The organism is Sorangiineae bacterium MSr12523, assembly GCA_037157775.1.
Lineage (GTDB): Bacteria > Myxococcota_A > Polyangia > Polyangiales > Polyangiaceae > Pendulispora > Pendulispora brunnea.
Map to the genome: position 1 here is coordinate 173,015 of CP089982.1, position 461,373 is coordinate 634,387.

Annotated in this window: 402 protein-coding genes, 2 tRNA genes and 3 pseudogenes (1 of these 407 running past the window's edge); 222 read left to right on the forward strand and 185 right to left on the reverse strand. The window is 63.3% G+C overall.

Annotated features, from left to right (window positions below):
* Positions 1 to 204: 204 nt before the first annotated feature.
* Entirely contained in the window at positions 205 to 630 is a 426-nt protein-coding gene (locus LZC95_00705; GenBank protein WXA95360.1) for a hypothetical protein, read from the forward strand.
* Here LZC95_00705 and LZC95_00710 read toward each other — a convergent pair.
* A complete protein-coding gene (locus LZC95_00710) occupies positions 614 to 1,264 on the reverse strand; it encodes a glutathione S-transferase family protein (protein WXA95361.1) in 651 nt (216 codons plus the stop codon). The genes LZC95_00705 and LZC95_00710 overlap by 17 nt on opposite strands.
* A gap of 177 nt (positions 1,265 to 1,441) precedes the next feature.
* Between LZC95_00710 and LZC95_00715 the strand changes: the two genes are divergently transcribed.
* Positions 1,442 to 2,458: a hypothetical protein gene (locus tag LZC95_00715; protein ID WXA95362.1), complete on the forward strand. Its 1,017-nt coding sequence runs from the start codon at positions 1,442 to 1,444 to the stop codon at positions 2,456 to 2,458.
* Between the two features lie 952 nt (positions 2,459 to 3,410).
* Positions 3,411 to 4,829, forward strand: coding sequence for a M28 family metallopeptidase (locus LZC95_00720; GenBank protein ID WXA95363.1), 1,419 nt, complete (start codon positions 3,411 to 3,413; stop codon positions 4,827 to 4,829).
* Between the two features lie 3 nt (positions 4,830 to 4,832).
* Here LZC95_00720 and LZC95_00725 read toward each other — a convergent pair whose 3' ends face one another.
* Both LZC95_00725 and LZC95_00730 read right to left on the reverse strand, forming a co-directional pair.
* Entirely contained in the window at positions 4,833 to 5,366 is a 534-nt protein-coding gene (locus LZC95_00725; GenBank protein WXA95364.1) for a hypothetical protein, read from the reverse strand.
* Between the two features lie 148 nt (positions 5,367 to 5,514).
* On the reverse strand, positions 5,515 to 6,828 hold the full coding sequence (locus tag LZC95_00730) for a glycoside hydrolase family 88 protein (protein ID WXA95365.1): 1,314 nt from the start codon (positions 6,826 to 6,828) through the stop codon (positions 5,515 to 5,517).
* Between the two features lie 257 nt (positions 6,829 to 7,085).
* Between LZC95_00730 and LZC95_00735 the strand changes: the two genes are divergently transcribed.
* Positions 7,086 to 9,155: a PQQ-dependent sugar dehydrogenase gene (locus LZC95_00735; protein WXA95366.1), complete on the forward strand. Its 2,070-nt coding sequence runs from the start codon at positions 7,086 to 7,088 to the stop codon at positions 9,153 to 9,155.
* A 164-nt stretch (positions 9,156 to 9,319) separates the two neighbouring features.
* Here LZC95_00735 and LZC95_00740 read toward each other — a convergent pair whose 3' ends face one another.
* Complete coding sequence (locus tag LZC95_00740; GenBank protein WXA95367.1) at positions 9,320 to 10,252, reverse strand: glutathione S-transferase family protein; 933 nt, start codon at positions 10,250 to 10,252, stop codon at positions 9,320 to 9,322.
* A gap of 23 nt (positions 10,253 to 10,275) precedes the next feature.
* On the opposite strand from LZC95_00740, the gene LZC95_00745 reads away from it, so the two are divergent.
* The 3 genes from LZC95_00745 (at position 10,276) to LZC95_00755 (ending at position 15,409) form a co-directional block, all read left to right on the forward strand.
* Positions 10,276 to 11,577, forward strand: coding sequence for an MFS transporter (locus LZC95_00745; protein WXA95368.1), 1,302 nt, complete (start codon positions 10,276 to 10,278; stop codon positions 11,575 to 11,577).
* 19 nt (positions 11,578 to 11,596) lie between these two features.
* A complete protein-coding gene (locus LZC95_00750) occupies positions 11,597 to 12,367 on the forward strand; it encodes a glutathione S-transferase N-terminal domain-containing protein (GenBank protein ID WXA95369.1) in 771 nt (256 codons plus the stop codon).
* Positions 12,368 to 12,433: 66 nt separating this feature from the next.
* The gene (locus tag LZC95_00755; protein ID WXA95370.1) at positions 12,434 to 15,409 is read left to right on the forward strand and encodes a choice-of-anchor D domain-containing protein; all 2,976 of its coding nucleotides are present in this window, start codon (positions 12,434 to 12,436) and stop codon (positions 15,407 to 15,409) included.
* Here LZC95_00755 and LZC95_00760 read toward each other — a convergent pair.
* Entirely contained in the window at positions 15,360 to 18,614 is a 3,255-nt protein-coding gene (locus LZC95_00760; GenBank protein ID WXA95371.1) for a DEAD/DEAH box helicase, read from the reverse strand. The genes LZC95_00755 and LZC95_00760 overlap by 50 nt on opposite strands.
* Before the next feature lie 170 nt (positions 18,615 to 18,784).
* Between LZC95_00760 and LZC95_00765 the strand changes: the two genes are divergently transcribed.
* From LZC95_00765 to LZC95_00775, 3 genes are all read left to right on the forward strand, one after another.
* Positions 18,785 to 19,123, forward strand: a complete 339-nt coding sequence (locus LZC95_00765) for a ribosome-binding factor A (GenBank protein WXA95372.1) — start codon at positions 18,785 to 18,787, stop codon at positions 19,121 to 19,123.
* A complete protein-coding gene (locus LZC95_00770) occupies positions 19,120 to 20,262 on the forward strand; it encodes an RtcB family protein (protein WXA95373.1) in 1,143 nt (380 codons plus the stop codon). Before LZC95_00765 ends, LZC95_00770 begins: the two co-directional genes overlap by 4 nt.
* A gap of 103 nt (positions 20,263 to 20,365) precedes the next feature.
* Positions 20,366 to 20,770 carry a hypothetical protein gene (locus LZC95_00775; protein WXA95374.1) on the forward strand — a complete coding sequence of 135 codons (405 nt, stop codon included), beginning with the start codon at positions 20,366 to 20,368 and terminating at the stop codon, positions 20,768 to 20,770.
* Positions 20,771 to 20,924: 154 nt separating this feature from the next.
* Here the strand turns inward: LZC95_00775 and LZC95_00780 are convergent, their stop codons facing one another.
* Positions 20,925 to 22,625, reverse strand: coding sequence for a S41 family peptidase (locus LZC95_00780; protein WXA95375.1), 1,701 nt, complete (start codon positions 22,623 to 22,625; stop codon positions 20,925 to 20,927).
* 166 nt (positions 22,626 to 22,791) lie between these two features.
* Complete coding sequence (locus LZC95_00785) at positions 22,792 to 23,544, reverse strand: class I SAM-dependent methyltransferase (GenBank protein WXA95376.1); 753 nt, start codon at positions 23,542 to 23,544, stop codon at positions 22,792 to 22,794.
* A gap of 39 nt (positions 23,545 to 23,583) precedes the next feature.
* Here LZC95_00785 and LZC95_00790 point away from each other — a divergent pair, with 39 nt between their 5' ends.
* Complete coding sequence (locus LZC95_00790; protein WXA95377.1) at positions 23,584 to 24,408, forward strand: aldo/keto reductase; 825 nt, start codon at positions 23,584 to 23,586, stop codon at positions 24,406 to 24,408.
* 4 nt (positions 24,409 to 24,412) lie between these two features.
* Here the strand turns inward: LZC95_00790 and LZC95_00795 are convergent, their stop codons facing one another.
* Complete coding sequence (locus LZC95_00795) at positions 24,413 to 25,645, reverse strand: hypothetical protein (protein WXA95378.1); 1,233 nt, start codon at positions 25,643 to 25,645, stop codon at positions 24,413 to 24,415.
* A 268-nt stretch (positions 25,646 to 25,913) separates the two neighbouring features.
* Between LZC95_00795 and LZC95_00800 the strand changes: the two genes are divergently transcribed.
* The 4 genes from LZC95_00800 to LZC95_00815 all read left to right on the forward strand — a co-directional run bounded on the left by LZC95_00800 (position 25,914) and on the right by LZC95_00815 (position 29,291).
* Positions 25,914 to 26,810, forward strand: coding sequence for a hypothetical protein (locus LZC95_00800; GenBank protein WXA95379.1), 897 nt, complete (start codon positions 25,914 to 25,916; stop codon positions 26,808 to 26,810).
* A 121-nt stretch (positions 26,811 to 26,931) separates the two neighbouring features.
* Positions 26,932 to 27,471 (forward strand): sigma-70 family RNA polymerase sigma factor, encoded by a 540-nt coding sequence (locus LZC95_00805; protein ID WXA95380.1) that lies wholly within the window; start codon positions 26,932 to 26,934, stop codon positions 27,469 to 27,471.
* Entirely contained in the window at positions 27,468 to 28,295 is an 828-nt protein-coding gene (locus LZC95_00810; GenBank protein ID WXA95381.1) for a hypothetical protein, read from the forward strand. Before LZC95_00805 ends, LZC95_00810 begins: the two co-directional genes overlap by 4 nt.
* 168 nt (positions 28,296 to 28,463) lie before the next feature.
* Positions 28,464 to 29,291 carry a M57 family metalloprotease gene (locus LZC95_00815; protein WXA95382.1) on the forward strand — a complete coding sequence of 276 codons (828 nt, stop codon included), beginning with the start codon at positions 28,464 to 28,466 and terminating at the stop codon, positions 29,289 to 29,291.
* A gap of 108 nt (positions 29,292 to 29,399) precedes the next feature.
* On the opposite strand, the gene LZC95_00820 is transcribed toward LZC95_00815, so the two are convergent.
* Positions 29,400 to 30,170, reverse strand: coding sequence for a DUF4142 domain-containing protein (locus LZC95_00820; GenBank protein ID WXA95383.1), 771 nt, complete (start codon positions 30,168 to 30,170; stop codon positions 29,400 to 29,402).
* A gap of 102 nt (positions 30,171 to 30,272) precedes the next feature.
* Here LZC95_00820 and LZC95_00825 point away from each other — a divergent pair, with 102 nt between their 5' ends.
* Genes LZC95_00825 through LZC95_00875 form a run of 11 tightly spaced genes read left to right on the forward strand, consistent with a single transcriptional unit; the run spans position 30,273 to position 39,802 of the window.
* Complete coding sequence (locus LZC95_00825; GenBank protein ID WXA95384.1) at positions 30,273 to 30,635, forward strand: hypothetical protein; 363 nt, start codon at positions 30,273 to 30,275, stop codon at positions 30,633 to 30,635.
* A gap of 51 nt (positions 30,636 to 30,686) precedes the next feature.
* Positions 30,687 to 31,700: a beta-propeller fold lactonase family protein gene (locus tag LZC95_00830; protein WXA95385.1), complete on the forward strand. Its 1,014-nt coding sequence runs from the start codon at positions 30,687 to 30,689 to the stop codon at positions 31,698 to 31,700.
* A complete protein-coding gene (locus tag LZC95_00835) occupies positions 31,697 to 33,535 on the forward strand; it encodes a methanol/ethanol family PQQ-dependent dehydrogenase (GenBank protein ID WXA95386.1) in 1,839 nt (612 codons plus the stop codon). Before LZC95_00830 ends, LZC95_00835 begins: the two co-directional genes overlap by 4 nt.
* 6 nt (positions 33,536 to 33,541) lie before the next feature.
* On the forward strand, positions 33,542 to 34,372 hold the full coding sequence (locus LZC95_00840; GenBank protein ID WXA95387.1) for a quinoprotein dehydrogenase-associated putative ABC transporter substrate-binding protein: 831 nt from the start codon (positions 33,542 to 33,544) through the stop codon (positions 34,370 to 34,372).
* The gene (locus LZC95_00845) at positions 34,369 to 34,863 is read left to right on the forward strand and encodes a c-type cytochrome (GenBank protein WXA95388.1); all 495 of its coding nucleotides are present in this window, start codon (positions 34,369 to 34,371) and stop codon (positions 34,861 to 34,863) included. The genes LZC95_00840 and LZC95_00845 overlap by 4 nt, the downstream gene beginning before the upstream one ends.
* Positions 34,863 to 35,804, forward strand: coding sequence for a cytochrome c oxidase subunit II (gene coxB, locus LZC95_00850; GenBank protein ID WXB00292.1), 942 nt, complete (start codon positions 34,863 to 34,865; stop codon positions 35,802 to 35,804). The genes LZC95_00845 and coxB overlap by 1 nt, the downstream gene beginning before the upstream one ends.
* Positions 35,801 to 37,660, forward strand: coding sequence for a cbb3-type cytochrome c oxidase subunit I (locus LZC95_00855; protein WXA95389.1), 1,860 nt, complete (start codon positions 35,801 to 35,803; stop codon positions 37,658 to 37,660). Before coxB ends, LZC95_00855 begins: the two co-directional genes overlap by 4 nt.
* A complete protein-coding gene (locus tag LZC95_00860; GenBank protein ID WXA95390.1) occupies positions 37,657 to 38,253 on the forward strand; it encodes a cytochrome c oxidase subunit 3 in 597 nt (198 codons plus the stop codon). Before LZC95_00855 ends, LZC95_00860 begins: the two co-directional genes overlap by 4 nt.
* Positions 38,250 to 38,567, forward strand: a complete 318-nt coding sequence (locus LZC95_00865) for a hypothetical protein (protein WXA95391.1) — start codon at positions 38,250 to 38,252, stop codon at positions 38,565 to 38,567. Before LZC95_00860 ends, LZC95_00865 begins: the two co-directional genes overlap by 4 nt.
* 3 nt (positions 38,568 to 38,570) lie before the next feature.
* Entirely contained in the window at positions 38,571 to 39,419 is an 849-nt protein-coding gene (locus LZC95_00870) for a cytochrome c oxidase assembly protein (protein ID WXA95392.1), read from the forward strand.
* On the forward strand, positions 39,416 to 39,802 hold the full coding sequence (locus LZC95_00875) for a c-type cytochrome (GenBank protein ID WXA95393.1): 387 nt from the start codon (positions 39,416 to 39,418) through the stop codon (positions 39,800 to 39,802). Before LZC95_00870 ends, LZC95_00875 begins: the two co-directional genes overlap by 4 nt.
* A gap of 5 nt (positions 39,803 to 39,807) precedes the next feature.
* On the opposite strand, the gene LZC95_00880 is transcribed toward LZC95_00875, so the two are convergent.
* Positions 39,808 to 40,494 carry a hemerythrin domain-containing protein gene (locus LZC95_00880; protein WXA95394.1) on the reverse strand — a complete coding sequence of 229 codons (687 nt, stop codon included), beginning with the start codon at positions 40,492 to 40,494 and terminating at the stop codon, positions 39,808 to 39,810.
* A 99-nt stretch (positions 40,495 to 40,593) separates the two neighbouring features.
* Here LZC95_00880 and LZC95_00885 point away from each other — a divergent pair, with 99 nt between their 5' ends.
* Entirely contained in the window at positions 40,594 to 40,965 is a 372-nt protein-coding gene (locus LZC95_00885) for a four-helix bundle copper-binding protein (protein ID WXA95395.1), read from the forward strand.
* A 70-nt stretch (positions 40,966 to 41,035) separates the two neighbouring features.
* Entirely contained in the window at positions 41,036 to 41,803 is a 768-nt protein-coding gene (locus LZC95_00890) for a glutathione S-transferase N-terminal domain-containing protein (protein ID WXA95396.1), read from the forward strand.
* 12 nt (positions 41,804 to 41,815) lie between these two features.
* Here the strand turns inward: LZC95_00890 and LZC95_00895 are convergent, their stop codons facing one another.
* Genes LZC95_00895 through LZC95_00905 form a run of 3 tightly spaced genes read right to left on the reverse strand, consistent with a single transcriptional unit; the run spans position 41,816 to position 44,765 of the window.
* Entirely contained in the window at positions 41,816 to 42,613 is a 798-nt protein-coding gene (locus LZC95_00895) for an ATP-binding cassette domain-containing protein (protein WXA95397.1), read from the reverse strand.
* Positions 42,610 to 43,761 carry an FAD-binding oxidoreductase gene (locus tag LZC95_00900; protein ID WXA95398.1) on the reverse strand — a complete coding sequence of 384 codons (1,152 nt, stop codon included), beginning with the start codon at positions 43,759 to 43,761 and terminating at the stop codon, positions 42,610 to 42,612. Before LZC95_00900 ends, LZC95_00895 begins: the two co-directional genes overlap by 4 nt.
* Positions 43,758 to 44,765, reverse strand: coding sequence for an ornithine cyclodeaminase family protein (locus tag LZC95_00905; protein ID WXA95399.1), 1,008 nt, complete (start codon positions 44,763 to 44,765; stop codon positions 43,758 to 43,760). The genes LZC95_00900 and LZC95_00905 overlap by 4 nt, the downstream gene beginning before the upstream one ends.
* 101 nt (positions 44,766 to 44,866) lie before the next feature.
* Here LZC95_00905 and LZC95_00910 point away from each other — a divergent pair, with 101 nt between their 5' ends.
* The 6 genes from LZC95_00910 (at position 44,867) to LZC95_00935 (ending at position 49,856) form a co-directional block, all read left to right on the forward strand.
* Positions 44,867 to 45,298, forward strand: coding sequence for a MarR family winged helix-turn-helix transcriptional regulator (locus LZC95_00910; GenBank protein ID WXA95400.1), 432 nt, complete (start codon positions 44,867 to 44,869; stop codon positions 45,296 to 45,298).
* A 245-nt stretch (positions 45,299 to 45,543) separates the two neighbouring features.
* Positions 45,544 to 47,226: a chloride channel protein gene (locus LZC95_00915; GenBank protein WXA95401.1), complete on the forward strand. Its 1,683-nt coding sequence runs from the start codon at positions 45,544 to 45,546 to the stop codon at positions 47,224 to 47,226.
* Between the two features lie 53 nt (positions 47,227 to 47,279).
* Entirely contained in the window at positions 47,280 to 47,666 is a 387-nt protein-coding gene (locus tag LZC95_00920; GenBank protein WXA95402.1) for an MmcQ/YjbR family DNA-binding protein, read from the forward strand.
* Between the two features lie 22 nt (positions 47,667 to 47,688).
* Complete coding sequence (locus LZC95_00925) at positions 47,689 to 49,002, forward strand: SGNH/GDSL hydrolase family protein (GenBank protein ID WXA95403.1); 1,314 nt, start codon at positions 47,689 to 47,691, stop codon at positions 49,000 to 49,002.
* Between the two features lie 242 nt (positions 49,003 to 49,244).
* Positions 49,245 to 49,382 carry a hypothetical protein gene (locus tag LZC95_00930; GenBank protein WXA95404.1) on the forward strand — a complete coding sequence of 46 codons (138 nt, stop codon included), beginning with the start codon at positions 49,245 to 49,247 and terminating at the stop codon, positions 49,380 to 49,382.
* A 66-nt stretch (positions 49,383 to 49,448) separates the two neighbouring features.
* Positions 49,449 to 49,856, forward strand: a complete 408-nt coding sequence (locus LZC95_00935) for a hypothetical protein (protein WXA95405.1) — start codon at positions 49,449 to 49,451, stop codon at positions 49,854 to 49,856.
* A gap of 428 nt (positions 49,857 to 50,284) precedes the next feature.
* Here the strand turns inward: LZC95_00935 and LZC95_00940 are convergent.
* The 4 genes from LZC95_00940 to LZC95_00955 all read right to left on the reverse strand — a co-directional run bounded on the left by LZC95_00940 (position 50,285) and on the right by LZC95_00955 (position 55,271).
* A protein-coding gene (locus tag LZC95_00940; GenBank protein ID WXA95406.1) for an IS3 family transposase occupies positions 50,285 to 51,462 on the reverse strand; the annotation gives its coding sequence in 2 pieces (ribosomal slippage) (positions 50,285 to 51,195 and positions 51,195 to 51,462; 1,179 coding nt in all).
* On the reverse strand, positions 51,393 to 52,895 hold the full coding sequence (locus LZC95_00945; GenBank protein WXA95407.1) for a hypothetical protein: 1,503 nt from the start codon (positions 52,893 to 52,895) through the stop codon (positions 51,393 to 51,395). Before LZC95_00945 ends, LZC95_00940 begins: the two co-directional genes overlap by 70 nt.
* 91 nt (positions 52,896 to 52,986) lie before the next feature.
* Positions 52,987 to 54,030 carry an RNA 3'-terminal phosphate cyclase gene (gene rtcA, locus LZC95_00950; protein ID WXA95408.1) on the reverse strand — a complete coding sequence of 348 codons (1,044 nt, stop codon included), beginning with the start codon at positions 54,028 to 54,030 and terminating at the stop codon, positions 52,987 to 52,989.
* A 5-nt stretch (positions 54,031 to 54,035) separates the two neighbouring features.
* Entirely contained in the window at positions 54,036 to 55,271 is a 1,236-nt protein-coding gene (locus LZC95_00955; protein WXA95409.1) for an RtcB family protein, read from the reverse strand.
* 103 nt (positions 55,272 to 55,374) lie between these two features.
* Here LZC95_00955 and rtcR point away from each other — a divergent pair, with 103 nt between their 5' ends.
* On the forward strand, positions 55,375 to 57,003 hold the full coding sequence (rtcR, locus tag LZC95_00960) for an RNA repair transcriptional activator RtcR (protein WXA95410.1): 1,629 nt from the start codon (positions 55,375 to 55,377) through the stop codon (positions 57,001 to 57,003).
* On the opposite strand, the gene tuf is transcribed toward rtcR, so the two are convergent.
* Positions 56,990 to 58,162: an elongation factor Tu gene (gene tuf / locus LZC95_00965; protein ID WXA95411.1), complete on the reverse strand. Its 1,173-nt coding sequence runs from the start codon at positions 58,160 to 58,162 to the stop codon at positions 56,990 to 56,992. The genes rtcR and tuf overlap by 14 nt on opposite strands.
* A gap of 335 nt (positions 58,163 to 58,497) precedes the next feature.
* Between tuf and LZC95_00970 the strand changes: the two genes are divergently transcribed.
* Entirely contained in the window at positions 58,498 to 59,184 is a 687-nt protein-coding gene (locus LZC95_00970; GenBank protein ID WXA95412.1) for a hypothetical protein, read from the forward strand.
* 82 nt (positions 59,185 to 59,266) lie between these two features.
* Here the strand turns inward: LZC95_00970 and LZC95_00975 are convergent, their stop codons facing one another.
* Positions 59,267 to 60,346 carry an SMI1/KNR4 family protein gene (locus LZC95_00975; protein WXA95413.1) on the reverse strand — a complete coding sequence of 360 codons (1,080 nt, stop codon included), beginning with the start codon at positions 60,344 to 60,346 and terminating at the stop codon, positions 59,267 to 59,269.
* Between the two features lie 122 nt (positions 60,347 to 60,468).
* Entirely contained in the window at positions 60,469 to 61,374 is a 906-nt protein-coding gene (locus LZC95_00980; protein ID WXA95414.1) for a LysR substrate-binding domain-containing protein, read from the reverse strand.
* Between the two features lie 88 nt (positions 61,375 to 61,462).
* On the opposite strand from LZC95_00980, the gene ltaE reads away from it, so the two are divergent.
* The 3 genes from ltaE to LZC95_00995 all read left to right on the forward strand — a co-directional run bounded on the left by ltaE (position 61,463) and on the right by LZC95_00995 (position 64,640).
* A complete protein-coding gene (gene ltaE, locus LZC95_00985) occupies positions 61,463 to 62,503 on the forward strand; it encodes a low-specificity L-threonine aldolase (protein WXA95415.1) in 1,041 nt (346 codons plus the stop codon).
* Positions 62,504 to 62,564: 61 nt separating this feature from the next.
* Positions 62,565 to 63,035 carry a hypothetical protein gene (locus tag LZC95_00990; GenBank protein WXA95416.1) on the forward strand — a complete coding sequence of 157 codons (471 nt, stop codon included), beginning with the start codon at positions 62,565 to 62,567 and terminating at the stop codon, positions 63,033 to 63,035.
* 486 nt (positions 63,036 to 63,521) lie between these two features.
* Positions 63,522 to 64,640 carry an RNA ligase RtcB family protein gene (locus tag LZC95_00995; GenBank protein ID WXA95417.1) on the forward strand — a complete coding sequence of 373 codons (1,119 nt, stop codon included), beginning with the start codon at positions 63,522 to 63,524 and terminating at the stop codon, positions 64,638 to 64,640.
* Here the strand turns inward: LZC95_00995 and LZC95_01000 are convergent.
* Entirely contained in the window at positions 64,606 to 65,232 is a 627-nt protein-coding gene (locus LZC95_01000; protein WXA95418.1) for a DUF2007 domain-containing protein, read from the reverse strand. The two genes, LZC95_00995 and LZC95_01000, sit on opposite strands and share 35 nt — an antisense overlap.
* Positions 65,233 to 65,462: 230 nt before the next feature.
* Between LZC95_01000 and LZC95_01005 the strand changes: the two genes are divergently transcribed.
* Both LZC95_01005 and LZC95_01010 read left to right on the forward strand, forming a co-directional pair.
* Positions 65,463 to 67,784 carry a hypothetical protein gene (locus LZC95_01005; GenBank protein WXA95419.1) on the forward strand — a complete coding sequence of 774 codons (2,322 nt, stop codon included), beginning with the start codon at positions 65,463 to 65,465 and terminating at the stop codon, positions 67,782 to 67,784.
* 91 nt (positions 67,785 to 67,875) lie between these two features.
* Positions 67,876 to 68,700: a polysaccharide lyase gene (locus tag LZC95_01010; protein WXA95420.1), complete on the forward strand. Its 825-nt coding sequence runs from the start codon at positions 67,876 to 67,878 to the stop codon at positions 68,698 to 68,700.
* 178 nt (positions 68,701 to 68,878) lie between these two features.
* On the opposite strand, the gene LZC95_01015 is transcribed toward LZC95_01010, so the two are convergent.
* The 3 genes from LZC95_01015 to LZC95_01025 form a co-directional block, all read right to left on the reverse strand.
* Positions 68,879 to 69,655, reverse strand: a complete 777-nt coding sequence (locus tag LZC95_01015; protein ID WXA95421.1) for a class I SAM-dependent methyltransferase — start codon at positions 69,653 to 69,655, stop codon at positions 68,879 to 68,881.
* 50 nt (positions 69,656 to 69,705) lie between these two features.
* The gene (locus LZC95_01020) at positions 69,706 to 70,194 is read right to left on the reverse strand and encodes a hypothetical protein (protein WXA95422.1); all 489 of its coding nucleotides are present in this window, start codon (positions 70,192 to 70,194) and stop codon (positions 69,706 to 69,708) included.
* A 145-nt stretch (positions 70,195 to 70,339) separates the two neighbouring features.
* Entirely contained in the window at positions 70,340 to 70,846 is a 507-nt protein-coding gene (locus tag LZC95_01025; protein WXA95423.1) for a DUF6328 family protein, read from the reverse strand.
* Positions 70,847 to 70,880: 34 nt separating this feature from the next.
* Here LZC95_01025 and LZC95_01030 point away from each other — a divergent pair, with 34 nt between their 5' ends.
* Positions 70,881 to 71,669: a hypothetical protein gene (locus LZC95_01030; protein WXA95424.1), complete on the forward strand. Its 789-nt coding sequence runs from the start codon at positions 70,881 to 70,883 to the stop codon at positions 71,667 to 71,669.
* A 180-nt stretch (positions 71,670 to 71,849) separates the two neighbouring features.
* Here LZC95_01030 and LZC95_01035 read toward each other — a convergent pair whose 3' ends face one another.
* Complete coding sequence (locus tag LZC95_01035) at positions 71,850 to 73,487, reverse strand: beta-N-acetylhexosaminidase (GenBank protein WXA95425.1); 1,638 nt, start codon at positions 73,485 to 73,487, stop codon at positions 71,850 to 71,852.
* Positions 73,488 to 73,709: 222 nt separating this feature from the next.
* On the opposite strand from LZC95_01035, the gene LZC95_01040 reads away from it, so the two are divergent.
* From LZC95_01040 to LZC95_01055, 4 genes are all read left to right on the forward strand, one after another.
* Positions 73,710 to 75,653 carry an N-acetylmuramoyl-L-alanine amidase gene (locus LZC95_01040; GenBank protein WXA95426.1) on the forward strand — a complete coding sequence of 648 codons (1,944 nt, stop codon included), beginning with the start codon at positions 73,710 to 73,712 and terminating at the stop codon, positions 75,651 to 75,653.
* 163 nt (positions 75,654 to 75,816) lie between these two features.
* Positions 75,817 to 77,607, forward strand: a complete 1,791-nt coding sequence (locus LZC95_01045) for a gamma-glutamyltransferase family protein (protein WXA95427.1) — start codon at positions 75,817 to 75,819, stop codon at positions 77,605 to 77,607.
* Positions 77,608 to 77,725: 118 nt separating this feature from the next.
* A complete protein-coding gene (locus LZC95_01050; protein ID WXA95428.1) occupies positions 77,726 to 78,931 on the forward strand; it encodes a lactonase family protein in 1,206 nt (401 codons plus the stop codon).
* Between the two features lie 228 nt (positions 78,932 to 79,159).
* Positions 79,160 to 80,503 carry an IS4 family transposase gene (locus LZC95_01055; GenBank protein ID WXA95429.1) on the forward strand — a complete coding sequence of 448 codons (1,344 nt, stop codon included), beginning with the start codon at positions 79,160 to 79,162 and terminating at the stop codon, positions 80,501 to 80,503.
* Positions 80,504 to 80,545: 42 nt separating this feature from the next.
* On the opposite strand, the gene LZC95_01060 is transcribed toward LZC95_01055, so the two are convergent.
* The 10 genes from LZC95_01060 to LZC95_01105 form a co-directional block, all read right to left on the reverse strand.
* A complete protein-coding gene (locus LZC95_01060) occupies positions 80,546 to 81,511 on the reverse strand; it encodes an ester cyclase (GenBank protein ID WXA95430.1) in 966 nt (321 codons plus the stop codon).
* Positions 81,512 to 81,672: 161 nt separating this feature from the next.
* Entirely contained in the window at positions 81,673 to 82,587 is a 915-nt protein-coding gene (locus LZC95_01065) for a TIGR01777 family oxidoreductase (protein ID WXA95431.1), read from the reverse strand.
* Between the two features lie 2 nt (positions 82,588 to 82,589).
* Complete coding sequence (locus tag LZC95_01070) at positions 82,590 to 83,510, reverse strand: hypothetical protein (GenBank protein WXA95432.1); 921 nt, start codon at positions 83,508 to 83,510, stop codon at positions 82,590 to 82,592.
* Positions 83,511 to 83,639: 129 nt separating this feature from the next.
* Positions 83,640 to 84,140, reverse strand: a complete 501-nt coding sequence (locus LZC95_01075) for a hypothetical protein (protein WXA95433.1) — start codon at positions 84,138 to 84,140, stop codon at positions 83,640 to 83,642.
* A 272-nt stretch (positions 84,141 to 84,412) separates the two neighbouring features.
* Positions 84,413 to 85,291 (reverse strand): STM4011 family radical SAM protein, encoded by an 879-nt coding sequence (locus LZC95_01080; protein WXA95434.1) that lies wholly within the window; start codon positions 85,289 to 85,291, stop codon positions 84,413 to 84,415.
* Positions 85,292 to 85,301: 10 nt separating this feature from the next.
* Positions 85,302 to 86,615 (reverse strand): STM4012 family radical SAM protein, encoded by a 1,314-nt coding sequence (locus LZC95_01085; protein ID WXB00293.1) that lies wholly within the window; start codon positions 86,613 to 86,615, stop codon positions 85,302 to 85,304.
* Between the two features lie 5 nt (positions 86,616 to 86,620).
* Positions 86,621 to 87,418: an STM4013/SEN3800 family hydrolase gene (locus tag LZC95_01090; protein WXA95435.1), complete on the reverse strand. Its 798-nt coding sequence runs from the start codon at positions 87,416 to 87,418 to the stop codon at positions 86,621 to 86,623.
* Positions 87,406 to 88,506, reverse strand: coding sequence for an STM4014 family protein (locus tag LZC95_01095; GenBank protein WXA95436.1), 1,101 nt, complete (start codon positions 88,504 to 88,506; stop codon positions 87,406 to 87,408). Before LZC95_01095 ends, LZC95_01090 begins: the two co-directional genes overlap by 13 nt.
* Positions 88,475 to 89,401, reverse strand: a complete 927-nt coding sequence (locus tag LZC95_01100; protein WXA95437.1) for an STM4015 family protein — start codon at positions 89,399 to 89,401, stop codon at positions 88,475 to 88,477. Before LZC95_01100 ends, LZC95_01095 begins: the two co-directional genes overlap by 32 nt.
* A 159-nt stretch (positions 89,402 to 89,560) precedes the next feature.
* The gene (locus LZC95_01105; GenBank protein WXA95438.1) at positions 89,561 to 90,961 is read right to left on the reverse strand and encodes a hypothetical protein; all 1,401 of its coding nucleotides are present in this window, start codon (positions 90,959 to 90,961) and stop codon (positions 89,561 to 89,563) included.
* 914 nt (positions 90,962 to 91,875) lie between these two features.
* Here LZC95_01105 and LZC95_01110 point away from each other — a divergent pair.
* The 3 genes from LZC95_01110 to lnt are packed head-to-tail and all read left to right on the forward strand — an operon-like array spanning position 91,876 to position 95,247.
* Entirely contained in the window at positions 91,876 to 92,964 is a 1,089-nt protein-coding gene (locus tag LZC95_01110) for an SGNH/GDSL hydrolase family protein (GenBank protein WXA95439.1), read from the forward strand.
* Positions 92,965 to 93,010: 46 nt separating this feature from the next.
* The gene (locus LZC95_01115; protein ID WXA95440.1) at positions 93,011 to 93,565 is read left to right on the forward strand and encodes a hypothetical protein; all 555 of its coding nucleotides are present in this window, start codon (positions 93,011 to 93,013) and stop codon (positions 93,563 to 93,565) included.
* A complete protein-coding gene (gene lnt, locus LZC95_01120) occupies positions 93,562 to 95,247 on the forward strand; it encodes an apolipoprotein N-acyltransferase (GenBank protein ID WXA95441.1) in 1,686 nt (561 codons plus the stop codon). The genes LZC95_01115 and lnt overlap by 4 nt, the downstream gene beginning before the upstream one ends.
* Here lnt and LZC95_01125 read toward each other — a convergent pair.
* Positions 95,199 to 96,047, reverse strand: coding sequence for a hypothetical protein (locus tag LZC95_01125; protein WXA95442.1), 849 nt, complete (start codon positions 96,045 to 96,047; stop codon positions 95,199 to 95,201). The genes lnt and LZC95_01125 overlap by 49 nt on opposite strands.
* Before the next feature lie 315 nt (positions 96,048 to 96,362).
* On the opposite strand from LZC95_01125, the gene LZC95_01130 reads away from it, so the two are divergent.
* Complete coding sequence (locus LZC95_01130) at positions 96,363 to 99,059, forward strand: AbfB domain-containing protein (protein WXB00294.1); 2,697 nt, start codon at positions 96,363 to 96,365, stop codon at positions 99,057 to 99,059.
* 105 nt (positions 99,060 to 99,164) lie between these two features.
* Here the strand turns inward: LZC95_01130 and LZC95_01135 are convergent, their stop codons facing one another.
* The gene (locus LZC95_01135; protein ID WXA95443.1) at positions 99,165 to 100,568 is read right to left on the reverse strand and encodes a PLP-dependent aminotransferase family protein; all 1,404 of its coding nucleotides are present in this window, start codon (positions 100,566 to 100,568) and stop codon (positions 99,165 to 99,167) included.
* A gap of 95 nt (positions 100,569 to 100,663) precedes the next feature.
* On the opposite strand from LZC95_01135, the gene LZC95_01140 reads away from it, so the two are divergent.
* From LZC95_01140 to LZC95_01150, 3 genes are read left to right on the forward strand one after another with little or no spacing between them, the layout of a single operon-like run.
* Complete coding sequence (locus LZC95_01140; protein ID WXA95444.1) at positions 100,664 to 101,128, forward strand: 2,4'-dihydroxyacetophenone dioxygenase family protein; 465 nt, start codon at positions 100,664 to 100,666, stop codon at positions 101,126 to 101,128.
* A gap of 13 nt (positions 101,129 to 101,141) precedes the next feature.
* Positions 101,142 to 101,504, forward strand: coding sequence for a DoxX family membrane protein (locus tag LZC95_01145; GenBank protein WXA95445.1), 363 nt, complete (start codon positions 101,142 to 101,144; stop codon positions 101,502 to 101,504).
* Between the two features lie 14 nt (positions 101,505 to 101,518).
* Positions 101,519 to 102,103: a GNAT family N-acetyltransferase gene (locus tag LZC95_01150; protein WXA95446.1), complete on the forward strand. Its 585-nt coding sequence runs from the start codon at positions 101,519 to 101,521 to the stop codon at positions 102,101 to 102,103.
* On the opposite strand, the gene LZC95_01155 is transcribed toward LZC95_01150, so the two are convergent.
* Positions 102,058 to 102,855 (reverse strand): alpha/beta hydrolase, encoded by a 798-nt coding sequence (locus tag LZC95_01155; GenBank protein WXA95447.1) that lies wholly within the window; start codon positions 102,853 to 102,855, stop codon positions 102,058 to 102,060. The genes LZC95_01150 and LZC95_01155 overlap by 46 nt on opposite strands.
* 76 nt (positions 102,856 to 102,931) lie before the next feature.
* On the opposite strand from LZC95_01155, the gene LZC95_01160 reads away from it, so the two are divergent.
* Positions 102,932 to 103,825 (forward strand): LysR family transcriptional regulator, encoded by an 894-nt coding sequence (locus LZC95_01160; protein WXA95448.1) that lies wholly within the window; start codon positions 102,932 to 102,934, stop codon positions 103,823 to 103,825.
* A gap of 189 nt (positions 103,826 to 104,014) precedes the next feature.
* A complete protein-coding gene (locus LZC95_01165) occupies positions 104,015 to 104,431 on the forward strand; it encodes a response regulator (GenBank protein WXA95449.1) in 417 nt (138 codons plus the stop codon).
* Positions 104,432 to 104,446: 15 nt separating this feature from the next.
* Here LZC95_01165 and LZC95_01170 read toward each other — a convergent pair whose 3' ends face one another.
* Together LZC95_01170 and LZC95_01175 are read right to left on the reverse strand one after the other, a co-directional pair.
* Positions 104,447 to 105,157, reverse strand: coding sequence for an HAD family hydrolase (locus tag LZC95_01170; protein ID WXA95450.1), 711 nt, complete (start codon positions 105,155 to 105,157; stop codon positions 104,447 to 104,449).
* 27 nt (positions 105,158 to 105,184) lie between these two features.
* Positions 105,185 to 106,117: a sigma-70 family RNA polymerase sigma factor gene (locus tag LZC95_01175; protein WXA95451.1), complete on the reverse strand. Its 933-nt coding sequence runs from the start codon at positions 106,115 to 106,117 to the stop codon at positions 105,185 to 105,187.
* 304 nt (positions 106,118 to 106,421) lie between these two features.
* On the opposite strand from LZC95_01175, the gene LZC95_01180 reads away from it, so the two are divergent.
* The 3 genes from LZC95_01180 (at position 106,422) to LZC95_01190 (ending at position 111,916) form a co-directional block, all read left to right on the forward strand.
* Positions 106,422 to 106,712 (forward strand): hypothetical protein, encoded by a 291-nt coding sequence (locus tag LZC95_01180; GenBank protein WXA95452.1) that lies wholly within the window; start codon positions 106,422 to 106,424, stop codon positions 106,710 to 106,712.
* Between the two features lie 67 nt (positions 106,713 to 106,779).
* On the forward strand, positions 106,780 to 109,722 hold the full coding sequence (locus LZC95_01185) for a PAS domain-containing protein (protein ID WXA95453.1): 2,943 nt from the start codon (positions 106,780 to 106,782) through the stop codon (positions 109,720 to 109,722).
* A gap of 28 nt (positions 109,723 to 109,750) precedes the next feature.
* On the forward strand, positions 109,751 to 111,916 hold the full coding sequence (locus LZC95_01190; protein WXA95454.1) for an ATP-binding protein: 2,166 nt from the start codon (positions 109,751 to 109,753) through the stop codon (positions 111,914 to 111,916).
* On the opposite strand, the gene LZC95_01195 is transcribed toward LZC95_01190, so the two are convergent.
* A complete protein-coding gene (locus tag LZC95_01195) occupies positions 111,886 to 112,845 on the reverse strand; it encodes a chemotaxis protein CheB (GenBank protein ID WXA95455.1) in 960 nt (319 codons plus the stop codon). The two genes, LZC95_01190 and LZC95_01195, sit on opposite strands and share 31 nt — an antisense overlap.
* Before the next feature lie 129 nt (positions 112,846 to 112,974).
* On the opposite strand from LZC95_01195, the gene LZC95_01200 reads away from it, so the two are divergent.
* Positions 112,975 to 114,018 (forward strand): arginase family protein, encoded by a 1,044-nt coding sequence (locus LZC95_01200; protein ID WXA95456.1) that lies wholly within the window; start codon positions 112,975 to 112,977, stop codon positions 114,016 to 114,018.
* Positions 114,019 to 114,033: 15 nt separating this feature from the next.
* Here LZC95_01200 and LZC95_01205 read toward each other — a convergent pair whose 3' ends face one another.
* Both LZC95_01205 and LZC95_01210 read right to left on the reverse strand, forming a co-directional pair.
* Positions 114,034 to 115,776 carry a DUF885 domain-containing protein gene (locus LZC95_01205; protein ID WXA95457.1) on the reverse strand — a complete coding sequence of 581 codons (1,743 nt, stop codon included), beginning with the start codon at positions 115,774 to 115,776 and terminating at the stop codon, positions 114,034 to 114,036.
* Between the two features lie 44 nt (positions 115,777 to 115,820).
* The gene (locus tag LZC95_01210) at positions 115,821 to 116,294 is read right to left on the reverse strand and encodes a hypothetical protein (protein WXA95458.1); all 474 of its coding nucleotides are present in this window, start codon (positions 116,292 to 116,294) and stop codon (positions 115,821 to 115,823) included.
* Positions 116,295 to 116,547: 253 nt separating this feature from the next.
* Here LZC95_01210 and LZC95_01215 point away from each other — a divergent pair, with 253 nt between their 5' ends.
* Positions 116,548 to 117,042, forward strand: coding sequence for a hypothetical protein (locus LZC95_01215; GenBank protein ID WXA95459.1), 495 nt, complete (start codon positions 116,548 to 116,550; stop codon positions 117,040 to 117,042).
* A 302-nt stretch (positions 117,043 to 117,344) separates the two neighbouring features.
* Here the strand turns inward: LZC95_01215 and LZC95_01220 are convergent, their stop codons facing one another.
* Genes LZC95_01220 through LZC95_01235 form a run of 4 tightly spaced genes read right to left on the reverse strand, consistent with a single transcriptional unit; the run spans position 117,345 to position 121,867 of the window.
* A complete protein-coding gene (locus tag LZC95_01220) occupies positions 117,345 to 118,145 on the reverse strand; it encodes a hypothetical protein (protein WXA95460.1) in 801 nt (266 codons plus the stop codon).
* Positions 118,142 to 118,432, reverse strand: coding sequence for a DUF2277 domain-containing protein (locus LZC95_01225; GenBank protein WXA95461.1), 291 nt, complete (start codon positions 118,430 to 118,432; stop codon positions 118,142 to 118,144). The genes LZC95_01220 and LZC95_01225 overlap by 4 nt, the downstream gene beginning before the upstream one ends.
* Positions 118,433 to 118,448: 16 nt before the next feature.
* Positions 118,449 to 120,542 (reverse strand): glycosyltransferase family 39 protein, encoded by a 2,094-nt coding sequence (locus tag LZC95_01230; GenBank protein WXA95462.1) that lies wholly within the window; start codon positions 120,540 to 120,542, stop codon positions 118,449 to 118,451.
* Complete coding sequence (locus tag LZC95_01235; protein ID WXA95463.1) at positions 120,539 to 121,867, reverse strand: hypothetical protein; 1,329 nt, start codon at positions 121,865 to 121,867, stop codon at positions 120,539 to 120,541. The genes LZC95_01230 and LZC95_01235 overlap by 4 nt, the downstream gene beginning before the upstream one ends.
* 104 nt (positions 121,868 to 121,971) lie before the next feature.
* On the opposite strand from LZC95_01235, the gene LZC95_01240 reads away from it, so the two are divergent.
* Both LZC95_01240 and LZC95_01245 read left to right on the forward strand, forming a co-directional pair.
* Positions 121,972 to 122,505 (forward strand): RNA polymerase sigma factor, encoded by a 534-nt coding sequence (locus LZC95_01240; GenBank protein ID WXA95464.1) that lies wholly within the window; start codon positions 121,972 to 121,974, stop codon positions 122,503 to 122,505.
* On the forward strand, positions 122,502 to 122,840 hold the full coding sequence (locus tag LZC95_01245; GenBank protein WXA95465.1) for a hypothetical protein: 339 nt from the start codon (positions 122,502 to 122,504) through the stop codon (positions 122,838 to 122,840). The genes LZC95_01240 and LZC95_01245 overlap by 4 nt, the downstream gene beginning before the upstream one ends.
* On the opposite strand, the gene LZC95_01250 is transcribed toward LZC95_01245, so the two are convergent.
* The gene (locus LZC95_01250; GenBank protein ID WXA95466.1) at positions 122,826 to 123,629 is read right to left on the reverse strand and encodes an AraC family transcriptional regulator; all 804 of its coding nucleotides are present in this window, start codon (positions 123,627 to 123,629) and stop codon (positions 122,826 to 122,828) included. The genes LZC95_01245 and LZC95_01250 overlap by 15 nt on opposite strands.
* A 61-nt stretch (positions 123,630 to 123,690) precedes the next feature.
* Positions 123,691 to 124,407, reverse strand: a complete 717-nt coding sequence (locus LZC95_01255) for a hypothetical protein (protein WXA95467.1) — start codon at positions 124,405 to 124,407, stop codon at positions 123,691 to 123,693.
* Positions 124,408 to 124,494: 87 nt separating this feature from the next.
* On the opposite strand from LZC95_01255, the gene LZC95_01260 reads away from it, so the two are divergent.
* The 3 genes from LZC95_01260 to LZC95_01270 all read left to right on the forward strand — a co-directional run bounded on the left by LZC95_01260 (position 124,495) and on the right by LZC95_01270 (position 127,561).
* Complete coding sequence (locus tag LZC95_01260; GenBank protein ID WXA95468.1) at positions 124,495 to 125,424, forward strand: hypothetical protein; 930 nt, start codon at positions 124,495 to 124,497, stop codon at positions 125,422 to 125,424.
* Between the two features lie 107 nt (positions 125,425 to 125,531).
* A complete protein-coding gene (locus LZC95_01265) occupies positions 125,532 to 125,867 on the forward strand; it encodes a hypothetical protein (protein ID WXA95469.1) in 336 nt (111 codons plus the stop codon).
* A gap of 35 nt (positions 125,868 to 125,902) precedes the next feature.
* Positions 125,903 to 127,561, forward strand: a complete 1,659-nt coding sequence (locus tag LZC95_01270) for a DUF885 domain-containing protein (GenBank protein ID WXA95470.1) — start codon at positions 125,903 to 125,905, stop codon at positions 127,559 to 127,561.
* Here the strand turns inward: LZC95_01270 and LZC95_01275 are convergent.
* Positions 127,531 to 127,905: a hypothetical protein gene (locus tag LZC95_01275; GenBank protein ID WXA95471.1), complete on the reverse strand. Its 375-nt coding sequence runs from the start codon at positions 127,903 to 127,905 to the stop codon at positions 127,531 to 127,533. The genes LZC95_01270 and LZC95_01275 overlap by 31 nt on opposite strands.
* A gap of 101 nt (positions 127,906 to 128,006) precedes the next feature.
* On the opposite strand from LZC95_01275, the gene LZC95_01280 reads away from it, so the two are divergent.
* Positions 128,007 to 128,684 carry an antibiotic biosynthesis monooxygenase gene (locus tag LZC95_01280; GenBank protein ID WXA95472.1) on the forward strand — a complete coding sequence of 226 codons (678 nt, stop codon included), beginning with the start codon at positions 128,007 to 128,009 and terminating at the stop codon, positions 128,682 to 128,684.
* A 9-nt stretch (positions 128,685 to 128,693) separates the two neighbouring features.
* Here the strand turns inward: LZC95_01280 and LZC95_01285 are convergent, their stop codons facing one another.
* The 4 genes from LZC95_01285 to LZC95_01300 all read right to left on the reverse strand — a co-directional run bounded on the left by LZC95_01285 (position 128,694) and on the right by LZC95_01300 (position 134,405).
* Entirely contained in the window at positions 128,694 to 130,988 is a 2,295-nt protein-coding gene (locus LZC95_01285; protein ID WXA95473.1) for a discoidin domain-containing protein, read from the reverse strand.
* Positions 130,989 to 131,302: 314 nt separating this feature from the next.
* Complete coding sequence (locus LZC95_01290; protein WXA95474.1) at positions 131,303 to 132,490, reverse strand: SLATT domain-containing protein; 1,188 nt, start codon at positions 132,488 to 132,490, stop codon at positions 131,303 to 131,305.
* A 260-nt stretch (positions 132,491 to 132,750) separates the two neighbouring features.
* Positions 132,751 to 133,626, reverse strand: a complete 876-nt coding sequence (gene tesB, locus LZC95_01295) for an acyl-CoA thioesterase II (GenBank protein WXA95475.1) — start codon at positions 133,624 to 133,626, stop codon at positions 132,751 to 132,753.
* A 2-nt stretch (positions 133,627 to 133,628) separates the two neighbouring features.
* A complete protein-coding gene (locus LZC95_01300; GenBank protein ID WXA95476.1) occupies positions 133,629 to 134,405 on the reverse strand; it encodes an AraC family transcriptional regulator in 777 nt (258 codons plus the stop codon).
* An 84-nt stretch (positions 134,406 to 134,489) separates the two neighbouring features.
* On the opposite strand from LZC95_01300, the gene LZC95_01305 reads away from it, so the two are divergent.
* The gene (locus LZC95_01305) at positions 134,490 to 135,347 is read left to right on the forward strand and encodes an SDR family oxidoreductase (GenBank protein ID WXA95477.1); all 858 of its coding nucleotides are present in this window, start codon (positions 134,490 to 134,492) and stop codon (positions 135,345 to 135,347) included.
* Here LZC95_01305 and LZC95_01310 read toward each other — a convergent pair.
* A complete protein-coding gene (locus tag LZC95_01310; protein ID WXA95478.1) occupies positions 135,344 to 136,075 on the reverse strand; it encodes a class I SAM-dependent methyltransferase in 732 nt (243 codons plus the stop codon). The two genes, LZC95_01305 and LZC95_01310, sit on opposite strands and share 4 nt — an antisense overlap.
* Before the next feature lie 202 nt (positions 136,076 to 136,277).
* Here LZC95_01310 and LZC95_01315 point away from each other — a divergent pair, with 202 nt between their 5' ends.
* The 3 genes from LZC95_01315 (at position 136,278) to LZC95_01325 (ending at position 140,168) form a co-directional block, all read left to right on the forward strand.
* Positions 136,278 to 137,549, forward strand: coding sequence for a ThuA domain-containing protein (locus LZC95_01315; GenBank protein WXA95479.1), 1,272 nt, complete (start codon positions 136,278 to 136,280; stop codon positions 137,547 to 137,549).
* Positions 137,550 to 137,856: 307 nt separating this feature from the next.
* Positions 137,857 to 138,867, forward strand: a complete 1,011-nt coding sequence (locus tag LZC95_01320) for a hypothetical protein (GenBank protein WXA95480.1) — start codon at positions 137,857 to 137,859, stop codon at positions 138,865 to 138,867.
* Positions 138,868 to 138,899: 32 nt separating this feature from the next.
* The gene (locus LZC95_01325; GenBank protein ID WXA95481.1) at positions 138,900 to 140,168 is read left to right on the forward strand and encodes an iron-containing redox enzyme family protein; all 1,269 of its coding nucleotides are present in this window, start codon (positions 138,900 to 138,902) and stop codon (positions 140,166 to 140,168) included.
* A gap of 175 nt (positions 140,169 to 140,343) precedes the next feature.
* Here the strand turns inward: LZC95_01325 and LZC95_01330 are convergent, their stop codons facing one another.
* The 6 genes from LZC95_01330 to LZC95_01355 are packed head-to-tail and all read right to left on the reverse strand — an operon-like array spanning position 140,344 to position 145,046.
* Positions 140,344 to 140,886, reverse strand: coding sequence for a heme NO-binding domain-containing protein (locus tag LZC95_01330; protein ID WXA95482.1), 543 nt, complete (start codon positions 140,884 to 140,886; stop codon positions 140,344 to 140,346).
* Between the two features lie 19 nt (positions 140,887 to 140,905).
* Entirely contained in the window at positions 140,906 to 141,406 is a 501-nt protein-coding gene (locus LZC95_01335; protein WXA95483.1) for a hypothetical protein, read from the reverse strand.
* Complete coding sequence (locus LZC95_01340) at positions 141,403 to 142,563, reverse strand: hypothetical protein (protein ID WXA95484.1); 1,161 nt, start codon at positions 142,561 to 142,563, stop codon at positions 141,403 to 141,405. The genes LZC95_01335 and LZC95_01340 overlap by 4 nt, the downstream gene beginning before the upstream one ends.
* A complete protein-coding gene (locus LZC95_01345; protein ID WXA95485.1) occupies positions 142,560 to 143,210 on the reverse strand; it encodes an OmpA family protein in 651 nt (216 codons plus the stop codon). Before LZC95_01345 ends, LZC95_01340 begins: the two co-directional genes overlap by 4 nt.
* Positions 143,210 to 143,581, reverse strand: coding sequence for a roadblock/LC7 domain-containing protein (locus LZC95_01350; protein WXA95486.1), 372 nt, complete (start codon positions 143,579 to 143,581; stop codon positions 143,210 to 143,212). The genes LZC95_01345 and LZC95_01350 overlap by 1 nt, the downstream gene beginning before the upstream one ends.
* Before the next feature lie 25 nt (positions 143,582 to 143,606).
* Positions 143,607 to 145,046 (reverse strand): protein kinase, encoded by a 1,440-nt coding sequence (locus tag LZC95_01355; GenBank protein ID WXA95487.1) that lies wholly within the window; start codon positions 145,044 to 145,046, stop codon positions 143,607 to 143,609.
* Positions 145,047 to 145,773: 727 nt separating this feature from the next.
* Between LZC95_01355 and LZC95_01360 the strand changes: the two genes are divergently transcribed.
* On the forward strand, positions 145,774 to 146,925 hold the full coding sequence (locus LZC95_01360; GenBank protein ID WXA95488.1) for a beta-lactamase family protein: 1,152 nt from the start codon (positions 145,774 to 145,776) through the stop codon (positions 146,923 to 146,925).
* Positions 146,926 to 147,047: 122 nt separating this feature from the next.
* On the opposite strand, the gene LZC95_01365 is transcribed toward LZC95_01360, so the two are convergent.
* Genes LZC95_01365 through LZC95_01385 form a run of 5 tightly spaced genes read right to left on the reverse strand, consistent with a single transcriptional unit; the run spans position 147,048 to position 152,637 of the window.
* Positions 147,048 to 147,716: a hypothetical protein gene (locus tag LZC95_01365; GenBank protein WXA95489.1), complete on the reverse strand. Its 669-nt coding sequence runs from the start codon at positions 147,714 to 147,716 to the stop codon at positions 147,048 to 147,050.
* The gene (locus LZC95_01370; protein WXA95490.1) at positions 147,713 to 150,343 is read right to left on the reverse strand and encodes an ATP-binding protein; all 2,631 of its coding nucleotides are present in this window, start codon (positions 150,341 to 150,343) and stop codon (positions 147,713 to 147,715) included. The genes LZC95_01365 and LZC95_01370 overlap by 4 nt, the downstream gene beginning before the upstream one ends.
* An 18-nt stretch (positions 150,344 to 150,361) precedes the next feature.
* On the reverse strand, positions 150,362 to 151,249 hold the full coding sequence (locus tag LZC95_01375) for a hypothetical protein (GenBank protein ID WXA95491.1): 888 nt from the start codon (positions 151,247 to 151,249) through the stop codon (positions 150,362 to 150,364).
* Positions 151,224 to 152,114 (reverse strand): hypothetical protein, encoded by an 891-nt coding sequence (locus LZC95_01380; protein ID WXA95492.1) that lies wholly within the window; start codon positions 152,112 to 152,114, stop codon positions 151,224 to 151,226. The genes LZC95_01375 and LZC95_01380 overlap by 26 nt, the downstream gene beginning before the upstream one ends.
* A gap of 52 nt (positions 152,115 to 152,166) precedes the next feature.
* A complete protein-coding gene (locus LZC95_01385) occupies positions 152,167 to 152,637 on the reverse strand; it encodes an acyl-CoA thioesterase (protein WXA95493.1) in 471 nt (156 codons plus the stop codon).
* 145 nt (positions 152,638 to 152,782) lie between these two features.
* Between LZC95_01385 and LZC95_01390 the strand changes: the two genes are divergently transcribed.
* Entirely contained in the window at positions 152,783 to 154,168 is a 1,386-nt protein-coding gene (locus LZC95_01390; protein ID WXA95494.1) for a sigma-54 dependent transcriptional regulator, read from the forward strand.
* A gap of 255 nt (positions 154,169 to 154,423) precedes the next feature.
* Here LZC95_01390 and LZC95_01395 read toward each other — a convergent pair whose 3' ends face one another.
* A complete protein-coding gene (locus tag LZC95_01395; protein ID WXA95495.1) occupies positions 154,424 to 157,036 on the reverse strand; it encodes an ATP-binding protein in 2,613 nt (870 codons plus the stop codon).
* 433 nt (positions 157,037 to 157,469) lie between these two features.
* Between LZC95_01395 and LZC95_01400 the strand changes: the two genes are divergently transcribed.
* From LZC95_01400 to LZC95_01415, 4 genes are all read left to right on the forward strand, one after another.
* Positions 157,470 to 158,849 (forward strand): sigma-54 dependent transcriptional regulator, encoded by a 1,380-nt coding sequence (locus tag LZC95_01400; GenBank protein ID WXA95496.1) that lies wholly within the window; start codon positions 157,470 to 157,472, stop codon positions 158,847 to 158,849.
* A 159-nt stretch (positions 158,850 to 159,008) separates the two neighbouring features.
* The gene (locus LZC95_01405; protein WXA95497.1) at positions 159,009 to 160,025 is read left to right on the forward strand and encodes an acyltransferase domain-containing protein; all 1,017 of its coding nucleotides are present in this window, start codon (positions 159,009 to 159,011) and stop codon (positions 160,023 to 160,025) included.
* 229 nt (positions 160,026 to 160,254) lie between these two features.
* Complete coding sequence (locus LZC95_01410) at positions 160,255 to 160,986, forward strand: trypsin-like serine protease (GenBank protein ID WXA95498.1); 732 nt, start codon at positions 160,255 to 160,257, stop codon at positions 160,984 to 160,986.
* Positions 160,987 to 161,074: 88 nt separating this feature from the next.
* A complete protein-coding gene (locus LZC95_01415; protein ID WXA95499.1) occupies positions 161,075 to 162,655 on the forward strand; it encodes a hypothetical protein in 1,581 nt (526 codons plus the stop codon).
* Between the two features lie 16 nt (positions 162,656 to 162,671).
* Here LZC95_01415 and LZC95_01420 read toward each other — a convergent pair whose 3' ends face one another.
* Together LZC95_01420 and LZC95_01425 are read right to left on the reverse strand one after the other, a co-directional pair.
* Positions 162,672 to 163,760 (reverse strand): flippase-like domain-containing protein, encoded by a 1,089-nt coding sequence (locus tag LZC95_01420; protein WXA95500.1) that lies wholly within the window; start codon positions 163,758 to 163,760, stop codon positions 162,672 to 162,674.
* A 42-nt stretch (positions 163,761 to 163,802) separates the two neighbouring features.
* A complete protein-coding gene (locus tag LZC95_01425) occupies positions 163,803 to 164,162 on the reverse strand; it encodes a helix-turn-helix transcriptional regulator (protein WXA95501.1) in 360 nt (119 codons plus the stop codon).
* A 38-nt stretch (positions 164,163 to 164,200) separates the two neighbouring features.
* Between LZC95_01425 and LZC95_01430 the strand changes: the two genes are divergently transcribed.
* The 5 genes from LZC95_01430 (at position 164,201) to LZC95_01450 (ending at position 170,886) form a co-directional block, all read left to right on the forward strand.
* Positions 164,201 to 164,632, forward strand: a complete 432-nt coding sequence (locus LZC95_01430) for an EamA family transporter (protein WXA95502.1) — start codon at positions 164,201 to 164,203, stop codon at positions 164,630 to 164,632.
* Between the two features lie 60 nt (positions 164,633 to 164,692).
* Complete coding sequence (locus LZC95_01435; GenBank protein WXA95503.1) at positions 164,693 to 165,241, forward strand: carboxymuconolactone decarboxylase family protein; 549 nt, start codon at positions 164,693 to 164,695, stop codon at positions 165,239 to 165,241.
* Between the two features lie 630 nt (positions 165,242 to 165,871).
* The gene (locus LZC95_01440) at positions 165,872 to 166,732 is read left to right on the forward strand and encodes a DNA/RNA non-specific endonuclease (GenBank protein WXA95504.1); all 861 of its coding nucleotides are present in this window, start codon (positions 165,872 to 165,874) and stop codon (positions 166,730 to 166,732) included.
* A gap of 441 nt (positions 166,733 to 167,173) precedes the next feature.
* The gene (locus LZC95_01445; protein ID WXA95505.1) at positions 167,174 to 167,566 is read left to right on the forward strand and encodes a hypothetical protein; all 393 of its coding nucleotides are present in this window, start codon (positions 167,174 to 167,176) and stop codon (positions 167,564 to 167,566) included.
* 122 nt (positions 167,567 to 167,688) lie between these two features.
* Positions 167,689 to 170,886, forward strand: coding sequence for a glycoside hydrolase family 78 protein (locus LZC95_01450; protein ID WXA95506.1), 3,198 nt, complete (start codon positions 167,689 to 167,691; stop codon positions 170,884 to 170,886).
* On the opposite strand, the gene LZC95_01455 is transcribed toward LZC95_01450, so the two are convergent.
* Positions 170,839 to 171,771, reverse strand: a complete 933-nt coding sequence (locus LZC95_01455) for a LysR family transcriptional regulator (GenBank protein ID WXA95507.1) — start codon at positions 171,769 to 171,771, stop codon at positions 170,839 to 170,841. The two genes, LZC95_01450 and LZC95_01455, sit on opposite strands and share 48 nt — an antisense overlap.
* An 84-nt stretch (positions 171,772 to 171,855) precedes the next feature.
* Between LZC95_01455 and LZC95_01460 the strand changes: the two genes are divergently transcribed.
* The 4 genes from LZC95_01460 to LZC95_01475 all read left to right on the forward strand — a co-directional run bounded on the left by LZC95_01460 (position 171,856) and on the right by LZC95_01475 (position 174,605).
* Positions 171,856 to 172,596 (forward strand): SDR family oxidoreductase, encoded by a 741-nt coding sequence (locus LZC95_01460; protein WXA95508.1) that lies wholly within the window; start codon positions 171,856 to 171,858, stop codon positions 172,594 to 172,596.
* A 29-nt stretch (positions 172,597 to 172,625) separates the two neighbouring features.
* Positions 172,626 to 173,522: an SDR family oxidoreductase gene (locus LZC95_01465; GenBank protein ID WXA95509.1), complete on the forward strand. Its 897-nt coding sequence runs from the start codon at positions 172,626 to 172,628 to the stop codon at positions 173,520 to 173,522.
* A gap of 120 nt (positions 173,523 to 173,642) precedes the next feature.
* A complete protein-coding gene (locus LZC95_01470; GenBank protein ID WXA95510.1) occupies positions 173,643 to 174,200 on the forward strand; it encodes an SRPBCC family protein in 558 nt (185 codons plus the stop codon).
* Between the two features lie 18 nt (positions 174,201 to 174,218).
* On the forward strand, positions 174,219 to 174,605 hold the full coding sequence (locus tag LZC95_01475) for a YciI family protein (protein ID WXA95511.1): 387 nt from the start codon (positions 174,219 to 174,221) through the stop codon (positions 174,603 to 174,605).
* 16 nt (positions 174,606 to 174,621) lie between these two features.
* Here LZC95_01475 and LZC95_01480 read toward each other — a convergent pair whose 3' ends face one another.
* Positions 174,622 to 175,647: a LacI family transcriptional regulator gene (locus LZC95_01480; GenBank protein ID WXA95512.1), complete on the reverse strand. Its 1,026-nt coding sequence runs from the start codon at positions 175,645 to 175,647 to the stop codon at positions 174,622 to 174,624.
* 54 nt (positions 175,648 to 175,701) lie between these two features.
* Positions 175,702 to 176,655 carry a LysR substrate-binding domain-containing protein gene (locus LZC95_01485; GenBank protein WXA95513.1) on the reverse strand — a complete coding sequence of 318 codons (954 nt, stop codon included), beginning with the start codon at positions 176,653 to 176,655 and terminating at the stop codon, positions 175,702 to 175,704.
* A 71-nt stretch (positions 176,656 to 176,726) separates the two neighbouring features.
* Between LZC95_01485 and LZC95_01490 the strand changes: the two genes are divergently transcribed.
* Positions 176,727 to 177,251 (forward strand): hypothetical protein, encoded by a 525-nt coding sequence (locus LZC95_01490; protein ID WXA95514.1) that lies wholly within the window; start codon positions 176,727 to 176,729, stop codon positions 177,249 to 177,251.
* Positions 177,252 to 177,913: 662 nt separating this feature from the next.
* Here the strand turns inward: LZC95_01490 and LZC95_01495 are convergent.
* A complete protein-coding gene (locus LZC95_01495) occupies positions 177,914 to 179,062 on the reverse strand; it encodes an IS110 family transposase (protein ID WXA95515.1) in 1,149 nt (382 codons plus the stop codon).
* A gap of 467 nt (positions 179,063 to 179,529) precedes the next feature.
* A complete protein-coding gene (locus tag LZC95_01500) occupies positions 179,530 to 180,936 on the reverse strand; it encodes an FAD-dependent monooxygenase (GenBank protein ID WXA95516.1) in 1,407 nt (468 codons plus the stop codon).
* 2 nt (positions 180,937 to 180,938) lie between these two features.
* Between LZC95_01500 and LZC95_01505 the strand changes: the two genes are divergently transcribed.
* From LZC95_01505 to LZC95_01525, 5 genes are all read left to right on the forward strand, one after another.
* Positions 180,939 to 181,310: a hypothetical protein gene (locus LZC95_01505; protein ID WXA95517.1), complete on the forward strand. Its 372-nt coding sequence runs from the start codon at positions 180,939 to 180,941 to the stop codon at positions 181,308 to 181,310.
* Positions 181,311 to 181,375: 65 nt separating this feature from the next.
* Positions 181,376 to 182,026, forward strand: a complete 651-nt coding sequence (locus LZC95_01510) for a TetR/AcrR family transcriptional regulator C-terminal domain-containing protein (GenBank protein WXA95518.1) — start codon at positions 181,376 to 181,378, stop codon at positions 182,024 to 182,026.
* A gap of 73 nt (positions 182,027 to 182,099) precedes the next feature.
* On the forward strand, positions 182,100 to 183,260 hold the full coding sequence (gene rhaI, locus LZC95_01515; protein ID WXA95519.1) for an L-rhamnose isomerase: 1,161 nt from the start codon (positions 182,100 to 182,102) through the stop codon (positions 183,258 to 183,260).
* Positions 183,248 to 185,290 (forward strand): bifunctional aldolase/short-chain dehydrogenase, encoded by a 2,043-nt coding sequence (locus LZC95_01520; GenBank protein ID WXA95520.1) that lies wholly within the window; start codon positions 183,248 to 183,250, stop codon positions 185,288 to 185,290. Before rhaI ends, LZC95_01520 begins: the two co-directional genes overlap by 13 nt.
* Positions 185,287 to 186,678 (forward strand): rhamnulokinase, encoded by a 1,392-nt coding sequence (locus tag LZC95_01525; protein ID WXA95521.1) that lies wholly within the window; start codon positions 185,287 to 185,289, stop codon positions 186,676 to 186,678. The genes LZC95_01520 and LZC95_01525 overlap by 4 nt, the downstream gene beginning before the upstream one ends.
* Here LZC95_01525 and LZC95_01530 read toward each other — a convergent pair.
* The 3 genes from LZC95_01530 to LZC95_01540 form a co-directional block, all read right to left on the reverse strand.
* A complete protein-coding gene (locus LZC95_01530) occupies positions 186,655 to 187,605 on the reverse strand; it encodes an AraC family transcriptional regulator (protein ID WXA95522.1) in 951 nt (316 codons plus the stop codon). The two genes, LZC95_01525 and LZC95_01530, sit on opposite strands and share 24 nt — an antisense overlap.
* A 290-nt stretch (positions 187,606 to 187,895) precedes the next feature.
* Positions 187,896 to 189,056, reverse strand: coding sequence for an ATP-binding protein (locus LZC95_01535; protein ID WXA95523.1), 1,161 nt, complete (start codon positions 189,054 to 189,056; stop codon positions 187,896 to 187,898).
* Positions 189,047 to 189,715 carry a response regulator transcription factor gene (locus tag LZC95_01540; protein WXA95524.1) on the reverse strand — a complete coding sequence of 223 codons (669 nt, stop codon included), beginning with the start codon at positions 189,713 to 189,715 and terminating at the stop codon, positions 189,047 to 189,049. The genes LZC95_01535 and LZC95_01540 overlap by 10 nt, the downstream gene beginning before the upstream one ends.
* Positions 189,716 to 189,748: 33 nt before the next feature.
* Between LZC95_01540 and LZC95_01545 the strand changes: the two genes are divergently transcribed.
* From LZC95_01545 to LZC95_01560, 4 genes are all read left to right on the forward strand, one after another.
* A complete protein-coding gene (locus tag LZC95_01545; protein ID WXA95525.1) occupies positions 189,749 to 191,437 on the forward strand; it encodes an amidohydrolase in 1,689 nt (562 codons plus the stop codon).
* Between the two features lie 14 nt (positions 191,438 to 191,451).
* On the forward strand, positions 191,452 to 192,420 hold the full coding sequence (locus LZC95_01550) for a hypothetical protein (protein WXA95526.1): 969 nt from the start codon (positions 191,452 to 191,454) through the stop codon (positions 192,418 to 192,420).
* 3 nt (positions 192,421 to 192,423) lie between these two features.
* A complete protein-coding gene (locus tag LZC95_01555) occupies positions 192,424 to 195,462 on the forward strand; it encodes an AAA family ATPase (protein WXA95527.1) in 3,039 nt (1,012 codons plus the stop codon).
* Between the two features lie 402 nt (positions 195,463 to 195,864).
* Positions 195,865 to 196,686, forward strand: coding sequence for a class I SAM-dependent methyltransferase (locus LZC95_01560; protein ID WXA95528.1), 822 nt, complete (start codon positions 195,865 to 195,867; stop codon positions 196,684 to 196,686).
* Here LZC95_01560 and LZC95_01565 read toward each other — a convergent pair.
* Positions 196,683 to 197,066 carry a hypothetical protein gene (locus LZC95_01565; protein WXA95529.1) on the reverse strand — a complete coding sequence of 128 codons (384 nt, stop codon included), beginning with the start codon at positions 197,064 to 197,066 and terminating at the stop codon, positions 196,683 to 196,685. The genes LZC95_01560 and LZC95_01565 overlap by 4 nt on opposite strands.
* Before the next feature lie 90 nt (positions 197,067 to 197,156).
* On the opposite strand from LZC95_01565, the gene LZC95_01570 reads away from it, so the two are divergent.
* The 8 genes from LZC95_01570 to LZC95_01605 all read left to right on the forward strand — a co-directional run bounded on the left by LZC95_01570 (position 197,157) and on the right by LZC95_01605 (position 204,069).
* Positions 197,157 to 197,654, forward strand: a complete 498-nt coding sequence (locus tag LZC95_01570) for a hypothetical protein (protein WXA95530.1) — start codon at positions 197,157 to 197,159, stop codon at positions 197,652 to 197,654.
* A 299-nt stretch (positions 197,655 to 197,953) separates the two neighbouring features.
* The gene (gene sbnA, locus LZC95_01575) at positions 197,954 to 198,925 is read left to right on the forward strand and encodes a 2,3-diaminopropionate biosynthesis protein SbnA (protein ID WXA95531.1); all 972 of its coding nucleotides are present in this window, start codon (positions 197,954 to 197,956) and stop codon (positions 198,923 to 198,925) included.
* 14 nt (positions 198,926 to 198,939) lie between these two features.
* Positions 198,940 to 199,956: a 2,3-diaminopropionate biosynthesis protein SbnB gene (sbnB, locus tag LZC95_01580; GenBank protein WXA95532.1), complete on the forward strand. Its 1,017-nt coding sequence runs from the start codon at positions 198,940 to 198,942 to the stop codon at positions 199,954 to 199,956.
* Between the two features lie 8 nt (positions 199,957 to 199,964).
* A complete protein-coding gene (lysA, locus tag LZC95_01585; protein WXA95533.1) occupies positions 199,965 to 201,365 on the forward strand; it encodes a diaminopimelate decarboxylase in 1,401 nt (466 codons plus the stop codon).
* Complete coding sequence (gene thrC / locus LZC95_01590) at positions 201,362 to 202,633, forward strand: threonine synthase (GenBank protein WXA95534.1); 1,272 nt, start codon at positions 201,362 to 201,364, stop codon at positions 202,631 to 202,633. The genes lysA and thrC overlap by 4 nt, the downstream gene beginning before the upstream one ends.
* On the forward strand, positions 202,630 to 202,941 hold the full coding sequence (locus LZC95_01595) for an SMR family transporter (GenBank protein WXA95535.1): 312 nt from the start codon (positions 202,630 to 202,632) through the stop codon (positions 202,939 to 202,941). The genes thrC and LZC95_01595 overlap by 4 nt, the downstream gene beginning before the upstream one ends.
* Before the next feature lie 13 nt (positions 202,942 to 202,954).
* The gene (locus tag LZC95_01600) at positions 202,955 to 203,665 is read left to right on the forward strand and encodes a helix-turn-helix transcriptional regulator (GenBank protein WXA95536.1); all 711 of its coding nucleotides are present in this window, start codon (positions 202,955 to 202,957) and stop codon (positions 203,663 to 203,665) included.
* Positions 203,666 to 203,712: 47 nt separating this feature from the next.
* Complete coding sequence (locus tag LZC95_01605) at positions 203,713 to 204,069, forward strand: nuclear transport factor 2 family protein (GenBank protein WXA95537.1); 357 nt, start codon at positions 203,713 to 203,715, stop codon at positions 204,067 to 204,069.
* A gap of 509 nt (positions 204,070 to 204,578) precedes the next feature.
* On the opposite strand, the gene LZC95_01610 is transcribed toward LZC95_01605, so the two are convergent.
* Complete coding sequence (locus LZC95_01610; protein ID WXA95538.1) at positions 204,579 to 208,631, reverse strand: protein kinase; 4,053 nt, start codon at positions 208,629 to 208,631, stop codon at positions 204,579 to 204,581.
* A 30-nt stretch (positions 208,632 to 208,661) separates the two neighbouring features.
* On the opposite strand from LZC95_01610, the gene LZC95_01615 reads away from it, so the two are divergent.
* The 6 genes from LZC95_01615 (at position 208,662) to LZC95_01640 (ending at position 216,944) form a co-directional block, all read left to right on the forward strand.
* Complete coding sequence (locus tag LZC95_01615) at positions 208,662 to 210,167, forward strand: sigma 54-interacting transcriptional regulator (GenBank protein WXA95539.1); 1,506 nt, start codon at positions 208,662 to 208,664, stop codon at positions 210,165 to 210,167.
* Positions 210,168 to 210,283: 116 nt separating this feature from the next.
* Positions 210,284 to 212,386, forward strand: a complete 2,103-nt coding sequence (locus LZC95_01620) for a S9 family peptidase (protein ID WXA95540.1) — start codon at positions 210,284 to 210,286, stop codon at positions 212,384 to 212,386.
* 134 nt (positions 212,387 to 212,520) lie between these two features.
* Positions 212,521 to 213,783, forward strand: coding sequence for a hypothetical protein (locus tag LZC95_01625; protein WXA95541.1), 1,263 nt, complete (start codon positions 212,521 to 212,523; stop codon positions 213,781 to 213,783).
* Between the two features lie 18 nt (positions 213,784 to 213,801).
* Positions 213,802 to 214,503 carry a peroxiredoxin family protein gene (locus LZC95_01630; GenBank protein ID WXA95542.1) on the forward strand — a complete coding sequence of 234 codons (702 nt, stop codon included), beginning with the start codon at positions 213,802 to 213,804 and terminating at the stop codon, positions 214,501 to 214,503.
* Between the two features lie 21 nt (positions 214,504 to 214,524).
* The gene (locus LZC95_01635; protein ID WXA95543.1) at positions 214,525 to 215,994 is read left to right on the forward strand and encodes a multicopper oxidase domain-containing protein; all 1,470 of its coding nucleotides are present in this window, start codon (positions 214,525 to 214,527) and stop codon (positions 215,992 to 215,994) included.
* A complete protein-coding gene (locus LZC95_01640) occupies positions 215,991 to 216,944 on the forward strand; it encodes an MBL fold metallo-hydrolase (GenBank protein ID WXA95544.1) in 954 nt (317 codons plus the stop codon). The genes LZC95_01635 and LZC95_01640 overlap by 4 nt, the downstream gene beginning before the upstream one ends.
* A 141-nt stretch (positions 216,945 to 217,085) precedes the next feature.
* Here LZC95_01640 and LZC95_01645 read toward each other — a convergent pair whose 3' ends face one another.
* Entirely contained in the window at positions 217,086 to 219,104 is a 2,019-nt protein-coding gene (locus LZC95_01645; protein ID WXA95545.1) for a beta galactosidase jelly roll domain-containing protein, read from the reverse strand.
* Positions 219,105 to 219,308: 204 nt separating this feature from the next.
* Between LZC95_01645 and LZC95_01650 the strand changes: the two genes are divergently transcribed.
* The 3 genes from LZC95_01650 to LZC95_01660 all read left to right on the forward strand — a co-directional run bounded on the left by LZC95_01650 (position 219,309) and on the right by LZC95_01660 (position 222,873).
* Positions 219,309 to 219,947: a hypothetical protein gene (locus LZC95_01650; protein WXA95546.1), complete on the forward strand. Its 639-nt coding sequence runs from the start codon at positions 219,309 to 219,311 to the stop codon at positions 219,945 to 219,947.
* The gene (locus LZC95_01655) at positions 219,944 to 221,233 is read left to right on the forward strand and encodes an MHS family MFS transporter (protein ID WXA95547.1); all 1,290 of its coding nucleotides are present in this window, start codon (positions 219,944 to 219,946) and stop codon (positions 221,231 to 221,233) included. Before LZC95_01650 ends, LZC95_01655 begins: the two co-directional genes overlap by 4 nt.
* A 176-nt stretch (positions 221,234 to 221,409) precedes the next feature.
* Entirely contained in the window at positions 221,410 to 222,873 is a 1,464-nt protein-coding gene (locus LZC95_01660) for a hypothetical protein (protein WXA95548.1), read from the forward strand.
* 63 nt (positions 222,874 to 222,936) lie between these two features.
* On the opposite strand, the gene argS is transcribed toward LZC95_01660, so the two are convergent.
* From argS to LZC95_01680, 4 genes are all read right to left on the reverse strand, one after another.
* Entirely contained in the window at positions 222,937 to 224,673 is a 1,737-nt protein-coding gene (argS, locus tag LZC95_01665; GenBank protein ID WXA95549.1) for an arginine--tRNA ligase, read from the reverse strand.
* A 172-nt stretch (positions 224,674 to 224,845) separates the two neighbouring features.
* Positions 224,846 to 225,991, reverse strand: coding sequence for a beta-1,3-glucanase family protein (locus LZC95_01670; protein ID WXA95550.1), 1,146 nt, complete (start codon positions 225,989 to 225,991; stop codon positions 224,846 to 224,848).
* A 66-nt stretch (positions 225,992 to 226,057) separates the two neighbouring features.
* The gene (locus LZC95_01675) at positions 226,058 to 227,233 is read right to left on the reverse strand and encodes an alpha/beta fold hydrolase (GenBank protein ID WXA95551.1); all 1,176 of its coding nucleotides are present in this window, start codon (positions 227,231 to 227,233) and stop codon (positions 226,058 to 226,060) included.
* 36 nt (positions 227,234 to 227,269) lie between these two features.
* Positions 227,270 to 228,316, reverse strand: coding sequence for a hypothetical protein (locus LZC95_01680; protein ID WXA95552.1), 1,047 nt, complete (start codon positions 228,314 to 228,316; stop codon positions 227,270 to 227,272).
* Between the two features lie 166 nt (positions 228,317 to 228,482).
* Here LZC95_01680 and LZC95_01685 point away from each other — a divergent pair, with 166 nt between their 5' ends.
* From LZC95_01685 to LZC95_01695, 3 genes are read left to right on the forward strand one after another with little or no spacing between them, the layout of a single operon-like run.
* Complete coding sequence (locus LZC95_01685; GenBank protein ID WXA95553.1) at positions 228,483 to 228,974, forward strand: hypothetical protein; 492 nt, start codon at positions 228,483 to 228,485, stop codon at positions 228,972 to 228,974.
* A complete protein-coding gene (locus LZC95_01690; GenBank protein WXA95554.1) occupies positions 228,971 to 229,861 on the forward strand; it encodes a hypothetical protein in 891 nt (296 codons plus the stop codon). Before LZC95_01685 ends, LZC95_01690 begins: the two co-directional genes overlap by 4 nt.
* The gene (locus tag LZC95_01695) at positions 229,858 to 230,352 is read left to right on the forward strand and encodes a hypothetical protein (GenBank protein WXA95555.1); all 495 of its coding nucleotides are present in this window, start codon (positions 229,858 to 229,860) and stop codon (positions 230,350 to 230,352) included. The genes LZC95_01690 and LZC95_01695 overlap by 4 nt, the downstream gene beginning before the upstream one ends.
* A gap of 21 nt (positions 230,353 to 230,373) precedes the next feature.
* Here LZC95_01695 and LZC95_01700 read toward each other — a convergent pair whose 3' ends face one another.
* The gene (locus tag LZC95_01700; protein WXA95556.1) at positions 230,374 to 230,619 is read right to left on the reverse strand and encodes a hypothetical protein; all 246 of its coding nucleotides are present in this window, start codon (positions 230,617 to 230,619) and stop codon (positions 230,374 to 230,376) included.
* Between the two features lie 27 nt (positions 230,620 to 230,646).
* Positions 230,647 to 231,096 carry a hypothetical protein gene (locus LZC95_01705; protein WXA95557.1) on the reverse strand — a complete coding sequence of 150 codons (450 nt, stop codon included), beginning with the start codon at positions 231,094 to 231,096 and terminating at the stop codon, positions 230,647 to 230,649.
* Between the two features lie 130 nt (positions 231,097 to 231,226).
* Between LZC95_01705 and LZC95_01710 the strand changes: the two genes are divergently transcribed.
* Positions 231,227 to 231,661 carry an SRPBCC family protein gene (locus LZC95_01710; GenBank protein ID WXA95558.1) on the forward strand — a complete coding sequence of 145 codons (435 nt, stop codon included), beginning with the start codon at positions 231,227 to 231,229 and terminating at the stop codon, positions 231,659 to 231,661.
* Between the two features lie 155 nt (positions 231,662 to 231,816).
* The gene (locus LZC95_01715; GenBank protein ID WXA95559.1) at positions 231,817 to 232,857 is read left to right on the forward strand and encodes a ferritin-like domain-containing protein; all 1,041 of its coding nucleotides are present in this window, start codon (positions 231,817 to 231,819) and stop codon (positions 232,855 to 232,857) included.
* Positions 232,858 to 232,864: 7 nt separating this feature from the next.
* On the opposite strand, the gene LZC95_01720 is transcribed toward LZC95_01715, so the two are convergent.
* Entirely contained in the window at positions 232,865 to 233,437 is a 573-nt protein-coding gene (locus LZC95_01720) for a cysteine dioxygenase family protein (GenBank protein WXA95560.1), read from the reverse strand.
* A 1,236-nt stretch (positions 233,438 to 234,673) separates the two neighbouring features.
* Between LZC95_01720 and LZC95_01725 the strand changes: the two genes are divergently transcribed.
* From LZC95_01725 to LZC95_01735, 3 genes are all read left to right on the forward strand, one after another.
* Positions 234,674 to 235,369 carry a hypothetical protein gene (locus LZC95_01725; GenBank protein ID WXA95561.1) on the forward strand — a complete coding sequence of 232 codons (696 nt, stop codon included), beginning with the start codon at positions 234,674 to 234,676 and terminating at the stop codon, positions 235,367 to 235,369.
* A gap of 190 nt (positions 235,370 to 235,559) precedes the next feature.
* On the forward strand, positions 235,560 to 237,665 hold the full coding sequence (locus LZC95_01730; protein ID WXA95562.1) for a M13 family metallopeptidase: 2,106 nt from the start codon (positions 235,560 to 235,562) through the stop codon (positions 237,663 to 237,665).
* A 167-nt stretch (positions 237,666 to 237,832) separates the two neighbouring features.
* Positions 237,833 to 239,974 carry a S8 family serine peptidase gene (locus LZC95_01735; protein WXA95563.1) on the forward strand — a complete coding sequence of 714 codons (2,142 nt, stop codon included), beginning with the start codon at positions 237,833 to 237,835 and terminating at the stop codon, positions 239,972 to 239,974.
* Between the two features lie 16 nt (positions 239,975 to 239,990).
* On the opposite strand, the gene LZC95_01740 is transcribed toward LZC95_01735, so the two are convergent.
* The 8 genes from LZC95_01740 to LZC95_01775 all read right to left on the reverse strand — a co-directional run bounded on the left by LZC95_01740 (position 239,991) and on the right by LZC95_01775 (position 253,898).
* Positions 239,991 to 241,157 carry a hypothetical protein gene (locus LZC95_01740; protein WXA95564.1) on the reverse strand — a complete coding sequence of 389 codons (1,167 nt, stop codon included), beginning with the start codon at positions 241,155 to 241,157 and terminating at the stop codon, positions 239,991 to 239,993.
* Between the two features lie 140 nt (positions 241,158 to 241,297).
* Positions 241,298 to 242,503, reverse strand: a complete 1,206-nt coding sequence (locus LZC95_01745; protein WXA95565.1) for an SGNH/GDSL hydrolase family protein — start codon at positions 242,501 to 242,503, stop codon at positions 241,298 to 241,300.
* A gap of 234 nt (positions 242,504 to 242,737) precedes the next feature.
* Positions 242,738 to 246,214, reverse strand: a complete 3,477-nt coding sequence (locus tag LZC95_01750) for an SIR2 family protein (GenBank protein ID WXA95566.1) — start codon at positions 246,212 to 246,214, stop codon at positions 242,738 to 242,740.
* Between the two features lie 119 nt (positions 246,215 to 246,333).
* Complete coding sequence (locus LZC95_01755) at positions 246,334 to 248,442, reverse strand: DUF853 family protein (GenBank protein ID WXA95567.1); 2,109 nt, start codon at positions 248,440 to 248,442, stop codon at positions 246,334 to 246,336.
* Positions 248,439 to 250,622, reverse strand: a complete 2,184-nt coding sequence (locus tag LZC95_01760; GenBank protein ID WXA95568.1) for a hypothetical protein — start codon at positions 250,620 to 250,622, stop codon at positions 248,439 to 248,441. The genes LZC95_01755 and LZC95_01760 overlap by 4 nt, the downstream gene beginning before the upstream one ends.
* A complete protein-coding gene (locus LZC95_01765) occupies positions 250,619 to 251,044 on the reverse strand; it encodes a hypothetical protein (GenBank protein ID WXA95569.1) in 426 nt (141 codons plus the stop codon). The genes LZC95_01760 and LZC95_01765 overlap by 4 nt, the downstream gene beginning before the upstream one ends.
* 328 nt (positions 251,045 to 251,372) lie before the next feature.
* Entirely contained in the window at positions 251,373 to 253,085 is a 1,713-nt protein-coding gene (locus tag LZC95_01770) for a DUF885 domain-containing protein (GenBank protein WXA95570.1), read from the reverse strand.
* Positions 253,086 to 253,133: 48 nt separating this feature from the next.
* Complete coding sequence (locus tag LZC95_01775; GenBank protein WXA95571.1) at positions 253,134 to 253,898, reverse strand: SDR family oxidoreductase; 765 nt, start codon at positions 253,896 to 253,898, stop codon at positions 253,134 to 253,136.
* 226 nt (positions 253,899 to 254,124) lie between these two features.
* Here LZC95_01775 and LZC95_01780 point away from each other — a divergent pair, with 226 nt between their 5' ends.
* The 3 genes from LZC95_01780 to LZC95_01790 all read left to right on the forward strand — a co-directional run bounded on the left by LZC95_01780 (position 254,125) and on the right by LZC95_01790 (position 257,543).
* The gene (locus LZC95_01780) at positions 254,125 to 254,985 is read left to right on the forward strand and encodes a HEAT repeat domain-containing protein (protein WXA95572.1); all 861 of its coding nucleotides are present in this window, start codon (positions 254,125 to 254,127) and stop codon (positions 254,983 to 254,985) included.
* 136 nt (positions 254,986 to 255,121) lie between these two features.
* Complete coding sequence (locus tag LZC95_01785) at positions 255,122 to 256,468, forward strand: alpha/beta hydrolase (protein WXA95573.1); 1,347 nt, start codon at positions 255,122 to 255,124, stop codon at positions 256,466 to 256,468.
* A gap of 232 nt (positions 256,469 to 256,700) precedes the next feature.
* Positions 256,701 to 257,543 carry a lysozyme gene (locus LZC95_01790; protein ID WXA95574.1) on the forward strand — a complete coding sequence of 281 codons (843 nt, stop codon included), beginning with the start codon at positions 256,701 to 256,703 and terminating at the stop codon, positions 257,541 to 257,543.
* 22 nt (positions 257,544 to 257,565) lie between these two features.
* On the opposite strand, the gene LZC95_01795 is transcribed toward LZC95_01790, so the two are convergent.
* Together LZC95_01795 and LZC95_01800 are read right to left on the reverse strand one after the other, a co-directional pair.
* Positions 257,566 to 258,714: an aminotransferase class V-fold PLP-dependent enzyme gene (locus LZC95_01795; GenBank protein WXA95575.1), complete on the reverse strand. Its 1,149-nt coding sequence runs from the start codon at positions 258,712 to 258,714 to the stop codon at positions 257,566 to 257,568.
* Positions 258,711 to 260,489, reverse strand: a complete 1,779-nt coding sequence (locus LZC95_01800; protein WXA95576.1) for an iron-containing redox enzyme family protein — start codon at positions 260,487 to 260,489, stop codon at positions 258,711 to 258,713. The genes LZC95_01795 and LZC95_01800 overlap by 4 nt, the downstream gene beginning before the upstream one ends.
* A 143-nt stretch (positions 260,490 to 260,632) precedes the next feature.
* On the opposite strand from LZC95_01800, the gene LZC95_01805 reads away from it, so the two are divergent.
* The 3 genes from LZC95_01805 (at position 260,633) to LZC95_01815 (ending at position 264,834) form a co-directional block, all read left to right on the forward strand.
* Positions 260,633 to 262,495 (forward strand): cytochrome c3 family protein, encoded by a 1,863-nt coding sequence (locus tag LZC95_01805; protein ID WXA95577.1) that lies wholly within the window; start codon positions 260,633 to 260,635, stop codon positions 262,493 to 262,495.
* A 65-nt stretch (positions 262,496 to 262,560) separates the two neighbouring features.
* On the forward strand, positions 262,561 to 263,622 hold the full coding sequence (locus LZC95_01810; GenBank protein WXA95578.1) for a VWA domain-containing protein: 1,062 nt from the start codon (positions 262,561 to 262,563) through the stop codon (positions 263,620 to 263,622).
* 51 nt (positions 263,623 to 263,673) lie between these two features.
* The gene (locus tag LZC95_01815) at positions 263,674 to 264,834 is read left to right on the forward strand and encodes a collagen-like protein (protein ID WXB00366.1); all 1,161 of its coding nucleotides are present in this window, start codon (positions 263,674 to 263,676) and stop codon (positions 264,832 to 264,834) included.
* Here LZC95_01815 and LZC95_01820 read toward each other — a convergent pair.
* On the reverse strand, positions 264,831 to 265,613 hold the full coding sequence (locus LZC95_01820) for a helix-turn-helix transcriptional regulator (GenBank protein WXA95579.1): 783 nt from the start codon (positions 265,611 to 265,613) through the stop codon (positions 264,831 to 264,833). The genes LZC95_01815 and LZC95_01820 overlap by 4 nt on opposite strands.
* 75 nt (positions 265,614 to 265,688) lie before the next feature.
* Here LZC95_01820 and LZC95_01825 point away from each other — a divergent pair, with 75 nt between their 5' ends.
* The 4 genes from LZC95_01825 to LZC95_01840 are packed head-to-tail and all read left to right on the forward strand — an operon-like array spanning position 265,689 to position 271,019.
* The gene (locus LZC95_01825) at positions 265,689 to 267,152 is read left to right on the forward strand and encodes an FAD-binding protein (GenBank protein ID WXA95580.1); all 1,464 of its coding nucleotides are present in this window, start codon (positions 265,689 to 265,691) and stop codon (positions 267,150 to 267,152) included.
* Positions 267,152 to 268,333, forward strand: a complete 1,182-nt coding sequence (locus LZC95_01830) for an FAD-binding oxidoreductase (GenBank protein WXA95581.1) — start codon at positions 267,152 to 267,154, stop codon at positions 268,331 to 268,333. Before LZC95_01825 ends, LZC95_01830 begins: the two co-directional genes overlap by 1 nt.
* A gap of 1 nt (position 268,334) precedes the next feature.
* Positions 268,335 to 269,609 (forward strand): 4Fe-4S dicluster domain-containing protein, encoded by a 1,275-nt coding sequence (locus LZC95_01835; protein WXA95582.1) that lies wholly within the window; start codon positions 268,335 to 268,337, stop codon positions 269,607 to 269,609.
* Between the two features lie 33 nt (positions 269,610 to 269,642).
* Complete coding sequence (locus LZC95_01840; protein WXA95583.1) at positions 269,643 to 271,019, forward strand: amino acid permease; 1,377 nt, start codon at positions 269,643 to 269,645, stop codon at positions 271,017 to 271,019.
* On the opposite strand, the gene LZC95_01845 is transcribed toward LZC95_01840, so the two are convergent.
* Together LZC95_01845 and LZC95_01850 are read right to left on the reverse strand one after the other, a co-directional pair.
* Positions 270,953 to 271,384, reverse strand: coding sequence for a nuclear transport factor 2 family protein (locus tag LZC95_01845; GenBank protein ID WXA95584.1), 432 nt, complete (start codon positions 271,382 to 271,384; stop codon positions 270,953 to 270,955). The genes LZC95_01840 and LZC95_01845 overlap by 67 nt on opposite strands.
* A gap of 63 nt (positions 271,385 to 271,447) precedes the next feature.
* Entirely contained in the window at positions 271,448 to 272,284 is an 837-nt protein-coding gene (locus tag LZC95_01850; protein ID WXA95585.1) for a hypothetical protein, read from the reverse strand.
* Between the two features lie 119 nt (positions 272,285 to 272,403).
* Between LZC95_01850 and LZC95_01855 the strand changes: the two genes are divergently transcribed.
* Positions 272,404 to 273,756 (forward strand): peptidase M1, encoded by a 1,353-nt coding sequence (locus LZC95_01855; GenBank protein WXA95586.1) that lies wholly within the window; start codon positions 272,404 to 272,406, stop codon positions 273,754 to 273,756.
* A 2-nt stretch (positions 273,757 to 273,758) separates the two neighbouring features.
* On the opposite strand, the gene LZC95_01860 is transcribed toward LZC95_01855, so the two are convergent.
* Positions 273,759 to 274,640, reverse strand: a complete 882-nt coding sequence (locus LZC95_01860) for an alpha/beta hydrolase (protein WXA95587.1) — start codon at positions 274,638 to 274,640, stop codon at positions 273,759 to 273,761.
* 74 nt (positions 274,641 to 274,714) lie between these two features.
* On the opposite strand from LZC95_01860, the gene LZC95_01865 reads away from it, so the two are divergent.
* Positions 274,715 to 275,134, forward strand: a complete 420-nt coding sequence (locus LZC95_01865; GenBank protein WXA95588.1) for an EamA family transporter — start codon at positions 274,715 to 274,717, stop codon at positions 275,132 to 275,134.
* Here the strand turns inward: LZC95_01865 and LZC95_01870 are convergent.
* Complete coding sequence (locus LZC95_01870) at positions 275,118 to 275,999, reverse strand: nuclear transport factor 2 family protein (GenBank protein WXA95589.1); 882 nt, start codon at positions 275,997 to 275,999, stop codon at positions 275,118 to 275,120. The two genes, LZC95_01865 and LZC95_01870, sit on opposite strands and share 17 nt — an antisense overlap.
* Positions 276,000 to 276,053: 54 nt before the next feature.
* Complete coding sequence (gene gspD / locus LZC95_01875) at positions 276,054 to 278,354, reverse strand: type II secretion system secretin GspD (protein ID WXA95590.1); 2,301 nt, start codon at positions 278,352 to 278,354, stop codon at positions 276,054 to 276,056.
* Positions 278,355 to 278,712: 358 nt separating this feature from the next.
* On the opposite strand from gspD, the gene LZC95_01880 reads away from it, so the two are divergent.
* The 3 genes from LZC95_01880 to LZC95_01890 all read left to right on the forward strand — a co-directional run bounded on the left by LZC95_01880 (position 278,713) and on the right by LZC95_01890 (position 281,057).
* On the forward strand, positions 278,713 to 279,051 hold the full coding sequence (locus LZC95_01880) for a hypothetical protein (protein WXA95591.1): 339 nt from the start codon (positions 278,713 to 278,715) through the stop codon (positions 279,049 to 279,051).
* Positions 279,052 to 279,109: 58 nt separating this feature from the next.
* A complete protein-coding gene (locus tag LZC95_01885) occupies positions 279,110 to 279,298 on the forward strand; it encodes a hypothetical protein (protein ID WXA95592.1) in 189 nt (62 codons plus the stop codon).
* Between the two features lie 1,207 nt (positions 279,299 to 280,505).
* The gene (locus tag LZC95_01890; protein WXA95593.1) at positions 280,506 to 281,057 is read left to right on the forward strand and encodes a hypothetical protein; all 552 of its coding nucleotides are present in this window, start codon (positions 280,506 to 280,508) and stop codon (positions 281,055 to 281,057) included.
* A 7-nt stretch (positions 281,058 to 281,064) separates the two neighbouring features.
* Here the strand turns inward: LZC95_01890 and hrpA are convergent, their stop codons facing one another.
* Positions 281,065 to 284,778 carry an ATP-dependent RNA helicase HrpA gene (gene hrpA, locus LZC95_01895; GenBank protein ID WXA95594.1) on the reverse strand — a complete coding sequence of 1,238 codons (3,714 nt, stop codon included), beginning with the start codon at positions 284,776 to 284,778 and terminating at the stop codon, positions 281,065 to 281,067.
* Positions 284,779 to 284,930: 152 nt separating this feature from the next.
* On the opposite strand from hrpA, the gene LZC95_01900 reads away from it, so the two are divergent.
* Entirely contained in the window at positions 284,931 to 285,935 is a 1,005-nt protein-coding gene (locus LZC95_01900; protein ID WXA95595.1) for a chitinase, read from the forward strand.
* Positions 285,936 to 285,994: 59 nt separating this feature from the next.
* Entirely contained in the window at positions 285,995 to 286,432 is a 438-nt protein-coding gene (locus tag LZC95_01905; GenBank protein WXA95596.1) for a deaminase, read from the forward strand.
* Between the two features lie 15 nt (positions 286,433 to 286,447).
* Here LZC95_01905 and LZC95_01910 read toward each other — a convergent pair whose 3' ends face one another.
* Both LZC95_01910 and LZC95_01915 read right to left on the reverse strand, forming a co-directional pair.
* Positions 286,448 to 287,863: a cytochrome P450 gene (locus tag LZC95_01910; GenBank protein WXA95597.1), complete on the reverse strand. Its 1,416-nt coding sequence runs from the start codon at positions 287,861 to 287,863 to the stop codon at positions 286,448 to 286,450.
* Positions 287,864 to 287,873: 10 nt separating this feature from the next.
* Complete coding sequence (locus LZC95_01915; GenBank protein ID WXA95598.1) at positions 287,874 to 289,127, reverse strand: DUF2236 domain-containing protein; 1,254 nt, start codon at positions 289,125 to 289,127, stop codon at positions 287,874 to 287,876.
* 78 nt (positions 289,128 to 289,205) lie between these two features.
* Here LZC95_01915 and LZC95_01920 point away from each other — a divergent pair, with 78 nt between their 5' ends.
* The gene (locus LZC95_01920) at positions 289,206 to 289,853 is read left to right on the forward strand and encodes a TetR/AcrR family transcriptional regulator (GenBank protein WXA95599.1); all 648 of its coding nucleotides are present in this window, start codon (positions 289,206 to 289,208) and stop codon (positions 289,851 to 289,853) included.
* Here LZC95_01920 and LZC95_01925 read toward each other — a convergent pair.
* From LZC95_01925 to LZC95_01940, 4 genes are all read right to left on the reverse strand, one after another.
* On the reverse strand, positions 289,781 to 290,776 hold the full coding sequence (locus LZC95_01925) for an AraC family transcriptional regulator (protein WXA95600.1): 996 nt from the start codon (positions 290,774 to 290,776) through the stop codon (positions 289,781 to 289,783). The genes LZC95_01920 and LZC95_01925 overlap by 73 nt on opposite strands.
* Positions 290,777 to 290,798: 22 nt before the next feature.
* Positions 290,799 to 291,683: an SDR family NAD(P)-dependent oxidoreductase gene (locus tag LZC95_01930; protein ID WXA95601.1), complete on the reverse strand. Its 885-nt coding sequence runs from the start codon at positions 291,681 to 291,683 to the stop codon at positions 290,799 to 290,801.
* Positions 291,684 to 291,779: 96 nt separating this feature from the next.
* Positions 291,780 to 292,430, reverse strand: a complete 651-nt coding sequence (locus tag LZC95_01935) for a glutathione S-transferase family protein (GenBank protein WXA95602.1) — start codon at positions 292,428 to 292,430, stop codon at positions 291,780 to 291,782.
* Between the two features lie 12 nt (positions 292,431 to 292,442).
* Positions 292,443 to 293,438 (reverse strand): sigma-70 family RNA polymerase sigma factor, encoded by a 996-nt coding sequence (locus LZC95_01940; GenBank protein ID WXA95603.1) that lies wholly within the window; start codon positions 293,436 to 293,438, stop codon positions 292,443 to 292,445.
* Positions 293,439 to 293,624: 186 nt separating this feature from the next.
* On the opposite strand from LZC95_01940, the gene LZC95_01945 reads away from it, so the two are divergent.
* Complete coding sequence (locus tag LZC95_01945) at positions 293,625 to 294,482, forward strand: MBL fold metallo-hydrolase (GenBank protein WXA95604.1); 858 nt, start codon at positions 293,625 to 293,627, stop codon at positions 294,480 to 294,482.
* Here the strand turns inward: LZC95_01945 and LZC95_01950 are convergent.
* The 4 genes from LZC95_01950 to LZC95_01965 form a co-directional block, all read right to left on the reverse strand.
* Positions 294,475 to 296,769 (reverse strand): glycosyl hydrolase family 18 protein, encoded by a 2,295-nt coding sequence (locus LZC95_01950; GenBank protein WXA95605.1) that lies wholly within the window; start codon positions 296,767 to 296,769, stop codon positions 294,475 to 294,477. The genes LZC95_01945 and LZC95_01950 overlap by 8 nt on opposite strands.
* Before the next feature lie 121 nt (positions 296,770 to 296,890).
* A complete protein-coding gene (locus LZC95_01955) occupies positions 296,891 to 297,811 on the reverse strand; it encodes a MerR family transcriptional regulator (protein WXA95606.1) in 921 nt (306 codons plus the stop codon).
* Positions 297,812 to 297,858: 47 nt separating this feature from the next.
* On the reverse strand, positions 297,859 to 298,947 hold the full coding sequence (locus LZC95_01960; GenBank protein ID WXA95607.1) for an outer membrane protein assembly factor: 1,089 nt from the start codon (positions 298,945 to 298,947) through the stop codon (positions 297,859 to 297,861).
* Between the two features lie 147 nt (positions 298,948 to 299,094).
* A complete protein-coding gene (locus LZC95_01965) occupies positions 299,095 to 300,294 on the reverse strand; it encodes a glycoside hydrolase family 16 protein (protein ID WXA95608.1) in 1,200 nt (399 codons plus the stop codon).
* A gap of 319 nt (positions 300,295 to 300,613) precedes the next feature.
* Here LZC95_01965 and LZC95_01970 point away from each other — a divergent pair, with 319 nt between their 5' ends.
* From LZC95_01970 to LZC95_01980, 3 genes are all read left to right on the forward strand, one after another.
* On the forward strand, positions 300,614 to 301,465 hold the full coding sequence (locus tag LZC95_01970; protein ID WXA95609.1) for a branched-chain amino acid aminotransferase: 852 nt from the start codon (positions 300,614 to 300,616) through the stop codon (positions 301,463 to 301,465).
* Between the two features lie 154 nt (positions 301,466 to 301,619).
* Positions 301,620 to 303,128, forward strand: a complete 1,509-nt coding sequence (locus LZC95_01975; protein ID WXA95610.1) for an alpha/beta hydrolase — start codon at positions 301,620 to 301,622, stop codon at positions 303,126 to 303,128.
* Between the two features lie 61 nt (positions 303,129 to 303,189).
* The gene (locus tag LZC95_01980) at positions 303,190 to 303,465 is read left to right on the forward strand and encodes a hypothetical protein (protein ID WXA95611.1); all 276 of its coding nucleotides are present in this window, start codon (positions 303,190 to 303,192) and stop codon (positions 303,463 to 303,465) included.
* A gap of 8 nt (positions 303,466 to 303,473) precedes the next feature.
* Here the strand turns inward: LZC95_01980 and LZC95_01985 are convergent, their stop codons facing one another.
* The gene (locus LZC95_01985; GenBank protein ID WXA95612.1) at positions 303,474 to 305,588 is read right to left on the reverse strand and encodes a TonB-dependent receptor; all 2,115 of its coding nucleotides are present in this window, start codon (positions 305,586 to 305,588) and stop codon (positions 303,474 to 303,476) included.
* A 50-nt stretch (positions 305,589 to 305,638) separates the two neighbouring features.
* Here LZC95_01985 and LZC95_01990 point away from each other — a divergent pair, with 50 nt between their 5' ends.
* The 3 genes from LZC95_01990 to LZC95_02000 all read left to right on the forward strand — a co-directional run bounded on the left by LZC95_01990 (position 305,639) and on the right by LZC95_02000 (position 310,240).
* On the forward strand, positions 305,639 to 306,847 hold the full coding sequence (locus LZC95_01990) for an MxcI (GenBank protein WXA95613.1): 1,209 nt from the start codon (positions 305,639 to 305,641) through the stop codon (positions 306,845 to 306,847).
* Positions 306,848 to 308,111: 1,264 nt separating this feature from the next.
* Complete coding sequence (locus LZC95_01995; protein WXA95614.1) at positions 308,112 to 309,479, forward strand: epoxide hydrolase 1; 1,368 nt, start codon at positions 308,112 to 308,114, stop codon at positions 309,477 to 309,479.
* On the forward strand, positions 309,479 to 310,240 hold the full coding sequence (locus LZC95_02000) for a methyltransferase domain-containing protein (protein ID WXA95615.1): 762 nt from the start codon (positions 309,479 to 309,481) through the stop codon (positions 310,238 to 310,240). Before LZC95_01995 ends, LZC95_02000 begins: the two co-directional genes overlap by 1 nt.
* A 14-nt stretch (positions 310,241 to 310,254) precedes the next feature.
* Here LZC95_02000 and LZC95_02005 read toward each other — a convergent pair whose 3' ends face one another.
* Positions 310,255 to 310,614, reverse strand: coding sequence for a DUF1428 domain-containing protein (locus LZC95_02005; GenBank protein WXA95616.1), 360 nt, complete (start codon positions 310,612 to 310,614; stop codon positions 310,255 to 310,257).
* A 25-nt stretch (positions 310,615 to 310,639) separates the two neighbouring features.
* Entirely contained in the window at positions 310,640 to 311,239 is a 600-nt protein-coding gene (locus LZC95_02010) for a hypothetical protein (protein ID WXA95617.1), read from the reverse strand.
* Positions 311,240 to 311,430: 191 nt separating this feature from the next.
* On the opposite strand from LZC95_02010, the gene LZC95_02015 reads away from it, so the two are divergent.
* Positions 311,431 to 311,808 carry a VOC family protein gene (locus LZC95_02015; protein WXA95618.1) on the forward strand — a complete coding sequence of 126 codons (378 nt, stop codon included), beginning with the start codon at positions 311,431 to 311,433 and terminating at the stop codon, positions 311,806 to 311,808.
* On the opposite strand, the gene LZC95_02020 is transcribed toward LZC95_02015, so the two are convergent.
* Positions 311,797 to 311,873: transfer RNA gene (locus LZC95_02020), tRNA-Pro, on the reverse strand. The genes LZC95_02015 and LZC95_02020 overlap by 12 nt on opposite strands.
* 544 nt (positions 311,874 to 312,417) lie before the next feature.
* Between LZC95_02020 and LZC95_02025 the strand changes: the two genes are divergently transcribed.
* The 3 genes from LZC95_02025 (at position 312,418) to LZC95_02035 (ending at position 315,151) form a co-directional block, all read left to right on the forward strand.
* Positions 312,418 to 312,819: a GNAT family N-acetyltransferase gene (locus LZC95_02025; GenBank protein ID WXA95619.1), complete on the forward strand. Its 402-nt coding sequence runs from the start codon at positions 312,418 to 312,420 to the stop codon at positions 312,817 to 312,819.
* A 48-nt stretch (positions 312,820 to 312,867) separates the two neighbouring features.
* Positions 312,868 to 314,754, forward strand: a complete 1,887-nt coding sequence (locus LZC95_02030) for a glycoside hydrolase family 5 protein (GenBank protein ID WXA95620.1) — start codon at positions 312,868 to 312,870, stop codon at positions 314,752 to 314,754.
* 64 nt (positions 314,755 to 314,818) lie between these two features.
* Positions 314,819 to 315,151, forward strand: coding sequence for a hypothetical protein (locus tag LZC95_02035; protein WXA95621.1), 333 nt, complete (start codon positions 314,819 to 314,821; stop codon positions 315,149 to 315,151).
* On the opposite strand, the gene LZC95_02040 is transcribed toward LZC95_02035, so the two are convergent.
* The gene (locus LZC95_02040; protein WXA95622.1) at positions 315,148 to 315,891 is read right to left on the reverse strand and encodes a hypothetical protein; all 744 of its coding nucleotides are present in this window, start codon (positions 315,889 to 315,891) and stop codon (positions 315,148 to 315,150) included. The genes LZC95_02035 and LZC95_02040 overlap by 4 nt on opposite strands.
* Here LZC95_02040 and LZC95_02045 point away from each other — a divergent pair.
* Together LZC95_02045 and LZC95_02050 are read left to right on the forward strand one after the other, a co-directional pair.
* Positions 315,890 to 316,441, forward strand: coding sequence for a hypothetical protein (locus LZC95_02045; GenBank protein WXA95623.1), 552 nt, complete (start codon positions 315,890 to 315,892; stop codon positions 316,439 to 316,441). The two genes, LZC95_02040 and LZC95_02045, sit on opposite strands and share 2 nt — an antisense overlap.
* Before the next feature lie 16 nt (positions 316,442 to 316,457).
* Complete coding sequence (locus tag LZC95_02050) at positions 316,458 to 316,958, forward strand: peptidylprolyl isomerase (protein WXA95624.1); 501 nt, start codon at positions 316,458 to 316,460, stop codon at positions 316,956 to 316,958.
* 15 nt (positions 316,959 to 316,973) lie between these two features.
* On the opposite strand, the gene LZC95_02055 is transcribed toward LZC95_02050, so the two are convergent.
* Both LZC95_02055 and LZC95_02060 read right to left on the reverse strand, forming a co-directional pair.
* Positions 316,974 to 317,420, reverse strand: a complete 447-nt coding sequence (locus LZC95_02055; GenBank protein WXA95625.1) for a hypothetical protein — start codon at positions 317,418 to 317,420, stop codon at positions 316,974 to 316,976.
* Positions 317,421 to 317,532: 112 nt separating this feature from the next.
* Positions 317,533 to 318,219 (reverse strand): annotated as a pseudogene (locus tag LZC95_02060) (zinc-dependent metalloprotease).
* A 718-nt stretch (positions 318,220 to 318,937) separates the two neighbouring features.
* Between LZC95_02060 and LZC95_02065 the strand changes: the two are divergent.
* Positions 318,938 to 319,849 (forward strand): SDR family oxidoreductase, encoded by a 912-nt coding sequence (locus tag LZC95_02065; protein ID WXA95626.1) that lies wholly within the window; start codon positions 318,938 to 318,940, stop codon positions 319,847 to 319,849.
* A 6-nt stretch (positions 319,850 to 319,855) separates the two neighbouring features.
* Here the strand turns inward: LZC95_02065 and LZC95_02070 are convergent, their stop codons facing one another.
* Positions 319,856 to 320,485 (reverse strand): redoxin family protein, encoded by a 630-nt coding sequence (locus LZC95_02070; GenBank protein ID WXA95627.1) that lies wholly within the window; start codon positions 320,483 to 320,485, stop codon positions 319,856 to 319,858.
* 64 nt (positions 320,486 to 320,549) lie between these two features.
* On the opposite strand from LZC95_02070, the gene LZC95_02075 reads away from it, so the two are divergent.
* A complete protein-coding gene (locus LZC95_02075; protein ID WXA95628.1) occupies positions 320,550 to 321,731 on the forward strand; it encodes a glycosyltransferase in 1,182 nt (393 codons plus the stop codon).
* Here LZC95_02075 and LZC95_02080 read toward each other — a convergent pair.
* On the reverse strand, positions 321,706 to 323,520 hold the full coding sequence (locus tag LZC95_02080; protein WXA95629.1) for a hypothetical protein: 1,815 nt from the start codon (positions 323,518 to 323,520) through the stop codon (positions 321,706 to 321,708). The two genes, LZC95_02075 and LZC95_02080, sit on opposite strands and share 26 nt — an antisense overlap.
* Positions 323,521 to 323,748: 228 nt before the next feature.
* On the opposite strand from LZC95_02080, the gene LZC95_02085 reads away from it, so the two are divergent.
* Both LZC95_02085 and LZC95_02090 read left to right on the forward strand, forming a co-directional pair.
* Positions 323,749 to 324,789: an ABC transporter substrate-binding protein gene (locus LZC95_02085; protein WXA95630.1), complete on the forward strand. Its 1,041-nt coding sequence runs from the start codon at positions 323,749 to 323,751 to the stop codon at positions 324,787 to 324,789.
* Positions 324,790 to 324,861: 72 nt separating this feature from the next.
* Positions 324,862 to 328,491, forward strand: coding sequence for a discoidin domain-containing protein (locus tag LZC95_02090; protein WXA95631.1), 3,630 nt, complete (start codon positions 324,862 to 324,864; stop codon positions 328,489 to 328,491).
* On the opposite strand, the gene LZC95_02095 is transcribed toward LZC95_02090, so the two are convergent.
* The 4 genes from LZC95_02095 to LZC95_02110 form a co-directional block, all read right to left on the reverse strand.
* On the reverse strand, positions 328,464 to 329,354 hold the full coding sequence (locus LZC95_02095) for an alpha/beta fold hydrolase (GenBank protein ID WXA95632.1): 891 nt from the start codon (positions 329,352 to 329,354) through the stop codon (positions 328,464 to 328,466). The genes LZC95_02090 and LZC95_02095 overlap by 28 nt on opposite strands.
* Before the next feature lie 26 nt (positions 329,355 to 329,380).
* On the reverse strand, positions 329,381 to 330,367 hold the full coding sequence (locus tag LZC95_02100; GenBank protein ID WXA95633.1) for a hypothetical protein: 987 nt from the start codon (positions 330,365 to 330,367) through the stop codon (positions 329,381 to 329,383).
* Between the two features lie 105 nt (positions 330,368 to 330,472).
* Entirely contained in the window at positions 330,473 to 331,360 is an 888-nt protein-coding gene (locus tag LZC95_02105) for a LysR family transcriptional regulator (protein WXA95634.1), read from the reverse strand.
* Positions 331,361 to 331,370: 10 nt separating this feature from the next.
* On the reverse strand, positions 331,371 to 332,762 hold the full coding sequence (locus LZC95_02110) for an aminotransferase class I/II-fold pyridoxal phosphate-dependent enzyme (protein ID WXA95635.1): 1,392 nt from the start codon (positions 332,760 to 332,762) through the stop codon (positions 331,371 to 331,373).
* Between the two features lie 158 nt (positions 332,763 to 332,920).
* Here LZC95_02110 and LZC95_02115 point away from each other — a divergent pair, with 158 nt between their 5' ends.
* The 3 genes from LZC95_02115 to LZC95_02125 all read left to right on the forward strand — a co-directional run bounded on the left by LZC95_02115 (position 332,921) and on the right by LZC95_02125 (position 335,742).
* On the forward strand, positions 332,921 to 333,751 hold the full coding sequence (locus LZC95_02115; GenBank protein ID WXA95636.1) for a methyltransferase domain-containing protein: 831 nt from the start codon (positions 332,921 to 332,923) through the stop codon (positions 333,749 to 333,751).
* A gap of 198 nt (positions 333,752 to 333,949) precedes the next feature.
* Positions 333,950 to 334,549 carry a lantibiotic dehydratase family protein gene (locus LZC95_02120; GenBank protein ID WXA95637.1) on the forward strand — a complete coding sequence of 200 codons (600 nt, stop codon included), beginning with the start codon at positions 333,950 to 333,952 and terminating at the stop codon, positions 334,547 to 334,549.
* Positions 334,546 to 335,742, forward strand: coding sequence for a lanthionine synthetase C family protein (locus LZC95_02125; protein WXA95638.1), 1,197 nt, complete (start codon positions 334,546 to 334,548; stop codon positions 335,740 to 335,742). Before LZC95_02120 ends, LZC95_02125 begins: the two co-directional genes overlap by 4 nt.
* Before the next feature lie 88 nt (positions 335,743 to 335,830).
* On the opposite strand, the gene LZC95_02130 is transcribed toward LZC95_02125, so the two are convergent.
* The gene (locus LZC95_02130; protein ID WXA95639.1) at positions 335,831 to 336,160 is read right to left on the reverse strand and encodes a cupin domain-containing protein; all 330 of its coding nucleotides are present in this window, start codon (positions 336,158 to 336,160) and stop codon (positions 335,831 to 335,833) included.
* A 69-nt stretch (positions 336,161 to 336,229) separates the two neighbouring features.
* Here LZC95_02130 and LZC95_02135 point away from each other — a divergent pair, with 69 nt between their 5' ends.
* A complete protein-coding gene (locus tag LZC95_02135; protein ID WXA95640.1) occupies positions 336,230 to 337,126 on the forward strand; it encodes a LysR family transcriptional regulator in 897 nt (298 codons plus the stop codon).
* 57 nt (positions 337,127 to 337,183) lie between these two features.
* The gene (locus tag LZC95_02140) at positions 337,184 to 337,444 is read left to right on the forward strand and encodes a YXWGXW repeat-containing protein (protein WXA95641.1); all 261 of its coding nucleotides are present in this window, start codon (positions 337,184 to 337,186) and stop codon (positions 337,442 to 337,444) included.
* Here the strand turns inward: LZC95_02140 and LZC95_02145 are convergent.
* Both LZC95_02145 and LZC95_02150 read right to left on the reverse strand, forming a co-directional pair.
* Positions 337,441 to 338,493 (reverse strand): hypothetical protein, encoded by a 1,053-nt coding sequence (locus tag LZC95_02145; GenBank protein WXA95642.1) that lies wholly within the window; start codon positions 338,491 to 338,493, stop codon positions 337,441 to 337,443. The two genes, LZC95_02140 and LZC95_02145, sit on opposite strands and share 4 nt — an antisense overlap.
* A gap of 434 nt (positions 338,494 to 338,927) precedes the next feature.
* A complete protein-coding gene (locus tag LZC95_02150) occupies positions 338,928 to 340,373 on the reverse strand; it encodes a PLP-dependent aminotransferase family protein (GenBank protein ID WXA95643.1) in 1,446 nt (481 codons plus the stop codon).
* A 62-nt stretch (positions 340,374 to 340,435) separates the two neighbouring features.
* Here LZC95_02150 and LZC95_02155 point away from each other — a divergent pair, with 62 nt between their 5' ends.
* Positions 340,436 to 340,897, forward strand: a complete 462-nt coding sequence (locus tag LZC95_02155) for a DoxX family membrane protein (GenBank protein WXA95644.1) — start codon at positions 340,436 to 340,438, stop codon at positions 340,895 to 340,897.
* A 19-nt stretch (positions 340,898 to 340,916) separates the two neighbouring features.
* Complete coding sequence (locus LZC95_02160) at positions 340,917 to 341,291, forward strand: VOC family protein (protein WXA95645.1); 375 nt, start codon at positions 340,917 to 340,919, stop codon at positions 341,289 to 341,291.
* A gap of 3 nt (positions 341,292 to 341,294) precedes the next feature.
* On the opposite strand, the gene LZC95_02165 is transcribed toward LZC95_02160, so the two are convergent.
* Positions 341,295 to 342,134, reverse strand: a complete 840-nt coding sequence (locus tag LZC95_02165; GenBank protein WXA95646.1) for an OmpA family protein — start codon at positions 342,132 to 342,134, stop codon at positions 341,295 to 341,297.
* Positions 342,131 to 342,658, reverse strand: coding sequence for a DUF4398 domain-containing protein (locus LZC95_02170; protein WXA95647.1), 528 nt, complete (start codon positions 342,656 to 342,658; stop codon positions 342,131 to 342,133). Before LZC95_02170 ends, LZC95_02165 begins: the two co-directional genes overlap by 4 nt.
* A 312-nt stretch (positions 342,659 to 342,970) precedes the next feature.
* On the opposite strand from LZC95_02170, the gene LZC95_02175 reads away from it, so the two are divergent.
* On the forward strand, positions 342,971 to 343,726 hold the full coding sequence (locus LZC95_02175) for a hypothetical protein (protein WXA95648.1): 756 nt from the start codon (positions 342,971 to 342,973) through the stop codon (positions 343,724 to 343,726).
* Between the two features lie 10 nt (positions 343,727 to 343,736).
* On the opposite strand, the gene LZC95_02180 is transcribed toward LZC95_02175, so the two are convergent.
* From LZC95_02180 to LZC95_02190, 3 genes are all read right to left on the reverse strand, one after another.
* On the reverse strand, positions 343,737 to 344,819 hold the full coding sequence (locus LZC95_02180) for an asparaginase (GenBank protein WXA95649.1): 1,083 nt from the start codon (positions 344,817 to 344,819) through the stop codon (positions 343,737 to 343,739).
* 59 nt (positions 344,820 to 344,878) lie between these two features.
* Positions 344,879 to 345,742, reverse strand: a complete 864-nt coding sequence (locus LZC95_02185; GenBank protein ID WXA95650.1) for an NAD(P)-dependent oxidoreductase — start codon at positions 345,740 to 345,742, stop codon at positions 344,879 to 344,881.
* Positions 345,743 to 345,956: 214 nt separating this feature from the next.
* A complete protein-coding gene (locus tag LZC95_02190) occupies positions 345,957 to 346,373 on the reverse strand; it encodes an EamA family transporter (protein WXA95651.1) in 417 nt (138 codons plus the stop codon).
* 82 nt (positions 346,374 to 346,455) lie between these two features.
* Between LZC95_02190 and LZC95_02195 the strand changes: the two genes are divergently transcribed.
* The 6 genes from LZC95_02195 (at position 346,456) to LZC95_02220 (ending at position 355,746) form a co-directional block, all read left to right on the forward strand.
* Entirely contained in the window at positions 346,456 to 347,355 is a 900-nt protein-coding gene (locus LZC95_02195) for a LysR family transcriptional regulator (protein ID WXA95652.1), read from the forward strand.
* Complete coding sequence (locus LZC95_02200; GenBank protein ID WXA95653.1) at positions 347,352 to 347,753, forward strand: GFA family protein; 402 nt, start codon at positions 347,352 to 347,354, stop codon at positions 347,751 to 347,753. The genes LZC95_02195 and LZC95_02200 overlap by 4 nt, the downstream gene beginning before the upstream one ends.
* Before the next feature lie 76 nt (positions 347,754 to 347,829).
* Entirely contained in the window at positions 347,830 to 348,297 is a 468-nt protein-coding gene (locus LZC95_02205; protein ID WXA95654.1) for an ester cyclase, read from the forward strand.
* Between the two features lie 154 nt (positions 348,298 to 348,451).
* Positions 348,452 to 350,659 (forward strand): carbohydrate-binding protein, encoded by a 2,208-nt coding sequence (locus LZC95_02210; GenBank protein ID WXA95655.1) that lies wholly within the window; start codon positions 348,452 to 348,454, stop codon positions 350,657 to 350,659.
* 165 nt (positions 350,660 to 350,824) lie between these two features.
* Positions 350,825 to 352,810 carry an oligopeptide transporter, OPT family gene (locus tag LZC95_02215; protein WXA95656.1) on the forward strand — a complete coding sequence of 662 codons (1,986 nt, stop codon included), beginning with the start codon at positions 350,825 to 350,827 and terminating at the stop codon, positions 352,808 to 352,810.
* Positions 352,811 to 352,911: 101 nt separating this feature from the next.
* Complete coding sequence (locus LZC95_02220; protein WXA95657.1) at positions 352,912 to 355,746, forward strand: serine/threonine-protein kinase; 2,835 nt, start codon at positions 352,912 to 352,914, stop codon at positions 355,744 to 355,746.
* On the opposite strand, the gene LZC95_02225 is transcribed toward LZC95_02220, so the two are convergent.
* Together LZC95_02225 and LZC95_02230 are read right to left on the reverse strand one after the other, a co-directional pair.
* A complete protein-coding gene (locus tag LZC95_02225) occupies positions 355,681 to 356,403 on the reverse strand; it encodes a phosphoribosyltransferase (GenBank protein WXA95658.1) in 723 nt (240 codons plus the stop codon). The genes LZC95_02220 and LZC95_02225 overlap by 66 nt on opposite strands.
* A 211-nt stretch (positions 356,404 to 356,614) precedes the next feature.
* Complete coding sequence (locus tag LZC95_02230) at positions 356,615 to 357,928, reverse strand: RICIN domain-containing protein (protein WXA95659.1); 1,314 nt, start codon at positions 357,926 to 357,928, stop codon at positions 356,615 to 356,617.
* Positions 357,929 to 358,159: 231 nt separating this feature from the next.
* Between LZC95_02230 and LZC95_02235 the strand changes: the two genes are divergently transcribed.
* From LZC95_02235 to LZC95_02250, 4 genes are all read left to right on the forward strand, one after another.
* Positions 358,160 to 358,618: a BlaI/MecI/CopY family transcriptional regulator gene (locus LZC95_02235; GenBank protein ID WXA95660.1), complete on the forward strand. Its 459-nt coding sequence runs from the start codon at positions 358,160 to 358,162 to the stop codon at positions 358,616 to 358,618.
* Entirely contained in the window at positions 358,611 to 359,765 is a 1,155-nt protein-coding gene (locus tag LZC95_02240) for a M56 family metallopeptidase (protein ID WXA95661.1), read from the forward strand. The genes LZC95_02235 and LZC95_02240 overlap by 8 nt, the downstream gene beginning before the upstream one ends.
* A gap of 5 nt (positions 359,766 to 359,770) precedes the next feature.
* The gene (locus LZC95_02245; GenBank protein WXA95662.1) at positions 359,771 to 360,343 is read left to right on the forward strand and encodes a hypothetical protein; all 573 of its coding nucleotides are present in this window, start codon (positions 359,771 to 359,773) and stop codon (positions 360,341 to 360,343) included.
* A gap of 113 nt (positions 360,344 to 360,456) precedes the next feature.
* Positions 360,457 to 361,620, forward strand: a complete 1,164-nt coding sequence (locus tag LZC95_02250; GenBank protein WXA95663.1) for a hypothetical protein — start codon at positions 360,457 to 360,459, stop codon at positions 361,618 to 361,620.
* A 275-nt stretch (positions 361,621 to 361,895) separates the two neighbouring features.
* Here LZC95_02250 and LZC95_02255 read toward each other — a convergent pair whose 3' ends face one another.
* Both LZC95_02255 and LZC95_02260 read right to left on the reverse strand, forming a co-directional pair.
* A complete protein-coding gene (locus LZC95_02255) occupies positions 361,896 to 362,615 on the reverse strand; it encodes a hypothetical protein (GenBank protein ID WXA95664.1) in 720 nt (239 codons plus the stop codon).
* A gap of 127 nt (positions 362,616 to 362,742) precedes the next feature.
* Positions 362,743 to 363,486 (reverse strand): hypothetical protein, encoded by a 744-nt coding sequence (locus tag LZC95_02260; GenBank protein ID WXA95665.1) that lies wholly within the window; start codon positions 363,484 to 363,486, stop codon positions 362,743 to 362,745.
* Positions 363,487 to 363,975: 489 nt separating this feature from the next.
* Here LZC95_02260 and LZC95_02265 point away from each other — a divergent pair, with 489 nt between their 5' ends.
* The gene (locus LZC95_02265) at positions 363,976 to 364,545 is read left to right on the forward strand and encodes a hypothetical protein (protein WXA95666.1); all 570 of its coding nucleotides are present in this window, start codon (positions 363,976 to 363,978) and stop codon (positions 364,543 to 364,545) included.
* A gap of 21 nt (positions 364,546 to 364,566) precedes the next feature.
* Here LZC95_02265 and LZC95_02270 read toward each other — a convergent pair whose 3' ends face one another.
* The 3 genes from LZC95_02270 to LZC95_02280 all read right to left on the reverse strand — a co-directional run bounded on the left by LZC95_02270 (position 364,567) and on the right by LZC95_02280 (position 367,089).
* Positions 364,567 to 365,046, reverse strand: a complete 480-nt coding sequence (locus tag LZC95_02270) for an SRPBCC family protein (protein ID WXA95667.1) — start codon at positions 365,044 to 365,046, stop codon at positions 364,567 to 364,569.
* A gap of 5 nt (positions 365,047 to 365,051) precedes the next feature.
* On the reverse strand, positions 365,052 to 365,405 hold the full coding sequence (locus LZC95_02275) for a metalloregulator ArsR/SmtB family transcription factor (protein ID WXA95668.1): 354 nt from the start codon (positions 365,403 to 365,405) through the stop codon (positions 365,052 to 365,054).
* A gap of 220 nt (positions 365,406 to 365,625) precedes the next feature.
* Positions 365,626 to 367,089: an NAD-dependent succinate-semialdehyde dehydrogenase gene (locus LZC95_02280; GenBank protein ID WXA95669.1), complete on the reverse strand. Its 1,464-nt coding sequence runs from the start codon at positions 367,087 to 367,089 to the stop codon at positions 365,626 to 365,628.
* 78 nt (positions 367,090 to 367,167) lie between these two features.
* Here LZC95_02280 and LZC95_02285 point away from each other — a divergent pair, with 78 nt between their 5' ends.
* Positions 367,168 to 368,424 carry an aminotransferase class III-fold pyridoxal phosphate-dependent enzyme gene (locus LZC95_02285; protein WXA95670.1) on the forward strand — a complete coding sequence of 419 codons (1,257 nt, stop codon included), beginning with the start codon at positions 367,168 to 367,170 and terminating at the stop codon, positions 368,422 to 368,424.
* 3 nt (positions 368,425 to 368,427) lie between these two features.
* Here the strand turns inward: LZC95_02285 and LZC95_02290 are convergent, their stop codons facing one another.
* Genes LZC95_02290 through LZC95_02310 form a run of 5 tightly spaced genes read right to left on the reverse strand, consistent with a single transcriptional unit; the run spans position 368,428 to position 372,410 of the window.
* Positions 368,428 to 369,105 carry a GntR family transcriptional regulator gene (locus tag LZC95_02290; GenBank protein WXA95671.1) on the reverse strand — a complete coding sequence of 226 codons (678 nt, stop codon included), beginning with the start codon at positions 369,103 to 369,105 and terminating at the stop codon, positions 368,428 to 368,430.
* Positions 369,102 to 369,818 carry a hypothetical protein gene (locus tag LZC95_02295; protein WXA95672.1) on the reverse strand — a complete coding sequence of 239 codons (717 nt, stop codon included), beginning with the start codon at positions 369,816 to 369,818 and terminating at the stop codon, positions 369,102 to 369,104. Before LZC95_02295 ends, LZC95_02290 begins: the two co-directional genes overlap by 4 nt.
* A gap of 4 nt (positions 369,819 to 369,822) precedes the next feature.
* On the reverse strand, positions 369,823 to 371,154 hold the full coding sequence (locus LZC95_02300) for an MFS transporter (protein ID WXA95673.1): 1,332 nt from the start codon (positions 371,152 to 371,154) through the stop codon (positions 369,823 to 369,825).
* Between the two features lie 15 nt (positions 371,155 to 371,169).
* On the reverse strand, positions 371,170 to 371,916 hold the full coding sequence (locus tag LZC95_02305; GenBank protein WXA95674.1) for a hypothetical protein: 747 nt from the start codon (positions 371,914 to 371,916) through the stop codon (positions 371,170 to 371,172).
* Positions 371,916 to 372,410 (reverse strand): DUF3830 family protein, encoded by a 495-nt coding sequence (locus LZC95_02310; protein WXA95675.1) that lies wholly within the window; start codon positions 372,408 to 372,410, stop codon positions 371,916 to 371,918. Before LZC95_02310 ends, LZC95_02305 begins: the two co-directional genes overlap by 1 nt.
* Before the next feature lie 57 nt (positions 372,411 to 372,467).
* Between LZC95_02310 and LZC95_02315 the strand changes: the two genes are divergently transcribed.
* Together LZC95_02315 and LZC95_02320 are read left to right on the forward strand one after the other, a co-directional pair.
* Positions 372,468 to 373,853 carry an amidase gene (locus LZC95_02315; GenBank protein WXA95676.1) on the forward strand — a complete coding sequence of 462 codons (1,386 nt, stop codon included), beginning with the start codon at positions 372,468 to 372,470 and terminating at the stop codon, positions 373,851 to 373,853.
* Positions 373,850 to 374,368, forward strand: a complete 519-nt coding sequence (locus LZC95_02320) for a hypothetical protein (GenBank protein ID WXA95677.1) — start codon at positions 373,850 to 373,852, stop codon at positions 374,366 to 374,368. The genes LZC95_02315 and LZC95_02320 overlap by 4 nt, the downstream gene beginning before the upstream one ends.
* A 4-nt stretch (positions 374,369 to 374,372) precedes the next feature.
* On the opposite strand, the gene LZC95_02325 is transcribed toward LZC95_02320, so the two are convergent.
* From LZC95_02325 to LZC95_02335, 3 genes are all read right to left on the reverse strand, one after another.
* Complete coding sequence (locus LZC95_02325) at positions 374,373 to 374,906, reverse strand: OmpA family protein (protein WXA95678.1); 534 nt, start codon at positions 374,904 to 374,906, stop codon at positions 374,373 to 374,375.
* Positions 374,907 to 375,227: 321 nt separating this feature from the next.
* Complete coding sequence (locus LZC95_02330; GenBank protein ID WXA95679.1) at positions 375,228 to 376,289, reverse strand: hypothetical protein; 1,062 nt, start codon at positions 376,287 to 376,289, stop codon at positions 375,228 to 375,230.
* Between the two features lie 205 nt (positions 376,290 to 376,494).
* Positions 376,495 to 377,121, reverse strand: a complete 627-nt coding sequence (locus LZC95_02335) for a TetR/AcrR family transcriptional regulator (protein WXA95680.1) — start codon at positions 377,119 to 377,121, stop codon at positions 376,495 to 376,497.
* A gap of 171 nt (positions 377,122 to 377,292) precedes the next feature.
* On the opposite strand from LZC95_02335, the gene LZC95_02340 reads away from it, so the two are divergent.
* Entirely contained in the window at positions 377,293 to 378,318 is a 1,026-nt protein-coding gene (locus LZC95_02340) for an SAM-dependent methyltransferase (GenBank protein WXA95681.1), read from the forward strand.
* Positions 378,319 to 378,357: 39 nt separating this feature from the next.
* Here LZC95_02340 and LZC95_02345 read toward each other — a convergent pair whose 3' ends face one another.
* Both LZC95_02345 and LZC95_02350 read right to left on the reverse strand, forming a co-directional pair.
* On the reverse strand, positions 378,358 to 378,744 hold the full coding sequence (locus tag LZC95_02345) for a hypothetical protein (protein WXA95682.1): 387 nt from the start codon (positions 378,742 to 378,744) through the stop codon (positions 378,358 to 378,360).
* A gap of 58 nt (positions 378,745 to 378,802) precedes the next feature.
* Entirely contained in the window at positions 378,803 to 379,447 is a 645-nt protein-coding gene (locus LZC95_02350) for a cysteine hydrolase (GenBank protein WXA95683.1), read from the reverse strand.
* A 103-nt stretch (positions 379,448 to 379,550) separates the two neighbouring features.
* Here LZC95_02350 and LZC95_02355 point away from each other — a divergent pair, with 103 nt between their 5' ends.
* From LZC95_02355 to LZC95_02370, 4 genes are read left to right on the forward strand one after another with little or no spacing between them, the layout of a single operon-like run.
* Positions 379,551 to 380,447 carry a LysR family transcriptional regulator gene (locus LZC95_02355; GenBank protein ID WXA95684.1) on the forward strand — a complete coding sequence of 299 codons (897 nt, stop codon included), beginning with the start codon at positions 379,551 to 379,553 and terminating at the stop codon, positions 380,445 to 380,447.
* A gap of 60 nt (positions 380,448 to 380,507) precedes the next feature.
* Positions 380,508 to 381,185, forward strand: coding sequence for a DUF4331 domain-containing protein (locus LZC95_02360; GenBank protein ID WXA95685.1), 678 nt, complete (start codon positions 380,508 to 380,510; stop codon positions 381,183 to 381,185).
* Positions 381,182 to 382,771 carry a hypothetical protein gene (locus tag LZC95_02365; GenBank protein ID WXA95686.1) on the forward strand — a complete coding sequence of 530 codons (1,590 nt, stop codon included), beginning with the start codon at positions 381,182 to 381,184 and terminating at the stop codon, positions 382,769 to 382,771. The genes LZC95_02360 and LZC95_02365 overlap by 4 nt, the downstream gene beginning before the upstream one ends.
* Positions 382,744 to 383,649 (forward strand): alpha/beta hydrolase, encoded by a 906-nt coding sequence (locus tag LZC95_02370; protein ID WXA95687.1) that lies wholly within the window; start codon positions 382,744 to 382,746, stop codon positions 383,647 to 383,649. Before LZC95_02365 ends, LZC95_02370 begins: the two co-directional genes overlap by 28 nt.
* Positions 383,650 to 383,981: 332 nt before the next feature.
* Here the strand turns inward: LZC95_02370 and LZC95_02375 are convergent, their stop codons facing one another.
* A complete protein-coding gene (locus LZC95_02375; GenBank protein ID WXA95688.1) occupies positions 383,982 to 384,284 on the reverse strand; it encodes an ACT domain-containing protein in 303 nt (100 codons plus the stop codon).
* 192 nt (positions 384,285 to 384,476) lie between these two features.
* Here LZC95_02375 and LZC95_02380 point away from each other — a divergent pair, with 192 nt between their 5' ends.
* On the forward strand, positions 384,477 to 385,058 hold the full coding sequence (locus LZC95_02380) for a hypothetical protein (protein ID WXA95689.1): 582 nt from the start codon (positions 384,477 to 384,479) through the stop codon (positions 385,056 to 385,058).
* On the opposite strand, the gene LZC95_02385 is transcribed toward LZC95_02380, so the two are convergent.
* Positions 385,039 to 386,055 carry a DJ-1/PfpI family protein gene (locus tag LZC95_02385; protein WXA95690.1) on the reverse strand — a complete coding sequence of 339 codons (1,017 nt, stop codon included), beginning with the start codon at positions 386,053 to 386,055 and terminating at the stop codon, positions 385,039 to 385,041. The two genes, LZC95_02380 and LZC95_02385, sit on opposite strands and share 20 nt — an antisense overlap.
* Positions 386,056 to 386,340: 285 nt before the next feature.
* On the opposite strand from LZC95_02385, the gene LZC95_02390 reads away from it, so the two are divergent.
* Positions 386,341 to 388,611, forward strand: coding sequence for a zinc-dependent metalloprotease (locus LZC95_02390; GenBank protein WXA95691.1), 2,271 nt, complete (start codon positions 386,341 to 386,343; stop codon positions 388,609 to 388,611).
* A 97-nt stretch (positions 388,612 to 388,708) separates the two neighbouring features.
* Here LZC95_02390 and LZC95_02395 read toward each other — a convergent pair whose 3' ends face one another.
* The 5 genes and pseudogenes from LZC95_02395 to LZC95_02415 form a co-directional block, all read right to left on the reverse strand.
* Positions 388,709 to 388,963: a DUF1272 domain-containing protein gene (locus LZC95_02395; protein WXA95692.1), complete on the reverse strand. Its 255-nt coding sequence runs from the start codon at positions 388,961 to 388,963 to the stop codon at positions 388,709 to 388,711.
* Between the two features lie 176 nt (positions 388,964 to 389,139).
* Entirely contained in the window at positions 389,140 to 389,790 is a 651-nt protein-coding gene (locus LZC95_02400; protein WXA95693.1) for a hypothetical protein, read from the reverse strand.
* 149 nt (positions 389,791 to 389,939) lie between these two features.
* Positions 389,940 to 391,151: a glycoside hydrolase family 18 protein gene (locus LZC95_02405; GenBank protein ID WXA95694.1), complete on the reverse strand. Its 1,212-nt coding sequence runs from the start codon at positions 391,149 to 391,151 to the stop codon at positions 389,940 to 389,942.
* 100 nt (positions 391,152 to 391,251) lie between these two features.
* Complete coding sequence (locus LZC95_02410; protein WXA95695.1) at positions 391,252 to 392,280, reverse strand: hypothetical protein; 1,029 nt, start codon at positions 392,278 to 392,280, stop codon at positions 391,252 to 391,254.
* Positions 392,281 to 392,960: 680 nt separating this feature from the next.
* Positions 392,961 to 393,506, reverse strand: a pseudogene (locus LZC95_02415) (serine/threonine protein kinase).
* Positions 393,507 to 393,816: 310 nt separating this feature from the next.
* Between LZC95_02415 and LZC95_02420 the strand changes: the two are divergent.
* The 5 genes from LZC95_02420 (at position 393,817) to LZC95_02440 (ending at position 400,875) form a co-directional block, all read left to right on the forward strand.
* Positions 393,817 to 394,827: a hypothetical protein gene (locus LZC95_02420; protein WXA95696.1), complete on the forward strand. Its 1,011-nt coding sequence runs from the start codon at positions 393,817 to 393,819 to the stop codon at positions 394,825 to 394,827.
* 472 nt (positions 394,828 to 395,299) lie between these two features.
* On the forward strand, positions 395,300 to 396,373 hold the full coding sequence (locus tag LZC95_02425) for a 2Fe-2S iron-sulfur cluster-binding protein (GenBank protein WXA95697.1): 1,074 nt from the start codon (positions 395,300 to 395,302) through the stop codon (positions 396,371 to 396,373).
* Complete coding sequence (locus tag LZC95_02430; GenBank protein WXA95698.1) at positions 396,370 to 397,359, forward strand: xanthine dehydrogenase family protein subunit M; 990 nt, start codon at positions 396,370 to 396,372, stop codon at positions 397,357 to 397,359. Before LZC95_02425 ends, LZC95_02430 begins: the two co-directional genes overlap by 4 nt.
* Positions 397,356 to 399,563 (forward strand): xanthine dehydrogenase family protein molybdopterin-binding subunit, encoded by a 2,208-nt coding sequence (locus LZC95_02435; protein ID WXA95699.1) that lies wholly within the window; start codon positions 397,356 to 397,358, stop codon positions 399,561 to 399,563. Before LZC95_02430 ends, LZC95_02435 begins: the two co-directional genes overlap by 4 nt.
* Before the next feature lie 19 nt (positions 399,564 to 399,582).
* Complete coding sequence (locus tag LZC95_02440) at positions 399,583 to 400,875, forward strand: ArgE/DapE family deacylase (GenBank protein ID WXA95700.1); 1,293 nt, start codon at positions 399,583 to 399,585, stop codon at positions 400,873 to 400,875.
* Between the two features lie 7 nt (positions 400,876 to 400,882).
* Here the strand turns inward: LZC95_02440 and LZC95_02445 are convergent, their stop codons facing one another.
* From LZC95_02445 to LZC95_02455, 3 genes are all read right to left on the reverse strand, one after another.
* Positions 400,883 to 401,860 carry a hypothetical protein gene (locus LZC95_02445; protein ID WXA95701.1) on the reverse strand — a complete coding sequence of 326 codons (978 nt, stop codon included), beginning with the start codon at positions 401,858 to 401,860 and terminating at the stop codon, positions 400,883 to 400,885.
* A gap of 104 nt (positions 401,861 to 401,964) precedes the next feature.
* A complete protein-coding gene (locus LZC95_02450; GenBank protein WXA95702.1) occupies positions 401,965 to 402,696 on the reverse strand; it encodes a response regulator in 732 nt (243 codons plus the stop codon).
* Positions 402,693 to 403,742, reverse strand: a complete 1,050-nt coding sequence (locus LZC95_02455) for a histidine kinase (protein WXA95703.1) — start codon at positions 403,740 to 403,742, stop codon at positions 402,693 to 402,695. Before LZC95_02455 ends, LZC95_02450 begins: the two co-directional genes overlap by 4 nt.
* A 203-nt stretch (positions 403,743 to 403,945) precedes the next feature.
* Between LZC95_02455 and LZC95_02460 the strand changes: the two genes are divergently transcribed.
* From LZC95_02460 to LZC95_02470, 3 genes are all read left to right on the forward strand, one after another.
* Positions 403,946 to 404,806: a hypothetical protein gene (locus LZC95_02460; protein WXA95704.1), complete on the forward strand. Its 861-nt coding sequence runs from the start codon at positions 403,946 to 403,948 to the stop codon at positions 404,804 to 404,806.
* Between the two features lie 101 nt (positions 404,807 to 404,907).
* Entirely contained in the window at positions 404,908 to 406,503 is a 1,596-nt protein-coding gene (locus LZC95_02465; GenBank protein ID WXA95705.1) for an adenosine deaminase, read from the forward strand.
* Between the two features lie 81 nt (positions 406,504 to 406,584).
* Complete coding sequence (locus LZC95_02470; GenBank protein WXA95706.1) at positions 406,585 to 407,556, forward strand: SDR family NAD(P)-dependent oxidoreductase; 972 nt, start codon at positions 406,585 to 406,587, stop codon at positions 407,554 to 407,556.
* A 1,265-nt stretch (positions 407,557 to 408,821) separates the two neighbouring features.
* On the opposite strand, the gene LZC95_02475 is transcribed toward LZC95_02470, so the two are convergent.
* Entirely contained in the window at positions 408,822 to 409,235 is a 414-nt protein-coding gene (locus LZC95_02475; GenBank protein WXA95707.1) for a hypothetical protein, read from the reverse strand.
* A gap of 689 nt (positions 409,236 to 409,924) precedes the next feature.
* Here LZC95_02475 and LZC95_02480 point away from each other — a divergent pair.
* The 5 genes and pseudogenes from LZC95_02480 (at position 409,925) to LZC95_02500 (ending at position 414,267) form a co-directional block, all read left to right on the forward strand.
* Positions 409,925 to 410,386, forward strand: a complete 462-nt coding sequence (locus tag LZC95_02480; GenBank protein ID WXA95708.1) for an SRPBCC domain-containing protein — start codon at positions 409,925 to 409,927, stop codon at positions 410,384 to 410,386.
* 394 nt (positions 410,387 to 410,780) lie between these two features.
* A complete protein-coding gene (locus LZC95_02485) occupies positions 410,781 to 411,413 on the forward strand; it encodes a LysE family transporter (protein WXA95709.1) in 633 nt (210 codons plus the stop codon).
* Between the two features lie 20 nt (positions 411,414 to 411,433).
* Entirely contained in the window at positions 411,434 to 411,985 is a 552-nt protein-coding gene (locus LZC95_02490) for an NADAR family protein (protein ID WXA95710.1), read from the forward strand.
* Positions 411,986 to 412,388: 403 nt separating this feature from the next.
* A pseudogene (locus tag LZC95_02495) lies at positions 412,389 to 412,514 on the forward strand (DUF3160 domain-containing protein).
* 247 nt (positions 412,515 to 412,761) lie between these two features.
* Entirely contained in the window at positions 412,762 to 414,267 is a 1,506-nt protein-coding gene (locus LZC95_02500) for a hypothetical protein (GenBank protein WXA95711.1), read from the forward strand.
* Positions 414,268 to 414,428: 161 nt separating this feature from the next.
* Here the strand turns inward: LZC95_02500 and LZC95_02505 are convergent, their stop codons facing one another.
* Positions 414,429 to 414,953, reverse strand: a complete 525-nt coding sequence (locus tag LZC95_02505) for a DUF1269 domain-containing protein (protein WXA95712.1) — start codon at positions 414,951 to 414,953, stop codon at positions 414,429 to 414,431.
* Positions 414,954 to 415,090: 137 nt separating this feature from the next.
* On the opposite strand from LZC95_02505, the gene LZC95_02510 reads away from it, so the two are divergent.
* Positions 415,091 to 415,993: an NAD(P)/FAD-dependent oxidoreductase gene (locus LZC95_02510; protein WXA95713.1), complete on the forward strand. Its 903-nt coding sequence runs from the start codon at positions 415,091 to 415,093 to the stop codon at positions 415,991 to 415,993.
* 4 nt (positions 415,994 to 415,997) lie between these two features.
* Here LZC95_02510 and LZC95_02515 read toward each other — a convergent pair whose 3' ends face one another.
* The 3 genes from LZC95_02515 to LZC95_02525 form a co-directional block, all read right to left on the reverse strand.
* Positions 415,998 to 417,377 (reverse strand): heme-binding domain-containing protein, encoded by a 1,380-nt coding sequence (locus tag LZC95_02515; GenBank protein WXA95714.1) that lies wholly within the window; start codon positions 417,375 to 417,377, stop codon positions 415,998 to 416,000.
* A gap of 349 nt (positions 417,378 to 417,726) precedes the next feature.
* Complete coding sequence (locus LZC95_02520) at positions 417,727 to 418,506, reverse strand: hypothetical protein (protein WXA95715.1); 780 nt, start codon at positions 418,504 to 418,506, stop codon at positions 417,727 to 417,729.
* Positions 418,507 to 418,608: 102 nt separating this feature from the next.
* Entirely contained in the window at positions 418,609 to 421,380 is a 2,772-nt protein-coding gene (locus tag LZC95_02525) for a helix-turn-helix transcriptional regulator (GenBank protein WXA95716.1), read from the reverse strand.
* A gap of 283 nt (positions 421,381 to 421,663) precedes the next feature.
* Between LZC95_02525 and LZC95_02530 the strand changes: the two genes are divergently transcribed.
* Entirely contained in the window at positions 421,664 to 421,816 is a 153-nt protein-coding gene (locus LZC95_02530; protein ID WXA95717.1) for a hypothetical protein, read from the forward strand.
* Between the two features lie 701 nt (positions 421,817 to 422,517).
* On the forward strand, positions 422,518 to 423,483 hold the full coding sequence (locus tag LZC95_02535) for a hypothetical protein (protein ID WXA95718.1): 966 nt from the start codon (positions 422,518 to 422,520) through the stop codon (positions 423,481 to 423,483).
* Between the two features lie 355 nt (positions 423,484 to 423,838).
* Here the strand turns inward: LZC95_02535 and LZC95_02540 are convergent, their stop codons facing one another.
* Positions 423,839 to 424,063 carry a hypothetical protein gene (locus tag LZC95_02540; GenBank protein ID WXA95719.1) on the reverse strand — a complete coding sequence of 75 codons (225 nt, stop codon included), beginning with the start codon at positions 424,061 to 424,063 and terminating at the stop codon, positions 423,839 to 423,841.
* 23 nt (positions 424,064 to 424,086) lie between these two features.
* On the reverse strand, positions 424,087 to 425,103 hold the full coding sequence (locus LZC95_02545; GenBank protein WXA95720.1) for a hypothetical protein: 1,017 nt from the start codon (positions 425,101 to 425,103) through the stop codon (positions 424,087 to 424,089).
* A gap of 237 nt (positions 425,104 to 425,340) precedes the next feature.
* On the opposite strand from LZC95_02545, the gene LZC95_02550 reads away from it, so the two are divergent.
* Positions 425,341 to 425,417 (forward strand) — tRNA-Arg (locus LZC95_02550).
* Positions 425,418 to 426,267: 850 nt separating this feature from the next.
* On the opposite strand, the gene LZC95_02555 is transcribed toward LZC95_02550, so the two are convergent.
* Positions 426,268 to 426,984, reverse strand: coding sequence for a nuclear transport factor 2 family protein (locus tag LZC95_02555; protein WXA95721.1), 717 nt, complete (start codon positions 426,982 to 426,984; stop codon positions 426,268 to 426,270).
* Between the two features lie 1,747 nt (positions 426,985 to 428,731).
* Between LZC95_02555 and LZC95_02560 the strand changes: the two genes are divergently transcribed.
* Positions 428,732 to 428,935 (forward strand): ATP-binding cassette domain-containing protein, encoded by a 204-nt coding sequence (locus tag LZC95_02560; GenBank protein ID WXA95722.1) that lies wholly within the window; start codon positions 428,732 to 428,734, stop codon positions 428,933 to 428,935.
* A gap of 173 nt (positions 428,936 to 429,108) precedes the next feature.
* On the opposite strand, the gene LZC95_02565 is transcribed toward LZC95_02560, so the two are convergent.
* Both LZC95_02565 and LZC95_02570 read right to left on the reverse strand, forming a co-directional pair.
* Positions 429,109 to 429,510 (reverse strand): PIN domain-containing protein, encoded by a 402-nt coding sequence (locus LZC95_02565; GenBank protein WXA95723.1) that lies wholly within the window; start codon positions 429,508 to 429,510, stop codon positions 429,109 to 429,111.
* Positions 429,443 to 429,685, reverse strand: coding sequence for a hypothetical protein (locus tag LZC95_02570; GenBank protein WXB00367.1), 243 nt, complete (start codon positions 429,683 to 429,685; stop codon positions 429,443 to 429,445). Before LZC95_02570 ends, LZC95_02565 begins: the two co-directional genes overlap by 68 nt.
* Before the next feature lie 297 nt (positions 429,686 to 429,982).
* Between LZC95_02570 and LZC95_02575 the strand changes: the two genes are divergently transcribed.
* Together LZC95_02575 and LZC95_02580 are read left to right on the forward strand one after the other, a co-directional pair.
* Positions 429,983 to 432,181: a carboxy terminal-processing peptidase gene (locus LZC95_02575; protein WXA95724.1), complete on the forward strand. Its 2,199-nt coding sequence runs from the start codon at positions 429,983 to 429,985 to the stop codon at positions 432,179 to 432,181.
* A 357-nt stretch (positions 432,182 to 432,538) separates the two neighbouring features.
* On the forward strand, positions 432,539 to 433,183 hold the full coding sequence (locus LZC95_02580) for a redoxin domain-containing protein (protein WXA95725.1): 645 nt from the start codon (positions 432,539 to 432,541) through the stop codon (positions 433,181 to 433,183).
* A gap of 302 nt (positions 433,184 to 433,485) precedes the next feature.
* On the opposite strand, the gene LZC95_02585 is transcribed toward LZC95_02580, so the two are convergent.
* The 3 genes from LZC95_02585 to LZC95_02595 all read right to left on the reverse strand — a co-directional run bounded on the left by LZC95_02585 (position 433,486) and on the right by LZC95_02595 (position 435,519).
* On the reverse strand, positions 433,486 to 433,731 hold the full coding sequence (locus LZC95_02585; protein WXA95726.1) for a DUF2795 domain-containing protein: 246 nt from the start codon (positions 433,729 to 433,731) through the stop codon (positions 433,486 to 433,488).
* Positions 433,732 to 434,213: 482 nt separating this feature from the next.
* Positions 434,214 to 434,603, reverse strand: a complete 390-nt coding sequence (locus LZC95_02590; protein ID WXA95727.1) for a RidA family protein — start codon at positions 434,601 to 434,603, stop codon at positions 434,214 to 434,216.
* Between the two features lie 112 nt (positions 434,604 to 434,715).
* Positions 434,716 to 435,519 carry an MBL fold metallo-hydrolase gene (locus LZC95_02595; GenBank protein ID WXA95728.1) on the reverse strand — a complete coding sequence of 268 codons (804 nt, stop codon included), beginning with the start codon at positions 435,517 to 435,519 and terminating at the stop codon, positions 434,716 to 434,718.
* Positions 435,520 to 435,765: 246 nt separating this feature from the next.
* On the opposite strand from LZC95_02595, the gene LZC95_02600 reads away from it, so the two are divergent.
* Positions 435,766 to 436,395 (forward strand): XRE family transcriptional regulator, encoded by a 630-nt coding sequence (locus LZC95_02600; protein WXA95729.1) that lies wholly within the window; start codon positions 435,766 to 435,768, stop codon positions 436,393 to 436,395.
* 185 nt (positions 436,396 to 436,580) lie between these two features.
* Positions 436,581 to 437,480 (forward strand): LysR substrate-binding domain-containing protein, encoded by a 900-nt coding sequence (locus tag LZC95_02605; GenBank protein WXA95730.1) that lies wholly within the window; start codon positions 436,581 to 436,583, stop codon positions 437,478 to 437,480.
* Positions 437,481 to 437,523: 43 nt separating this feature from the next.
* Here LZC95_02605 and LZC95_02610 read toward each other — a convergent pair whose 3' ends face one another.
* Positions 437,524 to 439,077, reverse strand: a complete 1,554-nt coding sequence (locus LZC95_02610; protein WXA95731.1) for an MFS transporter — start codon at positions 439,075 to 439,077, stop codon at positions 437,524 to 437,526.
* 184 nt (positions 439,078 to 439,261) lie between these two features.
* Between LZC95_02610 and LZC95_02615 the strand changes: the two genes are divergently transcribed.
* The 6 genes from LZC95_02615 to LZC95_02640 all read left to right on the forward strand — a co-directional run bounded on the left by LZC95_02615 (position 439,262) and on the right by LZC95_02640 (position 444,332).
* The gene (locus LZC95_02615; GenBank protein WXA95732.1) at positions 439,262 to 440,068 is read left to right on the forward strand and encodes a hypothetical protein; all 807 of its coding nucleotides are present in this window, start codon (positions 439,262 to 439,264) and stop codon (positions 440,066 to 440,068) included.
* Between the two features lie 196 nt (positions 440,069 to 440,264).
* On the forward strand, positions 440,265 to 441,092 hold the full coding sequence (locus LZC95_02620; protein WXA95733.1) for a hypothetical protein: 828 nt from the start codon (positions 440,265 to 440,267) through the stop codon (positions 441,090 to 441,092).
* Between the two features lie 10 nt (positions 441,093 to 441,102).
* Positions 441,103 to 441,780, forward strand: coding sequence for a hypothetical protein (locus tag LZC95_02625; GenBank protein ID WXA95734.1), 678 nt, complete (start codon positions 441,103 to 441,105; stop codon positions 441,778 to 441,780).
* Positions 441,781 to 441,895: 115 nt separating this feature from the next.
* Positions 441,896 to 443,164, forward strand: coding sequence for a hypothetical protein (locus LZC95_02630; protein ID WXA95735.1), 1,269 nt, complete (start codon positions 441,896 to 441,898; stop codon positions 443,162 to 443,164).
* Positions 443,161 to 443,949, forward strand: a complete 789-nt coding sequence (locus LZC95_02635; protein ID WXA95736.1) for a lasso peptide biosynthesis protein — start codon at positions 443,161 to 443,163, stop codon at positions 443,947 to 443,949. The genes LZC95_02630 and LZC95_02635 overlap by 4 nt, the downstream gene beginning before the upstream one ends.
* Positions 443,950 to 443,972: 23 nt before the next feature.
* On the forward strand, positions 443,973 to 444,332 hold the full coding sequence (locus LZC95_02640) for a hypothetical protein (protein ID WXA95737.1): 360 nt from the start codon (positions 443,973 to 443,975) through the stop codon (positions 444,330 to 444,332).
* Positions 444,333 to 444,339: 7 nt separating this feature from the next.
* On the opposite strand, the gene LZC95_02645 is transcribed toward LZC95_02640, so the two are convergent.
* From LZC95_02645 to LZC95_02655, 3 genes are all read right to left on the reverse strand, one after another.
* A complete protein-coding gene (locus LZC95_02645; protein ID WXA95738.1) occupies positions 444,340 to 445,518 on the reverse strand; it encodes a hypothetical protein in 1,179 nt (392 codons plus the stop codon).
* Between the two features lie 349 nt (positions 445,519 to 445,867).
* Complete coding sequence (locus tag LZC95_02650; GenBank protein ID WXA95739.1) at positions 445,868 to 446,242, reverse strand: VOC family protein; 375 nt, start codon at positions 446,240 to 446,242, stop codon at positions 445,868 to 445,870.
* 92 nt (positions 446,243 to 446,334) lie between these two features.
* Entirely contained in the window at positions 446,335 to 448,770 is a 2,436-nt protein-coding gene (locus LZC95_02655) for a U32 family peptidase (GenBank protein ID WXA95740.1), read from the reverse strand.
* A 172-nt stretch (positions 448,771 to 448,942) separates the two neighbouring features.
* On the opposite strand from LZC95_02655, the gene LZC95_02660 reads away from it, so the two are divergent.
* Both LZC95_02660 and LZC95_02665 read left to right on the forward strand, forming a co-directional pair.
* Positions 448,943 to 449,161, forward strand: a complete 219-nt coding sequence (locus LZC95_02660; protein ID WXA95741.1) for a hypothetical protein — start codon at positions 448,943 to 448,945, stop codon at positions 449,159 to 449,161.
* A 29-nt stretch (positions 449,162 to 449,190) separates the two neighbouring features.
* Positions 449,191 to 449,610, forward strand: coding sequence for a GNAT family N-acetyltransferase (locus LZC95_02665; GenBank protein ID WXA95742.1), 420 nt, complete (start codon positions 449,191 to 449,193; stop codon positions 449,608 to 449,610).
* 72 nt (positions 449,611 to 449,682) lie between these two features.
* Here the strand turns inward: LZC95_02665 and LZC95_02670 are convergent, their stop codons facing one another.
* Both LZC95_02670 and LZC95_02675 read right to left on the reverse strand, forming a co-directional pair.
* Positions 449,683 to 451,281, reverse strand: coding sequence for a chitobiase/beta-hexosaminidase C-terminal domain-containing protein (locus LZC95_02670; GenBank protein WXA95743.1), 1,599 nt, complete (start codon positions 451,279 to 451,281; stop codon positions 449,683 to 449,685).
* Positions 451,282 to 451,363: 82 nt separating this feature from the next.
* A complete protein-coding gene (locus LZC95_02675; protein ID WXA95744.1) occupies positions 451,364 to 451,789 on the reverse strand; it encodes a GNAT family N-acetyltransferase in 426 nt (141 codons plus the stop codon).
* A gap of 140 nt (positions 451,790 to 451,929) precedes the next feature.
* Between LZC95_02675 and LZC95_02680 the strand changes: the two genes are divergently transcribed.
* The 5 genes from LZC95_02680 to LZC95_02700 all read left to right on the forward strand — a co-directional run bounded on the left by LZC95_02680 (position 451,930) and on the right by LZC95_02700 (position 455,360).
* On the forward strand, positions 451,930 to 452,178 hold the full coding sequence (locus LZC95_02680; protein ID WXA95745.1) for a hypothetical protein: 249 nt from the start codon (positions 451,930 to 451,932) through the stop codon (positions 452,176 to 452,178).
* Between the two features lie 116 nt (positions 452,179 to 452,294).
* Positions 452,295 to 452,648, forward strand: coding sequence for a hypothetical protein (locus tag LZC95_02685; protein ID WXA95746.1), 354 nt, complete (start codon positions 452,295 to 452,297; stop codon positions 452,646 to 452,648).
* A gap of 23 nt (positions 452,649 to 452,671) precedes the next feature.
* Complete coding sequence (locus LZC95_02690) at positions 452,672 to 453,253, forward strand: sigma-70 family RNA polymerase sigma factor (GenBank protein ID WXA95747.1); 582 nt, start codon at positions 452,672 to 452,674, stop codon at positions 453,251 to 453,253.
* Positions 453,250 to 453,933, forward strand: a complete 684-nt coding sequence (locus LZC95_02695) for a hypothetical protein (GenBank protein ID WXA95748.1) — start codon at positions 453,250 to 453,252, stop codon at positions 453,931 to 453,933. The genes LZC95_02690 and LZC95_02695 overlap by 4 nt, the downstream gene beginning before the upstream one ends.
* 35 nt (positions 453,934 to 453,968) lie before the next feature.
* Entirely contained in the window at positions 453,969 to 455,360 is a 1,392-nt protein-coding gene (locus tag LZC95_02700; GenBank protein WXA95749.1) for a beta-lactamase family protein, read from the forward strand.
* Positions 455,361 to 455,409: 49 nt separating this feature from the next.
* On the opposite strand, the gene LZC95_02705 is transcribed toward LZC95_02700, so the two are convergent.
* Together LZC95_02705 and LZC95_02710 are read right to left on the reverse strand one after the other, a co-directional pair.
* Positions 455,410 to 456,741, reverse strand: a complete 1,332-nt coding sequence (locus tag LZC95_02705) for a phage tail tip lysozyme (GenBank protein WXA95750.1) — start codon at positions 456,739 to 456,741, stop codon at positions 455,410 to 455,412.
* Between the two features lie 58 nt (positions 456,742 to 456,799).
* Positions 456,800 to 458,182, reverse strand: a complete 1,383-nt coding sequence (locus tag LZC95_02710) for a VCBS repeat-containing protein (protein WXA95751.1) — start codon at positions 458,180 to 458,182, stop codon at positions 456,800 to 456,802.
* Positions 458,183 to 458,422: 240 nt separating this feature from the next.
* Here LZC95_02710 and LZC95_02715 point away from each other — a divergent pair, with 240 nt between their 5' ends.
* Together LZC95_02715 and LZC95_02720 are read left to right on the forward strand one after the other, a co-directional pair.
* Positions 458,423 to 458,620: a hypothetical protein gene (locus LZC95_02715; GenBank protein WXA95752.1), complete on the forward strand. Its 198-nt coding sequence runs from the start codon at positions 458,423 to 458,425 to the stop codon at positions 458,618 to 458,620.
* Between the two features lie 188 nt (positions 458,621 to 458,808).
* Positions 458,809 to 459,432 (forward strand): hypothetical protein, encoded by a 624-nt coding sequence (locus LZC95_02720; protein ID WXA95753.1) that lies wholly within the window; start codon positions 458,809 to 458,811, stop codon positions 459,430 to 459,432.
* Between the two features lie 63 nt (positions 459,433 to 459,495).
* On the opposite strand, the gene LZC95_02725 is transcribed toward LZC95_02720, so the two are convergent.
* Positions 459,496 to 459,708, reverse strand: coding sequence for a hypothetical protein (locus LZC95_02725; protein WXA95754.1), 213 nt, complete (start codon positions 459,706 to 459,708; stop codon positions 459,496 to 459,498).
* A gap of 72 nt (positions 459,709 to 459,780) precedes the next feature.
* Positions 459,781 to 460,566 (reverse strand): GNAT family N-acetyltransferase, encoded by a 786-nt coding sequence (locus tag LZC95_02730; GenBank protein WXA95755.1) that lies wholly within the window; start codon positions 460,564 to 460,566, stop codon positions 459,781 to 459,783.
* Between the two features lie 476 nt (positions 460,567 to 461,042).
* On the opposite strand from LZC95_02730, the gene LZC95_02735 reads away from it, so the two are divergent.
* Positions 461,043 to 461,373, forward strand: the 5' portion of a protein-coding gene (locus LZC95_02735; protein WXA95756.1) for a GH92 family glycosyl hydrolase. It continues 2,228 nt past the right edge of the window; the window shows 331 of its 2,559 coding nt (coding positions 1-331); its start codon is at positions 461,043 to 461,045; its stop codon lies off the right edge, out of view.

Consider the following 461,373-nt stretch of genomic DNA (forward strand, 5'->3'; position numbering starts at 1 on the left):
AGGATTCCGAGGCCATCGCCTTGGGTCGCGCCAGCATTCTCTTCGATCCATGGAAGTACGCGTGTAGCATCGCGCCCGATGGTCAATCCCTACACGCCGCCCGGAACCGCGGGCGTCCATGTGTCGACTCCTAATTATCACCCGTATCCCGTAGCGCCAGCACGCAGCACGGGTCTCACCGTGCTTGCCTATTTCTCCGTCATCTTGGGGGCCATGGGCCTTGGTTTCTCGTTGCTGCTCGTCCCTCTCAGCATCGTCTGGCCCGATCTGGCCTCAAGTTTCATTTACGACCCGACGGCGACGAACGCTTATCGAGCATGGGCATATGTCTCGTTCGGCATCGACACCGTCCTCACCATTGTTTTGCTGATCACCGGCATCGGCATTTTCAAGATGCGCGGCTGGGCACGCACCAACGCTCTCATTTTCGGTGCCGTCAGCGTGGTCATCACCATCACGGAGCAAGCTTTGAAGTACGCCATGAATCCCGGCGTATTCGGTGGATTGATCGGCATCATCGGTGGCACCCTCCTCGGCCTTGCCTTGCCGGTGGTCATGCTGGTCGTCATGTCCCGCGCCGGCACCAAAGCGCGCTTCGAGGCTGCGAACGCCGTTACTCCTCGAGGATGACCGGCGGCAACGCCTCCGCTTCCCGCATCCATTCGAGCACGGTGGGTCGATGCATGAGTCGCTCGGCCCATGCCGAGACGTGCGGCTTCGCGCCCAGGTCGATGCCGTGCGCCTGCAGGCGTCGCACCGTGGGGACGAATGCGAGATCGGCCAGGGACAGGTCGCCCACCAAGTAAGGTCCGCCGTGGCGTGTGAGCTCATCGCTCCAGACGGCGACGATGCGGTTGCCCTCCCGCCGCACCGCCTCGGTCATCGGCGGGCGCGTCGGGTAAAAGGTGCTCTCGAACGAGAGCGGTGCGCATAGATTGGAAAGGCCCGCGTGCATCCAGGCCATGAGCGCGCGGGCCCGTGCACGCAGGTGCGCATCTTGCGGGAGCAGCGGGCGCTCACCGATTTCGCTCGCGTACTCCATGATGGCGAGCGAATCGAAGATGACGGTATCGCCCTCGACGAGCACCGGCACCGCCCCCGGCGGGGAAAACTTGGCCACACGGGCCAGTTCCTCCGCGCGTTGCGGACGTCGAATATCGATGAGGCGCTCTTCGAAAGGGATGCGCTGTTCACGAAGCGCAAGCCAAGCGCGCAGGGACCAACTCGAGGCGTTCTTCGTTCCAACGTAAAGCACACGTTCCATTGCCGCCGACCATAGCCTGCCGACCGTGTGCCGCGAAAGGAGAGGGGAAATAGCGCGTTGCGCCATGCATCGAATTGTTCGCGAGTTGTCACGCAACGATGACGTTGGTCCTTGTAGCTTGCGCGCCTTCCTCGGTAAAACCGGGGGCTGAACGCCGGGGAACAAGGAGGAATGTCCATGAGAATGCGCGTACGTCGCAGCATCTGCATTTCCGTCATGCTCGGAGCCCTATCGGCTTGCGCCGCGAATACCGACGAAACCACCGGATCGACGAGTGCAGAACTTTCAGCTCAGAACGCGGCCGATCGCGCGGCGCTGGCCCTCCATTGGGCGCCGGTGCATTACCAGGACGTGGACCAAACCGGCAGCCATGCACTCGGCGGCGCGGCCGATTACATTGCGCGCTACGACTACGATGGCGATTTGAATGGACGCAACAATTGGGACAATGCGGCCAATGCGAGCTACCCGCTCTCCGCGCACGCCTATTATTCCGTCGCCGAGACGAGCACGCATTGGTTCATCGTTTACGTCTTCTTCCACCCGCGGGATTGGTCGGATTTCTACTTCGACAGCGAGCACGAGAACGATACGGAGGGTGTGCTCTTCACAGTTGCGCGTGACGGCTCGCAATACGGTGTGCTGAAATCCGCGGTCACCGTGGCCCACTCGGACTTCTTCTCCTTCGTGCCGTCGGGCGTCGACTGGAAGACAGGCGCGGAGAGCGTCGATGGCACCTTGTCGTTCGAAACCTTCGAGGGCAGCCCGCACCCGGTCACGGCCCAAGAGGCGAAGGGCCACGGCTTGAAGGCCCGGCCTTATTACGACATCAACGGTGACGGGGTGGTGTATTACCCGTCGCTGACCAACGCGGGGGTTCCCACCGGTCCGAACGACCGGCACGTTTCGTACAAATTGGTCGACATCTTCGCCAGTGGCGGTCTCTGGGACAATCGGAACAATGCCTCCCTCTTCGGCAGCTATGGCTCGTTCGCCGGCGACAACAGCGGAGGCTGCGGCAGCGGCACCATCGGATGCGACACGAATGCCGCAAACACGCCATGGAACTGGGACGATCACGACGACGGCCCGGCGGGTGGCGCCCTCGCCAACGATCCGGCGGGGCTAGTGAAGAACTACTTCACCATCCCGGAAGCGGTCAGCACGACATACACGTACAATCCGTATCGTTGATCCGCGGCGAGCGATGGTAGCATTCGTGCATGGCTGGCTCGTGGGGATCGTGCGGTCTCTGTCACACGAACAAAAATGTCGCTTACAGCTCGGTCGTGGACGATGACGTCTGTTCGGCATGTTACCGGCGAGAGCTTCAGCCACGGGAGCCATGCTCGCGGTGTGGAACGGTCGCGCCCATCCGCTCGCGCCCCGACGGGGTAAACGGATATTGCAACAAGTGCTACCTGCGGGAACTTCACGTGGGGCGCTGTTACATCTGCCGCGTTCGCAAACCCATTGCGATTCGCGATCGCGGCAATCCCGTTTGCCCCGGGTGCTATCGGCGCGAGTTTGCGAGCCACGAGAAGTGCCGTGTGTGCGGGAATGTCGCTCTCGTCGCCGCGCGCTCGCCGCGTGGCGAGGCCATTTGTCCCTATTGCTATGGTGACCGATACCGGCCGCGCGTCCGCTGCTCGCGTTGCGGCGATGTAGAAATCGTTCAAGCGCGTGATCGCAACGGCAAGCCGCTTTGTGCGGCGTGTTATCGCACGACGGTGCAGGTGGCCGCGTGTACCTATTGCCGTCGCACATCGCGCGTGATGACGCGCACCACCAGTGGAAAACCCGTGTGTGCAACCTGTTACGGGCGTCATCACGCACCGCGTGAGAAGTGTGCACTTTGCGGCGAGCTCGAGAAGGTGAAAATGCGTCTCGAGAGCGGGCGCGCGGCGTGCAATCGCTGCTACCAGCGCGAATTGAAAGAGCGCCCCCAATGTGCACTTTGTGGCCAATTTCGCGTGGCCGGAAAGCACATTCGCGGTAAGCCCATTTGCGGAGCGTGCATTCGCCGCAAAGGTGTAGGCCAGAGTTTGCAACTCTTTGGCATTACAAGGACTCGCACCCTCCTACGGCGCGCACGCCGCTGATCGGTGCTAGGCTCCCGGCGGTTCTCTTCCAAAGGAGGAACGCCATGGTCCAGTATCGTGGGCACTTGCTGGTGGGAAGCGTTGCGCTCATCGCGCTCGTTCCCTTCGTCTTGGATTGCGGCGAGCAGTCGCTGCAAATCGCGGAAACGGCGGCGGCCGAATCGGCGCTCGCAATCGAGCGCGTGCCGCAGGACGTGCGGCAAATGCTGCGCGAGATGGATGACGCAAACGTCGAACGGACGATCCGTCGATTGGTTGCCTTCGGTTCGCGCAACACGCTTTCGGCACAGGACGATCCAACGCGCGGCATTGGCGCGGCGCGCGATTGGCTGAAAGCGCAGTTCGAGGCGATTGCCGCCACGTCGGGCGGGCGCATGACCGTCGAGCTCCAGAGTTACGTGCAGCCGCCGGCATCGCGCATTCCGGTGCCGACGAGGATCACCAATGTGGTGGCCACTTTGCGTGGCACGCAGGCCGAATCCGTCGATCGAACCTACGTCGTGAGCGGCCACTACGACTCGATGTGCACCGATCCGGTGAATGCGGTCTGCGATTCTCCGGGCGCGAACGACGATGCTTCCGGCGTGGCCGCCGTGCTGGAAATGGCGCGCGTCATGGCCACGCGCAGCTTCGACGCGACCATCGTGTTCATGGCGGTGGCGGGCGAAGAGCAGGGGCTCTACGGCTCGAGGTACTTCGCGACGCAGGCGAAGTCCGCCGGCCGCAACATTGCCGCCATGTTCACCAACGACATCGTCGGCAGCTCGCGCGCCGACACCGGCGAGCGTGACCCTCGTACGGTGCGCGTGTTTGCCGAGGGCGTGCCCACCGCCGAAACGCCGGAGGAGGCGAGCATTCGCCGCAACGTCGGCGGCGAGAACGATTCGCCATCGCGCCAACTCGCGCGCTTCATCAAGGACGTGGGCGAGAACAGCGCCACCGGCATGCGCGTCAACATCATGTACCGGCGCGATCGCTACCGGCGCGGTGGCGACCACATTCCCTTTTTGGAGCAGGGTTATCCCGCGGTGCGGTTCACCGAGCCGCACGAGAACTATGCGCACCAGCACCAGGATGTGCGCATCGAGGGCGAGATCCAGTACGGCGACCTGCCGGAGTTCGTCGATTTTGCGTACACCACGCGGGTCGCCAAGGTCAATGCGGCGGCGCTCGCGGCATTGGCGCGCGGGCCGGCCGCACCGAAGGGGCTCAAGATCGTGACCGCGCGCCTCACCAACGACACCGAGCTCGCATGGGACGCGAACCCCGAGCCCGACGTCGCGGGTTACGAAATCGTCTACCGCGAGACCACCGAGCCTCTCTGGACGGACACCATCCGCGCCGGCAACGTGACCACCTACGTGGTGCCCAATCTGTCGAAGGACAACTATTTCTTCGGGGTGCGCGCCATCGACCGCGAGGGGAATCGAAGCCCGGTCAGCTTCCCGCGACCCTCGCAGTAAAAGCTACTTCGTCTTCATCTCCGCCAGGGCGTTCTCGAGCGGCGCGGTGTCGAGCGTCGAGCCGACCTGCTGCTCGAGATCTCCATGGGCGATGCCCTGCCCGATGGCGCCGTAAAAAACGCCCTCGCGGATGCCGATGACAATTTCGTCCTCCTCGAGCAATTCCGTCGAGGCGGCATCGGCCACCTGCTCGAGGAGCATCTTTCGATCGGACGAGGAAGCCTTTTTCAAAGGCTCCATCTTGGCCAAGATGACGATGCGGCGGTGCTGGTCGACGACACCGGCCTGCACCACGATCTTCAACTGCTCGGGCGGAATCTTCCGCTCGCCCGTGAGCACGCGTTGCACGCGCTGTCCGACGCCACGCGACACGTCGTCGGCCGCCACGACGCCGCTCGCCAGATCGAGCTTGCGGTTCACCTCTTGAAACGCCGCCCGCTTCGGATCGACCGGCGCCTCGTTTTTCTTGCACCCGGCCGCCAACATCAGGGCCAGGGCCATCATGGCCATCCGCGGTCTCGCTCGCTTCGTCATCACGCCGAGGAAGTCTACCGCAGAAGAAAACCGCCAAGGCGCCAAGAACGCCAGGGTTAGGGGATTCGTGAAGCAACGCCGTCGTCGACGCACCAGCACATCAATCAAATCTTGGCGTCCTCGGCGTCTTGGCGGTTCCTTTCTTCTGCGCCTATCCACCCGTCCGCGCGAGCTGCTCGTTCATGATCAGCACCGCGCCGAGCCCGTGCAGGTCGTTCATCTTGCGCGGGCGCGCCAGGTAGAAGGCGAGATCGCCCACGTTGGTCCCGATGCAAATTTCGCTCACGTTGGTGAGACCATCGCTTCCGTTGGAGACGCGCGCGAGCACGCCTTGGTAGCCCTTGGTCGACACCGTTCTGTAACTCGGATCGATGTAGCCACGCTCCACGGCGCGCGAGATCGTGTACGTGTACATCGCGGAGCACGACGTCTCGGTCCAATTGTCCGAGAGATTCCCTTTGTCGACGACCTGGAACCAACGGCCCGTGGCCGGGTCTTGGTACGTCTTGAAGCCGGCCACCAGCTTCTCCAGCACCGAAAGAAGCTTCGCCCGATTGGGATGGGTCAGCGGAAGGATCTCCAGCACGTCAATCGTGGCCATGCCATACCAGCCGATGGCCCGGCACCAATGTTCCGCCGAGCGCCCCGTCTCCGGATCGGCCCAGCTTTGCGTGCGCGACTCGTCGTAGGCGTGTTTCAATAGCCCATTTTGCACTTGGAGATGATTGGCATAGACGAGAAGCTGCTTCGTCACCTCGTCGTTGGCATACGCGGCCTCGCCGATGCTCTTCCCATATCGTGCCAAGAATGGATTGACCATGAAAACGCCGTCCGACCAAAGCTGGTGTTGGCGCGATGTCGCGTGCCAGAATCCACCGTCTTGCGTGCGCGGATAGGTTTTGAGCCGGTTGCGAATTTGCGTCGCTGCTGTCTTGTACTTGATTTGTTTCGTTTCCGCATAGAGGGCCAGCAGAACGTTGCCCGACTCCATGCTGTCCAGATTGTTGAAGCTATGGTCGATATGTCCATTGCTATCGACGAATCGGTCGGCCCAGCTCCTGATGTAGCTCAAATACCGAGGTTCGTGCGTTCGCTGGTAAACGAGATACTGCCCCCATAAATAGAGACCTTGCGTGTACCCCCAGCCGCCCAATTGGCTCGGTGTGAAGCGCTTCATCGTGGATTCCACGATTGCGACCGACCAGTCGACGTCTGTCCCATTTCCGATGCGCAATGTGACATCGGCATTCAAATCGAGTTCCAATGCAGCCGATTCCGTGGCCGAGACGCCGTCGGTTGTCTGAATTGCATCGGTCGAAACGTCCGTATGTCCCATATTGGAATTGTCCGTTGCGCCGTCCGTGCTATCGTCCGTCCCCCAAGCGCAGGCGGGCATCGCCATGCAAGCCATGGCGAATGCAAAAGATACACGACGGCCAATGGGGCGCAGTTGTCCGCGGCTCATGAGGTCCTCCCTTCGATGTTTCAGGTGGCGATGTTTTAGGGGCTGACGTTGCAGGTGCTTTGAGCGTCCGCCTTGCGAGCACCATACGTCCGATGTATATCGTTTGCCAGTATTCGTTAGGAAGGTTTCTAAATAAAGGAACTGCCCGGCGTTTCGACACAGGGCGTCAACTGGGGCGGTTCAGAGAGGCAGATGAGCTGAGTCTTCCGAGCCGCAAATAGATCCCATCTTTTCGCTTTCTAGCTGAGGAGGAACCGATGACGCATCGAACGTTGACCGCCGCAGGAGCGGGGTTGTTGGTCGTGTCTACCACCTGGGTCGGATGCACGGCCGCCAATCATTCCGATGATGATCCCAACTTGGCTCGTGGCGAAGTTGCGATTCTGGCCACCGACTACGAAGCCGAAGACGGGGTGTGTCAGGGTACGATTGACTCGAATCACGCCGGCTATTCGGGCAGGGGGTTCTGCAACACGGACAATGCCGTGGGCGCCGCCGTCGAATGGACGGTCAACGCAGGCGCTGCCGGCAATGTCTCCATTTCGATCCGCTACGGCAATGGCACCACCGTGGATCGCCCCGCCGATATCTCCGTCAATGGAACGGTCGTCGCCGCCGCCAAGTCGTTTCCGGGGACCGGCGCATGGACCACCTGGAACACCGTGACGCTCAACGTGCCCCTCGTTGCGGGCAGCAACAAGATCCGCCTGGCTGCCACCACCGCAAATGGCGCGGCGAACATCGACAAGTTGAGCGTGGATGCGCCGTCGGACACGCAGGCGCCGAGCGTTCCGGGGAACCTTCACACCACGGACGTGCAGTCCAAGAGCATCACGTTGGCATGGGATCCCTCGACGGACAACGTGGGCGTGACGGCGTACGACATCGGCAACGATGGGCAAAAGATCGGCGAAGTAACCGGTAACCCGCCGGCGGCCACCAAGACGCTCACCGGCTTGCGTCCCAAGACGACCTACCGCCTCAATGTTTTCGGGCGCGACGCCGCGGGCAACGTTTCGCAGGCGAGCAACCAAGTCAACGTGACCACGCCGCCGACGAGCGACACGACGCCGCCGAGTGCCCCGGGCAACCTCGCGTCGAGCGACGTGACGAACAACAGCGTCAAGCTGACCTGGACGGCGTCGACCGACAACGTCGGCGTAACGGCGTATGACATTTATGCGAACAATGCTCCGCTGATTCAGGATCTTGCTCCCACGACGTCGTATACGGTGACCAACCTTGCGGCGAATACCGAGTACACCTTTTCCGTTCGCGCAAAGGACGACGGGAACAACGTTTCCAATGCGAGCAACTCGATCACCGTGCGCACGTCGAACGTGCCGCCGGGCGGCGGTGTGCCGACCACGGTCACCACGGTATCCAGCGGTTGGAGCATTCCCTGGGGCGTCGATTGGTTGCCGGATGGCTCTGCACTCATCAACGAGCGCGAGACGTTCAATATGTACAAGCTCACGCAAAGCGGCAGCAAGACGCTCGTGGGCAAGGTACCCAATGTGGTGACCACCAACGGTGAGGGTGGCCTATTGGGGTTGGCCGTCGACCCGAATTGGAACTCGAACCATTACGTGTACGTCATGCACACGGCGTCGGAAGGCAATCGCATTGCCCGATTGACGTACGACGGTAATTCGCTTTCGGGTTACACGACCCTGGTGCAGGGCATTGCCAAGAACAATTTCCACAACGGCGGTCGCATCAAGTTCGGACCCGACGGCTATCTCTATGCGACGTGCGGCGATGCGCGCGATGGTTCGCGTGCGCAGGACAAGAATTCGCTCAACGGCAAGATCCTCCGCATCAAGACGGACGGCTCGCCCGCGCCGGGCAATCCGTTCGGCACGCGCGTGTACAGCTATGGTCACCGCAATCCGCAAGGGCTCGCGTGGGACTCGGCGGGTCGCCTCTGGGAGTCGGAGCTCGGTGACAGTTCGACCGACGAGCTGAATCTCATCACAGCGGGCGCCAACTACGGGTGGCCCCAATGCGAAGGCAATTGCAACGTCTCCGGGATGACCAATCCGAAGAAGACGTGGTCGACCAGCCAGGCCTCCCCCAGCGGCATCGCCATCGTCAACGACGTCGTCTACATGGCCTCGCTCCGCGGCCAACGCCTCTGGCGCATCCCCCTCAGCGGCACCAGCGCAGGAACGCCAACCGCCTATTACGTCAACACCTACGGCCGTCTGCGCACCGTCGAAAAGATCCCGGGCCAGCAAGCCTTCTGGCTGACCACCACCAACGCTGACTTCAACGGCAGCGGCGGCGCCGGCTCCGACAAGGTGTACAAGATCCTCGTGGAGTAACCGGTCTCTCGGTTAGCTGAGAAAGAATTCACAGGGAGGCGGGGAGGCGGGGAGGACTTACGGCATGGGCGGCGCGGAGCGCTTTTTTGGGGGGTTCAGTTGGCTCACTGAGCCTATTGAATCCCCAAAAAACTCCCCGCCTCCCCGCCTCCCTGTGAATCTTCTTAGTCTACCGGCAGCACTTTGTAGTCATTGCGTGGGAAGTGGACCACGATGTCGCCTGCGCGTTGGTCGCGGCGCGTGATGGCGATCTCGGTGAGGGAGGCGTGGACCAGGGTGCCTTCGACGCGGTCGACGCCGTAGTCGGTGGGGCCGATGGTGATTTTTTGGCCCAGCGCCATTTGGGGCAGTGCGAGGTAGTCGCCCTCGAAGGGCTGCTGCTCACGCGTGGAGCGAGCTATCTCCAGGGCGGCCGATGACGGCAGCTCGGTTCGAGAGCCGTGTCCGAAGGCGCGGATGCGATCCGCCCAGGCGAGGAGGTGCGGATAGGGATTCAGTCGATGCGCGACGCCGGGGTTCGCACGGACGAACCATACGCCGTGGTACATCGCAAAGTCGGCAATGCTCGGCGATGCACCCAGCAAGAAGGGATGTTCGGCGAGTTGCGAGTCCAGCGCCCCCATGAGCGGCTCGAAGCGGCCCACCGCGAAATCGGGGTGGGGTCGCGGCACCGTTCCGCCTGAGAAGAAGGCCGCGCGGTCCTTTCCAAATTGCGCGAAGTGGTCCGCGCCCATCGACTCGACGAAGAATTTGACGCCCTCCGGCGAGATGCCGATGGCAATGCCCGCGAAGAACACGGCGGGCTCCATGTGGAGAAACGCGGTACAGCTGGCCTTCGACGTGGTGGGGAAGAGCGGCGGTGTAGGTTGGAGCCGGTCGAGCACCTGGGCGATGAGCCGCGTGTCGCAATAGACGTCCCGCCCCAATTGGAGCACGGGCGTTTTTCGGTACCCTCCGGTGAGTGCCACCACATCGGGTTTGGGCAGCATGGAGGGGATATCCACCGACTTCCACACCAGCTTTTTGAAGCCCAAGAGACAACGGGTTTTTTCTGCATAAGGTGAGCTAGCGTAGTGGTGCAGGATGATGTCGCTCATGGGTCGGTCCTCGTGAGGTTTTCATGAATGCTTCGGCCACCAAGGGAGCGCGCTACACGCTCTTCTTGCTGTTCCTCATCAACTTTCTGAACTTCTTCGACCGGGTCATTCCCGCGGTCGTGCTCGAGCCGCTCCGCAGAGAGTTCAGCTTGGACGATACGCAGCTCGGCATTTTGTCCACGGCGTTCACCCTAATCTATGCCGTGGCTGGCATTCCACTGGGCCGTCTGGCCGATCGGGTCAAGCGCACCCGCATCCTCGCCGGCGGCGTGTTTCTTTGGAGCTTGATGACCGCCGCCTCGGGCATCGCCGCCAACTACGTCTCGCTGTTTCTGATTCGCCTGGGCGTGGGCGTGGGCGAAGCGAGCTGTGCCCCGGCGGCCAATGCCATGATTGGCGATTTGTACCCGTCCGAAAAACGGGCGCGCGCCTTGGGCTTCTTCATGCTCGGACTGCCCATTGGCAACATTGCCGCCTTTTCGCTGGTCGGGGCACTGGCGCATGCGTACGGATGGCGTGTCCCGTTTTTCCTCGCCGCCGCACCGGGGTTGCTTCTCGTCCCGCTCATCGTGTCCTTGAAGGAGCCCGTGCGCGGTGCCCAAGACGTTCGCGCCGTCGATTCGACGGCGCAGGTCGAAAGGCCATTTCTACGCATCCTGACGATTCCCACCGTGTGGTGGATCATCCTGTCCGGCGCCGCTGCGAATTTTGCAGCCTATGCGATGAATGCCTTTTTGCCCGCGCTGCTGATGCGCTTCCACGGTTTGAACATCCGCCAGGCGGGTGGCGCCACGGCATTGATCGTGGGCCTGACGGGATTGATCGGCCTCACGGCGGGCGGTGCCCTGGCCGATCGGCTGCATCAGCTTTTCCCGCGCGGCCGCCTCACCTTGGGCGCGGTGTCGCTCGTGATCGCGAGTCCGCTGCTCTGGTTCGGGCTGGGGCAGCCCATCGGTGGCGTCGCGCTTCTATGCGTCTTTTCATCGGTCGGATGGCTTCTCTTTTACCTCTATTACGTGACCGTTTATTCGGCGCTCCAGGACGTCGTCGAGTCGCGGCTGCGCGCCACGGCCATGGCCGTGTATTTCTTCTTTCAATACGTGCTCGGTGCTGCCTTTGGCACGACCGTGGCGGGGGCCCTGTCGGATGCGTATGCCAAGCGCGCGATGCTCGCCGCCGGCGCCCATGACATGTCCAATGTGTTTCGCGCCCAAGGACTTCAGGCCTCCATGCAGCTGACCGTGCCCGTGGCCGTCCTGGTCACGGCCATCGCCCTCTGGTTTGCATCCCGCAGCTTCGTTGCGGACGCCAAGCGCGCCTCATAATCGACTATACTCGCGCGCCATGACAAGCCCGTTGCAACATCGCATTGACGTCGCGACGTCTCTCTTGGCGTCGTCGGTCACGCTCGGTCGCGGCGTTTTGGTCGTCACCCCGGCGCGGCAGCCCGAGAAGCTCTTTCGGCTCTACGAGTTCGAAGCGTGTCCCTACTGTCGCAACGTGCGCGAGGTGCTCACCGCGTTGCATCTCGATACGGAGATCTACCCGTGCCCCAAAGGCGGCACCCGCTTTCGGCCCGAGGTGGAGCGGCTCGGCGGCAAGACGCAGTTTCCCTACTTCATCGATCCCAATCGCGACACGCGGATGTACGAATCGGCGGACATCATCGCCTATCTCTTTCGCACGTACGCCGATCGGGATGTGCCATTCAACTACCGTCGCATTGGAAGCTCCTCGCCCATGAGTTCCCTCGCCAGTGGCATCCGCGGCATGCGCGGCATGCGCGCGAATGCCTCCAAAGCCCCGCGCGAGCTGCTTCACCTCTGGAGCTTCGAGGGCAGTCCATTTTCGCGCATCGTGCGCGAGCGGATGTGCGAACTCGAAATCCCGTACGTGCTGCACAACCTCGGAAAAGAGCGCTTTGGCGAGCTAGGAATGAACGGCATGCGGCTCGAGCGCGGAGCGTACGTGCCCACGCCGGGCGGCAAGCGCGAAGCCTTCATGAAGGCGCACGGACGCGTGCAGGTGCCGTATTTGGAAGATCCCAACACCGGCACGAAGATGTTCGAGTCGGCGAAGATCGTCGAGTACCTCGACCAGACCTACGCTGAGTAAGCGCGAGCTCGCGACACGCGAGCTGGACGTGGGCCATCGGAACGCTTTGTGAAAGTCCTTTGGCTTGTGCTCTTCGCTTGGTGGACTGCACTCACACTGGTCATATGTGGGTGCAGCACGAGCCCGAGCACGGACAACCAAGTAGAGGAGCGGACGGGCGAGGTCGCACAGCCTTTTTCCACCACGTACCAAGTGAGATGGAGCGGCAACCTCACGGTCCCGGTAGGCCAGAATTGTCCGACGACGTGCGGCACCCCCGCGGGAACCAGCACCTGCATTTGTGGCGGCCAGTCGAACGCCTGCATCGGTGGCCCGGGGTGGGGTGACAAGAACTTCACCGACACGTCGCCGGCCAATGCCGTGGTGACGATGGTCCATTTGGATATTCAGCAAATGGGCTGCAGCGCGGGCACGGTCTCGGCGTTTCTCAACGGTACGCGGCTCGGGGCATACCAGCCGACGGCCACCTGTGCTTGCAATGCATGCGATCCGCCGCAGACGGTGACGTCGGCGCGCTTTCCGCGAGGCATTCCCGGTTACAATTACGGGGGCGTCAATACGCTGCGCCTCGAGGCATCGTCCGGATCGCCGTGCCTTGCCCGCGTCGACATTCGCGTCGACGGAACGACGGCACGCCTCGTTGCCACACCGGCGACGTACACGTTTGCCGCCCAGCGGGTCGACACCCCGAGTGCACCGCAGAACTTCACCATTCAGAATCAGGGAAGCGAGGAGCTCACCGTCACCGGGTTCGACACCTCGGGGCCATTCGACGTCAGCGGCGGGCCGCGCACCCCATTCCCGCTCGCCCCGGGCCAGACGGCCACCGTGGGCGTGACGTTTACGCCGACCGGATCCGGCCCCGCGACCGGCTCCCTCAGCGTGGCGAGCAGCGATCCGCGAAGCCCGGCGGTGGTGCAGCTTGCAGGGAGCGGGGTGGCGCCGTCGATCAGCGTGTCGCCCAATCCGCGCGACTTCGGCTCCGTGGACATCGGCGGCAATGCCACGGGCACGTTGACGATCAGCAACACCGGCAACGACGTGCTCAACATTTCGGGCATCGCCATGCGCGGTGCGAGCGACTTCACCCTGGTCTCGCCGCCGACGTCGCCGAGGATCCCGGCGGGGCAAACCTTGCCGCTCACCGTGCGTTTCTCGCCCACGGCGCACGGGTCGCGTTCGGCGCAGATCGTCATCACCAGCGATGCCGCCAACAACGATTCGTACGTGGCGTCGCTGACGGGGCGCGGGCAAGGCCCGTCGATGGAGATCGTCACCGAGTCGCCCGTCGACTTTGGCGACACCAACGTCGGCACGAATGCAGCGCCGCAGCGGATCACGGTGCGCAATGCGGGGGAGACGAACCTTCGCATTGCCTCGATGACCTTTTCCAATGCCGATTTCAGCACGACCCAGACCTTCCCCGTCGAAATCGTGCCCAACGGGCGGGCCGACATCCCGCTCGGGTTTCGGCCATCGGCCATCGGAGCGCGCAATGGAAATGCCGTGCTCACGTCGAACGATCCGCTGGAGCCGACGGCGCGCGTGGAGCTGACCGGCACCGGGACCTCGCCGACGTTGAAGGTCACCCCGGCGTCGCTTCCGTTCGGCGACGTGCGCACGGGAAGCACGCCTTCGCAAAAGACGGTCACTCTGGAAAATACCGGCACGGGGCCGTTGATCGTTTCGCGTGCGGCCATCAGTGGACCCGACGCGGCACGCTTTGCTTTATCGGCGGTGAATCTGCCTCTGACCATCGGGGCGGGCGATAGCGTGGACCTCACCGTGAGCTATGCGCCGACGGCGGTGGGCGCGAATGCGGCAAATCTGACCATCGATTCGAACGATCCGAGCAGCGCCAGCATCGTGGTGCCGCTGACCGGCAACGGCGTATCGGCGATGATTTCGCTGCAGCCTGCGAGCCTGGACTTCGGTGCTCAACTCGTGGGGCGCGCTTCGGCCGCGCGCACGGCGGATATTACCAATACCGGCTCGGCGTCATTGAACATTTCGGCGGTGACCGTTGGAGGTCCCCAGGCCGCGGCATTCGCGCTGGTCAGCGCGCCGGAGCTGCCTGCCGTGGTGGAGCCCGGTGCGAAGTTGACCTTGTCGCTCAAGTTCACGCCGGCGGATATGGGCGATTCCGTCGGTGAAGTCGACATTGCGAGCGACGACCCGAATACGCCGAAGGCCATCATTGCCTTGAAGGGAACGGCGGTCTCGCAGCTGCTCTCGGTATCGCCCACGTCGTTGGATTTCGGTGTGACGAAGGTCGGCGTGAAGCCTGCCGCAAAGGCCGTGACCATCACGAACACCGGCGGCGATCCCATTGCACTGGGCAGCGCGGTCGTGGAGGGGGCGCAGGCGGCGGCTTTCCAGGTCACACAGCCAACGGGCTCGGTGCAGCCGGGACAATCCGCGACCGTCAATGTGACGTATTTGGCCAATGCCGCGGCGGAGGCGAATGCCACGTTGAAAATCGGCTCCGCGGATTCCTCGGTTCCCAAGGCGCAAGTCACCTTGAAGGCGCGCGCCGTTTCGAAGTTGTTGATCGCGGACACGGCCGCACTCGACTTCGGGCAGGTCACCGTCGGCCAGAAGAGCGATCCCAAAGTGGTGACGGTGACCAGCCAAGCGGGCGTGCCGTTGGACATCGCGAGCATCGCTTCCGACAGCGATCAATTCGTGGTGAATGGCGGAGGCGCGCAATTGCCGCCGGGTGGAACGGGCACGTTCGAAGTGGTCTTCCAGCCCACGGTTGCCGGGGACGCCGTCGGCACGGTGAAGGTCCTCCTCAAGGATGCGACCACGGAGGAAATTGCCATTGGGCTGACCGGCCATGCCCAGTTCGAGGGCGGAGGGACGGAGCCTCCTCCGTCGAACAACGTGACCAATGCGGACATCTATGGCGGCGGCTGCGGATGCCGCTCGTCGGGGACACCCGGTACACCGGGCAAGGCGTTTGGCGGTCTGGCGTTGCTCGCGGGGCTGCTCATTCGTCGTCGACATCGCCGAGCAACGCGCGCAAATCCTCCTCGGTAAGGCCCTGGAGCGCGCCCTCGCCATCGGAGATCACCGTCTTGGCGAGGTCGCGCTTTTTGGCTTTGAGCGCGAGGATCTTCTCCTCGATGGTGCCGCGCGCGACGAGTCGGACCACCGTCACGGGCTTGTCCTGGCCAATGCGGTAAGCGCGGTCGGTGGCTTGATCTTCGACGGCCGGATTCCACCACGGATCGCAATGGATGACGGTGTCGGCCGCCGTGAGGTTGAGGCCCGACCCACCGGCCTTGAGCGAAATGAGAAAGAGCGGCGCGCGCCCGGTTTGAAATCGGGTGACGACGTCGTCGCGCTTGGTGGTCGACCCATCGAGGTATTCGTACTCGATGTTTTCGCGATCGAGATCCTGCCGCCACAATGTGAAAAGCTGCACGAATTGGGAGAACACGAGCGCGCGGCGGTTCTCCGCAACGAGTTCGCGCACGAGCTCCAAAAAGGTCTCGCGCTTGGCGCTGGGGCTTTCGCCCAGCTTTGGATCGATGAGGCGCGGATCGCAGGCCATCTGCCGAAGCCGCGTCAGCGCCGCGAAGACGGTCATGGGCACGGGCCGCGCGTCCTGTTCGATTTTCTGCCGCAACCCCGCGCGCAGGGTATGGGCCAGGGCATCGTACATGCGCTTGTCCTGGCTGGTCAGCGACACGAAGCGATCGATTTCCGTCTTCGGCGGCAGCTCGCGCAAGACGTCGTTCTTCGTGCGGCGCAGGAGGAACGGGCGCACGATGGCCCGCAGCTCCGCGGCCATGGGGCTCTCGCGCTCGGCGGCGACGGCACTTCCCCGATTGAGCACGATGGGTTGCTCGAAGCGCTTTTCGAAGTCGCGCGCCGTGCCCAAAATGCCGGGGTTGACCAGCGACGCAATGGACCAAAGCTCGCGAAGTCTGTTTTCCATGGGCGTGCCGGTGAGCGCGAGCCGCATGCGCGCTTGAAGCGCGGCGGCGGCTTTGCGGGTGGCGCTGTCCGCGTTCTTGACGTTTTGCGCCTCGTCCAGGATGACGCAGCGAAATGTCGTCGTCCAAAGCGTTTCGAGATCGCGCCGGAGCAAGCCATAGGTGGTAATGATGATATCGCTGTCAGCTATAGTCTCCGGTGATAGCACCCGTTCCTCGCGGGAGAGCCCGTGCAGCAGCCTCACGCGCAAATCGGGGGTGAAGCGCTCGCTCTCGCGGAGCCAGTTGGTGGCCACCGACGTGGGGCACACCACCAGCGATGGGGCAGGGCCCTCGACCTCTTTGCGGCGCAGAAGAAAGGCCAACGTCGTAATGGTCTTTCCAAGGCCCATGTCGTCGGCGAGCAATCCGCCCGCACCGAGGGCTTGCAGGAATTGAAGCCACGAGAGGCCGAGGCGCTGGTACGGCCGCAACGTGGCGCGGAGTCCCTGCGGCATCTCGGGCTCTTCGGCCACGCTGAGTGCGCGCAGTTTTCGGCGCAACGATTTGACGGCGTCGTCGAGCTCTCCATCGTTGTCCTCGAGCCATCGATCGAGGCGCCCGAGTTGGTGCGGCGGCAGCGCGGCTTCGGCATCGTTGCCCATGATTTGCGCGGCCTCGTTGGAGATCGCTTCGATGCTCGCGGAGATGCGCGCCAAGGTGCCATCGTTCAAGCTCACCCAGCGCTCTTTTCGCTGGAGCGCACCGCGGATGGTGTCGAGCTCCACCGGCAGGTCCTCGGTACGGAATTCGAGCCGCGTCTTGAGCCACTCGCCCTCGAGTGCAACATGCACGCGTCCCGCGATGGGGGCGCCGAGGCGGACCCCGGCCAGGTGCTTCGAGAGCTCCACCTCGACGGGCGGATTGTCCGCACCGCGCAGTGCCAAAAGGCCGTGCTGCCAGAAATAGATGGCACGTTCGCCGCGTGCCACGAGGGGGGCCTGATTTGAAAAGTCTTCCTCCTCCTCGAGGTTGCGCGGCTCGAGGCCCGAGCCAAGCACCAGCTCGCGCGCCCGTATTTCGCTTTCGCGATCGCGCCCGTCCTCCGGCGGGGGATTCTCCGTCTCGGTGAACAACGGGATTTCGCGCGCCTTGTAGGCGGCGACGAGCACGCCCTCGAGCGCGAGTGGCTCTCCGACGAGGCGCAGGATCAAGCGCGGTGTCTCGACTGGCGGAAGGCCGAAGACCTGGGTGACGGGCATCTCGATGCCGCGCCCGCGGGTCATGCGCAAGAGGCGCGAGCCGGCGTCTTTCAATTTGCCCGGGGGAACGCTGAGGCGAGGGACGCGTGCGAATTCCTCGGCGAGATCGACGTCGACGTCTTTGGCGACGCGGAAGATGGCGCCATTTTTCGCCCAGACGTAGGGGAACGGCCCGGCGAAAAATGCTGCCTGCGAGGCCGCGAAACGCGGGCCTCCGTTCTCGGCGGCCCAGAAGACCTCGAGGGCTCCGTCCGCCGGATTCACCTCGACGCGCGGGCGCACGAACGCGTTGCGAAAGTCCAAGAGGCCCTTGAAGCCCGCGGCGAAAATGCCGCCGTGCGCGCGCATGGCCTCGATGGTGAGCGACGCATCGACACCGCGCGCTTGGACGGCCTTGCGGCCGATGCCTTGGTCGCGCACGTATTGGAGCACGCGCCGGTCGCCGCTGCGAAACTGCGACGGCGTGGCGAGTTCGCGCGGGGAGAGCAATTTTCGCTCGCCGACCGATCTCACGAAGATGGAGAGCGTGGGCCCGCGGCTCGCGTCGACCCGATCGCCATAACCGCGTCCTTCGCGCCGTTTGCCTTCTTCGGAGGGACCCGCGGCGATTTCCACGGCGAGTTCGCCCGCCGCTGGCGCGAGCCAGGCGCGCAGCGACTGCTCGAAGGCGCGCTCCTCCTCGAGCGCCCGCCGCCGCTCCACGGCCTGCGCCGCCGCGTCGCTCGTATCGTGGCCGGCGAGAAGCGCTTCGCGCAGGGCACCGGAGACGGCGAGATCGACCGCGACCACGGTGGCGTGCACGCAGGGACCGAAAGCTGATTGGCATCGAGAGCACACGGTGACGAGGATCTCGTCCTCCATGCGCAGCTCGGTGCGCTGGCCTTCGTGGAGCACCGCAACGATGGCGTCGCCCGAGATGGCGGGCGGGGTCGCATAGCCCGCCGTGCTCGTGAGCGCGAGGTCGAGCGTCCGCCGGCCGACGAGCCGAGCCAGCATGTAGAGCTCGAGGCTTTCGAGCCACTGGTGCGGGCTGGACTTGACGATGTCGCCGTTTGCGTTCATGTTCACCGGGCAGATTTGCAGAAGAATTGCAGAAGGGAGGTGTGACGTGAACGATATTGCGACAATCGGTTTCCGAAGCCCCTCCGCTGAGTGCGCCTGACCGGTCTCCGGAAAAGGTAAAGCGCTCCGCGGAGCGTAAGATTTACCTTGTTTCGTGGAGCCGTAGGGTCATGCGACGAGAAGACGAGCATTCTGGCTTTCGACATATCCGTTTACAAGATTTGATTCTCGAGGAGCTCCGCGGGCTCCTCCGCGACGACGTTTCCGATCCGACGCTCGAAGGCGTGCGGATCACCGCCCTCGTTCTGTCGGTGGATTACCGGCATGCGCGGGTGCATTTTGCATTGAAGTCCCAGGACATGCGTTCCGCCGTGGAACGCGCCCTCGCGCGGGCGACGCCGTTTTTGCGCGCGCGCCTCGCCGATGCCATCGACATCAAACGCGTTCCCGATCTGCGGTTCGTTTTCGACGCCGCTGCCGCTTTTCCCGAGGGCGAGGGGCAGGAATGACGGCACAGAGCCGCGTCATCTTCGAACCGGAGCGCGGTCAACGCGTTCCGGTTCGCATCTGGGCGAGCCACGCCAGTGAGGCGACCGTGCGCCAGCTTCAGCACATCGCTTCGCAGCCGTACGTCGTGGAGCACGTGGCCGCCATGGCCGATGCCCACGTGGCGGAAGGCGTGGCGGTCGGCACCGTCTTCGCCACGGAGCACACCGTGGTGCCGAAGGCGCTCGGCGGCGATCTCGGTTGCGGCATGTCCGCCACCCGGCTCGCCATCGATGCGCGTTCGCTCGACCGGCGCGCATTGGAGAGCCTCGTCGCCGAGCTCCAACGTGCCATCCCAACCGGCACCGCGACCCACCGAGGCCGCGGCATCGCCGTCACCGACGCGCTCCTCGCCGAGCCGCTGTCGACGCACACCCTCGAGCACGCACGCGAAGCCCTCGCCCCGCGCCATCTTGGCACTTTGGGCGGTGGCAACCACTTCCTCGAGTTGGATCGCGATCCCGAGGGCTATCTCTGGATCCTCGTGCACACCGGCTCACGGGGGCTCGGCGGAGCGTTGGCCGATCACTACGCACGGGCCGCGCCCGAGCCTCTGCACGGCATCGACACCAGGACGGAGCTCGGCGCCGCCTACCTGCGCGATCTCGCCTGGGCGCTCTCCTTTGCGAAGGCCAACCGTGAGGCCATCCTCGCGAGGGCACTGGAAGTCCTGGGAGAGGGCGGCGACTGCGTGGTGGACATCCATCACAACTTCGTTGCCCAGGAAACATGGTTCGGGCGCGAGCTCCTCGTGCATCGCAAGGGCGCCGTTTCGGTTCCTTCCGGCACGATGGCCCTCGTTCCCGGCTCGATGGGGACGGCGAGCTACATCGTCGAGGGTCTGGGGCACGAAGCCTCCTTCGGATCGTGCTCGCACGGTGCGGGTCGCATCCTGACGCGAAAGGAGGCGCGCGCGAAGATTCGCACCGCCGCGCTCGCGCACGCGATGCGGCACGTGGTCTTCCCGAAGAACCTCGAACACAGCCTCGTCGAAGAGGCGCCCTCCGCCTACCGCGACATCGGTGACGTGCTCGATGATCAAACGGATCTCATCGCGCGCGTTTTGCGCCTCGAACCGATTGCCGTCCTAAAAGGCGGTTAGAAACTGAAGGAAGATTCCACGCTCCGCAACGTACCTGGCTTCGATGCAGGCTGATTGCTTCGAGGATCTCGGTATGAGCGTGTGTGTGGAGTTGTTCAACCTTGTGAGCTCGCCCGTTGATTTTCCTCACGTCTTTCTCACGAGGGACTTGGGCGACGCCCGCTCGGTGCGCAAAGCCGTGGAAGAAGCCTTGTCGGACGTCCAGTGGTTCGGTGGTCGTGGCTACATCGCCGAACCATCTGGAACGACCGCGGAGGTTACACTCTGGCGCGATGGAACGGGGGCCGTGGAAGACGGTGTCGTCGACCGACTTACCGTCTCCATCCACGACGATGGCGATCCCATGACCATCGTGGGCCCGTTGTGCAGAATGCACGGATGGAGCGCCTGCGACAGCGCGCTCCACCTCATCGACGCCCAAAGCGTGCGCACCATCTGGAGTTCGACCACGCGCTCCGATGCCGCGCTCACCCCCATCCTGCCCGCGGCAATCAAGATCCTTTCCTAGAAAAGAAGAACCCTCCACGACGCCAGGGTGAACCGGCAACAAACCAAATCAGGGTTCATCGTTGGTTCACCTGGCGATCCTGGCGCCTCTTTTTTGGCGATCCTGGCGGTTTTCTTCTTCGTAACGCTACTCGAGCGCTGGCCAATCCAGCTGCTCACAGCCGCGCGGCGAGCGCGTCGTTGAAGGCGCGCACGTATCCGATATAGCCCGCGCGGAAATCCGCGAGTGTATGCGAATACCCCACGTCGGGCGCTACGCCATTGTCCTCGATGATGTTTTCCTCGGGGTACTGCCCCGTCGGATCGTACACAGTCCCGATTCCACGCGAGAGATTCAGAACGGCCTGGGTATTCGTGAGAGTTGCCACCGCTTCCACGTTGCCTCCGCCGCCCATGGTGGTTTGCCCAAAAAGAGTCGCGATATGGTTCGCTTTGAGGAGAAGTGGAACGATATCGGCACAAGAGACGGAGAGCTCGTCCGAGAGAAGGAGAATGGGCTTGCTCCAGTGGGCCGCGTCCGGCTCGATCGTGGGCTCGAGGGAAATCGGAATCGGGATAGAAAGCGGCTGGTTGCTGCTGTAGGCGGCGTCGATGTCATGGGCGCGTCCCTCGTAGATGGCCGCCGCAGGATCGGCGGGGTTGGCGTCTCGTGTTTCCTTCGCGGCCTTGGCGAAGGTTTGAATCCATAACCGGTCGGCGTGCATTCTCTGCACGTCCCCGTTGATCCGGTGTGGCGCCAGCAGAGATACCACGCCCTCGGCGAAGCCGAGCGACCCTCCGGGGTTGTGCGTCTGGTCGAACACCAGCGCATCCACCTGCGGCTGTTGCTCCGAGAAGAGCGCACGAAGGTAATTGAGCGCCGCCTCGCCCTGCACGTAACTCGGTATTCGAACCAGGAGAACCTTCTTCCCGCCGAGCGAATACGTGGTTGCGAAGAAGTGAATCGCGGCTCCCTGCTGCGGGGTGAGCCCGAACCGCTGGAGCGCCGCGCGGCTGGGGGCCACCTCGCCGGCGACGCCCAGCGATGCCCGCACCGCATCGGTCATGAAAAAGGGCAGTCGCTCGCCGAACTTCGACAGCTCCGCACGGACCACTTCCGCGGTGACGTGCGACACGGCCATCGCTGCGCGAAGCCCGCCCCCGCCCGCGACCGGCGCCGGGGGAGCCGCCGGCAGCAATCGGGCTGCTTCTTGCCAGGTGACCACCTCCGTGCGTTCCGCACCGTGCGCATTCCGCAGGCGCACCTGTGCACGCGCATTGGCCTGCAAACCCTCGGACGCGTACACGGGACGCCGGGTCAGATGCGCGGCGGCGAAATGCCGCGCGGCCAGCTCATTCGCAATACCGATCAGCGGTAGGAACGAATTGGTCAAATCGGTGGCCGAGCGACCATCGATGCTCAATAACTCGTCGCCGACCTGGGCGGTCGAACCCTGTGCCGCTTCATAAACCACGAAAGTGTCGCCCACCGGCATCACCCGAAACGGGAGCCCGAAGGCGTGTGCGTCGTCGGAAACCAAATCAGCGCTCAGCGAAACGTGAGCATCTTTGAAGCGCGCAATGAACTCCTCGAAGATGCGGCGATATTGCGTTTCGCCATTGGCGGCTTGGACGCGTGCGCGATATTCGGCTGCGAGCGCATCGAGCTGGAAGCCATAACGCGCCTCTTTTCGTGTGAGCGCGCCATACAAACCGCGAAATGACGCCGTGATCTGATCGAAATCCGCGAGCGCCTCCGCGCGCGTGATCGATCGAACCGGCTCGCTTCGAGAGCCGATGTCCTCCACCGGCGCCGCGCTGCATGCCGCAAGCAATAGGCACAAGCCGGCCGTGGACGTCGTTGCAAAAGAACGCATCGCCAATCGCTCCTTGTCGGGATAGTCGAGATTGAGCGGGATCAGTTACGTCCGCGCACAGCGAGCCCGCGCGCTCTCGCCGAGGGGGGTGTTCGTGTGGTGCGACGCAGCCGTCACCTTTATGAAAAAAAGATGATTACGTTGCGCTGCCGTCCAACGGGATTGCTCACGCCAGCTTCGCGCGGCCCCACGCCGCAATCGTGACCTGCGGGATGTCGATGAAACAGGGGTCGGCGACCAACTCGAAGAACCCCTCCAAGTCGGCCTCGGACAGAAGCCCTTCGGCGACCAGCGCGGGCCCGGCGTTCGCGATCAGGGGTGACCAGCGATCGCGACTTCCGCCGCCCATACATCCGAGATTGCCCGCGTGCATCACCTCGCCGAGCCCTGCACGTGCCAGTGCGGCGGGGAGTCCTCGGGCCCATTTCAAATCGGTGCCTCGGGTGGCGTGGTAGCGCTCGTACGCGTCCATCACGCGACGCACCCGCGGAAAAGGTGATGTCTCGCTGGGCAGCTGGTACGGCTCCTCGATGAACAAGTAGCCTCCCGGTTTCAGCCAGCGCGCGGCCCGCAGAAGGACATCTTCGCGCTGCGCCAGGTGGCAAAAGAGATATCGCGCGTGCACCAAATCGTACATCCCCGGTGCGTAATCGGTTCGCGTGACATCGGCCTGCTCGATGACCAAGTTCGCCGCGCCGTTCGCGTCGAGGTGCCGAACATCGATGTCCACCGCCACCACGCGTCCCCGCGGACAGCGCTCGGCCATCCAGTGGGCGATGGATCCTGCGCCTGCGCCCAGCTCGAGGCAATCCCACGACGCCGTGATGGGCAATGCATCGAGGATCCCGACGGTGTACGCGTCGACGTGCCGCTGGATGGCCCGAAGTCGCTCCAGCTCTGGGGTACGTGTCGGCAGCATGCTCTTGCTACTCCTAGCCGGGGGCTTACAAATATCGCGATGGAAAACGTAACGACCGCGAAGGTGAAGCTTCCCTCGGGACCGTCGATGCCGCGGGTCGGTCTCGGCGTTTGGCAGATGCCGCGCGGGGTCACGCGCGACGCGGTGCTGTCCGCACTGCGCGCCGGCTACCGCCACATCGACACCGCCCGCATCTACGGCAACGAGGCCGAGGTTGGCGCGGCCGTGCGCGAAAGCGGCATTCCGCGCGACGAAATCTTCGTCACCACGAAGCTATGGAACGACGACCAGGGGTACGATTCGGCGTTGCGCGCCTTCGACGCCAGCATGAAGCGCCTTGGCCTCGACCACGTCGACCTTTACCTCATTCATTGGCCGGTCCAACACAAACGCCGCGACTCGTGGCGCGCCCTCGAAAAGCTTCGCGCGGGCGGGCGCGTTCGATCCATCGGCGTGAGCAACTTCATGGTCTCGCACCTCGAAGAGCTCCTCGCCGATGCCAACGAGCGACCCGACGTGAACCAAATCGAGATTCACCCCTTCATGCAGCAGCGCGAGCCGCGTGCTTTCTGCAAGAAGCATGGCATCGTCGTACAGGCCTATAGCCCGCTGGTGCGCGGCCATCGCCTGGACCATCCCGAGATTCGCAAGGTTGCTCGGCGCATGGACCGGACCCCTGCGCAGGTGCTGCTTCGTTGGGGCCTCCAACACGATCTGGTCGTTCTGCCCAAGTCGGCCGATCCCGGCCGTCAGAAGGAGAACGCGGCGATCTTCGACTTCGCCCTCGATGCGGACGCCATGTCGAGCCTCGACGCCCTCGAAGAGGGGCAGGCCACGGGCTGGGATCCGCGCACGCAGCGTTAGCGGCTTACGGGAGCTCTGCTGCGCGACCGGCGAAGGGCCCGAGTTGGCCGTAGTCGTTGCTGCCCCAGCAGAGCAGCCTGTTGTCGAAGTAGAGCGCGCAGGTATGGCTGGTGCCCGCGGTGATCTCGGTGACGTTTTCCGCGATGACTTTGACCGGGGTCGCCGAAATCGCAGGGCCGCCGTAATCGCCCCAGCAAAACACCGCGCCTTTCCGCGTGAGTGCGCAGGTATGGGCGCGGCCGGCGGTCAGGGCGACCACCCCCGAAAGACCGGGCACGGTGTCGGGCGTGAGTCGATCTTCGATCTCGCCACTGCCGAGTTGCCACTTGTCGTTGCGTCCCCAGCACTTCACGTCGCCGGAAACGACGGCGCACGCATGGTCGGTTCCGGCCGCCACGGCGGTCACGTTCGCCTCCAGCCCTTTGACGGTCGTGGCCTCCTGCACCTTGTCGTAGGTGCCGTTGCCAAGCTGTCCGTGCGCGTTGGATCCCCAGCACTTGAGCGCGCCGACGGTGGTGACCGCGCAGGCGAAGTAACCAGACTGCGCGGCGGCAAGCTTGCGACCTTGCCTGCCCATGCCGGACACTTCGACGGGATCTCCCGAGCCGCCACCCTCCACCGTCTTGGTGCCGACCGCGCCTGGGTTATTGAGTCCGTAGCACTTCGTGCTCTGGCCGTCGGTGAGCGCGCACTGGAAATACAGCCCGACGCCCACCGTGGAGGCGTTCGCGAGTTCCGGCATCTTGCGCGGAGAGTACGTGACGTGGTGCGTGTACACGCCGTCGCCCGATTGCTGGAACACGGTGTCGCCCCAGCAGTAGACCAGGCTGTCTTTGGTCAGCGCGCAGTGCGCGAGCCCGCCACCGAACACGGCGTCGACACCGATATCCAAGCCCTGGACCGGGCACACGTAACCGTCGGGGCAGGCGCGTATGTTCGTGCCGTTACCAAGTTGACCCGAGGAGTTGTCGCCCCAGCACACGACCCCATCCGTCGACGTCGTCGCGCACGTACTCCGTGCTCCGGCGGCGAGGCGATTGGCGGCCCGCGCGACGGGATGAATGTCGGGCTGGCCAGTTTCGGCCGCGTCCGTTCCTGCGTCGCTCGAAGTCGGCGACGGCGGCGGGGTCGGCGTCTCCCTCGTATCGTCGCGTGGATAGACGCCTACTTCGGAGTTCGTGATGCACGCTCCGAGTGCGAATAGCGAGATGAAGAGGAGGGAGACTTTGGTACGCACGGCACGAGCAGGATCCCGATGAGAGGATCGTCCTTTTTGGTGAGGTCCCGTTTCCGTTGACTTGGGTTGACAACTCTATCATGGAACGGCTTCGCTCGTGTCGGACGGAGGACCCAGGACGCCTATTTGTCTCCCATTGGGAATGCCAATCGCCCTTTGTGCGATGTTGCATGCTTGGCCGGCGTACGCTCAAAACACACATGCGCGAACGTCATCCCTCAGTTGGGTACGTCTGCAGGGCGCAGAAAATTGCATCGCAACGAACGCGTTGGCGCAAGCCGTCGAAGCGCGCCTGCGGAGAAAGGTATTCGTCTCCGCATCGCAGGCCGACGTGTCGGTGGAAGGTTCCGTTTCGCAGACCAAACGTGGCGCGGCGCCGGAGTGGCGCGCTGCGTTGACCATTCGCGATGCGCGCGGCAACGTGATCGGCACCCGCGAGATTCAGCGATCGGGGAGCAGCTGCTCGGAGGCGCTCGACGAGTCCATCGTGTTCGTCGTCTCGGTGATGATCGATCCCGATGCAGCCTTGGGAAAGACCACCCCGGAACCCGAGCCCCCTCCGCCCCCGCCACCACCTCCTCCTCCGCAGGTGATCGTCAAGCGTGAGGAGGTCGTGGTTCAAGTCGAGCCACCTGATCCGTGGCGCTTCGAGGCGAACGCAGGCGGCATTCTATCGGTGGGGCTGCTCCCCTCGGTAGGTGCAGGTATGACAGCGGCTGTGCTGCTCAAGCCGCCGTCGTTCTGGGGAATCGAGTTTTCCGGCACTTACTGGGCGCGGGGCACGGCCGATTCGAACCAACCGGGGGCGAGCAGCGATGTGTCGCTCGCCTACGGCGGAGTCGCACTCTGTCCTCTCCATTGGGAAAAAGGGGTATTTTCCTATCGAGGATGTGCAGGATTCGAGCTGGGTACGATGCAGAGTCGCGGGGTGGGCTTTCCCGAAGCACGGTCGGACGAGGCGCTCGTTGCGCATGCGTTTTTGCCGAGCCGTTTCGGCCTTCGGGTCGCTGGACCGCTCGTCGTGAGCCTTGGGCTATCGCTCATCGTGCCGATCGTGCGGACGGAGCTCAGTTACCGGGCGTCAAATGGGTCACAACAGGCCATTTTTCGACCCGCTCCGATCGCTGGAGCAACCGATTTGAGCTTTGGCCTGCGTTTTCCCTGATGTTCCGTCATAAAAAGTCGCGCCGCGATGCATTAATCATCGGACCGACGACGTTACGGCTGTCGTACAGCCATGGGAGCAAGGGTAGTTTGGGGCATTGCATCTACCCCTCAGGAATCTATTGACACCGCCCACCCAACCGCCTCCGACCACGGCGGCCGACGTGGAGCGTCTTTTTCGCGAGCACGGTCCATTCGTGTGGAGATCGCTGCGTCGTCTCGGACTCAACGAGTCCGACGCGGACGATCTTTGCCAAGAGGTTTTCGTGATCGTTTTTCGCAAGCTTCAGGATTTCGAACAAAAGTCGTCGTTGCGCACCTGGTTGTACGGCATCGCCGTCCGGGTCGCACTGGCGCATCGGCGGCGAGCCCGGACCCAGCGTGAGCTTCCCACTGCGACACTTCCCGAGATGGTGGCCACGGATGGCCCCCACGACCGACTTGCCGAGCGCGAGGCCCGGCGATGGCTCGACCTTGCCCTGGATACATTGGATGAAAAGAAACGCGCGGTGTTCGTGCTGTACGAAATCGAGCAACTGTCGATGAACGAGGTGGCGCAGGTGCTCGAGTGCCCATTGCAGACCGCCTACTCGCGACTGCACGCCGCACGTGAGCAGGTGGAGTCATTTTTCCGACAAGCGAGGAAAGGAACTGTCGAGTGAAATCCGATCGTGATCCGCCCCCGCGCCTCGAAGACTGTTCCGAGCTCGATGCGGTTCGGCGCGCCATCGGAGCAGCACGTGCCGATGTGCCCGCGCAGGATCGTATCGGGCTCCTCGAGGCAGGTCTCACCGCGAAGCTCGCCGCCTTGGGCGGAGCCATCGGCGGAGGATTCGACGGCGGTGGCGGTGGCCATGGTGCAGGAGGCGGACTTGGAGACGGTGGCGCGGGAGCAGGTGGCGGCCTGGGAGGCGGCGGCGGTTTGGGCGCGGCCGGTGCAGGAGCCGCGGGCGCAGGCGCCGCAGGTAAAACGATAGTCGCATCGTTCGCGGCGAAGGTCGTCGGATCCGCTGTGCTCGCGACCGGCGTTGCCACCGGTGGATGGTACGCAACGCACCCGGCGGACGCGCCGCGCCCGCACGTGGCCGTGGTGGCATCGGCGGCCCCTGCGCCGCCGCCCCCGCGGCCCAGGGAGTCAGCGCCGAGTCAGCCCGAGGTGGCCGTGCTGCCGAAGGCTCCGGACAAAGTCGTCTCTGCGCCAAAAACGTCACGTGCGAAAGAGGCCCCGGTCGAATCGGAAGTGGAGCTCTTGCGCCGGGCGCAGGACCAGCTGCAGGCCGATCCAAAGCGGGCCTTGGGACTGTGCGAAGTGCACAAAGAGCAATATCCGAATGGAGACCTGGCGCAGGAGCGCGAGGTGCTGGCCATCGATGCATTGCTCCGCCTTCACCGCCGAAGCGACGCGGAGGCGCGCGCCGAGCGGTTCGACAGGGCGTACCCTACATCCGCACATCGCCGGAGAATCGATACCTTATTGACGCAGTGAGTTGACGTATCTGCCTTACCGCGGCGTAAGAAAACGAACCTTTGTTTCATAAAGTGTAGAAGCGAACGGCACTACGGACTGCCTTCTATGCCGTGAATCGCGTGCCCACCGCGTGGCGTGTAGAGGTTTCGACCAATCTCTCACCAAACCTGAATGAAGAGGTTCACCATGCGGATCAAGTTGTCCGTCGCGCTTGCGATGGGTGCAATCGCTTTGTCCTCTGCGGGCTGCGCATCCGAGTCGACGTCCAATGATGGAGAGATCACCGGCACCACCGCGAAATCGTTCGCGGAGTGGAAGCAGACGGTCTACCAGGAGCCCGATACCGGTATTTGGATCGTCGATCGAGATATCCCCATTAGCAGCGAGGCGAAGCTGCAGGCATTTTACGAGCAGTACGTCCAGCAGGGGGCGCTCATCGTCGACAACAACAATGGCGTCGACTCCAAGTGGAGCAATGCACAGAAGCTCAACATCACCTACTGTGTGAGCAAGTCGTCGTTCGGCTCGAACTACAATCGCGTCGTGCAGGCGATGAAGGATGCCGGCAATGCTTGGACGGCGGTGGCGGACGTGAAGTTCGTCTACAAGTCGGATCAAGATGGGAATTGCACGGTGCGCAATCGCAATGTCGTCTTCAACGTGCGCATCGGCGGGTCGGGCTTCTCCGGGCGCGCCTTTTTCCCGAACGATGGCCGCAACGCCCGCGAGGTGCTGATTGGACCGACGGCGGCCAATGGCTCGAACCCCAATGGCCCGGAGACGCTGACCGGCCTTTTGCGGCACGAGCTGGGGCACACCTTGGGCTTCCGCCACGAGCACACGCGGCCGGAGTCGGGTGACTGCTTCGAGGACGACAATTGGCGTGAGCTGACGCCGTACGACGCTTCGTCGGTCATGCACTATCCGTGGTGCAACGGCGCGAACACGGGCGACCTTCGCATCACCGCGCTCGATGCCCAGGGCGCCGCGAAGCTTTACGGCAATCCGCGCTGAGGTCGTAATTTCGAGCGACGGGCCGCAGGGCCTCTGCGACCCGTCGCCTGGAGCCTAGAATTCGTACGGTTGTGTGGCGAATCTGCGCATCGTGGCCGACGTGTTTGGCTAGTGCACGATCACGCCGGAATCGACGGGTGCGCCCGCATCGATGGGCATACCTGCGTCGTCGCAGTCTGGCTCGTCGGTGCCGCCTCCCGCGTTGCCGCCGCATGCGCCTTCGAGCTTGCTCTGAATGGTCAACACCAGCGCGAGGTGCTGCCGTACGGTTGCGCGCGTCTGGATGACGAAGTCGCGGAATTCAGGTGCCTTGCACGAAGGGATGAGCATCTCGATGACGCCTAGCGCGCGAATGTGGCCGAGGACCTGCCGATTGAGATAATGGCTTTGAAGCTCCGACCGCGCGAGCGTGCGCGACATGGTGATGTCCTTTTTGGAGTCTTTGGACATTTCGCGGGAAACGCCGGTTGCAGCCAGCGAGATATCGAGCTTGGCCGTCAACGTTTTCAGCGCATCCCGGTGGGCACCATGTTCCTTGATCATCATGCGCGCGAAGTCTTGCAGACTCGCATCGATGGAGGCGTCGACGACGGCTTTCGACTCCTCGACTTCCCCCATGTCCAGTGTGTCCAAAATGGCGGCGGCTTGTCCATCGGAGCACATGACCGGCGCCGGGCTCGTTCCGCCATCGTGCGATCCGCATCCACCGCCGGATCCAGCATCGTCGTGCGGACATAGGTCGTTCGTGGGATTGTTCGTCTGAGTATCGTCCCCCAAGGCATTTTGGTCGCGGTCGCTCGGAGACTGCGACGAACAGGAAATGAGCACTGCAAGCGACAAGGATGTTGCGACACCGAGCATACGCATCGAATGCATCATGATGAAACCTCCAGGTCCGCGGCCGTGTGCAAAGTGGATGCTCGGAATTCCGTCGCGCCCGATTGATTTGCACTTGGCGTGGGCCGTGCAGCTCCTCCCATCATGAGTACGAGAGCAGAGGAGTTTGCGGCCATCGCCGAGCGATCGGGACCCAAAAAGAAGAAGTCACCCGCGAAGACGACGAAGACGAAAAAGGCTACGGAGGCTCGGGCGCGGGGGCGGGCGCTGCAAAAGACCAGCGGCCGGCCCGCCGGTGGAAAGACGGCGCGCCGCAATATCAAAAAGGACGACGCCGAGCGAGCGACGCATGCTCTGGAGGACTCGGGCAGCGGGCGGCCGTCGCGGAAGTCGACGCGTTCGGGCGCCAATCGCGTCAAAGCGGACAGCCAGTTGAAACGGCGTCAAACGCGCGCGACGAGTGCGCCGAAGACGCGCGCACGCAAAGCTGCAGCGAAGGCCAAGTAGGGGCTGGTTCGATACCGAGCCGCGGCATTCACCTTGCTACTTGGATGGTTCATGTGGCTGCAAGGCGCGTGGCTCGGTGTCGTTGGTATGCTCGTTCTCGCCTGCGGAAAGAGTCAGTCCGGGCGTGTGCTCGTCTTCGTATCCAACGAGGACTCGGGCGACATCAGCGTCATCGACGCGCAGAGCCGCGCCGTGGTGCGCTCGATTTCCGTGGGAAAACGCCCGCGCGGTCTTCGCGTATCGCCCGACGGGCAATCGTTGTTCGTGGCGTTGAGCGGCTCCGTGAAGGCGAGGCCCGGAGCTCCGCGCGACGACCGCGACGATGATGCCGATGGCATCGGCGTGATCGACATCCGGCGCGGCGAGCTCGTTCGAGTCTTGCCCGCGGGACGGGATCCCGAGTCGTTCGATGTGACCCCGGACGGCAAGACGCTGTACGTGTCCAACGAAGAGACAGCGGAGGTATCCATCGTGGACGTGGCATCGGGTCACGTGCGCGGCACAGTGGCCGTCGGTGCGGAACCGGAGGGCGTGAGCGTGCGACCCGACGGGCGCTTCGTGTACGTGACCAGCGAGGCCTCGAACGAGATCGACGTGATTGCCACCGGCGCCGAGCGACTCGTCGCGCGCATTCCTGCGGCGAGTCGCCCTCGGGCCATCGCCTTTGCCAAGGACCGTGGATTCGCCACCGCCGAAAACAGCGGCGTCGTGCACGTGGTGGATCTCGAGAAGAACGTGCCGCTCGGTGCGGTCAAGGCAGGAGAGGGCGGGGCACGGCCCATGGGCATCGCCGTATCCGCCGACGGCGAGCGCGCGTACGTGGGCAACGGCCGGCACGGGAGCGTCGGCGTCATCGATCTCCGTGCGCAGCGGCTCGATCGAACCATCGATGCGGTGGGGGCACGCGCATGGGGCGTGGCGCTTACGCCGGATGGGAAACATTTGTACGTGGCCGCAGGGCCGGACGTGGCCGTTATCGATACCGCGACATCCGGCATCGTGGCCCGCATTCCCGTCGGGACGGGGCCGTGGGGCGTGGCCGTGGCCACGGTGCCGAAGTCATGACACGGCGTGGAGCGATTGCGCTGCTGTTGTCCATTGCGTGGCTCGGCGCATGCCGCAAGCACGTGCACAGCGAGCCCGCGGCCCAGAATCCATGGCTGGACGCTGCGGCCAAGGTGTCGCTCGGAACGGGGACACCGGCCGAGGACGATGGTCAATGGACCATGCCGGCAAAAGATTACGCCAATACGCGCTATTCACGTTTGACGCAGATCACACCGGAAAACGTCAAAGACCTGAAGCTCGTATGGTCGCAAAAGACGGGGGTCGAAGGCGGCCACGAAGCCGCGCCGCTCGTCGTCGGCCGCACCATGTACGTGGTGACGCCGTTTCCGAACCATGTCCTGGCCTTCGATCTGGAAAAGCCGGGTTCCCCGCCCAAATGGACCTACGAACCCAAGCCGGTGCCGGCCGCGCGAGGGGTGGCCTGTTGCGATTTGGTCAATCGCGGAATGGCGTTTTGGGAGGGCCGTATTTACATGAATACGCTGGATGATTTTACCATTGCCTTGGACGCCGCAACGGGGGCCGAGGTGTGGCGCACCAAGTTGGGCGAGGTCACCCGCGGCGAGACGATCACGATGGCGCCCCTCGTCGTGAAAGGGCACGTGCTGGTCGGCAACAGCGGCGGTGAAATGGGCGTTCGAGGCTGGCTCACCGCGCTCGATGCGAAAACGGGAAGCATCGCCTGGCGCGCCTGGTCGACAGGGCCCGATCGCGACGTGCTCATTGGACCGGAGTTCAAACCGCATTATGCATCGGATCGCGGCGCCGACCTGGGGGTGCGGACCTGGCCGGTGGAGCAATGGCGCATTGGTGGTGGCACGGTATGGGGCTTCGTCTCGTACGATCCCGAGCTGGACCTGATTTACTACGGTACGGCAAACCCCGGTCCGTGGAATCACGAGGCGCGACCGGGGGACAACAAATGGACGGCCGGCATCTTCGCCCGGCGGCCATCCGATGGTGCCGCCATATGGTTTTATCAATGGAGTCCACACGACGTGTACGACCACGATGGCGTCAACGAGAATGTCCTTTTCGATGCCACGAGCGCGGATGCGAAGACGCGCAAGGTTCTCGCCCATGCGGATCGCAACGGGTACGTTTATGTGCTCGATCGCGTGACCGGAGAGGTGCTTTCGGCGGCTCCTTTCGTCCACGTTTCGTCCAGCAATGGGGTGGATCTCGCGAGTGGGCGGCCCAATATGGTTGCGGCGCTCGCGCCGACGACGGGAAAGGTGACGCGCAACATCTGCCCGGCATCGGCGGGCGGGAAAGATTGGCAGCCCATGTCCTTTTCGCCCCACACCGGGCTTCTGTACATCCCGCACCAGAATTTGTGCATGGACGAGGAGGGGCTCGAATCCAACTACGTCGAAGGGACGCCGTACGTGGGGGCGAACACGCGATTCTATCCCGGGCCCGGTGGCCACCGGGGAGTGCTGACGGCATGGAATCCCATGACGGCGCGCAAGGTGTGGAGCATCGACGAGAACTTTCCGGTGTGGAGTGGAACGGTGGCCACCGCCACCGACGTCGTGTTCTACGGGACCATGGACGGCTGGTTCAAAGCGGTCCACGCGCGCACCGGCGCGGAGCTGTGGAAGTTCAAAACGGATTCGGGTGTCATTGGACAGCCCGTGACGTACCGCGGGCCGGACGGTAAGCAATATATCGCAGTGCTCGACGGGGTCGGCGGATGGGCCGGTGCCGTGGTGTCGAACGATCTCGATCCGCTCGATGGAACGGGCGCCATCGGATTCGTCCATGCCATGGCCGATCTGAAGAATGCCACCAAGAAAGGCGGCGCGGTTTACGTGTTTGCGCTTCCGTGAGGCACGATGAAGACTCTGCGGCACATCACGATTTTGCTCCTCGCTGCGGCCATCGGCGTGCTCGCGGGCGATGCGCGGACGGCGGGAAAGGAGCCCGCGCGCGTGCTGCGCGTTTGCGCGGACCCGGCGAATTTGCCCATGTCCAATCAGGAAGGGCAGGGCTACGAAAACCGGGTGGCTGCGCTCGTGGCCCGCGAGCTTCACGCCGAGCTCGCGTATACGTGGTGGGCGCAGCGGCGCGGCTTCTTTCGAAATACATTGAACGCGGGGACGTGCGACGTCGTCATGGCGGTGCCCTCTGGTTTGGACATGGCACGAACGACGCGGCCGTATTTCCGGTCCACCTTTGCTTTCGTGACGCGGCGGAGCGATTCGATGGACGATCTTCGCTCGATCGACGATCCGCGCCTGCGCACGATGCGGATCGGGGTGCCGCTGGCCGGCGACGACGGAGGAAACCCTGCACCGGTGCACGCGCTGGCCCGGCGGGGCATCGTCGATGGTCTCGTGGGATTTTCGCTCTGGGGCGAATACCGGCGGGAGCTGCCGTCGGCGGTCGAGGCTTTGCAGCGCGGAGAGGTGGACGTGGCCATTCTTTGGGGACCCGTCGCCGGGTGGGGGGCCAAACGAAGCGCGGTGCCGCTGAACGTGGTTCCCGTCGAGGAAGAACGCGACGAACGTGTTCCATTTGCGTTCTCGATGTCCATGGCCGTCCGCCGCAAGGACGTGGCCCTGGCCCGGGAGCTCGATGCGGTCATCGAGCGGGCCGGTATGCAGTTGACCAATATATTGCATGACGCAGGTGTCCCCCTCTTGCCCCTGGAGCCACGCCCATGACCCCGCGCTGGCTGCTCGCACCGTGCATGGCGCTGGCGCTGATCGCGGCGTGCGAGCGCGAAAAGCGGCCCTTCCAGGAGCCCGCCCCCTTGAGCGCCGCCGCCGCGGGGTACCCTTCGAGCTCCCGCGCGTGGGGCATGCGCAACGCGTGGGGCATCGCCGAAGGCCAGCGCCTTTATGCGCAAATGAACTGCGCCGGGTGCCATGCCCACGGTGGCGGCGGCATGGGCCCCGTGCTCATGGACGGAAAATGGGCCTATGGCAGCGAGCCCGCGACCATCTTCGAAAGCATCATCGCAGGTCGCGCGAACGGAATGCCCTCGTTTCGGTCGCGCCTGACCGATGCGCAGGTCTGGCAGCTCGTGGCGTACGTGCGCTCGCTCAGCGGCCTTGCGCCCAACGATGCCGCGCCGGGCCGTGACGACCACATGTCCACGCGTCCTCCGCCATCGCGCACGGATCCGCCTGCCAATCCGGAGGAAAACCCGTGATGCCCTATGCATCCCATTCGGCCTTGGAGCCGGCCGGGCTTCAAGCCGTGCACATCGAGCGACTCTGGTGGGTCTATTTCGGTATTTCCAGTGTCATCTTCGTCCTGGTGCTCGGCGCGCTCGCGTTGGCCCTTCGCCGCCGCCGTCGGGAGATGTCCGCCCAGGATGTCCAACGAAAGCGCCACGCGGTGACCTTTTTCACGACGGCAACGGTGGTGACGCTTCTCGTGCTGCTGGTCATGAGCATTCTCACCGGCCGGGCCATCGCATCGTTGTCGCTCGACGGGGCAGTGACCGTGGAGGTGAGTGCGCACCGATGGTGGTGGGAGTTTCGCTACCCCGTCGATCAGGGGGCCACCCGCTTCAGCACGGCCTATGAAATGCACATTCCCGTGGGGCGGCCCATTCGAATCAAGCTCGAGGCGCACGACGTGATTCACAGCTTCTGGGTTCCCAACCTCCACGGGAAGCGCGACATGATCCCGGGAAAAACATCGACCCTCGTTCTACGCGCCGATCGCCCCGGTGCGTACGAAGGCCAGTGCGCCGAATTCTGCGGGACCCAACACGCCAATATGCGATTCTTGATCATCGCCGAAAGCGAATCCGATTTTCGCGCCTGGCAAGAGCGGCAACTCGCCCCTTCGGTGCCGCCCGACGAGCCGCAAAAGCAGCGCGGTCAAACCATATTCCTCCAGGGCACGTGTGCCACCTGCCACACCATCCGCGGCACCCATGCTTTTGCCACCGTGGGGCCGGAGCTCACCCACGTGGCCAGCCGGCGACGTCTTGCGATGGGCACCCTGGACAACGACATCGGACACCTCGGCGGGTGGATCTCCGATCCGCAAGCCATCAAGCCGGGCGTGCTCATGCCGGCCACCCCGCTCGCTCCAGACGACTTTCAGGCCCTCCTCGCCTACCTGCGGAGCCTCCAATGATGTCCCGTGCGCGCGCATGGCTAGGCACGACCGAGCACACCGCCATTGGTGCGCGCTTCATCACGACCGCGCTGATCTTCTTCTTGCTCGGCGGCTTGCTTGCCTTGGTGATGCGTCTGCAGCTCGCGGTTCCCTTGGCCAACGTCGTTGGCCCGGACACCTACAATCAAGTGTTCACCACCCACGGCAGCACCATGATGTTTCTCTTTGCCGTGCCGGTAATGCAAGGACTCGGTTTGTATTTCGTGCCCCTCATGGTCGGTGCGCGCAATACGGCATTCCCGCGCCTCGCGGCCTATTGCTATTGGGTATACCTCTGCGGAGGCTTGTTTCTCATCGTCTCGTTTTTGAGCAACACCGGGCCGGACACCGGGTGGTTTGCGTATGTGCCGCTTTCGGGGCCGGAATATTCGCCGGGCAAACGGGTCGACGTGTGGGCCCAAGTCGTCACCTTCACCGAGCTTTCGGCGCTTGGCGTCGCCGTCAATGTCATCGTCACCGTGTTCAAACACAAGGCCCCAGGCATGTCGCTCGATAGGCTTCCCATTTTCGTATGGGCGAGCTTGGTCACCGCCTTCATGGTCGTTTTTGCCATGCCCGCGGTCATGATTGGAAGCAGCTGCCTGGCCTTGGATCGTCTGGTGGCCACGCACTTCTTCAACCCGGCCGAAGGTGGCGATGCCTTGCTCTGGCAGCACATGTTTTGGTTCTTCGGCCACCCCGAAGTGTACATCATCTTTCTCCCTGCGCTGGGCATGGTTTCCGAAATCGTGGTGAGCTGCACGGGGCGCACGCTCTTCGGCTACGTACCCGTCGTATTGGCCAATGTCGGTACGGCGATCATGGCATTTGGACTGTGGGTCCACCATATGTTCGCCACGGGCCTGCCCCAGCTCGGGGCCAGCTTTTTTACCGGCGCGAGCATCCTCATTGCCATTCCCACCGGTGTTCAATTCTTTTGCTGGATTGCCACGATATGGGGGAGCCGGCCCGAGTTCAATGCGTCGTTTTGGTTCGTATTGGCCTTTTTCGCCACCTTTCTCGTGGGAGGCCTTTCCGGGGTGATGCTCGCGTCCGTACCCCTCGATCTGCAGGTGCACGACACGTTCTTCGTCGTGGCGCATCTCCATTACGTGCTCATTGGCGGGGCCGTTTTTCCGCTTTTCGGCGGGCTCGTTCATTGGTTTCCCAAAATAACCGGGCGCCGGCTCGACGAGCGACTCGGCAAGCTCTCGGTGGCGCTGGTGTTCACAGGCTTCAATGTGACGTTCTTTCCGCAGCATGTCCTCGGTCTGCATGGCATGCCGAGACGCGTATACACGTACTTGCCCGAGTCGGGCTGGGGCACGTGGAACATGGTTTCCACGGTGGGGGCCTTCGTGCTCGGCCTCGGGGTGTTGGTTCTCTTGGCCAACATCGCGGTGAGTCTGCGCGCCGGGGCCCCGGCGGGGCGCGATCCCTGGCGTTCGCCTTCGCTGGAGTGGGCGCTCGATTCACCGCCTCCGTTTCGGACCCGGCCCACCTTCGTCGTGTCGAGTGCGTACCCGATGTGGAATGGGGAGTTGGGCCAGGTCACCGGGCTGGCACCAAACGAGCAGCTCGTCACGCGCGCCGTCGATGCCGAGCCGGATCACAAGACGAAGATCCCCGGCCCCACCATTTTGCCTTTGTTTGCGGCCCTGGCCACGACGGCCTTGATCATCGCGTGCATCTTCACCCCCTGGGGACTTCCCATCGGCGGCGCCGCCGTCGGCTCGACGTTGGTCGCGTGGTTCTGGCCCGGGCGTCGCGGCACACCCTCGTTCGAAACGCTGGATCGGCGACGCGCCGAAGCCACGGGGAGCTTTTCCGCATGAGCGCCAGGACCATCGACGCCTCCAATTTACCCATGCATGCATTCGGCGCGTCCTCGCCGATCTGGTGGGGCACCGTGCTTTTCATCGCCATCGAGAGCATGGGATTCGCGCTGATGCTCGCGACGTATCTCTACGTGCGCGGTAACTTCGACGAATGGCCGCCCTCGGCGCCGTTTCGGACGGGGCCGGGGGCGCTCGAGGTGGGCGTCTTGCTGGCGAGTCTCGTGCCTATGGCCCTCTGCTGGCGTGCGGTGCGCACGGAGCGTCTCCTCGCCACGCGCCGCTGGCTCGTTCTCGCGACGGCGCTTTCGATGGCGGCCCTCGCGGTGCGAGCATGGGAGATTCACGCGCTGCCTTTCACGTGGAGCGAGAATGCGTATGCCTCGGTGGTCTGGACGACCGTAGGCTTGCACACGCTGGAGATCGTCGTCGGTGCCGCGGAGAATCTCTTTCTCTGCGCCGTCGTTTTCCGGCGCATCATGGAGCGAAAAGCCTTCGAGGACATCGAAGCGAGCTGCGTATTTTGGTTCTTTGGGGTGCTCGTGTGGCTGCCATTCGCGGGCCTCTTCTATTTGGATGGAGCCATCCGATGAGCGCGCGAAAGCTTGCGCTGTTGAGTCTAGCCGCGGGGCCTCTGGCGGCGCTGGGGGGACAGCTTCTCGATTACGGACTCGTCTACGTGGCCCGCGATCACGGCACGAAACGGGCTCTATTTCTAGGGACGATGGCCGCCGCTGCCCTGGCGGGGGCAGGGCTTCTGCTCGCACAACGCGTGCACCGGCGAGCCTCTCTCTCTCGGGCGGACCGATTCGTAGCGCTTCTCGGCATGGTGCTGAATGCGTTTTTCCTTTTCGTCGTCGTGGCAGGGTACGGCCTACCCGCCTTGCTGCATCGACTCGCGGATTGAACGATGTGCATCGACGCGCGCGAAGCCCTCACGTGGTGGACACTGGACCCTCTCTCGATGGGAGCGGTAGGTCTTTCCGCAGCCGGTTACGGCTGGGGTCTTCGTTCTTTGTGGAGGACGGTCGGCATCGGCCACGGGATTCGCCCCTGGGAGGTCGCATGCTACGTCCTCGGCGAGCTGTCGCTGCTCTTCGCCTTGGTCTCGCCGATCGATCGGCTCAGCGATTTGCTTTTCTCGGCGCACATGACGCAGCACGAGATCATTTTGCTCGTCGCCCCGCCGCTCATCGTGCTGGGCAAACCCACGGTGGCGTTTTCCTGGATGCTGCCACGGTCCCGGCGTCTCGCGCTGGGGCGGCTCATGAAGACGCCGGCGCTGCTTCGCACGTGGCGTGTGCTCAGTGCACCCCTGGTGATCTTGCTCGTGCACATGCTCGTCGTATGGCTATGGCACATTCCGTCGTTCTTCGAGGGCGCACTTCGCCACGAGAACGTCCACGCCGTTCAGCATGCAACGTTCTTCGCCACGGCTGCCCTTTTCTGGTGGGCCATCCTTCGAGGCCGCTATGGGCCGGGCGGTTACGGACTCGCCGTGGCATTCGTCTTTGCCACGGCGATGCACGAGAGCATTCTCGGCGCGCTCATCACCTTGGGCAGCCGACTCTGGTATCCGCTCTACCTTGCGCGGGGTGAGCCTTGGCAAATCAATGTCATGGACGACCAGGAGCTCGCGGGCCTCATCATGTGGGTCCCGGGCGGCGTGGCCATGACCCTGGGCGCGCTCGCATTGTTCGCAGCATGGCTCGGTGAGTCGCGGCGACGGATGCGCGCCCTCGAGCGGAGGCATCCATGAATCGCCGCATGGTCATCCTTGCATGCCTCGTCGCGTGGCTCGCGCTGGCGTGCCTCGCGATAGCGTGCCGAGACCGCGAATCCAAGGCCATCGTATCGACGGGTGGCGTTCCCGCGGCGGGCAAGAAAGCGCTTTTCGAGCGCGGCTGCGGCGCATGCCACACCATACCGGGCGTTCCAGGCGCGAACGCCCTCGTCGGCCCTCCGCTCGACCACATGGCAAGCCGCGTCTACGTGGCCGGCATGCTCACCAACACGCCCGAGCATTTGCGCACGTTTATCACCCACCCGCAGCGGGTCAAGCCGGGCAGTGCCATGCCCGAGGTGCCGCTCTCGGAAACGGAGGCGCGCGACGTCGTGGCGTATCTGTATACGCTCGAATGAACGATTCACGTGGGCGTGAAGAGATGCAAGTCGTGAATCCCCAATTGAGATTCCAATCGAGCCACCTGCTCGACGATGCCTTCGAAGCCCTTTTTTCCGAACAGCTCTTTTTCCTGCCCCTCGAAGCGCTCGCCCAGCTTCTCCAGCTCCTTGTGGCTCATGATTTCGCGCAGCGCCGGAAATAGTACGGTGTCTTCCCGCGCCTCGTGGGGCCGATACATGCGCACGAACGCCCGCAAGGCGCCCACCAATTGGCCCTTGGCCATCGCATTCGACGCGATGGCGGCCGGCGTGGCCAAGGTTCGAATGCGCTCGGTGAGCCGGCGCCCGGCATGATGTTGCTCGCGCAACGTTGCAGCCAGCTCGGCGAGCTTTCCGGCCTTCTCGAAGCGTGGGAAGAGAAACTCCTCCTCGAGCTTCTCGTGGTAATCCTGAATGAAGCGCCCGATGATGTCGGCCGCGCCGTTCAGCGCGTCGAACGGCGGCGACAGATCCGGCGTCTCCAGGCGTCGAGCGCTCTCTTCGTACACGAGCAAGACACGATTGAGCGCGCCGTGCTCGCGCATGAGGTCTTCCGGCGGCAAGATGTCCTCGTCGTCCGCGCCCCGTTTGCATCCCGCGGCGAAGGCGCCGAGCCCGGCCGCGGTTCCGAGCCGCATCGCGTCCCGTCGATTCCAGAGGGTGATGGCCATGCGCTGGCCCTTGGGAAAAGCGCGCCAGCTCGACGTGCCGGCCGCGACATCGCATTCGGGTACGCGTTCTGCTTTTGAGCGACGGCGGAGGAGATCATCATGTCGCACGAGCGCTATTCCAATTGCATCGAGACCTGCAACCTCTGCGCAATGGCCTGTGAACACTGCGCCGATGCCTGCCTCGAGGAGGACGAGATGGAAGACCTCGTCGATTGCATTCGCCTCGACCGCGATTGTGCCTCCATTTGCCGGCTCGCCGCGGCCATCATGTCCCGCAATGGCAAGTTCGTCCAAGAGCTCTGCCGCGTATGCGCCACCGCGTGCGAGGCGTGCGCATCCGAATGCGAGCGGCACGCACACGAGCATTGTCGCGCGTGTGCAACGGCCTGCCGTGCGTGCGCCAACGAATGCCGCCGAATGGCCAGCGCCCCATCGATGAGCGAGCGCGGCGGATTCACCGCCCGCGCGTGACGAAACGCAACGATGGTCCGTATCGCCCCAGCGTCCTGTTTTTCAACCCATCCCATGGAGATACCAAGCGATGAAAATTGGAGGCACCTCCCTCGAACCGCTCTTCATTTGGAAGAAGAAACACAGCATCGCGGATGCCGTCGATTTCGCGACCTCGGTGGCTGCGACCCTGGCACGCCTCGGTAGCGGCGCGTACGTGGCGCACATCGGAAACAGGCCGGCGAAGCTTTTGGAACTCTACGAACGAGAGGTTTGTCCTTTCTCCCGAAAAGTTCGCGAAGCGTTATCCATTCTCGATCTCGATGCCATCGTCCATCCGTGCGCGCCGGAGCCGAGGCGCTTTCGTTCGGCGGTGGAAGGGTACGTCGGTAAATTCCAAATACCACTTCTGGTCGATCCCAATACCTCGGCCACCATCACGGATTCGGACGCGATCGTGCGCTATCTTTTCAGGCACTACGGCGACGGCCAGGTCCCGTTGCCGCTTCGCATGGGACCCCTGACCGATGCCAGCTCGAAGTTTGCCTCGCTGCTTCGGAAGAGCAAAGCGGCCGAGTCGCCGCCTACGAAGGAGCCGGACGATTTGCTCGAGTTGTATAGCTACGAGGCCTCTCCGTATTGCCGTCTGGTGCGCGAGACGCTCATGAAATGGGAAGTCCCGTACATCGTGCACAACGTGGCACGTGGTAGCCCCAAGCGCGGGGCGTTCGTCGAGCGCACGGGCAAGATGCAACTGCCGTATCTCGTCGACAAGGCGCGCGGTATCGAAATGTTCGAATCACGCGCCATCAAGGATTACATCGAGGACCATTTCGGAAGCAATGGCCATAGGCACTGATGGCGATTCGAGCTAATCGGGAATCGCGTAAAAGAAACCGCGCTGCTCGGCGAGGTGCATCTTCGTCTCGAAAAGGTCTGCCAGGCGCTCGCTCGTCAAAATGTCCGATTTCTTGCCATCGGCCACCACGCGGCCTGCGCGCAATAGCACCACGCGCTCCACCTCCGGCGGGATCTCGTCGACATGGTGGGTCACCAGGACCAACGTTCGGCCTTGGTGCACCAGTTGACGGATTGTCCCAATGAGCTCGAATTTGGCCTTCAAATCGAGGCTGGCCGTCGGCTCGTCGAGCACCAGGCACGCGGGATCGTGCACCAGGGCGCGGCCCAACAAACAGCGGCGCTGCTCGCCGGAGGACATTTCGCCAATGGCCTTTTGCGCGAGCGCCGTGGCGCCGAGTTGCTCCAACACGGACTGTGCGCGGGCGCGCTGCTCGGGGCTCGGATTCAGGTGGGAGTGGTACCCAATGCCCACGCTGGAGAAGAAGCCCGAGAGCACCACGTCGAGCCCGCGCACAGTGCGTGTATACTGCATCTGCAGCTCGTGCGAGACGACGCCGAGCTGACGGCGCAATTCGAAGACGTCCCAGCGATCGTGCCCCAAAATGCGCACCGACGAGCCCTCGCGGTGAACGGGGTAAAGTTCGCGCGAGAGCAGCCGCAGCAAGGTGGATTTGCCCGCGCCGTTGGGTCCGAGAATGGCCGTATGCCGCCCTTGAGCGATGCGCAGCGACAGGTTCTCGAAAACGCGGGTGTCGCCGCGATAGACCTCGGCATTCTCGATTTCGATGAGGGGGACGTCGGTGGTCATACGATGTTCCGTTCGGGGCGGGCCGCGCCTGCGGCGAATCGATCGGCGCTCATGCCGGAGACGTCCACCGCGGGGGTGCGGCCAAGGTACAAATCGCGAATGGTTTCGCCCACCGCGGGACCTTGCAAAAAGCCGTGACCGGAGAATCCCGTGGCATAGAGAAAGCGCGAAACGGAGCGGGCCTCGCCGATGAGCGCATTGTGGTCCGGGGTGATCTCGTACAAGCCCGCCCACCCGCTGGCGATGCCGGCTTGCCCGATGGCGGGTGCGCGCTTTTCGGCAGCGGCAAGCAACGTGGGAACCCAGGCATCGTTGCGCTCGAGGTTGAAGCCGGGCGGCTCCTCCTGGTACGACATGCCCACGAGAAGGCCGCGGCCCTCGGCGTGGAAGTAGAAGGTCGACGCGAAGTCGATGGTCATCGGCATCGGCGGCAGGTTGGGCATCGCCTCCGTGAAGAGCACCTGCCGGCGATAGGGCGTGACCGGCAAATCGACACCGACCATCTCGCCGAGGGCTCGCGACCATGCGCCGGCCGTGCAGATCACCGTATCCGTTTCGATGGTTCCATGGGACGTGCGCACGGCGCGGATGCGGTCACCCGCGCGATCGATGCCCGTCACCGCACACTGCGTGGCGATGTGCACGCCGAGCTGGCGAGCGCCCTTGGCGTACCCGTACACCACGGCCTCCGGTGTCGCGAGCCCGTCTTCCGCACTCCATGCCGCCGCGAGCACGTCGCTCGTCTCGATGAGCGGGCTGATTCGCTTGGCCTCCGCCGCATCGATGAGCCGGCTCGGCACGCCGAGCGAGTTTTGCAGCGCGATGCTTTGCTCGAAGGTGCGAACGTCTTCTTGGCGCGAGAGCAAAAAGAGATATCCGACTTTGCGAAAGTCGATGTCCTGGCCCGGCCGCTCCGGAAAGCGTGCGAACGCCTCCAAGCTTCGCAGCCCGAGCTGGATGTTCACCGCATCGGAAAACTGCGCGCGCACTCCGCCGGCTGCTTTGCAGGTCGAGCCCGAGCCAAGCTCGTTCTTCTCGAGCAGGACGATGTTCTTCACGCCCGCCTCGGCCAGGTGAAAAGCGGTGCTCGCGCCCATCACCCCGCCGCCGACGATCACGAGCTCCGCCCGCGAAGGTAGTTCCGTCATAGTTCGATCCTTTTTCCTCGCCCCAAGGTTCGCGCCCTCTCGATGATCGTCCAGGCCGCGGCCGCGTCTTGCACGCCGATGCCCACGCTGTTGTACACGATGATCTCGTCCGCGTTGCGCCGGCCGGGATGCCTTCCCAACACGACGTCGGCCAGCGGCACGAGGTCGTCGACCTTGCGATGGCCCAGCGCGAGGGCCTTCACGATGGGCCCCCCGTGGGTCACCTCCGTTGGCACGTGATCGACGACGAGCACGTTGGAACGCTGCACCGCGACCTCGTCGATCTCGCACCGCTCCGGCGTGAACGAGCCCACCGAAAGCAAGGTGCTGCCGGGCGAAAGCCACGCCCCGTGCACCACCGGCTGCACGCTGCTGGTACAGGCCACGATGACCGAGGCCCCCGCGACCGCGGCCTCTGCGCTGCGGGCCAGGACGATGTCCAGGCCATCCTCCGTATGCAATATATTGGCGGCCTGTTCGCAGTTGGCCCGGGTCGGGCTCCAGAGGCGGATTTCGGCAAAGCGCTGCACGCGGCCGATGGCCCGGATGTGCGCAATGCCCTGAACGCCGCTGCCGATGACCGCCAGCACCGCGCGTTCGTCACGCATGCTGCCGTGGGTGTGCTGCCGCCCGAGCACGGAGACGGCAACGGCGCTGGCCGCGGCCGTTCGCCGGGTCGTCACCTCGTTGCCGTCGAGGATGGCCACCGGCCGCCCGTCGATGGGATCGAGCGCCGTCACCACGGACTGCACGCTCGGCAGCCCGCGCTGCGGATTTCCCATGTGAACGCTGATGAACTTGCTCACCGGTCCGGTGTCGTCCGACATGCGGGCGGCCATGCAGATGGCCATGTCGTCGCCTGCCGGGACGACGATCTTTTCCGGCAGGCGCGCGCCACCGCCCCCGAGCTCCGCAAAGGCCCGCCGCTGCGACGCGATGGCCGTGTCCCAGTCGAACAGCTCCCGAACGTCCGACGCGCCCAGCACGAGCATCTCGTACGCCACGCAAACGCTTCTACACCACATCGCCGCCGGACGCGAGACGCCTGCGTCCGGCACGAGAAAGCACGCCTTGCGAATATATCGTGACACGATATATATCCCCCGTGCCCCCCACCGTTTCCGACGCCGAGTACCGAGCCCTGGCGGACGTGCGTTACCGCATCCGGTGCTTCATCAATTTCAGCGAGGAAAGTGCGCGTGCGGTGGGAATCGAGCCGCAGCAACATCAGCTTCTGCTCGCCATCCGCGGTCTTCCCGAGGACGCGGCGCCCACCGTCGGCCGCATCGCGGAGCGTCTGCAGATTCAACATCACAGCGCGGTCGAGCTCGTGAATCGCTGCGTCGAGAAGGGCCTCGTGAAGAAGAAGCCCGGCGAACGCGATCGCCGCGAGGTCCTTCTCGATCTCACCCCGCGTGGCCGGCGCCTTCTCGAGAAGCTGGCCCTCGCACATCGCACCGAGCTTCGTTCCTTCGCGCCCGTCCTGCTCCACGCGCTCTCCGCGCTCGTTCACGAGGAGGCGTTGCCTCCGACGTAAGGGTCCATCGATCATGGCAGATTCGCAAATCCAGCGCAGTCGAACAGCGGCAGCGAGACAAGCCCGGCGAGGCCGGCGCCTTGGCCTGTCCCAGCACGAGGATCGCGGGACGGCATGACGTCGCTGTTTTTTCTGAACCACACAGCGCGCCGGTCCCGCCGGTTCCTTCTCGCTGCCGCGGTTTCAGCACCACGAAATTCCGAACTTTACTCGCCCAACCGTCTGTCACCGTAGGAGTCCCGTCCGTGAGTTCCGATCCATCGTCTGCAACCCCCGAAGAACTCGGGGACTTCACCACCACCACCCGCGTCGTTCCGCTCACCCTTCTCGCGGCGGCCATCGGTGTGCTCGCCGCGTTCGTCGCCCGGGCGTTGCTCGCGGCCATCGCGTTCTTCACGAATCTCTTTTTCTTCCAGCGTTTCAGTATCCAAAGCGTCAGCCCGTCGGAGCATCACCTCGGGTATGCGGTGGTCCTCGTGCCCGTCGTCGGCGCGTTGATCATCGGTCTCATGGCCCGCTATGGGTCGGAGAAGATCCGCGGGCACGGCATTCCCGAGGCCATCGAGGCCATCCTCCTTCGCGGTAGCCGCGTGCAGGCGCGTGTGGCGCTCCTCAAGCCGCTGTCGTCGGCCATCTCGATTGGTTCCGGAGGTCCTTTCGGCGCCGAGGGCCCCATCATCATGACCGGCGGCGCATTCGGATCGCTGGTGGCGCAGTTCTTCGAATTGAGCAGCGCCGAGCGAAAAACGCTGCTCGTCGCCGGTGCCGCCGCCGGCATGAGCGCCACGTTCGACTCGCCGCTGGCGGCGTCGTTCCTCGCGGTCGAGCTGCTCTTGTTCGAGTGGAAGCCCCGCAGCATGATCCCGGTGAGCGTGGCCGCCGTGGTTGCAGCCAGCGTGCGCCCGTACTTGCTCGGCACCGGGCCGCTCTTTCCCATCGCGCCCACCGTATCGGCGACGCCCCACCCCACCTGGGCACTCGTCTTCGCCTGCGCGGCCTGCGGCATCGCCGCGGGAGTCATGTCGGGGCTTCTCACCAAAGGCGTCTACTTCTTCGAAGACGCATTTTTGAAGCTTCCCATTCATTGGATGTGGTGGCCCGCCATCGGCGGGTTGGCCATCGGCATCGGCGGTATTTTCGAACCACGCGCGCTCGGCGTCGGCTACGAGACCATCGAGTCGTTGCTTCGCGGCGAACTCATTGGGCGCGCGCTTCTCTTGCTCATGATCGTCAAGTCGAGCATCTGGATGATCTCACTGGGCTCGGGCACCTCGGGCGGCGTGCTCGCACCGCTGCTCATCATGGGCGCCTCGCTCGGAGGACTCGAAGCGCACGTGCTGCCCAATATGGGCCCGGGTTTCTGGCCGCTGGTGAGCATGGCCGCGATCCTCGGCGGCACCATGCGCTCTCCGTTCACGGGCATCGTCTTCGCGCTGGAAGTGACGCATGCCTGGGGGCTCATCGTGCCCCTTCTTCTGGCGGTGCCGATGGCCCACGCGTTCACCGTGCTGGCCCTCAAGCGCTCCATTTTGACCGAGAAGGTGAGTCGCCGCGGCTTCCACCTCAGTCGCGAATACGAGACGGATCCTCTGGAAATCCTCTTCGTGCGCGAGGTCATGAGCATCGAGCCCGACGTCGTTGCACGCGCTGCCGCCGCCTTCGACGAAGCGGGAGACAAGCCGGCCGTCGCCTATGCGAACGAGCCGCTTCGCGTGGCCGTGTACCGCATGGCGCAAACGGGCATGACGCGCCTCCCCGTCATCAACGGCGATCCGCGCGCCATCGTGGGTGAGATCACCTTGGAGGACATGCTCAAAGCGCGCGTACGCCACCTCGAAGAGGAGCAGCGCCGTGAGCGCATCCGTCACTTGCCCGCGGTAATTCCGCAGCGCTTTTTGCCCCGCCCCCTGCGCGGAAAGCCGCAGTAGCCGAAGAGCGCTCGGCGATTTAGGATGGCCCTTCCCCGGGAGGGCCATCGTTCATGCCGTCGCGCCGCAAGAATCCTACGGATGCCGTTCTCAAAGAGCTGCGCGCGTTCGGCCTGACCTACCCCGGTGCCCACACGAAGAGTCCTTGGCCAGGCCATTTGGATTTGGCGGTGAAGGACAAGACATTCGCCTTCCTCAGCGTGGAAGGGGAGCCTTTTCGCATTTCGTGCAAGCTCCCGCAATCGCACGCCACCGCGTTGCTTTTGCCATTTGCAGAACCGACCGCGTATGGCCTGGGCAAGAGCGGGTGGGTCTCGGCGACCTTTGCCGAAGGCGAAATGCCCCCGGTCGATCTTTTGAAAGAGTGGATCGACGAAAGCTACCGCGCACAGGCGCCCAAAAAACTCGTGGCGAGTTTGTCGGAGAAACGGAAACGATAGTTGCAACTGGAGGAGGAGAACCATGGCCAAAATGGCAGCTGACAACGTTGTCAAAGTCGTAGGCACCCTCGGAGCACTCGCGGTCGCATCATCGGTTCTCATTTGCTGTGCGAACGATCCGCCGTCGCAGGAACCCGCGGCGGCGGAATCCCGCGCCGTGGCGGCGGGGGTGGCCATCATGCCGCTGGGCGACTCCATCACCGACGGGGCGGGCAGCAGCACGGGCTCGAGCTACCGCGCCGAATTGTGGAAGCGAATGGTCGATTTGGCCGGATATTCCATCGACTTCGTGGGCTCGCATCGAAGCGGGCAGCTTCCCGACATCGACAACGAAGGGCATTCCGGTTGGCGCATCGACCAGATTGCCGCCAACATCGACGGCTGGCTCGGGACCTACAAGCCGCAAATCGTGCTTTTGCACATTGGCACGAATGACATGAATCAGAATTACAACGTGGCCACGGCGCCCGATCGATTGAGTGCCCTCATCGATCAAATTGCCAATGACGTTCCGGGTGTCACCATCGTGGTAGCGCAAATCGTACCGGCGTTGGACGCGACCATCAATGGCCGCATCGTGACGTTCAACAATGCGATTCCCGGCATCGTGCAAAACAAAGTATCGCAGGGCAAGAAGGTGCGATTGGTCGACATGTACCACGCCCTGGGCAACGCCGATTTGGCCGATACCCTGCACCCGAACGATGCCGGCTACGCGAAAATGGCCAGCCTCTGGTATTCGCACTTGGAGCGCATTTTGGCGGACGGGCGCGAGTGGCCGCACCTGGTGACCGGTTTGGAATCCGGCCAGACGGCGCCCACGTGGTTCGATACCGTCGAAGCAAGTGCCAACGTAGGCGGATATCCGTGTTGCAACCTGACGCGCATGGAATCCTCCCCGAGAAACGAGTTGACCCACGGCGGCTCCAGCGCGCTGATGTATTCGGGCAGCGACAACAGCGCCTCGGGACCGTCGTATTCGTACAACCGCGTCTTCGACGTGCACATTCCCGTGAGCTCGGACACCGTGCTCTCGTATTGGGTTTTCCCGCAACAAGCCAATGGCGCTTTCGTGGCACTCGACTTCGCGATGACCGATGGCTCCAACCTTCGCGACTCGGGGGTGGTCGACCAATGGGGCACCCGCGTGCATCCGCAGTTTCAAGGGGAAGGTGGCCATCTGGCGGTGAACCAATGGAACCTGGTGCGCGCCAACCTCGGGCGGCTCACCGGCAAGACGATCGACCGCATTCACCTGGGCTACGATCAGCCGGCCAACACCGGAGCTTTCCGAGGGTACGTGGACGATATCCGTATTTCGGATGGTGCGAACTAGGCGCAACGCCGATCGGCTAGCAGCGCGATAAGCTTCGAGCAGGCCACTGAGATCGGCGAGTTCCCTATGCTGCAGCGGGACGGCTACATATATTCCCCGGCATGCGACTCGCCGTTCTTCTCCTGGTATCCAGCCTAACTTTAGCTTGTAGCGGCGCCGCCGCCCCGAGAGTGCGCGTGGAGCCCATCAACTCGTATCGTGCTTACGGCGAATACCACCCGATGGCTCAGGATGATGCCATCGTGAAGAGGTCGGCCACCGCAAATCTGGAGGGTGCACGGATTCGGATATTTCAGGAAGCATTCCCCGCGGGCATTCGCATGGGCGAAGGGATGCTCGAGGTGGAGCGAGGCTACCAACATCGACTCATCGGCAAATAATGCCTTTTCGTCGGGTAAAGAAGAATCGAAAGACTTTTCAAAAAACTCCTGGAACGATGCGGCTCGATGTCCCTGTTGGAGCAGAACGAAGGGCTCGCCCCGCTGTTGTTGAAGGACGAAGATTTCGACCGTGCTTCTCCCGCCGAGAAGCAACGTCTCGCGTCCGATTTGCCGTACTGCAAGCAGGTGGTCGCTTGCCATATCGCGGGTTTCGATTGCGTAGCCGCGGCTCATCCCGATGCGAAATTGACGGCCGGCGTCTCGGCACCTGGGAATTTCTTGCGAGGGCTCAGCGCATCAACGGCGGCCGCAAGTAATTGGCTAATAAGCCGAGTCTTTTACGCGCGTCAAAAAGGCTCGCCACATCACGATGGCAATGAAGATGTCGATGGCTACGAAGATCTCGAATGTCCCATGAGCTATGATTCCAGCGCGCATGAGAAGATAAGGAACGGCGACGATTCCGACGAATAGAACGATCGCGATGACGAGCAGCGCCCTCCGCTTGCGCCGACGGGAATGTAGGTACGCTTCGAAGTCATCGCTCTCGGCACTTTTTTTGGTCGAGCTCATGTCGGTACCCATATTGTCCCATCAAGGGGCAATGAATCCAGTCGCACCCGTTCTCGTTCGAGCCATTTGGATTATCCGATGTGCTGATGAAACGCTGGTCATTGCAACGCGAGGGGCGGTCTGGGTATTCATGAGAGTCTCCTCCCAGCTTCCCATCGACTGCTCCGCCCCGTGGTTGCTCTTTTTCTTCAGACCCGCCCGAGTCTCGAGTCAGGGCGTCGCGAGGTATGCCTTACAGAATGCATCGAGCGGGGCAAGTCCGCTTTGCGTGGGGCAGGAGGCTTCGTCTTTGTTGATGTGAACCTCCCCCGCTGGCGTAGACACTTGGGTTAGGCAGCTTCTGTTCTTACCCTCTTCATTTCTATTTTCAATTCAAATTCGATCGGGCTTACGTAGTCGATCGACGAGTGTCGCCTTTCGAGGTTGTAGAATGCATCGATGTAGTCACCGATCGCGGCGACGGCAGATCGCCGAGTTTGGTAGACCTCATGGTCTAGCAGTTCGCCTTTGAGGGTTGCGAAGAAGCTCTCGGCCACAGCGTTGTCCCAGCAGTTGCCCCGGCGGCTCATGCTCGCGATCATGCCGTTCGCGGCGATGGCGTTTCGGTAGTCGTCGCTCGCGTAGGGACTACCCCGATCCGAGTGGTGCAGCAAGCCAGCGACGGGCCTGCGGTTGGCGACGGCTCGTCGCAGCGCGTCGTTGGCGAGGTGACGATCGTTGTTCTCGCTCGCCGCCCAGCCAACGATACGCCGCGAGCAGAGGTCGAGGATCACCGCAAGATAGAGCCATCCCTCAAGTGTCCAGACGTACGTCACGTCGGTAACCCAGGCCCTGTTGGGAACGGCGGCTTCGAATCTACGCGCGAGAACGTTCGGAGCGATCGGGTACGAATGCCTGGAGTCGGTGGTTCGGCGAAAGCGTCTTCTTCGTTTGGCGAAGATGCCGTGCTCCCGCATCAATCGTTCGACGCGTTTCTTCCCGACGCGGATCCCTCGGGCTCGAAGGTCACGGTGCACCCGCGGGCTGCCGTACGTGTCTCGACTTCGCTTGTGCGTCGTCGCAATCTCGACCGCAAGCTGCGCATCGCTCCGTTCACGCGAAGGCGTTGGCCTGCTCGCCCACGCATAGTAACCGCTTCGGGACACGCCCAACACCTTGCATAGTACAGCGATCGGGTACGACGCCTTCTCCTCGTGGACGAACGCAAACCTCACGTCGATTCCTTCGCGAAGAAGGCCGTCGCTTTTTTTAGGATGTCGCGTTCCATCTCGAGCCGTTTTACTTTTCTACGGAGCTCCGTGAGCTCGTCGCGCTCTGCCGTCGACAGGCTCTCCTTCGGAGCGTCACCAGCATCGGTTTCCGCGCGCTTGATCCAGGCACGCAAGGCTGTCTCCGTTAGATCAAGGTCTTTGGCAACCTGCCCGATCGTGCGGTCTCCTACCTTACAAAGGCGGACCGCCTCGGCCTTAAACTGCGGCGTAAACACTCTCCGTTTCCTCTTCGGCATCGAACACTCCTGGCGCATCTTCGCGCGTTTCGGGGTGTCCACGGAAGCGGGGGAAGTTCAATGGGATTTCCCTCCAACAGGAGCTCCTGCGCGTGGGGAAACAGGAACGAGCAACCACTGACATTGGTGAGGCGATTGTCCCGAAGATCGACGCGCTCGATGAAGTCCAGCGCATTGTCATCAGGGAGCGAGCGAATGAACGTTCCCCTGAGTCGAAGCTCTCGCACCTTTGGGAGCGGTTGCCCCGCGCTCAAATTCCGCAGGACAAGCGACGCGAACGGATACCGAGAGGTCGAGGGAGGAGAAGTCGTGTGCGAGAGATTGAGCATCTCGAGGGCAGGGAGTCCCTGAAGGAACGGTGTATCGATCACGTCGAGGGAGCGTCCCGAGAGATCGAGTTGTTTCATCGTCCGGGCGTTATCCTCGGTCACCGGGTGTTCGAGGATCGCGGAGAGCCATGAGGCCGCCGTCGCCGGCGTTGCCCCGTTTCGATTCAGACACGCTACCTTGATGTCGCGCCGCATTCCGGGAATGGTCGTCGGGCAATGCTCTTCGTCGCGCGCGATGGGCAGTCTTTCCAGCTCCGCGGACTCGAGCTGCAGCGCCGACAAAAGCGCGAGTGGTCTCAGGCTCTCGATAGGGCTTCCGCCGAGGAGGATGTGGAATCCCGATCCGCTCGCCGCAAACGACGGAATTGGCGACAAATCGCGCACGCTGCCTCGCGAGAGGTCCAAATACGCAAGCTCGGGCATGTTGGCGAGCGGAGCGAGGTTGCCACCGAAATCGAGGCAATCGAGATCGAGCGAACGAATCTTGTCGAGGCGCCCGAGCGGGCGGAGATCGCGTACGATCCCAGTGCGAAGGCCCAATCTCGTTAGCCGTCGCAGATGAGCGAGCGGGCGAATGTCGATGCGCGCGTGCGGTCCCCACTTGTCGGTGTCCGGGAAGAGGATGGGGCAGGCTCCCCACGGTGTCGTCGTCGTAGCATCGTTCGCGTAAATCCTGAGGGTCTCGAGGTTCACGAGGCGTGCGAGGGGTCGGAGGTCTTCGAGCTTTTGCTCCGCGAGCGTGAGCGATGTCAGTTGCCTGAGTGTCGCGAGCGGCGCGAGGTCGCCCACCCGCGGTCCGGAGCTGAAAAACTCGAGGGTCGTCATGCCTTCGAGTTTCGTTTGGGCGACGGCACAATCCTCTGTTTGAACCTTTGCCAGGAGCGCGTCGACCGTGGCTTTGGTGGACGCCGGTAGCGAGGTGGCGTTTTCACAGTAGTCCTGAAAGCGAAGATGGGACGGGCCAAGCTCCAGTGAGGAGGATGCGCTCTCGTCGACGTCGCCGTCGACGTCCGCGTTCGAGGGCGCACTGCAAGCGAATGTGAGTGTCGAGAGTAAGCACGCGACGAGCGATCCCGCCGCGCGATGAGAGAATGAATGGTTCAAGAAAAGCGTCCTTTCAAAAGGCAGACTTGGGGGTCAGCCTTGGTTCGCTCTTCTCTCTTCGATTTCCGCGACGCGTGCAACTGCGCGGCCGTCACGATTTTCGCGACGCCACGACCGAGGGCACGTCGATGCGCCACACGTCGGGGGCTTCCTCCGTTGTGCGGATCGAGAGCCCGAGGAACATCTTCACCAATTCGATTTGCGTGAGGCAATGCATCGACGGCTTTACGGTGCGGATGGTTCCGCCGGCGCCGAGGGCCATGGGGAGAAGCAGCTGATCGGCGAGGTGCTCGCCCACGGGGACGTTGGCTGCGAGGTAGCGCGCGACTTCGCGGGCGACACCTTCGGCTACGGTTTCGGCGCGGACGCCGCGTTCGCCGAAGCCGGTGATCACCTCGATGACGTGATCGCACGCGATGGTTGCGAGCAGCGCGTTTCCGGGACCGTGCGAGTGGCGCACCACGGTTGGCTTCGAGTCTTCGCGCTCCCACGAGAGCAAGTTGCAAAGCGTATCCAGCTCGCGCAGCGCTATGGCCGGTGCAATCTGCGCGATCAAGGCGGTCGCGTGGCGCGCGCGCACCTCACCCCGGTGCAATAACTCGAGGTGCGCGAGCTCCGTCGTCGGATGCACGGTTGCCGTCCACACACCACCGCCCGCAGGGTAAAACCCGTGCCGCTCGAGACGGATATCGACCCGAGCGCCCAAGGTCGCAAGAACCGGTAAGAACGTCCGCTCGAGGAAGTCGAATGGCGGCGCCATGGGGTTGTGCGTCCCGCCCTCGAACGTGAGCGTCGATGGCGCCTTGCCGCCGAGGAGCAATGGCAGGAGAATCGTCTGAAATACGAGTGTCGTGCTTCCCGCACCACCAATGGCAAATGTGTAATCGCCCGAGTGAATGCCATTCGGGTGGAACGTGAGCTCGGTGGAGCCCATTGCCGCCCCCTCGGTGCGCGCGCGACCGATCTCCGTGGCCGCATGCACGGCCGCCAGGTGCTGGCGCATGAGACCCGGCCGCGCGCGCCCCGCACGAATCTTCGTTATCTGGAAAGGCGTGGACGTAAGAAGCGAGAGGGCGAGCGAGGAGCGCAAAAGCTGGCCGCCGCCCTCTCCCATGGATCCATCGATGGTAAGCATTGTCTCTATCCCTTGACGCATACGACTTGTCGAAGCGTATGCACGATGTCGACGAGCTCGCGCTGTGCGTGCATCACGTCGTCGATCGATTTGTAAGCGGCGGGCGTCTCGTCGATGACGTCCGCGTCTTTGCGGCATTCGATGCCCTTGGTCGCCTCCTCGTGGTCTTTCACGGTGAAGGCCTTTTTCGCGGCCGTGCGCGACATTTTGCGGCCCGCACCGTGGCTGCACGAGTGAAAGCTCTCGCGGTTTCCTTTTCCGCGCACGATGAACGAGCGCGCCCCCATGCTTCCCGGGATGATGCCCAGATCGCCCTCCGCCGCGCGCACCGCGCCCTTGCGGGTCACCAGCACGTCGGCACCGTAATGGTGTTCGCGTGCCACGTAATTGTGGTGGCAATTCACCGCCACGTCGGTGAGCTCGAAGGGCGGCAGGTTGCTCCCACGCGCAGCGCGCACCACGGCCTTCATCATCAGCTCACGGTTCGTGGCCGCGAATTTCTGCGCCCAGCTCACCGCCTTCCAATAATCGCCATAGTGCTCCGTACCCTCGGGCAGGTAGGCCAGGTTTTCGTCCGGCAGATTCACCAGCCAGGTGCGCATATCCTTCTTCGCCAGCTCGATGAAGAAGCTTCCGATGCGGTTTCCCACACCGCGCGAGCCGGAGTGCAGCATGAACCAGACGTGGTCGGCCTCGTCCAGGCACACCTCGATGAAATGGTTTCCCGTACCCAGCGTTCCAAGATGGTTCGCCGACGCGCCGCGATCCAGCTTGGGGTACTTGTCCGTGAGCCACTTGTAGCCCTCGTCGAGCGCGCCCCATGCTTCGGTCACGTCCGCGGGCAGGTGTCCCCATGCACCGCGGTCGCCGGGGCCTCCGTTGTTCGTGCGCCCATGCGGAACCGCCGCTTCGATGGCCGTGCGCAGCTCGCGCAAATTGTCGGGCAGGTCGGACGCGCGCAATGTCGTGCGCGTCGCCATCATTCCACAGCCGATGTCCACACCCACCGCCGCCGGAATGATCGCGCCTTTGGTCGCAATCACGCTTCCAACCGTCGCGCCGATCCCCGCGTGCACGTCCGGCATGACGGCGACCCACTTGTGGATGAAGGGAAGCTCCGCCACGCGCCGAAGCTGGGCTTCCGCCTCCGCCTCGAAAGGAACCCCGACGGTCCACGCCTTGATCGGCGTGCCGTTCGTTTCCAAGGTTACGTGTCCCTTCTCGTTGGCGTTGGTCGTCATGCTTCATGAATAAGCACGATTGGTGCCGCCTGCGAAACGGCCGAAAATCCGTTCCGCCTGGTTATCTCTTTGAATAAAGATGATACGTTCGGATAGGAAGGCCATGGACCGGAAAAAGCTCGTCGTCATCACCCTTTTGGGCAGCACGCTCGACCGCGGCCGCGGAAATGGCCGCTGGGATCGCTGGCGCCCGACGGTGGCCCTTACCCAGCACGAGGACCTGCTCATCGATCGGCTCGAGCTCCTGTACGGCAAGGAGAGTTACGATCTCTCGGACACGGTGATCACGGATATTCGCCATGCTTCGCCAGAGACGAAGGTGGTCGGGCACATCGTGAACTTCGAGGATGCGTGGGACTTCGAGCGCGTCTACGGTACCTTGCACGACTTTGCACGGGCGTACCCCTTCGACACGGACAAGGAAGATTACCTGGTCCACATCACCACGGGCACGCACGTCGCGCAGATATGTCTCTTTCTTTTGACGGAGTCGCGCTATTTCCCGGCGCGACTCCTCCAAACGTCGCCCGGGAAGCGAAAGGACGGCAAGGACGCGAGCCCCGGCACGTACGCGATCATCGATCTCGATTTGTCCAAGTACGACCGGCTCGGGTCGCGCTTTCAGAAAGAAAAAGCGTCGGGGCAGTCGTTTCTCAAATCGGGAATCGACACGCGCAACCGCGCTTTCAACGAATTGATCGAGCGCATCGAGCAGGTGGCCATCGGTTCGCGCGCGCCCATTTTGCTTACGGGGCCGACGGGGGCGGGCAAGAGCAAGCTCGCACGGCGCATCTTCGAGCTGAAAAAGGCACGAAGGCAGGTGACCGGCGAGTTCGCCGAGGTCAACTGCGCAACCTTGCGCGGGGATGCGGCCATGAGCGCTCTGTTCGGCCACGTCAAAGGGGCGTTTACCGGCGCCGTCGCCAACCGCCCCGGTTTGCTGCGCAAGGCGCATCAAGGTGTTCTCTTTTTGGACGAGGTGGGCGAGCTCGGTGCCGACGAGCAGGCGATGCTTCTCCGCGCCATCGAGGAAAAGGTGTTCTATCCCATGGGCTCGGATCGGGAGGTCACCAGCGATTTTCAGCTCATCACGGGGACCAATCGCGATTTGCGCGCGCGCATTGCGGGAGGCCAATTTCGCGACGATCTTTTCGCACGCATCAATTTGTGGACCTTCCGTCTCCCGGCCCTGCACGAGCGGACCGAGGACATTCCGCCGAATCTCGATTTCGAGCTCGAGCAAATTTCCGCGAGCCTTCGCGTGAACATCACCATGAGCAAGGAGGCGCGTGAGCGCTTTTTGCGGTTTGCTTCGAAATGGACGTGGCCGGGCAATTTTCGCGACTTCGATGCAGCGGTCACGCGCATGGCCACGTTGGCCGATGGCGGCCGCATCACCGAGCGCGTGGTGGCCGACGAGATCGAGCGGCTGCGGGCAGGCGGCTCGGACGGAGCCAGCCCGGGCAACGGCGCCGGCGATGAAAAGGAGCTGATCGCGCGCGCCCTCGGTGCCGAACGGGCGGCGCATCTGGATCGGTTCGATCGCGTGCAGCTCGAGGACGTGCTTGCCGTGTGCGCGGGGACTCGCTCGCTGTCGGAGGCGGGCCGCGAGCTTTTCGCCCACTCGCGTGCCGAGCGCACCAGCGTGAACGATTCGGATCGTTTACGGAAATACCTGGCGCGCTTCGGCATCGAGTTTTCGGCCTTTCAGCAGCGTCTCACCGCACGGTGAGGACGACACCGGCGCCCACGGTCTTCTTCCCCTCGCGGAGCGAAAACCGCATGCCCGGTTCGACGGCGATGGCATGCTGCAGGCGAAAGCTCACCCGCGTATGGTCGCCGGGCTGCGCGATGTCGCCGGGCACGTCGATCATGCCGGTGACGTCGGTGGTACCGAAGAAGAACTGCGGCATATAGCCCGTACCGAACGGGGTGTGCCGGCCGCCCTCCTTCGCAGTAAGAATGTACAGCTCCGCCTCACCCTCGATATGAGGCCGGATGGAGCCGGGAATGGACACGACTTGGCCGCGGACGACCTCGTCGCGCTTGACGCCCCGGAGGAGCAGCCCGACGTTTTCGCCCGCGCGGGCCTCCGGCCGGTCCTTGTGGAACGACTGGATGCCGGTGACCACCACGACGCGGGGTTTGCCCTCGTCGGTGAGGCCAATGATTTCGACGGTCGCGCCGACGGGGAGAATACCGCGATCGACACGCCCGGTGACGACGGTGCCGCGCCCTTCGATGGTGAATACGTCCTCGATGGGCAAGAGAAACGGCGCCGCGAAATCGCGCTGCGGGTCGGGAAAATGTGTGTCCATGGCATGCACGAGCTCGCGGATGGCCGCGGTGCGTGCATCGTCGTGCTGGCCCTCGTCCACGGCCTGAATGGCCTGGAGCGCGGAGCCTTTGATGATCGGCGAGCCCTCGTACCCGTGTGCCGCGAGGAGATCTTGCACCTCGAGGACGACGAGCTCGAGCAGCTCGGGATCCGCGATATCGGTCTTGTTCACGAACACGACGACGTGCTTCACGCCCACCTGCCTCGCCAGCAAAACGTGCTCGCGCGTCTGCTCTTGCGCCCCTTGCGAGCCGTCGACGAGCACGATCGCGCCATCCATCTGCGACGCACCGGTGATCATGTTTTTCACGTAATCGGCGTGACCCGGGCAGTCGATGTGCGCATAGTGGCGCGTCATCGACTCGTACTCCACGTGCGCGAGGTTGATGGTGATGCCGCGCATCCGCTCTTCCGGCGCGCTGTCGATCTGCTCGAGCGAGCGCGCACGCCCGCCGTGCAGAGCGGCCATCACCTTGGTGATCGCGCTCGTCAGCGTGGTTTTCCCGTGGTCAACGTGTCCGATGGTACCGACATTGAGATGCATCTTGCCCATTGGTCTTCTCCTGTTGGTGTTGGGCCGGGCATGACCCAAGTTGAAAAGCGCACAAACGCGAAAACCCCCTCGGGCGGGGTGCCGGAGGGGGTCTCGTTCAGGGCTGCGAGCTTCCTACTCGCTTCGTTTTGCCCTATTCCGTGTGTCCCTCTCGAACGCACCCATCCGCCTGTGACTCGGATGAGTCCAAACGTGATGAAGATGACGAGTCGAGAAGGTCGAAACGGCGCATGGTCGGGGCAATATGAGCCTGCGCGACGAATTGGTCAAGAGTGATTGGGAAAGACCCATGTGTGCGGTGTGCCATCGCACGATCCGGTGGGGAGAACGAAGCCGTGTCGACGGTAGAAGGATGGATGAATCCGTACGCGCCGCCCTCCGCCCACCTGCCAACACCGCACGCCGCTGAAAAATCCATGCAAGGCTACAGCGGCGCACGGGCCGTGATGGGACCATCGATGGATGCGCTGCCGTGCGTTTGCGTCAAATGCGGAGCCACGACTGGGGTGACCGTGCAGCGCCGATATGTACCCCTCAATGGAACCACGAACGGGCCGGCGACACGACGACGGGCGCGCCCTGTCGACCTTGCCTTTTTGGGCCTCCTCGTCGCCCTCGCCGCGGCCGCCCCTTTTATCTGGTACGTGCGGCCGGTGTTGGTCGGCGGGATTGCTCTCATGGCCGTCGGAGCCCACGTTCGGACTCGTTTCGGGCTCAATCTGCCTTTGTGCGCATCATGCGATGCGCGGTGGCGCAACGGTATCGTTGGCCGCAACATAGGACTGATCGGCATTCTGCTTGGCGCGATGGCACTGTCCATCGGTGCCGTCTGGCCTGGGTTTGCCTTGATCCTTGCGGCAGCTGCCGGCATCGTTGCGGTGAGAATCCCAAAGCGCATCATCGCGTGCTGGGTCATGCCGGACAACGGCGGTATTCTCCTATGCGGGCTCGCGCCGGCCGCTGCGGAAGCAATCGTGGCTGCCTCGGAAGGGAAGAGCGAGCGATCGGGCGTTGGAAGCTAGCAAATGAGATCGCTCGCCGCGTTTCGGTATGGAGGCGATACAGATGGAGACGCATTTATTCGATTGTATCGTACCCGCCCGTTCACGCTTTCGGCGGCCGCTTTTTGAACAGTCGCGATAGCCAGTTGCCCTGTCCCTCGTTGGGAGGGGGATCGGCGGGTTGCATGGCGCGCAATTTTTGGAGCACGCTTTCCATCGCGTCGTGCTCCAGCGGGGACGACGCCGCTGCCATCGCCTTCTCGAGCTGCTTCAAGCGGGAGGCGGAAAGTTCGGTTGCGTGGGATGCGGCAATATCGCGAATCGCGTGGTTGCCGAGGAGCGCTCCCCCGACGGCGACATCGACCCATTGATCCGGGGTGAGCGTGGTCACCGCATTCAAAAAGGGGCGCAGCGCGCTCGCCACGAACGTCGTCTCGAGATCGTCCTTGAAAAGAAGCTCCACCGCGCCATTGAAGTCGTCGCCCGCGTCTTGCAAAACTTCGATGCAGCGCTCCGCGTCCTTGTTCGAGATGGCCACGCGAAACTGGTCGAGGATGGGGACCTCTCGCCGCATTCGCTGGTGCGCCGCTTCCTGCTGCTGCCGGAGTTCGGCTCGATGCTCCGCCTCACGATCGCGGCGCTCCAGATAATAATCGCCAAAGCCCTCTTCGACGGCGTAGTCATCGGCCTCCACCTGGGCCGCGAATCGTTCGAACCACTGGCCAAGTGAGGGCGCGAGAAGCTTGGGCGAGTCGTCATGGTCGCATTGGAACACACGGCCTGTCAGTCCGTGCACCACGAGCGAGTCGGAATCTTGCGCCGCAAAGGGCAGCCAATGATCCGAGAGGAGCTCCTCCTCCGTGCCGCCGGATTCTTTCCACCAATCCGGAGACTCGCGCGCAAATTCGATGCCCGCGAGGACAGTCTCGCGTTGGACGAGTGCCCATTCCACCGAGAGCAAATTGTAGATTTCGATGAAGCCATTCGCGTGCTGTTCGCGTTGTCCGTCGTGCAGAGACCAAAGCGCGCGCAGGTCGGCAGGCAAGGCAACGCCGAACTCCGTTTCGGCTTGCGCGAGACGCTCGGCGGTCGCACCCGGGGCCAGATTCTCCACCAGCAACGGCGCCCCGTGCGTATTCATCCAGCGCGATACGCGTTGAATCGCGGTTCGAATGCGAGCCATGCCGTCGCTTTTTGCGCCAGTCACTCGTTCCAAAGCCTCCTAGGTCCGAATCTGTGCACAATTCGAGACGACCGTCGAGGTTGGATAAATGGCAAATCGGGTGAGAACTTCGTGTTCTCTGCTCAGCGGCGACGGACCTTGCCTACGCCGCTTGGTTGTAGCTCCCCGGCCTGCGAACGCAGCCAGCCTCCTAGGACCTGGAGCCGCAGATCGGTTTCGTGGTGCGCGGGCGAGAGAACGACATACCCGACATCGCCGCGCACGAACCCGAAGGGGGCCACGAGTTGGTTCGTTTTCAGCGCATCGGCGACGAGGGGAAAGGGCCCGATGGCGAGGCCTAGGCCGGCGATGGCCGATTGAAGGCTGAGGGAAAAATGGTCGAAGGTGAGTTGGCGCTTCGCGCGCAGCCGGTGCGAGGTGGCTTTCGACCAATCGCGGAAGGCGTGGGGGCGCGTGCGGGTGTGCAGCAACGTGACGGCCCCCAAGGCGTGCTTGCCTCGGAGACTTTTTGCATACCCCGGGCTGCATACGGGACCGAGCCACTCGTCCATCAGTGGCTCACACGCAATGCCCGGCGCGATGGGAAAATCTTGGCGCCGGATGGCCAAGTCGACGCCTGCGCGCGCGAAATCGATGGGTCCGCCGCTCGATTCGATGTGGACGACGAGGTCCGGGTGCGCCTCGTAAAGGCCCGAAAGTCGCGGAATGAGCCATTGAAGCGCGAGGGTCGGCTCGCACGAGAGAACCAGCGGGCGCTCGTGCCGGCGCTGCATCTCGGCGATACCCTCGTGCAAAATGCCGAAGGCGCGCTCGGTGATCTGCTTGAGCGCGGTCCCCTCCGCAGTCAACGACACCTGTCGCCCGCCGCGGACGAAGAGGCGGACGCCCAGCGCCGTTTCCAAAGCCCGAATCTGCCGGCTGATGGCGCCGTGGGTAAGATGCAAGGTGCGCGCGGCCTCGGTGAAACTCGTCGAGCGCGATGCCACGTCGAAACAGTGCAACGCGTGTAGCGACGGAAGAGCGTTCATGCTGTGAGTTTCACGCACGCGAGCCGCGAAAACAAATCGCAAGCGCTGCTGTGCGAAGATGCTACCCATTGGGTGCGAGGAGAACGCGATGATCGACCTGCGAAGCGATACGGTGACCCTTCCCACACAGGCCATGAAAGAGGCCATGCTGCGCGCCGAACTGGGCGACGACGTGTACGGCGAAGATCCCACCGTCAATCGGCTCGAACGGCACACGGCGGAGCTCCTTGGCAAAGAGGCGGGGCTTTTCGTCACGACCGGCACCATGGGGAACCTGTGCGCCATCCTCACGCATGGTGTCCGCGGCGCGCGCGTCATCGCGGGGAACGAAAGCCACGTGTACCGCTCCGAGGCGGGAGGGGCCTCCGTGTTGGGCGGGCTGGTACTCCACCCGATTCAAAACACGGACGACGGCGGACTCGACATCGACGAACTCACGACGGCGCTCGAGAGCCCGGACGATCCTCACATTGCGCCGGCGGGGTTGCTCACCCTCGAGAACACACAGAATCGATGCGGCGGTGCCGTGCTCGACGCGGCGGCCATCGCTCGGTTTGCGGATCTCGCGCATGCGCGATCCATTCCCGTCCACATCGATGGCGCGCGCCTCTTCAATGCGGCGATAGCCCTGGGCGTCAGTGCTCGCTCACTGGTGGAATCAGTGGATAGCGTGCAGGTGTGCTTTTCCAAAGGGCTTGCGGCTCCTGTCGGTTCGATGCTCGTGGGGCCGGCCGATTTCATCCATCGCGCCCGGCGCATTCGCAAAATGATTGGCGGTGGGATGAGGCAGGCGGGCGTCATCGCGGCAGCCTGCCAGGTTGCGCTCGATACGATGGTGGAACGCCTGGCCGAGGATCACGCCCGCGCGCGCCGGTTGGCCGACGGGATTACCGCGGTCAATGCACCGGAAATCAGCGTGGTAGCACCGCGCTCCAACATCGTTGTCCTCACGTCGAAACGTGCGGACGGACGCATCGAACGTCTTGTGGCAGGTCTGCGTCAGGAAGGAATCCTCGTAGGGGCCACTGCGGCTCGGCTGCGCGCGGTCCTTCACCATGGTATCGACGATGACCAGCTCGAACGCGCGATAGGTGCCTTTCAGCGTTTTCTTCGTGCGGGATCAGGTTGACGCACGTCTGGTGCGGAGGGACGATCCTTACATCGCTTGGTGTGTTGGATAGGGGTGGGACGTGGAGAAGGATCCAAAAACGACGTTCAAGCGTCTTCGGGCAGCGGCCGATGCTTCCGAGGATGCGGTGTCACTTCGCGGCCACCACCTTTACGATCCGGAGGAAGAGATCCTTTTCGTGAGCTTTCCGAAAGGGTTTCACTTGGAAACGCGCTCCCAGGTCGAGAAGGGATTCGACCGCGCTTTGCAGGTGTGGCGTTCGGAGTGCGGGGGCCGGCGGGTGTACTTCGTGGTGGATTACACGAACTTCTCGCTCAACCTGAACCTGAACGACTTTTACGTGCAGCAGGTCAAACGCGTGCTGAACGAGTGCGCGGTCACCATCGTCCGCTTCGGGGGTGACCCACTCGCGCGCACCGGTGCCCGGCTCCGCAGCATGAGGCTGCACATGCCTTCACACCTCTACGATTCGCGTGAAGAAGCGATTGCCGTCGTCCGCGCCCTGCGCCAGGGCCGAATGGAAATTGCGTAGAAGGCTACTTGCATTTCATTCGCGACTGCCTTAAGTATCCGCGACTCGCCATGCGCTGCCAGTGATTTCAAAACCGAGTTTGTAGGGTCCGCCGGATGCCGGCTGCGACTACATTAACGGATCTAAGGTAGCTCCCCTCGCCGGAAGCCGCGCCACCCCATGTCCGCCTCATGTTCATGGCGGTATGCAGCGCGTGTTGGCGATGTGTGCGATGGCTCGAACCGGGACTTTCACTCGAGTTCGTAGCGGGGCGAACGGGCGTTTCTCGACGCCAATGTGCCATTCGTGTCGAAAGACATATGTCGCAACCACCTTTGCCGGCGGCCTTTCTTGCACCACGGTGCGCGTGCCCCTCATTGTGTGGGGCAGCGCAGTACGGCGAGGGCGATTGTCCGCTGACGAGCTTCGGTATGCAATTTCAATTTTACGTATGCCCGCGGAGCGGCATCCTCAAATTGGCACCACTTCGGAAGCGCAAGAAACGACATGATTCGAATCGATGAACGTGCGCACATCGTGGCTTCGCCCTCCAGCTGGATCGAGGGGGAGGCCGAGCGGCAGCTTCGCACCACCAGTGGACTCGCCGGCGTGCGATGGGCGGTGGGCATGCCCGATTTGCACCCGGGCAAAGGGCACCCCATCGGGGCGGCCATTTTGGTCGATGGGATCGTCTATCCGCACTTGGTCGGAAGCGATATCGGCTGCGGCATGGCACTCTTCCGCCTCGAGCTACCCGGCTCGAAGCTAAATGCCGAACGCCTCGCCAAACGGCTTCGCGGCCTCGAAGGAACATGGGAAGGTGACGCCGAGGCGTGGCTGCGCGATCGTGGCGTCGTCGATCCCTCGTTCGTCGATGCACTCGGCACCATTGGCGGAGGAAATCACTTTGCCGAGCTCCAAGCGGTGCACGAGCTCGCCGAGCCATCGGCAGTCCACCCCCTGGGCATCGAAAAGAAGTCGCTCGTTCTGCTCGTGCACAGCGGCTCGCGCGGCCTCGGCGAATCGATTTTGCGCGCCCATGTTGCCATTTACGGCGCCAAGGGACTCGAGGTGGACAGCACCGCGGGGCGCGATTACTTGCGCGCGCACGACCGCGCCGTCATGTGGGGGCGTGCCAACCGCGCCCTCATCGCGCACCGATTTGCGGAATCCGTCGGCGCCGACCTTCACCCCGTGCTCGATGTTTGCCACAATGCCGTCACCCCGCACGACGGCGGGTGGCTTCATCGCAAAGGCGCGGCCCCGCATGACCAAGGGCCCGTCGCCATTCCCGGATCGCGCGGCACCTTGACGTACCTCGTGGAGCCCACCGGCGACGGCGTCAGCTCGGGCCACTCGCTCGCGCACGGCGCGGGCCGCAAGTGGACCCGCAGCGATGCGCGCGCCCGCATGCGCGATCGCTTCCGCGCGGGCGAGCTCCTGCGCACCGACCTGGGAGGCTTCGTGGTGTGCGACGACAAGGACCTCCTTTTCGAAGAGGCGCCCGATGCCTACAAGCGCATCGACCGCGTCGTGGCCGATCTCGTCGACGCGGGAGCTTGCCGCGTGCTCGCCACCCTTCGCCCGGTGGTCACGTATAAGATTCGAAAAAACGGTCGTGAATGATGGCGAGCGCCCACGCCGCCAGCAGCGTGAACAGGGCCCTTTTGATTTGCGCGGAGGCTGTCGGCACGCGGTTGGCATTGTAGCGCGCCACTGCGAACGGCGCGGTGATGGCGTCCGCCGCAACGAACAGCAAGGTCAGAGCCCCGACGTTCGAGTTGCCGGTGGCCATCATGAGCAAGGTATTGCCCACGATGGCCGTCGCAAACACCACGCCGGCGGCCGAGTGCTGCGCGTAAAAGTGCCCGCTCCCAAAGGGAAGTAGCCACGCGAGCGCAAAGGCCGCACGCCGATACCGCCGGCGAATCGGCGTGTCGTCGTCCTCCTCGTCGCCACCTGTCTTCGCCCGAGGCGCGGGACCGCGAAATGGCAGCTGCTCCAACTCGCCCTCGGGCTCGAAGCCTTGCAGGGCCTCCCGCGCTTGCTCGAGCTCGTCCCGGGGCACTGCCAACCGGATGTCCAGCACTGTATTGAAGCGATTGAGCATCGTCGTGGCGACGCTGTTTCCAAGCACCGTCACCGTAATGTCGTGATCGCGCAGGAAGTTCAGCATCATCTCTGCGGAAATCTGATCGTCGAAGGTCCGCAGCGTCACCCACTCAGGTTCTTCAGGTTCTTCACGTTGTTCGTGTTCGCGCGGCTCCTGCACACGGTTGCCCATCGATTGAGCTTACGGTGCGTCCTGCAAGGGCGCATCCCGAAAGATGACGCGGTCGCGTCGCTCCGCGTCACGTCGGGCACGCTTGCATTCGTTAAGCTACTTTACTAATCCCAGCGAACGAGCATCATGATCGAGCGGCGGGCGGCCCTCGAAGGGAGGATTCCATGAAGCGATGGTGTGGGCGGCTTTTGGCAGCATCCGTCACCTGGGTCATTGCGTGTGACGTCCCGTCGGATCCTGCGTCGGAATCGAGCACCTCGACCGATATCGAATTAGGAAAACCGAGCGCATGGTCGCTCCAAAATACGATGAACACGGACGCGGCGTGGTCCGAGTACCTCGGTGGGCTCGACCCGGTGTGGGCTTCGGTGCCAACCAGCTTTTACCAAGCGCCCTTTCTCGGAAATGGCGGGCTTGGAGCCTCCGTGTACCAGACCGGAACGGCGAAACGGCTTTCGTTCAAGCTTGGTGACAACCGCGTGCGCGATCACCAGGGAACGGGTGGCACGCTATTTGGCAATGCGCGATTGCCCATCGGGGAGCTCGTGCTCGATACCGCGGGCGACGTCACGGATGTGGACCTGCGCCTTTCGCTGTGGAACTCCGAGCTCTCCGGCACGATCACGACGACCAAGGGTGTGCTTTCCGTGCGCGCCTACGTGCATGGAAAACGGGACGTGTTGGTCGCATCCCTTCGTGTGAAGTCCGGCTCGGAGCGCGTGGCATGGACGTTTTCACCTGCGGCCGCGCGCAGCCCGCGGCTCGATTTCAAGCCGGCCCCCGATGGATTGCAGACGAATCCGGCGCCGGTGGTGAGCAGCAGCGGAAACGATGGTGCGTGCACGCAGAACCTGGTCGGCGGCGGACAGACCGTCACGAGGTGGCAGACGACGACCGAGTCCGATGGGAAAACGCGCACCTTGATGGCGACCGTGGCCCATTCGTATCCTGCGAACGACGCGGGGACGGTGGCCGCGAAGACGCTGGCCGATGCTTCGGCGGCGGGGGAGGGGACGATTCGCACAGAGCACCGTAGGTGGTGGCACGACTTCTATCCCAAGAGCTTCGTCTCGATGTCCGACACACGGCTCGAAAGCTTCTACTGGATTCAACTCTACAAAATGGCGAGTGCCACCCGCCGCGATCGGCCCGTGCTCAGCACTACGGGGCCTTGGCTCGAGAAAACACCGTGGCCCGGCGTGTGGTGGAACCTCAACGTGCAGCTCGAATATTGGTTGATCAATGCGACCAGTCACCGCGAGCTCGACTCCCTTACGGCATCGCTCGATCGGTACCGCGAGAGCCTCGTGTCCAACCTCCCCGAGGCGTACCGCGGCGATTCGATGGGCATGGCTCGCACCAGCCAGGAAAACCTGGAAACGTCCACCGTGGCCCTGCCAGGCAGCAGCGGCGATCCCGAGGTGGGCAACCTGGTTTGGGCTCTGCACAACGCGTGGCTGACGTACCGCCACGATATGGACGACAACGTGTTGCGCCAATTGGTCTTTCCGCTCTTGCGCCGGGCCGTGAATTTCTATCTGCACTTTTTGACCAAGGATGCCTCGGGCGTGTACCACCTACCAAAGACGTTTTCGCCGGAGTACGCGTCGACCTCGGACTGCAATTACGATTTGGCCCTCATTTACTGGGCGTGCAACACGCTGCTTTCGGCGAACGAACGACTCGGACTGAACGATCCGTTGGTTTCCACGTGGCAGGACGTGCGCGATCATCTGGTGACGCCGCCGCAGGATGCCACCAACGGTTTCTGGATCGGTGCCGACGTGCAATTGACGTCGTCCCATCGCCATTATTCGCATTTGCTATGGTTTTATCCCTTGTACCAGCTGGATGTGACCAACAGCGCCGCAAACCGCGATGCGCTGACCAAGTCGATGGATCATTGGCTCGGGTACACCGGCGCCCTGCAGGGATACACGTTCACGGGCTCGGGTTCGATGTATGCGATTCTTCGTAACGGCGACAAGGCGCGGGGGCAGCTCGAGACCTTGCTCGATAAATACGTGCAGCCGAATACCATGTACAAAGAATCGGGGCCGGTCATCGAGACGCCGCTCTCGGGGGCTCAGACGATGCACGATATGCTCGTGCAGAGCTGGGGCGGAACGGTGCGGGTTTTTCCGGCCGTTCCTGCGGCATGGTCCAATGTGACGTTGCACGACGTGCGGACGGAGGGCGCATTCCTGGTGAGTGCCGTGCGGCGTGGCGGTAAAGCGCAGTTCATTCGAATCAAGAGCCTCGCCGGCGAACCTTGCCGCGTGCACCCGGGCGATCTTGCGGGGCCTCATGACGTGCGCTCGTTGCCCGATGGCAAGCCTGTTCCGTGGAAACAGCAAGGCGACGGCACCTTGGAGCTTTCGCTCGCGCGCGGTGCCGATGTAGCCATCGTCCCACGCGGAACGACGCCTGATCTCACGATCGAACCGGCCGGTAATAACGCGACGCGCTATTGGGGATTGCCGTAAATCGATTTGATTTAGGTCGTGACACCGGTATCATTTGTCGTATGTTCATCTCTAGACTTCGCGAATCGAAGCGCAGCGAACGGAGAAACCCATGCACGACGGCTCGAAAAGGCGGCGGCTCATTGGGGCGGTCATCGCGGCATGCATGTCGCTTTCCTGCAGCGGAAGCGACGTCGCGGACGATGAGAACCTGGAATCCACCGCGCCGGCAGAAACGGCGGCATCGTGGCAACTGAAGTGGAGCCCAGCGGCAAACCGAGATGGCCTGAAGGGGTTCGAAGGCATCGAGGACGATAGGGCGAATTCACATTCCGCTGGCCAGCCGCACATCTTCGTCTCGGGCAACGATTACCGTTTCAACATGCACATGGTCGATCGGGATACCGCCACGGATCGACAGCGCCAAGAGGTGAAGGGAATGCGCACCTCGAGCGGCAGCATCATCGACATGAATTTGGGCGAGACATGGAAGCTTTCCTGGTCGCTCTACATTCCGAGCTCCCTGAAAGCGACGACCTCCTTCTCGCACATCATGCAGCTGAAAATGCCGGGCAACGGGACGAGCCCCATCCTGGTGATGTCGCTACGCCGCCACGGCAGCACGCCGAAAATCGAGGTCAAGGTCATCGAACGCGACGTCCTCGTGGGCGCCATCGATTTAGCGCCGCTCCAGAACAAGTGGATCGACACGGACCTGGAGTTCAAAATTGGCGATGGGTCGAGCGGCTCCGTGCGCTGGGTCGTTCGCGATGGCAGCACCACGGTGATTGATACGAAGAAGACCGGCGTCGATCTGTGGCTTGGCGATCGCGTTCGACCCAAGTGGGGTATCTACCGCTCACTCGGCGACAGCTCGGGCTCCTTGCAAGACTGTTATCTACTGCTCAGCAACATGCGCGGGTATCAGTATCTCTAATCCCCCGAGCGAGCTTTCACGAAGAGAAGAAGGAAACCGCCAAGACGCCAGGGTTGCCAGATGAACCAACAATAAAACCAGAATGAGGGTTTATCGTTGGTTCCCCTGGCGATCCTGGCGATTCTCTCGTGGCGTCCTGGCGGTTTCCTTCTTCCTTGACGAGAATCGCGCCAATAGCCTAAGCGTTTTTGCGGGCGCGGGTGGCGAAGAAGGTGGGCATGTATTTCGCCACGAGTTCGCCCTCGCTGGCGAGGTCGTCGTAGTAGCCGATAAGGGAGAAGCCGGCGTCGATTTGGCCGCCGATTTGATCCTCCAGGGTGTGCCCGAATTGGAGGGCCTCGCCTTTGTCGGTGTAGCGACGGCGCTCTTGGTCGGTGAGGCTCGTCTTGTCCGAGTAGGGGATGCCGTAGCGGATGACGAGCTCGCCCTTTTTCTCCTGATCCACGTCGAAGCAGAATCCCACCGGGTTGGCCAATCCGGCGAGCATCGTGCCGCCGGCTCGCAAGACGCGCGCGCATTCCCGCCAGACGGGGCGCACGTTTTCGACGAAACAGTTCGACACGGGGTGGAAGATCAAGTCGAAGCTCGCGTCGGCCAGCGCGGAGAGATCGCGCATGTCGCCCTCGACGGTGCGAATGGAAAGGCCTTCGCGCTCGGCCACGAGGCGATCTTGCCCGAGTTGCGCGGGCGAGTTGTCGAACACGGTGACGGTCGCACCCGCCGCCGCGAGAATGGGGGCCTGCTGCCCGCCGCCCGATGCGAGGCAGAGAACGTCGAGCCCTTCGAGCTCGACGGGAAACCAAGAGCGAGGCACCGGCTTGCGCGGTGTGAGGATGATGTGCCAATCCCCCTCACGGGCTCGCGCGATCGCCTCGCGGCTCACGGGTATCGTCCAGCGATCGCCCTCGGCGACGGCGCGGTCCCAGGCTTCTCGGTTGTAAGTGCGAATATCCATGTACAGGAAATAGCAGACTGCCGATTCGGTGGGCCTCTACAATTTCATTTCTACGCTCCGTTCGCAGAGCCATTCCTGACGCCGGCGCAGGCGGAGGGAGCCATCTCCCAGCCACCCCCACGCTGCCGCTGTCGATGTTCGGGCCTCAGCTCGCTGCGTGCGTCCGCTGAGAGCAGATCGCACGGGTCGAACCAATGTTCCGTGATCGCTCGTTCCAAGACGGGCGGAATGTCGCCCGTGAAGTCGCCGATGTGCGGGCAGCGCCAATGCCAGAGAGCCCACCGTTCGGGAACTTCTCCGAAGCAAAGGACTTCTTTGACGCCGCCGTTGCAATTGGTCGCAATGACGAGAATCGGCCCGGGCAAGAGCCCGCGGAGATGTTCGTTCGCTGTGGACGGAACGCGCACGACCACGTCGTGGTGGAACTCGCCCTGCTTCCAGTGATTGAGAAGCTCGTACCCGCCGAAATGATGCCGTACTTCGTCGAGCAAGCTTCCCAGACCCAGCGTGTCGGCAAGGGCCTGAACGAAGTGCTTCATGACGGGAACAAACGTAGCACAACGAAAAATCTTCCCCGTCGAATAGAAATGGCAGCGTTCGACGGGCACTACGGAATACACGGTAGGATCGAGTCGGTCGCGCCCAGGTGACATGGCTGTGACGGTGCAGCTCGGCACGTGACCGTCACGAGGGACGATGCGCACGCGCACGTGCACGCCGCCAAAGCGGCACGACGTACCACGTGGCGACGATGAGCAGAAAGGGGAGGAGCGTGATCCACGGCGCCCATCGTTCGCCGACCAGCATGCCCGAGATGAGGAACACGGCACCACAAATCGCCAACGCGAGAAAGGCAATGCCGATGACGGCAAAGCCATTGGCGCGAAGCAGCAAGCGCTCCTTGTCCGGCGCGCGAAAGGCGATGCGATGGTTGGACGAGGGGGCAATCAGGAAGATGCCGGCCACGGTGGTCATGACGAAGGTGAAGAAAAAGACGCCGCGGAGGAAGTCGGACAGCTTGGCGAAGGTCTCGTGAAACGGAACCGTGAGAAGGAAGGCAAAGAGCATTTGCACGCCCGGTAGCGCGATGCGAAGCTCACTCAGGAGCTCGGTGAGCTCGCGGTTGACGCGGTCGTGGGGTGACTCGGTATTCTCGGAGGTGTCCTCGTCCACACCTTGGATGGTACGCATGTTTCGTATTTCGTAAAGCGAACGGAGGCAAGCCGTGAATCGTATCCACGCTCCTGAGATAGAGGATTACGACTGGTGCCCCGCCTTGTGGCGCAACACGCTGACCGACGTACTGCGCGCATCTTCGGAATGGCTCCAGCTGTTCGACAGCGCCGCAGGCATCGCCGCCGAGGTGCTCGCGGGCACGTCGGCCAAGCGCATCGTGGACCTTTGCTCCGGCAGCGGCGGTCCCGCGGTGGCCCTCGTCGACGCGCTCGAGCGCCGGCACGGGATACGCGTCGACGTGGTGCTCACGGACAAGTACCCGAACGATGCGGCGTTCGATCGACTCGAACGTCAACGGCGCGGCCGCATGGTCGGTCTGCGCGAGCCCATCGATGCGACGGCGCTACCCGATCAGCTCGTGGGTCTGCGTACGCTCTTCAACGCGCTTCATCACTTCCGGCCGCCCATGGCCCGCGCTATTTTCGCGTCCGCAGCTCGCGCACGGCAGCCCATTGCGTCTTTCGAAATGGTCGAGCGCTCGCTCCAAGGGGTGGCCATCGTCGGCGGCGCACCTCTCTTCGCCGCCGCCGTCATGCCGTTTCTCTCACCGCGAAGCTGGTCGCGCCTCGCGCTCACCTACGGCCTGCCGCTCCTTCCCGCGATGATCACGTGGGACGGATTTGCGTCGTGCCTACGCGCCTATTCCCCGGAGGAACTTCGCACCTTGGTCGACGGCCTCGAGGACGAGCATTACCGCTTTCGAGTCGTCACCCGCCGCACCTCCTGGCACCGCATCCGCGTCACCGCCCTCATCGGCGAACCCACGCCCCCCGTTTAGCGCTCGAAGAGGATTGGACATGAAGGCGGGAAGGGCGGGAAGGGGTAGGGCGGGAAGGAAACCTGCACGGGCAGCGCGAAGCTTTTTTTTTGGTGTTTTCAGTCCGCTTCGTGCGCCAACTGAAAACAAAAAAAACCTTCCCGCCTTCCCGCCTTCATGTGAATTCTCTTCTTCTCGTACTCAGGGCCAAGCGATCTGGGACGAGGGGTAGTACGTGATCTTCGCTTTTTTCCAGCGGGGGCCGTGGGTGGCGAGGCGGGTGCGGAAGTCGCTCCATGTGCGGCTTGCCGGGGACCAGCCGCGCTCGGCGAGGGCGGGGAGGCGCGGGAAGATCATGTATTCGATGTCGGAAAGCTTCGTGATGGTCTCCGTCCAGAGCGGGGCCTCGAAGCCGGCGATTTGGCTGCTCGGGACGCCGGTCAGGTAGGCGCCCGGGTTCCAGTCGTAGGCGTCGCGCACTTCGATGAGGCCGGCCCAATCTTGGCCGAGCGGCGTGTTCGGATTGTACTTCATATCCAAGTACGTCTTGTTGGCCGCCGAAACCAGGAACTTCATTCCGCGCTGCGCCGCCGCCTTCACGTTGGCGTCGTCGGGTGTCGTTCCCCAGTATTGCGGGAGAGCGGTGGTATCGGGCGTGGCCTTGAGGATTTCGTGCCAGCCCACCATGCGTTTGCCGTATTTGGCCACGATGGGGAATACCCGCTTCTCGAAGGCGATGTAATCGGCTTCCTGCGTGCTTTGCGCCTCGTCGCCGCCCAGGTGGATGTACGGCCCCGGCGTGAGCGCGGCCAGCTCCCGCACCACGTCGTCGACGAATTTCGTGACGATATCGCGGTGTGCCGCGTCCATGCAGAACGAGGAAAACCCGACGTCCGTGCCCGTGTAGAGCGGGGGCGCCTGGTTGTTGCAATTGAGCGCGGGAACCGAGGCCAATGCCGCGTTGGTGTGTCCCGGCATGTCGATCTCCGGCACCACCGTGATATAGCGCGCTGCCGCGTAATTCACGATATCGGTGTATTCCGCCTTGGTGTAATAGCCACCCGGACCACCGCCCACCTGCGTGCTGCCGCCGTACGTGGCCAGACGCGGGTACGAATCGATCTGAATGCGCCAGCCCTGGTCGTCGGCCAGGTGGATATGGAAGTAGTTGAGCTTGTAGCGCGCAAGGTGATCGATGTACCGCTTCACCGTGGCCACGGGGAAGAAGTGGCGCGCCACATCGAGCATGCCCCCGCGGTAATCGAGCCGCGGATAATCGAGAATGTGCCCGCCGGCGATCTTCCACGATGCATTTTCGACCGTGGAACTCTCGATAGCCACCGGTAGCAATTGCCGAAGCGTTTGCACGGCGGCAAACAGCCCCGCGCCCGTCTTGGCGCGCACCAGCACGCGAGCCGACGTCACGTCGATCTCGTAGCCCGACGCGCCCACGCTGTTGTTCGCACCGCTGAGAAGGAGCGCGATGCCGGAATTCGGTGTCCCATTGGCCGGGCGCACCGTGAACGGATATCCCGTTGCGGGGCGAAGGAGCCCTGCCAGATATTCCCCAACGCGCCCTGCCTCGGGCGAATTGGGATCCGCATACACCACGGTGTTTTGCGTTAGTGTGTAATCTTGTCCCGATTTCGATTGAACGGATACCGGCGAAGGAATCACCTTGTCGAGGCCAATGGCAGCAGCCAAAGCTTCGACGGAGTCTTTCTCCTCATTGGCTTCGGAATTCATGTCAGTGTCGGCGCCCGGAGAGCACGATGCCGTGGCTGCGACGGCAGCGAGCACACAGAGCGAGACGGAGAATGCGCGAGGTGTCGTGGCCATTTCGGATAGGGAACGCCGAATTCTCTATTCTAGCAAGCATGAACAATTGGAATGATGCTACGTGCCGCATTGTGAACCGCACATCGGTCTTATGTCGTATTTGAAACCGGCCGCTGGTACTGAAGTGGTCTTATCGGAACCATTCGGTAGAGCTGAGGCCTAAATGGGGCCAGCCCTTTAATAAGGCTACGGAATTGTCGAGCTCGCGAGTACGGTGACCCGATGAGACGAATCCTTGTCCACGGGTCGGTCCTCTGCGTTCTGGCTCTTGGTTGTCAGGCGGGTTTGCCCGAATCGACTGACACCCAATCGAGCGGTGCGCGGCAGCAAGCGTTCACCCGCGCATCGCAGGAATACGGTGTGCCGGAAAGTGTGCTGCTCGCGGTTTCGTATATGGAATCACGATGGGATACCAATGCAGGGCAGCCGAGTCGCAGTGCCGGCTACGGCCCGATGCATTTGACGGATCTCGAGGCGGTCGAATCGTCTTCACACGGCGATGGCGCCGATGATCCGCGCGGTGACGAGGCGCGCCCGTGGACCCGTGCCGACCGCACGGGCAGCCCGGCGGACATGCCCGCGCTCAAGACGGCCGATGTGGCCGCGAAGCTGACCGGCGTGGACAAGGAAACGCTGCGCAGCGACCCAGAGCAGAATCTCCGTGGCGGTGCGGCGTTGCTCGCCGAATACCAGCGCGAGCTCGTGGCCGCAGGCAAAGCGCGCGCGGGCAGCACGGATCCGGCGGATTGGTACGGCGCCGTGGCACGTTACAGCGGTGCAACGGATACCGGGGCGGCGCGTCAGTTCGCCGACGAGGTATTCGCCACGATGGCCGAGGGCGTGCAGCGCACCACCGACGACGGGCAGCAGATCGCCCTGGCCCGCACCGAGGTGCAGCCGCAGAAGGCACAGCTCGATGCGCTCGGCCTGCGCGTGACGGCGGAGGGCGAGGCGGAGTGTCCGGCATCGCTTGGTTGCGAATGGATTCCCGCCCCGTATCAAGATTTGGGCGGCGGCGATTATGGCAATCATGACTTGGCCGATCGCCCGATCAGCCAGCGCATCTCGTACATCGTCATTCACGACACCGAGGGCTATTACCCGACGGCGTTGCAGCTCGTGCAGGATCCCACCTACGTGAGCTGGCATTACACGCTGCGTTCCTCGGACGGGCACGTGGCCCAGCACGTGAAAGGCAAGGACGTGGGCTGGCACGCGGGCAATTGGTACGTGAATGCCAAGTCCATCGGTCTCGAACATGAGGGATTCGCCGCGCAGGGCACCTGGTACACGGAGGCGCTGTACCGCAGCTCGGCGAAGTTGGTGCGGTATCTCGCATTCCGCTACGGCATTCCGCTCGACCGCGCGCACATCCTCGGGCACGACACGGTGCAGGGCACGACGCCGGCCACGGTGCGGGGCATGCACTGGGATCCCGGGCCGTACTGGGATTGGGCGCATTACTTCGAGCTTCTCGGCGCGCCGCTTCGCGCGACCGGAGGGTCGCATTCGGGGTTGGTGACGATCAAACCGAATTATGCGACCAACAAGCCGGCCTTCTTCGGGTGCGATTCGAAGCACCCCGCCGATCCGTGTCCGGCGCGCAGCTCGTCGTCGGTGGTGCTCCACACCGAGCCGCGGGAGGATGCGCCGCTGCTTCGCGACGTCGCGCTCCATCCGCCGGACGGTGTGAGCACGATGCGTGTGTCGGACGTCGGCAGCCGCGCTTCGACCGGGCAGCAATACGCGGTGGCCGATCAGAGCGGCGATTGGACCGCCATTTGGTACCTCGGTCAAAAGGGCTGGTTCTACAACCCGAAGAGCAATCCCAGCGCGCTTCCCGCGATCGGTTTCGTCGTCACGCCGAAGCAGGGCAAGGACTCCATTCCCGTGTTCGGTCGCGCGTACCCCGAGGCGGAGGCTTACCCCTCGAACATCACGCCGCAGGCCATCGTTCCGTTGCAGTATTCACTGCCGGCCGGTCAGCGCTACTCACTCGGTCAGTTCGCCGATACGGAGTATCTGTGGGCAACCACCTTCGACCCGGCGAATCACGTGGTGGTCAAAGGCGATACTCGGTATTACCAGATTCAATTCGGCCACCGTGTTGCCTACGTGCAGGCCGACGACGTCTGGCTCCTCCCGAGCCCGCTCGGCGCGCCGTAGAGAAAGAAGAATATTCACAGGGAGGCGGGGACACGGGGAGTTTTTTGGGGGTTCACTTGGCCCACTGAGCCGATGGAAACCCAAAAAAAGCCCTCCGCGCTGGTTCCCTCCCCGCCTCCCCGCCTCCCTGTTCAATCTTCGGGTGCGCGCTAAGCTGGGAACCGTGTTTACTACGCGTCCCGAGCTCATTGGCACACATGGAATGGTGGCCTCCACGCATTGGCTGGCGTCGGCGGCGGGAATGGCCGTTCTGGAGGACGGCGGCAACGCCTTCGATGCCGCGGTCGCCGCGGGCTTCGTGCTCCAGGTGGTCGAGCCGCATTTGAATGGGCCCGGCGGTGAGGTGCCCGCGGTGTTGTTCGCCGAGGGCGAGTCGAAGCCGCGCGTGCTTTGCGGGCAAGGCGTCGCCCCGGCCCGCGCCACCATCGAGCACTATCGAAGCCTCGGCCTCGACTTGATCCCAGGCAGCGGCCTTTTGGCGGCCACGGTGCCTGGGGCGTGGGACGGGTGGATGCTCCTCCTGCGCGATTATGGCACGAAGCCTCTGCGCAAGGTCCTGCGGTATGCCCTCGCGTACGCGCGGCATGGGTTTCCCATCGTGCCGCGCATCACCGAGACCATCGAGGCCGTCTCCGAATTGTTCTCCGCGCATTGGCCGACGTCGGCCGCGCATTGGCTGCCCGGTGGACAGGCGCCGGCCGCGGGGACGCGCTTCGCCAACACGGTGCTGGCCGATACATGGGAACGGCTCCTCGTGGAGGCCGAGGCGGCCGGATCCGACCGCGAGGCCCAGATCGAGGCGGCCCGGCGTGCATGGGCGCAAGGCTTCATTGCCGAAGAAGTGGAGGCCTTCTGCCGTCAGGCCTTTCGCGACGACTCGGGGCGAAACCACGCGGGCCTCATCACCGGCGAGGACATGGCGGCATGGCAAGCGTCCTTCGAGGATGCCCTTTGCGTCGACTTTGGCGCGTGGACCTTGGTCAAGTGCGGCGCGTGGACGCAAGGACCGGTGCTGGGGCAACAATTGCGGTTGCTCGAGGGTTTCGCGGACCGCCTCCGGTACGTGAACGGCGTCCCGACGGCGGAGACGGTGCACCTCGCCGCCGAGTGCGCGAAATTGGCCTTTGCCGACCGCGAGGCGTGGTACGGCGACGATCCCGCCGTCCCCTTGGCGACCTTGCTCTCGCGTGAGTACGCGGCCGAGCGGCGTGCCCTCGTTGGAGACCACGCATCGTTCGAGCTCCGTCCCGGTTCGCCGGAGGGCCGCGCGCCCTCGCTTCCGGCCTTCGCCATGGGCGCGGATCGCGCGAACGTGGCGCTCGCAGGCGCGCTGGGCGATCCCACGGTGGCGCGCGATGGATCGGTGCGCGGTGATACGGTGCACATCGACGTGGTGGATGCGCGCGGCAACATGATCTCCGCCACGCCCTCGGGCGGCTGGCTGCAATCGTCCCCATGGATTCCCGCGCTCGGGTTTTGCCTGGGAAGCCGCGCGCAGATGTTTTGCCTCGATCCCCATCTGCCGAGCGCCTTGAAGCCGGGGCGCCGCCCGCGCATCACGCTTTCGCCGTCGCTCGCGATGCGCGATGGCCAGCCGCACATCGCATTCGGCACACCGGGCGGCGATCAGCAGGACCAATGGCAGCTTTGCTTCTGGCTCGGCCACGTCGTCGGCGGATTGAATCTGCAGGCCGCCATCGATGCGCCCGCCTGGCATTCGTCCGCATTTCCAAGTTCGTTTTATCCGCGCCACTGGCAACCGGGCGAATTGGTCGTCGAATCGAGGTTGGGCTCCGCCGCGTTGGATGAGCTCCGCCAGCGCAAGCACCGCGTGATCGACGCCGGTCCGTGGTCGCTTGGACGATTGTCGGCGGTGTCACGCAATCCGAACGATGGTCTCTTGCGCGCAGCCGCCAATCCGCGGGGCATGCAGGGATACGCTGTAGGTCGATAGTTCGGCAGCGACTCTGCCAACCGCACAGTTTGTCATGGCACCGCGGCGCGTCTCGTGATGTAACCCGGACCGAATTCGTCAAGGTCCGTTACGAAAGACAAGACAGAGGAGATGCGCCATGTCCGACGATAGGTCTTTGGGTCTGCGTGGGCTCGTCAAACGCCGTGCGTTCGTGGGCGCGCTGACCGCCGTTCTATTCGGCGGTGCGCTGTTGGGCTGCAAGAGCTCGTCGTCACTCGCCGCCGCGGAAGGATCGGCGCAAACGACGGCACAGACGAAAGCCGTAGGAGGTGCGGGCGTGATCTTCATCGGAAGCTACGGCGACCCGAACGGCCTCACACTCGCGGCGCCGGCTGCGAAAACCGGTGAGACGGCGAACGGTGCGCTCGCGTTGGCCGGGCAGGGGCCCGCCCTTCCGAAGGCATCGTTCCTGGTCCAATCGAAGGATCGCAAATTCCTCTATTCCGTGAACGAGACCGAGCCGGGCGAGGGCAAGGTCACTGCGTTGGACATCTCCGATCCAGCACAGCCCAAGGTGCTCAACTCCCAATCGAGCCGGGGGGCGTTGCCGTGCCACGTGGCTTTGGATCCGAGCGGTCGCTATCTACTCACGGCCAATTATGGTGACGGTGCGGTGACAGTTCATCGCATTCAGCCGGATGGTCGTCTCGGCGAGTCGACCGACATGGTCAAGCAGACCGGCACCACACGTGAGGCGCACGCGCACCAAATCGTATTCGACCCGAGCGGCAAGTGGATCCTCTCGGTCGATTTGGGCGCCGATTCCGTGTTCGTCTACCAACTCGACGCGAACACCGGCAAATTGAGCAAGCAAGGCCAAGTCACCTTGCCCGTGAAGACCGGACCGCGGCACCTCGCGTTTCATCCGTCGGGCAAGTACGCGTACATCTTGGGTGAGCTTACGCCCGTGGTCACGGTGGGAACGTGGGACGCCTCGCGCGGTAGCCTACAATTGGGCCAGACCGTCAATTCGGTCGCGAAGAACGATCCGCCCAACTTCCCTGGTGAAATTGCCGTGTCATCCGATGGCAAATTCGTTTATGCCTCGAATCGAGGGGAAAACAGCATCGCCACATTTGCCGTGCAGGACGCGGGGGCGAAGCTGGAGTTCCTCGGCACATCGACCTCCGGCGGCAATTGGCCGCGACACTTCACCTTCAGCCCCGATGAGCGCTGGATGTACATATCGAATCAGCGCTCCGGTAAGGTGACGTGGCTTCCACGCGACCCATCGACCGGACGCCTTGGAGCTCCGGCCGGTTCGATCGACGTGCCCACGGCCGCCATCGTTTTGTTTCACTGAGAAAGAATCACAGGGAGGCGGGGAGTCGGGGAGATTTCGGGTTTGAAGATTCAAACCCCTAAAAACTCCCCGTCTTCCCCTGATGATTGGTTCCATCGTCGCTAGCGCAGGGAATTTCTCGCGTCGCCGGCCGCTTTGCGAGGCATGCAGAGCGACGGCGATCGGGTTTGGGCGTGGGAAGAGTTTAGGCGGCTCGAAGTCGATGACGAGAGGCTAAGGCCACGGACAATGCGGATGGTCCGCCGCGCCATGGAGCGCGGCGGCGGCCGTATTTCCGAGGTTTTCTGCGATGCGGCGGAGCGCCAGGGAGCCTACGACCTACTGGAAGGTGCTCGGGTGTCCGGCGAAGCCCTCATGGCTTCGATGAGCGCTGCATGCGTCGAGCGCGGTGATGACGGCGAATTTGTGCTCATCCCCATCGATGGCAGCAACATTCGAGTCGTCGATCGCGACAAGCGCACCGACCTAGGTCTTGTAGGTACCTACACCAATAATGCACGTGGGCTCCAGGTTGTCAGTGCGCTCGCCGTTACAGAGCACGGTACACCGCTCGGGCTATGCGCGCAGACCTGGTGGACACGCTCAACGAAGAAGAAACCGCGTTCTCACTCGACATATCGTCCGGTTCACGAGCGTGAAAGTCGTTACACCGTATGGACGATCCAAGATGCCTTGCGCAGTTACTCGCAGAGCAAATGTAAGCCATGGATCGTCGTCGACCGTGGCGGTGACGCGACGGTCATCCTCGATGAGCTCGTCCGAAGCAGGGCAAGATTCACCGTGCGCTGCTCATGGAATCGGTGCGTCGGAAACCGGAATACCCAGGCAAAACTTCGAGGCGTTCTCGCCAATCAGCGGGTGCAGGCGCACTACACGGTGCATGTTCCACCTGGTCACAAACGGAAGGAGCGTCTCGCGCGCGTGGCAGTGCGACGAGCATCGGTCGAGCTCAATCTGAAGCACGACTGGCAGGCGAAACGTTCCAACCCGACGCTCAACGTTCTTTGGATCCACGAGAGCCGGCCTCCACACGGAGAAAAGCCACTCGATTGGATGCTTTACACGAACAGTCCCATCGAGACGGTGAACGATATGCTGCGCGTCGTGCACAGCTACACGATGCGCTGGCGCATCGAGGACTTTCACAAGACCTGGAAGTCCGGCCATTGCCGAGTGGAAGAAATACGGCTTCGCTCTGCGGCCGCGGTCAGGACTTGGGCTACGCTCCTCGCTGCCGTGGCTACTCGAATCGAACGCCTTAAACATCTCGCCCGTACAGAACCGGACCTTGCCGCCACCGTCGAGCTCTCCGACATCGAACTCGACGCGCTCAAGCTCCTCAAGCGCCAGCAGAAAAAAAAGACCGAGGTGGTAGGAGACGGAGTTCCGACCATCGCCGTCGCCGTGCGGTGGATCGCCGACCTTGGTGGCTACACAGGCAAATCCTCCGGAGGCCCGCCAGGTGCTACTACCATCGGCCGAGGACTCGAAGACCTTGCAGTTGCGGCCCGAGTCCTCTCAATGGTCCGCGAAAACCCGAAAGAATTCGGACTCGCGCGGATGAAGCGATGAATGGTCAGCCGTCTTCCCGTCTCCCTGTTTAATCTTCTTCGGCTATACGCTGGCCGCGCGCGGCGTGTGGTGCAGGCGGAAGCGGCGCGGGGACGTTTGGGTCCACCGCCGGAACGTGCGGAAGAACGAGCCGACTTCGCCGAACCCCAGTTGAAGTGCAATTGCACCCAGGGGGCGGGCGGTATCGGCGAGGTATTGGCACGCGAGTTCGCGCCGCACGCAATCGACCTCGTGCGTGAAACTGCTCCCTACTTGCTGCAATCGGCGCTGCAAGGTGCGCGGGCTCACCCCGAGGGTGCGCGCAACATCCCGCATCTCCGGGTTGCCGTTGACGCCGCCGTTCGTGCCATTGGCGTCATTGGAGAATGCCGCGCGTAGGCACTCCCGCACACGCCCGGGCAGCTCCGTGGACGACGGAGGCGAGGGCAACAGGAAGTTGGCCAGCTGCTGTCCGACGACGAACGGGTCGCAGCCCGGTGCGGCTTCTTTTTGGCCTTCAGCGAGCTCTTGCACGATCTGAAGGACCATGGCGATCACGAACTCGTTGCCGCTGCGCGTAAGGCAGTCAGGATCGGCCGTGGAGAGGCGCTCCTGCAGAGCGAGGTACTTGTCGCGTTCCTCGTTCGTCATCGCGGTAGTGCGCCAGTGTTCGATTATTTTCCCTTCGTGGAAACGCTCGATCTGCATCTGTTCGATCTCGATACGACGCCCGGTAGGCGCGATTCCGAACAGATTTCCTTCGTGCGTTCCGCGTTTGACGACGCGCACCGCCACACGATCTCCATCGTGCAGCTCGTCCCGGACGTCGTAGCGCAGATCCGGGAAGGCCATTCTCATGGCCAAGATCACGCGCTTCAAGCCCTCCGGTCCGGCCGGTTGACCGGGCAGTGCGGACGGATGATTGATGTAATTTGGATGGAGCAGGTCGTCCAGTAGCTCGACACGCCCTTGATTCCAAACTTCACCGAAATAACGAGTTACTACTCGGCTGTGAATCTGCCGCGACAACGAAGCCTCCCTACAACGGCTTCGACAACGAAGCCTCCCTACGAACGGCTATTTCTCTAAGCCAAGACGGCTAAGAAATCGAGAGCGATTCGGAAAGATTTCGAACTGAGAAATCGAATTTCCTTCACGGAATGCTTCGCTCTGGCCATTACCATTTTGGATTAGACCAACGAGGCGAGAGCACCGGGAAGGTTTTCGTGCTCGAACGCGTATCCGCTTCGTTTGGCCGCCGCAGGAAAAGCTCTCTGCGAGAAGAGAACGGCGTCGCTGAATTCGCCGAGCGCAATCCGAAGTGCCATTTTTGGCATTGCGCAAATCGTCGGACGACGGATGGCTTTTCCTAGAGCCCGCGTGAATTCTGCATTGGTAACGGGATTGGGTGACACGGCATTCACCGGTCCGGAGAGCTCGTCCTTACGGCTCGCGTGAAGCAAAATGCCGACGGCGTCGTCGATGTGGATCCAGGGCCACCACTGATTGCCGTCGCCGAGGCGTCCGCCAACGCCCATCTTGAAAGGTCCGATCATTCGCCCAAGCGCGCCACCCTTGGCCGCGAGTACCAGGCCGATGCGAACGCAGATGACGCGAAGTCCGGACTCGCGTGCGGCCATGGCCTCGCGCTCCCAATCTGCGCAGACTTGCGCGAGAAAGTCGTGTCCGCTGGGCGCATTTTCGTCGAGCTCATCATCTCCGCGGTCGCCGTAGTAGCCCACGGCCGATGCCGAAACGAGGACGCGTGGTCGGCCATCGTTAGAAGGTGCAGCGCGGAGTGCGCTCACGAGGTTGCGTGTGCCGAGCACACGGCTCTCGTAGATGCGACGCTTCTTCTCCTCTGTCCATCGCTCGCCGACGGGTTCTCCCGCCAAATTGAAAATCACGTCAGCGTGGCGCACGGCCTCGGCGGGCGCGGGGCCCGCCGTTGGATCCCAGCCGTACACTTTCGGGATGGATCCTCCTGACGATGCGAACTCGCTCCGTGCGCGATCCGGATTTCGAGAGAGGACGGTCGCAATCTCGAGTTTCGAGAGAAGCGCCTTGCCCAGGAGACCCGTAGCACCGGTCAGGAGTGTTCTCACGACTACTTCGCCGTCGCGGACTGTGGCAGTTTGGTGCGCACCTTCTCTTTGAGTGCGGTCACCGCGTCGGCATATGTTTTCTTGGCGGCCTTGATGCGGTCCTCGGTCCGCTTTTGAAGATCGCTCGCCTGCTTCTTCGAGGACTCGAGCGACGTCTTGCTGCGAACCATATCGGCCACGCGCGCTTCGCTCGCCTTCTTCTCCGCGTCGGTGCGTCCGGGTTCCTTCTGGAAGTTGCGCTCGGACTCGATGAACGCGTCGGCGGTGCTCTGGACCTGCGCGGCATCTTCGATCATGCGATCGAGCCGCAGCTTGCGTTCGACGAGTTCGATATGGACCAGATAACTCGCGTAGCTGATGTCGTCGGCCTGCTTCTCCAGCGTGCTGACGTTGTCCTTGCCGAGCGCCTCGCGGTAGCGCTCGATGATCAAGTGCGCCTCGTTGGCGCTGCGTAGCCGCTTTTCGAGTTGGGTGTCGACCCCTTCTTTCAGGGCGTGGGCCGCAACCCCACCCAACTCGACATCACAATTTTTTTGCTTCGCGGCGTACTGACAACTCCAGCTCACCTTTTTCGCAATGTCCGATTGCTCGGCCTCGAAAAAGGTGCGGGCGCCTTCTACTTCGCGATGCCGTTCGGCGTAGGCATAACTCTTACCCGCCTCATCAGCCCGCTCGTAGATCGATTGGACGACATTCCAATCCGGCGCCTTTTTGAAATCGTCGGGATAGCGCGGCATTTCGCCAGCGATTCGCTGGATCTCTCCCTCGCTTTGCGAAAAGCCGCTTCCGATGGCCTGCAGCTCCCCGGGGTACACCTCGGCGTACGTAGCTTGTGTCGCCGAAGATGCGATCTCGGGCCCCGGTTTGGAGGCGCACGCAATCATCCCGAGAACCGCCCCAACACATAGCGCTCGTGTCCACATGCCTTCCTCGCTTATCACGAGTGGCCAGAGACGGGCACCAACGCCGACGCGATTCTCCCCCTCTACCCCCTCAGCCTCAACCCAGGCTCGCTTGCGAGCCGTCGCCTCCTTACGAGGCCGCTCTAGCCTTCACTTGGCGTAAAACGTCGTCGAGCGCTTCTCGCCCGTGCGCGTGATCAGGTTCGCCTCGAGTGCCTTCGCGGCGGCTTGACGGAACGGGATCTTCTCCAGTTTGAGCTGTGCGCGCAGCTCCTCGGAGCGAAGGCCCTTGGGATTGCGACGGAGAACGTCGACCAGACGATCAAGCGACGCATCGGCGCTCGCTCCGCCACGCTTGGCAGGACGACCGCGCTTTGCCACCACCGGCTCGATCTTCGTTGCAGTTTTGCGAGGCCGACCGGGCGATCGGCGGGCAGCGCCCCCCGCATCTCCATTCAGAATCTCCTCGAGCGAGGCAGAACGTGCAGCCTGAAGGAGGCCTTCGGCGAAATTCTCGGCGAGCTGACGGATAGCGGCTTGAAGATTTTTTGACATACGTTTTGAGTAATTCATTTCTACATTCCGAGTCCATTCAAACAGGCGCTTGGGCTCGCAGTTTTCTACGACGCCATCGCCCCTCGTGCCGAGCATTGTATCCGGACACGCGCAATCCATCGCGAAATCCAGGCAAATTACCGTTGCATTATGGTCCGTCAATTCCCCTGGCCAAACCCGTTACCAGGTAGGATGGACCATGGTGGTGTTGGAGTTAGATGATCATCGTCATCTTTCTTGATTGTCAGTTGTCGTCCGTGACCAGGCGCGCGCACGAATCCGTTGCACGATTTACGAGGTGACGATGTCGTTTCGGTAGAAGATTACGCGACGACAATTCGTGGCGGTCGGACTGTGCAGATTTCGCTCTATTTGGCGGCATTTGCTGCCCAATTTGCCGGGATACGTTCGAGGGCACCGTCGCCGAAGACCGTGTCGAGATCGAGGTGTTCGAGGTGAACGTAACCCGTATGGCACCGGCATACGGATTTGGGGCACGGTCGGGCGGACAAATGAGATTCGAAATCCCCGGTGTAGAGGTTGCCCAGCGGTTCGTCGACGAAGTGACAGCGTCGGACGGTCCCATCACCGTCCACGGCAATGACCGAGGAGCCGGTTCGGCATGCGCGGCCGCGACTTCGATGATTGGTCACATTGATACCGAAAAGAGGGTCGACCGCGGTGATGCGCGCGATGTCCGCTGAATCGTAATACCGGCCGAGCTCCTTGACGGCGTTGACCCAAAGGTAAACCTCGGGCGGCAATTGATTTCGCAGATTTTCGATCAGCGGGAGATGTTCTTTCACGCCGACAGCGCCAATGCTAAAGCGGACTCCCCTATCGACGAGGGTGCGGCAGCGGGCCAAAAAGGCCTCCGAGCGCACCTCCGTGGGGTGGTATGTCACCCAAAGGGCGAGGCTTGAAAGGTTACAAGCAGGCAACCAATCGAGCGAAAAGGAGAGGTTCGTTTGGATGGCCACGCGCCGGACGTGTCCCAGATGCGACAATGTGGCGAGCGCATCACGGTAAGCAGCGTGAACCAATGCTTCTCCCCATGGGGTGAAGAAAATGGAGAGCCCGTGCTCGCGTTGCGTGCACCATGCAACGAACCGCCGGAGTGCGCGGCGATCCCCTTCCAACTCGGCGGCGGATTCGTGACGTTTGGCGAATGGGCAATAGGTGCAGCCGTAGTTGCAGCTCGATAGCGGACCGCGGTACAAGATGGTCAGATGGGCGAGGCTCGTCATCGGAGTACCGTCATCTAAGTACATAGAGTGCCATTCTGGAGCGCACTTCCGCGGAGGCGAGCCAGGGCCCAATGGCGTCGGATAGGTCGATACCCGCACGGGTGAGACGGTGTCCGGCCATGAGGCGCTCGGCCAGTGCATTGGCGACGAGCTCGGCGAGCTCGGGAAAGTCCTGCTCCGCGTCGCTCCCGAATCGCGCGGTATAAGCCCGGGCATCGAGGCCATCGGCGAGAAGGGAGAGGATGACGAAGCGACGCCGTTGCTCGCGGTCGTTCAAAACGAAGCCGTAGTCGGTCGAGGAGAACGAGGCATCGGAGCGGGCGACGTAGGCTTCGAGGATCTCCTGCACCCCGCGAGCCCCGACGGCGTATTCATCGGAGTAGTGGAGTCGGGTGGTGTAGGAGCGGGCACCGCACCCAAGGCCGACCATGCCGTCGGTTTGGCAGCAATACACGGGGCCTCCGAGCGAGGGCGCACGGCGCGCGCGAAACATGCGCATGGAGATGCGCTCGTAACCTGCGCTGGCGAGGAATGCGCAGCCATGGCGATAGAGGGAAAGCCGGGTGTCGTCCGGATCCATACCGCCGCGGCGGTCCAATCCGGTGCGGGCGCGCACGTAAAGAGGATAGAGGTAGATTTCCTCGGGGTGGTATTCGAGGGCGGCCCGGAGATTGGCCTCGAAGGAAACGTGGGTTTGGCCGGGAATGCCGTACATCAAATCGATGTTCAAAATCGGGAATTGCGCCGCGCGGATGCGCTCGAGGGCGCCTCGTACGATGGTGGCACGCTGCGGGCGAAGTAGGTCTTTCGCCTCGGTGTCGAGAAACGATTGAACCCCGATGCTGATGCGGTCGACACCGCGCTCGCGCAAGACACCGAGCCGCTCGCGGGTGGCCGTCTCCGGTGATGTTTCCGCAGACGTGGGAATGCCGGCCCGAGCCCCCATGGTGTGCTCCATGACATCGAAGATGCGATGGAGCGCCGGCGGGTCGAGGTAGGTCGGGGTGCCGCCTCCGATGGCACGGCGGGCATAGTGCATGGGGCCAATGGCCTCGCGCACGCGAACGGCCTGGCGTTCCAACGTGGAGAGATAGGCGGTGATGAGCTCCGCCTGGGGCCGCGCGCGCGTGAAAAGATTGCAAAAGCCGCAGCGCATCTCGCAAAAAGGAATATGCACGTAGAGAAAGCCTGCATCGCGCGGCTCGGAGGCCCATGCGGCATCGAGGGCGATGGGCTCGGGCAAGATGCGGTAAGCCGTCTTGTGCGGGTAGGCGTACACGTAACTCTGGTACGGATTGCGGAGGAATCGTTCGGCGAGGGTCATGGCCATCACGGCAGGAGCACCTCCGCGTAGGGAACCGTCCACACCGACGGATGTGCGATGCGATGGCCACGGTAGCCGTCGTCGCCGTAGGCGGTACCATGGTCGGACATGAAGACGACGAGCGTGGGCCCGCGCCGTTCGAGAATGGCCATGAGCTCGGGGAGATGCGTATCCACGTATTCCAATGCGGCGCCGTGCGTCTCGATGGAATCGACGCGAGCGCCGGGCAGGTAATAATGATTGGGCCGATGAATGGCCGATACGTTGAGAAAGAGCAACCGGCGCCGATCGGGCGGGAGGTCACGCGTGAGGCGATCGACGAGTGCGATTTGATGCTCGAACGAGCGACGCTCGCCCACATGGAAGGCGCGCGACCAGTGGCTTTCGGCGAAAAGGCCGGGAAGGACGCTCCCGAGGGGGTTCTCCTTGCTGAAGAAGCCGACGCCCCCGATGCACACGGTATGGTATCCGCGGGCGGCGAGCCCCGAAACGATATCCGGGCCGTCGAGCACGCACGTATCGGGACCGATGGTTTCGCTGCGTGCGAATCGAAGTGCGAAGAGGCGTGTGTGCCGGCCAGGGCGCGCGGGGGTAGGGAAAAACCCGGCGAAGATGGCATGGTGCGCGGCATAGGTGAACGAGCCGGGCGAGTGCCGTTCTTCCCAGCCCCCGGGCCCGAGTCGTGCGGCGAAGTTCGGTGTGCGGCCGGCGGATAGCGCACGGCTGGCGACATCGTAGCGGAGCGTATCCAACGTCACGAAGACGATGTCGTGGGTGCCCACGATGGAGTTCATGTTGAGCATGGGGCCATCTCCGCGAGCTGCGCCTCGTAGGGATCTTCACCGTCGTGCAGGGCACCGCGAAGCAAGTCGCCAAAGGCATTCATTTCGAGCACGGCCATGCGGCGCGGATCCGGCTCCACCAAGAGATCGACGCCGATGGCGAGGCTTCGTGGAAATGCCTTTGCCGCCTTTTCCGCGATGGCGAGCGCGCGCGCCCATGCCAAGTCGCCCATTTTGGCGCGCAATCGATCCGTGTCGGCGCGGCGGCCGCCGATATGCAAATTGGTAATGGGGCCGTGGCCAGCCCGCGCGACGACATGGCGTGCCCGCCCGGCGATGACCAGGATGCGCAAATCGACGGGGCGATTGTCCAGGCCGATTTTGGGCAGCCATGCCTCGACGTGGAGGCCTTCGCGGGCGAGGGCTCCGTAGATGGCCGCGAGGGCACGCACATCGCGATAAAAGAGGAGGCGCTTCGAATTGTACAATTTGGAACCGACGCGCTCCACGGTGGTGAGGGCATGAACGCCGCGCGCATCGGCGTGAAGCGCGACGACGCCGCTGGCGCTCGAGCCATGCGCAAGCTTGAGAAAGACGCGTGGAATCGACTGCGCGCGCATCATTTCGAGAAGCGCCTCCAGCGAATCGGGCGCAGCGAATGCCGGCGGCACGGGAACCGCGTGCGACTCCAAGCGACGATGGCAATCGCGCTTGTCGAACATGCAGCCGATGTCGGATGGATTTCCCATGGTGCGGCCCACGGGAAGCACGGGGGTCACGCTTTGCAGAACGCGGCACAATCCGAGGTACCATGTGCGGACGTGCCGCAATCGCCCGCGCTCGAAGGCGAGGGGTTCGTCGTGGCCTCCGGCGCGCACCAAGGCTGCAAAGGATTCGAAGCTCGAACCAGGCGACTCGATGCGGACCAAGGTGCCCGCGTGCACAGCGAGTGCCTCGGGACCGCGCTCGCTCAGCTCACGGTAAGAAACGACGGTGGCTGCTGGCCATCCGCGGCGGTGCACGGCGGCTTGAAAGCGCTCGACGCGCTCGTCCCCTGGGCTGCCGAGAACAATGCAGTCATTCCGAGACAGCGCAGTACCGATATTCATCGTCCTCGGTGCCGTGCTTCCCATCGTGAAGATCGACCAGCACCGGCCTGAGGGCGGCGAGCTTGGCTTGCACGTCGGGCGAGATATAATGATGATGCAAATCGAGCCGCTCGAGCCGGCTAACATGGGCGCTGGCGAGGAGCGCTTTCGCGCCTTCGTCCGCCAAGGCCCCCAGCGACAAATCGACCACGCGGAGCCGCGAAAGAATGGGCGCCGTGGCCACGGCCGCCGCGACCGAATCGGCCGATTGGGCATTGCGCAGACCGAGGTAGCGCAACTTGGGAAAACGTGAACCATCGAGAATGGGCGCGAGGTCCTGCACTTTGGCGTCGCCGCCGTAACTCTCCGAGCCAAGCCACAGCTCGAGGTGATCGAGCTCCGGAAGATCGGCCGCGCCGACGGCACACACAACGTCTCGCGGCAGGCCACCGGCCTCGAGGACCAGGCGCGTGAGGCCGGTATGGGCGAGCGACGAAAAGCGCAATCCGCCCCCACCGCGCACGCGCAGCTCGCGAAGGCGCGGATACGCCGCGAGGAGTGGCGCGATGTCGCTTTGCTGAATCCAGGATATCTCTTGTTCGTCGAAGGTAATCTCGCCGAGAAAAATCGCTGCCAGTTTGGGCAATCGCGGTGCGGCTTCGACCAGCGCCGCGACCACGCCGGACGAATCTTCCGAGCTGTCGAAATCCCATGGGCCAATGACCAACGCCTCGATATGCACCGATCCCGGCGTGTCGAGCAATGCCTCCAGCAGGTCGGACAATTTCTTTCCCTCCTGCTGCTCGTCGTAATCGATGGCAATGCGCAGCGCATTGGCAGCGTCGAGCGGCTCCCCGGGCTGAAAAGGGACGACCGGTTTCCCGTAGAAGTCGGTGACGTGCTCGCGGATGGTCATGATTGCCGAGGTTATCACGCGCCGAAACAATAAAAAAAGAGCAAGTCGGAGGGCACCGACTTGCTCTTCACGGAGAATTCACCATCGCGGGGTGACGCGATGGTGGTGAACTACGGTTGGGTCTCCGGCCTGGTGGGCCGGAGACCCAATGGGTGGCGATTACTTCACGCTGAAGCTTGCCACGTCCTTCAACGAGGTCGACGCCACCGAGATCAGGTCGACGACGGCATTGGCTTGGGCGCTGGTTGCACCGGCTGCCGTCAGTTTGGCGATACCGGACGCCTTCAAGTTGGTCGACGCCTTCGCATACGCCTTCACCACCAGACCCAGGGCCGCATCCAGATCCGCCGCGGCCTTGGCGCTACCATCGACATTCAGCTTGGCCACTGCCCAGAGTGCCGCCTTGAGGTCGGCGTCCAATTTGGCATTTGCATCGACCGAGGCGTCGACCACGGCGGCCAGAGCCAGGTTGATGCCGCCGACCGCATTCACCAGCAAGCCGATGACGCCTTTGACGTCAGCCGACAAGCTACCGCTCAACGAGCCGGTGATGGCCGTAGCGAAGTCGAGGTGCGCCTTGACGATCGCGTCCAAGCTCGTCGACGCCGAGATGGCGGCCACGAGGTTCGCCGAGGCCTTCAGCGCCAGATTCAATGTCGCATCGAAGTGGACATCTCCTGGGCTGCCGCATCCGCACGAGTGGACGATATCGCTCAGCAACTTCGCCGACAGGCTTGCCTCGAGGGCATACGCCGACTTGAGGGTCGTGAAGACCGCGGCCTTGACGTCGACCGCCCCGGTGAGCGCCGCTTTGAGCGATGCATCCAGTGTGGCGCGGAAGGCGAGGTTCGCCGCCGCGTGGACGCGCGCCCTCAGTTCCGCCGACAGATCCGCCGAAGCATCGAGGGCGGCATCCAGGCTCGCGAACAATGTCGCGGAGAGGTTGATCACCGCGTTGATGGTGCCGCCGATACCGATGCCACCACCACCGCCGCCACCGCCACCGCCGCCACCGCCGCATCCGCAACCCCGGGCATCCATGGTCCGGTTGACGGCTTGCACTGCATCGCGGGTCATCGCCTCGAGGCTATTGATGTCCAGCTTGATGCCGCTTTGCGTTAGCGAAATCAGCTCCGTGCGATGGGCGACGAAGGCTGCCTTGGCCACGGCATGAATGACGGCATGAAGGTCGGCCCCGGCTGCCACCGCCACGGCGACGGCCGCGGAGATGTCAGCATCCAGCATGGCCTTGACATAGGCGGCTGCGTGGGCGCTCAGTGCCGCGGAGCCCTTCAGGGTCGCAGCGATATCGATCAATGCCTTGGCCTGAACGGACGATTGTGTCGAGATCGGTGCGGCGAAGAAGATCTTGCCCGCGGACTTGAAGGTCCCCTCCAAGATGGAGGAACCGATGACTTTGCCCGTAGCGTCGAGTGCCTCGACGACGAGCAAATTGCTGTTGAATGGGATCTTCATCGAGAAGGAGCCATCGCCCTTCATGACGCCTTCGACGAGTGTGCTCAATGCGCCGGTCGCAGCATCGATTTGCGAAATTCGCATTGCTCGTGTCAGATCTACGGTCCTCGCGCCTGCGAGTCCCCAATCCGTGCTACCGTTACCTTCGTTGGTTACGTGTCCCGTTACGACGGAAAGAGCGGAATCCTCAGTTTGGGTATTCTCTGCCCCGCCCATCTGACTGTCGTCTGATCCAGATCCTGCTGAGCAGCCGGCCGCCACCATTGTGCCGATAACCAGTGCCACCAGGCTCCACTTCGAAGAAACCTTCTTCATGAGTTCGCTCCATCAATACAACTGGGCGTTTTGTTTTCGTATCAGAGGGTTAGTATGTGAGGGTCGAATCGCGTAACTGCGCAAAATTGCCACACGCGCCGTTACGACATCGACTCAGTATTGCCACGAATACGGATACGCACGCCGCCTCCTCACTGCAGTGCCGAGGTGCATTGCAGTCACTTCATGCGTTTTATGATGTCGTGACTCGAGCGATAATCGCTCGCGCTGTGGGGTACTGTATTTTCTTCTATGCCAGTGCGGAGCCTCCCCTGGGAAAAACACGCCCCTGCCAGGCGAGCTGCGCGCGAGACCGTTGCGGCCAATTCAACGCAAAAGCGACATTTAGGATGCCAGGGGCGACAGTGTGGATACTTATTTCTGCAAATAGGAATTCGTGGCCCTCCTTATTAAGGAGAGGCGAGGGGCGGAGGGCGCGGGTCCACGGCGGCGCTGAATTCTTGCAGCTGCATCGACCGGAGCACGAGCGGATGACGCGTCTGAAGCGCGTTGGTGACAATACTGCTGCGGCGCGTCGGCTCATCGGCCAAACGGGACACGCGCAATCCAGTGTTTCGCCTTGACGGAAAGGCCGCGTTCGCATCCCCTGGCGCTCCGTGCATGCCGCACGAGGAGTTTCGCAGCGTCGCCTACTGCCTACGCAAAAGGAGACAGAGATCGCCGTGAACGCCAAAACCTTTCGCTATTGGACCCACATCGTATTGACGCTTGGTTTGCTTCTGTTCAGCGGCGAAGCCATGGCCAATACGATCACACAGAATTCCTCGTGGACGATCGATCGTCCCAATACGTCGACCAAGTACCAGGTGGTCGCGTATGGCGATTCGATTTACGCGGGTTACCAAGGAAGCCTTTCCGACGTTTCCAAGCGCGCGGCCACCTGGGTGCAGGGAGAGTACCTCTCCAATGCATGGGGGACCGACATCGACGTGATCCGCCGGACCAAGTCCGGTGCCAGGGCCGACGATATCTACAACAACAAGATCGTCGGCGAGAAGTCGTACATGCAATCGTCTTCGGCCAAGGTGGTGGCCTTCGAGATGTGCGGCAACGACTTCCTGCAGGCGCGCAGCAACTTCGCCGGCCAGTCGGGAACCTGTGACCTCAGCGTGATCGACAACGCGCTCACCCAGTGCACGAAGTACCAAGAGCTGGCCATGCAGGCCATCAATCAGTATGCGACGGCGGCCAAGGTCAAGATGATCATGAACATCTATTACCCTGGCTACGATTCCGACAATGGGCAGTCGTCGTGCACGGTGAATGGGGCGACCATCAACAAGCGCGACCGCTTCTTGCCCTACCTCGCGCGCAGCAACTGGCGCGCGTGTGACTTTGCACGCAAGTACGGCTTCAAATGTGTCGACTCGTTCGCCGAGTTCATGGGCGCCGATTACGACTCGAACAACGACGGGCAGATCGACTCGCAGGCGCTGCGCTGGTCGGCCACGGAGACGGAGGACCAGTACGTGGCCCGCATCACCACGACCTTGAAGTCGACGTTGCGGGACGCGAACGGCCACCTTGCCGATCCGAGCACCAGCTACGACTATTTGCTGTCGGACAACACGCACCCGACGTTCTCGGGCCCGACGATCTACGTCGGCTTCTTCGGCGGCACGGGCACCGGGTCGGGTGCGCCGGATTACTCGGGGAGCCAGATCGTCAATGGCAAGAATCCCATTTACAACAAGTATGGCCACGAGCGCGCCGGCTGGGCGCATTCGTTGTTGAACCCTGCAAGCCCGTAATTCGTCCCCTCGCAAGGCGCGCCGGCGCTCGGTCGATCGCGATGGCGTGATCGAAACCGAGCTGCCGCGCGCCGGCATGTCTCGCTGGCCGTGGCTGCTGGCCGCGTGTGCCTTGGCGGGTCTCGTGGTCGCGCTCGTGTGGCGGCGCGGTGGCGAGAGGCCGCCGCCCACGGAGGTGGCCGCATCGCCGAGTTCGGAGGCGGTGGCGCGATGGCGCGCGAATCATGGAGGAGCGATGCCCGCGCAGCCTGAATCGACCGCAGAGGAGCCCGCGCAGGAGGACGCCGAGGCCGCGCGACCTCGCGAAGGGATTGCCGCGTTTCCCCCGCCGGGGACGAAGCGCATCAAGGTTGGATTGGTGGTGCCGGAGGACTTCCCGCTTCCAAATGGGTACATGCGGCATTACCAAACGACGGACAAAGGCGAAATGCTTCGCGCGATTTTGATGTTTCACCCGGATTACAAACCCACCGATTCGCACGGGAATCCGATTCCCATTCCGGAAGATCGCATCGTGCCGCCGGAGCTGGCGCCGCCGGGGATGCCCATGGAGCGGCTCGAAGTGCCCGAGGACGCGTACGCCGACGCCGGGGTGCGATGAAGATCGCAATCGGGGCCGCATTGTCCGCGGTGTTGCTGGCGCTGTATGCCCAGGTGTCGGGCGCATGGTTCGTATTGGGTTTCGTGGCCCTCGTCCCGTGGCTGCTCGCGCTGAATCGCGTGCGCTCGCTCTGGGAAGCCCTCGGCGGGGGTCTGGCCATGAGCGTGACGATGTCCGTGGCCGTGTTCTCGTGGCTACCCGCGACGCTCGAGCGGTATGCAGGGACAACGTCGTCGGTGTGGCCGTGGCTTCTTTTGGTGATGGCAGCTCCGCTTCTGCAGCCGCAGTTTCTGACGTTTGCGGTGGTGCGGTATCTAAATCGGAAAGCACGACCCTCGAACGGAGAAGAAGAACCGCCAAGACGCCAAGGATTCATGAACCTCAAACCCTTGGCGTTCTTGGCGTCTTGGCGGTTCCCCTCTTCCCTGCGCAAAATGCTCGCGGATCGGGTGGGCCCGGCGCGGTGCGTGCTGGCGGCGGCGGCTGCGTACGTGGCGACGGAGCTTTTGGCGAGCAAGCTGTTGTTCGACACCCTCGGTTTGGGGCTTTATCCGTCGCGATATTTGCGGCAGGGGGCCGATTTGGTTGGCGTGCACGGGCTCACGTGGATGTTGCTGCTCGTGAACGAGGCCGTGGCCGCGGTCATGGCACGAAAGGCGGAGGCTCGCCCGTACGTGGTCGCCGCGCTTGGCCTGATCGGCTTGGACTTGGGATACGGGTGGCTGCGCTGTGCGCAGTTGCGGGATGGGGGGCCGGCGACCGTCGTCGGCGTGGTGCAGGCCAATATTACGAATTACGACAAGCTGCGGGCCGACCGCGGGGCGTTCGAGGCGGTGCGGTACATCCTCGACGAACATTATGCGCTATCCGACGACCTTCGACGGAATGCGAATCCCGACTTGATCGTGTGGCCCGAGACCGTTTACCCCACGACATTTGGCTCGCCCAAAAGCGAGGCGGGGCAGGCCTTCGATACGGAGATTCTCGCGTTTGCGGCGGGGCGGGGAACGCCGGTCGTCTTCGGGGCCTACGATGCTTCCGCGGGCCACGAATACAATGCCGCTTTTTTCGTCGAGGCTGCGTCGCAGAAGCCCGTGCGGGCTTATCGCAAAAGCTTGCTCTTTCCGTTCACGGAACGCGTGCCGCCGTTGCTCGATTCCGAGTGGCTTCGCGCGCGCCTCCCATGGGTCGGGCATTGGGATACGGGGCCCGGGCCCGACGTCGTGAGCATGGCTCTGCGCGATGGCCGTCGGCTATCGGCGCTTCCTCTCATTTGCTACGATGCGCTTTCCACGACGTTCGTGGCCCAGGCGGCGCAGCGCGGGGCAGATCTCATCGTCACCCTCTCGAATGACTCGTGGTTCCCCGACGAACGCGCGCCGCGCCTGCACCTGGTGTCGGCCGCATTTCGCAGCATCGAAACGCGATTGCCGCAGGTCCGCTCGACCAACTCGGGGATTTCCGCGGTCATCTCGCCCGCGGGCGATTGGCTCGCCACGGCTGGCTGGAACGAGCGCCGCATCGTGACCGCGAGCCTCCCCACGGGCGCGCACGCGTGGGCCCCCGCCGTCCTGCTCTCACCGTGGCTCGCGCCTCTCCTGGCCTCATGGGCATTGCTCGAGCTGCTCGCGACTCAATTGAGCAAACGCAACGCGACCAACGCCGGAATCAGAACGAAATAAGCAAATTGGCATAGGCCTTCGCCGATCTTGCGCAGGAGGCCTGCGCGGGCGGCGAAAAGCCAGGTGGCAGCGAACACGGTGGGTTCGACCACGAGGCGCACCACGCTGGCGTAGAGCACGAGGTAGCTCGCCGACGCGGCCCAATACGTGACGAACGATTCCACGTACGGTCGGAGCCCTTGAAGGTAGTACTGGCCAAAGGCGCCCCCGAACATGATGTATTGGTCGAGTCGAAAAAGAATCACCGCGAGGACCAGCGGAAATACTCCCCATTTCGCCAAAGCCACGGCGCGATGATGCCAGGTGTATTTCCACTTGGCATCCGCGTACGCGATCACGGGTGACCTCAAGGCCGGGCGCGCGGCCTCGATATAGGGGAACAACGCGGATAGCAGGGCACCCGGCTCGTTCACCAGGAGCCGATACCGAAAAAGGTGACCCGACCGCATATCCAGCCCGAGCCCTGGCCACGGAAGAGGGATTACGAGCGGTCGAAAGGCTTTTATCGATGCGATCGGTATCTCCAGGCGGCTCCGACGCAATGATAGGATGATATGCGTATCATTCGTCTCGAAGGTCCCCTCGAGCGCGCGTCTCACCCGTGCGACGATGATCCATGGCACGCCGGAGAAGAAGAGGAGCCCCATGGCCACCGCGCGAGGCGGCGCCGTTTGCGTGCCCTCGATGACATCGGTCACGATGTGCTCGACCAAATAGAGCGCGTTCGCGACGGCCACCACCTGCAGCGCGATCGATACAGCGCGCACGATGCGCGGTATGGCGCTTATTTCGAATTTCACGTTCGCCTCCCGTTTCTTGGTCGGAAATGCATGCAGGCGAAGGGAAAATAAACCATAGTGCCTCGCGGCCAGAGCCAACTCGCATCATGGATTGATGACAACGTTGTCTGTCGGTAAATTTGCACCAGGTTCACTGTCTCGGCAATCGCCTTTCCAGGAGGGATGACCATGACGTTGTGCCGTTCACACGTAGCTCGAACTGCAAAACGATATGCACGTTTTGCACGATTCGTCCTGCCTATCGGGACGTTCTTTGGCGCAATGGGCTGTTCCGACAGTGCGCCGGTATCGACATCGGGCGAAGCGCAACCTTCTATTGCTTCAACGATACAGGCTGCACCGCTGACCACTCCGTGGACATCGGATGTTTCGCCCGACAATGCCCTGCCCGAGTATCCAAGACCGCAGTTGGTTCGAAGCAATTGGCAGAACCTCAACGGGCAATGGCAATTTGCCCGGGCGGCCGCGGGGGAGGCTGCGCCCGTCGGACGCGATTTGGCGGAGCGCGTCTTGGTGCCCTATCCCATCGAATCTGCGCTTTCCGGAATTCAGCGGCACGAAGATCGAATGTGGTATCGCCGCACGTTTACCGTTCCGTCGAATTGGGCAGGCCAGCGCATTCAACTGAACTTCGACGCGGTCGATTGGCAAGCCACCGTGTACGTGAACGGCGTTCGCGTGGGCGTGCACGAGGGCGGCTACGACGCCTTCTCCTTCGATGTCACCGATCAACTCCGCGCAGGCTCCAACGAGATCATCGTCGGGGTGTACGATCCCACGGACGCGGGCGGTCAGCCCATTGGCAAACAGCGCCTGTCGCCGAGCGGCATCTGGTACACGGCGGCCTCGGGCATTTGGCAGACGGTGTGGCTCGAGCCCACTGCGCCGGCGCACATCACGCGGCTCGAGGCGACGCCGGACGTGGCGCAGCAGCGGTTGAAGCTCACCGTGCGGGGTACGGGGATTTCCGGCCAGACCGTGCAAGCCGTGGTGACCGATGGCGGCGCCGAGGTCGCGCGTGCGAATGGTGCGGTGGATGCCGAGATTTCCCTGCCGGTGCCCAATCCCAAACTTTGGTCGCCGGATCGGCCGTTTCTGTACGATCTCACCGTGTCCCTGGTGTCTCCCAACGGCACCGTCGATCGGGTGACGAGCTATTTCGGCATGCGATCCATCGCCTTGGCCACCGTCGATGGGGTGCTCCGGCCGGTGCTCAATGGTCAATTCGTCTTTCAAATTGGCACCCTCGACCAAGGGTACTGGCCCGACGGCATCTACACCGCCCCGACGGACGCGGCGTTGAAGTTCGATATTCAGCAGCACAAGGATTTCGGCTTCAACACGATTCGCAAGCACATCAAGGTGGAGCGTCCGCGTTGGTTCTATTGGGCGGACAAGCTCGGCATCTTGGTCTGGCAGGACATGCCGGCGATGAACACCGTGGCGCCGTCGGATGCGGCCAAGGCGCAGTTCGAGCGGGAGCTCCGCGAGATGATCGACGAGCACCGCAACGCGCCGTCGGTGATCACGTGGGTGGTGCAGAACGAAGGATGGGGCCAATACGATCAAGCGCGCCTGGCCAATCTGGTCAAACAGCTCGACCCGACCCGGCTCGTGGACAACATGAGCGGCATCAATTGCTGCGGCGCCGTCGATGGCGGCAATGGCGATTTGGCCGATTGGCACACGTACGTGGGGCCCTCCTCGCCGCGCCCATCGGCGACCCGCGCGGCGGTTCTCGGAGAGTACGGAGGCCTGGGGCTGCGCGTGGAAGGCCACGAGTGGAGCCCCGGAAATGGCTTTAGTTACGAGATGCAGCCCAACGCCGCCGCCTTGAACGACCGCTACATCGGCTTGATTCAGATGAATGCGTCGTTGATGAAGTTCACGGGGCTGAGCGCGGCCATCTACACGGAAATTACGGACGTCGAAAACGAGATCAACGGCCTGGTGACCTACGACCGCCGCGTGATCAAAGTGGATACGGCGCGCATCCGTGCCGCGCACGAAGGCTTGATCCGCGCCTCGCGCGATCGAAACTCCGGCGAAGGCCCCGGGGGGATCCGCTCGGGGCAGCCTCGCTCGTTGCAGGTGACCACCGCCGGTCTGACGAACCGCTACCTGCGCCACCGCGATGGGCTCGTGTACACGGACGTCGTGACCGATGCCGATGGCGATCTGCCCAAGCGCGATGCCTCGTTCAAGGTCGTGCGCGGCCTCGCACGCGACGCGTGCTATTCGTTCGAGTCGCGCAATTTTCCCGGGCACTATCTGCGTCATCGGGGCGCACGCCTCTACAAAGATGCGCGCGATGGGACATCGGGGTTCGATGCCGATGCGACATTTTGCGCGAAGGCGGGGCTCTCGGGCACCGGCGTGTCGCTCGAGTCGTACAACGAGCCGGGGAAGCATTTGCGCCACTTCAATGCGGAGGTGTACATCGCCAGCAATGGCGGGCCCAATGCGTGGGACACCTCGGCCAACTATACCGCGGATGCGACCTGGAACCTGGTCGACCCATGGTGGAGAAGCTCGGCGGACCTGCCGCTGGGCGCGAACGAGTCCTTCCGCGTGATGACCACGGGCTTCACCAATCGGTACATTCGGCACCGCGACGGCTTGGGCTTCACCGAGGTGGTCGATGGCAATAGCCCGACGTTGCTGAAGCAGGATGCCACCTTCAAAGTGGTACGCGGCCTTGCGAACCCCACGTGCTACTCGCTGGAGTCGCGCAATTTCCCCGGGCAATACCTGCGCCACAAGAACTACCGCATTTACAAAGAGGCCCGCGACAACACCCCCTTGTTCGACGCCGACGCCACCTTCTGCGCCCAAGCCGACGTGGGCGGCCCCGGCGTCGTCCTGGAGTCGTACAACATGAAGGAGCACTACATCCGGCACATCAATGGCGAATTGTGGATGGCCCACCCCGGCGGCACCAATTCATGGGACAACCCCGAACTGCTCGGCGTGGACATCTACTGGAACGTCTCTCCACCCTGGGCGCCCTAATCTTCTACATCAGCGAGCGCGATCCTGGAACAGCGTCACGAAGAGAAGAAGAAACCGCCGTTCTTGGCGGTTTCCTTCTTCATAGTCGAGAATCGTGCTCACCATTTAGCGTAATACCTTCTTCAAAATCCGAAACGCTTGCTCCAGTTTTTCGGGAGGGCTGTTGCCATAACCGAAGGTGAGGCCCGGGCGGATGGATTCGACGGAGAACTTTGCTAGGCCCGAGATGTTCAAGCCGGCATCCAGGGCGCGGGTGCAGAGGGTGCGTTCGTCCCATGAGTCGTGAAGTTCGGCGGCGAGGTGGAGGCCGGCGTCGATGGCAATCAGCTTTCCCAAGGTGCGACCGGGGCCGGCGAACCAGTCGACGATGAATTGATGGCGCGCGCGGTAGAGTTTGCGCGTGCGGCGCAGGTGGCGGTCCATGCTGCCGTCGTCGAGGAAGCGCGCCAGGGTGCGCTGGAGAATCGCCGGGGAGTGGCAGTCGAGAAGGGCGCGCACGCTGGCCAAGGTGGAGGCGACTTCGCGGGGGGCGACGACGAAGCCCGTGCGAAGCGACGGGGATAGCGACTTGGAAAACGAGCCGATGTAGAGGACGCGCGCGCCCGTATCGAGTCGCTGCATCGGCTCGAGCGGGCGATCGCTGAAGCGGAATTCGCTGTCGTAATCGTCCTCCAGAATGAAGGCGCCGGTGGCCTGTGCCCAATCGAGCAAGAGGCGCCGGCGCACCAACGACAACACCGAACCGAGCGGAAACTGGTGCGATGGCGTCACGTAAACGAGCCGCGCGCGGGGAGGCAGCGACTCCACGACCAGGCCATGGTGGTCGGCCTGCACCGGAACGACCTTCACACCCCGCAATTCGGCCAATTGCCGAAAGGGCGGATAGCCCGGATCCTCGACGGCCACGGTATCGCCCGGCCGCGCCAGCGCGCTCAGAACGAGGTCGAACGCTTGCTGCGCGCCCGCCGTGACGACCACTTCCTCCGGCGCCGCGCGAACGCCGCGCGAGCGATGGATCCATGTCGCGATGGCCCTGCGCAGCGAAGGCTCGCCCGCCGCGTCACCATATTGCGTGCCCCCGTGCGTGCGGAGCTCGCGCATGGCGCGCCACGTTTGCGTGCGAAATTCCGTGTACGGAAAGGACTCCGCGTCGGGCACGCCGAGCTCCATTTGCATGGCGGCCGGCTCGTTCGGCGGTGCAGGGGACGCCGGCGCATGGCGACCGCGAAGCAACGGGGGCGTGACGCGCTGCAATTGGCTGCGGCGCGCCGGCAGGGTGACACGCGTGCCCGCCGCGCTCGCGCCCTCGAGAAAGCCCTCTGCGACGAGGTAGCCGTAGGCAGTCGTGACGGTGAAGCGCGAAATCGCCAATTGCTTGGCCAGCTCGCGCGACGGCGGCAACCGGTCCCCCGGCCGAATGCGTCCCTCCGCAATGGCCTGGCGAATCTGCTCGTAAAGAGCCCTGGCCAGGCCCCGCCGGTGATCGTCCGCGTTCAGATAGAAGTCCACTTGGTCTGGTCAAATTAACGCATTTTTGGTCATCGACCAAGTCCAAGCGGATCACTAAAACAAGGGCTGCAACATTGAACTGGGAGCCAAGAGTCATGAACAAGAAGACCAACGCCCGTCGTGAGACGAAGCCCCTGGACACCACGGAGTTGGACTGGGTGCCCATCGTTCCCGGCCTCTCCTTCAAGCCCATCACGTACTTTCCCGACAACTCCGGCTGGCAGCTGCTCCTGCGGCTCGAGCCCGGCACCGTGGTTCCGCCGCATCGCCATACCGGCGAGGTGCACGCGTTCAATGTGCAAGGTTCGCGTTACCTCATCAACACGAAGGAAGTCATTGGCCCCGGCACCTACGTTTACGAGCCGCCGGGCAACTGCGACACCTGGAGGCAGCATGGCGACGAGGCGTGCGTCGTGCACATAGAGGTGAATGGATCCATCGAATACATCGACGAGAAGGGCAACGTGACCCGCGTGTCCGATGCGCGCGAGAGCCAGACAATGTACCTCGAATGGTGTGAGAAACATGGACAGCCCGCACGTGTTGCAACGTACCTCTAAGGCGCAGCTACCCGTGCTCTACGCACGCGTGGCGCTCGGTCTGGCCTTTCTTTCGCCGGTGGCGAGCCGATTGGGGCTTTTGGGCAATGGCTCGAACTTCAAGAAGTTCATCGAGTTCACCGCCGAGGTGAACTCCTTCATGCCCGCGGCCACCATCCCTTTTCTCGCCGTCGCCGCCACCATTTGCGAGGCCTCGTTCGGGATTTCGCTCATCGTGGGATTTCGCCTGCGCTGGGTGGCCTTCGGGTCGGCGGGGTTGCTCGCTGTTTTCGGTACGGCCATGGCCATCTCCCTCGGCGTCAAATCGCCGCTCGACTATTCCGTTTTTTCGGCATCGGCCGCGGCCCTTCTCCTCGCGCAAACGCAGCCGCGGTAGCTTACGATGGGTGCATGAACCCTGCCTTGATCGACTTGCCGGAGGCGATCGAAACGCCGCGCCTGTACATTCGCCGCCCTTTGCCGGGTGATGGTCCGGTGCTCAATGCCAGCATCATCGAAACGTGGGAGTCGCTCCAAGCGACGATGAACTGGGCGCAGGAGCGACCGACGGTGGAGGAATCGGAGACCCGGGTGCGGCACCAATGTGCCGCGTTCATGACGAGGACGGATTTGCCCATGCTCGTCTTTCTCTCGGATCGGCGCACGCACGTGGGCTGCACGGGCCTTCATCGCATGGATTGGGACGTGCCCCGATTCGAAATTGGCTATTGGGTGCGCAGCTCGTTCGAGGGGCAGGGGTACGTCACGGAGACCGTGCGCGCACTCACCGACTTTGCCATGGGTACGCTCGGAGCGCAGCGCGTGGAGATTCGTTGTAGCCACCGCAACACGCGCAGCCAGCGGGTGGCCGAGCGCTGCGGCTTCACCTTGGAGGGGCGCTTACGCAACGATGCGCGCGAGCCCGACGGTGAGCTGCGCGACACATTGATCTATGCCAAAATCGCGGAGGCGAGTCGCGCCGGCGCGTCCACGTGAGCGAGGTGGCGCTGCCCCTCGAGGCGAACCAGTCGGGCACCGGGGATCGACTCGGCCAGGGCCACCGCCGACGGGCCGAAGGGCTCGTGCCCCTCATTGAGCGCGCCGAGCAGCACGCGCGGTGGCACCCGTAGCGAGCTCCAATCGGGCGAACGGGGCAACGCGCGCTCCGTTGCCGCAATTTCCGCAATGGCCGCGCGCACGAATCGAAGCTGCGATTGCCATAGCCCCGAGGCGCGGTAGGCGGGGAGGAGCTCGGGCGGGGTCGGCGAGATCTCCGTGACCAGGACCAACATGGCACCCTCGAGATCGCCGCGCGCGGCCAGGGCCTGCGCCTTGGCGAGCGGCGGGCCACCGAAGGAGCGAGGATCGAGCAGCGGCTCGTACACCACGAGGCGCCCGAGGTCCTCGCGCTGCATGGCCGCGTGCAGCGCGATGACGCCGCCATAGCTGTGGCCCACGAGGCACGCTCCAGGGCCCACCTCGTCGAGAATGCAGCGCAAATCATGTACTTCCGTTCGAAGATCGTAGTCCGGGCCCAGAGGACCGCTCGGTGCGCGGCCGCGGCGGTGGGGGACCACCACCCGGCGACCCCGTTGGGCCAGCGCTCCGGCGACCTCGTCCCATTGGCACGCGTCGGCCAGAACGCCGTGGACGATCACCACGGCGGGCCCATGACCTTGGATGCGCTGGACCAACGGCGTTCCGTCCGCCGCCTCGAGCACCCGTTCGACGATGCGGTTCGTGTTCATGGGCATCATGGATAAGGGACGCGCCATTCGCGGGTAGGGGATGCGCCGGCACACGGGTTGTGCCTAAAATTCGGAAATGACCATCCTGCGTGATCCTTTGGCCGGATTGAGCGCGTTCGTGCGCAGCGTCGAGGCGGGAAGCTTCAGCGCCGCCGCGCGCATGCTCGGAGCGACACCGTCGGCGGTCAGCAAGGCCGTCGCCCGGCTGGAGGCCGAGGTGGGTGTCCGGCTTTTGCATCGCACCACGCGCGCAGTGCATCTCACCCCGGAGGGCCAAGCGTTGTACGAGCGCGGCTCGCGCATCGTGCTCGAGGCGTGCGACGTGCGCAAAGAGCTCTCCGAGGCCACCGGCGTGCGCGGTCCCCTTCGCGTGACCGCACCGGTCGATCTGGGGCAGCCGTGGCTCGCCCCGCGCATCGTCGAATTCCTGGAGCGATTCCCCGACGTGCGCGTCGAGTTGAGCCTCACGAATCGATTCGTCGACCTCGTCGAGGAGCGCTTCGACGTGGGCCTTCGCCTCGGCCCCGTGCGCGATCCTCGTCTCGTGCGTCGAAAGCTCGGGCCCACCGGCGCCATTGTCTGTGCCTCACCCGCTTACCTCCGCAAACGGGGCACGCCGCGCCGACTCGACGACCTGGCCCATCACGCGACGCTTGCGTATACGCGCAATGGGAAATCCACGCCGTGGCGATTCGTCGATCGCGACGTCGATGTCCAGCCCGGACCCTTTGGCTCCGACGACAACGTGGCTCTGCTGACCGCCGCACTCGCCGGACTGGGCATCGCGCGTCTTCCCACCTACGTTGCTGCGCCCGAGATCGAGCGCGGCCGCCTCCGTGTGCTGTTCCCCGATCGGCTGATGCAGGGTCCCACGGCGTCCGTCATCTACCCGGAGCAGCGTTATCCACTCGCTCGCCTTCGTGCCTTCATTGATTTCATTTCGACCGCCTTCATCAAGACGCCGCCCTGACGTTTGCCGAAATGCGTTATGTGCCGGGGCGCCACAAGAGCGGATTTGACCCAATCCGCCGTGGGCGAAAACGCGAAAAACCTGCGCCGATAGACCAATCGCTCCGTGGCTTCGGTCCTGCAAATCAGCTCTGCTTCTCTACATTTGGAAGAGAGGTGATCCGTGGATTCCCGTGTGATTAGCACAGCCATGCGAAAAGCAAACTCTTCGCCCCGCTCCCATCCGAGCAAGCTGCACGTTCTCGTCGTCGATGACGATCCGTCCAACCTCGAAGCGCTGCGACTGGTTCTCCAACGAGGTGGCTCGCGCATCACGACGGCCTCGAGCGCCGCCGAGGCCATGGAGGTCTTCGAGCAAGAAACCCCCGACGTTCTGCTCTCGGACATCGGAATGCCTGGTGAGAGTGGATACGATCTCATTCGAAAAGTGCGCGAGCTGCCCAAAGAACGAGGTGGCGACATTCCCGCCGCGGCGCTCACGGCCTATGCCGAGCCAGAAGACCGCGAAGACGCGCTGCGCTCGGGCTTCATGATGCACATTCCGAAGCCCGTCGATCCCGTCGAGTTGCTCACGCTCGTTTCCGAGCTTGCGCGCATGGCGGCGTAGCTCGTGGCCTCTCGGTCACGTGGCCGCGTCGAGGCGCGAGAGCAATACGGGGAGCTCGGCGAGCGAGTCGATGTGATGAAACCTGGGGCGCTTGCGAACGGCCTCCTCGTCCTCCACCCGCTCCGCGGCCCATGTCGTGTGATAGGGCACGTGCACGCCGACCCCGCCGATGTCGAGCACCGGCACCACGTCGGACTTGAGTGAGTTGCCCACCATCAGGAACTTCTCGGGCGCGATGCCCAGCCGCGTGAGAATGCGCTCGTACGTGGCAGGCCGCTTTTCCGAGACGATTTCCACGGCGGAGAATCGATCGCCCAACCCCGAGCGGGCGAGTTTCGACTCCTGATCCAAGATATCTCCCTTGGTGATGAGCATGACTTTGTGCGTCTCGCTCACCTTGGCCACGGCATCGGCCGCGCCGGGCAACAGGTCCACGGGGTGCGATAGCATGGCGCGACCCGCGTCGATGATCTCCTGAATCTGCCGGGCGCCGACCCGTTCCTCCGAGAGCTCGATGGCCGTCTCGATCATCGAGAGCATGAACGCCTTGATCCCATAGCCGAACAGCTTCGAGTTCTTGATCTCGGTGGCCACGAGCCGCTCCTCGATTCCCTCCGAGGAAACGAACGGCTTCATCAACGCGAGGAATTTCTCTTGCGTGACGGTGAAAATGGACTCGTTATGCCACAGCGTATCGTCCGCATCGAAGGCGACCATCTCGATCATGCCGTGCACGATAGAGCCGGGCGGGTCTCATTTCGAGCCAGTCAGGCCAGAATGTGCCGAAGAAGACGGATTGTCGTCGAAGGGGCCGGTCTCGCGAAGCGCACGCTGCAGCGTGATGTCCACGGCACCATCGAGAATGCGCATCGCACTTCGAAGTTCGCTCGGGCTGGCGTGCAGGCGCGCTGCCAGAAAGCGACGCGTACCCGCCACCAGTGCTTCGCGCGCACGCGTCAACCGTCGCGCCGCCGTCACGCGGTGAATGCGGTAAATGGCGCCAATTTCGTCAATCGACAGGCCGTCGATGTAGTGGTGGCGCAGCACGTTGCGCTCGGAGCTTTCCAGCGCGCGCATGGCGGAGGCGAATGCCTGGGCAAATTCGGAGGAGAAGCGCCGCCGCAAATGCGACAGCTCGGGATCGCCGCTCGAGGCGGGCGTGAGCGCGAGCGCATCCTCGTCCAATGCGACTTCGCGCTTGGTGGCGCGAATGGCACTCAAGATCTGCCGTGAAAGTGCGACCCGGAACCATCCGCGCAGGCTGCCGCGGCCCGAATATTCGGCAATCCGCGGCGGGGTGCCGCCCTCCGAGACGAACAACTTCGCGCAGAGCACTTGACGAGTATCGTCGCCCAAGAGGCGTGCGCCCGGGAATCGGGCCAAGGTGCCCTCGGCCACGTCCCGCATGGCGCCGTCGAACACACCGATGGCGCCCGTATCGCCCGACGCGCATGCGCAGGCCAGGTACAGATCCGCGCCGTGCAGCGCGGCGAGCGCCTCTTCGATGGCGCCATTTTCCGGTAGGCGTGCGCCGACGTACTGCGCGAACACGTCCGCCTCCACGCGCACCGTCGGCCATGCGGCCATCGCCGCCGCGAACATGGCATCGAACTGGCGCTCGACGGCATCCCACCCGCGCGTCGCCGTGACTCCGCGCGATTGCAAGCAGGCGGCAAAAACTCCCATCGGCGGCCAGGATAGCACGGTGTCCATTCGGTCTTCGACGAATGCAATCCGCCCTACGGCGAACGGCCCTTGTTTGGATATCCCGCCTTCCGGGTCATCACCGCCACAAGGTGCGATGACGGAGGCGCCCACAGAAACGCCTCAGGCCTGTGGCAGATTTGTGATCGCACGCACCGGTGACGCGTCGCGCCTGCGCTATTTTCGATCCCTTTGGTGCGTCGTTCGAGCCCTGTGGTTGGCCTCGCTCTTGCTCATTGCGTGCGGCGGCGCGGTTCAAGAAGCAGTCCCCTAGGAGGTGCCTCACGTGGCCATCATGATTCGATCCCCCTATCACGTGGCTCGCCGAGCCTCGGACGACGAAGTGATCACGGCGGTCCGCATTCAGGCCGCCATGGTGCGAACGCTGCTCGACGAGGTCGAGCGGCTCGTGCCGCCCTCGGGGCTGCAAGGTTTGCAACGTGCAGCCACTCGTCAGTTGCCGGAAGAACTCGCACGACTCGGTGCCCGCCTGGTGGATCTCGCGGCGGAGATGGCCAACGGTCTGCGCTCGGACATCGCGGCGGATGCCGAGACCGTGTGTGCCAAGCCCGGGTGATAGGGAACAGCTCCCCTAGTGGCCCTCGCGGACATGCGATATACCGCGTTGCCGTGGAGGATGGACCATGTCCAACGACGACGTCTCCGCCCCGGACGAAGGCCGAGGCGGGCACCCCAATGACGAGACGGATGCAACCTTCATCATCGTAGGGGTTGGCGCGTCCGCCGGAGGGATCGAAGCCCTGGCCCACTTGGTGGGCCGTCTCACCCTCGATCACCTGGCGCTCGTGGTCATCCAACACCTCGCGCCGTCCCACGAGAGCTTTCTCGCCCCGCTGCTGGCGCGCAACAGCTCGATTCGCGTGCAGACGGCCGAAGACGGGATGCGGGTCGAGCCCAATGGCATCTACGTCATCCCGCCCAACGTGAACCTGGCCATCCTGAGCGGTGTGTTGCACTTGATGCCGCCGACTCCGCGCCCTGGCCCCGCGCTGTCCGTGGATTTCTTTTTCCGATCCCTGGCGGAGGATCAAGGTTCCCGTGCGGTTGGTGTGGTGCTCTCTGGTACCGGCACCGATGGGACGCTCGGCCTCAAGGCCATCAAGCAAGCGGGGGGCATTACCTTCGCGCAGGACCCCAACACGGCCAAGTACGACGGGATGCCACGGCATGCGCTCGCCAGTGGATGCGTGGACTTCTGTCTCGCGCCCGACGCGATCGCCGGCGAATTGATGAGCATCGGACACCATCCGTACTGGCACGAGCGAGCGGTTCCTCGTCCCAAAACCGAGTTCGAAGGCGTGAGCAAGCTCATTCTGCTCATGCGATCCATGTTCGGAAACGATCTGACGTACTACAAGCCGAGCACCATCGAGCGTCGCATCGAGCGCCGGCTTGCGCTCCACAAATTCGAGAGGCTGGAGGATTACGTCAAGCTCGCGCAGTCGAATCCCGATGAAGTGCGTGCGCTCTACAAAGATATTCTCATCAGCGTGACGAGCTTCTTCCGCGACACCGAAGCATACGAGGCTCTGAGGACGAGGATATTTCCCCGTATGTTGGAGAACAAGGGGCCGGGCTCCAGCATTCGCATTTGGGTTCCGGCCTCGTCCACGGGCGAGGAGGCGTACTCGATTGCCATTGCACTTCTCGAGTTTCTCGACGACCGCGCCCAAGAATACCGTATTCAAATCTTTGGCACGGACGTCGACGAAAATGCCATATCGCACGCCCGCCGGGGTGTTTATCCGGAGAATATCGTCCTCGATGTGACGCCCGAGCATTTGCGCCGGTTCTTCGTCAAAAAAGACGCCAGTTATCAAATTAGCCGGCGTGTGCGCGACATGGTCGTCTTTTCCGTGCAAAACATCACGAAAGACGCCCCGTTTTCGCGGCTCGACTTGGTCAGCTGCCGCAACCTGCTCATCTATCTGCAGCCGGCCATGCAGAAGAAAGTGTTGCGCATTCTGCACTATTCGCTCAATCCAAATGGCTTCTTGCTCTTGGGAACCTCGGAAACCGTCGGCGATTCGCCGGACCTATTTTCCCTGGTGGACCGTAAGAACAAACTTTATGCAGCCAAGCACGTACCAACGCAAACTTCGGCCGACATCGGGTTCGGCACCGGCGTGCGCGAAACGGCGCTGGTCGCTCCCACGACGGCGAACATGCGGCCCATTCTGAACATCGCTGCGCTGGCCGAGCGCAAGATCCTCGAGGTGTACGGACCGCCGGGCGTGGTCATCAACGAGAACCTGGAGATTTTGCATTTCCGCGGCCGGACCGGCCCGTATTTCGAACCGGCGGCGGGGGCGGCGAGCTTGAACATCCTTCGCCTGGCACGACCGGAAATTCACGCGGATATCCGGCGTACGATCCACCAGTCGATCAAGGACGATGTGCGCGCCAGCGCCGTCTGCAAGATGACCGAGAATGGATCCACGCGCTCGTTCCGGATCGATGTGCTGCCGGTGACGGAGCCCGAAACGAAATCGAATTGCATGCTCGTTCTCTTCGTCGAGCTGCCCGAGCTACCAGGCCCGGCCCAAGTGCTGACCCAGGCGCCCTCGGCCGTCGATGAATCGCGCTTGCAGGACATGGAGCGCGAGCTTTTGGTGGCACGCGAATACCTGCAGAGCACCATCGAAGAGCTCGAGAGCGCGAACGAAGAGCTCAAGTCATCCAACGAAGAATTGCAGTCTTCGAATGAAGAGCTGCAAAGCACCAATGAGGAGCTCGAGACTTCCAAGGAAGAGCTGCAATCGGCGAACGAGGAGCTGACGACGGTCAACGACGAGCTACAAACGCGTATGCTGGAGCAGCAGCTCACCAACGACGACCTGCACAACGTCCTCAATGGTGTGGACACCATGCTGATCATCACGGGCATCGATTTGCGCATCCGGCGCTTTACGTTCGCGGCCGAGAAGCATTTGAATCTTCTGCCCGGCGACATTGGCCGGTCCATCAGCCACCTCAATCCGTTCGTCGGCGGGCTCCGGCTGGAGCAACTCGGTGCCGATGTCATCGAAACGCTCACGCCGTTCACGCAAGAGGTGCAGGCTCCGGATCAGCGCTGGTATTCGCTACGGATGACGCCGTACAAGACGCTCGAACACTCGATCACCGGTGTGGTCATCACGTTGGCGGACATCGACGTGCGCCGGCGCGCGTTTCAGCTCGGGCAGGACGTGGCGGAGTACGCGGGGATGTTCCTGGACGTCATTGGCCACCCCTTGACAATCATCGATGCGCGCAAAAAAATCGTGTGGGCCAACCGCCACTTCTACCCCAATTTCGGCGTTTCCCCCGATGGCGTCATCGGAAAATCCTTCGCCGAACTACCGTCGGGCCCCTGGAAGAATCCCAAGTTGGACGAGTTCGTCGAGGCGACCATGGTGACCGGCGGATCGTTTCACGAGATCGAGATTTCGTATGCAGTCGAAGGCGAAACGCCCACTAAATCGGTTCGCGTGAGCGGTAGCCGCATGCCACCCATGGGCGGTAACGCGGGCCTTCTCTTGTTGTCATTCGAAAATGCCACGACGGAGCGTGCATCATCGGCGTGAGGTGGAAGATCTACCAATGAGGTGACACGTGGGAGCCTATCGGGAGGTATCGAGGACGCAGCTGGAACATGCTCTTGAGGCGCTCGAATCGAATACCGGGCTCAAGGAGCCGGTCGCGGAGGTCCAGCGTCTGTTGCACGAGCTGCAAGTCCACCAGATCGAGCTCGAGGCGCAGAACAAGGATCTCAAAGAGGCGCAGCAGCAACTCGAGGAGTCGCGCAGCCGCTACGCCGATCTCTTCGATTTCGCGCCCGTGGGCTACTGCACCTTCGATCGCCATGGGTTGGTGCTCGAGATCAACATCACGGCGACGGCCATGTTCCGCATCGCGCGCGCCAACGCCGTGGGCAAAGGCTTCACGCAGATCGTTGCCCTGAGCGACCCGTCCGCGTTTCGGGCGCATCTGAATACCTGCTTCACGGAAGAGGTGCGCGTGACCACCGAGATCACCATCACACCGAAGGAGCAGGCTCCCATCGTGATTCAGATGGTGTCGAGCCCCGTGATCAATACCAACGGCGTGGTGGTGGCATGCCGAACCACGCTCACCAATATCTCGGCGTTGAAGTCGTCGGAAAATATTCTGCGCTTCTTGGCCGATGCCAGTGAAGCGCTCTCCTCCTCGCTCGAATACTCGCACACGCTCGCGACCGTGGTGCGGCTCGCCGTACCCGTTCTGGCCGATATTTGCTTTTTGGACATTCTGGACGAAGACAACCAACTGCGCCGTCTGGAAGTGGCCTTTGCCGATGAGGGAAAGCGGTTTCTCGTGGATGCCATCAAGCGCGCCGTTCCCGAGCTGGACTCCAAGGCGCCCGAGATCCAGGTCTTGCGCTCGGGCAAGGCACGGGCCGTTTCCGATGGGCCCCGGTCCCTCCACGACTCGCTACCGCCGCAGATCGCGGGGATTGCCCGTTCGGTCCTGTTCGTTCCGCTCACCGCGCGGGAGCGAACGCTGGGCGTGCTTACGCTCATCATGGCCGAATCGGCCCGCTCGTATTCGCCGCGTGAGCTCGCCGTGGCGCAGGACGTCGGCCGCCGTGCGGCCATGGCGCTCGACAATGCGCGTCTCTACGACACGGCACGCCAGGCGATCCGCGGGCGCGAGGACATTCTGGCCATCGTTTCCCACGATTTGAAGGAGCCGCTCAACGGCATCACGCTCGCCTCGTCGACGTTGGAATCGTGGTCCAAAGTTTCGGCCGACGCCCAGACGAACCGCCTCTTGCAGATCGTGCTGCGCTCTGCGCACCGCATGGATCGGCTGATCAACGAGCTGCTCGATTGTTCGAGCATTCAATCGGGGCACCTTTCCGTTCGCAAGCGCGACTGCTCCGTGCAGGAGCTGTTGAGCGACGCCCAAGAGATGTTCACCCAGCTGGCCGACGAGGACGGGATCACCCTCCACGTCGAGCCATTGCCCGCGCCGATGATGATCTCGTGCGACAGAGAGCGCATTTATCAGGTGCTGTCCAACTTGATTGGCAATGGCATCAAGTTCACCGAATCGGGCGGCAGGGTCGAGCTGCGCGTCGAAGATCGCGGCGACGAGGTGCTGTTCAAGGTCTCCGATACGGGCCCGGGCATTCCGAAAGATCGACTGCCCCGTTTGTTCGAGCAATTCTGGCAAGCCGAGGATAGCTCGAAGAAGGGACGCGGGCTCGGGCTGTTCATTGCCAAAGGCATCGTGGTGGCCCACGACGGCAAGATTTGGGCGGAGAGCCGCCTTGGCGACGGGACCACGCTCTTCGTGAGCTTGCCCAAGGGTACGTTGGAGAGCTCGCAGGAGCGTAGGTCAACGCGTCCGCGCGCGCAGCTGGACGACGCGATCATGGTCGTGGACGACGATCCGGAGATACGCGACCTTTTGGCCGGCATACTCGAGCAGGAAGGCTCCATCGTGACGCAGATGCCCAACGGGCGTGCGGCGCTCGAATATCTGCGCGATTCGGGGCTGCGCCCGCGGCTCATTTTGCTCGATTTGCGTATGCCCATCATGGACGGTTGGCAATGCATGAGCGAGCTTCGCAATGATGCGGAGTTTGCCGCCATTCCGGTCGTCGTGGTCTCCAGCGCGGAATTTGCTCCGCAGGCCGCGAGTCTGGGCATCGATTTTCTGGAGAAGCCGGTGCGCATCGATCGGCTGCTGGAAACCGTGCGACGCTATCGTGTGCGATCGTCGTCGGTTTCCTGAGTTTTCTCCGTGGCCAGGCCGCCCAGAATGAGGTCGCGAACGACCTTCGCATTGCGAGCTTGCGCGTGCGCCTTTTCGATGAACTTCTCCCGAAGGTCTCCCGCGGCGGTGGAGGCGAGGCGTTTCGACATGGTCGCACCCTCCTCGAGGGCACGGACAGCCGCCCAGAGCGCGCGCTCGACCTCGTTTGCCTGCTCCGTGTCAATGCTCTCCAATGTGAAGGAATGCCCCGTGTGGCAACGAAACACGGTGAAGTCTCCGAGGGAGGCCTCGCTGACGGTGCCCTGGCATTCGGGGCAGACGAACATGGCGGGGGTTCCTCTCTCTTTTCCCTCGAACCGCATGAGCGCCGGTGAGACTTGGCCTGCGGGAGCCTCGCCCGCGGGCTCGGAGACCAAGCGCGTGATCAACGCGGGGAGCTCTTCCAACGTGGCGACATGGTCGATGGTCGCGTGGTCGAGGGCGCTCTGCGGCATGCTGCGCGCTTCCGCCTCGTGCGGATTTTGAACGATGCCCACGCCGCCCCGCGCTTTGATCGACAGCATGCCGGCGGTGCCGCAATCGAGCTGCCCCGTGAGGATGATGCCGATGACGCGTGGTCCATACGACGCGGCGGCGGTGCGAAACAGCGCATCCACGGCCGGACGATGGCCACTCTCTTTCGGGCCGCGCAGCACGCGCACGACGCCGCGCCCCAGCATGAGGTGATTGTCCGGCGGCGCGACGTAGATGTGGCCGGGGACAATGGTGTCGCCGTGCAAAGCATGCGACGCCTGAAGGGTGCCGCGGCTCGCCAGCAACTGCGGCAGGCGGCTTTGGTGCAGCGGGTGTTCGTGAAGGACGACGAACACCGCCGCCGCGAGGTCGGCCGGCAGTCGCGACACCACGTCGAGCAAGGCGCGAACGCCGCCCGTCGACGCGCCGATCACGACGATGTCTCGATTTTGAAGGGATGAAGGCAATGGGGCTCCTTCCGAGGACGGTATGCACCTCGCGCGCCGCCTCGTGTCGACCCCGCCCCGTTGACAGGCGCGGCGTAAGGGGCCATAACCTGTATCATGCGATTTACTGGTTACGTCCTCGCGGCCGCGGTTTTGCTGGTTTCGTGCACCAAATCCCCGAGTTCGGTGACCACCACGAGCGCCGAGCCGGCGCCTGCACCACCGGTGGGCAAGGTCCACATTGGCGTGGTGGATGCGCCGTTTCATCTCGGGCTCCGTCCGCCCAAGCCGGGGCACGAGCCGGGGGTGCGCAAGCTGGCGGATGCGCTTCGAGGCACCGGGCTGGTCGCCCGGCTCGGTGCAGCGGACCGGGGTGCGGTGCCGCCGCCCGCGTACGCCTTCGAGAAAGATCCCGAGACGCGCATTTACAACGCCGCCGCGATTCGTTCCTATTCGGAAAAGCTCGCCCGAAGTGTCGAAGAGGTGATCCAGCGCGGGGAATTCGCGCTGGTGCTGGGCGGCGATTGCAGCATCCTCGTGGGCGCGCTCTCGGCGTCATCGCCGCGCAAACACCGAGGCCTCATTTACATGGATGCACACACGGATTTCGGTCCGCCTCCCGCGGTCGGTGGAGGCATCGCCCTGGCGCTGGCCACTGGCTACGGCCCGCCCTCGATGCAACGCTTCGGTGGCCGATTGCCCTTGGTGCGCGAGGAGGACGCCGTCTTGTTCGGTGCGCGCGATCCGGACGATCTGCGCGATTTCCGCGGCCGGTCCAAAGTCGAAGCGGTGGACTTGGCGAAGCTTCGCGGAAAAGGAGCCAAGCAAGCCGCCCGCGACGTGGTGACGCGCTTTCGCTCCCAAGGTGTCGACGATGTATGGATCCACCTGGACGCCGACGTGCTCGACGACGCCATCATGCCCGCCGTCGATTCACGCTCCCCCGACGGCCTTTCCTATGCCGAATTGAAAGACGTTCTGTCCGAGTTCTTGTCGTCGGGGTTGGTCACCGGCATGGATATCGCGATTTTCGACCCAGAGCTCGATCCCACGGGAAAGATGGCGCGCGCCTTCAGTGACGCGCTGGTCGAGGTATTGCCATTAGGATTGTCGAACCGCCAAGACGCCAAGAACGCCAAGGGGTTGGGGGATCGTGAATGAGCGCGCTTCAGCACATCAATCCATCTTGGCGTCCTTGGCGCCTTGGCGGTTCGACTCGATCCACGCGTCGACGCGTTGCTCGAGGATGTCCAGGGTCATGGAGCCTTCGAGCAGCACGACATCATGGAAGGCGCGCACGTCGAAGCGATCGCCCAAGGTGCGTTCGGCGCGGGTGCGCAGTTCGCTTATTTTCAATTGGCCGATTTTGTAGCCGAGGGCCTGGCCGGGCAGGGCGATGTAGCGATCGACCTCGTTGGTGATGTCGAGCTCCGGGCGCGGCGTGTTCTCGAGGAAGTAGTCGATGGCCTGCTTGCGCGTCCAACCTTTGACGTGCAATCCGGTGTCCACCACCAGGCGCACGGCGCGGAAAATGTCGAATACGTGCTGGCCGAATTTGTCGTACGGGTCATCGTACAATCCGAGCTCGTCGCCCAGGGTTTCGGCGTAGAGCGCCCAACCTTCGCCGTACGCCACGTGAAATCCATAACGGCGGAAGTCGGGAATGCCGCGTTGCTCGGCGGCGAGCTGCGTTTGGAAATGATGGCCCGGCACGGCCTCGTGCAAGGTGAGGGGCACCATCTCCCAACGCGGCCGCGTTTCCGGCTTGTACAGATTGACGTAATAGAGACCCGCCCGCGAACCATCGGCGGCCGCCGGGAAATAGAAGCCCGTGGTCGCGTCGGGCGCCATGGCCTCCGGGGTGGGCTCGACGCCATAAGGCGCTCGCGGAAAGGTTTTGAACAGCTTGACCAGCAGCGGATCGATCCGCTTGGCCAAGTTGCGCGACTGCACGAGAAGCTCCTCGCCCGTCTCGTAATAGAAGCGTGGATCGGTGTGCAGGAAATGGAAGAACTCGTGCAGCGAGCCGGTGAAACCGGTTTTCTGCTTTACCGTTTCCATCTCGCCACGAATGCGCGCGACCTCCGCGAGGCCCATGCCGTGGATCTCGTCCGGTGTGAAGGCCGTGGTCGTGTATTTGCGCGCCAAAAACGCGTAGGTCTCTTCGCCGCCGGGCCAATCGCCAATGCCCACGGCCTCCGGGCCGGCGGGGAGATATTCCTCTTCGAGAAATTGCAAAAAGTGCCGCATGGCTGGCTGCACGCCGTTTGCCACGGCATCGAGGCCCTCGGCCGCGAGACGCGTGCGCGCGGCGCCGTCGATGCCGGCGGGAAAGCGCGTGAAAGGTCCGTAGAAATCGCTGCGGGCAGGGTCGTCGACGAGTTGTTTCTCGATTTGGGCCGGAATGCGCTGCAGCACGATGCGCGGGGGCACGAGCCGCTCGCGGATGCCCTCGCGCATCAAGGCGACGATCCGATCGATCAGCGTGCGGAAACCCCGCAGCCGGGCGATCCAGTTTTCATAGTCGTTTACCGACTCGAAACGCAATTGGTCCGCCAGCTGGTATGCGGTCTGAATGCCGGGGCGCTGGCGGACTCCCTCGGGGAGCCAGCTGAAATGCGTCGTCGGAACGAGGTGCAGCTTGCGCGCGTATTCCTCGGTCCATATTTGGTAATCGCGGCGGAACAAGTCGTAATTCAGCTGGTCCTCGGGCGACAGGCCGTTGCGATCGATGTGGCGCAGCTCTTCGAGGACGGCAAGGCCGTGGCGGTAATCCTCTTCGAGGCCGGCGAGGCTCAGATCGTCCCAGCGATCGTCGTACCGGTGGTCGCCCATCAAGGACGCGTACACGGGGCTGTGCTCGAGTTGGTATTGCCACTCGCGTTGAATGAGGGACGTAAGAGCGACCGCTTGCGACATGAACGAGCCTCCCAATTGCGCCTAGGTCTATAGGAATAGAGCCATCAAGGCTTTTCGAGCAGGGGCGCCACGGCCTGGATTTCACCGGGCGGGCCTGCGCGTCCGGCTTGGCCGGCCTCGCTTGCGGGGACCACCTTTTGGCCACCGACACCGGCTACGCCACCGGCGCTGGTCGACTGCGAGAGCGTCCAGCCCTGGTTCGCGAACGAATCCGCCACGCTGATTTGCGATCCATCGATGATCGGCGCGACACCCGCATAGGCGAAGTCGATGGACGAGCCCCCGGCGCCCCCGTTGCCGCCTGCGCCGCCGCCACCGTGACCGCCCACGCCGCCTGCGCAACCCGGAGCGAGGGTGCCGTTGCCTTTGCCCTCCGCACCGCCTTGTTGCGCTGTTTGCCCGCCGCCTCCGGGACCACCGAGTCCGCCCTTGCCGGCGTGGAGCTTGCTGCCCACGAGCGTCACGGGCGTGCGGAAAACGAGCAGCGCAATGCTCGAACCCCCCGCGCGTCCACCCACGCCTCCTTTTCCTCCACAGCCACCCGCGCCCCCGCCGCCGCCGAAGGCCGTCGAGCCACCTTTGCCGGCGCCACCGCCCCCACCTTGCGCCGTTGCGCCGCTGCCGCCCATGGCGCCGTCCGCGGGCACGTAACCCGCGGCAGTCAGCTGGCCGAAGGCGGCGCCCTCGGGGGAGGGTTCGCCGCCCGTCCCGAATGCGCCGGCGACACCCGCGCCTTGCGGGCAGTTCGAATGCGTATCGCCGCCAGCCCCGGTGTTGCTCGCGGGCTTCGGTGGAATCGCGGGCAGCCCAGCGCCGCCATCTCCATTGCGCCCGCCGCCTGCGCCGCCCACGCTTCGATCGCCGGGCGGTGCGAAGCCTTCGCACGAATTGGGCTGCTCCGGACCGGGAGCTCCGCCATCGGCGTCGTTGCCCTTGGGGGCCGTGGCCGGTGCCCACGGGGAGAGGGTGGGGGGCTCGGGATTCGCATTGGCCCCGGCGCCCGCGGTGATGTTCACGCGCCGCAGGGTGACCCCGCTCGATTGTGCGAACCAAGCTCCAATGCTCGACCCGGAGGGGGTGGACGCATTCGCGCTGGTGAACGAGAGGTCCGCGATGGTGACCGGCTTGTCGATGTTCGCAATCGTCAGGGCCGTGCCGCTCGGAGGAACGATGTTCGTGGCGCCGCCGGTGAAGTTCCAGCTACCGTCGCACGACAGCCCGCCGTACACGCCCATCGGGCGCGGGATGCCGAGTGGCTCGGGGTAATTGCCTTCGCAGATGAAGACGAACGGCTTGTTCCCGCTCTTCTCGAGCGCCTTGGCCAAGCTCTTGACGGGCTCGGTGCGGGTGCCCGCGCCATCGTCTTTCCCGGAAGGCGAGACGAAGACGCCCAGGTCATCCGTCGTGCAGGTCGGTTTCTTGTTCGGCTCGTCCTCGCATTCCTTCGGCACCGGCGGAGGTCCGCTCGGATTGTCGTTATCGCTGCTGCATTGTGCGAGGGAAAACGCAAGAACGCCGAGAAGGCAAGACGAGGCGAGAACAAGTGTTTTTGTCATCATATTTCAATTTCAATTCTTGAGAAGATTCACCACGAAGGCAGGATGATCCGTATAGGACATCGACAGCGTTCGCGTGGAAGAAAAACCGAAAGCAGCTTGCTGCGCGATGATGTGTTGCACGCTGCCATCGCCCTTGCGAAAAAAGCCGCTGGGCACACAGGCCTGCACGTTGGGGGAACCCCCAGGCCCCGCTTTGGGGGCCGTTCCTGCCTGATAGCGCATGTTCAAATCGCCCGCGACCACGGTGGGCTTGTGCGCCGCATGAGCTACGGCCTCGCTCATGAGCTCCTGGCACTGCTTCATGGCAATCGAGCCTACGGTGGCCAGGTGGGTCGTGCAAAAGACGAATTCGGAATATTCGCCGCAGGCCATGACGCGCATTTCACTGCTGCCCGTATCCTGATTCGTGTACCAGCGATATTGCGGGGAGTTCACCAAATCGCCATGATCGGGCCGGGCCAAAAAGCCAATGCCGTATTGGTGACCGTTTTTACAAAAGTAGGGAGGCGGCGGTGTCTCGCTGCCTGTGCGCTTGCGTGCGGGAAAGAAGTACGCCGTGTACCCCGTTTCGTTGCCCATGCGGGCGACGTCGTCATCGCATACTTCGTTGACGGAGACGACGTCCGGCCGTTCCGAATCGATTTTGGCGATGCCTTCGCCAATGGCTTTGCCATCTTCGTAACAACCGGCGAGTCCGCTATTGCACAAATTGAGCTGGAGGACCTTGAACGGCGTCGCCGCCTCCGCATCCGACACTCCGCCCATGGCCAGGTCGAGTGCGACCAACGCGATGAGCGATGCGCGGATCACGACGCCTCCCGCCGAGTCGTGAGCGCGTAGCGTTTCGCGCCACGGGCCTTGGCCTTGGCGGCTTCGTTTTCGCGCGTGCGCGGGGGGCTGTGCGTCTCCATTCCATGCACCACATGGCCGGTGATGCGCGCAATTTCATCCACCGCGCGGTCGAAGATCTCCTGATTGGCCTTCGACGGTTTGCGCGTGCCGCTCACCTTGCGGACGTATTGCAGGGCGGCCGCCCGAATTTCCTCCTCGGTCGTGGGAGGCGTGAAATTGAGAAGGACGCGGATGTTGCGGCACATGCCGCAGACTGTAGCCTCATAACTCCGCGCGGACGAGCGTGAACTCGGCGCAGGCGGAAGCGTCGGTGAGCTCCTCGAATGCGCGTGTTGGGCCGAGCTCCGCGCGCAAGCCCCGAATTCGGCTGCGCTCGGTGACGAAGAAAAAGGTGTGCTCTCCGGCACGCTGCCTTGCGTCGAGCCACGTGCGCATGGGCGAGCCACCCGACATGAAAACGGCCAGATGATTTCCCGTGTAGAAATTTTCACCTTTCCAATTGAGCTCGTAGGCAACCAACGGCGTCATGGTGTCGGTTCGCGCGCGGTAATACGCATCCATGATGGGGCGCTGTCCGCCATTGGGGGCGCAGCGCACGAGGTAACCGTCGAGCAAGACCAACGTGCATCCCACGGCGAGGGCCCCCAATGCGATCACGGCGCGGCGTCGCCAGGTGCGAATGGCGAGCGCGAGGCTTGCCAACGTGGCGAGGGCACCGACGGCGACCAAGACCGGTGCGAAGGCGCGGGCGGCCGGCCACGTGCGGTCGTAGCGATAGGTGAAGAGCTTCACGAGGTGCGATGGATTCGCGCCGAGATCGCGCGAAACGAGGGCGAGGACGCCGGCGGCGCCGAAGGCGAGGACCGCGCTCGCGAGGAGCCGCCGGCGGCCCGGTTTTTCGGCCTCGGAAAGGCGCTCGTCGAGCCAAATGCCCACCAACATGGCCAGCGGCGGCACGGTGGGTAGCACGTAGTGATGAAACTTGGTGCGCATGGCCGACACCAACGTGAAGGCGAAGAGCGCAGCGCCGAAGAGCAAGGTGCGCGCACCCGTGCGGCGCGAGCCGTCTTCCCGCCGCGGGAACGAAAGCGCGGCGGCCGCGAGCAAGCCGGACCAAGGGAATGTCGCGTACCCGAGCTGGCGCACGAAGTACACGAGGCCCACGTCTTCGCCGTCGTTGACGTCGTGCAAATGCCCGAGGGTGCGGCCAATCATGTGCGTCATGACGAGTTCGTCGAGGAAGCCGCGCCCGTGGCGTGCCCAGATGGCCAAGTACCAGGGGCCGATCATCACCACGGAGAGCAAAAGGCCCGTGGGAATTTCGAGACGGCGCAAGATCTCGGGCAGGCGATGCGCGCGGTTCGACACACAAAGGAGTACCGCACCCGCGGCAGGGATCGCGAGCCCGGCGGGCCCTTTCGCCATGGCGGCGAAGGCAGCGGCGGTCCAGGCACCCAACGCGAGGAGATGCGCGAGGCGCGTCTCCGTGGCGATGCGCACGAGCAGCCAAATGAGAAGCGGCAGGAAGAAGGCGACCTGCAGCAGCGGGGAAAATCCGGGGTGGGCTAGCGCAACCTCGGCGCATGCACCCTGTCCGGGAAGGGTGCACGCGTGCGGTGAGCCTGCGACGAGGTGACGTGGTGCGAGCGCGATGACTGCGAGCTGCGGCACCGTCAGAAGCGCGACCCATACTGCGAGGCCCCGCCCGCGCGCCTGCGCACCCTCGGGCGTGTGGAGTGCCCGCAGCAAAAGGCCGAGGCTCGCTGCGACGCCGCCGATGAGCGGCATGTCCGTCGTGGCCTGGTGTGCGAGCAGCGCGAAACCCGGCATGGTCCACAGCGCGAGCGCCCCGAGAAATCCTGCGCGCCGCCCGCACGTGCGCGCGACGCCGTCGTAAAGCAGGTACACACCCACGAGGGCGAGCGCGAAGGCCGGCAGGCGCAGGGCCCACTCGGGATTGGCCCCGCCGGCAAGAATGCCATCGGGCCCGGTGCGAACGCCAAAGACGACCATGGCCAGGGCCTCGAGCCAGAAGGTGAGCACCGGTTTGGTCATGAACCAGCCGTCCTGCCACCACGGGGAGACGAAGTCGCGTCGTTCGATCATTTCGCGCGCGACCTCGGCGTAATGCGCCTCCCACGGGTCGATCAGCGAAAAGGCGCCCAGCATCGGCAATGCGAGGGAGGTACCGAGTGCGACGACCCACAGATCCTGCCGCGGCTTGCCGCGAAAGAAGAGGACCGCGGCTGTGAGCAGCGTGCACGGTGCGAGGATGGCGACGGCCCACGCCGGCAGCACACCGCGCACGGCGAGCCGGATCACGAGCACGAATGAAAGAAGTGCCGCGACGATCATCGAACCTCCAGGCTGCCGCCGCGCACTCGGCCGTGGCCGTCGTTGGGGCCGGAGGTCACCGGCATGCGGCGGTCGTCCTGGCAGGGGAGCTCGCCGATTCCCCACCAGAGAGCATATTGGCCGGCGCGAAAGTGCGGCGGCAGAGTGACCTCGAAGTCATCGACGATGACGTCGCCCGCCTGCCAGACCGGCATGGGGTACGGATGCTCGCGGTGCTCGGCGGCAAAACGCGTGGGCGTGTGGTCGATGTGCAAAAAGGTGCAGTATGCATGGAGTGACTCGGCCGAGCGCACGCGAAGGACGAGGCGCACGTGCATGCGCTTGCCCGAGCTCGCGGTCTCGAGAGGGGCTCCGTGTGCATCGCGAAGGTCCCACCCGACGAGCTCGAGCCGATTGCCCGCGACGGCATCGATGGGGCGCAATCCACCGGGTGGCTCGTTTCGCACGACGGCATCGAGCGGGCTTTCGCTTCGTTCGCCGCTGGCGAGGGAGCTCGCGGCGAGCATCACGGTGCCATCGCCACCGGCCAGAATGGGCACGTTGGCACGGCGTTCGGCTCGGAATGCGGCATTGAGCCGCGGAAGCTCGGGCGAGGCGAGGGCCACGAAGCGGCGCCCGGACGCGGTCTCGGCGAGCCATTTCCCCGCCGCCGTCGCATGGGCGAGCGTCACCGCGGGCGCGTCGGTGATCGCGTGCGGATCGACACCCAGGGCACCGAGGGGCTCGCCCTGGGCGTGAACGCGCTCCCACGTCTCACGCGCGGCCGTTGGCGAGAGGCGCGCGCGCAACGCCGGGTACACGTGCAGCTGCAGTCCGAGCCATGCGATGCCGGCCACGGCGAGGATGGCCACACTGCGGCGGACGGGCAACCATGTGCGCGGCGCCAGCAGAATCGTGACGGTGAGCGCCGTCGTGGCCGCGGTGGCGATGCGCACCGTCTTCGCCGCGACGGCCGTGAACGGCGGCACATTCGTCCCGGGTTGCCCGAGCGCCTCGAGCACCCGCGCCGGCACCGCCTCGATGTCGCGCACGACGAGAAAGCCCACCGCCGCGACCGTCGCCACCAGCACCGCGGGTGCCCGCTCGATGTCGTCCACGGATCGCAGCGCCAGGAACAGCGCCACGAGCATGGCCGCCACGACCACCAGCGAAAGGCGGCCCGACGCATGCGCTGCAAGCCCCACGATGGCCATCACCAGGGCCCCAAGGTGCACGTGGTTGGCCGGGCGCCTTGCAAAGGCCACCGGAACGAGGGGGCTCCACGGCACGAGCGCATAGGCAATGGCCGGCACTGCGGCGTCGAAGCGCACGCTCGTCGTATCCATGCACCTCGAGGACGCGGAAGGGCCCGGATCGGCTCACCAATCTGGTGGAAACCTCGAGCCATCTTTTTTGAGCCGGTCCGCCGTTCCCCGCGTACATAAGGTATGTGCTAGCTCTCGCGCGCCCGCTCACCGCCTCGGCCTCGCCCGCCGAATTGGATTTCGAGGCGCTCTATTCCCAGCATGCGCGCTACCTGGCCGGTGTCGTGCACCGCATCATGGGGCGCGACGCCGAGGTCGACGACGTCGTGCAGGAGACCTTCCTCGATGCGCTCGATGGCCTGGCGAGCTTGGAGGAGCCTTCCGCCGTTCGCGCTTGGCTGGTGACCATCGCCGTGCGCTGCACCCGCCGCATTCTGGCGCGCCGCCGTCGACGCAGCCTGTTTGCCTTCTGGATTCGTGATTTTGCCGCACCCGCCTCCGATCCGCGCGACCGGCAAGCCGTCGACGAGTTGTACGATGCGCTCGCGCGCTTGCCGGAAGATCTGCGCATCCCGTGGATCTTGCACCGGGTGGTGGCCATGAGCCTGCCCGAGACGGCGGCCGCGTGCGAGGTGTCGCTTGCCACCGTGAAGCGCCGCCTCGCGGATGCGGAAGAGCGGTTAGCACGGCGCCTCGCACCGAAAGAGGCAAGGCCATGAATACCTCGCGGCTCGAAGAAGCGGTTCAGCGCGTGCGCGAGCAATCCATCGCATGGGACGGAGCGCGCGCGGCGCGGGTGCTGTCCAATGTCACGCGCCGAAACGAGGAGCGCCTTCGCCGGCGCCGCTGGGCGCAGCGGGCCTTCGTGCTCGCGGGGGCGTGCACCTTGTTCGTGGTGGCATCGCTTCGCGCCGCATCGACGCCCTCGAGCAGGAACGGCCCCGCGAGCGGGTCCTGGGGGTCGCCTTCCCCCGTCTCGAGGAGCGAGCAACCTGCTCTGCAGGGAACATCGCCGCTCGACGATGGCGGCGCGTCGGCGTTAGACGGCTCGTGAACGCGCGACCGACGTGGGGGTGACGCCCAGGACGCGCCGCATCCAGCGCGCCATGTGGCTCTGATGCGAGAAGCCCACGTCCAGCGCAATTTGCGTGGCGGGCAGCTCTCCCTGCTGCAGCAGCACCCGCGCGCGTTCGACCCTTCGCTGAACCACGTATTCGTGCACCGGGATGCCTACGGACCGCTTGAACAGCGTTTTGAAGTGCGAGGTGCTCACCCCGGCGATGCGCGAAAGGCGCAAGAGCGACAGGTTCTCGTCGAGGTGCTCCTCGACGTACTCCTTCACGCGACGGAGCTGTACGGGCGTCAGGCCGCTGCGATCCGGCGTGGGCGCGGGGTAGCGCCCGAGCAAATGCACCGCGAGCGCAGTACCGAGGCTGTCGGTGTAGAGCAACCCGTTGGGAAAGCCCGCGCGGCTTTCCGCTTCGAGCGCCCACGCGATGTGCTCGATCTGCGCGTCGCGAAATTCGTAGCGCGGCTCGATGCCGGCCCGCTGCGGATCGAGCCCCATTTCCTCGGCCACGGAGCGGAGCAACGACGTGGGAACGCGCAGATCCAGCGACGCGCTCGCCTCGTCGTCGAACCACGTGTCGGAGGTGCCGGCGGGCATCAGGCTGATGTCGCCGCGCTTGCGCACGCTTCGATGCTTGACGCACGACGAGCGCACCGGCGGCCCTGCGTGCACGCTGATGACGTGATCCGTGTTGGAGGCGTGCGCATAGTGCCCCGCGGGCGTCTGGCGTAACGAAACACCGAGTCCGATCCGAGGCCGCGTGCGTTCACCCATGTGGGTCGAGACTATAAGGTCGGCCCCCGTGCCTGTCATCCGGTGGGCTGGTCGCTGAATTTCAAGGGCAGAGCGGATCACCCTGCGCGCATTTGCGCTCGGGGACCGATGGCGGCGTCGCTTTGGCAGGGGGCGCATTCGGGGCTGCGATCGGTGCGGGGGGCTGGCCACGGCGTGCTTCGGCCAACTCGCGCTCGAGCCGCTCGCCATTCGCGCGGGCGGTGGCGAGCTCCGCTTGCAGCGCCACGAACTTGGCGCGCTCCTCGCTGAGCGTGCGCTCGACCTGCACCACTTGCTCACGCAGCGCACCGCGCTCCTTCAGAACGCGCACCGTTGCATCGTTGGCGCGCGCGATCTGCGGCTGAAGAAAGCCCGCGTAACCTGCTGCGGCCAGCGCCACGGTCAGCGCGGTCCCCACCAGCATGCCGATCGCGAGGCCACCATGCGCGCTGCCCTTGGGGCGCGTCTCACCTGCGCGAAGCCGCGCGAGCTCCCGTTCGTGCGCGCGCTGGCGCTCCGTCTCCGCCTCGCGAAGCCGAGCCTCCTCCTCTGCTCGCGCACGCTGCGCCGCGGCCTCTCGCTCTTCTGCGGCGCGCTTTTTCTTCTCTTCTTTTTCCGCCTCGGCCTCCAATGCGGCACGTTCACGGGCTTCGCGCTCGCGTCGTTCCATTTCCGCGCGACGCGTGATCTCTTCTTCTTCCCTACATAGTCGCTCCTCCTCGAGGCGGAGCAGCTCCTTCAACGACGTCGAGACCGATTCCTCGCGCGTGCCTTCCATGCACCTTGGACCGCTGCCCGACGTGCATCTTTGGACCTAAAGCTGCGGAATAAAGACGACCCTCGCGGGTTGGAGCGTGACCCCGACGTGCACGATCTCATCGAACGACAAACCAACGAGGCACGTCGCGCCACATGGCGTGCTCGGGCATCGCTGGCCATGGCGTTTGGCCTTCACTCGGTCTTGCTCGTGGCGATGTGGAGAAATCACACGGTCCTCGTGGAGCGCCCCGCGCCCGCGGAGGACGCGGTCGTCGATCTGGATCTTGCGAGCGAGGAAATCGCGCCGCCGATCCAAAAAGAGGAAGAGGCTCCTTCCGAGCGTCTACCACCCGAGCCTACGCCGGCGCGCGCATCGTCCACGACCGCGCCCCGCGCGCCGAGCATCGGGGGCGGCAGCGACACTGTGGCCAACGCCGAGCCCGCAGCACCCGCGCCCTCCGGCTCCGCGTCGGGCGGATGGACCTTCTCGCCCACCGGACGCGGGCCCATCGATTTGGGGCTCGGCACACCGCGCACGGCGCAACAGCTGCCACCCGGTGCGGTGCCGAAGGTCGACGCTCCGGCCGACGAGCGCCCGTCCGCCGGTGCGGCCCTGGCCGATGTGTTCGATCAGGGGCGCGGCACGCCCGTGAAGTTCGCCGTGGAGATGGCGGCGCGCAGCACCGAGGCGCCGGAGAATGGGAAGGCGGTGTTCGACATCACGGTTGGCGTCGAAGGCGGCGTGCAGATCAGCCTCGTCTCCGCCACCACGAATTACGAGGGCTGGAATCAGCTGATTGCGTCCATTCGAAAGCATCTTGCAAAGAAGAATGTACGCATCCCGTCAAATGCGAAGGGATTCCACGTCGTGGTGGAGGTGGAGGCGCACGACCAGCTTCCCGATGGAAAAGCGGTTGGATCCCTCGGTTTTGGCGAAAATCGCAGTGGTGCGTTTACGCTGCCCAGCGTCGAAAACATCGGCGTCCGTCCGACGCGCATCGTCTCTTCGCGCATCACACGCGAAAACAGACTTTAATCGATTGAATGGGATAGGGTAGTCGCGCCGTCCGTAAGGGGCGGGCTTTGGAAACTCCAAATGACGCGGCCCGCGTTTTGGCGAGGCCGAATCCCGAGAGGTTTGCCATGAAGCGACATTTCCTATCGAGCATTCTTGGTGCCGGTTTCCTGGTTGCCGTCTTCACCGCGGGCGAGGCGCGCAGCGTTGCCGCCACGCCCGACACGCACAGCACGCAGACGACGCAAAGATGCAGTGAGCCTGCGCCCGAGGCGGCGCCGGCGAATTCCACCTTCCAGGGCTGTTGGAGCTACTTCCCGCAGGGCCCGTGCCGCGCCGTGTACCGTGACGCGGCTGGCAATGCGACCCTGTGCGGAAAGTGCGGGGCGTCCGGAGAGCCCAACCCGGACGGGTGCAGCCCCATCGGCGACGGCACCCTGGAACACGGGTATTGGTGCTCGTGATGTAAATGCCGGCGGGCTGGAGATAGAACGGAAGAATGACCGTCCTCCAGCTCGCCGACACCATGCTCGATCTTTTGGCGGAAGAAGATCCGCTGAACGAGCTTTTGCAGGGATATCCCGGTTACGAACATCGCCTGCCCGATCCCGAGGAGGCCGCGGAAGCGCGCTTGCGTGAGCGCGCGCAGGCCGTGATTCAGTCGGCACGCGCCCTCGAGCCGCCGGCCGAGGACAAGGTGACGCATGCTTTGGTCCTGCAGCAGGCGGAATCGCTCGTGGACCGGATCGATGCGCGGCTCATCGAGCACACGATGGCGGATTACATCACCGCGCCCATTGCCAAGTTGTTTTTGGCGCTGCCGCTCGTCCGCGTCACGCGTCCGGAGCAGGAGGAGGCTTACCTCGAGCGCCTCGAGGCCGTGCCGCAGTATCTCGGCAAGGCCGCCGAGCGGCATCGGCAGGGTGTCGCGGCCCAGCGCTTTCCCGTCGCCGAGCGCGTGCAGGCCGCCGTAGCGCGGCTCGATGCGTACCTCGCGGAGCCCGAGGTCGATCCGCTGCGCCGTCCGACGTTGACCGGCGCGCGTGCGGAGCAGCGCGAGCGCCTTTTGGCCGAAAAGGTGCGGCCGGCCTTTGCCGAATACCGCGAGGTCCTCGCCGGTGAAATCGCGCCGCATGGCCGACCGGAGGAGCGCCCCGGCCTGTGCTGGCTTCCAAATGGCGCCGCGACCTATGCGGCAGTCGCGCGCACGCACACGACGACCGGGCATACACCCGGGGAGCTGCATCGCATTGGGCTCGAATTGATCGAGCGCCTCGCCGACGAATACGTGGCCATCGGCGGGTCCCTCTTTGGCGTGCGCACGGTCGCCGAGGTGCACGAGCGCATGCGCACCGATCCTGCGATGCGCTGGAAAGACGGGGACGAGCTGCTCGCCTGCGCGCGCGCCGCCATCGATCGGGCGGAAGCCGCCGCGCCATCTTGGTTCGGCCGATTGCCCTCACACCGGTGCGCACTGGAGCGCACGCCCGCGGAGGCGGAGACCAGCGTTGCGGCGGCGTATTACATACCGGCGCCCATGGATGGATCCCACCCCGGTACTTATTATGCAAATACGTACCGCGCGAACGAGCGCAGTCGTTATGGCATGGAGGCCACGTCGTTTCACGAGGCGGTGCCGGGGCACCATTTCCAAATTACGATTGCCCAGGAACTAAAAGAATTGCACATGCTCCGCCAGGTGGCCGGCATCAATGCGTACATCGAAGGCTGGGGCCTCTACGCCGAGCGGCTCGCCGACGAAATGGGTCTCTACTCCGGCGCCATCGATCGATTGGGCATGCTGGCGGCCGATTCCATGCGGGCCGCGCGCCTCGTCGTCGACACGGGGCTGCACGCCCTCGGCTGGAGCCGCGCGCGGGTGGTGGAATACCTGCAGGCGAACACCGTCATGGACGACGTGGAGATCCAGGCCGAAACGGATCGCTACATCGAAATGCCCGGCCAGGCCCTCTCGTACATGGTGGGTCGGCTCGAACTGCAGCGCATGCGCTCCAAAGCCCAGGTCGAATTGGGCGCAGCCTTCGACTTTCGTGCCTTTCACGATCTGCTGCTCGGGGGCGGAGCCTTGCCCATGGCGGTGCTCGACGGCGTCGTGTCCGAGTGGACTCAGGGTTTGCGCACGTCCAAATCCGGATAATGCTTTTTCATGAATGCGAGCGCCAGCGCCGTGTGGCACCGACGGACGTCGGGATTCTTCGCCGTCGGGCAATTGCACCCGAGGTACACGTCGTTGGCGCGCGCAAGCTCGGCCAGTGCATCGAAGGGCCCTCGGTCTTCCGCGAATCGCTCACTGAGCAGCTCCCGGTAACTCGCCGTGAATGCGCGCCACGCCGATGGGTCGTCGGCGTGTGCGAGCACTTCCTCGACCAGGTCCGCCGTGGGCCGGAGCACGTGCCGCGTGTGCTTTCGCGTATCTTGCCGAATGCCCTTGGGCAGACTCGACGCCGGGGCACCGCGCACGATGGAATAACGGGCAAGCATGGCGCCCGGCACGATATTTCATGAGCCCGCTGATGGCATCTTACTTTTTGGGGGCTCCCACCCCTTGACCTGAACTTAACTCGAGGTCCCATAATCGGGGCATGAATGAAGCTCTCTGCTACCCGGATTTCACCCGACCGGACGTCGGCTGCGTCGTCACCAGCGCCTGGTACGTGGGCAGCTACGAGCGGCAGCGCGCTGCGGCCGATGCGGCCATCGAGGCGTGGAAGAATTTACCGTGGCCGCAGGGGTGCATCTCGTTCAATTGCTATTTGAGTCCCGATGGCAAGCTCGTGTGGTTCTATGGCCAATGGGCCAGCGAGGAAGCCCACCGCGAGTTCACGCGCGCGCAGCGTCCCAGCGTGGCCGCCGCCGTCGACAAGGCGGTGACGAACGTTCAACGCATGGGCGTGGTCCGCTCGCACGTGTACCGCAACATGTCCGAGCGAACGGACATTTTTCCAGGCTGCATCATCCTGGTGACCATTGCCACCGCCGGTCCCGAGCGGCAACTGCAGGTCGCCGAGACGATTTTCTCGCGGGTGGTGAGAGGCGGGGCGCCCGCACACGCCGGTGGCACGGGCGGGCACCTCCTGTTCAGCAACGACGGCACCCGCGTCCTCGTCTACGCCGAATGGACCAGCGAGGCCTCCCACCGGGACGCCTTGCAGTCCGGCGCCCTCGGTGGAAAACGCGGCATCTTCGAGGGAATGCCCGGCATCGAGGGCATTGGTTTCGACCGCTACCACCTGTATCGAAGGGTGGTTCGGCCCGAGTGAGCGGTTACCTCATTGTGAATACACCTCGAACTCGGAGCATTGCCCGGCGGGCCACCCCGTGTTTGCGGTGATGTGAAGGCGAATGTACCGCTGCGTGCTCGCAGGGAACGTGAGGGTGGCGGTGTTCGAGCTGGCGGGATCGAAGGTCACCCCACGCGAGGAGAGCAACGTGGTGTAGTTCGAATTGTCGGTGCTGCCGAGGACCGACAGGGTTTGCGTGCGTGTTCCCCAGTTCGGCGTCGGAAGCTTGAGCACCACCCGGCTCACGCTGCGGTTCGTCCCGAGATCCACGGTGAGCGTCTGCGGGAAGACGTTGTTCGTGCTCTCCCAATAGGTGCTCTGATTGCCATCGACGGCGTTGCTTGCCGGGTAATTGCCCAACGAGCTGCTCGCCGCAACCGGCCGATTCAGGGCCAAATTGCCCGTGGGCGGTCCACTGTCGCTGCCCGAATCCGTGCCTGAATCGGTGCCGGCGTCGCCGCCGTTGTCGGCGTCGTAAACGGGAGTCGGCCAGCCGCCACAATACGTCGTGCTCCACCCGGAGTTGCCACCTTGGTCGACGATGGTAAAGGCGCCGCTGCCCATGCAATTGTACATGCCGGCGCGTCCAATTTTGCTGGCCACCACATTGGAGAACGTGGCCTTGCCATTGGCCTGCAGCTGCAGTGCAAAGGTGCCCGCGCCCTGGATGCGCACATTGGAGAAATGCACGTCGTTGGCGGGATTGTCGATGAATTGAATGCCCTCGTAATTGTTGTCCACCAGATCGGTGTCGCTCACGTTGATGGTGCCATTCAACGCCGCATCGCGCCCGTCGAACCAGAGGGCGCCGACACCGAAGTTCCAGTTGGAATCGAGCACACCGCAGCGGACCGTGGTGTTGCGGGCGATGGTGGTGGTGCCGCTGAGCGGGACGGACGAAAAGCGATTGGCCACGTGGATGCCGCCGCCCTGATCCTGGTTGTCGGCGATGACATTGTCGGTCGCGCTGTTGCCGTAGCCGCCGTAAATGGCAATTCCATTGGCCAGAATGGGCGCGATGACCGTGTTGTACGAGAATACGTTGTCATGATCGGCGTCTTTCTCCGACCACATGGCCAGGCCGTCATCGCCCAAATTTCGCCAAAAATTGTTGGTCACCGTGACGTGGCTGACGCCCTGGTGCAGGTTCAATCCATCGGCGGTCTGGTCGAGGATGCGGTTGTCGCGAACGGTGAGGCCATCGAAGGGCCCATCGAGCCACAATCCCACTTTGGTATGCTGAATCCATAGGCGCGCAACCTCGGAGCCACCGCCCAGCGCACCGCCAATGCCGTTGGCCTGGTCGCAGTCGACGCGCTCTTTGACCTCGCCAATGATGGCAAAATCGTACAATTTGACGTTGCTGCTCGTGCTTCCGCGGGTGCCGCCGACGTCGCAGCTCGGGGGCTCGCCGAGGCCGAAGATGCCCGCGCGATTGCCACGCAATTCCGAGTGCCATGCGCCCGCGCCGCGGATGGTGACCTGATTGACGGTGATGTGGTGGCCAATCATGAACACGCCCGGCGGAATCCACACCTCTTTTCCTTGGCTGCGCGCCGCGGACACGGCAGCATCGAAGGCATTGGCGTCGTCCGTTGCATCGTTGGCGGTCGCACCGTATTCGGTGACGGAAAGCGAATTGGCCGGACGCGTTCCCGGGCCCGCCACCTGCTCGAAATCCGCGAGATCGATGGTGTACGAAGGCGCATCGTTACCCGGTCCGACCTGGAGTTTTACCTTGGTTCCCTTCGGAAGCGTTCTGCCGAGCAACGCGCGCGTTTCATCGTAAAAATGGTGCGCTTTGCCGTCGCTGGGGCGATTGGTGAACGGGTAGGAGCCGTAATACCAGGCGTAACGTGATGTCACGTCCAAATCGCGATCTTTGACGCCATCGATGTAGAGTCCCAACTTGGCATCGATGCCGGTGCCCGCCGAGGAATCGGGCAGGCTATAGCGAACATCGATGGAGTTGGCCGGCTCCGTGAGGGTGAACTCCACGTATTGGCCTTGCCCCGACAAGGTAACGGCACGGCGGCCGGAGGCTTCCCCGGCCAAGGTACCGGCATTGCGGTTCATCGCGAGTACGGTGCCATTGGTGACTGCGTTCTCCGCCTCTTGTTCGATGAACGGCACGGTGGCGCCCCGCCCCGGCACCGCAAGTGCCGACACGATGGGAATGGGCATTTCGCCACGCGCACCTTCCTCCGAATTCCCGTCGCTACACGCATAAACGGACAGCAACGTCGCCGCGACGGCAACGCTGGAGCAGATGTGTGTCCTCATGGTCGACACCTCCTCCAGCAAGTAACGAATTAAACGATGCAAAAATCAAAATTAAACTGTGCAAGTAGTTAACTAAACCGGACACAACGCGGCAAACAACGTGACGCGTTGCTTCTAGCGCGTTGCGTAACCAATGAAGAATGAACCGCCAGGACGCCAGGGTCGCCAGGGATCACCAACGGAAAACCCGCTCAATCCAATCAATTCAATTAGGGTTTATGGAGTCTTCATCTGGTGACCCCTGGCGACCCTGGCGTCCTGGCGGCAAAAAAAGCCGCAGGGCACCCTGATCCCACGATCAGCCGCCGCGGCGTTTAACCGTCGACGTCTTCGAAGGCGCGTAGCTGCGCCGCGAAGCTGGGGGCTTCCCATCTCGGTTCGTTGGCGCGGTCGAGTGCGATTTTGCGCTCGGACTCGTAGCGTGCGCGCTCCTTGGCCTCGCGGCGGAGGGCGATGCGCTCGTCGTCTTCGTAGAAACGGGAAGGCTCGAGTGGGCCGTTCAGGTAGCCCATGGGCGGGGGCAAGGAGAAGCCCGCGTGGCGCACGTTGGGGGTCGTGTCGGCCTGGCGCATGCTCTCTCGGAACTTCACCGAGGCGCTGAGCCTCATGCGGAAGCGCTCCTTGGCTTCTTCGAACTCCAGCTCGAGGTCTTCCGCATCGGGCGGAATGGGGGCCTTGCCCTTGATGGCGTCGAGTCGGTGGCCAAGGCCCTCGAGTGATTTCACCCAATCGCGCCGGCTGCGGCTGTCGAGGGACAAAAGCTCGATGGATCGGGCGATGTCCTCGTACTCGGCATGCGCCAGATTGTGCTGGCCCGCCCTTTCCAAATAGCGAAGGAAGGTTTGCAACGCGACGAGGCATGCCGCCGACATGCTGATGGCGGCCAGTGCAATCTTGAACGGCCAGCTGCCCGCGGCCTTTTCCAGCGTACCGAAAATGGTGGTGCCCACGACGGCGCCCATCAGCGTGCTGGGAATACCCAACCAGTAATGACGCCGTTCGAGACGCAGTGCGGCCCGGCGGTGGCTCTTGCTGAAGACTTGCGCCCACGCTTGCCACTCGGCGAGGAGATCTTTGATATCCGGAGGCGTCAAATGGCTGGCGTTCTTGCCCATGGCAACGGATCTGGAAAATGCCGTTTGTTTTGCGTTCTCGGCGGTAATCGCAAGTTTGATATTGCCGCAGGACACCACGTCCCCCGCCACGATGTAGGCTTCCGAAACGGGCACACCATTGAGGCGCGTGCCGTTGACGGACTCGAGATCGGTCATGCGGAATCGATGGCCGACGCAATCGATGGCCAAATGCCGCGGCGAGACGGTGCGATCGCGGAGGCGCAGATCGGACAACTCCTCCGTACCGACGTGAATCCTCATGTCGGCAAAGACGACCACGGATCGACCTGCGTCGATTCCGTCCATCACCGAGACGCGGATGGCTCGCGCGTGTGCCGCCACGTTATCGTGCTCTGGCGGGAGCGTATTACGTTCCTCGCGGGTCATGGGTTGAGCCTACTTTCCGGAGCTTCGAAAGGCCCTTGGACCACGGCCGATTGCAAACCTTGGCTGCATCATGCAAAGCCCCCTTAAGCTGGATCGGAGCGTCGTGAGACGCGCCCTGATCTAGTGACGCTCAAGGTAACCAACTCCTTCCAAATAACGTAGGAGCGTCGCCAAAGTTTTGGCTCAGCGAAGGCGGGATTTACAAGTGTCGTGCGCGCGACATCGAGCCCAAACGAAATTTGCGCGCGCGCATTTCGTGATTACGAAGTAGGCGCCTTCGTGCGCACGCGCATCAATCCTTCTTGTGCGGTGCTCGCAACGAGGCGCCCGTCACGCGTGAAAAAACGACCGTGCGTCAGGCCGCGGGAGCCTTGTGCCGTCGAGCTCTCCATGACGTAAAGAAGCCAGTCGTCCATGCGAAATGGGCGATGAAACCACATCACGTGATCCAAGCTGGCGAGTTGAAGGCCGGGGGTGAGCCATCCCGCACCATGAGGAAACAACGCGGTGGTGAGAAAAGACCGATCCGAAGCGTACGCGAGCAGGCTGCGGTGCAAGGTGGGGCGATCGGGCAAGGTGCCGACGGCGCGCACCCAAACACGACGGATCGGCGGACGCGGCGTCGGGTGAATCGGGCTGTCCAGCACGTCGATGGCGCGGCTTTCGAAGGGGCCCGGGGCCATGGCCAGCTCGCGCACACGCGTCGGCAATTCCGGTGTGAGCGCGGCGCGTTCTTGATCCGTGGGAATGGATTCCGGCGGAGGTACCTCCGGCATGGGATCCTGATGATCGTATCCCTCTTCCAACTTTTGGAACGATGCCGCCAAATTGAAAATAGGTTCCCCGCGTTGAATCGCCACCACGCGACGGGTGTTGAACGAGCCGCCATCGCGGATGCGATCCACGTCATAGACGATGGGGTGGGAGACATTTCCGGGCCGGAGGAAATACGCATTCAAAGAATGCACGTGGCGCTCCGGCGGCACGGTCTGCTCGGCGGCCGACAACGCTTGCCCGAGCACCTGCCCGCCGAAGACCGTTCCCCATCCCAGGTCCCGACTCTGGCCGCGAAATAGGTTTTCCTCGATGCGCTCCAGCGCGAGGAGCTCCACCAACTCTTCCAGAGGTTTGCTCATCGTCAGGCCGATCCTACCCCGCATGCGGTGCGACTCGGTAGATCTCCGGCAAGAAAGCTCGTGGGTGCGACCCCGAGCAGGTCGCGGAACTCCGCCACCAGGTGCGCCTGGTCGAAAAACCCCGCCTCCAGGGCGAGTCGTGCCCAGGCCGCGTGCCCGGCCTTCGCGAGCACGCGGCGAATGCGGGCGATGCGCGCGAAGCGCTTGGGCGAGAGGCCGATTTCCTCGCGAAAAACCTGACGAAAGCGACGTTCCGCGACACCGAGTCGGGCGGCCACCTCGGAGAGCGGCACGTGCGGGGCTCCTTCCAGCTCGTGCACGGCGCGGCGGACGAGGCGCTCGCGCCAGGGCTCGACGCGCTTCGGATCGAGCTGCTCGAGCAGTGCGGCTTCCAAGGTGCCGATCGTCTTCTCGAGCGAGCCGCCCTCGAGGCGCTCGCGCCATCGCGCGCCGTTTTGGCCCCAGATCTCGTCGATGGAGACGACGCGATCGGTGAGCTCGTGCAGGGCGACGCGCAAGAAGGCGCGCGCACTACCCGGCCGAAAAACGAAGCGCGCGTAGAGAGGAACGGCCTCCGCGGGCTTGTAGGATGCACGCATGGTGGGGCCGGTGGCCACGACGTGCGTGCCGCCATGCCGCGTGCAGAGAACGATGGACGATGTGCCGTTGGGCAGGCGGGTGAGCGTGCGCGGCGGCGAGGCGGCCATCGACAAGACGCGAATCTCCGTGATCCATGGCCGGAGTGGCGGGCTAGGTACGAAGGCGCGTTCCTCGATCATGTTCGCATTGTAGGGACGGGGCGCCGAAATCTCCAAGACCGGAACCTGGCGGGGACGCATGGTCTCGCGAAAGGAGAAGACGACATGATTCTGGTGACGGGTGCCACGGGCACCATTGGTCGCGCGCTCATGAACGAGCTGCGTGCCGCTCGTGTTCCTCGGCGTGCGATGGCGCGCGATGCAGTTAAGGCGAAATCGCTCCTGGGCGACGATGAGGACATCGTGCAGGCCGATTTTACCGATGCAGCGTCGCTGGCGGCGGCGGTGGATGGCGTGGACGCGGTCTTCTTGCTCACGGCCGGAGGGCCCGCGTTGGCCGAGCACGATCTCGCCATGGTGCGCGCGGTCCAAGGGACCCGCGTGAAGAAGTTGGTCAAGCTGTCCACCTTTGGCGCCGACACCCTGCCGTTGAAATCGTCGGAATGGCACCGGCCGGGCGAACAGGCGGTGACGCAATCCGGGCTGGCCTGGACGCTGCTGCGCCCGGCCGCATTTGCCTCGAATGCGCTGGGGTGGGCTCCGCAAATTCGCGCGGGCGCACCCATTCAGGTGGCCACCGGCGAGGGAAGGCACGCCGTGGTCGATCCGCGGGATATCGCGGCGGTTGCGGTCCGCGCGCTTACCTCCGACGCGCACGATGGCCAAGCGTATTCACTCACGGGACCCGAGGCGTTGAGCACACCCCGGCAAGTGGCGATTCTGGGTGCGGTGCTCGGTCTACCCATCGCCATCGAGGACGTCTCACCTCGGGTGGCGGCGGACCGTTTGCGTGCGGCCGGGGTGCCCGAAGCTTTCGCCGACGCGGTCTTCGAAGGATACACGTGCTGGCGCGCAGGAAATGTCGCGAGCCGGAGCGACGACATCGAGCGCGTGCTCGGGCATGCGCCCCGCTCGTTCGAAGAGTGGGCGCGCGATCACGCGGCGGCGTTTCGCTCGGATTAGCCCAGGGGCCTGCGGCAGACGAAAATCTCGTCGGAGAAGCCTTCACTGAGCTTTCGCGGCGCGGGCTGCACGGCGTAGCCGGTGCTCGTCAGGACGTCGATCCAAGTCGATTTCCGGAAGAGCCCCTCTACGTGTTGATCGTGCACCGCGCGCATGCTCGTTCCGTCGCGCAGTAAAAATGCATACTCGACGACGTAGGTGCTGTCGTTCGGGTTCGGATCCCACGTCCACTCGAGGCAGCGGAGCGAGCGCGCGCCGTCATCCCCCGTGTGGAGGTGGTGCGACTCGCGGTAGGTCTCGCGCACGTAATCCGGGGCGAAAACAGCCGCCCCGCCGGGCCGGGTGTGCGTAAATGCCGTTAGTGCCGCCGCCTCGAGTTGCTCCTCGCTGGTCAGGTACATGACCGCGTCATGGGCGAGCACCACGTCGAAAACACGATCCATCCGCAGCGAGCGCATATCGCCCGGCACGTGCTCGCACTCCGGGTTGAGCTCCCGACTCAAATCGAGCATCGACTCGGAAATATCCGTCAGCGTGCAGCGGAAACGTCGCTTGAGATGAAATGCATTGTTCCCGGCGCCCGCCCCCAACTCGAGCAGCGTCTCCGGCCTGGGCGACGCCGCGCCTTCGAGGGCCGCTTGGTAACATTCCACTTCCTCGAGATGGTCAGCCGGCGGATCAATCAGGCGATACCAAGGTACGAGTTCCCGATAGAGGAGTGGTTGCATCCTACGCTGCTATCACGGGCTCCGTGGCGCGGCACGTTTCGCTTTTGCCTCAGCTGCGAGGTGTCGCGCGCGCCTAATCTGTAGACGATTCGACATCCTCGAGAACGCGGGGTGGATGCGTTTTAATGACGGATGTCATCATATTTGTTGCGTCATATGGCTGGGCTCGTGTAGACCAAAACGCTCGGAAAGGAGGGGCGCCATGCGGAAAACCGCTCCCTGGATTTCGATGTGGGTCCTATGCGTACTGCTCGGGGCCAGCCCGGTGTACGCCCAACATGAGGCGGCACCAGCATTCAAGGTGTTGGCCTTTTACAATGGCACTTGGGACGCGGCGCATATCGCGTTCGTTCGCGAAGCCAATCAATGGTTTCCGCAGGTGGCCTCTCAAAATGGCTTTTCGTACACGGCCACGAACAATTGGAACATGCTCAACGCCAATGACTTGGCGCAGTACAAAGTGGTGATGTTCCTGGACGATTATCCCCAGACCGCTGCGCAGCGGTCGGCGTTCCAGCAGTACATGGACAATGGCGGTGCTTTCTTCGGCTTTCACGTGGCCGCCTTCAACACCAATCCGGGGGCGTGGAGCTGGTACCACAATCAATTCTTGGGCACCGGCGCCTTCAGGAACAACACTTGGGGCCCGACGACGGCCGTTCTGCGCGTGGAAGACCGCACGCATCCCTCGACGACCCGTCTGAATGCGACGTTCACCTCCTCGGTCAGCGAATGGTACTCGTGGAACAACGATCTGCGGAACAACGCGAACATCAAGATTCTCGCGTCCGTCGATCCTTCGAGTTTTCCGCTGGGGACCGATCCGAATCAGACCTGGTACAGCGGCTATTATCCGATTCTGTGGACGAACAAGAATTACAAGATGCTCTATGCCAACTTCGGCCACAACGCGGTGAATTACGATACGGGGCAATCGCTGTCGTCGACGTTCGCGAGTGAGCAGCAAAATCGGTTCATCATCGACGGGCTTCTCTGGTTGGGTGGGGGCGCGTCGAATCCTCCCGGTGGCGGCCCCATTTCGCCCACGGCCTGGTACACCGTCAGCAACACCGGCAATAGCAAATGTGTCGACGCGCGCGGTGCTGCCTCGTCGAACGGGACGGCGATTCAGCAGTATGCCTGCAACGACACGAACGCGCAGCAGTTCCAATTCCAGCCGACGAGCGGCGGATACGTGCGCATCAACAACCGCAACAACGCGGCGCAGGTCATCGACGTTACCAACGTATCCACCGCCGACAATGCCCCGCTCCAACTCTGGGCCTACGGCAACGGGAACAACCAGCAATGGCAGCCCGTCTCCGAGAACAACGGCGTCTACCACTTCGTAAATCGCAACAGCTCGAAGTGCCTCACCGTGCCCAACGCATCCAACGCCGACAGCGTGCAACTCGTGCAGTACGCATGCAACGGCAGCGCCTCGCAGTCATTCCGCCTCGCAGAAAAGCCCTAAGCGGCACGCTACGCTAAGAGAGAGAGAAGTTCACAGGGAGGCGGGAAGGCGGGGAGTTTTTTGGGTTTGAGGTCGTTTCCTCGGGTGAAACGACGCTAAATCCAAAAAAACTCCCCGTCTCCCCGCCTCCCTGTTCAATTCTCTTCGAGCCGCCTTCCGGGCTCCCTGCGTTCGTTGGCGACACGTCGCGACCGGGTTACCTCCGTCGCTGGTCGTCGCGGGTACCAGCTCGAAAGGCGAATTTGGCCGACACCGGCCATGTGCATTGCGCATCGATCATCCAACGAGCGGTTTCAGGCGGGGGGCCATGAAGCAAAAGAAAGACAGTGCGGTCTCGGTGGACGCGACCACCACGAGCGTCGACACGGATCCAGGGTTTCCGGCGCGGTGGGGCGAGCGCGTGAGTCACGGCATTTTGAATGCGAATGGGCCCCGCCTCGACCGAACCACGCCGGACTTTCTCAGCGTGGTGCGCGATGCGCGTACATCGAAGTACGCGAACACCCTGGATGCATTTCCCGGCGCGAAGGCCGAGACGACGGATCCGGATGCGCCCCCAGCCGAGAGTGCGAATTTGCACCTGATGGGGGTGACGCACGAGGTGGTCACCAGCGACCTGGAGCTTGCGGAGATCTCCACGACATTGCCCTCGGCCACGCCGGTGACACGCATGCGCCCGGCCGATGTGCGCGCGCCGAGCACCGAGACGATCGATGAGCTCATCGATGGAATACCCAACCACGTGCAGCCGCAACGCAAGAAGTGGGAGCGCGCCAAACGTCATGCGGCGCGAACTCCGGCGACGCCGGTTGCGGGCGCGCCTTTCCAAGAGCGCGCGGTAGCGCCGCGCCGGGCTCGACGCGGCCCGTGGACCATCGCGCTGGGCGCCGCATTGTTCGCCGTTTTGCTCGTCGTGGCATTTGCCGTCGTGCGGCTGACCAAATCGGACGATGTCGCGACTTGGTACCAGGCGCCGATCAATACGACGGTGGCTCTGACGGTCGCAATTCAGCCGCCGCCCGCACCTGCCGTGGCGCAGGATCACGTGAGCGTGTCACGCGCGGTGGAACCGAGTGCATTGGCGAATAGCGAACCTGTGCGGAGCGTTCCCCGTGTGGAGCCGAGCGCACAAATGACCATCGCACCCCGCGCGCGGAGCGGAGACAAGCGCGCACCCAGTGAGTTGGCGGGCCGCGGCGACGTGCCGCGTACGGCCCACGCCGACGAGCTCGAGTCCGATGTTGGCAATGCGACTTTGCCCAAAGCTCCCTTGCCACAACCGAGCAGCGGCGTGCGAGATCTTTTGACGGGCCATTGAACGGTCACGTTGGATGGATTACCATTTAGTGCGTGATACATTCTGATTTTCCCCCTTCGACTCGGTCGACCGGGAACGGGCCAGCAAACGGCACGACCCGCGAGACTGCGACTGCAAACGGTCTGACGGCTGCATCGCCTGCCAGCGGCGGAGAAGTTGACGCGCTGCAGGTCCTTTTGCACCTCGAAGAACGCCAGGCCACGCACCCCTTTTGGGACAATCGATTGTTCCTCGCATGCAAGGCGGGCGCGCTGAAGCTCGAGGATTTTCGCTATATTTTCTCCCAGTATTATCTCTATTCGCGGAATTTTACGCGCTACTTGGCCGGCCTCCTGGCCAACTGCGAGGACGATCTCCTGCGCGCGCGGATCACCGAGAATTTGTGGGAGGAAAGCGGTGGAACGGAGCTCGAAAAACGCCACGCGCAGATCTTTCGAAAATTCCTGCAAGAAGGCTTGGGTATCCAAGATCTGGCGGGCATCGAGCATGCCGACTTCTCGCGTTATTTCGTGAAGGAGTATCTCGATTTCATTTTGCGCGGCCACCCCATGGAGGCGGCGGCGTTTTTGTCGCTGGGCACCGAGGGAATCGTCGCTCGAATGTATGGCATTTTCGTGGAGGGCCTGCTCAAAGCGGGCATTCCCGAGGAGCAGCTCTCTTTCTTCCGCATCCACATGGAGTGCGATGACGCCCACGCGTTTACTTTGCAGCAGGTGATGCTCAGCTATGCCGGCGAACGCAGCTGGAGCACACGCTGCCAAGATGCGATGGAGCGCGCGCTCACCCTGCGCGCCCGGTTTTTCGAGAACCTGTACGAGGCGGTGCAGACGCGCCGCGTTCGGTCTATTTTGGAAAAGATCCAGGCGCGAAAGTCGCTGGCTTTGCCCTCCGAAGGTTTCCACCATCCGGCAGGTGCGGAGGGGGAGGCCCTTTATACGAATGCCATCGAAAAGTTGAACATCAAGTTCGAGGTCGACCGGATTCCGTTTCGGCCCGAGGTGCTCGACCCGCGCCTGGTCTACATTCCCCCGGGCAAGTGCAATGAGCACCACCGCCACGCCCACGAGACCGTTTTTTACGTGGTCCAGGGCACGGGCTACGTCCTCATCGATTACGCACCCCAGGAAGTGAAGGCCGGCGACATCGTCTTCGCCCCCCGCTGGTGCATGCACCAAACGCAAAATACCGGCTCCGACGAAATGATCCTCCTCGCAATTACCGACTTCGGCCTGACCGGTAAGGGCTTCCTGGGCGACTACGAAAAAACCGCCCGCATGAAACGCGCCGCGGCTGGAGAGTAAGAGAATTCACAGGGAGGCGGGGAGGCGGGGAGGGATTGGGGTTTGGCCTCAATCCCTCCACTTCTTTTGTTGGCCGCATGGGAGATCCATGCCGCAAAAAAAGAGGGATTGGGCGTAAACCCAATCCCTCATTGCTCCCCGCCTCCCCGCCTCCCTGTTCAATCTCTCGGAGCGGTCAGTTGGCCAAGCGGAGTTCAATGACGCACTCGGGGGCGCCGGTGTGCATGCATTGGGGCTCGTGGATGGCGACGCGTTCGCCGTAGTGTTTCGCCACGCCGCGGGCCATGCCTTTGGCGATGCCGCACATGCGGCGAGTCGACCGGTAGTGAATGGCCACTTGCGACGGATTGCGCCGTTCGGTGACCAATTGGGGAGGGCGCGCCCCCGGGTTGCGGAGGCGCACGATGCGATGGATCATTCGTTCGGTGTTCTCGATGAGATCCAACGTTCGCCAATTGGCATGAATGAGCGAGCGGTACACCTGGAGGAGATCGGGAACGATGAATTCGCCGAAATCCTCCAGAAGGGTGGGAAAGGTCTGCCCCGTCGTCTTGGCGACCGTCCCGATGAGCAACTCCGCTTCGTCATCCGGATATTCGTGAACGGGAAGGTAAGAACGACTTCCTAGGCCGGCATCGGCGAGAAGTGTCGACCAAGCCGGCGCCCCCCACTTCGCACCGACGTACTTTTTCAACTCCAAGAAGATAATCCCATGCATGGTGCACTCGTCAGTTTGGTCAGGTTTGAACCAGGGGTTTCAACTCGAGATCGAATCCGCAAGCCTTGTCCCCCAGGCCCCCGATGCAGGTGATCTCGTGGGCGCGGGTGCGCTTCTTCACGATGCTCTCCACCACGCCCGCAATGAGGCCGCCCTCGAAGTGGCACAAAGTCCGGCCCACCGTTTTGAGGCCCGCGCACGTCACGCACTCGTAAACATCGACGCGAATATGGCTTTCGGCCAGAAGCGGCACCTCGATGATGCCGACCTTGAGGGCTTTGCAGAGATCCAGGAAGTCTTCGAGCTTTTTGAGCCCCAAAGATATTCCCAGCTTTTTGCCGGCGACGTACGCCGTGCCGGCGGCGCCGCGGCCCATGATGTCTTCCAGCGCTACCAAACGCAATAGACGGTAGAGAGCCACCCCGGCGTCGTTGCCCAGGGAGGGGCGCAACACGTTGAGGGCATTGGTGACCTCGACGTTTCTGCTGCGTGCGAACTCTTCGGGGGTCTGAACACTCATGAAGTCCTCTCTCTCTGTCCGTTTAGCTTCTCGCGGGCGCCTTCCACACCGATCGTGACCAGCACCAATTCGTTCGGTGCCGACGCAACGGTGCGCGCCGTCAAAGTGATTCCAGTGTCGTCTTGAACCGATACGCGTTGCACGGCGTGCATGGGAAGAAGGCCGCATGCGCGACCGCCCGCCTCCGTCAGGTAGGCGCCGAACGCGGCGAGCGCCTCTGCGTGGTCGCCATTGCTCGCGACCAAGAATCCCAATTCGTCGGTGAGTGCGGCCGCGCTGACCGAAGGTGAGCGCACGGCATCATCCACGAAGCGCTGCAGCGAGCGCCCGTCGAGTCCCGGTTTCGCCGGCGTTTGACCCAACAAGGTGGGCGAAGGCAGCGAAATCTTCTTGCCCTCGCGCGCTTTGCTCGCGAATTCCACCGCGCGGAGCCGCGCATTGTCGGCCTCCAGTGCGGCAACGCGCTTTCGCATTTCCGAAAGCGTCGCGCTTTCCTGTCGCAGGACCGCCGTGTCCGTGCGCGCAGCCTCCAGCGCTTCCTTTGCGGCGCGGGTCTCCTCGGCGCGAAGGGCGGCTTCACGGCGAAGGGCCTCCGCCTCGTTGCGGGCGGTGTCGAGTCCGCCGCGTGCTTCCTGCTCGAATTTGACCTTCGACTCGAGTTGCCCGCGCAACGTCGAGACGGTGCTCGCGAGCTCCACGATCTTCTTGGTCGCGAGGACTTCGCCCTCGGTTCCGCGTGCCTCGAGTTGCTGGGTGCGATTTTTGAAGGACGTCAGCTCCTTCTCCAGGCGAGCCACCTCGCCGCGGGTGCGCGCCAATTGATCGAGCTCGCGCTGGAGGCGGGTGACCTCGGCGCGCTGCTCTTCCGCGGCTTGCCGCTGCTCGTCGAGCAAAAGGCGGGCACGCTGCTCGGACTCGGCGGCGCGGGTGAGCTCCTGGGCGGAGCGCTCGGCATCCGCGCGCGCGGCGGAGGCCACGGTTTCGTTGTGCTTGGCGCGAAGCTCGGCCTGCGCCAGCTCGGCGATGGCCTGCTCGGCATGCCGGCGCTGCGCTTCGTTCTGACGCCCGATGCGTGCGCGCGCGAGGAAGTAGCCCGTTGCGGCGAAGAGGGCGGCCGCCGCCAGGGACGCCAACCAAATGACGGTCATGACGTTCACGGTTTTCTCCTTTCCACGTGCACTTCGACGCGGCGATTGCGGGCCAGTGATTCGGCGTCTTTGCCTTTGTCGACGGGGATGCGCGCGCCATGCGCGGCGGACGAGATGCGGTTTCGGTCGACGCCGAGTTCCGCGAGTTCTTCGGCGACGGCAACGGCGCGCTGGCGACTGAGTTCCTCGTTGTAGGCGGCGGAGCCGTTTCGATCGGAGTGGCCGTCGATGGTCACGCGCAGGGTCGGGTCGGCCACCAACATGGTCGCGATGGTTTTCAAGTCGGGGGCGCTGTCGCCCGCCGGCGTCCGAGCATTGACGTCGAAGTGCAAGGTCACCGCGCTCCCACCGCGGGTCTCCGTGGACTCGACCTTTGCCTCCGCCTTCGGTGCCGGTTCCGCCTTCGGCGTAGGTTCGGCCTTCTCCTTGATGGGTTCCGCCGTTTCCTTCACCGGCGATGGTGAGGCCATCGCCATTGTGGTCTTTTCGGGAACGCTCGCCAGTGGAGGAGCTGTCGGCGGTGCGATCTGGGGCGCCACGCGCGGCGCGACCGATGGTGCGACCGCCAAAGCGGCGGGCACGAGGCGTAGGTCGATGAAGGCCAGATCGACCGTGCCAAGCGCTGCGAACCCCGCAGCGAGGACGATGGGCTTCATCAGTTGTCCAGGTGCTCCGCGAGCTGGTTCAGCGTGCGTTTCAGCTCGAGGAAGATCATGCCCAGTTTGGCCTCCCGCGTCACCAGGAGTACCAACACCGACTCGGTGCCAATCGAGTTGACGATGATGTAGCCCTTGGCCGAGCGCACGTAGGTCTGCTCGACTTCCGCGCGCATCAAGTCTGCCGCGATGCGCTCGCCGACGCCGAGCAGCGATGCGGCCATACCGCCGATGAGGTCTTCATCGACCTCGTTGGGGATGTGCGAGGCGACGATGAATCCGTCGGAGGTCACCACCGATGCGCCGATGATTTCGGGCGAACTCGTCCGAAGGGAACGGAGCACGTCGTTGAGACGCTCCGTCTTGGTCATGCGGTTCTTTTCCCTGATTGCAATTTCACTGGTCGCCATCGCGGAACCTTTCTTGAAGTCTCTTCAAATTGATCTGATATCGACGTTCGCGCGGATCGAGTTCGATTGCCCGTTTCCATGCTTCCTGCGCGCCGGAGAAATCTTTGGCCGATAGGAGGGCGAGCCCTTCCTCGAAGAGCTTCGCGGCCTCGCTCTCCTGCACCGAACGGGCCCGCCCACCCATGGGGGAGCTGCGGGCGATGGCTGCGCCGCCGAACACCGGTGCCAGCTCCCGCCGCGGCGCGCGCGCGAAGATGTCCGCACCGACATGCATGCGCTGCGCTGGAAACTCGCCCGACCGCTCCACGGGTGGCCTGTCCGACGGCATGGTCGGCGCAGGTACCGGTTGCGTCGCTGGCAATGCCGGTGGTGGCGTGCTCTGGGCCCTGGCAATGGCCTCTGCCAGCACCGAGGGCGCGACGGGCGCCGTGGGCAACTCCGAGTGGGCCGGGCCCGGCTCCGTGCGCTCGTTGATGGTGCGCATGATGGTGCTCGCCAGAGTGTCCGGCTCGCCGAAGATCGACGCCATGTACCCATCGAGCGAGCGCGGATGCGAGCCCGCGTCGAGCTCACGCAACCGCGCTTTGAGCGCGGCCGCCAAATCCGCCGCCGTCGAGAACCGATGGTCCGGATCGCGCGCCATCGCACGCAGTGCCGTCCACGCGAGCGGCTCGGAAATTCCGCGCGCAATCTCCTGCGGCGGTGCGGGGCGACCCTCCAGCGCTCGCGCCAGTACATCGGCGTGGGTGGCGCCGGTATAAGGCCGATACCCGGTGAGAGACTCGTAGAGAACCACGCCCAGCGCATACAAATCGCTGCGATGGTCCACCATGCCCGTGCTCTGAATCTGTTCGGGCGCCATGTACCATGGCTTGCCGATGACCAGGTTGTTCCGGTTTGCGGCGCGCGTGATCCCGAAGTCAACGAGCTTCACCGAGCCGTTGAAGCCCACCATGATGTTTTCCGGGCTGACGTCCCCGTGTACCAGGCCGAGGTGCCACCCGTCGGCATCGGCGTAACTATGCAGGTACTCGAGGGCCGAGCAGACCTCGAGGAGCACGCGCAGCAGAAACCACGTGTCCATGCGGCGCTGCTGCTCCCGGCATTGCTGCGCGATTTGCCTCAACGTGCGGCCGTGCACGAACTCCATGGCGATGTAGGCCTGCCCGTCGAGCACCCCCACATCCATGACTTTCGCAATGTTCTCGTGCTGCAGCTCGGCGGCGACGCGACCTTCATCCACGAACAGGGACATGAGCTCGCTGGAGGCGGCAAGCTCCGGGCGCATGGTTTTCAGCACGCCGCGCTGGGATCCCGCGACGGTCTCGACAAACCAAACGTCGGCCATACCACCTGATGCGAGTTTCGACAGCACACGATACGGACCGAAGCGTTCGCCCTCGAAAGCGGCGTGTGATGCGCTCATCCGCGCTTGTCTCCTGTTCTCAGCCCCCTGGGTGGCTAAGCTTTTCTTCATGTGAATGGAAAGCCCCGTCCGCCGCGACGTTGCGCGACTGTACGATTGCGGCGCGTCGGGCGAACAGGCGTCGCGGACAGATCCGCGGAGAGCCCTGACGGCACATAGCAAGATACGAATCGATTCCGTCTTACTCAAGACCATGTGCACGCTCGCGATGAAGATTTGGCGGACCTTTCGGCTACACGTCTCCCGCGGACGTACCTTCGTATCTCTATTTTCGTCTCATCCAGAATGACGGCGGCTTCTGTGGCGTTAATGCTCTTTTCCCCGTCAATTCGACGACGAGTGCGATGTCTATCGCGTTATGAAAATAGGAGATAAATCCAGTTACCAGCTGGGCCACCCTTTAAGTTTCCGGTCGGGCCTGCGTTTCCGACCGAGACTTCGCGCAAGTCGAGCAGCGGCAGCGGGACAATCCCGGCGAGGCCGGCGCCCTTGCCCGTTGCTTGGGCGTTCGTCGCCAGGCGTTTGGCGAGTCATTCCGATAGAATCGGACATCGCGCCGGCCCCGCCGGATCGTCACGCTGCCGCACCTTGAGTGATGCCAAATCTCGAGACTCGCACGTTGTTCCAGCCGATAACCCTCGGTGTTAGAAGAAGCACGAGGCGGGCGGGAGTGCGTGGTAGGCCGACATTCCATGCAAGCCGTACCGAATCACGGCATAGTGCCGCCATGGCCATTCAGGGCAGCTGCGATCCCAAGTTCGAAAAAATTCGTGACGCGTTCGCCCTCAACTTCGAACGCGGGCTGGAACCTGGAGGTGCCGCTGTCTCGGTGACTGTCCATGGGCGTCCCGTGGTCGATCTTCATGGCGGCTTCGTGGATCGCGGCCACACCCAGCCTTGGCAGAAAGATACATTGATCAACCTTGCTTCGACGACAAAAGGCATCCTTGCCATCTGTGTGCTGCATCTCGTCGATCGAGGAGTCATCGAATTCGACGCGCCGGTCGCCCGCTATTGGCCGGAGTTCGCGCGCGCAGGCAAAGAAGGCATTACCGTGCGCGACGTGCTTTCCCATCGCGCAGGGCTGCCTGCGGTGCGTCCTCGGCTCTCGCCGGAGGCGCTTTACGACTGGACGGCGATGACCGCGGCGTTGGCCGCGGAGGAGCCATGGTGGCCGCCTGGGACGCAGCACGGTTACCATGCGATGACCATTGGGTGGCTCGCGGGCGAGCTCGTACGGCGTGTGACCGGACGGACCGTAGGGCAATATTTGCGGGAGGAACTCGCGTCGCCACTCGGGCTCGATCTGCATATCGGTCTGGGTCCGCGTGAGGAGGCGCGCACCGCCGACGTGCGCACGACGCGGCCCGAGCCCGGGCGAACGGCCTTCGTTCAAACCGTGATGAACGAGCCTGACTCAATGTCAGGATGGGCATTTCTCAATCCCGTTTTATGCTTGACGCCGCAAGTTCTCAATTCGCATGCATGGCGTGCAGCCGAGTTGCCATTTGCCAATGCCCACGGCACCGCATCGTCACTTGCGCACCTCTTTGGTGCGCTCGCGCACCATGCACGTGGGCATGAAAAGGTTCTCTCGGCGTCGATTGTGGATGCTGCGCGCACCGAGCACGCGTTCGGCTACGATCCGGTGTTGCGCGAGGCTACGCGCTACGGCATCGGCTTCATGCTTCCGCACGAGGGCTTCGCCTGCAGCCCCAACCCTCGCGCCTTCGGCAATCCGGGCGCCGGCGGCTTTCTCGCGTTTGCCGATCCCGAGGCCTCGCTTGGGTTTGCATACGTAACGAGCAAAATGAGCGTTCACACCTTACTCGACCCCCGCGCCGCCCGCCTCAGCGAGGCAACCTATGCGTGTCTCTAGGAAAGATTGAACAGGGAGGGGGGGAGGCGGGGAGGGAAACAACGCAAACCCCACCGCGTGCCAAGGCTTTTTTAGGTTTTCAGTTGGCTTCCGCCTCCCCCCCTCCCTGTTCAATCTTCTGGTTAGGGAGCTGGGGGGATGCGCACGGTGAGGGTGCGGGTGTGGCCTTCGGCTTCGTCGGTGACGCGGTGGCCGTGGGCGCGCATGATGCGTTTGGCCAACACGACGTCGGTGCTGGCCCGGCCCGCCACCGCTGAGGACCACATGTCGCCGACGAAGAGGATTCGTCCATCGTCGTCGACGGCGGTTGGATCTGCGTGTACGACGATGTCGATCGTGATGGCGGCGTGGGTCGTGGTGTCGGCGCGGGCGGTGAGCAGGATTTCTCCCGAGGGACCGACTACACGAGCGCACGCCCGAAGCAGCGGTATGAGACCGTGTGGAACGTACGAGTCGTCCACCACGATCTGCGCATCCTCCGGCACCTCGATGGCGTGACGGCAGTCGCTGGCCGCCGCCGCTTCGCGGAGCGCATCGCCCAGCGAACGCGGTCGCAGCGTACCCGGGCGGGGCTTGACCCGTCGCAGGGATCGTACGAGCGATAGCAGCCGGCCGACTTCCTCGGCTGCGATGGATACGTGCTCCTCGTCGGGGGTAGCACCGCGTGCAACGCGTTCGATGAAGCCATCGAGGAACGCAACGGGCGCTGCGAGCTCGTGCACGACATCGTCGGCCCATGCCGCGCCGACGAGAAGGGGATCGGGACCATCCGAGGGAAAGTGACCTGTCATTGCGTGTTCGCCCTGATATCTCCTGCGTCTTTGGTCGTTGCGATGCTCGTGCGCACGCTCGCGATCATCCCTTGGAGCGATGCCCACGAGGGCAGTCCGCCTTTTTCGATGACGCGATCGAAGATCCCGTCCACGTCCACCTTCTCCAGGATGCCCGAGGAGCTCACGAAAATGGGAAGATCCGGTCTCCGGCGTCGCACTTGGAGGGCCAACGTCGAGCCACTCTCCTCGCGATTCGAAAACCGGTAGTCGGTGACCAGGGCCTGGAACCGGTCCAGCAGGTCGGGCTCCTGCTCGAGGGCGGTCCAGAAGGCCACAGGCGACCGGTAGTAGCGGACGATTGCGTCCTCTCCAATGGCGGCCCGCCACGCCAGGTAGATGGCCCGCGAGTCATCGACCAGCGCGAGCTCGCTTCGCCGCCGCGTTCCGAATTGCTCCGGGGTCGACGCCGGCGGCTCGGGTATCGCCGACACCGCAAGCTCCCGGCTATGCGTGGGCAGCCCCGCGCGCGCGACCCGACTCCGTGCCGGCGCCACGGGCAACGTCAGACGAAACTCCACGCCCTCGGCCACGTTCGCGCAGTCGATTTCGCCGCCGTGGGCCAAAATCACCCGTTGCGCGATGGCCAGACCGAGCCCGGTTCCTCCGGGTTTGCCCGCCGAATGGAAGGCCTCGAAAATACGGCCCATCTGGTCCTCGGGAATGGCCGGGCCCGAATTGCCGATGCGCAGCTCGCAAAAGCCTTCTTCCCGTGCCGGCCCGCTCACCATCCAGATGAAGCCAACGCCCTGCATGGCCTCGACGGCATTGGAGATCACATTGGAGAGAGCGCGTCGCATGCGAACAGGATCGACTGCGAGATGCAAATCTCCTTCCACCCCGTCGTAGCGCAGTTCGATATTGCAGTCGGGCCGTGGCGCGAACACATCGCGAAGGCTCTCGGTGACCAAGGCCTCCAGCGGAGTAGGTTCGGGGGTGGGGTAATCGCCGATGTTCATCGTGTCGGCAATCAGGTTGTCCACGTCGCGTGTGGCGCGTTCGACCTCGGGAAGAAGGGTGCGCACGACATCCTTTGCCTCGTCGTACGTGCCCACCTTGCCGAGCGATTGGAGGCCGACACGCAAAAGTTGGAAGGGACGCCTCACATCGTGGGCGAGCATCTGCGTGGTGCGCGTGATGGCGACCGCCCGGGCGTTGCGGTCGTTTTCGGCCTTAAGGGCCAGCATGTCGCGGATGTTATGCTCCAGTATGGCCAAGGCGGGCGCGACGGACGCGAAAAGTTTGTCCACCGCCGGAATGCGCTCCTCGCCGATGCCCTTGAGCACGAGGTAGCGTGTCCCGATTCGGATCTGCGGAAGGTTCTCCGAGAACTTCGCCGGCGCTGGACGGATCTCTCCACTGAGGCAGTCGAGGTGGCGGCGCAGCAGATCGAACGCGCGGTCTTCGAACGCGCGAAGGCCGCCCGTGAGGGCAGCAGGCATGGCGCTCACCAGATCGAGCAGCAGCTTGCCCAGGGTAACGGGCACGTGCGTCCGCAAGCTGACGCCGAAGAAATTCGTATCGGGCACGAACGTCTCGTGGCGCTCGGCCATGCTCAGGATCTTGCGATCGATCTTTTGCCAGGTCTGAAAGGATCGCGTGAGCTCGCGGTGTCGAATGGCCCGCAGAATGTAACTCTTGGCGTCGGCGAACTTCCCGGTGGACAGCGTAACGAGGGCGGCCGCACGAAAGAAAGCGGAGTCGATGACGTGCCCCACGTCGGGCCGCAAGGTCTCGTGCCGTGCAATGACGGTCGCGAGCTCCTTCTCCACGAGATGCCCGTATCCCCGCAAGGCGAGCGGAACGAGCGGCATGATCTCGGCGATGGGCCGGTAGCGAAGAAGCTGCCCTTTCTCGTGCAACTCCAAAAAGAGCGCCGATACGACCTCCGCACGGGCATGGTTGCCCGAATAGGCGGCCGCATAGAGCGAGCTCACGAGGAAGAGCGTTTGGTAATAAGGATCACGCGGCAAGAGTGCCTGCGTTTGATGGGTCACCGTCTCGATGTGCTTCAAGCGAGCGCTGACGAGGACGGTATAGAGGAATGTCGCTACAATGACATTATCGCAGAAGCGCGTTTTTCCGCGCCGCTGCACCCGCGATGCGGTGCGATTGAAGAAGAACCGCGCAATGGGATATCCGACGAGCGGCCACCCCCACGTGGCCATCGTGTGACCCGCGTTGTAGATCACGAGCCCGTAGATGCCCGAGCTCGGCGCCCAAAAGCCAATCAAGAACAGCCGCCAGAGCGAGAGCATCGCGGCGCGATGGCTCACGAAGAACATCGAGTGGAAGCGCGCATACTCGTAGACGAGCATCGCGAGCCGATCCTTCGCGAGCAAGGACGGGGCCACCTCGGGCAGGCTCCGTCCGAGCTTCACGGTCATCAGCGCATGCTCCGAGGCCAGAAGCGGCGGCGTTTCCTCCTCGCGTTCAGCGTAGGCGGCCAAAAGCTTGCCCGCTTGCTCCCAGGCCGCAAAGAGCTCCCCCGACCAATGCAGCTCGAGGACGTCGGACACGTCGGTGGGGACCAGTCCTTTGCGGCGCAACGCAACGATGTCGCGATCGAAATAGGAGCTATCGAGCATATGCCTTCGTAGCGATCTTCAGGAGATCGAGCGAAGTGCGTCCCTCCAGCCAGCGGCGATTCGTTCTGCGTTTCGAATGACCGGATGCTCGGGCGAGCCGCACAAGTTCAATGACTGAAACGCGCCGCTGGACCAGCAGGCAATGTTTGCCGATGCGGGCGTCGCAGGCGACGACACGAGCGACAAACTCGAAGGGTGGACCAGGTCATCGGTCCATGGAAATCGGCGCGTATCCCCCATGGCACTGAACAAGAATAAGGCGGACGACCGCAAGAGGCCAGGCCTGCGCATGGCGAGTGCTGCTACGCGATCGGCCTGCGTGCGGAGCTGATGTGCCCAGGTGTCGCGGGAACCTGCGGCGAGCCGGGTCGCCGCTGCGCCCGACATCTCCACGAGCACGAGGCTATTCCCCGTATAGGAATTGCGCTCGATGGCGCCAAGTGAATCGCGTGATGTGCATATTGCAACCGGGCCATCTCGAAGCTCGGGTGCGCGCTCGAGGATTTCTCCGAGCACGCGCTGAGCGACCGTCCGCTCGTCGTGACGCGCCTCGATGCGCTCTACGTAAGTGTGAAAGACATATCCATCGAGAATGCCCGATATGATGTGATCGCCTTCGGTACGCGTGACATTTTCGTGAACTTTGGTATCGATTCGAGAGAGGAGGTACATGCCGGCAAACGCGTCCATCACGGAATGCGAAGCGCGAACCTCAAGCACGTCCGTTCCGTGCGCGTTGTCCCGTTCCGACGCGCGCACGATGCGGCAGGTGGCGCCGATGCGGGCGCATTCGTCGGCGAGCACGTCGGGCACGTCGGTCATGCCATCCACGCGCAGCGTGAAAAGGGCACTCGATTGGGCGAGGGACGCACCGAGAGGATTAACCGACCGAAAGAGTGGCTGCATGGTACCTCCGGGTGAATTCGAGTTTGCATCGTGCGACGCGGCCCAAGGTCAACCATGCCAACCGCGTGCGGCCTTCGCTTTCGCCCACCGCCTGTTCAGTGAGCTCGTCAGCGCGAACGTCGTAGTTGCCTTTCACGAATTCGGCGATTCGGGCGGGAGCGAACGATTCAACGAAGATCCCTTTTACGTCAGCGGCCACGCGTTCGAAGACTTCGGGCGCGATGGCGCCTTCTTCGCGAATCAATGTGCGTAAGTATCCATACGAGAACTGTACGTGGCGCATTTCGTCGTCCCACAGGGCCTGCTCGCCCTCCGACGTGGCGCTCTTTACCGCACGGGCGCGGTATTCGAGCGCCCCCAGGCTGAATCCCTCGAGCAGCGCTTGAAGGACGAAGACCTCGAGCGTCACGCTGTTCAGCGAGGATACGTATGCCCCGAGTGCCTCGTCGTAGCGTCTGCCGCGATAGGCGTCGGCGCCCAGCCACCGTTCGTAAATTCGACAATGCGCTTCTTCATCGGCCAGTTGGCGCTTGATCATTCCAGCAAATGCGCCATATCCACCCACGCGCGCCTCCAAGGATCGGAGAAGCCCCACCCCGCACTTTTCGCCAACGTACGATTCGTGAAGCAAGAAGAGCCACTCGATCTCGGGATCCGTGCCCGGGAGCAAACGGGAGGAAAGTTCGATTGATTGGCGAGAATGGATCGACGTTGGCTTCGTTTGCGGCCGGGTGCGCGTGAGGGGAGTGAGTCCCGACAGACGGCCGCGCGGGACGCGGGAAGACTGCGGGGAAGAACTAGACAGCGTCAGCTCGGAAGGGCTCGAGCCGAGGCTGGGAAGGGTGGTGCCGTAGGAGCGAATCATGGTAGAACTTTCGAAGTGGGAGGAAGTGCCCAGGGAGCGAATGACGACGAAGTCAGCATGCTGTTGCCTCGAGCCGCTGCTCCTCGAGATGGTGCGTGGCGGGCAGAATCGCGTCCTCGAACAGGCGCGCCGTCACGTCCTTCAACCACGGGGTCGGCCGTCGCGTTTCCTTGGACATGCAAACAAGTTCGAATTCGCAGGTCGCCGCCAGCTTTCCGGAGGTCTTTTTTCGGATCTCGCTCCGTACCGTCGAATCCATCTTTCCCATGCTGACCACCCACGAAGTGATCTCCAGCTCTTCGTCGGCGAAGATCGGAATGATGAATTCCTGGGTGGTGCGCCGGATGTAAAAGACGATCGGCCAACTCGCGATCGTTGCGTAGTCGTAACCCATCTCCTCACGGAACGCCGTCCAGCGGTGTTCGAGGAAGAGCGGAAGGTAGTTCGTCGCGCTCAGATGTCCAAACGGATCGAGGTGATTGAACGACACGCGGTGATGGGTGCGAAATTTTCGAGGTGTCATAGGATCTTGCCCGTCCTTTCGCCAACTCTCTGGTAAAGGTAAACCTGGGAGATTCGAAGTTTCGATATCGGCGAGAGCTCGCCGAGTCTTATAATGAGAATGAATTGGAGACGCCCCGCGCGGGCGTGCTAGCAGGAAAAGAACAATGAGAATCCTCGTCGTGGACGACGACCGTGCGACCCGAAGGCAACTCGTCTACATCGTCAAAGAGCTGCCCGATTTGGAAGTGCATGAAGCGGGCTCTCAGGCGGAAGCGCATGCCTTGCTGGAGCGCCACACCATCGATATCGCACTCATCGATCTGCGGTTGAATGCGGCCGACCCGGACAACCGCGACGGTCTCGGGCTCGTGCGTGAGGTGCGTGCGCGTGCGGCCACGCCCATCGTCGTGAGCGGTTCCGACGGCATGCACGACGTGCGGGAGGCCATGCGCTTCGGCGCGCACGATTACATTCTGAAAGAGGAGCTCAGCTCCGATTTCGTCCTGCCGATTCTCAAGAGCCTCTGTAGCCAGCGGCAGCTCGAAAAAGAGGTCATCACCCTTCGTTCCAAACGCTACCCGCCGCCCACGGATTCCCTCATCGGCCCCTCCGTGGCGATGCAGCGCCTTCGCGAGATCCTTCAGCGCGTCTCCGTCTCCGATCGTCCCGTCCTGGTTACGGGACCCACGGGATCCGGCAAGGAGCTCGCCGTGCGTGCCATCCATGCTCTCGGCGGTCATCCGGACCAGCCATTTCTCGATTTGAATTGCGGCGCCTTTCCCGAATCGCTCATCGAGTCGCAGCTTTTCGGACACGAGCGCGGTGCCTTCACCGGGGCCGATCGCAAGCAGGAAGGCTTCTTCGCGGCGGTGCGGCAGGGAACCTTGTTCCTCGACGAGATTGCCGAGCTGCCCTTGGAGCTTCAAGCCAAATTGCTGCGCGTTCTCGAGACGAGGACCTACCGTCCCGTCGGGGCATCGCAGGCTCGCACCTTCGAGGGCCGCGTGGTGGCCGCCACACATGCAGACTTGGAAGAGCGTGTTGCCAAGGGGCAATTTCGAGAAGATCTCTTTTATCGCCTCAACGTATTGGAAGTCACCGTGCCCTCGCTCGATGAGCGTCGAGAAGACATCCCGTCGTTGGTCGCGCACTTCGCGGCGAAGCAATCGCGCCCCCTCGAGTTCACCGCCACGGCGGTGGAGATGCTCACCAATGCATCGTGGCCTGGCAACGTTCGTCAGCTGCGCAACTTGGTCGATCGACTCGCCGTATTCACCGAATCCCGTGTCACGCCCGAATTGATTTCGTCGCTCCCCGGGCGCAACAAATTGAAGGAAGCCGCACCCCTTGCGGAGCTCGTTCGAGCGGTGCTGCGCTTGCCCGATGTCGACAAGATGCAGCTCATGACCAATGCCTTGGTCGACGAAGCAATGCGCCTCTCCGAGGGCAACAAGACGGCTGCCGCGCGCCTGTTGGGCGTCCACCGCAAGGTGGTGGAGCGTTATGTCTCGCGCGCTGACTCCGCGAACGGACTCGACGCCGACGACTGAGAGCGCGTTGCTCATCGTGCAGATTGTTTTTGCACTCTCGATGCCAGTGCCGTCGTGCCGTCGTCGGACGCGTTGGAAAACTCTTGAATCGTAGCAATGCAGCGGCATTCGACGAGGAGCGGACGGGATCGTCCGCGGCCGTGGACGCATCCGTCCGGGCACGATGCCGCACGCTCCTTTTTCGGGCTCTGCCGTGTGCCGAGCATAAAGCTCGATATTCCAATTATCTATTTAATCAAATCGAATTAGGAGGCGTTACCCGGAGGTCGTCTTCGACCTCTCCGCTGGGAACCGTCCGGTACTGACCGCTGTGCTCCACTCCGTTGCGCGCACGCTCGCGACGAGCTGTTCGAGTTGGGGCCACGAGAGGCCGCCCTTCTCGATGACGCCATCGAAGATACCTTCCACGTCGACATCTTCCAGAATGCCGGAAGAGCTCACCAGAATCGGCAAATCGGGACGCCGCTGCCGGAGGGTGGCCGCCAACTTCGAGCCGCAGTCCTCACGGTTGGAGAATCGGAAATCCGTGACGACGGCGAACAGCCGCTCGAGAAAACCCGTCTCCTCCTCGATGGTCTCCCAGAATGCGGCCGGGGAGCGGAAGTAGCGAAGTTTGGCGTCGTCGCCGATGGTCGCGCGCCACGCGAGATAAATCGCTCGCGAGTCGTCGACGAGCGCGATCTCCTGGCGCGGGCCTCTGCGCGTTGGTCCCGTGGTCACGGAGAGCTCGTGGCAGTGCGCGGGCATGGACCCCGCTCGCACATTGCGCCGGCGTGCCTGCGCACCCGGGAGCGTCAGCCGAAATTCGACGCCATTGGGGACGTTCGCGCAGCCGATATGGCCGGCGTGCGCAAGGACCACACGCTGGGCGATCGCCAGACCGAGTCCCGTCCCGCCGGGTTTGCCCGACGAGTAAAACGCGTCGAAGATGCGGGCCAATTGCTCTTCCGCGATGGGTGGCCCGGAGTTTCCAATTCGCAATTCGTGGAAGCCCTCGTTGTCGCGTGCAGGAGCGAGCGCGAACCAGATGACCCCGGCTCCCTGCATGGCCTCGACGGCATTGGAGATCACGTTGGAGAGGGCACGCCGCATTCGAACGGGATCGACCGAAAGGTGCACGTCGCCTTCGATTCCATCGTAACGAAGTTCGATTTCGCAGTCCGGGCGTGCCGCGAAGACATCGCGGAGACTTCCCATGACCAACTCGTCGACAGGCGTGGGGACCGGTTTGGGACCGCGGCTCATCCTCATTGTATCTTCAATGAGATGATCGACGTCCTGGCTGGCGCGCTGCACCTCGGGCAAGAGTGTGCGTACGACCTCCAGCGCCTCGCCCTGCGTGCGCACCGCCCCCAGCGACTCGAGGCCGATGCGGAGCAATTGGAATGGACGCCGAACGTCGTGCGCGAGCATCTGCGTCGAGCGGTGAATGGTGATGGTCTGGGTGTCACTATCCGCGCGGGGTTCGATCGACATCTGCAGAATGTCGTGCTCGAGAATCGCAAGCACGGGTGCGACGGCGGCGAAGATTCTGTCCACGGTGTGCGCGCGCTTCCGACCCAGTCCATGGGCAAGAAAGAAGCGTTTTCCCACCCGGATCTGCGGAATCCCCTGGGAGAACTCCGCGGGGGTCGTACGAACTTCGGCGTGGGGGCAATCGAGGTGGCGTCGCAGCAACTCGAAGACGCGTTCCTCGAAGCCTTGCGCTCCCTCGGAACGCGATGCCGGTATGGCACTCACGAGATCACAGAGGAGCTTGCCGAGCGACGTTGGAACCGTGGTCTCGAGCTGGATGCCGAAGAAATTCGGACTGTCCGGGGTGAATGTCTCGTGGCCCTCGGCCATCGAAAGAATTCGCTGGTCGATGGCATTCCAACTCTGAAACGATTTAGTCAGCCGGAGATGCCGTATCGCTCGCGTGATGTAGATCTTGGCATTGCCAAACCTTCCCGCCGAGAGGGAAATGAGTGCCGCTGTGCGGAAGAAAGGGACGTGGACCGCGTGATCCACGTCGTCCTTGCGTGCCTCGTGGCGTGCGATCACGCCCGAGAGGGCATCGGCGACGAGGTGCCCGTAGCCGCGAAGGGCCATGGGGAGCAGGGGCAGAATTTCGGCAAGCGGAGTATAGCGACGGAGCTGCGCCGTCTCCTGCAGCGCGAGGTATTGTGCCGACACGACCTCGGTGCGTGCGTGGTCGCCGGAATACGCCGCCGTGTAGAGCGAGCTCACGAGAAAGAGTCCCTGGTAGAAAGGGTCTTTCGGCAAAAGCGGCTGCGTCCGTTGCGACACCGATTCGAGCATCGTCAACCGCGCGCCGGCGAGCACGGTGTAAAGAAACGTTGCGAGGACGAAGTCTTCGGAAAACCGAGATTTCCCGCGTAAGCCCACGCGCCGGGCCGTGCGATGAAAGAAGAATCGAGCGACCGGAAAGCCGATTCGCGACCAGCCGCGCACGGTGAGGAGATGGCCGAGCGCGAAGACCACGAGCCCGATGAGGCCCGACGCTGGGGTTCGCAACCCGAGGACGAACAGCCGCCGGAGCGAAACCAAGGCCTCATTGGGAGCCAATCGCATCGCCAGGAAACGCGCATATTCGTGCACGACACGGGCAAGCCACTGGCCCGCGAGCGCCGATGGCTTCACGTCCGGCAGGCTCCGCCCTAGCTTCACCGTCATGAGCGCATGCTCGGCGACGAGAAGGGGCGGCGGCGCACCTTCCCATCGCACGAGAAGCTTGTTTGCCATTTCACGAGCGGCGAAGAGCTCCCCGCACCAATGCAGCTCGAGCACACGAACGACCTCGGGCGGCAAGCTCCCTTGACCGCGCACCGCCACGATATCGCGATTGAAATACGAGATATGGAGCATTACGAGCTCATTTTCCGTGCGAAACGCGTCACTCGGACGAGAGACCGTCCGTTCGTTGCGGGCCCCTTATTTGGGTGACCGTTTGTGCGGTGAGATGGGGTGCGAGCGCAAAAAAGAAGTGAAAAACGAATTCCGTGTAATGCACTAAATGTCAGGACGGAAATACGGAATAAAGGAAATCGCGTTGCTCGAGCGAGAAACGGTGGTGGGTCAAAGTTTCCCAGGACTCATTTGTGTTCACCCCTCCGTATTCTCTCGCGCGTAACCAGGTGTGACGTGCTCACGCAAGTGGGTCAAGTGAAGCAACGAGCGGCCGATCTTTTTCGATGATCGCTGACTGCAAACTGCAGCACAATGCGTATACTGCATCGCGGATCGACGCTGCTTCGATATGCGCCGAAGAGGGCGCCAAGGGTGTGGACGGGATAAGAACATGAGAATGCTCGTCGTAGATGACGACTGCGCAACCAGGCGTCAGCTCGTTTACATCGCTAGGGAGCTGCCCGAGGTCGAGGTGCTCGAAGCGGCCTCGCAGAAGGATGCTCATGCGTTGCTCGAACGTCGCTCCATCGATGTCGCACTCATCGATTTGAGACTCGATGCGGCCGATCCCGACAATCGCGACGGCCTCGCCCTGGTGCGCGAGGTGCGTGCGCGTGCGGCCACGCCCATCGTCGTGAGTGGTTCGGACGGCATGCACGATGTTCGTCAAGCCATGCGCTTCGGTGCCCACGACTACCTCCTCAAAGAGGAGCTCAGCTCCGATTTGGTGCTCCCCATCCTTCGGCGCCTGTGCAACCAGCGGGTGCTCGAGAAAGAGGTCATCACGCTGCGCTCGAAGCGTTTCCCCTCACCCATGGACTCCTTGATCGGGCCCTCCGCCGCCATGCAACGTCTGCGGGACGTTCTGCAGCGCGTCTCCCTGTCGGACAGGCCCGTGCTCGTCACCGGTCCAACGGGCGCGGGCAAGGAGCTCGCTGTTCGCGCCATCCACGCCCTCGGGAGCCATCCCGATGAGCCTTTTCTCGATTTGAACTGCGGCGCGTTTCCGGAGTCGCTCATCGAGTCGCAACTTTTCGGTCACGAGCGCGGTGCCTTCACCGGCGCCGATCGCAAGCAACAAGGGTTCTTCACGGCCGTCGGCCGCGGCACGCTGTTCCTCGACGAGATTGCCGAATTGCCACTCGAGCTGCAGGCCAAATTGCTGCGCGTGCTCGAGACGAAGACCTACCGGCCCGTCGGGGCATCGCAAACGCGCGTCTTCGAAGGACGCGTCATCGCCGCCACCCACGCGGATCTGGAGGAGCGTGTCTCGCGGGGCCTGTTTCGCGAGGACCTGTTCTATCGGCTCAATGTTCTCGAGGTGACCGTTCCCTCGCTGGACGAGCGCCGCGACGACATCCCGGCACTCATTGCGCATTTCAGCGCGAAGCAAACGCAGCCACTCGAATTCACGGCGGCGGCAATCGAAATGCTCCGCGACGTGCCTTGGCCCGGCAATGTGCGCCAGCTTCGTAACCTCGTCGATCGCCTCGCCGTGTTCACGGAGTCGGTGGTAACGCCCGAGTTGATCGTGTCCCTCGCAGGCCGCAGCAAGCAGAAGGAAGGCGCAGCGCTCGCAGGGCTGATCCGGGCGGTTCTTCGGCTGCCCGACGCCGACAAACTGCAGCTCATGACCACTGCGCTGGTCGACGAAGCCATGCGGCTCTCGGATGGCAACAAGACGGCCGCCGCGCGGCTTCTCGGAGTCCACCGCAAAGTGGTGGAGCGGTGCCTCTCGCGGACCGAGGCTACGAGTCACCAGAACGCGTAAAGCATTGACTGGACGGAGGCGTCCGAGGCCCTCGGACGATCCCGTCCGTCCTGCCGAACGCAGCGTCGTCCATTCTCGGGGACCGCATGGCGCGCGTCCATGGCACCGAGGTTGCGTAACGAATGTGCACGAGCGCCATCTGCACACGGGAGCGCAATCATGAATAGCCGCCGCGTCGTATTCATGTTCTCCGGCCAGGGATCCCAATACCACGGGATGGGGAGGAGACTATTCGAAGAGGATTCCATCTTTCGCGACGAGCTCATGGAGCTCGAATCGTGCGCGCAATTGCTCAGTGGAAGATCGGTTATCGACGCCTTCTTGCAACCGGAGCGACGCGGATCGTTCACGCGCCTCTCGGATACTCACCCCGCCGTGTTCATGGTGGAGGTCGCGCTGGCGCGCCGTCTGGCCTACGATGGAATCATGCCCGACGTCGTTCTCGGGGCGAGCCTCGGCGAATTCGCGGCCCTGGTTACGGCAGGCGCGCTGAGCGCGGAGGATGCGCTTCGCATCGTCATCGGTCACTCGTTGGCCGTGGAGCGGAACTGCCCGAAGGGTGGAATGCTCGCCATTCTGGCCTCGCCGGACCTTTTCGAGCGCGAGCCGGCGCTTTTCGCGGAGACGTGGCTCGCTGCCACGCACTTCGAGCGGCACTTCGTCGTGTCCGGATCGACGGAAGCCATTGCCGCGACAATGGGCCGTTTGCGCAAGTGCGGAATCGTATGTTCGCAGCTTTCCGTGAATTACGCTTTTCACTCGCCGCTGGTGAAGGCCGCGGAGGGCACGTTTCTTTCCCTCATGACATCGGCCCACTGGCAAGAGGCTCGCTGCCCGGTGGTATCGTGCGCCGAAGGAGGCGTGATGCGGGGAACGACGCCCGCCGTTGGTTCGGGAATCACGGCCAAGCCGATTCAATTCTCTCGGGCCGTTGCATCCATCGAGGCCGACGGCCCATGCACGTACATCGACCTCGGGCCGTCCGGAACACTGGCCACCTTTCTCAGGTGCCTGCTCCCCAAATCGAGTGATTCGATCGCCATGCGCACGCTGTCGTCGGAGGGGAGGGAGGTCCGAAATCTCGAGCAGATTATCCATCATTTCGGGGGAATGGCGATCAAGAGCGGGATTCGAAACGCGAACGGGGCACCTTCCCACCAGCGGTGGACGGCATGAAGATCGCTGCGCCGCGTCGCAGAGGTCACTTTCGGAAGTGACGGATTGAGCGCGGCTGCGATTTCTTTTTCATAAATTTAGGTTCCTTCCCGCACGAGACTCGAGCGAGTGATTCGGATGAGTGGTTCTTTGCGGCGCGCCCTCGCGTGTGTGCCCCGCGGAGACGCTTGCGAGGCATCGCGTCGAACTCTCATTCCAAGATACCCGGCGGGTATCCGAGGAGGAATCCATGAAGCACTCTCTGTTTTTGGCAATGGCCTTGGCCGCGGTGACCGGTTGCAGTGCACAGGCTGCGGACAATGAAGTGGTGGGCGAATCGAACAGCCAAATCATCGGCGGGACGGTGGACAATGGCGATCCGTCGGTCGTCTACATCGTCATGGACGGCAAATACGGGTGTTCGGGCTCGGTGATCAGCAGCACCGTGGTCCTCACCGCGGCCCACTGCCTTGCCGGGTTCAGCTCCTTCGAGGTGCGCACGGGAACCAACGCGGGCTCGAGCCCCACGTCGAAGCTGGCCGTCAAAGAAGTGCACGCGCATCCCTCGTACAATCCCAATGGGTCGGCGGACCAAAAGTACGACATCGGCGTCATCGTTCTTTCGAAGGCAACGAGTCTTTCGCCGCTCACCATCAGCCGCACCGCACTCACGAATTCGGCCATCGGCAAGGACGTTCGCCTCGTGGGCTACGGCTGGAACGACGGTGTGTCGAAGTCGGGCGGCGGCGTCAAACGCCAAGTGACGGTCGACCTCAACGAGTTGAAATCGGATGACTTTTCCGTCGGTGAATACGGTCACACGTCATGCCACGGCGATTCGGGCGGTCCCGCGTTCTTGGGCGGCAAGATCATCGGCGTAACCTCGTACGGATACGACTATCCCTGGGAAGCGTGCATCGATGCGGGCTTCTACACGCGCGTCGACCTGTATACGAGCTTCATCGACCAATACACGCGCTGAGTGAGACGACGCTGGCGCGTTCGGCGCGTAGGCGCGGACGTGCCAGCACACCGGGGCCGAAGGCGTACCCGCGTGCTACATATCCGGGATGAGCCCGGCCCCGAACCTTTCTCGAGATCGAGCGCGCATCGGCGTGGTGGGCATTCCCGCGTTGGCTTTGCTTCCCTTTGCCGCGTACATGGGATTTTACTGCGCACGCGCCGTGCAGGTGCGTTCCCCGTACGCGGTGGCCGTCGGAGCGCTCATCTTCGTCATTTTCTTTCTTCCCGTGGCGCGTCTCGCGGTTCGAATCTTGCGGTCCCACACGTGGGACAAGGAGATGTCGCCCAAACGCGTCTTCGCCAGGACCGTGCCACTTTACGCGATGGTCCTGTTCTTCCCCGTGGGCAACCTGGTGATGCACGTCGAGACCGTGCTCGGGGCCGAGCCCTCGACGTCATGGCTCTCGTTTCCGATATGGCTCGCGGTGTTGCCGCTGGCCGTGCTGACCGTGGCGTGCGCATGGCCCATTCTTACGGCCGCGCGCGTCCTCGCAACGCAGGCCGTCTCCGCGGTGGACGAGGCCCTTTTGGGCTCGGCGGTGTCGCTCCTCGTGATGGGCGCGTTCGCGCGCCTTTCGGCGGAGGCCGCGCATTTTCATGCGGTATCGCGCGCCATCGGCCTGGTCATGCATCTTTTGACGCTTGGATTTGCCATTGCCGCTGCATTTTGCGCATGGCGGCGTTGGCAGTGGGCCAAAGGCGTGTTTCGGGCCGGCGGCACGCAGTGGGGCATCGTCTCGTACCAGCCCACGATCCATGGTCGGGTGGCGCCACTGGATGTCACGACGGATGCGTCGGCGGCGGATGGCATCATCGTGCGCTACGCGGACGATCCTGGGGCGCCGTACCGTTCGAGGGAGGCGGCCACCGTCGCGGTGGCGCGCACGTGGCTGGACGAAGTGCGCACCTTGCGTCCACTCGCGCGGCGAAGGAGCTTTGCTCTCGCGGTGCTGGGCGCCGCGCTGATGGCCACTCCGTTCCTGGTCACTCCGTCGCCGCGATTGTGGGGCATCCCGGCGCCCGCCGCGGTGCACAACCCGGCCGAGGACACGCGGACCACGCAGCCTTCGGGGCCCCTGGGGTTTCCGCGTCAATGCGCCCGGCGCGATCCGGTGTATTTCATTCCGATGGGCCATCAATCGGGTTTCGATATTCAGGATTTGGCCAATCGATATGCGGCCTCGTACCACCGCCCCTTTCTCGTGCTGAAGCCGCGAGAAATGCCACGCGCCGCGTACAACGAAGATCGCGGACAATGGGATGGCGAAAAGGTACTCTCGAGCCTCGTTCCCGAGGTGGGGCGTATTGCACCGAAGGACGCGACCCTCATCGTGCTCACCTCGGACGATCTGTACCTCGGCAGCGTCGATTGGCGATTTGCCTTCGGCACGCGCGGCCCGCCCAACATGGCCATCGTCTCCAGCGCCCGCATGCGCCTGGAGCTTCCCGGCATCGTCGAGGCCGACCAGATCGATGCCATTGCCGACTACCGCTTTCGCAAGATGATCACGAGAAATCTAGGTTTCGTCTATTGCAACTTGCAAAACACGTTCCGGCCGAAGAGCATTCTCTACTTCCGGAACATGGGCCAGCCGGATCTCGACGAGATGGACGAGTCAGTGTGGTAAGGCCGCATTGCAGGCTTCATTCGGGGCCTGGCACCTCTCCACGTTCCAGGACCTCGAGGCCGCGGGTGCCTTCCATCAGCAGCCCGAGCGCTCCCGCGAGCAACTGGAATGCGATCTGCGAAGCGTACATGAGAAATACATAGGCGGCGCCTGGGCCGGTCACGATGCTCGTCGGGTAGTACATCGTCATGCCCGAGTACACGCCCGCCTGGAACACACCGAGCATGCCCGGAGGCCCTGGAATGATGACGGCGCAGCTCAGCATGCCCATGAGGGTGCACGCCTCTCCGAAGGTGACCGCCGTGCCATCGGCATGGGTCACGCCGCATCCCCACGCGAGCAACCACATGCCGCACGCATTCAGAGCCCAGTAGATGGTCGTCTCGAAGAGGAACCCGAGCAGGTCACGCCCTCGCCCGAAGACATGCAGGCCATCCGCGAGCTTTTCGGCCATTCCCGCGAGGCGCTCGGCGAGCGAAGGCGAAACCTTGCCCACCACGAGAAGCGTCGTCCGATGCGCCCACGCGCGTGCGAAGTAGAATGTCGCGATGGTGATGGAGGCCACGCCGAATAGGCCGAACATCGCATATCCACTCATCCGCACCTGTTTGACGGATACCGGTATGCCTACGACGCGATCGGGGAGGGGATCGACCGTGGGCACGAGCAGGAGAGCCAAGGCCAGAACGACGCTCACATAGAGCCCATCGATGACACGCTCGGCCACGACGCTGCTCGTCGCCGCGGTCAGCGAGATGGGCTTTTCGCCAGGCTTTGCTCCCTGTTTCGCATGGAGCATGTATGGGCGGACGAACTCGCCAATGCGGAAGGGCATCAGGAGAATGGCCGTGAATCCCACCATGGCGGTCGTGAACAATCGCTTCTTCGGCACGTCGGTCACTGCGCGCAGCAAGAATCGCCATCGTATGCTGCGAAACCAGGCAATCGCCGCGAGGATGACGACGTAGCAAGGTACGACCCACCATCGAACCGCATGGAAGTCACCGCCCTCCGGGACGATCTTGAGCCCGCCTTTGTGAAGGGTGAGCCAAATGCCCAGTGTGATGAGGAACGAGGCGACGAGTTTGCCCTTGTGTCGTTTCAAGAAATTCAAGGAGCGTCACCTTACTCGCTCCATGTCCGAACGCTAGCTCGGCCTTTTTCGGCCGCCGCCGCCACCCCAGGTATCGGCCCATTCGGCGATTGGGACGAGTGCGTTTCGCAAGGCTACGCCGCGGTCGGTGAGGCGATAGCCCTCGTCGTCCGAGAGCTCGACGATGCCCGACTCGCGCAATTCCTTGAGTCGCGCATTGAGAACGGTGGGCGAAATGTCGTCACACCGCTCGCGCAGCGCGCGAAAGGTCGCGGGCGCGTCGCGAAGCTCCCAGAGCACGCGCAACGCCCACCTGCGCCCGAGGAGATCGAGCAGGGCCATGATGGGGCGCCCCGTCCGCGATCCGCGCACGGGCGTGCCAGGGCGAGGTGTTTTCGTGCGCGCAGATGCCATGACTACAAAATGTGTAGCATGAGGACTACACTCGCCGCGTGGAAATTGTCCTTCTTACCCTTGCGTGTGCCGTCTTCTATTCGATCTTTGCCATCTTTGCGGGCCTGGCCGGCGGCAAAATCGACGATTGGCTCGCCTCGGTTTTCTACAATGGAGTCGGCACCGTCGTGCCCTTGATCGTGTATTGGGCTTCGTCGGACCGGGGCAAAACGACGTGGCGCGGCGCCTTGCTCGCGGGCGTCGCGGGCGTGGGCATCATGCTCTTTTCCGTCGTGCTGGCGCGCATCTACACGCGCGGGGGAAATCTCTCGTTCGTGGTTCCTGCTTTGTATGGCGGCGCCATCGTATTGAGCTCCCTGTTCGGGTGGCTCGTGTTGAAAGAGCGGGTTAGTAGCCTCCAGGCCGCGGGGCTCGCCTTCATCGTCGCGGGCATTGCCTGCATCGTGGTGGCCAAGCTACAAAAAGTGTAGCGACCGTTCTTGACCCTGGGGTGGTGCTTGCTACACAATTCGTAGCAAGGAGGAGTACCCATGACCGCGCGAATCGCCCCGCTTACGCCGCCATATACGCCCGAGGTGCAGGCTTCCCTCGAGAAATGGATGCCTCCCGGAGCCGCCGTCGAGCCGCTCGTGCTTTTTCGCACCATGGCGCGCTATTCCCTTTTGAGCGACCGCATGCGCGGCCTCGGCGCCGTATTTCTCGGCCACGGCCTGCTTCCAAAGAGGGTTCGTGAGCTTCTCATTTTGAGAACGTGCGCCCGCTGCCACGCCGAATACGAGTGGGGCGTCCACGTCACCGCCTTCGCCGCCTTGGTTGGCCTGGACCCCGAGGCCGTCGCCTCCACCTTGCGCCCCGCATCGGGCGAGGATCTCGACGCGGTCCTACTGCGCTTCGTCGACGAGCTGCACGACACGGGCACCGTCTCCGACCCAACATGGGAGACTTTGGCATCTCACTTCGAGCCAAACGCGATGCTCGAAATGCTCTCCATGGTCGGCTTCTACCACGCCATCTCCTTCATCGCGAACGCCGCCCGTCTCCCCTTGGAGCCATGGGCCGCGCGCATGTCCGGAGCGTAACGCGGCGGTACCAACGGCTCGGTGGGTCGACGATTTGGCCGCGTCCGTTTCACGATGATGCAAGTCGACGACTCCTTGAAGAAAGTCTTCAAAGGGGGCCCAGGCGGCGAAGGCATCATTGAAGGCGACGCTTCGAACCGATTCCTTCAAGCGAATGATTCCATTGCTAAATCCGAAGCTGTGAGGTTTGCGCAAAAGAGGCGTCGGGCGAAAATCGTGAGCTGATTCGGCCGGCCGGTTCGTACCGGGCGTGGCAACTATGTTCGTTTACCAACGATTTACGGACGTTTAACGGGCGACCGGCTGTCTGCGCCCTATAGAGACGCTCTGCCGAGACATGCACTGATTGTCTCGTTCGTTCTCTGCCGCGAACGGCTGTATTCGATTGTTTGCTATTCTTTGTGCGCCAATGCGCGAAAGATAGCGTCCAATACGTGAAGAGAGCTTATTCAGAACTTGGCCTTCACACGTCCGTGCGCGGTGCGAGTGCATGGCGACTCGATAGCTCCATTTCGATCGACGGCCTCGGAGATCGAGACGTTATTTTTAATATATTGACGAAGCTGTGTCGTACTTTCGAAATTCGAAGGGCGGGCTGACTTCGGACTATGTACACAAGAGGAGTCTCCAATGAAACAGGCCATACCTATTGTTAGGCTCATCTGCTCTGCGCTGTTCGTGGTGAGTGCGGGCTGCGGCGGCGAGGCCATGGATGATCTGCGGGGAGCGGATGATGCGCAGGGAAACGGGAAGCCGCCGGACAACGGCGCAGTCGAGCAAGCCGACGCGCAATCGCCGGAGGACGAGGGGGCCGACCTCGCCGACGAGCGGCCGCCGGATGACAAACTCGCCGCGCAGGCTGGAGACGAGGAGTTATCAGATGGCCAGACGGCGAGGCAGGCCTTGGAGGAGGAGGCGCCGGAGGACCAGCTCGAGGCGGCCGCCGAACCATGCGCTAAGTTCTTGGACAAGAATAAGATATACAGAGCTCGATGGACCTATACGACGGACGATCGAGGTCGTGCGCATATCGCTCAGGCGGGCCATCTTTATAACCTTCGCACTCGCGCCAGGACGCCCTGCGAAACGACTGTGGGCGGCTGGGGTGGGGTTGGCTTCGATGGTTCACACCTCATCGCAGCTACGCTGGACGGTATAAGTCAGCGCTACAACCTCGTTCCGTTCCCAAAGATCGCGAACGTCGGGCCCATGAAAGTGTTCGAAAACTTGGCCAGAGACTGTATGAGCACCCAGGCAACTCTGAACCCGCAAGTGGACAACTACACTGTCGTGGCCGTGTACAACCGAAACAACACAGGTGTCATACCTGACAGAATTCAGATGTCCATGGACTACGTGACGAGGGTGCACAATACAATCCACAGATCTACGATTAGGGTCAACATCCCGAACAGCACGTCTAGCGCGTACATGAAGAGGCTCAGTAACGATATACGCAAACAAGGCAGGGACGTGGGATGCAGGAGCTGACCGCAACGGAGAGAGCATTCAAATAGGGCTTTCTCACGCCATCCTGTTGAAGAGGGAAAACCGCCAAGACGCCGAGGACGCCAAGTTTGGTGGATGCACCGAACTCTTGGCGTTCTTGGCGGCTTGGCGGTTCTTTTTCGTGCCTTCGTAGAGTGAACGTTGGTTCGAGGAATCGTGCTCGCTGATTCGGCGTGTTCCGTGCGATCCAATGCGGCCCGCCCCTGCGGGCGCGGAATGCCATGCGGCGCGGGGAGCGAGGGTGACGCGGGGAAGCATGGCATGAGCACCCGCTTTGGGGCGGGCAGCAGCGCGAAATGGGCCCAATGAGAGCACCGGAGAGCGCTGCCGGGTGGGGCAGCATCTTTTCTCCTTCTCCTTTTGCATCTGGATCTTGCTTGTGTGGAGGTGGCGTGTCGGTCGCTTCGGTGCGAACATCGCGGCGTGGACGACGAGCTCGAAATTCTCCAGCGGCGCAGGCTTCGCAAGGTCAAGGTGCGGATGATTCTCGCGGTGGTTGCGGGCATCGTGGTGCTTGGCACGGGGATCTATGTGAAGTTCGTGCGGCCCAAGTCGCCGCTCGGGGGGCCTTGTCGCTGGGGCATGGATTGCTCGACCGAGGCGCCGGCATGCATGCGGGAGTCGATGGAAGGGGGAGGCGTGTGCAGCCATCCATGCGATCCCGGGGTCGATTGTGCGGCGGGGATCAAGTGCATCAGCATCGAGCTGGATGAGCGCGACGATCGCGGGCTGCCGAAGAAGGCAGGGTACTGCTTTCCGCAAGCCTTCATCGATGTGAAGAAGGCACAGCATCGCGATGCCGGCGCGCATCGCTGACGCGCCGCAGAAATAGCGAGCAAATTCGAGAGCGCATCTTTTTCTTGCCGATCCGGGTCCTCGGTTTTATGGATTGATACGTTTCAATTTCGGAGCGGATCCGATCCAAGAAGGGGACATCCATGAAGACGGCATCTCTTCGTGTTGCGGGCACCCTGATGAGCGCTCTCTCGATCGGCGTCGCATGTGCGGGGCCTCCATCGAGGGACGACCCAGCCGCATCCGCCGACGAGCGTACCCTGTCCTCCTACGAACTTCGTGTGGCGGGCCTGCGGACGGAGTACCGCGTGAACCCGTTGGGCATCGACGTCGAGCAGCCGCGGTTCGATTGGCAGCTGCTCTCCGAAGCGGCGGGCAAACGCCAGACGGCGTACCGCATCCTCGTGGCGAGTACGCGCGAGGCCCTCGCCGACAACCGCGGCGATCTCTGGGACAGCGGCAAGGTCTCCTCCGACGAAACCACCCAAATTTCCTATGTTGGAGCACGAATTTCATCGCGCCAGCGGGCCTGGTGGAAGGTCCGAGTCTGGGACGAGAAGGGCACGGCCACGGCGTGGAGCGAGACGGCATGGTGGGAGCGCGCACTCTCCACCGGCGATTGGCAGGCCAAGTGGATCGCGTCCTCCACACCCGCGCCGACGTTGAACTCCGCGCAGTGGATCTGGTTTCCCGAAGGCGATCCCGTCACCAGTGCGCCCGCCGGTGAGCGCTATTTCCGAAAGTCGTTCACCCTGCCCGCGGGCGCCAACATCACCGCCGCGACGTGCATCATGACCGTCGACGACGAGTTCGAACTCTTCGTCAATGGAACGAGCCTGGGCTACGCGAAGCGCTGGGAGGATGTGAAACGTTTCAATTTCGAGCATTTGCTGACACCCGGAACCAACGTCCTCGCCGTTCGCGCCGTGAACACTTCGCAGAGCCCCGCAGGCCTGCTCGCTCGCGCGGACATCGCCTTCACCACCGGCGCGTCCTCGAGCATCACCTTCACCAGCGACGCCTCCTGGAAAGCCTCCGCATCCTCCTCTCCGGCCTGGTCGACCGCCCTTTTCGACGACTCCGCGTGGCCCTCCGCAAAGGCGCTCGCGGCGTATGGCGGCGGCCCGTGGGGCAAACCGAAGGCCGGCTCGGCCCCGGTTTACCTGCGCACGGATTTTCGGACCGAAAAGCCCAAACGCGCGCGCATCTACGCCACGGCCCTCGGCGTGTACGAAGTGTGGCTCAATGGCCAAAAGGTCGGCGACGAGTACCTCACGCCCGGCTTTACCGATTACCGCCAGCGGCTCCAAGTCCAGACCTACGACGTGACCGCGCTGCTCGCGGACGGTGACAACGCGCTCGGTGCCGTCGTGGCGGACGGCTGGTACAACGGCAAAGTCGGCTTCGTAGGCCGCGGTGACCACTTTGGCGCCGGTCCGAACCGCGCGCTCGTCCAGCTCGAGATCGAGCGCCACGATGGCACGCGCACCATCGTGGCCAGCAACGACACCTGGAAGTCCCACGAGGGGCCCATCGTCGCGGCCGATCTGCTCGACGGGGAAGTCTACGACGCCCGTAACGAGCTCGATGGCTGGTCCACGGCCCATTATGACGATGGCGCCTGGCCAGCCGTCCAAGTCATCCCGAACGACGCCCCCAGTCGCGCCCTCGTGGCTGACGTCACCGCGGGGGTGCGCTCGACGCAGGAGCTCACCCCCGTGTCGGTCCAGGAAATGCGTCCCGGCGTTTTCCTTTTCGACCTCGGGCAAAACATGGTCGGTCGCGCGCGGCTCCGCGTGCAGGGCGCTCGTGGGAGCACGCTCCAACTTCGCTTCGGCGAGGTGCTCAATCCCGACGGAACGCTGTACACCGACAATTTGCGCGGTGCCAAGGCGACGGACGTGTACACCTTGCGGGGTGGCGCGGAAGAGATCTTCGACCCGCACTTCACCACGCATGGTTTCCGCTACGTCGAGCTTTCGGGCGATACGGCGGCCCTTGCCAAGAAGCCCGACGCCAGCACGATCACCGGCGTCGTCTTGCACTCGTACATGACGCCGTCGGGCGCCTTCGCGACATCGTCGTCGCTCATCAATCGTCTGCAGAGCAACATCGTGTGGGGCCAGCGAGGCAACTTCGTCTCCGTGCCCACGGATTGTCCGCAGCGCGATGAGCGCCTCGGTTGGCTTGGCGATGCGCAAGTCTTTGCAAGAACGTCGACCTTCAACATGGACGTGGCCAGCTTCTTCACGAAATGGACCCGCGACGTGGACGATGCGCAATCGCCCAACGGGGCATTTCCCGACTTTGCGCCGAGCTTCAGCACCTGGGGCAGCACCCCCGCCTGGGGCGATGCCGGCGTCATCGTCCCCTGGACCATGTACCTCGCCTACGGTGACACACGCATTTTGCGCGAGCATTACGCGGCCATGGTGCGATGGGTCGAGCATATTCGAACGGCAAATCCCGATTTTCTATGGCGAAACCAGCGCGGCAGTGATTACGGCGATTGGCTATCCATCGACGCCGATACCGACAAGGAAGTCCTGGCCACTGCCTTTTACGCGCATAGCGTCGATCTCGTTGCGCGCATCGCACGCATTCTCGGCGAAGATGCCGATGCCCATACCTACGGCGCGCTCTTCGCATCCATCAAAGATGCATTCAAGAACGCCTATGTCGGCGCCGACGGCACCGTCCGCAGCAATACGCAAACCGTGTACGCGCTCGCGCTTCGCTTCGAGCTCCTCCCTGAAAACCTACGCAGCCTCGCCGCGAGCCATCTCATGGCGGACGTCGAGGCCCGTGGTCACCTCAGCACGGGATTCGTCGGCGTCGCGCACCTGCTGCCCGTGCTTACGGCCTATGGCCGCGTGGATCTCGCATACCGTCTTTTGAACACGGACACATTCCCCTCGTGGCTTTACTCCGTCAACAAAGGCGCCACCACCATTTGGGAGCGCTGGGACGGCATCCGCCCCAATGGGCAATTTCAAGATCCGGGGATGAACTCGTTCAATCACTATTCACTCGGCTCGGTCGGCGAATGGATGTACGCCACCATCGCGGGCATCGAACTGGACGAGGCCCACCCCGGGTACAAGCACTTCTTCGTGCGTCCCCGCCCGGGCGGCGGTCTCGAGTCTGCGAGTGGAAAGCTCGATACCATTCACGGCACCATCGTCAGCGATTGGAAAATCGCGGGTCGGGTCTTTTCGCTGAACGTCACGGTCCCGCCCAACACCACCGCCACGGTCAGCGTCCCATTCGGGGGCGGTGAACGCACCGTTGCCTCAGGCCAGTACACCTTTGCGGCACGCTTGCCGGATGGCGGACCGTAGCCAGGTGTGGGCCGCGTCGGTATGGACGCGGGGGTGCCAGATCATCAAATAGCGAAAGCCGGTGAGCTCCGGGGGCGGTTCCAAGACGCGGATGCGCGGATCGTGGGGCTCGCCGGCCATGAGTCGTTTGGGGAGGGTCGCAATTAGATCCGTGCCCGGAATGCAGCGCATGGCGGCGACGAAATAGGGAACCTCGAGCACGCAGGTGCGTTGGTAGCCCAGGGCCATCAGGCGCTGTTCGGGAATCGTTTGGCGGCCGGCCAAGGTGCCAATTCCAATGTGCAGGCCATTCGCGTACTGCTTGAGCGTGATGCGCCTCGTGTGCGGGCTGTCCTTGGAGACGACGCAGACGAATTCGTCCTCGTAGATGACCTCGCGGTGGAATCGCTCGGGCGCGTGGCCGTCGTCGGCATTCAAGGCGAGGTCCAGCCGGCCGTGCTCCAGCTCTTCGAGCGAGCCATCGTGCCAGGCGAGGAACTGGAACGTGACCCGCTTCGACGCCGGCAAGATCGTGCGGCACAGCGATGGGCAAATCACCTGCGCGGCGTTGTCGGTGCAAGCGATGCGGAAGGTGGCGCTTTCCTCGGCCGGATCGAAGTCGGCCCCCGCCAGCATGCGATCGAGCCGTGGAAGGATCGCCGAAAGCTCCGAGAGCATTCGCTGTCCTTTGGGCGTGGGCTCGTAGCCGGTGGCCGTGCGAATCAACAAATCGTCACGAAAGAGGTCGCGCAGACGTTGGAGGGCGCGGCTCACCGCAGGCTGGCTCAGCGCCAAGCGCGATGCCGAGCGCGAGACGCTGCGCTCCTCCGCCAGGACGGCAAAGACGACCAGTAGGTTTAGATCGGCCTGTCGGAGTTGCGTCAGACGCATAATCGATATTGCCACTATGCATTGGAAGTATGGGCTCCCGCAACCCATTCTCTCCCTTGTCGACGCGGACGAACCGCGGACCAACAAGGAGAAACGACAATGGCACAGGTTAAAAAAGGGGCAATCGTGACGGGGGCTTCGCGTGGCATCGGCAAGGCGGTGGCACTTCGCTTGGCCAAGGACGGGTTCGCCGTCGTGGTGAACTACGCAGGCAATTCGGCCAAGGCGCAGGAGGTGGTGGCGGAGATCGAAGCGGCCGGTGGGTTTGCCGTCGCGATTCAGGCCGACGTCAGTGACGAGAAGGATGTGAAGCGGCTCTTCGTCGATTCGCTGCAAGCGCTTGGCAGGCTCGACGTGGTGGTGAATTGCGCGGGCGTGATGCCCCTGTTTCCCATAGCTGGGGCCGATGTCGCGGCGTTCGATCGGGTGATTGCGACCAACCTCCGCGGAGCGTTCCTCATGCTGTCGCAGGCGGCAACGCACGTTCAATCGGGCGGTCGCATCATCGCGTTCTCCACCAGCGCGATCCCCAAGGCATTCGCGAACTATGGCGCCTACCTCGCGGCCAAAGCGGGTGTCGAGACGCTGGTGCACGTTCTCGCCAACGAGCTGCGCGGTCGCAATGTCACCGTCAACTCGGTGGCTCCTGGCCCGACGGGGACGGACCTGTTTCTCAACGGCAAGACGGAAGCCCAGATCGACCAGTTGGCCAAGCTCGCCCCGCTCGAGCGCATCGGCCAACCCGAGGAGATTGCCAGCGTCGTGGCCTTTCTCGCCGGGCCGGATGGCAGCTGGGTCAATTCGCAAGTGGTGCGCACCAACGGTGGCTTCTCTTTTTGAACCTGAATCGAACAGTGGAGATCTCAGTCATGAAAAACGTCATCCTCATCACCGGAGCTTCCAGCGGCATGGGCGCCCTCACGGCGCGCGAACTCGCCCGGGCAGGGCACACCGTTTATGCCAGCATGCGCGACATCAAGGGGCGCAACGCGGCCCAGGCCGATGCCGCGAAGACCTTCGCCGAGCAGACGAACACCGATCTGCGCGCCATCGAGATGGACATTGCGTCGCAGTCGTCGGTCGATGCGGCCGTGCGCCGCATCGTGAGTGCGAGCGGCGGGGTGGACGTGCTCGTTCACAATGCGGGGCACATGGTCTTCGGCCCCGCGGAAGCCTTTACGCCGGAACAATATGCGGAATTGTTCGATACCAACGTTCTCGGCACGCAGCGCGTGAACCGCTCGGTTTTGCCCCTCATGCGTGCACGCGGCAAAGGTCTTCTCGTCTGGGTCTCCAGTTCCTCGGTACGCGGAGGCACGCCTCCGTATCTGGCGCCCTACTTTGCCGCGAAGGCGGCCATGGACCAGCTCGCGGTGAGCTACGCCGGAGAGCTCGTGCGCTGGGGAATCGAGACATCGATCGTCGTGCCGGGGGCATTCACCATCGGAACGAACCACTTCCGGAACGCCGGCCAGCCCGCCGACGCCGCCCGCGCGGCGGAGTACCATCACGGCCCGTATGCCGGATTTGGCGACGACCTCCTCAAGGGCCTGGCCTCCACCGAGCCCCCCGACTCCGACGTGGGCGACGTGGCCCGCGCGATCGCCGATGTGGTGAGTCGCCCGCACGGCAAGCGTCCCTTCCGCGTCCACATCGATCCGGCCAGCGACGGCTCGCAAGTGGTCAGCGACGTGGGAGACCGCATCCGCGCGGAGTTCTTGCGCCGCATCGGCCAGGGAGACATCCTCAAGGTGAAAGCTTCGTAATATCGGTGGGTTAGATCTCTTTCGAAAAATCTTCTCCGCCCTGTCGATCCGACGGTCCCTCGTTCGACGACCTGTAGAACCTCCCCCCCGGGGGGGAGGTCAGGGAGAAAGAGGTCCGTCATGTTCCGTAAGATTGCTGCGGGCGTTGCTGCCGTCATCGTGTTGTTCCTCATCGTCGTGGCCACGCGCCCGTCGAAGTTCCACGTCGAGCGATCCATCGACATTGCTGCACCGCCGCAGTTCGCGTTCGATCAGGTCAACGACTTTCATGCTTGGGTAGACTGGTCGCCCTACGAGAAATTGGACCCGAAGATGCAGCGCACCTTCGAGGGGCCACGAGCCGGCACGGGCGCCGTATATGCTTGGTCGAGCGAAGCCGGGGCCGGCGCCGGCCGCATGACCCTTCAAAAGAGCGAGAAGCCGTCGCTCATCACCATCGAGCTCGCGTTCCTCAAGCCGATGCAGGCCACCGACGTGGCCACCTTCACGTTCACCCCGACGGCCACGGGCACGAAGGCCACGTGGGCACTCGACGGTGACATGAACTTCGTCTCCAAGGCGTTCGGCCTGTTCATGGACATGGACAAGATGATCGGCGGCGATTTCGAGCGCGGCCTCGTTTCCCTGAAGGCCCTCTCCGAAAGCACGTCGAAGTCCCACGTCGAGGCCTCCAACTGATCACCGCGGGAGACGATCATGCGATACCTATGCATTTACAAGCCGCGCAAGGACCAAGAGATCGCCGCGGAGCCCAGCGAGGCCGAGATGATTGCGATGGGAAAGCTCATCGACGAAATGACCCGGGCCGGTGTGCTGCTGTCGACCGAAGGATGCGCGCCCAGTTCGGAGGGCGCACGTTTGCAGCGCTTCGGCGGCGAGACCATCGTCACCGATGGGCCCTTCGCCGAGGCGAAGGAGCTGGTCGCGGGCTTCTGCCTCATTCAAGTGGAGACGAAGGCCGAGGCGGTCGCCTGGGGGCGCCGCTTTCTCGAGGTGGTTGGCGAAGGTGAGAGTGAGATTCTTCGGCTCTTCGAGCCAACCGACTTCGGCGGCTGCCGCGCCATCGCTCCTGAGGCGACCTAGAGTTGCCTGAAGTGGCCTAACGTTGCACGCGGCTCGATTCGCGGACCACGAGCTCGGGGGCGAAGACGACGGTGCGGTGCTGGTGTGTGTCGGTCTCGCCGACGAAGCGATCTTCGGCGGTTTCGGCGATGAGCATCTCCGCCGCGGTTCGCCCGAGTCGCACGGCGGGCTGCCGCACGGAGGTGAGGGGGACGGCGGCGGCGGCGGCAAATTCGATGTCGTCGTAGCCGACGATGGCCATCTCCGAGGGGACGCGTACACCGGCGCCGACCATGACTTGAAGCACGCCCAGCGCGAGAAGGTCGTTCGCGCAGGCGACGGCGGTGGGGCGCGGGCTGACGCCGAGCAAGCGTGCCCCGGCATCGCGACCACAGGCGACGTCGGTCCCCGCGCCCTCGATGACCGTGAGTTGGCGCTCGGGGCCGGGTGCCTCCGAAAGCACGCGCCGCAGGCCCTCTTCGCGTTCGCGGCACTGGGTGAGGATGCTCGGGCCGTTGACGAAGGCGATGCGGGTGTGCCCCGTTTCCACGAGGTGCCGTGCCGCGAGTGCGCCGCCCTCCACGTCGTCCACGGAGACGGAACAAGCCTCCGTCGTAGGGACGCGTCGATCGACGAAGACGCAGGAAATGCCGCTGCGGCGAAAGCGCTCGAGGCTCTCACTCGAGCTGTCGACCGGCGAGAGGAGCACCCCGCGAACCCGCTGCTCGGCGAGCATGGCCAGGTACGTCGCCTCGGCGTCCTGTCGCTGGCGGCTGTTGCAGGTGATGACTTGTAGGCCCTGTTCGTGCGCGGCTTGTTCGGCCCCGCGCGCGATGTCGACGAAGAACGGGTTGCCCAGATCGAGCACCAAGACGGCCATGATGCGGCTCTTGCCTGCCCGCAGCTGCCGCGCCGATTCGTCGCGAATGTATCCGAGCTCTTCGATGACCGAGAGCACCTTGGTTCGAGTCGCCAGCGATACGACGTGCGGGCGATTCACCACGTTGGAGACGGTGCCGACCGATACTCCGGCACGGCGCGCCACGTCCTTAATCCCGATCATCACCACCATCCCCGACCATGCGGGGCAAATGTAACACAAGACTGCGCAGTCCCTTCAGCTGGGCTTCATGTTCACTCGGGCCTTGCGGCCCTCGTAGGCCTCATCTGCCATCGACCGCTCAGTCTGCGCTCGGTTCAACTCGCTTTTTAGTATTTCCAGAAACTCCATGGTGAGCGGGCCGCCTCGACTTCGCCGCCACGCCGCCCCGACCCTCCAGCGTGCCATCTCGTCATCGAGCGCGTGCACGGTGATGCCCTCGATGCGCGGTCTCAACTGCGATTCGGGAATGAGCGCAACGCCCAGCCCGGCGGCCACCAATGCAGGAATCGTCCGGTCCTCGTTGGCCTCCTGCACGACCCTCGGATGAAATCCGTATTTGCTGCACATGCGAAAGATATGGTCGTGAAGATTCACCGATAGACTTCGCCGCGGCATGATGAACGGGGCCCGGGCATAGTCCGCCAAGTTCGCTGCTCGAGGTCGCTCACGCTTGGCGGCGAGCGCGGGCACGATGAGCATGAGCCGATCCTCGAGGACCGGTAGCTGACGAAATTCTTTGGAAATGGGCATGCGGATGAAGCCGACGTGCATGCGGCCGGCTCGCAGCGCATCGATCTGGTCGTGGCTGGACATCTCGTGAAGGTCGATTCGCGCTTCGGGGCGGCGCTTTCGGAACTTCGATACGAGGCGCGGCACGAGAACGATGGTGGCAAACCCGAATCCCACGACCAAGTGGCCCGTCTCCCCGCGGGCTGCACGCCGGCCCGTTTCCACGACGCGATCGGCATGTTGGAGAAGGCCGCGCGCCTCCTCGAGGAAGACCCTTCCCACGTCGGTGAGCTTCGCTCCGTGTCGGCCGCGATCGAAGAGCGGCGCCCCGAGCTGCTCCTCCAACTGCCGTATCTGATTGCTCAGCGCGGGCTGACTCAGATTCAAGAGCTGCGCGGCGGCCCCGAAGTGAAGGCGTTCAGCCAAGACGACGAAGGAACGCAGCCACTCGAATTTCATAGCCAATTCTTATCACCAAGCTCCGTTTATTTCATTGGACAAATGAGTGGGTAGACCGAAACGTAAGCGGCATGAGGATCGCGGTTGATATGGACGAAGTGCTGGCCGACACGCTGATCAAGCAACTGGAGTGGCTCAACACCGAATGCGGCCATTCGTTGACCTTGGCGGACGTCGTCGGGAAAGATCTTTACGACTTCATTCCGGAGAAGCACGGCAATCAGCTGCTGGAGTTGCTGCGTCAGGGAGCCTTCTTTGCCGATCTACCGGTGATGAAGGACAGCCAGGAGGTGCTGCGCCGGCTGGCCGAGGATCACGAGGTGTTCATCGCCACGGCGGCCATGGAGTTTCCTGGGTCGTTCGGGCCCAAGTTTCGCTGGCTGGCCCAGCACTTCCCCTTCATCGAGCCGAGTCACATCGTTTTCTGCGGCAACAAGAGCATCCTCCACGCCGACGCCCTGATCGACGACACCCCACGCAATCTCGCCGGCTTCCAGGGCCGCGGCATCTTGTTCTCGTCCCCGCACAACGTGAACGTGACGGGCTACGCTCGCGTCTCTAGTTGGCGCGAGGTCGAAGAGCTCTTTCGCGCTTAGCCAGGCGGGGGGCGGGTGTCCGGGACAGGCCTAGATCTGTCCCGGACAGGGGGGCGCGCGCGCGAATGGGCGCATTTTGCGGGTGAATGCGATTGGCACTGCGTTGGCAATGCATCGGGGCAGACCTTCGTGCGCGGTGCTCCGGACACCGCGCCCGCAAGGTCGCAGATCAGGACGATGGGTTGCGACAGGTACGAGTGGGACGCAACAGCCCTCCACGTGCCTGTTGATAGCGAGGAACCACTCCTACGGGAGCCTCGCCGGCGGGACCAACACGCGGAGCGGTGACTCTGTACCGGCGGTTTATGCAAGGCGATTTTCTTCTTCTTCGGATTTTTCTTCGTCGTCCGGGAGGAGGTGTTTTGGCGAAGCATGGAGCTCTCCTGTGGCTCGAGACGAGCCCGCTGCGTTTTGAAAAAGATGGGCCGCCAGACGTGCGTTTCGAGTTTGCCGTCAATTGACTCTTCGCGTTCACCGGGCAGCGATGGTCGCGGGTAGCCCCGGGACGCAGTATGGGATTCGTAGGGCGGAGCGAGACGCAATTTACGGGGCGAGCTCTCGACCTTGGCGTTACCTCGGTCGTGCTCACACCGCTCTCCCCGCGTTCATCGTCCTCCAATGGGTTCTCAAAACGTCGCGCGCTCTGCGGCGCATCGGGTGGGTCACGTCATGGTGACCTCCGAAGTCTTACGGCGAGTGTATCGCCGCTGAAGTTTCTTGGTCGCGCGCCGGAGCGCAACGGTGCGCTGAGTTTCATCGCTTCCACGCATGCTCTTTTTCTGGAAAGTCCCCTTTGTGGCCGTATTCGGGTCGTAGAAAGCCCCATCACGACACATCGCCCAGAGCACACCAGCAAGACGTCGGGCCACGGCGACAGCCGCGATCGATCTTCCTTTTTTCTTGGCGATGTTCATTCCCCAAAGACGAATGGGGTCCCCGGCATGCTTGCGCGTGCGCAGTAGGCTGTGGGCTGCTTGCACGAGCATGGCTCGCGCGTGAGGGTTTCCTTGTTTGGTGATGCCTCCGAGACGACGCTTGCTCGGTCCTCCCGTGGTCGATTCGGACGGAACGAGTCCGAGATAGGCGCTCACCGCATGGGCATTCTTGAAACGGTGGGCATCGTCCATGACGGACATGAACGTGGCCCCGACGATGAGCCCTACACCGGGGGCTGTGGCGCAAAGACGTATCCGAGGATCTCGCCCTGCCAAGTTCTGCAACTTCTCTTCCACTCTCACGAGCTGCTCGTCGAGTACTTTCAGCATGGCGGCTAACGGCGCAACAAGCTTCTGCAAGCCAGGATTCATCTCGGTTGCTTCCAAGTGCGTCACGAAGTTGCTGATATCGCACGTAGCAACACGTTTCCCATGTGCACGCGCGAGGCCGCGGATCGTGGTCACGTAACCCGCGCGGGTCTCAACCAGCGCTTGTCGGACACTCAACTGCTCGCGAAGCTCTCGACCTTCCACCGATAGGACGTGGGCTTCGGGAATGCGCCCCTGTTCGACCGCGATGGCGAGGTGCTCGGCATCGAGCGCATCGTTCTTGCGTTTGTGGTGTCCTATCCCGATCGTCTTGAGTCGCGTGGTGTCGACGATCTTCGGCTCGTGTCCCCAGGTTCGGAGGAGATCATGGACGAACCAAGCCTCTCGCGCTGCCTCGAAGGCGACAATGGCCGGAAGCGTCCCGGGCCCCAATCGACCCTTGAGCTGTTCGATCTGTTGCACGCTCGTCCGCTCCACGACTTTCCCATCGCACACCTCGCAATAAGCGATGTGGCGCGCTCCTAAATCCAGGCCTACGCTACGCATGATCGACCTCCCTTGGGCCCCCACTTCTCTTTGTGGCTCTGACCACGCGGGGGTGCCGATAGCTTCGGCGATCGGCGGGAGGTCGATCGTTTTTCTTCGCGAGGAAAGCCGGACGGCGCGCCCGCTGCGGCTGAGACCTTCCATCGATCTCGGCGTTGCAGTGGGCGTGACGTCCGGCGGCGGCGACGCGTCAGGTTTTACTGCCGCCGGTTCATCCAATCTATGGGAAGCGCAGCGGGCGCGGACCGGTGACCGAAACCTCGTTGGGGAAGCTGCAGACACTGCTCGCTTTCACCGGAACTTTTCCTACCCTCATTTTTATCTGGCAGAGAGAAGGCCAGCGGAGGAACGTCTGAGATTGCGCGGATGCGCGATCACGCCGCCGTTTGTACTTTCTTCGCCGTGGAGCGCGGTGCTGTCTACCGGCAGAGCTCCTCGCGACGCGCGCATGGCTCGAGAAGAGGGACTCAGTGCGCGTTCAAAACGCCGGCGACGTGGCCGTCGGGGCGGACCAGGATGGCTCCCGCGTTCTCGAGGCCTGGGCGCACGCCGGCGACGTCGGCATGTGCGACGGTGATGCGATCCATCCAGGGCTCGACCAGCTGCGAGGCGTTTTCGACGCCGCCGTCGAGCAGGAGGAAGTGCCCTGCGTGCATCCGTTGGAATGCGCTCGCGCCGTCGGTCGTGGGAAGGTCGGGCAGGCGACGCCCGACCCACGGATGCGCGCGGTCGCGGCCGTAGTCGATGCCGATGCCGGTTACCTTTTCGGCGAGGCGGCGGTTGGCTTCGGGGGCAGTCAGGAGCTCGGCCAGGGTGGCGCGGAGCGCGGCGATCTGCGGAGTGAATCCGATGAGGGCCTCCTGCGCCCGGGTGTTCTCGAGGACGTCCGCGCCAATGGGATGTCGCTCGTCGTGGTAGGTGTCGAGCAAGGCCTCGGGGGCTGCACCGCGGAGGACCGCGCCGAGCTTCCAACCCAGGTTGCTCGCATCTTGGAGGCCGACGTTCATGCCCTGGCCGCCGGCAGGGAAGTGGATGTGCGCCGCGTCACCGGCGAGGAAGATGCGGCCTTTTCGGTACGAGGCGGCTTGCCGGGTGGCGTTGCCGAAGCGCGATAGCCAGAGGGTCTCGGTGAGGCCAAAGTCGGTGCCGGCGATGCGGCGCATGGCATCCCGTAGCTCTTCTTCGGCGGGAGGGCACTCCTTTGGGATGTGCATGCGTGTCGGGTCGACGATGACGACGCGGAAGGAGCCGTCGGCTTGCCGCAGCATCATCATGCCGCCGCGTTCGTTGACGATGGCGGTCACGGTCGGTGGTTGCGCGAGCCGGGCGTCGCCTTGGAAGGCGGTCATGGTCGCGTCCGTCCCCGGGAACGAAATGCCCGCGGACGAGCGCACCGTGCTTCGTGCACCGTCGCACCCAACGACGTAACGCGCCCTCACGATGTAGTCGCCCTCGTCGGCGCTGCGCACGTGCACTTCGACGCCGCCCTCGTCGTGATGGAGCGCCGAAACGGCGTGTGCAAAGCGAAATTCCGCGCCGAATTCACGGGCCGCGGCCTCGAGCAATTCCTCGGTGCGCCGTTGCGCAAGGGCCAGCGTGTACGGAATCTTGGTATCGAGCGGTGCCAACGCAAGGCGCGTGTCCAGCACGGCATAGTGCGCCGTGGGCAGCAGCACGCCCTCGCGCATGAACCGCTCGGCCAGTCCGCGCATCTGCAGCAACTCCAGCGAGCGGCTGTTCATCGTGAGCGCCTTCGAATAGGGCGAGCGCATCTTCTCTGCTTCCAAAACGACGACCTGCGCGCCCGCAAGCCGAAGCTCCCGCGCAAGAAAACACCCCACCGGCCCCGCCCCCGCAATCACCACATCCACCATTGTTGTCCAGTCCCTTTCCCACCCCCACTCCTCCAAAAAGAGGAAGGATTTTTCTCGTCCCAAAAACTTCAATCCGCATCTCCTTCTCGAAGAAGAAGATCCTTCTCGAGGAAGAAGACCTTTCTCGAAGGAGAAGATCCTTCTCGAAGGAGAAGCCCCTTCTCGAAGGAGAAGACTCTTCTCGAAAGAAGCCTTCGAAAGAAGCCCTTTCGAAGGAGAAGACTCTTCTCGAAAGAAGCCCTTCTCGAAGAAGGAACCCCTTCTCGAAAGAAGCCTTCTCGAAGAAGGAACCCCTTCTCGAAGGAAGCCTTCTCGAAAGAAGGAGCCCCTTCTCGAAGAAGACGCCATTTATCATTGAACGTCGTTCAACTTGAACAATGTTCAAGTTAGGGTTGGGGGCCGACGTGTCAAGTGCACCTGTGCTAGGGATAGGCCGGGCATGCCGCGTCTCACGAAGGAACGAATTCTCAGCGAGGCGCTCGCTCTCTTGGACGAGGTCGGCACCGAAGCGTTGACCATGCGGCGCCTCGCCGACCAACTCGGTGTCCAGGCCGGTGCGCTCTATTGGCATTATCCGAACAAACAGAGCCTCGTGGCCGCCATGGCCGAAGAAATGCTCACCGACACCGCGCTCCAGGCCGACGGCGAACCCGAGAAATGGCGCGCGCGCATCGTCGAACAATTGATGGCGCTCCGCCGCGCCCTGCTCGCGCACCGCGATGGAGCCCGCGTCTTCGCGGGCACCTTCGTCGCGGAGCCAAACACATTGACCTTGGGGGAGGTGCTTCTCGGCGCCCTGCGCGACGCAGGGCTTGGAAAGAGGGAGGCCGCATGGTCATGCTCCAGCCTGGTGCACTTCGTCATTGGCTTCGTGGTCGAAGAACAGGCCGCGCAGGGCTTCGACCCCGCGACGCTGACGAGTCAGGTCGATCGCGAGAGGTACCCGAACATCGCCGCGGTCAAAGGACCGTTCACCAGTCAGGACTTCGACGCGCGCATGAAGTTCGGCCTGAACCTCATGCTCGACGGAATCGAGCGCGGCCTCGAATCGCGCGGTGCGTCGTCGGGAGGACGCACCCGCAGGGCTTGAGCGCCTTGCCCCGCGCGAGGCAGCGATCTAGGATGAGCATGAAACGTTTCAAGTGTCCCCGGAGGCCCTTAAAATGAGCGCGTCGGTCAAAGCAAAGTTACGCACGCAACAGATCGAGACGCCCTCGTGGGCCTACGGCAACTGTGGCACGCGTTTCAAAGTGTTCACGCAGGCGGGCGTGCCTCGCACCGTCGAGGAGAAGCTCGACGACGCGGCGCAAGTCCATGCCTTCACCGGAATCGCGCCACGCGTGGCATTGCACATCCCTTGGGACAAGGTCGACGACTACGCGAAGCTCTCGCGGCACGCACGTGCACTCGGGATCGAGATTGGCGCCATCAACGCCAACGTGTTCCAGGACGACGACTACAAACTGGGCAGCGTCACCAATCCCGATCCGGCGGTGCGCAAGAAGGCCCTCGCGCACCTGCTCGAGTGCGTCGACATCATGGACCAAACCGGTTCGCGGGATCTCAAACTGTGGTTCCCCGACGGGACGAACTACCCCGGCCAAGACGATATGCGAACGCGGCAGGAGCGCCTGTCCGAGGCATTGATGCGGGTCTACGACCGGTTGGGAAAGGACCAGCGCATGTTGCTCGAATACAAACTATTCGAGCCGGCCTTCTATACGATGGATGTGCCCGATTGGGGCACCGCCTATGCGCACTGCCTGCAGCTCGGTGAGCGGGCACAGGTGTGTGTCGACACCGGTCATCATGCCCCGGGCACGAACATCGAATTCATCGTAGCCTTCCTCCTCCGAGTGAAGAAGCTGGGCGCCTTCGACTTCAATTCGCGCTTCTACGCCGATGACGATTTGATCGTGGGCGCGGCGGATCCCTTTCAATTGTTCCGAATCATGTACGAGGTGGTTCGCGGCGGCGGCTTCGACCGCGATGCCGGTGTCGCCTTCATGCTCGACCAGTGCCACAACATCGAGCCGAAAATCCCCGGCCAGATTCGCTCGGTGTGCAACGTTCAGGAGGCCACCGCCAAGGCGCTGCTGGTCGATCGCGAGGCGCTCGTCGACGCGCAACGCAGCGGCGACGTGCTGCGCGCCAACGAGGCCTTCATGGATGCCTTCAACACCGACGTGAGGCCCATGCTGGCCGAGCTGCGCCAAGAAATGGGGCTCGACCCGAATCCCATGGAGGCCTACCGCCGATCCGGCTACCAAGAGCGCATCGAGGCGGGGCGCAAGTCGGGCAAGCAATCGGGATGGGCGGCCTGATGCGCATCGTCGATCAATTGATTGCGCGCTCGAATCGGTTGGGGGCCGATCCGGCCAATACGAATTACGCAGGTGGCAATACTTCGGCGAAGGGTACCGATACCGATCCGGTGACGGGCAAGCCCGTGGAGCTGCTCTGGGTCAAAGGCTCGGGCGGCGACTTGGGTACGCTCACCGAGTCGGGGCTGGCCGTATTGCGTTTGGACCGACTGCGCGGCCTCGTGGACGTGTACCCGGGGGTCGAACGCGAAGACGAGATGGTCGCCGCGTTCGACTTTTGCCTGCACGGGCGAGGCGGCGCCGCCCCGTCGATCGACACGGCCATGCACGGCCTGGTCAATGCCCCGCACGTCGACCATTTGCACCCCGATTCGGGCATTGCGCTGGCCACGGCCGCCGATGGCGAAAAGCTCACCCGGCAATGCTTCGGCCCGCGGGTCGTGTGGGTGCCTTGGCGGCGGCCAGGATTTCAATTGGGATTGGATATCGCCCGCATTCAGCAGGAAAACCCCCAGGCCATCGGTTGCATTCTCGGCGGACATGGCATTACCGCTTGGGGCAATAGCTCCGAGGAGGCGGAGGCGCACTCGCTGGAGATCATCCGCACGGCCGCGCGTTTTCTGAAGGAGCACGGCTCCGCGGAACCCTTCGGCCCGGCGCTCGATGGATACGGGCCGCTGCCGGAGACCGAACGGCGTGCGCGCGCGGCGCAGCTCGCGCCGGTGATTCGAGGACTCGCCTCGACCGATCGGCGGCAGGTGGGGCACTTCACCGATGCCGCGCCGGTGCTCGAGTTTCTGGCTCGGAGCAAGCATCCCCAGCTGGCCATGCTGGGCACCTCGTGCCCGGACCATTTCCTTCGCACGAAGGTGCGGCCCATGGTGCTGGACCGCCCGGCCTCGGCACCCCTGGAGGACGTCATCGCGCGCCTGCGCGAACTTCACGTGGAGTACCGCAAGGAGTACCGCGCGTATTACGAGCGCCACGCGAGCGCGGATTCGCCGCCGATGCGCGGGGCCGATCCGGCCATCGTGCTGGTGCCCGGCGTGGGCATGTTCTCCTTCGGTGCGGATGCGCAGACGGCGCGCGTGGCCGGCGAGTTCTACATCAATGCCATCAACGTGATGCGCGGCGCCGAAGCCGTATCGCGGTATGCGCCCATCGACGAGCGCGAGAAATTCCGCATCGAATATTGGGCGCTCGAGGAAGCGAAATTGCGCCGCCAACCGAAGCCAAAGGCGCTGGCCTCGCGCGTGGCGCTGGTGACCGGTGCGGGCTCGGGCATCGGCAAAGCCATTGCGAAACGGCTCTCCGCGGAGGGCGCGTGCGTCGTGGTGACCGATCGCAACGCCGAAGCGGCGCAGGCGACCGCGCGCGAGCTGGGCAATCGCGACAAGGCCATTGCGGTGCCGGCCGACGTGACCGACGAAACGCAAATTGCCGCGGCGTTCGCCGCCGGGGCGCTGGCCTTCGGTGGCGTCGATCTGGTGGTGAACAACGCAGGCCTGTCCGTTTCGAAGTCGCTGCTCGAGACCAGCGTTCAAGACTGGGACCTGCAGCACGACGTGATGGCGCGCGGCTCGTTCTTGGTCTCGCGCGAAGGCGCCCGCATGATGATCGCGCAGGGCGGGGGCGGCGACATCGTGTACATCACCAGCAAAAATGCCGTGTTCGCGGGACCGAACAACGTGGCCTACGGCGCCAGCAAGGCCGATCAGGCCCACCAAGTGCGGCTCTTGGCCGCGGAGCTGGGCGCCCACGGGATCCGCGTCAATGGCGTGAACCCCGACGGGGTCGTCCAGGGCTCCGGCATTTTCGCCGGCGGGTGGGGCGCGCAGCGCGCGGCCGTTTACGGCGTCAAAGAGGAGGAGCTGGGCGCGTATTACGCCCAGCGCACCTTGCTCAAGCGCGAAGTGCTGCCCGAGCATGTCGCCAATGCCGTCTTTGCCCTCACGGGCGGCGAGCTTACCCACACCACCGGGCTTCACGTGCCCGTGGATGCGGGGGTAGCGGCCGCGTTCCTGCGGTGAAGACCTTTGCCGCGGTCGACCTTGGCGCGTCCAGCGGACGCGTCATGGTGGGAAGCGTGGGGCCGCGGTCCTTGGATCTCACCGAGGTCCATCGTTTTGCGAATCGCCCCGTGCGCGTGGGTGAAACGCTGCACTGGGATATCCTTGCATTGTACAAGGGTATCCTCGATGGATTGCGAGCCGCCGGCCCGGTCGACGGCATCGGCATCGATTCGTGGGCCGTCGATTATGGACTGCTCGATGCGCGGGGCGCCCTGATTGGCAATCCGGTTCACTACCGCGACGAGCGCACCGCGCGGGGCGTCGCCGAGGTGCTGGCCAAAGTTCCGCACGAAGAGCTTTATTCGCAAACGGGAATTCAGTTTCAGCCATTCAATACGGTCTTTCAGCTCGCCGCCGAGCGGGGGACGCCGGCGTCGTCGATGGCGAAGCAGGCGCTGCTCATTCCGGATTTAATCGGATATTGGCTCACCGGCGTCGCAGGCACCGAGCTGACCAATGCATCGACCACGGGCCTCCTCGATCCGCGCGCCAGCGTTTGGTCGCGCACTCTGGCGGAGGCCGCCGGCGTGGACGTGAATCTCTTTCCGCCGCTTCGGCGGCCGGGGGACGAGCTAGGACGGCTCCTTCCGCACGTGCGCGACGAAGTCGGCTTTGATTCCACGGTTTACAACGTCGGATCGCATGACACGGCATCGGCGGTGGCCGGCGTGCCCGCCCGAGCCGATGCGCACGCCGCCTACGTGTGCGCGGGCACCTGGTCGCTCGTGGGATTGGAGCTCGAAGCGCCGATTCGGAGCGAGGCGAGCCGCAAGGCGAATTTCACCAACGAAGTGGGCGTCGACGGCACCATTCGCTATTTGCGCAACGTCACTGGCCTTTGGCTCTTGCAAGAGTGCCAGCGCGTCTGGGAAGCCTCGACGGAGCTCGACACGCTCCTGCGCGAGGCCGCCGAGGTCCCTGCGCGTCGCAGCGTCGTGGACGCCAACGATCCGCGCTTCATGCCCCCCGGCGACATGCCCGCCCGCATCGCGAGCGCGTGCGAGGACGCAGGCCAGCCCGTCCCGCGAACCCGCGCCGAGACCGTGCGCTGCATTCTGGACAGCCTCGCGGAGGCCCACCGCCGGGCGATCGACGACGCCGCGCGGCTTTCCGGGCGGCGGGTCGACGAGGTTCATATCGTGGGCGGCGGCGCGAACAACGAGCTTCTCTGCCAGCTCACCGCGGATGCATGCCGCCTTCCCGTGGTGGCGGGCCCGGTGGAAGCGACCGCGCTGGGCAACATTCTGGTCCAGGCGCGTAGCGCCGGCGCCTTCGAGGGAGGCCTGGCGGAGATGCGCGCGCTCTTGCGGGCGACGCAATCGCTACGTCGGTATGCGCCGAAGTGAGCCCGGCGACTTTCCCGTGATGCGCCTGAAGGCACGCGTGAACGCCGTCACCGAGTCGTAGCCGAGTTTCGCCCCCACCTCACCGTTGCTGAGTCGTTGGTCGCGCAAGATCGTGCCCGCCACGTGCATGCGCCAGCGCGCCGCGTATTTCGCGGGCGGGGTTCCCACGCTCCGCGTGAAGCGGTCGCGGAAGCTGGAACTGGAACAGCCCGCGAGATGCGCCAACGCTGCCAGCGACCAATGCCGCCCGGGCTCCCGGTGGATGGCCGCAAGCGCGCGTCCGATTTTCGGATCGCGGATGGCCGAGAGCCATCCGTCGCCGTTGCTTGGCTGCGCTTCCGACCAAGTGCGGATCACGCGGGTGATGACCACGTCCGCCAGTCGCGTGAGCACGGTGGCCGAGCCCATTTTCTCGGCGAGGATCTCGTCCGCCATGATTCTCAACAGCGGCTCGAGTGCCTCGCCCGCCGCGCGGACGATCAATTGTGCGGGCATGAGCTCGATCAAAGGATGCGCCGACGGCGCATCGAAGGACACGCTGGAGCAAAAAAGAATCGCACCCGGTGGATGGCAGCCATCGAGCGCCAGGCGATAGGTGCGATGGCCGATCTCCTCGCGCACGATGTCCGGCAGCGGCGTGCATTGTACCGTTTCGCTCGATGCGAGCGCGTGCGCATCGCCGCGCGGCAAGAGCACGACGTCGCCCGCGTCGAGGCGGTGCCATGTGCCGTCGGGGGCCTTCAAGAGCGTCGAACCTGCGGCGACGAAGTGAAAGCGCGCTTCGCGTTGCGCTGGCAGCTCGATACCCCACGGTTCACGAAGCTCGCAGCGACCGTAGGACAAACCGCTGATGCGAAGATCGCCCAGAATATCGCGGAGCGGATCGGGCTTGGCAAAAATGTTCAACGTAGTTTCGCTCGGCAACATCGATGTAAAACCCATGCAGCAATGAACGCACCGTCGTAGCCGTTTCGAAGACTTGGCCGATATCGTTCTTTCAGTGAGCCTGGCCGTAACCAACGTGGTGTTCGACGCCGGCGGGGAATCGCTGGGCACCTGGTCGGGAGAATGAGCCTCATGAGCGCGGAGCTCGCTTGTGGCGGTGCGGTGGCGTGCCCCGTCCGCCCGGCGGGATCTCGAGCACCGGCATCTTCGACGTGGTCATTGCGCAAAAAAGAATAGGGGATGGCTGGTCCGTCGAAACGATCCATTTCCAATCATTTGGATAGACCATGCGTAATCGGTATTTCGAACGTGGCCACGGCACCACCGTCCGGGTGGTTGCGCAACGAAAACGTACCGCCGTGAATGGCGGCAATGCGTTGAACGATACCGAGGCCAAGGCCCCAGCCGCGGCTGCCTCCTGCCGGATAACCCGGACCCGCATCGCGCACGGATACGCGCCCATTGGCGACGTGAACGGCACGCACGCCGCCCCCGTGGCGTTCTGCGTTCGAGAGCAAATTGCGAATCGCCACTTCGAGGAGACGTGGGTCGCCGCGCACGATGGAGGGCTCCGCCTCGATGGCGATGTCCTCGCTGGCGAGCGACTCGACCAGAAGGTCCAATCGCAACGGCTCGGCGTGCACCTCGGTGAGATCCGCGTCGAGCCGCGCATAGGCGAGCACCTGCTCCAGCACCCGCGATGCCTCGTGCGTTAGCTTGGCAATGGGCCCTTCGACGGAGCCCGCTTCGACGGCGGCGACGAGCCCGGTGACGGGTGTTCGCAACTCGTGCGCCGCCGTTTGAAGAAAGCGCTCCCGCACCTCCAAGGCGCGGCGCGCCGGACGGAGCGTTCGCTCGGTCATGACGCGCGCCACGAGCACGCCGAGCGCGGCAAGAGCCGCGGTGGCCATCACGATCCACACGGTGAAACGCGTCTGCTCGGCGCGATGCGGTGCGGGATCGCCTGCGACCACGATGGTAGCCCGGGGTCGATCCGCATCGTCGAAGGTCGTCTTCGTCAGAACGCGAATTCGCTGCCCATTGGCCAGCACCGCATCGTGCGGCGCCGCATGCAGATCGTTGGGATCGATGGCGTACCGCCGGGGCTCGGTGGCATAGAGCAACGTCTTGTCGTCCGAGTCGACGACGTAAATGTCGAAAGGTCCGTGCACGATGTCGGGCTCACGCACGAGTGGCTCGACATGGTAGCGGCCTTGCGCATCGAAATAGGTCAGGCCATACACGGCCGTCGCATGAACGGCGAGGCGCGCGTCGAAGTCGGCATCGCGCGCGCGACCGAATGCCACCACCGCGAAGGTCGCAAGGGCGACCAGCGCCGCCGACCACGCGAGCGAGTACACCCGCGCCGTGCGCCGGGCAAGGCGATCGAGCTCGAGCCGGGCGCGCGGTGCATGGCCATCGTTCAGCGGCATGGATCCTCGAGGACGTATCCCACGCCGCGCACCGTGCGAACGAGGCCGGGTACCCCGAGCTTGCGCCGGAGCGAGGCGATGGTGGCCTCCTCGACGTTCGACGCGAGCGTCTCCGCCGCATCCCAGCAATGCCGCACCAGCTCCTCGCGCGAGACCACGCGCCCTTGCCTCGATGCGAGAAGCTCGAGGACCGAGCGCTCTTTGGGCCGCAAGGGCAGGAGCACACCGGCGCGCCGCACCTCGCGCCGGCCGAGATCGATCTCCACCTCGCCGATCCGCACGATGGGCTGCTGCGGCAAAGGACCCCGGCGACCGAGGGCACGGACGCGCGCGAAGAGTTCGGCCATGGCAAATGGCTTGGTGAGGTAGTCGTCGCCGCCGGCATCGAGCCCGTCGACCCGATCGCGAACGGTGTCGCGTGCGGTGAGGAACAACGCCGGCGTCGCAATGCCCGTGCTCCGCCACGCCCGAAGACCGTCCCGCGCATCGCCATCCGGCACGGTGCGGTCGAGCACCAGCACATCGAAGGGCTCAGCTCGCAGCAGCGCACCGGCCTCCTCCAGCGTGCGTGCGGTCACCACGGCGAGCCCCTCGCCACGAAGCCGCGATTCGACGGCCTGGCGGGTTTCATCGTGATCTTCGAGGAGTAGAATGCGCATCGGGCGATCAGCCAAATTTAAGGTAAGGCCGACATGCTGTCTTCGATGAATGGCCAATATTCACTTTTGATGGGCGCATTGATGATGCTGGGCCCGTTGACCGCTTGCGCCACCGAGCGCATCCCGGCCGACCTCGTCTGGCGCAACGGCCGCATTCGCACCATGAACGATGCGCAGCCATGGGCGGAGTCCGTGGCCGTGCGCAATGGTGCCATCGTCTTCGTCGGCGCGAACGACGGTGCGGCGAGCTACGTCGGCGCCAGCACCCGCGTGCTGGATCTCCAAGGGCGCGTCGTGCTTCCGGGCTTGCACGATGTGCATCAGCACACGCTGGAAGCGCACCTGCCCATCATCCGATGCAGGCTGGATCCGAACGTGAACGACGCCGAAGATTACATTCGCACCGTGTCGAAGTGCTCCGTCTCCAAAGGGACTTCGTGGGTGCTCGGCTCCGGCCATCGCATTTCCACGCTTCTCGCGGCCTCGCGCACACCGCGCGCCATCCTCGATGCGGCCATTCCCGATCGGCCGGTGGCCATTTTGGAGGAGACGTCGCACAGCACCTGGGTGAATTCGCGTGCGCTGCAGGTGCTCGGCATCGATGCGCACACGCCCGATCCGCCCGGCGGCATCGTGTTGCGTGCGGCGGACGGAACGCCGAACGGTGTGCTCGTCGACGCCGCCGGCGAGTGGCCATGGGACCGTGCGCTCGCGCGCAGTCCGGAGCTGGACGAAATCAATTATCGCGCCTTGCTCGATGGGATGGCCCACGACAACGAATATGGCATTACCTCGGCCTGTGACGCGCGTGTCTATTGGGGGCGCGGGCACCTGGATGCGTATCGCCGGGCCGAAGAACGCGGCGAAATGACGGTGCGCATGGTGCTGGGCCTATGGGCTTATCCATTGAAGGCCGACGATGCGCAGCTTGCGGCGCTCTCCCAGATGCGTCGCGACGATGGCGGTATGGTGCGGCAGACGCAAATCAAGATTTACGCGGACGGGTTGACCCAGAATACGACGGCTGCATTGCTCGAGCCGTATCGCTCGAAGACGCTGGGGGCACCGCGCGGGCTCAATTATTTCGACGGGCCACGCCTCGCGCGTTACGTGCGCGAGCTGCAAGCGGCGGGCTTCGACATGCACATCCACGCCATCGGCGATCGCGGGGTGCGGCAGGCGCTCGACGCCATCGAGGCGGCGCGCAGCTTGCCAGGCGGGACGGGCGCACGCCACCGGCTCACGCACGTGGAGCTCGTGCATCCGCAGGATCTGCCCCGTTTTCGGGCCCTCGGCGTGTTTGCGGACGTGCAGCTCTCCGAGGAGAACGACCCCGCGCATCTGCACGAGCTCGAGCCCTTCGTGGGTGCCGATCGCATCAACGAGCGCGCGTGGCGTGTGCGCGATCTGCACGACAGCGGCGCCATCGTGACCCTCAGCTCGGACTATGACGTGTGGGATCTCAATCCGTTCGCGGGCATGCAGCATGCCCTGACGCGGGGTGCGCAAGCCCTGCCCAACCTCGACGCAGCCCTTCGCGCGTATACGGTGAACGCGGCGCGCCTGATGCGCTCCGAAACGCGCACGGGCAGCCTCGAAGTCGGAAAACGCGCCGACATGATCGTCATCGATCGCGATATCTACGCCATTCCGGCGGACCAAATTGCCCGAACGCGGGTGCTTCGCACGATGGTCGATGGTCGCGAGGTGTACGTGCGGTAAAGTCAGGGGCCGCGATGGCCGCCGTTTCGGAAGAGGAAATCGATGGGCTCTACTCGGTCCCGTTGTCGGAGTTCATCGATGTACGCAAGGCGCTGGCCACACGCGCGAAGAAGGAAGGCGACAAGGAGGGCGCCGCGCACATTGCCGCGCTCCCCAAGCCGTCGGCGGCCGCGTGGGCGGTGAATCAATTGTACCGTCATGCCTCGGACGAGCTCGATGCGCTCCACGAGGCGGGCGCCTCCCTGCGGCGGGCGCATCGCAAGGGGGCCAGCGGCGTGCGGGAGGTGTTTGCCGCGCAACAGGCGCAGCGCGCGGCCATCGACGCGCTGCTCCAGGTTGCGCGAACCATTTTGCAGAAGGGGGGACTTGCCGCGTCCGACCTGACGTTGGATCGCATTGGCGAGACGCTGACGTTCATCTCGACCTTGAACCGGTGGGGTGACGCAGAGCCGGGGCGGCTTTCCAAAGAGCTTGCCCCGCCGGGCTTCGATGCGTTGCTCGAGGTGCTGGGGGACGGCGAGGAGCTTCCCCCTCCGATCAAGAAGAAGGAGCCCGCCGCGAAGGCGCCGCCCAAAGCACCCGCCGATTCCTCGCACCAGCGCAAAGCCGTCGCCGAAGCGCGGCGCAAGGCCGAAGAGGCGCTCGCAGCGGCGAAGAAGAACAAGGCGCACGCGGAGGCACGCGCCAAGGAAACGAACCGCGCTGCCGATGAAGCGCAGAAGGCCGCCAACGATGCCGAGTCCAACGCGCGCCATCTGGCCGACGCCGTCAAAGCCGCGGAGGCGGCCCTCGCGCGGACCAAGCGCGAGGCGAGCGAGGCCGCCAAGGAGGCGAGTGCTGCCGCCGATCACGCCGAAACGGCGCGTACGACGGCGGATCGGGCGCGTCGCGCGAACGACGATGCGGCCGACGAACTCCGCAAGGCCGAAGCGCACCTCGCATCGGCGAAGAAGGCCGAGGCGGCCCTGAACAAGGGGCGGTGACGTATGGCCTTTCGCACACTCCTTGGACGCGCCCGCGAGCTCGCAGAGCTGGAGGCGGCGCTCGACCGGGCCATCGCAGGCCGCGGCAGTGTTTTCCTTCTTTCCGGGGAGCCCGGCATCGGAAAAACGCGGCTGGCCGAGGAGCTTGCCGCCATCGCGGAAGCGCGGGGTGCTTCCGCGTACTGGGGTCGCGCGTGGGAGGCCTCCGGCGCGCCCGCATGCTGGCCGTGGGTGCAGGTGCTGGACGCATGCGGGGCGACGGACCTCGTCGCGCAGCTCGAGCCTTTGCCGGCGGATCCGCGTCATCCCGAAGTCGAATCTCTGCGGCTCGGTATGGCGATTGCCGCATTCTTGCGTGGTGCGGCCTCGGGGAGGCCTCTCGTGCTGGTCTTCGACGATCTCCACGCCGCCGATCTCGCATCGTTGAATCTACTGCAGGTGGTGGCGCGCGAGCTTCGCAACCTGCGCGTGCTGCTCGTAGGAACGTACCGCGAGCTGGAGGCGCGGCGGGCCCCGCAGGTGTCCGCGTCGCTGGCGAAGCTCGCCCGCGAGGGAACGCTGCGCCCGTTGGGCCGCCTCGATCGCGCGTCGGTGACGCAGTGGATCGCAGGCGCATTGGGGGCGGCACCGCCCGAGGCGCTGGCCGCGGCGGTGTTCTCGGCAACGGAGGGCAATCCTCTTTTCGTCGACGCCCTTGCGCAGCTGCTCGTCTCGCGTGGGTACGCGACCGCGCTGCCGGCAGGATTCACCTTGCCCGATTCCGTGCGCGAAACGGTGCAGGAAATGGTCTCCCGCGTTTCGAGCGACGTACGCGACGTGCTCGATGCCGCCTCGGTTCTCGGCCGGGAGTGCTCCGTGATGCTGTTGCAACTCGTTTGCGAGAGTCCCCTTGCGCGGGTGCTCGAGGCGACGGAGGAAGGCATCGCGGCGGGCATCCTCATTGCGCGGACACTGCCCTCGAGTCCCGTGCGCTTTGCACATATTTTGATCCGCGAGGCGCTCTATCAGGGGCTCTCCGCCTCGCGCCGCATGGCCATTCATGCGAAGGCGGCGCGTGCGCTCGCGACGTTTCACGCGACCGACGTCGAGCCGCACTTGGCCGAGCTCGCGCATCACGCCTTCGAGAGCGCGCCGGTGGCCTCTTGGCCAGAGGCGGCCGATCTGTCGACACGCGCCGGTCGTCGTGCCATGGCCCTGCTGGCCTTCGACGATGCCGCGGGCCATTTCGAGCGCGCGTTGGTCGCACGGGATCACGCGGGATGCACCGACGAAGCACAGCGCGCGGAGCTACTCTGGAGGCTTGGGCTCTCGCGCATTCGCATGGGCAATGCGCAGGCGGGCAAAGACACGTGTGTCCAGGCCGCGGGGTTCGCCGAGCGCGCAGGCCGACCCGATCTGTTTGCGCAGGCGGCGCTCGCGTATGGTTCGGAGTTCTGGTTCGGAAATGTGGACCGCCGCCTGGTCGACCTGCTCGAGCGAGCGCTGTCGCTTGGCAGCATGAGCGAAGAACTGCGGGTCCGCACGATGGCGCGGCTGTCGGCGGCCATGGTTCCCGCGTCCGATCGCACCCGATCGCTGATGCTCGCGCGCGAATCGGTGGCGGCCGCACGGGCACTGGGTGACCGCCGCGTGCTCGCGGCCGTGATCTATTCTGCGCGTGCCGCGTACGGTTCGGGCGACAACCTCGACGAGCGCATCGCCCTCGATCGCGAGCTCGCGCTTCTCGCGACGAGCATTGGCGACAAGATCCTCGAGGTGCATGCGCACGGACGATTGGCCATCGACGCCATCGAGCGGGCCGATCCCGCCGTCGTCCATGTGGAATTGCGCATTCAGAGGCAGCTCGCGGAGGAAATCCGCGTGCCGCAGTATCGGCTTCACGTCGCGATCCTTCATTTGACGTGGGCGACGCTCCTGGGCGACGTCGATCTCATCGCGCGCATCGAGCGGGAGGTGCGCGAGCTGTCCGACGCCGGCGACGACCCTCACGGGCTGGCCGTCATCGAGGCCAATCGCGCGATCCGCGCCGAAGTACGCGGCGATGCAGCTGGCGAGGCCGCGGCCATGGCGGCCCTCGAGGCGCTCAGCCCGAAGAATCCCAGATTGGGATCGTGGCTCGCCATACGCCGGGGTGTGCGCAGCGAATCGCTTTCGCCGGCCGAACGGCGCGACATCGCTTCGAAGTTCGTTCCACCCGCGTGGCCCCAGGGCATGGGGGCCTTTCTTCCCCAAGTGGTGCCCATCTTCATCCAACTTGGCGACCGCTCGGAGCTTCGCGCGTTGTACGAAGTGATGTTGCCCTATGCCGGCCAAATCACGATTTACCCCGGCGTCATGGCCAGCATCGGGCCGGTGGCGTACTACTTGGGCCGCCTGGCGACGGCGCTTGGCGAGCCGGAAAAGGCGCGCGTTCACTTCGAACAGACACTGGTCATCTGCCAACGCGGCACGTTCGTCGATTTCGAAGCGCATACCCGACGCGCGCTCACCGCACTGGGCCGAGCCGCGGCGGCCCCCGTGCCGCGTGCATCGGCTCCATCGCTCGAACGAGACGGTGAGTTCTGGGTATTGCGCCACGATGGGCGTGAGGCGCGGTTGAAGGACAGCAAGGGCCTCCAGTATTTGGCCGTGTTGCTTCGGGAGCCGGGGCGCGAATTCCACGTGGGCGATCTGGTGCACCGCACCGACGGATCGGTGGAACTCGGTGATTCGGGAGATTTGCTCGACGAGCGCGCCAAGTTGGAATACCGCACACGTCTGACCGAGCTGGGGAGCGCACTCGAAGACGCGGAGGCCCGCAGTGATGCCGAAACGGCGGCCCGCATTCGCGATGAACGCGCGTCGCTTGCCGGCGAGCTTGCGCGCGCGGTCGGCCTCGGCGGGCGGGGCCGCAAAGCCGGTGCCGCGTCCGAACGGGCGCGCGTCAACGTACAACGGCGCATCCGGGATGCGCTGTCCCGCATCTCCGAGCTGGAGCCCACGTTGGGGCGGTACATCGAACTTCACGTCCGAACCGGGGCGTTTTGCTCGTGGGAACCCTAGTCGGAACAATGTTCCGCGCCATGGAACGCCTGTTCTCTGCAGGTGTTGCCCATGGGGAAGCGTTGCGAGAGAACCCTCGATTCGCCGCTGTTTCACAAGGATGACGTCGTTTCCGCCGACGCGGTTTCGCGCGTGCGGCCGAACCGCAGCTTCGCGCCGTCGAGCGGGACGCCTTTCTTTGGCTTGGCGTTCTTGGGCGGGGCGTTGGGAGGCGTCATGGGGGGAGGTGCGACCGCGCTCCTTCACACGATTGCCGTGACACAAGCGCCACCCTGGATTCGCGCTTTGGCCGCGTTCGGCGCCCTCGGGAGTGCGGTAATGCTCTTTCTATGCTCCCTGCGATTCGTTATTTCGATACTCGGCAATGTGTCACGCTAATTGAATAAAACGAGGAGTGGGCAAATGGACCAATGGGACGATCCAGAGGTGGTCGCGGCCTGGCGTCGCTGGCGTGCTCGGTTTGCCGAGCAGACGCGGGTCTTGACCGAAGTGCTTCTCGAAGCCGCGGGCGTTTGGCCTGGGATGCACGTTCTCGATCTGGCCAGCGGCGCCGGCGAGCCTGCGCTGGCCCTGGCCAAAGACGTCGGTCCTCGCGGTTACGTGACGGCGACCGACGTGTCCGACGGGATGCTCGCCATCATCGCGGATGCAGCGCGCGCGGAGGGATTGGCCAATATCGGCTGCCGCAGGGCCGATGCCGCCGCGCTGACGTTCCCGGACGAGTCGTTCGATCTCGTAACGTGCCGCCTGGGGATCATGCACATTCCGGACGCGGAGGAGGCTCTGCGCGAAGCGCGGCGTGTGCTGAAGCCGGGGGCGCGCGCGGCGTTTCTCGTGTGGGGCGGCTCACCGGACGAGTCGGGTGCGTTTTTACATTCTCGCATCATTGCGAAATACATCGGGGTCCCGCCTCCGCCGGCGAATGCTCCGAGCGCGCTGCGTTTCGCCTCGCCGGGATCGTTGCCTGCAGCTTTGCGTGAGGCGGGCTTTCGTCAGGTGGAGGAGATGACCCATCGATGTGTCATGGCGTGCCCGGGCACTCCCACCCAGGTGTGGAGAAGCATCCGCGAGATGGCCGGGCCGCTGCGCCAGCTCTTGGCGCGCGCCCCGGCGGAGACGCTCGAGCGCATTCACGAAGAAGTGGAAACGGCCTTCCAGGCCTTCCGCAAAGGAGAATACGTCCAACTGCCCGCCACGGTACACGTGGCCACGGGCCTGCGTTAACCGATATCGCGGGCGCGGAGGTTTTCGAAGGTGGCCTGCGGAAGCGGCGACCACGGTTTACCCATTTCGATGAGCTCCCCGCTGATGGGATCCATGCGAAGGTTGGCCTCGGCCGGGTAATAGCGATTGTGAAGTTCGATGAGCTCGTTCAATTGGACGAGCTGGCGATCGAGCCGGATGCGCAATGTTTCGGGGCGTTTGGCCAAGCCGCGGTCGAGCAGGACGAGGCCGCGCGCGATGGACTCTTCCAGGTCTTCGATGTGCCGCTTCCGGCGCATGAACGCCGGCGGACCGGCGACCACTGCGCGAACCCGCTCCTCGACGGTCAACGTGAAATTTCGCGGCGCCGCGGCAGTCTGGCGAGGGGAACCCGTGGACATGCTCCGAAGCGTAGCGCGTTCTCGCGGAAGTGCCTGTGCGCGCTGGACGTTTTCCTGCAGTCATGATGGCATCGAGGGGCCGCACCGCCTTTGACGTCCGCCGCGGCTTGGACCGAGCCGGTCGCGATCGATGCACTCGCCGTGGATTGTGCCGTGGCGGCCCCTCCGGTGGAGGACTTCACGCCGCAGCCGCTGGCGTGCGAGCTGCCTTGGGAGCAATCGTGCTCGTACGATCCGTGTTTCTTCAAGCAGCAGGAGTGCCAGCGCGATTGTGGCAACACATGCGGGTCGTGCGAGGCCAGCTGCACGAACACGTGCTCCTCGTGCAAAGCCTCGTGTGCCTCGGGAGCGGCGGGCGATGCGTGCCGGCGCGCGTGTGCCTCCACCACGGGAAGCTGCCGGCAATCGTGCATCGCGCGCCGCGACAAATGCGCGACCGCAGGATGCACCGCCGCCGCGCAGCTCTGCGCAAAGAACGAGCCGGTGAAGTGGAAGAAAAACGGCTGCTGGGGGATCTGCCCAAAGGTCAATGCATGTTGGGACCTACTTCGCCGACCGTTCGAGAAACGCCGAATCGAGACTCCGTAGTTATTACGGATAGCCATTGCCGCTGGCGCCAACGAGTGCCTGGCACATGGTATCGTGGCTGCTGATATGAAGGTTAAATATTTGTAACTCGTCGATCGTTCGTTGGAGTTCGTCGCGGACGCGATACAAAGTTTCGCTGTCGTCGGCGCCCGGTGATTGTCATCGGACGAGCCGCGCTCTCCGCCATTGGGACGAGGAGCGCATCGAACCCCAGGAGTCGAAATATGGAACTGGAAAGTGCCCGTTCAACGGTCGGCGCGAGGCCTTCCTCTGCGTTCTCCGGGTCGTTGGTTGAGCGCATGGATCTCATCGGGCGGGCTTTTTTGCGTCCTTCGCCCATCGTTCCACTGGATTTCGCCGCAGCCAATCTTCGAGCAAAGCTCGAGTTCTGCAACCCAATCGGGAGCATCAAAGACAAGCCTGCCTTTTGGATCGTCAAATCGGCCATCGAACGCGGCATCGTCGACGAGAAGACCACCATCGTGGAGTCCTCGTCCGGCAACTTCGCCATCGCGCTTGCGGTTCTCTGCCGCCATCTCGGGTTGCGATTCATTCCGGTCATCGACCCCAACATTTCGGCGCTCAATGAAATGTGCCTTCGCAACCTGTGCCGGGAAGTCGTGAAGGTCAGCGTGCGCGACGATACGGGCGGTTTTCTCAAGACGCGCATCGCGAAAGTCAAAGAGCTCTGCGGCGAAATCCCCAATTCGTTCTGGACCGAGCAATACGGCAACCTCGACGGCATGGCGGGGCATTATCATTTGACCGGCGGCCAGATCTGCGCGCACGTCAAAAACCTCGACTACGTCTTCCTCGGTGTCAGCTCGGGCGGCACCATCGCGGGCGTTTCGACGCGGCTGAAGGAAAGGTTCAAGCACGTCCAGGTGATTGCGGTGGACGTCGTAGGTTCGGTGATCTTCGGCGGACCTCCACGCAAACGCTACATTCCAGGTATCGGCGCCAGCATCGTTCCGGAGCTCGTCGGAAAGGCGGCCATCGATCGGGTCGTCATGGTGTCCGAGACCGAAACTTTGCAAGGTTGCCGGGAGCTCTTCGCCCGCGATGGTGTATTTGCCGGAGGGTCGAGTGGCTCCGTCTATGCGGCCATCAAGAAGACGTTGGGAAATGGGAAGATTCACGCCAAGCCTGACGTTCTCTTTCTGTGCTGCGACCGGGGTACGAGCTATCTCGACACCGTGTACAATGACGAGTGGTGCGCCCGGTTGATTCGCGACGCTACGTTGCAGGGCGCGAAATCCCTCACATCGTAGGAGACAAGCACATCGTGAATTTCGAATTCAAAGTCATCAGTGGGGCCATTGCACACGAGATCATCCACTCCAACTACGAAATGTGTCAAACCATCATCGCCGAGGCGTATCGCCAATATGCGGATGGGAAAGCGTCGGCCCCGACGTGCCATTTCCTCCGGTTTCCGGATCGACCCAACGCGCGCATCATCCCTTTGCCCGCGCGTATCGCGATGGGCGACCACTGCATCAGCGGCATCAAGTGGATCGCGAGCTATCCCGACAATGTAGCAAAAGGGATTCCGCGTGCATCCGCCGTCCTCATCCTGAACGACGAAGAGACGGGCTACCCGTTGGCGTGCGTGGAGGCTTCGCTCATCTCCGCCGCCCGCACCGCCGCATCGGCGACCCTCGGTGCGCACCATTTGGCACGTGGCAAACGGCGGGCCAAATCTTTGGGAATCGTCGGCAATGGCATCATTTCGAAGTATATTTATCAATTCTTGATCGGGACGGGCTGGGAGATCGATGAAGTCCGGCTCTTCGACAAGAACCCCGCGGAGCCGGAGCGCTTTCACAAGAACGTCATCCAGGACCGGCGCCATCGCGTGGTCACCCACACGGGCGACCTCGAATCGCTTCTCGTCGCCAGCGATCTCATCGTGTTCGCGACGTCGGCCGGTGCACCCCACATCACGGACAAGGAGCTCTTCGCGCACAATCCCATCGTCCTTCACATCTCGCTGCGGGACCTTGGCGCGGACATCATCGCCGGGGCTCAGAATTTCGTGGACAGTGCCGAGCACGCGCTGTCGAACAACACGTCGCTGCACCTGGCGCAGATGGAGATGGGGCACGCGGACTTTTTGACCGGCACCATTTCCGATCTGATCGAGGGCCGGCGTGTGGCCGATCCGGAGAGGCTGCGGATCTTCTCGCCCTTCGGTCTCGGCGTGCTCGATCTCGCCCTCGGCAACCTGGTCTACCGCCGGGCCGTCGAGACGCGCCGCTTCGTCGCAGTGGACGACTTTTTTTACGAGAGAGAGCGCTGAGGCCCCTCATGATCCCAAATATCATTGCACCGTATCTCCAAGAGCACCACGGCGTGTTGCACGTCGGCGATCATTCGGTGATGGACCTGCGCGAGCGCTTTGGCTCGAATCTATTCGTGTTCTCCGAGTCGCAAATCACCGAAAACGTGCGCCACCTCCAGCGCGCCTATCAGGCGCACTATCCGCGATTTCGCATCATGTACGCGAGCAAGGCGTGCTCGAATCTGGAGATTCTGCGGCATATGGTATCCCTCGATTGCGGCATCGACGCCAACAGCGGTGGCGAGCTTTTCAAGGCTCGCCACATCGGCGTAAACCCCGAGCGCGTCGTCTACAACGGTACGTCCAAATCCGTCGACGAAGTCACCCAGGGCGTGCTCGCGGGCATTCGGGCCTTCAATGTCGATTCGATTTCGGAATTGAAGCGCATCGGGGACGTTGCCCGCCGACTCGGGCTCACCGCCAACGTCATGCCGCGGGTAATTCCGGGGGTGCTCGGCGGTACGGTGGCAGGCTTCGAGACGGGGCACGTGGGCTCGAAGTTCGGGATGCCCTTCGAAGATCTTCCCGAGGTGGCCCGGGTTCTCCGCGAGTACCCTTGTTTGAAGTTCCGAGGCTTCCACTGTCACGTCGGCTCGCAGGTCGTCCGCACGGAGGCCTTTTCCTCCGCCATGCGCAACGTGGTGGCGGAGATGGTGCGGTTTGGTCGCGAGACCGGATTCATGGCCGATACGATGAACATGGGCGGAGGCCTTCCCATCCCTCTGGTTCCCGAGGGGACGATGCCCGCGCATCGCGATGGAAGCCCGCTTCCCGAGGACGTGCAGGCGTTGATGCGCGGGACCATTTCGATTCCCGACGTGGCGGCGGAGACGGCGGCCGCTTGGAGGGCCGCGGGCGCGGATCCGGCGGATTTCGATGTTTTCATCGAGCCCGGTCGCAGCGTCATCGGCACGGCCGGTATTCTATTGAGCACCATCGAAGCAAGGAAAACGCGACCGGGCGGAGTGGATTGGCTGCTGAGCGATTGCGGCTTCAACACCATGCCAGAAACGCTTTGGTACGATTGGTATTACCATGTCGTAGCCGGGAATCGCGCCCGGGAGGCTGCCGATACCGCGTTTCGGCTGGGCGGCCCTCTCTGCGATACGGGGGATTCCCAGCATGACGAAACGGGGCGCGGGCGCCTGCCCAATGTCCGCTGGCTGCCCAAGAACACGCGAATTGGCGATTGCCTGGTGGTTCTCGGCACGGGTGCGTACTGCATCGAGCAACAAAGCAATTACAATGGCCGGCCCCGCGCGGCGGCCGTCATCGTTCGTTCGAACGGGGTGGTGGAGTGGATCACGCGGCGCGAGACCTACGAGGACCTGATCGCCCGCGATTTCGGGGCGAGGCGCGCGCCGTGAACTTGGAGCACGTGGTGGGCCTCGCGTGCTTGGAATCGGGCACGATGCACTCGCCGGACGTCCTCCGCTATGGCAGCCCGAATCCAACGAGCGAACTGGGATTTTCCCCGCTCGACGTCCGCTATGACTACGCGGTCGTGAAGCGCAAACTCGGTAGCGCGGAGGCCCTCGCGATGGCGCCGCTGATCATGCAGTCGTTCGCGCCGCTGCTACCGATTCCCGATGCGTCGTACCTGTCGACGCTTCTCGTGGGGGGCACGCCGCTTCTGCGCAGTTCGCGGCTGTCTCGCGAGCTCGGTGTGGAGCTGTTCGTCAAAGACGATTCGCGCAATCCGAGTGGCTCGTTGAAGGATCGGGCCTCGGCGCTGGCGGTTGCGCATGCAAGGTTCTTCCGACGCGACAAAATCGCGGTGGCGAGCACCGGCAATGCGGCGGCTTCGCTGGCGAGCCAAGCGGCTTCGGCGGGGCTCACGGCCATCGTCTTCGTGCCCGCGCAGGCGCCGATTGCCAAGATCATGCAGGCGGTGATGTACGGAAGTCGCGTCTACACCGTGAATGGCAACTACGATGCGGCCTACGAGGTCTGCCAGCGCGCGTGCGAGTGCTTCGGCTGGTACAACCGTTCGACGGGCTACAATCCATACATGACCGAGGGAAAGAAGACCGTCTCCTTCGAGATGGCCATCCAATTCGCACGACTCGCCGGCACCGGTGCACCGATGAGCGCGCCCGATGCCGTCTTCGTACCGGTGGGCGATGGGTGCATCGCGGGGGCCGTTCACAAGGGATTCGACGACCTCCTCCAACTGGGCTTCCTCGAACGAATGCCGCGCATCTACGGCGTTCAATCCGACAAGAGCGCAGCCATCCACCGGGCGTGGGTGCGCCAAGCTCCCATCCGAAAGGTGAACGCCACGAGTCGCGCCGACAGCATTTGCGCCGACATGCCTCGCGATGGCGCCAAGGCTCTTCGCGCCATCCGTGAGACCGGCGGCAGCTTCCTGGCCGTGTCCGATGGCCACATTTTGAAGGCCATCGTCGATCTCGCCCGCAAAGAAGGCATTTTCGTCGAGCCCGCGGCCGCGGCGTCGCTTGCCGGCTTGTGCAGCGCCCGCGCCCAAGGGTTGGTGCGCGACGGTGAGAAGGTGGTTCTGCTCCTCACCGGCTCCGGCTTGAAGGATCCGCTCGCCGGCGCGGAGCTGCTCGCCAAGCCCCTCCGCGTGTCGACCCTCGACGACGTGAAAAAGGTGGAGCACCTTTCGGCATGAATTTCCTTCTGCTGGTGGCCGCGTCGTTCTTGTTCGCCGTGGGCGGTCTCTTCATGAAGTACTCGCTCGGCCTGACGCGACTGGGCCCCACCGTGGTGGTGCTGCTCCTCTTCTGCATGGGGGCGGCATGCCAAACCGTGGCGATGAAGCACGAGGAAATGGGCGTTACCTACGTGGTCGTCCTCGGGCTCGAGGCGGTGGTGGCATTTGCCCTCAGCATTGGCGTACTGGGCGAATCGCTCTCGCCGCCAAAGTTGGGGGCGGTACTCTTGATCCTCGCCGGTATTGCTCTATTGAAATGGGTGTAGAGGAGTACACCCGTTGTTGCAGCAGATCTTGGACGAGATTCCCGCGTTTGCGGGGTACAAAGATCGCCAATCGGTATTCCTTTATGCCAACAAAGCTTATGCCGTTCTCATCGGATTACCGCATTCCGAGGACGTCGTCGGCCGCACGGATTTCGACATGCCCTGTGAGACGGTGGCATGTGCTCCGATGTTTCAGAAGCAAGATCAGGAAGTGCTGCGCTCACGCCAGCCGCTGCGAATCCTGGATGTGCATCGCTTCGCCGACGGCAAGTGGCGCGCATTTCTCGTGACGAAGACACCTCTTTTCGGAGGTTCTTCGGAGAACGACGAGCCCATCGGCACGATGTTTTACGGGGTGGACATCACGTCGCCGGGCATCATCGAGTTGGGCTCGGTGCTCGGCCGGATCCACGCGGGCGCGGATCCCAAAGCGCTGGTCGGTGCCGGGAGCCATCTCGTCGAAGGATTCTCGGCCGATACGGGCACCTTGACGCGTCGGGAGGCGGAGATCCTCTTTTTTCTTCTTCGCGGAAAGAGCGCGAAGGAGACCGCGGTCATTCTGTCGATGTCACGGCGCACGGTGGAGCAGCACATCGACAAAATGAAGCAAAAGCTCGGCGCGCGAAGCAAATTCGAGCTCATCGAGGTGGCCATCGAAGCGGGGTACATGCACCGCATCCCGGATTCGCTCTTCTCGAGGCAGCTGTCGATAACCTTGGGTTGAGCAATCCTGACACGATGCTGTCATCGCCCCTGGGTAGCGTCGGGGCCATGACAGAGAACATCGCAGCGAAGTTGGTGGCGACGTATTTCGAGTCCTGGCGGAGCAGGGATTTCGACACATTGCGGTCGATTCTCGCGGACGACGCGAACTTCGTCGGTCCATTGGGCACGGCGGAGACCGGGGATGCTTGCCGGCAGGGGCTCGAGGGTTTGTCGAAGATCACGACGGACATCGTGATCCGGAAGATGGTGACCGATGGCAACGACGTGATCACGTGGTTCGAGCTCCACACGACCCAGGCGCCACCCATGGCCGTCGCCAACTGGAGTCACATCGAGAACGGCAAGATCAAGCGAATCCGCGTGACCTTCGACCCACGCCCCCTCACGGGCGGGAAGAAATGAATGACCCTTTGGCGACGGTGGCGTTCGTTACAACCCGAAGAGCAGTGTCAGCAGTTCGTCGATGTTCTCCATCTCTTGGACTTCGGCGCGTCCAACACGGCAACGACCAGTGTGTGCAGGTCGAGCTCTCCACTCTGGAGAACGATGAAATTCGCTGGCTTGCCGCCGGAAAATCCGGTTGCCGACGGTGATTTTAGGATGTCCCCTTTTCGTGGCTCTCACTTGCACATCCGATCGAGGAGTTCATTCGCAAGTCGCAGGCGCTCACGCGTTTGTGGCGACATCTTCGCGAGTGCCCCGTTGAGAGCTCGAATTCGGTCCTCTCGAAGTGCGCGCAGCCGTAGTTCTCGACAATATTCCGCTTCCGAACGGTCGCCAGCAAGCTGGCGCAAAAGGGCCCGATCCTTGGCAGGGATGTTGAGATTGATGCGCTCCATGCATCCTATTCTAAGGATGCGCTAGCGGGATGCAGAAAGGTACATCCCTTGCGCAGGCAGCAGCTGTACCGCTCAGCGGCGAGACGTGATCCGCGCGAGAAGTTCCGCGTTCTCGGGGACCCCACTGAGGAAGCGCTCGCGATCCGCCGTGTCGTGGAACGTGGCGGCGCGTGCCATCAATCGAGCGTGCGCCTGCTGCAGTGCCTCCGTGGGGGACTCGCGGGTCTTGGCGTAGACGAGGCGGATGCGCGATTCGGCGTCTTCGAAGGTGCCGATGCTGGTCAGGATCTCGTGGGACGAAGTGGCGGCTTCGCGGGCTTCGTCGAGGCGGCCGCCGTCGAGTAGGACCTCGGCCAGCACCGCGAGGGCGTGCGCGCGGTAGGGCGGGGACGCGATCAGCGTGCCCGCGGCCTCGCGTGCCGTCGATTCGGCTTTTTCGAGCGCGCCCGCGGAGCGGTGCACGTGGGCCAGCGCGGTGAGCGCAAAGCCCGCGAGGACGCGGTTGTGCGAAACGAGGGATGTCGCCGCGATGCTCGCCTCGTGCGCGGCCTCGTCGAACAGACCACGCTGCGCGATCGCCAGGGCCAGGATGGCCCGTGCGGTGTCACCTGCGTAGGCGAGCCCGATGCGCTCGGTCAGCGGGATCATCTCGCGCATCATCTCCTCCGCGTCGCCGGCGGCGCCCGCGAGAAGCGTCGCATGGCCCCACCACGCGCGCGCCAAAAGCGCATTGCGCGTATCGCCCGCGCTCTCGAAGGACCGAACGCAGGCTTCGCCGAGTTCCTTGTAGCTGCAAGGATTTCCGCCCAAGAAGCGCGCGCACTGACGTTGCGCGAGGAGCGCCCAGCCCCACGCCACCGGATCGGCCTTCGTCGGCTCGTCGCAGAAGGAAAGGAGCCGCTGCAGGAAGGCGCCCGCCATCGGGTAAATCCCCAGCGCACACGCGAACGACACCACGAACGACGCGGGCATCACGTACGCCGCGCGCGCCTCGGGCAGCGGATCGATGCTCTGCAGCTCGCCGACGACCCCGGCCAGCGCCGGCACGTTGCCGTGGTGCGCGTGCACCACCAGCTTGCCGGCCATCGTTTTGCACCACAGCGCACTTCCGCGCGGCAAATTCGCCGATGCCTCGTCCAGCCATGGCGCGACCGGCTCGTGATCGTTGCGCCAGATGTACGTCTCGGCTTGCACCAGGCGAAGCGCCCCGAGGCGCTCGCCGGTGACACCTTTGGCGATGGCCCGCTCCGCATCGCGAAGCGCCGCGTCCAGGTGATTCGCCTCGAAAGCTTGCTCGGCCGCGCGGCACCACCAATCGAGCGCCCGAACCGGATCGCCGGCGAGCTCGTAGTGCTCGGCCAGGTACCCGGCGTCGTCCTCCCCGCTGCGTTCGAGCCACGCGCCTGCCACTCGATGCGCCGCCGCGCGATCCTCGTCCGTCAGCATGGCGTACGCCCCATCACGAAGCAGCGCATGCCGAAAGCCGTATTCGTCCTCGCCCGCGAATTTCCCGGCCCCGCGGCGCACGATGATCTCCTCCTCGAGCAGCAGCGACAGCTCGCGCGACAGCGTCGCCGCCCGCTGCTGTCCGCCGAGGAGCTCGGCCACGCCACCCCGCCAGAAGACCTCGCCGAACACACTCGCCGCGCGCAGCACGCGCCGGGTGCGCGGTTGCAGCCGCTCCAGATGCGTGTGCACCATCGCCAGAATCGTATCCGGCAGGCCCTCGTGGTTTTTGCCCTGTGCGATGGCCCGGATCAACTCCTCCAGATAAAAGGCATTGCCCTCCGCGCGTTCCACCAGGCGCGCAATCAACTCCGCGCCGACCTTTTCCCCCAACGCATCGCGCACGAAGCGCTCCGCCGCCGTTCGCGACAGCGGCGACAGAGAAATCTCCTGCATCTTGCGCCGCTGCCGCAGATCCGGAAATTGCTCGTGCACCTCCGGCCGCGCCAGCGCGAGCAGCATCCACGGGCGCGCGTGCAGATCGCGCAGCGCCTCGCCGAGGCACTGCACCGACGGAAGATCTGCCCAGTGCATGTCCTCGATGACCACGATGACCGAGCCCGACGCCGTCTCCGCGGCAAGCAGCTCCTGCCACGCCCGGCGGATCTGCTCGAACATCACCGACGGATCGCGCCGCGCGGCAGGAAGCTCGGGGCTCGCGTCGTCGGGGAACGGCACAGTGGCCAGCTCGCCCACGAACGCCGCCACCCGCGCGACATTCTTTCGCGGCACCCGCTCCGCCACGCGTGCCACGATCTTCTGCTGGCTCAATTGCGCAGGCTCCCCGCGCACCAGGCCCGCGTGCCGCCGCACGGCCGGTGCGAGCAGCGAAAACGGCGAGCCTTGTCGCATCGAATCGCCCGAACCGAGCCACACGCGCGTGTTCGGCGCACGCGCTTCCAGGCGATGGAGAAACTCTTCCCGTAATCGCGACTTGCCCATGCCCGCCGGCGCCGTGACCAACACGCTCTGCGCGGACTTCTCCGAGACGCACTCGTCGAACGTCGCATCCAGCAGCGAGAGCTCGCGCTCACGCCCCACGAACGCCGCAGGCCGGCCGAGCAACGTGCGCGCTGGCACGACGTGCTCCCGCTCGCCGTGCAGCTCCAGGTGGTCGCCCGTTCCGGCCACCTCGAACCGAGCATCGAGCAGCGCCGCCGTCACCTCGTCGATGCGTATGGGCAGCGACCGCAAGCTCGGGCGCGGCGTCGCTCCTGAACGCGGCATGCGACTCTCGGGCGGCCGATCGAGCTCGCGCTCGAAGAGCCGCGCCGCGCGCTCGATGGCTTCGTCGATCGTGTCCGGCCCCGTGCGCGTTCGCCCGAGCTCGCGCCTCCCCGTGGCCAGCGCCATCGGCACCCAAGGCATCGCCGCGCGCAGCACCAGCGCACACCGCGCCGCGCGCATGGCTTGATCCGTGGCCGCCGTCTCACTGGCCGCCGCCCACAGCGTCATCACCAGCGCGCCGTTGCCGAGCCGATCCACCTTGGCCCCAAAGGGCCGCACCAGATCGGCGAGCGCCACGGGATCGAGCACCGCCCGCCGGAAATCGCGCGAGTAGACCGCCACCAGATCTTCCGACGTGCCCAATGTCGATGCGTACGCCAGCGAAGCCTCCGCCGGCGGCGTGACCAGTGCCTTCGGATCCCACGTCACCGCTTCGCCGGCGACCACCACCGAGACCAGCCTTCGCTCCGCCTCCGTGATGACGGGCACGCGCATCATCGAGGGGGGCGCCATCGACATGAGCCCGCGGTGCGCACCGATCTCGCGCAGCTTCGCCAACACGGCGCCGCCATCGAGCGGACGCTCGCTCCGCTCCTTGGACAACATGGCCGCCACCAGAGCATCCAGCTCCTCGGGCACGTCGGGCAGGCGATCGCGAAGGCGCGGCGGCTCCTCGAGCACGATCTTCAGCAGCACGGCCAGCGCATGGTTCGCCACGAACGCCGGCTTGCCCGTGATGCACTCGAACATGAGGCAGCCCAGGGAAAACACGTCCGCGCGGGCATCGACTTTTTCGCCGCGAATCTGCTCGGGGGCCATGTAGCCCGGCGTGCCGATGACGCGGCCCGTGGCCGTGATGGTCGTGCGCGTGTTGGTCTCCAGGCGCGCGATGCCAAAATCGAGAAGGCGCAGCCCGCTGTCGCCTTCGCCCGAGGCCGGCCCCACGCCCTGCTCGCGGCGCAGAAGGAAGACGTTGCTCGGTTTGATGTCGCGGTGAATGACACCGTGTGCGTGGGCGTGAGCCAAGGCCTCGGCGAGGTGCCGGAAGATGCGCAGTGCCTCGTCGAGTTCGAGTCCGGTGTCCTCGTCGCGGTGCCATTGCAGTCGCGAGCCGAGGTCTTCCCCATCGAGCCACTCCATGGCGAGGTAGGGCTGGCCATCGGCGGTCAAGCCGTGCGCGACATACGAGACGATGCTCGGATGGCGAAGCTCCGAAAGAAGCGTGGCCTCCAGCATGAAGCGGCCCTCGCTATCCTCGCTTCGGCCCAGGACCTTCAGGGCCACCGGCGCGTTCGCTTGGAGATCGTGTGCAGAATACACGATTCCCATGCCACCCTTGCCGATCTCCCGGTCGATACGAAATCGCTCCGCGACGATGTCGCCTTGATGCACGGACGACGAGTATAGACGTAGGATAGCCTGGTGACCACGACGACACTGACGTCGACGGACGACTCCGAGCAGACGGGCAACGACGGTGCCCGCGAGCGCAAGGACGTCGGGTTCATCATCGTATGGTCGTCGTCCGAGCCGCATCGCGTGGGCGAGATTGCGCTGCTCACGAGCGAGAAGGACGTTTACGTGCTGGGGCGCAGCGACAAGCCGGAGCCGGGCCCGGGGGACGTGCGCCCGCGGGTGACCTTCTTCCGGCAGCGCCCCGGGGAGGTCACCCGGGCGGGCCCGCTCGAGTCCCAGCGGATTTCACGCGAGCAGCTCCAGGTGTGGCGCGAGCCCGGCGAAGCCGTTCTCCACGTGAAAAACGTCGGCCGGTGCCGTCTCTTCGGCGAGAGCGGCGACACCGAGGTGTCCGAGCTGAGCGTGCGCCCGGGCGATCTGCTCGAGCTGCGCGGGCAGGTCCTTCTCATGTGCGTGGAGCGCCTCGCGTGGGTTGGGCCCTCGGGTGCATTGCGCGCGTATCCGCCCTTCGAATTCGGCATGGCCGATGCGCATGGCATCGTCGGCGAGTCGCCCGAGGCGTGGCGCATGCGCGAAATCGTGGCCTTCGTGGCGAAGCGCGCGGGGCACGTGCTGGTGCGCGGCGATAGCGGCACCGGCAAGGAGCTGGTCGCGCGGGCGCTGCATGCTCTGTCGGATCGGCAGACGCGGGCCATGGTCTCGCGCAATGCGGCGACTTTGCCCGAGGGCCTCATCGACGCGGAGCTTTTCGGCAACGCGCGCAACTACCCCAACGCGGGCATGGAGGCGCGTGCGGGGCTCGTGGGCGAGGCGCACGAGTCGACCTTGTTTCTCGACGAGTTCGCGGAGTTGCCTTCGGGGCTGCAGGCGCATTTGCTTCGCGTGCTCGACGCGGGTGAGTACACGCGCCTGGGCGAGCCGCGCCCGCGCCGGGCGGACTTTCGCCTGATTGCGGCCACGAATCGGCCGCTCGCCGCGTTGAAGCAGGACGTGCTCGCGCGCCTTCCATTCCGCATCGAGCTCGCGGGCCTCGGCGAACGCCGCGAGGACATCCCGTTGCTTCTCGCCCATGTGTTGCGGAGCATCCACGCGAGCGATCCCGAAGCCGTTGCCCGCTTCATGGACGGCACCACGCCGCGCCTTTCTGCGGATCTCGTGAAGTCGCTGCTGCGCCACCCGTACACGACGCACGCGCGCGAACTTTCCACGTTGGTATGGCAATCCGTCATGTCGAGCCCCGGCGATCGCCTGGAGGTGCCCGAGGTGCTGGCCCGCGGCCCACGCAAAGAGGTGGACACCAGCCCCGATATCCGGCTGGACACCAGCACGGGCGAGCTGCCCGTGGCCGGCGGCGACGAGGATTCCCTGAGTCCCGCCCGCATCCAAGCTTGCCTCGACGCCCACAACGGGGTCATCGAACATGCCTGGCGCGCCCTTGGTCTGTCCAGCCGCCATGCCCTGGCACGCCTGATTCGAAAACACCGGCTCGAACTACGCCGATCTCCAAAGTAGAGTCGAGGTTTGCGGCACACCGCCCCCGTTCTTGCTTGCCGCGTGCATGGCCAGTTGCTGCAACTCGATTGTGCCAATATCGACGAAATTGCTGAGTTGTTGTAAAGAGGCGCACGATGCATATGCCGCGCCCTCTGCTACCTGTGTTCGCTTGCGCGCTGGCTGCCTGCGCCAGCACCTCCCCTACCGCCCCGCAGGCCCCTTCCGTCGACGTCGCGAGTCCGATTTTGCCCGAAGTGCGGGCGGCGGCCGCCGGACCGCACCACGCGTTCAACGTCGATGACATGCTCGCGATGGAGCGTCTCGAGCAGCTCGACGTGTCCCCCGACGGAAAGCTCGTCGTCTTCACGGTCTCCACCGCCGACGTGACGGCCAACAAGCGCCGCACGGATCTCTGGCTGGCCACCGTCGACGGCGCCTCGGTGCGCCGCCTCACCACGCACCCCGAGGGTGACTTCGGCGCGCGCTTCGCGCCCGATGGAAAGAGCATCTACTTCATCTCGCGGCGAAGCGGCTCCATGCAAGTGCATCGCCTCCCGCTCGAGGGCGGTGAGCCCAGCCAGGTCACCTCGCTGCCGCTGGACGTGGATTTCGCCATTCCGTTTCCGGACGGCAAGCGCCTCCTCATTGCGATGGAGGTCTACCCCGATGCGGCGACCGTCGAGGAGACGGCCAAGCGCGACGAGGCCAAGGCGAAGTCTCCCTCCAAGGTGATGGCCTTCGACCAAGCGATGTTCCGGCATTGGGACAAGTGGGACGATGGCAAGCGGTCGCACCTCTTCGTGTGGCGCCCCGACGGGCCGCCGATCGACCTGATGAAGGGCTCTCCTTACGATGCTCCGCCCGGGCCGTTCGGCGGTCCCGATCAAGTGACCATCTCCCCGGATGGACGCGCCGTCGTCTTCGCGTCGAAGCAGGTGGGCCGTGAGGCCGCGTGGTCGACGAACATCGATCTCTGGCGCGTTCCCACGGATGGAAGCGCGGCGCCGGTGTCCCTGACGTCGAAGAACCCGGCGGAGGATACGTCCCCGGTCTTTTCTCCCGATGGATCGAAGGTCGCTTATTTGGCGATGTCGCGTGCGGGCTTCGAGGCGGATCGCCGCCGCGTCGTCATCCTCGATTGGAAGAGCGGGCAATCGCGCGTGCTGACCGAGGCGTGGGATCGCTCGGTGGCCACGCTGACCTGGAGCCGCAACGGCAAGACGCTGTACGCGACGGCCGACAATCTTGGGCACCGAAGCCTCTTTGGGATTGCCGCAGACAGCGGAAAGGTGACCACCCTGGTGCAGGAGGGCACCGTGGCGGACGTGCAGGTTGCGGGCGATCGCCTGGTGTTCCTGCGCGATACGCTGACCAACCCGGCCGAGATTTGGGTCTCCGGGTTCGACGGGCGCACGCCGAAGCCGATTACGCACATCAACGATGCGCGCGTGGCCGCGATCGATTGGGGTGAGCCGCAGCAATTCACCTTCGATGGCGCCAAGGGCGAGAAGGTGCACGCGTGGATCGTGAAGCCGCACGGTGCGCGTGGTCCGGTGCCGGTGGCGATGCTGATTCACGGAGGACCGCAGAGCTCCTTCGGGAACCACTTCCACTACCGATGGAACCCGCAGATTTACGCGGGGCGCGGCTTCGGCGCGATCATGGTCGACTTCCACGGCTCGACCGGGTACGGCCAGGCCTTCACGGATGCCATTCGCAACGATTGGGGCGGGGCGCCGTACGAGGACATCATGAAGGGGCTGGACGCGGCGCTGGCCAAATATCCCTATTTGGATAAGTCCCGCATGGTGGCGCTCGGCGCCTCGTACGGCGGATTCATGATCAATTGGATCAACGGCAATACGGATCGCTTCAAGGCGCTCGTTTGCCACGACGGGAACCTCGACGAGACCACCGCGTACTTCGACACCGAGGAACTCTGGTTCCCGGAGTGGGAGCACGGAGGCACGCCGTGGGACAACCCCGAGGGCTACTCGAAGCATAGCCCGATGAAGCTGGTGAAAAACTGGAAGACCCCGACCATGGTCATCCACGGCGGCAAAGACTTCCGCGTGGTGGATACCCAAGGCATGTCCACCTTCACCGCCCTGCAGCGCCGCGGCGTCCCCTCGCGTTTCGTGTACTTCCCCGACGAGAACCACTGGGTTCTGAAGCCGCAAAACTCGAAACGCTGGCACGAAGAAGTGCTCGGCTGGATCGAGAAGTATTCGAAGTAGTCACAGGAAGACGGGAAGCAAAAAACTTCCCGTCTCCCCCTCGGAAACGACGCTCCGCGGAGTGCAGACGACGCACGGATAGAGTGCTGTAGGTGCACTGGAAGACATTCGGCACAGCGCCTAGCTTGAGCGCCGTGTGGAGCCGCATTCCAGCATTCCAACTCGCCTCGGCGGCATGTTTGCCGGCCATCGCCATCGCGTTCGCAGGAATCGGCAACCTTTGGCGCATGCACGATGCGCCATCGTATTCTTATGATCGTGACATCGCCCCGATCGTGAATCGCCGGTGTGTGCATTGCCATTCCTCGGACGGCCTTGCCGCGCGGCCGCGGCTCGACAGCTACGAAGCATTGTCGAAGGTGGGCGCGACGATGAAATACATGGTCCAAGCGCGCATGATGCCGCCGTGGATCGCGGAGAACAGCGGCACCTGTAGGACCTGGAACGATTCGTCGTGGCTCACCGACGGGGAGCTCTCGACGTTGGTTCATTGGCAAGAGCAGGGGATGCCGCGCGGCGATCCCACCGAGCCATTGGCGCTCGAGCGCAAAACCCTGCCGGAGCTCGGGCGCGCCGACGTGACTTTGGACACGGGCGCCGATTACGTGGCGGGGCTCGGGGCCAGCGCGTATCGATGTTTCGTGGTGGACCCGGGACTTTCGCGCGACCGTATGCTCACCGGCATTCGCGTCGAGTCCTCCGATCCGCGCATGGTTGCGCAAGTGACCATATTTTCCACGGCCTCCAGCGAGGCGGATGCCGAGGCCACGCGCCTCGATCAGGAGGACCTGGCCCCGGGCTATTCGTGTTACGGCTCGCCGCGATTGGATGCGGCGCGGCTCGTTGCGAGCTGGACGTGGGGGGCGCCGTCATTGCCATTCCCGGAAGGCACCGGATTGCGTCTCGCAGCCGGGCGCAAGATGGTGGTCCAGGTCCATTACAACGTGATCACGTCGGGGCTGGGGGTGGCCACACGGACGCGGGTCGATCTGAGACTCGATGACGTCGGGCAGGTTCGCGAGGCCTCTTTCGTGGCCCTTTCCGCGGGGGACATCGCGCTGGCCCCCGGGAAGGTCCACGTCGAGGCCGAGGGCGAACGCACGGTGGATCGCCCCGCCACCGTTCTCGCCGTCGCCCCGCAGATGCACACGCTAGGGCGAACGATGCAAATCGACCACGCCCACGGTGCGTCCCGCGATTGCGCCGCAAATTTCGATCATTGGAATTTCTACAGCCAACGCCTCTTCATTTACGAAAAGCCGCTGCGGCTCGAGCTGGGGGATCGGCTCGAAGTGACGTGTGTTTACAATACGGAATCGATGACACGCCCCGTGCATCGCGGCGAGACGATTCGCGATGAAGAATGTAAAGCCAATCTTTACATCGTTTCGAACTGATTCGTTTTCGGAAATTCAATGTCAACTCGACTCGCCTCCATGGCCGCAGGCACGCTGTTTCTTTGTGGCATGCCGCTCTACTTGGCGCTCGACCGCATGATGCTCCTGCCACCGTCGCTGCGGGATCGCCCTTGGCCGCTCGTGCTCTTCGTCCTCCTTGGCACTGCCGGCATTCTCGGAGCGGTTCGCTGGAGGGCCAACGTCGTCATGGGCGTCACGGTAACCTGTTTGCTCAACGTGGCCGCTCTGAGCTCTCTGGCACGCTCGCACGGACTTCCGCCGGTTCCACCAGGGCTTGCCCTCGGAACGAGTGTGCCGGCAGTCACGTTGCAGGACCAGAACGGCACCCCCATCGAATTGGACAAAACCAACAGGCCGCTCCTGCTGGTCGTTTTTCGCGGTGTCTGGTGCCCTTACTGCCGAAACGAACTGTCCCGACTTGCGCAACAGATCCCCCGTTTCTCGACGACCGGTGTCCGCGTGTACGGCGTCAGCGCGGACGAGCCCGATGCACTCGTTCGCTACCAACGCTCGTCCGAGCTTCCCTTCGCCTTGTTGTCGGATCCCGAGCAGAGGGTCACGCGCTCGTGCGGCGTTGCGATGCATTGCCTATTGTTGTTCGACCGAAATGGTGCGCTCCGGTGGGGAGTATTCAGCGAAAGCTGGCTCCGCCCGATCCGGTACGAGGACGTTTTACAAGCCGCGTATCGCCTTCCATAGATGCGCGAGAAAGGAATGGCCGTGAGCCTACATACGTTGGCACGCATATCGATTGGCGCGAGCCTGCTCGTAGCGAGCTTCGCCTCCGGATGCTCGGGGGCGAGCTCCAAACCCGACGAACCCGGCACGGAATCGAGCGCTCGAATGTCGTTCGCCGTCACGGCCGAGGGGCCGTTCATCAACCCACTGCGGATCCCGCCGACTTCGACGACCCACCATCTCACGATCCAGGCGGGCACCGCGCAGATGAAGCCGGGGAATCCGACCCCTATCGTGGGCTTCGACGGCATCTTTCCCGGGCCCACCCTGGTCGCCGAAAAGGGTAAAACGATGTCGGTGACGCAAACCAATGCGTGGAGCGAAAATGTGACCATCCACAACCATGGCCATAAAGTCGCTGCCGAAAGCGATGGTCACCCGGTCGAGTACATCGCGCCCAATTCGTCGAAGGTCTACACCTATCCCAACGACCAACGCGCGGGTACGTACTGGTACCACGATCACACGATGGATCTGACCGGTGCGCACGTCTACAACGGACTTGCCGGGTTCTACATCATCCACGATCCCGCCGAGGACGCGCTCAAACTCCCATCCGGCGAATACGATATCCCCTTGTTGCTCCAAGACAAGCAATTCGACGCGGACAATAACCTCGTGTACGTCGGCCAAGCCAACGGCTTTTTCGGCGACACGCCGGTGGTCAATGGCGTGGCCAATGCCGTCCACGGCGTGGCCAATCGCAAATACCGTTTTCGCTTGCTCAATGGTTCGGACATTCGCCTGTGGAACCTGCAGCTGCGCGCTGGGACGACCCCCCAGAGCTTCCAGGTCATTGCGTCCGATGGCGGGCTGCTCCAAGCGCCGGTCAGCACGACCAGCCTCTCGATTGCCCCGGGTGAGCGCTACGACATCGTCGTGGACTTCGCGCCCTACGCCGTGGGCACCGTACTTTCCTTGTTCAACACGGATGCCACGCCGCCGGCCATCGGGACCTTGATGCAATTCACGGTGGATCGAAGCGAAATGGATACCAGCACGGTCCCGAACGCGCTGTCGACGATCACGCGTTACACGGAGGCCGAATCGACGGGGTCGGACAATATTGCCTTCACGTTCGCGAACGGCAGTTGGCTGATGAATGGCCTTACGTACGATCCGGCGCGCATCGACGTTACCAATCCGCTCGACGCCGTCCGGATCTGGACATTGACCAACAACTCGGCCTTCGCGCACCCTTTCCACAAGCACCTGGTGCAGTTCAATGTCCTCGACGTCAATGGGCAGCCGCCGGCCGCCCAGGATATGGGCTTCAAGGACACCGTCCAGGTCCCGCCAAACGGCGGCACCGTGCGAATCATCTTCAAGAACGAAGGATTCACGGGCACCTACGTCTTTCATTGCCACAAGCTGGGACACGAAGACCACCGCATGATGCTTCAGGAAAGCGTTACGCCTTCGAGCGAAGTTGGGGACGAGGCCAGAAGATGATGAATCCGTACAAGAATGCCACCCTGGCCTTGCTCGTTGCGTTCAGCGCAGGTTCGTGCGCGACGGCTTCCTCGCACGATGCCGTCGGGTCGAGCGATGTGCCTGCACCTCCCTTCCAGGACGAGCTGCTTTCGGAAGAGACGGTGAGGGTGTCCGAACACGTTTGGGCGATCCTTGGATTTCCCAACATTGGTATCGCCGTCGGGAAGAATGCGACGCTGGTGGTGGACACGGGCCTGGGCCGGCGCAATGGAGCCACGGCGGCAAAGGTCGCGACGAAGCTCGCGCCGAGCAATCGCCTCGTCCTGACGACGACGCATTTTCACCCGGAGCACGCAGGTGGGGTGCTCGGGTTCCCGGCCGGCACCCTGTTGATTCGCAACAAGGTGCAGCAGGACGAGATGGATCGCCACGGTGAGGACATGATCCGGATGTTCGCGGGCCAGAACAATCAATGGAAATCGCTGCTTGCCGGCGAGCAGCTCCGGGCACCGGACGAGACCTTCGATCGGGAGCGAATCCTGGACCTCGGCGGTGGCGTGACGGCGCGCTTGCTCTGGCTGGGCCCAGCCCACACCCAAGGCGACGAACTGGTTTTCGTCGACCCGGACAAAACGCTGATTTCGGGTGATGTGGTTCAGAACAAGGTCGGACCGTTCATTTATGGCGAGGGCGGCACCCCCGCGAGCTGGATTGCAGCGGTCGACGAGGTTGCGAAACTCGGACCTCGCCACGTGGTTCCAGACCATAGCCCCATCGGAGATGGCTCACTCGTGGAGCAGGAGAAGTCGTTTCTCGTCGAGGTGAGGGATCGCGCCATGGCGCTCGAGCGGCAGGGGGAGGGCGCGCAGCCGGCAAGCCGGCAGATCCGGGCCGCGCTCAAGAAAAAGTATCCCGATTGGACCATCGACAACCTGACGGGTTTCGTGAAAGGCGTTTACGCGAAGTAATCCGCCTTCGAATACTTCAAGCTAGAAGAGAGAAATTTACATGAAGGCGGGAAGGCGGGAAGGTTTTTTAGTTTCCAATTAGTCATTGAGCCAATTGGAATCCAAAAAACTCCCCGTCTCCCCGCCTCCCTGTTCAATCAATCAGGGAGAGACCCTCCACGTCACCGTGTCCTTGTAGGTGACCCCAGCCTTGCTACCGGTTACCTCGACGAGATTGGCCCCGGGCGAGAGCGTCACGTTGGCCCAGGTGTACACGTGGTTGCTCGAGGTGACGGCGCTGCCCACGGCGTTGCCGTTGATGGTGAGGCGGGCGCTGTCGACGGTGCCGTAGACCTTGATGGTCGTCGTGGCGGCGGTGCGATCGGTCCAGCGGCGGCTCGTGATGTAGACGAAGGGGGTCGCTGTCCAATTGGCCTTGTACAGGTAGAACGCGTCTTTGCGCGTCGTGCGATCGTAGGTCACGAGACCCTTGTCGTTGCGCCCGTAGGTATCGCCCTCGCTGCGCTGATCGGCGGCGAAGTCGAACATGTTCCATACGTACGTGCCCCAGATGAATGGGCGCGCGGCGATCTGTGACCAATGCGACTCGTGGTAGATCGATTGGTACTCCTCCGGGTGCCAATCGGAGTCGGGAACCGGCTTGGGCGGATTCTCCGCATGCTGAACGATGCTCGCACCCGCACCGTATTCACTGATCCCGATGGTCCGCGACGGCTGGCTGCTATGCAGCCCGTCCGCCCACGGCGCAAAGTCGTTCGACGATGCGGAATACCAGCCATAATACTTGTTGAACCCCGTCGTCTCGGCGTGGGAAATCAACCCGCTCGTATTTCCCAAGTTGTGCGCGTACGTGGAAAGCCGGTCGGGATCCTCGCTGGTCACCGCGTCGGCGAGGCTCTGCAGAAGCGAATTCGTCGCCGCATCGTCGGTGCGCTGCTCGTTGCCGATGCCCCAAAAGACGATGGACGGATGATTGTAATTCTGCCGAATCAATTCACGCAGCTGCTGATCGGCATTCGCACGAAATGCTGCGCTGTCCGTGATGGCGTTCACCAGCGGGATCTCCGTCCAGATCACGTACCCGCGTTCATCGGCTAGATCGTACACCTTCTGATCCTGCTGATAGTGCGCGGTGCGAAGCGAGTTGACCCCCATTTCATCCATCAAATCGAAATCCTGCACATGCTCGACGTCGCCCAGCGCCCAGCCCTTGTCGAGCCGGTCTTGGTGTCGATTCACCCCGTGCAGCGCCAGGTGGTTCCCATTGAGGGAAAATCCCGTATTTGCATTGACTCCGAAGGTGCGCAGTCCGAGCGGCTGCGTCACCGCGTCGGCCACGACACCGGTGTCAATGTCGACGAGCTCCACCGTCGCCTTGTACGAATACGGATCGGTGCGCCCATTCCAGCGCCGCGGGTGCGTGATGGTCACGGTTTGCGTCACCTGATCGCCCGTCTTGGTCGCCAAGGTTCGCGTGGCCGTGCTCGAATCCGCGACCACCGCGCCCGCGGCATCCGTCACCACCGTGCGCGTCTTCAGGCGGCGGGTGCGTGCGCTGTTGTTCCACGTCTTGGTCGTCACATCGACGGTCGCCGAGTCCGCGCCCACACTGCGCTGCCGCAGGTACACGCCGGGACCCGAGTAGTCGAGCATGCGAATCGACAATTCGTCGGTGACCTCGAGGCTCACGTGCCGGTAGATGCCCCCGAAGAACGTGAAGTCCGCATTGAGCGGCGCGATATTGACATTGGCCGCGTTGCTCACCTTCACCGCGATGACATTGTCGGTGCCGAGGCGTAAGGCCGCTGTCGCATCGAACCGAAAGCGTGCGAACCCGCCCTGGTGCTGGCCCAGGTGCGTGCCATTCACCCAGACGTCCGTTACGGTATTGACGCCGTCGAACTGCAGCCAAAGCTTCTTCCCCGCGAGGCTCGCATCGGCTATGAAATGACGCCGGTACCATCCGATGCCGCGGTAGTAATCATTGTTGCCGTCCTGTCCATCCTTGGCATTCCACGTATGCGGTGTGTTGACGGATGACCAGGCCGCATCGTCGAACTGCGGCGACTGCGCATTGGAAGCATCCGCGCGCAGAAACCGCCAGCCGGCATCCAAGGCGATGTGCCGGCGCACAGCGGGCGCAGCATAATTCGATGACATCAAACCTTCTTCGATGGGTTCTCCAGAATTAACCGTGCCATCCGACGAGGATGCGCAGCCCGTCAGGAGCACTCCCGATAGGGCTGCATACGTTCGCCACAATCGCGCCATGTCGATCCCTCCGTTCGTTGGCCTGCAAGTTAGCCGGCGAAGTGCGACTTCGTCGCGGGAATTGCGGCTCAGATGAGATATACTTCATGGATCGTGGCCGACACTTGGCAATACAAGCCGCTCTCGGTTCGCGAATTCGCTCTTGGCCAAGGGCCCTTTCGCGTGCGTGGCCTCGCCTACACCACCACGCTCGCGTACATCGAAAAGAAGGTTCCCGGCGGCCGTCCGGCGGTATGGGCTGCACTCGCGGGCGATCCCTTCGCGCCATTTTTCGAGCAAATTTTCCTGCTGGGAAGTGACTACGACATCTCACCGTACGTTCGGCTCGCTGAGATCGTTTCCCGGATCGAAGGTATCCCGATCGGTCGCTTCATCGAAGAGCGCGCGCGGTGGGCGGCGCGTGCCACCACCCAGAGGCTATGGCGTCATCTCCTCCACGCGCGCGCGCCCGAGCCCATGGCGGAGCGGCTTCACCTCGCGTTCAACCGGTACTTCCAGCCGTGCGCGTCGAAGACGACGTTGGTGCCACCCGCGCGCCTCGAGGGAGAGCTCACCAAGCTGCCCAAGCCCATGGATGGCCTCTTCGTGCGGGCCACCGCCGGCTTCGTGGCGGGCGCCTTGGAAATCGTCGGCGCGCGCTCGGTGAAGGTCGACTTCGACGCACCGCGGCCCGACGGTCTGCTCTCCGGTGTTCCGCTCGAGCGTGTACGATTCGTCGCCACGTGGAAATGACGAAATCCGGATTTGCCAAAGTCGTGGGCGCCGGCGTCGCCGGGACCACCATCGAGTTTTACGACTTCTTCGTCTATGGCTCGGCGGCGGCGATTGTCTTCAACAAAGTATTCTTTCCCAACACCGAGCCACTCGTGGGCGCCCTGTTGGCCTTGACCACCTACGCCATGGGCTTTCTCGCGCGCCCGCTCGGCGGTGTCATCTTCGGGCACTTCGGCGATCGCCTTGGCCGGCGCCGCACCTTGATGGTGAGCTTGATCCTCATGGGCGTTGCCACGGTGGCCATTGGCCTCGTGCCGAGTTACGCGACCATCGGCATCGCCGCGCCCATCGTGCTCACGCTCTTGCGCCTCGTGCAGGGCCTCGCCCTCGGCGGCGAGTGGGGCGGCGCCGTGTTTCTCATTGCCGAGCACGGACACGATCGGCATCGCGGCTTTTGGAGCAGCTGGCCCCAGACCGGTGGCCCGCTGGGCAATCTGGTGGCCACCGGCGTGCTCTCGCTAATGAGCACCACGGTGACCGACGCGCAATTTCTCCAATGGGGTTGGCGCATTCCCTTTCTCGCGTCGGCGCTGTTGGTCCTCGTCGGGCTTTGGCTGCGCCACGCGGTCGAAGAGTCGCCCATTTTCGTCGAGCTCCAGGCCAAGGCCAAAAACACCAAAAAGCATGCACCATTGCGCACCGTCCTCGCGCGCCACAAACGCGCGGTGGTCCTCGCGGCCATGGCCGCGGTGGGCGAGAAGGCCAGCTATTACACCTTCAGCATTTTCCTTCTGACGTATTTGACCGAGGTGCTTCACCGCCCCAAGCAAATCGGACTTACCGCCGTGCTGATCGCCTCCGCCTTCCAGGCCGCGGGCATGTTGCTCGGCGGCTGGGCCAGCGACGTCGTGGGGCGGCGCCGCATCAATATCGTCCTCGTGGTGCTGCTGGCCGCGTGGGCATGGATCGGATTGCCCCGGGTCGACGAGGGCACGTTCGGCGCAGTGTTGTGTGTGGTCCTCGTCGGACTTGTCCTTCACGGCCTTTTGACCGGAGCGCAATCGGCCTTCTTCGCCGAGCTGTTCCCGAGCACCGTGCGCTACACCGGCGCGTCGCTTGGCTACCAATTGGCATCCGTCGTCGGAGGCTCGGCGGTACCGCTGCTCGGCGTCGCGTTGCTACGGCGCTACCATTCGACGGCGCCCATTGCGTGGCTGCTCATGGGCACACTCTCCTTGACGTTTCTCGCATTCATCTTCGCGGGGGAAACTCGCAAGTACGATTTGCGAACGATTGCCGACTGAATCCCTCACGCTCCCACGTGCGACGTCGGTCGGTGCCTGCTGTCGCCGTCAAAAAAATAGAGGGCCGTCGTTTTCCTGACCAAGAGTCAACAGCGAGGGCCATGGGGAAGATGAGGCAACACCGCGAGCGCGGAGATCCGCAGCGCGCGTCAACTACTACACAATGGAGGCCTGCCATGAGGAAGCTGGCGAGGACATGGGGCATGGTTGCGTTGATTCTCGGGACGAGTTTGGGCATGGGCTGCTCGTCCGGAGATTCCGAGAATACCGGGAAAGACGATTCGGCCCTTTCGACGATTTCAGGGCACGTCACCGCGCAGGGATCGGGGAGCGTGGGTGCGGGGTTGGCAGGGCAGGGCACACTAGGGGTTACGAAGTCGGTCCGAGCGTCGGCTTTCGCCGATGGCAAATTTTCCGTGGTGGCCAATGCATCTTTGGACGCCAATGGTTCCTATTCGCTCAGCGTACCGGCCAATTTGAAGGCCGATATCGTGCTCGTCGAGGCGCTCGATGCGTCGGGTAAGGTCGTGGGGTCCGCCATTTTGGAGGCGACGGCGCACGTGGCCGGTGGGGCCGTGATCGCGGCGCCCATTTCGACGGAAAGCTCGATCGAAGCCAAGGCGCTCGCCGACCTCGCGGTCTCCGGATCCATCTCCGGCGAGGCATGCGTGTCGCTGGCGGCCGAATTGCACGGGTTCGTCGATGCCACCGTGGAGGCTCAGATTGCGGCGGCGGCCAATGCGGGCATCAGCGTGGATGCCCTGGTGCATTCCGTGGCCAAAGCCGCCTTCATCGCCCATTCGGCCCACGCGCGCGCGCTGGCCAATGCGCACGCGAGCCTCGATGCGCACGCCGTGGCGCAGGCCCGAATCGATGCAGCGGCCAGCTTGAGCAAATCCCTCGACGCCACCATCGGCCTCGATGCGCAAGGTGCGGCGACCGCGTCGCTCCAGGCCAACATCGATTTCAATGCCAGCGTCGACGCCGCCATCGCTGCTTCGGTGGCGGCCGACGTGCACGCGAATGCCAAGGCGGCTGCGGCACTCGCCTTCAACGCCGCATTCTCCGCGTCGCTCGAGGCGAGCATCGACGCGCACGCCGACGTGAAGGTCGAGGCGAAGAAGAGCATTTTCCTCTCCGTGCAAAAGTCGGCCAAGCTCGAGGCGGATGCGACGGTTCGCACCATTCTCGATGCCCTCGTCACCAAGAAGGCCCCGGCGGCCTCCATCGCCATCGTGGAAAGCGCGGCCCTGAAGCTGCAGACGGACATCAACGTGGCCGTCGACGCGCAGGCCATCGTGAAAGCGCGGGCGGAGTTCCTCGCGAAGATCAACTCGAATTGCAACTTGGGGTTCCTCGGATTCGCCTTGGATCTGGCCCTGAGCATCCAGGCGAGCTTCGAGGCGGCCATCGGCTTCTGCCTGCAGGTGCAGGCGGGGGTGGGCGTCGACCTCAACGCCTCGCTCGAAGTGGTGAAGAGCATCGCCGTCGATCTCGACAAGGGCAAAATCGATATCGACGCACGACTCAATGCCGCCTTCGACGGTGTCGTTTCGGGCTACTTGAAGGTGTCCAATTCGTGCCCCAACGGCGGTGGCGGAAGCAAATTCACGCCCGTTCCGCGGAATCCGGTGCACTAGCAAACCGACGTTCGGTGGGCGCGCGCCAGAATGCGCGCGCCCAATGGGTTGCTCCCGTAAATGCTACATCCGATCGGGAACCGAAATACCGAGTAGCCCGAGCCCGAGGTGCAACGTGCGCGCGGTCAGCTCCGCCAACGCGAGGCGGGACGCGCGCACGGTGCCCTCACTGGATAGGATGGGGCACTTTTCGTAGAACGACGTAAAGGACGTGGCGAGCTCGTACAAATAGCTCGTGAGCCGGTGCGGCTCCAGCGTGGTTTCCACCGCATCGACGGCGGCGCCGAGGCCCAAAAGGTTCAGCACCAAGGTGCGCTCGGCAGCGTCCGCGGTGGCGGGCAGCTCCACGGGCCCGAGCTCCACGCCGGCATCCAACTTGCGGAACACCGAGCGGATGCGAGCATGTGCATACTGCAAATATCCGCACGTGTTCCCATCGAACGAGACCATGCGGTTCACGTCGAAGACGTAATCCTTCACGCGGTCGTTGGAGAGATCGGCATATTTGAGCGAACCCACGCCCACCATGCGCGCGACCTTGGTGCGCGTCTCCGCATCGAGGTCGGGCGCCTTGGTTTCGAGTACGGCCTCTGCGCGCGCGACGGCCTCGGAAATGAGGTCGACCAGGCGCACCGAGTCTCCCTCGCGGGTGCGCAGCATGCGCCGATCGGCACCGAGCACCGAGCCGAAGGCCACGTGCTCCGCGCGGGCGGGCGGTTTCAACCACCCGAGTTCGCGCGCGGCCGTGAACACCATGCTGAAGTGCTGCGTCTGCGGTGCACCCACGACGTAGAGAAGCCGCGTCGCCTCGACGTCGAAAAGCCGATAACGGATGGCCGCGAGATCCGTGGTGGCGTATCCGAAGCCTCCATCCGACTTGCGGACGATGAGCGGAAGAGGCTCTTTGTCTTTGTTGGTGAACCCTGCAGGGAAAACACAGAGGGCGCCATTGTCCTCGCGCGCGTAGCCGCGCTCTTGCAGCTCGGCCACCAGCGGAACGAGGCGGTCGTTGTACATGCTTTCCCCCGCCACGTCGCGGTCCTGCAGAGTGATGTCCAAGGCCGCGTAGATCGTCTCGAAATAGCGCTTCGAGATGTCCACCAGGGTGCGCCATCGTTCGAGCGTCTCCGCGTCGCCCGCTTGCAACGCCACCACGCGACGCCGTGAGCGCTCGGCAAAGGCGGGGTCGTCATCGAACTTGCGCCGCGCTTCCTTGTAGAAGGCCGTCAGGTCGGATACTTCGTAATCGCCGGCGGATGGTTGCCCTTGGCGATCGAGCAGGTGCTCGATGAGCATGCCGAACGGCGTTCCCCAGTCGCCGACGTGATTCTGCCGGATGACCGTGTGCCCGCGAAACTCGAGCAGCCGCGCCAGCGCATCGCCCAGGACCGTGCTTCGCAGATGCCCGACGTGCATCTCCTTGGCGACGTTGGGCGCGGAGTAATCGATGGTGATGCGCTCCGGCGTGTTCGCACGGGCCACCCCGAGCCGGGGATCGCGCAGGCGCTCGGTCGCGGCCTTGACGAGCCACGACGAGGCGAACGTGACGTTGATGAAGCCGGGTCCGGCAATCTCCACCCGTTCGACGAGATCGTTCGGCGGTAGGGCCGCGACGAGGCTCTCCGCCACCGCGCGCGGCGCCTTCCGCACGCGCTTCGCGAGCCCGAGCGCGAGATCCGCCTGCGCATCGGCATGTTGGCCGCGGCGCACCTGCGGATCCACATCGGCATATTCGGGCCCCAGCGCAGCCACCGCAGCATCGCGAACCAAGCTTTTCAGCACTTCCAACGGGTCGAGCATCTTCCGCGTTGGTATATCGCGATTGGCGCACCGCGGCCGGCCGATTTCGTAGCGGGCTCACCCAGGCCGGCGGAGGCTGATAGTTGCTAAAGCAACAAGGAGGGATCGCGATCCTCGGGATCGTCCCTGATCCGAAGGATCACGATCGCTGTACCGCTATGTCACCGGTTTCCTAGAACGCCGTCAAGGTGATTGTGGCGGAGCGTGGTGCTTCATCCTGGATGTAGGACGCAAAGTCGACCACGTCGTCGAAGGGGAAGCCATACGCTTTTCCGTTGGAAGTGTTGGCGTGGATGCTCTTCGAATAGTGATTGGTCACCGCCTGCTGATAAAACGTGGACGCGCTGGTGGTGGGCTGACTGGGGTAGTCCCGCAAAGTCGACCGGTTGAATGCCGCTCCCAAGACAGCGGCGACGGCGCCACTGGGTTGGCCGCCGGCGTCCAATGCACCGTTGCAGAAGAAGATGTCGCGCGTGGAGGGTTTGGCGAAGGTGCGCACGCCACCGTCGAAGACGAGGGATCCACCGCTCACGCGGCCAGTGTAGGTCGTGGTGTTGATTTTGACCGATAGGTTCGTACCCGCATACTTGTTCCACACGTCATTGACGTACCCATCGAAATACGTCGACGAAAAGAGGCCCGCATTGATGCCGTGCCCCGGTGCAATGACACGCATCTTGTCCCCGATGACGAGGCGCGAGAACGCGGATTGCGCCGCGATGGCGGAAAAGATGCGATCGCGCCCGCCCGGGACGATGCTCCCCGTATTTTGGCTTCGCGCACCGTCCAGTTGGATCGATAGCGGAATGCTGAATTGATCCACCATGGTGGTGTTGCAGTACATTCCACCGGTGGTGAAGTTGAATTCGAGAAAGTCGTGCAAAATGTTGTAATTCGGGTCGCCCGATACCCAGCCCGCAGGGTACTGCAGGCCCGGGCGTCCGTCGCCGGCGACGACCACGCGGAATTTCAACTTTTGTCCGATCGCGAAATAGATGCGACCAGCCATGTTGGGCAAGGTCAGCGGTGTGCTGCCGGAACTTCGCAGGGGTATGGCATAATCGGTATAACCATCGGGGCCATTGTCGGAGAGCGCAATGGGCGTCGCGACGCCGTTTCCGCGCGAATAAAGTTGCCGGCCGGTGCCCGCCTCGGTGCCGACGATGTAAACCCATATCGCGTTGTTGGCATAGCGCCCGGTGCTATTCACGATGGAAATGGGGAGCGTGGTGGCCGCCCGCGCTTGGCGAGAGAGAGAAAGCGACGTACACGCGAAGGCGGCCGACAGCCCGCCGAGAAGTGACCTTCGGCTTATCATTCGGGAATCCTCCTCGGCGGGCGGGTCTGCAAGACGCGAGCCCCTTCCGAGTGTCCCGAAAAGACTTCAGTTCAGCTCACGCAAGAACGCTATCAAATGCTCTTGCCATACGGAGGCGAGCAACTGGGTCATGTGCCCGCGTGTGCGTTCGCCCGCGGGAACGATGACGAAGCGCGCCCCCGGCACGCGTGGAACGAGCCGCGCGAGATTCCCCAGCGACACGGCATTGAGCTCGTCGTCGGCGAAGTTGATGGCCAGCACCTTCGTCTTGATCTTCTGGAGATCCGGCTCCGGATCGTAGTCACGTGAAGCATCCAGCGCATAGACCAGGTTGTTTGCATCGAGCTGCGCACCACTGCGATCGCCGAATCCCTTTTCGGGGTGGATGAAGGCCGTGGCCTTTTCGATGCTCGGAATGGCCTGCTGAAGGTGCCCGGGGTTGTCGGTCATCATGTAAAAGAGCGGCATCATCGCGAGAAAGCCATTGGGCTGTGCGGTGTACTCGCCGCCATTGTATTGCGGATCGCCTTTGGTGGCCTCGACGATCAGGCGTCGCCAGAGGAGGTTCCGCCCGAGGATGCGCGTCGGTTCGCACGCAATGGGCACGGCCGCATCCATCATGTCCGGGTACTTCTCCGCCCAGAGCCACGTGTGCATGCCACCCATCGACGTGCCCAGAAGCAAACGGAGATGCGATATGCCGAGCTTTTCGGTCACCAGGCGATGCTGGAGCTCGACGATATCCGCATAGGCGTAATGCGGAAAGCGGGCGTGAAGGCCTTCGCTCGGTTTCGATGATTGCCCTGCGCCGACATTGTCGGGCATGATGACGTAATACTTCGACGTATCGAGCGGCTGCCCAGCCCCGAACATCGCGCTGCGGAACGAGTCCGTGAGAAACTGCCGCCCGCGCCCCGTGGTGCCATGAAGCAGCAATACGGCATTGTCGACGGCTCCGTTCGCGCCTTCGTGGGGCTTGCCCAGAGTCGTGTAGTGCAAACGGAGCTCGGGAATGGATTCGCCACTTGCGAAGCGAAAGTCGCGAATCGTGTAATCGCCTTCTCGTTGGCCGGGGAGGGGAGGCGGTTGGCCGGCGGCTTGGCTCGTCGGCAAGGGGGCAGCGGAGGGGGCGGCGCTCGATGCATCCGCGGGGGGCTTCTGGTTGCATGCGATGCAGGCCATCGTCACGAGGACTGCCCTGCCAAGGCGGAAGATCGAGCGTCGTCGGTCGCGGTGCGGCATGGGATTTCCTCCGTGCTATGCCGCACGAGGGTACCATCAGCGCGTGCAGGCCGCACCGCCGCCCGTCACGGGGGCCATGCTGAGGCCGATGCCGTATTGCGGTGCCCCGTGCGGCGCGGCGTTGAAGTCGCCGGGGACCTTGCCTGACGCAGATATAAGGTCGGCGGGGCCGGCCCATAGTGTATGCGCCATGTTGGTCGGGATCTTCGAGCTGGACTCGAGGACGACGACCACGGTGTTGGCGCCCGGCGAGTGCATGCTCGGCACGCGCACGAGCCGAACTGTCGCTTTGATGCCCGGATCCTCCGCACCGAGGGCGGAGAGGGGCGCCAAGCACGGGCCATTGGCGCTGGTGAGAGCGTGGTCGATGTTCTCGACGACGGCCACGGTATGCACGGGATTGTACGGAGCGAGTGGCACGAAAACGCCATTTTCGTAGGCCGACCAACCCGGGGGCAGGCCTTCGCGTACCTCCGTGATGCGAAGACGAACGGGCACACTCGGTGTCGTCTCGTATTGGTCGCCGACGCGTTTGGCGATTTTCCCCTCGAAGGCGCGCCCTTCCCAGTTGCGGAAAAAGAGGGCATCCGCAGCCTTCGCAAAGCGAACGAGCTTCGTCACCTTGCCTGCCGAATCGACCGTCGCGCGATAGAGGTGGTCTGCCTGGTATTCATGCGAAGCCTTGTCCCACGTCTCCGCCCTGGCCATGCCATCGGGCAATGCATAGTCGTTGCCCTGCGCATCGCGAAAGCTCGTCGCGGATGCAATGCCGCCCACCACTTCTCGATTGCCACCTTCGAGCGGACGAGGTGCGGGGACATGCAAATAGGGCGGTGTCGGGTAGCCGTCATCGCAGACGATGACAGGGCCGGCACTGGTCTGCTCGATGCGCTGGTTCGGGCAAACGGCGTCGTCATTCGGGTGTGCGTCTGACTCGTGGTGCGCGTCCGGCCCAGCATCGATGGCGGGCGGCGCCGCATCGCGATCGCCATTGGATGGGGAATCCGAACTGCTGCATGCGTACACGCTCAGAAGAGCGAATGGGAATGTGAGAAGGCCAAGCGAACGAAGATAAGGTAGCATTCTAGGCATTTAACAGCCTGCGGACCTCATGTCCAAGCTCCCCGGCGGAGTGCAACGGACCGCGAGACGAGGACTTCTTTCGCGGCGTCGCGAAAAATCCCGTAGTGTCGTCCAAAGCGCGCGGTCGCGGTGGCGACCCACGGTGTTCTCACGTAGATCCCATCGCATGGCTCACAATCCGTACGAGGTGCCACGTTCTCTTTCAGCACCTGGCGGCGAGGGCGATTCGGCCGACCTGTTCGTGCAGACTTTGCCGCCGCCCCTTCTCAAGCTGGCGGGGCTCGCGTCGCTTTTGGCGGGGTTGGTGGATCTGTTTCTCGTGATGCAGTTCTTCGTGGCCATGTCCGCTTGGAGTGCACGCCCGGGGCCGGTGCTCTCCGCGATTCTCGGACTCCTGTTCGTCATGGGGATTCTCTATTTGACGGTGGCCTGGGGCATCGTCAAAGGTAAGATCCCTTTCGTCATCGTGGGGCTGTTCGCGGCGTTTTTTAGTCTGCTGGCCTCGGGCGCGTCACTCTTGTTCGTCATTTCATTGGCGGGGCTTGGGGCCATTGGACTGAGCATGGTCAATGTGGTTCTTTTGCTTTTGAACATGTCCAACGTACAGCGAATTTCCAGGGCATACCGTGCCCTGCGCACCCAGGTGGATCCTTCATGAAATGGTGGCTTGCCTTGATGTTGGGTTTATCGGCCTGCGGAGCCCGGCCCGCCGCGACGGCGCATCGGGAAGTCGGGGTGGAAGGGTGGATGCTCGATGCACAAGCCGCCACCACCGCGTACGTAGAGAAGCGATATTCCGATTGCACCAGTCTGTCCCTGCGCGCGAGCGAGCACGCATCCGGCCGTGCGAAGGCCGATGCGTTCGTCAGCGCGGCAGGCTGCGAATTGAAAGCTGGCCACCGTGCGGAAGCCATTGCCCTCTTTCGAAAAGGACTCGAAACGAGCGCCTCGTATTGCGACGACACCATCGAAAACGCCAACCTACAGCGAGAGCTTGCCGATGACCCGCAATGGGCCTCGTTCGTCACGGAGTTCAAACCGGCTTGCGCGGCGTACTTGAACTCAATCAACGGCGAGTTGCGTGACATTTACCATGCTGACCAGGACGACCGGCGCGCTGCACCGGAAAAAATCGATTGGAAGGTGGTCAATCCGCGCGACGCCGCCCGCCGTGAACGCGTGAGGCAACTCGAGGCGGCGAAGCAGTTGCGCACGGCGGACGACTACTACCATGCTGCCATGGTCTTTCAGCACGGCATCGACGAATCGAGCCATGCTACGGCCTTCCACTTCGCGAGGCACGCCGTCGAATTGGATTCCAATTTCGTCAAAGCTCGCTGGCTCGTCGCGGCGTCCCGCGATCGGTACCACATGTCGCGCCTGGAACCGCAACTCTACGGAACGCAATACAAGATCATCAACGGAATTTGGATCGTGTGGCCGGCCGACCACCACATCACCGATCGCGATCGCGCTACCTGGTGTGTCCAATCGTTGGAAACCGCGAAACAAAGTGTCGCTCGAATGAATGCGAAGTCGCCATGATGCCGCCCGGCAAAGGCGTCGACTGGACCAGTCCCCCTCTTTTCAATTTTCGAGCGACTCGGCTACGGTTGGTGGATGCATTGGGGCAACCCGACGGAGTCGATCTCGACTCCAATGGGTTGGGGCCGTTCGATGCGTGGGTCGTGCGTGCCCGATGCGGTATGGAGATCGTGGTTTGGCAATTTCATCTTCGACCGGATGGGACCGGGATGGTGGTGGACGAGCATGACATGGCCAACATCGAAATACATGCGAACAATCGCGATTTCGAGCACATTTGCTTTCATCTGCCCCTTGCAATCGAGCAGCTTTCCAAGTGGGTACCGGATCCGTTGAACGAGGCGCCCCGCGCGTGGCGCCTCGTTCGGCAAGACGATCATGGGCTTCGATACGTCATTGCAACCTTCACATCGCGTTGCGAGGCCGATGCCGCGTTGGCGACGTTCGAGGCACACTCGCACAAGCAGATGTACTCGGTCGAGTCTCGTTAGCAATCGGAGATCTTACTCGAATCACTCGCGCGGTCGACTCGCCGCGAGTACGAGAATGGGCGGGCGCTGGTTCTCCTGGTCCAAGGCAGGTCGTTTCGCCAAGGCATCGTCGACGGGGCCCGGCTCCCCCAGATGATCGAGCCGAAATCCACGCGCGAGCAAGGTGTTCACGTAAGTCTCCACCGTACGGTGAAACTTCGTCACGCCCTCGATGAACCAGGTCGTCTTCCGCTCGCCTTCGTTACGGTATCGCGTGAGCAGGGCCATCGACGACGCGAAGGCCCTGCGGAGCTCCTAGATTCTCGAGGTGCTCGGTTCCCCAGCGGCGTGGTCGTATTCAGCACTCAATCGGCCGAGCGCCAACGCGCCGAGGTAAAGGCCGAAGTCGCGGAGCGCGACGTCGAAGTATTGGCGCGTGAGAAGCAGATTGATGATGATGGCTCCGAGCCAGCCGGCTACCAGATACGCGCCGGCTTTGGGCCTGAGGGCAACGAGCACGCCGGCGGCAATTTCGACGACGCCGACGACGAGCATGAATGTGCCCGCGCCGCTGCCCAACATGCGAGCAATGGGCGGTGCGAGGTATTGGTCCCAGTTCACGAGCAAATGCAAAAACTTGTCGACACCTGCAATGATGGGCAGCACTGCAAAGCCGCAGTGCAGAATCTGGTAGGCCTGGTAAGCAGGGTCGTGCTTTCGAACGACGGGCTCGCCGTGCAGGCGAGGATGCGCGATGTTGGCCATGGTTTCGCCTCCACCATGGTGACCTGCAATGGCTGCACCCAAGTCGGAACGGCTCGGCCCTCGAAGAGCAACTTATTCCAAGTCTGCCGCAGGTGCCGTCCCTAACCTGGTCGCAGATCGGAGGAAAGCCATGGCTTCCATTCATCGAGAGATTCTCATCCAGGCACGCGCCGAGACCGTATGGGACGCGCTGCGTGACATAGGTGCCATTCACACGCGGCTTGCACCCGGGCTCGTTACCAACGTCCAGCTCGAAGACGGCGGGCAAGCGCGGATGGTCACATTCAGCAGCGGCATGACCGTGCGCGAGCTCATCGTGGACGTCGACGATGCGGCGCGCCGCGTGGCGTGGAGCGTCGTGGGTACATCGATGACGCACCACAATGCTTCGGCCCAGGTATTCCCAGATGGGGCGCACGCGTGTCGTTTCGTCTGGATTGCGGATCTTCTTCCGCACGAGATGGCGCCCACCATCACCCGGGCCATCGAGCAGATCCTCGCAGACGTGAAAGTGACAATGGAACGCACCGAGCATAAGAACAATTCGGCGCACCCAAGCGTATAAGCGGCATGAATCCATATGCTGCTCCGGTCGCAGCGGCTGCGCCGGCCCCGTCCGTGCCAAGACGTCATTGGGCAAGGGAGACGCTTCTTTGGCTGGTGGCGGCCCTTGGCATTGCCGCGTGCACGTTGTGGCTAATGGCTCGGCCGGAGCTGCACGTGCGAGGAACCTACGGCCTCGCGCTGGCAGGCCTCGTGGCGTTGGTCGGATTCGGGCGAGGTATTCGCTTTGCGATCAAAGGCCCTCCGCTTGGGAAGGCTTCCACGATTCTGTTCGTATGTTCACTCCTGGGAAATCTCTTCGTGGCGGGTGTGGGTGCGCTCTTGGCGATGCTCTCCACGCTGCAGTTCCAGCGCGGACGTCAGCTGCGCCGCTTTGGACGCGTCCTCTTGGCGCGCATCGAAGAAGGGCCCACGTGGGCCAGTGTGACATCGACAGCGTCCGTCGAGGGGATGGCGCGCGCCATCGAAGACGAGAGAGCGCGGGCAGGGCTGGCGGCGCAATGGCGTGAGAATGGCCGAACGGAGCACGCGTCCGTGGCAGCGTTTGCGCGGCTCACGTTGGATCTCATGGCACTTGGCGCGCCGCCGTCGCTGATCGCAGCCTCCAACCGCGACGCGCTCGACGAGGTACGCCACACGGAGCTTTGCTTCTCGTTGGCGAGGGCGTTGGACGGTCGCGCCGAGGGGCCGGGGCCATTTCCGGAGGCGCAACGCGCGCGTACGCTGGTGGGAATTCGTGGAATGGCGTTGATTCAATTGGCCGTCGATTCATTGATCGACGGGGCGCTGCACGAGGGCGTGTCGGCGCGCATCATTGCCAAATTGGCCAAGCGCTGCGAAGTTCCTGAGATTCGCGCCATTTTGAAAGAGATTGCCGCCGACGAAGGTCGCCACGCGGCGCATGGTTGGGATGTCGTCGAATGGTGCGTCGCCCAGGGTGGCACGCCTGTCTTGAACGCGCTGCGCGCGGCACTCACGTCGCTGCCTGCGACCATGGAGTCGCCGCTTCCCGAGGCCGCCGTCCGCGGTGCGTGGGAGCGGTACGGCATTCATGGGCACGCGCTCGAGCAACACGAGTACACCAAGGCGCGCGCGGAGATTTTGCGGCGCTTGCAAGCGATCTCGCCGCTCGCTCAGGACCGTGGCGCCGCGGTGAGCAAGGCATCGCTCGTGCGGCGCATCGTCGGCGCGGCGTAGCGTTCGCTCAATGCCAATCGGCGGGCGGCCGCACGGGCAGGTCGTAGCGGCGGCGAATGCTCGTCCCGCCGCACGCGGACACGTCCGCACCGTAAATATGGATGGAGACGACCTTGCCGTCGGTCCCATTGCGCACCGCGTGAATGTCGCCCGGTGGCGTCAGGTACGCCGTGGTCCCCGTGGGGCTGAACGCGAAGCCCGTCGGGACGAGGTGCGCATCGCCCCCCGCACCCACGAGTTCGTAGCGCACTTCTTCTTCTTGTCCGCGGTACGTCCCCACGACGCACCACGAGACATGATCATGAATGGGGGTCTGCTGGCCGGGAAGCCACACCAGCGCCACCACCGAAAAGGCGCCACCTGGTTCCACATGCAAAAGGTGCTGACGGTACGATTTCGGATCGGCCTCGAGTTGCTCGGGGCTGAGCAAATCCGGCTGGCGAAGAAATGTCGCGAGCACGTCCGCAACGCGACGCGCCCTCTCTCCGCTCGAAACGGCCGCCGCCGTTGGGGTGGCGTGGACGACTTCTCGGAGCGCACCAATGAGCTGTCTGGCGCATAATGTATAAGAGGTATTCATTTAATTAGCACCTTACGCGCGACGCTCCTCATTTATGCTGACAGCAGGGGGTTGCGCAAATGTTTGCCCGCGTTCTGGCGCGCATTGCTCCGCTATGCTCTCCACCAATCCGCTATGGCGGATGGGGGCATGCTCGCTGCAGGATTTGCGCAAACGCGGTGCGCTTTCCAGCACATTGTTCCGTTATGCTCATCAGCGATCCGTTATGACGGATGGTGCGCAGCACGGAGCGACGCTGCGCGTTATCGCGCGCCGCCGTCCGGCGACCCTCATTTGAAATGGACGCATGGAAGAGGGGAAAAGCCGCGCTTCGAAAGGACATGTACGCCGAACGGACGTTCGGACAACCGATGTCAGAACCACGGCGTCGCGACGGTGTCCGGTATGCGGAGCAAGGTTTCCGAACGACGCGCGCCGTAATGAATACCTTGGTCGCACGCATCGAGCAGGGGCAGTGCCTGGTGACTGGATGGCTTGGAGCCCATCATCGTCATTTCTGTTCATCTTTGGGCATACTTCGATATCGCTCTGCGTGATTCGGGCTCGACCCCGGAGCGTTGATGGTCGACGTTTTAGAAACGCAGGACCAAAGGTCTTGTCGTGTCCAAATCGCGGACATGTAATATATCTAATTCTTATTGATGCATTGAACGGACACTGGTGCTGGCGTCAACCGTCATGTACCAACTCGACCAGGCGACTTGGGCTCCATCTCATTTTACGGAACGATTGCCGCTAGCGGACGACTCTCGCCTGAAGCGATGCGACGCGCAACTTGCGCGAAAAGGAACCGCCATTCACGAGCGTCTTGTCTCTCGGGGCGGATTACCTATGCATTCTTCGAATCTGCCTCGGTTGCTATTGGCTCGACATGCGAACACGTTCATAATGGTGCAGTTGAAACATGGACCCGACACGACGTTACGTGCTTGTACTCGTTGGCGGGGACCATGATGGGGTCGCGATTGTCGATAGGACGACGCGAACTGCCCTCGTCATCGACGATGATGAAACAGACTTGGCCGTTATCGACCGCAGGCGAACCTCGGGCGTAGAAGTGCTCGACAGATTTTCATGGTTGTGACGTTGCGAATTTCGCCAATGCCGAATGGCGTGATCCGTTGAAGCAACCCAAGTCATAATCGGTGGATGGGGGGATATTTCGTGACCGCGAGTCAGAGTAGAGCGCTTTCGATTCTTTTGCCGCGTCGCCTGGGGCGGGGTGAAGCTCGCCGATTGCTTGCAAAGATTTTCGAGATTCCGCCGAGCGAAGTTTGCGCCATCGGCGGTGGAACGGAGGGCGCTGCATCCGTGTACTTCGAAGAGAATTACCTGGAGGGCCACGACTATCCCGAAGAGCTCAGCGTCTTCCCATATCGACCCTCGCGCATTCACTCGGATGTGGACTTGGCGACAGCCATTGCGCGCATCTTGGGTGCGGGGGTACTTGGCTCCTTTCCGGCTGGCGAACCACAGGCGCATATTCCTTTCCTCTGGATCTTGGTCCAGCCCGATGGCCAACGATTCAAGGTGCTTCAGAGGCCCGAATGCGAGCCAGCGATCATCATCGATCGAAACAGCCTCACACCCTGGAAACCCACCAGCGACGCACCGCCGGGGCGGCACATGAAAAGATTGTTCTTTCGATGCGACGGCGGTCACTACTTTCAGGGCGCCTGCTGCCCCTTCGACGGATGGTCCATGGCCGGCGTGGCCAAGGCGGCCGAGTACTTCGACACCCTCGGGCAATCCGGCGAGCCGCAGGAACTCGAGGCCATGAAAGCGTTGCGCCTCAGCGATGACCTGATTCAAAGAATGCTCATCATCGAATTCGGCGACGAAAACGCCATATTCGAAGCCTTGGCCCCCGAGCGGTGCCTTTATCAAGGCAAGGAACTCCTTTGGTCCGAAGCCGATGATACGTTGTCTTGATGGCCTGTGTCGATCGAGCGCGGCCGGACGGTGATTCGAAACGGCGGCTCGAAATCGTCAATGACGCGCATGCTCGCATGCCCGAGGCGACGCGGACGGAGGGGGACCTCGAACGGAATCGCGTCGGCGATTCTCGGTAGTCCAAGCGGCCCCGTTGCGTCGCGACCCGTCTCCTACTACGAGTCGTTCCATGAGTCGGAATCGCCTGTTTTTGTGTCTCTCGGCCCTCGCCTGCATGGCCTCGTGCGCGGACCCTGCGCCCCCTCCCTCGACAGCGGCCGCGGCCAAGCCGGTCGAAACGCCCGCACCGACGCCGCCGCCGGCGCCCCCGCGCGGAAAGCCCAAGCTGGGCACGTTCGGCATCGACATGGCGGGTGCCGATACCACGGTCAAACCGGGCAAGGACTTTTACGCGTTCGCCGGAGGCCGCTGGCAAAAGGATACGCAGATCCCCGCAGATCGCTCGCGGTGGGGCGTGTTCGACCAGCTTCGCGAAGAGTCGGATGCCAATGTGCGCAAGATTCTCGACGAGCAGGTCCAGTCCAAGTCGACCAAAGGCGACAATGCGCAGAAGGTCGCCGACTTTTATGCCGCCTACCTCGACACGGCCGCCATCGATCAAAAGGGATTCGCCCCCGCCAAGGCCGATCTCGAGGCGATCGCCAAGGCGAAGACCCTCGTCGACATCGTGAAGCTGATGGGACGTCCCGATCTGCCCGTCAAGACGCCGATCGACATGGAGGTCATCCTCGACGACAAGAACCCCGATCGTTACGTCGTCGGCGTCAGCCAAGGCGGCCTCGGCTTGCCCGATCGCGAGTTCTATTTGAAGAAGGAAAAGCAGTTCGAGGAAATCCGGACGAAGTACCTTGCGCACGTCACCAAGGTGCTCGCGATGGTTGGCGACAAGCAGGCCGCCGCCAATGCCAAAGCCATTCTCGCGCTGGAGACCCAAATTGCCGAGCGCCACTGGCCGATTGCCGAGCGTCGGGAGCGCGAAAAGACGTACAACCCGCGCACGATTGCCGAGCTGCAAAAGGAAGCACCGCAGTTCCCGTGGAAGGTGTACCTCGACGCGCAAGGCTACGGCAGCGAGCCGTCGGTGATCGTGGCGGAGAACACCGCGGTCGTAAAGCTGGCGCAGCTTTTCCCCACGACGCCGATCCCCACGTGGAAATCCTACCTGACGTACCACTTCTTGCGGTCATCGGCCGACGTGCTGCCGACGCAGCTCGACGACGAGGTGTTCGATTTCACCGGGCGCACCCTGAATGGGCAGCCGCAACAGCGTGAGCGCTGGAAGCGTGGTGTTGGCGCCGTCAATGGCGCTCTCGGTGACGCGGTAGGTGAGCTGTACGTCGCGCGCTTCTTCCAGCCCAAGGCGAAAGCGGAGATGGACCGCCTCGTCGAGAATCTGCGCAAAGGATACGCCGCGCGTATTCAGTCCGTGGATTGGATGACCGCGGAGACGAAGAAGGTCGCGCTCGAGAAGCTGGCAACCTTCCGCCCGAAGATCGGATATCCGGTCAAGTGGAAGAACTACGCGTCACTCCAGGTCGCGGTGGGCGATGCCTTCGGGAACAAGCGTCGCAGCCAGGTATGGCACCATGAATACGAGCGGGCGAAGCTCGGTAAGCCGAGCGATCGCGACGAATGGTTCATGACGCCGCAGACGGTAAACGCTTATTACAATCCGACGTTCAACGAAATCGTCTTTCCGGCGGCAATCCTCCAGCCCCCGTTCTTCGATCCCGAGGCCGATCCGGCGGTCAACTACGGTGGCATCGGCGGCGTCATCGGCCACGAAATGGGCCACGGCTTCGACGATCAGGGCGCCAAGTCGGATGCGAAGGGCGTGCTCCGCACCTGGTGGGGACCGGCCGATATCGAAGCATTCAAAAAGCGCACGGATGCCTTGGCCGAGCAATATTCCATGTTCGAGCCGCTCCCCGGCATCAAGGTCAATGGCCGGCTGACGCTCGGTGAAAACATCGGTGACGTGGGCGGCCTCACCGTCGCGTACCAAGCCTATCAGCTCTCCCTCGAAGGAAAGCCTGCCCCCACGCTCGACGGATACACGGGCGATCAGCGCTTCTTTTTGGGCTGGGCCCAAGTGTGGCGTGCCCTCTATCGCGATCAGGCCCTGCGCAACCAAGTGCTGACCGATCCGCACTCGCCGGCGCTCTATCGGGTCAATGGCGTCGTTCGCAACCTCGACGCCTGGTACAAAGCCTTCGACGTCAAAGCGGACGATCCTCTGTATTTGGCACCGGATAAGCGCGTCAAGATCTGGTGACACCTTCCGACCAGCGGAATGGCAAGAGCCCAGCGCTTTTTTTTGGCGCTGGGTTCTTTTTTGTGAACGGTTTTTCGAGACCGCGATTCGGCGAGTTGCCATGAATCGACGCGCACCGCGACAACGAATTTGCGCGACGGAAGCGGACGGAGAGCGTCTTATCTTCGATGAAGAGAACTATCCTTCTGTGCTTGCTTGGCGGGGTCGCGGTGGCTTGTTCCGATTCCTCGAATCCGACGAATACGAAACAGACGGGCGACCACGTCGACCCCGCGGTGGCCCAAACCGGGCTGACGGTCTCGGGATGGTCCAAACTCGATGCAGCCTTGCGCGCGCGCACATTGTCAGCGGGCCCGGCTGAAAAGCCCGAATCGTCGAAGACGATATCGATCTTCGTCGAATCGAAGGATCCCGAAGCCACGCGGCGAAACGTGGTGGCGGCGGGCGGTACCGTCGGGACTGTGGCGGGCGATGTCATGACCGCACGCGTATCCAAGGAAGCCATCGCGGCCATTGCGAATACTGCCCCCGTGACGAGGCTCGAAGGTGGTGTCCCGCTGCGGCGGAAGCTCGACAAGGCCCTCGCCGCGGTGAAGGCCGATCAAGTGCATGCCGGCGCAAAACCGCTTCCCGGCTTCTTCAAGGGTGCGGGCGTGCTCGTGGGCGTGGTCGACGATGGACTCGAGCCACAGCATGCGGCTTTCAAGAAGGCCAACGGCACGACGCGCGTGCGTGCCATTTGGAATCAGGCGGGCGTGGGCGCGGCGCCGGCGGGATTCTCGTACGGCACCGAGTGTACGGCCGCGCAGATCGACGACAAGACATGCACCTACCAGTCGATCAAAGCGCATGGAACGCACGTGACCGGCATCGCAGCGGGCGGGCCCGTTCCTGGCGCATCGTACGTCGGTGTGGCCCCGGAAGCGGACATCGCCTTCGTGGAGATCGGCAATCCACCAGGTATTTCCGATGACGTCGAGGCGCTGAGCACCAGTATGTGCGACGCCGTTGCGTATCTCTTCAAGCAGGCCGACGCGCTGAAGGAGCCTGCGGTCGTCAACCTCAGCTTGGGCGAACATTCTGGACCGCATGATGGCTCGTCGCTGGGCGACAAGTGCCTCGACAACCTTTCAGGGCCTGGAAAGATCATCGTCGCGGCGGCCGGCAACGAAGGCGGGGGAAGCGTGAACCCGCTGGAGGGTACGCCGGTCGTGGTGCATGCATCGGCGACCGCGTCGTCGAGCCCCATCGTTCTCAAGTTCCTTCCGGGGCACACGGAGGACCCGGAGACGAAAAAGGACATCGTGCAGGTAAGCGCCAATCTTTGGACCGACTCGAACGTGACCCTGTCGGTGCGCGTCGGACTTCAGACCAGCGGTGCGCCCGTGTTCTCCAACCCTGTTACGATTGGAACCCAGTTGCCGGCGACGAAGCTCTCCGCAGCCTCGCTGGAGTTGGGCCCCGTCGCTGGCGCGGGCACGGCCTCGCCGGCGGGGCCGCGTAACATCGCGATCAGCCTGGCCGACGAAAACAAAGACGAGATGGAAGGCCGCGCGATATGGCTTCTCGAGGTCACCGGAAATGGGCATTTCGATGCGTTCATCGATACGACACAACAAGGCGGATTCATTGCCTCGGGCCAGGCGCCCGGTGTGACGGTCGACAGCAACATGACCATTGGCTCGCCCGCATCGGCCGCCAAGGTGCTTGCCGTCGGATCCTTCGTGTCGCGCAATTCGTGGACGTCGAGCGATGGGCAACCGCAATTGCAGAAGGACGGCCCGGATGATGCACTGGTCACGATCGGGGCGTTGAGCACCTTCTCGAGCCATGGTCCCATGCGCAATCCTGCGGCAGCGACGAAGCCGGATATCACCGCACCCGGTGAGGTGCTCGTCGCGGCATTGAATCCTTCCGCACCGGAGGACCCGAAGCAAGTCGTCAAGGCAGGCACCGATGGCTTCGTGGCCATGCAGGGGACGAGCATGGCCTCGCCGATGGCGGCCGGCGTCGTGGCGCTCTTACTTCAACGTGATTCGAAGCTCACCGTCGACGACGTGCGGGGCATTCTCGATCGCACGGCGGTCAAACCCGAGGGCGTCCAGGATCTGCCGAATACGGCATGGGGACGCGGAAAGATCGATGCGCTCGCCGCATTGACGGACAAGCGACTTTCTTCGGCGGACTCCAGTTCCGACTCCGGTGGATGCAGCGTCTCGCCGGCGGGGAACGTCTTCTCTGGCATCGCGGCGCTGACATGCGGCATCGGAGTACTCTTGATGCGCCGGCGACGCCGCGAACCATCGTGAGATCGTCGCGTGCGAATCAGTGAAAGAGAACGAACGTGGGCTCGAAGCCCATTTCGCTGGCCAAGAGCTTCGGCAGCACCTTCCGCGTCTTCGCATCGACGAAGTTCACACCCGCACCCTTGGTGCAGAAGCCAGTGATGCACGTATTGGCCAATGCGACCAGCGTGCCCTTCGCGTTCATATCCACGGCATCCATCCCATCGAACGCGTCGACCAACGAGCCGGTGCGGTCCTGAATGGTGCCATCGGCTTTGACGAGGGCCGAGAAAAGATGCGTCGACGTCGTCGGGGTGCTCGTATGGTAAATGATGAACAGATCGCTGTAAGGTGCACGGAACGACACCGCACCCTGAAAGCCGCTTTGGGCTTCTTTCACGTCGTGCACCGCGAGGCCCTTCGTGTCGATGCGAAAGAGCATGCCCGTGTCCTGCGGCCGCACGCCGATGGCCGTGACCAATAGCAAATTGCGCTTTGCATCGAGCACCATGGGCAGATCGGGCTCGAGGCCGGAATATTTGCCCGCGCCGTCGGCCTTGGGGAGCTCCAGCTCGATCTTCTTTTTCACGGCATTGGAGCGCGTGTCCACCACGGCCAGCGCGCCTTGCTCGGGGCGATGATTCGCCTTCGTGCGGGCCACCTGGGCGAAGAGCACGTTGCCATTGCAATACAACCGGCGCGGCTCCACCGAGCCGCCGGCGCTCTTGAACGAGCCAAGGTCGATGCTCGCCTTCACCTTGCGGGACGGAAGATCGATTTGAACGACCTTGGCCTGCGACTTCTCCGAGACGTAGATCGCGGTGTCGCTGGCAAACTCGAAATCCGCAGGATCGGTGACCGGCAGCGTGATCGTCTGCTCGAGGGCGGCCGTGCTGGCATTCACGACGAGGAGCCGGCCTCCCGAATAGAGGAGATAGAACTTCGCGCCGTGCGTGCGCATGGCCAGCGGCATTTCCTCGGCTGGCGTGGCGATGCTCTTTTTGGAAAAGGTGCTTCCGACGTGGAAGACAGCGAGCTTGCCCAGATCGTCGCCTGCGATGAAGGTCTCGTCGAACCCTTCGAGGCGAAACTCTCCGGCAAGTGCATCATCTTGCGTCGAAACGTCTTCTGCGTCGTCGGACGCAGAACCGCAGGCGGCTGCCGCGAGCGCGAACGCCGCTACCCATGCATGGTAAATCGATTTCACGTGTTCCCTTCGACGCCACTCGCACATTCTTAGCGAGAGCGTCCCTCGGTTTGCGGCGAACTATGCGACATACCGCACTTCGTGCAACGTGAAACTTTGTTTCTCACCCGCGCTGCGCGAGCCAGGCTGAAGAGCCCGCGCTACTGCAACAACGCGAGATCGATGGCATCGGCCATGGCCTGCATACCGGCTGCATTCGGGTGCAAATGGTCCCCGGAATCGTAGCTCGATTGCATGACCGCAGGATCTTGCGGATCGCGAATGGCCGCATCGAAATCGATGATGCCGTCGAAGGCGCCACTGGTGCGGATCCACGCATTGGCCTCTTGGCGGACGAGTTCCCCCGTGTCGCGGTAATAGCCCGCACCTTTGTACGGGAGCATCGTGGCGCCGATGATGCGGACACCCGCTGCATGGGCCTTGGCAATCAATGTGCGGTACCCCTCAATCAACGCGGGCGCGGTGATGGGAGTGCCGTTGGGGCCGGCGTTGTTGCCAATGTCGTTGATGCCCTCCAGGAGAATGATGTCGCGCACGCCAGGGAAGGCCAGGGCATCGTGGTCGAAGCGCGCGAGGGCGCGGATCCCCTGCCGGAGCGTGGGCGAATCCGTGAGGACGCGGTTTCCTCCGATGCCGGAGTTCACCACGGCCATCGGATGATCTCCGGCGAGGCGCCGCGCGAGTGCGTCGGGCCAGCGACGGTTGGCCCCGGTGGGGGTGATGGATCCATCGGTGATCGAATCGCCAAACGCTACGACCGTGCCGCGCGCCTCGAACGGGAGGACGTCCAGTCCCGAGAGGAAGTACCAAGATGTGCGCGTGGTGCCATAGCTGGACGCGCCCTCTTCGGTCGTGTGATCGCCATCGCCGGACACGTAGGCCGTCTGGAAGGCCGACGAGTGAAACGTGGCCGAGCCCGTGGGATCGGGCAGGTACAAACTGACGATGACATTCTGTTCCGTGTCGACCGCCATGGGGATGGGATCGCTGACGACTTCCGCACCGGCAGGAATGGAGACGCTTTCCCGGGCGCGAAATCGCACGGCGCGCAGAGAGCCCGCAACTGCGGCGGCGCCTTGCTCCTGCAAACCAATGCTCACGGCACCGACGGACAACGGAATGGTGCCGCGCAAATTCGAAAGATGAATACGCAGCCCCGCACCACCGGTGCTGGTGTGTGCAACCATCCGAATCGTCTGATGGTTGAACGCCGGGCCGCCCGTGGTCATGCTCGGTCCCCATACGGCCACGCGATGGCCGGCCGACGCCTCGGTGGATGCCGAAACGACACCGGTGTCCAACGTGCAGACAATGGCCAATAGCGCGAGCAGCGATGTTCGTTTCATCGGAATCGTTCTACTCGGCTTTCGCGATGCCTTCGAGCCGAAAACGGCTCAAGCCCGTGTCGCGTCGATGTCGCTCGAAAGCTTGGCGCAAATGCGGCTCACCTAGGGCATCTTCTAACGACGAATTGGCAAATCGACAAAGATGGTGGTCCCGAGCGGCCCATCCGTCGCTGGACGGGAAGAGGGGTGAAGGGCCATGTGAGCCCTCGGACATTACTTACTTGGAATTTTCGGTCAACCCGATATTCCGTAGCGCCGGCCGTGCCTTCGACCGGCGACCTCGAGAATTCGAGCGAGATGCCGCTGCGCCGCCGCGCTGCGGTCTTTTCGCAAGGTCAGTGGTAGGAGTTGATGAATGACGAAGCCCTCGGTCGCCAAGAGTCCGAGAAGCGGGCGTCCCATATCGTCGTCGTACGTCGGTGTTCCGATGCTGTCGAGGAGCCGGCGCAATGCCGCATCGGACAGCGACAGCGTCGAGACATCGGCCATGCGCGGCACGATGTGTTTCCCAATCATGCGAAACGTGGATTCGGGGATGTCGGCGCGATTGAATTGCTCCAAGATCATGCGAATCATCGTCCAATCCGACTTGGCGAGGAAGGCGCCGATGCGGTGCGCGCAGGTGCGGTGCAGTTCGTCGTTGGCGCTTTCGCAGCGCTGCATCCATTCGAGCCACCAAGCGAAGGGCCGATGCGCGAACGGCCTTGCCGCGGTGCGGTCAATCGCGCCGCCCAGTGCGGAGAGTACGCCCTCGGACATGCGGCAATTTTCGGTGAGAAGGATGGCGAAGGCCGCATCGGGTGGGAGCGAGCGCCAAGGCTGGCTTCTTCCCAGCGCCAGGCGCTGGCTATCGGTCAATCGATGCGACGAGGTCACGAGCTCCATGAGGATCGGCTTGGTGCGCTCCTCGTCCTCGCCAATGTAAACCTGGAGAAGCATTCGCCCGAACGACGTCGTCCGAGTTTCGGCGCTTCGTGTGAGCGCTTCGCGCCACTGCGGGTTCTTGCCCACCAGCGACTTGCAAACGTGCAATGCCCAATGCCCCGCGCTCTCGTCCGCCGTTCCCGAGGCGATGGCGTCGGCGAAGGCGGGGTCGACTTCGAATTCCGCGGGCAATGCTCGATAGGAATAATACATTAGGTTGGTGTGCAACGCCCAAGCCGCATCGTAGGCACCGCGTTTGATGAGTTGCATGAGGTGCTTTCGCGCAAAGGCGCCATCCCACGCTTTGAGCCCCTCGTAGAGCGCTTCGCGCACGTAGCCTTCGGCCTCGATGAACTCGAGCACGAGCTTTTCGGCTTCGCGTGGCGGCAAAACTTGAATGAGCTCTCCGACCCGCGAAATGCCATCCAAGCGGCGCCGCCCGCGGCTGGCATTCGGGAGGTAATTCTCGCGAACCCAGTAAATGAGCGCGTGGACGAAGGGATAATTGGCCTGGTCGCGAACGGTGGCGACCAAGGACGTGATGAACCCATAGTCATCGTCGAAGCCGTTCAACAAGCCAATGATGGCGCTCTCGTCGGAGGTCATCTTGAACGACAGCCCCGCGGCCACGCCACCCAAGGGCCCGCCCCTTCGCGAAAGGGCCTCCAACTCCCGCTGATGCTCCGGTCCGACGTGAACGCTGGCCAATGCATCGGCAACATCGAGCATATGCTCCAGATCATTCTCGGCCGCCCACGTTTCCGCGCGGCGGTGCACTTCTTTCAGGACGGTCGCAATCATGGCATTCCGCCCGTCGCGAATGAATTGGGTCGCGCGCAATGCCAGAACGATGTCCACGGGAACGATGCGTGCAAAAAGCGATGAGGCGGTATCGCGGGGCAGGGAGCTCAGTGCAAAAAGTGTGGCATGGTCCCATCGCCGATCGCGCAGGATTTCTTCGATGATTTCGGTCGATTGCCGATAGCGATTGGCGATTTCGACGGCGGCCAGAAACTCGGTTACGGATTGATGAAAGAACGTGACCCGCAGTCCAGGCCGAACCAGGAGAATGCCCTCGGCCATGAGGAAATCGATGGCGTCGTCCCCGCGGAGATTCGTGCGCGCATGGGTGCAACGTTCGCGAATGTCGTCGACCGGAATGTATTCACGACCCGAGCTGATGGCCTCGAAGGCAATGCCTGAAAGCAGAGGAACGAAGTCGAGTCTCGACGGATGCGTCGCCGCCCACCGTGCATTCACGTGTTGAAATAGGGCCGCATAGACGTCGTTCGCCGTAACGACGCGATCGATGTCGATGATGCGATTGTATGCCAGGGAAAAGAATGACGGCTTGGTGAAAAGATTCACCATTTCGCCTTGGTCGAAAATGGTCGGCAGCCTCCTCCCGCGAAAGTGCGCCACGACGAATGACTCTTCGATGCCGTCCACGGTGTACACGGGCAGATTGAGCCGCGCCATGGAGTGCCCATCACGCACACTGAGCACGAGGCGGCAATCCTTGGTATTCGCCGCATTGACGAACTTGAGGATATCGCGCTCCCACTCTTCCTGGTGCTCGCGCGGAATCTCATTCACGGAGTCGAGTAGGAGAGAGCACGGCCGACTTAGCAGAATGTCGTCCAGGAGTAGCCCAGTGGGCAGCTGTTCCTGCAGAAGGGCGCGCAAGTCACCCGCGTACGACGCCAGGTCGACATAAAGCGCGATGGCTTTCTGCTCGATATCCGCCGATTCGTCCAAGCAAGCCGCATTCAGCGCCGCCCCGACGTCTGCCGCATAGGCCTTGAGAGCAAATGACTTTCCACTGCCCGGGTCCCCGGTGAGGACGAAGCTTTTCGCATGGGTGCGCAGGAGCTCGGGCAATGTGCCGAGTGTCTTCGTCGCATTGGAGAACGACTTGGCCGTCCGCGATGTCCGCGGGCGTACTTTGAGCGGAAGCTCGAGAGCATTTTGCGGCCGCACCTCCTTCATGCGCGCTGCGAGGCGCATGAGTTTGAGGCGTTGCTCATCGCTTGACGATGCTCCCGGATTCGTCTTGGTTGGTTCTTGCCGAAGGGCTTGGAGGAGCGAAAGAAGCTCGGAATGCTTCCCGTCCGAGTTGTCATAATTGATGATGTCGATGTTGTAGTTTTGCTTCCAATAACGACGCTTGGCTTCGTCGAAGCCGGACATGATGGCATAGTGTTCGCCGGCATGCTCGGACAGGGTCGCGGCGAGCGTGTCCTTCAGTAAAAGGAAGTCCGGATCGCGGAGGCCAAATCCGATCATGACCATCGGACGCGTAGCAAGAATGCTTTTGATGGCATTGAAGACGTGCGAAAACTCCCCGAACATCTTTCGGTAGTGTTCTCGCGACAGGACGATGCTTTGGGCATCCATCACGTCGCCGTGATACTTGAAAATGAAATTGCGCGCCTGCGCGGTGATGATGTCCGCAACCTCGAGGGGTTGGCGATTGGTTACGACGCGGGGGCGGTCGTCAGGTCTGTATTCGTCGATGGCGCGTTCGATGAGTTGATCGTAATTCGTGGTAATGAAGCAGGTCGGGCCGAGCCTCACGAGCGTCCGGTGAATCTCAGCGGGTTGGACACTGCCGGCCTTGCACTGCTCTCGTATGAACCGGCCAAAATCACGTGGATTCAGCTGTGTAGCAGCATAGCTGGCCGCGAGAAGTGGATCTCCGGTGATTTGGTGCTCTACCTCGCCGATTTCATCCCGAACGATCTTGCCATTCTCCCCGCAGTCTTCGACGAACTTGGCAAGGTTCATCAGGAATTTCCACCAGCCTGGCAGACCGGCCGCACATGAAGGGCCAGAGCCCACGAGAAGAACCGTATCGGGTCTCGCCAAGGTCTTTCGTAGTTTGGCGAGGAGGGCTTCGCGAGGACTCATTCGAGGTTACCCGTGTTGTGAGCGCGGATTTCGTCTTCGCCCCAGGTGGGACCGTGCAGTGTCATGAGCCTTCGGCCTTGGAGCCAGTGGGGAGGCTGGTCCAAGCGACGGACGATGAACCGGCCTGTCGCCGAGTTCATGAGCTTGTCCACCGCGCCGCTGACGTTGAAATTCGGTGGTGAGCCCAGTGTATCGATGGCCTTTCGCTTCTCCTGTGCGGCATTTAGGCGACCGATGGCCACCGTGTTGGCTTGGGAAACGACCTTGTAATCGACGTCGGTGAAGTTCTGTGTGCAGAACAGCCCGCACACCCCGTATTTTCGTCCTTCCTTGAAGATGCGCTTCAAAAGCTTCTTCGAAGGAGGTTCCCCATGCGGAGGCATGTAGGGCCCGATCTCGTCGAAATAGAGGAGAACGCGCGGCGTCGCTCCGCCGCGCTGGCGCAACATCCAGCCGTAAACGTCGGCCAGGACCATCGCGACGAAGCTCTCTTTGTTCTGCTGATCGCCTAGACCGTTGAGCCAAAGGACATTGAGCGGCGTCTTGCCTGGCACGCTCGGTTTGAGCAGGGCATCCAGGTCGAACGGTCTCCCTAGTTTGAAAAGCAGGTCCCGCGAGCCCATGGTGAGCAGGCGCAGCGCCTGAACGAGCCTGGCTCGCTGCCTATCATCGAGGAGCGGATTGTCGAGTTCCTCGTCCTCTGCAATTCCGTTGATGAGGTCCTCGATAGCCAGCGAATCCACTTTCTTCATGGCGTGGCGAATCCGCTCCGCGAGGTAAGCGGCGGCGTTGTCGCGCCATCCGCCGGGCAATCGTACGTGGCCGAGCAGATTCTCCGTTACCGCCTCGGAGTAGACCGTGCTCTCTTCGAGAGGCATATCCCGCGACGGGAACCGCAGCGGATTGAGCGAAATGCGCAATCCTGCATCGCTCATCGGCGTCAGAAGGCGAAACTCCGCGCGCTCCACATACCTATCCCGGCGCGCCCGCAAGGTTGGCTCGATGGTCGCATCGTCGAGCGGCTTGGCCAGCGTCAAAATGTCGCCTTGCACATCGAAGGCAAGCACCGGGATGCCCGCGAGCACGGCTTCCTCGACGATCGACTTCGCCAGGTACGTCTTCCCCGATCCGGACGCACCGAAGACGGCCACATGGCGCACGAGCTCGTGCGGTTCGAGCCGTGCCGGGTCTTTGTTGGGAACCATTCCGATCCACAACGGATCATGCTCCATGTCTTTGGGAATCGGCTCCTTCGAATCGATCTCAGGATCCAGCGCCGGCGGCGGTCGCGTTATCGGCCGCACCTCGTCCACTTCGTCGGTGAGCGTTCGCCCCCACGTGCGCCAGCACGCCTCACGCGCTGGGCAGTCTCGGCACGTATCCTGATCGCGCGCAGCCGGCGGTGGTTCGCCATCGAGCCATATGCGCATATTCCGCGCCAGCGCTTGCAGCTTCTCCTTGTCGTCCTTCTGCGGAGGAGCCACGGAATCGACCTGAATCCGCTCGTCCACCACGTGGACGAGCGAGATCCGGGCGGGTCCACCTTGGGCCGCATACGCCATTCCATAGAGCCGCATCTGCTCGAGCTTGGCCTGCTCGGTTCCCGTATACGTCTTGAGATCCCAGATCCAGGTCTGTCCGCCCGAGCGGCACAACAAATCGACCCCACCTTCAATCGTGGTGCCGTCGAGCGGAATTCTCACCGTGTTTTCGGACTCGGCGAAGGCCGCATTGCCCCCTGCTTCGACGACCAGCGGCGTGAGCCGGTGCGCGATGTCATGCACGGCCTCGGAGAATCGCGCAAGATCGTCACCATCGACCCGGCTGGCGGCTTTCTTGGCCTGGGCGTACGCCTCGCCCAAACCCAATCGAAATAGCGCATATTCGACCGCACGCGGCTCCGGCGACCCTTTCTCGAGTAGAGCGGCCACCTCCTTGTTCTTGCTGGCATTGGCGGCAATGACCTGCAGCGTATCGTGCGCGGCTTGCCCGAAGGTGTCGGCACTATGGGGAACCACGCGATGCCCTTGTTGCGCGAGTACGAGCTGGCGCGGGCAGCGCGTTGCGGTCACGACGTCGGCGAGGGAAAGGGAACTATCACTCATAGAGACAAAGCCTCCGGCCGAAGAAGGGCCACCGGGGATCGATTGCGATCGGCCACGACCTCCACGAGCTCACGCGTCGCAAGCACATTGAGGGCCGCGTGCACCGTTTCGACGGACAGCCCGAGCGTCGAGGCAAGGTGCGCCGCCGGCTCGAAAGCTCGCTTGGTGCGAAGGTGCTCGAGGATCGCGGCCAGCGGCCGCTCATCGGCTTCCTCTTCCAGCGGATCGCGAAGCGTGATCGGCGCTTCGTCACTCCGCACGGGGAATGCACTCTCGACGATCCGTCCTTCGATGGACAGATTCGGCTCGAGCTGCTCGACGGCGAGGTCGAGTGCCATCTTGCGATCCACCGGCACGTCCCCTGCCGCCGCAGCATTGAGCAGCGACTCGATGGCCGCGAGTGTTGCAATTTCCCCTACCGCAAGAGGAACTACCGTTCCGCGTGGGGTCATCTTCGCAAGGGCCTTGCGCGCCGCTGGTGGCAACGAAAAGGTCTCTTCGCGAAGAAGCATCGCCATGTCCGCTTGGTTGGTCTCGAGCACATCGGACAATCGCCGCATCGTCGACGCTGCCGAGTTGCCGTGCTGACTGTTCGAGCTTTCGAAGTAGATGCGTTTGCGCTCACCGTCCCGCGATAGAACGACGCGCACGCCCTCGATGGTCGACCGCCGCGCCCGATGCAGGGATACCTCTTCGACGAGCGCCTCCTTGATCTTTCGCTTCGAGTCCAAGGCTTGCTTGAACACATCGTGCGTGACGGCCTGAGCGATCTCGGCCCGCGAATCGGGTGGGCGGGTGATTCGCTTCTCCTCATCCATGAGCGTATCCAACTTCCGCCGGATGATGTCCTTCGGAGGTACGTCGACCTTCGGAATCGGCGCAGGCGCCCCTCGCGGTGGAGCCTCTCGAAGCAGCGCCTGAAAGTAGCGGACGACGGCGCGCGGCGTGCGAAGGTTCTGATCCACCACGTGGAAGAGAACTTGTTCCTTCGACAGCGGAAACAACGGATCGCTGGGTCGTTCTGCGACGCTGTCCCAGAAATGCTTCATTCGGGTCTCGACGATGAGCAGAGCTTCGTCTTTGGTGAGACCCTTCAGGATGATGCGTGGAGTGTCCTCGAGCCGATCGAGAACGTGGGTGGCGACTTGCTCTCGCAAAGTTGGCCAATGCATCGTTTGGCAAAAAATGAGAAGCACCGTCCCGGGGACATCGTTGTAGAGACTCGTGATGACCTCGAGGAAAGTCGATACCGCGTCCGGGCCCAGGCGGATGGTCCCCTCGATTTGATCGAACGCCAACGCCACGGGCGTGCCCGCCAATTTCGCGAGGGCGAGAAGCGTTCTAAGCCCGCGCGCGGCATCCGCCTCGTCGTCGAGAACGAGCGAAGTTCCAAGTGCTTCGAGCCGCTCCGAAGAAAGGCTGGCGCCCCCCAGCCAATCGACGATGGCCGTTCGCTCGGGCTCGTCCCCACGTGGGAATCGGGCGAGCACGCGAAAAACCTCACGATCGACGACTGCCAGCTCGGCGAGGTGAAGGGCCGCGTCCACGAACGGCCCCTCGATGGTCGGCCACGCCAGTTTGAGCAGATCGACGCACGACGAGAGGTATCTATCGGGGTTCGCGCTCGTCACCTCCTCGAGGCGGGCACGAAGGTCGGCGGAGGCTCCTTTGTGGGCGACGAGAACCTTCGCGACCTTCAGGAGCGCGCGCCAAATGAGAATCTCGATCGGCGTATCGGTGCGTTCGTCGATATGGATGTTGCCGGCTAGCCGAATCGAGAGCTGCCGAATGACTTCCTGCAAGATGTGGTGGTGCGCACGCGTGAGCGAGCGAAGCGGTGGAATGACGGTGAGTGCGAAGCGTCCCGTCGGAGTGTTTCGGCGCCAACCTTCTTCGGATTGACGTCGCAGCCACGCAATCAGGTGCGTCTTGCCCTCTCCTGCATCTCCGTTGATCGCCAAGAGCGACGTGCGCCCCGTCTCGCGCGCATCATGTACGAGTTCGAGGCATCGTTGTCTTACCGCGGCATGAATGCTGGGGACGTCCGGGGTCTCGCGAAAGGCGTTGGCCAACACCGCATCGGAGAACGGGCTCGGCGATGCCGCCAGGATCTCCTCGAACCGGGCCGCATTGTCGACCGGTGGCGCGCCGTTCGAATCCTTCTTCCAGATGGTCTTCATCGGGCCACCACGTACTGAAGGTGTCCGCGGCCTTGCTCCTTGATGGAGAGCTCTGGCTCGGCGAGTCGCTTTGGATCGTCGGCAGTCTTGAGATCGACGATGAAATCGCGCTCCGCCTGGAGAAGTCGATCGTCGAAGGTTCTTCGCGACCATCCGCGTACGAGAAATGCTCGTCGGAGCTCGGGGATTGGAACCAAGCCATCGTGTCGCCCGCGCCGATCGAGCTCCGCGAGAACCCTCAGTAGATCGGCGTCGAAGCCCTCGTCATCGAGGGAATCGCGCGTTTCTCCGTCGGCTTCGTCGTCCTCGAAGGACTCGTGTGCAAGCAGTGTTGGTTTGGGTGCCAGTGCGCGCTCGAGCAGCTCTTTGAGCGCGTTGAGTTGCTCCCCTAGATCGTCGACCTTCTTCGATACACTCGCCACCGTTGCACGCGGTGGCCTCGGTTTAGTCCCTACCTTACGACCTTTAACAGTCTTCGCCCCCGTATCCACCGTCTTTCGACCCGCCATAATCGAACAACTTTATCACCAAGCCCTAGGTCCGCGGCGGTGCGAAATCGAATGGACCTTTGCAAGTTGCTTTAAAATGGGCGCCGCTTCAGGCAATGCAATTAAAGCGCCTTAAAACGCTTTTGCCCTTCGTTGCGGCGCCGCAAATGTGAGCGCGTCGGCGCGTAGTGTGATGTCCAATTGGCTCCCAATCCGTTATCACGAAACCTTTGGCCCGCGCGGCCGACGCGCCTCGACGAGGTCAATCGTGACCCGCCTCCTGTATCCAGGCAACGATTCGACGCTCCAAAATGTCCAATGGCATTGGCCCGCCGAGCAACACCGCGTCATGGAATTCGCGCACATCGAAGCGATCGCCCAATGTGCGCTCCGCCCGGCGCCGCAATTCGCGAATCTTCAATTGGCCGACTTTGTACGCCAAGGCTTGACCCGGTTGAGCGATGTACCGGTCGACTTCATTGGCGACTTCGTATTCCGCTTGGGGCGAGTTCTCCAGCGAGTAATCGATGGCGCGCCGGCGAGACCATTGCTTGGTGTGCAACCCGGTGTCGACGACGAGGCGGATGGCGCGCCACATGTCGAATGAGAGTTGCCCGAACTTGTCGTATGGATCGTCGTACAATCCGAGCTCGTCGCCCAATGTTTCGCAATAGAGCGCCCAGCCCTCGCTGTAGGCTACTTGGCGGCCGTAGCGGCGGAAATCGGGAATACCCTCCAGCTCCGCGGCCAGGCTCACCTGCAAATGATGTCCTGGAACCGCTTCATGCAATGTAAGCGGCACCATTTGCCAGCGCGGCCGCGTTTCCAGCTTGTAGGGATTGACCAAAAAGACACCAGGGCGCGAGCCGTCGGAGGCACCGTGGACGTAGAAGCCCGTCGTGGCGTTTGGGGCCATTGCTTCGGGGGTGGGCTCGACCCCGTAGGGCTGCCGCTGGAGCGTCTTGAATAGCTTGACCAACAATGGATCGATGCGCTTGGCCAGATTGCGGTAATGGGCCACGAGCTCGTCGCCCGTTTTGAAATAGAACCGCGCATCGTTCCGGAGAAAATCGAAGAACGCCGGCAGCGATCCCGAGAAACCGGCTTTCGCCTTGACCGATTCCATCTCCGTCCGCAGTCGCTCGACCTCGGACAGACCCAATTCGTGAATCTCGTTCGGCGTCAACGTCGTCGTCGTGTATTTTCGCGCGAGAAAGGCATACGTCTCCTCGCCGCGCGGATATTGCCAGAAGCCCACGGCCTCGGGCGCGGCGGGAATGTACTCCCGCACGACGAACTCCAAAAAGTGGTGCAACGCCGGAAGCACCCCGTTCGCAATCGACCGCTCCGCCGCCGCCGCCAGTCGCGATCGGTCCCCCTCGCGCACCCCGACCGGAAACCGCGTGAATGGCAAATAGAAGTCGCTCTCGCGAGCCTCGGTCACCAACTGCTTCTCGATTTGCGGCGGAATACGGTCCACCACGGCGCGAGGGTGGACGACCCCCTCGCGCACGCCTTCGCGCATGCCATCTACAATCTGGTCCACGTATCCGCGGAACCGCTCGAGCCGAAGTATCCATTCTTCGTAATCGCTCGATGTCTCGAAGCGCAGCTCGGGCGCCAATTGTGACGCCGTGGCCACCGCGGGGAACTGCCGTGGGTACTCGGGCAGCCACCCCAGATGGCTCGTGGGCAACAGGTGCAATCTGCACGCATACTCGTCGCGCCACGTTTCGTAGTCGCGGCGCAACAAATCGTAGTTCAATGGATCCGCGCCCCGCTCGATCCTTCCTAGCTGCTCAAGCACCTCCACGTTGTGCCGATGATCCGCCTCCATGCCCGCGAGGCTTCGGTCGTCCCAGCGATCGTTCCATCGCCGATCGCCCATCATCAGCGAGGTGTAAACGGGACTCCGCTCGAGCTGGTACTGCCATTCACGTTGCATCAGCGCGTGCAACTCGTCCGCATGCGGCATCGGGATCCTCCTTCGGATCCCGATTCATAGGGCCGAATCCCCCCGGCATCACGTTCGATTGATCGAGACGCCTCCGTCCACCAACAAGGCCGTGCCCGTCACGAAGGATGACGCATCGGACGCCAGGTAGAGCGCGGATTGCGCGATCTCGTCCGGCGTTGCGGTGCGCTTCAGGGCGTGAAGGCCGATGACGAAGTTCCATGCGTCCTCGGTGGCGTTCATCTCGCGCGCCATCGGTGTGTCGGTGCCGCCTGGCAAAAGCGCATTTACGCGCACCCGCCGTGGCCCGAATTCGGCCGCGAGGGCCTGCGTCAGACCGATCACGCCCGCCTTGCTCGCCGCGTAACCCGCGGCCCCGGGGATGCCGACGGTGTAGCCGACGAAGGTCGATGTGAAGATCAGCGAGCCCCCTCCGCGCTCGAGCATGGCCGGAAGTTGGTACTTCGCGCCGAGGAACGCGCTGGTCAGATTCGTCTCGATGGTGTGCCGCCATCCCGCCACCGAAACGTCGGGGGTCGGGCCCATTTCGCCGGTGGTCCCGGCGTTGTTCAGGGCCACATCGAGCCCGCCGAAGCGGCTCACCGCCAGATCGACCAAGGCGCGCGCATACGCTTCGTCGGCGACGTCGCCCGCCAGGGCCGCAGCTTGGCCGCCCGATGCTTCGATGTCGGCGACCAACGCATCGAGCTCCGCTTTGCGGCGAGCGCCGACGACGACCTTGGCACCTTCGCGTGCGAACAACTTCGATGTGGCATATCCGATTCCAGAGCTTGCACCGGTAACGATCGCTACCTTGTTGGAGAGAGCTTTCATTATCAAGTTTCCCTTTTTCGAGAGCAGGAGGCGGAAGCGCCTCGCTTCGAAGGGCAATCTGGGGCATCGCGCATGCGCCGGCGCTCCGTTCCTTGCTCTGCAATCGCGCCAAGCACCGGCTCCGTGCGCCGCGCGCCACGCACGAGCTATGAAACGATTCAGCTTGAGCCGCGCATCCGTGTCGTTCGGACTGCACCCTTCATCGCTCTCGTTCTATGATCGAAGCGTGACGACAACCGACGCAGGGTGGACCATCGAGGAGCTGCTGCAAACGTGCATCGCGGAGGCACTCCGCGGTGCGAATGACGGGGAGCCGTATTGGCAATCGGTGCGCGAGCTGCAGGCGCGCGACCCCGATGAAGTGTGGAGACATCTGGAGCCAATAAGCCAACACGAGCATGCGCGCGTGCGCGCCATCGTTCCCGACGTATTGCGATTTTTGGGACAGGGAAGCCGTCCTCGCTTGCACGACACCGTTGCACTTTTCGAGAGCATGCTTCGCGCTGCCCCCGCGCCCGAACTCGTGGCGTCGATCGGACTTGCGCTCGGGGAACTCGGGGTTGCCGAAGGCGTCGCGTTGATGCAGCCGTTTGCGCAACACCCCGATGCGGACGTGCGCTTTGCCGTGGTGAGTGCATGCCTCGGTCAGAGGGAGCCGGCGGCCATCGAGACGCTCATCGCACTCTCCGCGGACACCGAGGACCATGTTCGCGATTGGGCCACGTTCGGCTTGGGAACGCAGGTCGGCCCCACCGAAGAGGGCGACGAGAACGCGGTCGACACGCAGGCACTGCGCGATGCACTCGCCGCACGGCTCGAGGATTCTCACGTCAACACGCGCTCCGAGGCCATCGTCGGGCTCGCCGCGCGGCGCGATCCCCGCGTTTTGCCCATCTTGCAGCGCGAAATCGATCGCGGTCCCGAGCTGTCCTTGATCCTCGAGGCCGCGCGCTGGATGGCGTCGCCCTCGCTTTACGAAGGACTGAAACGGCTCGAGGCGCACGAAGATCCCGAACGGCGCAAGTTCTGGCTCGACCACGGCCTCGCGGACGCGATCGCTGCATGCGGCCGAGGACGCTCCGTGTAGCGGCGAAATCCCAGATCAAACAATTGTTTCAAACGATGGTTTGACAGGACGTCGACCCGGCGTCATAGATCGGGTGTCGGGTCGCTCGGGCGTATGCCGTCGGGGCGATCCGTCAGAAAGAGAGGACTTCATTTCGATGAAGTGCGTGAAGTATGGTTTGGCCGCGGGCGCGATGGCCGTGGGCCTCGTCATGGGATGCAGCGACGACGATTCGGCACCGGCGAAACCGCCGGCGGCCACCACCGACGCGGGGGACATGTCAAAGCCGGATGCAGGCGCGCCGGGCACGCGCGCGTGGTACCAATTTGGATTCAAGGACGAGGTCCTCGACCAAATCGTGCTCTTTTATCTCGGGCACGTCTGGGATCAATCGGCCGATGCCGGCGAGGTGCTGGAAACGGTGGGGCGGGTCAATGAATCGGATCCCGCAAGCTGGGCGCGGGAATGGCGCAAAACCGCGGAGCGGCTTGGCACGCTGGCGCAGGAAAGCGAGCGCACCGGGCATCCTCTTTCGGCGGCGCAGGCGTATTTGCGCTCGGCCACGTATTACCGTGCAGCGCTGCACCATCACATGGAGCCATTGGCTGCCGAGGTCCGCGAGCTGGCCCAACGCGAGGTCGATTCTTTTGGCAAATACCTCGCTCTTTCGAAATCGCCGTGCGAGGCCGTCCGAATTCCCTACGAGAATACGACGTTGCCTGGATACTTCTGCAAATCGCCCTCGGCGACGACGAAAGCGCCGGTCCTCTTGTTCCAGGAAGGGCGCGACGGGTGGGCGGAAGACGGCATGTTCGTGGTCGGCGAGGCCATGAAGCGCGGCTACCACGTGCTCATGTTCGATGGGCCAGGCATGGGGCAAGTGCTTCGTTTGCAGAACCTTCCTTTCCGGGCCGATTGGGAAAATGTGGTGACGCCCGTCGTGAATTACGCCGTCGGTCGCGCCGAGGTCGATCCGGCGAGAATCGGGCTCATGTCGTTCAGCATGGGCGGCTACATGGGCCCGCGCGCGGCGACCAAGGAGCATCGCTTGAAGGCGCTGGTGGCGAATCCGGGCGTCATCGATTGGAGCGCCATCATGGAAGGGTATCTCCAGCAGGTGGACCCCAATCTTTTGACCCTGGTCGACACGGACGAAGCGGCCTTCAATGCGAAAATCGATGCATTGATGCAGAATGACGCGTTCATGCGCTGGGGCCTGAACGACTTCATGTGGCATCACGGTGTGAATACGCCGGCCACATTGATCAAAGAGCTGCGCAAATACAAACTGGGCGATGCCGTGAAGGACATTCAGGCCAATACCCTGGTCGTCGATGCCGATGCTGAAACGTATGGCCAGTCGCAGGCGCTTTTCGACGCGCTTCAATCGAAAAAGCAATACCTCAAGTTCACCGAGGCGGAGACGGCTCAGTTTCATTGCCAGCCGGGCGCTTCGGCCATCGCCACACACCGCCTTTTGGAGTGGCTCGAAGGCGCACTCTAATCACGCGCCGCACTTGCTCGAGAAGACACGGTATATCGCCGCTTGGCGTCATTTCCTGATTCGCAACGAACTTTTCGTCGAATCGAAAATCGTGAACACGACGTGGGCAACTGGGGTATGAAAAATTCCTTCCCACCTGGCGAATGACAGGGCGTGATGACATCGTCGTTCGGTCGTAGTCGCTGGATTGGCTTGGAATGCGGATTATCCGCCCATACCTCGGGAGCAGGCGATGAGTGCGAAAATCGGAATGGGATGCATCGTCCTTGGTGGTGCAGTCCTACTTGGGACATGGGGCTGTGCAGCCGATACGGAGGTTGGGGGCGGGGAGTCGACGTCGGAATCGCCGTTGGCCCTCGGGGAGGATCATGCAGCCGGTTCGCAGATCCGGCTGCATGAGGGGCGGCCCCTTTCGGAGTCCGAGGAAGAGGCGTCGCTCCTGGCGACGGTGCCCGGCCATGACGTGAGCAGCCATCAAGGCAATGTGAACTGGTCCACCGTCGCGGCCAATGGGGCGAAGTTCGTCTACATCAAAGCGACGGAGGGGACGAGCTATACGAATCCGTATTTCACTCAGCAATACAATGGTTCGTACAATGCGGGCTTGATCCGGGGCGCGTACCACTTCGCAACGCCGAATAGCTCGAGCGGCACCGCGCAGGCGAATTACTTCGTCGACCACGGCGGAGGGTGGTCGGCCGATGGCAAGACGCTGCCGCCCGCGGTGGACTTGGAATACAATCCGTATTCAGGCGGGAGCTGCTATGGCCTGAGCACCAGCGCCATGGTGACGTGGATTCGCGATTTCAGCAATCGCGTCAAAGCGCGCACCGGCCGCAATCCCACGTTCTACACCAGCAGGGCGTGGTGGAACCTCTGCACCGGCAGCAATGCGAGCTTCGGCGCCAATCCGCTCTGGATTGCCAATTGGTCCTCCACCGTGGGGACACTTCCCGCCGGTTGGAGCAAGCACACCATTTGGCAATGGGACGACTCGGGCACCTTTCCCGGCGATCAAAACCGGTACAACGGCACGCTCGATCAGCTGAAAGCTTTTGCCAAGAACGCCCCCTAACCTCTGCCCCTAACCTCTGCCCCTAACCCCTAAGCCCTCGAATCTCCGCATAGAGCGCGTCGATGACCGCGTCGCACTCGTCCTCGCGGATGCACGGGTGCGGCGCGAGGCGAAGGCCCGCGTTGGGCCGCGCATCCACGTCGATGCCTCGCGCTCCAAGTTTGGCGGCGAGGGCGCTTGCGTTGCGTACGTCGAGGCAGACCATGCCACCGCGCCGGCTTTTTGCGACCGGCGTGGTGACGACCAAGTCGCGCTCGCGGGCGCACTGAATGAGCCGATCCGTCAGCAGCAGGCTTCGCGCGCGAATGGCATCGATGCCGGTGTCCATCACCCAGCGGATGCCCGCGCGCGACGTGTAGATCGGCTCCATGGCCGGTGCACCCCGTTGGAACTTTTGCGCGCCCTGCGCCGGTTCGAAAGCGTGGCGCACGTCGAAAGGCTGCCGATGGCCGAGCCAACCCGGGTACGTCGGCACGAGCTCGTCGCATAGGCTTGGCTCGACGTAGCCGAAGGCGAGCCCCATTCCGCCGCCGCCCATCCATTTGTGAAAGCCGCCGACGATGGCGTGCGCCCCCAGCTCGTGCACCCGAACGGGCACGATGCCGAGCGCCTGGTACACGTCGAGTACGACCACGGCATTCACGCGTCGCGCGGCGCGGCAGATGGCCGCAGCGTCGAGGAGGGCACCGGTGCGCGGTGAGACGAGGGAGAACGACACGATGCGCACGCGCTCGTCGAGAACACCGAGCCAGGTCTCGATATCGATGTAGCCATCCATGCCGGTGGGGATTTCGACGATTTCGAAACCGGCCGCGGCGCGTGCATGCCAGAGGTAGCGCGTAGAGTGGAAATCGGCCGAACCGACGACGATGCGGCGCCGCGATCCCACCGGCTCGATCGATGCTGCCAACGTGGCTTGGGCCGTCGTGGCCGTGTCACATAGAAATACCGAGCCTGCGGGCGCGCCGAGGAGCGTCTCGGTGTACGTGCGCATCTCGTTCCAGCGATCGATCCATTCGGGAAGGCACCGCGATCGGTGTCGGAGGGTTCGCCCGTAGGCGTAGAAGTCGGCCAGCATCTCGCGCGGGTAAGGCCCCAGCGTCGACGCGGCGAAGTAGGTGCGGTCGCGGAGGACCGGAAAGCGCTCCCGCTCCTGCTCGAAGTCCATCATGGATAGCAGACGTGATAGGTGCCATCGAGAAAGGCCCACGCGGCATCGGCCAATTCGCGTGCGCCGCGCGCGGCGAGCCGGGACTTGCGGCCCGCGGGGATGAATCGGGCGAGGACGGTGGCTTCGTCGACGTGTTCCAGCTCAAGAGCTTCGTGAAGGGTGAGCCACTCCAGAACGTCCGGCGGCAAGGGATCGGAGGCGCGGCGGAATTGCTCGCCGACGAAAAGGTCGAACTGTTTGCCGTAGACTTCCATGATGAGGGCCGCGCCAAGCCCCTCGTACGGACTGCGCTCGCAATAGAGTTCATCTTGCACGCGCGCGAACGCCGCGCCGGGGGCGAGGACTTCGTCGGTGATGGGGGACGGCAGCCAAGGCATCAGTCCGATGATGAATCGCTCGAAGAGGTCTTTGTGCAAACGCGTGGGATCGCCATCGCCCAGCTCGTCGTTCAATTGCTTGACCAAGATCGAGCGAATGCCATCTTCTTCCACGGTGGCGACGATCCGTGCGAGCCGCCGTGCGAAGTCGCGCGTGATCGCACGGCGCACGTTGAGCATGAGGAGGGCGAGCTTGCGAAGATCGTGCGGTTCTCGCTGGATGCGTTGCAAAAGGGGATGCGTCGTGATGGGCGCGCCCTCGCAGTGTCGGATCACGACCGAGGGACAATCCGAGTCCGCGCTCGGTGCCACGGTTGGATGGCGGACGGCATCCCCCAGGGCGGTGGGCGCGAAGTAGACGTTCACGCGCGGGGCCCGGCCCGTGCGAAGGCCCGCCCAAGCGATCAGGCCGCTGCCGGCATCGAGTGGGCGGGTGGCCAGGGATTCGAGAGCGCTTTCGAACGGCGCCGGGGCCATGCCGAGGGCGCTCATGGCCCGAACCAGGCGCGCGCGTGCATCGGCGTCGTCGCCTGCGAAGGCGCGAATCGGGATATAGCTGGTGACGGTTCGCGGAACGGCGTGGCCGCCGACGAAGGCGAGGCAACTCGCGGGGGCGCGCTCGGACAGGATGCCATGGCCTCCGCTCAGCATTCCGCAGAAGGATTCGACGAGCTCGGGGGTGGCATTCGGAACCGCGCCGGCGACGCGCACCAAATCGTGGAGGGTGCCCTGCCGGTGGAACCCGTAAACTTTGACCCGCGCTTCGTGGCCGGCGACGAGGTCGAGTGAGACGAATCGCAGCTCGTCGAGGTAGGGCCCACGCGGCATCGCGCGCACGACGGTCGACCATGCTCCGGGAAACCCGAGCCGATGGAGCATCTCCTCGACCAAGCGCGGTGCTTCGTGCGGGCCGTGCACCTGCGGGTTGAAATAGGCCTTGAAAGACGGCGTCCCCTGGGCGTCGAAGCTTGCGGCGAACCAGACGAGGAAGGAGCCGTGGGCACCGTGTTTCGGTAGGAACAAGTCGGCCACGGCCTGGAAACGCGAGAGATCGGCCCCGAAATCACGACGCAGGGTCTCGGCGGCGGCGAGCCCGCACTCGAGCAGGTGGCCCATCGTCAACCGCGTTGTCGGATCCCGCGGGGGCAAGGGCTCCGCGAGAACGCGAATCTCGGGCTGGGCCCCACCGAGGAGCAGGGAAAATTCATAAGGGCTATGGTCATCGGAAACGAAGGAGTCCCATCCCTTGGGGACCGCGTTTATCGGCAAGAGCGCATCGAATACCTGCAAAACGCGGTCGGGGGCGTCGCTTCGATGGGTCGCTCGCCACAATCGTTGAAGCTGATCCCGGCCATACGCATGCAACGAGCGTTCGTTCGATGCGCGTCCCGATTGCATATCACCCTCCTCCATCACCCCCGTAGTGAGGAGAACGTTCTCCCCTCCTCGCGAACCTAGACTGCCCAGTAGTGCGGAAGGGGAGTCCTGGCTATGAAAATGAAATGCAATTTCGAAATTAAAATGAGATATCCCGCCCAGCGATGAAACCGGTAACGAGTTTCCAGGCGTTGTTCGCTTTGCTGGGTACGGTTCTCGTGCTCGATTCGATGGCGTGTGAAGGAGACACCGCCCAGACCGACGTTCGTGAAGAATCAGGAACGGTGACGTCGACCGATACGCCCATCGGACTGGCCTTCGAGATCGACAACGGTGTAGGGGTACCCTTGAAGGTCCGCCGCGGGCAGACCTTCTATATCGATCAAATCGACATCCGCGCCTCCATCGATTCGACGGTCGACGAAGGCATTTCCGGGCTCGCCCAGCGGGGCGACTTTTCGAATCTCGATTGGCGCGGGGGCCATCTTCGCCACGGGCACGATCACGAACGCGACCACCACCACCACCACGATGACGAGCACGAGCACGAGCACGACGGCAACCGCGGGGTGGACGTCTCCTTCTCCGGGGAGAAAAACGAGGACGGCACCTTCACCCGCCGCATCTTTTATCGAGATTTTCCATGGATGAGGAGCCCGAGCACGCTCACCGTCGAACCGATCGATGCCCAGGGCAACCGCACCGGGGAGCCCGTCGTTGCCCGCATCGAGACGGGCGGAGGGGGTGAGCACGATCGCGAGCACCATGACCATGATCACGAGCACGGGCGTGACCCGTCACAGAATTTCTTTTTCACCCAACGGCTCCGCGCCATCCAGTGGACGCGCGACTGTCCAACGAACATCGATTGCCGAAATGCCCGTCGGTTCAGCGAAGAAGGCTTGGTCGAGTTGCGGTATGCGAACCGGACGAATCCCACCTTCAAGATGCAGCCGAATACCGTCGCACTTCGCGTGCAGTGGTCGCTCAAGCCCGCGGGGCAGTCGTACCGTATTCCCATCACGCAAGTCGACCGGCCGAACTGGGACTACGGCTTTGGCATCGATATCCGCGCGCTCACCCCGCCAGGGGCCAATGGTACGTATGCGGCCGGGCAGAAGATCACGTTTCAGTTCACCTTGAAGGACGGAGCCGGGAAACCGCTGCACGCGCCCGGGGTGATGCCCAGCTTTCAGGACTTCATGAACGGAAATGTCGAGTCGGGTATCCAGTATTGGCGTGGCTTTCAAGAGCCAAATGCCCTTTACTACCGGCGCAAGCACCGCGAAGGGCATCTCAATTTCGCCATCGTTGGCCCCATTCAGAACAACCGCGCAACCTACGATGTGGTGAACATCGTCGAGCGAATGGACCCGACGACGGGCATGCTCACCACCGCCGTTCCGGATCGCGGTGGGCTTTACGGCCAGGCCACGGCCGTTCCCAGCTTTGCGGTCATCTACGGTCCACGCAGCGGTTGGGCGAATCCCTCCACCGACACATGGACCTTCGAGTTGCCCGCCGACGCCAAGCCGGGGACGTATTACGCCGTCGTCAAGGCGCGGCGAAAATACCTGGGCCAGGAGCTCCCGCTGGGCAAAGTGGTGGAGTTCCAAGTGGGGAGTTCGCAACGCACGGAATACCGCCCCATGACGGCGTACTGCGAGAATTGCCACAAGAACGGGGGAGACCTTGGCCATTCACTCCACGGTCTCGACAACCGCGGTACCTGCACCGCCTGCCATGCCCCGCTCGCCACGGAGATGGATAACCAGCTAGGAGCGCGTGTGCATTTCATTCATTCGCGCACGGCAGACTACAATACGAAGATCAAAAAGTGCGGCGTTTGCCACCTGTCCGGGGATCGAATCGAGCGCCCGAGCAAGGGGGCGTGCCTGTCGTGCCATCGGAAGTACCCCTCGGACCACGTGAGGGACTTCGGCCCCATCACGGATTCGTACACCGGCGGGGGAGCCGACGCGTTCGTTCGATGCACCGACCGGTGCCATCGCAAACACGATGATTGAGGGGGAATATGAGAGTCCGTTGGACGGTTGTGCGGGTTATATGGTTGTTCGTTTTCGTGGGATGCATGGCCAGCGGCCAATCCGTGGACCCGGTCGAACCGGCGGGCGGGCCCGAAGGCGGCGGTTCCTTCGGCGCCCTTGACGCTGGCATCGACGAACTGTTGCCCGACGCGGCGTGCGCCGCCGCCGAATCCGAGGGCAAACTGGTTCCGGTCAACTTGGTATTCGTCTTCGACCGATCCGGGAGCATGTCGGACTTCGGTAAGTGGGAGCCGGTGGTGCGAAGCATGAAGGCGTTCTTCGCCGACGCGCGCTCGAGCGACATGAGCGCATCCCTCACGTATTTCCCCAAGTCATCGGATTTGTATTGCGGAAGCACCGAGTGCTGCTCCATCGATTCGTACGCCGAGCCCAGCGTAGCCTTGACGCCGCTGCCGAACGGTACGCTCTTCGCGGCGTCGCTGGACGGGGTGGTTCCCGGCGGAGGAACGCCCACGGTGCCGGCGATGCGGGCGGCGATCCGTCAGGCTCGGGGCATTGCCCAGGCGCCCGCGCATCGCGGAGAATCGGTGGCCATCGTGCTGGTCACCGACGGAATGCCAAATGACAATTGCGATCCCCAGCGGAGCTCGGTCGAGTTGACCGCTGCGGAGGTGCAGGATGCGAACAACGGCGAGGCATCCCCCATCAAGACGTATGTCGTCGGAATCGAGAGTCCCTACCATGCGGGCGCTTTGGACGATCTGCATCACGTGGCACGGCGCGGAGGAACGGGGCAGGCCACCATGGTCATGCCGTCGGACGCGGAGGGTACGGCGAAGGCCTTCGCCGACGCGCTCGATGCGATCCGCACCCGGACCATCTCGTGCCGATTGCTCATTCCGCCGCCTCCCGAAGGAAAGGTATTCGATCGGCGAAAGCTCAACGTCACGGTGAGCGATGGCATAGGGGTCCACAATTTGGCGTACGACGAGAAATGCCAAAGCGAAGCGGGATGGCACTACGACGACATCGCCGCACCGTCGTCCATCGAGCTCTGTTCCCCATCGTGCAACGAGGTCAGGGGCGGAAGGGGAATGAAGCTTGCGGTGCAATTCGGTTGCGATACCCGAATTGCGGTTCATTGATGGCTTGTCGAACGCCGGCCCTCCGCTAGACTTCAGCTCGGAGGCAATTCGATGTCGCCAGAGTCTGCCCGTCTTCTTTGGCTTGCACTATTCGGTTGTGGCCTTGCCGGATGCCAAACCGCGCACGCGCAGGAGCATGGGCAGGCGACGCGTTATTGGGCGAGCACACGGAGCGTCACCGTCGAGTTGCGCAAGTCGACCCAGACCATCTGTCCGCGGGCACCGGTGCAGTTGTCCGTGCTCGTCGACGGGCGTGCGGCCAAAAAAGAGGCCCTGTCGTCGCTCGACGTGGCATTTCGCAGCCGGCAGGGCCTCATCGACGAAAATGGACTTTTCACGCCGCACACCGGCCTTCGACCGACCCTCGCGGCACCGTACGAAATTACGGCGGAATTCGGGCCGCGCCCGGCCGAATTTTCCTTCGTGGCCTCGTACAAACCGGATTACGCGTGCATTCGCTCGGCGGGGCACGGCGGTGCGGCGGGCGCGCGCGGGCACGATGGCGATGACGGCGCGCGCGGATCGGCCGGAAGCGACGGTGGCACCTACGGCGATGGCCGCCCCGGCGAGCCGGGTGGTCATGGTCGAGTCGGGACCGATGGCGCGGATGGCGCGGCCGGGCCGCATATCGTTGCCTATGCAACCTTCGTCGCGACACCGTTCTACGAGAAGCTCCTCGCCGTGAAGCTCGAGGGCGACGTCGAAGATTTCGTTCTCGCCCCGGCCGATCGCGTTCTCGTGCTCGATGCCGCGGGAGGAACCGGCGGGGCAGGCGGGGCTGGTGGTCACGGAGGCTCGGGTGGCAAAGGCGGCAACGGCGGTCTGCGCAACGGAAACGGTGGCAACGGTGGAAACGGCGGTGCCGGCGGGAATGGTGGTGCCGGCGGGAACGGTGGTGCCGGCGGCCTGTTGGAAATTGTGTATGATGCACGCTTCCCCGAGCTGCTCTCGTTGCTTTCGGCCGACGTCTCCGGAGGTCGCGGCGGCGCCGGTGGAAGTGCGGGGCCCGGCGGAAACCTCGGCTTCGGCGGCAGCGGCCGATTCACCAGCGGCCAATGGGGCATTCGCGGTGGCGAGGGCAAGACCGGCGATCCGGGAAAGGCCGGCCAACCCGGCGTGACGATGAAACGCGCCGCCGCGGTCGATCACGTCTTCGCGAACATCGAGGGCCTCACCTTGTTTCAGGCAGGAACGCAGACGGCGCGTCGCTAGAGCGCCAATGCGGAGGGCGCGTAGCCAAATTCGGTGCGGAAGGCGCTCGTGAAGTGGCTGTGCGACGAGAAGCCCGTGGAGAGCGCAATGTCGGTGAGGCGGCCTGCGCCGCGTCGCAGCTCGAACAGCGCGATGCGCAGACGCACGCGCGTGAGATACCCGTGGATCGTCTCGCCGGTGACCGCGCGAAAGACGCGGCTCGCGTGGAAGGGCGACGTTTTGCACAGCCGCGCGATGCGCTCCAAGGTGAGTCGCTCGCCGTAGCGGAGCGCGATGACGTGCTGCATTTCCTGGGCGAGCGTGCGCCACGACGCGGGTACATCGCGCGCGGGTAGCCTCACCGAGGGCTCGAGGAGGACGCGGCCCAAGATGGCCAGCGCGGCTTCTTCGACGGCCACCGGATCGGTCGCGCGCAAAAGCCGCATGTGCAACGTGGCCACCTCCGCCGAAATCGGGTGTGAGGACATGGTGCCGCGCGGCAGCGCCTCCGCGAGCTCTCCCCGAACGAAGATCAACGTGCTCGTGGCCGGCTTGCTCGTGGGCGATGCGCGCGTGTAGTCGGCATGGGCCGCGCTGAAGGCCGCCGTCGCAGCATGGATCACGTGCTGGTGCCGGCCCACGGCGCGCAGGTGCATGCCATCGCGCGGCAGATCGAGCTCGGCATAGACGGGCACCTCTTTGAACCAGCGCTTTTGCACCCCCCAGCAGTGCCACTCGCCGACCAGGAGATCGCGCCCCTCGAAGAGCGGACGAATGCGGGAGTGCGGGTTCCAGATCATCGGAGCCAAAGCATACCCGCGTGGGATTTCATTGCCACATCGAGCCTTTGGCGTCACGATCGCGCCGTGGAAGCCATGCACGCGGCTGCGATTCCCCGCGAGGTCATCGCCCGTTTCGAGGCGATCGTCGGCGCGCGTCACTGCATTTCCGACCCCGAGCAGCTGCGCACCTACGAGTGCGACGGGCTGACCAGCTTTCGCGTGCGGCCCGCCCTGGTGGTGCTCCCCGGCAGCACCGCCGAGGTCGTCGCCATCGTCCAACTCGCCCGCGCCGAGGGATTGCCCATCGTGCCGCGCGGCTCGGGAACCGGACTCTCCGGCGGCGCCTTGCCCGTGCCCAACGGCATTTTGCTGGGGCTCTCGCGCATGAAGCGCATCCTGGAAATCGACTTCGACAATCAGTGGATGCGGGTCGAGCCCGGGGTCATCAACCTGGACATCTCCAAGCGCCTCGCGCCGCAGGGCTATTACTACGCGCCCGATCCCTCGTCGCAGCAGGTGTGCACCATCGGCGGCAACGTCGCGGAGAATTCCGGCGGCGCCCACTGTTTGAAGTACGGATTCACCACGAACCACGTGCTCGGCGCCAAGGTGGTTCTCTCCGACGGAAGCATCGCCGAACTGGGCGGTCCCGTGCTCGACGCGCCCGGGTACGACTTGCGCGGGGCGCTCGTGGGCAGTGAGGGGACGCTCTGCGTGGTCGTCGAAGTGGTGCTGCGCATCCTGCGCAAGCCGGAGGCCACGCGCACCTTCTTTGCGACCTTTCCTTCCACCGAAGAAGCGGGAAATGCCGTGTCGCTCATCATTGCGGCGGGCATCGTCCCCGCGGCCATCGAAATGATGGACCGCTTGGCCATCGTGGCCATCAAAGCGGCCACCGGCGTCGACTGGCCCGATGTTGGCGCGGCGTTGTTGATGGATGTGGATGGCCCCGTTGCGGAGGTGGAGCACACCGCGGCGGAGGCCACGCGTCTCACGCGGCAGGCGGGCGCCCTCGAGATCCGCGTGCCCCGCGATGCCGCGGAGCGCGACGTGATGTGGCGAGGTCGCAAGAGCGCCTTTGCCGCGATGGGGCGTATTAGCCCGAATTACGTGGTGCAGGACGGGGTAATTCCGCGCTCGGAAATCGCGCCGGTGCTGCGCGAGATCGAGCGGCTCTCGGCGTCGTCGGGGCTTCGCATCGCGAATGTCTTCCACGCCGGCGATGGGAATTTGCATCCCCTGGTGCTCTACGATGCGGCGGTGCCGGGGCAGGAGAAGCTCGCGGAGGAGACGGCGGGCGAGATCCTCAAGATATGCGTGCGCACCGGCGGTTCCATCACCGGTGAACACGGCGTGGGGGCGGACAAGGCCCCGTACATGACCGAGATGTTCTCCGAGGACGATTTGGCGACGATGAACATGGTGCGCTGCGCCTTCGATCCCGAGGTGCGCATGAACCCTGGCAAAGTCTTTCCCACGCCGCGTCTCTGCGGGGACAAACCCGGCAAGTACGTTCCGCATGAAACGGAGACCGCAGGCCTCGCGGGGCGCGGCTGATGGACCTCGAAGCGCGGGTGGAGCGAGCGCCGGCGAGTGCGGACGAGTGCGCGCACGTGATGGCGGAGTGCGCGCGCGAGCGATGGCGTGTCGGCTTCGTGGGCGGTGGGACGGAGCTTTCGCTGGGCCATCCGCCGTCGGATCTCGATGCAGTGGTTCGCACGCGCGGCATGGCGCGCGTGCTCGATTACGCGCCCGCCGACATGGTCATCAGCGTCGAGGCGGGCGTGACGCTCGCCGAGGTGCAAGCGGTGGCGCGCGCCGAGCGGCAGATGCTGGCGCTCGATGCTCCGCACCCTGCGCGGGCGACCATGGGCGGTATCATCTCCACGGGAGCCTTCGGTCCGCGGCGTGCGCGCTACGGGGCGGTGCGCGATCTCATCATCGGAGTGACTTTGGTGCGCGCCGATGGAGTGGTGGCCCGCGGTGGCGGCAAGGTCGTGAAGAACGTCGCGGGCTTCGACCTGCCCAAGGTCGTATGCGGTTCTCTGGGGACTTTGGGGCTCGTTGCTACGGCAACATTTCGCCTGCACCCCTTGCCGGATGCCGCGACGACGGTGATCTTTCCTGGTGTTTCCGCGGACGAGGTGGTGACGAAGGTGGGGCAGCTCTGGCAGGCCCAGCTCGAGCCCACCGGTGTGGTGGCTTTGGGAACGCTCTCCAGGATGGATCTCGGGGTGCGTTTCGAGGGGTTCGAAAAAGCCATCGACGCCCAGGCGCTGCGCGCGTGCGGCCTCGGCGCGGAGCGGCTCTCGGAGGAGGCTGCGGCCGCATTTTGGACGCGGCACGATGAGGCGCGCACGCGTGGGGCGTTGCGCATCAAGGTGGCCACCTTGCCCTCGCGCCTCGCGCCGCTGGTAAAGACGCTCGAGCCGCTGATGCACGCGCTCCACGGTGGTGCCTTCGTGGGTTACGCGAGCCTGGGGCTCGGTTTCATCACCGGAGATGTCGGCGATGCGCCGGCCGTGATCGCGGCCCTGCGTTCGGCGCGCGAAGCGTTGGTCTCGGTGCCGGGGGCGGCGGGCTCGCTCGTCCTCGAGGACGCGCCCGCGGAGGTTCGCGCGGGCATCGATCCCTGGGGGCCGGCGGCGGCGGGATCCTTTGCGGTGATGTCCGAGCTCAAACTGCGCTTCGATCCGGAGCGGCGTCTCAACCCGGGTCGTTTCATCGGAGGCCTCTGACATGGCAGAGCGGAAGCTCATCGACGAGTGCGTCCACTGCGGTTTCTGCCTCCCTACGTGCCCCACGTACCAATCGTGGGGCGAGGAGATGGACTCGCCGCGCGGGCGCATCTACCTCATGAAATCGCTCACCGAGGGCAATGTGCTTTCGCCCACGGTGGTGCGCCATTTCGATCAATGCCTCGGGTGCATGGCCTGCGTGACGGCGTGCCCTTCGGGCGTGAAGTACGACGCGCTCATCGAACAGACCCGCGCCGAGGTGGAGCGCTCCCCGGCACGCACCGCCTCCGAGCGCTGGTTTCGCGGCATGATCTTCGCGCTGTTCCCGCATCCGAGTCGCCTCAAAGTGATGGTGGCGCTGCAGCTTCTCTACGTCAAAACGGGGCTGCGCTGGCTGGTGCACAAGCTGGGCATCTTGCGGCTCCTGCCTGCGCGGTGGCGCAACCTGGAGACTTTGATGCCCGCCGTCTCGGCGCATCAACTGCTCGCGCGGCTTCCGGCATTCACGGCAGCGCAGGGGGCCCGGCGCGCGAAGGTCGCGCTGCTGCCTGGCTGCGTGCAGCGCGTCTACTTCCCCGACGTGAACGAGGCAACGGTGCGTGTGCTCACGGCCGAAGGATGCGACGTGGTCATCCCTCCGGAGTTGCGATGCTGCGGCGCCCTCTCGGTCCATGCCGGGCGTGCCGACGAAGCGCGCGATTTTGCGCGTGCCGCCATTGCGACCTTGGAACGCGCCAGCGTCGACACCGTCGTGGTGAACGCGGCCGGCTGTGGCTCGTCGATGAAAGAGTGGGGCCGGCTGCTCGCGGACGATCCCGCGTGGGCCGCGCGCGCCGAAGCGATGGCGCACAAGGTAAAAGACGTGACCGAGCTACTCTCCCAATTGGGCCCCGTGGCGCCGCGTCATCCTGTGCCGTTCAAGAAAATCGCCTACCACGACGCCTGCCATCTCGCCCACGCGCAGCGCGTTCGCGAGCAACCGCGCGCGCTCTTGCGGGCCATTCCCGGTGTGGAGATCACCGAAATTGCCGATTCGGATCAATGCTGCGGCAGCGCCGGCATTTACAATTTGGTCGAGCCGGAGAGCGCCCGCGTCATTGGCGCGCGCAAAGTCGACAATGTTCTCGCCGCGGCGCCCGAGCTCCTGGTGAGTGCCAATCCGGGTTGCACCCTGCAGATACGCATGCTCCTCCGCGAGCGCGGCGAGGACGTGCAAACGGCGCATCCCATCGAGCTCCTGGACGCGTCCATTCGCAATACGACCTTGCGCGGGTGACGCGACGCCTTCCGATCGTGTACAACGCGATACGTGAAGGGTGAGTCGGCTCTCAAGCGCGATCTCGGGCCGTTTCTCGCGACGTTCATCGTGGTGAATGCGATCATCGGTACGGGAATTTTCAAGACGCCCGCCACGGTGGCGCGCCAAGCAGGTTCTTTGTCCGCCGCATTGCTCGTGTGGGTCGCGGGCGGGGTGGTCTCCCTCGCGGGCGCGCTTTCGTTGGCGGAGCTCGCGGCATCGATGCCGCGCACGGGTGGGATCTACGAGATCCTACGCCGCGGCTACGGCCCCGGTGTCGCGTTCCTGGTGGGCTGGACCAAGCTCGTTTTGCTGATTCCGAGCGCCGTGGGAAGCTTTGCGCGCCTCGCGGCCGAGGCCACGACGTCGCTGTTCGGGCTCGTGCCAGATCCCGTGCGCGAAGGCCGCGTGGCCGCGCTTTTTCTGGTGGCGAGCATCGTGGCCAATCTGTTCGGCGTGCGCCAGAGCGCCGTGCAGCAGGCCGTGATCACCTTTGCCAAGTACCTCGGCGTGCTGCTCATCGGTGTGCTCGGGTGCCTGCTCTCGGCCCGTGCCGGGGTGGAGTCGCTTCCGCTCGCGCACCCGCTGCCCTACGCCACCGAGCCCAGTGCGGTGGGCATTTTCGGCGCGATGGTTTCCGTGATGTGGGCCTACGAGGGCTGGGCCGATCTCTCCTCACTGGGCGGCGAGGTGCGGGAGCCGGGACGAACGTTGCCTCGCGCCCTGGTCGCCGGCACGTGCCTCATCGTGGCGGTCTATCTGTTTGCGGTCATGGGGTACGCGAACATTCTCGGCCTCGAGGGGCTGCGCCGTTCGGGCACCGGCGGTGAGATGGCCGCGACCAACTTGGCGACCTTGACGTTGGGGCCCATCGGCCGGCGTGCGGTGGCGGCGTTGGTGCTCATCTCGTGTGTCGGTGGCTGCATGAGCACCCTGCTCACGGCGCCGCGCCTTTTGATTCCGCTGGCCACCGACGGCCTCTTTCCTCGGGTGCTCGGCATCGTCTCGGGCCGCGGCGTTCCCTGGGTCGCGGTGATTCTGGGCGGATTTTTGGGCTTGCTGTTCGTGTCGTTTCGTTCGTTCGAGCAGCTCACCGATGCATTCGTGTTCGGGTTTTATCCCTTTTACGGCGCCGCGGTGGCCGCCCTCTTCGTGCTTCGCCGCCGCGAGCCCGACTTGCCGCGTCCTTTCCGCGTGCCGCTCTATCCCGTGACGCCCATCGTGTTCGTATTGGGCGCGCTGGCGGTCCTTCTGGGCAGTCTGGGCGACGCCGACGAGAATGCTCTTTTCTCGCTGCTTTTGGTCTCGGTGGGCATTCCCATTTATCTCGTTTGGAGCAAAGTGGCGTCGCGCCGATTGAGCAGTTTGAATCCGAACCAGCCCCAATAGACGCGGTGATGGGTGATGAGCCCGTCCGCGATATCCATCATTTCGACGAGATCGACCTGATCCCCGTGCGGTGTCGCGCGGGGATACTCCCAGGTCAATTGTCGCCCGTTGCAGAAGAAGGTTCCGGTTCGGTACCACGTAGCTTCACCCGGGAACTTGCGAATTCCCGCCTCGAAGAAGGGGCGAATCTCGTGTTTGCCTTGGAGAATGCCGTCCGTTTTGCCCGGGAGCATCGCAAGGGCCAAAGGTGTCTCCAGGAGGGCGTCTTCCGCATAGAGGGAAAGCGTGCCCTCGATGTCGCGGGCCTTCACGGTGGCGTGCCACTGCTCGTAAATGCGAAGGATGTCGGCGGAGGTTGCGGTCATGCACCGAGCATGGCATGGCCTATTTGGAAATGGCTTCGATGGCCATCGAACCGTGCCGCAGGCTCAGTCGTTGGATATTTCGTCCAGCATTGCGGCCAGCGCCATGCGGTGCGCGGCCACCGCCTTGGCAGTGAGACCGAGGGCTTTTGCCGCGTGGGCATCGCTCTGCGCACCGTCTTCGAGGAGCAGCGACGCGTACCTCCGAACGCCGTCCTCGGCGTTGGAGAATTCCGCAAAGAGGCGTCCCTTGGCGAGTGGGTCGTCGATCATCTCGAGCAGGCGGTTGCGAAGCGAGAGCGTCTCCACCTCGCCCGCGCGCGCATCGCGGCGACGGGGCGGCTTTCGCTGGCGCTTCCTCTTCGTCGTTTCGTCGGGTCCCGGTTCCTCGGCCAACTCGGCGGCGAGAAATTCCGACGGCTGAAACGAGCTACCGTCGCCCGACTCGACCACGGACGGGCCAATGGCCTCGAGCAGTTTGCGTTGCAGGTCGAGGAAAAAAGGATGAAACCCGACCCTTCCCGGATACCTGAAGACGATCGTGGAGCGGCATGTGGCGAGGCGCTCGAGGGCCATCGGCTCGAGGATCAGCGAATCGGGCACGTACCCGGTGGCGGCCGCAATCTCTCGCGCTCGTTCCGCACTGGGAGGTGCGTCCTTCTCCAGATCCATCGACAGATCGTCCGCGATGGCGTCCACGTCCTCTTCCTCGTCGCGAAGATCGTTCGTCGTGAGTACCGAGAGGCCTTCCAGCTCCGACGAATCCGGCAGGGTGAATGCAGGCTCCCTGTCCTCTCCGGGAGTCGCGTAGGCGTCGACCAGCGCCACCAACCTACTCAGAACTTTTGCGGCTTCCTCACGTGAAAGTGGCGTGTGGTAGCGCTCCCGGAAATACGTCGGCATGCACGATTCGAGCGGTAGACTAGCACGCAGAAATCCGACGACGCGCGCCAGAAAAGATGCTCTTCCGCCGAATGGAATCGGGATACCTTCCGTAATGAAGCGTGAAGGAGTTCTTCTCTATGCGATGGTACATTCTTGCGTGTTTGGCGTTGTCGGCGGCGGGATGTGACGCGGGTGGACCCGCAGTCGAGGGGGAATCGAGCCGCGCCGCGCTCGATGACACCGCACCTGTGGAGAATTGGGACTACGATCTTCGTGAAACGAGTCTGTCGCTGGATCTATCCAATTTGACGGCAACGGCGACCATCGAGATTGGACCGAATCTTCGCGGAAGCGCGTCCTTCGAGATTGGCGACCTGGACATTCGCAGCGTACGCGATCGCCGCGGGCCGCTGGCGTACGTCATCGACGGTAAGAAGCTGCACGTAAAGGTGCCCCGTTCGGCGCTGGCCACGACGTTCGAGGTGGCCTATGCCTTCAAGCCGCACACCCAATTCGATGGGTGGGATCCCGGTGCAGGCCTAACGTTTCTCTGGCCGTATTTTTGCGGGAATCTTTTCCCGTGCAAATCGTCGCCGGCCGACGGTGTCGAGTTCCGGATGAGCGTGACCGGCGCCCCCGCGGGCAAGAAGGTGATCTATCCATCGCATATTCCGAACGATGCCCCGTCGTACATGCCGGCGGTGGCCGTGGGCGATTTCACCGAGGTGGATCTCGGGCGGACGCTCTTCGGGACGCAGGTGAAGGCATGGCACCTGCCGGGCCAGGAAGAAGTGACGGCCAAGGGCACGGCGCATCTGCGCGGGGTGTTCGAGTTCTACGAAAAGACATATGGGCGCTACACGTTCGGCGACGTGGCGGGGAGCGTATCGGCCAATTGGGGCCCCGGCGCTTACGGCGGAATGGAGCACCACCCGTATTGGCATGTGTCGAGCGGCTCGTTCGACTCCGAAGAGGTGCACGCGCACGAGGCGGCACACGGGTGGTACGGCAATGGCGTGCGCATCGCGTGTTGGGAGGACTTCGTTCTCTCGGAGGGCTCGGCCACGTATTTGGCGGCACACGCGTTGAAGAAACAGGGCGTCGACATTTGGCCCCAGTACGACTGCCGATTGAAAGCGCGCTGCGACGCCGATCAGGCGCACTCGCCCAATACGGTGGCGCTGCCGGACAATACCTGCAATCAAATCGATATTTTCAATCACCCGATTTGGTCAGGCGTGCCCTACTACAAGGGCGCGCATTTCTATCGCAAGGTGGCCGAGTTGATCGGCGAGGAGCGGCTCGATCGTGCGTTCGCGGAGTTCTATGGGCGCTACCACAATCGCGATGCGCGCATGCAGGACTTCCTTCGTGTCATCGAGCGGTACGCGGGCGCGAAGGCGGGCGATGTCGAGGCGCTTGCCACGGGGTGGCTGCGTTCGTTCGAGTGCCCGGCGGATTGGCAGACGCTCTGCCCGAACGGGCCGTGAACTCAACGCAGGAACGCGCGCATTTCGTCGTAGAGTAAATCGGGTATCTCCTCGGGGATGTAATGCCCCGAGGGGACCGACATCCCGCTGACGTTCTCCGCAACCTCCCGCCACAACGCCAAGGCGTCGTAACAGTGTTCGATGAGGCCATATTGGCCCCAGAGGACGCGGAGCGGACATGCGAGTTTGCGGCCGGCCTCGCGATCGGCTTTGTCGTGGTCCAGATCGATGGTGGCCGATGCCCGGTAATCTTCGCACATGGCGTGGACGGCGCCGGGTTGGCGGAGGGCTGCCTTGTAGGCTTGAAGTGCCTCGGGCGCGAAGATGGAGAGTCCAGCCGGGGGGCTGGTCATCACCTTTTCGGCGTAGGCCTCGGGGGCGGCTCCCACGAGTGTCTCGGGAAACGGCGGCGGCTGGATCAAGAGGAACCAATGGAAATAGTACGTGGCAAATGTGCGATCGGTGCGCTCGTACATCGCCAACGTGGGGGCAATATCGAGGAACATCGCCTTTTCGACTTGGTCGGGGTGGTCCGCGCATAAACGGTGTGCCACGCGCGCGCCGCGGTCGTGGGCGCAAAGGAAGAAGCGATCGAAGCCGAGCGAGCGCATGACGGCGACTTGGTCCTGGGCCATCGCGCGCTTGCTGTAGTTCGAATGATCGGGCAGCCCCTGAGGCTTGCTCGATGCGCCGTAACCTCGCAGATCGGTGACGACCACCGTGTAATGCTCCGCGAGACGATCGGCAATCTTGTGCCAGATGAGGTGCGTCTGCGGGTGCCCGTGGAGGAGCAGCAGCGGAGGGCCGTTTTGGGGACGGCTGATGCGGCCAGCGATCTCGGCCTCGCCCGTGTTGACGTGGAAGGAGTGGAATCGCTCGAACACGTGGCCCTCCTGCTTGGGGATCTGACCGCGATGTTACAGGCGCCGGCGCCTCTCGGGTAGCATGCTTCTTTGCGATGACCTGGCTCGGCTATGCGCTTCTGTCGGCGGTGTTTGCGGCGCTGACAGCTATTTTGGCGAAGATGGGCGTGCAGGGTGTGCCTTCGAACCTGGCAACGGCGATTCGTACGGCGGTGATTCTGGTGTTCGCTTGGGGCATCGCTTTCGCCACGGGCGAGGCGCGGGCGCTGGGGAACATCAGGCCGCGGGCGGTGACGTTTCTCGTGTTGTCCGGCCTCGCAACGGGATTCTCGTGGCTGGCCTATTTTCGCGCATTGCAGCTCGGGCCCGCATCACGCGTGGCGCCGGTGGACAAATTGAGCCTGGCGCTGACCATCGTCCTTTCGGTGGTCGTTCTGAAGGAGCAGCTCACGTGGAAGCTCGCCTTGGGGGTGGGGCTGATCACCGCGGGGGTGCTCGTTACGATCCAGAAGTGAGGCCCTGAGGATTGCCCCAGACAGCCGCGGCAATGCGCCAGCCGTCGGTCGTCTTGAGCAAGAGCAGATGATCGATGTAGCGCGTGCCGCGCGAGACGACTTCCAATTTGGCGTGGCCGATGCTGCCGGAGCCGGCGGCGTGGAGAATGCGCCATTTCGCTTCATGGCCATCCTCGTTGCGCGCTTTGCGGGCCGCGTATTTCGCGGCCCATTCGGAAACGCTCTCGCGCAGGTAAGGGGTTCCGCGTTTGGCGTTGACCGCGCTGTACGTGCAGTCTTCGAGGTGCGTGCTCGCGAGGAGTGCGGAATCGTGTTCGCCGGCGGCGCGGATCTTCTCGTCGAGGATGCGGCGGACTTCGGTTTCGTCCGCCGGGGCGGGGGAGTCATCGCCTTCGAGTCGTTGGAAGACTTTGTCGACGATGAGCCAGCCGTCGGGGCTTTCGACGACCAAGAGGTAATCGTGAAAGCGGTACGTGTCGAACCTCGAATGCGCTTCGACGAGCGCCATGGGTCCTTCGCGATCGAGGATGCGAAGGGAGCGTTCGAGGGCAGGGCGGCAAGGACTCGCCGTATCGAGAGCGCGCCACCAAGGTAGCTGCGCGCGCGAATGCAGCGCACCGGCTTTGTCGAGCCACAACATGTGCGCAGCCGGATGAAATGCCGAGCGCAAGATTTCGCCCGAGCATTGGTCGCTCGCCTTGAAATAGGCCTGAACGGCCTGTTCTGGCGCGGTGTAATGAGCGGTATTCGGGTTTTGCATGGGAGGAGCTTTTGCGGCAGCCGTCGAGCAGCCTGCGAGAAAGATGGTGAGATAGCGCAGGTAACGCACGATGGGACGATGCCCCGGCGTGGCGCTTGGAGCCAATCGATACTCTGCATAATGTCCATAGATTTTGTCGATGGGCGCAGCCCTTGCTTTTTACCGCTCCGTCGCCGGCGTGACGCGGCGGGCCGGCGGGGTGACATGCACCCCCGGGATGGGCGCGTCGAGAGGCGTCCCCGGTTCGTGGGTCAGGAGCTTTTTGGGCTCGAGAAGCGCGTCGCGTTTCTTCTGCTCGGCAACCTGAAGGTGGCTCTGGCGAATGAATTCGACCAGACCGTTGGTCCGCGAATAGTCTTTTGGCGGCTGATACTCCGAGCTTTCGTCGAAGACGAAATGGTGGTCCAAGAATTCTTGTCGCTCTTGGATCTTCCTTTCGTAGATCGTGCGCAAGTCATCCTGGTCCCGAATGATGTACGGGGTCAGAACGAGGACCAGGTTGGTCTTTTTGACGATGCTGGTCGTCGTACGAAAGAGTGCCCCCAGCAAGGGAATGTCTCCAAGCACCGGGACCTTCTGCTCCTTTCGTATCTTGACGTTGCGCATGAGGCCACCAATCACCACCGTCTGCTGATCGCGCACCACCACGGTCGTCTCGGCGGTGCGCTTGGTGATGGGAATGACGCCGAGCCCTCCCGCCGGTTCGCCTCCCTCGCTGATCTCCTCTTTGAGCTCGAGGCGAACCTGGTTCGAGTCGTTCACGTGAGGCGTAATCAAGAGTTTGGTCCCCACTTCGGAGCGCGCCCCGGTGCCTCCCCCGAGAGCACCCAAGCCCCCCAAACTGCCGAGCGCCGCAGCCTGCGGAGATCCTGGTGTGGCACCGGGGAGTACTCCAAGCCCCGACAATCCGGCGTTTATCTGCAAGGGTATGTTCTGCCCGACGACAATCTCTGCTTTTTGATTGTCCGTGGCCAAAATGTGGGGCGTCGACAGAACATCCGAGTTTTCGTTCTTGGCAAGCGCCTGAATGAACACACCGAACGATGGAATCGTTACGCCCGGGCCCAAGACGCCCTCGGCACCGGGGATCGCCGGACCGCGAATGCCCAGCGCCAATCCCTGGACGTCGTCGTGCGAGGGGGGCCCGAGCGACTTGAGCGGATTGAGCCCGCCATAGAGCAGGCCGCCTCCATCGTTCCCGAAGGCATCGCCGCCATGATAATTGACGCCGAACGTATTGGTATTTTCGACATTCAAGTCGAGGATGACCGCTTCGATGAATACGGACCGCCGCGCGATATCGAGCTTGTCCACGACCGCCCGAAGCGCGGCGTAGTCGCGGGCCGACGAGGTGACGATGATCGAGTTGGTCGCCTTGTCGGCGCTCACCTTGAGTGCACTTTCGAAGATTCCCGGCGGCCCGCTCCGTGGGCTCTGCGGCGTGCCTCCGCCACCGCTACTCGTACCGCTTGCAGCCCCCGAGCTTTGGCTGACCATCTCGGTGAGCGTTTTGGCGAGTTCGACGGCGTCCGCATTCTGAAGCGAAAAGACGTGAACTTGTCCGTCGCCCGTCTGCGGCACATCCATCTTCTTGATGAGTTCGAGGGTGCGCAGATATGCCTTTTCCGTGGCGACGACGATAAGTGTGTTGGTGCGCTGGTCCGCCACGATTTTCGCGATGTGAAGATCGCCACTCGGCGACGACGGAGCACCGTCTTTTCCACTCGTGGGTTTCGCGTCGAACAGCTCGTTGAGCCGCTGGGCCATATCGGTGGCAGGTGCATAATGAATGGGCTCGACCCATATCTTGTCGCCCGCGCTCGGCACGTCGACTTCGTCGACGATGGTCATCAGGCGGCGAATGTTGGCCCCCGTATCGGTGATGATGAGAAGATTCCCCGGGCCATACCAGGATACATCGGCATCCTTGCTCTTGAATTTCGTGAGTAGGGTGCTCACCTCCTCCGGATTGGCATTTCGCAAGCGGTGCATGCGCGTCACGTAACGATCTTCCACCGGTGCTCCTTCCTGCGGGCCGATGGTGGGGGTCGATTGCGACGCGACGCCGGCGGTCTCGACGATTTTCAGAAATCGGCCCTGCGGAATCACCGTGAGGCCATTGGTCTCCAAAATCGAAAGAAAGGCCTGATACGCCTCTTCGACGGTGACCTTCGTCGGGGAATACACGCTTGCTTTGATATTGCGTACCTTCCCTCCGAAAATGAACTTCTTACCGGTCAGCTGTCCGACGACCCGTACGAGCTCCGTCAAATCTGCATCCTCGAGGGCAAACGTCACTCGATCGCCGGGATGTCGCGGCTCGAACGCCATGCCATTCTCGAACTGCGGGAGCTGTTTCGTCGAGGACGGGAGCGGAGGTGTCTGCGCCCGAGCATCGCGCTCCGCACCGAGGATGAACGTCGTCAATGTCAACGAAAGAACACGAATTCGATTTTGCATCGATCACCTGCGGCTCGCATCGCCAAATATCGGACCGGCCGATACAACGAGTGCGCCTACGGATGTATTGCCGGCTTTCGTGCCTTATCGTTAAAATTGAATAGGCGATAGTCCAATTTTCCATGCGCATCGGTAAATTGAATAATTGGCAATATCTTGTAAGTGGATAATGTGGGCAAAGACAAATTGGCACCGCCACTCATGGCAGCTGCCGCCCGATTGGTATCTTCGCAGCTCGTGGGTGCTCCTCGAGCTTTCGACATATTCGCCATCGAGCGTGGCAAACCGCATTGTACCTACGGCCCACGGAATTCATCGATGAGGGCAGCGCCGGCTTCTGCTTGCCCGAGGGTGTTTCGTGGATACGTTGAGCGCGATGTCGTTCAGGGGCCAGGCACTGCGCAATCGTTCGTGGGGACGCGCGTTGCGTTGGCTTGTCATGGTCGTGATGCTCTCGTTCGTGGCTCCGCATGCCGTGGCGGCCACGCCGCGTGCGGTCGACGGCATCGCGCTCGTGGCGAATGCGCTCGCGGCAGAGGCGGCGCCGGCCCGTGCCTCACGGGAGGAACCGGCACGCGGTGTCTTGCGCGGGCGTTCGGCCCCGGTGCGGGCGGTCTCGTGTGCTCCGCCGAATGATGGGGTGCCCGTCATTGCGCGCGGGCGAATCTATTTGCGCGACTGCGCCCTTCTTCGCTGATCGCGCGGCCGGTTCTCGAACCGCCGCCCCCGATTCCTTTGCGAAGAGGAGCCTTTCCATGTCCGTGACCGATACGGCGTGCCGCCGGCTACGTCGTCTGCCGTCCATCTCGTGGCGCATCGTACGCATCGTTCTCATTGGATTTGCGGCGCTGGGGCCCAATGCTCCGCCGCCCCCGCCTCGGCCCCCGCCGCCGATCGAGTTGCGCATCGACGACGGTACACCCGCGGACGGCGAGCAAGCCTAGCCTCAACGCGTACCGACGGGCTGCGACGCCTTCGCGAGTCTTGCCGACGCCGTCCTGACGTGCGCGCGCAGGTCGAAGCTCTGTGCAGAGCGCCCGAGCTCTCGCGCCGTAGGCTGCGCGGGCGGACGAGACGCTGGGCATACCCATCAAAGTGGAAATCTGGAGTCTGCTCACGCGTAGAGACGTCTTCCACAGCGCGGTGGCAAGTCCGCGCTGGAACGCGTCGGCGGCGTATGGGAGCGGGCCGCTCACAAGGCGTGATTTGCCGTGAACGGGGGTTCACGACTCGTCGCGTGGAACATGCGGACAAACGGCGGCGCAAACGAGCGCTCCGCGCGTTCGCACACATGCTGCTGCTGGCATTTCTTGTTTTGCCAGACGAAGAGAGAGCAAAGGTCCGGTGGATGCGATCAGTTCTGCAGAGGCAGCTACCCCAACGAGGAATACCGCCACCGGTCGGCGCCCGCTGCGCGACCCTTCACACGCCGCGTGGTGTTCCCGCTTATTCGGGGCTCCCTCAGGAGCCGGTTCCGACGTTCACGGGCACGCGACGAGCTGTCGACTCCCAATCGTACCAAATGTCGACCCATCGTCTGCGGTCTCGACCCCGTGGTGTCCGGAGCACCACGCAGTACGAGACCTGCCCCGACGCATTGCCAGATTGAAGCCAGCGTTGCGGCACCCCCTCGAGCGAGGAAAAAGCATATCTCGAATCGAGTGATCCTGTCCGGGCCACATTTGCCCTGTCCTGGGACAGTCGCTCCCAAAAGGCAATCGTTAAGGTCGAATGATAGCGGCATAAGTCACCCCTCTGCCGACCAGAAGGGGTGCTCGAGCCACCGACGCAAACCGGAGGGGCACAGCGATCGTGGCGACCGTACAACGAGATCAAAATGTGCGTCATCCAATGAAAACGCGCGTCCACACGTTGGAGGCATGCGCGACTCGAGGATTCCGGCGCGTGAAACGGGCCACGGCAACGTACGCCACCGGGGAATGGCGGTGGTCCGTATCGTGTTGTCGACACGTGTGGCAATTGCGTCTGAGGGAGCCTGCTCGAGAATCGCGAGTGCACGGTTGACGAACTCCGCAGCGTGTCGGCCCGCCCAGAAAAGCTGCCCCCCGGGCACATTCACCCTCGCCAAATTCGGTGAACGCCTCGATATGTGCCTCAGATTCGAACCAAGGAACTAACGTGCGAAGTACGATGATGAACCCCTGGCGCGCCACGACACTCTCCGTCGCATTGGCCTGTGTCGCGGTTGCAGCCGCATGCAACGACCCACTCCATCCCAAGGGCCCCGGCAGCGGCGGCGGTGGTGGATCCGGCGGCGGCGGTGGTGGCGGTAGCTCTGATCCCGGTGACAGCGGCACGCGCGACTCGGGCCCTACTGGACCGACGCAATCTTGCAACGACTGCGCGCTGCAGGCCTGCGTCGTGTACAACTCCATCTGCCGCGCGAATGCGGATTGTGTCGCCATCGTCGCCACGTGCGGCGAAAGCGTGTGCCGGTATTTCGACCTGCCTTGTCTAGACAGCTGCGCGCAGCGGTATCCTGCCGGGTACAACGCTTACGCCAATTGGGCCTATTGCAGGGTGAACGCCGCGTGTTCGAGCTGCTCGGGATCGTGCGTCGTCCCGCCGCAAGTCTGTGGGCTCCGAACAACGCAGCAGGACAACCTCGATGCCGACTCCGACGCCGGACTCGACGCCGGCAGCGAGTCATCTCCCGAAGACGTCGACGCGTCGGCGGATTGACCGCACTTCACCGAAGCGCCGACATCGCCGCCGACACCTTGGCCACCGAAACCGGCACGGGTGTCTTCAGCTCGGGCGCGAAAATCGCCACCCGCAGCTCCTCGAACAACCACCGCAGCTCGCGCGCGCCGTTCGCGTCCCGCAGCGCGCGCCGCTTGTCCAAAAAGGCATTCCACAGCGGCGCAAACGGCGCCAGCTTCTCCATGTCCTTGCGCGGATCCGTCACCGCACGTCCCAAGCGCGCCTGCGCCGCCCGCAGATACCGCGGAAAATGCTCCAAGCGCCCCAGCGACACCGACTCCATCAGGTCCTCGGGAAACAGGTGCTCGAGCTGCGCGTAGATATCCAAAATAGCGGCCCGCCCGCTGGGGTGCTTCGAGGCCGTCTTCAATGCCCGCAGCGTCTTGTCGAGCTCCGCCGCCACCGCGGTGATCGCATCGGCGAACGCACGGAACAACGGCGCAATGCGCGGCACACCCGCGGCCAGCACTTGGTCGAACGCCCGCTTGTCGCGAGGTAAACCTTCGCCCAGCCCAAACGCCGCATCCACGATGCGCGCCACCACTCGCTCGCGAAAAAGCTCGTTTTCGGCGCGCGAAGTCAGCGCGCCGCCCGGCCGCGGGAACGCCGGCGGAATGCGCGGTGCAATCCCCGAAACCGCGCCCCGCGCCGCCAGGATCAACAGCCGCCGCACACCTCCACGCGAGGCCGATTCGGCCGCGCCCGCCGTTTCCATCAGCACCAAGTCCACCGACGTCCCGCGATCGACCAGCGCCGGATAGCTCCGCACATCCATGTTGCCGACCCGCCTCACGACGAACGCCGGCAGCTCGCCAAAGTCCCAGCCCGTAACCCCCTTGCGCTCCCACTTCGTGGCCGGCGCGGCTTGCTTCCACACCGCCCGCGCCCGCGCGCCGTGCTGCTTCAGAATCGCATCCACATCGCGACCCTGCGCGACCACCTTGCCGTCGTCGCCGATCACCCGGCACGTCAGACGCAGATAGCTCGCGACCATATCGGGCCGGAATGCATCCTCCGGCACCTCCATCCCCGTCTCTTCCTCCACGGCTCGCGCCAGCGCTGGAATCATCGGTCCACTAAACGGCTTCAATTTCGCCGCCACCGTCCGCGCCAGCTCGGGAATGTCACCGAGCTCTCGCCGCGTCCCCCGCGGCAACTCGTAGAGCAGCGCCGCGATCTTCTCTTGATGCCAACCCGGGATCGTCCAATCCAATTCACCCGGCTCCAATTGCGGAAGCAACACCAAGGGAACCGTCAGCGTAATCCCATCGTCGTCGGCCGATGGCTCGAACCGGTAGCTCACCGGCAAATTTGCACCGTGCAACTTCACGGTGTCCGGATAATCCGCTGCCCGAAGCCCTGGCTCGCCCGCCAAAACATCGTCCACCGAAAGAAGGAGGCACTTTGGGTCGCTTTTCTCCGCGCGCTCCCGCCACGCTTCGAATGTCTTCCCATTGACGACTTCCTCGCCGACACGCTGATCGAAAAACTCCAGCAGCGCGTCCTCGCTGGCGAGCATGTCGCTCCGCCGCGCCTTGTCCCGGAGCCGCGATACCTCCTCCATGAGCTCGCGGTTCTTGCGTTGAAACGTGCCCGGTGTTTTGTATTCGCCGCGCACCAGCGCATGCTCCAAAAAGATGCGCCGCGCCGCTGCAGGCGCAATGCTCGCGTAATCGACACTTCGGTCGCGCGCAATCGACAATCCGAACAACGTGGCGTGCTCTCGCACCGACGCGCGCGCGGACTTCTCCGACCAATGCGGATCCGAATAACTCCGCTTCAGCAAATGGGCGCCTGCTTCCAGCAGCCAATCGGGCTCGATCTTCGCCACCATGCGCGCGAAAAGCTGCGTCGTCTCCACGAGCTCGAAGGCCATGATCCAGGCCGGCGGCTTCTTGGCCAACGCCGACGAGGGGTGAATGGCAAATCGGGTCTGCTTCGCCCCAATATAGATTCTCTGCTCCGGATTCCATTGCCCAATCTTGGACAACAACCCGGTTGCGAGCGCCCGGTGCAGCGCATTCTCCGGTGCGGCCACCTTCGTCGTCTTCAGCTCGCGCGCCACCTCCTCGAGCTGCCGATGAATCTCGCCCCATTCGCGAATGCGCAAGAAGGACAAAAAGCTTTCCTTGCAGACCCGCCGCAAATGCGATTTCCCTTTGCGCTCCGCCTCCCGAACGAAGTCCCAGAGCCGCAGCAACCCCATGAAGTCGGACCGCTCGTCGCGAAAGCGGCGGTGCTGCTCGTCGGCCTTTTGCTGCGCATCGCGCGGGCGCTCCCGCGGATCCTGAATGTTCAGCGCCGCCGCGATGATCAGCACCTCCTTCAAACAACCCAGCTCCGCGCCGGCCAAAATCATGCGCCCGATGCGCGGATCCACCGGAAAACGCGCCAGCCGCTGCCCAATCGGTGTCAGCTCGCGATCCGCTCCCAGCGCTCCGAGCTCCTCCAGCACCCGATAGCCCTCGGCAATGGCGCGGGGCTGCGGCGGATCCAAAAAGGGAAAGTCCTCCACATCGCCCAGGCCGAGCGACTTCATACGAAGAATGACCCCGGCCAACCCGGTCCGTTTGATCTCCGGATCGGTGAACGCCGGCCTCTGGGCAAAGCTCGTCTCGTCGTACAGCCGCACGCAGATGCCTTCGCGCACGCGGCCGCATCGACCTTTGCGCTGTTCGGCGCTGGCCTGGGAAATCGCCTCGATTTGCAGGCGCGTCGTGCCCGAGCGCGGCTCGTAGCGCGACAAGCGCGCGATGCCCGCGTCGATGACGTACACGATGCCCGGAATGGTGAGCGACGTTTCCGCGACGTTGGTCGCGAGGATCACCCGCCGCTGCGGAATGCTCGCGAACACGCGCGATTGCTCCGCGCCCGACAACCGCGCGTACAGAGGCTGTACGACGGTGTGCCGCAACTCGCGCGCGGCGAGCTCGTTTTCGGTCTCGCGGATTTCGCGCTCGCCCGGCAGAAAGACCAAAATGTCGCCGCGCGGATCGAGCGAGGTCACATTGGCCACGGCGTTGGCCACGGCCTCGGCGAGATCCACGTCATCGGGCGGCGGCTCGTACAGCACGTCCACCGGGTACGTGCGCCCCTCCACCTCGATGACCGGCGCTCCGCCGAAAAACGAGGAGAAGTGCTCCGTTTGCAAGGTCGCCGAGCTGATGATCACTTTCAGATCGGGCCGCTGCGGCAGAATGCGCTTCACCCAGCCGAGAAGAAAATCGATGGTCAGGCTTCGCTCGTGCGCCTCGTCGATCACCAGCGTGTCGTACCGACGCAGCAGCGGATCGCCCTGGATCTCCGCCAGCAAAATGCCGTCGGTCATGAATTTGACGTACGTGTGCGGTGAGGTCCGATCCTCGAAGCGAATCTGATACCCGACGTCGGTGCCCAGCGGCGTGCCGAGCTCGCTGGCCACGCGCGCCGCCACGCTCGTCGCTGCAATGCGCCGCGGCTGCGTGACACCAATGCGCTGCTCCAACCCGCGGCCCATGGCCAGGGCAATCTTGGGCAATTGCGTGGTTTTTCCCGAGCCGGTCGCACCTGCGACAATCACCACCGGGTGCTCGTGGACGGCCGTCGCAATGTCGGGCACGCGCGCCGTGATGGGTAGCTCCGGGGGAAACTGTACGGACATGGGCGTGTCGAAATAGCAAAAGTGATCATCGAGATCACCTTCACCGATCGGGATCGCCATGATCGATCCGATCACCTGACACTCGCCCTCCCCTAATCCTCCCCCTCAGGCGGAGGGGGAATCCGGTGCCTCGAGGGAAAGAGTCGATCTCGTTGGTCTCGGAATGGTCCTTGCGAAGGGCTCGCGTCCCTTTAGCCCAGCGAGGAAACACCATGACCAAGTTCTCCATGCATTTTTCCGCAGCGACCGTCGCTCTGGCCATGATGGCCGCCGGGTGTGCCACGAACGCGACCGAAGAAAACACCACCACGGAAGACAACGTTGCCAGCACGAGCGACGCACTCGCGATCCGCTCCGCGGCGCCGTACCTGTACATGGGCTGGGGGAATCCTCCGAGCCCTTCGACGGTCATGAATGCTACCGGTGTCAAATGGTTCACCATGGCCTTTATCCTTTCGTCCGGCGGCTGCAACCCGGCCTGGGATGGCTCGCGTCCGCTCTCGGGAAGCGCCGACGCCAACGCCATCACGCAGATCCGGAACGCGGGCGGTGACATCGTCCCGTCGTTCGGCGGATGGAGCGGCAACAAGCTCGGTCCGAATTGCTCGAGCGCCTCCGCACTCGCCGGCGCCTACCAGAAGGTGATCAATGCCTACAAACTCAAGGCCATTGACATCGACATCGAGAACACCGACGAGTTCGAGAACAACACCGTCCAAGATCGCATCTTGGGCGCGTTGAAGATCGTCAAACAGAACAACGCCGGCATCACGACGATTGTCACCTTCGGTACGTCGAAGACCGGACCGACGGCACCGGGCAATCGCCTCATCGAGCGCGCCAAGGCGCTGGGCGCGAACATCGATATCTTCACGATCATGCCCTTCGACTTCGGCAGCTCGAACATCTACAACGACACGGTGGCCGCCTCCGAGGGCCTCAAGAACAAGTTGAAGTCGACGTTCGGCTGGAACGACGCCACCGCCTACTCGCACATGGGCATCTCGGGCATGAACGGCCTGTCCGACAACCAAGAGATGACCTCGCTCGACACCTGGACCCGCATCCGCGATTGGTCCAAGGGCAAGGGGCTCGCCCGCCTGGCCTTCTGGGGCGTAAACCGCGACCGCGGGTGCGCCGGCGGCGGTGTTCAGTCCAACTGCAGCGGCATCGCCCAGGCCAATTGGGCCTTCACCAAGATCACCGCGGGTTTCTGACCCTCGGACCCGGCGTTCGCCCGTAGCGTGAACCCACTGGGGCGTGCGAAAGTGTCCTCATGGACACCGCCCGCCCCAGTTTCGAAGAGCTCTACATGACGCTCGCCTTCGGCATGGCCCGGAGGTCGACGTGCCTGCGGCTGCAGGTCGGGACCGTCATCACCTCCACGGATTACCGGCAGGTGCTCGCGGTGGGGTACAACGGCAATGCCTCCGGCCTGCCCAATCAGTGCGATACGGACATTCCGGGTGCCTGCGGGTGCCTGCACTCCGAGGAGAACGCCTGCATCAACTGCCAATCGCCGCGGCAGCTCGGCAAGGTCGTTTTCGTCACGCACTTGCCTTGCGCCATGTGCGCGAAGCGGCTGATCAACCTCGGTGGCGTCACCAAGATTTACTACAGCGAGGAGTACCGCAAGCGCGATTCGCTGGCCCTCCTGGAGTCCGTCGGGATCATCGTCGAGCGGCTCACCATCCCGCGCGCCGACGCGCGTTGACCTGTTCGAGCGATCTCAGGCGTCGACGACCCGCTCGAGCCTCACCGGGAGCCCGTCTTTGGGAACGGGCAGCCCCGCGAAGTCGAACTTCGTCTTGTAGTTCGGGGCGACACTCCAGCGATACCGGCGCAGGATGCGGTGAAAAATGGCTTTGATCTGCACGCCCGCAAAGTGCATCCCGATGCATTTGTGAACGCCACCGCCAAAAGGCTGCCAGGCGTAAGGATGTACCTTGTCCTCACGACGGTGCGGCGCAAACCGTTCGGGATCGAAGCGCTCGGGTTGCGACCAGTACTCGGGCATGTGGTGCGCAAACTGCGGCAACACCGCCACGAACGTGTCCTTCGGCACGAAGTGGCCGCAGATGGACGTGTCCTTCACCGTCTTGCGCGCGAGGTACGGCACCGGCGCGACGAGGCGCATGGCTTCCCTCATGACCCAATCGAGGCCTGAAAGCTTTTCGAGATCGCCGAACTCCAATTCGTCCTTGCCCAGGGCAAACGATTCGTCGCGCAGCCGCTCCTGCCACTCGGGGTGCTTGGCCAGGTAATAGGCCATGGTGGTCATCGTGATGGTCGTGGTGTCGTGGGCGGCCATCAAGAGGAAGACCATATGATTGATGACGTCGTCGTCGGTGAATCGGTGGCCGTCTTCGCTGGTGGCGCGGCATAGAACCGCGAAGAGATCGCTGCTGTCCGAAGCGCGTTTGGCGGGCAGAAGCTCGCGGAAGAATCGCTCGAGCACGCGCCGGCCGTGCAGACCGCGCGCCCAGCGCGTACCGGGAATGGGGTAGCGCAGGACCGCGAATCCAGCCCGCACCGTCTCGATGAAGGCGCGGTTGATCTCGTTGGTCTCGCGCCCGAGTTTTGCGCCCATGAACACCTCGGTCGCCAAGTCCAAAGTGAGCTGCTTGATCGATGCGAGAAATGGAAACCGCGCGCCCGTGCGCCATCCGGCCACGCCTCGCGCGATGGCCGGCGTCATCTTTTCGAGGTACCCGCTCAATCGCTCGTTGGTAAAGGCGTGTTGCAGAATGCGCCGGTGGTGCAGGTGCTCCTCGAAATCGAGAAGCATGATGCCGCGGTGGAAGAAAGGGCCAATCCAATAGCCCCAACCCGGGCCGTTCGCGAAGGCCTTGTCTCGATTCTGAAGGACGACCTCGGAGGCTTTGGGACCCAAAGGAAAAACCCAGTACTGGCCGAGGATGCGGCCCCACGATACCGGACCGAATTGCTCGTAGCGGTAACGCAGAAAGGGCATGGGATCGCGGAGAAAAACCATGGCCAGCGTATGTCCGAGCCACGGAAGCCCGTCGTCGCCGGGCACGGGCTCGAGATCGCTGTCCTCGGGGATCCTCGAGAGCGGGCGCAGGACCAAAAGACGGCGGTTCGTGGCGATGAGGATCCGATCCGTCAAACTGGCACGTGGCATGACGAGCTCCTCAGACATGGGCGGGATGCGAGGTGTCCGGCTTGATGATGCCACCCGCGCTGCGTGCCCCCTCATGGAAGATCTCGATGAGACGCAATTGCTCCTGACGGCCTCGTTCGATGAGGCGCCGGTATCCGCCCGGCAAGGCGCGATGCACCGCCTGCCAGACGAAGCGGCCTGGAATGGTCAACATGGGATACCACGGCAGAATGGTGGGCACTCCGAGCTTGGCCAATCCCTTTTTGCCAACGAGAAACCGACTCATGCTCAGGTGTTTCGAATGCTCGAAACGCCGTCGTAGCCATTGAAAGTGCGCGTAGTGGCGTGTGAGCGGCTCGGCAGCCAGCGATTGCGCCAAAAGGCGCGCGCTTTCACCGCCGCGCGGATGGGTGCTGACGGCGTGCATCAACAGGCGAATGGCATCGTGTACCGAATCGAAGAGAAACTCGTCTTTGACGCCAAGGAGCCAGGCCACATAGCGGCCGTGGTGAATGACGGCGTCGCATTCGTCGCGCGTGATGGGTACACCCAGGAGGCGACTGGCAAAAGCCACCAGCGCGATGCCCAGAATGGTGGCCAGCATGTCCGTTTGGTTGATGGGCAATCCCCACATGGCAGCATCCCATTTGGGATTGCGCTCGAGGGCGCGGTTCACCAATGCGTGCACCATGCGGACGCGAATGGTGCTCTTGAATCCCGCGCCGAAGCGCTCGAGGCCGTCCGGCGATACCGTGTCCGCTCCCCAGGTGGCGGTTTCCGCGAAGCGGCGGCCGCTGCCCTTGTGCAGGGCACCGGTCATCATGAGTTGCTCGTTGAAGCCGGCGAGGAGGTAACCGCCCATGATGGACATGTCGCGGCCGATGTACACGGCCATGGGGCCGATCGCGTTGACCGCACGCGCGCCGCGGCGCACCTTCGCCATGTCGACCCATTTGGGGCGGCGATCGATGCGCGCGAAGAAGGCGCGCAGCTCCTCGGGTGCGTCGGGCACGGACTCGATGCCCTGCTCGAGGGCCTGCTCGAACAGCGCCTTGCCCTGCTTCGCATCGGTGGCGAACATCCAATCGACGAGGCGGCCCATCGGCTCGTCGCGTTCCCAGAGACCGTCGATCATGCGCTCACGCAGGGCCGCGTCCCAATGGACGGGGCCGCCGACGACGGCGTGCATGATCCGGTCGTGCAGCGCGCGCGGTAGCCCGGAAATCAGCGCGGGTTCGCGCCGCGGGAAGGGTGGCACACGACGGGGAACGCGCTGACCATCCATGGGTCAAGAGATACATGATATGCTCCTCGTGTTCCACATGTTCCATTCTCGGCCGAGAAGCCCTAGGCTCATTTCCGAATGATCCCGCGCCTTTCCGGGCTGCTCGCCCGAGCCATCGAACCTACGCCCGAGTCCGATGCCTTCGCGGAGCGCATTCTGGATGCGGCGCTGCTCGAAATTGCGGCGGTGGGCATTCAGCGGCTGACCCTCGTCGACGTGGCCCGGCGCGCGGGCGTGGGGCGCGTGACCGTGTACCGTCGCTTCGCCGATCGCGAGAGCCTGCTCGAGGCCCTCGCGCAGCGTGAGTCGCGGCGGTTCTACATCGCGGTGAGCGAGGCCGCGGCCCGTGCGGCGACGATAGAGGAGCGCCTCACGGAGGGATTCGTCACATTCGTGCGGTTCGCGCGCACGCATCCGGTGCTGCAGCGTCTCACGCGAACGGAGCCGCACGCCCTTCTCGAGTACGTACTCGGCGACGATGCGGCGGCGTTTCGCGTGGGCTGCAGCTTCATGGCCACGCAGCTTCGCAGCGTGAACGCCGTCGAGCCGGAGCGGCTCGAGTGGGTGGCGGAAACCCTGGTGCGCATCGCGCTGTCCTTCGTGCTGCCGCTGCCGAGCGTGGTGCGGTTGGACGACGATGCAGCAGCCCGCGCCTATGCGCGCGATTGCATTCTGCCGCTGGTGGCCTTTCGCCAGCGAAGCGGCGTGGTGCCCTCCCAGCCGTGAAAGGCGCGGGTGAACGAATTGACCTCCTCGAAGCCAAGGAGGTACGCGACCTCGTTGGGCTCGAGGTTCGTGTGGGCCAAGAGCCGGAGTGAGGTGTCGCGGCGCACGTCGTCGAGCAGCTTTTGATACGTCGTCCCGAGTTCCTCGAGGCGCCGCTGCAGGGTGCGCGGGCTGATGTGCATGTCCTCGGCGATCTTCTCCACGCTCGGTCGCTCGCCGTGCATGCGCCGCCCGAGCGCGGTTCGGACGTCGTCGGCGAGGGAGCGCGAGGTGAGGCGCTCGCGCAATTGCGATTCGAGCGTCGGGAGCATCAGCTCGAGCAGATCGGCGTTGTGGGTGAGGAAGGGACGCGCGAGATCTTTCTCGTCGAACACGAGCCGATCGAGCGATGCATCGAAGTGGATCTCGCAGCCGAAATGGCGGTGAAAGAGCGCCTCTTCGGCCCGCCGGCGCGCGAGCTCGACGCGCACCGGTATGATCGGCGCCCCCGAGCCGCGGCGCCCTACGACGACCAACGTCGAGAAGGTGGCATCCACGAGGAGCATGGGCATCGACTCCTCGAGGTGCATCCAGTGAAAGGAGATCCGCGCCTCGCCGCCGGCCACCTCGACGGACACGCGCTCCGAGCAGACGAGCCGCTTGTAGCGTGCGAACTTCTTCAACGCCTCACCGAGGCTCGGCGAGTGCAGCGCGGTCATCGTCACGATGTCGAGCTGGTGGGGCAGGGCCTCCGACCCGACACGCAGGCCGATGTCGCGCGCCGGCATCACCTCCTCGACGGCGCGCCAGAACGCGAACAGCTCGGCCGGCGAGATGCGCGCCCGCGAAGTCTGGAACCGCGAAGGCAGGATGCCCGCGCGGTCCAAGACGCGGCGCACGTCGACGCCCAGCTCGGTCAAGCGATCGAGCAGGGCGCTCGGCACCGGGACCAGATCCGCAGGCAAATCAGCCCCCGCGTTGCTGCGAGGCGAGGAATTTGGCAATCGGCGTGTCGGCAAAGTCTCCCATCCCCTCGAAGTCGGTCGAGACGCTGAGAGTTTTCCATTTCGCGTCCTCGGCTGCACGCGCCTTGAGCACGAGATCTGCGCAGAACGCGGCATCGGACCCGGCCAAGAACCGAAGCGGCGGCTCTTTTTCCGCGGCGATGCGCAGGATGGCTTGGGCCACCTTGCTGGGGTCGCCGCGCATGATGGCCGGGCCGCGGTTCTGGAACATGGCGCCCACCGTCGCTTGGTAGTCGGGATCGATGTCGTCGATGCGCATCGACGGGCCGGCCCAATCCGTGCGCATGCCGCCCGGCTCGATGACGGTGACGCGGATGCCCAGCGGGCCGACCTCCTTGGCGAGCACCTCGGAGAACTGGGCGACGGCAGCCTTCGAGGCTTGGTACGCCGCGATACCCGGCGATCCCATTCGGCTGCCGACGGACGAGACTTGGATGATGTGCCCATCGCGCTGGGCGCGGAGCACGGGAAGTGCGGCGCGTGTGACGTTCACCACGCCGAAGAAGTTCGTCTCGACCTGCGCGCGGAAGTCGTCTTCCGCCATGTGCTCGATCGAGTTGACGTTCGCGTACCCTGCATTGTTGACCACGACGTCGAGCCGGCCAAACGCGGAGGTGGCAACGGCGACCGCCTCGCGTGCGGCCGCCGAATTGGTAACGTCGAGTGCCACCGCGCGCACGCGGTCGCCGTATTCGGCCACGAGCTCGCGCAGATCCTCCGCCTTGCGCGCGGTGGCCACCAGGCGATGACCGGCTGCGAGCACGGCCTTTGCGAGATCACGGCCGAGGCCGCGGGAGCTTCCAGTGATGAGCCAAACCTTCGACATGGGATGTTCCGTCCTTTCTGACGACTCCCATCGTGAGGTTGCGGGCAGCGCGGTTCCAATCGGATGGCGCCAAAGAATCATCGCATTGCGACATGTCTAACCCCGCGGAAACATGTGAAAATACGGCTTCGCCTCCTCGATGACCCGCGCGACCGAGGGGCGCGTTCGAAGGCGTGCGAGGTAGGCCGCCGTCTTCGGGTGCGCATCCCCGAAGGGCACGACCAGCTCGGCGTAGAAGAGGGCAGGGGCCGCCGCGCAATCGGCCATGGTGAAGTCTTCCCCGATGGCCCACGTGCGGGTGGCCATTTGCTCTTCGATCATGCCGTAGGCGACTTGCAATTTGCCTTTGGCCTCCTCGACGCCGTACGCGTCGTGCGTGCCCTCGGGGCGAATGCGGTCGACCACGATTTTGCTCATGGGCTCCTGCACGTACAAGTCGTAAAAGCGATCCCAGAGACGCGTCTGCAGTGCCAAATCCGGATCGGCAGGAAACAGCGGCGTTCGCCCGGGATAATGGCGCGCCAGGTACTCGAGGATGATGCTCGTCTCGGGCACGGTGCGATCCCGTGCGTGATCGCGCAATAGCGGCATCTTTCCCACGGGCCAGAGGTTCTTGTAATGCGCCGCATCGGCCTCGTCCATGAGATCCACGAGGCGTGCTTCGAAGGGTATTTCGTTTTCGTAAAGTGCAATGAGCACTTTTTGACAAAAAGATGCCAGCGGGTGCATGTAAAGCGTGAGGGCCATGATGACTCCTGTTTATCGCCACCAGCGGTAGCCGTTGCTGCGGAATGGGACGCCGAGTTCGCGGCAAACGTCCGCGATGAAGTCCGGCGTGTAGAAGTAATTGCGAATATGCGCGACGCGATCTCCGTCGAGCTCGAGGCGGGTGATGGCGCGCACGGCCTCTCCGTCCTCGTGCTCGTACCACGAGAGGAGCAATGCCTCCCCGCGGTGGATGCGCAGCTCGGCCCGCGGCAGGGTTGGCCGGACGCCTCGGAAGAAGCTGGGGTCGAAGCCACACGGGCCCTGGGGATCGGGATTGGCCATGACGCGGCTGCCGAACAGCATGCCCGGGAGGATGCGCGCGCGCGCCGATTCGGGGCCGTACTCGGTGGTGGCGCCGACCACCTCGATGGTCATCGTGTCGAGGAGCAGCGCCGTGAGCCGGTCGATATCGTGCGCGTTGAACGCTTCGCAAAAGGCATCGAGCGCCGCGGGCACGGCTTGCGCGGCAGGCATTTCGGGCTCCGGCTCGACCAACTTGTTCCGTCCGCGGTGCAGCGCACTTTTGACCGTGCCCGGCGTGGTGCCCAGTGCTTCGGCGACCTCCTCGAGGCTCAGTTCGAAGACGTCTTTGAGCACCACGGCGGCCCGCTCTTGGGGCGAAAGCCGAACGAGAAGCGTGCCCGCAGCTTCCCGCGTCGCGCGCGGTTCCTGCGAGGCGGCCGGTTCGACGTCGACACCCAGGCGCTCACGGCTTCGCCGCATCTGATCGATCCACAGGTTCGAGGCGACGCGGAACAACCATGCCCGCGGATTCGGCGGGCCCTCCACCATGCGACCGAGCGTGGCGAACGCGCGCGCCATCGTATCTTGCGCCAGGTCCTCGGCATCCCAAGGGCTGCGCGTCAGGTAGCGGCAATAACGGTACAACTCGGGCCTCAGCGGCTCGTACACATCGAGAAAGCGATGCCAGGAGCCTTTCAGGGCGCCGGAAAGCTCGCTCAGGGAGTCGGTGGACGGGGTGGTCATGGTGGGAAAACGGCGACGGCCGCCGAAAGGATAGCGCGTCGCGCATTTATTTTGGCGGTCTCGGCAAGCTTCCCTCGGGGGACCGCGGTCGGTAATCTGCCGGCGTTGACCCGGCGCCATCTCCTGCAATCCATCTTGTCGTGCGCGGCCCTTTCGGCATGCCGTGGTCCAGAACCGCATGCGGCGGTGGCTCCGTCGAAAGAGGGGCTGCACCTGGTGACGTTGGGCACCAAGGGCGGGCCAACGGTGCGTGTGGACCGCATTCAACCGTGCAATCTGCTGCTGGTCGATGGCCATCCCTACGTGATCGATTGCGGTCTCGGGGTGACGCGGCAGCTCGTCAAGGTGGGGGTGGCGCTCGGGGATTGCCGCTCGGTCTTCATCACGCACCAGCATTCCGATCACAACTTGGAGTTCGGCAATCTGGCCCTCTCCGCGTGGAACGCGAACCTGTCGGAGACGATGACCTTTTACGGTCCGCCACCGATGGCGGCGATGCTTCGCTCCTACCTGGAGACGAACGCCTTCGACATCGACACGCGCATCGCGGACCAGGGCCTGCCGGACGTGCGCCGTCTGGTCGCTGCACGCGAAATCGCGGAACCGGGGCTCGTTCTCGACGATGGGCGCGTTCGCGTTTCCGCGGCGCGGGTGAACCATCCGCCGATCGAGCAGAGTTACGCCTTCCGCTTCGACACGCGCCATGGCTCCGTGGTCTTCTCGGGCGACACGACCCCGTCGGACGCGCTCGTGAAGCTTGCGCGCGGGGCGGATTGGCTCGTGCACGAGGTGCTGCACCTGCCCTCGTTGGATGGGTTGGTCGCAACAGGCCGCACGGAGCCAAAGCTGCGGGCGCATTTGCTCGCGTCGCACACCACGAACGAGCAAGTCGGCAAAGTCGCAGCGGATGCGGGGGTGAAGCACCTGGTGCTGTCGCACCTCGTGTCGTTCGGAACCGTCACCGACGAACAATGGCTGGCATCGTGCAGGGGCCCTTACGAGGGCCCCATTTTCGTTGCGCACGATGGTCAAATGATCATTTGAGACCCGTATCCACGGCCGTCATCAAGGTGCCGGTGTCTCCGGACATCTCCCAGGCCATGGCGCCGAGCAGGCCCTTGCTCTTGATCCACGCCGTCTTCTTCTGAATCGACCATGCGTCGTCGAATGTCCACCATTGGCCGCCGTTGCCGGTGAAGCAATACGTGGCCACGGAGGCCTCGTCATGGCGCACGGTGCAATTGGGCACGCTGGAAATCAAATTGGCATAGCCGCGTGTTCCCGCCTCCTCTTGGAACTGCCCCGGCGCCGCGCCGTTGGCCGCTTGCCATTCACCGAATTTGCCTCCATCGGTGACGCTCTGCCATCCGCGTCCGTAAAAGGCCAACCCCACGGTGAGCTTGCGCGGGCTCACCCCGGCGGACGTGTACGCATTGATGGCGTTCTCCACGCTGAAGTGGAACGAATACGGATCCTCGGCATCCGCATAAAGATTGCCTTGGTGCCCCGTGCGATTGGGCTCCCAGGAATTGTCGCTGCCGGCGCCGTGGAAGTCGTAACCTTGCACATTGAAGATGTCGAGCGACGTCGCATCCTGCGCCAGGTCCCACCCCGCGGCAATCTTCGCCGGATCGGCCGGGGTGAACGCGGTGAGCTGGTAACGCTTTCCGGTTTGCGTGCCCAATGCATCGAGCTGGCGGCGGAATTCGGCCAGGAGCAGCGCGAGGTTCGCCTTGTCGTTGGGGCTCACATGGTTGCCTGCGTGGCCTTCCGCGCCCGGCCACTCCCAATCGATGTCGATGCCATCGAAGATGCCCGCCGCCGTTCCCGGCCCACCCGCGCTGTTGTACACGGGCAAATTGCCCTTGATGTACATGTCCACGCACGAGCTCACGAACTTCTTCCGCGCCGCATCGGTCGCCGACACGTCGGAGAAGTACTTCGAATACGTCCACCCGCCGAGGGAAATGAGCACCTTCAAGTTGGGGTATTTGGCCTTCAGCTTCTTGAGCTGGTTATAATTGCCGCGGAGGCTCTCCCATCCCGTGTCGGCCACGCCATCCACGGATTGCGCCGCCGAGAAGGGCCGGCTGTAATCCGCTTCCGCATCGCCGGCACCATCGCCTTGATTCGGATCTTGCGGATTCGACGTTGTAGCCTTGGTCACCCCGTGGAGGCACGTCAGATTGACCGGATCGATGTTGCCGAATGCATAATTGAGGTGGGTCAGCTTGGCCGCGGCACCGGTCGTGTCCAAATTGCGCACGAAATATTGTCGCCCGTAAATGCCCCACTGGACGAAATAGCCCACCCGCGCATACCCGTTTACGATGTCGCTGGTGGTGACACTCAATGCGGTGCTCGCCGCCGAGGTATTGTCGTAGCCATCGCGTGCGCGAACGGTGAAGGTGTATTTCGTCGACGGGGCAAGCCCGCTCACCTTGGCCGACGTTCCCGTCACCGTGGCGGCGAGGGTGCTGCCCGAGTACACGTCGTAGGCGACGACCCCCGTGTTGTCCGTCGAGGCATTCCATGCAAGCGATACGCTGCCAGCATCGACGGCGGTGCTGCGCAGGTTGCCCGGCGCCGTGGGCGCCTGCGTGTCGTCGGACGGGTTGTTCGTGCGCACCGTGAGCGGGGCGCTCGCCGGCGAGGCGGTGCCTTTGCGATCTTTGGCGCGCACCGTAAACGTGTAATCGGTATTCGGCGTGAGCCCGGTCACGGTGGCCGTGGTATCGGTCACCGACGCGGCGAGGGTGCTGCCGCGGTAAACCTCGTAGCCAACCACCGGCAGCGATCCGGGTTGTGCGGCATTCCACGCCAGGGTCACCGTCTTCGTCGTTTTCACGGTGGCCCGGAAATTCGTGGGCGCGGCCGGCGGCGCGTCGGCCGACCCATCGCAATTGGCATCATCGATGCGGCAACTCGTCGGCGTCGCCGTGGAGCTGAGTCGGAAGGTCGGGCTGTACGGGTACGTGGAGCGGCCCGGCTGCAGCGTGTTGATGTAATACGCCGGGGTCAGGGTCACATGGGTCCCACTCTGGCTCACCGTACCGTGTTCGCCCGAGGTGACGGTCACCCCCGAGGGCACGTCGAAGGTGATCGTCCACCCCGTCACCGCCTCGGTGCTCTTGTTCGTCACCGTGTATTCGCCGGTGGTGCCGTTCAGCGCGAGGGCCGCGGTCAGTCGCCCCGCGGCCAGCACCGGTGATGCCGTCGTGCCCAGCACGAGCTCGTTCTCGGCCGTGCATCCGGCCCCTTCGAAGGTCGCGGTGAGCGTCACCGCGACCGTCAATCCGTAAGCCCATCGACTGAATTGAAATTTGGACACGGGATTTCCTCCTGCTAAGCCGCCAACGCGGAATGCGCGCGCGGCTACGCAAGGAGCATTCCCTCCTAGGAAATCCCGTTGGGTCCTGTCGCGATGATCGATCGGATCATGGCGAACCCGATCACGGCCGGAAATGATGCAGCACGGCGTCGTTCATCCATTTGCCCTCCGCGAACTTGCGCCGCATCTCGGGCGTGTCGTTCATGACCAAGATGAGCTCCCAGTACCGCCCCACACGAGCGTCGCTGTCGAAGCGATCGTAGAGATCGCGCCGCACCGCATCGCTGAGGGGAACGCCACGCGCCTCCGCGAGGTTTGCTGCATACCGTTCCAAGATGGCGCGGGCTTCGTCCGAGTCGGGCGCGATGCCGCGTGTTGCGGCGTCCGTCAGATCGTCCGCGATGGCTTCGCAGGCGCGTTTCATCGCGGCCATTTCGGACGGTTCCAATGCATTTTTGGCCTGCTTTTGCAGATTCGCCACGAACGTGCGATCGGCGAGCAGCTCGGAGAGCTCGATCCATGCATCGTGCTGCTCGGACGTGGGATTCTCCGGCAGTTGGGGCATGGTGCTTTCGATCACCTGGCGCTTCCAGGCCTCCTCCACGTTGGCACCTTGGAATGCATTTTCGAAGAATCCTTCGATGACGGCTTTTCGTTGTTCTGTGGACAATCGGGTCACGGCACATATCCTCCTTACGTCGTCGGCGGAGGGCTCGGAGCGGAGGGCTGCACGCAACGCGGCCCCGATGCGCTGCAGGGAAGCGATGTGCGCTTCCACGGCGGCGAGCCGGAGCCGGAGTGCATCCGCGAGCGACGCCTCGCGTTGCAGCACTTTCTTGATGGAATCGAGACCAAGGCCCGCTTCGCGCAGCGTTCGCACGAGGTCGAGGCGCACGAGTGCCTCCTCCCCGTACAAGCGATAGCCGCTTCGCGATCGCTCCGCCGGGGGAAGCAGTCCCTCGTCGGAGTAGAACCGCAGCGTCTTCACCGGCATGCCGGTGCGACGTGCAAGCTCGCCAATGGTCAACCGCTCTTTTGCCATGCCGTGAGTCTGGAGTCTCCAGTCGCTGGAGGGTCAATGCCCGTCGTTCAAAAAGCTTCGCCTACGTTGATGTAAAAGCGCAATTCGTCGCCGTAGGCAATGTCGAGCCTCAGGTTGACGGGGACGTCGGCCAGGGGGGCGAAGCGGAGTCCGCCGCCGCCGGCGAACCTCACCGGCGAATCGCCGACGTCGCTCAGGGTATGCGAAACCTGCCCCAGCGACGCGAAGCCCACGGCGCCAAAGCGCCAGAAGAGCGGCATGCGGTATTCGATCTGCGCGGCGAGGTAATTTCGGTCGCGAAAGCGGCCTCGAAAATAGCCGCGCATGATCGAGTCGCCTCCCATGAGCCCCAGATCGTAGAACGGCGGCGCACCGTCGCGGATCTCGGCCAGCGCCTGCAGGGCGAGCACGTGCCGATCCGCCCAAGGAAGCGAAATGTACTTCCGGGCATCGACGCTGAGCACGTCGTAGTCGAACTCCGAGCCCAACGCCGGCCTGGCCATGCGCGCGAAGACGCGGATGATGTGGCCATCGCGCGGGTAGATGGTGCTGTCGCGCGTGTCGTAGAAGCCTGCGAGGCCGACTTCGACACTGCGGCCCCCGCCCGAACCCGGGACGATGCCTCGCTCCAGCATGCCCCCGGCCTCGGTCTCGGTGATGTTCGTATACGCAAATCGCGCGTCAGGACCCAGGTACATGCCTTTGAGAAGGCGCAGTTTGGGGCTCAGGCCGACTTCGAAGCCCACGGGCGTGTAGTCTTCGTCGTCCTCCTCGTTCGTATGGCTTCCCAGGCCGTAGAAGACGTTCGGAAATCGCGAAGCACCGAGCACGCCCCCGAGCTGCACGCGGTCGTTCCAGAGGTACACGTCGGGCACGAGCTGCAGGGCCACTTGCCCTTTCACCGTCACGGCGACTGCGAGCATGATCTGCGACTCGCGGTGGCCCGCCTCGGGTGGGTAGCTGTAAACGCCGACGGCGGCGCCGCCGAGGAGCAGGCTCGTTTCGGGCGTGTAGGCCGGCACCACGAAGGGGACCACGGAGAGCTTGCCTTCGGGGGCAGGCGGCACATCCTCGGCCCTTGCCGCCGAAGAGGCCAAAAAGACAGCGGCCAAGCCCCATCGTGTCGTCGCTCGCATGAACTCGAGACGCAAGGTACCGGCTCATTCCTCGCGTGGGCACCCAGAAATAGGAACAGGGAGACGGGGAGTTTTTGATTTGGGAACGGTGACCACCGAACCCTCAAAACTCCCCGTCTCCCCGCCTCCCTGTGAATTTCTCTTCTTCTAAGTGCGCTGCCAGACGCGGACGTAGTCGACGAGCATGTACAGCGGGAAGTCGGCCTTGTTGGGTTGGGCGCCCGGGAATTGGCCGCCGACGGCCAAGTTCAGAATGATGAAGAACGGCTTGCGGAATTCTTCCTGGTTGGCCGCAGAGATGTTCACGGTGTGAACGGGGTTGGGCTTCGTCTCGCGGTCGACGTACCAGCGAATCTGGCTCGCGTCCCACTCGATGCTGTAAAGGTGGAACTGCGCCACGTTGCCCGTCCCGTAGGTGTTCGGCAGATTGTTGTTCTGCCCATCCGCCCAGGGGTAGACCCCAACACGGGAATCCCAGAACAGGTTCTGGAAGGTCACCGTGTCGCTGTTGCGGTGCTCCATGATATCGATTTCACCACAGCTCGACCAATTGGCTCCCATCCGGTCGTAATAGCCGATGGGCGCATTGTAGTTGCTGGTGTACGTGGCATCGTTGGAGGTGCCCATCATCCAGAATGCCGGCCAGCTGCCCACGGCATTGGGCATCTGGATGCGTGCTTCGATGCGGCCGTACTGCCAGGAGCGTTTGCCCTGCGTGGTGATACGGGCGGAGCGCTGGTACCAGTCGCGTCCCGCAATGTTGGTTGGCGTGTTGTTGTAGTCCGCTCGGATGACCAAGTTGCCACCCTGCAAATAAGCGTTTTCGGGACGGTACCACTCCCATTCGCCGTTGCCCCACCCATCGAAGGCATTTGCGCCCGGATTGAGCCCGTTGCCCACGTGGTAGTTCCAGTTCGAGGCGTTGGGCTGCCCGCTGCCCTCGAATTGGTCCTCCCAGACGACTTGCCAGTTGCCCGAGGGCGGAGGCGCCGACCCCATGGTGAATTGGGTCCATGACGTGTCCATGGCCCCGCCGCTGCTATTTCCAATGGTGAAGAAGTACCGCACGGTTGCACCGCTTGGTACGTTGTTGACCGTGTACGTGTTGTTGTTGCCGCTCACGGACATTCGGAAATTCTGCTGCCCATCGCTGTTGATTTGATAATGCAGGTCGGCCCAGGGCGCGTCGTTCACGTAGAATTGGACGCTGCTCGAGGAGACGATATTGTACCCATACGTTGCCGCCGCCGCGTCTCGAATCGGCAAAACGGCAATGGCCACGGCCGCGAGCAACACGGCCATCAGCATGGCTTTTACCCCACGATCGAATCGATGATTCTTCACCATCGCAGCACCTCCATGGCTGGTATGCGCGTAGCGGCCGGCATACTGCGTTACGTGGCACTGCCGTGCAACGAAAATGAAACTCTTGTATCCGCAAAGTGATCGCTATTAAGTGGTATTGCTCGGCTTTGGCTTTAAATGCCGAATTGCGTAGCTGAGCGTCACGAATTAACGATTTGGTCAATGGTAACGTGACACCGGTGTCGTTTAGTGGCTGTGCTCGCTCTTTGCGGCAAACCGGCCAATTGGGCGAAACGCACGCGTCCAAGATGGATTTGCGCCCTGCAAGATGTTTTGGTTGACGCTGGAGGCAGCGCCCGCGATGACGACCAAAACGGTTTGGACCTACTACGAAAATGACTGGCACCCCGGCAACGTGCGGCTCCTTGGTGCGGTGTCCCACGCCACCTGGCTCGCGTCGCTGGTATTCGACGGCGCGCGCGCGTTCGAGGGGGTTGTCCCGGATTTGGATCGGCACTGTGCGAGGGTGAACGACAGCGCCCGCGCCCTCGGCCTGGACCCGACCCTGTCCGGGGAGGCCATCATCCAGATCGCACGGGAGGGGTTACGCAAGTTCGCGCCCGATGCTGCCGTTTACGTGCGGCCGATGTATTGGGCCGAGGACTACGACGTGGGGGTCATCCTGCCGTTGGCATCGTCGGCGGCCTTCGCCTTGTGCCTCCAGGAAATGCCCATGGTCGCGCCCTCGGGCCTTTCCATCACGACGACGCAATTCCGAAGGCCCACCCTGGAGACGATGCCGGTCAACGCGAAGGCCGCCTGTCTTTACCCGAACAGCGCTCGCATGCTTCGCGAGGCCAAATCGCGCGGATTCCAGAACGCGCTCTGTTGCGATACGCAGGGCAACGTCGCCGAGTTGGCCACGGCCAACGTGTTCATGGCCCGCGGCGGGGAGGTCTTTACCCCGGTGCCCAATCGCACCTTCCTCGACGGCATCACCCGGCAGCGCGTCATCGGCTTGCTGCGTCATGCCGGCGTCACCGTCCACGAGACCACGTTGACGGTGGACGACTTCCGCCAAGCGGACGAGATCTTCAGCACCGGCAACGTCTCCAAAGTCGTGCCCATCACGCGCTTCGACGATCGGACCCTGGAATATGGCCCAATGGCCCGAAAGGCGCGGCAGCTCTATTGGGATTGGGCCCATTCTTGAGGGATTCTATTTCGTAATTGCGGCAATATCGTGAATTGCCTCGACGGCACCGGGTCCCAAGAACGGTCCACCGCCGACGAGTGAATCGCGACCGGTTGGCTGGTATAAAGCACTCTTGCCGGTTGCGAGGTCGAGCCCAAACAGAGACGGCACAATGAAACGTCCGATCATTGTAGCACTTGCGGGCGCGGCTCTGTCCGTTGCCGTCTTGACTCCCGCGGCCGGCGCTACGCCGACGCCGTCGACCATTGCTTGGGGCGCCTGTTCGGATCCCACACTCACCAATGCAGGAGCGGAATGCGGCACGTTGGACGTGCCGCTCGATCCGGCCAATCCACGCGGAAAAACGGTCACGCTTGCCCTCTCCCGGGTGCGGCACAAAGTGGCCGATAATGACTATCAAGGTGTCGTTCTCGGGGCGCCGGATGCCTTGACGGGATCCGGTCTCAACATGTCGCTTCTCGGAGCGCGCATTCCCAATGGTGCGGGGGGCGCGTACGACTGGGTTGGTTTTGCGCGGCGAGGACAGGCGCCCAGTGCGCCGGCGATCTCGTGCGATCCGGGGCACTTCGCGTACAATCGTCCCTATTACGTGCCGGCGACGCCGGCTGCGGAACAGCAGTGGCTCTCGCATACGAAAGCGTATGCGGACGCGTGTGCGAAGAATGCGCCCGCGGATTTGCTGGACCATATGAAGACCGTCGACATGGCCGCCGATATGGATGCCATTCGCATCGCATTGGGTGTCGAGCGCGTGAATCTCTATGCCCAATCGTATGGCACGTACCTCGCGCAGGTGTACGCCACGAAATATCCTGGACGGGTTCGGCGCATGGTCCTGGATAGTATCGTCGATCCTCGCCGCGTCTGGTACGGGGCGGGCGCTTTCGACCAGAACGTGCCCCTCCAGCGCAACTTGGAAATATGGTTCGATTGGCTCGCGTCGCACGACGACGTGTATCACCTCGGCAAAACGCGGCAGGACCTGCGGAACGTGTGGAATGCCCAAGTGCAAAAGCTCGCCACGGCCCCAGCGGCCGGAGTCATTGGGCCCTCCGAATGGATTGACGTGTTTCTCTACCCCTCGTATTTCCAGCAAACCTGGCCGCTGCTCGGCGGGGTGTTCTCGAATTGGGTCAACAAAGGTGACGCGGAGGCGCTGAAGGCCTTCTTCTCGCAGGTCTATCACGTGGGCGGCGAGAGCACGTACGCGCCGCAGCTCGCGCAGCTGTGCACCGATGCTCCCTGGCCGACGAGCTGGGGGCAGTGGCATGCCGACTCGGTGGCCTCGCATGCGCAGGCGCCGGTGACCACATGGGGAAATACTTGGGCGAACGCACCGTGCTTCTTCTGGCCCGCGCGTTCCGGTTATCCCGTGACCGTGTACGGCTCCTGGGGGCAGACGGCGCTTCTCGTCGACGAGACGCTCGATGCGGCCACGCCCTTCGAGGGCAGCCTCGAGGTGCGTTCGCGCTTCCCGAGCGCTGCATTGGTTAGCGTGCCCGGGGGGACGAACCACGCCGGCACGCTCAGTGGCAACGCGTGCGTGGATTCGAAAATTGCCGACTACCTGGCGACGGGCGCGCTGCCTCGTCGGAAGCCGGGCCGCGTGGCCGACGTCGAGTGCGCACCGCTTCCGCTGCCCGCGCCAGCGACCCCATGACTTCGGCGCACGCGGAGGTGCCCGAACGCGTTACCCTGTGCGCATGGGAAAGCGCTCCGTCATGAAATTCGACATTTCGAACTTGGGTGGGTCGAAATATCGCATCACGGTCCACGAGGGGAACTCGTCCACCGAGCACGAGGTCACCGTCACCGAGGCCGACATCCAGCGTTACGCCCCGGGCGCGACGCCCGAGCACCTGCTCGAAGCGTCGTTCGAGTTCCTGCTCGAGCGCGAGCCCAAGGAGTCGATCCTCTCGAGCTTCGCGCTGCCCGTCATCGAGCGGTACTTCCCCGAGTACCCTCGGCAAATCCGCACCGCCGTCCGCACATCCTGACGCCGGCGCTAGATATCGCCGGTCATCTTTAGATAGTAGGCACGGCCCGGTCGCTGCAACCCGAAGACGTCGAAGACTCGTTCGTCGGTGACGTTCTGCACTTCGAAGGTGGTGGTGACCGTGGCCGGGCCCGCGAGAATGTACGAGATGCCAACGTTGTGGGTGATCTGCGATGGGATCACGTCCTTGTAGACGGTGAGGCCCTGGCTTCCCCAGGTGCGGTAGAAGTCGTGCACGTACCGGCCCGTGTAAAAAGGTTCGATGCGGTCAGTAGGGGTCACGATGTTGCGGAACCGCAGCTCGGCGCCCCAGCTCCCGTACATCCACGGCCGGTTGGCAATGCGATCGCCGTCGAAGGCGCGAAAGGGACCCTCCGTGGACACGTTTCGCAGATTCTGAAACGTGAAGCTCCCGTCGAGGCGCAGCCAGCGGCCCGGCAGATCCCACGAAACCGCATTCTCGATCCCGTAGTTCCGCGTCCGATAGACGTTCTGATACGTAATGAACTTGTCCGAGGGCAGCGGCGTAATGAGATTGTCGCCGCTTCTGAAGAAGAAATTCACGTCCACGACGAACGAACCCACTGGCGTCCGTTTCAGCTCCACACGCGGGCCCAGGTTGAAGTTGTGGCTCGTTTCCGGTTGCAAATCCAAATTAGGTCGAATCAATACACCATTGCCGAACATCTCGAAAGCACTCGGGAGCCGTGTGGCATATTCGTACGATGTCTTGGCATACAGCCACGGCGTGAATCGATAACGGAGCGAATCGCCTGCCCCCAACGTGTGCGAGCTTCGTGAAACCGAGTTGAAGCTCGTCGTCCCGGCGACCTCGCCTTCCATCCGCATCACGTAATCCTTGGCCAGGACCACGTTCTCCAGGCGGTCGCCAAACCAATGGCTCTCGTACTCCATGCCGGTGACCAATTTGAAAAGGTCCCGTTTCCCGCCCTGCGGATCGGGCGCACCGGGATTGGGCAGAATGCGCTCCTCGCCCGTGCGAAAAGTGGCTTGGGGCGTAACGCTCAACCGAACGACGTGGGAGGGGTGAATGGCCCAGGAGAGCACGGCATTGCCATACGCATTGTTTTGCCAGAACGTCTGGTCGTGCGGAATCTGCTCGATTTCACCGCGCGGAAAGCGCTCCCTGGTTCGGCGTCCGAACCAATCGTATACCCATTCCGAGTCGTCCACGAAATCGATGATGCGCCGGGAAAAACTGGCGGTCGCCTTCAATTCGAAATTTCGTGCGAAGGGCTGCTCGTAGCGCAAGGTGGCGCCGTAAATGGTTTCTCCGTAGGTGACCTCGCCGTAGGGCACGGTCATCGCGATGTTGTTCTGCAGATCCTTGTCGTAGGTCGATGCGAACGCCTTGAGGATCAGCAGACGCGCCCACGGGCGATCGACCACGCCCACTTCGGCGAAGCCGCCGTAGGCCATGTAGCGATCGTGAAAGCGCTTCACCGTGGCCGTACTGCTGCGGCCGAGCGCGTCGGCCACCTCGGCGTCCACGGGATAATTGTTCTTCGCGTGATCCAAAAAGAGCGACGCGCCGGCGACGAAACCGGACTCGATATCGCGGTAGCGACCATCGAGGGTGATGCGATTGGTTCCAAAGGACCCGACCTGGTAGGAACCCCGCAGCCGGTTGTCGCGACGCTCGGTGGTGATGACGTTTACGCCTCCGCATAACGCATCGGCGCCGAATCGAATCGGGAGGACTCCGCGATAAATCTCGGCGCGCTGAACGAAGTTGACCGGCACGTTGCTCACGTCCAGCGGAAATCCGGCGTACTCGAAGGGCACTCCATCCAAGAAAAAGCGCACTTCCTCCTCGTGGCAGCCGTTGAGCGACACACGCGTGTTCGCACCCAGCCCGCCCAAGCGCTGAACGGCAATGCCTTGGGTGCGCGCCAGCACCTCGCCCAAATCGGCACTTTGCTGTTGCGCACGCCGCGTGTCGACGACGGTCACCGCCTCCGCCGACTGCTGCAATTTTTGCGCGGCGGTCGTGGCCCCCTTCACTTTGACCTCGGCAGGGGGATCCGCTTCGCCCGCAGCCAGCGCGCGCGCCGATCCAAGAACGGGGAGACTACATGTAAGTGCAAACAGGATCTGCTTCACAGCGCGCGATCTGTATGGCAACTGATAGTCACTTTCAATATCATCAGCGCATGATCCGTCTCTTTCGTCCTGCGCCGGCGCTCGCGGCCCTGTCGTTTCTCGCCACCCTCTCCTGCAATGGGACGGACGATCCGGCGCCGTCGACGGAGCCCGATGGCGTAAAGCCGCTGTATGCGCTTCTGAGCTTGGTTTCCACCACGGACAGCAATGCCTCGTACGTGAACCTGTTCGACACGCCGGACATCACGGAGGTGAAATTCTCCGGGGCCCGCGAATTTCCCGGTGCGAGCGGCATCGATGCGGTCAACGGAAAGCTCTTCGTCTCCAGCGGCGACGCGCCGTTGGTCATGCGCTTCGGCATCACCGAGGCATTGACCTGGAAGGACGAGGGCTCGGTCAACTTTGCCAATTACGGTTCGACCGCCGGATTGTGGGGGAATGGATTCGGCAATTCGAAGGGCTATATGACCTTCAACTCCGTCGAGCGCGTCGTTTGGGATCCGAGCACCATGACCATCCGCGGGCAAAATGTCGCAGGCAACAATCTGGTGCGCGACCGTGACGGCCTCTTGGTGCGCGCCGCCTACGATCGCGCCCTCGTGCCGCAGGGGACCGAGCTCTATTGGCCCTATTATTGGTCCGACAACGACTATTTTCGTTTCTCACAAACGTCGCAAATTGCCCTTTACGACACGGCGGCCGACCAGCTCCGCAGCTTGATCGACGCGCCGTGCCCCGGGCTGGACTTCGCCAGCAAGGACGACGATGGCAATCTTTACTTCAGCAATTGGGTTTTCGCCGTGGCGCAGCCGGCGTTCGACGCCAGCGCGCCCCAGACGTGCACGGTGCGGGTGAAGGCCGGGCAGACGACCATCGATCCCGAGTTCCGCGTTCGCTTTCCCGAATTGACCGACGGCCGTCAGGGCGCCGCCTTCCATTACATTGGCCAAGGCAAAGCCTTCTTTGCCGTCTTCCATCACGAGGCCGTTCCGGCCGGCACCCTTCCGCGCAAGGCCATCGAGGACAACTATTGGCGCTTCTGGACGTACGACATGGTCACGCGCACGGCGAAGCCGCTCGAGGGCATCGACGTGTTTGCGGGCGGCTACCGCGCCGCAAAGGTGAACGGGCGCACGTTCCTTTTGCTGCCGCGCAAAGACTACTCCTCCACCGTCGCCTACGAGCTCTTCGCCGACGGCACCGTGAAACGCCTCTTCGAGTCCGTGGGCTGGGCGTACCAGTTCTTGCGCGTGCGTTAGATTGGCAAACGCAGGGTGCGCGGCTCGCACTCACGCCGACGAGGGACGAAGATAGGCCGTGACCAGTTCCGCGAGCTCCTCGGCAAAGTGCTCCGTTCGCAACAACTGCGGCTCGTCGGTCAAGACCGAATCCCTGGATAGAATCTGAACGGCCGCCTGGAGGATGGCGTCTACCGTTGCCTGCGCGCGCTCTTGAGTGGGCCTTCGTCGGGCAGTTTTGCCACCAGGCGTCGCCGCCCCAGAATCTGAACGCGACGCGACTTGTTTTATGGTCGGTTGTTTGAATGCGAATGAACTGAGATTGCAATCAATCTGATTAGGGAGTTCTTTGACGTTCTCTTCGTTCCGTTCGCAGAGCTGTTGTCCTAAAGTTAGCTGCTTCAGTCCGAACGCTTGGACGTCCCCTGCGAGCCGCGAATGTTCGTTGTGGGCCACGCATCTCAGGGCGTGTCTCGCAAACGAACTTGGCGTTTCACGGAGCCATGATGGGCTCCGAAGCCGTTCTTACACGCCTCGACTATTTTTATGAGGTAGGAAAGTATGAATATATGACTGGGAGAGGGCGTGAAGGTGAATTCGCCTTCATTCGTCATGCTTTGTGCGCTGGCGCTCGTGAGTCTTGCAGCGAATGCATTCGCTTTCGCCTTCCTGCGACGGAAATCACCTGAACAAAGGGGCCTCAGCCGGAAGGTGGTCAGTACGAGTCGTGTCGCCAGACACCGTACTCTTGTTAAGAGACGATTAATGTCCAATTAACAGGCCGACCGCGGCGGCTGACCCAAAGCTCATGCTGCACAGAAACTTGCTGCATGATGAAGACCAGTTCTTGAGACACCAACGGCTCGTCGAAGCCGAGGAGGTGGGTGGTTTCATGGGAGTTTGCGGGCTACTTCGATGCGGGCCGTTCCATCTTCTTGCGGCCATGTCGCTTCGTGCGCGTTTTGGCCCCAGCATTCGGTAAGGCGGCCGGCTGGCCGATAGGCTCGCATGTTGAATCGTCGGTGTCGTGTGCAGCCGACGCGAATTTTTGCTTGTTGTCACAAGGAGAATTCGTTGCTTGGCCGCCGCACGATTGGGGCAATCGTTGTATTCGAGATTGGGCGTCATTTGCGAAATTTACGCCCGAACGCGCGCGATGCCGAGTGCGTACGTTGAAGTGGTGGACGCCTCGAGAACGTAAAGTTGGCGAAATCTCTATTTGAAGTCGACAATGCGTAGCTTTTTTGCGCACGCGACGAGTGCTCGTGTCGGAAGGGAGTTAACCATGTTTGAATATGGAAAATATAGTCCTCGACCTCATTTTTCAGCCGACCGGGGCGAAACGGCGCTCCGTTCCCCTGCGCGGTTTGCTGCGCTGATCGCCCTCTTCGCCGTCTTCGTCGGTGGCGCCGCATGCGGAAACGACGGGGGTGCCAATACGGATACCGAGACCGGCGCCCCTGCCGTGGTCAGCGATGCCTTGGCGAGCAATGCTGCCATTCGCCCGTTCCGCGTCCATTTTCCAAAGGAAGACTTGGTCGACCTTCGCCGCCGCGTGCTGGCGACGCGTTGGCCGGATCGGGAGACGGTTGCGGACCGCTCGCAGGGGACGCAACTAAACAACCTTCAGGAGCTCGTGCGTTATTGGGGCACGGACTACGACTGGCGCACATTCGAGAGAAAATTGAATAGCCTGCCACAATTCAAGACGCGGATCGAAGGCCTGGACATTCACTTCATCCACGTCCGCTCTCGCTATCCGAACGCACTGCCGGTGCTGCTCACCCACGGCTGGCCGGGCTCGATCATCGAGTTTCTAGGGGCCATCGATTCGCTTACCGATCCCGTCGCCCATGGTGGACGAGCCGAGGATGCGTTCGACGTGATCATACCATCGATTCCCGGCTACGGCTTCTCGAGCAAGCCCACCGAAACGGGTTGGGATCCCGTGCACATCGGGAGGGTTTGGGCGGAGCTGATGACGCGACTCGGGATCACCCGGTACGTCGCCCAGGGCGGCGATTGGGGCGCACCGATCACGGGTGCCATGGCGCTTCAGAAGGCCCCGGGGCTGCTCGGGATACATTTGAACTTTCCTGCGAGCGTGCCGCCGGACATTGCGAAGGCCATCAACAATGGCGACCCGGCGCCGCCCGGATTGTCGGATGACGAGAAGTCGGCATTCGAGTCCGTCAGCAGCTTCGTCAAAAAGCAACGCGGTTACGCCGTCATGATGGAAACGCATCCTCAAAGCGTAGGCTTTGGTCTGACCGACTCCCCCGCTGGCCTGGCCGGTTGGGTGTATGAATTCAACGATGGCGAGCCGCAACGTTTGCTTACCAAGGAGCAGGTAGCGGACGATCTCACACTTTATTGGCTGACGAATACCGCCGTATCTTCCGCGCGGCTCTACTGGGAGAACAAGGCTCCCATCCTGAGCTCGGAGGCGAACAATACGAAGGCGATTACCATCCCCGTGGCGGTGACGGTGTTCCCGAACGAGATCTACCGCGCGCCCGAGACTTGGACGCGGCGGGCCTATCCAACCCTCACGTATTTCAGCAAAGCCGACAAGGGCGGCCACTTCGCAGCGTGGGAGCAGCCCGAGCTTTTCAGCGCGGAGCTCCGTGCGGCGTTCAAATCATTGCGGTGATGTTTCGCAATCTCACTCTAGCTTTTTCCGAGATTCAGCAGTGGAAACGACTTAGCCATCTCCTGCTTCACGTCAGCCGCGGTGATCGCGTACTGGACATCGGCTGCGGAACGGGTGCCGACGCGATCGCTCTTGCGCCGCGCGTCGGCACCAAAGGGAGGGTCGTTGGAGTCGATCCCGATGCAATCAGGATCGCCATCGCACGATCGAGCGCCGAATCGCTGCGCATTCCAGTCACGTTCCAGCGCGCCGACATTCACGAGCTCCCGTTCGCCGACGGGAGCTTTACCCACTCCCGGCTCGACCGCATGCTGCATTCTTTTTCGGATCTCGGCATTGCCCTCCGAGAAGCCATGCGGGTCACGGTCGCGGGAGGTCGCTTCGTCCTGATCGAACCCGATTGGCGCACATTGACCATCGCGGGCGGCGATCCGAAGGTGACGCCTGCCGTGCTCGATGCAGCGCGGAATGTCGCTCCTACGCCGGCATTCGGGTCGGACCTTCGGTGCCGCCTCTCCGCGATTGGATTGCACGTGCTCGAAAGGCACTACTTCGAGTTGGAACTTCGTGACTTCGCGATTGCGCGCGCCTTGTTCTCACTCGAGACGCTCCTCGCGCGCGCTTCCGCGTCCCACGTGACGGTCGCGGAGGCCGAGCGATGGCTACGCTCCCTGCAGTTCGCTTCGGCCACCGGAACGTTCCGTTGCACCCTCGGCAGTGTCACGGTATTGGCCATGAAGTCGGCCAATTTTCCGCGCTGAGTGCTCTCGCGTTCCTACACCGCGACCAGCGTCTCGAAGCCCCCGAAGATCATCCGCTTCATGTCGCAGATGGGATTCTCCTCGGACATCAGGTCCTTGAGGCGCGGATCGTTCATCACCTTCGCGTTGATCTCGTCGCGTTTTGCGCGGGACTCGAACACGATCCATGCGAAGATGACCGTCTCGTCGGGCTTGAGGAGCACGCTCTGCGGGAAGGACGTGAGCTCGCCTGGCTTCACGTCCTCGGCTACACACTCGCGGTATTCCAGCGCACCGTGTTCGCGCCAAACCCGGCCGGCGATGCTGGCGACTTCGCGGTACTTCTCGACGTTGCTCTTGGGAACGGCCAACACGTAACCATCGACGTAAGCCATGGCGACCTCCTTGGGTTTCCAAGGATCATACGTCGAAACCACCGCCATCGAAATCGTCGCCGCCGAAGTCGTCGCCCGGATCGACATCTTCGTCGTAGCGAGCATCGTCGACGGTATCGCCGTCATCTGCGGCTGACTCGTAGCCCTGGTAGTCGCGTGCGGTTACGTCATCCAGCAGCGTAGAGTGGTGATCGTAGCCGCCGAGCAGCTCGTGCGCGATGGCGGTGCCGATGAAGCTGCCGGCGATGCTTCCAAGCAGGCTTCCCCCGATCACGCCACCCAAGGATGGGCCGCCACCAACGCCGCCGCCAAAGGTGCGCTCGAGGATGCCAGGTTGCCGGAGTTCGGCCCGCGTGGCCATGCGCGCCATGCTCTGCGGATCGGCCTGCCCCGACGCTGCCGTTTTTTCGTATTCAGGAACGGCTTGCCCGAGCTCGCGCAAAGCGCGGGCGCGTTGCTCGGGGGTGAGCTGCGCGAAAGCCTCTGCATGGGCTTGTTCAATGGCCTCGGGTGGGGCCGTGCGCAGCAAATAGCGGTAACGTCGGAGGGCCTCTTCGTCGCTCGACACCGCCGGTGCGGGGGGATTCGCCGGTTGTTCACCGAACAAGCGATTCAATATGCCCATGGGAATACCTCCGTCGTGACGGGCTTGGCTGAGTCGTCTGCCATTGCACGCTGCAGCGTAGGCACGATTGGCGCCGCGGGAAAGGTCGAGCGTTGCTGTCCGTTGTGCACGTGGCGCGAACAAATTCGTCACACGGAGGCAATCGTGATCCATGGCGGGTCGCCAGAGGACGCGTTACGACATGAAGCAGCATGCGCATTTCGTTCATTGATCACGTGCAGCTTGCGATGCCCGCGGGCAGGGAAGACGAGGCGCGTGCCTTCTACCAGGGCACGCTGGGTATTCCCGAGCAGGCCAAGCCCGCACACCTCGCCAAGCGCGGCGGTGCATGGTTCGAGCGGGGCACCCTCAAGGTGCACGTCGGCGTCGAGAAAGACTTTCGCCCGGCGACCAAAGCGCACGTCGCCTTCATCGTCGAAGGCTTGGGCGAGTTGGTCGCGCGATGCAAAGGCGCCGGCTACCGCGTCACCACCGACGAGCCGCTCGAGGGCTTCGACCGCGTGTACATCTACGACCCATTCGGCAACCGTTTGGAATTCATGGAACCAACCAATACATGGTCTGGGTAGCGGGAATCGCACCTGCAACCTCTCGGTCCCAAACCGAGTGCTCTACTAGATTGAGCTATACCCAGGAAATACGAGGTTCGATATTGGACCCCCATGGACGAGTGCAGCGCGCACACGCTGCACTCGTCCGGTTGCGAAGGCGCGACTCGCACGCGCCCCTCTTGGCTTTGTGCCAAGCGAGCTACTCCTGCTCCACTCCGCAATGTGAAGAAACAACACGACGATGTGCATCGAGCTTCCAAAGGGCTCGATGAAGTTATGTAAAGCTAGTTCGTTGAATTAAGAGAGTTGGATATGGTTCGAAGGTCGTATGGCCACAAACGTCGAAGGCCGCCTTGGTTTCCCTAGGCGGCCTTCCGAGAGTGTCGCTACGACTCTGGACTCCGCCTAACTAGGGATGTTCTCCGGCTTAATGAGGCTGATGCACTTCTTGTTCCCCAAAAGCGAATACCCCTGCCACATGTCGCGGTCGCGACGTGGCGAGGAGTTTACTACGCAAAGGGACCTGAGGGACGTCATAGCGTTACCACACCTTTATGTGTCGCCTACCCAGGCCGGTCAAGGAGAAATCTTTGGCTCGAATCAAAAAAATTCGCAGGATGCACGGCCATGGAAGACGGAGATGACGTGGTCGTGCTCGCCGCCGGGGTACCCCCGACCGACGAGGAGCTCCATGCCTTGTTCACGGTGTCGTGGTCCAATCATCAACCGCGGTCCTTCCGTCCCATTTTGGCGCGAAGCCTCACGTGGGTGACCGCCCATCGAGGTGGCCATCTGGTGGGCTTCGTGAACGTGGTTGGAGACGGTGGCCTGCACGCGTTCATCCTCGATACCACCATACATCCCGACGAGCGACGACGTGGACTCGGCGTACGCATCGTGCGGTATGCGGCGGACGAAGCACGACGTCTCGGCGCAGCATGGTTGCATGTCGATTACGAAGCCCATCTACAATCTTTTTACGAGCGATGCGGATTCGGGCCGACCGCCGCGGGGCTGATGCGGTTATAGGCAATTTCGCATCTCGTATCCGTATCCGAAGACAGATAAACAAGAGACATGAATACACGCTATTCGGCTCTCGCTCTGGGAGCCTGCGGTGCCCTCGTGCTCTCGAGCTGTCAGTCTTCCGACGACGCAGCCTCTTTCTCCACCACGCAGTCGCTGGCCGCCGCGCGGTCGCCGGTCGCGGTATCGCAAAAGCAACAGAGTTGGGTATTCCGCGATGCTTCCGGCCGCGAAGTCGTTTTGCGCGGCTTCAACGTGTCCGGCAGCACGAAGCTTTACGAGAACAGTCTTTTGCCATTCCGCAATACGGCCGACGCCGCGCTCTCCGCACAGGCGATGCGCGACCAAACGGGGGCGAATGCCATTCGCTTTCTCATCAGTTGGGAGGGGGTACAACCCAGCGCGGGGAACATCGGATACGCCTATCTCGACCAGGCGATCGCGCAGATGCGTGAATTCATCCAACGAGGAATCTACATTCTGGTCGACTACCACCAAGATCTCTATTCTGCGCACCTGTTCAATCCGGGCAGCTGGTACACGGGCGATGGCGCCCCAAAGTGGGTGATCCAGGCGGGGAACTACCCCGTCGAGAATTGTGGGGCCTGCATTCTCTGGGGCCAGAACATGCAATCGAACGGCGCCGTGCGGCAGGCCGCTTACGATTTTTGGCGCAACCGGCAGCTGAGTACCTCGGCGGGCACCGTGGGGGTGCAGGACGCGTTCCTTCAGCAAGCGTCTGCGGCCATGGTGTACATGAAGCAAAAGCTCTCGGCGGAGGAATTCCAGAGCGTCTTGGGCTTCAACCCGTTCAACGAGCCGTTCGACGGCGGGTTGGATGGCAAAAGTGGTTTGGAATGGGAAAAGAATTACCTCTGGCCCTTTTACCTGCGCTTCCGCACGGCCATGGATAATTCGGGGTGGGGCGCGAAGCCGGCGTTCGTCGAGCCGCTCGTTTTCTGGAACACGTCGTTTGGCGAGGAGGGTGGCCTCTCCTCCGTCGGCACGTTCGGGACGAAGTTCGTATTCAATAGCCATTACTACGACGGCCCGCGCATGGTCATCGATCCATCGCCGGCGTCGGATGGCGTGTACGACGGGGCGATGAATCGGATCCGCACGCGCGCAACGTCCGTGGCCACGGCGCCCTTCGTATCCGAGTTTGGCAACCGGATGTCCGGCAACAGCAGCGATCGCACGCCGTGGATGGTGCGGGCCATGTACCAGGCCATGGACACGGGGGTGGCTGGCTCACGTTGGTGGACCGATGCGGCCTCCGGTGGCACTGTGCTGTCGTCCACCCAATGGCATTGGGACATTTACAATGGCCGTCATCATGAATTGATGAACGGCAACCCCGACAAGGTGCAGACCGAGGCCGACGGGTGGAACGACGAGGACTTCTCCGCCGTCAAGCTGGATGCGGCGGGCAAGGTCACCCTGCGGTTCGACGCGCGCGTGCTCGACCGCCTCTATCCCTCCGCGGTGGCGGGCGACATTCTCGCCTTCGGGTACGAGGATCTCGCGCGCTCCGGGTTCGGTGGCAGCGGCAACCAGCAAGCGTGGCTGACCGTGCCCTCCTCGATGCCCAATGTCGCGTCGTTGGTGTCGGGGCGGCAGTTTGGCATTTTGGTGTGGCGCGAAACGGCATCCGGCGCACCCACGGAGCTGCACCTTCCGCAGTCGTTCGCTCCTGCAACCACCGCCGTGGTCAGCGATATTGCCCGATCGAGCAGCCTTCCGGCCTCGGGCAATGTGTCCGTCACGACGGAGCTTGGCTCGAGCACCGCACGCCGTTTGCTCATTGCCGCCGGCAGTCCGGGGACGGTTCACTTCGCGCTGTTGGTCAATGCTGCGAGTGGTCCGGCGGTGACTGCCGATCAGCTCACCGCGGCCCACAACGAGCTCACGACGTGGAAGGGTCAACGGTTCCCTTGACCTCGAGCCCGCTGGCGCAGCCGTAGAAGTCATGGCACGTACATCGAAGGGGAGGTACGCCGCCATGAACCATCCCATTCGATTGGTTGCCTTGGTGCTCGCGATAGGGGTCGTGGGCTGCCCCACGGCCTCGAACCGTCGCGGTCTGGTGATGAATCCCATCGACGAGCGCGAGTCCCGCGTTCGGTTCTACACGCCGGCCGAGGCCCGCGAGGGCGACACGGTTCGCGTCTTCCGAGACAAATGCGGAACCGCCACCCGCGGCCCGATTTCACCCAATTGCCGTATGACGCCCATTGGCCAGGGGACCATCGTGCGCGTCATCGATTCCCACGAGGTGACCATGCAGTCCGAACCGGGCCTCACCGTCAAACAAGGCGATACCGTCGAACGCTAAGGCTCCACGGCCTCCAGTTCCTCGATGCCGATGCTGCGCTTTCGGGTGGCCGTCGTCTCGGGGTTGACGATGAACTCGCGCCGCACGATGAGCGGCGGCCCGCCCGTACGAACATGGTAAACGGTGCGCAGGGATTGGTCCCCGTCCTGCGGATCGAACAACACGCGGTACGCGGTGAATTCTCCTGCGGGCACACGCACGGGCTCGATGCGCTCGACCGAAACGACGAAGGGGCGCGGCGCCTTGCCCGGCGTGAAGTCGTCGATCAAATCGACGCGCGCGCGGTAGCCGGCTTGGAGCGGCTGGGCGAGCACCCACAGATCGAGTCCATTCCAAGGCCCCGTTTCCACGAATCCGGAAATGGGAATGTTGACCGCCGTGACGTTGCCTTTGCCATCGTCTTGCGTGCCCACGATGCGTTGCGGTTCGAACATGAAATGGGCGCGCGCCCGGACATGGAAATCGTCCGTTTCCAAGGTGGCCAGGGTCGCGCGATCGACCAGGGTGGTGCCCTCGAATTTGCCGCCGCGCTTGATATTGATCTCTTCGAAACGGTAATGGCGGCGCCAGACGGACTTGCCCGCTGCCGTATCGGCGTCCACGGAAACGTACAGCGTGGCGTGCCACGTGGGATGGTCACCATGGTGCTCGGTGTGGTAGCGCGTCTTCGACGGCTGCACGCCCGCCGACGGCGCCGATGCCGGTGGGTGCTGGCACGCGACGAGGTATAGTGCGCCCATGAAGGCAGGTGCGATGACCCCGGTTCTCATAGCAATGGGGTTGACGTTAGCATGCGCCAGCAGCACCGAGCCGCTCCAAGGTGCCAACACCATCTCGGGGCAGGTGGAGGGCCGTTCCCTCGAACTGCTCGACACCGTGGCGAAGATCTTTCCCGGCCCGCGCCTTTTCCTCGTGCTGTCCAGCGCCGGTGCGCTGTGCTTGGACTACGAGGGCGCCGGAGGCTTTTTGCAACACAAGAACGAGACGAGCCTCGTGTTGGAGGTGCACTTCGCCGGGGAGCCGGCGCCTGGCACCTATGCGGTCGACCCTTCTGCGCCACCGTCGACGGCGCATGCCTCGGGCCAATTCACCGTCAACGATGCCACCTGCGGGATCGCCTTTTCGCAGCCGACCGACGGTGGCGGGACCGTGACCATCACCAAGCTCGATTCCTCGGAGGTTGCAGGCTCGTTCGACGTCAAGTTCAAGGGTGGCGGTTCCCTTCAGGGAACCTTTCATCGCACCCAGTGCCCCGACTTCGTCGATCGCAACGCACCCGGGTGCAAATAAGAGCTACCTTGGGCCCATGCCGAACGTCCGGATCGAAACCAACAAGGGAAGCTTCGAAATCGCCCTCGACGAGCAGCGCGCCCCGAAAAGCGTGGCGAACTTTCTCGCCTACGTGGACGCGCAGCAGTACGACGGGACCATCTTCCATCGCGTCATTCCAAACTTCATGGCGCAAGGCGGTGGCTTCGATGGCGCATACTCCAAACGGTCGACGAATTCCCCCGTGCAAAACGAGGCAGACAACGGTCTGAAGAATCGCCGCGGCACCGTGGCGATGGCCCGCACGAGCGATCCGCACTCCGCGACGTCGCAATTTTTCGTCAACGTCGCCGACAACGACTTTCTCGATCATCGGAGCAAGTCGCCGGAGGGCTGGGGCTACACCGTATTTGGCACGGTGGTGTCAGGCATGGAAACCATCGACGCCATCGTCGCCGAGCGCACCGGCTCGGGCGGTCCCTTCGCCAAAGACGCGCCGCTTCAGCAAGTGGTCATTCACTCCGCGCGGCGCCTGTAGTTCTTTTTTGCCGGGTCAAGGGCCGCAGAATTTCCTGTTCTGCGACCCGCCGCCCGTCGAGTGGCACGTAAAGTTCGGGTTGGCCCGTTCGCGGCAGAAGGCGTTGGCGTCCGCGCCCGCGGGCAGGTTGGCCGATTCGCAGCTCAACACGCAGTACTTTTGCTCTGCCGACTGGACCGGGGAGCAGACTTCCTTGATGCCATTCGCGCATTCGCCTGCAATCGCGCAGCAATCCGCGTCCTCGGAGCAGGTGTGCGTGCAATAGCCATCCTTGAGTTCCGTGAGGCAAACGACATTGCCGCGCAATGCGGCGGCGTCCAGGCCGGAATAGCATTGGTTCGGGTTCGAACAGGTGAGACCCGTTGGGGGCGGACGGTCGTCCGAGTCGCTGGAGCTGCTGGAACAGGCCACGAGGGCAAGGCAGCCCGCGATGATGCTGGCAAATCGATGCAGGGTTTTCACGTCGGGTGCAGTGGTCCGACGCCCGCGCGATCAGGCAGCGCGGCCATACTTTTTTCCGCGACCCCCACCGGAGGCCCTTCCGGACGAGCAAGGGCCCCCGCCGGAGCGCTGATCAATACAGGTTTTGCAGGGCGGTGACGTCGGTGCTCGTGAAATTGCCGGTCTCGCTGCTGCGGAAGCAGGAGTTCATGAGCGAACCGCCCACCGTCGCCGTACTGGGCGTTCCGGAGATCAGGATCGCGCCCACGTCCGAGGCGCCTTCGTTGCCGCCCGAGCCGCAGCTGATGCTGCGATTGTAATAATCGGAGTGGCGGAATCCGATGGTGTGGCCAATCTCGTGGGTGATGACGTGTGTGACCACGCTGGTGCCGTATTGCGACGTGGACGAGGCCACGTTGATCGCATTGTAGGGGCGACCGCCCGACGGGAATCCGGAGCTACCGCCCGCCGAACCGGAGGTGAGGTTCGCCGTGATGGTGGCGCTGCAGCCGCTGGTGCTGCCGGTGGTCCGGCGCAACGAGAAGGAAAGGCCCAAATTGTTGTAGTTGGAAATCGCCCGGTCGAGCGCGGTGCTGAACGTGCCGGTGTACGCCGACCCATTGACGCAAATCACCGACACACTGCTGCTGACGAGGTTGGTCGTGCGGTATTGCTCTTTGGAGTTCGAGCCATCCGTCTGCAGCATTTCCCGCGAAGCTTCGAGGCTGACTGCGGCGTCCCGGCCGACGTAGACGACTCCATCGACCTCCATGATGTCGTCCGCAGGAAATCCTGCCTTAACGAGATTTGAGATGATTTCTTGGTTCGTCGATGCCGTGGACTCCGATGCATCGGAATCCGACGCAGCGCATCCCGTACCCATGGCCAGCATCGCCACGAAACCAATGAGAGTCTTCGCGTAGTTCGCTTTACCGAGAGTCATAGTACGCCCTTTCCCAGCGGATTTTCCGCTGGTCCCTGTGCGAAACGTCTTTCGACCGACATGACTCCGCAGTTCGCGCCGCGGCCGATTTTTCACGGTCCGCACGCAGTGCTCACACCGCAGGTCGAGCCTTCGTCCTCGAAGGCGACCCTGTGACTATTGCACAACTATGAAACGATCAACACGATTTACATTGCTTGACGATTTAATGTAGGCGCACGCGTCCCGTTATCGGTACGACCGAACGGCGGTAATGCCATGCGGCACCCACATGCCGTTTCAGCCCTGTTTCGAAATTCGAATTCGATGGCGAATCGACGGGACACTCCCAGCTACTAGGGAAGGTATACGCGTAACCAACCGGTGCGTAGTTTGGATCGTCTTCCACGTTCCTCGGACGTGCGTCCAATGGGACGGAGGTATTCGCAAGTCGCCAATATCGAAGTTCGCGTCGAGTGGATCGTTGCTCCGTCGCAACATCGTTTCGCGTTGCGTAATGCGAAGGGGGCCGTGGAGTTTGCGCCAGGAACCGGCGCCATCGTTACGGAAGTGCTCGCTACCTCGAAGGGAGGACTTCTCGTGATAGCCTGGCGCGATGGCACAATCACTTGCGGGGAAAGTGGCTTTGGTCACCGGCGGGACGCGCGGCGCGGGACGCGGCATCGCCGTTCAGCTCGGCGCCGCCGGGGCGACGGTCTATGTCACGGGGCGATCCAGCGGCTCGCAACGTTCGGAAATGAACCGGCCGGAAACGATCGAGGAGACAGCCGCCCTCGTGACGGAGGCCGGGGGGCGCGGCATCGCCGTGCAGGTGGACCATCTCGTGCACGAACAAGTGCGCGCACTGGTGGATCGCATCCGCGCCGAGCAGGGAGCGCTGCACGTGTTGGTGAATGACATTTGGGGCCTCACCAAGATGGAGTGGAACAAGCCTGTCTGGGAGTGCGATCTCGAGGGAGGGCTGCACCTTCTGCGCTTGGCGATGGATACGCACGCCATCACGAGCCACTTCGCTTTGCCGCTGCTCATCGAGAAGCCGGGCGGCCTGGTGGTCGAGATGACCGATGGCACGGACGAGTACAATGCCAAGAATTACCGCGTGTCGTTCTTCTACGATCTGGCCAAGGCGGCGGTGAATCGCATGGCCTTCGCGCTCGCGCACGAATTGAAGCCACACGGGGCGACCGCGGTTTCGCTCACGCCGGGCTGGCTGCGATCGGAAATGATGCTCGAAGTCTATGGCGTGACGGAGGCGAACTGGCTCGAGGCGACCAAGCGCCAACCGCACTTCGCCATTTCGGAGACCCCGTCGTACGTCGGCCGCGCGGTGGCAGCCCTCGCCGCCGACCCCGAGGTGTCGCGCTGGAATGGGCAATCCCTGTCCAGCGGACAGCTCGCGAAAATCTATGGCTTCACGGATCTCGACGGCAGCCAGCCCGACGCATGGCGATACATGGTCGAGGTGCAAGACCCCGGAAAACCCGCCAACGTCACGGGCTATCGATAATCGCGGTTAACTCTCTGCCAAGAGTTGGGCGATGGTGGCCTTGAGTTTGGCGTGGGCCGCGTCGCCCTCGAGGTATTGGCCGCCGGGGTGGACGTGGCGCACGATGCCTTTCTTGTCGAGCACGAAGGTGACGCTGGTCCAGCCGGTGTCGACCCCGTTCATCCAACTTTTCAGCGTGCGCCAATCTTTGTCGAAGGCGAGAGGGAAGGTGAAACCATAGCGCTTCGACGTGTCGCGGTAGACGCTTGGCTCGAAAGGGCTGTCCTCTTTGTGGTGGTACATGCCCACGACGACGAGGCCCTTCGAGCCGTATTCGCGATCGAATTGCCGCAACGCAGGCGCCGTCGCCGAGCAATAGGGGCAACCGGCCGTCCACCATCGCACGAGAACCACCTTGCCGCGAAGGTCCGCGAGGCGAAGGGGCGGCGAGTTGACCCATAACTCGGGCTGCCACTCCGGGGCGGGTTTGCCATAAAGGGATTCGACACCGGTGCGCGCCTCACGCGCGGGCTCGGAGGCGGAGGTCGTCGTCGTTGCTTGCGGCGGCGGCGGCGGCGGCACGGGCGTACGCGAACAGCCGCAGGCGAGGAGCGTTGCGCATGCGAAAACGCGGATGGGGGTAAGTCGCTCGAACATCGTACGGAAGCGTAGCACCCGAAATCCGTGTACGGCCGCTCGGAACGTGAGACACACGTTCCGCATGGGAAATATCCGAGTCGCATTGCTCTCCAAGGGCGACGTTCATAGCGTGGGTGGCGTTCAGACATCCGTCCAGCGCCTGGCGCACTCTCTCTCGGAGCATGGCCCATTCCACGTGGACATGATCACCCTGCGGCCCGATCTCGACGGGGCCTCCCGTGACGGCTGGTTCGATGAAACCCCGAGCACCACGAAGGACGGTGTCGCGCACTTCGAACTTGCGCCCTTCTGCACGTCGCCCGACCCAAGTGAACGCGGTTTTGCCATGCACCTCGCGCTCGTCGAGCTATGCCGCCGGCGCGCCTACGATCTCGTTCACGGCTTTTACGCAAGCACCGCGGGCTTTTCCGCCGCATACGTGGCCATGGAACGGGGGCTTGCGTCCGTGGTCAGCTTGCGCGGCAACGATATCCATCGCGACATTTTCCACGGCTCGCGGCTCACCCACTTGAGGTGGGCGCTCGAACACGCGACCCAAGTCACGGCGGTGAGCCGTGAAGCCCTGCATCGAGCCGACATCCTTTCACGCTGCGGGAACAAAGGTCGCTGCATCCTCAACAGCGTCGACCCCACGGCGTACCACGAGGGTTCGACGCGGCCTGAAATGGGGAGCCCCGTCATCGGCGCCATGGCCAAATTTCGCAGCAAAAAAGGGCTCACCGTGCTGCTGCGTGCATTCCGTCTCCTCCTGAAGGACTTCCCGGAAGCCCATTTGTGGCTCGTCGGCGACATCATCGACGAGGAAAAAGAATCGATGCATCGTGCGATGGACGAGTGCGGTCTCGGTCGCCGGGTCACCCTGACCGGATTCGTCCCCCGCCATGACGCGCTCCGGTTCCTTCGCGGCATGGACGTCTTCGTTTTGCCATCGCTCCACGAAGGATGCCCGAACGTGTTGCTCGAAGCGATGCTTGCCGGTGCGCCCATCGTCGCCACCCGCGTCGGTGCCGTTCCTGAAATGCTCGTCGATGGCCGCGAAGGCATCCTCGTGGAGCCTGCCTCCGTCCCCTCCCTTCATGCGGGCATCGTGTCGATGCTCCGCGGCGACCGATCGAGTTTCTCCCGTCATGCCCGCGACGCGGCGCTTACTCGCTTTTCGCCCCAACGCGAACGAGATGCCTTCATCGAGGTGTACGAAGAGGCGCTCCGCGCACGGGTCAATCCGACCCGAGCACGGTCATGATGCCGGCGTTCAGAGCGATGGTATGGCCGTACCGGTCGAGGATGGCCGGCGTGTACGCCGACCCGAGGGCCTGATCGAGGAATTGCCGATTCACGATGCGCCCTCCCTGTTCGATTTGGTACGTATGCCCATCTTCGCTGGTGACGAAGACGGTGCCGCGCACATCGACGGCCGGTGCATTGACGCACCACTCGAAGCCGCCCGCATGCTCCGGATCCTCGACGCAAACCACGTTGCCCGAGGCGTCCCGCTTGCACATCTTCGTCTCGGTGTTTTTCGTATTCCATTCGAGTTTCAAGTTCGCATCGAGTTGTGGGAGCAGGAATGGGCCGTACGTGCCGGTGGTGAGATAATCGTCGAAATAGTGATTGTCCTTGCTGATGATCGAATACGTCCCATCATGGCGCCAGACGGCGGGCGTGACGTCCCAGCCAAAATCGAAGTTCGCGAGGTACTCGCCGTCGGACGTGAAGGTGAACAAATGCCCGCGGCTGTAATTGTAATTGCTGATCGTGCCCAGTAGCAGCTTCCCATCGGGCAGCACCACCGGCGACGACGTATCGCCATCGACGAACGCGCCTGCCGGATCGTCGCCCGTCGTGCGGTCGACGCCAAAAGGCGCACCGTTGCGGCAAGGACTCGGCTCCGTCGGATCGCTCTCGTACGCATTGATGACCCCGCAGCCGTCGTGCACCAGACCCCGCAGCGAGCGGCTCCATCGGAGCGAGAGGTCCGACGTGCGAACCGCGATGAAATACGCATAATTCCGGTCTCCGACGGCGCGGCTTCCGGTGTAGAGCGTCTTGCCGTCGGCGCTGAGTGCCGGTGCCATATCGATGGGCGGCGCCTGCCCGAGGCAGGGGACGGGCGCTGGCGGCACCACCGCGCCATTCGCGTCCATCACCGGCCAGGGCAGGGGATCCCTCGGGCGCACGTAGCTGCCCCGGCACATGTCCGTGGGCGCCGGTGCACCCGGCGTGAGCGCGGTATAATCCACGACGCGGTATCTGCCATTCGCGCCAATCCGCACCAGGAGCGCTTGCGTTAGGCGTCTATCGGGATCGGCTTTGAGTACGTTGTAATACAGATTGCCGTCGTCATCGACCGTCAGCGGACTAGCGACATGGTACGCAGGGTCGACCACGGTGCCGAATGGATTGAGTCGCGCGATGGCGCGACCGTGCTTCGGTTCGACGACATGCACCGTGCCGCCGGCGCCTGGCACGAAGAGCACGCGCCGCCCCAGGGCCGATTGGAACACCTGTTCGAAGGCCCTGCCGCCCAGCACCGAAAAAGGCTTCCAATCGCTGGTGAACGTCCAGCGCTCGGAAAGGTGTCCATCGTCGTTGTCGTAGGCCACCATGTTCCAATGAATGAACTCGGTATTCTGCTGGCCGCACGGTGCAGGTTGGCCGGATCCGGGCGGATCGCACGGAACGAACCGTCCGCTTTTGCGCGACATGAAAACCTGATTGCGCCGTGTGAGCGGCATGGCGTAGTGAATCGCCAGGGCAGCGTTGGGGTGCTCGGCCACCTCCTGCTCCACGAATGGGTCGTAGATCGCCGAGGAGATCGTCTTTTTCAGGTCCTGCCCCACGACGCAGGTGCGATTCTGATGCGTTGCATCGCCGCCAAACTGCGTGCGATCGCTGCAATGTTTGCCAAAAAGGTCGTCCTCCTCCGTAAGCCCTTGCGTGCTGCTTTGCGGCGCCCCGTCCGAGTCCGAGTGTGCTCCACAAGAGAGCACGAGCAACGCCGCGGCGGAAGCCGCGAGCCATCCAGCATTCATAGGTCACCTCGTTGGGTTAAGTCGTGTCGATGCCGACACGCGAACCCCCAACGATACGTCTCTACGCCACTCGTGCAATTGACGATCAGGTGTAAATGTCCCAATGACATCCATTCTTGAAACGACGACGTGTCGTGCGAAAACACGCCAATTGTCCAAGGCCATGGACAGTCGTTCCAGAAGACCGCGCCTGTTCGGTATTTCGTCAGGACATCATCATTCGTCGTCATGAATGGACCCAAAACATTGGCATTCGGTGGCATGTTGGTTCTTCTGACGGCGTGCGGAGAGTCTTCCTCCGGAGCGAGCTCGGAGTCGCGCAGTGAAGGCGAGGACTTGGCCAAAACGCAGCAGCTGAACGTAAGCGTCTTTCCCGGGGCTTCCAATTGGCCGCTCTGGGTGGCGAACGAGAAAGGATTCTTTTCGCGTGAGCGAGTTCGGGTCGATGTGAGCCCGACCCCCAATTCCGTCGAACAGATGACGGGGCTCATCGAGGGACGCATCGATATTGCACTAACGGCCATCGACAACATCGTGGCATACCGCGAGGGCCAGGCACCGGTGCCGGTGCTCGGGCCGGATCTGGTGGCCGTGATGGGCATCGATCATGGCTTTCTTCGCGTCATATCGGCACCCGCCGTGCGCACGTACGAGGATTTGCGCGGCAAGACCGTGTCCGTCGATGCCCCGGCAACGGGATTTGCGTTCGTTCTTTACGAAATGCTCGACCGTGCTGGGTTGAAGTACAAGAGTGATTACACCATCGCGAGTGCGGGCGGCACGGCCAGTCGGTACCAGGCCCTGATGAGGGGCGAGCAGTCGGCCACGTGCCTCACGCCTCCGTACGACATTCAGGCCGAGGCGGCGGGATACCATCGCCTCGATACCGCGGTGGAGATTCTCGGGTCGTACCAGGGGCTCGTGGCCGGTGTTCGCCAATCGTGGGCCCGCGCGAACCGGCGCGCGATGATTTCGTACATTACCGCTTATCGAAATGCCGTGAATTGGCTTTACGATCCTCGGCACGAGGCGGAGGCCATTGCCATCTTCGGTCGCAACATGCCCGATATGCCGGCGGACGTGGCGGCCAAGGTCCACCGCGCATTCTTCGTGGATGCCAATGGCCTCTTGCGTGATGGGGCCATCAACGTCGAGGGAACGAAGATGGTGCTCGCGTTGCGTTCGAAGTACGCGGAGCCCCAGAAAGAGTTGACCGATCCCGCGCCGTACATCGATACGAGTTTTCTCGAGTCCGCATCATCGCGATGACGGGACGCGTTATGATGATGGGCGACATTTATGTCTTGATCTTCGGCGCGGTTCGCATCATCGTTCTACCGCATGACAACGTTGTCGCGGCGTCGGTTCGTGTCGGGGTTGGGTGCGGGCGCGGCGGCGCTGCTCGCTGGATTTCGCTTGGATGGCCCACGCGTCGCGCACGCGGGACCGGTGCAGGCAACGAGTCGCGACTTGGCTTTGTACCGGCCGGTCACGGCATCCTCGACCGACTACGCCGCGACCCAGCCGGCGTTCGCGGTCGATGGAGTGGCCAGCGCCGGCGTTCGCGGCTCGGGTTGGCGGGCAGCCCCGGGCGCTGATCCGCAATGGATCGCGGTCGACTTGCAGGCGCGCTGTCGGATCGAATCCGTCACGTTGACCTTCGAGGCGACCAAAGACGATCCTCCGTTCATTCCGTCGAACGATGGTGATCCCTGGCGGAACACCACGGGCTGGGAAGTGCTCTCGAGTGCCCCCACGGCCTTCCGCCTCGAAGTCTCCAATGATGGAACGTCTTGGCGAAGCGTGTACGAAACGACGTCGACCGCGGGCGGTGTCGTTCCGATTGCCTTGCCATCTCCGGTGACCGCGCGGTGGGTGCGTCTGCTGGTGACCCATCGGCTGCACGAGAACAACCCCGTGGGCCTGAACGGGTTCCAAGTGTATGGCACCTGCGATCGCGATCGCCCGCCGGCCAAAGGCTGGACTTCGTGGGGCACGCACCGCACCGAGGTCTTGCCCTTGGCCGCCGCGGCCGACGGCTCCGTGCCGCTCGAATCGGGGTGGGTGCTCACCTTGGACGATTGGGCGGGAAGCAGCGATGGCGCGGTGCTGTCGGGTGCGAACGTGGACGCCTCGGGGTGGCTGCCCGCGATCGTGCCGGGCACCGTGCTCGCCGCTTTGGTGGAAGAGGGACACCTGCCCGATCCCGTATCGGGCATGAACAATTTTCACGTGCCGGAGATGCTCTCGCGGCATGCCTGGTGGTACCGCAGGGCCTTCACCTTGCCACGCGAGCTCGACGCGCGTTCGGGCCGTCGCATTTGGCTCGAGCTGGACGGCATCAATCACAAGGCCGAAATCTGGCTCAATGGTGCAGCCATTGGCACCTTGTTGCATCCGTTCGCGCGGGCGTCGTTCGATATTACCTCCGCGCTTCGCTCGGCGCGGGAGCTGCAGGCGCTGGCCGTGCGGGTTACGCCCATGCCGACGCCGGGCAACCCCGGCGACAAGGGGGAGGACGGCAATGCCTTCGTCAACTCGGCGCGCCTGTACCTCGATTCGCCCACGTACCTGTCGGCCTCCGGGTGGGACTGGATGCCTTCGGTGCGCGATCGGGCGGCGGGCATCTGGAACCACGTGCGACTGCGATCGACCGGCGATGCGGTCATCGGCGATCCTCGGGTCAAGTCGGTGCTGCCGTACCTTCCCGATACGAGCGCGGCGGAGCTTACCTTGACGATTCCCGTCCGCAATGCGGGAAGCTCCAGTGCGTCGGTGATGGTGCGCGCGGAATTCGACGGTATTTCGGTGAGCAAGACCGTGTCCGTCGATGCCGGGGCCACGGTGAACGCGGTCTTCAGCCCCGCGGATCACCCCGAGCTGCGCCTCGAGGATCCCGAGCTATGGTGGCCCAACGGCTACGGCGATCCCGCGCTTCACGATCTTACGATTACGGCGTTCATGGGCGGCGAGCCAAGCGATCGCCGCACCACTCGATTTGGCATTCGGCAATTCGATTACAGCTACGATCTGCCCATCGTCATCGACCCGGCGACGAGCTCCGCCCGGCAGGTCGTCGATTTTCCGAAGCGCACGGCGCGCCATGTGCGCATTCAATGCGGACGGCGTGCCACGGGGTGGGGCAATTCGTTATGGACTCTATCGGTCCTCGACAGCGCATCGCCCGACGTCGATCTGGCGTTGCACGGCGCCGCCACCGCGTCCTCGACCGACAACCAGTGGAACGTCCCAGGCAATGCCGTCGATGGCGATCCGCGCACGCGTTGGTCGTCGGCCTACGAGGACAACCAATGGATTCAAGTCGACATGGGGCGAAGTGTGTCCTTCGACCGGGTCGTGTTGCTCTGGGAGACGGCCTATGCGGCGACCTTCACCGTGCAGGTGTCGGACGACGGCAATACGTGGACCGACGTGAAATCGGTGAGCAATGCGCCGGTTCCTCTGCGCATCAGCGTGAACGGTGTGCCCGTGTTCTGCCGGGGTGGCAACTGGGGCTGGGACGAGCTTCTCCGCCGCATGGTGCCCGATCGGATGAACGCCGTCATGCGGATGCACAAGGATATGAACTTCACCATGATCCGCAATTGGATCGGGTCGAGTACGCGCGAAGAGTTTTACGCGCGCTGCGACGAAAACGGCATTCTGGTGTGGAACGATTTCTGGCAGGCGGGCCCCTTCCTCGAGGATCCACCGGGGTATGGCGCCATCGCGCGGGATACGATTCTGCGTTACCGCATTCACCCCTGCATCGTGGTGTGGTGTGCCGCGAACGAGACGGATCCTCCGCCGGTGGTCGATACGGCCATTCGCAAGGCGGTGGCCGAAGAAGATGACGAGATTCTCTATCTCGGCAATTCCGCGGCCGGCTTCGTGTCGGGGCATGGTCCCTATTATTGGGTCGACCCTGCGAGGTATTTCGATCCGAGTACGTATGACACCGGTAACTTCGGTTTTCACACCGAGATAGGCATTCCCACGGTGCCCGTGGCCGAGAGCATGCGCAATCTGGTGGGCGACGCGCCGGCCTGGCCCATTGGCGCGGCCTGGTACCATCACGATTGGTCGACGAAAGGCAACCAGGGGCCGCAGCATTACTTGAGCGCCATCGACGAGCGCCTCGGTGCTTCGGAGAGCCTCGACGAGTTTTGCCTCAAGGCGCAATTCATCAATTACGAGAACATGCGCGCCATGTTCGAGGCGTGGAATGCCCACTTGTGGCAAGATGCCAATGCGCTCCTTCTATGGATGTCGCACCCTGCATGGCATAGCACCGTTTGGCAGACCTACGATTACGATCTCGACGTCAATGGCAGCTATTACGGCGCACGCAAGGGTTGCGAGCCTTTGCACATACAGGCCGATCTTTCGAAATGGCAAGTGATCGCGGTCAATCACACGCGGGTCGCAGTCGAAGGGGCCACCGCCATTGCCGAGTTGTACGATCTCGCCGGGCGTGCCCTCCCGGGTGCCCAGTCGCAGACGGTGAACGTGGGACCCTCGGCGACCGCGCCGGCCTTTACCGTGCCCTTTACGGACTCGTTGCCGTCGCTGCACCTCTTGCGATTGACCTTGATGGACGCCGAAGGCAGCGTCCTCGCCGAAAATACGTATTGGCGTCACCGCACGGCCGCGGACATGCGTGCGCTGAATGACGTCCCCCGCACCAAGGTCTCCGTGCGGGCCAGTGGCGTGCGCAAGGCGGGCGGCCGCCGCGAACTCGTGGCGACGGTGCGCAATCAAGGCAAGAGCGTGGCCGTCATGGTGCGCCTTTCCCTTCGCGATCGCCGCACGGGCGCCCGTGTTCTGCCCACGCAATACAGTGACAATTACCTATGGCTCCTCCCCGACGAAACCCGCACCATTGCGCTTTCTTGGGAGGACAAGGCCTTCCCCTCCAACGCCGTCCGCGTTCTCGTCGAAGGCTACAACGTGCCCCCCACGGAAGATTGACGCTTCCGGCCCGTGTGCCGCAAAATGGCATCGATGATGCGATCCCACGCGCTGCGGGGCACCTCGTGGCCGACGTGCTCGAGAACGAGGAGTTCGGCAACGGGGATCGCACGGGCGAGTGCCCGTCCATGCTCCAAATGAAATAACGGATCTTCGTCGCCGTGCATCACCAACGTGGGAACGGTGATCTCACCGAGCCTCGGCCACCATGGCCCCTCACCGTCGTCCCGCATCGCGTCGTGATTCAGCATCGCCGACGCAATGTCGAGATCGCGGTCCACTGCGTGTGCCGCAATGTCGCGCACGCCGGCCTCGTCGAAGGGATGCGCGGCGAAGGGCCGTGCACCCTCCACGATGAAATCGATGACCGCGGCACGGTCCGACCAATCCGGGAGCGGGGCTTGCGCGGCGTGCTCGAAATAGGCACGAAGCTCGTCGCTCATTTTCGGTAGACCAGGATGAAGCGCGCTGGTCGACATCAACGTCAGGGACGCCAGCTTGCCGGGATGATTCAGCGCGAAGAGCTGCGCGATGGCTCCGCCGCTCGACATGCCCACGACGTGGGCGCGCGCTAGCCCGAGAGCGTCGAGCAAACCCGCGGCGTCATCCACCAAATCGCGCGACCCATATTGCGGAGCGCCCGGTGCATCGTGCATCGAGCGCCCCGTATCGCGTTGGTCGTAACGAACGACGAAATGGTGCCCTGCCGCAAGCCGCTCGCAGAAAGCGGGCTCCCACCAATCCATGGACGCGGCCCTGCCCATGATGAGCAAAATGGGTGAATCCCCGGCATCGCCAAAGGTCTCCACACAAATATCGACCCCATTGGCGCGAACGACTCGTTCTCCGGATCGCGTGCTCATCGAACGGAGATAGCACGCGGACAGGCTCAGGGGAGTTCGTTGACGCCAACGGGCTGCACGTTGTCGACGAGGGAAGGATCATGGCTTCCCGTTTCGCCGGGCTTCGCCTCGGCTGCAACCGAACTTGCGGCGATGAAACCGCTTGGGCCACCCTTGACCGCGGTCACCGGGATCTCGATCGTTTGCTCATCGCCCGACCATAGCGGTTCGGCGAGCACGCACTCGACGATCTGCGGCATCAGTGGATCCTCGTCGGCAAGGAGCAGTTTGCAGCCGCGGGGAATCTCATCCTCGATCACATTGATGAAAAAGGGTGAGACGTACACGAGACGTACGGGATCGCGCGTTTTGTCGGGGCCTTGATTGCCCACGACGAGCTTTTGCGGTTTGATCTCGCCCGGCGCTATCGAAGGCACATCCCACGACAGATACACGTTGGCACTGTATTCGGAGGCCGCTGCCTTTTCCTGGCTCGTGGATTCGAGAAATGCCACGAAGGGTGCGGTGAAATTCGTCGTGAAGTTCACCTCCGTATCGACCCGTTCGTCCGGTGCGACGATGGCCGCGCCATAGGCCATGCCAACGAGTGTGCTGTTGCTCGTCGTCATGTGGAACGTAAACGTCACGCTGTCGCCTTCGCGAAGATCGGCGGGTATCGTGCAGTCCACGATCTCGGGCACGAGCGGGTCCAAGTTCTGGTACGCATACTCGCAGCCCTCCGGAAGCTCTTCGCTTCGATCGAAGTTGACGAAGGTCGGCGTTACGTAGACCAAGCGAGACTCGCCTCGCGTCGGCGCACCGGTGTTGGTCACCACGAAGTCTTGTGTGGCGGGTTTGCCAGCCTCGACGGAGGTGTTCGTCGAGAAGAGCTGCAGGTCCACCCGTCCCGGCGTGGCGAGCGCGCTCTCACTGCTGCCCACCGCCGATGACGGTTGCGTGCACGCCGATAGCGCAATCGAAAGGCCTGCGGCCGCGGTAATGCCCGCGGTCGTGCCGTAGCGACGTGTAAACATGATTTCCCCCCCGAGAAGACATTTGTTGTCCGCACTATCGAAGGGCAAGTTCCGACTCGATACTTTTCGTCCCTCGTGTTCGCTGCGGCGTTCGATGTCGTGTTGTCACCCGTAGCGCGCAAGCCAACCCGTGAGCCACTCGCGCACGGTGCGCCGGGTGGCTTCTTTCACGTTGTCTTGATTGGCGGCCAAGAACAAAGGGACGCGCACATTCCAGCCTTCGACATCGATGACGGAGAGGAGACCTCGCTCGATGTGCAAACGGGCGGCGAGGATGGGACCGAAGACGACTTGGGGGCATTGGACGGCGAGTTCCAGGCCCGTGCCGAAGGTTTGCACTTCGTGACCGAGTTTGCGCTCGCCCACGCGCAGAGGGCACTCATCGTCGCCGAACACGGCGCGTTGCGTGGTGTACGTCGGCGTGATGAAGGGGACATCCGCGAGCTTCGACGCGGGAATCGGCGGAGGACCGAGGGATTCGACCAATGCGGTATTTCCCACGAGAACGCTGCGCATCTCGCCGATTTGTTCGACGTGCCACGCGGCCCCGAATCCATCGGCACCGGTGGTCAGCGCCAGGTCGAAAAGGGCATCCGGTGCGAGGCCGCGGATCTGCGACGGTGGAAGCTCCACCCCGCGAAAACGATGTTGCGGCATCGCCTGCGCGAGCAGCGGCAAGCATTGGCCCAAAAGATACGAGGGTGACGCGATGGTGAGGAGCGCGCCCCTGCCGAAAGGATCCTCGCTACGGAGGGCGCGAATCGTCCCCACCACCTCGTCGAGCCGCTGGGCGATGCGCAGGCCCACCGCCGAGGGAATGCTTCTTCCCGCCCGCCGATCGACCAGCTTCATTTGAAATTGTCGTTCGAGCCGGCTAACGGCCTTGCTCACCTGCGACGGAGTCACGCCAAGTTGGCGCGCGACGTTCGACACGGATTGAATCCGGCATACGGCGATGAACGTCTCGATATCCGCGAGTCGTAGGTCAGGCAAGACCATTCATCTAGGTACCTGCGCCAACCTCGTCCACCCCTATTTGCCGTTGCGCGACCCGCGAACTTCGTTGACGAGCATCATAGTGAAAACCAGCATCGGCCAGCCGACGAAGCGCGACACGTATGGCATCGAAATCAGCACCGATGAACATACGCAAATAGGGAAGATGGTGCTGCGTCCCCGCCGCGTATGGCCAAGGCCATGCTGGCGCAAAGAGGACACCGGTGTCGCGAAAGCAATCCATCTTGAAACGATCCAGCCCCTCTGGAATCGAAGCGTAAGCTTTTGGCGCTGCAAACATGATATACGAGGTGGTTTTGCCAAGATGGACCGCAGCCTCGGGATAGTGCAGACGCGCCTTCATGAACTCTCCAATGAAGCGTCGCTTCTCCGTGTAGAGGCGTTGCTGATTGCGGAGAAATTGTCGGCTCTCCGGCGCTCGCAGCCAATCGGCCATCGCATGCTGGTGAACCCCGCCGTACATCAGCGAGTTGTGCAGTCGGTAGCGATTGACCAAAAGATCCAATATCGCAGGATCGGCCACCATCCCACCCAGGCCCCAGCCATTGCAGTGGAACTGTTTACCCAGCGAACGAACCGCCAGCCATCGACAGCGCGCGTCCGGATCGCGCCGGGTTGCGAGCTCGCACAGAAGAAGGCGCAACGCAGACGTTGCCGAAACGCCTTCGTCGTGGACCGCGAAATAGGCATCATCGACCAAGATGGCCGCCTTTCGGTCCATGGCGATTCGAATCAGCGCCGAGACGAAGTCCGCATCCCAGTTCACCGCCGTCGGGTTGTGTTGGGCGTTGATGACGACCATGGCCAGCCGCTCTTCGGGGTTGGCGTCGATGCGGTCGAGCACGGCGTGCACCTCCTCGAGGGAGGGACGGAATCCCGTCTCCGGGCGCAACGCGTGGTAGCGCACGCGGTACCCAAGCGGGGCCAGCGCACCCTCGTAATCCCAACTAGGGCCGGCGGCGAGCACCACCGGCGTCCTCGACGCCGACGCGACGTCGCCTCGGTCGAGCAGCAGGCGGCCAAAGTCGAACATCGCACTGCGGGTGCCCGACCAGGTCACGGCCACTTCGAAGTCGCGCCCCGTTTCGGCGACGCCGGCGAGCCCGTGGTCTTCGATCAAGTAATCGCGTACGGTGCGGCGGAGAACCGGCAAGCCGTACATGGACAGCTGATACCCGTGGACATGCCGAGGTTCGGAGGTCACGCGCGTGACCAGGCCCGGAGCCACTTGGTTCCAGGTCTCGCCAAAACTCATGCAAATGGGCGCGCCATGGGGACAGCCATCCTTCAAATACCGGGTCAGCAAGCCCACGTCGGGCATTCGGCTGGTGAGCACGTCGTCCTCGAGAAGCGATTCGAGCGTTTCCTGTCCGATCATTCCGGCTCCTTCATAAAATTCAGCGAACGCACCTTGGTGGTGCACCTCGCCGAATGTGCTTCATGGATGGCGGCTTGGACCAGGCCGCTGGAGGGAAACGCTCTTTGCCTGTTCGGCAATGGGCTTGGTCGGTTAACCTGTACTGTGGAGGATCGAACATGAGTGACGTGGGTGCGAGGATGCGAACCGGCCATCCGCATATTGCGGAGGGGGACGCCTACATTCTCGAGCGCGTCCGTGAGTTCGCCCGAAACCGCCGCGCACCGCGCGTGCTCAACGTCGGCTGCGGCGGTGGTTACCTCGCGTGGCGCCTCGCCGAGGAGTTCCCCGAGGCGCAGATCATCGCGCAGGAGGACTACGAGCCGGCGTTCGACGAACTGCGCAAGCGTCTCGGCAACACGCGCGTGCGGATGGTCACGGTGCCCCTCGAGCAATGGGCCGAGCCGGTCGACATGGTCATCGGCTGGGGCGCGCACCACCACATGGTGCCGTCGTACGTCGACCGTGTGCGCGACACCCTGACGGAGGGCGGGGTGTTTCTCCTCGGCGACGAGTTCTGCCCCGATTACTGCAACGAGGCCGACCGACGCCGGATCGAAGATGCCGAAATCATTGCCATCGTGGACGGTTTCGTCCTCACGAATGCCAACGAGATCGCCGAACACGCGCGCTCCGGGCGCGTTCCCGACGCGGCGCGCGAGATGGAATCACGGCGCCAACAAGCGTTATGGCGCTGGTACCGATATGTCGTCGATTATGCGATGGAGCGCAATCACATCGATATTGCGTCGTACGAGCTCAATGCCGCGCACAACGATCTGCTGACCGGCTCCAGCGAAGAGCACAAAGTCGCGGCCCGCATCGTGGAGCGCGATCTGGTCTTGCGCGGTTTCCGCCAACGCTCGCGCCACGCGCTGGGCCCCGTGGACGAGCCGGAACATCGAAGCTTCGTCCTTTACGAACTCGTATGTGACACCCCGCGTCGATAAAACTGGTAGGTAGGACCTCTATTGAGATCGAATGGTCGATAAGGCTGGATTTGCCATTTCGTCTCCGAATACGGTGGTGTGTGATCGGATCTTTGGGTAATGTATATTACCGTTGGCCGAGAAAGTTCTAGCCTTCCGCTGTAGTGGCGACGCCATGCTCCGGGTCCCTCTCTTGGCCCGCGGCCGCGTGCGCGCAACGTGGCACGCACCGCGCGGGACCGGCCGCCGCCATCGATGGAGATGCTCGTTCACGTGGTGGCCGACTCCGTGGACGCGCTCGATCGCGGGGAGTTCACCTTGGTCGTGTCGCCCAATCCAGGCTCGCCCCAGGCCGGCGCCACCGTGGGTCGGTTTGCCTATTGCCTGCCCGGGGCAGAGAGGCTGCGGCACACCCTCCAAACCATGTCGGGAAGCCACCTTTCGCAGCTTCCCGTGCAACTCCATTTTCAAGTGGAGGCCAATCGATTGCTTGCATGGCTGCGCGCTCCGGGCCCGGACCCTTTGTTGGACATGGCGTGCGATGTCGTCGAGCTGGTGCGCGCATTCCACGACGGGTACGGCGCACCCTGGTCATCGTGGCTCACTGCGGCGTACACCAAGCAGCACGCGCACCACCGGGCTTTCGTTGCGCGCCGGCGTGAGGCCTTGAAGCGCATCTCGCTCGATGGAATGGCAAAACCCGAGGATGCATGGCCCCGGGTGCAATTGGGTATCGACCCCAAGTCCGAATCCGAGGTGATTGCCATTGCCCGCGGGGCCGTACAAGCCCATCTCGATCGCCGGCGGGCGATGGCATGAGCGCGCGGGATTGGGTGCACCGGCTGGCCGAACGGCTGCGCGATCCCGCGGTGCTCGCGGGCAATGCGGAGTGGTATCCCACGTCGCTGGGCGACGGGCACCCGGGCATCGCGCTGCTTTTCGCGACGCTCGCGCGGGAGGACCCCGCGTGGGCACGTGCCGCGCACGCACATTTGTCGGCCGCACTCTCCCTCGTGCGGCCGAGCAATTCCGAGTGCCTCTTCGTCGGCATGCCAGCCGTGGCCTTTGCCGCCCGCGCATCCGCGCAGCGTCCCGGCGAGTATGCCAAATTGCTCAAAGCCGCCGACCAACGTGTCGCCGCGCAGGCCGAGCGGATTCTCGCGGCCGATGGACTGCGCCTCCGCGCAGGCGTCGCCGGTGTGCCCATGGCCGTGTACGACGTCGTCTTGGGGCTGAGTGGCCTCGGGCGCTATTTGCTGGCATGTGGGCCCGAACAGGAGGCGCTTACCGAGCGGATTCTCGTGCACCTGGCCGCATTTACCCGCCCCTTGCAGCACCGAGGCCGGCGTGTGCCGGGGTGGCTCATGCCCGATGGCCAGCTCAATTTGGGGCTCGCCCACGGCATTCCCGGGCCGCTCGCATTGCTCGCGCTCGCCTACGAAATGGGTATTCGCATTCCAAACCACGAGGAGGCCATTCGCACCATCGTAGAATGGATACTCGCTCGCCAGGGCCACGACGAACATGGTCCTTATTGGCCCGCCGCGATTCCCCTCGAGTACGAGATGCACTGGCCATCCGCGCCCCTGCCGCCGACCCGCACCGCGTGGTGTTACGGCGCCCCGGGAATTGCGCGTGCCTTGCATTTGGCATCCCGCGCCCTCGGCGAGTCCAGTTGGTGCGACGCAGCCTGTGCGGCCCTCGAATCGGCTTTGCGGCGTCCGCCCGAACAACAGCGGCTCGACGATGCGACCCTTTGCCATGGCCATGCCGGTTTGGCGCGAATCGTCGGCATCATGGCCCAGGAAACGGGGTCGAATGCCCTATATCGGGCACATAGGCATTTGGTCTCGCATTTGATCGAGCAAGCGGACGACGAAAGCCCCTTCATCTGGAGCGATCGCCCAGGGTTTCTCGAGGGTGGCGTCGGTGTTGCGCTCACGCTCCACGAACCCGCGGACAGTGCATCTTCACGCAACCTTCCGTGGGAAGCGGCTTTGTTGCTTCAGTGATGCGCGCAATGCCTCGACATCTTTGATGTCGATCGTGATTGTAGTGCGTTCACCATAAATTAACTATTCGTACGAATGGACGGGCGAGTCATTCGGTGATTTGGATGCCGCCGGGAAGAACCACGAAGAAAAGACTGTCTTCTTCTGCAAAGCCATCGTGGACCTCTCCCGGTTCGGTCCAAAGGTAGTCACCGGGCAACAATACGCGTGAGCCCACCCGTAGCTTGCCCGAGAGGAGGTACGTCTCCTCGCCGCCGGGATGCGAATGGAGCGGGGCGTGAGAGCCCTTCTCCATGCGAAAGACCATGGTCATGCCTTCGCCTTGGCCGCCGTGCCGGCGGAGCACGGAGACGTGCACGCCTTGGCCCACGGTTTTGAAGGGTTGCTCGAGATGGGAACGATACGTCGTCGTGCTCATGCATCGACTATGGGTCGTTGCACGTCATGTGAAAAACTCATACTTTGCATGAGTTCATGAGGTGCATTCATGTCGTCGATCCTGGAGATGCGTCACCTGCGGCTTGTGCGCGCCATTGCCGAGGAAGGCGGCGTTACGCGGGCGGCGGCGCGGCTTCATCTCACCCAATCGGCGGTGAGCCACCAGCTTACCGAGCTCGAGGGACGGCTGGGCGTGCTTCTCTTCACGCGGGTGCGGCGGCAGTTGAAGCTCACGCCCGCGGGGGTGCACCTGCTCGAGGCCGCGCGCACCATGCTCAACGATCTCGCCCGGGTGGAGCGCGAGTTGCAACACGCGGGGACGCGCAAACGCGAGACCTTCCGCATCGTCGTGGAATGCTTCACCGCGTACCATTGGCTGCCGTCGGTTCTCGCCGCGCTCGCCATCGAGTACCCCTATGTCGACGTGCGCATTGCCCTCACGGCGACGCGCGAGCCCGTGGCCGCGCTCCTTCGCGGTGAGTTGGAGCTCGCCGTCGTCAGCTCCCCCGTGCGCGACCGCGCGCTGGTCGTCCAAAAGCTCTTCTCCGATGAATGGACGATCATCGTCGCGCCCGATCATCCGCTGGCGTCGCGGCCTTATATCAACGCTGTCGAGCTCGCGCGCGAGAAGGTCCTCACGCACGAGGCACCTCGTGCCGACGTCGAGCGCTTCCGTGAGCTCATGGCCAACGAGCGCGCGTCCGTGCCGCGTTCCGCGAGCGTGCCGCTCACCGAGGCGTTGGTCGAACTGGTGAAGGCCAAGCAGGGCGTCGGCCTCGTCTCGCGCTGGGCCGTGGCGCCGCAACTCGCACGCGGTGAGGTCGTGGCCCGGCGGTTCACGCGCAAGGGCCTACCCGAAACGTGGTCTGCCGTGTACCGCCACGATGCCGCCACGCGTTTTCCGCTGGCCCACTTCGCGGAATTGCTGCGCGCGCTGCGTCCTTGAGATTTCTTTACGAAGCGTCACCGGAATGGCCGTCGCTCCCACCACGTCACATGGAGTATGAAGACGCACTTAGTTCTCTTAATGCTCGCCCTGCCCGTGCTCGCTGCCGGTTGCTACGTGCAAGAGGGGCCGCCTCCACCCCCGCGCCACGTCGTGGCATACGAGGCGCCGCCTCCGCCCCCACCCCCCCAGGTGGACGTGATCACGGTGTCACCCGGCCCGGATTACGTGTGGATCGGCGGCTACCACCGCTGGAATGGGCGCGCTTATTACTGGGTACCCGGCCACTACGAGCGCCGCGCACGCCGCTGGCGCTAGTTCGCACAAGACGATACGGGTGTGGTCTCCGCGACGAATGTCCGAGGTACTTTGACTCTGCCGGTGCCTTCGCCCTTCTGCCAGCTGCTGCTGCCGCTGTTGCGAATGAAGGAGATCTGCGTGTAGTCGACGATGTCATTCGTCACGAACAGCTTTCCCTCGTAACCCGGCCGGATGGTGAAGTTCCTGCTCTCGCTATTCGTCACCGTATACGATTCCCAGTTTTCGACCGCGGTGGCGACGGCCTTGGAGTCCTCGGTCCCCCACATCTTCGATGCATTCAGCGAGAGCTTCACGGCTTTCAACTCGAGCCCAGCCTCACCTCCGATGGTCGTGGCTTCCTTCTCGGTCGTCGTGTTCGTCGCGGTGATGGTGATCTTCTTGGAGACCATCGTAGTGCCGGCCGTCGTATTGCCGTAGGTCACATTGTCTTGCGTGGCATTGCAATAGGGATTGCCGGCTACGTCACCGCGTTGTTTGTAGGCCACGTGATCGATCCGTGTGCAAATCACCGCGCCGGTGGGGAGGCCAGGGACGGTCGAGTCGAGGACGGTCCTCGATGTTTGAACGAATTCGGTGTTCGGTGGGCATACGGGCACCCCATCGCTCGCGCACTGGGAGGACGTATCCGTCTCTTGCGGCGTTTGGCAGGGCGAGCCCGTCGGGAACAGCGAGCACTGGTTCGCCGTGCTGGCCCCTTGGCCTGCCGATGGCAGCAACACCACGCATCCCGTCGTCAACGGGCCAGCGTCTTGTGTGAGGCCTCCTCCGTCTTCTTGCGTGAGCGGTCCGCCCGTGACGTGCAGATCCGATTCCGAAGTGGCGCTTGCCTGCGCCCCACTGCCCGAGCGCGGCGATTGCGTCTTCAGATCGGCGGCGATCCGGCCCAGGACGCGATGGGCCTTGTCGTCGTCCTTGAACGTGTTTTCGACGACATCGGAGGTCGTCTCGCCGCTTCGCCGCAGAGCAAGCGCCGCCTCGGTGCCATTTCCTTTGAGTGTCGCGACGAAGACTCCTAGGCCCAGACGCGATTGCTCGTATTCGAACATGCGAGTACGATCGGCGTCATAACCGCGTACGACCGTCGTCGTCGGATGGCCCACCCCTTCGTCACGAAGGTCGACTCCCCACGTTGCCACTCCAATCTGGGAACGGGTCTCCTCCGAGGCATCCAGCACAATCCGATCCGAAATCGGCGGAGCCCCTGCCGAAGACGAACACGCGAACGGAGCGCTCGTAGCGGCACACGACAACAGCAGAGCGACATATCGGGATCTTGCCATGTTCAATGTCATCGCAAGACGCATACCGCCAGAGGTGGCACCCATCCAACGCCGAGCCAACGAGGATTTCGTGGGTTCTCGGCGTCTCGCCATCTCGCCACGAAGAAGCGCGGAACGTTCGTTTCCAATGCGCGGAACGGTCATTTCCGGATCGTCGTCGAAGTCGTTTTCAATCCGAGCGCGCGTTTGGCCACTAGGGACTAGAGCGCTGTCCGCATGCGGCGGACGATGTCGCGCAGCTCGCGTTCGTCGAGGGCTGAAAAGCCCATACGAATTGCCGAGCGGGGGCGGCCGTGGAAATCGAAAGCGCGGCCGGTCATGAATGACACGCCCTTCGCGCGGGCGCGCTGCAGCCAACCTTCGACGTCCACCTTGGGATCGACGGTGAGCCAGAGGCTCATGCCACCGGCGGGAACATCGAAGGTGAGCACACGCCCGAGTTCGCGTTCCAGCGCCTCCGAAAGCGCATCGCGCCGCGCCTCGTAAAGGCGGCGCATCTTGCGCGCGTGCCGGCGCAAAAGGCCGTCTTCGAGCAGCTCGCCGATGGCGCGCTCCATCGCGGGATTGCCTCGATCGAGGCGCGCCCTCCGCGCCGCCAGTTCGTCGAGAAGCGGGCGCGGGCCTGCGACGAACCCGAGGCGCACGCCCGGCGCGAGGATCTTGGACATGGTGCCCAAATAGATGACCACGCCGGCATCGTCCGCACTCGCCAGCGGGAGCACGGGCCTGCCGGCATAATGGAACTCGAAATCGTAATCGTCCTCGATGATGGCCACGCGCCGGCTGCGCGCCAGATTGAGCAATTCGATTCGCCGCGCCGGCGACAGCGAAACCGTGGTGGGAAATTGATGATGCGGAGTCGTGTACACCGCACGAAGCGGCCGCGTCGCTGCGAGCGCGGAAAGCTGGTCCACGCGCAGCCCTTCGCGGTCCACGTCGATGGGCACGAGCTCCGCGCCGGCCAGGCGCCACGCGTCCCACGCCACCGGATAACCGGGATTCTCCACGGCCACCACGTCCCCGGGCCGCACGAGCGTGCGCGCCACGAGATCCAGTGCCATTTGGCTCCCATTGGTGATCACCACGTCGTCCTCTTCGCAGGCGAGCCCGCGCATCTCCGAAAGAAGCGTTGCCAGCGATTGCCGAAGGGCGACGCACCCGCGCCCGCTTCCGTACCCCAGCGGTGACGCCGTCTTGGCGCGAAGCGCCCTTCGATATGCGCGCGCCAAAAGGTCCACCGGAACGAGGCGGAGATCCGGAAGGCCGCCATCGGGAAGGCGCGTGCGCGCGTCCGGCATGGGGATCTCGGGCCCGAGCCGCGCGGGCACGAGGTCGAAGCCCGTGGTGCTCTTCGAGCGCGTGCGGGGCAGCGACCGCGGCGGATGCGCAGGAATGGCGTCGGAAACGCGCAGGCTTCGTTGCTCCGAGACGACCCACCCGCCGTCCTTGAGCTCACGGTAGCTTGCCAGCACCGTATTGCGGTGCACGCTCAGCGAGCGCGCAAGGGTCCGCGAGCCGGGAAGAACGGTGCCAGGCCGCAACCTCCCGCGCCGGATATCGGCGCTGATGGCGCGCGCTATCTGCAAAAAAATGGGCAATTGAGAGCCCGGATCGAGGGCGACGGGAAAGACCCACGGACGCGCCATGGTCCAACGCATATGTCAAAACTGGATCTGTTGGCTAGACCAGCGTGCCACATACATGGCTCATGCAAAGCAGAACGCTGGTTCAGCCCGCGCAGCTCGTGGTGCGTTTTGGCCTCGGTACGGCATTTCTCTCCGCTGTGGCCGATCGATTCGGGCTTTGGGGCCCAGCGGGAACCCCTGGGGTCGCGTGGGGCGATTTCCTGCACTTCACCATGTACACGCGCGACATCACCTGGTTCATGCCCGCGCTGCTCACCCCCCTGCTCGCTTGGATGGCGACGATTGGCGAAACACTCTTTGGCGTTCTCTTGCTTCTCGGTTATCGCACCCGTGAGACCGCGCTCGGAGCCGGCGGGCTGCTTCTCACGTTCGCACTATCGATGACCGTGTCGAGCCCGGGCCTTCACGGCGTATTCACGTATTCCGTGCTCAGCGCCGCGGGCGCGGCGCTGCTCCTCGCTACGGTGCCTGATCCCGCGTGGTCGTTCGACGCGCTCGTGCGAAAGAGTGACCCTGCGGCATGAGCGCTGCTACCGCCCCGGGATGCACAAGAGCCGACTTTCTACCTTCGTTCTAGACTGTCGCGTCGAGGACATCGACGTCGCAACACGATTTTGGAGCCAAGCGCTGGGCCGTACGGTCAAGCCCGTGGCGCCCGACAGCGAAAACTACCGCGAGCTGTCGAGCGACGCGCACGAGCCCATGCTCCTGGTCCAAAAGGTCGATCACCCGAGCCGCATCCACCTCGACATCGAGGCCGATGACCTGGAGGCCGAGGTGGCGCGGCTGGAGTCACTCGGTGCCAAGCGAATCGAATTCGTGCGGCACTGGTGGGTCATGGAAGCGCCGACCGGGCAGCGCTTTTGCGTGGTGAATCCGCAGCGCGGTCCGCTGCGGGAACGTGCCAACACGTGGTGAAGCTCACCGAATCTCTTTGCTGGGCGCCTTTGCATCTTGCACGACGATTTCCACGCGGCGGTTGCTGGCGCGGCCTTCGGCCGTCGCGTTGGAGCCCACCGGATTGGCGGAGCCCATACCGGTGGCCGTGAGCCGCCCCGTCGGGACGCCACTCGATGCGAGAAATCCGCGAACGGTCTCGGCGCGTGCCTGCGAAAGGCGGTCATTCGTTTTGACCGAACCGGCGGAGTCCGTATATCCCTCGATTTGAATCTTGATCGATGGATCTTGCTCGGCGAGCACGGTTGCCAATTGGGTCAACTTGGCTCTCGCCGCCGGAAGCAGCGTCGATTTGCCCGCAGGGAACAGCGACGAGCCCGGAACCGTGATGATCGTTCCGCGGTCGTCCTTTCGGACCGAGGCAATTTGGTTCAACTCGGCCATACGCCGATCGGCAGCTTGCTTGTCCTGGCGCTCCTTTTCCAATGCAGCCTCGAGCTTGGCCTTGTTGGCCTTGTCGACTTGCTCGTGCACGATTTTCTCGCGCATCACGGCGTCGCGCTCTTGCTGAAGCGCGAACTGCGTCCGCGCCTTGGCGTCGGCGCATTCGGCGCGTCGTTGGGCCGCATAGGCGAGATCCTTCGTCTCATCGGAGTCGCCATCATCGTCGAACGAACGCTCGGCCACGTCGAGCGTTTGACGGGCCACGCGCACGTCGGCGGGCGCGAGCTCGCGCGCCATTCCCTGCGAAACGCCATTGTACGCCGTGCGTGCGCGCACGAGCTCGTTGGGTGTCGTCGTGCTGGCACATGCCGCCAAGAAGCAAGCGAGTGGCGCCAGCGCAAATACATATTTCGATTTCATCGCTTGCCTCCGGGCTCGGGTCCATTCGGTGGCGGGAAGGGCAGGGTTTGCGGCGGCGGCGGTTTCACCGGGCCTTGCACGTCGGTGCCGGTGGTCGTGGTGGTGCCCGCGGGCGTGCCCGGGAACGTCGGTGGCGGTGGCTTGTCCGCCGGCCCGGTGTTGCTACCGGGAACGTTCTCTTGCATGCTCGCCACGAGCGCGTCCACGCGTTGTTTCGCGGCCATCGCCTGGCGTTGAGCATTGGCCTCACGCGCCTCGGCCAGCGCGAGATCCGCGTCCGCTTTCGCGCGTATGAGAACGTAGTCGGCGCGCTTGGTGTCTCCATCGGCGATGAGGCGCTTTGCACGCTCGATTTGATCGTTGGCCAGTCGCAAATGAAGCTGCGCGCGCGGATTCGTCGGCGCGCCCGCTTCCTGCGCGGCCCTTGCCGTGTTCACCGTCTCGGTCATGCGTGCCGTCGGTGTGGGATAGCTCCCGCATGCCGTCAACGTCACACCGAGTACCAAGAGTGTCGTTCGCAACATGGTTCTTCTCCTCGGCCGGATGCACCTTTACTTAATCGATGAAGTCGGCGCAATTTGCCCCGATTGCACCGCGACACTTGCGAGCTCCGTTCCATGCGTACGTCGTTTTTGTCGCGCTTCGGGTCGTGTGCGGGGCTCCTTTTTGCCACGCATTCCCGCGGAACGAGGCGATAGGCCGCGTTCTGACGCGATTGCGCGTGCAGTGGCATCCAAATCGAGATGATGGGGGGGAAGAAAGCGACCTTGGCGCTTTGCATCGCCATGTTCGCAGCAACCGCATGCAGTCAAGGACCGCTCGAAGACGTTGGCGAAGTGTCCTCTTCGGAATACGACTCAGCCGACGAAAACTCCGCGGTTCGATACGAAAACGAGACGTACGAAGAGGCCGCGCAGCGCCATTCGGCGATACATCGGAGCAAATATCCCGAAGCGTTCGATTCGGCGGTGTCTACTGCCGAGCAAAGCCAAGTGCCGGTGGACAAAGCCGATCTGTCGCGCATTCCCGTGTGGAATGACTCGGAAATCGTGCAACACTTCGAGCGCACGCGCGATTTGCGATTTTTGTCGACCAGCGATCGGCCGTGGTTTTCGCGCCGCCTTTCCTGGCTGTACCCCGACGATGGCTGCTACGCGCGGGCCGAGCTCGTGAGTGCCAAAGCCGACGAATGGCTCCACAAGCGGCCGTATCGCTTGTTTGCATTTGGCAATTTGTTGGTCAATACTCCCAACTATCCATCGGGCAAGGTCCAATGGTGGTACCACACCGTGCCCGTGGTCAAGAAGGCTTCGACGGGGGAGCCTGTGGTGTTCGATGCGGCGCTCGATCCGAGGCGGCCCATTCCTTGGCGGCAATGGCTCGCACTGCAAGTGTCCAACTTGAACGACGTGCGCGTTTCCGTGTGCGATGGGAATACGTATGGGGCGGAGCACCCGTGTTTCGGTGCGCCGGCCCGCACGGCGGAAGCCTTGTCGGACCAGAAAAATCGATTCCTCGGCCGCGAATGGATCCGCCAAGTGGAAATGCTTCGCGACCCACTGCGGGTATTGGGCGATTCCCCCCCGTGGTAATCGCGGCGGATCAATACTCCCAGAAAATGCGCTGGAGCTCTTTGGGGTTGCGCGTTTTCGTCAGCGCCACCATCGCGAGGATGCGGGCCTTCTGCGGATTCAGATCGTGGGCGACGACCCAGTCGTATTTGTCGTCCGGCTGCTCGGCATTGCGCACCACGAAACCCGCGGGGACGCGCGCCGAGCGGATCACGTTGATGCCCTTGCCGCGGAGCTCTTGCAGGGCGGGCACCACGCGATTGGCCACCGAGCCATTCCCCGTGCCCGCATGCACGATGGCTTGAAGGCCGGGCTGCGTGCCAATGGCATCCACCACCGCGCGCTGGGCATTCTCGTAGCCGTAGACGATTTCGACCCTGGGCAGATTCTGAATCTGGTCGATATCGAATTCGCTTTGCGTGGTGTGCCGCTTGATGGGGGCGCGGAACCAGTAATTCTTGCCCTCGACGACCATGCCCAGTGGGCCCCACTGGCTCTTGAAGGCCTCCGTCTTGATGTTGACCAACTTGGAAACGTCGCGCCCGGTGTGGATCTCGTCGTTCATGGTGACGAAGACCCCTTTGCTTTTGGCGTCGGCCGAACCTGCGACGCTCACCGCATCATAAAGGTTGAGCGCGCCGTCGGCGGAGAGGGCGGTGCCGGGGCGCATCGAACCCACGACGACGACGGGCTTGTCCGTGTGCACCGTAAGGTTCAGGAAATACGCGGTTTCCTCCAGCGTATCCGTGCCGTGCGTGATCACGATGCCATCGACGTCCGCTCGTTTGGAAAGGTCGGAAACGCGGTGGGCGAGCTTGAGGAGATCCTCGTTGCTCAGGCTCTCCGAGGCGACCTGCATGACTTGCTCGCCGCGCACTTCTGCAACGCGGCCCAATTCGGGAAGTCCCGCAATGAGCTTGTCCACCGCCACTTTGGCAGCGCTGTAACTGGCACTGTTGACGCTGCTCGCCCCGGCGCCGGCAATGGTGCCGCCCGTGGCCAAAATCACGATGCGCGGTTTGTTGGCGGCCTGCGCCGTTGTCTGCGCCACGGCCGGGGGATCGAAAGTCGTCGCGGAGGCGGCCAGCACCATGGCGGCCAAGACGGATCGCACGAGAAAAGAACTTCGCATGACCCGCCAATCGACCATACCGCGCAGCGGCGGGCTACTGATTATTTCGGATTATTTGGCACGCCCAGAATCGTTTCGCCCACCGTGGTCTCGAAAGGTCGCCGCGGAATCGTTCCGAGGTGGCGTTCGAGACGTTCGGCGCCAAAGCGCCATGTCTGAGCATAAAGGCGCTTGTCGGGTAGCTCCTCGTCGGTGATCTCCTCGAGGGGCTTGTGGACCACACGGCTACGACTCCCGGTCAGTGCAATGAGCTCCATATGAAGATCGTGCCACGCGAAGTGGCCCGCAAGCACATTGAGCGGGCCGCCCGTCGGGCGCATCGTGCATTCTGCGACGATGGTGGCGAAGTCGCGGACGTCGATCCAGGCATCGCGGTAGTCCATCCATTCCTCGGGCGAGGTGCCCGGCAGGACGATGGGGAGCCCCGCCTCGAGGCGTCGCCCCAGGAGCCGTTTGCGTGCCGTGGGGTGCGGTCCCCAGATGTACGGTGCGCGCAAAATGACGTAATCCGTGCGGCCCGCGCGCGCGGCGGCTTCGATGAGGAGGCCCTCGCAGGCGATTTTGCCGCGGCTGTACGCGTTGAGCGGCTCGCCGGGCTGGGTCTCTTCCGTGATGGGGCCGGGGCCCGCGTATCCATAGACGTCGAGGGTGCTGATGAAGACGAATGGCCCTCGCTGCCAGTTCGCCAGCAACGTCTCCATGGCCGTGACGTCGACGGCGGGCGTCGTCACCGTGCATGCGGCATGGACGATGCCATCGACGTCGCGTGCAGCTCGGGTCAGGCTCTCGGGGTTGCCCAGATCTCCTTCCGGCCGGCGCAGAACGCGCACGGCGTGTCCGCGCCGCTCGAGTTCCTGCACCGCGAACGATCCGACGAGCCCCGTGCCTCCTGTAACGAGAATCATGGTTTCCTCTGCCTATCTGCCTACATCAGCGAGCGCGATCCTCGAACAGCGTCAGGAAGAGCAGAAGAAACCGCCAGGACGCCAAAAGAGAGGCGCCAGGATCGCCAGGTGAACCAACAATGAACTCTAATTTTATGGGATTTATTGTTGGTTCAGTTGGCGATCTTGGCGCCTTGGCGGTTTCCTTCTTCCTGTTCGAGAATCGCTCGCTTGGTTAGCCGCGTGCGATGAGTGTAGCGCCGCCGGCGGCGAGGGCGAGCCCCGCGGCACGGCCGGCGGTCAGGTGCTCGCCGAAGACCATGATGCCGGTGATGGCGAGGATGGCGGTCACCGATAGATTGGCAATCACCTGGGCACTGGCGAGCGGCCAGCCGGAACGGTAAACGAAGAAGAAGCCCGCCTCGATGCCGAAGGCCGCGAGTCCCAGCGCCAGCCCGGCCATGCAATCGCGCGCCGCCGGCAAGCGTGCATCGCCGCCGCGTGCGAACAGCATGACGATGGCCACGGCGAAGGCCGCACCGTAGGCAATGGCGAGCATCGGCCAAGGGCTGACCGCGCCCGAAGCCTTTTGGGCGACGTGATAAACGACGCCGGCGACGACGACAATCGCCAGCGGGAAAAAGGCAGACATGACCCACGTGTATTCCGTGGAGGGTCATGCGTCCATTGCAACGTTTGGATAGAACCATGCATGCAGCGTATAGTTGTCCCCAATGGATCCCCTGTCCCAGGACCAGCTCCAGGCTTTCGCCGCCGTGGCCCGCGCCGGCAGCTTCACGCGCGCGGCGGGGGTGCTGCATTTGAGCCAGCCTGCATTGTCGCGCCGAATCACCGCCCTCGAGGAGCGCCTGGAGACCACGTTGCTCGTGCGCGGTCGCGCGGGGGCGGTGCTCACGGAGGCCGGGCAGCGGCTCTTGGACTTCGTCGAGGCGCAGCGTGCCCTGGAGGAGGAGCTCGTGGGCGATCTCGCGCCCTCGCCCACCTCGTACCGTGGCGTGGTGCGCATCGCTGGTGTATCGTCGCTGGTTCCACCGGTGGTGCTTCCCGCGCTGGCGCCGTTTCTGCGCGAGCACCCTGCCGTGCAGGTGGAGATCCACCGCGAGCTCGATCGGCAGGTCATCAATGCCGTCGTGGCCGGCCGGATCGACTTCGGCATTTCGCAGAATGACTCGAACATGCCCAGCATCGTGGACGTGCATCTCGGCGACGAAGAATTCGTCATGGTGGAGAGCCGCATCCACCGGGTGCGGCGTGATGTATTTCTCGACGTCAGCCCCAGCGACCCCACGACCGAGTTGTTCCTCGCCGCGCAGCCCGCGCACGTGAGGCCGCGCGGCCGTTTGACCCGTTCCTTCCTCTTCGACGAGCCTGGGATCCTGCTCGGGGTGGAGCTGGGGCTCGGCCGCGCCGTCAAGCCACGCCACACCGTGCCGCGTACCGCGTCGGTCCGGGTGGACCTGAACTTCGTTCCGCAGCGCAAACCGGTCTTTCTGCACTACCGGCGCCAGGGCTACTATGGGCGCCTGCATCAGGCCATTCGCGGTCTCATCGAGGCGTCCGTGCGCGAGCGCCTGGCGCCTACGCGAGAGAACCGCAAAAGGGGGAAACGATGAAGGGCTCTTGTCTGTGTGGCACCGTGGCCTTCGAATCGGACGGACCGGCGGCCGACTTCGTGCTCGATCATTGTTCGCGTTGCCGCAAATCGACCGGCTCCGCGTTCTTTGCCGAGCTCGTCGTCCCCCTCGCGGGGTTCCAATGGGTGCGGGGCGAATCTGCAATCCGTGTTTACGAGGCGCCCGTGCGCGAGACCCCACCGGGGTACCAAAGGGCATTCTGCACCCAATGCGGAAGCCCCGTTCCCATGATCCATTCGGCGCATGGTCTCGTCTCGATCCCGGCCGGGAGCCTCGATGACGATCCCGGCGTACGTCCCCAGCGCCATATCTTCGTCGATGCGAAGGCACCCTGGTTTTCCATCGAGGACAGCCTGCCCAAGTTCGGCCGAAAGTGACCTGTGCAATGCTGCAATCGCGATGTGCAGAAATGCTATCTGCGCACCGAACCGCGCCTCGCCTACCTCCCCATGCATGATCAGGCCGACGCTCGTTCTTCTGGCATCCTTGGGCACAAGCTGCGCGCCGAGCGCCATTGCACACAACCGCGACATCGGTAGAAGATATTTCGAAGAAGTCTGGAATCAGGGCAAGGTCGACGTACTCGACGAGCTTTTGACGCGCGATTACGTGAACCACACACCGAGTGTGCCCAATCCTCCTCCCGGGCCCGAGGGCCTCAAGCCCATCGTGCAGGCCATTCGTCGGGGCTTTCCCGACCTTCATTACCGAATCGAGGACATGGTGGTCACCGAAGACCGCATCGTTCTACGGACGATTGTGTCCGGTACGAACACCGGCGAATTGTTCGGCGCGCCGCCCACGGGCCAGCGCGTTCAGGTCAATCAAATGAATATCGAACACATTCGCAATGGTCGAATCGCCGAACATTGGCGGGTGACCGACGAGCTTGCAATGCAGCAACAGCTCGCCCGGCGATGACGCGATATCCAAATTGGCTCGATTGTAATTTTTCGTAGTGTGGATACTTGCTTGACTTGGCTGTTCCGCCCGGCCATGGTCATCTTTAATGTCGACCATCATTGTTGATGGGTCGCGTGCGTCTTTGTCGCGCGTTTCCCTTCTTTTTGCCTTCATGGCGGCCCTTGGATGCAGCTCTCGCGACAGCGATGATGCGCCCAACCAGGATGCCCTCGCGGCGTCCTATTCTGCGGGAAGTACCATTCAGGCGGAGGCTTATTCGAGCAAATCGGACCCGAATCCGAAGCTCGAAAACAACGATACGACGATTGGATTTTTCGACGGTGGCACCTGGCTCTGTTTCAACGACGTGGACATGACCGGTGTGACCGGTCTCGACCTCCAAATGGCCGCTGCCAATACCGGCGGCATTTTTTCCGTCAGGCTCGATAGCGGCACGGGAGCGGAAATTGGCCGCTACACGGTTTCGACGTCGACGGGGGGCTGGGGCACTTGGCAAACGCGCACCATGTCTTTGTCTGCCGCGTCGGGGGTGCACACGCTTTGTTTGCGCGGAGAATCCGGGGCCGGAATTCTGAATCTCGATTGGATCAAATTGAATGGCACCCGCGGCTCGAGCCCGGTCGGAGCCACGGTCCCATTCGTCAGTTACGAGGCGGAGGCGGGGCGGCTTGGCGGCGGTGCCGCGGTCGTTTCGCTCACCTCCGCGCCGAAGACGCGGTATTCGAGCCCCGAGCTCGAGTCTTCCGGGCACGCGTATGTCCGGCTGAATGCCACCAATCAATACGTCGAGTGGACGAACGATACGGGCAAGAACATCAACTTCATCAATGTTCGTGCGTCCATTCCGGACTCTTCCGATGGCAAAGGTCAGACGGCCACCTTGGACCTTTACGTCAATGGCACCTTCCGGCAGGCGCTCACCCTCAGCTCGAAGCAGACGTGGGGCTACGAGGGCACCGCGGATAGCCAATACAACAACGAATCCCAGAGGCCCAGCGATGGCAATCCGCGCACGTTCTTCGATGACGTGCACGCCTTCATCACCGGTGCCGCGGTGCCGCCGGGCGCCACCATTCGCCTACAAAAGAGCTCCTCCAACGCAGCCGCGTTCTACTACATCGACGTCGTCGATCTGGAGTCGCCGCCCCCGGCCCTGGGGCAACCGAGCAATTCGCTCTCCATTCAGTCCGATTGCGGCGCCGTGGCAAACGATGCCAGCAAGGACAACTCCAACGCGATTCAGAACTGCATCAACCGCGCGAAGTCCGAGGGCAAGTCCCTATGGATTCCGCCGGGCACCTTTTTCGTGAAAACCCAAGGCGGCCTCAATGCCAATGGCATCACCATCCAAGGTGCTGGCATGTGGTACAGCACCATCTACCGCAACAGGAACCTGCCCAACGTGGATGGCTCGGGGAACCCGCAGCCGCTGGGCGCGATCTTCAATTTGACGTCGTGCACCGTGCGCAACTTCGCGCTCGATTCCAATGCGGCAAGCCGCGCCCAAATCGATGCGGCCGGCGGCGGAATGGATACGACGGGCACCAATTGGCTGGCGGAGGGCATCTGGACCCAGCACACCATGTCCGGCTTCTGGGCCTCGGGTACCGGGGGTACGGTGCGCAACTCGCGCCTGACGAGCATTTGGGCCGATGGGATCAACATCAACAACGTGAGCAACGGCGGCACGGTTGGCAAAGACCTCACCGTGCAAAACAACTTCGTCCGCGGCACGGGCGACGATGCCATCGCCATCAACTCGGTCGATTGGAACGACATTGGCGGTACCCGCGTCCATTACACGGCGATGTCCAATGCCAAAGTTCTCGACAATACATCGATTGCACCGTGGGGCGGAAAGGGCGTGGCCATTTACGGCGGCGGCGGGCACGAGGTGAAGAACAATTACATGAGCGACACGGCCCGTTACATCGGCCTGGGCGTCGGCAAGTTCGGCGCGAATGGGTCGAACCTCACGTCGGCCACAGTGAGTGGAAACACCGTGGTGCGGTGCGGCGGCAACGCGTACGTGCAGAATCAACCGGCCTTGCACATCGGCTACGGCGGCGACGGACACGAGACGGGCAGGATTGAAAACGCCACGGTCACCGGCAACACCATCGTCGATGCCCTCTACAATGGCGTCGCCTTCTCCGAGAGCTTCGGCACCTTGTTTCAGAGCAATCGCATCGAGCACCCCGGGCTCGATGGAATCGTCGTCTCGCCCAACTTTTACCCGGCGCCGAACGGTTCGGCACAAATCCAAGACAATACCGTGGTGAGGCTCGATTCCGGAAGGGTCGCGTATCGCAATGCCTCCAAAGGCTTCATCGTGAGCCTGGGCACCAATCGTTGGTAGGGGGGTATGCCACGCCTTCGCGCTTGACCACCATGGACACCAGAAAGTAGCCTGGCGGCCGCTGCGTCGTTCGGTCTGCATCTTGCCGAACTCCACCGGCGATCGTTCGACCTTTTTCGAAGGCTACTAGCAGGTGGAGCAACCAGCCATGGTGGAGAAGCACTCGTGAGCGCAGGGCCTACCACGGATCCGCGCGTCGAATTGACCTGGCGCGGGGTCATCATCGGCGTCGTCATCACCGTCGTCTTCACCGCCGCCAACGTGTTCTTCGGCTTGAAGGCCGGTCTGACGTTCGCCACGTCGATCCCCGCCGCGGTCATCTCGATGGCCATTTTGCGGTACTTCAAGTCGTCGACCATCCAGGAAAACAACGTCGTTCAGACGATTGCCTCGGCGGCCGGTACGCTGTCGTCCATCATCTTCGTGCTGCCCGGCATGATCATGGTCGGCTGGTGGACGGGCTTCCCGTTCTGGACATCGTTCGCCATCTGCGCGTTGGGCGGCATCCTCGGCGTCATGTACTCCATCCCGCTTCGCCGGGCGCTGGTGACCAACTCCGATCTGCCCTATCCCGAAGGCATCGCCTGCGCCGAGGTGCTCAAGGTGGGCAGCGGCGAGGGGGACACGCAAAGTGAGGAGGGCAGGGCAGGCCTGCTCGCGGTCCTTTGGGGATCCATCACGTCGGCGGTCTACGCCGTGGTGACCGCCACCCAAGTGCTGGCCAGCGATGTGGTGAGCTTCTTCCGCGTGGGCGCCAAAGGGGTCACCGGCTTCGACGTCAATTTGTCCTTCGCGCTGTTCGCCATCGGGCACTTGTGCGGCATCTCGGTGGGGGTCGCCATGCTGACGGGCGCCATCATCGGTTGGGGATGGGGCGTGCCGCACTATTCCTCGCTCTCGGATGCGGCGGGCTCGGTGGCCGAGCTGGCGCAGTTCACCTGGAGCCGCAAGGTGCGCTTCGTGGGCGCGGGCACCATTGGCGTGTCGGCCATTTGGACCTTGGCCAAATTGGTGAAGCCCGTGATCAGCGGCTTGGCCTCCGCCATGGCCGCCTCGCGCGTGCGCAAGGCCGGAAAGGCCGACACCCTCCCGCGCACCGAGCAGGACATCCCCATTGGCATCGTGGGGCTCATCACCCTGGGCTGCTTCGTCCCGGTGGGGGCGCTCCTCGGTTACTTCGGCAACAGCGCCGGCCTGGGCGATCACCTGGCGACCCTGGCCATCGGCGGCGTGGCGTACGTCGTCCTGATGGGCTTTTTCGTCTCCACGGTGTGCGGCTACATGGCCGGCCTCATTGGCTCGTCGAACAGCCCCCTCTCGGGCGTCGGCATTCTCGTGGTGATTGGGGCGTCCCTGCTGCTCGTGCTCGGGGTGAAGCCTTACGTGTCGCCCGAGGCGGGCAAGGCGATGGTGGCCTTCGCGCTCTTCACGACGTCGGTGATCTTCAACGTGGCGGCGATCGCGAACAACAACTTGCAGGACCTGAAGACGGGCGAGTTGGTCGAGGCGACGCCTTGGAAGCAGCAAGTGGCGCTGGTCATCGGCGTGGTGGCCGGAGCGGCCGTCATTCCGCCGGTGCTCGATCTGTTGAACCATGCCTACGGCTTCACCGGCGCACCGAACGTCGATCCGGCGCGCGCGTTGCCGGCACCGCAGGCGGGCCTCATCTCCGCCCTCGCACGCGGCGTCATCCAGGGCGACATCGACTGGAGCCTGATCCGCGTGGGCATCGGCATTGGCGTGGTGGTGATCGCCTTCGATGCGCTGCTCGGTAAGAGGAAAGACGGCATTCGTATGCCGCCGCTCGCCGTGGGGTTGGGCATCTACCTGCCGACGGCGAGCACGTTGATGGTCGTGATTGGCACCTTCGTCGGCTACTACTTCGACAAGCGCGCCGACCGCGGACCGAACGCCGAGTCCACGAAGCAGCTCGGCGTGCTCCTCGCATCGGGCCTCATCGTCGGCGAGAGCATCATCGGTGTGATCATCGCCGCCCTCGTGGCCTTCTCCGGCAAACCCGCGCCTCTGTCGCTGGTCGGCCCCGGCTTTGCGGATGCGGCCATTTGGATCGGCGGCATCGCCTTCGCGGCCGTCGTCTTCGTGTTGTACCGATGGGTGGCCGGCCTCGCCAACGCATCGGCGCGACGCTGATTCGGCGTGATTCCCGCGCTTGCCGCGGAGTTCGACATAACCGGCAGCTCTTCCTCTTCGCACCTCCCTAGGTACAATGAAAGCCTGGGGAGGAATTTTCGATGGGGGAGGACAGGAGCAGCTTCGACGCGGATGCGGCGCGTGAGCAGCCGACCGTAACGCTCGGAGAGCCGGTGGCGGTGGGCTCATCGGTCGAGCAACTCGCGTCGGGGACCGTCGTCGGGCGGTACGTGATCGTCCGGGCGCTGGGTCGCGGGGGCATGGGCGCCGTGATGCTGGCGTACGACCTCGAGCTCGCGCGCGATGTCGCGCTGAAGATCCTCCATACCAAAGTCGCGTCGGAGCAGGCGCGTCTGCGCATGATGCGCGAGGCGCGTGCGATGGCGCGGCTCTCGCACCCCAACATCGTGGCCATTTACGACGTAGGGACGCACGACGGAAACATCTATCTCGCGATGGAGTACATCGAGGGCGACACGCTGCAAACGTGGTTGAAAACGCCCCACTCCCGCCGCGAGGTGCTGTCGGTGATGAAGCAGGCCGGCCGTGGCTTGCGCGCGGCGCACGAAGCCGGAATCGTGCACCGCGATTTCAAACCGGCCAATGTCCTCATCGCAAAAGATGGCCGTGTGCGCGTGCTGGACTTCGGCATCGCACGCACCGACGGCTCCTATGCATCGCACGAGTCCGTGCCCGCGCCGTCGGGCCCGAACTTGGCGCCGTCGGGAGAGCCGGAAACATCGCCCTCGTCGACGGGGATGGCCGTCGGCGCATCGTCCGTGTCGGAGCCTGCGAGCGACGACAAACTGACCCAGGAGGGGCACATCCTCGGCACGGTGGGCTATCTCGCGCCGGAGGCCATCGCCCTGGCCGGCAGCAAGATGGATGCGCGCAGCGACGTGTTCAGCTTTTGCGTGACCTTGTGGCGTGCGCTCTACGGCGTCAGCCCTTTTCGGAGCGAATCGCTCGACGATTACTTGCTGGCCGTCCACACCTCGTCGCTCAGGCGCCCGCCGGGAAAGGGCGTTCCCACGTGGTTGCACGACGTCGTGCGAAAGGGATTGCACCCCGATCCCTCGCAGCGATTCGGCAGCATGGACGAGCTTCTGCGCGCGCTCGATGCCAACCCGTGGCGTGCGCGCGTGGCCGGATCCCTCGTGGTGCTCGCTGCGATAGCCGCCGTCCTCGGAACGCTGCAGCATCGACGATCGCTGCGGGTTGCCTGCGAAGAAGAGGGCGCGGCCCTGGCGACGCATTGGGGCGATGTGCAGCGCCAACAGATACGCGACGCGGTGGTTGCGGCGGGTGGCCCTGCAGCGCAGGATCGCACGGATCGCGTGCTGCGGGCCCTCGACCGGCACGCGCTGGACTGGCGGCGCGAGCAACAGTCGTCGTGCGAGGCGACGCGTCTCGCCAAGACGCAGACGCCCGCCGTGCACGAAAGGCGCAGCGCATGCCTCGCGAGCGCACGCGGGCAGTTCGACGTCATCGTCGAGGTGCTCGGCCAGCCCGAGCCCACCTTCCACGAGCGCGCCATCGATCTGGTGGGCGCGCTCTCGCCACCGCATTTGTGCCGGGGTCGCGAGGTCGATCATGCGTTCGTGCCGCTGCCGATCGATCCCGTGGCGCGAGCGAAAAGCATCGAGGCCCGGCGGTTGACGGTGCGCGCCCGTGTGTTCGGCGAGGCGGGTCGCTGGGACGACGCCCTTTCTGCCGCTCGCCACGCGAAAGACCTCTCGCACGAGGCCGGCGTGGTCGCCGACGAGGCAGACGCACTCCTCACCGAGGCAAAGGTGCACAACCTCATGTTCCACCCGGCGCTGGCGTTTTCGGCGGCTCGGGAAGCATTCATGAGCGCGGAACGAAGTGGCGCCGACCGCATCGCGGGCCGAGCGGCCGCCGAGCTGGCCTTCGTCTTGAGCGCGGCCTACACACGCTTCGACGAGGCGCGCGGTTGGCTCGACGTCGCGCGCGCCAAGCACGCTCGCCTGGAAGGCGACGAGGCCCTCGAGCTGCGCATCCTCAACATCGGGAGCGTGCTGGCCGCGCGATCGAACGATCCCGTGCATGCTCTCGAAGACAACGCGCTCTACATCGAGCGCCTTGCGGCCCGCTTCGGGAACCAGTCTCCGCCCGTCTGCATGGCGCGGCACAATCGGTCCCTCGAGTTTCTCGTGGCACGCGATCCGAAGGCCAGCATCGCCAGCGCGCTCGAGACCATTGCATGCTACGCGGCTGCAACGGGGCCGCACGATCCGTGGCTTGGAAATACGTATGCCGCCTTGACCGAAGGGCTTACGCGCGTGGGCAAGCTCGACGACGCGAGGGCCGCGGCCCAGCGCGGTCTCGAGTTGCGCGCCTCGCAGGGGCACAACGATTCGGTCCAGGGCGAGCTTTACGAGCACCTCGCCATCGTCAACGAGCTCGAGGAGCGCTTTCCCGAGGCGGAGACGTTCGCGCGTCGTGCGCTCGGCATCGCGGAAGATCAAGGCGGATTCGTCGGCGAGAACATCCCGACCATGCTCTTCGTGGTCGGGGCGGCACGCCTCGCGCAGGGCGATGCGCGCGACGCACGGGTGCATTGCACGCGGGGTGTCCGTCTCTTGGAAGAGGCCCACCGCCTGCGCCCGGATTGGACCTACGAAGGCGACGTGCTTCGCTGCCTGGGGGAGGCGGAGTTCGCGCTCGGCAACGTGCTCGTCGCGCGCAAGCACCTGGAGCAAAGCCTCACGCTGCCTTTGCGATGGCACGACGATGATCTCCCCCGCGCCCGGTTTGCCTTGGCGCGCGCGCTGGCCGTGCCGCCGAACCCGGATCATCCCCGCGCGAAGCAGCTGGCCACGCAGGCCCGCGACGAACTGCGCACCGCTCTACCGGCGCGACCCTGGCTCCAGCCGGTTGTCGAACGCATCGAACGCTGGTTGGCCGCGCCATGAGCCATCCGCCAGCTCGTGAGCCTGCTGAAGCAAGCCGATGACGTCTTCGTCGGAGCAGGAAAATGCATCGTGGTACCAGAGACCAACGGCCTCGAGGTTGGCGACCTTCTCGAGGCAAACGAGATCGTCGGCTTCGTTGCGAAGGGACTGGAACACGTCGTACGCCGCCACCGGCAGGGCAAGGATTCTCTTCTGCGCGCCGCAGCGTTTGAGGGCCCGAAGCGCCGCGGGCGCCGTGTTGCCGGTCGCAACGCCGTCATCGACCAGGATCACGGTTTTCCCCCGCACGACAGGTCGCTCGCGTCCCATCTCGAGCCGACGTCGCTGATCGGCCACCTCGTCCCTCGTCTTTGCGACGAGGGCATCGATTTGCAGCCTCGACGCCCGTAGGGCTGCCACCATCGCAAGGTCGAGAAAGACCTCATCGCCTTCCGCGACCGCACCGATTCCAAGCTCGGGCTCCAAGGGAACCCGAACCTTGGATGCCGCCCACACGTCGAGCGGCGCGCCAAGCGCCCGCGCCACCTCGAACGCCACGGGTACACCTCCCGGCGGTATACCGAGCACCAGCGGCGACGCCGCCTCATACGCGCGCAACGCGAAGCCGAGCTCGCGTCCTGCATTTTGCCGGGTCCGAAACAGGCGAGGGGAAGCCATGATGCGGATCTCCATTCAAAAACGGCGCCAATCCGAAGCCCGCGGCCGCCACGTCGCCCTAGAGAGATTCACAGGGAGGCGGGGAGGCGGGGAGTTTTTGTTGTTTTGGCAACTGTGTTCTCATTGAGAACACAGGGTTCAAACCAAAAAAACTCCCCGCCTCCCCGCCTCCCTGTTCAAAATTCTCCGGAGTCAGAGGGCTACGCGGGTTTTACTTTTGCGTCAGCTTGAAATCCTGTGAGGTGACGCCGGTGCAGGGCATTTGGACGAGTTGGACGCCGTCGGCGGTGGAGCCGTTGGGGACGGTGAGGCACTTGGAGCTGTGTTTGCTCACGATGCGGTAGTACCCGTTGAATTGATTGACCAGCCGCCATTGCTGGTTGTTTCCATTGCTGTACGACCAGAGCTGCACCGGCGCATTGTCGGCTTGGGAGACGCCTGCCACGTCCAGGGATTGGGCCGCATTGAGGCGATTGTTGATGCGGCTGAAGCTCTTGCCGGTGTTTTGGATCTGAAACTGCTGCCCTTGCGCGCTCGTGCACGATGACTGCTGGATCGCCGTTCCATTTGCCGAGGATCCATTGCGCGCCTCCACGCATTTGTTGCTCGCCCGGTTGGTCAGCGAATACCACGCCGTCGGCGAGGGGCCGGTTTGCGGTACGGCGCCTGCGCGGGCTTGGCCGGCGAGCCACAAAAGGCCGTCCACGATGAAGTGGTTCTGATCTTCGCTGCCGAAGGTCGAAGAGAGCCCCACCTTGGGCCCGTAGTTCATCGCGTTGTGGCCGAAGTTCGCGTACAGCATCTTGTAATTCTTGTTCGTCCACATGATGGGATAATACCCACTCCGCCAGATGTTCCCCTCCTGGTTGCCGAGCGGGAAGCTGGACGGGTCGACCGATGCAAGAATCGTAATATTCGAATTCTGCCGTAAATCGTATTGCCAGCTATACCATTCGCAAACTGCAGACGTGTAGACCGCCGGGAGCCGTAAGGTGGAAGGGTGATTCCGGTTGTCGACCTTCATCTCCGCAGTGGTCGGAAACCACGTATTGGAATTGAATTTCCCCGTGCCGAGGAAGGTCTGATGGAACCAGGGCCAGATCCCGTCGGTGTCGTCGTTGTAGGCGGTCACGTGGAAGCCGAAAAAGGCTCCACCATTTTCCATGTAGCGCTGAAATCCCGCCTTCTGCGCGGAGCTCCCCGGCTGGGCGTCGAGGAACATCACGACTTGGTACTGCGAGGCCGTGAGGTTGTTCAATAGATCCCAATTGGTCGATTGGGTGTAGCTAAAGTTATTGAGCGAGGCGACCTGCTGGAACCAAACTGCGGCCTCTTTGTCGAAATCGATGTGCGCATCGTCGTGATCGGCGCGGTAAAGGGCCAAAACCTTGAATGCGGGGGCATCCAATTCGGCGGGCGCAATGGAATCCTTACTATCGGCGGATGCCGGGCCTGCGGCCAAGCAGAGACACGGGGCCAAAAAGACAAATGCTCGCCCGAAGATGCTGCGATGTTTCTTCAACACGGCTCGCCCTCCTCAAATTGGATTTTTCGACGTCGTACGACGATATCTGCACCGATATTGGAAACCGGTGTCACGGCGATTGTGCATTCATTGAATTCATCGAATCAAGCGCGCAATCGCATAACGATGACGAAAAACATTAATGACGCGCCGTGTCGGCGGACGGCATCGTTGTGCGCCAGGCATCACGAGCGACTTGACAACTAAGTCTTTAGTACTAACTTCTTAGTCATGTCCAAGGAAGCGGCCGAGAAGCGACCCATGCTCACGCGTGCGGAGTCGGAGGTCATGCAGGTGCTCTGGGAGCGCCAGGGCGGCACGGTGCATGAGGTGGTGGAGCACCTGCAGCGTCCCGTCGCGTACACCACAGCCCTCACGCTTCTACGGATTTTGGAGCAAAAAGGCTACGTGCGGCACGAGCCGCACCCCGACGGCGGGCGCGCCCACGTGTACCGGCCGACCATCGCCGCGTCCAAAGTTCAGCGCCGCCACGTGCGCGATCTCGTCGACCGCCTCTTCGGCGGGCGGGCCGAAAAGCTCATGGTCGGCCTTCTGGAAGACGAGTCGTGGACGCGCGACGAGCTCGAATCGCTGAAGAGCGAGATCGAGTCGCGGCTCAAGGCCGAGGAGCAACACACCAAAGCGGCCCCCGAATCACGGCGGGCGAAGGGGGGCAAACACCATGAATAGTCGCATTCTCGCGGAGTTCGCGGAGCGCCTGAGCAGCCTCACCCTGGCCACGTGGGGCTTCGGCGTTTTGTTCGCGTGGGTCGCCCTTGCGGTGTGCGGCTTCGTCGTGGGCATTCCCCTCCGCAAGGGTCGCCCGCAGGCGGCGCCGGCATCGCCCTCGTTTCGCTACCGAACCGCCGTGGTCGCGTTTTTGGGCTCCGCGGCGATGGCGATCCTGCCGTCCATCCGCGAGATGAGCGGCGGCGTTCTGCAGACCCAATGGCAAACCGCCACATGGTCCAAAGCAGCCCCGCTGCGCGATGCCGCGGAGTGGGCGCGTCCTCTGGTGACGGCCAACGGCGCGTGGGATGCGAGCCCCATCGGGCGCGCCCTCGCCGCGGTGGCCATGCTTTGGGCCTTCGTCGTGGCCATCGCGCTGGCGCGCGCGCTGTTCCTCCACGCGAAATTGACGGGCACGTGCCGCCGCGCCTTCGAGGCGCCCTCGTTCGTGCATGCGCGGGCCGCGATCATCGCGCGGCGCCTCACCATGCCCGTGCCCGCGCTCTTCGTCTCGGACGAGACGGACGTGCCCTTCGCCACCGGCGTACTTGCGCCGCGCGTCGTGCTGCCGCGCGCGGAGCTGGATACCTTCTCCACCGAGCAACTCGATTTCGTGCTGCACCACGAGATGGTGCACATCCAGCGCGGCGATCTTCGCGTGGCCTTCTTGGTCGGCGTCGCCCGCATCCTGTTTACCGGCCATCCGATGAAGAATGCCTTCCTCTCGGAAATCGCCTGGGCGCGCGAAGCCAGCGTCGATGCCCGCGTGGCCGCAGATTCTCCCTTGCAATATGCAGCTTTTCTTCTGGAACTCGCTCAACGCACATTGATGCAATCGAACATGAAAGGAACCGTACCCATGGCCGATTCGAATTTGTCCCGACGCATTGCCCTTCTCCTGTCGCGCGGATCGCACGCGCCCACCCGTGGTCAGCGGCGCGCCTTGGTGCTCCTGGCCCTCGCCGGGTCGGCCTTCGCCGCGTGCCTCTGGCTGGCACCTACCTCGTGGGCGTCGCAGCCGCAGGTCCAATCGTCCTCGCAAGTGCAAGTCCAGCCCGTCCACTCCGAGACGTTGGCCGAAGGGAAAGACGGCGGCTGCCAGCACTGAGTGCCATGCGAAAACGCTATTTCCTATTGGCACTAGCGCTCCCCGCATGCGGAACCGCACAGACGCCCGCCCGGCCAACCGAGGTGGCACAGGCCCAAGTCGCGGCATTGCCCACCGGCGACATTCACGATTTCGATTGGGCACCCGGCAGCTGGACACTGGCCAATCGTCGCCTCAAGGCGCGCAACGTGGGAAGCCACGAATGGGAAGAATTCCCCTCGTACAACCGCACGTCGCAATACCTCGGCGGAATGGTCAACATCGATCAAATGGATATGCCGACCAAAGGCTTTTCGGGCCTCACCCTGCGTGTGTTCAATCCCGAAACGCGACAATGGTCAATCTATTGGATCAATAGCAAAGTAGGCCGAATGGATCCGCCGCAGGTGGGTGGCTTCACCGGCAACCGTGGAGAATTCTACGGCGAGGACGTGGACAACGGACACCCCGTGAAGGTGCGCTACATCTGGACCAAAACCGGCCCGGACACCGCGCATTGGGAGCAGGCCTTCTCGTACGATGGCGGCCGCACGTGGGAAACGAATTGGATGAACGATCTCACGCGCACCGGGCGCTGAGTCGATATTCCTGATTCGTACAATCGAAGGACGAGTGTCGTAGCCGAAGACGACACGAGAATGGCGCGCTGTGCCATGTCGAAGGCGCGTACGCTCGTGCGGGAGGTGTCTTCATGCTGCATCGACTTCGCTTCGTTGGCTTCGCGTCCGTCCTCGCATCCGCATGCGCCGCCGCATCCCAGGCACCGAGCCAGGGCAATGCGCTTCGCAACGTCGATGTGACCGTCGTGTACCCCTTGCCCGCGGCGGGGCAAGAGGACGATTTGGTCAAACCCACTGCCGCGGGCACGAACGGCGTCCTGCTCCCGCGGGACGTCTTCGAGCAAGGCCGCATGCCCGAGCTGGATGAGCGCGCGCCCCTCGGCGACGAGGAGGAGCGTTGGTCGTCTTTGCGCGTGCTCGCGGTGCGCTTCGATCCGTGTCCGCGCGTCGTTCTTCCGCCCGCCGCGGGGACCATTTGCGAGCCCGAGATTCGTCTCGTGTTCCAATCCTTGCGGCGTGAAGGCACCGTCGTGCATGCGCGCGATGGTGCCATTCACGGTTTCTACCGATTGAGCCAAGCACAATGGGCCGAGGTCGTTGGCGAGTTGCGGGCCATTCGTGCCGAAAACGCGACCGCGCCCGAGGTGCGGCTCGACGTGCATCCTTCGTTGAAAGGGCAGGGGCCTCGCGGAGCGTATGGAGTGAGGCTCGCCTCGATTCTTTCGCGGTATGCGGGAGAGAAGAACCTGGTTCGGGTCACGCACTTTCGCCGTCTGCGGCGCGCAGCTGCGCCCATCGGGGATTGGACATTTGCCATTCGCGAGCGCAATGCGGGCGGCGCGTGGAGCGATGCGACGATTGCGACGACGTCGGTGAAGGAAGAGTCGCTGGTGACCATCGTCGGAGGCCGCTGGGATGCGGACATCACGCCGGTACCGCCCGCCGCGAACGACGTGACCAAGGTCTTCAAGGGCCAGACGGCCGACGCACGTGAGAATTTTCGTCCGGTCGTGCGAGCTTTGAATCCGCGCATCCATTCGTCGGAAACCATCGACTGCGCGAGCTGCCACATTGCGCCCGACGTCGCCGTATTCCTCGAACGGGAGCAGCCCGTGACGTCCTTCGACGAGCGCTTTCAATCGCGCTATTCGTTGGATGCCGCACACAAAAGCAACGAAGAAGCCATCGGATTCGAACACATGCACATGCTCTCGTACTCGGGGACGTCCTTGAGCGTCTCACATCGGGTCGCCAACGAGACCGCTGCCGTGCTCGAGCTTTTGAATGGCTCGTGAATGCCATCATCCGGCTTGACTTCCACCTGGCCGGGCAAGTCACACTGGTGCGATGGGGACACGGGTGTGCAGGGGTGACTTTGCTCGGATGACGTTTCTGAGTGCGAAGGCCCTCCGCCACTGGCCATTCGCGAGCGCATCGCCGCGGACCAGCTCGACCTCTGGCGGCGCGAGGCATTCCAAGAGCTGCGCGCGGCGTTTCGAAGCGGCGATGCTTCGAATGCGCGCGAATACCGCACCGAGATCGGCTGGCCCATCTTTCGCTCCTGAGTCGATTACGCTTGCCGTACCTCGAATGCCCGCAGCTCCGAGTACGACATCCCCATATGGCCAAAATGCGGTCTCCCGTCTTGGCTGCACTGGAAAAGGCACACCGCTGTCACGCGCATGGGCTCGTTCATCTTGGGATAAGTCACGCCCGGCGCAGGAGTGAACCAGTGGTCTCCCAGGAAGGAGGCCTCGAGACCCGTCCGCCACGTCCCGGTGATCCTCACGATTTTGCCGTGGAATGCCATCGGCGAACGTGCGAGTGCCTCCTCATTCACGTCAATCAGTTCGACGACGCGCGGCAGCCCCCAGAGTCTCTGAAAGTCTGAAGCCAATTGGCGGGCTGCTTCCGGTTCGAGCGGCCCGATGGAGACCCTCGTTCCGTGCAACCCATTGGGCAAGTACGAAAAGACGAGATACGATTCTTGCGCACGATACGCCGTCTTGGTGCCCTCCTCGATCTGCACTTCCGCAGGTACGGCCTCGATGCGAGGGCCAAGGTAAGAATACGCGCCCGATGAGGTAGGTCGACGGAAAGAGAACCCCCGGGGATCGCGGTCTACTTCTACATTGTCATAGGCAAGAAAAGGGGGCGGTCGTGGCGAATCGATGGGTACTCGCGCTTTGGCCTGGCGCGCCGCTTTCTTCAGGGCCACGCGGACGATGATGAGGCTGGGCAATACGAAGAGAATGAACGATGTTACCAGGAATATCGTGAATCGAATCATGCAGCGAGCCTCCCCTGCGATTGCCGGCTGGAGCCAACTGGAGGGCCGAAGTGCATCCGATTACGCCGTAAGCTCCGGCGAAAGAGCTTCTACGGTGTCGGGCAGGCCCGGCCCTCGGTCACGGGACCTACCCCGTCGTATCGCGAAGTAGGTCGAACGCGACACGGTAGTCGTCTTCTCCTTCGGGGACCCTATTGGCGAGATCGGCAAAGACGCTCCACGTGCCGTCGCGCTGAGCCTTTTCGTGTTCGGCTGCGGTCATCGGCAACATCCAATAGTGTCCGTACTCGAACTCACTCGTTCCTGGATTCCCCCCGGAGTCGACGAGCACCGCCGCGTCGGTAGGGCGTTCCGGTGAGTTGAATGGGCCGAGACCGCTCATTAGCATGTGCGGCGAGGCTGGCAAGAGGGCCGATCGATTCAATATCGAACGTGTCAAGCGCGTTCCCCCGGGGCCCAAATCGAGGGTATCAGGGATGGCGAAGTGCTCACCGTCTAGAGCCATCCACGAGGCAAGCTCTTGTCCCGCGAGTGCGAGCCATCGGACCAGGCGGGGGTGCTGCACTTCCTCCCAATTCCATCCTGGGAATCTCGAGCCGCCGCGCCACGAAAGAACGACCCCCAGACGTGCAGGGAAGGGATCTTCGGGATCTCCAGCCGAAGGGTAAGTGGCAAGCACCAATTCGAACCGGCGGAATGCCTTGCGCTTTTCTCGATAGGGCTGCTCGATCGTACAGAGTCCAATGGTGGATAGGAGCCAGATGACCGGTGACATGTCATTCCAGGCAAACATTTGCGCCAGCACGAAGATATCCGCGCAGAAGGTCTCCTTGTGCTCGGGGACGTACAACAAGGTCTTATCAGGCTGCATTCCGCGCCGCGTGCGTGCCTGGAAACTTGGGATACCTTCCAAGACTTTCAACAGCTCCGAGCTTGCGTGAGACAAAGGTCCGAACCACGGGCGAGTAAACTGCCCGCCATTGCGAATGGATGAATCAAGCACGTTCATTCTTTATCACGTTGCCGACATGTGCTCGAGCCAGTCGTGGGAAAAGAGAACGTTTTTCTTTGAGCATTCAGGTGAGAACTGCCCATTCTCGTTCTGCGCCTAGATGAATAATAAGGTCGCTTGCGGCGGTGCAGGCTTCACCGATGTTGCGCATTTTGCGAGCATGGCCCCCTCGACGGCGGCATCGAGATCCGCATCGTCGAAGACGCGCCGGCCGCACGGAGATGGCCCAAGCGGCCATCGGAAAATGTGAACGCAAGGAAGTTCGTTGCTACTCGTTGCGTAGTTGGATATGTGAGATCGGTCTCACCCCCCCCTGCGGGGTCATTCACCTTTCAAGGACTGCCACTCATGAGCGAATCCCAAGAGAGACGAATCAAGGTGACGTTCGAGACGACCTTTCCGACTGTATTGAAGAGCTTGCACGAACTGAAGTTCGATTATGCGCGCGGCAAGGGGATCGATTTCGAACCATTCGAGGAATTCTTGTCCCCGATAGAAACGTCGGATTGGATTCAGTTGTGGAGCGGAAACGACGAAGTCGATGGCCGGGATTTTCGAATCTTTGGGCGAGATGGCAGCGGGAGCCATGGCGCGTTTTGGCTGGCTCGAGAGGGAAAGCCCCTTCTGGATCAACCCATCGTTTTTGTTAGCTCCGAAGGGGAGGCGGGGGTGTTGGCGGCGTCGTTCGAAGACTATCTGTGGCTACTCGCCCAAGGTTACGGGCCTCGCGAAGCCTTCACTTACCAGTGGCAGCTTCTGCACAACCGGCCGCTGGAAACACGGGAGCCGAATGCGGCATTCAAGAAATTCGCCATCGAGCACGCCAAAGATAGCGAAAAATCGGCTGCAGAAATTCTGACTACCGCACACGCCGAATTCCCGAACTTCGAACGCGATCTCCAGGCCCTCGGTAGGTAGCCGCGCCCCTGCGGCGAGACATTACGCTCTATCCAGCTCGCGCTCGAGGCTGGCGAAGAGTTGTGTCCAGCCTTCCTGGCGCATGCGCGGATCGTCGGAGCCGTCGAAGTAGGCGCCCTGTTCCGTATACGTGAGTTTCGTGCCCGTGCCCGATGGGACGATTTCCACGGTGGCGAGGGAGGCGGAGATGCGCTTGTCGCCCACCGTCATGGTGTACGCGAAGACGATGCGCTCATTGGGCACGATGTCCTGGTAGACGGTATCGTTGGCGATGGGCGTGCCCGCGGGCGGTGCGCCCTTTTCCTTGCTGCCCGCGAAGGTAAATCGCGAGGTTTCGACGCCGCCCACGCGGAAGTCGCCGGCGTATTCGTTGACGCGCCACCCTTCGCCCTCCACGAACCAGCGCCGTTTGGTCTCAGGGTTGGCGAAGGCGGCAAAGACGCGGGCAGGTGCCGCTTTGTACTGACGCTCGAGGCTGAAGGTGCTGTGCACGACGGACATGATGATTACCCCTTTCTTCCTTTGTTCGAAGGCTCGAGGTCTTCCTCGTCGAGAATGTCGCCGAGGCGATCGAGCCGGCGTTCCCAAAGCGATCGGCGCTCTGAAATCCATTGCTCGGCGAGCCGTAGCCCGCCCGGTTCGAGCCGGCACGTGCGCACGCGGCCGACCTTCTCCGTACGAATGATGCCGCTTTCCTCGAGCACCTGCAGGTGCTGGACGACCGCGGCCAAAGTGATCTCCAGCCGTTTGACGAGATCGCTCGCCGAGGCCGGCGAACGACTCAACCTCTCCACCAACGCGCGCCGCGTAGGATCGGCCAAGGCGTAAAAGACACGGTCGACGGCCTGTTGCTTAAGCATTGACTTAAGTATGGGCGCGCCCGAAAAATTGTCAAGCGATGGCTTAAGTATCCAGGGTGGGCGCTAGAGCGGGGCGCGTTTCAGCAAGTTGGACACTCGTACTGCTTGTGCTGTCCGCCCCACGAGCGACTGGGTGGCGGCTCGAGCTGCAGCGGCTTGATTGCCCGTTTTATCTTGAATAGGGCACAATCCTACAACGCCCCGCACCGTTGTCCGCGAATCACGGCGGTGCGATGGCGACGTATTTCGTTTCCAGGAATTCGTCGATGCCGACGCGACCGCCTTCGCGGCCTAGGCCAGACTCTTTGACCCCGCCGAAGGGGCTCGCCGGATTGGACACGATGCCCTGATTGAGCCCCACCATGCCGGTTTCGAGCCGCTCGGATACGCGGAGCGAGCGCCCGAGATCGCGGGTATACACATAGGCGACGAGGCCATATTCCGTATCGTTGGCCGCCGCGATGACCTCGTCTTCGGTCTCGAACGTGTTAATCGGCGCCACGGGGCCGAAAATCTCCGTGTGCCGCATGCGCGCGTCGGCGCTTACGTCGAGCAAGACCGTCGGGCGGTAGAAGTAGCCCGGGCCGTCGAGGCTCGTGCCGCCGACCAAGAGTTGCGCGCCGCGCTTGCGGGCGTCGGCCACCAACGAGGCCACCTTTTCCCGCGCGCCCGCATCGATGAGTGGGCCCACTTCGACGCCGGGCTCGACCCCGCGCCCTAGCTTCAACGCGCCCATGCGCGCGGCAAGTCGTTCCGCAAACGCCGGCGCAACCCGCTCATGCACGTAAAAGCGGTTTGCGGCGGTGCAGGCCTCCCCGATGTTGCGCATTTTGGCGAGCATGGCCCCCTCGACGGCGGCATCGAGATCCGCATCGTCGAAAACGATGAACGGCGCATTGCCGCCGAGCTCCATCGAGGCTCGCACCACGTAATCGGCGCATTGGGCCAGAAGCTTTCGCCCCACCGCGGTCGAGCCGGTGAAGGAAAGCTTGCGCACCCGCCCGCCGCGCAACAAGGGCTCCACCACCTCGCCGGCCCGCGTCGTCGGCACGACATTCAGAACGCCGTCGGGCAAGCCCGCCTCCTGCAGAATGCCCGCCAAGGCCAGCATCGAGAGCGGCGTCTGCGGTGCGGGTTTGAGCACCATCGTGCAGCCCGCGGCCACCGCGGGGCCGATTTTCCGCGTGCCCATGGCCATGGGGAAATTCCACGGCGTGATGAGCAAGGCCGGCCCCACCGGCTGGCGCATCACCAGAAAGCGTCCGCGGCCGTTGGGCGCAACCGCGTAGCCGCCGTCGATGCGCACCGCTTCCTCGGAGAACCAGCGGAAAAACTCTGCGGCGTAGGCGATTTCGCCACGCGACTCGGCGAGCGGCTTGCCCATTTCCAGCGTCATGAGCCACGCCAGATCTTCCTGCCGTGCCATGAGCAGCTCGAAGGCGCGCCGCAGGATTTCGCCGCGGTCGCGCGGTGGGACGGCGGCCCATCGGGGCTGTGCTCGCACGGCGGCGTCCAGCGCGGCTGCACCATCGGCGGGTGTGCCGTCGGCGACTTGGCACAAGATCTTTCCCGTGGAGGGATCTTCCACGGCAAACGACTCCGTGGCCTCATGCCACGCTCCGCCAATGAACGAACCCTTGGGCACCGCTGCGATGATCGCTCGTTCGCGCTCGCTCTCGGACATCGTATCCTCCTTGCCGGAGGCTTACTGTAAATCGTAAGATTGTCGACAATCTTCTTTCCGCTGAACGGAGGCTCTCTCATGGCTCATCTGTCGCCCCTGGTTCGTCAGGCCACGCCGGTCCTCGCCGCGCGCGGCGAAGGTGTCTATCTCTACGACGACGCCGGTCGCGCGTACCTGGACTTCACGGCCGGCATTGGTGTGACCGGCACGGGGCACTGCCATCCGCATGTCGTCGAGGCGGCACAGCGCCAGGTGGCCACGCTCATCCACGGACAATTCACCACGGTCATGCACAAGCCGCTCTTGACCTTGGTGGAGCGGCTCGGGGAGGTGCTGCCACCGGGCCTCGACTCGGTGTTCTTCGCCAACTCCGGTAGCGAGGCCGTCGAGGCGGCGATGCGCTTGGCCCGGCAGGCCACGGGGCGGAGCAACGTCATTGTGTTCCACGGCTCCTTTCACGGGCGCACCGTGGGGGCGGCGTCGATGACCACCTCGGGCACCAAGTTCCGTGCCGGATTTGCTCCGATCATGGGTGGCGTCACCGTGGCGCCGTTTCCCTATGCGTACCGCTATGGCTGGGACGAGGCGACCGCCGTCCGTTTCGCACTGCGCGAGTTGGATTACATTTTGGCTACGATTAGCGCCCCGCGCGAGACCGCGGCCTTCGTCATCGAGCCGGTGCTCGGCGAGGGCGGCTACGTACCCGCGCCCAAGGCTTTTCTCGAGGGCCTGCGCGAGCGGGCCGACGCGCACGGCATCGTGTTCGTCCTCGACGAGGTGCAGACCGGTTTCGGCCGCACGGGCAAGTTCTGGGGCCACCAGCACGCGGACATCCGCCCCGATGTCGTCGTGATGGCGAAAGGCATCGCCAGCGGCTTTCCATTGTCGGCCATCGCCGCCTCGTCGGAGCTCATGGCCAAGGCGTGGCCCGGCTCGCAGGGCGGAACCTACGGCGCCAACGCCGTGGCATGCGCTGCGGCCCTTGCCACGCTCGATGTCATTCGCGACGAAAAGCTCGTGGAGAACTCCGCGGCCATGGGCGCGCGGCTGCTCGAAGGGGCGCGGCGGATTGCCTCCGAGCATGCACGCATCGGTGACGTGCGCGGGCTCGGTCTCATGGTGGGAAGCGAATTCACGCGCTCCGACGGCGAGCCCGATGTCGCGACCGCGCAGCGCGCCCAAGCTGCTGCGGCCGAGCGCGGGCTGCTCCTGCTCCTCTGTGGCACGTGGGGGCAAGTCGTGCGCATGATTCCGGCGCTCGTCGTCAACGCGAAGCAGGTGGACGAGGCCCTGGCCATCTGGGCCGAGGCCGTGCGCGAGGCGTCTGCGACCTGAGCGTCAGCGCGAGCCAACGAGGCGATCCAGCGCATCATCCATGTGCGCTTGGATCGCCGCCATCAGCTTGGCCTCGTTCCCGTCTTTGAGGGCCCGCAATATCGCCGCATGCTCCGTGGCGACCCGCGTGAGCGAGCCATAGGTCTGCCCCAGTGTGGTAATGCACAGCCGCGTCTCGGTGAGGAACGTCCGCGCCATGCGAATCAGGCGCGGACTGCCCGAGGCCTCGACGAACGCCTCGTGAAACTGCATGTCCGCGGTGCTGAGGGCCATGCGATCGCCGCGTTTCGCCGCGTCGTTCATTTCCGTGAGGATCGGCTTGAGGCGCTTCACCGCCGCGGCGACGTCCTTCGACAGAATGAGCGACGCCGCCGCTTGATCGATGGCCTTTCGCACCACGTAAAGATCGCGCACGTCATCGTCGTCGAGCTCCACCACGAAGAGGCCGCGGTTTCGCTCGCTGCGCAAAAGCCCCTCCTGCACGAGGCGCTGCATCGCCTCGCGCAGTGGCCCGCGGCTCACCCCGAGTTGGGCCGCGAGCTGCATTTCCACGAGCTGCGAGCCGGGTGCGAGCTCGCCGAGCACGATGGCCTCGCGCAGCTTCGAGGCCACGATGCTCGGGGTCGATTCGATCACGTGGGGCACGAGCACGCTGCCCGCCGGTTGCGCGCGCTGGCTCATGCTCGCCCCCGAAACAAGGCGCCCATCGCCGTGCACGAGGGATGCTCGCCCGCGAGGCGCAGGCCTTCCCAGATGGTGACTTGGTTGGCCGTCAAAACCGGCTTCCCGAGGCGCTCTTCCAGCTCGTCGAGCCACGCAATCGAATGCAGCGCCGTGTCGGGGACGAGAAGCGCCTCGGCGTCCGGGCGATCGCCCGCCGCCGCCAATGCGAGCACCTGTTCGCGCCCGAGGGCCCCTGCATCCGCCGCAGTGGGCACGCCGTTGCTGGACAGCGACGTGACCTCCACGCCACCGCGTTGAAGGAAGTCGACGAACTTGCTCGACACGTCGTCCGGGTACGTGGCGGCGACGGCGACACGGCGCACGCCGAGGGCCTTTGCCGCGTGGACGAACGCGAACGACGTGCTGGAGGCCGGAACGCCGAGCAGCTTTGCGAGGGCGTGCACCTGTTCGCGCGCTCCATCCCAGCCGAACACGAAGCTTCCACTGGTGCAGGCCCACACCACGGCATCGGCGGCGTCGCGAAGTTCCTCCGCACCGGCGGCGAGCCGCTCGGGCGCCCCCAAGTCGAGCAGCGCATCGACCCGGTGGGCGTCCTCCCCCACGGAGGTGTGCACCAGACGAAGGTGCACATCCCCGCCGAGGCGCGCGGCTGCGCGCGGATAGTCGTCCTCTGCCCCATAGCCGGGGTACAAAAACCCAACCCTCGTCATTTTCCTAAGCTGCCTCCCGTTTCGTGACGCCGACCTGCCCGGCCTGCCCGACATCTCCCGTCCCGCGGAGCGACAGGCCGAGTGTTTCCGGTGAGAATGCGACGGCCACGAGTCCGATTGCGCACGTGGCCATCATATAGAATGCGGGCATCAGGTCGTTACCCGTTTTGTCGATCAGGTACGAGATGATCAAAGGTGCGGTTCCACCGAAGAGCGACGTCGCGATGTTGTAGCTGATGGCAAACCCCGAGTAGCGCACCCTCGTGGGAAAGAGCGCGGGAAACGTCGCCGACACGGTGCCGAGCTGGAGGGAGAACAGAAGCCCCAAGGCCACGAAGCCCACCACGGCAAAGGCCCAGCCCCGGCCCATGAGCAAAAACGCCGGAATCGACAGGAGCAAAATGGCGCCGCCGGATGCGAACCATAGCGGTTTGCGCCCCACGCGATCGGAAAGCCTTCCCGCGAAGGTAACGGCCGCGAGCATCCCGACGTAGGCCGCAATGGTCACGAGCAGCGCACTGCTCGAGGACAGATGCAGCGGACCGCGCAGGTACTCGGGCATGTAGGTGAGCAAGGTGTAGTCGACGCCGTTCAGCATCACGACCATGCCCATGCAAACGAGCATCGGCCGCCAATGCTGAAAGAGCTCCGAGAACGTCGAGCTCTCTGGCGCGTTCGAGTCATGCGACTCCGAGAGCTCGCGGAACACCGGCGTGTCCTCCAGCTTGGAGCGCAAATAGAGCCCGACCCCGCCCAGCGGCCCCGCGAGCAAGAAGGGAATGCGCCAGCCCCACGACTCCATGGCCAAATCGCCCAGGAAAAGATGGGTGACGGCCACCACGCCGGCGCCGAAGACGTAGCCCGAGAGGGTGCCGAATTCGAGAAAGCTGCCGCAGAAGCCCCGCTTCTCGTCGGGCGAGTACTCCGCCATGAACGTGGCCGCCCCGCCGTATTCGCCACCGGTGGAGAAGCCTTGCACGAGGCGCAGCACGATGAGAAGCATCGGTGCGGCCGGTCCGAGCGTGCCATAGCCAGGGAGCAGGCCGATGAGAAACGTGCACGCCGACATGACGATGATGGTGAGGGCAAGGATCTTCTGCCGCCCGATCCGATCGCCGAGGGGGCCGAAGACCATGCCGCCGAACGGCCTGACCACGAACGACGCAGCAAAGACGCCGTACGCGGAAAGTAGGGATACGACAGGATCGTCCGAGGGAAAGAATACGCGCCCCATCGTCCCTGCGACGAAGGCGTAAATGCCGTAATCGTACCATTCCGTGGCATTTCCCATCGCCGAGGCGGCAATGGCGCGCCGCAAGGTTTCGCGATTGTCCATGGTCTCCTCCCGAGTTCAATTCGACCCTCCGACCATGAGCAAGCTCTGGCCCGGCCCGCGGGCCTGCAGCGAGAGCGCGCGCAGCACGGCCCACATGGTAACTTGGTTCGCGGTCAATATCGGTTTGGCGAGAGCCGCTTCGAGCGGCGCGATGACGTCGTAGGTGGGCACGTTCGTGCAGCTCACGAACACGGCCTCCGCGCCCGGATCGTCGCAGGCGAGGATCATGTCGGCGACACGTGCATAATCCACGGTCCAAATGTCATGGGTGAGGCATAGGTCGTGGCTTTTGACCACGTCGACCGCGGCCTCGGCGAGGAACGCGCACAGCCGATCGGTCACCTCCGGCACGTAGGGCGTGGCCACCGCCAAGCGCGTGATTTCCAGTGTGGAGAGCGCCTCGAGGAGCGCCCCCGAGGTGGTGACCGCGACCGGCGCACCGGTTTCGCGCATGGTCGTGGACAGATAGCGCTCGCCGAGCCGCCCATGCACGAAGCTACCCGAGGTACAGGCGTATGCGACGGCCTCGGGTCGGACGGTGACCAAGGAGTGAACGCCCTCGATCACGGCGGCGGCATCGCTCACGGTTTCCGCCATTTCGATGCCCACGGGCAGGGCGAAATACGGAGTACGCGTGGTGTGCAACGTGACGCCGTCCGGCACCCAGCGCCATAGCTCGTGATCCAATGCGAAGTCGTAGGGTGCCACCACCCCGATCCCACGGCGCGGATTCGGTCCCGGCGGAACGACCAGGGCCGACATCAGACTTCGTGCCGGGTGTAAATGAGTCGCTCGCCCACGCTTCCCGAGCGCCAAACGTCGTTGCAGGCCGTGGCCATGGCATCGAGATTTTCGACGATGGACGCATAGACGTTGCCAACGACCCAGCCGACGTCGCCGTTCAATAGTAAATTATTGCGACCATAGAAAATGGCCAGATCGATGAGGCTGGGCAAATGTTCGATACCTTTTTCCTGCTTGAACCGCCGATCGAGCATGCCCGCAGCAAAGGAGAAATAGACGACGTCGCCCGGTATGGGGGTGACCGTCGGATTCTCGATGCCAGGCTCGTGATCCGCAAAACGCGGCACCATCGTGTACACTTCATTGCGCGCGTATTTCGCATGATAGGCGTCTCCTGCCAGGGGCAAGGCTTTCCATACGGCATCGCAGGAGCGCGGAGCATCCTCGTCGAGCAAGCGCGCCACGCAGGACACGCCGCGCTTCTCCAGCGTGATCTTCATGAATCGGGGCATGATGCCTCCTTGGTAGATTGTTGACAATCATACAAGAGGCCGGTAGCCTGTCAACCAATGCACACCGATCCGGTATTTCTATCCGCGCGATTGCTCTTGGATGCGTACCGCAGCGGTGCGCTTTCTCCAGTGGAGGTGGTGCGCGCCGTGCTCGATCGCATCGAGAGCACGAATCCGCGGGTGAATGCCTTTTGCCTGATTGCGAACGACCAGGCCCTCGAGGCCGCACGGGCTTCCGAGGCGCGCTGGCGCGAGGGCAAGCCGTGCGGCGCATTGGACGGGGTGCCGGTGTCCATCAAGGACATTCTGCTCACGCGGGGCTGGCCCACGATGCGCGGTTCGTTCGCCGTCGATCCCGGGCAACCGTGGGACGAAGATGCACCGAGCGTTGCGCGCTTGCGCGAGGCCGGCGCTGTCTTCGTGGGGAAAACGACCACGCCGGAATTGGGCTGGAAAGGCGTGACCGATTCGCCGCTCACCGGCATCACGCGCAATCCATGGGATTCATCGCGAACGGCGGGCGGTTCGAGCGGTGGGAGCGCCGCGGCCGTGGCGTTGGGCATGGCGCCACTCTCCGTGGGGACCGACGGCGGTGGATCGGTGCGCATTCCCGCGGGGTTCTGCGGCATCTTCGGCCTCAAGCCGACTTACGGGCGCGTCCCGCTGTATCCGTCGAGCCCATTCGGCACGTTGTCGCACGTGGGGCCGATGACCCGCACGGTGGAGGACGCGGCGCTCATGATGGACGTCCTTTCGCGCCCCGACAGCCGCGATCCTACGGCACTGGAGCCGCTGCATGGCTCCTTCGTGGAGGGACTCGCGCTGGACGTCTCGCGTCTGCGCATCGCCTTGAGCCCGCGCCTTGGGTACGTGAAGAACGTGCACCCCGAGATCGAGGCGGCGATTTTGCGCGCGGGCGAAGTCTTCGCGCGGCTCGGTGCCGCGGTCGAGCAAGTCGATCCGGGCTTCGGCGATCCCGTGGAGGCTTTTCACACCTTATGGTTCGCGGGTGCGGCAAAGGCCGTTGCCTCGCTGGATCCGCAGCGCATCGACCGGCTCGATCCCGGGCTTGCGGCCATCTGCGAGGAAGGCCGTCGCGTGAGCGCGATGCAGTACCTCGATGCCATGGCCGTGCGCACGGCCCTGGGGCAGCGCATGGGGCGCTTTCACGAGACGTACGACGTGCTGCTCACGCCGACGTTGCCCATTCCCGCCTTCGAGGCCGGCCGCGAGGCCCCCGAGGGATCGCCCTCGCCGCGCTGGACCGGATGGACGCCGTTCACGTACCCCTTCAACATGACGCAGCAACCGGCCGCGAGCATTCCCTGCGGCCGCACCACCGAGGGCCTGCCCATGGGCCTTCAAATCGTCGGGGCGCGCTACGCCGATACCAAGGTCTTGGCGGTGAGCCGCGCCTACGAACACGCTACCATGGGGGCATGAGCGAACCCGTCAACGAGCACGGCATCCTTCACGATTTGCCGGCCGATCCTGCGCGGCGATTGGCCATCTTCAACATGGAGCAAGAAGGCCCTCAATTCTACCTCGAAGGGCAAGGCGAGGGCTTCTCGTGGGCATGGCGTGGCACGGAAACTTCGCTCTACGAGGCGGCGCTGGAGCGTTTCCCGTACGGCCGCTATTGCGCCACGGCATTCCACAAGCGATGCATCTTCGAGCGAGGAAAGCTCGTCATCGAATGGCCCGAGCTCACCGCCGCGGAGTGTCGCTTTCTCGTGCAGGTTCTGCCCGAAGCGCTCCAACCTTCCTCGGCCGGCTCGGATTGGTATTGGCCGCTCGTGGAGCCGGAGCCTGAACCTGTCACGAAAAGGCGTCCGTTGCGGTACTGCGGAGCGGCCGATACCTATGTGGATGCGAAGTCGAAGGCCGAGAAGACCTCGCGTGAGGAGGACACGCTCATCATGGTGGTGCGCCGGGTCGCCGTGATGAGCATGTACTGACTTTTTACAGAAGTGCGATATCGACGCGGCGGTCTTGGGCCCAGCTTGATTCTTCCGTTCCCGACGCATCCAATTTGCCGCGCGACGTTTCGACCAACTTGGCTTTCTCGACACCCAGCTGCGAAAGGTAGCCTGCGACGGTGTCGGCGCGGCGTTCGCCCAGTGCAAAATTGTATTCGACCTCGCCGCGCGAATCGGCGCGCCCAATGAGCTTGAGCGAGCGCCCTTTGAGCGGACCGGTTGTGACGCATTTGGCGATTTGGTCGAGCACGGCTCGGTCTTCCGGCTGAAGATCGTGCTCGTCGAATGCGAATTTCGGCGCCCGATCGACCTTGTTGATCACGATATTGCAGGCGGCCATGATGTCGCCCGACACCGCAACACCTGGTCCTTTGTACGGGACCGCCGGCGGCGGGGGCGGAGGGGCAGCTTTGGGCACCATGGCCACGGGGCGGGGGGCCTGTTCGCCGCCGCATCCAGCAAGAAGCAAAAGCGGCAGGGCGAACAACGGCAGAGCGAAACGCAAATGTGAATGCATACGAGCCTCCGTAGACGTTGGCGACTTCGTTGCCCACGAATGGCGTCGAATTCATCTCGAATGGAATGCGATCTCGACGGAATAGTGTAGCTCGTCGCGGCGTTTAGCGCCCGCTTATAAAAATGGGCGAGCACGATCTCGAACAGGAAGAAGGAAATCGCCAGGACGCCAGGGGGGCCAGGATCGCCAACTGAACCAACGATAAATCAAAAAAATGAGAGTTTATTGTTGGTTCACCTGGCGATCCTGGCGCCTCTCTTTTGGCGTCCTGGCGGTTTCTTCTTCTCCTCGTGACGCTGTTCGAGGATCGCGCTCCCTGACTTAGAACGTAAACGACTCGGGCTCCGCCATGAGGAATTGCGGTGCGGGGCCGGGGCGTCCCGATCGGCCGTCGCTGCCGCTGATGCCGGATTCGCCGGTGCGGCCGTCGGACGGATTGCATTTCTTCTTGCTATCCGAGCCGCCAAACCCACCGTACCCGCCGCTGCCTCGGTATCCGCCTCGGCCGGCGTCGCCTCCGCGATTGTCGACGCGTATCAAATTGGCGAGCTCCGGATGGCTCGCATCGATGTACACCGTGACGGCGCCGCCATCGCCACCATCTCCGCCGTCGCCACCGTTGCCGCCGTTTCCACCATCGCCGCCGCGGCGGCAGGTGCCCCCGGAGTCGCCACGCTGCCCGTCTTCGCCCGAGCCGCCCTTTCCCCCTTGGCCACCGCGATTCATAATCGTGATTCTGCCCGCTTTGGGATCGACGAAATACGTCACGGTGTAATCGTCACTCAGGCGCATCACGCGGACGGCGGCGAGCGTTCCGCGTTTGGTCTCGACCAATTTGACGCGTGCTACGACCGGCGTCGCATCGCGGCCGCTGCGGCCACTCCGACCGTTGCCGCCGGACCTCCCGCGCGACGAGAAGGAGGAAAAAAGGCTGTAGCTCATGGATCCGGATTCACCTTCGGCCCCGGCCTCGGCGCTGAACCAAGCGCCCTGATGGCAAGCAAAGTTGGGCGTGAGCTCGATCGTGCCTTTGGCCGCGCGGTTCTTCTCCATGGCGACGTCCAACGTGACGTTCTTTTCGAGTGCCGGGGTGATGTCGTCGTTGGGGACGAAGGCCACATCCAGCTTGTTCGACACGACTTGTCCCATCGAGGGGCTGACGGCCCATACCAATTCGGCGGCATCGAACTGATCGGATCGATCGCTGGCATTGGTGGACCGCACGCTGCCGTCGCTCATTTTGGCCTGCACCGCGAGCTTGTTTTCACCCGTTGGACAGAAATACGCTCCTTCGTACGACACGACCTCGAGGCGTTGGACCTTCGATGCATCGATGGCGGGGATCCCGCAGCCAGTTACTCCAAGCAAAAGAATCGCCGCCATGGTGGCGGAGGTACATCCCGGATATGAATTCACAGTGCCATGGTCTATCGCACCATCCGTGCCACCGCGTGTTTTCCCGCGTGATGTGGACCAATGGCATGGAGCCGGCGCGTCGTTCGCGTGGCGGCGTAGCAACAGCCTTCGCGTCGCGACGAAGGGCGCGGGCTCCGCACCAAAGACGCCGAAGATGGCGTCCATTGCCCCGTCACGCGTGCAGGTAAACCAATACGGCGCGCACCGCTTCTTCTTTGGCGGCGGCGAGGGACATGCGGGGCGGGCGCCGTAGAACGACGCCATGGGAAAGCGCCTCGATCATCTGGGTGAGAACGAACAGCTTTCGTTCGAGATCCCCCGAGACGCCGAGCTCTTTCGGGCGTGAGGAGATGGCCAGTCGAAGTGCGCCGTGAAGGCGCTTTTCGAAATCACGCGCCACCTCGGCGCCGTGGGGTGCGCCCGTCGAAAGAAGCTCGTGCAGCGCCGGATCGATGGCGTGCACTTCGATCATCGCCTCGACCAACGCGCGCACCACCTCGTCGAGCGGGGAGGCCGCGTGTTCGACGAGCGTGCTCTCCACCAGGCGGCTCGATTCTTCGATGTGACGATTGAACAAGGCCGTGTAGAGCGCCGCCTTGTTGGGGAAGTATTGATAGATGGATCCGATGCTCACGCCGGCCGCCCGGGCAATGTGGTTCGTGGTGAGCCCGCCCGCACCATCGCGCTTGAGCACCTTGGCCACGGCGTCGAGCACGGCATCGACCGTCTCCCGGGAGCGGCGTTGCTTGGGCTGGCGTCGAACCGGTTTCGCTTTTCGCTTCGCTTTCGTCGGGGGCATGCTCCGCGAAATCTGAGCAAATCTACAAGAATGTGCAAGGCGCTTCGGCCGTTTGCTTGCAACCTGCGCCCGCGGCAACGCGAGCTGACCGGCCCGTGTTGGTGGCGTAAGGTGTTCTCACATTCCGAGCGATCGAACAGATTCGGACCCGTCGCTCGGGGGAGATCTATCATGCTATCTGCCTCGACTCGAGCCGCGCAGGAGCTCATGCTCCATCTTCACGGCCAGTACTTCTTTGCGATCGGTGCGGCCGCCAAATTCGGTTACGCGGACCATCTTGCGTCGGGCGCCAAAACGGCCGACGAGCTGGCACGGCTGACCGACACGCACGGGCCGACCGTGTACCGGCTTTTGCGTGCGCTGGGCGATATTGGCATTTTCGAAGAGAGGGAGGGGCACTTCGCCAATACCCCGCAATCGGAGTTGCTCCGCGCCGATCATCCGACCTCGCTGCGACCGGCCGCGCTCTTTCTATGCCACGAGAGCATCGTCACCACCTGGGCCAACCTCGATTACAGCGTGAAGACCGGCAAACCCGCCTTCGACCATGTCTACGGTACGGGATTCTGGCATCACATGAAGGAGCACCCCGACGTGGGACCGCTCTTCAATGCCACGATGGCTTCGTACACGTCGTCCCAAATCGAAGCGGTGCTCGATGCTTACGATTTCTCCGGCATTCAGCGGCTCTGCGACGTGGGCGGCGGTCAAGGGCGCATGCTTGCGGCCATCTTGGCCAAATATCCCAAGATGCGCGGAATCCTCTTCGACCAGCCGCACGTGATTGGCGGCGCCGCTCCAACCCTCGAGCGCGCGGGTGTCTCGGCGCGGTGCGAGCAGATTGGCGGCAGCTTCTTCGAATCCGTGCCCGCGGAGGCAGACGCCCATCTTCTAAAGGCCATCATCCACGATTGGAACGACGAGGACTGCCTGCGCATCCTCGAGGCGGTGAATCGTGCTTCCAAGCCTGGGCAGAAGCTCCTCGTCATCGACGCGGTCGTGCAGACGAATCGGGCGCCGGGGAATACCCTCGACCTCAACAAGATGGTCGATTTGGTGATGCTTCTCTTTACATCCGGTGGCCGTGAACGCACCGAGCGCGACTTTGCCGCGCTCTTGGGCGCTTCGAACTTCGAATTGGTGCGCGTGCTGCCGACTCAGTCGCCAATCAGCATCATCGAAGCACGCGCGAAATAGCGGATACCGTTCGTCCCCCAAGGGGAGGCTGCCGCGCCGTCACTTCGCGAAATAGGTCGTCGCGCGCTTCTGGCCTTTGGCCGTAATCTTTTTGCCAGAGAGCGCATCCTTGATCGGGCGGGGCAGCTCCTTCGGCGCAAGCGACAGCTTTTCACGAATCTGCTCCGCGCGCAGACCCGCCGGATTTTTCTTCAGAAGGGCAACGATCTTGTCGACGACGACGCCGATCTCGTCGTCCGAGCGGCGGTGCAGGCGACCGTTGCCGCCCTTTCGTTCGGGTGCTGCCGCCGGGGCAGCGGCGCGTCCCGTGCTTTTCGCGGCGGGGACGGCGGGGCGGCCACGGCCCTCGCCGAGAATCTCGTCGAGCGGAGCGCTGCGGATGGCGCTGAGCACGTCACGGGCGAAAGTTTCGGCGAGCCTGGTCATTTCCGTTCTTAGGTTCATAGCGCGCGAACCTATTCATATGCGCTCGCCCGTCAAGCATCTAATTGGCCAAACCGAGTTTCTGGCGGAAGGTGGCGATGTCGGTAAAGATGGAATCGCCGCCGAACGTCAGGCTGGCGACGGAGCGTTGTGCCGCGTCTTCATGGCCGAATCCGCAGGCATCGCGAACGATGACCGGAATCAACCCTAAATCGCACGCGTGGCGCGCCGTGGGCTCGATACCCACCTCGAGTGCAACCCCCACGATGGCCACGGCTCGAATTCCGCAATCGCGTAGTGCCATGGTGAGCGGTGTTCCCTCGAAGGCAGACATGGCGAGCTTGTCGAAAATGGCCTCGCTGGGGCGCGGCGAAAGCTCGGGCACGATGGGAAAAGCCGGTGAATCGCGCAAAAACCAAGGCTTTACCAGCTCCGGTTTCTCCACGCGCTGCCACGTCATGGCCATTCGATACTGGAATGAACCCATGAGTTCCCGCGGCAACGAAAGGTGGCGCGTGTAAAAAATGCGCATGTTCACCTGGCGGGCGGCCTCGAGAACGTGGCCCACCCCGGCGACGATTTCTTTACTATTCTTCACTTGGCGGACGATTCCGACCTGCATGTCATAAACGAGGAGGGCCATCTCCCGCGGGTTGCACACGTCTTCGAGTGAGCGCGGGATGCTAAGTCCGGAGGCTTCGTGCATGACTCGGGGAATAGCTCTGGGGCAAGCCATCCGTCGAATCGATTGTTTTCATGCCAGGCATCGATTCGGTTGATACTTGGGCATGCTTCTGCACGGTATCGACATGAATCTCATCGTTGCCCTTCGCGCGTTGCTTCAGGAACGCAACGTCACGCGGGCGGCGAAGAAGGTCGGGCTCGGTCAATCGTCGATGAGCCACGCACTGGCACGCCTTCGCGCCCATTTCGATGATCCCCTTTTGGTGCAAGCCGGCCGCACGATGGTTCTCACGGAGCGTGCCAAAGCGCTCATGGGGCCCGTGGAGGCAGCCATTGCACACTTCGAGCGCGTCTTTTTGAGCCGTGAATCCTTCGACCCACGCACCTCGGAGCGGACCTTTCGCATTGTCTCCACCGACAACCTGGAGCTTTATCTTCTGCCGAGGCTCATGGCCGTGCTTGCGCGGGAGGCCCCCAAGGTGGATTTACGATTTCACCACCTTCCATCGAACTGGGTGGAGGCCCTTCAGCGTGGCGATTGCGATCTCAAGTTGGGTCGCAAGTATGCGATCGATCCTTCGCTGCATCGTCAGGATTTGGTCGAGGAACGGTTCGTGTGCGTACTTCGAAAAGGGCATCCTCTTGCCGCGCGAAAGCGGTTGACCTTGGCGGAGTATGCCGGGCTTTCGCACGTGGTCGTATCGCCCTCGGCCGCGCTGGGCGATTCGGTGACGGGCTTGGTGGACGAGCTGCTGCGCAAGCAGGGGGCCAAGCGGCGAATTGCATTGAGCGTGCCCAATTTCCTCGTTGCACCGTTCGTCGTGGCCGCGAACGATTTGGCGCTGACCGTGTCCGCGAGGTTGATCGATTCGTTCGATCGCGCGCTCCGGCTGCGTGTCGTGGAGCTTCCCCTGCGACTGGCGACGTACACGTTGAATCAAGTTTGGGCCGAGCGCGTGCACCAGGACGAGGGCCATCGGTGGCTTCGTCAGACCGTTGCGCGCACGCTGGCCGCAGCCTGATCGACCGCGTCGCGCAATATTTACCAAGTCGCGGCGGAGGTGCATCCCTAACGTGCCGGCATGCACGATTTTCGATGGGGCGCGGCATGCGCAATCGCCGCGGTATCGGTCCTTTCAGGCCCTGCGCAGGCGTCGGACCATTTGGACGCTCCGTCGGTCACGGCGGATCCGGCGGCCGACATAGCCGATCTCTTTGCATGGATGTCACCGGACGGGCGGCGCGTGAACCTGGTGATGACCTTGGTCGCGCATCGATTTTCGGATCGGTTGCAATACGTGTTTCACGTCGATAGCGGGGCGCGCTTCGGCAAGACCACGGCGAGCACCTCGATCGCGTGCCGGTTCGATGCCGCGGGCACGGCGGAATGCTGGGCGGGCGACGAGGATTACCTTCACGGCGATGCGAGCCAGCCTGCGGGGCTCGAAGGGCGAAATCAGCGATTCCGTGTTTTCGCAGGGTTGCGAGACGATCCCTTTTTCAACAATGTAAAGGGTGCCAGGGCGGCGATGAACGCGGCGGGCAACGCGAAGGCAAAGGTGGATGCGGCGGGTTGCCCGATGTTGGACGAGGCGACCTCGCGGGCGGTGCTGGATGCATGGCGGCACACGGACGGTGGACCGGCGCGGAACTTTCTCCAGGGGTGGAAGGTGGCGGCGCTCGTGGTCTCCGTCGATCGCGACGTGGTGGCACGTGGCGGGAAGCTTCTCGCGGTCTGGGGCGGGACCTACGGGTCGTGATGAAGCTGCAAAAGATGGTTTGCGCCGGAGTGGCCGCGGTGCTGGTTTGCGCGTGTTCGTCGTTGGTGCCACATACGCAGGCGCGTGGTTTCCAAGGCGAGGTGCCAGAGCGCCCGCGGCTGGGTGCGCGCATCGATCGCATGGGGCGAGCGCTCACCGGCAATGCGCTCATCGAGCCGATGGGACCCGATGACGTGGCCGATCGCCGCAAGGAAGCATACAATCGCGCGGCGCAGGCCGATTGGCCGCAGTTCGTGCCGGACTTGCAGGCCGGGCTGGCCCTGTACGACGGGCTCGATGGGCAGTGTGGCAATCAATGGCTTGCGGCGACGCCGGCGCGGTATGCCACCTTGGCGAGGGTGCTCGCGGACGATCGGATATGGATCGACAGCGACGTCGCGACCTGCGCCGAGTACCTGGCGGTGGAGCGCGCGGAGCTCGAGGGCGGGCCGCACAATGACTGTGGAGGGAGGCGTCCGACGGACGATGTCATTGACGTCTTTCGATCCCGGCTCGTGAACGGCTCGACGGCGGGGGTGGACGACGGCGTGCCGTACGACGATCGCGTGCATTCTGCAACGGATTTTCCTTTTCTGGCGGCGCCTGCGGTGACGACGTCCAGCGTGATTGCCATCGAGAACCTGGATCGGCAAATCGCGCAGCGCGGGGACGAGCCAGGGGTGGAGGAGCTTTTGCTGGCGCGGGCGCGATTCTTTGCCGACTACGAGGCGCTCGATCGGGCGAGCTCGATGGCCGAAGGTCGATTTCGCACCGCGGGCGATCTGTTGCGGCGTGCGCGTGCGCGCTCGGCGGTGCATCGGTTCGGCGATGCGCTGGCGGATGTCGAAGCGGCCGAGCGCGCGGGCTCGAATGCCGAGGAGGTGGCGGCATTGCGCGCGTCGATTCTCGTGGCCATGGGGCGAGCGGCCGAGGTGCTGCCCCAGCTCGAGGAGCGCGTGGCGCGTCACCCGGGGTTTGCAACGCGAAGTGCGCTCGCGGGTGCCTACGCGGCGCTGAACCGCTTCGAGGAGGCCGATCGCGCGTACGTTGCGGCGCTGGGCGATCTCGATACGACGTTGCCATTTCCGCATGCGTGGATCCATTTCGCGCGCGCATTGATGTGGACCGAGCGCGCGGGCGAGGCGGTGCGCGGGGAGGCGTCGTACCGGCAGGCGCTGGCGCACTTGCCGGAGTTCGCGACGGCGAACATCCATCTCGCGGAGCTCGAGATGGCACGCGGTGACGCAACCTCCGCGTTGGCCCGGCTCGAGCGGGTCGTGGCGGCCAGCGGCGAGCCGGAGGCACTCGGTCTGCTCGGTGCGTGGCACGTGCGCACGGGCGAGGCGGAGCGCGGCAGGCGTGAAATTGCCCGCGCCCGACAGCGTTTCGAGGCGCTGCTCGCGCGCCATCCGCTAGCCTTTGCCGATCATGCGGCCGAGTTCTACCTTGGTCCCGGCGCGGATGCCGGGCGCGGATTGAAGCTGGCGCAATTGAATCTATCGAACCGCGAAACCGATCGCGCGAGGGCGCTGGTGAGCCAGGCGCAAAGGAGACTGAAATGCATCGCCGACAATTCATGCAAATGACGATCAGTGCGCTCGCCGCGGGCCTTGTGACACAATGCAAATCGAGCCCATCGCGTGCGAGCATGCCGGTGTCGATGGACGCCGCGGCCTTTCGCGCGGAGCGTCGGTACGTGGAGACGCGATTTGGGAAAATTGCCTATGTCGAGCGCGGGGCAGGGAAGGCTGCGCTCTTTTTGCATGGGTTTCCGCTCAATGGATACCAATGGCGGGGCGCGCTGGAGCGCTTGTCGGTGCGGCGGCGATGCCTTGCACCGGACTTCATGGCGCTCGGGCATTCTCAGGTCGCGGAAGGCCAGAGTGTGGCACCCGACGCACAAGTGGCCATGCTGATAGCCTTTCTGGATCGATTGGCCATTCCAGCGGTGGACGTGGTGGCCAGCGACATGGGCGGCATCGTGGCGCAGCTTTTGGTGGCACGCCATCCGGACCGGGTGCGCACGCTCTTGCTGACGAACTGCGACGTGGAACGCGAGGGCGCCCCAGCGTCGGTTCGTTCACTCCTCGCGGACGAATCCATCGCCCGCACCGCACGGGGGCTTGCCGGGCAGGCCTACTCGAAGCCCGAGGAGCTCCGCGAGGAAACGATCGACACGTACCTGGTCCCGCTGCGAAGAATGCCCATTAAGTCGTATCGGACGGCCTTCGAAGTCAACGCACTGGCGGGCATCGAGGCGGCACTCCGTCGCTGCACGGTGCCGGCGCGCATCGTATGGGGCATGGCCGACCGCATCTTTTCACCAGCGAGCGCTGGATACTTGGACGATATTCTGCCGGAGTCGCAAGGCGTGACCGAGATCGAAGGGGCGAAACTCTTTTTCCCCGAGGAGTATCCCGATCTCCTCGCCGACGAAGCGCGTTTGCTCTGGGGCAAAGGTTAGTTGATTGGACTAAGCGAACTTCGCACGCAGAAGGAGAGATGCTGCCCCACCCGGCAGCGCTCTCCCGTGCTCTCATTGGGCCCATTTCGCGCTGCTGCCCGCCCCAAAGCGGGTGCTCATGCCATGCTTCCCCGCGCCCCCGCCAGGTCCCCGCGCCGCATGGCATTCCGCGCCCGCAGGGGCGGGCCCCACTCGAGCGCACTGAAGCACCGACGCCGGCACGGAACGCTTTTTTTGAGACTTTCCAGCTCGCCCAATGGGCCGGATTGGAAAACAAAAACCTTCCCGCCTTCCCGCCTTCATGTGAAATTCTCTTAGGCCGGACAAATACTCTAGGGCGTTGTCGTGACGTGGTGCCCGGCCCGGCGGAGGGCTTCCACGGCGTCGTCGCGCCGCGTTTCGGGGATGAGCACCAGGTCCGCCTGAAACGTGGACCCGACGAAAACCGAGATACCCGCATCCTTCAAGGGGACGAGCAATGCGCTGAGCATACCCGTCGCATCCAGATCGTGCGCGGTGTCACCACTGTAGAGGGCCAACCACGCCTGTGGCTCGGCGTCCTCCGCCGGGCTCACCACCGTGAGCCCATCCGGCGCCCGCACCATCACCAGCCACTCGACGTCGGCCGGCGGCATCCGCGCCGAGGGATGATGTGCAATCTGGAAACGCCCAGGGAGAAAACGCAGTCGTTGAGCCGAAGGTGCCATCTTGTTCGTCAGGGTGGCGTTTTCCGCCCGCCAACGTCAACGATGTTGACAACTAAGTCTTTAGTACTAAAGTCTTAGTCATCAACCCGTACCATGCGCTCAGCGCGGGGGTGCTTGCCCATGCAATATCGAACCATGTTCGTGCTCGTCCCGGTGTTTGCCGTCACCGCCTGTGGGGGAGCGCAAACCGCGCCACATACGGCGGAAACCCATTCCGAAACGATCCAGATTTCCAGCGGCGGCGATATGCACGATTTCGACTTCCTCGCTGGTGATTGGACGGTGGCAAGACGCAAACTCAAAGTCCGCGGTGTTGGAAGCGACGATTGGGACGAATTCGTGGGGACCACCAAGACCACGCAGTACCTCGGCGGAATGGTCTCCGTCGAAGAAAGCGCATCCCCGACGCGCGGCTCCACCGGTGTGACGGTCAATGTCTTCAACCCCGAAAAGCGGCAATGGTCCATTTACGAGATCAGCGGCAAAACCGGCAAACTGGAGCCGCCGAACGTGGGCAGCTTCGCGGGCAACCGCGGCGAATTCTATGGCGACGACGTCGACGACGGCCGCCCCATCAAGGTGCGCTACATCTGGCTAAAACAGGGTCCCGACGCCGCCCGCTGGGAACAAGCCTTCTCGTACGACAACGGCCACACCTGGGAAACCAACCGCACGAGCGCATTCACCCGTACTGCGCGCTAGAACGCGATCCAAAGCGGTCGCGGTAGGCGGCGGGCGGGATGCCGAGGCGGCGGATGAAGGCGCGGCGCATGCGCTCTTCGTCGCCGAATCCGCAGGTGTCGGCGATTCGTTTGACCTCGCTGTCGCCGGTTTCGAGGTGGCGGCATGCGGCTTCGACGCGGAGATCTTGAACCAATTTGGCGGGGGTGCCGCCGTGCCAGCGGGTGAAGTTGCGTGCGAAGGTTCGCGGGCTCATTCCGACGGATTTGGCGAGGCCTTCGACGCTGAGGTCTGCGTCGAGGTGATTCATGATCCAAGCTGGGAGCTCGGCCATTTTGGAGTGGGACGAGCCCGCGCCCAAACGCGTCTGGGCGGCGAGGGCGCTGCTGAATTGCGCTTGGCCGCCGGAGCGGTGGAGAAAGATGACCATTTCTTTCGCCACACCCAGGCTGATTCGCCGCCCGTAATCGTCTTCCACCAGCGCCAATGCGAGATCGATTCCCGCGGACATTCCGGCCGAGGTCCAGATGCCGCCGTCGCGCAGATAAATCGGATCGAGCTCCACCCGCGCTTTGGGATACAGGGCTTGCAGCCTTTCGACTTCGCACCAATGCGTCACGACGCGCCGGCCATCGAGCAGCCCCGCCGCACCCAGGAGAAAGGCGCCCTTGCATACGGTGCACGTGCGCCGCGCCTTTTTCGAGGCGCGGCGTACCCAACGCACGAGGGCCGCATCGCGGGGGAGCGATTCCGCCGTGGGGCCACCCACGACGATGAGCGTGTCGAGCCCCGCGATATTCACCGCGTCGAGCCGCTCCGTCGAAACGACGATACCGCAGCTCGTGCGGATAGGACCGCCGGCTTCCGAGAGAAAGACCATGTCGTAGCCGCCGTCTTTTCCGAGCAGATGATCGGCGACGCTGAACACCTCGGCGGGCCCATTGAGGTTCAGCGCGAGGGCGTGATCGACGAGGATGAAGGCTACCGTGCGACGGGCGGAACGCTTTTGGATGGCCATGGCAGGAAATGAGGGCAGTGTACCCTATCCTGACAAGCCGCAGGGCGTGCAAGCAGCCTGATCACGAGTCCCCGCAACGCCTTCGAAAATGAACGCACGCTCACGGTTCGAGCCGCGTCTTTTCATCGAAGGAGGCACGCATTGCGCGAACAGCTCGCCAACGGATGCTCTTCAATCAAGATTAACATCGGATTTACATTTTTCGCGCTCGGAAAAATCGCATCCTGTTCAATCCAAGCACAACGCTGGATGTGAATGTTCCAAACGAGAGAAAGGGTGTTCGCTATGTCGCTTGCTCGAACATTCCGTGGGGTCCATTTGTCTCTCGCGCTCGTAGCGCCGGCCGTCGTCGTTGCTGCGGGTTGCGCGCAAACGGGCCATTCTTCACCGGATGAATCCAATGTGCTCTCGAAGGGCGATGCCTTCGTTGCCATCGATCGGCCGCCTCGATCGGCCGCGCAAGGGCTCGTGACGCAGTCGGTGCCGAGCACCGATACACCGCGATCCTTTTACCTGGCGATCAACCGCCGAGAGCTCGGGGAGCGCTATTTCCTTACAGCCTACGTCAAGGACTATTATCCCGGTACGGTCGGTTCGTTGCTTACAACGCTCGGTGTTGGGGCCGCCATCTCCTTGGGCGTGCGTGTGGTCACGTTCCGGGAGCAGAATGGCAAGCTCTTCGTCTTCGATGCCGCGAACAACTATGCCACCAGCGACACGTTCGACCCGTCGCTCATCATCGAAGCGTACCCCATCGTGAAGTCGAGCGGTTTCGACGAGCTCACCGGCTCGGAAAATTATGTACTTTTCGACCCTGCGGCGGGCCTGAATCGCTTTGGTGCGCTATCGGATTCGTTCGCGTCAGGTTCGCAGCCGTCGCATTTCCAGATCGATTTGGCTTTCCTGCAGAAGTTCCGCAAGCTCTCCGACGGCGTTACTTTCGAGGAGGTTTTCACGGGCTTCAATGACGACAAGATCCTGAACCCCCGCGACGGGCTCGAATCGAATCGCTTCAAGGTGTCGGGCACCCTGGGGCTTTCACTCCGCCGCTACCTAGAGAGCCCCGATTACGTTGCCTCGGCGTTGCCTTCGAAAGAATTCTACTTTCGCAGTGCCCGGCACTCGAGGAAAAACACGGGCACTGCATCGCAAACTCCGATCAAGTGGAACATCCACCCCGGGGGAAAGCCGATTACGTGGCTCTTGTCGAATCACTTTCTCGAATTGAAAGATGATCCGGTCTATGCGCCCTATGACATCGTGGGCGCGCTCGAGCGCGGCATCGAGAGGTGGAACGATGTGTTCGGTTTCAAGGCGCTCCAGGTCAAGGTGGGGAGTCCGGACGATTCATTCGCCGACGACGACAAGAATTACATCATCTTCGACGCCGACCCGACGCAAGGATTCGCCTTGGCCAATGAACGCACCAATCCGAACACCGGCGAAATTCGCGGTGCCAGCGTCTACTTTGGTGCGAAGATGCTGTCGGTGCTCAATGAATTGGCCGACGATCCGCCCGCCTCCACGGAGGTGGCGCAGTCGGACGTCACGCCCCCGACGCACGGCGCCGTACCCGGCCTCGCCTGGGGCGACTTCCGCAGCGAGCCATTGTGCGCGCTTTGGGCTCCGGCGATCGCCGAGCTGCATTCGGCGGCGCAGGCCGCGGGCACGTTGCCGCCGCTCACCAAGAAGCAAAAATTCGAGGGGTACATCACATGGCTCATCGGGCACGAGATTGGCCACACCTTGGGACTGCGGCACAACTTCAAGGGCTCGCTGCAGGCCCCGTCTTCGTCGGTGATGGACTACGTCATCGTGGACGATTCCCCACGACTCGGCTCGCCGAGGCCATACGATCTTGCGGCCATCAAGTGGCTTTACGGCCTCTCGCGCGAAGAACCGACGCAGCCGTTTTGCGTAGATGCCGACGTGAAGCTCGATCCCGATTGCTCTCGGTACGACTTCGGCACCAACCCGCTCGCAGACGACGCGGCGCCTTTTTACGACAATGTGCTCACCACCTTCCTCAACGGGACGGGGGACCCGCCGAACTACTCCCTGAACCGCGTCCTCAGGTGGGTTCGCACCGGTACGCCCGCGCAGCACCTGCAAGCATGGAAGGCGGCGCTCGGGCCGCTGAAGGTCCCCGTCGACGCCAACAAGGTTGCGACCATTCCGGGGTATGCCGCGCGGGTGAACCAAGCCACCAACCGTCTCTTCTCGCGCCTTTACCTGGATCCTCTCGACGATCGGGCTGACCTCTACCACAAAGACGCCCTTCTCGACGATCCGCCCTACGACGCCGAGGTCACGCCGCTGATCATGGCCGAATTGAAGGCGAACCTCCTCAACGGCGATTCGATTCGTTCGTACGCCACCCGCCGCATGACCGTAGCCGTTCTGAAGAAGCTGCAGCTCACCGCAGCGCTCAGCGTGCTCGTGGAGTCACGCGCGACCATTCAGGCGACGCGCCCGGGCTTGACCGGTGATGACGCCGTCCTGACCGACGAACTGCTATCTCGTATCGATGCAGCCGTGAAAAGCTATTTCAATTGAAGAACGGCGGACGGCGATCTATCGAGAAATACCTACCTCAAACCTCGCACGTGGGGTTCGCGACGGGGTGGCATTCCTACTAGGCAGCGGGCCTTGCTCAGTGGTCGGCGTCCGCATCGCAGCCGTTTGGCTTCAGCACCCGCTTCGTCGACGGCGGGTATTTCGCCAGCTTCGATGGGGGGCGGATCGGCCTCGGCGTGAAGTTGCCGCCGCAGTTCGGGCAGATGCCACCGAGGGAGCGGGTCACGCAGTCGCGGCAGAAGGTGCATTCGAATGTACAGATCATGGCCTCCGCCGAGTCGGGCGGCAGGTCTTTGTCGCAGCACTCACAATTGGGGCGAAGTTCGAGCATGGGAGCGTTTCCTTTGCGGTGCTGGCAGTTTGCCACGGACGGGGCACGGCGCCGGCTCTTCACGCTCCAAAAAATGCTCGCCGCGCTCGCACGAGATCTGCACGAGCGCGGCAAGGTCGACCTCACCGCTCGTCCGCGAAACACGGAAGAACGGCTGATTGGCGACGAAACGAGGTCTAGAACGAATAGCCCAATGCAAAAAGGAAGCGCGGGCGGATACCGCCGCCGGCGACGATGGCGCTGGCGAGATTCAGGTTGTCGGTGTTGATGTCCTCGCTGGTCTTCGTGTACTGAAGGCCGAAACCTCCGCCGACCACGATGCCCGGTCCGATGACGGCTTGTCCGCCGATGTCGAGGGCGGCGCCGTAGTTCAAGAAGGAATCGCTCGATTTGGCCCCGCCGTCGTTGCCCGAGCTCTGGCTGTACGAGGCAAAGAGAATCGAGGGGCCGACGAAGAAGCCATTGGCCCCTTTGCTACCGGTGTAGAAGCGATAACCAAGTTCGCCACCGAAGCCGTTGAGCGAACCGGCGTCGACGTCCTGCCCGTTCACGGTGATGGTGACGGGGACGTGCGCATAAAAAGGATTCAACGTAATGGCATGGTGCGGCATCGGGAGGAATTCGCCCTGGATGCTGTATCGTCCAATGCCGATGGCCAATGGATTGATGGCGAGTGCTATCCGCTTGAAGTCGGACCCCTCGGTCTCGGCGCGTGGCGCATCCTTGGGAGGAGGCGTTGCCTCCTGCGCGCTCGCGGGGAGGCTGAAGAGAACACCGACCGAGGACAAAAGGAGCGCAGCGAGGAACGGCGAACGGCGAGAACGCATGAGAACCTCCAAAGAAAGCGATGGAATGTCGCGTTGTGTGGAGGGTTGGACTCACGCATAGCGAGCCTATTCAAACTTCGTAACGTCGGCGTGATTTGCATTCGTTCGTTTCGATAACGATGCAAACCACGCCATTTTTCCCAGGAAGATCACCTGAATGGGGCGGACATGGCGTTCAGGAGGCTATTCGACGCGTCGTCCTCCGAGAGCTCCCACATGAAGGTGCCGAGCAGACCATTCTGCTTGGCAAATTGCGCCCGAATGCCGATGGATTGCGGGTTTTCGTAGCTGGCGAACTTGCGCTCCGCCGCGTTGTAGAGCCACGGCGATTGGGCCACGGGATGCCAGTATTGCTTCCAGGCCGGGTTGTTCAGCAGCGGCTGAATGTCCTTCCACGCGCCAACCTCGAAGGTGCTCGCCTTGGCCTGATAAAGCCCATGGTTGGGGCCTTCCTGCTTCACCACGAATCCGCGCCCGTAAAAGGGAACGCCGAGCACGAGGCGCTCCGGCGGAACGCCATTTTGGCGGTAGTACGCCACCGCGTTGGTGACGTTGTTCCATTTCCGCATCGGCTGCCCCAGCGGATCCTCGGCCACCTCGCTCATGGGCGCATTGAAGGTCGCCACCGACGAGAAGCCCGTGCCCATGTCGTAGGTCATCAAATTGATGAAGTCGAGGACGCCGCCCAGGGCGCGCAGGTCGAAGCTCGCCGCAGGGTCATACGGACCATCGGTCTGCAATCTTCCCGCGGGCAGGGCGGCGGTGACGAGATATTTCGCCCCGCGTTGGCGGCCCAGGTTGTCGAGTTGACGGCGGAATTCCTGGGACAGGAGCGTCATGTTCTGCTTGTCCTCGGGCCGATCCGTGATTTCGACCGGCCCGCCCGATACCGGGAATTCCCAATCGAGATCCACGCCGTCGAAGCTGCCGCGGTAACGCGTGAAGAAAGTGTCGAGGCAGCTCGTGACGAACCGCTGGCGCGACGCCTGGGTGAGCGCCGCATCGGAGAACCCACCGGCGCCCCAGCCTCCAATCGAGATCAACGTGCGCAGCTGCGGATACTGCCGCTTCAGTGTCGCGAGCGCATTGAAGTTGGCATCGGCCCCACCCGGTGCCACGCAGCGGCCATTTTGGATTGTCGCAAATGCATAAAACAAATGCGTAATCTTGTTGGCGGGAATCCGTGATACCGGATAGGACGAACTGGCCCATCCCGCGTAATACGCGCCGATGACCGGAGTCGGTGCGGCGAGCGGTGCGTCGTCCGAAGCCGCATCCCTCGGTTCGTCGCCGGCGCAAGCGGCGGTGGTGGCGGCCAGCACGAGGGACAAAAGCCCGATGGCGCGAAGGCGGAATTTCATGCGCGGGACGTTACCATCTGATTGATGATGGACGTCATTTATCTTACCCGGGTGCGCGGGTGTGGTTTTTACACGATGGGGAAACGACGCTCAATACCCGCTAAAAACGCCCGACGGCGCCGATGCCGCTGGTGTCGGCGTAGGGCATGACGCTCGCGCGCGTGCTCGTGTGCGACGTCGGTTGCGTCAGCAACAGAATGGCGCCTGCGATGCCGCCGACTGCGGCCACGGTGAATCCCACGGTGGCGATGGTGCTCGTCGTTTGATAGCGCGAACGATCGCTCTCGTAGCCATTGAATGCCGCGCGATCGCAACCGGTCGAGCAGGGGCTGCTCGAGAGGGAGCTGTGCGCGTTGATCGCAAGGAGCCCGCTGATCGCGCCCGTGACGAGGCCCGCACCTCCCACGCCGAGTGCCACGAACCCGAGGGTTCGCTGCGTTCCGCCTTGGCTGCGCGCGTGCGGAGGCGGTGGGACCGGCTCCATGGCGGGCGTAGGGGCCGCCGCGACCTCGGGCGGCGTCTCGCGCGTGAGCGCCAGCGAGATATCGTGCGAGCCGCCTTCGACGGAGGTCACGGAGTTCTCCGCCGGTACGTACCCTTCCGCGCGCGCCGCGATGCGATGCGGCCCCGGATCGACCAGCCGCTCGCGCCCGAGCGTCTCGTTGGGGATCGCGGTATCGTCGATGGTGACGACGAACGCCGGGGTCGTGGCTGCCGGAAAGCCCGCCACGCGCACGACCAACCGCGCACACCGGGCTTTCACCGGCCCGATTTCCTTTTTTGCGGATTCGATGGCCTTGAGCATGATGGCATTCGCCTCGGGGGGCGGGCCCTCGTCGATGATGCGCTGATAATGCTCGGTGGCGGCGACCAGCTGACCGAGTTGCGCCTCGGCGCGCGCGACGCATAGGAGGATCGGAGGCGCGTGGTACACCGCGTCCGCGCGGCGACAGAACGACTCCGCCGCGCGCCAATCGCCGCGATCGAGCGCGGCAAAGCCTTGATCGCCCAACTGGCGCGCCAGGGCTCGGGGTGATGATGGCTCCGCGGCCGGAGGGCGCGCATGCGCGAGGTTGGCCACCGTGCATGCGATGGTGGCGGCGAAAAGCTGTCGTACACGTTGATGCATCAGAGACCCGTTCGGCTGGGGGTTCGACTGGCCGGAGGCCGGCGTGCAGGGCGAGGTGCCTCCGAAGGCGCGGCGGACGCGGATGCCGGTGCAGGCGTCGGAATCTCCACCGCCGATGCCGTGGCCTCGGGCGTGGGCGGCGGCGCCGGCGCGGGCTCCGGCGCAGGGACAACCACCGTCGCAGGCGCGTGCGCAGATGCGGGCGGCGGCTCCGCGCGCCCGCGCAGGTGCGCAGCCAGCGCTCCCGTGCCCATGAGCAATGCCGCCCCGCCTGCGAGGGCAAGTCGCCTCCATCCGTACACAAATGGAATCGCGACCATCCCCTCCCTGGTCGTCGTGGCCGCCTCCTCCGCGACGATCGGCACGACGGCAGACTCCACCGGCGGCGCCGTCATCACCAGTTCCTGCGACGATGGAACACTCGGCGCGGCACCCCGCGGGGCAAGCACGCGCTCCAACTCCGCCGTGAATTCGGCCGCCGTTTGGAAGCGGTCCCTCGGCCTGCGCGCGACAGCCTTTTGCCACCACTCGTCGAACCCGGCGGGCACGGCCCCCACCGACGAAGGAACGACGATCGGCTTGCTGCAAATCTCGAGCACCAAATCGCCGAACGCCCCCGCGACGAAGGGCAGCTTGCCGAGGAGGCACCGATAAACGATGACGGCAAGCGACCACAGATCGCTCCGCTCGTCGACGCGCCGCGTACCGCGGATCTGTTCGGGGCTCATGTACACCGGCGTGCCCAGAAGCTCGCCCGTGGTCGTTTCGCTCGCGACGGGGATGCCGACGCTCTTGGCAATACCGAAGTCCAGCACCTTCGCCACCTCGGCATCGTTCTTCTGCGTGCCGTCGTCGTCGTACACCAGGAAAATATTGTCCGGCTTGAGGTCCCGATGCACGATCCCGCGTTCGTGCGCTTTTCGGAGGGCACGCGCCACGTGGCGAGCAATGCGGAGTACGTCCTCCGGAGGCAGCACCATCACGCGTTTGAGGCGCGTGCGCAGATCCTCACCCTTCATCAGCTCCATGGCGATGTACGGCAGGCCGTTCCATACACCGTAATCGAAGATCTGCACCACGTGCCGCCCGCTGATCCCGGCTGCGGCCTTGGCCTCGCGTTCAAAGCGGCGAAGAAGCGTTTCGCGGTCGTGCCCTTCGCAGGTGATGAACTTCACCGCGCACGGAACGTCCAACGCGACATGGTGCGCTTCCCACACCGATCCCATTCCGCCTTTCCCAATCAGGCGAATGAGCCGAAAGCGCTCGGCCACGAGGGCATTCTCGGCAATGGTCGCGCGCGGCGCCGATTCGTCTGGCCCCAGGGGAGCTACCACATTGGGTAGTCTATCTTGAAAATCGGCTTGCGCGACTCCCTCGCCCGAGGGGACCATGTTTGGTTTACATCGCGTGATATCGATCCGTTCGCGCAAATCGGATATACTACCTGCGATGGTTCCCCTCACCAAATGGTCGCCGCTGGTCCGTGCTGTATTCGGGGCTGCGCTTGGGCCCTTTGTCGTTGCCGCTGCATTTGCAATGGGAACAGGGGCATGTGGCACCGTCCTTGGCGATGTGCCGGACGGCCACTTGACCGAGGACGCAGGCCCGCTCGATTCCGGCACCGATACCGGGGATGGCGCCGTGGCCGCGGAAGAGATCTGTTTCGTTCCAAATGCGGACATTCTCGACCTAGCTGTCGATTCCACCGATCTCTATTGGCTCCGCGCGCCGCCTTCCGGTGGAAAAGAATTTGCGGTGGAGTCGTGCTCGAAGAATGGAGGGCCTGTCCGACAACTCGCGGCATTGCCGAGCAAGCCCGCGGCACTCGCGTTGTCCGACAAGTACGTATTTTGGACCATCAACACCGGCGGCTACCCGCTGGAAGGGACATGGCGTGTCACCAAGCTGGGCAACGAGCCACCGCCAACCAGGCCGCTGGTCGGGATAGGTGGAGCGGGTCCTGTCGCCATTACCAATGGCAATTTGGTGACCGGCACGCACGGGGGCGTGATTACCATCAACTCGCCGGACACGGGCGAAGTCCGCAACGCACCGAATGGGCTGGGCGATGTCACCAGCCTTGCCGTTTCGGGTGCCACCTTGTTCTTCACGAATCAGAATGACGGGAAGATCATGAAGGCGATCATCGGCTCGCAAAGCCCGGCCGAATCGTTCGAAGTCGCATCCGCCGCGAAGCCGTTTCTCCTTTCGTACGACAGCGACTCCCTGCACTGGGCCGTCACCACCAGCGACGGAACGACCATCCGGTCCAAATGCAACGGTGACGACTGCGAGACCAAGGACATCGTCGTCCAACGTGGCGATTTCGGGGCGTTCGCCGTTCGAAATGGCGCCATATACTGGACGGTCAACGAAGGAAACACCGGTGTGGTGTACGGATGTTCTGATATGTCGAGTTGCCAGGGGCAAACCCGTGAGCTCTGGAAGGGCAATGCGCAGGTTTCCCGCATTGCGGTGGATTCTTCCCATATGTACGTGGGGGCGCGGCGCAACACCGGGGGTTGCATCGTGAAGCGCGCGCGCTGACGTTGGATAGAGGAATATCCGAGCGGGCATCGAGCGATCCTCGAGAAGGTAATTAGTCTGTATCCGTAGCGGTGTCGAGGCGAAGAGGTCCGCCGCCCCGATATGCAAACGGTGCGCACATGGTCGTTGGCCACTTAGGACAAGCCGTGTCCTCGCAGGATGGAAGGCTCGCCAGGGATCGCCGGCTGGAAGCCGGGTGCATGTCGTACTCGCTCGCGTTGATACGACATGGTTTTCTTTTTGATCAAAAGCCTGTCCGGGAGGACGTCCACTGGACCGGGTGGATCAATTCGACCAGGAAGTGACAGCGCTTGCTTTCGCGCACAACGCGCCACGGAAGGCGCATGGGACGCAAGGGCGCAACGGAACTTTGCGCAAGCTTCACCCATCGAAAATTTAACCATTGTAAAGGTTACATTTTCGATTGGATGTCCGCAGGACGCAGGCCCATCGTTCGGCCCTGGAGGTTTCCGTGGACAAGCTCGGACCAGCGCCGCCCTTCCGGGTCTTCGACGTGCGGGGGCGTAGCGTCATGCCGGCCACGTTCGCCGGGCAAACCGTCATTCTTGCCTTCTTCGACGCGTGCGGATGGCAGCATGCACCGGAGTCGGCGTACCGCGCGCTTCGTGCGGAATTGCGCGGATTGGGCGCGGTACTCGTCATCGTGTCGCACGATGGCATTTGGTCCTTTCGCCCGGACGACGATTTGGAGCTCTGCGTCGCGCGTGATGATCTGGATACCGCGCAATTGGATGCGCTTCGCGGGCGCTACGGCGTGCGCGCGGGCGTTCCTTCGTTCTTCATCATCGATGGGCATGAGCAGGATGCGCAGGCGAGACTGCGATTCTCGCGCCATCTGCCCGCGAATGCCCCGCCCTCCATCGAAATGCTCGTCTCGGCCCTTTCTGCCGCCGGGCGCGCGGTCGTTCGCGACCACTCGGTGTCGCGGCGCGAGCTCGTTCTTTCGAGCTTGCTTGCCGTGTTTGCGGTGGCCCTGGTCGAGGCGTGCGCCGGCGGTGGAAAAGACGCGGTGCGCAGCAGCCCGCGCGCGCCCGCCGCGGGCGGTGCGGCATCGGGCACGGAGTTGGACGTCACCTTGAACGTCAACGGCGAAGCGCGTCATCTGCGCATCGAGCCCCGTGTCTCGCTGCTCGACGCGTTGCGCGAACGGTGCGGCCTCACCGGAACGAAAAAGGGGTGCGATCACGGCCAGTGCGGTGCATGCACGGTCCTCATCGACGGCCGCCGCGTGCATGCATGCTTGACCCTCGCCGTGATGGCGCGCGGCAAGATCACCACCATCGAGGGCCTTGCGCGCGGCGATCAGCTTCACCCGATGCAGGCCGCGTTCGTCGAGTGCGATGGCCTGCAGTGCGGCTACTGCACACCGGGCCAAATCATGAGCGCCATCGGCCTTCTCGTCGAGGGACACGCCAAGACCGACGACGAAGTGCGCGAAGAAATGAGCGGCAACATCTGCCGTTGCGGTGCGTATTCCAATATTGTTTCCGCAATTCAATTGGGGCGGGGAAAGGCTCCGACATGATTCCCTTCGGCTACACGCGTCCCGCCGACGAGGCAGGCGCCCTCCACGCCGGATCGACATCGGGCGTGGCCTTCATTGCGGGCGGCACAGGCATGGTCGATCTCATGCGTCTCGGCGTCGAAACGCCCGCGACCTTGGTCGATCTCAATGCGCTGCCGTGGACGAAGGTCGAAAAAATGGCCGACGGAGGTTTGTCCGTCGGGGCGCTGGTGAAGAACAGCGATCTGGCCTGGCACCCGGAGGTGCGCGCTCGATATCCCGTGTTGGCGGAAGCTCTTTTGGCCGGCGCCTCTCCCCAATTGCGCAACATGGCCACCGTCGGGGGCAACCTGCTGCAGCGAACGCGCTGCGCGTACTTTCGCGATATCGGCGTTTCGGCCTGCAACAAGCGCACACCTGGCTCGGGCTGCGCGGCGTTGGACGGAGGGTTCGTGCGCATGCACGCGGTCCTCGGCGGTAGTTCCCATTGCATTGCCCTGCACCCTTCGGACATGTGCGTGGCGTTGGTCGCGCTCGATGCCGTGGTGCACGTGCGCGGGCCTCGGGGCGAGCGCTCGGTGCCGATAAGCGAATTCCACGTCGTGCCCGGGGCGCACCCCGAGGTGGAAAGCGTTCTCGCGCGCGGTGAATTGGTGACCGCCATCACCGTGCCGCCCACGCCCTTCGCCGCGCGCTCGGCCTACGTGAAGGTGCGGGATCGCGCGTCGTACGCGTTTGCGCTGGCCTCCGCGGCGGTGGCCTTTCATCTCGACGATGGCGTCGTTCGGGACGTGCGCGTGGCGCTCGGCGGAGTGGCCACCAAGCCATGGCGGAGCCAGGAGGCGGAGCAATCGTTGCGCGGGCAACCGCCTACCCGTGCCGTTTTCGAGCGTGCGGCCGCCGCGGCCTTGAAGGATGCGCGCCCGCGCCCGGGCAACGAGTTCAAAGTGCCTCTCGCCCAGCGGGTCCTCGTACGCGCGCTGGAGCGGGCAGGAGGTATCGCATGAGTGAATCGGTCGTGGGCAAAGGCATCGACCGCCTCGATGCCATCCTCAAGGTGACGGGCAAGGCGGAATACCCCGCCGAAACCGGTGTTGCCAACATTGCGCATGCGGCCGTCGTCACCAGCACGATCACGCGGGGGCGCATTGCTGCGCTCGACACGCGCGCCGCGGAACGTGCGCCCGGCGTGCTTGCCGTGGTGTCGCACCTCAATGCGCCGAAGCTGCCGGGCATCGACAAGAGAGCGAGCCCCGTCGACCCCGCGCTGCAGCTCTTTCAGAACGACAAAGTCGTCTACAACGAGCAACCGGTGGCCTTGGTGGTGGCCGATTCGCTGGAGCGCGCGCGCCACGCGGCGAGCCTGGTCGTACCCCGTTACGAGAGCGCCTCCTTCACCGTGGACATGAACGCGGAAGCGCCGCGCGCGTACGCGCCGCCGAATTCGCGATTCCCATTGGACTCGCAGCGGGGCGACGTGCGCTCGGGCCTTTCGGCGGCCAAGGTGCGCATCGCGCAGAGCTACACCACGCCCATCGAGCATCACAACCCGATGGAGCCGCACGCGGCCATCGTCATTTGGCAGGGCACGGACCACGCCACGGTGTACGTGACCACGCAGGGCATCTTCTTCGTGCGCCAGCGGTTTGCCTCGCTATTTGGCATTCCCAAAGAGAACGTGCGCGTCATATCGCATTACATTGGCGGTGGTTTCGGCTGCAAAGGCGTGCCCTGGGTCTACGCGCCGCTAGCTGGCCTGGCCGCCAAAGTGGCCGGTCGCGGCGTGAAGCTCGTGATCACGCGGCAGCAGATGTTTTCCATGGTGGGGTATCGCTCGCGCACCGTGCAAAAGGTGGCGCTGGGAGCGGACTCCAGCGGCAAGCTGACGGCGATTTCGCATGACGTCCTTTCGGCGACCTCGCGGGTCGACGAGTTCACGGAGCCGGCGGCGCTGCAGACGCGCATGCTCTATGCCTGCCCCAACACGAGCACCAGCCACCGGCTCGTTCGGCTCGACATTCCGACGCCCACCTTCACGCGCGCTCCCGGAGAGGCCGTGGGAACATTTGCGCTGGAGTCTGCGATGGACGAGCTGGCGTATGCGCTCCAAATGGATCCCATCGCACTTCGATTGCGCAATTACGCCGAGACCGATCCGGACAAGAACCTGCCGTGGTCGAGCAAATCACTGCGCGAATGCTACCGGCGTGGGGCCGAGAAGTTCGGCTGGCCCGCACGCCGCCCGCCACCGCGCAGCATGCGCGATGGCCGGTGGTTGGTAGGCTTGGGCATGGCCACCGCGACCTACCCGGCGAACCAAAGCGATGCCTCTGCGATCGCCCGCGTGCGGGCCGACGGTACGGCCCTCGTGCAAGCCGGCTCGCAGGACATCGGCACCGGGACATATACGATCATGACGCAGATCGCGGCCGACGCGCTTGCGTTGCCCATCGAGAAGGTTCGCTTCGAGCTGGGCGACACCACATTTCCCGAGACGCCGAACTCGGGCGGTTCGCGCACGGCCTCCAGCGTAGGATCGGCCGTGAAAATGGCAGCGCTCGCCGTGCGAAAGAAGCTTGCCGAAGTTGCCGTGGCCGACTCGAAATCACCGCTCCACGGCCTCGAGGTCGAAGGCTTGGACGTCGCCGACGGTGCGCTCTACGCAAAGAGCAACCGCGCTCGAAGGGACTCCTTCGGCGACATCGTGGCCCGCAGCGGCGCTGCGGAAATCGCCGTGCAGGTCGACAACAAGGAAAAGGAAGACCGAAAACGCTATTCGACGCATTCCTTCGGCGCGCAATTCGTCGAGGTGAAGGTGGACGAATCCCTGGGTACCGTTCGGGTGAGCCGCTTCGTCGGTGCTTTCGCTGCGGGGAAGATCCTCAATGCCAAAACGGCGCAAAGCCAATACCAGGGCGGCATCGTCTGGGGCATCGGCCTCGCGCTCCACGAGAGCACCCACCGCGACGAGCGACTCGGCCGCATCGTCACCCGCGATTTGGCCGACTACCACGTCCCGGTGCACGCCGATATCCCGCACATCGACGTGGTCATGGTCGACGAAACCGACCCCTACGTGAACGAAATTGGCTCCAAGGGTATCGGTGAAATCGGCATCACCGGCGTCGGGGCTGCCATCGCCAACGCCGTTTACCATGCCACCGGCCGCCGCATCCGCGACCTCCCGATCACGCCTGACAAGCTATTGTGAATCGCCTACTTTGCACTCCGTGGACTTGAGTGCACTGGAACGCCGGGTGGTCGATGCGGTCGATGCGAACGAGCTGATGGCCGATCTCGAAGCATTGGTGGCCATTCCGAGTACGGGAGGGTCGGATGCCGAGCACGATGTGCAAGCGTGGTGCGCGCGCCGCCTCGCGCAGCTCGGGGCCAACGTCGATCACTGGCGCATGGACCTGGAGGAGCTGGTCGCGCGTCCGGATTTTCCAGGCCAAGAGGTGACGCGGCGCGAGGCGTACGGCTGCGTGGGCAGGTTGGGCGGGTCGAGCGGGTCGAGCGGGTCGAGCGGGGAGGGGAGGCCGGCCCTGGTGCTCTGCGGACATGTCGACGTGGTGCCGCCGGGCAATCTCGATGCGTGGCCCGATCGCGACCCGTGGAGCTTGCGCGTCGAAGGCGGCGCGATCGCCGGGCGGGGGACGTGTGACATGAAAGGCGGACTGGCGGCGATCTTCGGTGCCGTCTCGGCGTTGGCTCGCGCGGGCGTTCGGCTGCGCAGGCCGCTCGCGGTGCACGCCGTCGTGGGGGAAGAAGACGGCGGGCTCGGTGCCTTCGCCACGCTTCTCCGTGGTCATGTCGGTGATGCGTGCGTCATTGCCGAGCCCACCGCGGGCGCGATCATTCCGGCCAATGCGGGCTCGCTGACGTTTCAACTCGATGTGCCCGGGCAAGCTGCACATGGCTCGACGCGTACCCTCGGTGTGAGCGCCATCGACAAGCTGTCCGTGTTGCTTGCCGCACTTCGCGAGCTGGAGGGCCATCGCAACGCGAACCCCGATCCATGGCTTGCGCACCTCGATATGCCCTACCCGCTATCGGTCGGCATCGTGCGCGCCGGCGATTGGGCGAGCACGGTGCCGGACCGCGCGCTCGCCGAAGGGCGTTATGGCGTTCGGCTCGGTGAATCGGTGGACGCCGCGCGCCGGGAATTCGAGGCTGTCATCGCCCGAGCCTGCGCGGCCGATCCCTGGTTGGCCTCGCACCCGGCGCGTGTGCAATGGCCCGGTGGTGTATTTGCCAGCGGGCGGTTGCCCGAGCAACATCCGTTGACGGCGGAGTTGTCGGGCACCATCACGGCGTTGGGCGGGGGCGCTCCAGCGGTGCTCGGCGCGCCCTATGGTTCGGATTTACGGTTGTACATCGGCGCGGGGGTGCCCACCGTGCAGTTCGGCCCCGGCGACATTCGGTACGCGCATGCCCTCGATGAACATGTTTCGCTGGCCGAAATGGAAAGCGCCGCTCGGGCATTCGCACTCCTCGCGCTGCGCCGCTGCGGCACGGAGTAAAGTTCTTTTAGGGCTTGTCGACGGCGACCACGTTGTACGTCGTCGTCGGGGTCGGCGTGGTGGTGAAGCGCGCGTTCGGCAGGTACAGACGACGCCCGAACGAGGCCACCGTCGGGGGCACATCGAACCGCGGATCGGTCAAATGGCCGGTCACTTTGCCCGAGCTGGCGTCGTCGGCCAGCTCGATGACCACGATTTCGTTGGACTGATTTCGCACGACGTACAACGTGCGGCCTTCGCGAAGCAGCCCGTCACCATTGGTCAACGGCACGCCGCCGACATCGATGGTCCGGGTCGCGCCACTGCCCGGATCGACCCGATAGAGCTTTCCCGTCGTCGTGGTCACCACGATCAGCGAGCGACCGTCGGGCGACGTGGTAATGCCATTGACGTTGGTCCCTTCCGTGTAGACCAGGTCGCCCGTGAACGGCACGCGCACGACATCGCCGTCGGCCGGGAGATCGGCTTGCCCTCCCAGCGGCACCTTGTAGAGCACCGGCGCCGTCGAATCCGTGAACCATGCGGCATCTTGCGTGATGATGACATCGTTCACGAACGTGTTGTCGGTCGCGAATTGGTAACTCCGCAACACCTGACCATTGTTGGCATCGAGCACCCGCGCGCCCCCACTCGATCCTCCCGCCACGAAAAGCCGCTGTCGAGCGTCGAGCTTCAGCCCCACCGACTGCGTGCCTGGCCCTGCACTGAGAATGGAGCCCTCCCCATTGCGAAGATTGACGCGATAAATGGAGCCGTCGGCCAGCGAACCGAAATACGCGAAATACGCGATAGGCGATGTGCCGATGGCGATCCCCTCCGGTTGAAAGCCGTTGGGCAGCGAAAAGGTCGTTGGCCACTTGGAAAGATCGTCGTTGGCATCGGCGGCAGCAGGCTCGTTCGAATCGGTGGCCGAACGACAGGCCGCTCCCACCAGCGCAAACAACGACAACATGGCCATGGGCCCAAAGGAACGATGAATTTTCATGACTGGGATTTGCCTCGACCGGTCGGATCTTCCCAGTGACGATCGGCGAGCGGCTCCGGCCGATGGCCGAGCGGTGCACACGCGCGACGAGCGGGCCTGGCATATCAGGACATCGTCGCTTTGAGCCTCGTCGCATGGCGCCGGCTAATCGGCAATCCATCGACCAGGCCTTCCACGAACACGAGAAATGTATCGTCGCCCGCGCTCTCCAGATGCTTCACGAACTCCAGATGAACGATGGCCGTCCGATGAATGCGCACGAAATGCTTCTCCGGCAGCCTGCGCTCCCACTCATTCAGGGAGCGGCGCATCAACACCGTCTCGCCCGTGGCAAGCACGATTTCCGTGTAGTCGTCGGCGCCTCGCAAACATGAAATGGTGTGCACCTTCAAAAATCGCGCGCGCTTGTTGCTGGTCACGAACAGATGGTCATCGAGCGTCAGGGGCCGTTCGCCCGCGGGGGCTTTGGCCGGCGTCTCGCTTTCCAGGATGCGCGCGATGGTTCGCTGCAATCGCTCCGGCGAGACCGGCTTGAGCAAATAGTCCAGCGCATTGATGTCGAAGGCGCGAATCGCGTGGGCATCGTACGCCGTGACGAACACGATTTGCGCCTGCGTTTCGATCTCGGACAATAGATCGAAGCCCGATTTGCGCGGCATCTGCACGTCGAGGAACACGACGTCGGGATCGAGGTCGATGATCTGGCGCACCGCCTCGTCGACGTCGCCCGCCTCGCCGACGACCTGGATCTCTGGATGGCGCTCCAACAGAGCACGCAGATCGCTGCGCGCCAATCGCTCGTCGTCGACGATGAGGGCTCGTTTGCGCACTTTCATGGACCGACCTCCACGACGATGGATGCACGAACGTTCCCCTTGGCGTCGTCCGTGGTGGTGAAGACATGACGTTCGGGAAACGCTTCACGCAGTCGCTCCCTCACGTTGCAGAGACCGGTGCCCGTGCCATCCGTCGTTGGCGCCGTGAGGGGATCGTGGCCCTTTGCCGACTCGGAGATCCAATGCCCGGTGTTGATGACGTCGATCCGCAGCATCGGGCCGTCCCGTTTGGCGAGGAGCGAAACGCGAAGCGGCATGCCGCTGGTCTGGAATCCATACTTGATGGCGTTTTCCACCAATGGTTGAACGATGAATCCGGGCAATTTGACCGCCTCCGCCTCGGGGTCGATATCGAAGGTCACCTCCAGACGCTCCTCGAAGCGAACCTTTTGAATGGAGAGGTAATCCCGGACGGCTTTGAGCTCGTCCGCGAACGACGTGTTCGGCCCGTGGACATCGAGCAGCGAATACCGAAAGAACTCGGCGAGCTTCGTGACCATCTCGCACCCGGCCTCGGGATTTTCTCGGATCAATGCACGCACCGAATTGAGCGAATTGAAAAGAAAGTGCGGATTGACCTGGTAGCGCAGCATGTTGAGGCGGGCCTGCGTCGCCAGCGCGGTGGCCCGCAGGGAACGCTCGGTCTCGACCTCCAGATCGCGCCGGTACAAATAGGTGAAGTACACGGCCGTCCACGCGGCGAGGGCGACCGTCCAATTGTAGAAGAGGCGCAGGTGCGCGCGAACCCCTGCTTCCTCCCAAGGGAATCGCGAGATGACGAGGGCACCCGCCCCGCCTACGACGAGGGAGGCCACCGCACCCACGAGCCCCATCTTCAGCAGGGGCAAGCGCCGAGGCCACAACCACGTGTAAAAGCGAAAGAGGGCAACGCTGGAAAGGAACCCCACGCCGCCTTTGAGCAGCTTGGCTCCAAAGTCGAGCGCGTATCCCGTCCAAGGGGTTCCGTCATCGGCATCGGCCCAGAACCACGCATGGCGTGCGAGGGCCCAAGCGCACCAACACAGAGCTTGAACCTTCCAGCGCATGCCATTGTATAGCCCGCCCATGTGCGCCGCGGATATGTGGCGCCCGGTGGAATTCGGTGAGCGGTGCTCCCGTGCGGCGAATGGTGCTTGCATTGGATGTGAAAGTCATTTTCAATAGAGTGGTGCGAATCGCGAATTCCCTCTTGGTTCTCATGGTCCTGTGGTTCGTCGTGGGTTGTGGAGGCCGCAGCACGCCTTCACCCATGACGTCGAGCGCGACGGTGGCGTCTTCTGCCGGCCGATTTGGCGTGCTTCTCATGGCACATGGCGGTCCACCCGAATGGAATCAAGCGGTCCTCGAGAGCGTGAAGCCGTTGCAAGCGAAGTACGACGTCGAAGTCGCATTCGGAATGGCGGACGCCGCCAGTCTGCAGGAAAGCGTGCGAAAGCTCGAAGCGCGCAACGTGCGCAGGATCGGCGTGGTTCGCCTCTTCGTCAGCGGTGAGAGCTTCTTGCCAGAGACGGAACAGATCTTCGGTTTGCGTCCGGGCGCTCCCGCGGCCAATGGCCCGCACCCGATTCACACGGGCCATGCGGGACACAGCATGGCGTTCTTCCGCGTCAAGTCGAATGCGTCCTTCGCCATTTCGACGGAAGGGCTCGCCGACGCGCCGGAAATGGCCACTATCCTCGCCGACCGGGCGGCTGCCCTGAGCAAAGCGCCCCCGCGCGAGGATGTTCTCATTCTTGCGCACGGCCCTGGCGACGACGCGGAGAACACACGATGGATCGCGAGACTCGACGCCCGCGCGGCGGTCGTTCGCACGCGCGCTCCCTATCGGCGCGTTCAGGTCGAAACGCTTCGCGAGGATTGGCCGGACAAGCGCGCCGCTGCGGAGAAGCGTATTCGCGCTTTCGTCGAGCGTGCTTCCGCCGAAGGTGGGAAAGCCATCGTCATTCCCTTCCGCGTGCAGGGTTTTGGTCCCTACAAGTCGGTCCTTGAAGGACTCGATTACGCGGCCGACGGCGCGGGGCTCATTCCGCACGCGGAGGTTGCGAAGTGGATTGAACGCCAGGCCGTAGCCTTGGAACAGGGGTCGTTCCGCGCACCGCTCGCTTCTTGAATCAGCGAGCGCTGCATTGATGTGATTCGTACCTCGGCATACCTACTTCGCACGAAATGGCTATTTCCGAGCCGATCTTGGGCTACTAGTCGTGGCTCAGAATGAAAAAGCTCCGCCTCGCCTTCGTTTGGTTGCCCGCGCTTCTGGCCTGTAGTTGCGATGACTCCCCCACGTCGTCGGATGGATCATCGCTCGCCGAGCAGCGCGTTCAACTCCGTCTCGACGTGCTTGGGTCGAACGAGTCGTCGCTTCGGGCGGTCTTGCAGCAGATTCCCAAAGGGGCCGATCTGCACAACCACATATCGGGCGCCGTCGCCATCGAGAAGTTCATTCAATGGGCGAGCGAGGACGGATTCTGCACGGAAGGGCCCGCGTGGATGGCCACGCCCGGGCCGTGCACGGGAACGCAGGTGCCCATCGCCAACGCGAGCACGGATGCGCAACTGAAGGCGAATATCTTGTCCAGTTGGTCCATGGAAGGGCATGCGCAGGATGCGTTGCTCGATCGCCACCAGCATTTCTTCGCGACGTTCGACAAGTTCGATCCGGTGATGGGCGACGCGCGTTACCCCTATGGCATCGCCGACGTTCTCTCCACCGCTGCCAAGAACCATCAAACGTATCTGGAGTTGATGCGGAGCCTGGACTCGTGGGACATGGGCGAGCTCGTCGAGAAGTTGATGCCCGAGACGGACGCATGGACCGAATCGTACTTGCTCGAAAAGCGCGCCCAGATCATCGCCAATTCGGATTTCCAGAAGTACCTCGACGGTCGCACGACGAAGTTTCGCGATCAGGTGGCCGCGGCGCGCACGTTGCTCAAGTGTGGCACCGCGGAGGCCGATCCCGGGTGCAACGTCGATGTCCGTTTCGTGATGGAGTCGTACCGAACGAAGAGCAAGCAGTTCGTATTCGGCCAATGGATTTACGGCTTCGAGCTGGCCCAGAGAGAGCCGGCCGTGGTCGGCGTCAACATCGTTTCGCCGGAGGAAGATGCGGTATCCCTCCAGAATTACAGCGACGAGATGCTCGCGGTGGGCGTGCTCTCGAAAATGAACACCGCCGACCCTTCGCGCAAACCGGTGCACGTATCGCTGCACGCCGGGGAGCTCATTCCCGATGTGTTGCCGCAGACGCCCGAAGGCCAGAACCATTTGACCTACCACGTCGACCAAGCCGTCGAAATGGGGATGGCCGAGCGCATTGGTCATGGTACGGACATCGTCTCCGAGTCCGGCAAGGATCCCGCGATTTTCGACCAATTGCGCGATCGCAACGTGCTCATCGAAGTATCGCTGAAGTCGAGTTCACTGTTGCTCGGTTACGAAGGTGACCGTCACCCGCTCGGAACTTTGATTCAAAAGGGGGTTCCGGTGGCGCTCTCGACCGACGATCAGGGCATCTTCCGCACGAACATCACGGACGATTGGATGCTCGCCGTCACCCGCAATCGTCTGAACTACCGGACCTTGAAGAAGCTCGCGCGCGCCAGTGTGGAGCATTCATTTTTGCCGGGCAAGAGCCTGTGGGCCGAGCCCAATCGCCCCGATCGGGTCGTTCCCGAATGTGCTCGAGACAACTTGGGTAAGGCCACGGTCTCGCAGGGCTGCCTCGACTACGTCCAAGCCAACGAGCGCGCGGCCATGCAATGGAAACTCGAACGCGAGATCGCGGCGTTCGAGTTGTCCGTGCCATGAGCGCAGCCGGTCCGGCGTCCGCAGGCGGCGCATTTTCGAAGGATTGACTTCGAGCGTGCTCGAATTCCTACCTTCGGGCGCATGACGACACCCCAACACAAAATCGGATCGGGTTTCGGCGCCCGAAGCACGGCCGCCGAGGTACTCCGCGGAATCGACCTCACGAGAAAGGTTGCCATCGTCACCGGTGGCTATTCGGGCATCGGGCTGGAGACCACACGCGCGCTCGCGAACGCAGGCGCTCGTGTGGTCGTTCCCGCTCGCCGTCGCGCCACGGCGGAGCAGGCGCTCGCGGGTATTGCCAATGTCGAAATCGACGAGCTCGACCTCGGAGATCTCGACAGCGTCCGCCAATTCTCCGAGCGATTCCTCGCATCGGACCGCAAGATCGATATCCTCATCAACAACGCCGGCATCATGGCCTGCCCCGAAACGCGTGTGGGGCCGGGCTGGGAGGCGCAATTTGCCACGAATCATCTTGGGCATTTTGCATTGACCAACCGGCTCTGGCCGGCCATCGCGCGCGGACGCGGCCGGGTCATTTCGGTATCGTCCCGGGGTCATCGGTTGTCGCCAATCCGATGGGACGACGTGCACTTCCAGAACGGCTACGACAAATGGCTCGCCTACGGACAAGCCAAGACGGCCAACGTGCTTTTCGCCGTGCATCTCGATGCGCTCGCGAAGAATGCGGGGGTTCGTGCTTTTTCGCTGCACCCGGGCGGTATCCTCACGCCTTTGGCACGCCATATTCCCAAGGAGGAGATGATTGCGAACGGCTGGGTCGACGAAGAAGGTAAACCGACGAATCCGTCGTTCAAGACTCCAGAACAAGGGGCGGCCACGCAGGTTTGGGCGGCGACGTCACCGCAGCTCGAGGGAATGGGCGGAGCCTATTGCGAAGATTGCGACATCGCCGAGTCGGCCGAATCGCCCCACGATGAAAAGACGTTCACCAGCGGCGTTCATGCGCATGCACTCGACCCCAACGATGCCGCACGACTGTGGAAGCTCTCGGCCGAGCTCACCCGAGTCGATGCGTTCGCCCGTTGAGCGCCATCGGGTTGCGTTTCACATAAGCGCTCGCGGGAAAGCGGTATTGAGTGCAATCGGTCCGCTTGGTGACACTTTGCGGGTCGTTCGATGAAGGAGGCGTGTGCGGGCCGTTCGTTCGAGACCCGCCACGCGGGCGCGATTCCTTGGTTTCATGGATGAGAGAACGTGACGGGCACGTCTACCCACATCGATATGGACATGGTATGGCGAGCGACCACCGTCTCCAATTCCCCAGAGCTGGCGCGCTTCCTCGGCGATGACATCGAGGTACTCTTCCGGGAAAAAGAGTTTTGCGCCCGGAAGCGCCGCACCCTCGGGCACCGGGCGAGGTAATCGGCGCTCGTTTGCGCAAAACATCGTCGCCGGTTTCCTAGATGATGCGGGCAGGCACGGCGCACTTTTTCAATGCAGCTTTGGGGCCGGCGCGGGGACTCGGATCAAGGCCCAGCAAATAGGCATTCACCAGGGCGTTTGCGCTCGGGCGAGCTGACCAGCGGGCCCGAATAGCAATCTTGTGGCCCTCGCGCAAAACTCTTGTCCACCAGTGACGGCATGAGCCATGTATCGGCGAAGTTGCCCTCGCACGCAGCCTCAATGGCAGGCACGACCTTGGGGGGGCGGGCTATTCGGCCTCGGTGTCACAATTGGTGAGCAAAAGCGTTCGCACCAAATGGCCACTTGCGAGATCGGCGTGACGCTCTGATGCGCCGCGACCTGCGGAAAGCCAGGGCCCATGAAGTCGGGCGCGATGCATCTGCGGTGTGCCGAAAGGCGATCTACCGCGCCGCGCCACTGATAGCCATTCAGGGCAAATCGTACAAGAAGAGGGCGGCATCACCGGTGCCGCGCTCGATATAAGCAATCTTTTTAAGGGCAACTCGCCGAATCGGCGCGCTGCGGTCCATGCCGCCACGTGCGTCGGCGTGATCGGCTTGAGTTGCGCAGCTGCCGCGTCGCGTTCATTCGCGCCTTGCGGCCCTCATAAGCTTCATCAACCTTCGACTTCTCAGTCTACGCTCGGCTCACCTGGACGCGAAGCGCATCCGCCCAGCGTCCCCGCCGCGAGTATCCAAGCCATCACTCCCAGGGATTGTCTCCAAAGCATATACGACCTCCGTGCGTTTCGCGCGAGGAATCCGCTGTGCCCGATGTCGGGTCGGCGTGGTCCTAGACGTAAGCGCACGCAGGAAGGCGAGCAATGACCTGGGAGGTCATGTGGTTGCGGGACAGACGGCCCGCTGGCGGGCCGTGTCTGCCAATCGTTACTTCGCGAAGTAGGTCGTCGCGCGCTTCTGGCCCTTGGTCTTGAGCTTCTTGGCGCCGAGCAGGTCCTTGAGCGGGCGGGGGAGTTCCTTGGCCTCGAGTCCGAGCTCGGCGCGGATCTGCTCCGCACGGAGACCTTCGGGGTGCGACTTGAGGAGGCTAACGATCTTGTCGCCCACGGCGCCAATCTCCTCCTCGGAACGGCGGTGCAAGCGGCCGCCTCGTTTTGCTTTCGGCGCCTTGCTTGCCGGGGCGGCTGCACTGGGGCGGCCTGCGGGGGCCCGGCTGGATGACGAGGTTGCGCGACCGCGGGCCTCGCTGGAGATCTCCTCGAGCGAAGCGCTGCGGATGGCGGCGAGCACCCCTTGTGCGAAATTGTCGGCTAGTCGGCTAATCTCATTCTTTAGACTCATAGAACGCGAACCTATCCATATGCGCCGCCGCGTCAAGCTTTTAGATGCATGAAGCGATGTAATTCCCTCATTTCGAATCGGGCGCTTCGCCAATCGACCGAGCGGGGCCCCCGGGAATCCGCCCTAGACTCCAAACGAGCCCCGCAAACAAAAGAAACGATACGGAGGCCGCACACGGGCGCTCTTAGAACAGCCACAAGAACAACAGCCTGCGTCGCGATGTTCCTCGAACCGGTCGCAGAATGAGAATCGATGGCAGATGAGGCCTATGAGGGCCGCCAGACCCTCATGAACCGGTCGCAGAATGAGATTCGATGGCAGATGAGGCCTATGAGGGCCGCCAGGCCCTCATGAACCGGTCGCAGAATGAGAATCGATGGCAGATGAGGCCTATGAGGGCCGCCAGGGGTCGCGGGACGGTCGCAGAATGGGAATCGGTGGCAGATGAGGCCTATGGGGCAGAGAGGCCTATGAGGGCCGCCAGGGCCCGTGAGTCGGTTGCAGAATAGAAATGATGGCAGATACGGCCAATGACGGGCGGGTAGGTCGCCTAGCCCGCTTGCGGGGGAGTTGAAAAGGGTTGCCCAATTCGCCTGAGGGCCTCGCCTGAGGACCCCAAAGGCTAAAAGCGCGTAAAGACTTGGCGCCGCCATTGCTAACATGGAGTGTTCAAGGTAAGTTGGGCTAACGTGGGCGAAGAATCTTTGGAAAATTCCGAAGTTAGAAAAACGGTTGTCGTGAATGCGCCCCCTTCCATGGTTTGGGATGCGCTGACGAATCCAGATTCCATCGCCCGATGGATGCACGACTCGGAGTTGACCGTCACATCGGACTGGCGCGCTGGCGAAGCCATCGTGTTTCGGGGCAATTTGCACGGTATCGATTTCGAAAACAAAGGGACCATCCGAAGGTTCGAGACCGAAAAAGCCTTCGAGTACGATTATTGGAGCACCCTTTCCGCTTCGAAACTACCGGACGCGCCAGAGAACTACACAACGGTATCCTTCCAGCTGGCCCCCACGGAGGCCGGGACCGTGCTTGCCTTGACCCTGAGCGATTTCCCCGACGCCTCCGTTTATCATCACGCCAAGCTTTACTGGGGCGTTACCTTGGACGTGCTGAAAGCTTTTTGCGAAGAACATCCACGTTGAATGACTGGACCTTGGTGGGATCCGGCGGTTCACGTCGCCACGTCGCCACGTCGCCACGCGACATCGCTCTAGCCGGTGCGCACTCACCGGCCCGAGGAGCAAGACACGACTCCGTCACAATGCTTTGGGCGGCTCGAGGTATTCGTCTTTGCCTTCTCGGCCAGATGAGGGCGCGGATTCATCCGATGGCGACGCGCTAGGGGTCGGCGGAATGACGACTTCCAGAAACGGAACCCGGAATTCCAGTCCTTGTATATTTCCATCGCCAGCACCGTCGGCCGGCGGCGGCGCATCTGCCCCGCAGGCCCATGCCAACTCCCATGATCCGACGGTTCGCGCCAATGTGCGGGTGTGCTTTCCGGAATAGGGGTTGGCCCCTAAGCTGCGGGATCCGATGAATTACGCATCCCTCCTTTTGACGCTCTTTGCTGTCGATATGCTGTCCGTGATTAGCCCCGGCCCGAACTTCGTCGTGGTGATGGAGACGGCCGTGGTTCATCGAACACGCGCGGCGCTGGCCGCGGTCGTAGGGGTCGCTGCGGGCGACCTCGTTTGGAGTCTCGTTGCCCTTCTCGGCCTATCGGCCGTATTCACGCTCTGGCCATGGCTCTACGGGGCCATGAAGTTCGTGGGCGGAGCGTATCTCATTTATCTCGGCGTCATGGCCTGGCGAAGCCGCTCGGAGTCGCCTTTGGGGGCAATCGCTGCCCAAGAGGGGACCCCGACGCGTTCCCTCGCGGTGGCCTTTTTCCGCGGATTCATCACCACCCTGACCAATCCCAAGTCCGTGGCTTACTGGGGCAGTATCTTTACGTTGTTTCTCAAGCCAGGCATGCCGCTTTGGGTCGAGGCCTCGGCCGTCAGCATTGGCGTCATTGATGCTCTGTTGTGGTACGGTGCGGTCGCGCTCCTGTTCTCGAGTGCGCCGGTTCGGGCTTTCTACACCCGCGCCCAGCGATGGATTCAGCGCATCACCGGTGCGGTCATGATCGCGTTCGGTGCCCGTCTGGTTCTGGACAAGGATTGAGCCGGCGCGCAAAATTGGGCATGCTCACCCGGGAAGCCCTCGTCGAACGGATCGATGGCGGCGCATCTTTCGACTATCTCTTTTTCTGGGGCCACACACCCAAGCGCCCCAATGTCGTGGATGCGTCGTGCCTTAGCCAATGGTTTCCCGCCGACTTTAGCGTTGATGGGGTGGATTACCCCACGGCAGAGCATTTCATGATGATGGAAAAGGCGCGCCTGTTCAAAGACGACATCGCCTGCGAACGGCTCCTTCACGCCGGCCCCCCAGCGATTGCCAAGGAGATAGGTCGCTCCGTCCGAAATTACGACGACGATGCTTGGGCGAGCGCGCGGGTAGATGCGGTCGTTCGCGGCAACCTGGCGAAGTTTGGGCAAAATTCCGACTTAGCCAGGTTTCTTCTTGGCACGCAAAAGCGCGTTCTCGTCGAGGCGAGCCCGCGCGATCGCATTTGGGGTATCGGTTTGGGCAAGGACAACCCGGCGGCACGCGATCCCCGTCGGTGGCGCGGGCAGAACCTGCTCGGTTTCGCGCTCATGGACGTACGCGAACGGTTGGCGGAAAAGGCCTAATTCCCCTTTGCTTCGCCGCGGGGCCGTTCGGGTGTTCGGGGTCTTATGGCAACGCAAAGCTGCCAACGATGCCTCGCGCAAGCTGCAAGTCGCTCGCTCCAGGGGCGCGAAGCCCAGGTGATGGGCCGCAGTATGGACTTCGATTATTCGGGCGCGTGGAAATAAATGGACACGTTCGTGGGCCCGTCTGATTCGATGTTCCTGCCCGATTTCGACCAGGCCGCCGACAGCTAGGGGATATCGCGAGCGCCTCCGACGATGGGGCAGCGCTACGTGTTCGACTCACATGCCTTTTCAGCGGTGACGTATGGGGAGCTCAGCGCGAGACGGTTGATGGCTTCACCGACGGATGTTGCGGCAGCGGTGTTTGGCACCCGGGGCCCGAGCGTTGCTCGCGCCGCAAATGGCAACTTACGGCCACGAGTATGTCAGGCGCTCCACGCTTGCCTCGTGGGCGGAGCTACGGCACGACAATTTGCTTTATACAAAGCAATCGGTCACCGCGATGATTGCGTGCGACTATCCCGACGGTTACGTGGACCCGTATCCAGGGTTCTTCGACGCGCTGGAGGCACTTGCGACCAAGGGGCGATTTCGGACCGTCGATTACTTGAATCATATGGTGTTCGTCTCGACGGAGAGAGAACACGCACGAGTGGCGCTATGCGCTCGAAAATGCGCCGCCTCCGCCACCTGGCTGGATCCGTCCGATCCTGCCGAGACCCATTCGTGGAGTGGAGGGTGCAACTTGCGATGGCGAGATGCGTCGTCTTGGTATGAGAAACGCTTTGTTCGCCATGTTCACGGTCACGGCCCTCATGGCATCGTGGACCGGATGCTCGAGCGGGGGCTCCGACAACGGGGATCGTCGACCCATTGGCAATGTTGGTGCGAACGGCGGCACCGTATCCGCCGCCGGCATCACGTTGCGCGTTCCCCCGGGGGCCGTCGATCACGACGTGGCCGTCTCCATCACCCGGCTTGCCGATCCGGCGCCCGCCGGGTTCGTGGCGCGCTCGCCTCTTTATCGGTTCGAGCCTGCCGGACTGCAATTTCGCGTTCCCGCGGAAGTCGAATTCGCGCTCGATGGTGCGGCAGGCGATGCGGGTGTGTTCTGGAGCGATACCGGCGATTCGTTCAGCGCGCGACCTTCCACCGTCGAAGGGGCGACGGTTCGCGCCACCGTGGAGCATTTCAGTGTTGGCTTTGCCGGTACACGGCGGACTGCTGCGGATTCAGGCACACCTTCGGACGCGGGGGCCGTGGTGTGCGAAGCGCCCCGAGCGGATTTCTTCGCCGCTGGGAATCCAGGGGCCATCGTCTGGAATGGCGATGGGTACGGTGCAATCTGGTACATCGGTGGAACTGCGCAGTCGGGCCTCCATTTCGTCCGGCTCGATCCTGCGGGGCAGCGCGTCGGGGAGCCGGTGCGGCTTGGGGATATTCGCTCGTTCAAGCTCGTGGCCACGCCCAATGGCTATGGACTTCTACGGTCCACGCCGAACGGGCTGCTTTTGACGCGACTCGATTCGACGGGACACGCGATCGGGGCGGACGTGACCGTGTCGACGGGCTCCAGCGGCGACGATATCGACCTATCCTTCGAGGCAAACGAGTTCGGGGTAGCTTGGCAGGCGTACCGCGATGGTGCCTATGTCATTTCACAGGCGCGCTACGATGCCGATGGTCAGAAAGTCGGAACGAGCGTGGTGATCCGCTCGCTCTCGTCCACGGCGTTCAGTCCCAAGTTGGCTTTTTCGGGCAACGAATACGGCGTCGTCTGGCAGGATCGTCGCGACGATAGCAATGGGGAGATCTATTTCGCGCGGGTCGATGGGAACGGTCAGAAGACCGAGGTTCGGCTGACGAATGACGGTGGTTTGGCCTCTGGCTCGCCCGAGATTCGATGGCTTGGTACGTATTTCGGCGTTCTCTATTTTCAAAAAGCTGGCGACGCGAATCAACTTCGTTTTGCGCGGTTGAACGCCGCGGGCCAACGACTCGGGGACGACGTTACCGTGGCGAACGCGGGGACGTACGCGACCGCCAGTGCGGTATGGACCGGGAGCAAGTTGGGGGTCTCCTTCGGTCAAGCCGATGGGCAGCTCGGGCTCTATCAACTTGATGCACGTGGAAATGTGCTCGGTGCCGGGCTGTCCGTCGCCAAAGGCTATGATTCGTCGCTTGCGTGGACGGGCAGCGGTTACAGACTCCTCTGGTCGTCGCTCGAGGCCAATCAGAACATCGTTGTTCGAATCAGTCCATTGCTCTGCCCTCCGTGAAATCAAGCTGCGACGCGGACCGCGCGTCAATGCGCGCGGTCCGTGCAAATCGGCGCCACGGATCGGCCCTGTCCCAGGACAGGCGCGGCCTTGCGCGCGTCGTTCCCGTTCCACCCCTCCGCGACCGCATTCATCAACGCGCGAAACTCGCCCGTTGACGCTTACCCTTCTTTCGGGCGAAGCGCATTGCGAATCGCTTGCGTAACATCCGGCGGCAAGCTCGCCTCGACCAACGTCGCACCGCTGAAGCGCGAAAGCTCGGACACCAGCACATCCTCGCGGATGTGACTCACGAGCAACGCCAGCGCCGTATTCCCGGGTTTTACGGCTTCGCGGAGCTCGTGCACCTTCGCATCGGGAATTCCGTAATCGTTGAATTGTGCAACCAGTGCACCGACGCCCGCGCTCACCGCGCCACCCAGAACGGTGCCGACCGGCCCACCGAAGAAGGTGCCAATCAGCGCGCCCCATAGACTGCTGCGCAGGGCCGCATCGCCTGGCGTCTCGTCCACGGTTTCTTGCACATGCACCTTTCCTTCTTGGTCCTTCTGAACGAAGACGGCATCGTGCAAAACAATCGCGCCTTCAGTCTGAAGACGCGTGGCCGCAAGCAGCGCCTCCTGCGCCTTGAGCGGGGAGTCGAACGACAAAACGACCAGGGAGCGGGGATCAGTGGTGGTGGTCATCCCTTGACGATTCCTCATCTCCACGGGCCCGCGCAAGAGCCTTCGTGACGGCCAGAACGGTCGGAAAGCCCATCCGAATCGAGCCCAACACATCCCGTCCCTTGACGATCCTCCGATCACGTAACATATGAAGTGTCATGATACACGACGTCATCATCGTTGGAGGCAGCTACGCCGGCCTCTCGGCCGCTTTGCAATTGGCCCGGGCGCGCCGCCAGGTGCTCGTGCTCGATGCCGGGCAGCGGCGAAACCGCTTTGCATCGAGCTCGCACGGCTTTCTAGGACAAGACGGTGCCTCACCCGGCGCGATTGCGGCGAAAGCCAGGGCCGAAGTTCTCGCGTACCCGACCGTCGCCTGGTACGACGCCATGGCCACCGACGCTCGCGCCACGCCGGACGGGTTCGTCGTGAAGACCGGTGCCGACGTCTTTCGAGCAAAACGAATCATCTTGGCGACGGGCGTCGTCGACGAGCTCCCCAATGTACCGGGCTTGGTCGAGCGCTGGGGAAAAACCGTCTTTCACTGTCCATACTGCCACGGCTACGAGCTCGGACTCGGACGCCTCGGCGTGCTCGCAACGAGCCCACTCTCGTCATTCCACGCGATGCTCGTGTCCGAATGGGCCGCGCCCGGTCAGATGACGCTTTTCGTGCTCGAAGGCTTCGAGCTGGACGCCGATCAAGCCGCGCAACTCACCGCACGGGGCATTCGCATCGAACGCGAACCCGTCGTTGCCGCGACAGGCGAAGCGCCCGCCTTGAACGTGCACCTCCGCGACGGACGCATCATTCCGCTCGACGGGCTCTTTGCCCATTCGCACACGCACCTCGCCAACCCCTTCGCCGAGCAACTCGGGTGCGAACTCGAGGCCGGCCATTCCGGCTGGTTCTACAAAACAGACGCCATGAAGGAGACCACCGTCCCCGGCGTATTTGCCTGCGGTGACAATTCCGTTGCGGCAGGCTCGGTTGCCACCGCCGTGGGCGACGGCGTTCGTGCAGGCACCGCCGCCCACCGGTCCCTCGTCTTTCCGCGCTGACCCGTTACGGCATGACCGAGGCGCGCTGATTGGCAATGTAGGAAATGCGATCCATTTCCATCGCGGGATCGCCGACGCGCTTCGTAAAGGCGCTGCCCTCGAAACGAGCGTACGTCACGCCCGCCGTCGAAAACGTCACACGTTCGATGGATTGCACACCACCGGGAATGTACGCGCCGAACCAGTGATCGTCCTCTTGGCTCTTCCAAGTGACCAGTGAAAGCTCGGCCCCGGGAGGATAGTGCGCATGCCCGGCGCGCCCCGCTTTCAAGGCCAGATCATTTCCGAAGAGCATCGACATCGTATTCGGCGTTCGCTCCACGAACGCGGACATCACCTTCCACTCGCGTGAATCGAACTGCGAAGCCTCCGTCAAGGACGCGAGCACGTTGCGTGTGTCCGAGCGCGTCGGTTTGAGGAAGGGCTCCTCCTTCGCTGCAAAGTCAATCGCGTTGCTGAACACGAAGTCGTAATCGTGCATCGGGGCGTGACAGTTCACGCAATCCATCGTGAACGACGGATCCTTGTCCCCCGGCTCCAAGCTCGTGCCCTTCCAGCGGGCGTAGCCCCAACCCTGGGTGGAGGCATACTTCTTCGCGTCCTTGATCATGAATGCGACTTGCTTGAACTCGCCCGTCCGCGTCGTCCCATGTGCGTCCGTGACGGCTTCGAACTGCATTTTCGCCAGCACGGCCCCATCCGGCCAAGGGTTGGTCTGGTGATTGCGCACGGCCTTCACCGCCACGTCGTTGCCAGTGATCACCTTCATGGCACCCTGATCGGGCCGGTCCGTCATGCTGATCGGCGCCCAGTCCTTGTACTCGGGCATGAACACCAGATCGTTGGCGGACGGCCGCACGTCCTTCGCAGCGCTGACGGCATGTGTCCATGCCACGTATTGCACGTCACCTGCCGCCGTCTTTTCGGCATTGGGCACCGGTTTCGGAATCAGCGTTGCCAGATAGTTCTTCAGCACCGCAATGTCATTGGCCGTCAGCTTGGCAGACGGGTGCAGGGCCGTGTACTTCGCCGGGGGCATGGTCTCGAACGTGGCTTGATTCAACGCCTCGAAGAACTTCGCTTTTCTCTGATCCATCGAAAGTTGTTCCCAGTACGAGAAATTGAGAACCGAGCGCGCCTCCTTGACGTCGGCCGCTACGAGCCAGATGGCGGGCGAAATCTGATCGAACCACGCCAGGTGCGTTTCGTTGGAGTGACAGTCGTAACAAGCACGCTGCAAAATCTCTTTGACGTGCTCCGGTGCCGAAATGTCCCCCGTCACGGGAGGGTTTTCCAACTTGGGTCGAACGAATTGGAGCCCCACGGCAGCCACCGCGCCGACGGCGAGCGCGGCGTGCCATTTCTTGGTAATGAACGAAAACATCAGTACCTATCGACGTCGATATTCTTCAAGAACCCCGCCTCGATCTGCTTCAATGAGCCCAAAGACGTATTGATCCTGGCTTGATGATGACCATCAAGCGCGACTCTTCCGGACATTTCTCTTGGCTCCTCCAATCGGCGGACGACGAAGTCTGGGCTTGCCGTCATTGCGGAAATAGACAACGGGCTCCTTGGAAATGGATGGATGCGGATCGATGGCTTCGAGCTCGACGAGCCATTGCGGACGATCCGTCTCGATCATCGAAACGTCGCTTCTATCCCTCGCACCGTTCCGAAAATAAATGATGGCCTCCCGAGAAACGGGGGTACGAGCCTTCGACTGCATGTGTTCATCTCCTAGCGAGCGAAAGGTTCGGGAATACGGAATGGAAGCCAATGGCGTCCGGCAACCGACTCTCGATGCATACGAGTGCGCTCTCGAGGGTGTAGTCGCCGGATGAAAGAATCGCGTCGGGGAAGGCGGCGCGAAAGCGCCTGGCAATATCAAGATCAGGAACGGGTCGCACGATGTGCACGTAAGCGATCTCCTGATCGCTCAATGCGGAAAGGACCGCCGTGAAAAGCTCCGAAGGATCGCCGTCGAACTTCCCGTCGAACCTTCCGTAGGGTGACAAGCGAACGCCGACGCGCGTGCTGCTCCACACCTCGGTCAAAGCCTCGATGACCTCGGAGAGGAAGTGAATGCAATTGTCGATGCTGCCGCCGTAACGGTCGGGACGATTGTTCTTCCCGCTGTGCAGAAATTGGTCTGGCAAACTGCCGGACGTGGCGTCGAGTTCGATACCGTCGAACCCGGCGAGCCGGGCTTTTTGCGCCGATATCGCGTAATCGGCAATGACGGCATCGATGCCGGGCCCGTCCACCGTTGCAGCAAATGAAGCCTCCGCACCGGCCGGATGGACGAGTTGAGATACGATGAGGCCGCCCCGATCGTGAACGGTATCGGTGGTGTACCGCCATGTTTCGATGGTTTCACTGGTTGAAATGGGCTCGCTCACGATGAGCCCGCCCACGCTGCTTACGGCTGCGTAATCCTGCGGCGATAGAACCACCACCCGATGGGCGAGGTGGAGATCTCCCATATTCAAGGTCGAAAAGAGCTTCGACATAGCCAGCAAAATCCCTCGACGCTCATCTTGGGATACCGGTTACCGTTCGCCTCGTTAATGCGCGTAAATTCCCACTTTACGGGACGTGATCGGTCCGACCAGTCACTTTGTAGTGGAGCCCGCTCGAAGCATTGCCGCAGCGCGTATCAAGTCTTGCGTGTCGAAACCCTCGGTAAAACGGCCAACCACGGCGGAAAGTCGCTCGAGCGCTTCGGCGTGTCGGTTTCGACGTTGCCATAACTCCGCAAGGGTGGTCGTCGTTCGAAGCTCCCAGGCCAACGCCCCCTGGCTCCGCGCAACATCGAGTGAGCGAAGAAGAAGCGCCTCGGCCCGCGCTTCGTATTCGACGTTGCCCTCGGCCAGGAGCCGCGCAGCTCGAATTCGAAGCAGCTCGGGTGTCGACCAACGCTCGTAGCCATGCTCACCGCGTGTGAGCGCAGCGTCGGTGGCGACGCTGGCATCCATCGTTGCGACCATCTCCGAGAGGAATGCCCCCTCCATAGGCTCTTGCCTTGGGTCGAACGTGCCGTCCAAAACGGCTTGATACGTTTTCCCGAAGCGGTGCGACAAGACGAGGGAGTGCTCCAACGACGACGTGAGAAGCGTCTCCGTGAGCTCTTTGGCGGCCGCGATGTCGCCCGTCCAGAACGCAACGGGAATCGCCCCGACGACGAGAATGTAGCCCAATGGGAGCGGCTGGCCGATGATGCGCGCAAGCTCGACGCCTTCGCAGGCGCACTCCCAAGCCTGCTTCGGATGACCCTGGAGCCACAGAATACGCGCGAGCGTCGGTCGAATCGCAACGCGTGAATCGAATTGGATGCCCCGCTGGCGCCCTTTGCGCGCGGGGTTGACCGCGTCGGCCAGCACGCGTTGCGCAGGAATGCGCGCCCCTGCCAGATCGCCCATGCCTTGACGTGCGAGGCAGGCCATTCGCCGGCACGTGAGTGTGACGCCCGGGGAATCGATGGCCGTCGCGATCGATTCGTATTCCTTCGCCACCTCCAAGGACTCCGCGTAGTCGCCGTTGTGGCTGAATCCAAGGTGCAATCCCCAGAGTGCGCGGAGCTGCGCATCGACGAGCCCCGCGCTGCGAGCCACTTCGAACGATGTTCGAAAGGCGCCGATCACGGTCTCGATGGGCTCCGCGGTGTGCCACATCGCGTGCCCATACACCTCCCACAAGCGGCTCGATGTGGCCGAATCCCCCATGGTGGTTTCGGGCTTCTTCTCGAATACGGCTTTTAGCCGTCGTGCGTATTCGCCGAAGAGCGATAGCGTGTACCAGAGCAACACGGAGTTGCCCATTAGCTGAAGGCCCGCATCGCGATCTCCGGAATGGGAGAAGGCCCAATCGATGGCCCCGCGCAGATCGTCAATCATGCTGCGATGGCGCTCGGTCCACAGTTGGCTGTCCGTGGACTCGTAGTCGAGTTCCGCCGCTCGAAGCAATGCGAGGACGTGTGTCGCGTGACGTGCGGAGATCTGGTCCCATTCGCCGGGCGCCAGCTTTTCGGCTGCGAAGGCGCGGGTGGTGTCCAACAGCCGGTAGAGCGGCGTTTCCCCACCGATGTCGGCCGTGACCAGCGATTTCGCGAAGAGATTCGAGAGGTACGTCAGGGCGTCTGCACGAGACCATTGCGTACCCGCTACGGCAATCGCGGCATCGGCGGTGAATGTGCCTCGGAAGACGGAGAGCTGCCGCAGCATCGCTTGCTCTTCGGGCGGCAGCAGGTGGTAGCTCCAGTCCAACGTGGCCGCGAGCGTTTTGTGCCGAGGAAGCGCCGTTCGACGGCCCTGCGTCAGCACGTCGAAACGGTCGTCGAGGCGAGCGGAGATTTCGCGTAGGCCAAGCTCGCCCACGCGCGCGGCCGCAAACTCGATGGCCAGCGGCATTCCGTCGAGGCGGCGGCAGATGGCCGCGACCGTGGCGGCGTCGGCATCTTGCAACTCGAATCGATCGGAGATGGCCCGCGCACGTTGAACGAAAAGGTCCACCGCGGGATAGGCGAGCGCCGAGGAGGCGGTCAATCCGTCGGTGACGAACGGATGCGAAAGCGAAGGCAGGCGATACGCCCATTCTCCGGTGGCCCGCAGAACTTCGCGGCTCGTGGCGAGGATGCGGAGCTCGGGAAGTCGCGAAAGCAGCGACTCCGCCAAGTTCGCCGCGGCGTCCACCACGTGCTCGCAAGTATCGAGAAGAAGGAGCATCTGCTTCTTGCGCAAATGCGAAAGAAGGCCGGCGAGGGGGTCGTTCGTGAGCACGCCAATTCCGAGCGCCGAGGCCAGCGCGCTCGTGACGAGCCCCGGATCGGAAAGGGACGAGAAGTCGACGAAGCAAATGCCATCGGCAAAGCGCCGCAGGCATTGCCGCGCGACCGCGACCGCCACCGTGGTCTTGCCCACGCCGCCGGGCCCCGCGATGGTCACCAGCCGTTGTTCGGCCAGCGAATCCGCCAGGAGCGCAATCGTTTCCGTGCGGCCCACCGTGGTGGCGAGCAACGCGGGAAGGTTGTGCAGCACATGCTCGTTCGAGAGCGTTTCGACGGCCTCGTCCATCCGGCGCGAGACCGGAAGCGTGAATCGATAGCCGCGCGGGACCGTTTCGATGGCGCGCAGGCCCTGCTCTCCGCGGGCCAGCACTTTGCGAAGGGCCCCGATTTGAACGCGCAGATTCGTCTCCTCGACGACGACATCGGGCCAGACCAGCGTCAGCAGTTCGTCCGCCGTCACGACGGTGCCCGCGCGTTCCACCAAGACGCGAAGAATGTCGAAAGCCTTTGCACCGAGCCGCAACGGCTCCTCGCCCAAGAGCAAGCTGCGCGATTCGGGTGCAAACCGAAATTCGCCGAAGACGTAGGCGACCGCGCTCACGTGCGTAGCTCCCGTTGATATTGAATCGTCACAATTCGACCCCGCGCCCCCAGGATTCTACTGCTGCATCTACATAGAGTCGATTGATGCCGTGCGCTCGAAAGACACATCTTGTACCGTTGGAACCATGAAATTGCCGAGGACCATTCAGTTCGCCCTACTTGCAATGTCTACGCTGGTCGCCGCGGCTTGTTCCGCAGGATCTTCACAGCCCGAGCATTCCGGTGACGCTCCACAAAAAGCAACGGCCGGTGAAGGTAATGCACCGGCATCGCGTGTCAAAATGACGGCCGAAGAATGCAACGCAAAAGGCACCGTCATCGGCGATATTGGCGATGGCAAGACGCAGGATCCCGCCTACCGCTGTGCCGATGGTCGGGCTCCCATTGGCAGCGTTCCCTCGGGCATCGAAGGTGCGGTCTGCTGCCCCAAGTGAGCGGGTGAGGGGGGACTCTACTCGAATAACCCGAGCATCCGCTAAAGCGGATCGATCGCCTGCCTCGGAGTGCCCCACATCTTGACATTCCGCCTCGCAGGTATGCGTCGGCAATTCGGCGATTCCCATGCCCCTTTCAAGCGGAGCGTAGGGCACGCCGATGCGGGAGACCACCCCCCGGGGGGGATGCGATCTCTCGCGGAACGCCGAGCACGAGGGGGTGGGCAGCGCACATGATTCCTGCGCCGGAGTCGGACGAGGGAACGAGGCCGTAGGCCGCGCCGGGCGCGTTGGACGGAAGCGGAGTGGCGCCGACGAGGCGGCCCGCGCTGGATCCAAGTCGTGTCCGTGCGCACGAAGACGTAGGCTCCGTCGTGGGATCCATTTGGCTCGCTCCTTCCAAAGCGTATCCCACGATTGGCAAATACGTCCGCAGATCCTGTCCGGGCGTGACGAGAAGACATCTTCGAGCAAGATACTCGTCGAAGACGTTGTTCTCCTCGAGGAGATTCAATTCGACATTGGGGTGCTGCTCCGGCGCATCGTGGAATGGGGGTGGAGATCATCCTGGATCGCCCGTATCGGTTTCGGGCGAGGGGCGGGCGCGCGATCCGTGGGAATGTGCCCGTGGCGGGATGGGAGGCGCATGGCACGCCGGGTGCTGATGGCCCTCTGCGACTCACAAGGAGAACGATATGTCAATGAGGAGCCGTATCTTCAAGGCGCTGTTTGGAATTTCGCTTGCCGTTTCCATCGTACCGCCGGCCGCCGCCGCGGACACGACGGATGCCCCCGACTTCGATGAAGCGGCTGCTGCCGCGTATCCTGGTGGTCGACGGATCTACACCGTTTCTCTGGGCTCGATCCCCGCGCCGAATAGCACCGCGACGGACGCGTGGGTGCGTCTCGCGACGTACTACTTCTCGACCGACGGTACCGTGCAGGAGGCGTTCTTCTATTGGGATCGCGACACCACGGTGGGCGCAGCATCGACCGGCGTCACCTCCGCCGGATGCGATGGCTGCGCCGTCCGCACGGCGAAAGGATTCGAGCCAGGCAGCGGCGGAAAGAGCCTGACGGGCACGTACACGGCGACGGACAGCGCGCTCACCATCACGTGGAGTGGCGGTTTACGCGAGACATGGAACATCACCCACCCGGCGAACGATGTTGCGATGATTGCTCTCTCCGGATCCAATTACGGCGCGAACGTCGGCTACGGCTTCGGCAGCAATGCCTCGAGTGACGTTTTCGTTTCGGTGAATCAAGTCCCGCGCAAGAAGTATACGGGTCGATATGCCGGTTACTCCGGCGGGACCAGCGGTGGGGCCGCCGGCCCGAGCTCTTTGGATCTCTCGCCTTTCTCGACCTGCAATGGCAATTGCCTCAGCTGGCTCAGTCCTCCCACCACGACGTGCTCGGCCTGCTCGAGCGGCGACGCATCGCCGATCCGCTATTACATGGCAGGCGCGGGCCGCCGCAACTTCTACGAGCACTGGTGCCGCTGCCTCACGTCGGCCCAGTGCTATACGGGAGGCTCCCACCGCAAACCGCAACTCCAGGTCATCGGCGACAATGGCACGTTCCACGGATGGGTAGGCGTCGAAGCGTCGAATTCCGCCGCCGGAACCGGCTACTTCGCAGTTCACTACCACGTCGATCTTTGAGGCACACTGGAGCGACCCGTCCGCGATGCGCTGGCCCGACGGCGCATCGCGGAAACGCTGCTCCGGGGCGGGGGTGATGGATCGGAAAGCCACCCATTGGCGCCCGAAGCCATTGGCATTTTGGCGCGCCGTCACCCTGATTTCAGCTTGGTCCATGCGGTACGACTAGGAAAATGCTCAGGGTCATCTTGCTTGTCGTGCCATTGTTACTCTGGATCCATTGCTCCAATAAGGACAATGGCGGAGGGGGCGAGGAATCGGTCACGTGCACCGATAAGACCTGCTCGTGCAACGGCGGCGCGGAATGCGATGCCACGCAGGCCTGTGGCGACGCCAAGGACTGCTCACTGACGTGCTACGCGAAAAGCTCCTGCAGTGGTTCCTGCGGTGAGGGGTGCATCATCGGCTGCGATTCGGAGGCCACGTGCAGCGTCACGGTGGGGGCCAACGGCAGCGTGGGCTGTGATCCTGGATCGACCTGCCACGTGACCTGCACGGGGCCGTGCAACGTGGACTGCACCCCCGGCGCGAAGTGCGATTTGAAATGCGCGTCGGACTCCGCGCCGCGCAAGATAAGCACCGCGACGTTTTGCAAATGATGGGCTAATCGCTGTCGTCCGCATCGCAGCCCCGCGCCCATCGCGGCACCGGGTAGTGCCCTTTTTCGGCTGCGGCGCGTGCACTTCGAACGAGGAATTCACGGTGAACGCTGGTGCGGACACCGATGGATCCATTGGGGTCGCCGTTCTCGCCGATGGGAATGAAAGTACCGACGGCCACGACCTTGGGCCTGCCGCGATCGAAGCTCGATTGATCGATGAAGTTCCCATCGCCCAGCGCCAAGCCCGGTCCAATCAGCATGAGCGACTTCGGCATATTGAAAAGGTTGTTCGGCAGATCCGACGTGATGTCGACGATGGAGCACCCTTCGTCGGTATTGGACGCGCACACGAAGGGAACATTCTTCAGAATGCGCCGCGTGTACCCTCCGGTATCCTCGGTAATGGCAAATGTAACGGGGTCCACATGCAGGGCGACGCTGCCCCGTCCGATGAGGGTGAGGCCCCGCGGGGGATGGACCGCGACATCGCGGCGAACATCGATGTCGATGGGTCGCGTCGTGGCCATGGGCACGTTGTTGGCGAGAACGAGGAGCGCAAGCCCGTCATCGCAAAAGCGGTCCGTCGGCGGATAGAGGACCTGCTCGACATCGAGCCACACCGGATTACCGCGAATCGCCGAATCACTGAGCGTGACCTTCAGCACCGCGGGCGGCGTACGGGTGAAGGTCCCATGGCAAAAAGGTTCGCCCGCGGGAAACGTCGCGCGATCAATCGAGCCTCGCCCGAGCAGCACGAGATTCGGCGCCACCAAAGTGCCGGTCGTGGGCCGCCGTCCAAGGCACGCCCCAATCTCGCCCAGCGCGGGATCCTGATTGGGCGCCTGCCGGCAGATGCCCACATCGTAGCGGTGCTCGTGATCCTCGGGCGCACCGAGCAGAGGACTCGCCTGCGACGCCTCCGCAGCCGGATCGTCCGGGGTGGAGGTGGGGCTTGCACAGGCAACTGCGCAAAGGAGCCATGGAATGAGGGGGAGGCGCGATGTTCGAAGGAGGTGCATGCCGTCCTCTACGCGAACCCCGCCGCAGCCGAATGAGCCGCCGCGCATTTTGACCACCGGCCCCCTTGCTACTGCCGAGCCGAGGCCGAGACCGCTCCCGCCGCCCCCTTTTTCGGTCCGCACCGTCCCGAATCGGGCCGAAAAATAGCGGGTACCGGCGGCCAGCCCCGCCGCACTCGCAGGAGAGCTTGTGCTCCGCCGGCCAGTAGGCTACACGGATGCTTCTCAGATCGGTACGCGCCCGTAGCTCAGTTGGATAGAGCGATGGCCTCCGGAGCCATAGGTCGCAGGTTCGAATCCTGCCGGGCGCGCCAGTAGGGAGCTGATTCGAAAAGCGTGACTCGCGGCTCCGGACGACGCGCGAGCGCGAAACGGCTCGAAAAAAAGGCTTCAAACGCGTTCTCCGGTGTCTCCATTGAAAAGGGAAACGCATGCAGAATGCACGCAAAAGGACCTAGAGTTGCTCTCCATGGGGGCCCTCCAGAATGGAGACACATGGACAGCAAATACCCACGGCTCCGGCGATCTAACTCACTGCTCCGGAGCCCTTGTGCAATGGCTCCGGACAAACGTGCCACGGCTCCGGAGAATTTGTGCAACGGCTCCGGTCAGCCGAGCTGAGTAGAAGGATGGGCACGTGCAACAGCTACGGACCCTCGCGGGCTTGCGCCTTGGCTTCATGAATCATGCGAAGCGGTGGTTGGCGCCGCGGCACCGGCCCTCGTCGTCCCCCGTCGGGGAGCGTTGCCCCTTGGCGGTGGCATGACCATGCCCGAAGAGAGGGTGCTCAGCGCGAACGGAGCTCATCGCTCGGCGCTCGATCGCGCCACCATCGACAGGCGCGAGGCACCCCAACCGCGCCTTCGCCGCGCCAACTCCGTCGTTCGGCGATCCTCCCTGGAACGGGGGCCAGCGCGCAGCTCCATGAGGACCACCGATGAAACTTCGCGAATGAATCCAGGCTTGCTCGGTTTTCCCGCCAGAAAGCGTCTTCGCTCAGAGCTTCGTTTGATCGAGCTTGAGATGCTCGTGCGACTTCATGTTCGCATTCTGCAGAAATGTGTACACGCTTTCATGCATCGCGCCGGCTTCTCGATCCGGATGCCCTGCTCTGCGAAGGGGCGGCTAATCGTCACGTGGTCGGTGGACTTTGGATAGTTGGGATTAGTATGGGGGGGCGGATCGCCCGAGCGGATCCATCAGTCCTTCATCGCGCCCTTCCAAGGCCTTCTTCAGATCAGGCAAGGGCAGCGACACGGCCGGGGTGATGAGTTCCTGGCGTATCCGGGTCAGCTTTGAGTACTTGATGCGCCACCGTCCGTTAATCTTCACGTAGGTCTCGTGATAGTGCCCGTGTCCGTGCAGACCGAGCACGGGGGTAAAGTCGACCCAGTCCTCCAGCGCCCAGATTCCCTTCGCCGTAGTGGCCGAGGTCAGCTCGATTTCGGGCATGTGCACCTGGTGCGAGGTGGTTTGAGATGGTTTTCCGAGCTGCTGGCGCACGAAGGCAACGAACTCGTCGGCCCCTTCGATGACTTTGCCGGCCGCCTCGGAAGTGTCGCTGACAAAGTCGTCGGTAAAGACCTCGCGCCAGGCTTCCCATTGCTTCGTGTCCAGTAGACGACAGTAACGAGCCTTGAGCTGTTCGATTGCCTCGATCTCTTTGAGTGTCTGGACGTCGTCTACCCCGTTGATCGCCGAGTTGGTCGTGACGGAATTGGGTAAGCCCTCCCTGAGTCCGGTGACCTGGGTGGTTGCAAAAGATAGTGCGGAATCCTTATTCTGGAGGTCACCTCTCGTACCGTCCGACGAACACGCCGTCACCAAGCCCGTGCCTAGAATCAATGCGACCATGCTCAGTCTCGCAGGCATCTTCCTCATGGGAGCCTCCTTTATGTAGTAATCGGGCGTCCGAAGTTGCTCGTGCATTCGGCGCGGTATCTAACTGCGGTCCTTTGATTCTTTTTCATCGTGTCCGGTACTTCAATATGGCTTCAGTTTGTCTTTGTCGGCATCGAAAACGACTATGAACGATCCTTTTTTATGGAAATGCGAGTGTGCTTCTTCTGCATTGCCGCGCAGTCGAGGCGGTCCAGGATGGCACGCGGCACCGCGACGATCACCGGTTTCGGCGCGACGGCCCGCGCGTGGCGCGCGCGCGACACTCGGCGGGAGAGAATCCCGTCCACCGCTTGAACGCTCGATGGAACGCGCTTGGGCGTGAGAACCCGAGTTGGTAGGCGATCTCTTTAATCGGCATTTCAGATTCCGTGAGCCAGCGGGTCCCCGTGCTCGCTCGGACGTCGTCGGCGAGAGATCCGAACGATCGACCCTCGGCTTCGAGCTTGCGACGGAGGCTGCGCTCGCTCATTCCAAAGTGACGCGCCGTCTTCGAGATACCCGGCAGGGACTCTGGCGCGGCGGAGTCAAGGTAGGCCGCGACTCGGGAGGCCCAGGACGTGTCGGCAGTGGCCCAGCGTACCCGTGCTTGGGCTTGCAGGATATTCTGGAGTACCTTGTCTTCGTGAGGCTGCTTTCGTTGCGCGAGTGAAATCGGAAGTTCGAGCGCGGTTTCGTCCTGATCGAAGTCTACTGCCAAGCGGAATCCGCGATCATATTCGTTGCGATATGCGGGAGCGGGATACGCGAAGCGGACGCGGTGGGCGCGTGCGTCCGGTCCGACGAATCCACAGAACATCTCCCAATTCAGGCGCATCGCCAGCTCCGACTTCACCCGGAGTCCCACCTCCGTCCGGGCCCGCGGAAGGAGCTTGACCACGAATCGATCCGGGAGCTCGTGAAGGGTGAAGGTGTCAGTGTCGCAATACGCTGGCATGAAGCGAACCACGGCGGACATTGCCTCAGAAAATGTGGGGACCACCGCGGACAGTTGGTACAGCAGGCCCCAATTAGCGGGACTCATGCTCTTGGCCCACGTGAGGCCGAAGGCGGAATCTCCTGTCAAGGTCACGGCTCGCACGAGGAGGTCCTCGAATAGCTCGCCATCGATATATGTTTCAGTAGAGAAATCTATACCCTCCATCCGCATCCCAGAGAGGGCCGTACACGGCGGGATCCCGCGCTTCGCGAGCTCGCTCAGCAGCACCCGAGCCGCGATGGATGTGACCCTCATGAACTCATGATACCGCATTTTATGCGTGATCCCGCGGTTCACGCAAGTCGGCCGCAGCTGATGGCCGGTACGGTGTCCACATGGCCGGGAAGGTGTTTCGTCTCGGCCGCTACAGAAAGCGTTTCGGTGATTCGCGTCGCTCGGCGCTCGCCTTCGGTTCGAACAAGTGAGCAAAGTTGGTTCTCTGAAGAAAGAGACTGGCGTATTCGAACGCTCGGCCCGCCTGCCATAGGGCGCCTTCGCGTGCTCCTCCAGCTACCGGATCGTCTAGGGTCGAGCACCTCGATTATCGACAAGGCTACGGGAGAACTCGTCGAGCAGAGTACCTACCGGCAGCTGGAAGGATCACCGTCGTTTACCCAATTGTCTTTTCGAGCGAAGACGCACGTGATGCATATCGCCGGGCCATGCTGAGCGCCGCATGATCTGCGGTTTTGGTCGCGGTCGTCGACGGTAGCCCGGCGCGTGGTGCTCCCAGCCGCATCGGCTTGCACGATGCGCGAAGTTATTTACGAGCTACGCTGGTGCCTTTCACACGGCGAGCGAAGCCGCGTAATCATCGCGCGTGCGCTCTTGCAGCGGGCGGGGATCGTTCTGCTGGACGAGAGTTTTGGCGGTCTAGACCCTCACACCCTTCGCCGTGCCGTCGATTGCGTAAACCGTCGTGCCGAGACACTGATCGTCGTTGCCCATCCATGAAGCGAAGAGGATGCGTCCGTTCGGGCCCCCTACGAAGCAAGGTAGATATGACTCAGTCCGGGGGAGGCTTATCAAATCCGGAGAAGGTCTATCGCCTCAGCCCTGGCCTTGGTTTCTGAATACACCGCGTCAGCGAGGGCGCGGCGGCCAGGCATGGCCTCCTTGTCGGAATGTCACACAATCCGGAAACGAAAATCGATCACGCGCGCGATGGCTTCGAAATCGGCTGCATTGGCCGTGAGCAGTTGCGCACCCGTATGCCTGCAGGAAATTGCGATGAGCACGTCGTTCACGAATGAGGCCGAGGTCACGTCGAACCCTCGACGCCGCAGTTCGAAGAGCGCGCCGCCAAGCTCGAGCCACATGTCTGCTGTCGGCACGATGAGACGCGGTGCCTTGGCGAGAGCGGCGATCGTTCGGCGATCCTCCCTGGAACGAGCGCCGGCGCGCAGCTCCATGAGGACCACCGATGAGACTTCGCGAATGAATCCAGGGCCGGTCAGCAGCTCACTTCTTGCTCTTTTTCGGAGCCAGTCGATCCACACGTTCGTGTCGTGAAGGACGCGCAAAAACATCTTCGATCGTCTTCCCTTTCCCGCCGACGGAATCGATCACGGCGATGAATTCTCGGTCTGCGATCAGGAGGTCGAGCGCCGCTTCGATCGTGGCCTGCTCGGTTTTCGCGCCAGAAAGCGTCTTCGCTCGAGAGAGCTTCGTTTGATCGAGCTTGAGATGCTTGTGCGACTTCATGTTCACATTTTACGGATTTGTGTACACATTTCAAGCGCCAGAGCGCCGGCGTGCCGTGCCGCGATCGGACGGTCGCACCGGATCGGATGAAGGTACGTCCCGAGTCGCTCCGACTCACAGACGGAACAAGAGCGCACCAACGAAAATATCGGGAAAGCGAAAGCTTTTTCGGGGTGGAGGTCACCGATCTCGGCCCTGCGAGCGGGGCGCGTGCGCCTCGATCGCGTCCCGTTCCTCCAGGCCGTCTGTCGTATGGCTGCATGCCGCCCGAGGGCCCGCGCGTGCTAGATTCCGGGCGTGCGTCGTTCCATCGCTCTTTTCGCGCTTCTTTTCTCATGTCGCTCGCCGGACGCCCCGGACGCGGGGATAGCCCCCCCTCCCGCCGCTTCGCAGGCGCGCCCCACAGACCGCGAACTCCCAGAGACTCCGCGCGACCCTCGCGAGGCCGTTCTAGCGGATGCCGCGATCAACCTTCTGTCGGAGCACGTGCTCGGCAAGCCCATCGACGACGCGACCTCGAAGGACGCGTTCGAGCGCATGGTCGAGGATCTCGACGCCGCGAAGATCTTCCTCCTCGAGGGGGACGTGCAGAGGCTCGCGCGTTTCGAGACGGAGATGGACGACGAGCTCCGTTCTGGCGATCTCGCTCTCGGACGCAAGGCGGCGGCGCTCCTTGCCAGCCGGCGCCGCGTCGTCGCCGACATCATCGCTGGGATTCTCGCCAAGCCGCTCGACTTCACGGCGAACGAATCGATCGAGACCGACCCGAAGAAGCGTGCATTCTGCAAGTCAGAGGAGGAGCTGACGGCGCGCTGGCGTGGTGAGCTCAAGCTGCGGGTCCTCGAACGGACGCAGGAGCTCGAAGAGATCCTCGAGAAACGGACGCAGCCAAAGGTGAACGGGAAAGCCCCCGACCCCGACGATGCCAAACGCGACGCGGCCGCGGAGAAGGCACTCGGTGACATTCCCCCGACCTTCGAGGGACGACGCGACAAGGTGCAGAAGGAGCTGGCCACCCGATTCGCGACGCAGTTCACGCGACTCGCCGCCGTCGACAAGCTCGCGCCCGCGGCGACGTTCATCAACGCTGTGAACGGCGCCTTCGACCCGCATACGGACTATCTTCCACCCGCCGAGGAGGCCGAGCTCGACATCGCTCTCACGGGCCGCCTCGAAGGCATCGGCGCCACGCTGCGTGAGCAAGAGCACTACATCCTCGTGAACGACCTCGTTCCCGGCGGCGCCGCATGGCAGCAGGGGAATCTCGAAGTCGGCGATCTCATCATGGCGGTGACGCAGGAGGGCAAAGCTCCCGTCGACGTGATGGACATGCCGATTGGGAAGGTCGTGAGCATGATCCGCGGGCCGAAAGGCACGGTCGTCATCCTCACGGTCAAGAAGGCGGACGGATCGGTCAAGACGATCTCGATCACGCGCGACATCGTGCGCATCGAGGCCACGTACGCGCGCGGCGCTATCCTGAAGACGAAGGGCAGCGGAGAAATCGGGTACGTGAATCTTCCCGGTTTCTACGGCGAATCGAAAACGCCGGGCGAGCGCAACGCCACCGACGACATGCGCACGATCCTGACCCAGCTCACGAAGAAGGGCGTGACGTCGCTCGTCTTCGACCTCCGCGGCAACGGGGGCGGTCTCCTCACGCAGGCGCGGGACGTCGCCGGGCTCTTCGTGAAGGAAGGCCCGATCGTCCAGACGAAGGTCGGCTCCGGGAAGGTGGAAGTGCTGCGTGACACGGATCCATCGATCGCGTTCAACGGAAACGTCGTCGTCCTCGTAGATCGCTTCTGCGCCTCGGCCGCTGAGATCGTTGCGGGCGCGCTCCAGGATTACGAGCGGGCGGTGGTGGTGGGGACCGGCGCGACGCACGGCAAGGGGACCGTGCAGGTGGTGATTGATCTCGATCGGCAATCGAAGGTGAAGGGTGACCCGCTTGGCCTCTACAAAGTGACCGTTCAGGAGTACTTCCGCGTGAGCGGTGGCTCGACGCAGCTGAAGGGCGTGGTGCCCGACATCCTTCTTCCCGATCCGATGTCGTTCGTCGAATCCGGCGAGCGCAAGCTACCGCACGCGATTCCCTGGTCGACGATCGGCCCGGCCCCGTTCGTGAAAGTGCAACACGCGTGGAAGGCGCCCGACCTCGCGTCTGCGAGCGCGACGCGCACGAGCAGCAACGTCGATCTCGCCACGGTCTCCAGGTTGGCGAATGTGATGGCGGCACGGAAGGACCAGACGCTGAAGCCACTCGAGCGCACTGCCTGGCAAGCCGAGTACAAGCGCACGAGGGCGGATCTCGACGCGCTCGATCCGAAGAAGCACCAACCGAAGCCGCTCATGGAAGTCGTGCCGCTCACGCCGCAGACGTCGTCGGATCCGCGTTTGCAACGGCATCTCGACAAGTGGAAGGGCACCCTCGCAAGCGACCTCTGGGTCGACGAGACCACGCACATCCTCGCGGACATGAAGAAAGCTCACTAGGCTCCTTCTTTCTCGTGCGTCGCTCCTCGAGTCGTTGTCTCCGGGTAGCCGTCACTATCTCCAAATGTTTCCTCCACGACTCAGTCCGAGAGAGGCTTATCAGGAATAACAATGACTGCCATTCGCTTGATTCTGAATTTGAATTTCTCTCGGTGACGTAATCTCGAGATCATGGTCAAACGACCCTGGGGGAGCGCCGCACGCGTTGAAGGCTCGATTGCATATCGGTCGGCAGCTTCGAGCGGTGTGAGGTCCCCTTCGTGATTCCGCGTTGATACGGTCTCGATGCGCGGCGCGGTCGAGTGGTTCCCGCTGGCAAGGTCATTTGGGCCGTGATAGTGTAATAATTGAGGTTTCATGACCCATCTTCGTCATCGCGATTACGAGCAAAGTCGAGGGATTCGGGGCTCGGCCTTCACAATCTGGTGGGGCGCGTCGATCATCTCGCTGCCGGCTTTGCTCGCGCTGGGTTGCAACAATCGCGCTGACCGCCCCGCCGGCCCGCCATCGGAGAGCGCAATCGCGCCGGCGCATAGCACTTCTGAATCCGTGCAGGCTCCGGCTGCGTCAGAGCTCAAGGCAGGCGCGCCGGCTCCTGATGTGACTTTGACATTGCAGGATGGCTTTCAGCTTCCGCTGTTGTCGGAGAAGGGCAAACCCGTAGCTGTCTACTTTTGTTCGTCGGATGAGAATCCCGATTGCCTTCGCGAAGCACACGGGCTGCGTGATCACTGGAGCGCACTGCACAAGCATCACGTCGTCGTGGTCGGAGTCTCGGCGCGAGACGCGTCATCGCACCGAGCCTTCATCGCCGAACACAAGCTGCCGTTCGATCTCGCCACCGACGCAGATGGCCATATCGCGCAGGCCTTCAAAGTGCCAACGCGCGGCGAATATAGCCCTCGCACATTCCTGATCGGCAGCGACGGCAAGTTGCGAGGTGTGTGGCAAACGGCCAATCCCGAGGCACTCGTCCAGGAGATTCTCGCGGCGGTTGAGTGACCATTGCGACTGACATGATATTTACAGGTTCAGCGCGGGCACTCGTGAGGATCACGCGATCAGTATGGTCTCGCTCTCCTTCAGGGCCTTCCGTCGTCCCTACGATCCCCTGAAGACGGGCGCGAACGAAAGCTGACCGATGAGGAACAAAATGGGCGTTTGCGCGCGTGGTGGTGGTCCCAGCGGTTTGGAAGATGCACGGAGGCCGTGCTGCCGGCCAGAGCTTGGCCATGGCAAGCCGGAGGCGAGCGCCCGCATCGCGAAACGCGAGGCGCTCGCTACCGGCAAGACATTCTCACCGGTTACTGAGTGGTCGTACCTTGGGCTTTGTTGTACTTGTCAGCCTTGGTGATCTCGCTCAGACTGTTGTAGCGTTTTCCGTCCTTGAGCTGGAATGCGCGCAATTGATTGAGGACACCTTCGGGCGTTTTGTTCTCGATGGCCTTGGCGATGAGTTCCTCCTTCGTCGCCGGCCAATTCAGCCCCTCGAGATACTTCTCTCCTAGAGCCTTCAATCCATCGTTGAGTTTGTTGACAGCATCAAACATGACGAGCTCCTTGTTCGAGTGGGAGATTCCGTACTCAGAAGACGACATCGTCATTGCGGTAACGTACTAAGGAATAACGCGTAACCTGCGCCACTCGACGGCGACGCAAAGGCAATCCTCATACTCGAACTGGAAGCTTCCGCGGCGCACGTACTCGAGGCGTGTCGGGGCGGAGAGGACCTGAGCCTGCTGCAAAAGCGCCGCACCCGTCGTAACTCACGACAGGACGACCGAGACAACAAGAGCCTGAGGTCGTCGCGCGGGCATTGGAGCAACCCGTCACACGTCACGACACCCGTGTACCGTCTCGATGGATGCGTCTCCAGAGATACGCGTGCAAGATGCATGCAAAATGACCCGGAGTTGCTCTCCAGAGTGGAGACACATGGAGAGCAAATACTCACGGCTCTCTCTCGGAGCGGCGCGCCGGGGGCCGCGACCCCATGATCCCCCTTCGAGGGGAAACCTCGGAAATCAGCAGCTCACACTCGGGCAGCGACGGCTTGGATCTCGACGACCAGGTTGGATTCCGCCAAACCGGCGACAATGACCAAGGTGGTGGCGGCGGCGTGACCGGCTAGTCGCTTCTCTCTCTCCCTGCGATAGAGTGGCACGAGGTCAGGCCGGGTGACGAAGCCTTCGACCTTGACGAGATCGGTCACCGTCATGCCGGCATCCGTCAGCACCGCGAACAGATTGTCCCAGGCCAGCTCCATCTGCCTCTCCGGATCCTCCGCAACGATGCCGTCGGGTGTGGCCCCCACCTGACCGGAAACATAGAGCCAACTTGCGCCGGCGGGCACGGAGGCGCCATGGCTATAACACGAGAAGGGCGGTGCGATCGTGGATGGGTTGCGCAATTGAATGGTCATCACTGTTCCCTTTGAAATGTCGTTTTGGACGGCCGTAGAAAATGAGGTCACCGGGCTCGAAACGCGTCAGGCGCCGAGCGCCAGTGCAGCGCGAAGGCCCGCCACGCTGCGTTCAGTCAATGGCGTGGAATACGAATTGATTGCCGCTTTTCGTCACACGTCCGATTCCAGGAAAGTCCAGATGCGCTCCAGCTACGAAATGGTTTGGTCGTGTAGCGCGATTCAAGAGGACCATCCTTGCCTTGCGTGCATTCGATGGATCGTCATCCCACTGCCACGTAATTTCTGGGCGTGCGAATTGAATGGATGGGACATGAACGGTGTCACCCCAAGCGATCAAATGTCCGACGCTGCTTTCGATGTCATAGGCGGTATGGCCCGGCGAATGTCCGGCAGCCTTGACCGCAGCGATGTGCTTGCTGATGGGGAATTCGTCGTCGATTGGGGTTGCGCGATCTCGTAGACGCGCCAATCGGCCACTGAAAATCGATATCTCTTCCTTTGCAAGGAATATTCGTTCGGCTCGAGGAAAAGCCTCGGAACCGTCTGCGGCGATGAGCCCATTCACATGATCCTCGTGTGTGTGGGTCAACGCGACGTGCGTGACGCTGGTTCTATCGATTCCCGCTTCCCGCATTCCGTCCAGAAGCGCTCCCATCGTCGAATGCCACGTGTCTGCTGCGCCGGTGTCGATCAGGACGGAGCGCTCATTCTCGATGATCAGGAACGCATTGACCGACAGCCGCAGTTGGCCGTCGACGAGGTGAACCCCGTCAGGTGGCGTATCGAAAGGCCTTCCGGACTCCTGCCGCAGTCGTGTCGGAGGCATATCGACGTATCCATCCCGTAGCGCAACGACCTTCAGGTCGCCGAACTCGAAGGATGCGTAGTCCTTTCCTTTCGCAATCAGTTTCATGATGCCGTCACGATGTTGAGAACCGTATCTCCTTTAGAAGAAATTGCAAGCCCCAGGGTCTCGAAACCGCGCAGAAGGCGCCCAGGTGCCGTCGGCCTTGCTGCGGAGAGCGCTACGGCATCACTTGCCAGGCCCTCTCGCTCGAAAGCGCGGGCTTGTTGCCTCTGGCCCGCGACGGTAGCCTCCATCATCGGTGCCAGAACTCATCTTCTATAGTGGAAGATGGCGCCGGTTTCGAGGGCTCGCGTGACGACCGCAAAAGGCAGCAAGGTGAAAAAAAGAAGCAGAAATGCAAGTGAGGAGGAAGACGGAAGCGACGACCTTTCGCTCGCGTTGGGCGCTCGCGTCCGCAAATTGCGCGACGCTGCCGGAATGACATTGGAGCAACTATCCCAGCAGTCGGGGGTTAGTCGCGCGATGCTTTCCAAGGTCGAACGCGGCGAGAAGAGTCCAACCGTTGGCATTGCAACGAGAATTGCCCGCGGGCTGCAGACATCATTGACGGAGCTGCTTGGTGGAAACGCATCCGAAGGGGCTATCGTGCTCATGCGCAAGACGGCCCGTCCCGTCTTTCGCGACCCCGAAACCGGCTTCGAGCGACACATCGTGTCACCAGCCACGGGCGGTACACGCGTCGAACTGATTTACCACTATTTACCGGCGGGGATCTCCACAGGGTTGCTTCCAGCGTATCCCCCTGGAACGGAAAAGCAGATCGTGGTCACGATAGGTAATCTCGTCGTGGAATTCAAAGGATCCAAAGAGCATCTAGGCCCGGGAGACTCGCTCTTCTTCCAAGCGAACGTAGAGCATGGCTTTGCAAACCCCACTGCGGAGCCATGCGGCTATTTCATGGTCATATCGCGCCACGCATGAAAGCTGGCTGAGTGATGCACGCACTTCCCATGCGGTCGTGGATCGCGGGATGAGCCACGCGATCATCTTGCGCGCAGGAAATGCGTTTCTTACAGATTCCGCTTCGGAGGTGTTCCATGTCCTACCGAGAACGGCGGCCCGCAATACGGCCGAAGGTCGTGAAACGGGTGTGCTAGTGAACGCACATGAATAGCCTCAGCGGGATCGTCGTTTTCGTCAAAACTGCCGAGACTCTGAGTTTCGTGGCCGCGGGGCGTGCGCTCGGATTGACGGCGTCGGCGGTGGGCAAGAGCATCGCGAAGCTCGAAGAGAACCTGGGGGTGCGCCTGTTTCAGCGCACGACGCGCACCGTTCGTCTGACGGCGGCGGGCGAGCTATTCTTCGAACGTTGCCAGCGCATCATGGAGGACCTGAAAGACGCGGAGACCATGCTCTCGCACGTCGCGCAGGCACCCCGAGGGCGACTGCGCGTCAGCCTGCCGACCATCGGCTACCGCTTTCTACTGCCGGTCTTGCCGGAGTTTCGCCGCCTGCACCCCGAGGTGGAACTCGATCTGGACTTCAATGACGCCCTCGTCGACATCGTCAACGAGGGCGTCGATATCGCCATTCGGAGTGGAAGCCTCCCGGAGTCACGACTGATTTCGCGCCGCCTGGGAACCTTTCGCTTCGTTTTGTGTGGGTCCCCCGGATATTTGAAGCGCAAAGGTGTGCCGCGGGTGCCGTCGGATTTGAAGCAACACGATTGCATTCGTTTTCGCTTCCTCACCACGGGAAAGCTTCAGAATTGGACGTTGTCAGGAGATCCGGCGTGGTCACAACTTCGTCTGACCGCGTCCATGACGTGCAACAACATGGAGGCGGTCCTTGCCGCGGCCATCGACGGCCATGGGATTGCCTATATGCCGGACTTCCTCGCGCGCGACTCCATCAAGGCCGGCGCCGTCCAACCCGTGCTCGAGCGGTATCTCCAGGACCATGGGCAATTTTGGGCGCTTTGGGCCTCGAGCCGGCAGCTCTCGCCGAAGGTTCGCGTTTTCGTCGACTTCATCTCCGAGCGACTCTTCCGCGTGAATCGCGAATAGGCAGCAGCTTGCGCGAGCATGGCATTCGTCGCTCAATCTGCTCTCAACCCACCGCGCTCTGGGCGTCGGGCTCGGGATCAGCCAAGTGCGGCAGCTTTGACTGGCTCAGAAATCCGAAGACCATGCCGGCGGACACCACCGTGATCGTCGCGAGGATGTACAGCAGGATGTGGAACGCCTCGCCGTAGGCATACACCAACGCCTCGTGGTGGGTGCCCGGCAGCAGCGATGTCGCGTGCGGCACCTCGCCCATCGCGAGCCAATGTGCGGCTTCCGGCAGTGCGGGCGACGAATTGGCAGACGGCGTGGTGCGTAGAGCGGATTCCGCCAGCCCGGCGAGCAGCGCACCGACGATGGCCAATGCAATGCCTTCTCCCGCGACCCGTGTGGTGCTGAAGATACCGGTGGCCATTCCGGCGCGCTCCTTCGGCACGACGCTGACGGCCAGGCCATCCATCAGACCCCACGGCAAGCTGATGCCGAATCCAATGAGCAGCATGGGTAGCGCCAGCACGTCGGCCGGCTGCCCCGGCGCGCATTGCGCCAGCCACACCAGGCCGCCCGCGCAAATCAGCAGTCCCACGCCGGAAATCAGCCCGGCCGACACCCAGCGCGTGAGGATGCCTGCAAGCATGGGCACCACCAGCATGGGGGCGGACAGGAGGATCATCATGCGGCCTGCCTCGACGGCGCTATAGCCTTCGATACCGATGAAACGGATCGGCAGTAGCACCTGGAGCACGACATAAGAATAGGCGGGTGCAGCAGCGAGAAACTGCACACCAATGAAGCGAGGATATCGGAACAGCGATAGGTCGAGCATGGGCCGGCGCACGCGGTTCTCGACCATCACGAACGCCACCATCGATGCCACGGAACCCACCAGCAACAGCACGACGGGGATGCTGGTCCAACCGCTGTCGGGCGCCAGCAACACCGCATAGGTAAATAGGGTCAGTGCGGCGGTGAAGCTGATGGCGCCAGGCCAGTCGAGGCCGACCGCGTCGGGGTCGCGCGATTCGCGCATGCAGCGGGCTCCGAACACCAGCGCGAAGGTGCTGATGACGGTGACGCTGAGAAAGACCGAGCGCCAGCCAAAGTGCTGAATCATGAATCCCGCCAAGATGGGGCCGAACGCCAGTCCGACGCCAAAGGTGGTCCCGAGCAGGCTGAAAGCGCGCGTGCGGGCCGACCCGTCGAACTCCTGCGCCAGCGCCGCTGCGCCGCCGGAGAACGCCGCGGCCCCGGCCACGCCTTGCGCGGCACGCAACACGTCGAGCCATACGATGTTCGGCGCCGCCGACGCGGTCAGGGCGGTCAGCGCGAAGACGGCGACGCCGCCGACGAACAGGCGCTTGCGGCCAAATTGGTCCGCCAGCGCGCCCGCGGCCATCAGGCAGCTACCGAAACTGAGCATGAACGCGTTGGTCACCCAGCTCAGTGCGATCGCGCTGCTGCCGAGATTTTGCGCGATCGCCGGCAGGGCCACTGCCGGGCCGGTGAAACTGAGAGGCATCGCTAGCGCCGCAAGGCAGACAGCGCCTAGGACCATCCGTTTTTGTGTGGTGGTATCCACACCGGTACCGGTGGAGTTCATCGTATTTCCTTTGTCCGAGATGAACGGAAGATAGGAAGGCCCGAATACCGTTGGAACCGCCGCCACTTTCCGGACTCTCCGGACAAATAGTCTTCAATGGGAGGGATGGATTGGCCGAGGGGCCCCCAAGATCGAACTCGATCGACCTTGACGATATGGTCGTCTTGCGATCATCGTGACCCCGATGCTCCATCGCCCTTACGAGATTCACGAGGTTCGAGGCTATCGGCTGTTGGACCCAGATGCCTCGTTCGAGCGGCTCGGTCCCTGGGACCAGCCCTGCGACCGTTTCCGAGCGACGCTGACCTGCGTCGATTGGCCCATCGATGTTCCCCTCGCGGTGCGCCCGGGCGAACGGCATCTACCCGGACGGATCGAGACGGTGGGGGGGCAATGGGTCCGGTCGATTGAGATCCTGGAGCGCGCGCCCTGCGAGGAGCCCATCTGGCCGCCTCTCGAGGGCGATCACGAGGTCGAGAACCTGCGATTTGCGATCACGCTCGAAGAGCCGCTGCCTCCGGCCTTCATTCCGTATCGGCAGCATCCATACCGCGAGGGAGAACTGCCCTTTTACGAAATTTTGGAAAGGCTGCTTGCAGAGCAATCGGTTCGCTTGTCGGGCGTGCACGAGAGCGCCAACTGGTGGGCATTCGGAGTCTATCAGATTGGGAGCTGCGGTTTCGCCGTCGCGCGGGCCGATGCTCGCGTGACGCACTTCGGCTCCTTATTTGGATGGGACGATTGGATCTGGGCTCATGAGCGCGGCCTCCTCACCGGGCCGATGGATCTGGTGATCGAGTCCGTCGTCGATTTGGAAGCATCGATCGCGCTCCTCGAGGAGATGCGCATCGGGCGCCCCGCTGACAATCGCGACCGCTTGGCGAATCCTCCCGCGACTTATGCGCGTGCCGTGAACTGGAGACACATTCGGAACCTACGGCACGAGAGCGAGGGCGCCTTCGAATGGCGCCTGGCCCCAGCACCGCTCTAAATCGCAGCGCATGATCGAGCACGCTCGCTCGCGCAGCGTCTGCAGATGACATGCGTGCGTCGATCCGCGACGCGGCGCAGATGGCACCGATGTAAATTCGGCCTCCACTGCGCAGGCATAGGCGTTGCTCACCGACGGGGCCATGCAACCCAAATCACGCGATGAGGGGTTCAACCCTTTATCCTATGAAGAGTACATGCGGCTCGAGCTGCCGCCGAGCAATGATGCATCGCTTTCCGGCAAGGGCGCTCCCGTCGTTTCCACCGAGACGGCTGGGGGAGCGCGGGGTGTTCGCAGCTACGAATACGTTCGGCGCGGTACCAATGAATTGGCCCTGAACCTTTGGACGCTGGTCAGCCGAGCGAAGGACCTGTTCCAAATGTTCAACGCGGCAAGGGCATTCTGCGCTTGGTACAATCAGAGCCCCGTTGCGGAAGAGAAGAACGCGAACCATCCGCGCGAGCAAACCCATCGCATGCTCGACGATCTCGTCTCCACCGCGGGAAACAACGGCATCGTGGGCGTCATCGAGAATCAGTGTGATCAGGACTTGATCCTGGACGACTGGATTCACTGGTATGGCTGGGTCGATCGTCTGAAAATTCCTCAAATCATTGGCTCCTACGAAACGCGGCCATTCGACTGCGTCTACAGCGGCGCGTTCTGGCACACAGCGGCCGTGGGCTTCCGCTATCGAATCGGAAAAGCTTCGCCGGGCCAGACCCAGTGGTATGCGTATATCTGCTTTTACAACAATCGATTCAGTAGTAATTATACCTACGTGTACATCTCACGAAATAAGAATGAGTCGTGGGACACGCTCTACGACGCGATGGAATCGAATAGCTCCATCGCGAACGGTCCCACAGGTTGTCCTTATTTGATGAGCAGCGCCATCACGCTCAATTATCGAGCGGGCGCCTATGCGCAAGTTGCACAGGAAGATCGCGCAGACCTGCTGACGAGCTTGAAATACGCGCTGCTCCCGTGGCGCACGCCCGTCGATTACAAGGACGAATTGTGAGGCAAAACCAATGAACGACATCATGTGGTGCGTTGGCACGGAAGACAACGTGGGCGAGTGGAATTACGACACCAACGGCTGGAACGATCTCGGCAAGATCGGAAACTGGAAGTTGATCGATCTGGCCTTCGACCCGAAGGATCAGGTCTGGTGCGTCGGCAGCGCGAACAACGTCGGCAAATGGGACTCGGGTACCAATCGATGGGACGACGAAGGCCGTCTCGGTGGCTGGAAGCTGCTCGCCATCGCCTTCGACTCGGATGGCACCTTGTGGTGCGTCGGCACGGACAACAACGTGGGCCGATGGGATGCGGAGGGCCGCAAATGGAAGAATTTGGGCCACGTCGGAGGCTGGAAGCTGCTCTCCATCGCGTTCGACCGCAAAGGTACGTTGTGGGGCGTCCGAACGGATCACACCGTGGGCAAGTTGAACGCGGCGCACGATGGCTGGGAGAACCTCGGTCAGCTCGGACACCAGCCGCTGCTCGGCGTGGCCTTCGATCGCGACAACGTACTTTGGGGTGTCAACACGAAGCACGAGGTCGGCCGGTGGGATTCGGCCAAGAACAATTGGCAGAGCATGACGCGTCTCGGGGGCTGGCAGATTCGCGTTCTCGTCTTCAACAACGGAATGGAAGGTTCGGCGCGCCTTGCGCGTGGGACCGGCAACGCACCTCCCGCGACGTAACGACTTTGTTTTCTTGGCCTTTATGGCCGATTGCTGCGATCGAGACGTTTGTCGGGGCGCAGCGTCGGCGCGGAGTGTTGCCCGCGGTCAAGCACCATGTTATGCGGGCGGCGCAATGCGCACCAACTTCTCATGGGGTGTTCTTTCGTTGTCCTTCTTCGTCGCCGCGTGTGGCGGCGCCAACTCCGGTGGTACTGGCACCCCGGTCGCTGCGAAGCCCGCGGCGAGCGCGCCAGCTGCTCCGGCCAACAGCGCCGGTGAGGTGACCGCCGACACTCTTTTCGTGCGGGAGTCGACAGGACTCAAAGCGGTGAGCGCGAAGTCGGGCGACGGCAACCTCGCGGTGTCCGTCGAGAGCTCGGCGCAACCGACCTTCGAGGCCAAGAACAACGTGCCGCAGGTCACGATCCCGATCGGGGCGGAGCAGCCGGTCATCTGCCTGCTCCGCGGTGACGCGCCGTCGACCGGGAGCCTTCTACGCTCGCTGATCAGCGGCGTGCAGAAGGAGGAGCCGAAGAACCAGATCACGATGCTCGACGCCGCGGTGCTCGGCAACGTGCCGTACTATCTGGCCGAGCTGCAGTACATCGACGAGAAGACCGGCAAGCCGCTTCTCGGCGCACTCAAGATCGCCGTCTTCGGTCGGGCGGGGGACACTCTCCTGTGCATGCACGACGAGCTGGGCTACCGCGCCACCTTCAAGAGGGTGGCCGAGTCGGTCGCCAAGACCCTCCAAAAGAAGAACGCCGAGGAGCCGACCGCGCCGAATGAGCTCGAGATCCTGTTGGCCAAGGTGCAGCAGCAGCCCATGGGTTACACACTCGAGCGCCACTTCATCACGCCGGAAGGGACGCACGTCGAGATCGAGTCGTCGACGATGCTCGTGCGCCGCTCGGCGACGGAGCTCATGAGCATGGAGTCGGTCCGCGTGACGGAGTCGAGCAAGGACGGGATCGCGACGAAGATCCGCACGCTCTCCGAGGAAGGGGGCGAGCAATCCGAGTCGCTCACCGTCGAGCGGAAGTCGGGCGGGAAGTACCACGTCGAGGGGACCAAGAGCGGCAAGGCGGTGAAGGGGGACTTCACCAGCAAGAACCCGATTTGGGCCTCGTGGCGCCAGCGTGCCGAGGTGCGCGACAAGATGCTGCGCGGCCGTAAGGTCCGCGAGCTGAGCTTGAGCGGCTATTCGTCGGGTGCCAATCCGACCGGGATGACGCCGACGACGTACAAGGCGACGAGCGACGCGAACGCGTTCGACATCACGCACGGCGAGATGCAGCTGCGCGCCACACTCGATGCCGACGCGCGCACGACGCAGATGGGGCTCAAGATGGGGGCGATCGAGATCGCGTTCGAGCGCGCGGTCCTCGAGTCGCACAAGTGAACGGCGCGATCAGCCGGCGTGCGTGGCTCGGGCTCGTGGCGGGCGGGGGGCTGCTCGCCGTATCGCCCGCGCGGGCCGCCGAGGACACGCCGCCGTTCCTCGACGTGATACCCCTCACGATGGAAGGCGACGTCGCGCTCGAGGGGCCGGTGCACCTCACGCTCAAACGCGATGACAGCGCGGCGCTGGCCGCGGCGTTGCGCGCGAGCCACGGAAAGGTGGACGCGACGGCCGATGGCGTCCGTGTGCGGCTCGCGCAGTACCGGCCGGTGACGGCGGATCGGCCGCAAGGTTTCACCCGGCCTTCCTTCTTGCTCGACTACGACGAGCCGGCATTTGCGCCCGCGGCGGCGCTTGCGAAGGCGTACCTCGAGAAGAAGGCGGGCGAGCCAAAAGCGGCGGCGCTCACGGCGTTCGTGGCCGAGTTCATCACCAAGAAGAACCGGATGCGCGGGTTCGATGTCGCGTCGATCGTGGCCAAACGGGGCGAGGGGGACTGCACCGAGCATGCGGTGCTCCTCGCGGCGTTGCTGCGCGCCAATGGGATCGCGGCGCGCGTCATCTGCGGCCTCGTGCTGATGAAGATGGAGAGGCCGCTCGCCTTCGGGCATGCATGGACCGAGGCTTGGGTCGACGGTGGATGGAAGCCGTTCGACGCGGCTGCGACGGCGAAGCACCGGCTCGGGCTGTTCGTCGTAACCAACGAGGGCGCGGGATTCTCGGCGGGGCTGGCGGCGAAGTACCAGGCGCTGCTGCCGACGCGCCTGGTGCTCGCGGCGGGGTAATCGGCAGGCTATATCTCGAATCGGTGATGTCTCGTTCCGAGGGAGCTCACGCGAAGGTACGGCTCGTGCTCCGTGCACTGGCGCCAATCTTCGTGTGTGCAGCGCTTTTTCATGTCTACCGTGTCGTCGCACCCGTGCCGGACGAGCCAACATGGCGTCACGCGCTCTTCATTGGCTTGAATCTGCTGATTGCCGCCGGCCTTTGGTACGAACCCCGGCGGCTCCTCGTGCCGTTTGGACTTTTGACGGCCCAGCAGCTCATGAGCCATGGTGGCTCGCTCTACACGGTATGGCATATGGAGCACGCCATCGATTGGCCCTCGATTGGCGTGTTGGTTTTGATGCCGGTGGTGTTCGTCCTGTTGCTGCGTTTGCGCCAGTGACCATGCGCTAACGCCCCGGTCCAATGACGAAGGCCAATGCCGACGGGATCCGCTTTCCAAAGTGGGTGGCATTGTGCTCGTGGCCAGGATCGAGCACCGGGGTGACCAACGTCATGAGTGTGCGTCCCTCGACGTAGCCTGCATCCGTGTAGGCTTGAAAGAGAGCTCGATTGCTCGCGATCATGATGTCTTTGAGGTCGGTGTCCGGATAATCCTCGCCGCCGCCGACGTCGGCGTACACCTTCAACGTCTGCTTCGGACCGGTCTTCGCGTCACGGACCATGCGTACGGCAAGGCGATCGTCCCACCACGCCGACCCGGACAGCGACACGATGCCTCCGAACACGTCCCCGCGTGTCACGCCCGCATAGACGGACATGAGCCCTCCGAGCGATCCGCCGCCAATGAACGTGGTCTCGCGCGCGGGCCGCGTTCGCAGCTCGGCATCGACGAGCCGTTTGAGCTCGTCCACCAGCATCGCCAAGAACTTGGGGCCGTCGCCGCTCTTCTTCACGCTACCCGTCGGGTCGAAGGCCTCGGTGGGGGTGAGTTCCAGATGTCGGTCTTCCAACGGGTCCGACGAATTGGCCAACACCGGACTGTCGATGCCCACCACGATCGACTCCGCGATCGCACCCGTCTCGGCGGCTGCATCGAGGGCATCGTCGACGAGCGCATCGCCCAACACCGCCGTCCCGATGACCCAATTGCTGAACATGGCTTGACCATCCATCATGTAGATGACCGGAAACCGCGCGGTGGGATTTTCCTCGTAGCTCGGGGGCACGTACACCTCGATCGGGCGCCCCATCCCATCGGGTCGGGGGTGCACCTTCGATTTGAACTCCGGCCAACGTGTGCTCACGCTCCCCCGCGTCTGGAAGAAGTGTGGATAGATGTCCACCCTCTGCCCCGCCGCTATTTTGTAGTCGGGACCGCGCGCAGGCACGCCGTCGAGCACGGGCTTGACGCTCAACGCCGAGGCAACCTCGGTGAAGGAGAATTCCCAAGTATCGCCTCCGAGTGCGGTCCCCGTTCGAGTCCCGCGATCCGTCGCGAGGGTCAGCGTCCGAGCGCCAACCGGGTAGTGCACGCGAATCGTCGTCTGCGCCTGCTCGTCGGAACCAGACGCGCAGCCGAGGAGCACGGGAATCCATGCTACGGATAGGCATCGAATGACCTTCATGACAGACTCCATGTTTGTCGATCGGATTGGGCGTGCAACCCAAATTCGATGCCCGCCCCGTCCGCGCCATTCATCTTCCGTCGTCAGGTCGCCGGAGTCGCAATCGTCGGATGACATGTTGGGATATCCCGAACTCCAAAGTTCAATCTTTGGCCCCCTGTCATCTCCAAGTGTCGAGCAGAGTCCTTCGTGGAACTGACCAGCCGACCGGACAGTGAAATGCCCACACAATGGCAACGAGGCATTGATAAGATTCACCGCCGGCGGCGTGATCGGTGTGGTTGCTCATGCGAGCGACAGCGGGTATTGCGCCGATGTGCGCAACTTCGGGAGTCAGTTCCGGGCGACGTTAGGCCTGCATCGAGTGCAATCCGATCTGGTTGCCTTCGAGGTCGGCGATGATGGCGATGAAGCCTTGCTCGCCGATGGACGTGTGCGGCGCGATCTCCTTGGCGCCGGCGGCCTTGGCGCGCGCCAGCGTCGCTTTCACGCCGTCGGGGGCGTCGAGGTAGATGAGGACTCCGGCGCCGGGGGTGAGGCGCGGAGCGGAGACGAGCGCTCCGGTGACGCCCTTTGCATCCTTCTCGACGGGGAAGATGGCGTGCGGCTCACCGCCAAACACCTCGCGTCGTAGCTTCGTATCGAAGGTCTTCTCGTAGAAGGCGGCCGCCTTGTCCAATTCGCGGGCGGGAATCTCGAACCAGTTGATGCTGTTGTTCTTCACGGGAATCTCCAAGAGTGTTGGTGGGAGCGTCGATGAACGACGCTCCTGACCCTGCCACCGGCTCTTGACAGCTTCCTGTCAGGTTTTTCCTGTCATCCGAGAACGCGCAGCGATCCTTTGACGACGCCGTAACCGCTGTCGGTGCGGAGCGTCTTCCAGATGCGCGACGAGCTCGACGGATCGTCGATGGCTTGGCGGTACGAGGTCACGAGGTGGCGAACGTCTTCCGCGGTCTCGCGTACGAGCTCGATTCGGAAGCGGCGCACGCCCGCTCGCACGAGCTCCGGGAGGAGCTGGACGGCGCTTTGCGCGCGGGCGTGGAAAACGGTGTTGCGGCAGCCGACGTCTGCTTCGACCGGATGATCCATCCCCGCGCGATCGCGCAGCGAGACGCGATGCTTCTCGCACGGTCGACCGCACGTCTTGTAGTCGCGGCCTTCCGAGAGCAGCGCAGCGATCACGCAATGCTCCATGTGGAAGAGCGCCATTGGATGGTGCAGCACCGTCTCCATCCATGGACCGAAGCCCGTGCGCGCGAGAACGAGCAACTGGGAGGCATCGAGATCGAACGATGGCGTGAAGGCATCGAGCCCGCGACCGAGCACTTCCGCGGCCGTGATGCGGTTCGTCACATTGAGAGAGAAATCGCCAATATTGGATCGTGTCGAATCGAGTTCACGCAACGCGCCGAGCCCGCGAACGAGGACTGCGTCGGGAGACAGGGACGCCAGATAACGATCGATCTTCTCTTCGCCCGGCTTTCGAATGCGCGGCGGGGCTACGCCGATGAATGCTCCCGGACGCGTCCGCAGCGCCCGCACCGCTTCACCGGTTCCGGTGAGCTCGAGAAAGTCGAGATATACGCCTGCAGCGCCGGCATCCAACGCGCTCGCGGCTTGCTCCAGCGTGCGACAGAGCACATAGAGCCCACCCTGCGGCGGCGCGCGGTCGGGCGGCACGGCCGCGCGGAGCAACTCCTCGGCGCCCGTGTCCGTGAGCGCGACGGGCAGTCGTTCGGTGAGCGCTGCAACGAGTGCCCTGCGCGCGCGGTTTACCGACGACAGCGGAACGATCACGTGCGGCGGCAACGCCATCTCCAACGTGTCGAGCTCGAACGGCGTATCACCGAGGCGCCCAAGCTTGTCGCGCAATGTCGCCTCGTCGACAGGAGCGGAACGCGCCGCTTCAATCGAGCCATCGCCAACGACACGCGCTCGACGCTCCCCTGCCGAGCCCTCGAGCACGAACGGCTCGCCGATCGAGCCCGAGATCTTCATGCGAAGAGGCGTCTTCGTGTTCGCCGCATCGCGCGCCCGAATGCGCTTTTCCACGCCGGGCGCACTCGTCTTGAAGACACGTCCGCTCGCGAGGTCCGAAGGGACCTGGGCATCCGGCCCAAGCCACACGCGCACGACGGATCCATTCGGCGCGGTATTGCCGATCACCTCCCAGACGCGCCCGCCGAACTCGCCGGCACTTGCAAAGCCGCCTTCGACGAGCAAGCCGTCGCCGCGCGCAATCTCCGTTTCTGCGCGAATGCACAACCACGCGCGGCCGCGTGCGCGTTCGACGCGTTCGAGCTTGCCGACGAGGAGGCCGCGATGATCGCACGAGCGACCTTCGACGAGGCGCTGGTGATCGACACCGTGAAAGAAGCCGACGCCCGAACCACGCGTGAACGTTTGCAGCGCGTCATTGCGATCTTCGTCCGTCGGTCCGGCGCTCGCCCCGAGCGCCGCATCGCGCGCTGCACGATAGAGCCGCGTCGTCGCTGCGACGTATTCGGGGCCCTTCAGGCGTCCTTCGATCTTCAGCGAAGACACTCCGAGCCGCGCCAGATCTCCGACGATGCTCGATGCCTCGAGGTCCTCCGGCGACAGCAGGTACGCGCGGTCCCCTAGATCGACGCGCTGATCATCCACGACGAGCTCGTACGGAAGCCGGCACGCCTGGGCGCACGCCCCGCGGTTTGCGCTTCGGCCGCCAATCGCCTCGCTCGTGAGGCATTGCCCCGAATACGAGATGCACAAGGCACCGTGAACGAAGACCTCGACTTCGACATCCGTGCCGGCGCGAATCTTCGCGATGTCGTCGAGCGAAAGCTCGCGTGCGAGGATGACGCGCGTGGCGCCGAGCTCCTTTGCCAGCTCGACCGACGCTGCATCCGTACACGTCATCTGCGTCGACGCATGCACGGCGAGCGCCGGCGCGATCGCCCGCGCGAGCTTCGCCACGCCGAGATCCTGCACGATCACCGCATCGACCCCCGCGGCCGCGCAAGTCCGAATCGCGCGCTCGACCCCGGCCACCTCGTCGTCGAAGACGAGCGTATTCAGCGTCACGTACCCCTTTACCCCGTGGTCGTGCAAATACTGAATCGTCTGCGCGAGCTCTTCCTCGTCGAAATTCGTCGCTCGCGCTCGGGCGTTGTACCCACGCAACCCGAAGTACACTGCGTCGGCCCCTGCCCGAACGGCAGCCTCGAGTGACGCTCGATCTCCAGCCGGTGCGAGAACTTCGGGAAACATGGCCCGCTTCTTACCGCACTCCGCTTGCCCGCGCTCCTCTTGACCTCGAATATCCACGAAAAGGCGTAAAATCCTACCTGAGCATACTCGAGCTCGCCGTACCCGTCCGGTATCGACACTCCTTCCTCCAAGCGATTGACCTGAGCTCGGTCGGCTCTAACGTGGTTCGAGAATGTCTCGAATGAAGGGAGCGCAGCTCCGGGGATTGATCCGCGACTGGGTCGAAGGTTGGGCGCTTTCGCGCGGTGTCGCAGGCCCCGTGGAGGTGCCGGAAGGCCTTTTCCTGCATGTCGGGCGTCCCGATCATATCGCGCGCTACGTCTTGCCGGATCACGATCCCGCCGCCCTTCACGATCTCGTTCAACGCATTACGACGCCAGGCACTGGCTAAAAATTTGTGCCTCCCGTGACGAAATTGCGTTGCCCTCCTCTTGGGCCATCAGCGAACCCGAGACCCTGATGGTGATGCCTTTGCGGAGCATGCCGCCGTCGACGATTCCCGGACCTTACGAGATGGAAATCGTCACGCACCCGCATACGACGGATGTCCGCCTTCGAGCTGCGGATCAAGTCATCGCCGCGAGCGGCCGAATGGCCATCCACGGTGCAAGTGCCATCATCGATCAAGTGGAAACGAATCCGGCGCATCGGCGACGAGGCTTGGGTAGCTTCGTCATGAACGAGCTATGCACGCGCGCCGCGCTTCGTGGAGCATCGCGAGGGGTTCTCGTGGCCACGCTCGAAGGGGTCGCGCTTTATCGATCTCTCGGCTGGACGATCGAGTCCCCCATCACAGCGGCCGTTCACCGCCCGGACACAGCGCGCGCTCCGAGTCCGTAGAAGAGAGGGCTCGAAGCGCATCGGTGAGGGGGAAGTCGAGTTCCGGGTTGTTGCCGGATGGGTGTGCTGAATCTAGGGTGTTTTCCGTGCCGCCGCTGGCATCGAATCGCAGGTGCCCGTGCCATGGTTGTCGTGGACATCGAACGTGCCCGTGTAGCCGCCGTCTTGAAGTTTCTTCAAAAGGTTCTTCGGCTGGCACTCCGGGAGGATCTTGTTCGAGGTTACGGTGAACTTGCCGCCGAGCTTGGACACCTTGGAGAGACCCGTGATGTCGGTGAGGGTCTCGTGGCCATTGATTTGGAGGTCTCCGCCGATCGTCGTGAGGGCCGAAAGGGCTCCGAGCTGCTGCAACTTCGAGTTGTATCCGATGGTGAGGTTGCCGCCGACGCTCGTCAGATGCTCGAGCCCGTGGAGATCCGTCAAGGCGAGTTGAATCTGCAGGGTCAGGTTGCCGCCGACGCTCGTCAGATGCTCGAGCCCGCGGAGCGATTTCAGCGTGTTGGAGCTCGACAGTGTCAAATACCCAGAGATGCGCGTCAGCTTCGAGAGGGGCGAGAGATCGGTGACGTTGTCGCCATCGGCGCCATGGTAATAGAGATGGCCGTCGATCGCCTCGCAGCGCGAAAGCTGTTGGAGCTCCTCGTAGCTATGGATTGAAAAATAGCCAACGCACGTCTTACCGGGGTACTCGGCCGCGCTGCGACCACTCAGGTAATGCTCCTTGCATACAATCGCCTTGAGTACCGTATCGCGCTCGCCAAACGGAGTGGGAAGCGTGCCCCGCTCGAGAAACGTCGGTCCCTTGTCGCACGTCGCCTCGCTGCCGTCGGTCGTATAGCGAATGACGCCGCCCTTGGTCCGCGTCGAAATGGTGACGGCCACCGGGTGCTCCGGATCGTAGCGGTCCGCCGGCGGATCGAATGTGGGATTGTCGGCAGCGAGGATGTAGTTCTCGTGAAGCCTATTGGAGGCCGTCATTCCAGCTTTGCACGCAACCGCGTAAATAGAAGTCTGAGTTTCCGTCAAGGGAATAGGGGCCGTGTACGTATTCGATCCGGGCCAGCAGGTGCCTGCCTCGGTACACGTTGCCTGCGAGGGTTCGGAGCCGTAGCAAATGGTGGCGCCTTCGGTTCCACTCGTGAGCGTTACCGCAGTATCATTGTAGAATCGGCCCGATTTCGGTTCGAAGTGGACATCCTCGACGGTGCCGGGCGTAACTTTGATGATGTATTCGCCCGAATGAACATCGGAATCTTGAAATCCCTCCGCGGTCGCCATGGCCTTCAAGGTTGCCGTTTTCACCACGGTGAGCGGCGACGTGTAAATCGGCGACGACGCATTCGGCGTGGTGCCGTCGAGCGTGTAATGAATCATCGCGCCCGGTGTCGTGGTGGTAATGGCAACCGTCGCCGTTGCATCGAATGTCCCGGGAGGCGGAGCGAATACCGGTGTCGCAACGGTTTCTGCCGGGACACCCGAGTCCGATGCGTCCGTACCTGCGTCACCGGAGTCCACACCTGAGTCATTTTGCGGGCCGGAGTCCGTCGGGATGATAACGGGCGTGCTGCTTTCGTCGCCACACCCTGCCATCCACGCGGCCGCCGTCAAGGCGGCGGCGCTCCAAAGTCCTACGAATAAGCTATTCTTGAGAATCGTTTGATGCCGAATCATTGAAGTTCCTTTGGTCGAAACCGATGTTTTCGGTTTCTTTTCATGTGAGACGCACGTTCATGGCGTTCGATGCAGTGTCGCCTTACAGCTCCTTCGTCATGAAGACGCGGCTCGTGCCCGGTGGGGCACAAGGGACCTCGCCGAACGCGCGCCATCCGTTTCGCTCGTAAAATCCAGGTGCTTGAAAGCTGATCGTGTAAAGCACGGCGCTCCGGCAGCCGCGCTTGCGGCCCTCCTCCTCGAACAGATGCAAAATCTTCGTCCCGAGCCCTTCGCCGCGGAGCGTTTTGGGGAGGTAGAAGAGATCGAGAAAGAGGAGCCCGAGCGACGAGCGCCCGATTGCACCGCCGACGATCTTACCCGTTGTCGGATCCTTCACGGTCACGGCGAGCGCGCGCCGGTCGCTGTAGCCCGTGGCCTCGTCGTTGAAATCGGCAAGGCCACCGTCGATGACGGCCTCGGCATCGGGGTCGACCGAATCCGTCACCAAGAGCTCGAATGCGCGCATACCCTTGATTTCGGCCGCGCGTCAGGAAAGGTTGTCCCTTTGCATCCGAGCCGCTAAATGAGCACCGTTTTGGGGAACTCGGCCGCCAGATGATCCAGGACCGCGCGGACTGACGGAAGGAGGCCTTGGGTTTTCCTGCGATGACCGCCGCGGCGCGCGGCCATGATGCGTATGTGGCCGTCGACGCTACGGGGACGTTCAGCAAGACCAAGCGCGAGGTCAACCTGCTGCGTCTGAGCCAAGCTGGCGTCATCCTTTCCGACTACGCGACCCTGATGGTCGAGATCCTCAAGGACAATGGCCGGCCGGAAGCGGGGCCCGTCTACGACGCCCTCGACATGCCTTGGGCGAAGCTGGTCGGCCAGATCGTGGCGTCATATAGGAAATAAAAGTTCTCAGCCCTACGACGGAAAAATTCTCGATACCCGATCGTGTCACATTTTTCGGCGGGCTCCGTATTCATGGGTGTGGCAATCAGGCCCCTGAAGAAAGAGAGCATTGGACGATGGGACTTCTGCGAAAATCGCTGCTAGGCATCACGGTCGCGTTGTGCGCTGCGTTGAGCTCTCCGGCCGGCGCCGCCGAGCAAGGCGTGCGGATCTCCATTCACATGCCGAAGGGGAGCGGCGAAATGCCCTCGCCCGAGAAGATGGTCGACGCGCTCGCGGCCGAGGGTAGCCCGCGTCGGGTCTTGGTGACGCGGCGGCTGGACGAGTCCGGCGTCGGGTTGAACCTCGACCTGTGGGGTTCTACGCCACCCGCGGCGGAGATCCCAAGCCAACTCCGTCGGACCTTTCCGGCGCTCGAGAAGGCGGAGATCCAGTGCTCGACGCTCGATGAGAGCCTCCCGCCCAAGTAGCGCGCGCGGTGCCCCGACTCGACATGCGTGATCCCCTCAGGGCCCTGCGTGATGCGCGCCATGCGAGACTCCTCCGCGCGAGCCAGTCCGGCGATCGCGCTGCGTTCAAGTCGCTGTACCGCGCCCTCTACGAGCCGGTTTCCGGATATGTGAGGCGCCGCGTACGGACGCAAGCGGAGGCGGAAGACGTCGTCGCGCAGGTGTTCCTTCAGTTCGTGGCCGCCCTGTCCAAGGTGGATCCCGAGCGCGGTACGGCGCTCGCGTACGTGCTCGCCATGGCGCGCAATGTTCTGGCCGATCGCGCGCGCGCTGCGAGCCGCCCTGCGGATCACGAGGCACTGGCGCCGGAGGCGTCCGCGGTGCGGGATCCTTACCAAGCCCTCGCGGAGGCCGAGGAGCGGGCGACACTCCGCGGGCACGTGGCGGCCCTTCCTACGGAGGTTCAAGAGCTGTTGAGACTCCGGTACGAGGAAGGCCTGCGCTACGTGGAAATTGCGCAGATCGTCGGGAGCGGCGAGGCCGCCGTGCGCCAACGCATCTCGCGCGCGGTGCGTGAGCTCCGCGGCGCGTGGAACGGTACGGTCCAAAAGGGAGTGATGACGTGATGCGCCGGGAACTCGAACGCGCTCTGCGAAGAAAGCCGGTTCCGATGGATGCCCATCATCGCGATACCCTCGGACAGAACCTCCTCGCGGAGTTCGAGCGAAACGCACCTCCGCTACCTGCGCCGCGGCGTGTGCGCTGGCCTCGTTATGCGTTGGCCGCGCTGGCGGTGGCCTCACTGCTCATTACGAGCCAGGCGCCTGCGGAGCTCGAGCTCGAAGTGGGCAAACGGATCACCGTCGAGCCGACCGAGGTGGCAAACGGCGAGGAGCTCGAGAAGTATGCTCTCGCCCTCACCGAGGCTTTTCAATCGCCCTCACCAGCCGGCGTGCGCCAGCGCATTCACGCGCAGGGCTCGGGCACGGTGCGTCTGACGGTGGACATATGGGGCAATCCGCTCGGCACCGACGCCGAAATCGAAGAGCGCGTGCACGGGCTTACGGGGCTCGGCTCCGCTCGGGTCCAGGTCGTACCCCTGCGCGGGCGCATTCATGACACTTTGTTTGGAAAAATTCGGCATCTCCTGCACCCCGGCGCGTCGCAAGCGGAAGTGGAGCTCGCGCGCCAGAAGATCATCGAGGAGCTTCGTCGCGAGGACGCCGATGGCCTGTTCGACGCGGAGGTTTCCGTGGATGCGGACACGCGTCGCGTGCGGGTGAAGAAAGTAAAGCGAGGACCATGACGTCACGATTTCGGAAATCGTATGTGTGCGCTGCGATGGTTGCTCTTACGTGGGCGTGTGGCTCCTCCTCGGACAGCATCACCGAGGATACCGCGGCGGAGCGCGCCGGCGATCCGAGCCGAATGGGCGACGCTGAAATCGTCCACGACTTGCGCCGGCAGCTTGCACGAATGGTGGAGGAGGACCGTTTCTCGGGAACCGTGCTTTTTGCGAAACACGGTAGACCGTTGTTCGCGCAGGCTTATGGTCTCGCGTCCCGAGCTTTTGGCGCCAAGGTGGAGCTCGATACCAAGTTCAATATGGCCTCTACGGCAAAGTTGTTTACGTCCATTTCGGTTTTGCAGTTGGCGGGTGAGGGAAAGCTGTCGCTCGACGATGCTTTGAGTGCCGTGTTGCCTGACTATCCGAATCAGGATGTCGCCCGCAGGGTCAAGATAGGCCAACTGCTGGCGATGACGTCCGGACTGGGGGACTACGTCAGCCTGAAAATGCTGGAGGGGAATCCCGAACGGCTGCGAAGAATCGAGGATTACCTGCCGTTTTTCGTCAACGATCCGCTGCGATTCGAGCCTGGAACGCAGCAGGCGTACAGCAATGCGGGATTTCTGGTTCTCGGGTTGGTGGTGGAGCGACTGTCGGGTCAACGGTTCGAGGAATACGTGCGTACGCATATTTTCGAGCCGGCCGAAATGGCCCATTCGGGCTTCTACGCGTTTCAGGACGATATTCCGAATCTGGCATTGGGCTATACGCGGGCCACCGAGCCGGGCGCGCCATTGACGGTGGCACTGCGACTCGGGCGCGGAGCTTCTGCGGCCGGAGGCACCGGCACGTACACGACGGTCGAAGATCTGCTGCGCTTCGCGCAGGCCATTCAAGCGGGCAGGCTGCTCGATCGAAAATATACCGATCTCCTGATGCGATACAGCCCCACGGAGATGTGGCATCTTAACGGCTTCGAGCAGGACTACGCTCGTGGCATTCATATCACAGGACATGGTGGTGCGACCTCGGGGACCAGCACGAGGCTCTCGATGTATCCGGATCTCGGGTACACCGTTGCGGTTCTGTCCAACTACGACGGTGGAGCGAGGCTCGTCGGTGATCGTTTGGAAGCACGATTGACCGGCGAGCCCACGCCCCGGGCGATTTCCGTATCCGAGGATGTGTTCCAGGCATTTGCAGGATCATACGTCGACGGCGGATTGCAGCCCATCGTCATCTCGGTCGATCGCAGGGGCGCGCTCTTCGTGGCGATTCCCTTGCAGGGAAAACACAAATTCGTTCCCCTTTCCTCGGACGAGTTTTTCGACGACGACATGCTCACGCCGCGTCTTCGATTCACGAGGGATGGAGGCGGTACCGTCACCGGTCTGGTTCTAAGTGGCATTGGCCGAGAGCCGATCAAGGCGTCCAAGCAGCCGTAGCTTTTACCGCGAACCGGCGCGATGATGCCGGACCCTCGTCACGAATTCGCTATTGAAGCAAGGTGCGCGCGGGGTCGAAGCCCTCGGCGATGATCACGTCGGCGTCCCACGGCATGTACACGAATCCGCGGCCGTTGTGCCACGCCTGCACCTGGCCGTTCTCGCGGATGATCATCAGCTCCGCGCGTCCGTCGGCATCGAGATCGGCCAGCCGAACCCGCTCCGGATCGTTGAAGCCTTCTCCAATGACCACGTCGGCGTTCCATGGCATATGGGCGAAACCTGCGCCGTTGTGCCATGCTTGGATGTTGCCATTCGTCTGAATGGCCATCAGCTCCGCGCGCCCGTCCCCATCGAGATCGGCCAACCGCACGCGCGCCGGCTCGTTGAACCCTTGGCCGATGATGTGATCGGCGTCCCACGGCATGTACACGAAGCCGCGACCGTTGTGCCACGCCTGGATTTCCCCATTCGTTTGAATGGCAATGATTTCCGCGCGCCGGTCGCCGTCGAGGTCGGCGAAACGCACTCGCGCCGGATCGTTGAAGCCTTCGGCGATGATGATCGACTCGCCCCAGGGCATTTCGGTGAAGCCGCGGTCGTTGTGCCAGGCCTGCACGGCGCCGTTTTCTTGGATGGCAATGATTTCCAATTTGCCATCGCCGTCGATGTCCGCAAATCGGACCCGCGCCGGATCGTTGAAGCCTCGGCCCACGATGGTGGAGCTGCTCCACGGCATGTGGGCGAAGCCCGAATAGTTGTACCAGGCCTCGACCTCGCCGTTCTGCTGCACGGCAATGATTTCCGCTCTGCCCTCACCCGATAGCGATGATGCACGATGCACGCGAGGCCCACCGTAGGCGGCCAACGCGGCCTTCGCGTACTTGATGCGATTTTCCGTATGGCACGTACCGCAGCGTTCGAAACTATCCTGAAAGACGATGGTTGCATCCACGACATTTCCCGTTGCGCGCAGCTTGGCGAGCCCCCATGCGGGTACGGTCTCGAGCTCGTGCCACAGATATTCGAGTTGCAAACCCAAGTCCCACTCCGAGCGGCCGCGTTGATGGGCATAGGCTACGAGCTGGTCCCATCGGCCGCCGGCGCTCCACTGCGCAATGCCGCGCCCGAGCCCGGGTGATTGCACCGCCCTCGGGTTCATGCCCGATTCGGCATCGAGATTTCCCACGACGCCTGCGGCTTGAAAGTCCGTGAGGCCTCTACCCACGAGGAACTCGAAGGCCGCTTGGTCGTTGGGCGACGGGGAAACGGCCTGGCTGGTCTCGCCAACCTCGTCGTCCGACTCGGCCGCGCACCCGGCGATCAGTGCAAAAGATGCGGCAGCCAACGGTGCAAAAAGGAATCGTGCCATACGCTTCATCAGGAGGCTCCTATAAAGAGAATTTGTCGCAATCAATTTCAAAAGTTGGAAAGGCTCGTTACTGCAGCAAGGTGCGCGCGGGGTCGAAGCCCTCGGCGATGATCACGTCGGCGTCCCACGGCATGTACACGAAGCCGCGGCCGTTGTGCCACGCCTGCACCTGGCCGTTCTCGCGGATGATCATCAGCTCCGCGCGTCCGTCGGCGTCGAGATCGGCCAGCCGGACCCGCGCCGGATCGTTGAAGCCTTCTCCAATGACCACGTCCGCGTCCCACGGCATGTGCGCGAAGCCTGCGCCGTTGTGCCATGCTTGGATGTTGCCATTCGTCTGAATGGCCATCAGCTCCGCGCGCCCGTCCCCATCGAGATCGGCCAACCGCACGCGCGCCGGCTCGTTGAACCCTTGGCCGATGATGTGATCGGCGTCCCACGGCATGTACACGAAGCCGCGACCGTTGTGCCACGCCTGGATTTCGCCATTCGTTTGAATGGCAATGATCTCCGCGCGCCGGTCGCCGTCGAGGTCCGCGAAGCGAACCCGCGCCGGATCGTTGAAGCCTTCGGCAATGATGATCGACTCGCCCCAGGGCATTTCGGTGAAGCCGCGGTCGTTGTGCCAGGCCTGCACGGCGCCGTTTTCTTGGATGGCAATGATTTCCAACTTGCCATCGCCGTCGATGTCCGCGAATCGGACCCGCGCCGGATCGTTGAAGCCTCGGCCCACGATGGTGGAGCTGCTCCACGGCATGTGGGCGAAGCCCGCATAATTGTACCAGGCCTCGACCTCGCCGTTTTGCTGCACGGCGATGATCTCCGCTCTGCCCTCACCCGATAGCGACGATGCACGATGCACGGGCGGCGGGTTGACCACCCCATTGCGCCGGATCGCGTGGTAAACGCGCCCGTCCCCTGCGAATTTCACGGTGTTGCCGCTCCGTGTGAAACTCTGGACGGCCTCGCGGGCCACCCGGTCGCAGTCGTATTCCTCCAAAATATCCATCGTGTTGCTGGCGACGAAATGCGAAAACAGCTTGATGTGGCCATTGGTCACGAGCGCGTCGCCAGCCTGCAGATTGTCGATGGAAATCGTGGTCCACCCGTTTGCGCCACCGCGGTCGTTGACGAAGGTGGCGGTGGTCAGGTCCGCACCGAGTTGCCAACTCCACGCGACATAGCCGGAACAATCGCTGCGATAGGCGTCCCACGGCGCCGGGGGGCGGTTGCAGGTGCCGCCGCAAAGCACATCGCGCCCTCCGCGCACGCCTCCGCAGTAGGGAACGGCTTTGTCGACCCATTCGTGGGCGCGCGCCATGATTTCGCTCACCGAAATGGGTTGAGAGGTTTCCTCACTCGTTTCCTCCTCGTCCACTGCAGGTGCGCAGGCGGGAATGAGAGATGCTGCAAATAGACCTAGGGTGAGAAATCGGACGACGGGCTTCATCGGATATTCGAGCTCCTATTGCGGATTCACATCACGTTGTTGTCGTATCGAACGCCCGCGCGCACGGCTCGCCGTCGAGCCGTCGGTCCGGGCCAGTTCAATTCGCACTACGCAACGTGTGTGCCGATGAAAGCGCTAATCGAGAAAGTCAGAATTCCCGAGAGATCGCCATTTTCCACTGGAGCCCTGTATCGCGACCAGCGTACTTCCGCCTGGTACAGCGGTACACCGCTCGGTACGTTGCCCGCGACTTGGCGCTTCCGGCGTCATGGCGGTTTCGAAAAGGTCATTCGTCTCATCGCTCACGCCAACGAGGCGCGCTTGGTCGGGCTCGGCGGCATGCTCGTCGTGCAACAAGCGCTCATCGATCTCAATGGCGGACAATCGTTGTCCGTCGTCGCCGCCGAGTGCAGGTTCTCGAGCAAGCCCGAACAGTGAGCTCTGCTGGTTCGGCGCGTGCTGGTAGATGGATCGTGCGATCCAAAAATTTTGGATCCATTGCGTCCCGAAAATGGAGCTCGCGGGAGCTCGATATTCAAATTGCTCGAATGAAAAGCCCATTTGCTGCGAGGCACATCGCTTGCTGAAACGCTTGTCATCCTCGAACGGCTGCCCTGGAGGTCGAAATGACAGCTCGCAAAGTCGGCTACGTGATCTCGTCGCTCATTGTCGGCATCACTCTTTTCGCGTGCACGGGCTCGAGCGGTGATCCCGCGGTAGACGAAGACAATAAAGAGACACCGGGTCGAGAGGGATTCGCCGGCACGAAGAATTTGTGCGTCAAACAGGCGGCGAACACGTTCCACTGCATCGACGATACGCGGTTCGAGCTGTGCACCGGCGGGGATAACTTCGTCATCAATTCGTGTCCAAAAGGGCTCTGCGCAACACGTCACCCGGCGAGCAAAAATCCGTGTGTCGGTGCGGACCGCGCGAGGGAGATCGACGGCGTGCCGCCCACCCCGCCGAATCAGATCGACGATACTCCGCCGGGAAATGCGGGCGGCGAAAACGGCAATCCACCTCCGACGAACAACAACGGTGGCCAATGCGTCGGTGGCCCCGCGTTCGACCCTGCCGGTGCGAAAAACGTGGGCAATGGCCGTGGTGTGCAGTTCATTGGCGGCCAATGCCTCAGCGCTGCTGATTGCGCCTCGGGCTGCTGCGCCTTGCCTTGCGGCATTTGCTCGGGTCCTGGCGCCCAATTCCAAGCTGGAAAGCAGGGCTGCGGGTTCGTAGCGCGACGCTGAAAGGCACTGCGACAGCATAATCAGTGTTCGTTCGGTGACGAAACTCTGCCTCTGAACATCACCTCAGGGGCTCGCCGTTCTATGCAACATGTCGTAGCCCCCGTTCGGATTGACCATCGCGGGGGTCGACCATGTCCAGGCAGTTTCGTTGATGAGGCGTGCATGGCGTACGACCCTGTCATCGGCGAGATACACGAGCTCGAGGACCACGCCCGGCGTGACGCCGCGTGCGATCGCGACGCCACGATTGGTGTTGGCTTGCCGAGCGAGTTCCATCGCGGGCGAGGAACCGCCGGTTCTGGGCATCGAGCTTCCCGGGATGGATAAACGGGTGAATGAACGGCTTGATTAAACTGATTTGATGTATGGCGTGGTCGTGGTTAGTTCGATGAAGCCGAGGCGCTCGAGGATAGGTCGGCTGTCGGGCATGGCGTCGACGTGGAGATAGCGAATGCTGCGGTCCACGGCGAGACGGGCGCGGTGGGCGACGAGGGCGCGGTAGATGCCGCGGCCGCGGTGGGATTCGAGGGTGCCGCCGCCCCAGAGGCTGGCGAATTCGGTGCCGCGGTGGAATTCGATGCGGGCGGAACACACGGGGCGGTCGCCGTCGAGAACGAGCAACGGGACCATCGAGTCGGGGGAGTCGGTGAGTTGGGCAAGGAGGCTTTCGCCGAAGTCGGGGCGGCTTTCGCCGAAGACTTGGTCATGCAGAGCGACCATGCGCGCGATGCCCGCGGCGTCGGTGATGGTTTCGATGCGGATGCTTTCGGGCAAAATGACGTCGATGGCGATGTCTGCGGCGTTTGCGACCATGACGGATTCGGGCTCGCCGGCTTCGAATCCGGCGGCGACGAGGCGTTCGGGAAGGTTCGAAGGGCCATCGTGGCGATGGTATTTCCACTCGAACGAGCGGCCCAATCGGGAAAAATAGGCGACTTGCGCGGCAATGGCATCGTCGGCCGTGGCCGCATCGAGTTCGGACCAGATGACGGAGCATTCACCGTCGGAGTCGGGATTGACGTGGCGGAGAATGGTCGCGTCCCATTCGGCACGGGTGCCGGGGGTACTCGGTTGGGCGTTGCGGCGGATCTGTTCGTCGAACACGGCGAGCGATGGCGGGGGGCTTTTCTTCATGCGGGTCCTGGGTCGAGAGTCGCAATATACACGGCTGCGCCCGACGCCAAACTACGCACTACCTTCCATCCCAATTTGCCAGGATGCGCAGCTTCTCAACCTGTAGGAGCCCCGCAACCTCCGCTCCAAACGTTGCCCGACCTCTTGGCAACGCCAATGGCTTTTCCAGCAAAAAGCAATTTGGTGATGCGTGCGTCTGCCCCGATGTTTCTGGACCGGCGGATGGACGCTGCGCTGGAACCGACGCGCCCTGTGGCTCTGGACTGGCATGCGTCTCCTCAGGTCGTGCAGACAAGGGCAATGCACGGAGGTCGGCGTCGTCGGATTCTTCTGCAAAAAGTAGCCTACCTGTCGTTTTGTCGCACAAGACGTCGCTGCTGGGCATATCCGACTATCGAGCGGAAGGTGAGATGAAGACGCCCGCGTGAGATGGCATTTTCGGTCCTGATCGGGCGAGTCGTCTTACCATCGCTGCCATGAAGGTATTGCGAAACAGCGCGCCGGCCGCGTTTTCGGCGGTCTCCATTTCCCTCGGAACCCTTTTCTTCGCCTGTTCGGATTCGTCCGATTCGCCGATAGGCAATCCTCCAGGCGGAAGTGCGCACGATGCGGCGCCGGATGCCCCTTCCACCGCGGAGGGAGGCGCCGCGATTGACGCTGCGGGTGATGCGGCCGACGCCGCACCGCTCGAGCACTACGAACGACTCGTCAACACGTTCATCGGCACCAAGGACGATGGCAATACCTTCCCCGGAGCGGCGGCGCCCTTCGGAATGACGCAGGTGAGCCCCATTGGGGCGCATTACG

What these genes read in the sequence shown, in the direction of transcription:
- LZC95_00710 (WXA95361.1), bottom strand. Translation starts at nt 1,264, where the DNA reads ATGGAACGTGTGCTTTACGTTGGAACGAAGAACGCCTCGAGTTGGTCC.
- LZC95_00715 (WXA95362.1), top strand. Translation starts at nt 1,442, where the DNA reads ATGAGAATGCGCGTACGTCGCAGCATCTGCATTTCCGTCATGCTCGGA.
- LZC95_00720 (WXA95363.1), top strand. Translation starts at nt 3,411, where the DNA reads ATGGTCCAGTATCGTGGGCACTTGCTGGTGGGAAGCGTTGCGCTCATC.
- LZC95_00730 (WXA95365.1), bottom strand. Translation starts at nt 6,828, where the DNA reads ATGAGCCGCGGACAACTGCGCCCCATTGGCCGTCGTGTATCTTTTGCA.
- LZC95_00735 (WXA95366.1), top strand. Translation starts at nt 7,086, where the DNA reads ATGACGCATCGAACGTTGACCGCCGCAGGAGCGGGGTTGTTGGTCGTG.
- LZC95_00740 (WXA95367.1), bottom strand. Translation starts at nt 10,252, where the DNA reads ATGAGCGACATCATCCTGCACCACTACGCTAGCTCACCTTATGCAGAA.
- LZC95_00745 (WXA95368.1), top strand. Translation starts at nt 10,276, where the DNA reads ATGAATGCTTCGGCCACCAAGGGAGCGCGCTACACGCTCTTCTTGCTG.
- LZC95_00750 (WXA95369.1), top strand. Translation starts at nt 11,597, where the DNA reads ATGACAAGCCCGTTGCAACATCGCATTGACGTCGCGACGTCTCTCTTG.
- LZC95_00760 (WXA95371.1), bottom strand. Translation starts at nt 18,614, where the DNA reads ATGAACGCAAACGGCGACATCGTCAAGTCCAGCCCGCACCAGTGGCTC.
- LZC95_00765 (WXA95372.1), top strand. Translation starts at nt 18,785, where the DNA reads ATGCGACGAGAAGACGAGCATTCTGGCTTTCGACATATCCGTTTACAA.
- LZC95_00770 (WXA95373.1), top strand. Translation starts at nt 19,120, where the DNA reads ATGACGGCACAGAGCCGCGTCATCTTCGAACCGGAGCGCGGTCAACGC.
- LZC95_00780 (WXA95375.1), bottom strand. Translation starts at nt 22,625, where the DNA reads ATGCGTTCTTTTGCAACGACGTCCACGGCCGGCTTGTGCCTATTGCTT.
- LZC95_00785 (WXA95376.1), bottom strand. Translation starts at nt 23,544, where the DNA reads ATGCTGCCGACACGTACCCCAGAGCTGGAGCGACTTCGGGCCATCCAG.
- LZC95_00790 (WXA95377.1), top strand. Translation starts at nt 23,584, where the DNA reads ATGGAAAACGTAACGACCGCGAAGGTGAAGCTTCCCTCGGGACCGTCG.
- LZC95_00815 (WXA95382.1), top strand. Translation starts at nt 28,464, where the DNA reads ATGCGGATCAAGTTGTCCGTCGCGCTTGCGATGGGTGCAATCGCTTTG.
- LZC95_00820 (WXA95383.1), bottom strand. Translation starts at nt 30,170, where the DNA reads ATGATGCATTCGATGCGTATGCTCGGTGTCGCAACATCCTTGTCGCTT.
- LZC95_00825 (WXA95384.1), top strand. Translation starts at nt 30,273, where the DNA reads ATGAGTACGAGAGCAGAGGAGTTTGCGGCCATCGCCGAGCGATCGGGA.
- LZC95_00830 (WXA95385.1), top strand. Translation starts at nt 30,687, where the DNA reads ATGTGGCTGCAAGGCGCGTGGCTCGGTGTCGTTGGTATGCTCGTTCTC.
- LZC95_00835 (WXA95386.1), top strand. Translation starts at nt 31,697, where the DNA reads ATGACACGGCGTGGAGCGATTGCGCTGCTGTTGTCCATTGCGTGGCTC.
- LZC95_00840 (WXA95387.1), top strand. Translation starts at nt 33,542, where the DNA reads ATGAAGACTCTGCGGCACATCACGATTTTGCTCCTCGCTGCGGCCATC.
- LZC95_00845 (WXA95388.1), top strand. Translation starts at nt 34,369, where the DNA reads ATGACCCCGCGCTGGCTGCTCGCACCGTGCATGGCGCTGGCGCTGATC.
- coxB (WXB00292.1), top strand. Translation starts at nt 34,863, where the DNA reads ATGCCCTATGCATCCCATTCGGCCTTGGAGCCGGCCGGGCTTCAAGCC.
- LZC95_00855 (WXA95389.1), top strand. Translation starts at nt 35,801, where the DNA reads ATGATGTCCCGTGCGCGCGCATGGCTAGGCACGACCGAGCACACCGCC.
- LZC95_00860 (WXA95390.1), top strand. Translation starts at nt 37,657, where the DNA reads ATGAGCGCCAGGACCATCGACGCCTCCAATTTACCCATGCATGCATTC.
- LZC95_00865 (WXA95391.1), top strand. Translation starts at nt 38,250, where the DNA reads ATGAGCGCGCGAAAGCTTGCGCTGTTGAGTCTAGCCGCGGGGCCTCTG.
- LZC95_00870 (WXA95392.1), top strand. Translation starts at nt 38,571, where the DNA reads ATGTGCATCGACGCGCGCGAAGCCCTCACGTGGTGGACACTGGACCCT.
- LZC95_00875 (WXA95393.1), top strand. Translation starts at nt 39,416, where the DNA reads ATGAATCGCCGCATGGTCATCCTTGCATGCCTCGTCGCGTGGCTCGCG.
- LZC95_00880 (WXA95394.1), bottom strand. Translation starts at nt 40,494, where the DNA reads ATGGCCATCACCCTCTGGAATCGACGGGACGCGATGCGGCTCGGAACC.
- LZC95_00885 (WXA95395.1), top strand. Translation starts at nt 40,594, where the DNA reads ATGTCGCACGAGCGCTATTCCAATTGCATCGAGACCTGCAACCTCTGC.
- LZC95_00890 (WXA95396.1), top strand. Translation starts at nt 41,036, where the DNA reads ATGAAAATTGGAGGCACCTCCCTCGAACCGCTCTTCATTTGGAAGAAG.
- LZC95_00895 (WXA95397.1), bottom strand. Translation starts at nt 42,613, where the DNA reads ATGACCACCGACGTCCCCCTCATCGAAATCGAGAATGCCGAGGTCTAT.
- LZC95_00900 (WXA95398.1), bottom strand. Translation starts at nt 43,761, where the DNA reads ATGACGGAACTACCTTCGCGGGCGGAGCTCGTGATCGTCGGCGGCGGG.
- LZC95_00920 (WXA95402.1), top strand. Translation starts at nt 47,280, where the DNA reads ATGCCGTCGCGCCGCAAGAATCCTACGGATGCCGTTCTCAAAGAGCTG.
- LZC95_00925 (WXA95403.1), top strand. Translation starts at nt 47,689, where the DNA reads ATGGCCAAAATGGCAGCTGACAACGTTGTCAAAGTCGTAGGCACCCTC.
- LZC95_00935 (WXA95405.1), top strand. Translation starts at nt 49,449, where the DNA reads ATGTCCCTGTTGGAGCAGAACGAAGGGCTCGCCCCGCTGTTGTTGAAG.
- rtcA (WXA95408.1), bottom strand. Translation starts at nt 54,030, where the DNA reads ATGCTTACCATCGATGGATCCATGGGAGAGGGCGGCGGCCAGCTTTTG.
- LZC95_00955 (WXA95409.1), bottom strand. Translation starts at nt 55,271, where the DNA reads ATGACGACCAACGCCAACGAGAAGGGACACGTAACCTTGGAAACGAAC.
- rtcR (WXA95410.1), top strand. Translation starts at nt 55,375, where the DNA reads ATGGACCGGAAAAAGCTCGTCGTCATCACCCTTTTGGGCAGCACGCTC.
- tuf (WXA95411.1), bottom strand. Translation starts at nt 58,162, where the DNA reads ATGGGCAAGATGCATCTCAATGTCGGTACCATCGGACACGTTGACCAC.
- LZC95_00975 (WXA95413.1), bottom strand. Translation starts at nt 60,346, where the DNA reads ATGGCTCGCATTCGAACCGCGATTCAACGCGTATCGCGCTGGATGAAT.
- LZC95_00980 (WXA95414.1), bottom strand. Translation starts at nt 61,374, where the DNA reads ATGAACGCTCTTCCGTCGCTACACGCGTTGCACTGTTTCGACGTGGCA.
- ltaE (WXA95415.1), top strand. Translation starts at nt 61,463, where the DNA reads ATGATCGACCTGCGAAGCGATACGGTGACCCTTCCCACACAGGCCATG.
- LZC95_00995 (WXA95417.1), top strand. Translation starts at nt 63,522, where the DNA reads ATGATTCGAATCGATGAACGTGCGCACATCGTGGCTTCGCCCTCCAGC.
- LZC95_01005 (WXA95419.1), top strand. Translation starts at nt 65,463, where the DNA reads ATGAAGCGATGGTGTGGGCGGCTTTTGGCAGCATCCGTCACCTGGGTC.
- LZC95_01010 (WXA95420.1), top strand. Translation starts at nt 67,876, where the DNA reads ATGCACGACGGCTCGAAAAGGCGGCGGCTCATTGGGGCGGTCATCGCG.
- LZC95_01015 (WXA95421.1), bottom strand. Translation starts at nt 69,655, where the DNA reads ATGGATATTCGCACTTACAACCGAGAAGCCTGGGACCGCGCCGTCGCC.
- LZC95_01020 (WXA95422.1), bottom strand. Translation starts at nt 70,194, where the DNA reads ATGAAGCACTTCGTTCAGGCCCTTGCCGACACGCTGGGTCTGGGAAGC.
- LZC95_01025 (WXA95423.1), bottom strand. Translation starts at nt 70,846, where the DNA reads ATGCGTACCATCCAAGGTGTGGACGAGGACACCTCCGAGAATACCGAG.
- LZC95_01035 (WXA95425.1), bottom strand. Translation starts at nt 73,487, where the DNA reads ATGGCCACGACACCTCGCGCATTCTCCGTCTCGCTCTGTGTGCTCGCT.
- LZC95_01040 (WXA95426.1), top strand. Translation starts at nt 73,710, where the DNA reads ATGAGACGAATCCTTGTCCACGGGTCGGTCCTCTGCGTTCTGGCTCTT.
- LZC95_01050 (WXA95428.1), top strand. Translation starts at nt 77,726, where the DNA reads ATGTCCGACGATAGGTCTTTGGGTCTGCGTGGGCTCGTCAAACGCCGT.
- LZC95_01055 (WXA95429.1), top strand. Translation starts at nt 79,160, where the DNA reads ATGCGGATGGTCCGCCGCGCCATGGAGCGCGGCGGCGGCCGTATTTCC.
- LZC95_01070 (WXA95432.1), bottom strand. Translation starts at nt 83,510, where the DNA reads ATGTGGACACGAGCGCTATGTGTTGGGGCGGTTCTCGGGATGATTGCG.
- LZC95_01075 (WXA95433.1), bottom strand. Translation starts at nt 84,140, where the DNA reads ATGCTCGGCACGAGGGGCGATGGCGTCGTAGAAAACTGCGAGCCCAAG.
- LZC95_01080 (WXA95434.1), bottom strand. Translation starts at nt 85,291, where the DNA reads ATGACGAGCCTCGCCCATCTGACCATCTTGTACCGCGGTCCGCTATCG.
- LZC95_01085 (WXB00293.1), bottom strand. Translation starts at nt 86,615, where the DNA reads ATGACCCTCGCCGAACGATTCCTCCGCAATCCGTACCAGAGTTACGTG.
- LZC95_01090 (WXA95435.1), bottom strand. Translation starts at nt 87,418, where the DNA reads ATGCTCAACATGAACTCCATCGTGGGCACCCACGACATCGTCTTCGTG.
- LZC95_01095 (WXA95436.1), bottom strand. Translation starts at nt 88,506, where the DNA reads ATGAATATCGGTACTGCGCTGTCTCGGAATGACTGCATTGTTCTCGGC.
- LZC95_01100 (WXA95437.1), bottom strand. Translation starts at nt 89,401, where the DNA reads ATGACCATCCGCGAGCACGTCACCGACTTCTACGGGAAACCGGTCGTC.
- LZC95_01105 (WXA95438.1), bottom strand. Translation starts at nt 90,961, where the DNA reads ATGCGAATTTCGCAAATCGATGCTGCGACCGGCGCATTGAGCACACTC.
- lnt (WXA95441.1), top strand. Translation starts at nt 93,562, where the DNA reads ATGAAGATCGCAATCGGGGCCGCATTGTCCGCGGTGTTGCTGGCGCTG.
- LZC95_01140 (WXA95444.1), top strand. Translation starts at nt 100,664, where the DNA reads ATGAACAAGAAGACCAACGCCCGTCGTGAGACGAAGCCCCTGGACACC.
- LZC95_01150 (WXA95446.1), top strand. Translation starts at nt 101,519, where the DNA reads ATGAACCCTGCCTTGATCGACTTGCCGGAGGCGATCGAAACGCCGCGC.
- LZC95_01155 (WXA95447.1), bottom strand. Translation starts at nt 102,855, where the DNA reads ATGAACACGAACCGCATCGTCGAACGGGTGCTCGAGGCGGCGGACGGA.
- LZC95_01160 (WXA95448.1), top strand. Translation starts at nt 102,932, where the DNA reads ATGACCATCCTGCGTGATCCTTTGGCCGGATTGAGCGCGTTCGTGCGC.
- LZC95_01165 (WXA95449.1), top strand. Translation starts at nt 104,015, where the DNA reads ATGCGAAAAGCAAACTCTTCGCCCCGCTCCCATCCGAGCAAGCTGCAC.
- LZC95_01170 (WXA95450.1), bottom strand. Translation starts at nt 105,157, where the DNA reads ATGATCGAGATGGTCGCCTTCGATGCGGACGATACGCTGTGGCATAAC.
- LZC95_01175 (WXA95451.1), bottom strand. Translation starts at nt 106,117, where the DNA reads ATGGGAGTTTTTGCCGCCTGCTTGCAATCGCGCGGAGTCACGGCGACG.
- LZC95_01185 (WXA95453.1), top strand. Translation starts at nt 106,780, where the DNA reads ATGTCCAACGACGACGTCTCCGCCCCGGACGAAGGCCGAGGCGGGCAC.
- LZC95_01200 (WXA95456.1), top strand. Translation starts at nt 112,975, where the DNA reads ATGCGATTTACTGGTTACGTCCTCGCGGCCGCGGTTTTGCTGGTTTCG.
- LZC95_01205 (WXA95457.1), bottom strand. Translation starts at nt 115,776, where the DNA reads ATGTCGCAAGCGGTCGCTCTTACGTCCCTCATTCAACGCGAGTGGCAA.
- LZC95_01225 (WXA95461.1), bottom strand. Translation starts at nt 118,432, where the DNA reads ATGTGCCGCAACATCCGCGTCCTTCTCAATTTCACGCCTCCCACGACC.
- LZC95_01230 (WXA95462.1), bottom strand. Translation starts at nt 120,542, where the DNA reads ATGATCGTCGCGGCACTTCTTTCATTCGTGCTCGTGATCCGGCTCGCC.
- LZC95_01235 (WXA95463.1), bottom strand. Translation starts at nt 121,867, where the DNA reads ATGGATACGACGAGCGTGCGCTTCGACGCCGCAGTGCCGGCCATTGCC.
- LZC95_01245 (WXA95465.1), top strand. Translation starts at nt 122,502, where the DNA reads ATGAATACCTCGCGGCTCGAAGAAGCGGTTCAGCGCGTGCGCGAGCAA.
- LZC95_01250 (WXA95466.1), bottom strand. Translation starts at nt 123,629, where the DNA reads ATGGGTGAACGCACGCGGCCTCGGATCGGACTCGGTGTTTCGTTACGC.
- LZC95_01255 (WXA95467.1), bottom strand. Translation starts at nt 124,407, where the DNA reads ATGGAAGGCACGCGCGAGGAATCGGTCTCGACGTCGTTGAAGGAGCTG.
- LZC95_01265 (WXA95469.1), top strand. Translation starts at nt 125,532, where the DNA reads ATGAAGCGACATTTCCTATCGAGCATTCTTGGTGCCGGTTTCCTGGTT.
- LZC95_01270 (WXA95470.1), top strand. Translation starts at nt 125,903, where the DNA reads ATGACCGTCCTCCAGCTCGCCGACACCATGCTCGATCTTTTGGCGGAA.
- LZC95_01275 (WXA95471.1), bottom strand. Translation starts at nt 127,905, where the DNA reads ATGCTTGCCCGTTATTCCATCGTGCGCGGTGCCCCGGCGTCGAGTCTG.
- LZC95_01280 (WXA95472.1), top strand. Translation starts at nt 128,007, where the DNA reads ATGAATGAAGCTCTCTGCTACCCGGATTTCACCCGACCGGACGTCGGC.
- LZC95_01285 (WXA95473.1), bottom strand. Translation starts at nt 130,988, where the DNA reads ATGAGGACACACATCTGCTCCAGCGTTGCCGTCGCGGCGACGTTGCTG.
- LZC95_01290 (WXA95474.1), bottom strand. Translation starts at nt 132,490, where the DNA reads ATGACCCGCGAGGAACGTAATACGCTCCCGCCAGAGCACGATAACGTG.
- tesB (WXA95475.1), bottom strand. Translation starts at nt 133,626, where the DNA reads ATGAGCAAACCTCTGGAAGAGTTGGTGGAGCTCCTCGCGCTGGAGCGC.
- LZC95_01300 (WXA95476.1), bottom strand. Translation starts at nt 134,405, where the DNA reads ATGATCGAGGAACGCGCCTTCGTACCTAGCCCGCCACTCCGGCCATGG.
- LZC95_01305 (WXA95477.1), top strand. Translation starts at nt 134,490, where the DNA reads ATGATTCTGGTGACGGGTGCCACGGGCACCATTGGTCGCGCGCTCATG.
- LZC95_01310 (WXA95478.1), bottom strand. Translation starts at nt 136,075, where the DNA reads ATGCAACCACTCCTCTATCGGGAACTCGTACCTTGGTATCGCCTGATT.
- LZC95_01315 (WXA95479.1), top strand. Translation starts at nt 136,278, where the DNA reads ATGCGGAAAACCGCTCCCTGGATTTCGATGTGGGTCCTATGCGTACTG.
- LZC95_01320 (WXA95480.1), top strand. Translation starts at nt 137,857, where the DNA reads ATGAAGCAAAAGAAAGACAGTGCGGTCTCGGTGGACGCGACCACCACG.
- LZC95_01330 (WXA95482.1), bottom strand. Translation starts at nt 140,886, where the DNA reads ATGCATGGGATTATCTTCTTGGAGTTGAAAAAGTACGTCGGTGCGAAG.
- LZC95_01335 (WXA95483.1), bottom strand. Translation starts at nt 141,406, where the DNA reads ATGAGTGTTCAGACCCCCGAAGAGTTCGCACGCAGCAGAAACGTCGAG.
- LZC95_01345 (WXA95485.1), bottom strand. Translation starts at nt 143,210, where the DNA reads ATGAAGCCCATCGTCCTCGCTGCGGGGTTCGCAGCGCTTGGCACGGTC.
- LZC95_01350 (WXA95486.1), bottom strand. Translation starts at nt 143,581, where the DNA reads ATGACCAAGACGGAGCGTCTCAACGACGTGCTCCGTTCCCTTCGGACG.
- LZC95_01355 (WXA95487.1), bottom strand. Translation starts at nt 145,046, where the DNA reads ATGAGCGCATCACACGCCGCTTTCGAGGGCGAACGCTTCGGTCCGTAT.
- LZC95_01360 (WXA95488.1), top strand. Translation starts at nt 145,774, where the DNA reads ATGGCCATTCAGGGCAGCTGCGATCCCAAGTTCGAAAAAATTCGTGAC.
- LZC95_01365 (WXA95489.1), bottom strand. Translation starts at nt 147,716, where the DNA reads ATGACAGGTCACTTTCCCTCGGATGGTCCCGATCCCCTTCTCGTCGGC.
- LZC95_01370 (WXA95490.1), bottom strand. Translation starts at nt 150,343, where the DNA reads ATGCTCGATAGCTCCTATTTCGATCGCGACATCGTTGCGTTGCGCCGC.
- LZC95_01375 (WXA95491.1), bottom strand. Translation starts at nt 151,249, where the DNA reads ATGCAGCCACTCTTTCGGTCGGTTAATCCTCTCGGTGCGTCCCTCGCC.
- LZC95_01380 (WXA95492.1), bottom strand. Translation starts at nt 152,114, where the DNA reads ATGATTCGCTCCTACGGCACCACCCTTCCCAGCCTCGGCTCGAGCCCT.
- LZC95_01385 (WXA95493.1), bottom strand. Translation starts at nt 152,637, where the DNA reads ATGACACCTCGAAAATTTCGCACCCATCACCGCGTGTCGTTCAATCAC.
- LZC95_01390 (WXA95494.1), top strand. Translation starts at nt 152,783, where the DNA reads ATGAGAATCCTCGTCGTGGACGACGACCGTGCGACCCGAAGGCAACTC.
- LZC95_01395 (WXA95495.1), bottom strand. Translation starts at nt 157,036, where the DNA reads ATGCTCCATATCTCGTATTTCAATCGCGATATCGTGGCGGTGCGCGGT.
- LZC95_01400 (WXA95496.1), top strand. Translation starts at nt 157,470, where the DNA reads ATGAGAATGCTCGTCGTAGATGACGACTGCGCAACCAGGCGTCAGCTC.
- LZC95_01405 (WXA95497.1), top strand. Translation starts at nt 159,009, where the DNA reads ATGAATAGCCGCCGCGTCGTATTCATGTTCTCCGGCCAGGGATCCCAA.
- LZC95_01410 (WXA95498.1), top strand. Translation starts at nt 160,255, where the DNA reads ATGAAGCACTCTCTGTTTTTGGCAATGGCCTTGGCCGCGGTGACCGGT.
- LZC95_01415 (WXA95499.1), top strand. Translation starts at nt 161,075, where the DNA reads ATGAGCCCGGCCCCGAACCTTTCTCGAGATCGAGCGCGCATCGGCGTG.
- LZC95_01425 (WXA95501.1), bottom strand. Translation starts at nt 164,162, where the DNA reads ATGGCATCTGCGCGCACGAAAACACCTCGCCCTGGCACGCCCGTGCGC.
- LZC95_01435 (WXA95503.1), top strand. Translation starts at nt 164,693, where the DNA reads ATGACCGCGCGAATCGCCCCGCTTACGCCGCCATATACGCCCGAGGTG.
- LZC95_01440 (WXA95504.1), top strand. Translation starts at nt 165,872, where the DNA reads ATGAAACAGGCCATACCTATTGTTAGGCTCATCTGCTCTGCGCTGTTC.
- LZC95_01450 (WXA95506.1), top strand. Translation starts at nt 167,689, where the DNA reads ATGAAGACGGCATCTCTTCGTGTTGCGGGCACCCTGATGAGCGCTCTC.
- LZC95_01460 (WXA95508.1), top strand. Translation starts at nt 171,856, where the DNA reads ATGGCACAGGTTAAAAAAGGGGCAATCGTGACGGGGGCTTCGCGTGGC.
- LZC95_01465 (WXA95509.1), top strand. Translation starts at nt 172,626, where the DNA reads ATGAAAAACGTCATCCTCATCACCGGAGCTTCCAGCGGCATGGGCGCC.
- LZC95_01470 (WXA95510.1), top strand. Translation starts at nt 173,643, where the DNA reads ATGTTCCGTAAGATTGCTGCGGGCGTTGCTGCCGTCATCGTGTTGTTC.
- LZC95_01475 (WXA95511.1), top strand. Translation starts at nt 174,219, where the DNA reads ATGCGATACCTATGCATTTACAAGCCGCGCAAGGACCAAGAGATCGCC.
- LZC95_01480 (WXA95512.1), bottom strand. Translation starts at nt 175,647, where the DNA reads ATGATCGGGATTAAGGACGTGGCGCGCCGTGCCGGAGTATCGGTCGGC.
- LZC95_01485 (WXA95513.1), bottom strand. Translation starts at nt 176,655, where the DNA reads ATGAAATTCGAGTGGCTGCGTTCCTTCGTCGTCTTGGCTGAACGCCTT.
- LZC95_01490 (WXA95514.1), top strand. Translation starts at nt 176,727, where the DNA reads ATGAGGATCGCGGTTGATATGGACGAAGTGCTGGCCGACACGCTGATC.
- LZC95_01495 (WXA95515.1), bottom strand. Translation starts at nt 179,062, where the DNA reads ATGCGTAGCGTAGGCCTGGATTTAGGAGCGCGCCACATCGCTTATTGC.
- LZC95_01500 (WXA95516.1), bottom strand. Translation starts at nt 180,936, where the DNA reads ATGGTGGATGTGGTGATTGCGGGGGCGGGGCCGGTGGGGTGTTTTCTT.
- LZC95_01510 (WXA95518.1), top strand. Translation starts at nt 181,376, where the DNA reads ATGCCGCGTCTCACGAAGGAACGAATTCTCAGCGAGGCGCTCGCTCTC.
- rhaI (WXA95519.1), top strand. Translation starts at nt 182,100, where the DNA reads ATGAGCGCGTCGGTCAAAGCAAAGTTACGCACGCAACAGATCGAGACG.
- LZC95_01520 (WXA95520.1), top strand. Translation starts at nt 183,248, where the DNA reads ATGGGCGGCCTGATGCGCATCGTCGATCAATTGATTGCGCGCTCGAAT.
- LZC95_01530 (WXA95522.1), bottom strand. Translation starts at nt 187,605, where the DNA reads ATGTTGCCGAGCGAAACTACGTTGAACATTTTTGCCAAGCCCGATCCG.
- LZC95_01535 (WXA95523.1), bottom strand. Translation starts at nt 189,056, where the DNA reads ATGCCGCTGAACGATGGCCATGCACCGCGCGCCCGGCTCGAGCTCGAT.
- LZC95_01540 (WXA95524.1), bottom strand. Translation starts at nt 189,715, where the DNA reads ATGCGCATTCTACTCCTCGAAGATCACGATGAAACCCGCCAGGCCGTC.
- LZC95_01545 (WXA95525.1), top strand. Translation starts at nt 189,749, where the DNA reads ATGCTGTCTTCGATGAATGGCCAATATTCACTTTTGATGGGCGCATTG.
- LZC95_01550 (WXA95526.1), top strand. Translation starts at nt 191,452, where the DNA reads ATGGCCGCCGTTTCGGAAGAGGAAATCGATGGGCTCTACTCGGTCCCG.
- LZC95_01555 (WXA95527.1), top strand. Translation starts at nt 192,424, where the DNA reads ATGGCCTTTCGCACACTCCTTGGACGCGCCCGCGAGCTCGCAGAGCTG.
- LZC95_01560 (WXA95528.1), top strand. Translation starts at nt 195,865, where the DNA reads ATGGACCAATGGGACGATCCAGAGGTGGTCGCGGCCTGGCGTCGCTGG.
- LZC95_01565 (WXA95529.1), bottom strand. Translation starts at nt 197,066, where the DNA reads ATGTCCACGGGTTCCCCTCGCCAGACTGCCGCGGCGCCGCGAAATTTC.
- sbnA (WXA95531.1), top strand. Translation starts at nt 197,954, where the DNA reads ATGGATCTCATCGGGCGGGCTTTTTTGCGTCCTTCGCCCATCGTTCCA.
- lysA (WXA95533.1), top strand. Translation starts at nt 199,965, where the DNA reads ATGATCCCAAATATCATTGCACCGTATCTCCAAGAGCACCACGGCGTG.
- LZC95_01595 (WXA95535.1), top strand. Translation starts at nt 202,630, where the DNA reads ATGAATTTCCTTCTGCTGGTGGCCGCGTCGTTCTTGTTCGCCGTGGGC.
- LZC95_01605 (WXA95537.1), top strand. Translation starts at nt 203,713, where the DNA reads ATGACAGAGAACATCGCAGCGAAGTTGGTGGCGACGTATTTCGAGTCC.
- LZC95_01620 (WXA95540.1), top strand. Translation starts at nt 210,284, where the DNA reads ATGCATATGCCGCGCCCTCTGCTACCTGTGTTCGCTTGCGCGCTGGCT.
- LZC95_01630 (WXA95542.1), top strand. Translation starts at nt 213,802, where the DNA reads ATGTCAACTCGACTCGCCTCCATGGCCGCAGGCACGCTGTTTCTTTGT.
- LZC95_01640 (WXA95544.1), top strand. Translation starts at nt 215,991, where the DNA reads ATGATGAATCCGTACAAGAATGCCACCCTGGCCTTGCTCGTTGCGTTC.
- LZC95_01645 (WXA95545.1), bottom strand. Translation starts at nt 219,104, where the DNA reads ATGTCATCGAATTATGCTGCGCCCGCTGTGCGCCGGCACATCGCCTTG.
- LZC95_01655 (WXA95547.1), top strand. Translation starts at nt 219,944, where the DNA reads ATGACGAAATCCGGATTTGCCAAAGTCGTGGGCGCCGGCGTCGCCGGG.
- LZC95_01660 (WXA95548.1), top strand. Translation starts at nt 221,410, where the DNA reads ATGAGGAAGCTGGCGAGGACATGGGGCATGGTTGCGTTGATTCTCGGG.
- argS (WXA95549.1), bottom strand. Translation starts at nt 224,673, where the DNA reads ATGCTCGACCCGTTGGAAGTGCTGAAAAGCTTGGTTCGCGATGCTGCG.
- LZC95_01670 (WXA95550.1), bottom strand. Translation starts at nt 225,991, where the DNA reads ATGATAAGCCGAAGGTCACTTCTCGGCGGGCTGTCGGCCGCCTTCGCG.
- LZC95_01675 (WXA95551.1), bottom strand. Translation starts at nt 227,233, where the DNA reads ATGCCGCACCGCGACCGACGACGCTCGATCTTCCGCCTTGGCAGGGCA.
- LZC95_01680 (WXA95552.1), bottom strand. Translation starts at nt 228,316, where the DNA reads ATGCTACCTTATCTTCGTTCGCTTGGCCTTCTCACATTCCCATTCGCT.
- LZC95_01685 (WXA95553.1), top strand. Translation starts at nt 228,483, where the DNA reads ATGGCTCACAATCCGTACGAGGTGCCACGTTCTCTTTCAGCACCTGGC.
- LZC95_01690 (WXA95554.1), top strand. Translation starts at nt 228,971, where the DNA reads ATGAAATGGTGGCTTGCCTTGATGTTGGGTTTATCGGCCTGCGGAGCC.
- LZC95_01695 (WXA95555.1), top strand. Translation starts at nt 229,858, where the DNA reads ATGATGCCGCCCGGCAAAGGCGTCGACTGGACCAGTCCCCCTCTTTTC.
- LZC95_01700 (WXA95556.1), bottom strand. Translation starts at nt 230,619, where the DNA reads ATGGCCCTGCTCACGCGATACCGTAACGAAGGCGAGCGGAAGACGACC.
- LZC95_01705 (WXA95557.1), bottom strand. Translation starts at nt 231,096, where the DNA reads ATGGCCAACATCGCGCATCCTCGCCTGCACGGCGAGCCCGTCGTTCGA.
- LZC95_01710 (WXA95558.1), top strand. Translation starts at nt 231,227, where the DNA reads ATGGCTTCCATTCATCGAGAGATTCTCATCCAGGCACGCGCCGAGACC.
- LZC95_01720 (WXA95560.1), bottom strand. Translation starts at nt 233,437, where the DNA reads ATGAATACCTCTTATACATTATGCGCCAGACAGCTCATTGGTGCGCTC.
- LZC95_01730 (WXA95562.1), top strand. Translation starts at nt 235,560, where the DNA reads ATGAGTCGGAATCGCCTGTTTTTGTGTCTCTCGGCCCTCGCCTGCATG.
- LZC95_01735 (WXA95563.1), top strand. Translation starts at nt 237,833, where the DNA reads ATGAAGAGAACTATCCTTCTGTGCTTGCTTGGCGGGGTCGCGGTGGCT.
- LZC95_01745 (WXA95565.1), bottom strand. Translation starts at nt 242,503, where the DNA reads ATGAAACGAACATCGCTGCTCGCGCTATTGGCCATTGTCTGCACGTTG.
- LZC95_01750 (WXA95566.1), bottom strand. Translation starts at nt 246,214, where the DNA reads ATGAACCTTGCCAAGTTCGTCGAAGACTGCGGGGAGAATGGCAAGATC.
- LZC95_01755 (WXA95567.1), bottom strand. Translation starts at nt 248,442, where the DNA reads ATGAGTGATAGTTCCCTTTCCCTCGCCGACGTCGTGACCGCAACGCGC.
- LZC95_01760 (WXA95568.1), bottom strand. Translation starts at nt 250,622, where the DNA reads ATGAAGACCATCTGGAAGAAGGATTCGAACGGCGCGCCACCGGTCGAC.
- LZC95_01770 (WXA95570.1), bottom strand. Translation starts at nt 253,085, where the DNA reads ATGCCGCATGCGGACGAGTTGCACGCGCTGATGCAACGTGAATGGCAG.
- LZC95_01775 (WXA95571.1), bottom strand. Translation starts at nt 253,898, where the DNA reads ATGAAAGCTCTCTCCAACAAGGTAGCGATCGTTACCGGTGCAAGCTCT.
- LZC95_01785 (WXA95573.1), top strand. Translation starts at nt 255,122, where the DNA reads ATGAAGTGCGTGAAGTATGGTTTGGCCGCGGGCGCGATGGCCGTGGGC.
- LZC95_01790 (WXA95574.1), top strand. Translation starts at nt 256,701, where the DNA reads ATGAGTGCGAAAATCGGAATGGGATGCATCGTCCTTGGTGGTGCAGTC.
- LZC95_01795 (WXA95575.1), bottom strand. Translation starts at nt 258,714, where the DNA reads ATGATGGACTTCGAGCAGGAGCGGGAGCGCTTTCCGGTCCTCCGCGAC.
- LZC95_01800 (WXA95576.1), bottom strand. Translation starts at nt 260,489, where the DNA reads ATGCAATCGGGACGCGCATCGAACGAACGCTCGTTGCATGCGTATGGC.
- LZC95_01805 (WXA95577.1), top strand. Translation starts at nt 260,633, where the DNA reads ATGAAACCGGTAACGAGTTTCCAGGCGTTGTTCGCTTTGCTGGGTACG.
- LZC95_01810 (WXA95578.1), top strand. Translation starts at nt 262,561, where the DNA reads ATGGCCAGCGGCCAATCCGTGGACCCGGTCGAACCGGCGGGCGGGCCC.
- LZC95_01815 (WXB00366.1), top strand. Translation starts at nt 263,674, where the DNA reads ATGTCGCCAGAGTCTGCCCGTCTTCTTTGGCTTGCACTATTCGGTTGT.
- LZC95_01820 (WXA95579.1), bottom strand. Translation starts at nt 265,613, where the DNA reads ATGATCTGGAACCCGCACTCCCGCATTCGTCCGCTCTTCGAGGGGCGC.
- LZC95_01825 (WXA95580.1), top strand. Translation starts at nt 265,689, where the DNA reads ATGCACGCGGCTGCGATTCCCCGCGAGGTCATCGCCCGTTTCGAGGCG.
- LZC95_01830 (WXA95581.1), top strand. Translation starts at nt 267,152, where the DNA reads ATGGACCTCGAAGCGCGGGTGGAGCGAGCGCCGGCGAGTGCGGACGAG.
- LZC95_01835 (WXA95582.1), top strand. Translation starts at nt 268,335, where the DNA reads ATGGCAGAGCGGAAGCTCATCGACGAGTGCGTCCACTGCGGTTTCTGC.
- LZC95_01845 (WXA95584.1), bottom strand. Translation starts at nt 271,384, where the DNA reads ATGACCGCAACCTCCGCCGACATCCTTCGCATTTACGAGCAGTGGCAC.
- LZC95_01850 (WXA95585.1), bottom strand. Translation starts at nt 272,284, where the DNA reads ATGCCGACGTATTTCCGGGAGCGCTACCACACGCCACTTTCACGTGAG.
- LZC95_01855 (WXA95586.1), top strand. Translation starts at nt 272,404, where the DNA reads ATGCGATGGTACATTCTTGCGTGTTTGGCGTTGTCGGCGGCGGGATGT.
- LZC95_01865 (WXA95588.1), top strand. Translation starts at nt 274,715, where the DNA reads ATGACCTGGCTCGGCTATGCGCTTCTGTCGGCGGTGTTTGCGGCGCTG.
- gspD (WXA95590.1), bottom strand. Translation starts at nt 278,354, where the DNA reads ATGCAAAATCGAATTCGTGTTCTTTCGTTGACATTGACGACGTTCATC.
- LZC95_01885 (WXA95592.1), top strand. Translation starts at nt 279,110, where the DNA reads ATGTCCGTGACCGATACGGCGTGCCGCCGGCTACGTCGTCTGCCGTCC.
- LZC95_01890 (WXA95593.1), top strand. Translation starts at nt 280,506, where the DNA reads ATGATGAACCCCTGGCGCGCCACGACACTCTCCGTCGCATTGGCCTGT.
- hrpA (WXA95594.1), bottom strand. Translation starts at nt 284,778, where the DNA reads ATGGCGATCCCGATCGGTGAAGGTGATCTCGATGATCACTTTTGCTAT.
- LZC95_01900 (WXA95595.1), top strand. Translation starts at nt 284,931, where the DNA reads ATGACCAAGTTCTCCATGCATTTTTCCGCAGCGACCGTCGCTCTGGCC.
- LZC95_01905 (WXA95596.1), top strand. Translation starts at nt 285,995, where the DNA reads ATGGACACCGCCCGCCCCAGTTTCGAAGAGCTCTACATGACGCTCGCC.
- LZC95_01910 (WXA95597.1), bottom strand. Translation starts at nt 287,863, where the DNA reads ATGCCACGTGCCAGTTTGACGGATCGGATCCTCATCGCCACGAACCGC.
- LZC95_01915 (WXA95598.1), bottom strand. Translation starts at nt 289,127, where the DNA reads ATGGATGGTCAGCGCGTTCCCCGTCGTGTGCCACCCTTCCCGCGGCGC.
- LZC95_01920 (WXA95599.1), top strand. Translation starts at nt 289,206, where the DNA reads ATGATCCCGCGCCTTTCCGGGCTGCTCGCCCGAGCCATCGAACCTACG.
- LZC95_01930 (WXA95601.1), bottom strand. Translation starts at nt 291,683, where the DNA reads ATGTCGAAGGTTTGGCTCATCACTGGAAGCTCCCGCGGCCTCGGCCGT.
- LZC95_01935 (WXA95602.1), bottom strand. Translation starts at nt 292,430, where the DNA reads ATGGCCCTCACGCTTTACATGCACCCGCTGGCATCTTTTTGTCAAAAA.
- LZC95_01940 (WXA95603.1), bottom strand. Translation starts at nt 293,438, where the DNA reads ATGACCACCCCGTCCACCGACTCCCTGAGCGAGCTTTCCGGCGCCCTG.
- LZC95_01955 (WXA95606.1), bottom strand. Translation starts at nt 297,811, where the DNA reads ATGGCAAAAGAGCGGTTGACCATTGGCGAGCTTGCACGTCGCACCGGC.
- LZC95_01960 (WXA95607.1), bottom strand. Translation starts at nt 298,947, where the DNA reads ATGCGAGCGACGACACGATGGGGCTTGGCCGCTGTCTTTTTGGCCTCT.
- LZC95_01965 (WXA95608.1), bottom strand. Translation starts at nt 300,294, where the DNA reads ATGGTGAAGAATCATCGATTCGATCGTGGGGTAAAAGCCATGCTGATG.
- LZC95_01970 (WXA95609.1), top strand. Translation starts at nt 300,614, where the DNA reads ATGACGACCAAAACGGTTTGGACCTACTACGAAAATGACTGGCACCCC.
- LZC95_01975 (WXA95610.1), top strand. Translation starts at nt 301,620, where the DNA reads ATGAAACGTCCGATCATTGTAGCACTTGCGGGCGCGGCTCTGTCCGTT.
- LZC95_01980 (WXA95611.1), top strand. Translation starts at nt 303,190, where the DNA reads ATGAAATTCGACATTTCGAACTTGGGTGGGTCGAAATATCGCATCACG.
- LZC95_01990 (WXA95613.1), top strand. Translation starts at nt 305,639, where the DNA reads ATGATCCGTCTCTTTCGTCCTGCGCCGGCGCTCGCGGCCCTGTCGTTT.
- LZC95_01995 (WXA95614.1), top strand. Translation starts at nt 308,112, where the DNA reads ATGTTTGAATATGGAAAATATAGTCCTCGACCTCATTTTTCAGCCGAC.
- LZC95_02000 (WXA95615.1), top strand. Translation starts at nt 309,479, where the DNA reads ATGTTTCGCAATCTCACTCTAGCTTTTTCCGAGATTCAGCAGTGGAAA.
- LZC95_02005 (WXA95616.1), bottom strand. Translation starts at nt 310,614, where the DNA reads ATGGCTTACGTCGATGGTTACGTGTTGGCCGTTCCCAAGAGCAACGTC.
- LZC95_02010 (WXA95617.1), bottom strand. Translation starts at nt 311,239, where the DNA reads ATGGGCATATTGAATCGCTTGTTCGGTGAACAACCGGCGAATCCCCCC.
- LZC95_02015 (WXA95618.1), top strand. Translation starts at nt 311,431, where the DNA reads ATGCGCATTTCGTTCATTGATCACGTGCAGCTTGCGATGCCCGCGGGC.
- LZC95_02025 (WXA95619.1), top strand. Translation starts at nt 312,418, where the DNA reads ATGGAAGACGGAGATGACGTGGTCGTGCTCGCCGCCGGGGTACCCCCG.
- LZC95_02030 (WXA95620.1), top strand. Translation starts at nt 312,868, where the DNA reads ATGAATACACGCTATTCGGCTCTCGCTCTGGGAGCCTGCGGTGCCCTC.
- LZC95_02035 (WXA95621.1), top strand. Translation starts at nt 314,819, where the DNA reads ATGAACCATCCCATTCGATTGGTTGCCTTGGTGCTCGCGATAGGGGTC.
- LZC95_02045 (WXA95623.1), top strand. Translation starts at nt 315,890, where the DNA reads ATGAAGGCAGGTGCGATGACCCCGGTTCTCATAGCAATGGGGTTGACG.
- LZC95_02040 (WXA95622.1), bottom strand. Translation starts at nt 315,891, where the DNA reads ATGGGCGCACTATACCTCGTCGCGTGCCAGCACCCACCGGCATCGGCG.
- LZC95_02050 (WXA95624.1), top strand. Translation starts at nt 316,458, where the DNA reads ATGCCGAACGTCCGGATCGAAACCAACAAGGGAAGCTTCGAAATCGCC.
- LZC95_02065 (WXA95626.1), top strand. Translation starts at nt 318,938, where the DNA reads ATGGCACAATCACTTGCGGGGAAAGTGGCTTTGGTCACCGGCGGGACG.
- LZC95_02070 (WXA95627.1), bottom strand. Translation starts at nt 320,485, where the DNA reads ATGTTCGAGCGACTTACCCCCATCCGCGTTTTCGCATGCGCAACGCTC.
- LZC95_02075 (WXA95628.1), top strand. Translation starts at nt 320,550, where the DNA reads ATGGGAAATATCCGAGTCGCATTGCTCTCCAAGGGCGACGTTCATAGC.
- LZC95_02080 (WXA95629.1), bottom strand. Translation starts at nt 323,520, where the DNA reads ATGAATGCTGGATGGCTCGCGGCTTCCGCCGCGGCGTTGCTCGTGCTC.
- LZC95_02085 (WXA95630.1), top strand. Translation starts at nt 323,749, where the DNA reads ATGAATGGACCCAAAACATTGGCATTCGGTGGCATGTTGGTTCTTCTG.
- LZC95_02090 (WXA95631.1), top strand. Translation starts at nt 324,862, where the DNA reads ATGACAACGTTGTCGCGGCGTCGGTTCGTGTCGGGGTTGGGTGCGGGC.
- LZC95_02095 (WXA95632.1), bottom strand. Translation starts at nt 329,354, where the DNA reads ATGAGCACGCGATCCGGAGAACGAGTCGTTCGCGCCAATGGGGTCGAT.
- LZC95_02100 (WXA95633.1), bottom strand. Translation starts at nt 330,367, where the DNA reads ATGTTTACACGTCGCTACGGCACGACCGCGGGCATTACCGCGGCCGCA.
- LZC95_02110 (WXA95635.1), bottom strand. Translation starts at nt 332,762, where the DNA reads ATGATCGGACAGGAAACGCTCGAATCGCTTCTCGAGGACGACGTGCTC.
- LZC95_02115 (WXA95636.1), top strand. Translation starts at nt 332,921, where the DNA reads ATGAGTGACGTGGGTGCGAGGATGCGAACCGGCCATCCGCATATTGCG.
- LZC95_02125 (WXA95638.1), top strand. Translation starts at nt 334,546, where the DNA reads ATGAGCGCGCGGGATTGGGTGCACCGGCTGGCCGAACGGCTGCGCGAT.
- LZC95_02130 (WXA95639.1), bottom strand. Translation starts at nt 336,160, where the DNA reads ATGAGCACGACGACGTATCGTTCCCATCTCGAGCAACCCTTCAAAACC.
- LZC95_02135 (WXA95640.1), top strand. Translation starts at nt 336,230, where the DNA reads ATGTCGTCGATCCTGGAGATGCGTCACCTGCGGCTTGTGCGCGCCATT.
- LZC95_02140 (WXA95641.1), top strand. Translation starts at nt 337,184, where the DNA reads ATGAAGACGCACTTAGTTCTCTTAATGCTCGCCCTGCCCGTGCTCGCT.
- LZC95_02145 (WXA95642.1), bottom strand. Translation starts at nt 338,493, where the DNA reads ATGTTCGAATACGAGCAATCGCGTCTGGGCCTAGGAGTCTTCGTCGCG.
- LZC95_02150 (WXA95643.1), bottom strand. Translation starts at nt 340,373, where the DNA reads ATGGCGCGTCCGTGGGTCTTTCCCGTCGCCCTCGATCCGGGCTCTCAA.
- LZC95_02155 (WXA95644.1), top strand. Translation starts at nt 340,436, where the DNA reads ATGCAAAGCAGAACGCTGGTTCAGCCCGCGCAGCTCGTGGTGCGTTTT.
- LZC95_02160 (WXA95645.1), top strand. Translation starts at nt 340,917, where the DNA reads ATGCACAAGAGCCGACTTTCTACCTTCGTTCTAGACTGTCGCGTCGAG.
- LZC95_02165 (WXA95646.1), bottom strand. Translation starts at nt 342,134, where the DNA reads ATGAAATCGAAATATGTATTTGCGCTGGCGCCACTCGCTTGCTTCTTG.
- LZC95_02170 (WXA95647.1), bottom strand. Translation starts at nt 342,658, where the DNA reads ATGTTGCGAACGACACTCTTGGTACTCGGTGTGACGTTGACGGCATGC.
- LZC95_02185 (WXA95650.1), bottom strand. Translation starts at nt 345,742, where the DNA reads ATGATTCTCGTTACAGGAGGCACGGGGCTCGTCGGATCGTTCGCGGTG.
- LZC95_02190 (WXA95651.1), bottom strand. Translation starts at nt 346,373, where the DNA reads ATGTCTGCCTTTTTCCCGCTGGCGATTGTCGTCGTCGCCGGCGTCGTT.
- LZC95_02195 (WXA95652.1), top strand. Translation starts at nt 346,456, where the DNA reads ATGGATCCCCTGTCCCAGGACCAGCTCCAGGCTTTCGCCGCCGTGGCC.
- LZC95_02200 (WXA95653.1), top strand. Translation starts at nt 347,352, where the DNA reads ATGAAGGGCTCTTGTCTGTGTGGCACCGTGGCCTTCGAATCGGACGGA.
- LZC95_02205 (WXA95654.1), top strand. Translation starts at nt 347,830, where the DNA reads ATGATCAGGCCGACGCTCGTTCTTCTGGCATCCTTGGGCACAAGCTGC.
- LZC95_02210 (WXA95655.1), top strand. Translation starts at nt 348,452, where the DNA reads ATGGCGGCCCTTGGATGCAGCTCTCGCGACAGCGATGATGCGCCCAAC.
- LZC95_02220 (WXA95657.1), top strand. Translation starts at nt 352,912, where the DNA reads ATGGGGGAGGACAGGAGCAGCTTCGACGCGGATGCGGCGCGTGAGCAG.
- LZC95_02225 (WXA95658.1), bottom strand. Translation starts at nt 356,403, where the DNA reads ATGGCTTCCCCTCGCCTGTTTCGGACCCGGCAAAATGCAGGACGCGAG.
- LZC95_02235 (WXA95660.1), top strand. Translation starts at nt 358,160, where the DNA reads ATGTCCAAGGAAGCGGCCGAGAAGCGACCCATGCTCACGCGTGCGGAG.
- LZC95_02240 (WXA95661.1), top strand. Translation starts at nt 358,611, where the DNA reads ATGAATAGTCGCATTCTCGCGGAGTTCGCGGAGCGCCTGAGCAGCCTC.
- LZC95_02245 (WXA95662.1), top strand. Translation starts at nt 359,771, where the DNA reads ATGCGAAAACGCTATTTCCTATTGGCACTAGCGCTCCCCGCATGCGGA.
- LZC95_02250 (WXA95663.1), top strand. Translation starts at nt 360,457, where the DNA reads ATGCTGCATCGACTTCGCTTCGTTGGCTTCGCGTCCGTCCTCGCATCC.
- LZC95_02255 (WXA95664.1), bottom strand. Translation starts at nt 362,615, where the DNA reads ATGATTCGATTCACGATATTCCTGGTAACATCGTTCATTCTCTTCGTA.
- LZC95_02260 (WXA95665.1), bottom strand. Translation starts at nt 363,486, where the DNA reads ATGCAGCCTGATAAGACCTTGTTGTACGTCCCCGAGCACAAGGAGACC.
- LZC95_02265 (WXA95666.1), top strand. Translation starts at nt 363,976, where the DNA reads ATGAGCGAATCCCAAGAGAGACGAATCAAGGTGACGTTCGAGACGACC.
- LZC95_02270 (WXA95667.1), bottom strand. Translation starts at nt 365,046, where the DNA reads ATGTCCGTCGTGCACAGCACCTTCAGCCTCGAGCGTCAGTACAAAGCG.
- LZC95_02275 (WXA95668.1), bottom strand. Translation starts at nt 365,405, where the DNA reads ATGCTTAAGCAACAGGCCGTCGACCGTGTCTTTTACGCCTTGGCCGAT.
- LZC95_02280 (WXA95669.1), bottom strand. Translation starts at nt 367,089, where the DNA reads ATGTCCGAGAGCGAGCGCGAACGAGCGATCATCGCAGCGGTGCCCAAG.
- LZC95_02285 (WXA95670.1), top strand. Translation starts at nt 367,168, where the DNA reads ATGGCTCATCTGTCGCCCCTGGTTCGTCAGGCCACGCCGGTCCTCGCC.
- LZC95_02290 (WXA95671.1), bottom strand. Translation starts at nt 369,105, where the DNA reads ATGAGCCAGCGCGCGCAACCGGCGGGCAGCGTGCTCGTGCCCCACGTG.
- LZC95_02295 (WXA95672.1), bottom strand. Translation starts at nt 369,818, where the DNA reads ATGACGAGGGTTGGGTTTTTGTACCCCGGCTATGGGGCAGAGGACGAC.
- LZC95_02300 (WXA95673.1), bottom strand. Translation starts at nt 371,154, where the DNA reads ATGGACAATCGCGAAACCTTGCGGCGCGCCATTGCCGCCTCGGCGATG.
- LZC95_02305 (WXA95674.1), bottom strand. Translation starts at nt 371,916, where the DNA reads ATGTCGGCCCTGGTCGTTCCGCCGGGACCGAATCCGCGCCGTGGGATC.
- LZC95_02310 (WXA95675.1), bottom strand. Translation starts at nt 372,410, where the DNA reads ATGCCCCGATTCATGAAGATCACGCTGGAGAAGCGCGGCGTGTCCTGC.
- LZC95_02315 (WXA95676.1), top strand. Translation starts at nt 372,468, where the DNA reads ATGCACACCGATCCGGTATTTCTATCCGCGCGATTGCTCTTGGATGCG.
- LZC95_02320 (WXA95677.1), top strand. Translation starts at nt 373,850, where the DNA reads ATGAGCGAACCCGTCAACGAGCACGGCATCCTTCACGATTTGCCGGCC.
- LZC95_02325 (WXA95678.1), bottom strand. Translation starts at nt 374,906, where the DNA reads ATGCATTCACATTTGCGTTTCGCTCTGCCGTTGTTCGCCCTGCCGCTT.
- LZC95_02330 (WXA95679.1), bottom strand. Translation starts at nt 376,289, where the DNA reads ATGGCGGCGATTCTTTTGCTTGGAGTAACTGGCTGCGGGATCCCCGCC.
- LZC95_02335 (WXA95680.1), bottom strand. Translation starts at nt 377,121, where the DNA reads ATGCCCCCGACGAAAGCGAAGCGAAAAGCGAAACCGGTTCGACGCCAG.
- LZC95_02340 (WXA95681.1), top strand. Translation starts at nt 377,293, where the DNA reads ATGCTATCTGCCTCGACTCGAGCCGCGCAGGAGCTCATGCTCCATCTT.
- LZC95_02345 (WXA95682.1), bottom strand. Translation starts at nt 378,744, where the DNA reads ATGACCAGGCTCGCCGAAACTTTCGCCCGTGACGTGCTCAGCGCCATC.
- LZC95_02350 (WXA95683.1), bottom strand. Translation starts at nt 379,447, where the DNA reads ATGCACGAAGCCTCCGGACTTAGCATCCCGCGCTCACTCGAAGACGTG.
- LZC95_02355 (WXA95684.1), top strand. Translation starts at nt 379,551, where the DNA reads ATGAATCTCATCGTTGCCCTTCGCGCGTTGCTTCAGGAACGCAACGTC.
- LZC95_02360 (WXA95685.1), top strand. Translation starts at nt 380,508, where the DNA reads ATGCACGATTTTCGATGGGGCGCGGCATGCGCAATCGCCGCGGTATCG.
- LZC95_02370 (WXA95687.1), top strand. Translation starts at nt 382,744, where the DNA reads ATGCATCGCCGACAATTCATGCAAATGACGATCAGTGCGCTCGCCGCG.
- LZC95_02375 (WXA95688.1), bottom strand. Translation starts at nt 384,284, where the DNA reads ATGCCGCCGGCCGACGTCGAGTGGCTGGTGATGGTGCGGGCGCCGGAT.
- LZC95_02380 (WXA95689.1), top strand. Translation starts at nt 384,477, where the DNA reads ATGCAATATCGAACCATGTTCGTGCTCGTCCCGGTGTTTGCCGTCACC.
- LZC95_02385 (WXA95690.1), bottom strand. Translation starts at nt 386,055, where the DNA reads ATGGCCATCCAAAAGCGTTCCGCCCGTCGCACGGTAGCCTTCATCCTC.
- LZC95_02390 (WXA95691.1), top strand. Translation starts at nt 386,341, where the DNA reads ATGTCGCTTGCTCGAACATTCCGTGGGGTCCATTTGTCTCTCGCGCTC.
- LZC95_02395 (WXA95692.1), bottom strand. Translation starts at nt 388,963, where the DNA reads ATGCTCGAACTTCGCCCCAATTGTGAGTGCTGCGACAAAGACCTGCCG.
- LZC95_02400 (WXA95693.1), bottom strand. Translation starts at nt 389,790, where the DNA reads ATGCGTTCTCGCCGTTCGCCGTTCCTCGCTGCGCTCCTTTTGTCCTCG.
- LZC95_02405 (WXA95694.1), bottom strand. Translation starts at nt 391,151, where the DNA reads ATGAAATTCCGCCTTCGCGCCATCGGGCTTTTGTCCCTCGTGCTGGCC.
- LZC95_02410 (WXA95695.1), bottom strand. Translation starts at nt 392,280, where the DNA reads ATGCATCAACGTGTACGACAGCTTTTCGCCGCCACCATCGCATGCACG.
- LZC95_02420 (WXA95696.1), top strand. Translation starts at nt 393,817, where the DNA reads ATGGGAACAGGGGCATGTGGCACCGTCCTTGGCGATGTGCCGGACGGC.
- LZC95_02430 (WXA95698.1), top strand. Translation starts at nt 396,370, where the DNA reads ATGATTCCCTTCGGCTACACGCGTCCCGCCGACGAGGCAGGCGCCCTC.
- LZC95_02435 (WXA95699.1), top strand. Translation starts at nt 397,356, where the DNA reads ATGAGTGAATCGGTCGTGGGCAAAGGCATCGACCGCCTCGATGCCATC.
- LZC95_02445 (WXA95701.1), bottom strand. Translation starts at nt 401,860, where the DNA reads ATGAAAATTCATCGTTCCTTTGGGCCCATGGCCATGTTGTCGTTGTTT.
- LZC95_02450 (WXA95702.1), bottom strand. Translation starts at nt 402,696, where the DNA reads ATGAAAGTGCGCAAACGAGCCCTCATCGTCGACGACGAGCGATTGGCG.
- LZC95_02455 (WXA95703.1), bottom strand. Translation starts at nt 403,742, where the DNA reads ATGCGCTGGAAGGTTCAAGCTCTGTGTTGGTGCGCTTGGGCCCTCGCA.
- LZC95_02460 (WXA95704.1), top strand. Translation starts at nt 403,946, where the DNA reads ATGACGTCGAGCGCGACGGTGGCGTCTTCTGCCGGCCGATTTGGCGTG.
- LZC95_02465 (WXA95705.1), top strand. Translation starts at nt 404,908, where the DNA reads ATGAAAAAGCTCCGCCTCGCCTTCGTTTGGTTGCCCGCGCTTCTGGCC.
- LZC95_02470 (WXA95706.1), top strand. Translation starts at nt 406,585, where the DNA reads ATGACGACACCCCAACACAAAATCGGATCGGGTTTCGGCGCCCGAAGC.
- LZC95_02475 (WXA95707.1), bottom strand. Translation starts at nt 409,235, where the DNA reads ATGAGTCTAAAGAATGAGATTAGCCGACTAGCCGACAATTTCGCACAA.
- LZC95_02485 (WXA95709.1), top strand. Translation starts at nt 410,781, where the DNA reads ATGAATTACGCATCCCTCCTTTTGACGCTCTTTGCTGTCGATATGCTG.
- LZC95_02490 (WXA95710.1), top strand. Translation starts at nt 411,434, where the DNA reads ATGCTCACCCGGGAAGCCCTCGTCGAACGGATCGATGGCGGCGCATCT.
- LZC95_02500 (WXA95711.1), top strand. Translation starts at nt 412,762, where the DNA reads ATGAGAAACGCTTTGTTCGCCATGTTCACGGTCACGGCCCTCATGGCA.
- LZC95_02505 (WXA95712.1), bottom strand. Translation starts at nt 414,953, where the DNA reads ATGACCACCACCACTGATCCCCGCTCCCTGGTCGTTTTGTCGTTCGAC.
- LZC95_02510 (WXA95713.1), top strand. Translation starts at nt 415,091, where the DNA reads ATGATACACGACGTCATCATCGTTGGAGGCAGCTACGCCGGCCTCTCG.
- LZC95_02515 (WXA95714.1), bottom strand. Translation starts at nt 417,377, where the DNA reads ATGTTTTCGTTCATTACCAAGAAATGGCACGCCGCGCTCGCCGTCGGC.
- LZC95_02520 (WXA95715.1), bottom strand. Translation starts at nt 418,506, where the DNA reads ATGTCGAAGCTCTTTTCGACCTTGAATATGGGAGATCTCCACCTCGCC.
- LZC95_02530 (WXA95717.1), top strand. Translation starts at nt 421,664, where the DNA reads ATGACGGCCGAAGAATGCAACGCAAAAGGCACCGTCATCGGCGATATT.
- LZC95_02535 (WXA95718.1), top strand. Translation starts at nt 422,518, where the DNA reads ATGAGGAGCCGTATCTTCAAGGCGCTGTTTGGAATTTCGCTTGCCGTT.
- LZC95_02545 (WXA95720.1), bottom strand. Translation starts at nt 425,103, where the DNA reads ATGCACCTCCTTCGAACATCGCGCCTCCCCCTCATTCCATGGCTCCTT.
- LZC95_02555 (WXA95721.1), bottom strand. Translation starts at nt 426,984, where the DNA reads ATGAGGAAGATGCCTGCGAGACTGAGCATGGTCGCATTGATTCTAGGC.
- LZC95_02560 (WXA95722.1), top strand. Translation starts at nt 428,732, where the DNA reads ATGCGCGAAGTTATTTACGAGCTACGCTGGTGCCTTTCACACGGCGAG.
- LZC95_02565 (WXA95723.1), bottom strand. Translation starts at nt 429,510, where the DNA reads ATGTTTTTGCGCGTCCTTCACGACACGAACGTGTGGATCGACTGGCTC.
- LZC95_02570 (WXB00367.1), bottom strand. Translation starts at nt 429,685, where the DNA reads ATGAAGTCGCACAAGCATCTCAAGCTCGATCAAACGAAGCTCTCTCGA.
- LZC95_02580 (WXA95725.1), top strand. Translation starts at nt 432,539, where the DNA reads ATGACCCATCTTCGTCATCGCGATTACGAGCAAAGTCGAGGGATTCGG.
- LZC95_02585 (WXA95726.1), bottom strand. Translation starts at nt 433,731, where the DNA reads ATGTTTGATGCTGTCAACAAACTCAACGATGGATTGAAGGCTCTAGGA.
- LZC95_02590 (WXA95727.1), bottom strand. Translation starts at nt 434,603, where the DNA reads ATGACCATTCAATTGCGCAACCCATCCACGATCGCACCGCCCTTCTCG.
- LZC95_02595 (WXA95728.1), bottom strand. Translation starts at nt 435,519, where the DNA reads ATGAAACTGATTGCGAAAGGAAAGGACTACGCATCCTTCGAGTTCGGC.
- LZC95_02605 (WXA95730.1), top strand. Translation starts at nt 436,581, where the DNA reads ATGAATAGCCTCAGCGGGATCGTCGTTTTCGTCAAAACTGCCGAGACT.
- LZC95_02610 (WXA95731.1), bottom strand. Translation starts at nt 439,077, where the DNA reads ATGAACTCCACCGGTACCGGTGTGGATACCACCACACAAAAACGGATG.
- LZC95_02615 (WXA95732.1), top strand. Translation starts at nt 439,262, where the DNA reads ATGCTCCATCGCCCTTACGAGATTCACGAGGTTCGAGGCTATCGGCTG.
- LZC95_02620 (WXA95733.1), top strand. Translation starts at nt 440,265, where the DNA reads ATGCGGCTCGAGCTGCCGCCGAGCAATGATGCATCGCTTTCCGGCAAG.
- LZC95_02625 (WXA95734.1), top strand. Translation starts at nt 441,103, where the DNA reads ATGAACGACATCATGTGGTGCGTTGGCACGGAAGACAACGTGGGCGAG.
- LZC95_02630 (WXA95735.1), top strand. Translation starts at nt 441,896, where the DNA reads ATGCGCACCAACTTCTCATGGGGTGTTCTTTCGTTGTCCTTCTTCGTC.
- LZC95_02645 (WXA95738.1), bottom strand. Translation starts at nt 445,518, where the DNA reads ATGAAGGTCATTCGATGCCTATCCGTAGCATGGATTCCCGTGCTCCTC.
- LZC95_02655 (WXA95740.1), bottom strand. Translation starts at nt 448,770, where the DNA reads ATGTTTCCCGAAGTTCTCGCACCGGCTGGAGATCGAGCGTCACTCGAG.
- LZC95_02660 (WXA95741.1), top strand. Translation starts at nt 448,943, where the DNA reads ATGTCTCGAATGAAGGGAGCGCAGCTCCGGGGATTGATCCGCGACTGG.
- LZC95_02670 (WXA95743.1), bottom strand. Translation starts at nt 451,281, where the DNA reads ATGATTCGGCATCAAACGATTCTCAAGAATAGCTTATTCGTAGGACTT.
- LZC95_02675 (WXA95744.1), bottom strand. Translation starts at nt 451,789, where the DNA reads ATGCGCGCATTCGAGCTCTTGGTGACGGATTCGGTCGACCCCGATGCC.
- LZC95_02680 (WXA95745.1), top strand. Translation starts at nt 451,930, where the DNA reads ATGACCGCCGCGGCGCGCGGCCATGATGCGTATGTGGCCGTCGACGCT.
- LZC95_02685 (WXA95746.1), top strand. Translation starts at nt 452,295, where the DNA reads ATGGGACTTCTGCGAAAATCGCTGCTAGGCATCACGGTCGCGTTGTGC.
- LZC95_02690 (WXA95747.1), top strand. Translation starts at nt 452,672, where the DNA reads ATGCGTGATCCCCTCAGGGCCCTGCGTGATGCGCGCCATGCGAGACTC.
- LZC95_02700 (WXA95749.1), top strand. Translation starts at nt 453,969, where the DNA reads ATGGTTGCTCTTACGTGGGCGTGTGGCTCCTCCTCGGACAGCATCACC.
- LZC95_02705 (WXA95750.1), bottom strand. Translation starts at nt 456,741, where the DNA reads ATGAAGCGTATGGCACGATTCCTTTTTGCACCGTTGGCTGCCGCATCT.
- LZC95_02710 (WXA95751.1), bottom strand. Translation starts at nt 458,182, where the DNA reads ATGAAGCCCGTCGTCCGATTTCTCACCCTAGGTCTATTTGCAGCATCT.
- LZC95_02720 (WXA95753.1), top strand. Translation starts at nt 458,809, where the DNA reads ATGACAGCTCGCAAAGTCGGCTACGTGATCTCGTCGCTCATTGTCGGC.
- LZC95_02725 (WXA95754.1), bottom strand. Translation starts at nt 459,708, where the DNA reads ATGGAACTCGCTCGGCAAGCCAACACCAATCGTGGCGTCGCGATCGCA.
- LZC95_02730 (WXA95755.1), bottom strand. Translation starts at nt 460,566, where the DNA reads ATGAAGAAAAGCCCCCCGCCATCGCTCGCCGTGTTCGACGAACAGATC.